Genomic DNA, 342,157 nt, shown 5'->3' on the forward strand with positions numbered 1-342,157 from the left:
AGGTCGATCAGATGATGGAAGACTACCGTGAGCTTCATGCCGCTTTATCCGGCGAAATCGAGGAGCTGAAGGGCGTTGTGGAACTGGAACGCCGTAATTATGCGGGCTTGCTCCAGAAACATAATGAAACCGCTGCCGATAAAAATAAAAAAATAAATGAACTGGAAGAAAAAAATACAAGGCTTGAAGCCGAGCTCTCCCAAATGAAACAGAAATTTGACGCCCTCCGCCAGGAGAAAACGCATCTTCTGTCGATTGTAAATGATTTTACTAGCAGGCTCACTACCCCGTTTACATCGGGCGGAAGCCGGAATGACGGGGAATTCACCGAATAAAGCTGCGGCGGGATCGGGATGAGAAGGACGGACATGGGGATGGAGACATACAGCATACAGGTGATGGAGCTGCTGTCGCTTGGGGTAACGTCCGACGGTAAAGGCCGGATGAAGGTGGCTGTTACGCAAGACGATCGGCAATCCACACACGTCATCGCATTAGACGAGTTTACGTATTTTGAGCTTGAAGCATTAAAGCCATTAAGCGGAGGCAGGATTCGGCTCTCTCCCTACTCCAAGTGGGATCCTTTCCGGAACGCCTATTACAGTTCGATTGTCAGAACAACGGACACGTCCCGGGATACGCTGTATTTTGCATGCAGTGAATCGTATATCCATCAAATTAAGCAGCTCAGGCAGCTTCCGCCTGCTCCGCCGGAGGATAGCCGGATGAAGCCGGACTGCGCCTCGGAAGCGGCGAATCAGACGGAAACAGCTGGAAGGCGGCGATCCCGCGCCTGGTACGTGCGTTTGCCGAAAATGGCAATTCCGCTTCTGGTGCTGGTCGGCCTGATGGCGTTGTTGTCGAACACCTCCGAAGGCAGGGGCGAATCGGTAAGCCTGCTTGGCGGGGGCAAAGCGGATGCGGCGGACCTGAATATGCCGGTTGCTGTTCCGCCCCTTATTCACCGGCTGTACGAGGACGGCGCGGCGTATGCGAAGGCGGCCGTGGCGGCCCGGGCGCCGGATGATCAGCCGGAAGGCTACAAAATAATCGACATTAGCGGCAGCGAAAAATTTTTTGGGCTGCCGGAGCATTATGTCGCTTTAACCTTTGACGACGGTCCTTCCCCGCGGACGAAACAGATCGTGGACATTTTGACCGAACATCAGGTCGTAGGGACATTCTTGTTTGTCGGGAAAAATGCAAAGCGCAATCCCGATGCAGTGATTTATGCAAGCGAACAAGGCATGTCGGTTGGCAACCACTCCTGGGATCACCGCGAATTAACGAAAGTGACGCTGCAAGATCAGCAGGATGAGCTGTCGGATACGAATCAGGTGCTGGAATCGCTGACGCATCAGGCGGTTACGCTGTTCCGGCCGCCATATGGCGCGGTGGATGATTCGCTTATGTCCGCTGCCAAGAAACAGAATCTGAAGGTTCTTTTATGGAACCGGGATCCGGAAGACTGGAATGCGAAGAAGCCGGAGGATATTATCCGTTATTTCCATCAAGTGAAAGCTTCCGGCGGAGTATATGTTCTGCACGAGGATAACAACACAGTCAAAGCGCTTCCCGCTATCATTCAATATTTGCAGGATCAGCATTTAACGTTTGTTGCATTTCAATAGATTTGTCAGGAGAGAACCGCCAAGTATACGCTTGGCGGTTCTTTTGATGCAGTACGATATACCTGGCCATGGTTCAGGTGTATGGCCAATCCTCATTACGTAATATTTATGTTATATATATTTACAATAAAAGCTTTGAACAATAACAATAACTGTGGTACTTTATTTTTGTGTAAGGATACATAACATAAAAAAGGAGAGGATCACAATGAGCAGAACGAAGAAGCGGAAGATGATCAACATGATGGTTGCTCCGGTCTTAAGTATCGCGTTGTTGAGCAGCACTCCTGTTTATGCCGGCATGAATCCGTCTGATTTAATTAGCGATGCGTCAACCACTACAAAGGCGCTGAACGAATTGAAGGCAGTTGTCCAAAAGGCAAAAGGCATTCCGCTCGGCCAATACCCGGCCGCCTATAGAGATAACGTAGCGTATGCGCTTAGCATGGTAAGTAATCTGACGCCGAACAGCACAGTTTATAAAATCAATGAGGCCCGGCTTACTTTACAGGTCGCGCTGGATGCGTTAACGATTGATTTGCAGGCAGCTTCCATTGCCGATATGCAAGCTGCGGTGAAAGCGGGCAAGCTGACTTACGAGAAGCTGGTCGGCATGTATTTGACCCGCATCGACCTGTATAACAACTACACGGTTCAATTAGATGCGATTGCAAGCCTGAATCCGAACGCGCTTGCGCTGGCCCGGGCATGTGACGCGGCTGTTAAAGCCGATCCTTCCAAAGCGGCCGGCATGTTCGGCATTCCTGTATTGATCAAGGATAACATCGGGACGGCAAAAGCGGACGGGATGCCGACGACGGCCGGTTCCATTGCGCTGGCCAATAACTTCCCCGAGAACGATTCATTCCTGGCGGGCCAGCTGAAAAAATCCGGCGCTATTATATTAGGAAAAACGAACTTGTCCGAATTTGCCAATTTTATCGCAAGCGGCATGCGAAGCGGTTATTCTACGCTGCATGGCCAGGTGCTTAATCCGTACAAGCCCGGCGTCATTGACGTATCCGGTTCATCCTCCGGATCCGGCGCCGGCGGGGCCGCTGCGCTGGCCGCCATTACCATCGGCACCGAAACATCCGGCTCGATCCTGTCGCCGTCTCAGCGGAACTCCTTGGTCGGCTTGAAGCCGACGGTTGGGCTTGTCAGCCGGAACGGCATTATTCCTTTGGCGCATAGCCAGGACACGGCCGGCCCGATGGGGCGGGATGTCGCTGACGTTGCGGAACTGCTGACGGCCATACAAGGCTACGACCCTGATGATGTACATATTAATATGGGGCTGGACAACGAAATTAAGGTCGATGAACCTTATCTTCAATCGCATATGGAGAACTACACCGATTATTTGAAGACGGACGGCTTAAAGGGCAAAGTTCTCGGCGTTTACCGCACTCCGAACAAAGAGACGCAGCCGGACGTATACGAGACGTTCCAGAAGACGATCCAAGTGCTGCAGGAGCAGGGCGCTACAATCGTTTACGCGGATAAAGGCGGCGACATGGCGGATGAACTGCCAAGCGCTCCTGCGTCGAAGGTGCTGTACTACGATTTCAAAGAAGACATTAACCGTTATTTGAAGGGGCAGTCTAATCCGCCGTTAGCCAGCGATAATCAAACCGTCATCACATCATTGCAGGATATTATCGACTATAACAGCAAACATCCGGATGTATTAAATTACGGTCAAAGCATATTACTGGAAAGCGAAGGATACGATATGACGCCGGGTTCCGCCGACTATAAAGCGCAGCAGGAGCAGCGGGCGGCCGATATCGCATACGCGAGAAAGAACGGCATTAACTATTTGCTGGACAAGTACAAGCTTGACGGGCTGATCGGGTTAAACGGGGCGACAACAGGTATTGCGGCCAAAGCGGGTTATCCGAGCATTACCGTTCCGGCGGGATACCGGACAGCCGAAGGCGGCAACGGCGAATCCATTAACCTGCAAATTACAGGGGATGCTTTTACAGAAGAGAAGCTGATCGAGATGGGCTACGCCTTCGAACAAGCGACGCATGCCCGGATAGCTCCCGGAATGGCTGTGAAAGACCGTCTGAAAGCGCTCATTGATGACGCGGCGGCAGCCCAATTCAAGGGAGAAGCCTACGATGCCGCGCTTGCGGTATATAACAGCAACTTCTCCACGCCAAAAGAAGTGAACGATGCGGCAAACCGGCTGTACATAGAGATGTACCACTCCTGGTGGCCGGGATTTTTGGAATAAGTCGGGGCCGGCTTTGCTGCCGCTTGGAGGTACCGGCCGAAGTGAGGATAACGGGGCGGCGGCTGTCTACCGGCTGCTCGCCGGGTGAAGCTTTACCGTTCCGGTCAATTCGGAAGCGCCCTATCGGGCTGCGAACCCTTCTGCCTATTAGGCGGAAGGGTTTTTGTTTGCGGCGGTATGCCTGCTTAAGCCGCCGGTTCAGGCGAATGTTTTATTGCGCAGCCCCGTAGCCGTCAACGGACCGTGATTGATCAGCCGCATTAAGATAAGCGCGATTTCCCGCGGCGATTCCTTCATGCCGGTCTCAAGCCAGCGGGTTACGACGCCGATGTTGGCGGAGGCCATATACGTAATCAAATACTCGCGCGGAACAAGCATGTCTTCATCCTTCGGCTGCCAGAATGCCAGCTTGGCAGTAAACAGCTCACGCATCGTATCATGGAACCTTGTCGCATACACCGGATCGCCTTTCGTCCCCAGCGTCACCCGCAAAAAACGGCCGTGACGGGCGAACTCCTCCAGCAGTGCAACCGTTTTGGGATAAGGTTCATCCCTTTCCGCATAATTCATCAGATCAAGCATATTCATTTCCTGGATCAGCGAACGGATCGTTTCAAAAACTTCATCCTGAATCTGCTTCAGCATGTCGGGCGCATCCCGGTAATGCAAATAGAACGTGCCGCGGTTAACGTCGGCTCGTGTTGTAATGTCGGTGACAGTCAGCTTGTCGACGCCTTTCTCTGTAATCAGCTCCAGCAGCGCCTGGCGGAGCAGCTGTTTCGTTCTGGCTTGTCGCCGGTCGATTTTGTCGGACATGATAACCTCCTGGCTTCCTGGAGAAAACGGCGGCGTTAATGAACATATCCGCCATGTGTGCTCACTACTTGACAATGTTCTTTTACATTGACGATTGAACTGCAGCTTACACCTATTATAATTAACGGTGTGACCAATAATCAACACGATGTTCATTAAGTGAGAAGAAGGAGAGAGCGGAGTGGCTATATTTAAACAGAAGTTATTATGGATAGGGCTTGTTGCCGTTTTTGTTGTCATGATGGTATTCGGCCTGGCCATGATGGGCTCGGTGCTTGGCGCGAAGCCGCAGCATTTGCCGGTTGCGCTTGTCGTAGAGGACAAGGCGGCTGCACGGCCTGACGGCAGCGCCTTAAATGTCGGGGAAGAGGTGAAAAAAAATCTGCTTTCGAATACGGCGCTGCCTTTTGAATGGCATGTCGTATCCACGGAATCGGAGGCGCGCGCGGGGCTCGACCGGCAGGATTATTACGGCGCGCTCCTTATTCCGCCCGATTTAAGCGCCGGTGTGCTTTCGCTTGCAACCGGGACGCCGCAGCCGGCAACGATTACGATTATTGGCAGCGACGGGGCGAATGCGCAGGCATCTGCGACGGTAAAGCAGGTGCTTGGACAAGTGGCGCAGGGCATTAGCGCGGGCTTGACCCAGCAGCTGCTTGGCCAGGCCGGGGCTTCCTCGGCTGTAATTCCGGTCAGCACGGCTCAAGCGATGATGAATCCTTTTGCCGTCACCCAAGAGACGGTGCATCCGGTGGGCGCTAACAACGCAAGCGGCAATGCGCCGGGCATGCTGACGCAAATTATGTGGATCGGCAGTCTGGTAGTGAGCATCATTCTGATGTTTGCCGCGAAGAAGGTTAACGCGGCGCCCGTGCGCCGTTTAGGCGTGCAGGCCGTTCAGCTTGTTGCCGGGGCGGTGTTTATTGCCGGCGTTTCCGGATACCTGGTCTGGATGGCGCATTCCTGGTACGGCATGGACTTTGCCGATGCCTCTCATACATGGCTGATCTTAATGCTGGCAGGCATCGCATTTTTTGCAGTGCAGTCAACGCTGCTGAACTGGCTTGGCATGCCGGCGATGCCGCTCCTTATTTTGCTGATGTTTTTCTCGCTGCCCGTCGTCAATATGGCGCCTGAATTTTTGCCGCAAACGACGCAAGACTGGTTGTACTCGTGGACGCCGTTCCGGTTCGTCGCTTCCGCGCTCCGGAACTCGTTGTACTTCAGCGGCGTGGACGTACCCGGCATCAGCCTGAAGGTGTTGTGGTCGATGTCGGGCATTGGCGCGGCGCTTGTGCTGGCCGCGGCTTTCAAGCCGCGCAAAGCTGCAATCGAAGCGCAGGGAAATAACAGCGGCGCCGCTTCGTCTGCAGCAAAAGGACAATAACGATCGCCGGCTGGCGATTGGCGAGCGAATAACAGCCCGTCCGGTTCCGCAGAGCGGTATGATGCTGCAGCCCGGATGGGCCGTTATAACGTTTGGCCGCTGTCTACCGTAATGATCTGGCCGGTCATCGCGTCCTGGCCCAGCGCGGCGCAGATCATAGCCGCGATATCCTCCGGCGTTGAGATCCGCTGCAGCGGCAGTCGGGGAGCGAGCCGGTTCATTTGCTCTTCTTTGCCGGCCCACCACCGGGTTGCGACGGCGCCCGGCACAATGCAGTTGACGCGGATTTCCGGAGCGAGCGCATGCGCCAGCGATTTGGTCAGCCCGTGAACGGCTGCTTTGGACACCGCATAAGGCAGCGAGGAGCCGACGCCGGTCGTTCCGGCAATGCTGCCCAGATTGACGATCGCGCCTCTGCTGTTTTTTCTCATATAAGGGGCGACCGCCCGCGCGCAATAAAACATGCCTTTCACATTAACGTCAAACAGGTCATCCCATACAGCTTCCGTCGCTGCCTCCAAGTCATTCAGCGGAATATGGCGGGTAATGCTTGCATTATTGACAAGCAAGTCAATGGTGCCGAACTGCCGGACAATCGTATCCACCATAAGCCGGACCTCTTCATCGCGGGATACATCCGCTTTCATGGCCGCCGCGGTGCCTCCGTCGCTGGTGATCAGCCGGACCGTCTCGTCTGCCTCGTTCTTGGAACGCGAGTAATTGACGATGACGACCGCCCCTTGTTTTGCCAGCGCGAGGCTGGCCGCCCGTCCGATTCCTGTGCCCCCGCCCGTTACGAGAGCCACTTTGTTCACAAAATCCATCATCTTCCGCTCCTTTCGTTTGCCGCAGCATACATTTATTGTATAAAAGAAGATGTCATTTGTATAATGAAACGAGCTGAATCCATTCGTTCCATTCTATTGAACGGAGCGGCCGGCAGCTTCAATCATGCGGCTGCGCCCGGGAGCGCTGTTTGAATATGTCCGCCCGCTGATGTAGACTTAGGGTAAGATTTCCAGCATGAATTATGGATACCTTAAACGATATAAAAAGTGCTATACTAGAATCAGGTTATATTGGATTAAGAGGTTGTATGATGAAACCGCGTTGAGCTGCCGGGGATGGATGGCAGCAGCGGTTGTTTATTTTGTTCAAATATTAGCATGTAAGGACGGACGGTAAAATGAGCGACAGACAAACCAATGCAGACGTTATCTTAATTGGTGCCGGAATCATGAGTGCGACTTTGGGGTCGCTGCTGAAGGAATTAGTACCGGACTGGAAAATTACAGTGTTTGAAAGCCTTGCAAGCGCAGGTGAGGAAAGCTCCAACGAATGGAACAATGCCGGAACGGGCCATTCTTCGCTGTGCGAGCTGAACTACACCGTCGAGAAACCGGACGGCACGATGGATATTAACAAAGCCATTAAGGTCAATGAAGAATTTCAGGTGTCCAAACAGTTTTGGTCTTATCTCGTCAATAGCAATTTGATCCGCAATCCCCGCGATTTTATTGTGCCGGTACCGCATATGAGTTTTGTTCAAGGGGAGAAAGACGTCACCTTTTTGAAAAAACGTTTTGAAGCGCTTTCCCGCAACCCGCTGTTTGCAGGCATGGAATATTCCGACGACCCTGCGAAGCTGGCGGAATGGATTCCGCTTATGATGAAGGACCGCGACGTGAACAAGCCGATTGCGGCGACAAGGAGCACTGCCGGTACAGACGTCAACTTTGGCGCTCTGACGCGTATGCTGTTTAACCATTTGAAGAGCAAAAACGTTGAATTGAAATATAAGCACCATGTTGAAGATTTGAAGCGGACAAGCGGCGGCCTGTGGGAAGTTAAAGTGAAGGATCTTGCCGGCGGCGGAACCGAACGCCATACCGCCAAATTTGTATTTATCGGCGGCGGCGGCGGAAGCCTTCATCTGCTGCAAAAATCCGGCATTCCGGAAGGAAAAGGCATCGGCGGTTTCCCGGTCAGCGGCTTGTTCATGGTATGCCAGAAGCCGGAGATCGTATCGAAGCATCATGCCAAAGTATACGGCCAGGCTCCGGTAGGCGCTCCGCCAATGTCGGTGCCTCACTTGGATACGCGGCTGATCGAAGGCAAAGAATCGCTGCTGTTTGGCCCGTTTGCAGGCTTCTCGCCGAAGTTCCTGAAAACCGGCTCCATGATGGATCTTATTACGTCCGTCAAGCCGCATAACCTGTTTACGATGCTGGCGGCCGGCGTCAAGAACGCTTCCTTGACCACGTATCTGATCAAGCAGGTGATGTTGTCCAAAGAACAGCGCATGCAGGAGCTGCGCCAATTCATTCCGGACGCTAACAGCGAAGACTGGGATTTGCTCGTTGCCGGCCAGCGCGTGCAAATTATTAAAGATACGGCAGCCGGCAAAGGCACGCTGCAGTTCGGCACGGAAGTGATCAGCGCGGGCGACGGTTCCATCGCCGCGTTGCTTGGCGCATCGCCGGGCGCTTCGACCGCCGTATCGGTTATGCTGGAAGTAATGGAAAGATGTTTCCCGCAGCACATGAAAGAATGGGAGCCGAAAATTAAAGAAATGATTCCTTCGTACGGCGTCAAGCTGCTGGAGCATCCGGAGCTGATCCGCGAAATTCAGACGACGACTTCCCGCACGCTTGGCATTAGCGGCGAGCTTCATCTTGTCCAATAACATGACAACAGTAACGGCCTTTGCTCCGGATGATCGGAGCAAAGGCCGTTTTAGGTTGCCTGTTAGGACCCCGCTAGGCGCATCCTTTCTTGTAATGGGCTGAACCCGCCGCTTGGCGCATATAGTGGATGGAATGATGCAAACGGGGCGGGGGATACAGGATGCGGACGGAGAACAGGGAAGCCGGCAGCTACGAGATGCTGTTTTATTGGAACCATCTCGATTGGCATTTCCCCAATGAACGGATGGAGCGGGAATTCCATTCTCATCAGTATTGGCGCAAATGCATGCCGGGGGGAGTAAAGACGGACCGGCAGGGTAATTATTATGTGTCTGTACCGCGCTGGGCGGAAGGCATTCCGGCTACGCTGAACCGGATTGTGTTGAAGCAAGGCAAGCCGGTGCTGGACGCCTTTCCGAGCTGGGAATGGAACCAGGCCGGGCATGTTCATGCCCTCCAATCGGTACTTGGGTATGAAATAGACGAGCATAACCGGATGTGGATACTCGATCAGGGCAAAATCAACTATGCGCCTTCGCCGGAAGGCTCGCAGAAGCTGATCGTCTGGGATTTGGACCGCAATGAACAGCTGGCGTCGTTTGTTATTCCGAATGACATTGCGCCTTACCGCACATCGTTTCTGAACGATCTTGCCGTCGATCATAAACATGGCTTCGTTTATATAACCGACTCGGGAAACGGGTGGCCGGACCATCCGGTTGATGCCGCCATTATTGTGTTTAACATGCGAACCGGCACATTCCGGCGTGTACTGGGCGGCCATTACAGCACGCAGGATTTTCCCGGCTTCCGGTTTGCGATTGATCTGCAGCCCGTCTATACGGGCAAGCCGCTCCGCATCGGCTGTGACGGCATCGCATTGTCCGCAGACCGTTCAACGCTTTATTATTGCCCGATTTCCGGGCGGAATTTGTATGCGGTGGACACGGCGCTTCTTATGGATTTTCATACGCCGCTCGAGGCTGTCGGCCGCGCGGTCCGGGCGATTGGCAGCAAAGGGACGACAACCGACGGCATGAATGCGGATAACAAAGGCAATATTTATTTTACGATGCTGGAAGAAAAGGGGGTTGGCTTGTACCAACCGGGAACGGGCGGCTTTTACCGGATCGTATCCGATGACCGGATGATGTGGGTGGATGGCCTTGCATTCGATCAGCGGGGTTCGATTATTTTTAACAGCAACCGGCTGCATCAGATGTTTAACGAGCCGGAACCGACGATAGATTGGTCGTACCCTTACAATCTGATCGTCTGGAGAATGTTTATCGGCAGCGATGTGAAGTCGTACTTATACGCTTAAAGCGGCGCAGCGGCGGGAACAGGCGAGTGCAGGCGGACAAAAAAAGGCGTTCCTGCGAAGCGGGAACGCCTTTTACCGTGTTTTGCAGAATGCGCGGAACACGCTGAAACCGGAAGCGTGGAGCAACTTGTTTTGCGCTGCGCGCAGTAAACGCGGGCGTGGTTGATAGCACGGGCGCGGAACACGCAGATGGCGCAGCTGCATGGGAGGAAGCGGCGCGGAGTGCGGCATTTTTCCAAGCTGCTCCCTGCACTGTGCCGCGCTTTGCACTATGCCGCGCCTTGCACTGTGCCGCGCCGCATCCGCTCAAAGTTGCTTAGAAATCCGGGTGGCCCATTTTGCCTTGCTGAAAGTCCTGGAACGCTTCGATCAGCTCTTCGCGGCTGTTCATGACGAACGGACCGTGCTGGAATACCGGCTCGTCGATCGGTTCGCCGCTAAGCACGATGACGAGCGTATCGTCGGTTTGCCCTTCAATGGCAATCGCCCCTTCGGTGTTGGCGAACAGAATGAAATCTCCTTCTGCCGCCTGCTGGCTGCCGTTAATAACCGCGCTGCCTCTCAGCACAAGCGCAGCCGTGTTGTACGATGCCGGAAGTGTAAATTCTGCTTTGCCCCCCTGCCGGAAGGCAATGTCGAACAGGTTCACCGGCGTGAAGGTTTCGGCCGGACCACGCACGCCGTTATATTCGCCGGCGATGACCCGCACTTCGCCGCCGTTATCCGGCAGCTCTTCGCGGCCCATGCCGCTTTTCAGCAATTCCTGGTAGCGCGGAGCATGCATTTTGTGGGCGCGGGGCAAATTAACCCATAGCTGAATCATATGGAACAGCCCGCCTCGGCGGGAAAACTCGCGTTCATGGTATTCTTTGTGCAGCAGGCCGGAGCCCGCGGTCATCCACTGTACATCCCCGGGACCGATAATGCCGTGATTGCCTTTGCTGTCATGATGCTCAATATAGCCGTCATAAGCGATCGTGACCGTCTCGAAGCCGCGGTGCGGATGCGCTCCGACCCCTCGTACGCGCTCGCTTGGCGGAAACTCGTACGGTGCATTGTAATCCAATAAAATAAACGGGCTGAAGCGCTGCCCCAAGTTGCTGCCGCCCGGAAAATAGTTCGACACCCGGAATCCGTCGCCTACCATATGGACAGGCGCTCCTCTAAACGTTCCTTCAATGCTGCGATATGTGGTAGTCATTGTTCATTCGCTCCTTTGCCTAATTGTTTCAGCAGCTCAATGGCCTGCTGTTTTTGCGCGCTGGACAGGCTTTGCATAATGGCGGTTAATTGCGACCTGTGCTGGGGAAAAATACGGTCAAACAGCCGGCGGCCTTCATCGGTCAATGCCGCATTAATGACTCTTCGGTCCTCGGCGCAAGGCATCCGCCTCACAAGCCCTTTGCCGGCCAGCTTGTCGATGTTGTAGGTCATCGTCCCGCTTGTAATAAGCACTTTGCCGCCAATTTGCTGAATCGGTATTTCGCCTTTGTTGTACAGCACTTCGAGAATGCCGAATTCGGTTACGGAGATGCCGTAGCTTTTAATATCTTTGGCGGCTTTGTCCATTACGCTTTTGTAAGCCTTCGACATCACGACGAGCAGCTTGAGCGACAGCTCTTCTTCTTCGGTTCCTTCTGACGGGACAGATGAATGGTTCGGCAACGGAAACGCCCCCTTATATATCTTCAGTTCAATTATCTTTGTTTCATTTATCTTGAATTGAAGATATAACAACGGCAGCGGTTTGTCAATCCTGTTGTCAATCACCCCGCAGCTGCTGGAATGTGCCGCCGGCCGCACCCGGCCGTTAAATTTCTGCCTGGTGCCGTTTCCAGCGGAAAGACAAAAACAGCGCCCCCTTTGTCGAATGCCGGGATTGGCGCTGTCTGTCCGATTGTTTGTTGATCGCTGCTTAAGCTTGGCGTAATCGTTCCTTAACGGAGCTGCTGAGGGAAGAAGGTTAAGCACAGCTGCTCCCAAATCTGCTCCGGCGTATAGCCGCGCCCGTCCCGCTGGAACAGGTATGAATCGCTGCTTAGCGCACTCAGCAGCATATCGGCGCGGAAGACGCTGTTGGCGCGCGGTTCGGCAGGCGGGGCGGCGAGCGCCATTTCGTCAAACAGCTGCACAATGAGCTGATGCAGCTCTTCGTAGACCGGCCCCCTCCCGCGGTTTTTCGGCCGGGAGCTGCCGGCTTCTTCGACTCCGGCGAGCAGCTGCGCCTTTTTTTCGCGGAAACGGAGGAACAGCGCGATCAGCCCTCTTAAACGTTCGCTCGGCGGGAGCGATTCGTTATCCGCTAAATAGGCTTCCAAATCATCAAAAAGCAGATCCAAATGATCTTTAATTAAATCGAGGCACAGCTCGCTTTTATTTTTATACCGGCGGTACAGCGTTCCCGGGCCGATCTTGGCTTCCGTTGCGATCTGGTTCATGCTGACCTGCTCCACGCCATGCTGGTCGAACAGCTTCAAAGCCGCGTTCAAAATTCGCTGGCGGTTGGCGGCGGCATCCCGCCGCTCCGTGCGAGTATTCGTTAGTTGGATGTCATTCACGGGTATCCCTTCCTTCTATCCTTGGCTTGGCGGATTGCTTGACAAGCGGAGATATCTCCGCTTAATATCAAGTGGAGAGGTCTCCGTTTAATAATACCATAATGAATAAGGAGTGAACATGAATGTCTCATCTGCATAAAGCAGCACTGCTGGTCATGGATTTGCAAAACGGGATTGTATCGCGGTTTGCGGACAACAATCTGCAGCCTTTTCAAAAAGCGATTGAAGCGGCGCGCCAGCATGATATTCCGGTTATTTACGTCCGGGTGGCTTTCCGTGAAGGATACCCGGAGACGTCGCTCCGGAATAAAGCATTTTCCCGCATTGCGCAATACGGCGGCATGACCGAGCTGGAGGAAGCTACCCAGATTCATGCGTCTGTTAAGCCGCAGCCAGGCGAGCTGGTTGTGGTCAAACGCCGCGTCAGCGCCTTTGCCGGCAGCGATTTGGAAGTGATTTTGCGCGCTATGCAAGTGGATACGCTGATTCTTACCGGAATTGCTACAAGCGGCGTTGTATTGTCCACGCTCAGAGAAGCAGCGGATAAAGACTTTGCGCTGACCGTATTGTCGGATGCATGCCTGGACGGCGACCCGGAAGTGCATCGCGTGCTGGTGGAGAAAGTATTCCCCCGCCAGGCTGAAGTCATGACCGTTGGAGAGTGGGCAGGCTCGCTGCAATAACATTGGAACAGGAATGAACGATGCGGACGCCTCGCCAGGATTAGACTGGTGAGGCGTTCCTTTGCTGGAGGGCTGCATATGCCGATATGGAGACGGAATTTGATCGTATGCTGGTTTGGCATGTTTGTGACGGGCGTCGGCATGAGCCAAATTGCGCCGGTGCTGCCGCTTTTTATTAGACAGCTTGGGGTTGACCATGCCTCCGCGGTATCGCAATATTCCGGAATTGCGTTTGGCATCACTTATATCGTCTCGGCTGTATTCTCGCCGATCTGGGGTTATGCCGCCGATAAAATCGGCCGCAAGCCGATGCTGCTGCGGGCAAGCCTCGGCATGGCGCTTGTTGTCGGCTGTATGGGTTTTGCGCATAACGTCTATGTGCTGATCGGGCTGCGCCTGCTGCAAGGCGTCATTACCGGCTACGGCACGGCATGCACGACACTGATTGCTACGCAGACCGACAAGGCGCATTCCGGGTACGCGCTGGGCACGCTGTCGACGGCCAATATTGCCGGCTCCCTGCTCGGACCGCTGATTGGCGGCTTTATTGAGGAAAACTTCGGCATGCAGAACGTCTTTTTTATTACAGGCGGGTTTATGCTGATCGCTTTCCTGACAACGCTGTTTTTCGTGAAAGAAACATTTGTCCGATCGGATAAAAAAGTGTTGAGCATGTCAGAAACATGGAGCCGTATTCCGGAAAAAAAACTGACGGTGATGCTGTTTATTACCTTTTTGGTTATTACGGTGGCGATGTATTCGGTGGAGCCGGTCATTACCGTCTATGTAGACGGGTTATCCCGCAGCTTGGGCCATGTGGCGCTGATCGCAGGCATTACGTTCTCCGCCTCGGGGCTGGCGAACATTTTTGCCGCGCCGCGTCTCGGGAAGCTGTCCGACCGGATCGGGGCGCACAAAGTGATGCTCGTTTCGCTTGCGGCGGCCGGCCTGTTATTTATCCCGCAAGCGTTTGTGCATAATGTATGGCAGCTGATGGCGCTTCGCTTCCTGCTTGGCTTAACCGTTGGAGGCTTGTCGCCTTCCGTGAATATATTGATGAAGAAAATTACCCCGTCTGCACTGACAGGCCGGATATTCGGCTTGAATATGTCGGCTGCTTATTTGGGTGTATTTGCCGGAGCGGCTATGGGCGGAGAAGTGTCGGCTTGGCTTGGCGTAAGGGATGTGTTCTATGTAACCGGGGCTTTGCTGCTCATGAATGCGGTGTGGGTTTATTTCCAAGTATTTAAGCCGCTGGAGAGCGGCAAGCAGACTGCTGGAACTTCGTCCTAATGGTGGGAGAATCGTTGACACCGTTCCTGTAAGTTTTATAGAATATAGCAGGCCGTCATTAGAAGGCTTCTCAAATGATCTAAAACTAGTAAGCAGGGACTGGTAGTTCAACATGAATATCAAAGTTATTGCTGTTGGCATTTATATTGCTTTTATTTATTGGCTGTCGCTGCATGTTTCGTTTCTGGACACCTTGTTTTTCCCGGCGCTTGGCGCGTTTGGCTTCTTGTTTGCGGCACGTTCGTTCCATTTGGCCGAATATTGTAAAATTACGCTGGGCGCAGTCGTTTCATCGTTGGCCGGCACGCTGCTGTATTTGATTTATCCCGGTACGGTTACATTGTTTATTAATGTGCTTTTTGCGATCTGGCTGATCAAGCGGATGAAATGGAATGCGCCTCCGATAGTGGCCGTTGCCATCATCCCGTTTTTCTCTCATTCTCCTTATCATGTTCTTGTTCCGGTCTCCGTACTCGTGTCGCTGGCAGGCTTGACGGCGCTTCTATATGCAGCGGAGCTGATTGCGGCGAGATGGCCGAAGACGGCTGCGGCGAAGCGGGAACAGCCGGACATGGCCGGATAAAGGAAGCAGATGCTCCGCAACGGATAGACGCTCAAGCGAGCGTCTTTTTTTTCTATCTTTTGGGATCGAAAATGATAGGTGATGGCAGTGCCAGGCCGTATGCTGCCGCCATACGATGTATGGAGCTGGCTCCGGCGGTCCTTATTGGAGCCTCAGAGAGGGGCAGTAGAATGGCTGAATCTAGCAAGTCGAATCGAAGAGTAGGATTGTCACCGCCTGAGGTGACGTATTACAATGAAATCAAATATTCCATCGGCCAAGACCCGCTTGTACGCGTAGGTCCGCTGCAGCAGCAGCCGGGCGGCATTTACAGCGTAACGTTAAGCGTTAAGGGGCAAAGCAAAGCGGTTGCGCTTGCAACGCTGATGGTACTCCGCAAACGGATAGGCAACTTACAATTTCAAGTAAACGTGGCGAACGCCGTCACCGGCAAAGCGGTCCGTCCGCTTGTACGGAAATTTGCGCCGGAACAAATCGTTAAGCTGTATACGATCGCCTTCCGCACGAATAAGCTGTTTAGCTTTGCGGCTGCAAGGGCTTTGTTTGGTTCCACTTTTGTTTATCCGGTGTTTAAAGTAAGCGTTGTCCAGTTCTTTAATGATGATTTGTCCGATTACTACAGCAATTACAACAACGTAGCGGCATTCGTATTCCGGGATGTGCTGCGGAGCTCCGTCAGCGGAACGCCAATCCAGTTCTCTACAGCTAACCAAAAGTAACCCGCACATGGAAAAAGGCAGCGTACATGCAGCTTTTCAAATACGGCTGCCTTTTTCTCACTTTTTGCGAAATTGTGATCCGTTTATGCCTATATTTGATAAGAGTCCTGTTTAAACAGTGTGCTATAATGTGCCTGAAATTCAGGGTCTTCTTGCCTATATTTTATGAAAGCGATTACAAAAACTGATCAAATACAGTTAAGGAGGAAGCGGCAATGGCACAAGCACAAGGCGCGTATGCAACCGGTTTGTACCGCAATGTATTTCAGGAGCTGGGATATTCGGAACGGGAAATTGAAGCAAGAGTACAGGACACTTGGGCCAAGCTGTTTGAAGGCCCGGAGGAAACCCGCATTTATTACGAAGCAGGCGGGGACATGGGGTATTTGCTTGACACGGGCAATCTGGATGTTCGGACCGAAGGGATGTCTTACGGCATGATGGCTGCGGTTCAGCTGGACCGCCAGGATGTATTTGACCGCATATGGAAATGGACGCATACATACATGTACATGACGGAGGGGGAGAATGCCGGTTATTTTGCATGGTCCTGCAATACCGACGGCACCCGCCGCTCGAACGGCCCGGCGCCGGACGGCGAGGAGTTTTTCGCCATGGCGCTGCTGTTCGCCTCCCATCGCTGGGGCGACCGGGAAGCGCCGTTCGATTATGGCAAGCAGGCGCGCGATCTGCTGCGGACCTGCCTGCATAAAGGAGAAGACGGCGTCGGCTATCCGATGTGGGATCCGCACCATAAGCTGATCAAATTTATTCCGAACTGCGATTATTCCGATCCGTCCTATCATTTGCCGCATTTTTACGAGCTGTTTGCGCTGTGGGCATATCCGGAGGACCGCACATTCTGGAAGGAAGCGGCAGAAGCAAGCCGCGCTTACCTGCGCCTGGCGTGCCATCCGGAAACAGGGCTGGCGCCGGAATATGCGCATTATGACGGAACGCCTAACGACTCGCGCGGCTACGGCAAATTTTTCAGCGACTCTTACCGGGTAGCGGCGAACGTCGGGCTCGACTATGAATGGTTCCGCGCGGATGAATGGCAGCCTGAGGAAGCCGGCCGGATCCAGGCGTTTTTTGCCGGTATCCCGCCTGAAGATTATCGGCGGTACACAATCAGCGGCGAGCCGCTGGAGGAAAAATCGCTCCATCCGGTCGGCCTTCTGGCGACCAATGCGGCGGCTTCGCTGGCAGCCGGCGGACCGAATGCCGAAGCGGCGGTAAGGCTGTTGTGGAATACGCCGGTCCGGACCGGCGTAAGAAGGTATTACGACAACTGTCTGTATCTATTCGCTGTGCTTGCTTTAAGCGGCCGTTACCGGATTTATATGCCGTAGCTTGGCGGCGCAGGCCATATAAGCCGGCAGGAATGAAAGCAGCCCGCGCCTGTGCGCGAGACGCAGGCGCGGCCCCAAAAAGGAGGTCCATTCATGTATAAAGTAATCTTGGTGGAAGACGAGATTTATGCAAGACAAGGGCTCCGCGATTTAATCAATTGGGAACGCTTAGGCTACGAGGTGGCAGAGGAAGCGGGAGACGGGGAGGAAGCGCTTCGGATCATTGCAGACACGAAGCCGGACTTGGTCATCACCGATATCCGGATGCCGGTGCTGGACGGCCTGGAGCTGATCCGGACCGTGCGGGATTCCGGCAATCATGAAACCAAGTTTATTATTATAAGCGGCTACGGCGACTTTAAATACGCCCAGCAGGCAATTAAGTTTGGGGTCAAAGATTTTATATTAAAGCCGATTGACGAAGACGAGCTGATGGATTCCTTAACCCGTCTGGCCGTCCAAATTAATAAGGACAAGATGAAGCTGGAAGAGCGCGCCGGCTACAGCCTCAAGGCGCTTGCCAGGCTGCTGCGGGGAGAAGCTGCGGAGGAGGAGCTGCGCGGCATTGCCGATTTGCTTGACTTGCAGCTGTCCGGCCGTTACGGCTATCTGATCGTCGAAATTAACGATCTTCCTAAACCCGGCGCAGGCGCTAATGCAGCAAAGGACCAAATCCAGCAATTCCGCCAGCTGATCGCCCAGACGGCTGCAGAGCTTGGTTTTGCCGCGGATCAGCAGCTGCATCTTCACGAACACCGGTACGGCGTATACGGCTTCCCGTTCAAAATTTCGTTCCATACCGGCAAAAGCGAGCGGGAGGATAAAGCAAGGAAGCTGGCGGAACGGCTGTCCGGGCAATTAGCCTTCCCTGTTCTTGCTTATTTGGGGACTGAAGTGGATCGGCTTGCGGACATTAACAATAGTTACGCCGCGGCTATGGAGCTGATGGACTACAAGTATGCTTATGCCGGGCGGCAGCTGCTTTCCTATGACCAGATCGGCGCCGGCGGGCTCCGTTATATCGAGTTTGAGGCGGCTGATTATGCGAGGCTGATGGAACAGCTGGAAGAGGGAAACCTGGAAGCGATGCATGCAAGCGTGGACTGGATATTCGAGGTCATCCAGCAAAAAGCGTTTGCGCCTGAAGCGGTTCAAAATGCGGTTGCCCGGTTTGTATTTGCCGTGATCGGCTCGATCCGGGCGATGCAAGGCGACGAGAACGAGCTTCAGTCGCTGGAGCCTGTGATGCAATGGCCGAACCAGCCGGTTACGCTGCAAGGCTTAAAGGAGCGGCTCAGCGCCTTTATGGAAGAAAGCGCGCTTATGGCCGCCGGCTTGCGCAAGAAAAACACAAGAAGCGACATGATGCGCATCAAAAGCTATATTGAGCAGCATTACAGCGAAGATATCAGCTTGAAGAGCATCGCCGCCAGCTTTTATATGAACCCGGCTTATCTCGGGCAGCTGTTCAGGAAGACGTTTGGCCTCTATTTTAACGATTTCCTGCTGCAGATTCGGATCGATAACGCCAAGCGGCTGCTCCGCCAGACGGAGATGCGGGTGTATGAAATCGCGCGCTGCGTAGGCTTCGATAATGCCGATTACTTTGTAAGCAAGTTTGAGAAGGTGGAAGGAAAAACGCCTACCGCCTACCGCAATAAGCTGCTTCCCAAATAAGTGTGCGGGGGTCATCTATGTTATTTAGCTTTAACAATATCCGCCTCCGGGGCAAGATGCTCATCGTCTATACCCTTTCCGTATTTATCCCGATTGTCGTAACCAACATCGTGTTCTACCAGGTGACAACCCATCACGTCAAGCAGCAGAAAACAAACGACATGTCCAAGGCGATGGAACAGATCCGCAACGATTTTCTGGCGCAAATCGATGTGGCGGTCGGCATTTCTTCCGTTTTGTATACGGATAATCTGCTGAATGACGCCATGGAAAAAACATATGAGTCGGCTACGGAATATGTCGACGCCTATTATTCGGAAATCAGCCCGACCTTATATCGTTACACCCCCATTTATAAAGCCATCCAAAATATTTCGATCTATACGAGCAATAATTCGATCATCGGCGGCGGAGGCATGCTTCCGATTACGAGCGAGGTCCGGAATCAGCTGTGGTACCAGGAAGCGATGAGCATGCCCGGCTCGCAGCCGATTGTGATCCGCAACGAAACCGAGACGTACAAAGGTCCGGAAATTACGTATACGGTCGCCCGCCGTTTGAACTATAACAAATATCAAAACTTTAGAAACAAAGTGCTGAAAATCGACATCAGCCTCGACACAGTCAGCAGCTTGTTCCAAAATACGACGCTGCAAGGCCATCTGTACTTGATTAATCCGGCCGGCCGGATCGATTTTACCAATGATCCCGATCTCGGCTGGAAAAGCAAGGACGTTTCGTTCGACAGCATTGCGATTCCTTCCGGCACGCTGGTGTTCAATCAATATTTTAATAATGTCGATTATTTGCGGGGCTGGCGTATTGAAGGCCTGTTTCCCGAGGACGAGGTGCTGAAGGACGTTCACCGTTCCCGCAACTTCGTGCTGTATTTGGCTATTCCGATTCTGGTTGTTCCTACGCTTGTCATCATTTGGTTCACGAGTTCGCTCAACGTCCGGATTGTGCGGATATTGAAGCATATGAAAAAAGTGCGCAATCATCATTTCGAGACGATTAATCAGGACCAATACCGGGACGAAATCGGGCAGCTGACGAATGAATTCAACCGGATGACGCTGCAGATCGGCAGCCTGATCGATGATGTGTACTTGGCTGACATCGAGCGCAAGGATCTGGAAATTAAGCGTAACCAGGCGCAGCTCCACGCGCTGCAAAGCCAGATTAACCCCCACTTCCTGTTTAACGCGCTGGAGACGATCCGGATGAGAAGCCTGCTGAAGAAGGAGCAGGAAACTGCCAAAATCATTCACAATATGGCAAAAATTTTCCGCAAATCGCTGTCCTGGGACCATGACTGGGTGTATGTGCGGGAAGAGCTGGAGCTGATCAACTGCTTCCTGGAAATTCAAAAGTACCGGTTCGGCGATAAGCTGGAGTACAAGCTGCACATTGATGAAGAAGCCTATGGTTGTATCATTCCGAAGATGGCGGTGCTGCCGTTTGTCGAAAACGCCAGCATTCACGGCATCGAGCCGCTCAAGGAGCAGGGTCTCATCGACCTCTCCATCCGGGTATGCGGCGACAAGCTTATTACAACAATCAAGGATAACGGGCTGGGCATCGAAGAGGAGCATCTGAACGAAATCCGCCGCTCGCTCGAAACCGAAGAGTCGATTGGCGATCATGTCGGCATCCGCAACGCGTATTACCGTTTAAAGCTGAACTACCGCGAGCAATTCAAGTTTGAGCTGGACAGTTCCAGAGACCAGGGGACGATTGTGACCATCGAACTACCTTGCCATCGGTACAGGGAACCAGATCAACAACTATGATTTTCAAAGTAGGGTATAAAGTTTACCGGGTTTCGGAGCAGCCGCTCTCTTATTAAAATGAAAGTGCTTACAAAAAAATAAATGAGAGGGGATTCAGACGACATGGTCGGTAAAAAGCTTTCGATACTAAGCTTGACCATTGCCTTGACCGCTACGCTTGCTGCCTGCAGCAGCAATAATAACGGCAACAGCTCCAGCAGCACCACTCCGGCATCAACAGCGCCTTCCAGCGATGCGAGCCCGTCCAGCTCGGCAAGCGCAGAGCCGAAAGAGGACTTGACGCCCGTCACCTTTACGTATTTTAACGCGAACTCCCAAGTGCCGGATATTGACTCGAACCAGACCGAAATCGGCAAAAAGCTGGAAGAGCAAACCGGCGTTAACTTCAAGCTGCAGTTCCCGGTCGGCGACGTGAATACGAAGATCGGTACGATGATCGCCAGCGGCGACTACCCGGACGTGCTTGCGCCGGATACCGCTATCGACAAAATTTTGGACGCCAAAGCGTTTATCCCGCTGAACGACCTGATTGATCAATACGGGCCGAACATTAAAAAGGTGTATGGTCCTTATTACAATCAAATGAAACAAGCGGACGGCAACATTTATTTCCTTCCGTTCTCTGCAGTTGTCGGCGACTATCAGCCGGCTCCGACGATTGAACAAGGCGCGTTCTTTATTCAACGCCGCGTGCTGAAGGAATTTGGCTATCCGAAAATCAAAACGCTGGACGAATATTTTGACCTGATCAAAAAATACAACGACGCGCATAAAGGCGACGACCTGACAGGCTTTACGTCGCTGACGTATGACTGGCGCACGATGGGCATCTTTAACGCGCCGATGCATCTGGCCGGTTATCCGAACGATGGCGACGTCATTGTCGATATGCAAACGCATAAATCCGACATTTATTCGGATGATGACAGCACGAAGCGCTGGCTGAAAAAGCTGAACGAAATTAACAACGAAGGGCTGTACGACAAGTCCTCTTTCGTAAACAACTATGACCAGTACCTGGCGAAAATCTCTTCCGGCAAAGTGCTCGGATTTTTCGACTACGAGTGGGAAGTGGACCAAGCGATTCAGAACATCCGCAAAACCGGCAATGATGATCTTGATTATTTGGCGCTGCCGGTCGTATTTGACCAAGATATTAAAGACCAATACCTTGATCCGAACTCGTTTGTTGACAACCGCGGCGTAGGCATCACGACCAGCGCAAAAGATCCGGTGCGGATTATCAAATACTTCGACAACATGTTGAAGGAAGAAAACCAAGTGATGATCCAATGGGGCTTCAAAGGCGAAAATTATGAAGTGGACGACAAAGGCCGCTTCTATCAAACGCCGGAAGAAATTGAAGCGCGCAAAGACAATGCAACGAACCAAAAGGTTGGCTTTACTTACTTCAACTACAGCTGGCCGATGTACGGTCTGGGCTCGACGCTCAGCGACGGCAACTCGCTTGCTGTAAACCGCCAGCCGGAAGTGGCGCAAGCCTCGTTTACGGAAGGCGACAAAAACATTTTGTCCAAATACGGCGTACAAACGTTCTCCGACCTGTTTGCGAAACCGGATGACCGTCCTTGGTACCCGGCATGGAGCATTGCCATTGAGCAAGGTTCGCCTGCTCAAATCTTCCAGCAAAAATCGAAAGACGTGAAGCTGAAATACTTCCCTAAACTCGTTCTGGCGAAGCCGGATCAATTCGACGGCATCTGGGACGAATACATCAAGGAATTCAGCAAGCTTGACGTGAAAGGCTTCGAAACGACGATGGATGGATTAATCGCCGACAAAATCGCAAAGGTGACGGGCAGCAGCAACTAACCGCGCGGCGATCACGTAAGAGGTCGGGCCTTGAAAGCAAGGCCCGGCTTTCCTACATCGTACCGGCTAGTTGGGGAACCGTTACTTGAGGAGGAAATAGCGATGCGTAATGAAACAGTCACGACAGAAGCAAGCCCGCAGGCCGTGCTGCAGCCAACCGGGATTAAACGTTTTTTTAAACTGATGATGAGGCAGAAGGCGCTGCTTGCCATGTCTTTGCCTTTTGTCATTTGGGTATTTGTATTCAAGTATGTTCCGCTCTGGGGATGGACGATTGCGTTCCAGCATTATCGCCCGAATCTGGGCATGTTCCAACAGGAGTGGATTGGCCTCGACCAGTTCCGCTTTTTGTTTGCAGACGATTCCTTTATCCGCGTGCTGCGCAATACGATTGCGATGGCTGTCATCAAGCTGGTGCTTGGTTTCGTTACCGCCATCGTGCTGGCTATTTTGCTGAATGAGATTCGTATTATCGTATTTAAGCGTTTCGTACAAACGATCAGTTACTTGCCGCACTTTATATCATGGGTTGTGGCGGCCAACCTGATTTCGACGGCTTTATCCATTGATGAGGACGGTATTATCAATAAAGTGCTGATGTGGCTTCATATTATTAACGAACCGGTCCTGTGGCTTGGGGTTGGTCACTACTTTTGGGGAATTCTCGGCATCTCCGAAGTTTGGAAGGATGTCGGTTGGAATACAATTGTATATTTAGCGGCTATGACGATGATAGATCCTGCTCAATACGAAGCGGCTGAAATAGACGGCGCCAGCCGGTTCCAGCGGATATTGCGCATTACGCTGCCAGGGCTGAAGCCGGTCATTATTATTTTGCTGATTATGAATCTCGGCAATATTTTGGAGACGGGCTTTGAACCGCAATATTTGATGGGCAACGGGATGAATGCGGACTTCTCCGAAAACCTCGAAATATTCGTGCTGAAATACGGGATATCGATGGGCAACTTCTCACTTGCGACCGCAGCCGGCATTTTTAAAACGGTGGTCAGCTTTATTCTGTTGTTCTCGTCAAACGCCATCGCGAAGCGAATGGGCGAAGAGAGACTGTTTTAGAAAGAGAGGAGAAAACGATGCAAACCACGACACCGGTGAAAAAAGTGCACAAACGGTTTGGTTCGCCCAGCGACCGTATATTCGATACGTTAAACGTCCTATTCCTTGTATGCCTGGCCATCGTTACGCTGTATCCATTCGTCAATACGCTGATGGTATCGCTTAATGACGCCAGCGACTCGATCCGAGGCGGCATTTATTTGTGGCCGCGCCAGTTCAGCTGGGGAAACTATCATTACGTATTTAAAGAAGCGACCATTATCCATGCGACAATGATTTCTATCCTTCGTACCGTCATCGGCACGGTGGTTACGGTATTTGCTTCGGCCATGGTGGCCTATACGATCAGCCGGCCGGAGTTCGTGCTTCGCAAATTCGTGACCGTGATGTTCGTGCTGACGATGTATTTGAACGGCGGCTTAATTCCGAACTACTTGCTAATCCGCGATCTGGACATGATCGGCAGCTTCTGGGTGTATATCGTTCCGGGCATTATCGGCGTCTTTAATATGATCGTCATCCGCTCCTTTATCGAAGGGCTGCCGGAAGGCATTATCGAGTCGGCCCGGATGGACGGAGCAGGCGATTTCCGCACCTTCATGCAAATCGTGCTTCCGCTTGCGCTGCCGGCGCTGGCAACGGTTGCGCTGTTTACGGGCGTCTACCAGTGGAACTCCTGGTTTGACGTATTCCTGTACAACTCCCAGAAGCCGGACCTGAGCACGCTGCAATACGAGCTGATGCGCATGCTGGCCAACTCGAACTCCAACTCCTCGATGACGGCAGGATCGGCTTTCGCCAACAGCGGCAACGGCAACGCCAACTATGTTACGCCAACCTCGATCCGGGCAACGATGACGATTGTGGCGAGCGTGCCGATGATTATCGTCTATCCGTTCCTGCAAAAATATTTTGTTAAAGGCATGACGCTTGGCGGGGTGAAAGGATAAGTTTACAGTTATGCTGCATAACGCCAAATGGAATGGTCAAGCTGCAGGAAATTGCAGCGTGAGCAGGTATAAAATAAACAGCGTTCCGGATTACTCCGGAACGCTGTTTATTTTGTGCGTGCTGGCCGAAACTAGCGGAGGGCAGAGGCCAGCCGTTCGGAGCGGACAAATTGAACCTCCGGTTGAAAAGGAGTACACTAAGAACGGATTTTATGTCCGGCCAGAATACAGCTTAAGAGTGGTGCAGCTATGAACGATAAAGTGGTCATGCCTTTATGGATGTTTGGTTTGTTTATTGTTGTTATGAACACAACGATGTTTAACGTGTCGATTCCCGATATTATTCGGGATCTTCATATTTCGGCGGACCTCGGATCGTGGATCGTATCCGGGTATTCGATTGGATACGCGCTGACAACGGTGATTTACAGCCGGCTGTCGGACAGTGTTCCCGTACGCAAGCTGGTGGCCGTAGGCTTATCGATATTAGGCTTGTCTTCGGTGCTTGGTTTGTTTGCGCACAGCTTTAGCCTGCTGCTTGCCGCCCGGATTTTGCAGTCGGCCGGAGCGGGCGTTATGGCAGGCCTCGGGCTGGTGCTGGTCAGCCGGTATATTCCGTCCAGCCGGCGGGGCCGGGCGATTACGATGATTACGGCGGGCAGCGCGATGGCGTTTGGCTTCGGGCCGATAGCGGGCGGCCTGATCAGCAAATATTGGGGCTGGAACGGCTTGTTTGGCGTAACCTGCCTTGTCCTGATTATGATTCCCGTCCTGCTGCGGTTTCTGCCTAAGGAGCAGCCGCAGTCCGCTTCTTTCGACAGCATCGGGGCGCTGCTGATTGTGGTGAACACAACTACGCTGCTGCTTGCGGTCATGAAGCTGTCTTTCGTTTGGCTCGCGGTCAGTCTGCTGTCTCTTGCCGCGCATGCGTGGCATATGCGCATCCGGAAGGAGCCGTTTATTAATCCGAAGCTGCTGCGGCAGCCGGGTTACGGCAAGCTGGTGGCGATCGCTTTTTGCACAGGTGTCGTGAATATGGGCAACCTGTTCCTAATGCCACTTGCGCTTGCCCAGCTGTTTAGCAAAGACGCGATGGTAATTGGCTTTATGATCGCGCCGGGCGCGATTTTGTCCGCCGCCTTGTCCCGGTCGTTTGGCAAATGGATTGACCGGTACGGCAATTGGAAGTTTCTCATGCTTGGCCACGGGTTGATCGGCGTTGTGCTGATTGTATTTTCACTGGTGCTGTCACCTTCGCCGTACGTTATCGTTGGCGGTTACATGCTGTTCTCCTCGGCGTATTCGTTTACGACGGCGGCGTTGAACAATGAATCGACACAGCTGCTGCCCAAAACTTATATCGGCTCGGGCATGGGGCTGCAGCAGCTGATCCAGTTTTTTGGCGGATCGGCTTCGGTGGCGGTATGCGGCCTGATGCTGGAGCATATGAGCTCGCTTCGGCCGGCGCATGCTTATGAGCATGTGTATCAGCTGCTGACGGCGGTATGTGGAGGCTCGTTTCTGCTGCTCGTCTGGTATATGGCCGGCAAGCGAAACGGCGCAGTGAAAGCACAACCGGCACAGGCCGGCTAGAGCAGACAGCTCTTAAAGACAGCCCGCAAAGACGGTATCCCCCGTTTGCTAGAAGAAGGAACATTGGAGGGCAGGAGCAGGAATGGTTGATCAATTCATAAAGGGGCGGAATGAACGAATGGCAACAACGATCGGATGGCGGTTCGACAACAGCTACACCCGGCTGCCGGAGCTATTGTTTACGCGGCATAACGCAACACCGGTGCAGGCGCCGCAGCTGGTAGTCGTGAATGAAGCGCTGGCGGCATCGCTTGGTTTGGACAGCGAAGCGCTTCGCAGCACGGAAGGGGCGGCGGAGCTGGCCGGAAACCGGGTGCCGGATGGAGCGGAACCGCTTGCGCAAGCTTATGCCGGCCATCAGTTCGGCCATTTCAACCGGCTGGGCGACGGGCGGGCGCTGCTGCTCGGCGAGCATCTAACGCCGGCAGGCGCAAGGGTCGACATTCAGCTGAAAGGCTCCGGCCGCACTCCTTATTCGCGGGGCGGCGACGGCCGGTCGGCGCTTGGGCCGATGCTGCGCGAGTACATCATGAGCGAAGCGATGCATGCGCTGGGCATTCCGACAACGCGCAGCCTGGCGGTTGCGGCTACCGGCGAGCCGGTATACCGGGAGACCGTGCTGCCTGGCGCGGTATTGACCCGTATTGCTGCAAGCCATATCCGTGTCGGCACGTTCCAGTATGCGGCTGCATGGGGGACGGAAGAAGACGTGAAGGCGCTGGCCGATTATACGATCCGCCGGCATTATCCGGAGCTGGAGCAGCGGGCGGATCGTTATTTGGGCCTGTTTGAAGAGATCGCCAGCCGTCAGGCTTTGCTGATCGCGAAATGGCAGCTGGCCGGCTTTATTCACGGCGTCATGAATACCGATAATATGGCGGTTAGCGGGGAAGCGATCGACTACGGCCCATGCGCGTTTATAGATGCATACGATCCGGCAACGGTATTCAGCTCCATTGATTCGGAAGGCCGTTACGCCTACGGCAACCAGCCGCGGATTGCGGCCTGGAACTTGGCGCGTTTTGCCGAGACGCTGCTGCCTTTGCTGCATCGGGACGAGGAGCAGGCGATTTCTCTGGCGCAAGCTGCGCTGGACGGTTTCGCCGACCGGTTCCGGCACGAATGGCTGGCCGGCATGCGCGCGAAGCTGGGAATGTTCGGCGAGGAGCCGGAAGACGAAGCCATCATCGAAAGCCTGCTCATCCTGATGAAAAAACATCGTGCAGATTATACCGGCACTTTCCTGACGCTTACCTTGGGCAAGCCGGAGGCGGAGGACGGCCTATTCGCCGACGATCCGGACGGCAAGCAGTGGTACCAGCTTTGGCAGGAAAGGCTTGGGCGTCAGCCGCAGCCGCTCGCGGAAGCCCGCGAACGGATGCGACGCAGCAATCCCGCTGTTATTCCGCGCAACCATCTGGTAGAAGCGGCGCTTGATGCCGCTGTGGAGCGGGATGATTACAGCGTCATGCACCGGCTGCTTGAGGTTCTGGCGGAGCCTTATGCGCACCGGCCGGAGCAAGCGGAATATGCGAAACCGCCGGCAGAACCGGACCCGGGCTACCGTACCTTTTGCGGTACATAACGCCTATATAGAAAAGCTGCCTTGTGTAAACGGCGCCTTAATTGTTAGCTGCGTGCTAACGGTTGGGGAGCTGCTGCCGCAAGGCAGCTTTTTTTTCAGGCAAACATGTATGGCAGGATGAGTAAAATAGGCGGGTCCATTTTGCGGACCCTCAGGCAGCTGCCTTTACCAAATGGCGCAGCTTTCCATATAAATGAATCGTCTGGTTATTAGTTGATCGAGATATCCATCATGGTGAGGTGAGCACACGGGATGATTGAGCTCGCAATGACGTTCCACGACCGAAACGGCAAATATACAGAGCACGCCGGTGTCGTTCTTGCATCTGTATTTAAAAATACAAAGTCGCCAATAAATGTTCATATTTTGCATGACGAATCCTTGAATGAAGTGAACAAATTCCGGCTCGTTGAACTGGCCAGGCGTTACAAGCATGATATTTATTTCTACTCCGTGACGTTGCCGGACGATTTGCTTGCAGCGGCGGAGGCGGCGGAGAAAGTTCATACCTGGTCGCTCGCCAGCATTTACAGGCTGATGCTTCCTAAGCTTATTATGAAAGATAAAACATTATATCTGGATTGCGACTTATTGGTTACGATGGATATTACCGACTTGTGGAAAACCGACCTTGGCCGACATTATTTGGCGGCGACATGGGATCAGGGCATTTTGCAAGTAGCGGATGAAGTTGCCGTATTTGGGCTTGACCCTGCCGTATACTTTAATTCCGGCGTCATATTATTTGATCTGGACAATATCCGCAAAAAAGAAGGCTGGTACGAGGATATTTTAACGTTCCTGCGCACTTACCCCAAAACCACATTGCCGGATCAGGATATTCTCAATTCCGTATTCGGCAAGCAATACCTTCCGATGCCGGAACGCTTTAATACATTTGTCGATCCGGATGAAAATATATCATACGAAGATAAAATTCTTCATTTCGCCGGAGAATTAAAATGTTGGGACCCTCAGTCGCCGGGTTTCCCTTTATACAGCCATTACCGCGAGTTTACGCCGTGGGGCAGCCATACCGGCGAGGATGCCGATAGAACGGCGCATTCGCGGATTGAAGGGCCGCCCGTTATGATCGACAAATTTGTTTCTCCTGCCCAAGCACGGCCGGGCGAGACGGTCTGGTTTAATTTGGAGGTGCGCAATGAAAGCGGCGCCGATCTGACCGGAGTCCGGCTCACTGATTCGCTGCGCGGCACCATCGAATGGTTTGACCGGCTTGCAGCCGGTGCAAGCTTGTGGCTGAGCTGGCCGTATATGATCGCCAAAGATGAAAGGCCGGGCAGCACGATCTCCAGCACAACGGAGCTGAAAGCCGACACGATTCAGCCTTTGCAAGCAAAAGCTGCGGTGACCGTAGCCGCCGCATCTCAGGCTGCAGCGGCCAAGTTTGAAGAGGCGGAAGTTAATTTTAACTTCCCCATTCCGATATGGCCGCATCTTCGCCATACAGGGATAACGACGAGGCCTTTATTGCTGAAGAAAAAGGCGGGAAAAAAGCCGAAACCAAAGCTGACACGGAAACCAGTTGCCAAAACGAAACGGAAACCGAAAGGGAAGCTTAAGCAAAGGCTTGTACCCGGCGCACGCCTTGAGCGGAAGAAGCTGGCTGCAAAGAAGAAGAGCGTCAGCCGCCAGCCGCGCCGCACCGTAGTTTATGCCACACCCCGCGCCCATGGCTTGCCGGTAAAATTTATAAAACATCATGAACCTGGCAAGGCTTCGGCATAGGCTGCCGCAAGCCTTTTGTTTTTGCACAGCAATAGACAAGCAATAGGATGAATGTTGTTGATTGCTGCTCAAGATGTAAATAGGCATTTGATTTTGCTCTAAAAAGGACGTTTGAGACGAACAACTGCAAATATGCAGGTAATTCCTTTGAAAAATCACATGTTGTGCGGTTTCAGCTATCATTAGCTGCATATTTGCATGTAAAGTCCAATTTCAGCGAAAAATAGCTGAAATCACCTGCATTTTTGCAGTTGTTGCTTCCACCGGTCTCCGGCTTTGTTCCCGAAGCCGGCTGCACAGCTTGGCCTTGCGCTCAAAACCGGGCATTCGACGCTAGAGCAACGCCCGGGGTTCGGCTCGGACAGACGCAAACAAATGGTGCGGCAGGAATTAACCGTGCCGCACCATTTGTTTTTATCCAGGTATGCTTTTTATATTAATGGCCGCCGGCATGGTCGACATGCTTCACATGCTTGTGGTTAGCCAAAATGAACAGCACCGACAGGATCACGAACCCTGCGCCAACGTAAAACGGTACATGCGGGTTGAACCATTCGGCAAGTTTGCCTGCGAAATAAGGAGCGATTGCGCCGCCTACAAAACGAAGGAAGCTGTACGCTGCCGAAGCGGTGGAGCGTTCAACCGGCGCCGCGTTCATAACGCCTGTTGTAATCAGCGTGTTGTTATTGCCAAGCAAAGCGCCGGCAAAAATAATGGCAGCGATGATAACCCATTGCTTGTCGGTCCAGATGGCCATAGCAAGCAGCGTCAAACCAAATAAAGTCAGCATCGCTGCCATTGATTTGACGGTGCCGAATTTCCGCTGCAGCCAAGGCGCCATAAATACCGACGTAATCGCCAGCAGAAGGCCCCAGCCAAGAAATACATAGCCAAGCTGATGGATGTTCAGGCCTTCCAATACAAATGGCCCAAAGGCAAGCAGGGTAAAGAAGCCGAAGTTGTAGAAACAAGCTGTCAAACCAAAAACAACAAGGGAACGGTGTTTCATCGCGCGGAACGGATCAAGCAGCGAAGTTTTTTTCACCGGCGCTTTCACGCCTGCTGCAGGCGCTCCGGCGTTTCTAGGCATCATGACCAGAATGGCGATGAAAGCAATGACCATCAATGTAGCGACACCCATGAATGGGCCTCTCCACGAGATCGAACCAAGCTCGCCGCCGGCAAGCGGGCCAACGGAAATGCCAAGGCCGATTGCCGCTTCATATAAAATAATCGCTTTCGCAACGCCGCTTGTGGACAGCGATACGATTGCCGTCAAAGCCGTTGCTACGAAAAAGGCATTGCCTAGACCCCAGCCGGCGCGAAGGCCGACGAGCACCCAAATATTGTTCGACATGCCGCCGAGGAAAGAGAAGATCGCGATAATAACAACGCCAAGCAGCAGCGTTTTTTTTATGCCGATACGGGAAGTTACGGTGCCGGTAATGAGCATGGCTACGGCCATGACGGCATTATAGCTTGTAAAAAGCAAGCTGACCTGGCTTGGGGTAGCTTCCAGTTTCACAGCAATTTCTTTCAGGATCGGATCTACGAGACCCAGACCCATAAAGGCGATGATACCGGCAAAAAATACAGCCCATACGGCACGCGGCTGGCTTAACATTCCGCCTTGGGCGGGAATAGAGGCCGGTGCGGTTTTTGCATTTGTGGTTGCCACGGAAAATGTCACTCCATATCGTTTAAAAGTTTAGTTTTTGCTGCCAACAGCTTTTCATTGAGTTGATTCAAGTCCGCTCGTACCGCATTGATCTTTTCCAGCTTCTGATCGAGCAGATGCAGCTGCTCGCTGATGGTCTGCTCCATCTCTGCGATTTTGTTTAATCGGGTTGCGTTGTCTTCCGTCTGCCTGATCTCGGCTCTTTGATTGTTGAACTGTTCCCCAATGGCTACAAACTGCTGAAGCTCCTGCAAGGAGAAGCCAAGCACATCGCGGGCGTTGATCAGCCGATTGAGGTGTTCCACATGCTTGTCGGTATAGAGCCGGAATCCGCCTACACTCCGTTCCGGTGGAGGAAGCAGCCCGATTTCTTCATAATAACGAAGGGTCCGCTTCGTTAATCCGACCATGTTAGCTACGTCCTCAATTCTATAGATGAGTATCCCACCTTTCTTCTAATTTACAATTGTGCCCTGTAGTGTAAAATAGCACATCATTAATCTTAACGTCAACGTTAAGTTTGAAAAAAATGAGAACAAATTTACGTTATGATCCAAAAACGTAGCGGAACGCATTATTTTGCAGCTGCGTTTCAGGCAAAAAAAAATCGCCCCCGGGCTGCCAAGCAGGCCGCCGGGGACGATTGGTTGTGAAAGGAATCAACGAATACAGAAGGGCAATAAGCGGTTAAATAACGCCTTGCGCAAGCATAGCGTCGGCTACTTTAAGGAAGCCGGCAATGTTGGCGCCTACGACAAGATTGCCGGGATGGCCGTATTCTTCCGCCGCTTTCATGCTGCTCTGGTAGATGTTGGTCATAATGTCATGCAGCTTGGCATCCACCTCTTCGAAAGTCCATGCCAGACGCATGCTGTTTTGTGCCATTTCCAGCGCGGAGACGGATACGCCGCCTGCGTTAGCCGCTTTGGCAGGTCCAAACAAAACGCCGTTTGCCAGGAACAGGTCAATCGCTTCCAGCGTAGACGGCATGTTTGCGCCTTCGCCAATCGCTTTAACGCCGTTCGCGATCAAAATTTTGGCCGATTGATCGTCAATTTCATTTTGCGTTGCACAGGGCAAAGCGATATCGCAAGGGATCGTCCAGATGCCGGTGCAGCCTTCATAGTATTCGGCTGTTGGACGGGCTTTTGCATATTCGGAAATCCGTTTCCGCTCTACTTCTTTCAGCTGGATAACCGTTTCGAGGTCAATGCCGTTCGGATCATAAACATAACCGTTGGAGTCGCTGCAAGCAACCACTTTAGCGCCAAGCTCCATCGCTTTTTTCATCGCGTAGATCGACACATTGCCGGAGCCGGACACAATAACCGTGCTGCCGTTAAACGACAAACCTTTGTCGCTCAGCATCTCTTTCACGAAATAAACGCAGCCGTAGCCGGTAGCTTCGGTACGGGCCAGGCTTCCGCCGTAGCCAATGCCTTTGCCTGTCAGCACGCCGGCTTCAGAACCGCCGCGCATCCGTTTGTATTGCCCATACATATAACCGATTTCACGGCCGCCGACGCCGATGTCGCCGGCCGGAACGTCAACGTCCGGGCCGATATATTTGGACAGTTCGGTCATGAAGCTTTGTGTGAAGCGCATGACTTCATTGTCGGATTTGCCTTTTGGATCAAAGTCGGAACCGCCTTTGCCGCCGCCGATCGGCTGGCCGGTCAAAGAGTTTTTGAAAATTTGCTCGAAGCCGAGGAATTTGATAATGCTGGCATTAACAGACGGGTGGAAGCGGAGACCGCCTTTGTAAGGCCCGATGGCGCTGTTGAACTGCACGCGGAAGCCGCGGTTTACTTGCACTTTGCCTTGATCATCGACCCAAGGCACACGGAACGATATCAGTCTTTCCGGTTCGGAGATCCGTTCGAGTATCGCATTTTCTTTGTACTTCGGGTGTTTGGCGAAAACAGGAACAAGAGAGTCAAAAATTTCTTTTACAGCTTGATGAAATTCATATTCGCCCGGATTGCGCTTTTTGACGGTCTCATACACTTCATGGACATACTCGCGGGCAGCTTGCAAAGATTCTTGTTTCAATTCTTGAACAGTACTCATGTTTGCCACTGTCTTCCTTTTCTTTTAAATTTGTTGTTCATTCCTTCACTGCATCAATGCTTTAGTGTCACGCATTAGGACGACGCAAAAAGTCTTTCCCGAACAAAAAACCGCATTTATTTGAATAAAAATGCAATCTTTTAAACATTTCGGGAAGCTCTTCTAGTCACTTCTTTGTAATTATATACGAAAAACCGAATATTTGCACCATCATACATTTTCCTTGCACTATTTTACGTATATTCGATTTTCGACCCGATGTAGCAAGCGCTCTGAGACCTGTTTTCGTGCTAAAATGGTGAAGTAAACAGGATATCAATATGGTGGAGAAGGGGAGCCCGATGAGCGAATTATTGAATACGCTGCTTGAACAGGAAGAGGATCTGCAATTTGATGCTTTTTTGAATGAGGACGCACTTCAGTTAGGCTTAACCATCATCGAACTTGCGAAAGCGGAGTTTCAGAAGGGAATTGCGGTACATATCGAAAACGACCAGCATCCGCTGTTTACGCACTATATGGCGGGAACAAACGAAGGCAACAGCTATTGGATTAAAACGAAGAAAAACGTGGTGAACCATTTTGGCCACAGCTCCCTGTACGTAGGCGAAAGCTATAAAGCCAAAGGGACAACCTTCAAGGAAAGCGCCGGCCTGCCGGAATCGGATTACCAAGGCGAAGGAGGGTCGTTCCCGATTATCGTCCGCGGCGCCGGCAAGATCGGCACGGTGACGGTTACCGGCTTAACGGGCGAAGAAGATCATTATTTGGCGGCAGAAGGCATTCGCCGTTATTTGAACCGCGCTTAGGGTTAATTTTATGCGGCTCTTCATGAGCCTGTCTGCCATCGCCTTGGTCAAAATAAGCATTACATGTCCGTCGCCGCGCAGCGGTTCCGGCAGTTTGTGATGGATTATTTCGGGCGGCTGGAAGGGCCCCGGAATGGGGCAGGCAGGCCCGAATGATAAAAAGAAGAAACCGCCGCGCATTAGGATGCGCTGACGGTTTCTTCTTTTTTGGACAATATTTCTTTGCGCAAAAACCAGCAAATAAAGAAGGCGGCAATTACAAATACAAAGGAGATCGCAAACATGTTATGGAAGGACTCCGTGAACACGGTCCGGATTTGCAGCAGCAGATCGGGCGCGATATCCTGCGGAATGCCGCCGGTCTCAATATGCTCTGCCCCTTCAGGCAGCTGGCTGCTTATGCCTGCAATGCCTTCCTTAATATGGCGGGACAGCAGGCTGCCGAATACGCTGAGCCCGATGGTAGCGCCAAGCGACTGGACCAGCTGCACGGTCGACAAGGCGATGCCGCTGTCTTTGGCTGCAACCGATTCCTGCACGATCAGATTGTCGCCGCCAAACAAAGCGCCAAGCCCGACGCCAAGCACAAAGAAGCTGATGATGACGTACAAGACGGTAACGCTGACCGACAGATTCATCAGCATGAAAAATCCGACAATCGGCAGCAGGAACGATACGATAAACAGGTTCCGGTAGGCGATCTTTGTAATAAGGAAGCCGTTAACGATACTCGATGGAATCGCCCCGCCCATAAATGCCAGCATTAAATAACCGGCCCCAGTAGGGGTAAGCCCCATTACGTTTTGCGCGAAAAACGGGAACAAGGAGATGCCGCCCATCAGACCCAGCATCAGGACAAATACTAGTAAGGACAATACGACAACGTTCCGGTTTTTGAACAAATGCAGCGGAATAATCGGTTCCTTCGCTTTCGATTCGATGATGATCAGCAGGATGGTCATGATCACAAATAGAGCCAGCAGGCCGACGATGACCGGAGATCCCCATGAATAACCTTGGTTATCGACCAGCACCGGAGCCATCAGCAGCGAGAATAACGCCAGCATAAGGGTCGCCGCGCCAAGCCAGTCGATGGAGCGTTTCTCTTCGGCGATGGATTCGCGCATGCCGCCAGCCATCACGGCTGCTGAGATCAGGCCGATCGGGATGTTAATCAGGAATACCCAGTGCCAATTGACATGCCCGACCAGATAGCCGCCGACCGTTGGTCCAAGCAGTTGGGGCAAAATCATAAGCGGCCCCATCAAGCTTTGAATTTTGGCCCGCTGCTCCAGCGGGAACGATTCGCCGATAATGACCAGCGCAAGCGGCATAAGCCCGCCGGCGCCGATGCCCTGAACGCCCCGGCCGATCAGCAGCCAGGTCATCGAGCCAGCCAGACCGCTGATGATGGAGCCGGCCATAAACAAGCCCATACAAGTCAAGTACACCCGCTTGCGGCCGTATATATCGGCGAGTTTGCCGATAATCGGCATAAACATCGTGACGGCAAGCATATAAATGCCGGCTACCCAGCCGTACAAAGCAAGGCCGTGAAGCTCGCGTATAATGGTTGGCATGGCGGTAGAAACGACCGTTTCGTCCAGCTCGGAGAATATAAGGCCAAGAGCCAGGCCGATCATGACGAGCAGTTTGTTGTTTTGTTTCTTTTGCAGTGAAATGGGAAGTCACCTCAGTTCTGTAAGTTGCGTTAAGCTTACGACAACTTTATAAACTCAGTTTAAATAGACAGCAAACAAGCCCGCCGGACAGGCCGGCAGGCTGTAAAGGCGGATATGCTTTTATTTACGCTAACGCTTTGCGTACAAGCGGAGCTACTTTTGTTCCAAGCAGCTCAATGGCATGCAGCACTTCTTTATGCGGCATTGTGCCTACATTAACATGAAGGAAAAAGCGGTCCACGCCCAGGTTTTGGCGAAGCAGCACAATCTTCTCCGCCACATATTCCGGATCGCCGACATAAAGCGCGCCGCGCATGCTCCGTGCAGCATCAAACGCTTCGCGGGTATAAGCCGGCCATCCCCGCTCACGTCCAAGAACGGTCATTTGCGCCTGTGTGGACGGGAAAAATAAGTCGGCCGCCTGCTCCGTCGTATCCGCAATGAAGCCATGCGAATGGGTAGCAATCTGCAGCTTGCTTGGATCATGGCCGGCGCGCGCCGCCGCTTGCTTGTACAGGTTAACCAACGGAGCGAACTTCTCCGGCATGCCGCCAATGATGGCGAACGCAATCGGCAAGCCCAGTACGCCCGCGCGGATCGCCGATTCCGGGTTGCCGCCGCTTGCAATCCATACGGGAAGCGGGTCCTGCACGGAACGGGGGTAGACGCCAAGATTGTGAATAGCCGGTCGATGCTTGCCCTGCCACGTCACCTTCTCCGATTGGCGGATGGCGAGCAGAAGGTCCAATTTCTCTTCAAACAGTTCGTCATAATCTTGAAGGTCATAGCCGAACAGCGGGAATGATTCGATAAAGGAGCCGCGTCCCGCCATAATTTCCGCACGGCCGTTCGAGATGCCGTCCAGTGTCGAAAATGATTCATAAACACGGACCGGGTCATCCGAGGACAAGACGGTGACGGCGCTGGTCAAGCGAATCCGTTTGGTCAGTCCGGCTGCGGCTGCCAGCACGACTGCGGGAGCCGTTCCCGCATAGTCTGCGCGGTGATGTTCGCCGATGCCGTATACATCCAGTCCAACCTGGTCGGCTAATACTATTTCTTCAACGGCATTGCGCAGCCGTTCGGCATGGTTGTACGGCTGTCCCGTAACCGGATCAGGCGTAGCCTCCAGAAACGTGCTGATGCCGATTTCCATAGCGGGAGCTTTATTGGTCATAAGTGCTGATCTCCTTTTGATTGGCTATTGTATGAGTAATTACTCAATAATTTATGGTTTCTCAACTATAGTAAGCTATTTTGAGGACAGAGTACAGAACAACTCGTAGGGTTGCGAATTGCGCCTCCAATTATACGGCCGATAGGAACACAACAAACGGCTGATTGCTCAGCCGCCCCACTATTTAAGTATGCAATTGGAGCCTGCCGTAATTATGTATGAAATATGGATAGCCGGAGCAGGCAGTTAGAGCGGCGGCTGCAAACATGAGGCAAGAGTCTATACAAAAAGCAGAGACCCGGCAATAAGCGGGATCTCTGCTTTACGAAAAACACCGGTCAGCTATTTAGGCTTTTTCATTAGCCGCTCTGCGTTCCGCTATAAAGCCGGCTGCGCCAACGGCCAGCGCAAGTGCGACAAGGATAGCTCCGGTCCATGGCAGGGAGGAAAGGGACATGTTCGTAATGACCCAGCCGCCGACGAAAGCGCCGGCCGCATTGCCCAAATTGCCGGCAGAGTGGCTGGAGGTGGAAGCGAGCGCCGGAGCCCCTTTGGCAACGCTCATGATGCGGACCTGCAAGCCCGGCATGACGGCAAACGAGCCTGCCCCCCACAAAAAGATCGTGACCACCGCAGCCGCTTCATTATGAATCGTAAATGTCAGCGCGGTCAGCGCAAGTACGATGAAGGCGTATGTGCCGAGTATCGACGGCATAAGCCGCCAATCCGCCAGTTTGCCGCCAATGATGTTGCCTACCGTTACGCCGATGCCGAACAGCACAAGGATCCACGTGACATTATGCTCGGCGAAGCCGGTTACTTCTACAAGAAGCGGTGTTACATACGTAAAGACGGCGAACAGCCCGGCGTTGCCCAGCGCGCAAATGAGCAGAAACATCGCCAGCTTCCGGTTCGCCAGCGCCGCAATTTGCTGCTTGATTCCCATTGGTTTCTCCTGCGGGAGCTTAGGGATAAGAGCGATAATGCCCAGCAGCGCAATAACGCCCATGATGGCAATGGAAGCAAATGAAGCGCGCCAGCCCAAGTTTTGCCCGATGTAGGTGCCAAGCGGCACGCCAAGAATGTTGGCGATCGTCAAGCCGGCCATCATAATGGAGACGGCGCCGGCGCGTTTGTCGGGGCGCACCAGGTTGGAGGCGATAACGGCCCCCACGCCAAAAAAAGTCCCGTGCGTCAAGGCAGTAACGATACGGGCGGCCATCAGCACGGCGTAATTCGGCGCAAATACCGAAATGCCGTTGCCGAAAATAAACAGCAGCATGAGCAGGCACAGCAGTTTTTTTTGCGGAATGCGCTGCGTGAGGACGGTTAAGACAGGCGCGCCAACCGCTACCCCAAGCGCGTACATTGTAATCAGCTGGCCGGCCGAGGCGATCGAAACTTTCAAATCCTCCGCCACATTAGGCAAAATGCCCATAATAACAAACTCGGTCATTCCGATGGCGAAGGCGCCGACCGTAAGCGACAGCAGCGAGACCGGGAACTTTTCTTTCGCCGGCTGTTGTTTAAGCCCGGTTGTTGCATGAGAAATTTCCATGATGCCTGTTTCAACCTTTCTGATATCGATAAGCTTTCGACAAGCGTTATCACATCTATACAAAATGAAACGAAAAAAGATTCGCTTCCTATTATTTATTTTTTGACAAGTATAATCAACCTCAACTTTTGGGAAAATGAACAAACCCGTCCAGAAGGAACGGGTTTGTTCTGAAATAAAACGATCTAATTCAAGCTGCCGAGAAGCCCGTTAATGAGGGTAACAGCTTCTGCTCTTGTTGCGGTTTGTGTTGGCGCAAACAGGTTTTGGCCGACGCCGTGTACCAGATTCGCTTTAACGGCCGCTGCAATGTAAGGGACGGCCCAGGCAGGGATGTCTTTCGCATCGGCAAAGGCAAGCGTAGCATTCGGATCAACGGCAATGCCGCTCGCGCGGACGATCATAGCTACCAGTTCTGCACGGCTCAGCGGATTGGCAGCGCCAAAGGAGCCGTCTTCATAACCGCTGATCACGCCAGCTTGTGCAGCAGCTGCAACGTACTGGGCAGCCCAATCCGGAATCTGGCCAGCGTCTGTAAAGCTCAGGCTGCTGCTCGATGCGGTAAGCTTCATCGCCCGTGCAATCATCGTAATAAACTCGGCACGGTTGACGATTTGGTTCGGACGGAAGGAGCCGTCTTCATAACCGTTAATATATCCGGTTTGGATCGCTTGTTCGATAGCCGATTGCGCCCAGTGGCCGGTAATATCATGCAGATTGACAGATGGGACCGGCTGGGTCGGTTGAGAAGGCTCAGAAGGAACCGTTGGCGTGTCGTTGCCGGAGCCATTGCCGGAGCCATTGCCGGAGCCGTTGCCGGAACCGTTATCGGAGCCGTTGCCGGAGCCATTGCCGGAGCCATTGCCGGAACCGTTATCGGAGCCGTTGTCCGAGCCATTGCCGGAACCGTCGCCGGAGCCGTTGTCCGAGCCATTGCCGGAACCGTCGCCGGAGCCGTTGTCAGCTGCTTTGCTGATGCCAAATGTATCTATTACAAATGGCTCACTGCTCTTGTGCGCATCGATTTCATAGGAAACGGCTGTCAGCTTGTCTCCGTCGATCGTAATGCCTACAAAATTTTGCACTTGGCCGCGGGCTTCGCTTGTTGTATCGCCGTAAACTCTTGAATGGTTTTCTTCGTTGCGGTCAAACAGGCTCAAGTATTCGTCTGAAAGACCCGTATTTTTGAAGTAGACCTTTGCCCCTGCCGTTTCCGGAATCAAGTAGATGGTGCCGTCCGGATTCACCGAGTAATTGATGGACTGTCCGTTTACGGTCTCGGTAATGACAGCCGGGGTTTCTGCTGTACCATCTTGTTTGATTGGTTTCGTGCGGGCGTAAATATGGTCATGGCCCTGCAGCACGAGGTCTACGCCAAGCTCGTTCATCAGCGGCGCAATGGTCGTTCTTTCGCCGTTGGTTCCGGCAATATCGCTGTCTGTCGAATGATTAGCCGTTGTGTAAGGGCCTTTATGAATGTTGACGATAATCCACTGGATGCCTTTTGCTTTGGCTGCTGCGATATCATCTTTCAGCCATTGGATTTGCTCCGGCGAGAAGTTTTTGTAATCGGTAGAGTTTTCGTTGGAATCCAATACGATAAAATGCGCATTGCTGTAATCATACGAATAATAAGCGCCGTCTACCGTTTGTGAGCCCGCAGGAGCCGCTACATTAAAGTGCTGATAAAAAGCAGAGTTTTTGACATCATGATTGCCCGAAGCCGGAACGATCGTCGTATGCATCAGGCTTTCTTCCGAACTGCCAAGCAGCCACTCCCATTCCTGTTCCGTTGTGCCATGCTCGACCACATCTCCGTTATGCATGACGAATTCTGCATTAGGTACGGTCTCCAGGGCGGTTTTGATCGTATGCGCGGAAATCTCAGCTTCTTCCAAGTCCTGTGCTTGTGTATCCGTCAGGTCGATGAAGGAGAAAGCGCCGCCTGTAGGGGCAGTCTCAAACGTTCCGGCCTCGCTCCATGCATTCAGTGTTTTGTCGCCTACCCGGAAGTAATAAGCGGTATCCGGCTGCAAGCCGTCAGCTTTTGCTTTATGCGAATACTGCGAAGCATCGTTTCCGGACACCTGTTCAGCGCCTTCGAATTCCAAGGCATTCGTAAAGTCAGGCGTGTCGCTTGTTTTCTCCACGACTTGCAGCGTGCTGTCTTTGGAAGAAAGCGGCGTATACCAGGTAAAACCTTTGGAGGTGGTAGGGTCGCCGTTAAACGTCACCGTTACCTTGCTTACGTCTACTGGCGGAGCATCCGGGATTGCAGTAAGGGACATGTCGAAGTACAGGTCCGAGCTGCCTTTGGTCGATTGATGCACTTCAACGGCAATATCGTTATCGCCCTGCCGCAGAACAGCTTTGAGCGCACTTGTCAGATCAACATTTGCAAAATTGCTGGGTTTATCTAAATTGGTTGTTGCCACAGTTGAATACGTAATGTCACCGGTCTCCGGCATGCTGAACCGCTTCACTTCAACGCCGTTCACATACAGCACGGCACCGTCGTCAACAGCAAAGTTGCCAAGAATTTGCCAATAGTTGTTCACCTTGTCCATATCGTCAATCGTTAAAGTAGTATGGAAATAGGTCGTTATGTATTTATTGCTTTTATCGCTGCCGTAGCTCACATTCGTTTTTAACGAGCCGAACAAGTCCGAGGAAACGCCTGCGCCGGAATCTTTAAAACCAAGCGGAGCTTGCCCGCTATTCCAAGCGGAGCCGTCCGATGCATCTTTCCAGTTTTGCCCATCGAGATTGTTGCCAAGATCATTGAATTGCCATGTAGTGTCGCCGGCTAACAGTACGACAGGCTCACTGCTTGCTGCAGCTGCTGCATGATGCGGCGGCACCGCATTCAGCATGCCGAGAGCAAGGGCCGGAGTAAGCAGAACAGCAAATGGTTTTACATATTTTTGTTTCATGTCAGTCTCCTTTGTTAATCTAAGTTTGATAATGAGTCCGAGCTAGATTAACAACCGAATGTTAAGGGTTTGTTTCGGCGGCGTTTAAATTTTGTAAATAAAAAAGAAAGATATGGCGGACATCCGTGTCTATTTAAGGGCTGGAAGGAAAGGAAAAGGTTGTTTTGACGGTAAACGCATGCTATCTTAAACTGTGAAAAGCGGGACCGTATTGTTTGAAAATATGCCGGAGGTGGAAAAAATGAAAGCGCTTTTTATTGGAGGAACAGGAACGATCAGCTCTGCTATTACGAGGCAGCTCCTGGAGCAAGGCTGTGAGCTTTATCTGCTCAACAGAGGGAGCCGGAATGCGGGTTTGCCGGCCGGAGCCAAAGTCATTACAGCGGATATCCGCGACGAGGAGCAGGTTGCCAAGCTGATAGAAGGCATGGCTTTCGACGTTGTTGCAGACTTTATCGCTTTTGAGCCGGCGCAGCTGGAGCGCGATTACCGTCTGTTCAACGGCAAAACAAAGCAGTTTATTTTTATAAGCTCGGCTTCGGCCTATCAAACGCCATTATCCGATTACCGTATTACGGAAGGAACGCCGTTATCGAATCCGTATTGGCAATATTCGCGCAACAAAATCGCCTGCGAAGATTATTTGATGAAGCTGTACCGCGAAGAAGGGTTCCCGGTTACGATTGTGCGCCCGAGCCATACATACGACGAACGCTCCATTCCGCTTGGCGTACACGGCAGCAAAGGCACCTGGCAGGTCGCAAAGCGGATGCTGGAGAACAAGCCGGTTATTATTCACGGGGACGGGACATCGCTTTGGACGATGACGCATAACAGCGATTTTGCCAAAGGTTTTATCGGACTGATGGGCAACCTGCATGCGATCGGCGAAGCGGTGCAAATTACGTCCGATGAGACGGTGACGTGGAACCAGATTTATGAAGCGATCGCGGACGCGCTTGGCGTGAAGCTGAACGCTGTTCATGTCGCTTCGGAGTTTCTGGACGCCTGCAGCACAGAAGATTACAGGGGCGGCCTGCTTGGCGACAAAGCCAACTCCGTTGTATTCGACAACAGCAAGCTGAAGCGGCTGGTCCCCGGCTTTGTGGCGGATACCCGTTTCGATCAAGGCGTGAAGCAAACCATCCGCTATATATTGGAGCACCCCGAGCATCAGGTTGAAGACCCGGAATTTGATGTATGGTGCGACCGTGTCATCGACGCTTTGCAGACGGCCGTGCAGGCTGTTAAAGGATAAGCGGCCGGCATGAATAAACCTATTGCATTCAGCATTGTGGGTGGAGCGGGCTTCCGCGCGCAATATTTTTTACGGATTGCCGAAGCGCTGCCGGAGTGGTTTCGCGTAAGCGGCCTTGTGGTGCGGGACAGCGTCAAAGGGCAGGCGATGAAGGAACGGTGGCGCGTACCGGTATACGCTTCGCTGGAGGAGCTGCTCGAGCGGGAGCATTCTGATTTTGCCGTGCTGGCGGTCAGTCCTTCTGTTGCAGCCGGCTATATGGAGCAGCTGGCGGAGCGGGGCGTGCCGATTTTGGCAGAAACGCCGCCGGCGGGGACGCTGGAGGAGCTGCTGGCGCTGAATGAGACAATGGCGCGGCTTGGCGCCAAAATCCAAATCGCCGAGCAATACCAGTTTCACCCGATCCAGCAGGCGCGGCTGGCCGTTATGGAGTCCGGCCGGATTGGGGCGGTCAGCCAAACGACCGTGTCCATCTCGCATTATTACCATGCGGTCAGCCTCATCCGTCAAATGCTTGGCGTCCGTTTCGAAGATGTGCGCGTTCAGGCGATGCAGTTTGATTCGGAATGGGTTGCCGGACCGGACCGGAGCGGCCCTCCGAAGGAGGATAAGCTCGCCAAGTCGGAGCGCGTGCTGGCTTGGCTGACGTTTGAAGGCAACAAGCTGGGCATTTACGATTTTACAAAAGACCAGCATCGCTCATGGACACGCTTCAACCATTTGAACGTCCGGGGCGAGCGGGGCGAAATATCCGACAACCGGATTACAGCGCAGGATCAGGCATGCCGGCAAGTCCGGATAGATCTCAAACGGATTAACAAAGGCGAATACGAAAATCAGGAAGGTTATTTCCTGCAGGGCATTATGGCAGGCGACCAATGGGTGTATGAGAATCCGTTTGCGCCCGGCAGATTGTACGACGATGAGATTGCCATTGCCGCCTGCTTGTTGAAAATGGGGCAATACGCGGCAGGGGGAAGCAGCTTCTACAGTTTGGCGGAAGCTTCACAGGATTGTTATATCGGGTGGCTGATTGAAGAAGCCGTTCGTACGGGAGAAACCATCCGGTCCGTACGGCAGCCTTGGAGCGAGGCGGGCATCAGCCGCTAAAATGCGGCAAATCGGAGCGGATCGGCGGCAGCTGTGACAGGCGGCGCATGGGAACGAATCGGCTTGGGCCGGCAGAGAGCGGCATTTCGGCGGGAAAAGCGACGGTAAAATAAAAATGTCGGAAGGTTGTGGCATTATTGTTTCGTAAGTGGCTGTTTGCGCTTATTATCGCAACAGGACTAATCCATCTGGTTACCTTATCCGCCGACAGCGAGCCGCTGCATTGGGTGTTTAAGCTGGCACCGATGCTGCTTATTATTGCTTTCGCTGCGGGCAAAAGCGGCGGCAGCCGCTTATATGCAACGCTCATCGTAGCCGGCCTTGTATTCGGCATAGCCGGAGATGCCTGCCTGCTTATGGATGGCGACAGCTGGTTTACGGCGGGGCTTGGCTCCTTCCTGACAGGCCATGTGCTGTATGCGGCGGCTATGCTGCCGCGTCTGAAACGTTCATGGCTGCTGGCGCTGTCGGTTGTGCCGATTGCCGCTTACTCCTCGTGGATGGCAGTCCGGTTTCATGAAAGCCTGATGAACGACAGCACGCAGTCCGGCTTGTGGCTTCCGGTGCTTGTTTACGTTATCGTTTTATCGCTTATGTGCTGGCTGGCGCTGATGACCGGAAACGGTTATGCGGCGGCTGGAGCGGTATTGTTTGTCGCTTCGGACTCGATACTCGCCTGGAACAAGTTTGTACATGCTTTTTCGGCTGCAGGCTTCTGCATTATGCTCACTTACTTCGCAGCCCAGCTGCTCATTGCATGCAGTATCGGCAGCGGAGGCAAACGCCGGCGCACGGCGGCTGGCCGTGCGCAGCTGAGGGGCTGAATGCCCCTGAGGCAGCGCTGCGGCTGAAGGAGTCTGTCCACCGGAGCAGCATCTCAAATAAAGGCGTCCCTTCCACTCCGGGAAGGGACGCCTTTATGTTGTTACAACGATGCGGGCAGCCGTTATTCCGCAAGACCGGCATGCTGCCAGACGAGCACGCCGTTTTGCCCGCCGAAACCAAAGGAATTGCTGAGCGCGCGTTTGATTTGTTGAGCGCGGCCTTTATGGGGAATAATGTCTGCGGGGGCCCATTCTTCCTTATCGTCACAATTGATGGTTGGCGGCAATACGCCGTCGCACAGCGCTTTAATGCAGGCGATGCTTTCGATCGCCCCCGCGGTGCCGAGCAAATGCCCGATCGCCCCTTTAATGGAGCTGACCGGGATGCGGTCCAGATGCTCGCCGAACAAGCTGAGCAGGGCGGCCGACTCGGCGCGGTCGCCCGCCGGCGTTGCCGTGGCGTGGGCGTTGATGTAGTCGATATCCTGCGGTTCAAGCCGGGCGCTCCGCAGCGCCTTCTGCATCGCAAGCTTGGCGCTTTGTCCGGACGGGTCCGGGGATGTTTCGTGATAAGCGTCGTTGGAGGTGCCATAGCCGGCCAGTTCGGCATAAATAACGGCATTGCGGGCTTTGGCGCTTTCCAGCGTCTCCAGTACCACAAACGCAGCCCCTTCGCCCATGACCATACCGGTTCTGCTCTTGTCGAACGGCCGGCTCCATGCCGCATAGTCCGCGCCTTCATGCGCCAGCGCGCCCGCAGAGCGGAGGCTGGACATTATCGGCGGGCTAAACAGGCATTCCGTGCCGCCGGCAAGCACGATATCGGCTTCGCCGAGGCGCAGCCAATAGCCGGCTTCGCCGATGGAGTTGGCCGATGAAGCGCAGGCGGCGGAATAGGTCATGACAGGGCCGTGAATGCCGTATTCCTTCGCAAGCGCAGCCGCTGCCGCGTTCGGCAGCGCTTTGGGCACCAGCCTTGCGCTTACTTTGGATGATTTGCCCGCTGCAAGGCGGGTTGCGCCTTCTTCGACAGTTTGAATTCCGCCCAGCGAATTGCCCACGGCGATGCCGATCCGGTCCGGCGCATAGCGGGCGGTCAGCTCCTCCGCATTGGCGAAACCGGCGTCTTTGAACGCCTCCATTGCGGCAACAAGCGCCATTTGGGCAAAACGGTCGGTTTGCTGAATTTGTTTTGCCGTTAAATGCTGTTCGGGCTGGAAGCCGATTGCTGCGGCTGTTGCGGGAGCCCATTGCTTCAGCAGCTCGTCCTGTGTTTCCGTGACAGCGGATCGGCCGGAAACAATCCCTTCCCAGAAGGGAGCGACGCCCACGCCAAATGGTGTTACAGCTCCCATTCCTGTGACGACGATACGGGTTTGGACAGTCATTGTGTGAAAGATCCTCCTTTGTGAATAGTTTCATCATTCGCGTTTAGAAAACGATTTATAACGGAAAAGGTATTATCGTAATCGGAAATTTAATTGTATAATGAAACTGACAACATGTTATATGCTAACATAATTATATTAGCATGAAAATATACAAGAGCCGGCAAAGCATTGCTTGCGAACCTGATTATAACATTGGAGGTTGGATAAAGTGGGAGGAACAACGGATAAAGGACAGCTGGTGAACAAAGTAAGGGAGCTGGTCCACCAGCAGCTTGGCATTGATCTGTCAGAACTGGCCGACGACAAACATTTTGTCGATGATTACGGCGCGGATTCGCTTGACCTGACGGAACTCGTCATTACGGTAGAAGACGAATTCGGGATTAGCATTCCCGAATCCGAGTTGGGAGATATGAACACGGTCATATCCATCGTTAACTACATTTTGCAGCAACAAAAATAGGACAAGCAGGGGGGAGAACGGGAAATGTTTGAATTTCAAGGAAGAACCTTAACGGAAGAAAGAGCGCAAGCTTATTTGGATCAAGGTGTATGGACCCAGGAATCGTTTGTTGATGTTCTGAAAAACAGCGTTGAACGGTTTCCGGACCTGGTCCACCGGGACGAAGGGCGCAGCTTGACTTCACGCGAGCTGTGGGCGGAGATTGAAGCTTTCGCTGCCGGTCTGTATGAGCTGGGTATCCGCCGCGGCGACCGCGTGGCGCTGCAGCTGCCGAACGTGCTGGATTACATCGTCGCGGTGTTTGGTATCGCGCGGATCGGCGCGGTCAGCGTCTGCCTGCAAATTGACCTTGGGCGGGATGCGATCGTTCGCAGCCTGGAGCAGTCGAAGTCGAAGATTTGGATTGTAGCCGACCATTACCGCGGACAAACGTTATATGATTTGGCGCTGGATGTACGCCGCTCCGTTCCAAGCCTTGAGCATATTATTTTGCGGGGGGATGAAGGGCTGGCGCAGGAAGGCACGATCTCGTTTGAAGCGATGCGCAGCAGCGGCGAGCAGCTGGAACAATCGGTGCTGGAAGCTAACAAAGCGCAGCCGCTGGACGGCTTCCTGATGGTATTTACGTCCGGCACGACAGGCTCGCCGAAAGGCGTGGTCCATCTGCATGCCAGCTATATATGGGCAGCGCGCGCCTACGCCCGAAACTTTGGCTATAAGCCGGGTGATACGGTGCTTGATTTGGCGCCGATCTACCATCAGACCGGCATGCTGGCCGGCGTTCTGATGACCGTGGTGACAGGCGGCCGGATTTTGCTGATCGACCACTTTGCGGCAAGCCGCGTGCTCAGCTGGATTGAGCAGGAGAAGCCCAATTTCCTCGTTGGCGCACCGCCGCATATTATCCACATTGCCAAGTCGCCGAAGCTGAAAGAGACGGATACGTCCAGCATTAAGCTGTTTATTTATGCAGGCGCGCCGGTGCCAAGCACGGTGCTGCAGCAGCTGCAGGCGGACGGCGGCTTTAAAGTCGGCGGCATGTTCGGCTGGACAGAAGGGCTTGTGGTGGTCGCTACCCGCCCTGAAGATTCGCTGGAGGAAATCAGCAGCACGCTTGGCCTGCAAATTCCGGGCCTGGAAGTGATGCTGGTGGACGAAGAAGGCAACGAGCTGACAGAACCGGAAGCCGAAGGCGAGATGTATGCCCGCGGGCCAAACTTCAGCGCAGGTTATTACGAGAATCCGGCTGCGGCCAGCCGCCAATGGGATGCAGACGGGTGGTTCCATTCCGGCGATTTGCTGCGCCGCTATGCCAACGGCCGTTACGCTTTTATCGCCCGCGTAGACGATGTCATTAACCGCGGCGGCACGAAAATCGACCCGAAAGGCGTCGAGGATGTGATTGCCGGACATGAAGCGGTGCAGATGGTCGCCGTAGTTGGCGCGCCGCATGAGACGCTGGGCCAGCAGACGGTTGCATGTATCGTCTTGCAAGAAGGAGCCGCTCCGTTTACACTGGCAGAAATGAGAGATTTTCTGGGCGAACGTGGTCTTGCGAAGTTCCAATTCCCGGATAAGCTTGAATTTATGGAGCAGCTGCCGATGACCCACTCCGGCAAAATCAAGAAAAAAGATTTGCGGGAATGGCTTAGCAGCCGGTAGAACGAAAGGAGAAGGACGATGGACTGTATTTTTTGCAAAATCGTCAGCGGTGAAATTCCGTCCACAAAGGTGTACGAGGACGAGCATGTTGTCTCTTTCAAAGACATCAGCCCCCTTGCTCCCGTACATATTTTGACGATTCCGAAGAAACATATCCCTTCGCTGCTGGGTATTGGGGAAGAAGACAAAGAGCTGATCGGCCATCTGCATCTTGCTTTGCAGAAAGTGGCGAAGCTGACCGGCGTCGATGAGTCGGGTTTCCGTGTCATTACGAACACCGGTGAGCACGGCCAGCAGACGGTACATCATTTGCATTACCATTTGATTGGCGGACGCCAATTGGAGTGGCACGCTTAATCGGTTTGCATTTCTAGAAAAAAAACGCTGCGGCTTATGCCGGAGCGTTTTTTTCTGTCTGTAAATAGCGAATAATAAGCTCGGCGGCAAACAGCAGAACGGCAGCCGCTGCGTAGACGCTTATGGCGTAGCTGTCCTCGTAAGATAACGCCGTTGCCTGCCCCAGCAGCAGTGTAAAGAGATGAATGGCCGCATTGGTGAAGCAGAAGACGAAGCTGCGGATCATCCACCGGCGATGTGCCGCCTGCTGCTGTTTAACGGCTTTGATCAGGGCGGTGACAGTTAAAGCCGGCCATAACACGCTGAGCAAATTAAAGGATATGCTGGCGGGAACGCCGCCGGTAGCATGGGGAGCCATGTAGCCGGAAGTAAGCGAAACAAGCAGCACGGAAGCAAGATAAACAAAGCCGTTCCACTTGTGGAATCTTTGGCTCCTGCGCCGAAGTGCGGCGGAGAAGCCTAACGCGCCGCACACTGCGGCCAGACAGGCAAAGGCGACGTGGACGTTCATGACCGTCAGCCATAACGGAACATGCAGCGGCCGGCCGGACTCCGTTTTATGTTTTTGCTGTAAAAAATGAGTGAGCTGCGGGTCAAATACAAACAGCTTGCACAGTTCGTACCCGATTGCAGCCGCCATACAAACCAGCAGCAACATGTATAGCGGTTTGGATGTTTTGTTGCGCATGCGGGATAACCTCACCTGTTCAGTCCTATCCTTCTATTGTACTAGATAATCACTTTGCATCTATACAAGCGCAATAAAATGTGTATGATGAGAAACAGAATAGCATCAGTATGCTAAAAAATAAACAGAACAGATAACAGATCGGGGTGCGGGAGATGTTTTCTTCCATCAAAAAATGGCTCATTGGCAGGCCGCTGAAATCAGCGGAGCTCGGCGAGCAAAAGCTTAACAAAACGAAGGCGCTGGCGATATTATCGTCTGACGCCTTGTCTTCGGTTGCATACGGACCGGAGCAGATTTTAATCGTATTAATGACAGTGGGTGCCATTGCTTTCTGGTATACCATTCCGATTGGCATCATGGTGCTTATCTTGCTGCTGGCTTTGATTTTATCTTACCGGCAGGTGATTCATGCTTATCCTCAAGGGGCGGCGCTTATGTCGTGTCCAAAGAAAACTTGGGCATCAATGCCGGATTAGTGGCGGGCGGATCTCTGCTGGTCGACTATATCTTGACGGTGGCCGTCAGCATTTCCGCCGGAACGGATGCGATAACATCGGCTTTTCCGGAACTGCATGATTACAACGTGCTGATTAGCTGCGTATTGGTTGTTTTTATTACAATATTGAATTTGCGGGGTTTAACGGAATCGGCCAGCATTTTGGCCTACCCGGTATATTTATTTGTGGTAGCGCTGTTCATTATGATCGGCTATGGCCTGTACCGGATCGCGACCGGACAAATATCGCCCGACCTGCATGCTTCCCTTGGCACGCCGGTAGCGGGCATTTCGCTGTTCATTCTGCTCCGGGCGTTTGCGTCCGGCAGTTCGGCGCTGACCGGCGTGGAGGCCATCTCGAACGCGATTCCGAACTTTAAGGAGCCGGCGCCGCGCAATGCGGCCAAGACGCTTGCCGCAATGGGCTTGCTGCTTGCCGTGCTTTTTGCCGGTATTGTTTACCTGGCTTATTATTACGGCATCGCGCCAAACGAAAAAGAAACCGTCGTTTCGCAAATCGCGTCCATGACTTTCGGGCGCCATGCGATGTATTACTTCATTCAGGCGACAACAGCGCTCATCTTGGTTTTGGCGGCGAATACGGGGTATTCCGCGTTTCCGCTGCTTGCGGTGAATCTGGCCAAAGATAAATATATTGCCCGCATGTTTACGGTCCGCGGCGACCGGCTCGGGTACTCCAACGGCATTCTCTTTTTGGCGATATTGTCCATTATTCTGATTATCGCCTTTGAAGGCAAAACGGAGCAGCTCATCCCGCTGTATGCGGTTGGCGTATTTATCCCGTTTACGCTTGCGCAAACCGGGATGATGGTGAAGTGGTACCGTACCCGGCCGCGCGGCTGGGCTGGAAAGCTGATTATTAACTTTATCGGTGCGCTGATCAGCTTCAGCGTGATGATGATCTTTTTTGCCACGAAGTTTGTGCATGTATGGCCGGTGCTTATTTTCCTGCCGCTGATCGTGTACATGTTCCATAGCATTAAACGCCATTACGATGCAGTAGGCGAACAGCTGCGTGTAGCGAACAGCGAGCCTGCTGTGCCGGTCGAAGGCAATATTATCATCGTTCCGGTAGCCGGGATTACCCATGTTGTGGAGAACTCGCTGAACTATGCGAAGTCCTTAAAGCCGGATCAGATTTACGCGGTATATATTGCTTTCGAGAGGGAAGCGGAGAAGCAGTTTGAGGAAAAATGGTGCAAGTGGCAGCCTGACGTCCGTCTTGTGACGCTCCATTCCCATTATCGAAGCATCGTTCAGCCGCTTATGAAGTTTTTGGATACGGTCCAGCATAAAGCAAGCGAATCGAACTACCGGGTGACTGTCATTATCCCGCAGTTTATTCCGAAAAAAAGCTGGCATAATGTGCTCCATAACCAGTCCAGTTTGTTAATCCGGGCGTTCCTGCTGCGGCATAAAGATATTGTTGTGACGACGGTTCCCTATCATTTGAAAAAATAACCATAACCGTAAAATGCATCTTTTCCGCCAGCAAACTGCCGTTAAAAACGAGCAGGGCGGCAAAGGTGCATTTTTTTATACGGCAGTAAAACTATCGAACTTCCTATTACATCCCATCATATAACTATTAATATCCGCCATTTATAGAAGGGGGCTAAGGGAAGCGATGGTTATGGGACCGACCGGGCCGACAGGGCCAACTGGTCTGACCGGCCTGACCGGTCAAACGGGGTTAACGGGACTAACAGGGCTAACGGGACTAACAGGGCTAACGGGCTTAACCGGTTTGACAGGTGCACAAGGCCCAGCGGGCGTGACGGGTGTAACAGGAGCGGAAGGTCCAACAGGCGCGCCAGGCGTAACGGGCGTAACCGGTGCGCCTGGCGTAACGGGTGCAACGGGCGCCACGGGTGAGACGGGCGTGACAGGCGTCACGGGTGCAACGGGTGCGACAGGCGTAACGGGCGTGACCGGCGCCACGGGTGAGGCGGGCGTGACAGGCGTAACGGGTGCGACAGGCGTAACGGGCGTGACCGGCGCCACGGGTGAGACGGGCGTGACAGGCGTCACGGGTGCGACAGGCGTAACGGGTGCAACGGGCGCCACGGGTGAGACGGGCGTGACAGGCGTCACGGGTGCAACGGGTGCGACAGGCGTAACGGGCGTGACCGGCGCCACGGGTGAGGCGGGCGTGACAGGCGTAACGGGCGTGACCGGCGCCACGGGTGAGACGGGCGTGACCGGCGTAACGGGTGCGACAGGCGTAACGGGTGCAACGGGCGCCACGGGTGAGACGGGCGTGACAGGCGTAACGGGCGTGACCGGCGCCACGGGTGAGACGGGCGTAACGGGTGCAACGGGTGCGACAGGCGTAACGGGCGTAACAGGCGCAGTTGGTCTTACGGGAGCAACAGGTATAACGGGGGCGCCGGGACCGGGTGGCGGCGAGACAGGATCAACCGGCGCCACGGGCGCAACCGGTCCGACAGGCGTAACCGGTGATACGGGAGCCGTTGGCGCAACCGGAGCAACCGGTGCCACGGGGCCAACTGGCCCGCCCGACGGCCCGACAGGCGCAACGGGCGTAACAGGCGCGACGGGCGCAACCGGCCCAACCGGCGCGACCGGTATAACGGGAGCGACGGGTGTAACAGGAGCCACAGGCGCAACCGGTGCGATAGGCGCCACAGGAGCGACGGGGTTAACGGGCGTAACCGGGGCAACCGGCGCCACGGGTATCACGGGAGCGACCGGCGCGACCGGCATCACAGGAGCAACGGGCCTGACCGGCGTAACTGGAGCAACCGGGCCGACGGGTACGTTTGAGCCTAACCCGTTTAATGTATATGTGCAGGCTGGCGCCGTTGGGGCAACGGTACACAAGCGAATCCTTTTGGCACGATTCAGCAAGGGGTTACAGCAGTATCTCCGACCGGCATCGTCAACGTGCTGAGCGGAACATATCCGATTACTGCGTCCATTGCCATCAACAAAGCCGGCGTACGAATACAGGGAACGCCAAATGCGGTTATTATGCTGCAGGCGGCTGTTATTCCTTTTCTGGTAACCGGCAGCGGCGTGACCATCGACGGCTTGACTATTACAAGCAACAACCCTTATGCAGTGGAGTTCATTCAATTTGCCGGAGCAAACCACCGGCTTACTAATAATGTTATTTTTGGCCCGCCGCAAGCTGGACCGTCGACGGGATGGGTTGTAAACCGTGGGTTTTTAACGCAAGGCAGCGTTACGAATTTGATCGTACGCGGCAATATTTTCTATTCGCTTCGCCAGCCGGCATATTTGAACCCGAACTCTACCGGTACCATTATGAACAATGTCGCCTATAACAGCCGCGGTTATGTTGTTGACAGGGCTATCTTCGTCTTCTCCGGCAATTCATGGGGAATCCCGGAAAATGCAACAGACATCGCCTTGCTGGTCGGAACGGTTACCGGGCCTCCTTACGACCCGTTAACCGAACTGTCCGCGAACAACAACCAGGCCGCTATCGAAGATAACAGGTAACGGCGTCCGGCATAATCCCGTCTGATGCGCTGCCCTCTTGTTTAAATGAAATAATTCTGGGAAAATAATAAACAAACTGCCGGCTTTGCGATCATGCTGTGCCGGTATGGACCTGGAAGCTTTGAAAAGAGGGTAACGATGATAAAAGATTCGATATATGGTTTAACATTCGAGCAGCTGACGGATTGGCTGCAGGAGCACGGGCATAAAAAGTTCCGCGCCACGCAAGTATGGGATTATTTGTACCGGAAGCGGGTCCGTTCTTTTGCCGACATGACGGATGTCAACAAAGAGTGCCTGCAGCTGCTGGACAATCACTTTGCCATGGTGACGATGGAAGAGCATACGCGCCAGGAGTCGTCCGACGGGACCAACAAGTTCCTGTTCCGCCTGCATGACGGCAACTTGATTGAAACGGTGCTGATGCGGCATAAATACGGCTTGTCGGTTTGCGTGACGACGCAGGTGGGCTGCAACATCGGCTGCAGCTTTTGTGCCAGCGGACTGCTGGCCAAAAGCCGGGATTTGACAAGCGGCGAAATTGTGGAGCAAATTATGAAAGTACAGCTGCATCTCGACAGCAAAGGGCTGGACGAGAAGGTCAGCCATATCGTCGTGATGGGCATCGGTGAGCCGTTCGACAACTTTACGAACCTGATTGATTTCCTGCGTATTGTCATTGATCATAAAGGGCTGGCGATCGGCTCCCGCCGCATTACCGTTTCCACCAGCGGCCTCGCGAAAAAAATCGTTGAATTTGCCGATACCGACCTGCAGGTCAATCTGGCGATTTCGCTGCATGCGCCTAATAATGAGCTTCGCACACGCATTATGAAAATTAACAAGGCGATTCCAATCGAGAAGCTGATGGAAGCCATCGACTATTATTTGGATAAAACAAAGCGGAGAATTACGCTGGAATATATTTTGCTGCGAGATGTAAACGACCAGCCGGAGCATGCACTGGAGCTGGCCCGCCTTGTCGGGGACAGAAGGCAGCTGGCCAACGTCAATCTCATTCCTTACAATCCGGTTGACGAGCACAGCCAATATCAGCGCAGCTCCAAAGAAACGATTACCGCTTTTTACGATACGCTGAAAAAACAGGGCATCAGCTGCAGCGTCCGGCTGGAGCACGGCACGGACATCGACGCGGCTTGCGGCCAGCTGCGCAGCAAGCAGCTTCGCAAGCAGGACGGCGCGGATATCGCCGCCGTGTAAAACCGCTGTGCCGGGATTAACCGGCAACAGCCCTAAAAGTTATGCCGGCTGGCCCGGCATGAACACATGACAAAAACGCATCCCCTCGTCTGTTGTGAGAGGATGCGTTTTTTGCTTACATAGCAATTAAAAGTCGAAATTGTCCGGATCCGGGCCAACCCGCAGGTCCTGGTTCAAGCTGTCGATTTGGGCCATTTCTTCCGGTGTCAGTTCGAAGTCAAACACGGAGCCGTTTTCGATAATGCGCGCTTCGCGGATCGACTTCGGAATCGTCACGACACCGTGCTGCAAATCCCAGCGGATAATGACTTGCGCAATGGATTTGCCATGCTTGTCCGCAATTGCCTGCAGTTCAGGCTGGCCAAGCAGCTGGCCTTGCATAAGCGGCGACCAGGCTTCCAGCTGAATGCCCTGCGCTTTGCAATAATCGCGCAGTTGTTGCTGAGTAAGCCGAGGATGGAATTCGACCTGGTTGACCATCGGTTTCACTTCGGCATCTTTCAATACATCTTCCAAATGATGAACCTGGAAGTTACTGACGCCGATCGCTTTGACACGGCCGTCGCGGTACAATTTCTCGAGCGCTCTCCATGCATCTTTATATTTGCCTTGCACCGGCCAGTGGATCAGATACAGATCCAGGTAGTCGAGGCCAAGCCGTTCCAGGCTGGCGTCATAAGCGGCAAGCGTTGCTTCGTAGCCAAGGTCGGCGTTCCATACCTTCGACGTAATAAACAAATCTTCGCGTTTCAAGCCGCTTTCCGCAAGCGCTTCGCGGATGCCTTGGCCGACGCTCGTTTCATTCTGATAAATCGCAGCTGTATCGATGCTGCGGTAGCCGTGGCGGACAGCTGCTTTTAATGCATTGACCAGATCTTGGCCTTCTTCTACCTGGAATACGCCGATGCCGAGCCATGGCATTTGGACTCCGTTGCTTAAAACAGTTGTGTCTTGAATGTGTTTAGTCATACTATAACTCCTCCTAAAATGAATATCCCTTTATGAGCAATGCCGGTTATGCCGGCTGGCGTCCTTCGGAACCGCTGTGAGAGCCGGAGCGCCCGGACGGCGAAGCTGCTTTGCGTTCTGCTGTGCGGCTGATGCCGGTCAAGATGACGGCAGCAGCAACCATAATGGCTCCGACCCATGCGGTATGAACCAGTCCCATATGGTCGGTGACGATCCCCCCGATATAAGCGCCAAGCGCAATGCCGGCATTAAATGCCGCAATATTGACGGCCGACGCAACATCAACTGCTTTAGGAGCGTAACGCTCCGCCAGCACAACGACATAAACTTGCAGGCCCGGCACGTTCATGAAGGCGAGCAGCCCCATGAAGAATACAGTGGCGAGCCCCGCGACCTTAAACGGCGCGGTAAACGAAAGAACCAGCAAAATAACCGCCTGGACGATAAACATATAGAACAGCGCCCGCAGCGGATTGCGGTTGGCCAGCTTGCCGCCGACTACGTTGCCGACCGCAATGGCTACCCCGTACAGCAGAAGCAAAGCGGCGACCACTTTTTCCGAATAGCCGGTTACTTCATGCAAAAGCGGGGACAAGTAAGTGAAAACGACGAAGGTTCCGCCGTAGCCCAGCGCCGTAATGGCGAACATGAGCAGCAGCCTTCCGTTTTTGACCAGCTTCACCTGCTCGCTCAACGGCGTTTTGGCGCCTTTGCGAAGACTGGACGGGACAAGCAGCAGATTGGAAATTAAAGCCAAGACGCCAACGGCGACAATAGCCCAGAAAGCAACCCGCCACCCCCATTGCTGGCCGAGATATGTGCCCAGCGGCACACCCGTTACTGTAGCGACGGTGAGGCCTGAGAACATAATGGAAATGGCGCTTGCCCTGCGGTCTTCCGATACGAGATCGGCGGCAATGGTAGAACCGATCGACATAAAGATGCCGTGGGCGAACGCGGCCAGCACTCTGGCGGCGAGCAGCATGCCGATTCCGGAAGCCGTCGCGGCCAGCGTATTGCCGGCAATAAAAATAATCATAATCCACAGCAGCAGCGATTTGCGTGATACGTTCGACGTCAGGGAAGTTAGAACCGGGGCTCCAACTGTAACGCCAAGGGCGTACACGGTAACGGTTAATCCGGCTGTGGTCACGGATATATGCAAATCATCAGAAATTAAGGGCAGCAGCCCGACACTGATGAATTCTGTCGTACCAATGGCAAAGGCGCTGATAGCTAAGGCTAGAAGCGCCCAGGTGCTTTTCTTTTTATCCAGCGTCATCATTTTCCACTCCTAAAGCATGGTATTACCGGCCGGTAGATGCTAGTATGAAGGATGTCGGTCAGAATGAACAGTACGTACTTTGAGGTACCATAGGTACTAAAAAGTGCCTATAGGAGGTGAAGGGCGTTGACCCAAAAGAAATACAACATATCGGTAGAAGCGACACTGGAGGTCATCGGCGGCAAATGGAAATGCGTCATCCTGTGCCATCTGACGCACGGCACGCACCGGACAAGCGATCTTAAACGTAAGATGCCCCATATTACGCAAAAGATGCTGACCCAGCAGCTGCGCGAGCTGGAGGATGACGGGATTGTCAGAAGAATCGTATACAATCAGGTTCCGCCAAAGGTGGAGTATGAGCTGACGGAATACGGCTGGAGCTTGAAGCCGATATTGGACTCCTTATGCGCATGGGGAGAAGTTCATATTTTGAAGGAGCATGACGAGCTGGCAAGTGTCCTTGAAGACAACGGGCTGAACAAGCTGTAAGGAATCGGCCGAGAAGGAGGAACAAGGGATGCAGCCTTTTACAGAGCGGGTTATTGCGGTAATCCGCAGCATTCCCGAAGGGAAAGTGATGACCTACGGGCAGGTTGCGGCAGCAGCCGGAAGCCCGCGGGGAGCAAGGCAGGTGGTCCGCATCTTGCATGCCATGAGCGCTGCCCATAAGCTGCCATGGCATCGCGTTGTGAATGCCAAAGGCCATATTGCCGTGATGGACGACGAGTCGCGCATGCTGCAGATGTTGTACTTGAACGGTGAAGGCGTTGAAGTAAGCGATGGCGGCAGCATTGACCTGGAGACGTACCGGCATAAGCCGGCAGCGGAAGAGCTATAGCCCCGGCAGCGGGCGTGTCGACTGTGCCGGAGCGGGCCTAGGAAATGACGGATTATTTCTTCAACGAGGCTGATACAATGTTGACTCTTACGTTTCGTGATCCTTTACAGTAGTGGATGAAAGGGGGAGATGAGATGGCGATGAAAGTGAAAGAAGTGGCGGAGCTGGCCGGAATCAGCGTTCGTACGCTGCACCATTATGATGCGATTGGGCTGCTGGTGCCGGACGAAGTTACGGAGGCAGGGTACCGGCTTTATTCGGAACGCAATTTAGAGCTGCTGCAGCAAATATTGTTTTTTAAGGCGCTGGATTTTCCGCTGAAGCAAATTAAAGAAATCGTCAGCCACCCCTCTTTCGACCGGCAGGAGGCGCTTCAGCTGCACCGCAGCATATTGCTGGAGAAGCGGAACCGACTCGACCGGATGCTGGCCGTCATTGATAAAACGATGAAACAGGCGAAAGGGGAACTCGAAATGACACAGGAAGAAAAATTCGCAGGCTTTGACTTCAGCCGCAGCCCGTATGAGCAGGAGGCGCGCCGGCGCTGGGGAGATGAAGCGGTTGAACGCTCGAAAGCGAAGCTCGGCAGCCTAACGAAAGAGGAACAATCCCGCCTTAGCGAAGGCGCAGGCGAGATTTTCACGAGGCTGGCCGCACTCCGGGGAGGAGCGCCCGATGCGCCGGAAGCGCAAGCGGCAATTCACGAATGGTATTTGTTCATCAGCAAATTTGGCGTTTATCCGCCGGAAGCGGTCAGAGGGCTTGGCCAGATGTATGTGGATGATGTCCGGTTTACGCAAAATATCGACAAGCACGGCGAAGGCCTTGCCGCATTCATGCGCGACGCCATGGCTGTTTATGCCGGCCGGATGCAGCCGTAGCTTTGGCTGTGGACCTCCCAAGCTTCTATCTCTATCGCGCTGCGCGCCATAAGGCGCTGAAGCGGCAGCCCGCAAATACGAGCGTATTGATAGCCGCTGCCGCGATAAATACAAGGGACGGCTCCGCCAGCTGGGAGATCCAGCCGGCACCGTATATGGCCAGCGGCATGGCGAGCTTGAACAAGGAGCCGGTAATGCCGCTGATGCGGCCGATCAGCCGGTGCGGAGTAGATTCCTGGCGGAATGTCCAGATGGATACGTTGCTGATCATCTCAAACAGCCCGTTTATAAACAGGCTGCAGCCTAACATAAAGCCGGAGCGGGAGAACGCCATCAGCCCATAAGAGGCGGCGACCAGCAGCGCCGAAACCGTCACAAGCATGCCGACGCGGAACCTGCTTCTGAGGCGGCTGACCAGCAGGCTTCCGAGCAGCCCGCCGGCTCCCGCCGCTGCCATCGCGATGCCAAGCGAGGCGTTGTTCAGCTGGAGCGAGTCTTTGGCGTAAAAGACGACCGTCGTGTCGGCCATGCCGGAAGCCGCGTTTAAGAATAGGACCGCTATCGTCATTTGCCATAATACGCGGTTGCTCCAAAGCTCGATCCAGCCTTCCTTCAGTTCCCGCCAAAATCCGTCCTGCCTCCGGCGGGACGGATTTTGTTCTTCTGAACGCAAAAACAGCAGCAGCACAAACGATAATGTGAGTAAACCCGCTGTTATGACCAGCGCGTCCTCCATCCGGGGCAGCATAAGCAATAAGCCGGTCAGCACAGGGCCGGCAATTCCGGCCAGCGTCGACACAAAATTAAACGAGGCGTTAGCGGGCAGCAGCAGCTCTTCCGGCAAGGCGTGCTTGACCATCCCGACCCGGGCGTTGTTTGCGGCATATCCGAACAGCATCAGCAAAAAACCGCCGGCGTACAGTGCCGGCATCGGCGGATGCCCTCCGGCTATGCAAGCGTACAATGCGCACAGGACCGCTGCCTGGAGAGCGGTCATCCACAAAGACCATATTTTTTTGCGCACGCGGTCAACGATTACCCCGATAAACATGGCGAACAGCAAATTGGGCAAAAACTCAATGCCGCGCATCGCGGCCATGTTGACGGAAGAATGGGTCAGGCTATAAAGGATAAGCGGCAAAGCCAACTCGTAAATTTTGCTGCCGAATGCAAGAATGCCCCCGGTTGCCAGCAGGATCAGAAATCCGGAATGCCTCCAAAGCGGCTGCTCCGTCGCAGCCGCCGCCGGCATGGGCGTGCCGGGCTTAATTGCAGTTTTCATAGCTGTCTCCTCTTTCCGAATCAGGGATGATGCCATTATAATTTTGTAAAAGAAGAACAAAAAGAGAAAGAATACAGCGGCTGCATTTCGCCTTTTCAGGAGAAGCGGCAGGCTAGCCGGCTTACCGGTTTGCGCAAAGAAGGTGGAGAATTGCATGAAAGCTATTGCCTATTATGAAAGGCTGCTTAATCATTATGCTGAAATGCCGGACAACGAGCCTTTTGACGCGCCGATTGAGGCTGTTGCCGGCGTGCTGGCATGTACGCGCAGAAATGCGCAGCTGGTGCTCAGACGGCTTGCGGATGAAGGCTATATCCGCTGGCTGCCCGGGCGGGGGCGCGGCCGCCAGTCCCGGCTTGTGCTGCTGCTGACCCGGCGGGAGCTTGCCCTCCGCAAAGCGCGCCTCCTTGTGGAACGGGAGCATATCCAGGAAGCTTGGCAGTTGATCAGCGCCTTGCAGGAAGAGGCGGGTATTGCCGGAGATGAAGCGGCCGCATGGGTGAGCGGACAGTTTGGCTTAAAGCGGAGCCAAGAGGAACGGGATGTGCTGCGTTTCCCCTTTTACCGCCCGGTGCCGCTGCTCGACCCTGCTTATGTGACGCGCCGGACAGAAGCCCATTGGCTTAAGCAGATCATGAACACGCTTGTTGATTACTCGCGAAAAGATAAAGCCGTTATGCCGCAGCTGGCGCATCATTGGGAGGCGGATGCTTCCTTTCAGGAATGGACGTTTTTTCTGCGCAAAGGCGTTTACTTTCACGACGGCCGATTGTTCACCCCTGATGATGTGGTTTATACCTTTGAGCGGGTGCTTCAGCACTCGCCTTCCGACTGGATGAAACAGCTGATTAAAGATGTACAGCCAGCAGGCAAGCATCGCATTAAGTTCCAGCTCGCCGAGCCTGCGGCTGCATTTCCTAATCTGCTGTGCACGGAAAGGTTTTCGATTGTGCCGCAGGGGTGGGACGGCCGGGAAGCGGGCATGCCGGTAGGTACCGGGCCGTTTCGCATCGTCAAAAACAATGAGTCTATGCTTGCGCTGGAAGCGCACGAGCGTTATTTTGAAGGGCGCCCGCATCTGGACCGCATTGAGATGTGGGTTTGGCCGGATTATGAAGGACAGCCGGCGCCGGACGATATGCGCGGGAATGCGCATCTGCTGTATTCGGAAGGACAGCTCAATCGGGGCGCCAGCGCAGGCGCGGTGCTTCAACAGCTGGAGCAGGGAGCGACCTATCTCTCGTTTAATTTGGCCAAGCCGGGTCCGCTTCAGGACAGGAAGCTCCGTTTCGCTTTCCATTACGGGCTTGACCGGTTCCGTATGGTCGAGGAGCTGCAAGGCATCCGCGTTCTGCCGGCCTGCGGTTTCGTCCCGGAAAGTGAACGGGCCAGCGCGGCTTACGCCGCCAGTTTCAATCCGGACAAAGCGATGGCGCTGGTTAAGCAATCTGCTTATGCGGGCGAGCAGCTCCAGTTGTATACTTACTCGATGCGCAGCAATGAGGAGAACGCCGCTTGGCTGCAAGCCGAATGCGCCAAGCTTGGCATACGGCTGCAGGTCGTTGTGCTGCCGATCGAGCAGCTGGCCGACCCGGCGGTCATCGCCCGGGCGGATCTGATCGTAGCCGGCGAAGTGCTGGGCGAGCAGCCGGATATTACGTTAATCGAAATGTATCGCTCCGGCTGCGGCTACATTGCAAACCACCTTGATCCGCAGCATAAAGCTGCGGCTGAAGCGCAAATTGCGGCCTGTCTGCGCCAGCCGGACGATAAGGCGCGCCTTGCCCTTCTGCAGGAGCTGGAGGAGCAGCTGAAGCGCGATTGCTGCTTGCTGTTTCTCCACCATCATATGAATATTGTCGGCCATGACCGAACGCTTGGCGGTATTTCGATTAACGCGTGGGGCAAAATTAATTACAAGGACGTATGGATTCACGGATAAAACGGCTGCAGCGGGTTTGGGGCTAAGCATCTGGGCACACGAATCGCAGAGCAAACGGGCGGAGAGGTGAGGCTTATGTTCCGGCAAAGCAATTGGGAGCGGTATAAGCCTGCAATGCTGGGTTTGCCGGCCAATCGGGAGCTGACCAGGGAAGATCTGATGGCCGAACCGTATTTGATGGGGCGGCACGGCAAGCTGAGCATGTATTTTGCACCGCATAACGAGCTGGTGAACGAGCATGCCGAGCTTGTCATTGTTGGCATTACGCCGGGCTGGACGCAGATGCGAATCGCCTTTGAAACGGCGGTGCAAAGGTTCCGGCGCGGCGAAAGCGATGAACAGATTGCCGCAGCAGCCAAACATCAGGCCCGGTTTGCGGGGGCAATGAGACGGAATTTATATGCAATGCTGCACGAATTGGGCATTCCCGGCTTATTTGGGCTGGCCGATCCGGAGCAGCTGTTTGAAGCGCATGCGGAGCTGCTTCATACCACATCGCTGCTGCGGTATCCGGTATTTTACGGCGGACGCAATTATTCGGGTTCTCAGCCGAAGCTGACGAACGAATCATGGCTGCTGGATGCAGCCTTCCGCTACACATTGGAGGATCTGCAAGCGCTGAAGCAGCCGCTTATTATCCCGCTGGGGAAGAGGGTCGAATCGGTGCTTGAGCTGTTTATCCAGCATGGAGTCATAAACGCCGGCCAGCTGCTGAAGGGATTTCCCCATCCGTCCGGAGCAAATGGACACCGGCAGCGGCAGTTCGGCGAGCAGGCGGAACGGATGCGCCGCATTATGCTACAATGGCATGTAAACAGAGCCAGATAGGAGATGCAAGAGCATGAGCGAGGAATGGAACGAGCAGGAACTGATGGATTATATTAAGAAGGAGACGGAGCTGGCGGAAGCTGCCATTCGTCTTGTGCTGAAACATGAGCAGGCTTTCATGGGCAAGGCGAAGGAAAATGCCCACGGTGAAGTGGAGATCGACAGCGATGAGCTGGTTGATTATATTATGAGCCGTTCTGATGTCAAGCTGAATGAGCTGGAAGTGGAATCGGTATTGGATGCGGAAATGGACTTTTTTATGGACAAAGGCATGGCCGGTTACATCGACTAGGTCATGAAGGCGGCGGCTTTCGGCGGCCGGGTCTTTGCTGGCTGCAGCGGAGACCCGGCCGTTTTTATTGCTGGCTTTTTATAAGTTTGGATATTTATGGAATATGGGATGCAACTGTGAGGAAGAGAAGGTCATCCAATCAGGAAAATAAATGTAAATTTTATCCATCATTATTTGGATGAAAATGACAAAAGGAAAATTGCTCCCTCACTTCTTTCAACGGTATAATGCGGGTTCACGGGCCAAAAATCGACCTCATATTACCAAAAATCCAAAAATTCCATGTTTCTCTGCTCCATTACTTGTCGGAGCGGCTGTTATTTTAGCGGTCTTTAGCGTGCTGAGTTCGCTTGGGCCGGCGCTGCAGCGGCGAGCGGGCAAGAGGGCGGAGGGCGAGCGGTGCGCGGGCGGGAAGGGCGGAAAGAGAATGAGCAGGCTGCCGGCATACACAGGAAGTTGCGCCGGAAGCCGATTCGGGCGTAAGTTGTGTCCCGCAAACAATAAGCGGTCGCTGCAAGGAAGCGATCCGGTTATTTGTATGCCTGTCAGTGATTCGACAAAAAAGTTGATTATATGCAAAAAACAATTAAGAAAATCGCGTACGCAGCAGGTATTTGTCGGCTTATGTTGATTTTATGAAAGCTGCTATTTTATGCGGATAATAAGAAAGGTTTGAAGCATTGGTTTAAGAGCGGCAGCAGATTTTCAGGAAGGTTGAAATCCATTAAAAGTATACCGAATAAAGGAAGAGAGGGCGTGTGCTTATATGAAAGCTTTAGTGTTTAACAACTTTGGAGGTCCGGACGTTCTTCATATAGAGGAGCTGCCGGACCCGCAGCCGGGGCTTGGGGAAGTGACGGTTCGCATAAAGGCGGCAGGCCTTAATTTTGCAGATGTATACCGCAGACAGGGGCGGTACCATTTGGCCGGAAATGCGCCCTATATATTAGGATATGAAGGAGCGGGCATTGTCGAGCGGGTTGGTCCGGGCGTCCATGGCATCCGGGAGGGAGACCGCGTGGCCTTTGCGGATGTCCCGTTCGCGAATGCGGAACTGGCAATTGTTGCTGCGGAACGGGTTATTCCGCTGCCCGAGGATATCGTGTTTGAGCAGGCTGCTGCCTTGCTTTTGCAAGGGCTGACTGCTCATTATTTGGTCAATGACAGCTATCCGGTCAGGCAGGGCAGCGATGTGCTAGTTCATGCTGCGGCAGGCGGGGTTGGCCAACTGCTTGTCCAGCTTGCCAAGCACAAAGGCGCACGCGTGCTTGGCATGACATCCAGCGAGGCCAAGCGGGAAGCGGCGCTGCAAGCCGGCGCCGACAAGGTGCTGCTGTACGATGCGGACTGGGTGCGCGAAGCGGCGGAATGGTCGAAGGAAGGCGGCGGGGTAGACGTTGCGTACGATTCTGTCGGATCAACGCTGATGGACAGCTTTGCAGCGGTCCGGCTGAGAGGGGCGGTTGTATTTTACGGCATGTCCGGCGGCGACCCTGCGCCGGTAGATCCGCGCATGCTGATGGATACGTCCAAAACGCTGACCGGCGGCGATTTGTGGAATCACGTCACCACGCGTGAAGAGCGCATCCGCCGCTCGAACGAGCTGTTTGCGTTATTGCGGGAGGGGCGCCTTCGCCTTGGCGAAGTGCGTACGTTTGCGCTTCATGAAGGGGCTGAAGCGCACCGGCTGCTGGAAAGTCGCAAACATGCAGGCAAAATCGTGCTGCTGCCATAAGGACGGCACCTCCAAAAGGGGCCGTCGGCACCGGCCGCGCAGCAGCTTTTCCGTCCTTCCCGAAAGGCTGTAATCCCGCCATTGAGGCGGGGGCTGATTTGTTATATGATGAAAGCTGCATGAAAAGGGCAGTTTTATTTATGACTATTTCAAACTAAGTGAGGGAAATCATGTATCCTAGAGACTTATCTTATACAATGCCGCCGGAATGGGCGAAGCATTCGCGTTCGCTTATTTCGTGGCCGGTACAAGCTTCGATGGTTTACCCGGACAATTATGAAACGGTATGCCGCGGCTACGAAGCGACTATTCGCGCGATGGCTGAATTCGAGCCGGTAGCGGTTGTCGCGAATGCGGCCGACCGGGAGCATGTGTCGGCGCTGTTTGCGGACAACAACCGAATCGAAGTGCTGGCGATTGAGCATAACGATGCATGGCTGCGCGACAACGGTCCGACCTTTGTTGTGAACAGCGAGGGCGATGTCGCCGGCATCAATTGGAAGTTTAACGCCTGGGGCGGCAAATATTCGCCATGGGATTTGGACGATGCGGTAGCCCCGCAAATATTGGCCCACTACGGCAAACGCCAATTTGACGCACCGCTTGTAATGGAAGGCGGTTCGCTCCATGTCGATGGCGAAGGCACGCTGCTGACAACCGAGGAATGCCTGCTCAATCCGAACCGCAATCCGGATTTGACCCGCGAGCAAATTGAAGAGCTGTTGAAGCAATACCTTCATATAGATAAAGTGATTTGGCTGAACCTGGGCTTAAGCGGCGATGAAACGGACGGCCATGTCGATAATGTCGCCTGTTTTGCGGCGCCGGGCAAGGTCATTATGCAGGTATGCAGCGACCCGTCTGACGACAACTATGCGATTACGCAGGAGAACTTGCGCCGGTTAAGCGAAGCGACCGATGCGAAAGGGCGCAAAATCGAAGTGATAGCGATCGAGCAGCCGCCGTACCGCAGCTATGAAGGCAGCCGCTTGACGCTCAGCTATTTGAACTTTTATTTCGTAAACGGCGGGATCATCCTGCCGGTATTCGGCGGCGATGCGGAGGAGACCGACCGCAAGGCGGTTCAGGCGCTGCAGCAGGCGTTCCCGGACCGCCAAATCCGTACGGTAGACGGAATGGCGGTTATTCCGGAGGGCGGCAACGTCCACTGCACGACCCAGCAAATGCCTTAATCGGAATAGGTTAAAGGAGGACTTACAGTGAGACTTGTTAAAGTGGCGGCTACGCAAATGAGCTGCTCGTGGAATATCGAAGACAACATCCGCAAAGCGGACCGGCTCGTTCGCCAGGCGGCGGCGGACGGCGCGCAAATTATTTTGCTGCAGGAGCTGTTTGAAACGCCTTATTTTTGCCAGAAAGAAAAAGCCGACTATTATCAGTACGCAACGGAGCTTGCCGATAATAAAGCGGTCAATCATTTCAAACAGCTGGCCAAAGAGCTGAAGGTCGTATTGCCGATCAGCTTTTATGAGAAAAAAAATTACGCCCGCTACAATTCGCTGGCTGTCATTGACGCCGACGGCGAGGTGTTGGGCTTGTACCGGAAAAGCCATATTCCCGACGGCCCAGGCTATGAAGAGAAGTTTTATTTCAATCCCGGCGATACCGGCTTCCAGGTGTGGAACACGCGTTACGGCAAAATCGGCGTAGGCGTATGCTGGGACCAGTGGTACCCGGAAGCGGCGCGCGCCATGGCGCTGATGGGCGCAGAGCTGCTGTTTTATCCGACGGCGATCGGCTCGGAGCCGCAGGACAGCAGCATTGATTCGAAAGATCATTGGCAGGCGTGCATGCTTGGGCATGCAGGCTGTAACCTGATCCCGGTCATTGCCTCTAACCGGATTGGCTCGGAATCGGACGATGAGCTGAGCATCGGCTTCTACGGCTCGTCCTTTATTGCCGGTCCGCAAGGCAACAAAATCGTCGAAGCTAGCCGCACGGACGAGCAAGTCATTGTGGCGGAATTTGACCTGGACCTGCTGGAAAACCAGCGGCTTGAATGGGGATCTTCCGCGACCGCCGCCCGGACCTGTACGACATTATCGGCACGTATGACGGTTCAACCCGCTTTAAGAAGTAGACGGCTGGCAGGGGGCTGCGGCGCGCCTCGATTTGCGGCGAGTACCTCAGTCTGCGACGAGTACCTTAGTCTGTGACGAGCGCCTCAGTGAGCAACGAGCACCTTAGTCTGCGACGAGCGCCTCAAATGTATTTTTACAGGTAATTTCGGTTGTTTTCGTGTGAATAATGTTTTTAAATGCAAAAATGCAGTTGTTTTTTTCGGAATTAAGCCAAAATGGCCTTTTTCAGAAGAAACAACTGCATTTTTGCATTTGTTGGCTTGAAATGAGAGGGTTCGCGAGAAATAACCTGCATTTTTGCAGTTGTTGCTTTTGCGCCGGAGCCGCCGCGCAAGCTCGGCAATGCCCCGCGCCAGAGCCGCCGCCGGCGTTGCCGTTAAGCCTGCTCCTCGAATAAGCGGGCAATCTCAATAATGGTGCGGACGGCTTTCTCCATATTGTCTACCGACACATATTCAAATTTGCCGTGGTAGTTTTCGCCGCCGGTAAAAATATTCGGCGTAGGCAAGCCCATATACGAAAGCTGGGAGCCGTCTGTACCGCCGCGGATCGGCTCGATGACCGGCTCGATGCCGAGGTTCCGCATCGCGGTTTCGGCGATAGCTACAACCTGTTTTACCGGCTCGATTTTGTCGCGCATGTTGTAATATTGGTCATGCATATCCAGGATGATCCGCTCTTCGCCGTAGACGGCTTTCAGTTCCTCTACGATTTGCACCATTTTATGCTTGCGGTGTTCGAACGCTTCCCGGTCGAAATCGCGGATAATGTAATACATTTTGGTCAGCTCAACGTCGCCGTTCACGGACAACAGATGATAGAATCCGTCGAAGCCTTCGGTATATTCCGGCGCCTCTTCTTGAGGGAGGCGGGCATTCAGCGCCATGGCGATTTTGGCGGAGTTGACCATCTTGCCTTTGGCGGTGCCGGGGTGCACGTTAGTTCCTTTAATGGTAATTTTCGCCGCAGCGGCGTTAAAGCTTTCATATTGCAGCTCGCCAAGCGGTCCGCCGTCCATTGTGTAGGCAAACTCGGCGCCAAACGCCTCCACGTCGAATTTATGCGGTCCGCGGCCGATTTCTTCATCCGGCGTAAACGCAACGCGGATTTTGCCGTGTTTCACTTCCGGATGTTTGATCAAATAGTCCATGGCGGTCATAATTTCCGCAATGCCGGCTTTATCGTCCGCACCGAGCAGCGTCGTGCCGTCGGTCGTAATGAGCGTATGCCCTTTGTAGTTCGCCAGCTCGGGAAAAGCCTGCTTGGATAACACGACGGAAAGCTTCTCGTTCAGCACAAGATCCCCGCCGTCATACGACTCTACAATTTGCGGGTTTACGCCTTTGCCGGTAAAGTCGGTTGCCGTATCCAGATGAGCCAAAAAGCCGATCACCGGCACGGTTTTGTCCGTGTTGGACGGAAGCGTGGCCATAACGTAGCCGTTGCTGTCCATCGTTACTTCGGTCATGCCGATGCGGTTCAGCTCATCAACCAGCATGCGCGCAAGCGCCAGCTGGCCGGGAGTGGAAGGGCAAGTATCGCTTTCTTCGTTGGATTGCGTGTCCACCCGCGCATATGCGGTAAATCGTTCAATGATTTCATTCTTCATATGAGCCTTAACTCCCTTTCTTTTCCATAATTCGTTGTACTGATATCTTAACATAATTGAACCGTTCAAGGGAAAAATGAGAACGTAACCGCACGGAGATCACAGAAGAAAGGGGTGGCTGCCATGAGCAGAAGAAGCAACAGGAGGCTGCTGGTGCCTGAAGCCCGGCAAGGCCTTAACCAGTTTAAAGCCGATGTAATGCGCCATGAAGGGTATGCAGTGGACGCTTCGCGGCCGGATGATGTGAAATACGAAGTAGCTTCCTCGCTGGGCATTCCGCTGGAACCCGGCGATAACGGCGGGTTGTCGACGGAATCGGCGGGGCGGATAGGCGGCAAAATCGGCGGAACGATGGTCCGCGAAATGATCCGGCTGGCGCAGGAGCAAATTAACAAACGCGAGCTTTGACGGCTGCGGATTGCGGGCGGACAGAGGCGAAAGACGCCGGGCTGTCCGCTTTTTTATTGATTTGGGCCGGAAGCGCGCAAGCGCTGATGCGGTAAACAACTGCACCAGAAGAAGCAGGCATTAATAAAGGCGGCGCCACAAATAAAAGGCGGCGTAAGCTTCCCAGCCTGACCAGCCGGATGCCAGCTTCGAAATGAGTGCTTTGTCCGGTTTGGCCGCTAAACCAAGCGCATCCTTAAGCGCATTATGCAAACCTGCGTCGTCGATCGGAAAAGCGTCCGGACGCCTCAGGCACCGCATCATGACATAATGGGCGGTCCATGGTCCGATTCCGCGTATGCCGGTCAGCTTGCGGGCGATTGCTTGCGTATCGCCGTATTCGAGCAGCATCGCTTTGGAAAGTTCCCCGTCTGCCATAAGCCGGGCAACGCCAATCAAATACTCCGACTTGCGCGTCGTCAATTGCAGCGGCGTCAAATCACCGACCGTCAAGGACGCGATCGTTTCCGGCTCCGGGAACAGCCATAAACGCCCCGCATCGCTTTTTACGCTGCTTCCAAACGTCTCAACCAGCCTTTTTTTTAATGTATACGCAAACGGGAGATTGATTTGCTGCCCGATAATCCCCCAGCATAAGGCTTCAAATAAATCCGGAATGCCCATTATACGCAGCCCGTAGTAACGCTGGACGAGCGGGCGGAGCAGCGGGTCCTGTTCCGCCATGGCATAAAAGGGCAGCAGATCGCGGTCCAGATCCAGCCAGTCCCGGACATAAGCGGCCAGCCCGGCTTGAAGCTGCGCGCGGGGGATGCTCTGCTGCGGGCCGACGGCCGGAGCTGCTTTTGCAGCAGGGCAGTCCGCTATCGCGGACTGCAGACGGATGTGCAGTTTTGTGCCGCCGCCGGGCTTGCGGTCCGATAATGCGTTTCCGCTTTCGCCGGAGCGGAGCGAGAAGACGGCGGGAGTGCTGCTGCCCGGCAGCATGGCTGCTTTATGGATGGCGCCGCCTTGTATATGATAAAGGCATTCATTGGGCGAACGGAGCAAGTAGTCCAAATTGACATTGAAATCAAACGGAACGGGAGCTTCCAGCTCCATCTCGTTCTCCGGATGAGGATAGCTGGAGAGCGGCAATCGCATACACCTCGTTTATTGGTCGTTTTTCTTTTAGTTGTACCATATCCGGCGGCTGTCCGCTTTTGTAATCTTGCGCTTTCATTGCGGGTTCTACCGGATGGCAGCCCGTTTAGGGTATAGTGTTGATGGAGGTGACCGGCTATGCTGCCGACCATGGCGCTTAACGAGGAAATGTGGCGGGCGATCGTCAACAATGATGCCAGCTATAACGGCCGTTTCTATTACGCTGTCCGGACAACGGGCATTTTTTGCCGCCCGTCATGCGGCTCCAGGCAGCCCAACCGGAGCCATGTAGAGCTGTTTGCAACGGCCGGCCAAGCGCTGGCCGCCGGATACCGGCCCTGCAAAAGATGCGGTCCCGCCGATCAGCGGCAGCCCGATGAAGAATGGGCTCAGCAGGCGGCAGGCTGGCTGGATGCGCATTATATGGAGCCGGTGACGCTTGAGGTGCTGTCTGCGGCGCTCCATCGCAGCATTTATCATTTGCAGCGTACATTCAAACGAATAATCGGGATGACTCCCGCTGAATATTTGACCCGCCTCCGTATTGAACAAGCAAAGCAGCTGCTGACGGACAGCAGCTTGCCTGTCGCGGATGTCGGGCAGGCTGTCGGCTTGCCGAATCCGGCGCATTTTTCTGCGTTGTTCCAGAGAAGAACCGGCATGCCGCCAACCGAATACCGGCGTGAACGAAAGGAGCAGGACCATGAAACAAAATAAACCGGAACAGATCGTATGGGGATGGTTTGAGCATGGCGATTGGACGATGGTGGTAGCCGCAACCGGCAAAGGAATCTGTTATGTCGGCTCGCCTGGAGCGGGCTTGAGAGAGCTTGAGGCATGGGCGGCCAAACGGATGCCGGAGGGGATGCTGGTGCATGATGAGGAGCGGTTAAAGGAAGCGAAAGCGCAGCTGCGGCGCTACCTGCAAGGTGAAAGCGCGGAGTGGGAGTGCGCCATGGATTTGCGGGGAACGGCGTTCCAGCTTGAAGTGTGGCGCGCGCTGCAAGAGGTCGGCGCGGGAACAACGGAAACCTATTCGGCCTTGGCCGGCAAGCTCGGCCGGCCGTCTGCCGTCCGCGCCGTGGCGTCTGCCATCGGCGCTAATCCCGTCTTGATCGCGGTGCCGTGCCACCGGATCATCGGCAAAGACGGCACGCTTACCGGCTACCGCGGCGGGCTGCCGATGAAGGAGCGCCTGCTCCGGCTCGAAGCCGGCAGGCGCTGAGCGGTATGCCGCACCGTCGCATGCGGAAGCCAGCTTGCTTATCGCATTTTGGCACAGACCCGTCTTGATTGTATGTAATCTATCGGCACATTCGAAGGCATCCGGACGGGTGCCTTTTTTCTGCGCGGATTCATATAGCCCCATAAGGGGCAAAAAAATAGAAGGGGCAAGGATATTTTTTGTTCTGCGATCGTGTTTATATAGACGAGGTGAACGCATGGATGACATTTATAAACGGAATGTAGAAAATATTTACCGCATTTGTTTCATGTATTTGAAAAATCCGGCCGATGCGGAGGATGCCGTTCAATCCACTTTTTTGAAGCTGTTGAAATCCGATATAGCCTTTGCTGACACCGAGCACGAGAAAGCGTGGCTGATTGTAACAGCCAGAAATCACTGCAAAGATGTGCTGAAAAGCTGGTGGAGAACGCGGAAAGCGGAGCTGCCGAACTTGCCTGAAGCCGGTATGGACGACAGCTTTGGCCATTCAGGAGAAGTGCTTGAGCGGCTGCTTTCCTTGCCTGACAAATATAAAATTGTACTTTATCTTTATTATTTTGAAGAGTATTCAGTCAAGGAAATAGCGGGCATGCTCAAGCGCAAGGAGAGCACCATTCAAACTCAGCTGGCGAAAGGACGCAAGCTTATGAAGGTAAGCTTAGGAGGTTATTATGGCAATGAATCATATTAATCGGCTTTTTGAGATTATGGTCCCGGACGAGGCTCAGAAAGAAAAAATGCGGCTGGCCATTGAGCAGCAGAGCCGTCAAGTAAGCCAGCCGGCCCGAAAGCTAAACGGACAACCCCTCTATCGCAAAATACTGGTCTCACTGTCTGTCATTGCGCTGGCGCTTGTCATCTCGGCAACGGCTTATGCTGCCGTATCCGGCAGCATTGAAAAGATGTACGACAGCCTGTTTCACGGCAAAGGACAAACCGTTACGTTTGCAAACGGCGATACTTTGCATTACGTGGTAGAAGAGAACGGCAGTACGGCGGGGATGGGCGGCGACGGCGACGGGCCTTGGCTTGTCAAGAAATCTTGGGGACGCCTGATGTTAAGCGTCAACGGGCACCGAATCAATATTAAGAACGCCCTGCAGGAAAAAGGCTATTATTTATACCGTTACCGGGACGATGCCGGCATTCTGCATCACTTGTATATCGTGAAAAATGCGGGAGGCGTCAAAGATTATGCAGAGCGTTGGTACTCCCAATTGGAATGGCTGCCCGAGCTGGGGATGGCAGGAGGCTGGAGAGGGCTCAGCGGGCCGTTATCCGATGCCATCGTATGGTCTGAAATTGATGCGGAGGGCGGCAAAGATTTGGATGCTGCGCTCCAAGAACGCTTAGCGAAATATTGGAAAGAGTACGGGAATTAAATATAGAACAAGCCGCCTTCAGTGAAGGCGGCTTGTTCGCGCAGCGGCTATGCCCGCCGCGACCCCGCAGTTGCTACGCGCGCTGCAGCTCCCTGCGCGCCTTGCGCTGCACGGCGGCAAGCCGCATGGCAAAACCGGCCGCCGCGCCGGTCAGCCCGGCGATAATGCCGACCCAGAAGCCGTATGCGCCAAGTGAAGTCCATGCTGCAAACGCATAGCCCGCCGGCAGGCCGACGCCCCAATACGCAGCAAGGGCAATCATGAACGGCACTGCCGTATCCTTGTATCCCCGCAGCACGCCCTGGAGTGAAGCTTGCGCCGCATCCGACAGCTGATAGAAAACGCCGAACACTAGAAAATGCATCATCAATGAAATGACTTTAGGATCATTCGAATAAAGCATCGCTACCTGCTCGCGGAACAAATAAAGAAAAACGGCGGTTATGCCAAGCAGGCCGATTGCCGTGCTTACGCCAAAACGGCTGTACGCCCTAGCGCCTTCAAGCCGGCCGGAGCCGACCTCGAACGCAACCAGAATGGTGAGTGTAGAAGCGATACTGAGCGGCATCATAAACAGCATCGACGTGAAATTGATGGCCGATTGATGCGCGGCTACCGTAGAAGTATCGTACATCGAACCCATCAGCAGCGTTACGATCGAGAAGATGCTTGCTTCAAAAAAAATCGACAAGCCCATCGGCACGCCAATGGACAGCTGCTCCTTCCACATCCGCCAGGAAGGTGTATACCATTGGATGAACAGCTTGTAGCCCCGCGTCGCTTCTACGCGGAAGACGACCCCGACGCTCAGCAGCAATATAAACCAGTAGGTGAGGCCGGTCGCATAACCTGCGCCGACGCCCCCCATCTTCGGAAAACCCCAGTTGCCGAATATAAGCAAATAATTAAGCAGTACATTAAATGGAACGGCTATGACAGTGATCGACATTGATATTTTCGTATAACCCTGCGCGTCAAAAAAATACCGGATGACATTGGACGCAAACAGCGGAATAATGCCGATGCATAACCCGCCGAGGTAACGTGTGGCGACGCGGTATACATCCGCTTCCAGGTGCATCATGGACAATACCGGCTGCAGCAGCACAACGCCAACACCGGTGATCACAACGGCCAGCAGCACGGACAAATACAGAGCCTGCGTAACTGTGCGGGCAATTTGCCCTTTCTCCTTGCGGCCCAGCAGCTGCGCGATCATTGGCGTAATGGCCATCAGAATGCCGTTAAGCCCGATGGATACAGGCATCCATAAGCTTGCCCCGATCGCTACGCCGGCCAGATCGCCGGTCCCGGCATGCCCGGACATCATTGTATCGAACATCGTCATCAGACTGTAGCTGATTTGGGTAATGAGAATTGGCAGCAAAATTGTAAAAAACAAAGAAATGCGCTGTTTCCAGCTTGTCGCGTGATACATGATTTCCCCCATCTGTTATACTGCATCAAACATAAGCTTCTATTATACAGCAAGCCGGAGGAAAAAAGGCATCGTTTTTGAAATATAGGCGGCAGTCAGCCGGAATGCTTCACGATCATTTTGCTTGGCCGCATGTTCAGGAATAAGACCAGCTGCTCCGCCATATAGGACGGAGGGTGCTGGAAGCCTTCCTGAATCCAGTGGAAGGCAAGCCCCAATAAAGCGTTGTATTGATACACATAATACAGTTCTTCATTTAATCGTTCCGGCACCGAAGCTTGTCCGGGCGTTAAATCATGGTTGGCGGTCTCCCGCATTGTCCGGTACACTTTTTCGCGGAAGCCGGGAAGCACCCGCTGGTCCATCATCAGCTTGTACAGCGAAGCATGGGCGTAAATATGATCGAACAAAGCAACTGCCGAAGCCGAAAGCGTGCTTAGCTCGAACGAATCGACATGCTTGTAAGGCTTGCGGAACGCGATCACCAAATCTTTCAGCAGGTCGTTCATAATATCGTCCAGCAGCGCTTCTTTATGTTCGTAATGCGCATAGAAGGTGCCGCGGTTAAAATCGGCGCGCTGCACAATTTCTGTTGTTGTAATGGAGGAGAACGGCTTCTGCTCCATCAGTTCCAGCAGGGCGGCTTTTAAGCCCTGCTTGCTCCGGGAAACCCGGCGGTCCGGTTTTTTGTCGGCTGGCATATCCAATTCCCCTTTATTTTTTCTTTTTTTTCGAACAGATTGAAACTGTTTGTATATTAACGTACAGCATTGTAAAAGTTGATGATTGTACGCCGGATACCGATTCGTTATACTTGGGCTGTACAAGCGTACGTTATCCGACGATTGTACGAAATGTCTATTTATTGCGATATTTTGCCGTCTCAAGGCAACTATCACACGATAAGATTGTAAACGATGTGGCAATGCCATACCAAGAGGAGGAATTGCGGTGAAACTCGAAGGAAAAGTTGCAGTCGTAACCGGTGCAGGCTCCGGCATGGGCAGAGAAATCGCTTTGCTGTTTGCAAAAGAAGGTGCGAAGGTGGTCGTCTCCGATCTGAACGAACAGTCGGCGCAGCAAACGGCAGCCCAAATCGAAGCGGAGCAAGGCGTTTCGACCGTTGTTGTATCTAACGTGGCCGTGGAAGAAGACGTACAAAAGATGATCGACACGGCTGTCGGCACTTATGGAACGCTTGATATTCTTGTCAATAATGCAGGGGTTATGGACGGCATGGTGCCGGCCCATGAGCTGACAGACGCATTATGGGAACGGGTTATTGCGGTAAATACGACCGGCCCGATGCGGGCGATTCGCAAGGCGCTTCCGATCTTTATGGAGCAAAATCACGGCGTTATCGTAAACGTCGCTTCGGTTGGCGGTTTGTTCGGTTCCCGCGCAGGCGCGGCTTATACCGCATCCAAACATGCGGTTGTCGGCCTGACCAAAAACGTCGGCTACCAATACGCGCAGCTTGGCATCCGCTGCAACGCCATTGCGCCGGGCGGCGTCAACACCAATATTGGCGTAGGCAGCAGCGCGCCTAACGAATTCGGCATCAGCAAAGCAATGCCGGGCATGGCGGTTAATCCTCGCGTAGGCGAGCCTTCCGAGATCGCCAAAGTTGCCTTGTTCCTGGCATCGGATGAATCCAGTTTTGTGAACGGTACCGTCATTACGGCGGATGCCGGCTGGACCGCTTACTAACAAATGGCAGACGCCGGGAAATCCGCAGTATTAGGAATTATAAGCCGGATTTTCCCGGTGTTTTACATGGATAATCGCCTCTTTTGGATCGAAGGACTTGTTCGGGCTTTCGAAAAGTAGTATACTTACGAATGTTGAAGGTCCTTAGCTCAGCTGGCAGAGCAGGTGACTCTTAATCATCAGGTCGCGGGTTCGATCCCCGCAGGGCCTATCCTTCACAAGACCAAAGCAGCATGGCGTTTCCCGCCATGCTGCTTTTTTTATGTCTGCAATGTACGGAACATCTCGATAAAATGCCGGGCGCTGCGCGACAGGTAGCGGTTCTGCAGCCAGATGATGCCGACCTCGGACTGAAAATCGGCATCGGATATTTCCAGCATTGCAATGGCATCCAGAGGGAAAGATTCCATGACGGACTTAGGAAATACGGTTGCGCCGATGCCTTGCGCCACAAGCGCAATAATGACGGCAACACTGGTGCATTCGCAAATAATGGTTGGCGTATACCCGTGCTCGCGGAACTCTTTGACGACCCGCTCATGCATGCCTCTTGTCCGGTCGGTCGTCAGCGACAAAAACGGGAATGACGACAGCTCGCCCATCGTGATGGAGGATTGCTCCGCGCCGGATTTCCATTCGCTTGGAATGACGGCGACGTAAGGATCGGAAGGCAGGCGCAGCTCCTCATAACATTGCCCTTCGGAAGCAGCCTCGAACGGCAGCCGGGCGACAATCAGTTCGATGCTGCGCTTCTCCAGCTGCTCGCCTAGCAGAAAATGGTCGCCTTCGGCAATTTTGAACGTAAGCTGGGGATACTGCTGACGGAATGTTTTGATATGGGGCGGGAGCAGGGAGATGCAGGAGACGACAGAACCGATCGCCAGCTCGCCGGTAATGCCTTCGTCCATTTCTTTTACCGCCTTGACCGTCTCGCTCAGTTCGTGAAGCAGATTTTCCGCGCGCTCGCGCAGCAGCTCGCCGGCATGCGTTAATCGAAGGCGTTTGCCGTTGCGGTCAAACAGCGTCACCTTCAGCTCCTCTTCGATAAGCCGAAGCTGGCGGCTGAGCGGCGGCTGCTCCATATTCAATTTTTTGGCTGCGCGCGTAATTTGGCCTTGCTCGGCAATTTCCAAAAAATAACGAAGCTGGCGAATATCCATGGGCAGCCCTCCTTTATACAATAAAGGTATGATAATTGTATAAAACCGATATTTTAAATATGATAGCTCTTATGTTACGATTTATATACAAATAAGTCTATCGCGACAAGCGCGTGAGGAGATGACCCGTTAATGTCTTTTGAAATCACCAAGGAACTGACGAAAAACCCTAAAACAAAACCGGACTCCAGCAATCTTGTATTCGGCAAACATTTTACAGACCATATGTTCATTATGGATTATGAGACGGGCAAAGGCTGGCACAGTCCTCGCATCGTGCCTTATCAGCCGATTTTGCTTGACCCTGCCGCTAAAGTGTTCCATTACGGGCAAACGATCTTTGAAGGCCTGAAAGCGTTCAGAAAAGCCGACGGCACCGTAGTGACGTTCCGTCCAAACAAAAACTTCGAGCGTCTGAACCGTTCCAACGAACGGCTGAGCATTCCGGCCATCGACGAGAAGCTCGCGCTTGAAGCGCTCCGCGAGCTGCTTCTGATTGATCAGGACTGGGTTCCTTCGGAGGAAGGGACATCGCTGTACATTCGCCCGTTTGTTATTGCAACGGAGTCTGCGCTTGGCGTAAACCCTTCGGAAAAATATATGTTTATGATCATCATGTCGCCGGTAGGCTCGTATTACGCGGAAGGCATTAATCCGGTCAAAATTTTCGTGGAATCGAAATACGTCCGTGCGGTAAGAGGCGGCGTCGGCAATGCGAAAACAGCCGGCAACTATGCAGCCAGCCTGAAAGCGCAGGAAGAAGCGCATGAGCAGGGCTACTCGCAAGTGCTGTGGCTGGACGGCGTTCATCTGAAATATATTGAGGAAGTCGGCAGCATGAACATCTTCTTCCGCATCGACGGCAAAGTCGTTACGCCTGCCCTGAACGGCAGCATTCTGGATGGCATTACGCGCAACTCCATCATTCAGCTGCTGAAGCATTGGGGCTGGACGGTTGAAGAACGCCAAATTTCGATTGATGAGCTGGTTGAAGCGCAAAAAAGCGACAAGCTGGAAGAAATATTCGGCACCGGCACGGCAGCAGTTATTTCGCCGGTTGGCGAAATTTCGTACGCAGGCGAGAAATTTACGATCCGCGATGGAAGCACAGGTGAGCTTTCCGCGAAGCTGTACGATACTTTGACCGGCATTCAGCGCGGCGCGCTGGAAGATCCGTTCGGCTGGGTTGTTGAAATCAAATAACGTGATGCTGTTCCGCGGCTCTGCAAGAATTTCCTTCTTGCAGAGCTTTTTTGTTTAATCATCGGGTTTCTTGCAGGCGCGCGCAAGTGCAGCGGCAGGTATCAATTCCCGCAGCGGCTTTATGATAAGATCGTGTGCCGCTGCATATGTTATAAGCAGACAGGCGCCGTTATGAAGCCGATTGTCCCGCCGTCTGCACCATTCGACAAAAAATATGCGGTTTGAAAAAAATTCTTTTTTAATTTTCGGACGAAAAGGTGTAGAATAGAAATAAAGGTTCGATGACTTATGAGTCGTGCACGCGAAACGTTGTCATTTTCTCAGATGCAGGCGTTATGGTTTTGGTCTTGGATGTAATCATGCCCTATTATGTGAAATTTGTTACAAACTAATCTGGAAAAGACATGTTTCGTGTGCTTGACTCCACTGGGTTCAGCAACCGAATTTACGCAAAAGGAGGACTTTTTATTATGACACAAACATCTGCTCCTCAAGAATCGGCTGTTGTAGAAACACAAAAACTGGATGTGCTTGATCAACTGATGAAGCCGGAAGTCCAGCAATCCCTGACTGTATTGGTGGACGCGCTTCCTAAGCTTGCTGAAATCGTAACGCTTGCTACCAAAGCGTACGACTTCGCACAAAGCGTCGCTACGGACAAAGTACTGATCAACGACTTCGCTCACGGTATCGGTGAATTCGTGAAACCGGTCCAAGAGAAAGCAAAAGGCATCGCGGCTGCCGCTATCGAAGCCGGCGAACGCGCACAAGCGGATGCAGGCGCAACGGTAGGCCTGTTCGGCATGCTGAAAATGCTGAAAGATCCGGAAGTACAAAAAACGCTTCGTTTTGCCCAATCTTTCTTGAACGTATTGGCAGAACGCAAACAACAACACTAGGACAGGAGGAGGACTGAACTATGTCGAAACAAATTCTTATTTTGGGCGGCGGCTACGGCGGCGTATTGGCTGCGCAAACGGCACGCAAATATTTGACGGCTGCTGAAGCGAACATCACGATCGTTAACAAATACCCGACCCACCAAATCATTACGGAACTTCACCGCCTTGCCGGCGGCACGATTGATGAGAAAGCAGTTGCGCTTCCTCTCGGCAAACTGGTTGGCGGCAAAGACATTAACGTTGTCGTGGACACGGTTAAAGAAATTAAGCCAAACGACAAGCAAGTCGTTCTGGAAAGCGGCACGGTCTACAAATATGACGCGCTTGTTGTGGCGCTTGGCAGCGAAACGAACTACTTCGGCATCCCTGGGCTGGAAGAGAACAGCATGGTGCTGAAATCGGCTGCGGACGCGAACAAAATCCGCAAACATGTGGAAGCTCGCCTGGACGCTTACAAAGCTTCCGGCAACAAAGCGGACGCAACAATCGTGGTTGGCGGCGGCGGCTTGACCGGCGTTGAGCTCGTTGGCGAATTTGCCGACAAGCTTCCTGAAATTTGCCGTGCCAAAGGCATCGATTTTAACGACATCAAAATCTACTGCGTAGAAGCAGGTCCTTCGATTATCCCGATGTTCCCTAAAGTATTGATCGAGCGTGCGGTAGAAAGCTTGACGAAACGCGGCGTAACGTTCCTGCAAGGCGTTGCGATTACGGAAGCTACGAAAAACACCGTTTCGCTGAAAGACGGCCAAACGCTGGAATCGAACACGATCATCTGGACTGGCGGCGTTAAAGGCAATCCGGTTGTAGGTTCGTCCGGTCTGGCCGAAGACCGCGGCCGTTCGACGGTTACGTCGACGCTGCAATCGACTTCGCATCCTGACGTATTTGTAGCTGGCGACTGCGCGGTTGTATTCCCGGAAGGCGGCGACCGTCCATATCCTCCAACTGCTCAGCTGGCTTGGCAAATGGGCGAAACGATCGGCTACAACCTGTCCGTACTGCTTAAAGGCGGCGTAATGGACAAATTCAATCCGGTATTCTCGGGTACGCTTGCGAGCCTGGGCCGCAAAGACGGCATCGGATTCATCGGCGGAAACAACACGCAGCTGAAAGGCTTGCCTGCTTCCCTGATGAAAGAAGCAAGTAACATCCGTTACCTGTCGCACGTTCACGGCTTGTTTGCACTGGCTTACTAAGATTAAGCCCGTCATAAGAAAAGGCGCTCATGGCTTCGGCCAGGGGCGCCTTTTTTTGCGTGCCGTTGTTGAACAACGGCTTGAGCACAGCTGTCCGGCTCCCCATGGAAGAGCGGTAATGTGCCGGTCGGCTTTGGCGGGCGGACGCCGGAGGAAATCGGCTCCGGCGTCCGGCTGTCTTAGGTCAGATTCGGCTGAGGAAAAGACACCTGTCCATTCCTTTGAAGATGATATAATGGACGCATATGAAGTTTAATAAAGAATAGGAGTCGTGCAGGTTTGAGTGCAGCAGATTGTGATACCGGGGAAGTTGTGCAGCTTTGTTTGCTTGCCGGTAAGATTATGATGGAGAGCGGCGGGGAAACTTACCGCGTTGAAGACACCATGATGCGGATTGCGGCGGCGTGCGGCAGAGAACGTTCGCATAGTTATGTCACGCCTACGGGCATCATATTTTCCATCGACGGGCCCGATTCCGGCACCCGCCTTGTCCGGATTTCGGAGCGGTCAACGGATTTGCAGAAGGTGACGGACGTCAATGATATATCGCGCCGGATTGCGCAGGGCCAGCTGTCGGTACAGGAGGCCATCCAGCTGCTCCGCGAGCTGGAGACGGCCAAGGTAGGTTATCCTTTCCGGGTGAAGCTGCTGTGCGCCGCCATTGCGAGCGGCTGTTTTATGATTATGTTCCAAGGCGAGTGGGCGGACTTTGCCGCGGCATTTGTCATCGGCGGAGCGGCGCTTTCTTCGGTTACGTTTTTCCATTGGCTGGTCAAGGCCAAACTGTTCTCCGAGCTGCTGGCGGCCGTTATAGTCGGCGTACTCGCTTGTTTGGCGGTACAGATCGGCGCAGGAAACCAGCTGGATAAAATTATTCTTGGTTCGGTCATGCCGCTTGTGCCCGGCTTGCTCATTACGAATGCGGTGCGCGATCTGATTGCGGGCCATTTTGTTTCGGGCTTGTCCAAAGGCGCGGAAGCGCTGCTGACCGCTTTTGCGATTGGATCGGGCATCGCGTTTGTGCTTGCATTTTATAACGGGGCGGGATGGTAAGATGAATATGCTGGAACAGCTGGTGACCAGCTTTATTGGGACGGCGGGGTTTTCGGTATTGTTTAACGTGCCCCGCAGAACGGTTGTGCAATGCGGTTTCGTCGGGCTGCTTGGCTGGCTGATTTATATTTCGTGCCTTGAGGTGCCGGCTGATCCGATTATTGCCGCGCTGCTTGCTTCCTGCGTCGTTGCGGTTATCAGCCAAATATGCGCCAAAGTGTACAAAACGCCGATTATTGTGTTCAGCATCGCCGGCATCATTCCGCTCGTGCCGGGCGGAACGGCTTATGACGCCATGCGGAGCTTTGTCGAATACGATTATGAAACGGCATTGCAGCTGGCGGCCAAAGCATTTATGATTTCCGGCGCGATCGCCATCGGCTTAGTATTCTCGGAAGCGATTAATCAGGCGATCCGCAAGCTGAAAATCAATTAAAGGAGGGCGGCCGGAATGAAAAGCTACGATTTGTGGATTGGCGGGGAGTGGCGCCGTGCCGCGCGCTATGAGCCGTTGTATGCGCCTTACGGCGGCGACAAGCTGGCGGATATTGCGGCGGCGAGTGCCGCAGAGGCGGAAGAAGCGATTGTGAATGCCCACGAGGCGTTTTTGTCGTACCGGAACATGCCGGCGTACAAACGCGCCGAGATTTTGTATCAAGCAGCGGCGCTGCTGGAGGAGCGGAGTGAAGCGTGTATCCGCATTCTGGTGCAGGAGGCAGGCAAGCCGGTGAAGGCGGCGCGCGGGGAAATCGCCCGCACGGCCGAGACGTACCGTTTTGCAGCGGAAGAGGCTAAACGGATTGCCGGCGACCAAATCCCGATGGATGCAGCTGCCGGCGGAACCGGCCGGATCGGCTTTACGGTCAAAACGCCGATTGGCGTCATTACGGCAATCACGCCGTTCAATTTTCCGTTTAACCTGGTTGCGCACAAGGTCGGCCCGGCGCTTGCGGCCGGCAATGCCATCGTGCTGAAGCCAGCCGAGCAGACGCCGCTCAGCGCGTTGTTTCTGGCCGATTTGTTCCGGGACGCCGGACTGCCGGACGGCGTGCTTAATATTATACCGGGCGGGGGCGCCGAGCTGAGCGAAATACTGACGACGCATCCGCATGTCAAAGGCGTGACCTTTACGGGCAGCCCGGAAGTCGGCCGGATCATTCAGCGGCAGGCAGGCCTCCGTAAGGTGACGTTGGAGCTTGGCTCCAACTCCGCGCTGATCGTGGATGAAGGGATTGACGTTGCATCCATTATCGACCGGTGCGTCGAAGGCGCCTTTGTTTATAACGGGCAAGTATGCATTTCATTGCAGCGCGTTTATGTGCACCGTTCGTTGTATGAGGAGTTTGTCGCCCGTTTCGTCCGGCGGACAGAGCAGCTTCAAATCGGCGCGCCGGGAGAGGAATCGACGGATGTGACTTCGTTAATTTCGAACAAAGCGCTGCAGCGGATTGCCGAATGGGTAGACGAAGCGGTGCAGGGCGGCGCCATGCTGGAATGCGGCGGCATGGTGCTGGAGCACCAAATATTGGCGCCGACGGTGCTGACCGGCGTCAACCCTTCGGCGAAAGTCGTCGCCGAGGAAGTGTTTGGCCCGGTCGTATCTATCGCGCCGTTTGATACGCTGGAGGAAGCGGTCGCAGCGGTGAACCGTTCCCGTTACGGGCTGCACGCCGGCATTTATACGCCGCGTATTGACCGCGCCTTCTATGCGGCACGCGAGATTGACGCAGGCGGCGTCATTATTAACGATATTCCGACGTTCCGGACCGATCAGATCCCTTACGGCGGGCGCAAGGACAGCGGCATAGGCCGCGAAGGCATCCGTTATGCGGTCGAAGAGCAGATGGATACCAAGTTTATTTCATTCAAGCTGCAGCCTTAGCTGCAGCTTGAAATAATTTGTAATGAATTACGCCAGAAAGCAACAGGTAACGACAATTTACACCTCTTGTGCCTTCTAGGAAAAAAGATACAATTAATAGTAATCGGACAAGGGAGGTGAAACAAAATGAGCCAAGAGGATCAAATCGTTCAATCGGAAGACGAAGTATTGGAAGCGGTTGCAGAAGAGGCCGCTGCTGAAGAAGAAGCTGCTGCGGAAGCAGAAGCAGAAGCTGCAGAAGAAGCTGCAGAAGAAGCTGCAGAAGAAGCAGAGGCTGAGGCTGCTGCAGAGGAAGAAGCGGAGGAAGAAGCCGCTGAGGTAGAAGCATCGGCAGAAGAAGAAGCGGCAGAGGAAGAAGCTGCTGCTGAAGAGGAAGCTGCGGCATCCACGGATTCGGAAGAATCGGAGAGCGCTGCTGAATAATAAGCAAGTGCCAAGTAATCATATCTGCCTTATAAATAAGAAGGGCTTCCTCGCAGCCGGCTGGCCGGCAACAAGGAAAGCCCTTGTTTATGTTTATGCCCCGTTATCCGCACGCGGAGAGAGCGTCGTTTTTTCCCGGTATTGGCCGGGGGTCAGCCCTTCCTGCTTCCGGAAGGAGCGGATAAAGTTTTGCGAGTTGTTGTACCGGAGCCTGGCGGCAATATCCTTGATCGGAATATCCGTTTCGGACAGCCACTTTTTGGCGACGGTAAACCGGTAGGCGCTTAAATATTCGCTGAACGAATAGTTCGTTTCTTTGCGGAACACGCTGCTTAAATAATTCGCGTTGTAATGAAGCCTGGACGCACATTCTTCCAGCGTCAGATCGGTGGCGTAATCGCGCTGAATCATGTCGATTATTTTCTCCGAAATGTTATGGTATTGCTCTTCCTGGCGGTCCCGGTACACTTTCATCATCGGAACAATCACTTTCGACCAGAACCAATCCTCGATTTCCGCCACAATCCGGCAGTCCAGCAGTTCCTCCAGCGGCGTAGCCGTCCCGTAATATATTTGCTTCAAGCCGATGCCGGACTCCTGCATCATCATGAGCAGCTGGTTCAGCAGCCGCGTTAACGGAATTTGATAGTCCTGCGGGGACATCTCCGCTGTGAAAATGTGAGCCAGCAGCCGATTCAGCAGTTCTTTCGCCGGTTCCGCATGCGCCAGCTTAATGGCGTCCATCAGCTCGCTTTCGATAGGGACCGGATAGTTCAGCTTCAAATACGGTTTGCCGGAGTTAATGCTCTCGAATTGAATAATAAGGCCGTCGCCCAGCGTCATCCGGTGCTTTAACGCTTCGAGCGCTTCTTTATAGGCGGTTGGCATTGCCTTAACTGCGCGGAACGGCAAACTCATGCCAATGCTGACCTGCAGGCTTAAATAACCGGTAATCTGCTCCATCAGCTGCTCCGTTGAAGAATAGATCGCTTGCTGGAACAAGGCAGGATCGCCTTCCGGGCTGCCGATCAGCGCTGCTACGGTGTGGTCGATCACAACGGGAGCGAGCTGCTGCTCCGCCGGAATCAGCTCCTCCACCATGTTCTGAATCGCAAACAGAAGCAGCTCGGTGTCCTGCTTGCTATATTTTGTCTGGTCCAGCGCCCCGATCTGGATGGCAATGACGGACATCGTGCGCCATTCCGCCAGCTGGCTGCTGTAGCCGAACTGTTCCAGCCGGTCGTTCAGCTCCTTCGTTTTGGCTTTGCCTTGAAACGCGCGCATTAGAAAAAAAGTACGCACTTGCTTCAGCTGCTTGCGCACCTCGTCCTCCAGCCGCGACTTGGACTGGAACAAGGCGCTGACCTGCTCGCCGATCAGCTGAAATTCATTAAGCGTCCCTCGTTTGCCCTCCGCCTTGCGGTGCCCGAACTGATTCAGGAGCAGTTCGATCGGCGAATACATGCGCCGCGAGCCGATCCAGGCGACAACGAGGCAAATGAGCAGCATCGCCGTGCAAATATAAATCGTATACAGGCCGATTTTATTAGACTGTTTGGTCATGCTGGCAATAGAATCGTAAGTGGCGTACACCCAGCCGTTTAACTCGGAACGGTAATAGGTGACGGAATACGGTTTCGGTCCGATGGCCGTCTTATATTGGCCGGATGCGCCATGCAGCAGCGTAAGGTCGCTTAGGCCGATCCGGCTGACGGGCTGGCCGATCAGGTTATGGTCGGCATGCAGCACGATCCGGCCGGTGTCGTCCAAAATCATAATGCCGGACAAGGCGGTGCCGTCCGCATTCAGCAGGTCCTGTATACTGCAGGCCGGAATATTGGCAATCGCGAGGCCGTAGGGGTCCGGTCCGGTGACCGGCAGCTTCTTGACCAGGCTGATGCTGGCGGAGCAGCTGTTGCTGCCCTTATTTTCCTCGCTGTAAAACCAGTCGGAAGGGTTCAGCACCCAGGAGGTTGTATCCGGCAGCTTCATCAGGCCTGCCAATTGGTTGTAATAGCTGTATTGGTCGAACGGGTACAAGCCGGAGTTTTTGATCATCCAGTTATATTTGGCATTGATCAAAATGACATCCTCCAGCCGGGTATCAAACGACTGCATGTACCGGATTTCATTGCGCAAATCGTTGTACATTATGAAATCGTTTTCATTTATAGGCCGGGTTAACGCCTTTTTCATGACGGTGGAGTTAATGACCTGATTTAACGTTTGATTGACAGTAATCAGCTTTTGCTCTACATTGGAGTTGATTTGCATAAGAAGCTGGTTTTTTCCGGCGTTTACGTTTTTTTGAATTTCGCTGGATGACGTTAAATACGAGAAGGTTCCGATGAACAGTACCGGAAGTGTGGCGAGCAGCAAGCCGAAGATCGTCATTTTGGACAAAAAGCTTAAGGACCGCATGGAAGCACCACCTTCTCATTTCGACTAAAGTTACTGTATTGCTATTTTAGTGGAACCGGCAGGCGCGGGCAATAATCATCTGCTTGTTCCGATAATCAATAGGTCAGGTGCGGGGCGCAAAACGCTTGCCGCGCGCGGGACGGCGAGTGAATAAGAGGAGGTGCTGATGATGAAGGGGATGCCGGCAGGCAAGCTGCTGCAGCTGCTGCTGATGGTTACGGCGCTTCTTTTTGTAAGCGCATGCAAAACGATAGCGGCCGATAATCAAGCGGCGGGTATGGATAATTCGCCGCCCATTTCCATTATGGCGCCGCTTCATTTTCCGACCCCGCCGAGCCGGGAGATGATGGATAAGCTGCAGGAGCTGACGGGCGTGCAGCTGGATATCAACTGGGTGCCGGACGGCATTTATACGGACAAAATGAATACGGCGCTCACAACCAATTCGCTTAAAAAAGTAACGTTCGTCAAAAATACCGATTATGTGCTGATGAAAAATACGATCCGTGCAGGCGCTTTCTGGGAAATTGGCCCTTATCTCGACCGGTTCCCGAATTTGCAGAGGCTGAACAAAGATATTTTGATGCAGGCTGCGGTGGACGGCAACGTATATGGCTTATATACAGAGCGTCCTTCCTCCCGCCAAGGAGCGATTATACGAGCCGACTGGATGCGCAATCTCGGGCTGGAGCTGCCCCAGACGATCGGAGAGCTGTACGATATGCTTTATGCGTTTACATACGGCGACCCCGACCGGAACGGCAAAGCGGATACGTTCGGGCTGGCTGACCGCAATGATCTGGTGTACGGCGCATTCAAGACGATCGGGTCCTACTTCGGCACGCCAAACAATTGGAAAGCGGAAGGCGGCACGCTCATTCCGGAATTCGAGACGCAGGCTTATCAAGATACGATGGATTTTTTTAAAAAGCTGTATGACGAGCAATTGATCAACCGGGATTTTGCGGTAGCCAGCAAAGATATGCAGCGCAATATGCTCATTACCGGCAAAGCGGGCGTCTACATCGGCAGCATGACGGATGTACAGCGGCTTTATGAGGAAGCGAAGGTCATCAACCCGCATGCTGAATTTACGCTGGCGAACCGGATTGCAGGGCCGGAGGGCTACCGGGTATGGTCGATTCCGAATTATAACGGACTCTATTTATTTTCGAAAAAAGCGATCAAGACAGAAGACGAGCTGCTCCGCATCCTTGCCTTTTTCGACCGGACGATGGATAAGGATGTCGCCAATCTGATGAAGTACGGCGTGGAAGGCAAGCATTATACGGTTGTGAACGGCGCTGTCCATTTGCCGGAGGAAACGTCGCAGCTCCGGGTGGAAGAGGTTAATGCGCTATATACGCTTATGATTGCGGATATTAGCAACCCGAATGTGATGGAGGTGGCGGAAAAAGAAACATTAACCGCCTTGGCCGACAGGCTTAGCGAAGATAACGATAAATTTCTGGTGAAGGATCCGACCGTCAGCCTGGAATCCAAAACGTATGATGAACAGAATGCGGAGCTGAGCAAAATTGTGATCGACGCGACCTACAATTATATGTTGGGCCATCTTGATAAGCAGGGATTCAAGCATGAAACGGAACGCTGGCGCGAAAGCGGCGGCAACGATATTATTCGGGAATATACGGCAGCCTATTTAAAACGGTAGCAGCAGCCCTGCCGGTGCGTGAAGAAACGCGCCGGCAGGGCTTTTTTATGCGCTTGCGCGTTCGTTAACGGCTGCAAGCTGAGCCGTGGTGTCATCGCGGCAGCCGGATAATCATTTGCTCAGAGCGGCCATTCGCGCGGGAGCATATGAGCAAATGATTGTATACGGAACCGGGCGTCCCTTGTACTGTTCAAGGTGCAGCCTTTATTCAACCATTCAAATAAAAAAATGGAGGTCAAAGCGCAATGAAAAAAAGTTCTTTCTCTGCGGCGTTATGTACCGTAATGTCGGCAGCGGTATTGCTGGCGGCATGCTCCGGCGGCGGCAATAAAGAGGCGAGCGAAACGCCTTCTGCCGACTCGGGCGCAAGCGCCAGCAGCTCGCCGGCGGCGGCTTCAGAAACGCCCAAGGACGCCAAACCGACGGAAATTACGATCATGCTTCCGCTGAATACGTCCGAGGCACCGCCCGACACGATTAAAAACGAGCTGGAGAAGCTGACCAACACGAAGCTGAACTATCAATTTTTCCCTGCGGATACGTATGAAGAAAAGCTAAATACGGCGTTTGCAACCGGTTCGCTGCCGCAGGTGACGTATTTGAAAAACTCGACGACGTTCCTGCAAATGCGTTCGGCGATCAAAGACGGCCAGTTCTGGGAAATTGGCCCGTATATGAGCGAATTCCCGAATTTGAGCAAGCTGAAGCCGGACATTCTGGACAATACGAAGGTGGACGGCAAGCTGTATTCGCTGTACATCGGTCGCCCGCTGGCGCGGCAGGGCATGATTTACCGGAAGGACTGGGCGGATAAGCTGGGCATTCAGCCTCCGAAAAACGTCGACGAGCTGTTTGCGATGGCCAAGGCGTTTACCGAGCAGGATCCCGACGGCAACGGGCAAAAGGATACGATCGGCTTTGCCGACCGGAACGAGCTTGTGTACGGGGCATTCAAGACGGTTTCGGCCTGGTTCGGCACGCCAAACTATTGGGGCGAGCAGGAAGGCCAGCTGAAGCCGGAATTTATGTTCCAAAATTATATAGATACGATGGATTATTTCAAAAAACTGCGCGACGGCGGTTATATAAACCAGGATTTTGCCGCAACCAGCAAAACGGACGCCGTCAATTTGTTTACGAGCGGCAAGGCGGGCATTTATGTCGGCGGCTCGATGCAGGATATCGACTCGCTGAACAAGGATTTGGTTAAAAACGTGCCGGATGCCGTGCTCGATGCCGAAAGCATGATTGCCGGACCGGACGGCAAGGTGCAGCAATGGGAAATTCCGGGCTACAACAACGTGGTCCTGTTCCCGAAATCGGCGATCAAGGATGAGGCCGAGCTGAAGAGTATTTTAGCCTTCTTTGACAAGATGATGACTCCGGAGGTTGCCAACCTGATGTATTGGGGCATCGAAGGCACCCATTATACCGTCGTGAACGGCCAGGCCAAAGTTTCCGACAACAAAGAGCTGGTGGAACGCGAAGTGAAGCCGTTCAAGGACAGCGTAATCGGCGAAGCCGAAACAAACGGCATGTTCCAGCCGCTGAACGAGCTGCCGGGCCGTATCCATGTCGAACAGCTTATTATCGAGAATGAAAAAGCAGGCGTTAAAGATCCGACCGCTGCGCTTGATTCCGCAACGTATGCCGAGAAGGGCGTCGAGCTGCAGCAGCTGATTACGGATGCCACCTACAAATATATTTACGGCCAGCTGGACAAAGCCGGCTTCCAGAAGGCAATTGATAATTGGCGCAAGCAAGGCGGAGACAAAATGATCGAGGAGTTTAATGCCTCTTATAAGAAATAACCTGCTTAATTTCCGCCAGCCGGGCGCGAATGCGTGTTGCTGCCCGGCTGGCGGACCGGCATTTCCGGCATAAGGCAAAGCGGGGTTTAGCTTCATGGCGATGAGCAGGGAGACTGGCAGTGAATAGCGGAAGGAAGTGGAGCTATGGAGGATACGGCCGTACAACCGGAGGCGGCCATTGCGCGTCCAAGAAGCGGGCTGGGCAAGCGCGTGTGGCGGAATAAGTGGATTTATTTGATGATATTGCCGGGACTCATTTATTTTATCATTTTCAAATATGTGCCGATGTTTGGACTTGTTATTGCGTTTGAAGATTATAAGCCGTTTAAGGGCGTGTTTGGCAGCGATTGGGTGGGGCTGGACCATTTTCGCAGGCTGTTTACGCAGCCCGATTTTTGGAACATTTTGGCCAATACGCTTATTTTGTTCGGGATGAATCTTGTTTTTTATTTTCCGGTGCCGATTTTATTGGCGCTTATGCTTAATGAAGTGCGGGTTTCGTTTTTCAAACGTTTTTTCCAAACGCTCGTTTATTTGCCCCATTTTATGTCCTGGGTCATTATCGTTTCGATCAGCTATGTCATGCTGACGATGGACGGCGGTGTCATTAACGAGCTGCTCGAATCGCTTGGCATGGCCAAAATCAATTTCCTGCTCAGCCCGGAATGGTTCCGCCCGACTTATATCATTCAGGTGATATGGCGGGAAGCGGGCTGGGGAACGATCATTTATTTGGCGGCGATCGCGTCGGTCGATCCGCAGCTGTATGAAGCGGCCAGAATGGACGGGGCGGGGCGCTTTCGGCAAATTTGGCATATTACGCTGCCGGCGATCCGGAGCGTCATTATCGTATTGCTTATTTTGAAAATAGGCGATGTGCTGGAACTGGGCTTTGAGCATGTATATCTGCTGCTTAATTCCATGAACCGGGACGTTGCAGAAATTATTGATACGTACGTGTACACGGCCGGCCTGCGGCAAATGCAGTTCAGCTACAGCTCGGCGGTAGGGTTGTTCAAGTCGGTTATTGGCCTCATCCTCGTTATGGCGGCCAACAAGCTGTCCAAGAAATTCGGAGAAGAAGGCATCTACTGATGCCAAGGGAGGTCCATCACGATGGTCGAAGACCGCACAATCGGAGGCAGGACGTTTGCCGCCGTCAACTATACGCTGCTTGCTGTTATCGCGCTTGTTACCGTTCTCCCGTTTATCCATGTAGTCGCCGGATCGTTTACAACCAATGCCGAGCTGGCTGCCAAAAAATTCGTGCTTATTCCAACCGTATGGAGCTGGGAGGCGTACCGGTTTATTTTTTCGACCAATACGATATTCCGGGCGATGGGCGTGTCGATCGGCATTACGGCTGCCGGTACGCTGTTCAGCATGCTCGTTACGTCGCTGATGGCTTACGGCTTGTCCCGCAAAGATTTGGACGGCCGCAGGCTGCTGATGTTCCTTGTTGTATTCACCATGCTGTTTAACGGCGGGCTTATCCCGACATTTCTTGTGGTCAAAAATTTGGGGCTGGTCGACAGCTATGCGGCTCTTATATTGCCCTCGACGATAACCGCGTTCAATATGATCATATTGCGCAACTTTTTCCAGAACATCCCTGAAGGGCTGGAGGAATCGGCCAAAATAGACGGCGCAAGCGATTTTGGCATCTTGTTCCGGATTGTGCTGCCGCTCTCTATGCCTGCGATTGCGACGATATCGCTTTTTTACGCAGTGACTTACTGGAATACGTATTTGAGTGCGATTTTATATTTGAATGACAGCGCGATGTGGCCGATTCAAGTGCTGCTGCGGCAAATTGTCGTGCTGGCCTCGGGCATGGATTACAGCTCCACGCTGGATTCCGCCGTGCCGCCGCCCGACCAGTCGGTCAAAATGGCCGTCATCGTTGTGGCGACGCTGCCTATTCTGCTGGTTTATCCGTTCCTGCAGAAGCATTTTGCCAAAGGGGCGCTTATCGGTTCCATTAAAGGGTAACGGGTTTTCCGGACAGCGAAGTTATTGAGGAGGAGAGACAATTATGGAGCATAAGGTGCAGCAGCGTACGCCGCTGGAATGGGCGGCGGCGGCGGCGGACGCCGTCATGGGCGAATATACGCCGGCCCAGCTGCCGCCGGCGCGGCGCTGGCATTATCATCAGGGCGTCTTTCTGTGCGGATTGGAGCAGCTGGGGCGGGCAGCCGGCGACAGCCGGTACGATACGTACATTCAAGGGTATGTCGATGAACTGGTGGACGAGCATGGCAACTTGTATTTTGCGCGGGATGAATTGGATTCGATTCAAGCGGGACTGCTGCTGTTCCGGCTGCATGAGCGCACGGGCGAAGCCAAATACCGGATTGCCGCGGATAAGCTGTGCGGCTTGTTCGGTACGTTGAATCAAACATCGGAAGGCGGGTTTTGGCATAAAGACAAATACCCGTATCAAATGTGGCTCGACGGCTTGTATATGGGCGGGGTATTTGCGCTCCAATATGCCAATTCGTACGGCGAAGGGCATTTGCGGGCGCTGGCGCTCCGGCAGGAGCGGCTGATGCGCGCGCATATGAAGGACGGGCGGACCGGACTGCTGTACCATGCGTGGGACGAAAGCCGCCGGATGCCTTGGGCGGACCCGGAGACGGGCTGCTCGCCCGAATTTTGGGGCCGTTCCATCGGATGGTACGCGCTGGCGTTAACGGAGTTCATCGGGCTGCTGCCGCCGGCCGATCCGGCCCGGGAGGAGCTTGCCGCGGAGCTGGCTGCGCTTATTGGAGCGCTTGTCCGATATCAGGACGAACGCAGCGGTTTATGGTATCAGGTTGTCGATAAAGGCGGCGAGCCGGACAACTGGCTCGAAACATCATGCTCCAGCCTGTTTGTGTACGCTATTGCATCTGCCGTCCGGCAGGGAGTAGCGGGCGGCAGTTATTTGCTGGCTGCCAGCAAAGGGTTCGACGGCTTGGCGTCCAGGATGGAGCAGGACAGCAGCGGGCGGCTGCGGATGCCGGGCATATGTATCGGAACTTCGGCGGGAGACTACGGCAACTACGTTACCCGCCCGACCAGCAGCAATGATCTGCATGGCGTTGGAGCGTTCATTATGGCTGCTGTTGCGATGCATGGCTTTACGGGCTGATCGGGGCGGCGGCATCGGCGGGGCTCTATGGTGCCGACAGGAGCCGTCAGGGACCGTCAAGGGCAGAAAGGCAAGTAACGGCAATATGATTTATCAGCCAGCGGCGCAAGACGCCGGAATGCGGGCATGCCGGAAAGCGGCGGAGGTACATCCTCCGCCGCTTTTTTTTGCCATAAACAATTGACAGCTGCCTGCAGCCGATATAAGATGAGCAAAGATACTATAATAAAGTAATTAAATTAATAAAAGTAATATATCAGGGAGGAACGGACAATGGCTAAAACAAATTGGGTTGTGGACGCAGCGCATAGCAGCGTTGATTTTTACGTCAAACATATGATGATTGCAAAGGTGAAAGGCACGTTCCATCAATTTGATGCTTCAATTGAAGCGGATCTCGAGGACTTGGCCAATGCGAGCATCGCGTTCAACATAGATTTGAACAGCGTCGATACACGTAATGCGGACCGCGACAACCATCTGCGCAGCGCTGATTTTTTTGATCTGGACAACTATCCCGCATTAACTTTCCGGTCAACCGGCATTGTGCGAAACAGCGACGGCGAATATGATCTGTTCGGAGACGTAACGCTGCATGGCGTAACAAGAAGCGAGACGTTTGCGCTTTCGTTTGAAGGAAGCGGCAGGGACCCGTGGGGCAATGAGAAGGCAGGCTTCAGCGCTTCGGGCGTACTAAGAAGAAGCGACTACGGACTCTCCTACAATGCGGTCCTGGAAACAGGCGGCGTGCTGATTGGCGATGAAGTGAAGTTTACGATTGATGTAGAAGCGGCCAAACAAGCGTAACCGGCCGAGGTGCCGACAAAAAGCCCGCAGGCGTATTGATTACGCTTCTGCGGGCTTTTTCGTTTTACACATCTTTCTTTTTGCTGAACAATACCAGCGCACCGGCCAGAATAAGCACGGCTGCCGCAATCGTTTTGCCGCCGCCCATCAGCTGGTTGAACAGCGTCCCCAGCGAGAACAACGCGAAAAACAGCAGCGACAAGATGGTCAAAATGTTAATCGGAATAAGCAGCCATTTGTTGCGCGGGCCAAACCAATAAAATTCAAACAGGCCGACGGCAGGCGCCAAAATAAAACCGGGCCACATGTACTCCCAGTTGCCCATCAGCATGGCAATTTGGCAGACGACGCCTGTTGTCATAAGTACGCCGCCGGGAATCAGCACGCCCGAACCTTTAGGCGCGAGCATAAAGAAATACAGCCAATGGAAAAACAAGCTGAGCGGAATCACAAAAAGCGTAGGCCAAAACAAGCCGATCATTTGCCCCGGGTTAAGCGAATCTCCTTTTGCAAGCATAAGGCAGACGCCCAGTAAAATAAGAAAGGAAGCTAGAATGGAACGTTTATTCACCTTTAAAACTCCTTTGTTTTTATAAATTTCGGGTCGTATTGTTCCTGTTGATCTAACCATACCATAGGGACGGAGCTTCATCCTCCTGCTGGAGAAGAGAAGAGGACTGGACTTAAGTCCAGTAGCGCCGGCCGGACAACATGTAAGGCTATCATGGTTTCCACAATACGGGCATATAAGTATGTGATTTTGTAAATGTGCACACAATCGGATGCAAACCTATAGTAGATATGCTACGATACGACTTGTTATTTGGAAATATGATGGATAAGAAGGTGACATCTTGGGAGCAGACAGCTCAAATAGCCCGGATCAGGCTTCAGCCCAACCAATGAATTTGTTTAAGCTGACATGGCCGATTTTTCTGGAGCTTTTTTTGTTTATGCTGATGGGCATTGCGGACACGTTTATGCTGTCGGCCATATCCGACGATGCGGTATCCGGCGTGGGCGCATCCAATCAGTACATTTTTATCGCGATATTAATTCTCGAAGTGATCGGCAACGGCGCTTCCATTGTCGTGGCTCAATATATCGGCTCGAAGAAGATGGTGGAAGCGTCCAAAATATCGGCGCATGCCATTACGATGAATCTCATAGCCGGACTGATGGTAAGCGCGGCGTTCTTGCTGTTTAACGGTTTTATGCTGAAGACGCTGCACTTGCAGGGGGATATTCTCGATTATGCCCAAAGCTATCTCGTTATTGTCGGGGGCGGCATATTTCTTCAGGCGCTCATCAATTCGATGGCGGCAATCGTCCGGGTGCACGGCTTTACGAAGGAAGCGATGTATGTATCTATGGGCATGAATGTTATTCATATCGCTTGCAATTATGTGCTTATATTCGGCAAGCTTGGTTTTCCGGAGCTTGGGGTGCAAGGTGCGGCAATCTCGTCGGTATTCAGCCGTCTTTGCGCGCTGCTTGTGTTTCTGTGGCTGCTGTATCGCGTAATGGAAGTGCGGATCCGTCTGCAATATTACGTGCGGCTGTCCCGAGAGTATATGGGCAAAATTTTAAAAATCGGCATTCCTTCCGCTTTGGAGCAGGTTATGTACCAGGGCTGCCAGATGATCTTTTTGTACTACACCACATATTTGGGCCACGAGGCGATGGCAGCCAAGCAATATGCGGGCAACATTTCGCAGTTTATTTATTTGTTTGCTTTTGCCATCGGGCTTGGCACCTGCATTATTATTGGCCGGCAGATCGGGGCCGGGCAGCAGGATGCCGCTTATAAACGGGTGCTGGACAGCGTAAAATGGGCCATCAGCGTGACGCTTGTTATGATTGTGCTCATTATTCTGTTCCGCGAGCAGCTGATGAACCTGTTCACCTCCAATCCCGAAGTGGTCCGGATCGGGGCAAACGTGCTGCTGCTCAGCATTGTGCTGGAGACGGGGCGTACCTTTAACATTATTTTCGTCAATTCGCTGCGCGCTGCAGGAGATGCCAAATTCCCGCTGTGGGTCGGTTTTTTTACAATGGTGCTGATGAGCTTGTCGCTTGGCTATTTGTTTGTGTTTGTATTCCATATGGGGCTGGCCGGCATTTGGCTTGCGATCGCCTCGGACGAATGGGCGCGCGCCGTTATTATGTATTTGCGCTGGCGCAGCCGCAAGTGGGAGAAGCATGCGCTGGTGAAACACGATTCGCCTGCGGCGGCAGCCGTGCATTAACGTCTGGCGATGTGGTGAAGACGAGCAAGGCGGGTTGTTCAAAATCAATCGAAGGCGTTTTTCGCAGCGGCAGCAGCGGAAAGCGCCTTTTTTTGTCCGGCGCGCCGGCGAATCGTGCACGCTCCGGCTTTCGATCAGGGACCGGTTCACGCAGGCGGGATCTTCCTTTTTTGTGAAGCGGGGTTGAACGTTGCGGCAGGATGCGGCATCATGGGGATAGATGACAAGCCGCTGGCCTGCGGCGGGAGAAGGAAAAGGGGACGGCACCGATGAGCAATGTAGCGATCAATCGGCGGAACGTTGGCATTTTTGCGCATGTTGACGCCGGGAAAACAACGACAACAGAACATATGCTGTATGCCAGCGGACGAATCCGGGAGCTTGGCAGCGTAGACTCCGGCACGGCGGTAACCGATTCAATGGATGTGGAGAAAGAACGGGGCATCTCGGTCCGCGCGGCGGCGGCTTTTTTGGAATGGGACGGCATTAGCATTAACTTGGTGGATACGCCGGGACATGTCGATTTTTTGTCCGAGGTGGAGCGTTCGATGCGGGTGATGGACGGCGCGGTGCTTATCGTATCGGCCGTGGAAGGGGTGCAGGCGCAGACGGAAGTTATTTGGCATGCGCTGCGCAAGCTGAACATTCCGACGGTGCTGTTTATGAATAAACTGGACCGGGTAGGCGCGGACCCGGCGCGCGTGCTGGCGGAAATTCGCCGCTATTTGTCGCCGGATGCCATCCCGGTGCAGCTGCCTATCGGCGAAGAGCATTCGTTCAGCGGCTCCGCTGATTTATGGGCGGAGGACGGCGCAAGCGCAGCAGAGGCTGCCGGCTGGGACGAGGCGCGCACCGCACTTTGGGAAGCGCTTGCGGAGCGGGATGAGCAGCTGCTTGAGCGTTATGTATCGGGCGGGGAGATTGCGCCGTCCGAATGGAAGTCGACGGCTGCGGAATGGGCGCGGAGCGGGCGGATCTTCCCGCTGCTGTATGGAGCGGCAAGCAAAGGCATCGGCATCGCTTCGCTGCTGGATGCGATTGCCGGTTATTTGCCCGCTCCCGCCGGCGGGGCTGACGCGCCGCTCTCCGGCGTCGTGTTCAAAATCGAACGCGATAAAGCGATGGGGCGGATGGCGTATGTCCGGCTGTACGGCGGCTCTATCCGCAACCGGGACGCTATATTTAACTACACGCAGCAAATCGAGGAAAAGGTGACGCAAATCCGTAAAACCGACGGCAGCCGGCAGGAGGATGTCGGGCTGCTGGAGGCGGGCGATATTGCGGTTGTATTCGGCATGGCGAACGTGCGGATCGGCGATGTGCTGGGCGACCCTGAAGCGGTGCCGCAGGAGGTGCGGCTTGCCGTGCCGCTGCTGACGGTGCAGGCGCATTGGGCGGAGCCGCAGCATTACCCGCGGCTGGTGCAGGCGCTTCAGGAGCTGTCCGACGAAGACCCGCTGCTCGATGTGCAGTGGCTGCAGGACGAACGCGAGCTGCATGTGAAAGTGATGGGACCGATACAGCTGGAAATTTTAACGAATGTGCTGCAAAGCCGGTACGGGCTGCCCGTCACATTCGGCAAAGCTTCCGTTATTTATAAAGAGACGCCGGCGCGCGAAGGGGAAGGCTATATCGCCTATTTGATGCCAAAGCCTTGCTGGGCGATTCTCCGCTTCCGGATCGAGCCCGGGCCGCGGGGCAGCGGGCTGCAATACGATACGCAGGTTCGCGCCGACCAGCTGCTCCCGCAATACCAGAATGAAGTGGCGCGCCGCGTGCCGGAAGCGCTGCAGCAGGGGCTGAAAGGCTGGGAAGTCGTCGATTTGAAGGTGACGCTTATTTACGGCGAACATCATGTTTGGCACACGCATCCGCTTGATTTTGTAGTAGCGACGCCGATGGCGATTATGAACGGTCTGGCGGCGGTGACAACGAAGCTGCTGGAGCCGGTTTGGCAGTTCCGTATCGTGGTGCCGGAAGAGTACGGCGGACGCGTAATGCATGACATTACGCTGATGCGCGGCATGTGCGAGGCGCCGGTGCTGCAAGGCGACCGGATTGTTATCGAAGGCCGCGTGCCGGCGGCGACGTCGCTCGAATATGCGACGGAGCTGCATTCGCTGACCAAAGGGCGCGGCACGATCGCCACATTTTTTGGCGGGTATGAAGAATGCCCGCCGGACGTGGACGCCGAGCGCCAGCGGCGCGGCGTCAACCCGCTGGACCAGGCGCGCTACATCTTGAGCGTGCGCAACGCGCTGCAAGGCTGACGCGCCGCTTCGCGCATGCTGCGGAAAGCGCAGCGGCAGCGACGCGCGTATAGCGGGTGAAACGCGAAGCGGCGCAGTGCGCTGAGCGGCGAGCGATGGTGCGGCTTCGCCGCTGGACGCGGCGGGCAATTGACAGGGCGGTTATAGCAGCAGTCATGCACTGTTTTTACTCCAATCAAGAGATGAATGATGCCGAAACAGCAAAAAAAATGCAGCTTATTTCGCCTGCATTTCATGCATGCTTTTTAAGGCGCCGATAAGGGCTTTCGCTTAAACGGTCTGTTGATCCGGCTAGGACAAGCGGTACGAAGCAAACGGTTCGCCTAAACGGAATGAATCGCTGATTTCGTTCAGCTTGCTTAGGGCGGCCGAATCCAGCTTCAGCTGCAAGCTGGCACTGTTCTCCAGCAGCTGCGCTTCGTTTGTCGCGCCGACAATAACGGTAGAGACGGCCGGCTGCTCCATCAGCCATCGCAGCGACAGCACGCTTGGCGTGCAGCCCAGGCTGGCGGCCAGCCCGGCAACATCACGGCCGAGCTGCATGTTCCGCTCGGCAAAGAAACGTTTGAAGCTCGGGTCGGTTTCCGCGCGGGAGCCTTGAGGAACATTGTCCGGCGCAGTGTATTTGCCGGTCAAAATGCCGCCTGCAAGCGGAAAATAGGGAATGATGCCTACGCCTTGGTCTTCGGCCAGCGGAACAAGCTCGCGTTCCGGCGTACGGTCGGCGAGCGAGTAGCTTGTCTGAATGGATACGAACCGGTTCAAACCAAGCTTGTCGCTGATGCCAAGCGCCTTCATCAGCTCCCACGCCGCATAGTTGGAAGCGCCGATGTAGCGCACTTTGCCGCTGCGGATCATGTCGTCCAAAGCGCGGAGCGTTTCTTCGAGCGGAGTATACGGATCAAAGGTATGGATTTGATACAGATCCACATAATCCGTCTGCAGCCGCCGCAGGCTGTCCTCCAGCTCCTGCTGCAGATGAAACCGCGACGAGCCGCGGCCGTTTGGCCCTTCGGAGCGCGGCAGTCCGGCCTTTGTCGCCAGCACCGCTTCACGCCTTCTGCCGGCAAGCGCTTTGCCGATAATGCGTTCCGATTCCGTACCGCTATAAATATTAGCGGTATCAATGAAGTTCACGCCGCTGTCGAGCGCGGCATGAACGATACGGACGGAAGCTTGCTCATCTGCCCGTTTGCCAAATGCGTTAGTGCCAAGCCCAAGCAATGAAACTTGCAGCCCGCTGCTGCCTAAACGACGGTAGTCCATTCATAAACCTCCTCCGCATAGTTATGTACCTTTTTATCATAGAACTTGCTGCTGTATACAGGCAAGCCCCGGCAGATGACAACCCGGGGCTGCGCTGCAACAGGCAAGCCCCGGCAGACAACAAACCGGGAATTGCGCTGCGGCATGTGCGCCGAGGCGAATAGACAACTTGCAGCCCGGTGTGGGATAGTAATAGAAAGAAAGCGATTACCTAGCAGGAGGAGATCGTGATGGTCAAACGCGTTATTATGCGCGCGCAGCTTAAGCAGCCTTTCTTGGAGCAAGGGCTGGAAGCCATTCGCCAAAGCGCTGAAGCGCAGCAGCTTGTTCAGGACGGCATGCTGATGACGGCGGCTGCGTTTCACTGGCAGCGCAATGTTTTTTTATATTACGAATGCTTGGGCACAGAGCCCGGACCGGCAGATCTTCTACCGTCCCTTATAGAGCCGTGGCTGGAGTTATGGCCGGGACAGGCCGCTCCGAGGCGCTGGATTCCGATGATTGATGTGTTCCATTTCAACGAGCCGGCCAGCGCCGGGCATTGGCGGCGCAAGGAGCCGGCGGAGCGGAGGGTTGGCCGCGTTGCCCACTTAAAGCCGGAAATGACGGCGAGTTATATTTATTATCATTACCAGCTGCAGGAGGAGCAGGCGTTTCACGGACCCAAATACGAAATCATTGCCATGCACGAAAACCTGCTGTTTGGATATCAGGAGTTTCCTGCTGTTGTGGAGCCCCCTGTCGTACCGAAAAAGCTTGCAACGTCCGGCACGCCGGCGAACTGGAACGATTCGCGGATGGATTTGCATTTTCAGCCGTGGGAGGATGGACACCTCTATTTTAAGCCGGTGGAAACATTATTCTCTTATTACAAGCAATAGGCTGCAAAGGTGAATGGATTCCAGATCCGGTCAAGCCATATACAAAACGCCTTTCATCTCGGTATAATAGATCTATTATGATTCCTTTTTTGGAGGCTGGAGGAGGTGGGCGCGCTGTTTGAGCTTCACGACCTGATCCCGTATTTTTTCTCGATTAGCGTTATTGCTTCATTTGCGTATGCCGCCTTTTTGTTCCGGCAGCATCGGGAAATAAGCGAAATTTGGCATGCGGATGCAAGCCACCGGGTATTGCAGGATGCCCGCCAGGAAGCGGTCAGCGTACGCGAGCCGCTTGGGCGCAAGCTTGTGAGGTCCATTAAGCGCAAAGAGTCGCCGGACGGCGATTCCTCGGATTGTGCCGCTCTCTGTTTATGAAATTTATTTTCATCCAACAGGGAGGAACAGACCTTTATGAATAAACAACAATCAATTTTCAAGAAGCCGAAGCTGTATGCTGCGCTTTCCGCGCTGCTGCTGCTTGCAGGCTGCGGTTCCAAAACCGGCACGATCGACGCGAACACGCCGGGATTTTTTAATCACTATGTCATTTATCCGCTGTCGTATCTCATTCAGCATATCGCTGCCTTTTTCGGCGGCAACTACGGCATTGCCGTCATCATCATAACGCTTATGATTCGCCTCGTTCTGCTGCCGCTTATGCTGCGGCAATACCGCAGCCAGCAGACGATGCGAGACAAGATGAAGGTGATGAAGCCGGAACTGGACAAGCTGAATGAAAAATATAAAGGCAAAACAGACCGTGAATCGGCGCAGAAAAAGCAGCAGGAAATGATGCAGCTGTACGGCCAGCACCAGTTTAATCCGTTATCCATGGGCTGTCTGCCGATGATTATTCAAATTCCGATTTTGTCCGGCTTGTATTATGCCATCAAGCAGACGCCTGAGCTTGCTCAGCATTCCTTCTTATGGTTCCAGCTTGGCCAAAAAGATATGATTTTGCCGTTCCTTGCGGGAGCGATTTATTATGTGCAGTTCCGCGTTTCGCAAATCGGCATGGACTCTGCGCAGCAGAAGCAGATGGCGGTGATGGGGCTGCTTTCTCCCGTCATGATGGCGATCTTTTCCTTTAACGCGCCGGCAGCCGTACCGCTGTATTGGGTCACGGGCGGCACGTTTATGATTTTGCAGACGCTGCTCTCCAAAAAAATTTACGGCGAAAAAACGCCGGAAATTCATACGCAGTCGTCTTAACGAACAAACAGTCCAGCGCCCCTTACGCAAGGGGCGCCTTTGTTGTATGGACGCCGCCCGTACCCGGCCAGCACCATAACCGTATGGAAGAGCGGCTGCCGAATGGGCGTTGCGGCCGGAATGGGCCATGACATGACAATGTCAGCTCAGGATGGTACAATAGACTACATATCTTGTTGGATGATGCTGCTCTTTGTTACACAGGCTTGTTCCGTTCCGGCCGTTCCTCAGGCTTAGGAGCAAGGCGGTTCAACTCCTCGAAAGCGCTTGTTAAGTGCCCGTTAATCGTTTCTTCTTCCGTAAAAAGTCCAAACTTCGGATCGATATCCTTTTCTGTCACTAAGCTTTTTGGCTGGTCTTCCTGTCTTTTTCTCCGGTTGCCGTACGGCTGCGTCACGGTTATTCGCATCCCCTTTATTCGTTTTTTTATCAGATATTTCAGATAAGTACACCTGTCGCGATAGGGCTATAGTATACCCTTTGGAAGAAGTGTCTATTGCATTTTATGACTATATAATAGTAAGTTAATTAACAAACAATTGATATGCAAAAAGGAGGATTCGGCATGATCCAGGTAACCCCGGCAAATGCGCGTTATTTTGTACAAAACAGCTGGCTGCAAAGCTATCCCAGTTTTTCGTTTGGCGAATATTTTGATCCCAATAATACCGGCTTTGGCGTTATGCGCGTCTGTAATGACGATACCATTGCGCCTTCCAAAGGGTTCGGCGCTCATCCGCACAGCGATATGGAAATCGTGACGCTAGTGCTGAGAGGCCAGATTAAACACGAGGACAATCTGGGCAACGTTGCAGTATCTTCGGCAGGGGAACTGCAGCGGATGACAGCGGGAACAGGCATCATTCATGCCGAATACAATCCTTCGGCTGAAGCGGACGGCCGGTTTCTGCAGCTTTGGTTTATGCCGCAGGAGAAAGGGCTGGAGCCCAGCTATGAGACGGTCTCGCCCAGCCGCTCTGCCATGAAAAATGCACTGCTCCCTGTTGTAACGCCCGACGGACGTGAAGGCACCGCCCGCATTCATCAGGATGTGACGATTTACTTAGGCGAGCTGGGCAAAGGGCATAAAAGTTATTTTAAGCAGGAAAGCGGCAGAAGAGTGTTTCTGTTTATGATTGACGGGAGTTTGCGTGCCAATGACAAGACGCTCTCGCCGGGGGATACGGCGCGCATGGAGTTCGAGCCGGATGTGCTGCTTTCGAACCCCGATTCGGAACAAGCTTATTTTATGCTGATTGACCTACCTTGATGGAAAGCTGAGGCGCATTCATACGATGGCGGATACATTCATAATCAAACATGCAGTTGGGGGAAGAGTGTTTCTGGACAGTTCCAAGCAGGAGATTCGCTACAGCCTTGATTATGCAAGCGGCGGCGGGCACTGGCGCCTGGAAGCGGAGACGCCTTTGACGGAAAGTATAAAGGAACTGCTGCGCTGGAGCAGCGAACTGAATGTCTTCTTGTTCCCGGAGACGGCGGAAGGCGCGCCGGTTCGGAAGCTGTGGTTTTATGTAAAAGAACAAGGCGCCGCCTACAACGAAGCGGAGGGTAAGCTGACGCTTCATGGCGATTCGATGATTGAATATGTGCCGTCTGCGTTTGGCTATGTATAAGGTGCCGGCGGTATCATCCGGGTTATTTCTAAAAAAGGAATTGACAGTATTTTCAACCGATGGTAAAGTGACAAATAGATTTTAATTTTCGAAAGGAGGATTACGGATCATGATTGTACTCCATAATGTTGTCAACCCTATGGCGAATGAAGTTGTGGAAATGAAAAAAATAATGAACGTAATCCGTCCAAGCGTCATAACCCATTGATAATCAGGGGTGAGGAATCCCCATTAGCAGCGGGCGCATGGCTACGTTCACCGTAATCATGCGCTCTCTTTTTGCGTTTTATGGCCGTATCGTGTACATACGGCTGTAGAAGTGCCAAGGAAGCGTATCGTTACGGCGATACGCTTCCTTTTTTTGGGACTATGAACGGGAGCCGGAATCGGTTTCGCTGTGGGAGTGGCGGTTTGGATGGAATACGGGAGGTGTCATGCATGTTTTCGGTATTAAAGAAGCTGGACTGGTTTTTTGCAATGAATTGGAAACGATACACGGTAGCGATCGTACTGCTGATTATGGCGGGAGTGCTCGATATTGTTCCGCCTCGGCTGATCGGCTACACGATTGACGGCATCAGCCAAGGCTCGTTAAGCGAGCCGGGATTCTACGGCATTATTACCGGGATGCTGGCGGTAACGGCGGTAGGTTATATTATTTCGTACATTTGGCATTATCAGCTGTTTGGGGGCGCATTCGTGCTGGAGCGTATTCTCCGCAACCGGCTGATGCGGCATTTGCTGAAGATGACGCCAATCTTTTACGAGCGCAACCGGACCGGCGATTTGATGGCGCGGGCCACTAATGATTTGCGTGCGGTGTCGCTGACGGCCGGCTTTGGTATTTTGACGCTGGTCGATTCGAGCGCATTTATGCTTATTATTCTCATTATGATGGCGGGGGTGATCAGCTGGAAGCTGACACTCGTATCGCTAATACCGCTTCCTTTTATCGCGCTTGTAATGGCGAAGCTCGGTAAAAAAATACATGAGCGCTTTATGGAAGCGCAGGATTCGTTTGGCGAATTAAACGACCAGGTGCTGGAGTCAATTGCCGGCGTCCGCGTCATCCGCGCTTTTGTCCAGGAAGAAGCAAGCAAGGAGCAGTTCGGCGCCAAAACGTCGGAGGTGCTCCACAAAAACCTGGAGGTCGCCAAAATCGACTCCATGTTTGAAGCGATTATTAAGGTGCTGGTCGGCACCAGCTATTTGATCGGGATTTGCTTTGGCGCTTATCTCGTCTTCCGCAGCGAAATCACGCTGGGCGAGCTTGTCAGCTTTAACGTGTTCCTCGGGATGCTGATCTGGCCGATGTTCGCCATCGGCGAGCTGATCAACATTATGCAGCGGGGCAACGCTTCGCTGGACCGGGTGAACGAGACGTTAAGCTACAAGCCGGAGGTGCAGGAGACGGAGCATGCCGTTCAAGCGGATACGCCGGATACGATCCAATTCGATCATGTGACGTTCCGCTATCCGTCATCGGCGACGGATAATTTATCGGACATTTCGATTACGCTGCGAAAAGGCCAGACGCTTGGCATTGTTGGACGTACCGGCAGCGGCAAAACTACGCTGCTCAAGCAGCTTCTCCGCGAATATCCGCTGGGCGAAGGACATATTACCGTCTCGGGTGTTCCGCTTGAACAGCTGTCCATCGACAAGCTGCTCAGCTGGATTGGTTATGTGCCGCAGCAGCCGATTTTGTTCTCGAAATCGATTCGCGACAATATTTATTTCGGCATCAAAGGCGAAGGCAGCGAGGAAGATCTGCCGCGGGCGCTTGCCCGGGCTTCGTTTGCCAAAGACATCGCCTATTTGCCTGACGGCCTGGAGACGATGGTCGGCGAGAAGGGCGTAGCGCTCTCCGGCGGGCAAAAGCAGCGGGTCAGCATCGCACGGGCGCTAATTGCGAATCCGGAAATTTTGATGCTGGACGATGCGCTTTCTGCGGTCGACGGCAAGACGGAAGCGGAAATTATTGAAGGCATCCGGACGGAGCGTGCCGGCAAAACGACGCTCATTACGACGCACCGGCTGTCCGCCGTGCAGCATGCCGATCAGATCATCGTGCTGGACGAAGGACGGATTGTAGAACGGGGCACGCATGAACAGCTTCTTCAGCAGGGCGGCTGGTACCGCGAGCAATTCGAGCGGCAGCAGCTGGAATCGGAGCTGGAGTAAGGAATCAAGTGAGGAAACGGCAAGGAATGGAGGGGCTGTAAACGATGAGTTCGAACCGCGTTGCAACCAAAAGCTCAACCGGCAAAAGGTTGTTCCAATATGCAATGATTTATAAAAAACCGATTATACTCGCACTGACGCTGCTGCTGCTGGCGGCAAGCGCAGAGCTGGCGGGACCTTTTATCGCCAAGCGGATGATCGACCGCCATATTCTCGGCGTTGAACAAAAATGGCATGAAGTGGCCGGCAAGCAGGACCATGCGGTAGAGTACCGGAACAAATGGTACAAACGGGAGGATTATTTCAAGGCCGGCGAGACGCTTGGCCCGGAATCCCGGGTGCTGCAGGTCGGCAAAAGCTTTTACTTTCTGAACGGTCCGCTGGCGAGCGAGAAAGGCGAGCGGAAGGTGGAGGACGGCAAGCTGATGGTGGTTGATCCAAATACGGCAGCAACGACGGCCTATCCTGTCGCCAAGCTGTCGAAGGAGGAGCTGTTCCGCTTCTACAAGCCGGAAATACCGGGCATTTTGAAGCTGGGCCTGCTGTATCTCGGACTGCTGTTGCTGGTCGGTTTATTCACTTACGGGCAGCAGCGGCTGCTGCAGTTCTCGGCCAACCGGATCGTGCAGCGGATGAGGCAGGACGTATTCGCCCATACGCAGCGGCTGCCGGTCAAATATTACGACAATCTGGCTGCCGGCCAGGTCGTATCCCGCATTACGAACGATACGGAGACGATCCGCGAGCTGTACGTGCAGGTACTGGCTCAATTCGTAAACGGTATCGTATATATGATCGCGGTCATCAGCGCGCTGTTTATGCTCAATGTGCGGCTGGCGCTGATCGCGCTGCCAATCGTTCCGATCCTGTTCCTATGGGTCATTCTGTACCGCCGCTTTGCGGTTGATTTCAACCGGATATTGCGTTCGAAGCTGAGCGAAATCAATGCGATGATCAACGAGTCGATCCAAGGGATGACGATCATCCAAGCGTTCCGCCGCCAAAAGGAAACGATGCAGGAATTCGACGAAATGAACGATTTCCATTATAAGTATCAGAACAAGCTGCTTAATTTGAACTCGATGACGTCGCATAACCTCGTCAATACGATCCGGAATCTGCTGTTTACGCTGGTTGTATGGCTGTTCTGGGGCGATAATCTCGGCTCAGCGGTTACGGTCGGCCTGCTGTACGCTTTTATCGATTATATGAACCGGATGTTCTCTCCGATTGTTGGGGTTGTCAACCAGCTGTCGACACTGGAGACGGCGCGCGTATCCGCAGAGCGGGTATTTACGCTGATGGATGAAGAAGGAACAGAGGTGGCGACGGGCAAAATCGACCGGTACAAAGGCGAAGTCATCTTCAAGGACGTCACATTTGCATACAAGGAAAAGGAATACGTGCTGAAGCGCGTCTCGTTTGCCGCTTCGCAAGGGGAGACCGTGGCGCTTGTCGGCCATACGGGCTCGGGCAAAAGCTCGATTCTGAACCTGCTGTTCCGCTTTTACGATACGAATGAAGGCACGATTGTCGTGGACGGCAAAGATGTGCGGGATATTCCGAAGCAGCATCTCCGCCAGCATATGGGCATCGTGCTGCAGGACCCGTTCCTGTTCACCGGAACGATTGCTTCGAATGTCAGCCTGGATAACCCGGAAATCAGCCGCGAGCAGGTTATTCAAGCGCTGAAGGACGTAGGGGCTTACGACATGTTTATGCAGCTGCCGGGAGGCATCGACGAGCCGGTTATCGAGAAGGGCAGCACTTTGTCGGCCGGACAGCGCCAGCTCATCTCCTTCGCGCGGGCGCTGGCTTACAATCCGGCGATCCTTATTCTCGACGAAGCGACGGCGAGCATCGACACGGAGACGGAAGCGATTATTCAGCAGGCGCTTGATGTGCTGAAGCGCGGCCGGACGACGTTTGTTATTGCGCACCGGCTGTCGACGATCCGCCAGGCGGATCAAATTCTGGTGCTCGACCACGGTGAAATCGTGGAGCGCGGCAACCATGACGAGCTGCTGGAGCAGCGCGGCAAATATTATGCGATGTACCAGCTGCAGCAAGGCACTATGCTGACGGCGCAGCCGTAAGCGCCAAAGCCGCACGCGTTCCATAAGAATGGCATGCGGCTGACACGATAAACGTTATAACAAAGAGGACCTTTCCGCCGGCTGCGGCGTAAGGTCCTCTTTGTTTATTGTAGTCCAATACGTTGTGCACGCGCTGTGGCGCGGTTATACCTTGAACTGATTAGCTTGCGCATTCAGCTTGTCGGCCGTATCGCGCAGCTGAACGGCGGAGCTGGTCACTTCCTCCATCGAGGCAAGCTGCTCTTCGGCTGCAGCGGCCACACGCTGCGAATGGATCGACGAGGTGGAGGCGATATGCGCCAGCTGATCAAGGGAAGCGGCAATCTGCTGCGTGCCGGCGGACATTTGCTCGGCAGCGGCGGATACTTCCTGCGCCTGCATGTTAACGGAGCGGATCGCTTCCACAATGGAGCGGAACGACTGGCCGGCTTCTTCGGAAATATGCTGACCATCGTTAGCCGCAAGCTTCACTTCCTCCATCGACTGCGTAATGGTATGCAGCTGGCTGCTTGTGCCTTGAAGAATAGTCCGGATCTGATTGGACGATTCTTTCGACCGTTCCGCCAGCTGGCGGATTTCTTCGGCAACAACCGCAAAGCCTTTGCCGTGTTCGCCGGCTCGCGCCGCTTCGATCGAGGCGTTCAGAGCAAGCAGGTTGGTTTGAACGGCCACGTCGTTAATCATGCCGAGAATGCTTTGAATCTGCTCGCCATGGCTTTCAAATTCCTCCAAGGCCGCTACAGAGCTGTTCATTTTGGCAGAGATCGAATTCATTTGCGTGATCGACTGCTGGATGATCGTACCGCCGTCTTCAGCAAGGCGGGCGGCATCCGAGGTCAGCTCGGCTACGTTGGATGACGATTCGGCAATCCGCATAATGCCGACGTTCATCTCATTCATGGACCGCTGGCACTCCTCGGTGCTTTGCAGCTGCGTATCGCTGCCGGCTGCAACTTCTTGGATCGCTCCCGCAACTTCTTCTGTGGCGCGGGCCGTCTGGTCCGAGCTTTCCTGCAGCGCAAGCGCAGCTTCGGCTACTTGCGACGTGGCTGTCCGCACGCTGCTGGTCAGCTCCCGCAGGCTGGCAATCATGGCGTTAAACGCCTGTGACACTTTGCCGATTTCGTTATGGCTTTTAACCGCAACGCTTTGCGTCAAATCGCCTTGCGCCGCCAGTGCGGAAGCTTCCGCCAGCCGGTTGAGCGGCCGCAGCGCGGCGCGCAGCAAAACAACGACAATCAGCACAGAGATAAGGGAAAAGACAACGGCGATGCCGACGTTAGTCCATACCATCCGGCTTAAATCGTGCTGCATGTTGCCGTAGTTGAAATCAACGCCAAACAACGCGATAATGTCGCCCTGCGGGCCAAGAAGCGGGGCCAGATAGGTTACCCACGTCCCTTGATCGTCCGTGTAAGCTGCACTTAGAACACCGCCTTTTTTCAGCTTAACCGCCGCTTCATAGGCCGCTTTAAAAGCGGAGTTGAGCGGATACATCGTTCCGGTGTTAATGCCGGCGTCGCGCAGCTTTTTGTTGCCGCTGATGAACGCCAGCTGATCGGTTCCGTCCTGTGTGACGGCTTGCGGCATGAACAGGTATGTATTCGTAATCCAGCCGTCGCTGTCCACGGCGTCGAGCGAACTTCTAAGCGAATCAAATGAGCTGTCCTCGCTGCCCAATCCTTCTTTGATCCGGTATGTCGCAACGGAAAGCGATGCCTGGTCGGCCTCAATCTGCTGGCTTAAAATAAGTCCGGCACGTTCCATTTCATGCAAATAATTCGTCTTTTGGCTGCTGTATGAAATCCATTCAAGCACGGATACGACAACAATCAGAAGCACGGCAAGCATTATAGAGCCGGTGACAACAAGGCTTCTGCTTCTCAGCTTGTGTAATAACATCATGGTTCCCCTTCCAGTTATAAGGCTGGTTGTCTGATCTAGGTGAAATTCTTCACTAATCGTATCAAGAAGGTATTAGCTGAGTACAAAACAATTGTTAGAAATTTGTTATACCTCATTTTGGGCAGTTGACTGGCAATTTTTGTTTTGATATAGTTCTACTATCGAACTGTTTGATAATAGAACTATATGCACGAGCCTCTGAGGCAGTTAACGGCCTGCAGATGCAGGAAGGGGAACTATACATGAACGAATCCATTGACAAACAACTGCTGCATGAGCTGATTGACCGGTACGCCAATGCATTGTTCAAGGTAAACCGCCGGATTAATGCGATGACCAAGGAGCTGCTGCCTGAAGGGCTGACGGTGGACCAGTTCTCGACGCTGGGTTATTTGCGGGATCGGCATAACGTGACCTCGTCGGAGCTGGCGGACATCTTTTGCGTGGGAAAAAGCTCCATTACCGCGATTGTGAACCGGCTTGTCGACAAGGAGCTTATTCGCCGGATTCCCGATGACAAAGACCGCCGATTCATTTATTTGAAGCTGAGCGAGAAAGGGCAGGCGGTCTTTGATGAAATGAACGGCAAGCTGGTTGAAATTATGGCCGTTATTATCGGGCATATCGACAGGCAGGAGGCGCTTGGCTTCATCGAAACGTTTGAGATGCTGGGCCGGCTGATGGAAGGGGACGGAGAGTCTCTGCAATGTTCTAAAGGATAGGAGCTAAAGAGATGAGGACGATACTAAAGTTCAAGTGGGTTATTGCAGCGGTTTGGATGGTTGCGGCAGCCGGACTTATGCTGAGCGCTCCGAATATGGCGGATCTGGTCCGGGATAAGGGGCAAATATCGGTTCCGTCCGGCGAGACGTCGGTGAAAGCGGCCGAGTTAGCGAAAGCAATCGGCAGCGGGGACAGCGGCGGAGAAGCTACGCTTCTTGTGTTCCATAAGGAGGGCGGGTTATCGGACAGCGAGCTGGCGGAAGCCAAGGCCGGTGTCGATAAGCTGAAGCAGGACGCCGGCAAGCTGGGGATTACGGCGGTCACCACTCATTTTGACACGGAAGCGCTCAAAAGCCAGATGGTATCGAAGGACGGCTCGACGGTTATGGTTCTGCTGACGGTAAATGTGGAAGGGAGAGAAGCGGCGAAGGTTATTCAGGACCTGTACGCGGAGCTGGACGGGAACAGCGTAGAGCATTATTATACCGGCAGCTGGGTCATCAGCGAAGATGTGCTCAAAAGCTCGCAGGACGGTTTGAAAAAAACCGAACTGATTACGGTAGCGTTTATTCTCGTTATCTTGTTTATCGTGTTCCGCTCGGCGGTAGCTCCTTTTGTGCCGCTGCTTGCGGTCGGATTCAGCTATTTGATTTCGCAGTCTGTCGTTGCGTTTCTCGTAGACTGGTTTAACTTCCCGTTATCTACGTTTACGCAAATTTTTCTGGTTGCCGTTCTGTTCGGCATCGGGACGGATTACTGCATATTGCTGATCAGCAGGTACAAGGAGGAATTGGCGCATCTGGGCGACCGGACGGAAGCGATTATTAGCTCGTACCGGTCGGCGGGGCGGACAGTGCTCGTATCGGGGCTAGCCGTATTCGTAGGCTTTTTGTCCATCGGGCTGTCGGATTTTGTGCTGTTCCGCTCGGCGGTAGCGGTAGCCGTCGGCGTGGCCATTCTGCTGGCAGCATTGTTTACGCTGGTTCCTTTCTTTTTGTCGGTGTTTGGCAAAGCGTTGTTCTGGCCGTCCAAAGGCAGTCTGGAGCATAAGCCAAGCAGGCTGTGGGGGCAATGGGCAGCTTCTCGCTGCGCAAGCCGGTTTGGGCGCTGCTTATTTTGGCCGTCGTTACGGTACCGTTTCTTGCGGCGTATAAAGGCACAACCTCGTTTAATTCGCTGGATGAGATCGGCGATAAATATAATTCGGTGAAAGCCTTCGACTTGACGGCGGACAGTTTCGGTCCGGGGGAGACGCTGCCGACGTCGGTAGTCATTCAGTCCGGCGAACCGCTTGATTCTAAGGAAGGCATGGCGGCGGTGGAGCAAATCAGCCGCGAGCTGATGAAGGTAGACGGCGTTAAGGCCGTCCGCAGCGCTACGCGCCCGACGGGCGAAGTGACGGATGATTTTCTGGTGGCCGATCAGGCTGATCGGCTGAAAAACGGCCTGGACCAAAGCGGAGACGGGCTTGGCCAGATCGGCAGCGGTTTGTCCGAAGCGAACAAACAGCTGGCGGACAGCGCGCCGAAGCTGAATGAAGCGGCGGCCGGCGCAGCGAAGCTGGCCGACGGCACCTATGATTTGAAAAACGGCTTAAGCCGGCTTGGCGATGGGCTGAAGCAGATTGAAGCTGGGCTTCAGGACGGTTCGGACGGCGCGGAGAAACTGAGCGCGGGCCTGAAGCAAGCGCAGCAAACGGCGGAGCAGCTTGCGGCGGCCAGCCGGGATTTGCTGGCCGGCTACAAGCAAGTAGGCGGCAGCTTAAGCCAGCTTACCGCCGCCTACGGCAAAGCGGCAAGCGAGCAGGCGCAGCTTGCCGAAGGGCTGTCAGGGCTGCAGCAGAGCATCGGCAGCCTGCGGGACTCTTACCCGGGTCTTGCAGATGACCCGGCTTACCGGCAGGCGCTCAGCAGCGCTGCCGAGCTGCAGCAGAATGCCGCCGCCATCAGCGGCGAGCTGTCAACGCTGAATGGACAGCTGTCCGGCCTTGGCGGCAGCCTGAGCCAAGCGAATGACGGCTTCGCGCAGGCGCTCGCCGGACAGCAGGCGCTTGCCGGAGCTATCGGCAAGCTGGCGGACGGCCTTGCGGACTTGCAGCAGGGCATCCGGCAAGCGGCCGCGGGCCAAGGGCAAATCATCTCGAAGCTGCCCGGCGTTACAGGGGGCATCGACCAGCTGGCGGAAGGGCAAAAGCAGCTGCAGCAGGGCTTCAGCGATTTGAACAGCCAGCTGGGCGAGCTGACGGACGGCTTAGGCCAAAGCGTTACGGGCATTACGCAAGTAAGCGACGGGCTGAAGTCGGCCGAAGGTTATTTGGACGGATTGACGGCTTCGCCGGATAAACAGCTGACCGGCTGGTATTTGCCGGAGGAGGCGGTGTCGAACGACCAATTCCAGACCGCGCTGAACGCTTATATGTCGCCGGACCGCAAGACAACAAAGTTTGATGTAATTTTTGAAGGCAATCCGTATGAAAAAGAAACGATGAACCAGATTGATGATCTGGAGGCGGCCGTTTCCCGCGCCGTCAAAGGTACGGATTTCAGCGGCGTCACCTTTGCTGTCGGCGGGGTTACAAGCACCAATAATGATTTGAGCCATATTTCAAGCGCCGACTATTCGCGTACCGTTGTGCTTATGCTGGCCGGCATCGGGCTGATTTTGATGATTTTGTTCCGCTCTATCGTTATTCCGGTATACCTGATTGCATCGCTGCTTGTCACCTACTACACGTCGATGGCGATTACAGAGCTTATATTTGTAAAGCTATTGGGCCATACGGGCATTTCGTGGGCGGTTCCGTTCTTTGGCTTCGTCATGCTGGTAGCGCTGGGCATCGACTATAGCATCTTCTTGATGGACCGGTTCAAGGAATACCGGTACCAGCTGCCGCCGGAGGAAGCCATCCAAGAGTCGATGAAGCACATGGGCACCGTTATTATGTCAGCAGCTGTTATATTAGGAGGAACGTTCGCGGCAATGCTGCCTTCGGGCGTCATGTCGCTGCTGCAGATTGCATCGGTCGTGCTGGCCGGGCTGTTCCTTTATGCGCTCATCATTTTGCCGCTGTTTATCCCGATGATGGTTCGCATGTTCGGGGAAGCGAACTGGTGGCCGTTAATGAACGGCAAGCCGGGCAAACGGAGCCTCCGCGGCAGCGGATCTTCGCATGGCAGCGAAACGGCTGTGGCCGTTTCCGGCGAATCCAGGCCGTAATGGCCGATGTACAGCCGCATTTTCCTTTCGGGGGAGGCGGCTGTACTTTTTTTGGCAGATGGCATTTACATTTCTAGAAAAATAGATATACTAATGCCATGGACACTTTAATGATGATTAAAGCACTGGGAAATGAGGCAAGATACAACATATTGGTTTGGCTGAAGGACCCTGCCCGCCATTTCGAGCCGCAGGCCCATATGCCGTCCGGCTGTGATTTTGCAGGCGGAGTATGTGTCAGCTCGATATCCGGCAAAGCTGGCCTGGCCCAATCGGTTGTATCCGGTTATTTGAACCAGTTGCTCAAAGCCGGATTGCTGGAATCCCGGCGCGTTGGCCAGTGGACCTATTACCGGCGCAACGAAGAAGGGATCCGCCGATTGGTGGAGCAATTGCAAAAAGAGCTGTAGGCTGGCTTGCAGTCTAGGCTCTATTTTGCAGCTTATTCATCTATATTTCTAGAAATATATATTTTGGAGGTAATGGAGAATGACGAAGTCCCATACTGCCGAGCAAGTGGCGCAGAAGCTTTTCCAGCCCGTTGATCTTGGCAAGCTGCAGCTTGCCACCCGAATTGTAATGGCGCCCATGACCCGGGCGTTTTCGCCGAACGGAGTGCCGGGCAGCGATGTTGCCGCTTATTACCGCCGCAGAGCGGAGAACGGCGTAGGCCTTATTGTGACTGAAGGCACGCTGATTAACCATCCGGCTGCAACCGATAACGTCAACGTACCGAACTTTCACGGCGAAGCGGCATTAAACGGCTGGAAAAAGGTCGTGGAGGAAGTCCATGCGGCAGGCGGCAAAATTATACCGCAAATTTGGCATGTCGGCATGACCCGCAAGCCGGGAACCGGCCCGCATCCGGAAGCGCCGTCCATCGGACCGTCCGGGTTGAACCTGGAAGGGGTAAAAGAAGCGGAGCCGATGTCGATAGAAGAAATCGAGCAAGTTGTTAAAGCGTACGCGCAAGCGGCGGCGGATGCGAAACGGCTTGGTTTTGACGGCGTGGAAATCCACGGGGCGCACGGTTATTTGATCGACCAGTTTCTATGGGAGCGCACAAACAAACGCACAGACCGTTACGGCGGCAGCTTACTCGCGCGCGCGCAGTTTGCGATTGAAGTCGTGGAGGCTGTCCGCGAGGCTGTTGGCCCGGACTTCCCGATTGTACTTCGGCTGTCGCAATGGAAATCGGCGCAATACGATGCGAAGCTGGCACGTACGCCGGAGGAGCTGGAGCAATTGCTGGCGCCGCTGGTTCAAGCGGGCGTCGATATATTCCACTGCTCTACCCGCCGGTTCTGGGAGCCGGAATTTGAAGGTTCGGACCTTAACTTTGCAGGCTGGACGAAAAAACTGACCGGCAAACCGGTTATTACGGTCGGTTCGATTGGCTTGAACACCGACTTTATGAGCTTGTTCAAAGAAGGTAAAGGAGCGGAAACAACCGATATCGACGGCCTGCTGGAACGTCTGGACCGCGGCGAATTCGATCTGGTTGCTGTAGGGCGGGCGCTGCTGGCGGACCCGGCATGGGCGGCAAAAATCCGCGATAACCGGCTGGATGAGCTGATTCCGTTTAAACCGGAAGCGCTGCAAACGCTCGTGTAACACCGGCAGCGACCGGCTGTTTAACGTTTGCAATAAAAGATAAAACCCTTGGCAAGGTGAAGGCGCAGCTAGCGCATTCATCCGGCCAAGGGTTTTTGGTTTATCGCGGCGGGCTTAGGCTTTATGGGGCCTGCTGACGCCTCCGGTCGGACGCCAAGGCGGCGACCGGCTTGCCGGCTGCTGCGTTATCTTTGTTATCCTGCGGGAACTGGAGCTCGTAAAGCTGCGTATATTTGCCGCCGAGATTGAGCAGCGACTCATGGCTGCCCGACTCGATGACCTGCCCTTTGTCGAGCACGTGAATGGAATCGGCTTGGCGCACCGTCGACAGCCGGTGGGCAATGACAAGCGATGTCCGGCCATGCAGCAGCTGCTGCAAAGCATCCTGGATGGCGCGCTCGGATTCAGTATCCAGGGAAGAGGTTGCTTCATCCAAAATAATGATGCGCGGGTCGCGCAGCAGCGCTCTGGCGATGGACAACCGCTGTTTTTGCCCGCCGGACAGCTTGACGCCGCGTTCGCCGATCTGTGCGTTGTAGCCGTCCGGGAACGATTGTATAAAATCATGCGCATTCGCAGCTTTGGCGGCCGCGATGATTTGCTCATCCGTCGCGTCCCGTTTGCCATACGCGATATTGTCACGGATAGTTCCGTTTAACAGCAAAATATCTTGCGATACAATACCCATCTGGCTGCGCAGCGAATCGGCGGCCACATCGGCGAGCGGAATACCGTCAACCGTCACCGTCCCCTGCTGCGGATCATAGAAGCGGGTCATCAGGTGGGTGATGGTCGATTTGCCTGCGCCGGAGGAACCGACTAGCGCGGTCATCTTCCCGGCGGGAATGTCGAGATTGAGCTGCCTTAACACGGGAGTGCCGGTATGGTAAGCAAAATCGACATTGCGGAACCGGATATGCCCTTCAATGGGACCAAGCACTACCGCATCCGGTTTATCTTTCACTGCCGGACGCGCGTCCAAAATTTCGACGATCCGTTCATACGCCGCCGCTGACTGCTGCACCGTATTGATGGTGCGGCTGAAGCTGCGGACCGGGTTTTGCAGCAGCCGCAAATAGGACATAAACATCACGATCGTACCGACGGTCAAAGCGCCGTCCATTGTCCGCATTGCGCCAAACAGCAGCACGGCCGCCAGCCCTGCATAGCTGAGCAGGTCGATGAGCGGCTCGTAAACCGCGCGCAGCTTGACGGTGCCGATGTTCGCGTTCATATTGTCCCGGCTTTTCACCGCAAACCGTTCGCCTTCATAATCCTCGCTCGAAAACCATTTGATCAGCCGGATGCTCGATAACGTATCCTGCAGATGGTTACTTACTTCGCCGACTGTTTCCTGAACCCGCTTGAACGACAAGCGAAGCCTTTTGCTGAAATACCGCGTCACTATAAACATAATCGGAAAAGTAGCCAGAATAATAACGGTAAGCTCCCAATCGATCCAAAGCATATAAGCGGCAACAAGAATGAAAGTGAAAGAGTCCGTAACGATGGATAACATGCCGGAAGAAATAAGCTGCTGCAGCATGCCGACGTCGCTCGTAACACGCGACATTAAATCGCCGGTCCGGTTGCGGTCAAAAAAATCAATGTCCAGTGTTTGAATATGCCGGTACAGCTCGCCTCTCAAATCATAGATGGACCGCTGGCCGACAGATGCCATCAGCCTGCTGCTGCAATAATTGAATAAACCAAGCAGCAGCGCTGCAGCCAGCATGCCGGCTCCGACCTGAAGCAGCTTGCTGTATTGTTTGCCCGGAATAACATGGTCGATCGTATATTGCGTCAGCTGCGGAATAACGAATTCGAGCGCCGATACGGTTACGATGCAAAACACCGCGCCGACCAGCAGGCCGATATGCGAGCGCACATGGAGAAAAACCCGTTTGTACATAGCGGTGATGCTGCCTTTGCGCGGCTTCTGGATCGGCATTCGCCGCATCCCGCCGCCGCGCCCCTGAAACCCAAACTCACTCATGGGCTTCGCCGCCTTCCTGTTTACCGGCCGCCGCCTCGGCATCCGCCGCGCCTGCTGCAACGGGCGCGGCGGCCAAAGGCTCCAGCTCGCTGCTCATTTGCGCCATCAGCCGCTGAAACCGCTGCATCCGTTCCGGATCATCCGCCGCCTGCCGCTCGGCTGCAGCCAGCAGCATGACGACCCGGCCGCTTTCTTCGCTGATGCCCAGCTTATGCATCAACTTCTCGCGCAAATAATGTTCGCGCCGGCCCGGTTCATCAGCTGAATCATGCGAATGGCGCCATGCTTTTTTTTCGCAGCACGGCCGCTTCTCCAGCTCCGTCCGTCCTGCTCCGGTCAAAGTGTATATTTTTTTGCCGTTATCAAGCTGAACGGCTATGAGCTGCTGCTCCTCGAGTGCTTGCAGCGTCGGATAAATCGAGCCTGCGCTTGGCACGTACAGGCCGCCTGAAGCCTGCTCCAGCGCTTTGATCATTTGATAGCCGTGCATCGGCTCCGTTGCCAACAATTCCAGCAAGGCGCGTTTCACTCCGCCCCGGCCAAAATACCGTTTGCTCCGGCGCTGCTCTCCGTCTCCGCATTCGGCGGACGTTTCTGGCGGGGCAGGCTGAAGGCCGTTTGATGATAGCTGCTCCTGCATAAGGGGTTCTCCTTTTTCGGTGGGATGTAGGATGGATATGGAACGAAATGGCTATTTTTGTTATAGTTTGAAAATAAACGATATATCGTATTCTTGTCAACAGCCCGTGCTAAGAAAGCGGATTATCACTGACAATGATTATTATTATCTATATATGGAAAGGTTATCCGGCCGGCGGTTACTTTTTGGATGACGGCATGGACGCATGCAGGCGCAGTTCTTTTTCATGTATAATAGATGCGAAGGAAGACGACAGAAGGAGAACGATCATGACAACCATTATGACGATATTTACCGGCGGGACGATTGGCAGCCGCAATACGGGCGGAGCCATTCAAGTGAACGATTCCGGTTCATATGCTTTGATCGATAAATATACGGCAAGCCCGTTGAAGCGCGATGTGCGTCTGGAGACGGCGCAGCCGCTTAACATTTTAAGCGAAAATCTGGTGCCCGGCGATTGGGACAAGCTGATCCAGGCGATCGGCAGCCTTGATTTCGCTCAATACGCCGGCATTATCGTCACGCATGGTTCGGACACGCTGGCCTATACGGCAGCAATGCTCAGCTTCGTATTTGCACATACGCCAGTGCCGATTATATTGGTGGCAAGCGGCAATCCGCTGGATGATCCAAGAAGCAACGGCCTGAGCAATTTTGCAGGCGCGGTTGATTACATATTAGGCGGCCAGCCGCCGGGCGTTTTTGTCATTTACCGCAATGACCGCGGCGAATCCGTTGTTTACTTGGGAACGCGGATTTCGCAGGCGCTGCCGTTTACCGATCAGTTCGACTGCCCGTACGGCGTGCCGTACGGAGTTATGGAGGACGGCGTGTTCAAGCCGGATCGGCACCGGCTTAATCCGTCTCCGGAGGAGCTGCGCGCGCATGCGAAGCAGCCGATGCAGTCCGCAGACGGCTTGCAGTTGGGCTCCGATGTGCTGTACATCCGGCCGTTCCCGGGCATCGACTATTCGCATTATCATTTTTCAAGCCATGCGCCCAAAGCGGTGCTGCATGATTTATACCATTCGGGGACGGCCAGCGTGAGCGGGCAAGCCCGCCATTCCGTGCTGGCATTCGCCGAATATTGCCGCGAGCAGGGGGTCGATTTGTATTTATGCCCGCTGAAGGACGGAAGCGGCGCTTTGTACGCCTCGTCGCTGAAGCTGATTGAAGCGGGCGTTACGTTTATCGAGCGCATGTCGGTTGAGGCGGCGCTGATGAAGCTGATTTTTGCTTACTCCCGGTTTGACAGCCGTGCACAGGTTCGGGAATATGTGCTTGATGAAACCGTGTTTTTTGAGCATATTGGACCTTAAGCGGCTTTTATGCTTCATCGTGCGCCGCCAGTTGGCAGTAGGATGAAGCAGTTATGCATTCGATTATAAAAAGGAGAGATTTGTATGCCAAATGTACAGATTGGCCAAGCCGTACCTGATTTTACGCTGCCGGCCTCAACAGGCGGGACGATTTCGCTGAGCGATTATGCCGGCAAAAAGCTCGTCATTTATTTTTACCCGCGCGATATGACGCCGGGCTGTACGACGGAATCATGCGAGTTCCGCGATTACAACGGCCAGTTTCAGTCGAACAACACGGAAGTGATCGGCATCAGCCCGGATGATTTGGCTTCGCATGATGAATTTATCCGGATGCATGAGCTGCCGTTCCCGCTGCTTGCCGATACGGAGCATCAGGTGGCGGAGCTGTTTGGCGTATGGAAGCAGCGTGAATTTAACGGCCAGCGTTTTATGGGCATTGAGCGCTCTACGTTCCTGATTGATGAGAACGGCAAGCTGGCGAAGGAATGGCGCAGCGTAACGGTCGACGGCCATGTGCAAGAGGTGCTGGAGGCGGCCAAGCAGGCTTAAGCGGAAACCTGCAGCCCTGCAGCCGGAATGGATACAAGCCAAAAAGCTGCTGTAAAGCCGGGTCTGACCCCTGTTAGGATGACAGGTCAGTCCATGGGCTGCACAGCAGCTTTTTGTTATTAACAAAGCCGGAAATCAGCTTTCGCGGTAAACATACGGATCTTTAGGAGCGTCGATCTTGTTCCACGAATCGACCTTCAGCACCGGGATCGTTTGCTTAAACGGCTGGTACAGCTCCCAGGTCAGCTTGCCGGAGACGTGAAGCCAGTCGTTGTCGTTCAGGTTTGTATTTTCGGGGAACTCAACCAGCATGCCGAATACGCCGGAATCGGCTACGCAATGGATGAAGCCGAAGCGGAATACGAAATAATGCGTGCCGTCCACTTGTTCTCCTTTGTAAGCAAAGCCGTCAAACGAAATCGTTTTGCCCATAAAGTTGCCGGGATAGTTATAGATTGTTTCCATTCCTCTTAAATAGTTGGAATCGTTCAGATCAACCGTGTCCAGCGGCTCAAATTCTTTTAATTCCTTGCTTTTTAATTTGTCATAACCTTCCTTGCCGTAATAAACGCTCATGTCCGGCTTCAGAAACTGATGCTCGCCCGGGTTGTCGGCGGAGGCGTCAAATGAAGGGAATGAGAAGCCTTTTGCTTTGACAAAGCTGGAATCCAGCGTCTGGACAGGCAGCAGAATACCGGTCGCAATCGGGAAAAACAAAATAATATACGTCAGCGCCCGTTTCCATAGTTTCGAATCGCCGTGGCTGTGATCATGCCCGTGATGATGATCATGCCCATGATGGTGATCGTGGTCATGATGATGGGCGTGGTCATGATGATTCGCATGGCCGCCATGAACATGGCTGTGACTGCTGTGGTCGTGGTCGTGGGCAGCATGATCATGAACCTGCCCGTTTCCGGCATAGGGATGCCCATGTCCGTCATGGCCATGCGCATGCCCTTCGTACACATGCTCAAGCGGGTGCTCTTCATGCGTGTGTCCGTGCGTATGCCTGCCGGCATCGGCTGCGCAGCCGCATGATGACGCCGCTGCTTCTTTTTCGAGCTGCCGGCCGCCTTCTTTTTCCTTGTTCATCTTTCGCGTCTCGTCCCCGTAAACTTTGAAAAATTGGACGATGCACAAAATCGACAGCATGACGATGGCGCTGATCGACAGGTAGGCATATTTGGTGTTGATATATTTGTTTAAGTCCCCGCTAATATGCATATATGCAAACATAAATACAAAGCCCATCAGCACGTATAAACGGATCATCCAAACAACCTCCCTACAATTAATGAGCCAATCAGCGTAAATACGGTTACGAGGCCAATGAGCCAAGCGACGAATTTGCCGCGGAAAGCGGCCGTCAGCATAAGCGTGTTTTTAATATCAATCATCGGGCCATACACGAGAAACGCCGACAACGCGCCGGTCGAGAAGGTTGTCCGAAACGAAGAAGCGATAAATGCATCCGCTTCCGAGCATAACGACATCGTGAAGGCGAGTCCGATCATGACCAGCGAAGAAGTGACCGGGTTGCTGCCCATATGGAGCAGCGTCGTGGTTGGAATAAACGTTTGCATCGCAGCAGCGATAAAAGCGCCAAGCACCAAATATTTGCCCACGGAAAAAAACTCGTCCACCGCATGGCTGAGCACATCTTTAATTTGCATGCCCCATGGCCGGCGCACCGGCGCAACGGAAGCCTCGATGGCGGCTGCCGACTCCTCCGGGAACCGGAGCGGAGTTTTCTTGAACATATACCCTAATATAATGGCGGTGCAAAAGGCGACGCCCAAAGCTGTAAAGCCGCGAATGCCAACCATCCGCCAGTCGTTGCCAAATGCGATATAAGTGGCAAACAGCACGATCGGGTTAATGACCGGTCCGGTCAGCATAAAAGCGACAGCCGCATGAAGCGGCATGCCTTTGCCCATCAGCCGGCGGGTAATCGGTACAATTCCGCATTCGCAGGAAGGGAAAAACAAGCCGATGCCGCAGCCGACCAGCGTAGCGAGAACCCGGTTTTTAGGCATGATGCGGGCGATAAAGCGTTCGGTCACAAAAATTTGAATAAAGCCGGATAATAACACGCCCAGCAAAATAAAAGGTATAGCCTCCATCACCATACTTAAAAAGATGGTGTTCAGCTGCAGAAACGTCTTCATAGGTCCCTCCCGTAAAATAGGCATAACTGCCATAAGAAAAAGCTGCCCCCGCAGGCCATTCGGCCCGCAGGAGCAGCCTCCTTGTCAACGATCAGCATAAGTTCAATAGGGAGAACCTAGTCGAAGCCGGATACGTTTTTGTTCGATGTTTTAACCGCATCCTCGCGGTCCGGAAGCTGGTTTACATAGCTGTCGGACAAATTCAGCAGCTGCAGCGCGTTGTTGAACTGCTCCTGCGATACTTGTGCCGGGCTTGTTGCAGCGCCGCCGTAAGGATGGTGCGTGCCGTCATCATAACCGCTGCCCGAAATAAACATTTCGTCGCTCGTCAGCAGCGAGCCCGTTGGCATGTAATAACGCTGCGGTATCAGGTTCTTCGTGGTGTTCAGCAAATCCTGGCCAAAGTGGATATGGTCATTCAGCGACACGCCAAGCAGGTTCGCCACCGTCGGCAAAATATCGATCTCGCCGCCAAGCTGCGTATGTTCGGCAGCCGGCATACCCGGCACGGAAATGATCAGCGGAATGTTCATCATATCATCATAGCTGTAATCATGGCCGTAAATTTCCTTCATCAAGTCCTTCTCATCGTTATTCAGCGAGAAGATGGGCAGACCCATATGGTCGCCGTACAGCACTACAACACTGTTGTCCCAAATGCCGCGCTGCTTCAAGTCGGCAATAAACTGGCCAAGAGCGTAATCGGCATAATTCTGCGCGCGGATATAATCGCCTACAAGCGTATGCTCATAACGGTCCGGCAAGGTCATCTTATATTTGCTTTCCGGTATCGTAAACGGATGATGCGCCGACATCGTTATAATTTGCGTGTAATACGGCGTACCGGTGTTCGTCATATTTTGCAGCTCTTCAGCGGTTTTCTTGAACAGCACCTCGTCGGACGCGCCGAAGAAAAACTCGTCATCATTGCCGAAAAACTTCTGATCGTAATATTTGTCCCAGCCGACCGCTTTGTACAGCTCGCCGCGGTTCCAGAACTCAACGGTGTTCGTATGGAAGGTAGCCGTATTATATCCGCTTGCTTCCATCAGCTTCGGAAGGCTCGGCAGCTGCTTGCCGACATAACGCATCGTAGCGGCGCCTTCTTCCGGAATATAAAACGATGTATTCACGACAAACTCGGCATCGGACGTATTGCCTTGTCCAACCATCTGGAAGAAGTGGTTGAAATATTGGCTGTCTTTTACGAGTTTATTTAAGTTTGGCGTAATTTCCTGGCCGTCGATCTTTAAATTAATAAGGAAGTTCTGGAATGATTCCATTTGGATAATAATCAGGTTTTTGCCTTTGGCTGCCCCAAAATATTGCGGCGCGGCGCTTGGCTGGATGTTTTTAAGCGAATTGATTTTATCCTGCGTAATTTCCGAAGCGTCCACCAGTTTCTCCTCGTCTTTCTTAAAGAGGGAATACGCTTCATAGTTGAGAATGCCCATTTGCTCGGCTTTCACGATTTCGTTCATGCTCGCCCGGTTCGGCAGAATGTTGAACAGGCAAAGCGCCAGCGAAATGCCAAACAAGGTGGCGATGACGCTGCGGCGAACGCGCCTTTGGCTTTTTTGCTTCCAGTTTACCGCTTTGTTGCGGCGTATGAGGAAGTAACCGATGATAATAATATCAATAAAGATAAACAGATAGTACGGGTCCATCAAAGAGAAGACGCTGTTTTTAACCGCGGTTACCTGATTGACCTGCTCGAAGGCGTGGTAAGTGGCTATGACGCCGTAATACTTGAAGTACATAAATACGCCGAAGAAAATGGCAGTTACAAGCAAATTCACAATTAAGTAGTAGAGCAGCTTTCGTTTCGTTGCAAACCATTCGATTGCGCAAAACAAAATAAGCGTGAACGGTATTTCTTTAAGCAAAGTCGTCCAGAGCGGGCCGCCGTTAAACACAACCATCCAGGCAATGCAGCTTTTGACCAAAATAATAATGGAAAACAGGATGATCGGGCTTGGGCTGAATAATCGCTTGCTCGCTTTTGATGCCACCAAATTTCGCCTTCCTTTCAAAGCAAAAACAGGCGTAGTTTTCTAAAAAAGATAGAAGTAGATTAGCCTGTTTTTCGTTGCTGAATATATGCTCACTAATTTCTAGACAACATTATGCTCCTTTTCAACGCCGCTGTCAAAAGCCAGTAATAGGCTTCTTGTCCACTTTCATTTGAAAGCTATAATAGGGTATGATAGAGCAGGCGATCATAGATATGCTAAAATGCCAGGTTAGGAGAATCAACATGAGTAGAGGAATGTCGAGGAAGAAAAAAAGAGCGCGCGCTCTGCTGCTGTTTGTCGTGGTATGTATCGTAGCCATTGGCGGTTACCAATGGATTTCGAATTCAGATACGTTTGCCGAAACAGATAACAGCGGATCAAATACGGTTGACGCTGGCACGAACGGCGGACAAGCTTCGCCATCCCCGTCGGATTCTCCCGCCCCTTCGGACGGAAATGGCGGTATGGATGCCGGACAGCCGTCGGATTCACCGTCTGCCGACCCAAGCGAAACGCCTTCTGCAACGCCTGAACATCGGGAAGTGAATGCGGATGGCATTCCGGTAGCGGCGCAGGCAGACAGCATTACAGCTTTAATTAATAAGGAAAACTCGCTGCCGGACGATTTTGATCCGACCGATCTCGTTTACCCGGATGTGCCTTTTATATTTAAGGAAAAGATCGAAAAACGGATGATGCGGAAGGAAGCGGCCGGAGCGCTGGAGAAGCTGTTTGCCGGCGCGGAGAAAGACGGCATTCATTTGGCCGGCGTATCGGCCTACCGTTCCTATAAGACGCAGCGGACGCTGTTTGACAATTACGTCAAAAAAGACGGCTATGACAAGGCGCGCACGTACAGCGCGATCCCGGGCACAAGCGAGCATCAGACCGGGCTTGCGATCGACGTTTCGGGCAGTGACGGCAAATGCGCAGCGGAAAGCTGCTTTGGCGGCACGCCGGAAGCGACTTGGCTCGCGGCGCACGCTTCGGAATACGGGTTTATTATCCGTTATCCGGAGGGGAAAGAGAACATTACCGGCTACAAATATGAGCCTTGGCATTTGCGTTATGTAGGCGAGGATCTGGCCAAGGAGCTGGATAGCAAAGGCGAGACGTTGGAAGAATATTATAATACGGTTCCGGTTAACCAATAAGGCACAGCCGCTTGATGAAGGCAACGCCGATTACGCCGTGCGCAGGCGCGGATGTAATCGGCGTTGCCCATTATACTGCGGACAGGTGCAGATATAATCGGCGCTGTCAATTATACCGCGGGCGGATGCGGAGAAATCGGCGCTGCCCGGTTATGCCGCAATGATGGCGCGGCGTAAACCGGACAGCGCCGGGCCTTGCGGTTAAATCTTTGGTTCGAATGTTTTGCAGTCGGTTTCTTCGGAATGAGAAGCGGATTTGTTCCGGTTGTTGACTACATAAATGGAGGAAGCAGCGCATTGATTGCCTGCAGCCCAATATTTGCAAGAGTTTACTTCGCACAGTACATCTTTTGCCATCGCCATCACCTCCTCCTTAACTGAGCTGAGCGCCGCATCCGGGCTTGGACCCAAACGCCGTAACTGCGGCTCTTGTTAATTAGCATGGACAAACGATATATCGCTTTATACAAAAGAAAGGACGGATTTCGATGATAAAAAATGTTTATTTTAATCATGACGGCGGGGTTGATGATCTGATCTCCCTGTTTTTGCTGCTGCAAATGAAAGAAGTGAAGCTGACGGGGATTTCCGTTATTCCTGCCGACGGTTATTTGGAGCCTGGCGTGAAAGCAAGCCGCAAAATTATCGACCGCTTTGGCGGTGCGGACAATGCGAACCTGGAAGTGGCGCGCTCGAATTCGCGCGGGGTTAACCCGTTTCCGGCGGAATGGAGAATGCATACGTTTTTTGTAGATGCGCTGCCGATTTTGAATGAAACCGGACAAATGAAGGCGCCGGAGGCGGCATTGCCGGCCCATCGCCATATGATTGAAACGATTAAGAAAACCGAAGGCCAAACGACGCTGCTGTTTACAGGCCCGCTGACGGACCTTGCCAGAGCGTTAGATGAAGCGCCGGAGATTGAAGCCAAGATTGAACGCTTGTACTGGATGGGCGGCACGTTCCTGGAGGCCGGCAACGTACAGGAGCCGGAGCATGACGGCACGGCGGAGTGGAACGCATTCTGGGATCCGGAAGCGGTAGAGCGTGTATTTGCAAGCGGTTTAAACGTGACGATGGTGGCGCTGGAAAGCACCAACAAAGTGCCGCTGACAATGCCGGTCCGCAACCGCTGGGCTTCGCTGCGCAAGCATGAAGGGCTTGATTTTATGGGCCAATGTTACGCGATGTGCCCGCCGCTTGTCTTTATGGAGACGAACTCGACCTATTATTTGTGGGATGTGCTGACAACAGCGATTGTAGGCGAACCGGGGCTTGTAGAGGAGAAGACAGTGAACGCCAAAGCGATCAGCTCAGGGCCGAGCCAAGGCCGAACCGTGGAAGCGGCGGATGGCCGTCCGGTCAGCCTTGTCTATGATGTCGATCCTGTTCGGTTTTTTGACTACATTACGGAGCTTGGGCAATCGGCCAAGCTGAACTAACGTCTAATCCATCTCATAGATGGAACCCGATTTGCTCGCGTACAGCTCGGCATATACTTTTTCTGCATAAGCATCCGTCATGCCGGCGATATAATCCGCGACAAAACGCGGCCAGCTCCACACGTTGCGGTGCAGCTCGAAGCTTTCGATCCAGTCCGGCGGAATAATAAGCTTGCCGTTCTCGGGAAGAATAAAGCTGTCCCATAACCGGCGCAGCATAATTTCGCTTCTTTTTTGCAGGCGCTGTACGCGAAAATCTTTAATCAGCGTCACCCATGCGAGCTTCTTCAATATTTCCATCGTGCGGAGAAGCTCCATATCTTTATGGCCGCCGTTCACCAGCGTGACCTGCTTCCAGCCTTTTGCCGGATCGTCAATAATGCCGACTTTGCCCGCAAACATGCTGACCCAGCGCGCTTTCATTTCTCTCCTCGTGCGTGAAGGCTCTTGATCATAATTAACGTACAACGATTCCCATTGTTCCAAATACAAATCAAGCACTCGCCGTACCATAGCCGGAATATCGACTTGATCCCAATTCAAATCTTTGTTGCCTTGATCTTCGACAATTTCCTGAACCAGATGGCTGATGAGCCGGTTGTCTTCAAAAAACGTGCGGTTCATTTGGATTTTGCCGGCACGAATGCCGTCTTCGATATCATGGGTCGAATAAGCGATATCGTCGCATAAATCCATAAGCTGCGCTTCCAGCGTCGATGCCCCTGCAGGAAGCTTCCACAAGTCGCGGATGGCGCCGATTTCCTGCCATTCCGTCTGATACAGCCCTTTGAGCCTGCCGGGCTCATCCAGGCAATACGGATATTTATTAATGGCCAGGAGCACTGCTGCCGTCAAATCCATCCCGCTGCCGCTGCCGGCGCGTTTCTCCAGAAACATAAGGATGCGGTAGTTTTGCGCGTTTCCTTCATATTTCATGCCATGCTGCTTTTGCAGCAGATCGTTCAGCACTTCTTCGCCTTTATGGCCAAACGGCGGATGGCCCAAATCATGGGCGAGCGCTGCAATTTCCACGACGGCGGGGTCGAGCATAAGACCCGGATGCTCTTTCGCCGACAAGAACGGATACTGCTTGCCGAGCCGCCGCGCAACTTCGCGCGCAATTTGGGATACTTCCAGCGAATGGGTCAGCCTCGTCCGGTAATAATCGCCGGAGCCCGCGCCAAATACTTGCGATTTCCCTTGCAGCCTGCGGAAGGCGGGCGATTGAATCAGCCTGGCATAATCGCGTTCATATTCATCCCGTTCCTCGCTGAAGGTGCCAAGGGAAGGTTCGTCCAAGCGCATTTTTCTCAAATCCATAGCAAGTCTCCTTTCAGTGAGGCTGGTATTTGCAAAATTGTAGCATACTTCGACCAATTTCTCCTACTTGAACATGACATGATACATAGAGTATGATTCCATTAACTTTTGTAATTTATTGAAACTCAAGGAGTTTGTATATGAATATTTGGCAGGACGTCTATACGTTTATTACCGTTGCCAACATCTTTCTGGCGCTGATTGTCGTTTTTTTCGAAAGGCGCAACCCTACGTCCAGCTGGGCATGGCTGATGGTTCTATATTTCATCCCGGTAATCGGCTTTATTCTTTATCTCGTGATCGGCCAAAAGTTCCGCAAACGCCAGCTGTCCCGGCTGCTGGGAGACCGGCAGCGGATCATTGAGGACACGATAGACTGGCAGAAAGAAATGATGGCGGGCAGGCGTTACCGGTTCCAGGACGAAGCGATGAGCAGCTATCAGGATATGGTTCTGATGAATTTAGAGACCGGCAATTCGCTTTTTACTGATAATAATGAGATCGAGACGTTCACCGACGGCGTCAGCAAATTTGACGCGCTTATCCGCGATATTATGTCTGCAAAACATCATATTCATCTCGTTTATTACATTGTGCGCGGGGACAAGCTGGGGCACCGGTTAATTCATGCGCTGACCGAAAAAGCGAAGCAGGGCATTGAAGTGCGTTTTTTGTATGACTACATCGGCAGCATCCGGGTGAAAAAACGGCTGTTCAAGCCGCTGATCGAGGCGGGCGGACTGGTCAGGGCATTTTTTCCGACCCGGTTTCCGTTTATCAATTTTAAAATCAACTACCGCAATCATCGCAAACTGGGCATTATCGACGGCAACATTGGTTACATCGGCGGGTTTAATATCGGCGACGAATATTTGGGGCTGAACAAGCATTTTGGCGCGTGGCGGGATACGCATTTGCGGGTGAAGGGATTTGCCGTCCATCAAATGCAGGCGCAGTTTCTGATGGACTGGAATCTCGCTTCCTCGGGCAAAGTCGAGCTGAAGGAAGCGTATTTCCCTTCCAATTCCGACAGCCGGGGCAAAATCGGCATGCAGCTGCTCGCCAGCGGCCCGGACTCTGCGTTTGAGGAAATTAAAGCGGCTTATATTAAAATGATCCATTCCGCCAAAAAAACGGTCTATTTGCAGACGCCTTATTTTGTGCCGGACAGCAGCATGATGACGGCGTTGCGCATCGCCGCGAAATCGGGCGTAGAGGTGAATGTGATGCTGCCGAGCAAGCCGGACCACTTTTTTGTTTATTGGGCGACCCAGTCTTATATCGGCGAGCTGCTGCGGTTTGGCGCAAAGGTGTACCATTACCAGGAAGGCTTCCTCCATGCCAAAATGCTGGTCATCGACGGAATGGTCGCTTCGGTCGGCACCGCCAATATTGATATTCGCAGCTTCCGGCTGAATTTTGAAATGAATGCCTTTATTTATGATTCGGAAACGGCCTGCAAGCTGCAGCGCATCTATGAGAAAGATATGGCGAGCTGTATCGAATTAACGTTAGAAGGATACGGCAGCCGGCCGTATTTCAACCGGTTTAAAGAATCGGTCAGCCGGCTGCTCTCGCCGATTCTGTAAGCCGGCTGCAGCATCAGGCGCCCGCAGCAGTTTTGCACACATGCAGATGAATTTGTCCGCAATCCCTTCGTCAAGGTGCGAAGATGGACAAACTCATCTGCATGTTTGCGTTCATGGCGCAGCAAAGGCGCTGCGGCTCCCTATGCCGTTTAGCTGCTGCCTTTTACCGGCGGAAGGCCGCCTGAGCTTCGCCGCTTATTCCGCCCGGATTTGCCCGGAACGGAAGCTTGGCAGGACAGGTGCCGCCGTTGACGGGGGCAGTTATTAAATTTATACTAAATCTAAATTACACCGAAGAAAAGAAGGGTTCACCCATGAGTAAATTGAATTTAACCGTACAGCGTAAAGCGGTATTGGATGTGTTGATGGCGTCGGAAGACCATCCGACAGCTGCCGATATTATTGACAGGCTGCGGCTGCAGGGCCAGCATTTCGCTTACGGCACAGTATATAATTCGCTCCGCTATTTGACCGAGGCGGGGCTGATCCGCGAGCTGGAGCTTGGGAAAGCCGCCAGCCGTTACGATGCCCGGATGGATGAGCATCAGCATATTATATGTACCGAATGCGGACAGGTGGACGAAGTGCTGATTGACGTGCCGCAGCAATGGATGGAGGCCGTCGGCGATCAAACCCGTTATCACATTCATGAAGCCCATGTCGTTCTGAAAGGAGTGTGTGCAGCATGCGCCAAGGCGAAAACGTAACGCCCCCATCATACAGCGAGGCTCCTGCTGCCGGCGCGGAGCTGAACGGCGGCGCCGTTCCGGCATCCGTGCCGCTTGCCGAAGCTGCTGACCCGCATCTTTGGCTGCCCGAAGAAGCGGAGGCTTGCCTGCTGACGAAGCGGGTTATGATCGTCAGCCCGTTCCCGAATCAGGTGTACGGGCTGGTCCAGTCGCTGTCGGCGGCTTGCTTTGATTTGTTTACGCTGCACGAATACGATCCGGCAATGGTCCGGAGCTTGCAGCCGGAGCTGCTAATTTACGACGCCAATCCGTATGCGCATACGCATGCTACCGCCAACGAATCGCTGCGGGAAGCCATCGCGCAAACGGCGCATGCCGCCGGCGTGCCGGTGCTGTATCTGGTGAACGAGCAGGCGACGCTGCTGCCGGAACTGCCGGCAAGCGCAGAGCTGCTTGTCTGGCCGGCAAGCCTTCAGGAGGCCATGTTCCGCATTAACCGTCTCGTGATGAAGCATGAGGCGGCGGGAGCGGCGGCGCATCAGGATACGATGATCTTCAAGGATTTGAAGCTGGATTTGAAGAAGATGGCGGTATACCGGAGCGGCTCGCGGGTGGATTTGACCAAAACGGAATACGAGCTGCTAGTGCTGTTTCTGAAATCGGACGGCAGCGTGCTGTCGCGCGAGTCCATCTTCGACGGGCTGTGGGGCAGCCAGTTTCTCGGCGGCAGCAACGTCGTGGATGCTCACATTAAAAGTCTGCGCAAAAAGCTGAAAGACAGCGCGGTTGCGCCGCAATATATCGTTACGGTGCGCGGCGCGGGCTACCGGCTGGCTGACGAACGGCCGGAATAACGCATCCGTCGCGGACAAATATGGACAACGTGTCATAATTGGGATGATTTTCATCTATATTTCATTATAGGTTCATCCAACCGTCATGACAGGCTTAAAGCAACCTTGCTAAAATAAATTTTAACAGTTTAGATTAAGTCTAATTCTATTATAAAATTTATCGTATGAGGTGATTTGTCCATGACCACGAATAATAACCATCTGACAACGAGCTGGGGCGCGCCTGTAGGCGACAACCAGAACTCTTTGACCGCCGGAAGGCGCGGGCCGACGCTTATCCAGGATGTCCATCTGCTGGAGAAGCTGGCGCATTTCAACCGGGAGCGCGTGCCTGAACGCGTTGTCCATGCCAAAGGCGCGGGAGCGCATGGTTATTTTGAAGTTACGAACGACTTGTCCGCTTATACGAAAGCAAGCTTCCTGTCGGAAGTCGGCAAACGCACGCCGATGTTTATCCGGTTCTCCACCGTTGCCGGCGAGCTGGGCTCGGCGGATACGGTACGCGATCCGCGCGGGTTTGCCGTTAAATTTTATACCGAAGAAGGCAATTACGATCTGGTAGGCAACAATACGCCGGTATTTTTTATTCGTGATGCCATCAAGTTCCCGGACTTTATTCATACGCAAAAACGCCACCCGCAAACGCATCTGAAAAACCCGAACGCCGTATGGGATTTCTGGTCGCTGTCGCCGGAGTCGCTCCATCAGGTGACGATTCTGATGTCCGACCGCGGCATTCCGGCCACGCTCCGCCATATGCATGGCTATGGCAGCCATACGTTCAAATGGGTCAATGCCGAAGGGCAGGCGGTGTGGGTGAAATACCATTTCAAAACCGAGCAGGGCGTTCAAAATCTGGACGTTGATCTTGCCGCCAAGCTCGCCGGCGAAAATCCGGATTACCATACCGAAGATTTATTTAACGCCATCGACAAAGGCGATTTCCCGGCATGGACGCTGTACGTGCAAATTATGCCGCTGGAGGATGCCGACACGTACCGGTTCGATCCGTTTGACGTGACGAAGGTATGGTCGCAAAAGGATTATCCGCTGATCGAAGTGGGCCGGATGGTGCTTGACCGCAATCCGGACAATTACTTCGCCGAAGTGGAGCAGGCGACGTTCTCGCCGGGCAACTTCGTGCCGGGTATCGAAGCATCGCCGGACAAAATGCTGCAGGGCCGCCTGTTCGCTTATTCCGACGCGCACCGGTACCGCGTAGGCGCCAACCATAACCAGCTGCCGATCAACCGCCCGGTCAGCCCGGTGAATAACAAACAGCGCGACGGCTTTATGCGCGGCGACGGCAACGGCGGGTCCGGCACGTATTACGAGCCGAACAGCTTCGGCGGCGCAGCCGAAGCGCCGCAGCATAAAATTGCGCCGTTTGAAGTATCCGGCACGGCGGACAGCGTCGCTTACGACCATGACGACCATTACACGCAGCCGGGCGACTTGTACCGCCTGCTGAGTGAAGAGGAGCGCACGCGGCTTGTGCGCAACATCGTAGGCGCTATGTCGCCGGTTGAACGCGACGATATTAAGCTCCGCCAAATCGGGCATTGGTACAAAGCCGATCCGGAGCTTGGCGAACGTATTGCGGAAGGGTTAGGCTTGTCCGTGCCGCAAGGCGTATAACCGATAACTGCCGGCGTAAACGGAGACATGAATCGAAGCAGCCGCCCGTCCATGACGGCGTCCCCCTGGTTAGGCATTCATCAGGGGGACGCTCAACGCTCATGGACGGCGGCTTTTTTTGCGCCTTCTGCGGCCTGTGCAGCTTTGTATACCGGGCGGCGCCCCCGGCAGCTTTCGAATCGGTGCTTGGCAGAACCCGTTCCTTAACGATATAATGATGTAATCGTTTCGGCTGACAATATTTGCTGGCCCGATGCGTAATGGAAAAAGTGAACTTCACTGCCGGAACTGATATACTGGCATAGTAGGACAAGACTAATAGAATGCGTACTGAGGTGTTTATATGAGTAATTCGGGACAACGGCTTAGAAAAGTGTTTAAGCAGGATGCGCTGCGCTGCGTCAGATTGCTTAAGCAGGGAATTCACCAGGTTGCCTTTACGGATGAAGCAAGAGAAGTTTTGAATAAATTTATGAAGACGCAGTATACCCAGCTGGAAGAGAAGCTGAAATTGATTATTGTAAGCACGAACATTACGTTCCTCGGCAAAATGAACTTTGCTGAACCTCATGATCCGGCCAACAAAGAAACAGCGGAGAAACTGCTGAAGGATCTGGATATTTTGGAAGACGCACTCATCAAATAATGTTCCGCTCGCAAGAGCGCGAATTGGATAACGAAACAAGCCGCCGGAGCTGACGCCCCGGCGGCTTGTTTCCTGTACTCCTATGATTTGGATGCTTCATCCAGTGCGAACTGCACTCCGAAATAGACCGCGACAGCACCAACGACGCATATCGCGATAACGAGATAAACCAGCTTTTTACCGCTCATCATATCCACCTGCTTTGCCCCTGAATCAATTGCATCTATTGTACGCTAACGGGATACGGAATCACAAATGGACAAAGTATGGCGGACGGCTCCTGAAGGTCTGCTGCCACTCATCGGCACTGGCATTTGCGAACAAGGTTATATTTGTCGTACGATAAAGCTAACTATAAGGAAATGGGGATAGGCATGATGCATTTGTCAGATGGTGTTATGCAAGTTATATCAATTGTGGTATCGCTTCTTCTAGGTTCCGCCATCATCTTTTTGCGGATGAAAGGGACGAAACGCCCTACGACGCTTCGTAAAATCATTATCCCGCCGCTGGGCATGTCGACCGGCGCCTTAATGTTCATTTCTCCTTTAACAAGGGTTCCGTGGCTGTGGGCGCTTATTACGTTTGCTTTAGGATTGTTTGTGTTTTCGGTTCCGCTTATTTTGACAACTAGGCTCGAGCGGGTCGGACCGGAAATTTACGTAAGGCGTTCTAAAATTTTTGCTTTTATCATTATCGGACTGCTTATATTGCGGCTCGCGCTGCATGGCGTTGTAGAAGAATATATGACGATTGCGCAAACCGCCGGCCTGTTCTTCCTGCTCGCATTTGGCATGATTATCGCTTGGAGAATCTCGATGCTGTTTGGCTATATGAAATTGCAAAAGCAGGAGCCGGCAAAAGCTTGACCTTGCGGCCGGCTCCTGCGCCGAGAGCGCAAGCCGTGCAGCGGGCTGGCATATTAGATGCCGTTTGAGATCAAGCCGTTACGTTTCCGGCGCTTCAAACGGCATTTTGCCGTGCAGCAGGCGCTGGATCTTGACGCAAATCCGGATCATTTGACAGCAAGGAGCGGAAATGTTATTTTAATAATTAATTGCATGCAATTTAATTTTCAACAATCTAAAATCGCAGGAGGCTGAAGCAGAGTGGAACGTTCCGACATGCTGCGTCTCGAGCAGCAGGTTTGCTTTTCGCTGTATGCCTGCTCGCGGGAAGTAACGAAGATTTACAGGCCTTTTCTCGACAAGATGGGGCTCACATACACGCAATACATTACGATGCTGGCGTTATGGGAAGAAGACAACGTGCCGGTTAAAGCGCTTGGCGAACGGCTTTACCTCGATTCGGGCACCTTGACGCCGCTGCTCAAAAAGCTGGAGGCGGCAGGTTATGTCGTGCGGGAGCGGGATGTGAAGGACGAGCGGAGCGTGCTGGTCCGGCTGACCGGCCCGGGCAGAGCGCTGCGAGAACAGGCGCTTGATTTGCCTTACGAGTTGTTTTGCCGGCTGGGACTGACAGTGGAACAAACCGCCATGCTGCGCGAGACGCTGCAGCAGCTGACGGAGTCGATACATCAGCATACACGGGAGGATGATGAACGATGACGATTTATGATTATACAGTAGAGACGATTAACGGAACGCCAACGACGCTGGAGCCGTACCGCGGCAAAGTGCTTGTCATCGTCAACACGGCAAGCAAATGCGGCTTTACGCCGCAATATGAAGGGCTGCAAAAGCTGTATGAGGAATATAAAGACCAAGGTTTTGAAATTTTAGGTTTTCCAAGCAATCAGTTTGCCGAGCAGGAGCCGGGAAGCAATGATGATGTGCAGCAGTTTTGCTCCATCAACTACGGCGTAACGTTCCCGCTGTTTGCAAAAAGCGACGTGCGCGGCGACAACGCTTTGCCGTTGTTTAACCAGCTGACGAAGGAAGCGCCGTTCCGCGGCTTCAATACGGATACGCCAAGCGGCAAAATGCTGGACGGCTTCCTGCAGGAGAAGCTGCCGGAGCTGCTTGAAGGCGACTCGGTCAAATGGAACTTTACCAAGTTTTTGGTGGACCGCGAAGGCCGCGTAGTAGCCCGCTTTGAATCGCCGGAAGAACCGGCTGCGATGAAAGAAGCGATCGAAAAGCTGTTGTAAGAAAAGGCGTTGGCCGCCGCTCCTCCTGCGGCGGCCGGAAGACGCCGCGGCGCCGGAGGAGGCGCCGCATAAGCTTGCCGCCCGGGTAATACGGGCGGCAAGCTTTTTTTTTGCGTTTGCGGCGGGCAGGCAGGCGAATTCGAAGAACCGGCCCGGCCGCCTTGTTGGCGAGGCTGATGAACGACCGGCCGGCCGCCCGGAATGAGCAGGGAAAGCATGGCTAATACTACGTTCAGCTAGCAATTCAGGAAAGCTGAGGGAATGAAATGGCGGATCACATCCAATCATCAGACAGCGGTTTAAACGGCTCAAACGACAAGTTTTCCAGATCGGGCTTTATATTTGCCGCAATCGGCAGCGCCGTCGGGCTCGGCAACCTGTGGAAATTTCCTTATATCACCGGCATGTACGGAGGAGCAGCGTTTTTCCTGCTATTTATTATGTGCTTGTTGTTTGTCGGATTGCCGATTTTGCTTGCGGAGCTGACAATCGGCAGGGGCGGGCGGGGCAGCGCGGCAAGCTCGCTTGTACGGCTGAGCGGCAATCGGCTATGGGGCGGATTTGGCGTCATTGCCATTGCCGGCGCTTTTTTCATTTTATCCTTTTACGCGGTTGTAGCGGGCTGGACGCTGCATTATATGGTGTTATCGTTTAGCCGGCAATTGTTCGCTGATGCGGATTTCGGGCAGCGGTTCGCCCATTTCAACGGGAGCTGGCTGCCTGTGCTTTGGCAGTTTGTCGGAATGCTGGTGACATCGGCGGTGGTCTACAAAGGCGTCTCTTCGGGCATCGAGAAGTTTAATAAAATTTTTTTGCCGGGGCTGGTCATCCTGCTTCTGCTGCTCGTAATCCGGGCGTTAACCATGAAAGGCGCTTGGGAAGGCGTGGAGTTTTTTCTGATGCCGGACTTCAGTAAGCTGACCACGGAATCGGTGCTGGTCGCGCTTGGCCATGCTTTTTTTTCGTTGTCGCTTGGCATGGGCACGATGATGACTTACGGCGCATATGTGGACAAGCGCCAGTCGTTAGGCTCGGCGACGCTTGCGATAGGCGCCGGGGACCTTATTTATGCGCTGCTGGCGGGGCTGATCATTTTTCCGATATCGGCCGCGTTTGGCATTGCGCCGGACCAGGGGCCAAGCCTCGTATTTATTGCCTTGCCGGCGGCTTTTGCAGCTATGCCGCTCGGCTGGCTGTTCGGCGGCTTGTTTTTCTTAATGCTTGCATTTGCGGCATTGACGTCGACCGTGTCGCTGCTGGAGGTGCCCGTTGCCTATACGCAGGACAAGCTGGGCTGGGGCCGGCGGCTTTCGACGGTAGTCGTCGGCTGTTTATGTTTTCTGATCGGGATTCCTTCGGCACTTTCCGGCGGCGGCTTGTACGGCTGGCTTTCCTTTGGGGGCGGACGTTTTTTGAATGGATGGATTTTATCGCCTCAAACATTATTTTGCCGGTTGGCGGCTTTGTTGTGACGATCTTTGCCGGATACGTCTGGAAGCAGGCCGGCGATGAAGCGGGATTGTCGGGCGGCTGGTACCGTTTATGGGCATTCCTTGTCCGGTATGTCGCCCCGGTTCTTGTTGTCGCCGTGTTCCTGTACACCAGCGGCATCATCCATTTTTAATGGTTAGTTCCCGGCGAAGCTGCAGTTGCGGTTCTGGTATAGCGGAGTGGGGCTGTCCGATTGGACTTGCGGTTGCAGGTGAGGTCTATTGGGGCTGGGTCGGTGGAAGGGAAAGCAATATAGGATGGTGCAGCGGGTAAGGTCAGGTTCCGCATTTAAGAGCTGACTAAGAGGAGTGAAGCAGGTTCGGACTTGTGCAGTTTATTATTGGGTTCGGACCGGTCAGCTCGAATGGACCTTTTCACATTGCCAACTGCAAATATGCAGTTAATTTTGAACGAAAATGAAGGTTTGACCCAAACAACTGTAAATTTGCAGTTGATTTTGCCCGTTTTCCTCCAATTCGCTCGAAATAGCAAAAAACAACTGCATATTTGCAGGTAAACACCGCCAGAGCCTTCTTTTTCGGAAAAACAACTGCATATATGCAGTTGGCCGTCCGCTCGGCGGACTTCAATTGCCCGAGACAGCACGGGCCGCCTCACAGTAGCCCGGCAGGGCCGCCAGAAACGCCCCGCGCGGCGCAGCAGCGCCAGAGCCCGCCGCACGCAGAGCCTCGCGCGGCGCAGCTGCACCAGAGCCCGCCGCACGCAGAGCCCCGCGCGGCGCAGCAGCGCCAGAGCCCGCCGCACGCATCAGCCCGACGTCGCTCCCAGCACCAGAGCCCGCCGCACGCAGAGCCCCGCGCGGCGCAGCAGCGCCAGAGCCCGCCGCACGCATCAGCCCCGCGCCGCTCCCAGCACCAGAGCCCGCCGCACGCATCAGCCCGACGCCGCTCCCATCGCGAGCGCGAAAAAAAGGCAAGCCCTGCAGACAAATTCGTCTGCAGGGCTTGCCTTTTACATCTCTATATGTTCACGCGCAGCCAGCGGTCAATCCGGATTAGCGCTTCCTCCAGCTTCTCCATCGAAGCGGCGTAGGAGCAGCGGATAAAGCCTTCTCCGCCGCCGCCGAATACTTGGCCGGGAACAGCGGCGACTTTAGCCTCCGCCAGCAGCCGTTCGGCGAAACGCTGGGACGTTAAGCCTGTTGACGCAATGGACGGGAACGCGTAGAACGCGCCTTGCGGTTCGCGGCAGGTTAAGCCGATGTTGTTCAGCCCTTGCACAAAAAAACGGCGGCGCCGGTCAAATTCCTGTTTCATCGCATCCTTTTCTTCCAGACCCGAACGCAAGCATTCGATGGCGGCCACCTGGCCAACCGTAGGCGCGCAAAGCGCCGTGTATTGGTGGATTTTCACCATGGCGCTGATCAGCTCACGCTCTCCGCAAGCATAACCGACGCGCCAGCCGGTCATGGCAAACGCTTTGGAGAAACCGCTGATGACAATGGTGCGCTCCTTCATGCCGGGCAGCGACGCAATGCTCGCATGCCTGCCGCCATACGTCAGCTCGGCGTACATCTCATCGGACAAGACGATCAGGTCATGCTCTTCGGCCAGCTTCGCGATCGGCCTCCAGTCGTCCAGCGTCATGACGGCACCGGTCGGATTGCTTGGATAATTGACCACAAGCATCTTCGAGCGCGGCGTGATGGCTTTACGGAGCGCATCGGCTGTCAGCTTGAATGAATGGCGGGCCGATGTTTCGATTGGCACCACCTGTGCGCCGTTCATGCGGGCAAGCGGCTCGTAAGCGATATAGCCGGGGACGGGGATTAATAGTTCGTCGCCGGGAGAAAGAAACGCGCGCATGGCGAGGTCGATGGCTTCGCTGCCGCCGACCGTTACCAGCACTTCGCCGGCGGGATCATACGCCAGCTGGAAGCCCGCATGCAAATATTCGGCAATGGCTTCGCGCAGCGCGTACAGCCCTTCGTTAGGCGTATACATCGTGCTGCCGCTTTCCATGAGCCGGATGCACGCTTCCCTTGCTTTGCGCGGCGTCCGGAAATCCGGCTCGCCGACGCCAAGCGAAATCGTCTCTGCGCTTGCTTCGGCCGCGTTAAAAAACTGCCGGATACCGGATGGCGGCATTTCCCTTACGACTTTTGAAATATAATCACTCGTCTTGCTCATCGCTTGCTCGCTCCTCCGCTACTTTAATCTCTTTGCCGTTCCTCTAGCGAATACGTGATAATGTCGTCCAGCAGCGCGCTGAACGAAATACCCGCGGCGGCGGCGCTTTTGGGCAGCAGGCTGTTGCGGGTCAGCCCCGGCAGCGTATTGATCTCCAGCACATAAGGCGTGCCGTCTTTAATGATCATATCGATGCGCGCATATACGCTGCATTTCAGCGCCTTGTAGCTGGCGAGTGCGGCATCCGCCACCTTCTCCTGAAGCTCAGGGATCAGCTCGACAACCTGCTCTTCGGCAGCGCCGTCCTCGTATTTGGACGTATAGTCAAAAAACTCCGAGCTCGGGCGGATGGAGATGATCGGCAGCAGCTCGCCGTTTACAACCGGGCAAGTAATTTCGTCTCCGCCGATAAATTGCTCGATCATGACCGAACGGTCCCATTTCAGCGCCTCCAGAACAGCCGCTTCCAGCTCACCTGCATTGCGGGCAATGCAGGTGGCGATGCTGGAGCCGCCGGAGTTAGGCTTTACGACAACCGGGAAGCCAAGCTTCTCCGTATTGGCAGCGGCCAGTTCCTCCATGCTGCCGACATTCACCCAATCGGCGGTTGGGACGCCCTCCTGGCGGAGCAGCTTTTTTGTCACGTCTTTATCCATGCAGGCGCTGCTCGACAGCACGCCGCAGCCGGTGTAAGGGATGCCCAGCGATTCCAGCGTCGCTTGCACCGTGCCGTCCTCGCCGTATTTGCCGTGCAGGGCAAGCAGCGCGACGTCGATGCCTCCCGTTTTATCAATCAGGTCGCGTTTCGTATTAATTTCAATCGGATACACCTCATATTTGGAACGGTCGAGGTTGGCGACCATTTCTTTTCCTGTCAGCAGCGATATTTCCCGTTCTGAAGATACGCCGCCCATAATAACTCCTACTTTCATCATGCTAATCTTCCTCCTTCATTCGTTGTAAGCGAGCCGCCGTCCGTCAGCCGCGAAGCCGGCTACAAAAGCTGCCTTGCCGCTTTGCCGATCCGTTCGATGCCTGCGGCGATTTGTTCGTCCGATACGCGGGAGAACCCGATCCGCATCGTATGCTGCCCTCCGCCATCCGTATAAAAAATATCGCCCGGCGTAAATGCCACGCCTTGCTTCAAGCAGGCGTCCAGCAAATCGCGGGTGCGGAAGGACGGCTCAAATGCTGCAAACAGATGCAGTCCGCCGTCCCCGGACAGCCGTTTGGCCGGCAGCCACTTTTTGCAGCATTCGCTGGCCAGCTCGTATTTTCGTTTATATTCGGCTTTGGCGCGCTTTAAATATTTTTCGAAATTGCCGTTATGCAAATATTGATACAGCAGTGACTGATCCAGCGTTGACGTATGAATGGTGCGGGCGCGCTTGACGCTTTCCATATAGTCGATCAGCTCTTTGTCCGCCGCCATCCACCCGACGCGCAAGCCGGGGAACAAAATTTTCGAGAAGCTGCCTAAATAGATGACCTGATTGGACTTGCCTGCGCAGGCGATGAGCGGAGCGACGTGAGAGCCGGAATACCGGAGCTCCTCGTTAAAGCCGTCCTCCACAATCGGGATATGCCGCTCGCTTAGCAGCCGGATCGCCTCCAGCCGCTTATGATGCGACATGACGATGCCGGTTGGATTATGGTAAGAGGGCACCAAATAAGCAAGATCGTAAGGGCGTTTATCCAGCTCCTCCCGGAGCATGCCGATATTTAACCCGTCCTGCTCCATCTCGATGCCGGTCAGCTCAAAGCCGTGCATGCGCATATTTTTAATGGCCGTGTTATGGGTCGGGTTTTCGCACAAAATCCGTTTATGATTCTGATTAAGGCCCGACAACAGCAGATTAAACCCTTCGGTAAAACCGTTTGTAATGAGCAGATCTTTGCCCGCCATATCCACGCCTTTGTTCTCCATATAACGCTTTAAATAATCGATCAGCGGCTTATAGCCTTTGGCATAGCCGTAGTTGAGCAGCACGTTGCCTTCAATCGACATCCGGTCGAGAAACGCGCGTTTGACGTTTTGCAGGTCGAACAGCTTTTCGTCCGGCGCAATGCTGGTGAAGGAAATCGTGCCTTTGCCGGCGCGGATGCCGTGCTTCATCAAGTCATGCTCTTCCGCCAGCTTGGCGTAGCCGTTCACGCGCTGCTTCCAGTCGATCCGCTGCTCTTTGCCTTCCCGGCCGCCGTCCTGCGCGCCAACCTGGGCGTTTGCAGCAGCGGGCACCACATAATGGCCTTTGCCCTGCAGCGGATAAATAAATCCTTCATCTTCAAGGTCGGCGTACGCGGTCAGGACGGTCGTCCGGCTGACACGGAGCAGGGAGCTGAGCTCCCGCGTGGACGGCAGCTTCTGATCCGCTTGGAATGCGCCTGTCGTCATCAGCCGTTTCAAATAGTCCTTCACCTGGATATAAGCCGGCCGGTCACTTGCCAGTTCGAAATCGGAATACATGCTATGCCACTCCCTTGCATCCTTATCATGCCATAATGCCTCTTGTCTTCAAAAGAACCACCGCCCCCGCCTTTCACGCGTCAAGTGGTCTGCCGCCGGTCCGTCAAAACAGCCGCTGAGCGGTCAGCGGCTGTCCGATCCATTATGGGCGTGCCTCAATATAATGAAGCAGCTTGTTTTCCACTTGATAAATCGATTTGGTGCGAATGCTGTATTCGGTTACATTTTCCCCTTCAAGATGGGCGTACAGCAGTCCTGCATTCCGCAGCTTGGCCAAATGGTCATGCGTGATCCCTTTCGAGAGCCCCAAGTAACGCACAATTTCAATAAAGGTGCGCGGCTTCTCTGCCACATACCGCAAAATTTTGAGCCGGTTTTTCTCCCCGAGGCTGCGAAGCAAGTTCAGGTCCGGCGTCGGAATCGTATCCGGGTCTCCGAAATAAAGCCGGGCGTTATAGAAGCAAACGATATAATGGTCAAAATGATAAACGATATTGCGGGGCTGAAAATGATATTGCGGAATAAGAATAAGCTGACTCATGCCGGGCAGCGGACGGAACATCAGTCCGTTCGTCGTCTCGTCAATCGCAGATTCCGCCGGCAGCTTCTGCAGCATCTTGCTGCGCGCCTTCGCTTCCTGTTCCAGCGCATGGCCGATTGCCGGGTCAAGCTTGCTGAAATATTGGAGGTGCCACTCTCGCAGCAGCGCGGTTATGCGTGTGCGGTATTGTTCCAGGTCATCCGGATAAGGATGGCTGTATTCGGCGAACAAAGCTTTCATTTGCTTGGTATCCAGCTTGTCCAGCCAGCCTAGAAACTGCTCCGCCGATTTTTTGTCCGGGCATAACATCGCCAGCAAATAAGCGGATTTCCACTCGTCATCCAGCTTCATCCGCTGCAGCGCTTCATTCAGCTCCGGCGTGAGCTTGCTGCTCGTCTCCTCTATCCAGGAGAGCGGAAGGTCGATTTTTTTGTGCGAACCGCGGTTAATGTACGTATGCAAGCTTGCCATTAATTCATAAACAGGTGAATAAGCAACCGTAACCTGCCAATTCATATTCCACGCTCCCCAGCCGTCACATTCGGCAGCCCGCCTTATTCCGGGCTAATCCGCTCCGTACTCTATGAATGGAGTCTACAAAAGTATGAGCCAAACTTCAACCCTGAATGAAAAGGGCGGAGAAGGCGGGCGGAACAGAGGGACAATCTATTCCCGGGGTGGGTTATGTTTTCAGCGAAATTTGTGTATTATAGGAGGATATAAGCATGTCTGTGTGGGAAAGGTTGGTCGATGATGGAGAATACGGAAACAAAGCAGTTATCATCAAATTTCATTAAAAATATCGTCGTGGAAGATTTAAAGGAAGGCCGCGTCCAGGAAATCGTCACTCGTTTCCCGCCGGAGCCGAACGGTTACCTTCATATCGGACACGCCAAGTCCATATGCCTTAATTTTGAGCTGGCAGACGAATTTAAAGGGCGCACCAATTTGCGCTTTGACGATACGAACCCGGTTAAAGAAGATACCGAGTTTGTAGAGTCGATTCAGGAGGATGTGCGCTGGCTCGGCTTCGAATGGGACGAGCTCCGCTTTGCATCCGATTATTTTGAAGAGCTGTACAATCGTGCCGTTCTTCTTATTCGAAAAGGAAAAGCGTACGTCGACGACCTGTCGGCGGAAGAAATCCGCGAAAACCGCGGCACGTTGACCGAACCGGGCAAAGAAAGCCCGTACCGGAACCGCAGCGTGGAGGAGAATCTCGACCTGTTTGCGCGCATGCGCGCCGGCGAATTCGCAAACGGCGAGAAGGTGCTCCGCGCCAAAATCGACATGGCGTCGCCCAACATTACGCTGCGCGATCCCGTCCTGTACCGGATTGCCCATGCCCATCATCACCGGACCGGCGATGCTTGGTGCATTTACCCGATGTACGATTATGCGCATCCGCTGAGCGATGCCATCGAAGGCATTACGCATTCGATCTGTACGCTGGAGTTTGAAGATCACCGCCCGCTGTACGACTGGACAATCCAGGAATGCGAGATGGAGGCGACGCCTCATCAATACGAATTTGCCCGCCTGAACGTGACGAACACTGTCATGAGCAAACGGAAGCTGAAGGCGCTGGTGGACGAAGGCGTGGTGGACGGCTGGGACGATCCGCGTATGCCAACGATCAGCGGCATGCGCCGCAAAGGCTATACGCCGGAAGCGCTGCGCGCATTTTGCCGCGAGATCGGCGTTGCCAAAAGCAACAGCCTTGTTGACGAGCGGATGCTGGAGCATTTTATCCGCGAGGACTTGAAGCTGAAGGCGCCGCGCACGATGGCGGTGCTTCGCCCGCTCAAAGTGGTGATCACCAACTATCCGGAAGGACAAACGGAGCTGCTGGATGCGGAAAACAACTCCGAGAATGAAGCGATGGGCCATCGCCAAATTCCGTTCTCCCGCGAAATTTATATCGAGCAGGACGATTTTATGGAAAATCCGCCAAGCAAATATTTCCGCCTGTTCCCGGGCAACGAGGTTCGCCTGAAGCATGCGTACTTTATTAAATGCGAGGACGTCATCAAAGACGCGGACGGCAATGTGGTGGAGCTGCACTGCACCTATGATCCGGAAACGAAAAGCGGCTCCGGCTTTACCGGCCGCAAAGTGAAAGGCACGATCCATTGGGTTGACGCTTCCCAAGCCGTGCCTGCACTGTTCCGCTTGTATGAGCCGCTTATTACCAGCGAAGCGGAGGAAGAAGGCAAGCCGTTCCTGGAATGCATCAATCCGAACTCGCAGGAGCTGGTGCGCGGCTTCGTGGAGCCGAACATGAAGGATGCTGCCGGCCATGACAAATTCCAGTTTTTCCGCCACGGCTACTTTAACGTGGATCCGAAGGACTCGACGCCGGAAGAGCTTGTGTTCAACCGCATCGTATCGCTAAAAAGCTCGTTTGATCCGTCGAAGGCTTAACCAAACGCTTTTGCAATAAAAGAGGGTGTTCCCCGGCCGGCCGCTATGCGGCAATGGGGAACACCCTCTTTATGTAGAGAACGCGCCGCCCGGCGGGCGGGCAGAGCAGTGACGCGGCGCTTAGCGGTGCCCGTGACGGCACGAAGCGCCAATGCCGTCCTTCGAAACGGGCGCTTAGCGCTCGTCCTTGGACGGGCCGTATACGCCGGCAACCGGCAGGCCGGCAAGGCGCATCAGAATCGTCAGCTGGCCGCGGTGATGAATTTCATGCTTCATGAACAACGTCAGGAAGCTGCCGGCAGTGAACGTTCTGCCGAACAGGTTCATTTCTTTGGACAAGTCGGCATCGGTCCATTTTTGCGCGACCGCTTCGGTAACCGAAGCAGCCGAACGGCGGTACAGCTCGGCAATCTCCGCAGCGGAAGCAGGGTAAGCGGCTTCTTTGCTTGGCGGATCGAGCGCAACGCCTCCATAGGAAAGGACGCCGCCGGACGGCACCAAATGCCAGGCCAGCTTGCCGATCGACCAGTTGCCTGCTCCCGGCAGGGCTTCTTGCGCCAGGGACTCATCCGTCAGCGCATCCAGCAGCTTTTGCGTGGATTGCCGCTCGATGGCATAGTCATCTACGAAACTTTTAATCGTGGTATACATTGTTTTATGGCCTCTTTTCTCCTCGAGGAGTAATGATATTCAGACCTTAATATACCGCAGATGGCGGCATGGATGCCAGTTTCCATCGTCTCTCCCGTCAAGCCTTGTGCTCGACCGGGGATCAGGGTGAAAATAGACGAATCTGGAAACACTATACAGGTACGCGCGCTTGCAGGACAAATGTTCGAAGTGTTGTCACCAAAGGCGCCGCCGCATTCGGCAATTAACCCATATAATGAATTCATATCGATTGTAGCGGACAAGAGGAGGATTATCGGGTCATGAGCAAGCAAAACGATCACATTCAACCGACCAGCACTAAAAACTACGCGATATTGATTATTACCGTATCGCTTATCGCTAACCTTGTCATTTTGCTGCTGTTTTTCTCGCCGATTGGCTATGAGGGGCAAGTGCATTTTGATACGACGATTTTTCCGCGGCTTAACGCTGTGCTGAACAGCTTTACGTTTATTTTCCTTGTGGCGGCGCTAATCGCGATTATCCGAAAAAACGTTAAAGTACATAAAGGCTTTATATTGGCAGCATTTGCGTCAACGCTGCTGTTCCTCGTGTCGTATTTGACCTTTCATTATATTTCGGCTGAAACGGCCACTTACGGCGGCGAAGGCATCAAGCGCCCGATCTATTTCTTTATTCTGATTACGCACAGCGTGCTGGCAGCCCTTATCGTCCCGCTTGCGCTGTTTACGCTTGTATGGGGCTGGACGATGCAGCTGCACAAGCACCGCCGCATTGCGCGCTGGACAATGCCGATATGGCTTTACGTCAGCATCACCGGCGTTGTCGTATACTTGTTTATGGCGCCATATTATTGATTGGACACACTGGCTGGCAGGCCGGCGACCCGGGGTCGCCGGCTTTTTTTATTTCACCTAGCGCCTTATTGGCGTGGACAGCCATGCTATAATGAGATTTATTTCATTATTATGGATGTGAGTGTATATGGAACAATTAAAAGGTAAGCTCATGACCGTCCGGACGCTGGCGGAAGATTTCCGCAGGCTGGGCATGTGTCCGGGAATGACCGTCATCGTTCATTCCTCGTTTAAATCAATCGGCAGCTGGGTGCTTGGCGGACCTGTATCCGTCATATTGGCGCTTGAGGAAGTGCTTGGCCCCGAAGGCACGCTTGTTATGCCCGCCCATTCCACAGACTTGTCGGACCCGGCAGGCTGGCAAAATCCGCCCGTTGATCCCGCATGGTGGGATGTGATCCGGGAGAACATGCCGCCTTATGACCGCGATTTGACGCCAACAAACCGGATGGGCATCATTGCGGAGCTTTTCCGCAAGCAAAACGGCGTGCTGCGGAGCGCGCATCCGCAGCTGTCATTTGCAGCACGGGGCAAACATGCCGGAATGGTGACGGATAACCATTCGTATGAATACGGATTGGGGGAAAATTCGCCGCTTGCGCGTATTTATGAGCTGGACGGGCATGTGCTGCTGCTCGGCGTCGATAACGGCAACAATACGTCCATCCATTTGGCGGAATGCCGCAGCTCTTATCCGTCGAAGCAGGAGACGGCTGCCTATGCGCCCGTTGTCGCAAACGGTCAGCGGCAATGGATCGGGTATGCCGATCTCGCCTATGACAGCTCGGACTTCAGCCGGATCGGCGAAGATTTCGAGCGGGATACCGGACTTGTAAAACGGGGGCTGATTGGACAGTCCAGCGCGCTGCTGCTGCCGCAGCGGGCAGTTGTGGATTACGCGGTTGAGTGGATGAAACGAAACCGCAAGTCATAACACGTATGTATGGAAAATAATGTTATAATGATGTTTATAACGGTTGGATTGATTTGCTGCCTGCAGCATGACGGGCCTGGCATCCGGAAGGAGAAAAGGTTATGCGCTTGTCTAAAGGAATCGTGTGGCTGCTTGCCATAATGATCGGACTGCTGTTTGCTGCCCCGCATCATATGTCCGTTTCGTTAGGCGAGCAGCTGTTTGGCTTGCTCGGATTGCCGGCCCATGTACCGGCGGGGGGAGCGCAATTCCGGCTGGAGGCCATTATAGGGATCGTGTTCATCATCGCCGGGATGATAGGCGTATACAAGGTATACGGCAAAGGGCGCATTTCTTTTGGCATCGGGCTTTGGATAGCCATTGCGGTTTGCGCTGAAATTTATCCGCATGCAACGGCAAAGCTAATGACGTTTGTATATTACGATGCGGACGGTCCGCGTTCCGTCGCTTATAATCCGGAAGAAAGCAGCTGTTCGCTTGTGAAGCGGGAAGGGAAGACGGCGCAGGCGGAATGCCGCCTTGTCCTCTATAACTACGGGCGGTTAAGCCAAGTTACCCTTATGCCGGTTCTTGTTATGCCGGAAAGGCTGGGGGAGGCCCCATTGCATTAAGGCCGGCGGACACCTCGCTGGAACCGCATCATAAAAACAAGCTGTTTTATACTTATGAGGTGGATGGCGGGATGTTGGGAACGGAGCTTGGCGGAAGCAACTGGTCGGGTTCCGTTCCGGCTGAACAAGTTTATGTTTCAGTCAAGCCTTATGGCGCGGCTGAACGGACAGCGGGCAGCTTCATGAATAACCTATTGCCGCAAGGCAGCTAGAAGAAGGAGTATGACATGACGAACGATACGAACTTAACTTATACGATTGCCGATGCGGAGTGGAGCGATCTGCCGCATATCGTGGCGATTTACAACTCAACTGTTGCCGGCCGTATGGTAACGGCCGATCTGGAGCCGGTGACGTTGGAAAGCCGGCGCCGCTGGTTCGAAGAGCATTCGCCGGATTTCCGGCCGCTCTGGGTTATGAAGTCAGCCCAGGGCGATATAATGGCCTGGCTCAGCTTCCAGTCGTTTTACGGGCGGCCGGCCTATAATGCAACGGCGGAACTGAGCATATATATTGCTGAAGAGCATCGCGCAAAAGGGCTTGGCAGCGTGCTGGTCCGGAAGGCGATTGATGAATGCCCGCGTCTCGGTGTCCGGACGCTGCTTGGTTTTGTTTTCGGGCATAATGAGCCAAGCCTTGCGTTGCTCCGGAAGTTTGGCTTTCAGGAATGGGCCAATCTGCCTCGCGTGGCGGAGCTGGACGGTGTGGAACGGGATTTGATCATTGTAGGCAAAAGAATCGGAGAGTAATCCGACGATGAAAAAGGAGCGCAGCCGATGACCGGACAACCAGCATTACCGCATGAACCACTCGGCTCCGAGCCGCCGTCCGGCGGGCCGGGAAAATGGCCTTGGCTGGAAATATGGATCAAGCCGCGGGCGATTAGCCGCTATTATTTGAATCAGCCGTACCAATTCCGCAAGCTGCTTCTTCTGGCTGCACTAGGCGGAGCGGTCATGGGTTTGACCGATGCGAGCATCAAGCCGGAGACGCTGGACAACAATCCGCTGGGGCTGCTGCTTTTTGGGCAATTGGTTCTGGGCGTCATCGGCGGATTGATCGGCTTCTACCTGGTCAGCTATCTCGTTCGGGTAGCCGGCGGCTGGCTTGGCGGAACTGGAGACAAAGAAGATCTGCGTACGGCGATTGTATACGGCTTTATGGTTCCGTCGCTGGTGCAGGGCATATTGTGGATACCGAAGTTTCTGGTGTTGGGCCGGGAGGCGTGGATACAGAAGACGGTTGCCGCGCCGTTTGACAACACGCCTTTTATGGACAATTACAGCTTGTTTGAGCTGTGCATTGCGGTCTGGGCGATTGTTGTGTTCGTGAAGGCAGTTGCCGAGGCGCACCGCTTTTCGGCTTGGCGCAGCCTGGGGGCGGTTCTTTTGTCGCTGGCGCTGTTTTTTGTAGCTGCTATCATCATCATTTTCTTTATTACCCTGCTGTTTAGCGTGTTTATATAAGGGATTAGCTCCCGTATCATGATGTGTTTCGGCCTGAAGCTGCAGTGCGGCTCAGGCTGGTTTTTATTTATTGCGAGATTGAGGGCTGCTTATGGAAGCTGAATAAATCCGGCTGCCGTTCTCAAACGTACATATAAGGTTAAAGTCCGAATGCGTTCAACTTTCGATACAACGTTAGATAGAGGGTGCATGTGATGGCCGGAATAATCAAGCGGCTGGCTTCGTTTAAATCCGTATTCAAATTTTTGTTTCCGGTTATCATTCTCCTGTTTCTGTACACACAAACCGGAAGCTTTATCCGGGATATTAAGCCTGCCGCTGCGCTTCATCTGCTGAAACAGCTGCATTGGGCGGATCATGCGGAGCTTGTGCTCGTCTGCTTTGCTGCTGTCGGAGCGATGCTCCTGTACGACGGGCTGCTGATGAAATGGAATAAAGCGCAAATTCCTGCTTTGTCTGTGATCAAAATCAGCTGGATCGCCAACACGTTTAATAATGTGATGGGTTTTGCCGGAATAACCGGCGCGGGGCTGCGCCTTACGCTGTACCGCAAATGGGGGCTGCAAGGGCCGGCATGGCTGCGTACGCTCGTCTATCAGTCGCTGTCCGCACTGACCGGGCTGTCTATCCTGTCGCTGCTGCTGCTTGCCGGCGCATGGCGGGACGATCGCTTGCTGCGCGACCATGTGTGGCTGCTGCTTGCCGTTATTGCAGTTGCGGCGTATGCCGTGCTGTTTGCGCTGCTGGGCAAGCTGCCGAGGCTTGGGCAATGGCTGGGGCTGTCCGACGCAGGCGGTGCTCCGGCCTCGCACACGGCGCCGGTGTACGCGATCGCCGCTTCGCTGGCGGAGTGGTTTGCCGCAGCGGTTTCTTTTGCGTTTATCGTCCATTTGCTTCATTTGCCGATCGGCTTCAGGGAGACGATGGGCATTTATACGGCGGCCGCCGTTGCCGGCGTAGCCAGCTTCGTGCCCAGCGGGCTGGGCTCCTTTGATGCGGTGGTGCTGCTGGCTTTCCATCATCAGGGTTTGTCCTCCGACCAGGCGCTGGCCGTGCTGCTGCTGTACCGGATTTTTTATTGCCTATTGCCATGGAGCTTGGGGCTTGCGTTTGCTTCCACCGAGTGGATGCCCAACAAGGAAAAATGGGCGCAGGCGCAACATCAAATATTAAAACCAGCCGTCAAACGCTGGCATTCCGTCTGGAATTGGCCAAGCCAGTCGGCTCTTCTAAGCGATATTAGCGCCTGGGCGCTTGCGGCATTGGTTTTTATAAGCGGCATTCTGCTTCTGACCTCTTCGGCCACGCCGGGCAGCTGGCACCGGATGCATCTGCTTGAGCAATATGTGACGCCGTTTACAATGAAAGGCTCGCACCAGTTGGCCGTATTGTTTGGCCTGCTGATGCTGATGGTATCGGAAAGCTTGCGGTTCCGGGTCAAACGGGCTTATTACGCCGCGTTGTTCCTGCTTGTCGGCGGCACGGCGTCGCTTGTATTAAAGGGCTTTGAATTTGAAGAAGCAGTATTTCTTCTGTTTGTATTGCTGCTGCTCTGGTTGTCCAAAGACCGGTTTAACCGCAAAGAAGCGCCTTTCTCGTTAAGCCGGACGTTCATTTGGGCTGCCGTATCGCTTATTGTCATTGCCTTGTACCTGTCGCTTGGCTTGTCTACCAATGAGCTTCCGCCGGAGCTGAGCAAGTTTCATGCCCATTGGTACGCCCGGTATACACTGAAGGATGGGGAGCTGCAGCGGGAAGCGGTAGTGGCGCTTGCGGTCACTTGGGGACTGTTGTCCGTCCGCCGTTTATTTCTGCCCAGCCTTCCGCCTGCGCCGCTCCCGGATCAGCGGGATATGGCGAAGCTGGAGCAGCTGCTTACGCAGTATAACGGCAACTTCCTGACCCATCTGCTGTTTATCGGGGACAAAAGTTTCATGTGGGCGCCGGACGGGAACGCGGTGCTTGCTTACGGCCGGTACCGCAAAACGCTGGTGGCGCTGGGCGATCCGATTGGCGATCCCGATTCCATCCGGCTGCTCATCCGCGAGTTCCGCGATTATGCCGACCGCTATGCGGCAACGGCTGCTTTTTATCAGGTGCGGGCCGAATATTTGCCGCTGTATCACGAATTCGGCTACCGCTTCTTCAAGCTGGGGGAAGAGGCGGTAGTGCCGCTCGCAAGATTTCATTTGACCGGCCGCCGCAAAGCCGATTTGCGCGCTGCCTGCAACAAATTTGAACGGAACGGCTATACGTTCGGAATGATTCGTCCGCCTTTTGCGCCCGTGCTGCTGTCCGAACTGAAGGACGTATCGGATGAATGGCTTGGCGGCCGTAAGGAAAAAGGCTTTACGCTCGGCACCTTTAAAGAGTCGTATTTGGAGCTGGCGCCTATCGCCGTCCTGCGGGATAACGAGGGAAGGGTTGCCGCTTTCGCCAGCCTCATGCCTGTATACGATAAAGGCGTATCCGTACAAATTGACCTGATGAGGCACCGCAAAGGGCTAAACGGCGTTATGGATGTGCTGTTTGTCCATTTGCTGGAGTGGGCCAAGGCGGAAGGATACGAGACGTTTAATCTCGGTATGGCGCCGCTTGCCAGCGTCGGGGAGTCCAGCTACTCCTACCGCGGGGAAAGACTGGCAAGGTGGGTATTTCTGAAGGGCAACCAGTTTTACGGCTTTCAAGGCATCCGCCGGTTTAAGGAAAAGTTCGATCCTGAATGGGAGCCGCGTTATTTGGCTTTTCCGCAAAACAGCCTGTTCCTGAAGCTGATCATGCAAATTACGAGGATGATATCCAAAGGAGAGCCGCGGCGGTAGCCTGCGGAGCAATTTTATAAATGACAGCCGGTCCGCTCTCGCGCTGCAAGAAGTGAAAGTGGTAAAATAAGTCCATTACTGTCCACATTGAAGGGAGCAACCTGATTTGAGCAAATATTGGAGCCCGCTGGCTGCGTCGCTTGTCCCTTATGTTCCGGGAGAGCAGCCCAAAAATAAAAAGTTTATAAAGCTGAACACCAATGAAAACCCGTATCCGCCTTCCCCGAAGGCGCTGGAGGCGATCCGGGAAGCGGCAAACGGCGACTTGCGCCTGTATCCCGATCCGACCTGCGACGCGCTGATCCGGAAAATCGCGGACTATTACGGGGTCCGTCCGGAGCAGGTGTTCGTCGGCAACGGTTCGGATGAAGTGCTGGCGTTTTCGTTTGCCGCATTTTTTAATCCGGCGGAGCCGATTTTGTTCCCGGATGTGACATACAGCTTTTATAAAGTGTATGCGGAGTTTTTTGGCTTGAAGGCCGAGCTTATTCCGCTGAACGAGCGGTTTGAGGTGCCGTTCGAGCAGTTCGAACGCCAGAATGGCGGCATCGTATTGCCGAACCCGAATGCGCCGACGGCCATACTTGCCCCGCTGGATGCGTTCCGGGGGCTGCTTGCCCGCAATCCGGACCATGTGGTGCTGATTGACGAGGCTTATATTGATTTTGGCGGGGAATCCGCCGTGAAGCTTGTTCATGAATATCCGAATGCGCTTGTAGTGCAGACGTTATCGAAATCGCGTTCGCTGGCCGGTATGCGGGTAGGTTTTGCCGTCGGCAGCGAAGAGCTGATCGAAGGGCTGAACCGGGTAAAAAACTCGTTTAACTCCTACACGCTGGACCGCCCCGCTCTTGCCGCGGCGATTGCTTCTTTTGAGGATGAGGCCTATTTCCGCCAGACGGTTGAGCGCGTCATGCTGACCCGTGAAGCCGTTACGGACAAGCTGCGCCAGATGGGCTTCCATGCAGCGGATTCCGGCGCAAACTTCGTATTTATTACGCATCCGAAGGTAGCTGCCAAAAAGCTGCTTGATTCGCTGCGCGAGCAGGGCATTCTGGTCCGTTACTTCAATCAGCCGCGCATCAGCAACCATCTGCGGGTTACGATCGGCACGGATGAGGAGATGGATGCTTTTATTGCGGCTTTACAAACGATTCTTGCCGCAGAAGGCTGCTGAACCGATGAATGAATATGCCGGATAAAACCGCTTATTACCGTGCCACGAAACGGGTGCTGCTGCTTGCGGCGATTTGCGCGCTGGGCAGTGGCGCCTTGCTGAAGGGGGCGCAGTGGAGCACGCTTATATTGGATGAAAGCCGGACGATTGCCTGCCTACTGCTGCTTGCGTACGCGGTGCCGGTCGCACGGCTGTTTCGCGGACAGTATTGGTATTTCGCATTGTTTATACCGCTGCTGTGGCTGCCCCTGCTGGTGCTGGCGAGCGCGCTTGCGTTAGCATTGCCGCCGGCGGGCCAATCGGACGGCCTCGCCGAAGGCGTGCTGCTGGTTTATATTTCCGTATTAAACGCGTTTAGCGTAGCCGGAGCGGTTGTGCTTGGACTGGCCGCCAGGGCGGCGATCGCCGCTGCCCGTACGGCAGAACGGATGCGCACGCGGCGGAAGGACGGCTGACAAACGGAGCATTTTTTTGTAGTCATCAATGTAGTGACAAAACCTGGGGGCGAACGGGCTTATGTTTTTAAAAAAAAGCACCGTCAAAAAGAACGGCAAAATCTATAACTATTATCATATTGCAGCCTCTTACCGGGATGAAGCGGGGCGCAGCCGCCACCGCATCATCGAGCATTTGGGCGCGCTCAGCGATGAAGAAGCCGAAGAGCGGCGCAAAGCGATTAAGGAGCTGCAGCAGAAGCAGGCTGCTGCAGGCAGCCGCGAAACCGCAGGCAGCGGAAACCCGGCGCCGCTGGATGGCTCCCGCATGTTCAGCGCCGCTTTTCCGGTATTGATCGGGATGGAGCGGCTTGTGTACGAGCCGTCTTTCCCTGCGGAATGGAATGTGCCCCATTCGGACATGCTGCTGTTTACGGCAAGCGGCACTTGCACGGCCTATAAATCGGGGCGCAAATGGGTGCTGGACGAAAACACCGTTTTGTTTTGTCCGGCGGGCGAAGGGTTTCATTTGGCTGGCGGCGGCGCCGGACAGGCGGTGTTATACCGGGCCGGCTTCGAGCTGGCTGAACGGCAGGCGGACGGCTCGCTGATCCGAAAAAACATGGAGCGGCTTCCGTTTGGCGGCATTCGCCCGCTGCAGCCGCAACGTGTCAGCCGCAGTCTGGAGCAGCTGTTCCATACGCCTGCGGGCCTAGATGCGCTTGGCGGGCTGCATGCGCAAATGCTGTTCTACGAGCTGATCAGCTCCGTATTTATGCTGGAGAAGCCGGCCTCCCAGGCTGGCAAAGGAACGGTAATCGAGCGTGCGGCCGCATATATCAGCACGTATTACCGGGATGACCTGACACGCGAGCAGCTGGCGGAAACGTACGGGGTGAGCCCGGAGCACTTTTCCCGCATGTTCAAGAAGGAGACGGGCGTCAGCTTTACCGACTATTTGACCGATGTCCGAATGGAGGAGGCGCGCCGTCTCCTGCAGCTGTCCGGCGCGAGCATCAAATCGGTAGCCGAACAAGTCGGTTTTCGCAGCGAATATTATTTCAGCCGCAAATTTAAGCAGCGGGAAGGCATGACGCCTTCCGAATTTATAGCCAAACCAAAGGCTTATGCAACGCTGGCCCCATATTTCACCTCCTTGCTGATGTGGCTGGAGGCGATGCCGCGTTACGGCGAAATCAAGGATTGGATGCGGGAATATTATGCCGGGCGGCAAGGCTTTGAACAGTTTGAGCCGATTGTGTGGGGGAACGAGGACAGCGAGCGTAAGCTGGCGGACGAACGCCCGGATCTGGTTATCTGTTACGCCGATGCGGTCAAGCTGGACAAGCTGTATGAGCTGGCGCCCGTATTGGCAGTGGATCTGGATGCATTGACGTGGCAAGAGCAGCTGCGCCTGGTCGCGAGGGCGGCCGGCAAGGAGCCGGAAGCGGAGGCTTGGCTTGCCGATTTCATGGACCGGTGCTGCGCCGCGCAAAGCCGGCTGTCTGCGGTTATCCGCCCGGGCGAGACGGTGGCGGTGTACAAAATCGTGTCCGACGAGCTGTACGTCTACGGCAAATTACGGAGTATGGGCGGGCCGCTTGTATATGACTGCCTGCAGTTGGAACCGCCGCCTTTTGTCCGCAGCCGGATCATCGGGCAAGGGCTGCTGAACGAGCAGGTGCAGCCGGCATTGCTGCATCAAGTGGACGCCGACCATATATTGCTGCTGCATTATCCGTCACGCCTGTTTGAAGATAAGGAGCCGCTGCTGGAATCGCCGTTCTGGAAGGAGCAGAAGGCAGTTCGGGCCGGCCAAGTCTATGAGCTGGACAACGACTTGTTTTATTCCTATGATCCGCTGTCGTTGGAGAAGCAGCTTGTCTATCTGGAGAAGAAGCTTTTGTCATAATCGTACGAAATAATGGTCATTTCTGTGCATGGACGGAAGATCAGCCGTAACGTTATTCTACTCATTGATAATGATTATCAGTATTAGAGGAGGGTATCCATGCTTCAAAAACGTTTTACGATTATAGGGGTTATTCTGGTCATGATGCTTGTCCTTGCGGCTTGCGGCGGGAACGGCAATCACCCGGATTCATCCGGCACCGCTGCGAGCCCTTCTCCTGAGGCTCCGGCCGCTTCGCCTTCGGCTTCTCCTGAAGCTTCGGCAAGCGCCGACGCCGATACGCTGACGGTCCATACCGATAAAGGCGATGTTGTCATTCCCGCGCATCCGAAACGGGTAGCGGCGGCGTATTACCACGGCACGCTGCTGGCGCTTGGCATTCATCCGGTCGGCGCCAACAAGGAATGGTGGATGGGCAGCCCGTTCCTGAAGGAGCAGGAAGCTGACATTGCGGATATCGGCGCTCCGGTAGATGTAGAGAAAGTAACGGCGCTTGATCCGGATTTGATCGTCATAAACGATTTTGCGCTCGAAAATTATGATCAGCTGTCCAAAATTGCTCCAACCGTATATATTCCGTACGGCTCCACCAAAAACGTAAAAGAAGAAGTGAAGCAGTTCGGCGACCTGTTCGGCAAACAGGCCGAAGCGGACCAGTGGCTGGCGGATTACGAGCACAAAGCGCAGGAAGGCCGCGATAAAATTAAAGATGTGGTGAAACCGGGCTCAACCGCTGTTATTTTGAACGTGCGCGGCAAAGTGCTGTCCGTGCTGGGCAATAACTACGGCCGCGGCGGCTTCCCGATCTATGATGCGCTGCAGTTCAAAGCGACAGCTCCGGTTCAAGAGGTCATTGACAGCAAAGAGCAAATTAAAGAAATATCGCTGGAGGCGCTCCCGCAATACGCCGACGCCGACTATATTTTCTTATGCATCAATGATGACCCGGACCAAAGCATGGCGTCAGAGCTGAGAAAAAGCAAAATCTGGTCGAACCTCCCGGCTGTGAAAAACAACCATGTGTACGAGCTGGATTATAAAACATACCTGTATTACGATCCGGTATCCATTAGCGGTCAAATCGGTACGATTGCCGATCTGGTGGCCAAAGGCGGCCAATAAGCAAAGTGAATAACCGCACCATACAAGGCCTCTCTGCTTAGGCAGAGGGGCCTTGTTTTTTTGCTTTACTTGCGGCAGCAGAGGGGCCTGCCGCCAGAGGGCATGCTGTATAGGACAAGAAAACGCGGCCTGCAGCTGTTGAAGCAGCAGTGCGCATATTGACTAACTAACGTTCGTTAGGTAAAATGGCTAAAATGAAAGAGGAGGTGCGCCGGTGAACGTTCACAAACCATCAACCGCGGACCGCATTAAGGAAGCCGCGTTAAACCTGTTTCTGGATTCCGGCTACGACGGCACGTCGCTGTCGGACATTGCGAAAGCGGTTGGCATCAAAACGCCGTCCCTTTATGCCCATTTTGAATCGAAAGCACAGCTGTTTTTGCAGCTGTTCCATGATGTAATTGCCGAAGATTTGAACAAATTCAGGCGTTTGTATGAAAGCATGCAAGGGGAGCCGGCTTTGCAGCAGTTTCGAAGGATGTTTGACTTTTACGTCGACAACAACGCGCAGTCGGTAGGGCAAACCTTTTTGCGGCAGACGTTTCTGCTGCCTCCAAGGCATTTGCGCGAGCAGCTCAAAAAAGATTTTCTGCAATATGAGCAGGAGTCGACGGAATTGATAGTATCCGTATACAGGCAAGGGCTGGAACGAGGGGTGTTCCGGCTGACCGATGAGGAGCAAATGATTGCGACGCTATATGCTTGCTCCGACGGTCTGCTGGTAGAGCGGCAAATTTATGACCGCGAGTTGTTTAACAGCCGCAAGGAACAAGCATGGCAATCGCTGCTTTTTCTTCTGACAACAGATTTGACGAAAGGACAAGAAGCGTAATGGCATGGATATATTTAGTGTTGGCAGGCGTGCTGGAGGTCGGCTGGACCTTCGGCTTGAAATATTCGGAAGGCTTCACGCAGCTCGTTCCCAGCATCATAACGGTTGTGCTGCTGGCCGCAAGCTTTATTTTGTTTGCAAGGTCGATGAAAGTGCTTGAAATCGGCGTTGCTTATGCGATGTTTACCGGCATGGGGACGGTCGGCACTGTTATTGCCGGCATTCTAGTGCTGAAAGAGCCGGCGGATTTTTGGCGGCTGTTTTTTATTGCCCTATTGGTCATCGGCATCATCGGGCTGAAGCTCGTTTCGAAGGAAAAAACGGCGGAGGAAGCGAAGCCGCCAGTAATGGAAAAGGAAGGGGCGTAAACGATGGAGTGGCTGTTTCTGATGATATCGGGGCTGGGCGAGGTCGGAGGCGTGACGTCCATGAAGCTGTCGGACGGCTTCCGCCGCTGGAAGGGGACGGTTGGTTCCATTGTGTTTGGCTTTATCAGCTTCTTCTTCTTGTCCCAGGCAATCAAGGAAATTCCGGTCAGCACCGCGTACGGAATATGGACGGGAATCGGCTCAATCGGCAGCGTGCTGCTGGGCATGGTGTTTTTTAAAGAGTCGAGGGATTGGCGGAAGCTGATATTTGTAGGGCTTATTATCGTTGGAGTCATCGGCCTAAAGCTCGTTGGCGGGGAATAACGGTTCCGCTGCTACAAGAAAATGAAAAAAGCGGTATCCGAGGACATCTTAAAAATGTTCTGCGGATACCGCTTTTTTTCGTACCTCCTTATGCCGGCAGCCGCGGACGATGCTTCACATCCGCCGTTGCCGCTGTTGTTCGTAACCGTCCGTAAGGCCGCTTGGTTGTTCAGCGGCTTTCCGCCACAGACTGGGCCGATCTGCGCGCATGGCGCTGCAGCTCGGCATAGTAGCCGTCCAGCTGAACAAGCGACTGGTGTGTGCCTTCCTCCGCAATGAGGCCGTCCTTCATCACGATGATGCGGTCGGCGTTTTGAATCGTGGAGAGGCGGTGGGCGATGACCAGCGTGGTCCGCCCTTGTGAAACAAGGCTGAGCGCTTCCTGGATCAGCTTTTCCGTATGCGAGTCGAGATGCGCGGTCGCTTCGTCCAAAATTAATATTTTGGGCTGGAAAATAAGAATACGCGCGAATGAAATCAGCTGCCGTTCGCCGGATGACAGCCCCGAGCCCCGTTCGGACAACCGGGCGTCGTAGCCGCTTTTGAGCCGCTGAATCATCGGGTGGGCGCCAACGAGCTTGCAGGCGCGGATTACCTCTTCACGCGATATGTCGTCGCGGAACAGGCGGACATTGTCAACGATCGTGCCGGAATACAGGAACGGCTCCTGCTGGACTAACCCGACGATGCGGTGCAGCGAATCGAGCGGCAGCCTGCGGATGTCAATTCCGTCGATTTGGACGCTGCCTTTGTTCACATCGTAGAAGCGGGTCAGCAGATTCACGAGCGAGCTTTTGCCTGCGCCGGTCGTGCCGACGATGCCTACGAATTCGCCCGGCTTAATATGCAGATCGAGGCCGTGCAGCACTTCTTGGTCGTCCACATAAGAGAAGCGGATATGATTGAAATCAACTTGCCCTTTAACCGTTTCGGCAGGCAGCTCTTTGGTTTCTTTCGGCAGCGGGTCCTGCACCTCCGGCACAATGGAGAAGATGCGCCACAGCCGGTCCATCGATACGAGGGTAGATTGCAGCGTATTCCACTGCTGCGTAATTTGGTTGATCGGCTGGAAGAACAGCCGGATATAGTTAATGAAGGCGTACAATACGCCAAAATCCATTTTTTTGCCCAGCACGGCGATCCCGCCGATCCATACGATGAGCGAAACCGACACGTTGCCGAGCACATCAAAGGAACGGTTGAAAAACACGTTTGTCTGCACTTCGCGTATGTTGGCCTTCAAGTAGACATCGTTTTTTTCGTTGAACTGGCGTGTCTGTTCCTTCTCCTGATGGAACGCTTGCGTGAGGCTCATGCCAGCCAGATTCTCGGCTACAAAAGCGATCATGCGCGACCACTGGCTGCGCGCGCGCTGGTAAGTGGTGCGCAGCAGCTTGCGGAACGCGATCGAAATCGCGAATATAACCGGGAACAGCAGCATGCAATAGGAAGCAAGCTCTACATCAAGCGAAAACATAAAGCAGACGACCATTATCAGCATCAGTCCGTCGCGGACGAGGCTGACGACAACCTGGGTGAAAAAAGAGTTGATCGTTTCCGTATCGCTGGACTCGTTCGTAACAAGGCTGCCGATCGGGTGCCGGTCGAAAAACGACATCGACTGCCCGGATATGTGGCGGAACAAGTCGTTGCGCAGCCGCGCGACGATGCTTTGGCCGGCCCGCTGCAGCAGGTTGGTTTGAATATAGGAAAACACAAAGCTTACGATAGCGAGCAGCAGAAAAAATAACCCGATGGAAACAAGCTTCCGGTACCCTTCGGCGCCTTCCAGCACGTTATCGTCGATCGCGATTTTAATGAGATACGGCTGAAGCAGGTCGGCCGAGATCGCGAAAAAGGAGCATAAAAAGACGGCCAGAAACGTACGCTTATGCGGCTTGGCATAAGACAAAAGCGTTTGGAACGCCTGGCCGCGGCCCGCTTGCGCGGTTTCCGGGCTTCCGGTTTCCGCTGCTTCCTGCTCCGCTGTGCGGCTTCCGTTCTTAGAATCCTTCAACCTGGTCACCTTCTTCCTGAATCGCATACAGCGACGCGTAATAGCCGCCCATTCCGAGCAGTTCGTCGTGCGTGCCGCGTTCGATAATCCGCCCTTTGTCCAGCACGATAATTTCGTCGGCGTGGCGTACCGCGCTTATGCGGTGGGCGATAACGATATTGGTTTTGCCTTCCCTTGCTTTCCGAAGGTTGGCCAGAATGTTGGACTCCGTAACGGTATCGACGGCGCTTACACTGTCATCCAAAATAAGAATCGGTGCCCGCTTGACGAATCCGCGCGCCAGGCTGGTGCGCTGGCGCTGCCCGCCGGACAGCGTCAGTCCGCGTTCGCCAAGCTTCGTCTGGAACTGTTCGGGGAAACCGCTGATGCTGGCGTAAATTTCCGCCAGCCTGGATGCTTCTTCGACTTCGGCATCATCCGTTTCGCGGTTAAAGAAAGCGATATTGTCCCGGATGGTCGTGCTGAACAGGAAACCGTCCTGCGGGACATAAGCGATTTCTTGCCGCAAGCTTTCAAGCGTCAGCTCGCGGATATCGGTTTGGCCGATGCGGACCGTCCCTTCCGGCGGATCATAGACCCGCAGAAGCAGTTTGACCAACGTCGTTTTGCCGCTGCCCGTTCTGCCGACAATGCCCAGCGTACGGCCGGCCGGAAGCTCAATATCAATGTCATGCAGCACTTCATGGTCGGTTTCGGGATAGGCGAACGACAGCCCTTTAATGCTAAGGCTCGCCGATTTCGCCGGTGGAAGCGATACGGCGGCTTCAGCTTCTACAATGTCAGGCTGCACTTCCAGCAGCCGGTTCAGCCGTTCCAGCGAAGCGCGGGAACGCTGGATAAGGTTGATATAGTTGCCAATTTGCTGCAGCGGGTTAATGATCATGCGCAAGTAAAGCGTTAATGCAACAAAGCTCCCGAGCGACAGCTCATGATGAATGACGAGGTATCCCCCGTATATGATGGCGATCACAAGCGACAAGCCGCCGGTAAACGGCAAAGCGTTCTGAAACAGCGAAGAGGAACGGACAAGCTTCAGCTGGTTCGTTTTAATCCGTTCAACGGTTTCGCCAAACCGGCCCCGTGCAATTTCCTCGGTCGCAAAAGTTTTGGTGACGCGGATGCCGCCGAACTGCTCTTCGGCCGAAGCGGTCATGCCGGCCAGCGCCTCCTGTACCGCGGCGGACTTGCTCCGGATGCGCGGCCCGAAGTAAACGACAAGCACCGGAATGGCAAGCAGCGGCACAATGCATACGCCGATGAGGTAAAGCGGGATGTTGCTGAGCGACATCATGACAATAACCGATACGAGCAGCACCGAAGCGTTGGACATCTGGTTCAGTCCGTTGGCGATCGCCTCACGGACGGCCGACACATCGTTCATGAAATAGCTGAGCAGCCGCCCTCCGCCGTTCTTGGAGAAGAAATGTTCGCTTAGTCCGGTAAAATGGACGAACAAACGCCCCGCACCCGGTGCTCAAACATGCGGCCAAGCCGGTGGTTAATAATTTGCCCGAGGCCAAACAGGACGCCGTAGCCAATGCCGATGGCCAGCAGCAACAGGCTGGAGTGCCGAATCGAGTCTGCGGTCAAGCCGTTTTGCTGCAAGTCATCGGTAAAATCCCCGAGCACTTTCGGGTACAGCGAGTTGACAAAGTTTCCCGCCCCGACAAGGGCTACGCCTAGCAGGTACAGCGGGAGGTGCTTTCGCAGATGCGAAAGCAAGATGGTACTGCCTTTCAATGCGGTCACATCCTTTTTCAGCAGTGTTGTCGCCGCTGCCCGGAACGCTGTCCGGCCATTCCGCAACAAACGGCAAAAGCAGCCGTCGCACGCTGCCAGCGGCGAAAACTGCTTTGATTTGGTAAAGCGGTCGTTCGAATTTTCATCCAAATTATATCATATTGAACCGGAAGCGGGGATATTTTTAAGCGCTTACTTATCATGTCCAAAAAAATAAACCCGTGCCTGAAGAACATGTGTTCTTCGTGCAGCGGGTCAAGTGGCGCATTATATGTTAATGTTCTTTGTCGAATTGCTCCAGCAGCTCTCTTGCTTGCTGCTCTTGTTTTTGCAGCACATGCAGCCGTTTCAGGTTATTGCCTTCGTCTGTAATTTTTACTTTTAAGCCTTGTGCCTTTAAAGCTGCCTCCAGCCGGTCGATCAATTCCGCCCGAGATCCTCCTTCAGTCCGCAGTGCCGTCCATTTGCTGAAAAGTCCCATTCGCGACACCCTCCAATAATTCCATAATTGGTTTCCCGCTTTAATGTATTCGTATATATGCCATCCTCATGACAGGTTTTACAACTTCTCTATGAATTTCTCGTGAAAAATGGCGCGAGGCGGTTTGTGAAGGGCAAAAGCTAATGATAAACTGATGCAGTCAGGTGAAATTTTCCGCAGAACAGGAGTGATGAGCTTGTCTAACGTACAACATATCGGTGATACGGTTAAATTGCACAACGGCGTACGGATGCCGTGGGTGGGCCTTGGCGTTTATAAAACGCAGGAGGGCGAGCAGGTGGAGCAGGCGGTGCTGGATGCCATCGAAGCCGGATACCGTTCCATTGATACGGCCAAACTTTACAATAATGAAGAAGGCGTAGGCCGTGCCATCGCGCAAAGCGGAGTGAAACGGGACGAGCTGTTCGTCACCACCAAAGTGTGGAACACGGATCAAGGCTACGAGGAGACGCTGCGTGCGTTTGAAGCGAGCCGCAAACGGCTGAGCCTGGACGTTATCGACCTGTACTTGGTGCATTGGCCGGTTACGGGCAAGTACAAGCAGACATATAAGGCGCTGGAGAAACTGTACAAGGACGGTTACGTCCGGGCGATCGGCGTCAGCAACTTCCTGCAGCCTCATTTGGAGGACTTGCTTGCGGAAGCGGAGATCAAGCCGATGGTCAATCAGGTGGAATACCATCCGCTGCTGACGCAGCCGCATCTGCACGGCTTCTGCCGGGATAACGGCATTCAGCTGGAAGCGTGGAGCCCGCTTATGCAGGGCAATCTCGATTTGCCGCTGCTGACGGAGCTTTCCGATAAATACGGCAAAACGCCGGCCCAAATTGTGCTGCGCTGGGATCTTCAGAACGGGGTCGTGACGATTCCAAAGTCGGTACGCAAGGAACGGATTCACGAAAACGCGAATTTGTTTGATTTTGAGCTTTCTGAAGCGGATATGGCGGCATTAAACGGCCTGGACGAGAACAAGCGGTTTGGCCCGGACCCGATGACCTTCGTATAGCAGGCTGGGCGGCAAGGCATACTACAAAAAGGGCAGCCCCGGCTATTGACAGCCGTAACTGTAACTGTTAATATTACAGTACAAAGCAGGGGGGCCGTTCACATTGAACAGCGAATTTACAATTGCCGTCCATAGTCTTGTTTATTTGGCTTATTTGCCGGAACGAATGGCAAGCAGCGACATGATTGCAGATAATGTAGGAACACATTCCGCACGCGTTCGCAAAGTGCTCAGCGGCTTGCGCAAAGCAGGATTCGTGGATACGCGCGAAGGTGCAGGCGGGGGATACCGCCTTACCATTGATCCAAACACCGTTACACTGGGCGATATTTACCGGGTCATGGCTCAAGGCTCTTTGATGCCGAGCTGGTGCTCCGGCGATCCGTCGATGGATTGCGTGGTTGGTTCGAATATGAAGGAAGTTATGTTTGGCATCTTCTGCAAAGCAGAGAAGCAGCTGGAAGACCATTTTAGCGGCATTACCGTTCAAGACGTGCTCGGGCAAATCCAGGCTTGTGATTGCGATTCATAAATAGTGGTGAGACGGGTAATCCCTTATCATACAACTCTAATGGAGAGGATGATTACACATGGCAGTAGCATTGACGAAAGACAACTTTAATCAAACCGTCGAAAGCGGCGTGTCTCTTGTAGATTTCTGGGCGCCTTGGTGCGGACCTTGCAAAATGCAGCTCCCGATCGTGGAAGAGCTTGCAACGGAACTGGAGGGCCAAGCAACGATCGCGAAAATCAACGTCGACGAGCAGCCTGAACTGGCTTCCCAATTTGGCGTAATGAGCATTCCTACGCTGATCCTGTTCAAAGACGGCCAACCGGTCGACAAAATGGTAGGCGTTCAAAGCAAAGACTCCCTGAAAGCCAAAATTTCGAACCAACTGTAAGGTCGGCTGGTTTGAAATGAACAGCGGCCCGTCGAATGACGGGCCGCTGTTTTTGTGCGTATGGCGTATGGCTTTGTATCCGTAATGGCTGCATGGCGGACATTAGTCGGTTTTTTTCTTATGATTTGAAAAAGGAACGGCCGACTTCGCATTCTCAATCGTATCGTTTACAAACGCCATATCCTGATTTTTTGCTTTCGTATGTGTAGAGCCTTTGTAATTGCCTTTATGGCTTTTATTTTCCACCGTTACGCTCACCTCCCTCGCTCCCCGTAGTATGTCCCGCAGGGGCGAGGGCATGCGCATACATGCGCAGGAGCGCCTGAGCCAATCGTCGATACGGCGGACGGTACTGTGGGGTGAGGGGGCATGCGCGTATATGCGCAGGAGCGTGCTGGCGTTCACGGTGTGTGAGCGCTCCGCTCTAACGCCTGCTTACAGCAGACCCGACTTTTTCACTTCTGCGTAGAACTGCTCGAATTGCGGGATGTTCAGCTGCTGCGCCGCATCCGACAGCGCTTCGGCCGGATTCGGGTGCACTTCGACCATCACGCCGTCAGCCCCGGCGGCAAGCGCCGCTTTGGCACATGGCGCCATAATTTCTTTGCGCCCGGTCGAATGCGTGACATCGACCAGCACCGGCAGGTGGCTTTCCTGCTTCAGAATCGGCACCGCCGAAATATCGAGCGTATTGCGTGTCGCTTTTTCGTACGTGCGGATGCCGCGCTCGATGAGCATCACCTGGCTGTTGCCGCGGGAGACGATATATTCGGCTGCATGCAAAAATTCGTCAATGGTTGCCGCAAGGCCGCGTTTCAGCAATACCGGCTTATTCACAGCGCCGGCCGCCTTCAGCAGCTCGAAGTTTTGCATATTGCGCGCGCCGATCTGGATGACGTCGATGTATTGGCAGGCCAGCTCGATATGGGACGGGTCCACGATTTCGCTGATCGTCTGCAGGCCGAATTCGGACGCCACTTCTTTCAAAATTTTCAGCCCTTCGATGCCAAGGCCCTGGAATTCATACGGCGAAGTACGCGGCTTGAACGCGCCGCCGCGCATAACGGTTACGCCCTGCGCTTTCAGCGCGGCGGCCACCTGCCTCACCTGCTCGTAGCTTTCCACCGAGCATGGTCCTGCCACCATAACCGGCGTTCCGCCGCCGATAACGGTGCCGGCCAGATCAATGGCGGTATCCGTCTGCTTGGCTTTGCGGCTGACGAGCAGCGTCCGCTTGGGTGCGGCCGCTTGCACATTGACCGCGGACTGGATTTGCTTCATACGGCGAAGCGCCGTTTCCTGTACGTCAGCGGCTGCGTGCGCGAGCAGCTCTGCGCGCTGCTCCAGCAGCTGCAGCAGGCTTACGTCCAGATCGGACAGCTTCAGGCTGATTTGTTCTTTTGTTGCAGTGTTCATTTCTATACACTCCTCGTTGTTTAGTTTTTCGCCGTTTAGATGCCTATCCGTCGTTCACGGCGGCAAAACGCAAAAAAGCCCACATCCGCAAGGGACGTGGAGCCGTGGTACCACCCTTATTAGAAACGGCCAATGCTACAACAGCATAAGCCATTGCAATCCGTTTCTCACTTTAAGCCTTCTTAACGCGAGGGCATGCGGGCCGCCCTACAAGATTGCCGTCTATAGCCGGCGATCGTTCAGGTTCCAGCTCGGGAATGAACTTCAGCGGAGTGTTCAGCCGGGCGCTCTCAGTCGGTGGCGCACCTTCTCTGTATAGAACGGACAGCCGCTTACTCTTTCCGTCATCGCTTTTTCGTATGAGTTAGACTGTATTTTATGCTTCACAGCCAAATATTGCAAGCCCAACTTTTTGGGATAAGGAAGGCTCTTTTCCAGCGCTGGAAAAAGGCGGGCGCTTGTCCGCTTCCAGCGGCTTCTTGCTTGTCCGGCTTTTAAAGTTGAGGGGCTTCGAGTATAATGGCAAAAGAATTGTTGAGATAAGGAGCTGTTATCCCCATGCCACTTTCCTGTGGAATCGTCGGGCTGCCGAACGTAGGCAAATCGACTTTGTTTAATGCGATTACGCAAGCAGGCGCTGAATCCGCCAACTATCCGTTTTGCACCATTGATCCAAACGTTGGTGTCGTGGAAGTGCCGGACCCGCGTCTTGATAAATTAACCGAGCTTGTTACGCCGAACCGCACGGTGCCGACGGCGTTTGAATTTGTAGATATTGCCGGCCTGGTTGCAGGCGCGAGCAAAGGCGAAGGGCTGGGCAACAAGTTTTTGGCCCATATCCGCGAAGTCGATGCGATTGTGCATGTAGTCCGCTGCTTCCAGGATGAGAACATTACGCACGTATCCGGCAAAGTTGATCCGCTGAGCGATATTCAGACGATCAACCTGGAGCTGATTTTGGCCGACATTGATTCGGTAGAGAAACGGATTGACCGCTCCCGCAAAAACATGAAGGGCGGCGACAAAAAATATGCGCAGGAAGTTGAAGTGCTGGAACGGGTCAAAGAAGCGCTGTATAACGACATGCCTGCGCGCAGCATAGAGCTGAACGATGAAGAGAAGCTGCTTATTCGCGACCTGCATTTACTGACGATCAAGCCGGTGCTTTACGCGGCGAACGTAAGCGAAGCGGAAGCAGCTGACGCGTCGAACAACCCTTATGTGAAAATGGTGCAGGAATTCGCTGCCGCTGAAAACGCGGAAGTCGTGCCGATCAGCGCCAAGGTGGAATCCGAAATCGCCGAGCTGGAAGGCGAAGACAAAGCGATGTTCCTCGAGGAGCTGGGCCTTGAGGAATCCGGCCTGAACCGCTTGATCCGCGCCGCCTACAAGCTGCTTGGCTTGTATACGTATTTTACGGCAGGCGTACAGGAAGTTCGTGCGTGGACGATCCGCAAAGGCATGAAAGCCCCTCAAGCGGCAGGCGTTATCCATACCGACTTCGAACGCGGCTTTATCCGCGCCGAGGTCGTATCCTACGATGACCTTGTAGCTGCCGGAACGATGAATGCGGCGAAGGAAAAAGGCCAGCTGCGCCTGGAAGGCAAAGAATATGTCGTGCAGGACGGCGACGTTATGCATTTCCGCTTTAACGTTTAGGATGCAGGGGGCGGGATTTTCGTTAATGGACGGAAATCCCGTTTTTTCATGAGCAAATGCGGGAAATTGCATTGAAATATAAGAGGCGGCAAGCTTCTGTGCGGCGGTCTCCGCGCAAAGCCAAAAAAAGGCTTGTTTTCAAACCGAAGGCAGGTCGAAAAAGATGTAATGCCGTGTTATAATAAAGGATAATCTTATTTTGCTAACCGAGGTGAATGACCGTGTTGGACCGTTTACAAGCGCTCGCGGATCGTTACGAAAAGCTGAGTGAGCTGTTGTGCGATCCGGATGTAGCCGCAGATCCGAAGCGGCTGCGCGAATACTCGAAAGAGCAGTCCGATCTACAGGAAGCCTACGAGGCTTATACCGAATATAAACAAGTCATGGAGCAGCTGAGTGACGCCAAAGTCATGCAAGGCGAAAAGCTTGATGATGAAATGCGTGAAATGGTAAAAATGGAAATCGAGGAGCTTTCCGCCCGCCGCGATGAGCTGGAGGAAAAAATCCGCATTTTGCTTTTGCCAAAAGATCCAAACGACGACAAGAACGTCATCGTCGAAATCCGCGGCGCAGCCGGCGGCGACGAAGCGGCTTTGTTCGCTTACGATCTGTACCGGATGTACACCCGTTTTGCCGATTCGCAAGGCTGGAAAACCGAGATTATGGAAATGAGCGAAAGCGACCTCGGCGGCTTTAAAGAGGTTATTTTCATGATTAACGGCAAAGGCGCTTACAGCAAGCTGAAGTTCGAAAGCGGCGCGCACCGCGTGCAGCGTATTCCGGCAACGGAATCCGGCGGCCGTATCCATACGTCGACTTCAACCGTTGCAGTTATGCCGGAGGTTGAAGATGTGGAAGTCGAAATTCTCGACAAGGATATCCGCGTCGATACGTTCTGCTCCAGCGGCGCCGGCGGCCAGTCCGTCAACACGACGAAGTCCGCCGTACGCGTGCTGCACGTGCCGACAGGCATTATGGCGACTTGCCAGGACGGCAAATCGCAAAATGAAAACAAAGCAAAAGCGCTTCAGGTTCTCCGCGCGCGCATCTACGACATTAAGCGCCAGGAAGAAGAAGCGAAATACGCCGGCGAACGCAAAAGCAAAGTCGGCACCGGCGACCGCAGCGAGCGGATCCGCACCTACAACTACCCGCAAAGCCGCGTAACCGACCATCGGATCGGCCTTACGCTGCATAAGCTCGACGCAGTGATGAACGGCGACATGGAAGAAATCATTTCATCGCTCACAATTGCCGAGCAAGCGGATATGCTGGAGAAGGAACTCGTTTAAGGGGGGGCGCCGCTTTATGCGGCGCGCGCCCGGAGTTTTGAATTTAGGAAGCAAAAGGAGCGCCGTGTCTGAACATGAGCGATAATAACGACGGATTTCAGTTCAAGCCGCCGTCCTCCATTCGGGAAGCCTGCATGCAGGCTTCTTCGTTTTTGGAGGGGCAGCTGGTTGAGGAGCCTCGCGCGAATGCCGAGCTGCTGCTTATGCATGTGCTGGGGATGGACCGGGCGGCGCTGCTTCGCGATTACCGCGAGCCGTTCCCGCCGGAGCGGGCTGCCGAATGGGAGCGGCTTATCCGGCGCAAGGCAGCCGGCGAGCCGGTGCAGTACATTACCGGCGAGCAATGGTTTTACGGGCGGCCGTTTCGCGTTACGCCGGCCGTCCTGATTCCGCGCCCCGAGACGGAGCTGCTCGTCGAGGCGGTGCTGGAGGCTGCTGCGGCATTATGGCCGCCGCAGCCGTCTGCGCCAAGCGCGGCGTCACTGCCGCCGGCGGGACTGGCCGGCGCTGATGCCGGCGAAGCGGCGCACCGCGCAGCGACTGACGCGCCGCCAGCAGCGCTGCCCGGCACCGACGGTGCGGCGGGGCCGGCGCATGCCGCGCCGTCCGGTGTGGTGCACGCCATCGGCGCGGACTTTGCCGCCGCAGACGGCCGTGTGACGGTGCTGGATGTTGGCGCCGGCAGCGGAGCCATCAGCGTTTCGCTTGCGGCAGAGCGGACCGATTGGCGCGTGTGCGCTTCGGACTTGTCGCCGGATGCGCTGCAGGCGGCACAGGCGAACGCGGCCGTTCATGGCGCGGAGCGGCGTATGGCTTTCGTTGAAGGGGACTTGCTTGCCCCGTTCATTTCCGGGGGTGGGTCCGGCAGCGGGGTGCTGTCGGATATGGCGGTTGATGTGCTGGTATCCAATCCGCCGTATATCCCTGCCGGCGATTTGCCGGGGCTGCAGCGCGAAGTGCGGGACTATGAGCCGCGGCTGGCGCTGGATGGCGGCCAGGACGGGCTGGACCCGTACCGCCGTATGGTGCAGCAGCTGCCATTGCTGAAGCAAATGCCGCGGATCGTCGCCTTCGAGCTGGGCATCCGCCAGGCGCAGCATGTAGCCGGTCTGCTGGAGGCGATGGGCTGCTGGAGCCAAATCCGGATCATACCGGATTACGCAGGCATTGACCGCCATGTGATGGCGGTCCGATAAACGAACAAGTTAATCATCCTTGAAACAGATGAAACAGATGGGCGGTTAGGCGGTTAGGATTCTCTCCGCCAAGCCGCCTTTTTTGCTTTCCGAGCCTGCTGTGCCCCCAGCTCCCGCTTTTGCCCTGCCTGGCTTCCCCGCATCATACCCTCCTCTAGCAATCTAGCAAAAAAATAATAGCCGCATCGTTTACGATGGTCATATGCGGGCATAATGACGGATAGAGACGTTCCGGAACGCAAGCGATGCGCACCGACGGGTGACGCGAGAGGAGCTTGTGTGAACATGATTTATACCCGTCCTTATTCCCGTTTTTATTTCCGTAAATCGTATGCTTATATCGTTTTTGCTCTTATTATGCTCGTGATGAGCTGGGAAGGTCTTAAAAATGATGCTGCCGTTATTCCTTCGTCTATTCCTGACCAAGCGATCCGCCTGCGGATCCTGGCCAATTCCGATACGCCTGTCGACCAGGCTGTGAAACGTGTTGTCCGTGATGAAGTTGTAGCCGCTATGGACGGCTGGGTTACGGAGCCTCAAACGATTGAAGAAGCCCGCCAAACGATCCGCAGCCATATGCCGGAGCTGGAGTCGATCGTGGCGGAAGTGCTGGAAAGCAGAGGATTTACGTACTCGTATCATGCCCAGCTGGGCGTCGTTCCTTTTCCAACCAAAATGTACGGCGATGAAGTATATCCGGCCGGCGATTACGAAGCGTTGTTAATTACGCTGGGCGAAGGCAAAGGGCAAAACTGGTGGTGCGTGCTGTTCCCGCCGTTATGTTTCATAGATGCGGTAACAGGCGAAGCGTCCGCTTCCGAAGCGGCGGCAACGCCTGCCGAAGATGCACAAGCTTCCCAGGCCGCTGCAGACAAGCCGTCTGCGGATGCGAAAAGTTCCAAGACCGACAGCGCCCAAACGGCTGGCAGCGTTAAGGCTGCTGATCAAGCGGGCGCCGGCCATGACGCCGCCAAGAATGCCGCAGCCGGACAAGGGGCTGAAGCGCCGCATGTGAAATTTTTTCTGGTCGAACTGATCGAGAAGCTGATTCACTGGTTAAAAGCGCTGTTTGCTTAATAGGGGCCGTCGGCGGTTTTGCCGGAAGCCTGGCATGGCATGGGTATGTTATAATAGATGCACCATATATGAAGAAGCTGAGGCATAGATGAAGAACAAAACGAAACGAACCAAAGTATGGCCGGTTACGCTGCCCGCAGACGTCCGGCAGCTGCAAGAAGCCGCCGATCTGCTCCGCAGCGGCGGCCTTGTCGCATTTCCGACGGAGACGGTATACGGGCTTGGAGCCGATGCCCGGAATACAGAGGCGATCCGGCAGGTTTTTGAAGCGAAGGGGCGCCCTTCGGACAATCCGTTAATTGTGCATATCGCAGACAAAAGCCAGCTGGATGCGCTTGTGCTCCCGTATCCGGAGCTGGCAGGCCGTCTGATGGACGCATTTTGGCCGGGGCCGCTTACGTTTGTGCTGCCTGTAATTCCGGGGGCGGTATCCCCGCTTGTAACCGCGGGGCTGGATACGGTAGGCGTCCGGATGCCGGATCATCCGGCTGCGCTGGCGCTGATCCGCCAGTCCGGCTGTCCGCTGGCCGGGCCAAGCGCCAATAAGTCGGGGCGTCCCAGCCCGACGGAAGCGGGGCATGTGCTGGACGATTTGGACGGCCGGATCGGCGGCGTCGTTGACGGAGGCGCCTGCGGCGTCGGGCTGGAGTCGACGGTGATCCAAATTACGGGCGAAGATGGCGTGCGCATCCTCCGTCCGGGCGGCATTACCCCGGAGCAGCTGGAGCAGGCGGCGCCGGGCGTCCGCATTGATGCCCCGACGGCAGCCGGCGAACAAACGGAAGCGCCGCGGTCGCCGGGCATGAAGTATACGCATTATGCGCCGCACGGCGAAATGGTGATCGTCTGCGGAGAGCCGTCCGCAGTGGCCGCTTGCATCCGCAAAGAAGCCGGGCTGGCCAAAGCGCGCGGGGAAACAACGGGCGTGCTTGCATTCGCGGAGCATGCCGCCGAATATGAAGCCGATGTCGTGCTTTCCTGCGGCAGCAAGCAGGAGCTGGGGCAAGCGGCAGCCGGACTTTACGCCTCTCTGCGGCATTTTGACGAAGCGGGCATCCAGCGCATTTGGGCCGAGGGCTGCCCGGAGGAAGGGCTCGGCCTTGCGCTTATGAACCGGCTGCGCAAAGCTGCCGGAGGGCAGGTTATACGAGTATAAGCGGGGTCATGTTTGCCTCCTTGTCCGCATATGTTTGGTTATGTACGGATGTGGACATGGGGGAGATGCGCATTGAACGGTCCAGAGATGGCCGCTGGCCAGTTGTTTACTTTGCTGCTTATGGCGGCCGCACTTGGGATGGATGCTTTTTCGCTGGGCATCGGAATCGGTCTGAGAGGCATACGGCTAAAGCATATTTTGCGGCTGAGCCTTATTATTGCATTGTTCCATGTGCTGATGCCGCTGGCAGGCATCTGGATGGGAAAGCTGGTTGGCGCTTTGCTGGGTCATATTGCAAGCATGGCGGCCGGCGCGCTTCTGCTGCTGCTTGGCGGGCATATGATTTACAACTCGCTGCGGGGCGAACAGGTCAGGCCGGTGGATACGCGGACCTTATGGGGCACGCTCGTGCTGGCGCTCAGCGTCAGCGTGGATTCGTTTTCGGTCGGCATATCGCTTGGCGTTTTTGCGGCTGATGTTGCCGTAACGGTGCTTGCCTTCGGTTTTTTCGGCGGGCTGATGTCCATTATGGGCTTGATGCTCGGCCGGCGGGCCGGCCGCAACCTTGGCGAGTATGGAGAGGCTTGCGGCGGTGCAATCTTGTTATTATTCGGCATACTGTTTATGATATGAGCATCTGACGATATCCGAGTATTTCTGACTATTTCGTTCAATCACAAAGGAGGTTTACCGGCATGAAGCGCATCTTGTTCGTCTGCACAGGCAATACGTGCCGTTCTCCTATGGCCGAGGCTTTATTGCGCAAGCTGGCGCAGGAGAGAGGCGTGCCGATTGAAGTCAAATCCGCAGGGGTGTCGACGATGGACGGGCTGCCTGTATCGCGCCATGCGGCGGAGGTGCTGCGCAAGCGCCGGATTGATCATGGCGGCAAATCAAATGCGCTTGATCCGGGTGCAGTGGAGTGGGCGGATCTGGTGCTGACGATGACAGCTTCGCATAAACGCAGTTTGCTGCAATGGTTTCCCGAGGCGGTAGAAAAAACCTATACCTTAAAGGAATTCGTCCATTTGGATGAAAGCACGCTAGCCGATATTGAAAAGCTGGAGCAGCTGTATACGGAGATGCATATGAAGCAGGCATTGGGCGGCCAGCTGACAGACGAGGAACGGTCGGAGCTGCTGCTGCTGGAGCGGAAAATACCAAGCTTTGATATTGCGGATCCGTTTGGCGGGCCGCTGGAGGAATATGACCGCTGCGCGCAAGAGATTGAAGCGGCTTTGCTGAAGCTGCTGGACCGGCTGGAAAAGTAGCGCATAGGGATATTTTGTTATGCTGTTTAGGCGGCAATGGATTGATTTTCAACGGAAGTTCAGCTATGATGGAAGTGCATAAACGGATATCCGATGTGACTGGCGACGGAAGTGGGTAACCACGGTGGAGCATCGGAACATACGGCCGGTCGCCTGGGCAAAGAGCAGCACGCTGAGTTAGCGTGTCTTGCTCTTTTTTCGTCTTTTGGGCCAGAATTAGGTATACTAAAGCTGTTTGATTTTGACTGATGCAGCATGCAGTAGTACCTGGTGTGCGGTCTCGGCGGAGAAGATCCGTAACCTTCACTTGCTGCATAAAACTTCGGACGTCACAGCATGCCGTAAAGGCAGACATAAGGAGTGGAGCGAAGTGGCTACAAGTTTGATATCCCATCAGGTGGAAACGATTGTCCGCGAACTGGCTGAGGCCGGCGGCCTGAAGGCCGGACAGCTGCTGGTTATCGGCACGAGCACAAGCGAAGTAAACGGCGGACGCATCGGCACCTCCGGTTCGGGGGATGTGGCGCAGCAAATCTTTGACGGCGTTGAAGCGGCGCGGCAACGGATTGGCTTTTATCCGGTATATCAATGCTGCGAGCATTTGAACCGGGCATTGGTGCTGGAGCGGGAAGCGGCCGAACGTTACGGGCTGGAGCTGGTTTCTGCCGTTCCGGTGCCGAAAGCGGGCGGATCAATGGCTTCGTACGCTTACAGGCATTTGCCGAATGCTTGCCTGGCGGAGACGGTTCAAGCTCATGCCGGAATCGATATTGGAGACACGTTTATCGGGATGCACTTGAAAAGAGTAGCGGTTCCCGTAAGGCCTTCGATATTGGAAATCGGCAAAGCGCATGTCACGATGGCCTACACAAGGCCAAAGCTGATCGGCGGCGAGCGGGCTGTTTATAAGCTGGAAGAGCTTTCTCAAAATCCGGATCAGCCCGGCGCATGTGACTAACGCGGACTTTTCTATGGAGATGAATGCAGCAGCGAGCAGAATACGCGGATTGCTGCAGGAACAATATGCATGAAACCGGGCAAATGTCGTCCAACTACACCAACCTTTAGGAGGATTATTCAAATGGAAAACCTGAGAAACCAAGATCCGGAAGTTTTGAAAGCAATGGGGCTTGAATTGCAGCGCCAGCGCGACAACATCGAATTAATCGCATCCGAGAACATTGTCAGCGAAGCGGTTATGGAAGCGATGGGTTCCGTGCTTACGAACAAATACGCGGAAGGCTATCCAGGCAAACGCTACTACGGCGGCTGCGAGCATGTAGACATCGTGGAGAACATTGCGCGCGACCGTGCGAAAGATATTTTCGGCGCCGAGCATGCGAACGTTCAGCCTCACTCCGGCGCACAAGCCAACCTTGCGGTATACCTGGCAGCGCTGAAACCTGGCGACACGGTGCTGGGCATGAACCTGGCGCATGGCGGCCACTTGACGCACGGCAGCCCGGTTAACGCATCCGGCCTTCTTTACAACTTCGTAGCTTACGGCGTTAACGAAAACACGTTCACGATCGACTACGAAGAAGTGCGCAAAGCGGCGTTTAAACACCGCCCTCGCCTGATCGTTGCCGGCGCAAGCGCATATCCGCGCATCATTGATTTTGAAAAACTCGGCCAAATCGCTCAAGACGTAGGCGCATTGTTCATGGTCGACATGGCGCATATCGCCGGTCTGGTTGCTGCAGGCCTGCATCCGAGCCCAGTGCCGCATGCACATTTTGTTACGACAACGACGCACAAAACGCTCCGCGGTCCTCGCGGCGGCATGATCCTCTGCCGTCAGCCTTGGGCGCAAGCGATTGATAAAGCAGTATTCCCTGGCACGCAAGGCGGACCGCTGATGCATGTCATCGCGTCGAAAGCCGTTGCGTTCGGCGAAGTGCTTCAGCCTTCGTTCAAAACTTACGCGCAAAACGTGATCAACAACGCAAAAGCGCTGGCGGACGGCCTTACGGAGCAAGGCATTAACCTCGTATCCGGCGGTACGGACAATCATCTGATGCTGGTTGATCTGCGCAACCTGAACATTACGGGTAAAGATGCTGAGCATGTACTGGATTCGGTTCAAATTACAGTGAACAAAAACGCGATTCCGTTTGATACGACAAGCCCGTTCATTACAAGCGGTATCCGCATCGGCACGCCGGCTGCAACATCCCGCGGCATGGATGAAAAAGCAATGAAAACAATCGCTGAAATTATCGCCATGACATTGAAAAATCCAAAGGATGAAGCAGTGCTTGCCAAAGCGCGCGGCATGGTTAGCGATTTGACGGCACAATATCCGCTGTATCCGAAATTGAACTACTAATTTATAGCGGCTTCCGCCAAAGGGTGTCCCGCAGGTTATCTTCCGATAACTTGCGGGACACCCTTTTTGCATTCGCTTGTTTTTGTTTAATCGAGAGGAGTATAACGGGGTCTGGCAGGTAGCATAATAAGCTTGCTTCCGGCATGTTTGGTATCCGTTCTTTTTTAAGGGAACTGATGGAATAACTTTGCTCTAATAAATGAATAAAGCGGAGAAGCATAAACGCGATTAAGCGACAATAATTTACAATAGTAATGCAATAACATATTAAAACGGCAGAACATTTGATAAATAAAGCATTAAAAACAAATGAACGATTGTAAAAATTCAAAAAATACATAAATTTACACCTTACATATTGTTGCGGAATAATTAATTTCGATGGTATAGTTAGAAAAGTTTAAAATTAGTTTGCTTGTTTTTGGCAGTAAGTGGGGGGATAGTTCTATCAACGGCCGAACAGGTTTGAGTTGATTCAAATGGCATAGATGGGGGATCATTACACGCATCGGGCTTTTTGTGTAACCAAGACCAGAGTACTACTAGTGCTTCTCGGAGGAAGATGGAGCTATTACAAAAAATTTAGGAGGAAAGACATGAAATCGAAGAAGTTTGCATTTACACTTGTTTCCGTAATCTTGATTTTTTCGGTCATTGCGACTGCATGCGGATCCAAGGACAGCGGCAGCGGCGGCAGCAAAACTGAGTTTCGCATGAACATCGGCTCGGAACCGCCATCTCTTGACCCGGCGCAAGTACAAGACAATGTATCGTCTACAGTTGTAAACGGTTTGTTCGAAGGCTTGACTCGCAAAGATGCTGACGGCAAAGTAGTTCCAGGCGTAGCTGAATCCTGGGATGTGTCGGAAGACGGCCTGACTTATACGTTCCACCTTCGTGATTCCAAGTGGAGCAATGGCGATCCTGTAACCGCAGGCGACTTCGAATATGCTTGGAAACGTGCTCTTGATCCAAACCTGAAGCCGCAGCCATCGGCATATGCTTACCAGCTGTACTACTTGAAAGGCGCTGAAGATTACAACCTGAACGGCGGTTCGGTTGATAATGTCGGCGTTAAAGCTACAGACGACAAAACGCTCGTAGTTACGCTGAACGCTCCAACTCCATACTTCGACAGCCTTGTAGGCTTCTATACCTACTACCCGGTTCATCCGTCTGTAAAAGACAACGAAGCGTGGGCTGCTGATGCCAAAACAATTATCGGCAACGGTCCTTTCAAAATGGGCGACTGGCAAAAAAACAACTCGATTTCGATCGTGAAAAACGACAACTACTATGCAGCAGACGAAATCAAGTTTACAAAAGTAACGTTCTCCGAAGTGCTTGACTCCGCTACAGAGCTGAGCATGTACGAAACCGATCAGCTTGACTGGGCTGGTAAACCGGTTGGTTCCATCCCTACAGATCAACTGGAAACATTGAAACAAACACATAAAGATGAGCTGACGATTTCTCCATCGGCTAACCTGTACTACTACCTGTTCAACACAACGGTTAAACCTTTCGACAACGTGAAGATCCGTAAGGCGCTTACGCTTGCCATTAACCGTCAAGATATCGTTGACAACGTAACAAAAGAAGGACAAGTTCCGGCTTACGGCCTTGTACCTCCAGGCATTAACATCGGCGACGAAGAATACCGCTCGAAAGTTAGCGGCGACTTCTTCAAAGAAGATGTAGAAGAAGCTAAGAAATTGCTGGCTGAAGGCCTGCAAGAAGAAGGCCTCAGCAAAATGCCTACAATTAAACTGGCATATAACACAAACGATGCGCACAAAAAGATTGCAGAAGCACTGGCTGAAATGTGGCGTACGAACCTCGGAGTGGACACTTCGATCGAGAACCAAGAATGGGGCGTATTCCTCGACAACCGTAACTCTTTGAACTATGAAGTGGCACGCGGCGGTTGGGGCGCTGACTACAACGACCCTATGACGTTCATCGATCTGTTCACATCGAAGAGCGGTAACAACAACACTGGTTTTGCTAACCCTGAGTATGACGCTCTCGTTAAGAAAGCTTACAGTACAGCTGACCAAGCAGTCCGTCTTCAAGCAATGTCCGACGCTGAAAAAATCCTGATGGATGAAATGCCGATTGCTCCAGTTTACTACTACACGAACGTGTACATGGTTAAACCAGGTTTCAAAGGCATTACGATGGACTATAAAGGCGATATCGATTACAGCCGCGGCTACTACGAAGGTAAGTAATAGCGTAAGGTTGACTGGGATATATGCGGAGATTCTGCATATATCCCCTTTCTCTTTTCAGGTAAACAATTGCTCAATAATTCCATTTGAAGTAAGGAGGTGCCGTCGCGGATGACGCGTTACGTCATAAAGAAGTTTGTATTCATGTTGGTCGCATTGTTTGTACTTGCGTCAGCTACGTTTTTTCTCATGAAAGCTATTCCAGGCAATCCGTTTCAATCGGAGAAGAACGTGCCTCCTGCCATTCAGGAGAGATTGTTTGATATGTACGGCTTAAACGATCCGCTGTGGCAGCAATACTTGCATTACTTGAACAACCTGATTCATTTTGATCTTGGTATGTCCATGAAGCAAAATTATGTTACTGTAACCAGCATCATTTCTTCTGGATTCTCGTATTCTCTTCAGCTTGGCCTTGTGGCTATTATTTTCTCAGTTGCGGTAGGCGTGTTGCTTGGCATTATCGCAGCGCTTAATCATCGAAAATTTCTGGACAGCTTTACCATTTTTATAGCAGTGCTTGGTGTATCCATCCCTAACTTTGTAGTTGGCTCGTTGTTGCAGTTTATTTTCGGGGTTAAACTCCGCTGGTTCCACGTTGCAGGCTTGAACGATTGGACGGATTTTGTTATGCCGGTTATTGCCCTGGCGTTTTTGCCGATGGCTTTTATCGCCCGTTTGACACGCTCCAGCATGCTGGAGGTATTGACGGCTGACTATATTAAAACGGCACGTTCGAAAGGCCTCGCCGGCCGTGTTATTTTGGTGCGGCACGCTTTGCGTAATGCGATTATGCCGGTTGTCACGTATATAGGTCCTATGACGGCTAACATTATTACGGGTTCCGTCGTTGTCGAGCAAATTTTCGGCATTGGCGGTCTTGGCAAGTTTTTTGTCAACAGTATCACCAACCGCGACTATACGCTCATTATGGGCTTAACTTTATTTTACGCCATCATTCTGATGGTAGCGCGTTTCTTGACGGACGTCGCTTACGGTTTTATTGATCCGCGTATTAAATTGAGCAGGAAGGGGGGCTGACCATGTCGGAAAAAGCATTCCAGCCCGGCGATTTTGTCAAGCTGAATAAAGACGAGACGAAATCGGAAGTCATCGTCCGCGAAAGTATTTCCGCTTGGAAGGACGCGTGGCTCCGTCTTCGTTCCAATAAGATGGCGATGGTCAGCCTCGCGATTTTGGTTGTTATTATTTTGCTGGCGATTTTCGGCCAAATGATGACGTCTTACGATTACCGTACGAACGATCTGAAGCATACGAACATGGCGCCTAACGGCGATCACTGGTTCGGTACGGACGATCTGGGCCGCGATATGTTTGCCCGGACGTGGATGGGCGCAGGCATCTCGCTGCAGGTTGGTATTTATGCGGCGCTTGTCGACTTGTTTGTTGGTGTTATTATCGGCGGTATCATGGGTTACTATGGCGGCCGTATTGATGAAATTTTGAACCGGATTTGCGAAATTTTATATTCGATTCCTAGCTTGCTGATTGTTATTTTGCTGACGGTTGTATTCCAGCCAAGCATGGGCACGATTATTTTGGCGTTAAGTATTACCGGGTGGATCAATATGGCATGGATTGTCCGCGGGCAAATCATGCAGCTGAAAAACCAGGAGTATGTGCTCGCTTCGCGCTCTTTGGGCGCAGGCACTGGACGGATATTGTTCCGTCACCTTGTACCGAACGCAATTGGCCCGATTGTCGTAACAATTACGATGACCGTTCCGAATGCGATTTTTGCAGAGGCATTCCTGAGCTTCCTGGGTCTCGGCGTTCAATCGCCGGCCGCTTCGCTTGGTACGCTGATCAATGACGCGTTGAAAGCAATGACGGTATTCCCATGGCGGATGTGGATTCCTGCCCTTGTCATCAGCTTGACCATGCTTTGCTTCAATATCTTTGGTGACGGCTTGCGCGATGCGCTTGACCCGAAAATGAAAAAATAGGAGGTGGCAGCCCATGGAACGAATTTTGGATGTCAATGACCTTCGTGTTAACTTTAAAGTTCGCGGCGGTGTCGTACAAGCGGTCCGCGGTGTCACTTTTCATGTCAATAAAGGAGAAGCGGTCGCAATTGTCGGCGAGTCCGGCTGCGGTAAAAGTGTTACTGCGCAATCGCTGATGCGCCTTATTCCTTCTCCGCCTGCTCAAATGTCCGGAAGCATCAACTTCAAAGGGCAAGAAATTTTGAGCAAAACGGATAAACAAATGGAAGATATTCGCGGTAAAGAGATGGGCATGATTTTCCAAGACCCGATGACTTCCCTGAATCCGACGATGACGATCGGCCGTCAAATTATGGAGGGCCTGATCAAGCACCAAGGTTTGAGCAGCGAAGCTGCGAAGAAACGCGCTGTCGAAATGCTGTCCCTGGTTGGCATTCCGAACCCGGCTTCGCGCGTGAAGCAATACCCGCATGAATTTTCCGGCGGTATGCGCCAGCGCGCCATGATCGCGATTGCGCTTGCGTGCAACCCTTCGCTCCTGATTGCCGACGAACCAACGACGGCGCTGGACGTGACGATTCAGGCGCAAATTCTCGAGGTTATGAAAAACCTGCAAAAGCAGTTTGGCACCTCGATCATTTTGATTACGCATGACCTTGGCGTTGTAGCCGATATGTGCGACCGCGTTATTGTTATGTATGCAGGCAAAGTAGTAGAGACGGGCACGAAATGGGAAATTTTCAAAAACCCTCAGCATCCTTACACCAAAGGTTTGCTTCGTTCCGTACCACGTCTGGACCAAAAGAAAGACGAGCCGCTTGTGCCGATTTTCGGCACACCGCCGGATTTGATCAAACCGCCGGTTGGCTGCAGCTTCTGCGCACGCTGTGATTACGCAATGAAAGTGTGCCTGACGAACGATCCGGAGCTTGAGTCCGTAGACGGCGGATCGCATGCTGCAAGCTGCTGGTTGTCCCATCCGCTTGCGAAAGGGGTATCCGTATGAGCGAGCCATTAGTGCAGATTAATAATCTGAAGAAGTTTTTTAATCTCGGCGGCGGCAATGTGCTGCAAGCCGTTAACGATATCAGCTTTGCGATTGAAAAAGGCGAAACCGTCGGCGTCGTCGGGGAGTCCGGCTGCGGCAAATCGACAGCGGGCCGTACGATTATGCGGCTGTACGAGCCGACGGCAGGCAACGTTATTTTTGACGGCGAAGACATTTACAAGTTGAAGGGCGCTAAGCTGAAAGCATTGCGCCGCAATATGCAAATGATTTTCCAGGATCCTTACGCATCGCTGAACCCGCGGATGACAGTTACGGATATCATTGGCGAAGCGCTTGATATTCATAAGCTTGCCGGAAGCCGTTCCGAACGCAAACGCAAAGTGGAAGATCTGCTGGACCTTGTTGGCCTCAATCCGGACCATGCGACGCGTTATCCGCATGAATTCTCCGGCGGCCAGCGCCAGCGTATCGGCATCGCCCGCGCGTTAGCGGTGGATCCGAAGTTTATCGTGGCGGACGAGCCGATCTCCGCGCTCGACGTTTCGATTCAGGCGCAGGTGGTCAACCTGCTTCAGGATTTGCAGAAAAAAATGGGCCTGACGTATTTGTTTATCGCCCATGACCTGTCGATGGTCAAACACATCTCTAACCGCGTAGCGGTTATGTATCTCGGTAAAGTGGTTGAGCTTGCGGAAAGCAGCGAGCTGTACGCAAACCCTGCGCATCCTTATACGAGAGCGCTGCTGTCGGCCAATCCGATTCCGGATCCGGAAATCGAATCGACCCGCCAGCGGATCGTGCTGCAGGGCGACCTGCCAAGCCCGATCAACCCGCCGAGCGGCTGCCCGTTCCGCACACGCTGCCCAATGGCAACGGAACTGTGCGCAAAAGAAGTTCCGCCGGTTGTTGAAGTGAAAAAAGGCCATCTGTCCGCTTGCCACTACGCATCGGCTTAACGGCCGCCATGTGCCCGGGAAAGCGGCAATAGAGAAGGGGCCAAACAAGGAATGCCTTGTTTGGCCCCTTTTTTTGCGCCATCATGTTTCGGCAGAATAGGCTTTATTTTGCATAAGGCTGCGCTGAAAACGACAAACTTGGAAAACATAAACTCGGGATGCAACGCTCAGTTAACGATGATATAATATAACGGACTGTGGGCAGGGCCGTCCATTGTTGATCTAGCGCGGCCCGAGCAAATAAAGCGGTACAGGAGGAACACGCCCCATGAACAGACTGGTCATATGCGACCATCCATTAATTCAGCATAAGCTGACATTTATACGGGACAAAAATACAAATACGAAAGATTTTCGCGAATTGGTTGATGAAGTCGCTACTTTAATGGCTTACGAAATTACGCGCGAAATGCCGCTTGATACGATCAAAGTGCAAACGCCGATCATGGAAACGGACTCGAAGGTGCTGGCCGGGCGCATGCTCGGGCTTATCCCGATTTTGCGTGCGGGCCTTGGAATGGTCGAAGGCATCTTGAAGCTCATTCCGGCAGCGAAGGTAGGCCATATCGGACTCTCCCGCGATCACGACACGCTGCAGCCGGTAGAGTACTATATTAACTTGCCTACGGATGCGCAAAACCGCCAGCTGATCGTGATCGATCCGATGCTGGCGACCGGGGGTTCGGCTATTGCAGCCATTAATTCGCTTAAAAAGCGGGGCTGTGAGCAGATCAAAATGATGTGCCTCATTGCTGCGCCGGAGGGCGTCAAAGCGCTTCATGAAGCGCATCCGGAAGTGGACATCTATGTGGCTGCGCTGGATGAGCGGCTGAATGAAAAAGGATATATTATACCAGGCCTTGGCGATGCCGGAGATCGGATGTTCGGCACGAACTAGCGGGTAACAAATATCTGTTAATAGGAGTGGGATTTTTTGTCCAGACTAAAAGTAATGACGATATTCGGCACAAGGCCGGAAGCTGTGAAGATGGCTCCGCTTGTGCTCGAGCTGCAAAAGCATGATGCCGAAATTGAGTCGATCGTATGCGTAACGGCGCAGCATCGGGCGATTTTGGACCAAGTGCTTGATTTTTTTGAAATTACGCCGGATTACGACTTGAATGTTATGAAAGACCGCCAGACGCTGACGGAAACAACGGTCCGTGTACTGCAAGGGCTTGATCCGGTGCTGGCGGAAGCGAAGCCGGATATCGTGCTTGTGCACGGCGATACGCAAACGACGTTTCTGGCCAGCTATGCGGCTTTCCTGAAGCAAATTCAGGTAGGGCATGTCGAAGCCGGGCTTCGCACATGGAATAAGCTGTCGCCGTATCCGGAAGAGATGAACCGCCAGCTTGCCGGCGTGTTGTCCGATGTTCACTTTGCGCCTACGGAATGGTCGGCTAGTAACCTGCGCAAAGAAAACAAGCCGGAATCGGCGATTTATATTACAGGCAATACGGCAACGGATGTGTTCCAGTATACGGTGGATCCGCAGTTCCAGCATCCGGTTATTGACTGGGCCAAAGGCAAAAGGATGATTCTGATGACCGCACACCGCCGCGAAGCGCTGGGCGAGCCTCACCGGAATATTTTCCGTGCCGTCAAACGGATTGCTGATGAATTTGAAGATGTAGCGATTGTATACGCTGTGCATCCGAATCCGGCAGTCCGCGAGCCGGCTAACGAAATTTTGGGCGGCCATCCCCGCGTGAAGCTGATCGAGCCGCTGGATGTGTTTGAATTCCACAATTTCTATCCGCACGCTTATATGATTATGACGGATTCGGGCGGCCTGCAGGAGGAAGCTCCTTCGTTTGGCGTTCCTACGCTGGTGCTGCGGGATACGACGGAACGTCCGGAAGGGATTGAAGCCGGCACGCTTGAACTGGTCGGGACGGATGAAGACCAGGTATACAGCCGTGCGTATGCGCTGTTAACCGATACGGCTTTATATGAACGGATGAGCAAAGCCGCTAACCCGTACGGCGACGGACAAGCTTCGGTCAGAATCGTTCAGGCGCTGCTCCATCATTTTGGAAAAACGGATGTGCGCCCGGATTCGTTCACACAAAATTCATAGTTTTCAGCAGGGTTAGAGGGATGGCTGCATAATATACAGCATACAGTGGTACTGTACGGTTTACAAAACGGGAAAATCCAAGTGCCACAAGGCTTTTCGGCTTTTTGTTCACTAAATGTTCGCTGCAAAATTGATTGACAAAGGCCGCGCTATTTCGATAAAATATATGAGGATTGACAGGGGTATGAAACCATGAACAAAAAGAGCAAAAGGGACAATCCGCTGTATGCGGCCGGTTTGGTTGGGGCGCTTGGCGTTGAGGTTGTCGTCTGCATCTTTTTAGGTTACTGGATCGGATCGTTCGCCGGAAACCGTCTCGGCGGTCAGAAGGAATGGATGGTCGGAGGCATACTGGTTGGTCTGGCTGTCGGCATACTCTCTGCCATTCTTATTGTAAAGAAGGTTATGGAGGAAACCGATGGATAAACTAATGAAGACGGCAGTTCGCATTGCGCTGTGCGTGGCTGTGGCATGCCTGATTATATGGGCTGCTGTGCCGGACTTGCGAACGGTTAGTCTGGGTTTTCTGCTCGGATTGGCAGGAAGTCTAATGAATGCGTTTTTATTGAAGCGGCGCGTAGAGTTCATTGCTTTAAGAGCAGCCGGAGGCGACACGCGCAAGAGAAGGGGAATTGGCCTTAGCAGCCGCATTGCGACAGTATTGTTCGTAGCGATGATGGCCTATCGTTTCCCGGAAAAGTTTAACATGCCGGCTGCATTGATTGGCTCTGCGCTTTTACCGATTGTAATATTGGTAGCGGCGAGTATCCAGAACAAGAATTTAACTAACGGAAAGGGGTGAAATTTACAATGCATGAATTTCCCGTGTGGCAAGTGGGAGGTTTGCAAATCGACATTTCGACTTTTGTTGCGATAACGATTTCAGCGATTGTTACATTTATCATCGCGAGATTGGCGGTTCGTAATCTGTCGGTAGACAAGCCGTCCAAACTTCAGAACTTTATGGAGTGGGCAGTTGAGTTTGTTCAAAATCAGATTTCGAGTACAATGCCGATTCACCGAGTGAAGCCTTATCTTTCGTTAGGCATGACGCTGATTTTGTTCATTCTTGTTTCCAACCTGCTTGGATTGCCTTTCGGGATTGTGACGGAAACGCATCACCCGCATGAGGCGCTTGGCATCACGCAAGCGATGATTGACGATAAGGACGGCGAAGTTGAAATCGCATGGTGGAAATCGCCAACAGCCGATCTTTCGGTTACTTCCGGTCTTGCTTTAATCACGTTTGTGATTGTCCATTTCCTCGGCTTGAAGCTGAATAGAAAACATTATCTGAAGCATTACTTCCATCCGTACCCTGTTTTCTTCCCGATCAACGTGATTGAGACGCTGTCGAAGCCGGTTACGCTGGCTCTCCGGTTGTTCGCAAACATTTTTGCGGGCGAGGTGCTGATCTCGACGATTTTGATGATGGGTTGGGTCGGTACGCCGTTCCTGATCGCATGGCAAGGCTTTAGCTTGTTTGTTGGTGGGGTTCAAGCGTTCTTGTTCATGATTTTGACGATGGTGTACATTTCGCAATCGGCAATCCATGACGAAGAGCATTAACATCTTTTTTTACAGCCCGAAGCGCAGCAATGCGAAGGCGGGTATCGCTATACCATTTAAAATGACCATATTTGAGGAGGATTTTAAACAATGAGTATATTGGCAGCAGCAGTAGCAGTAGGTTTGGGCGCAATCGGCGCCGGCGTAGGTAACGGTCTTATTATCGGCAGAACGGTTGAAGGTATCGCTCGTCAACCAGAACTGCAAGGCAAACTCCAAACGACGATGTTTATCGGCGTTGGTATCGTCGAGGTTGTTCCGATCATCGCGGTCGTTATCGGCTTCTTGGCGTATTTCAGCTAATCAATTTAAACAACTGGCGGGGAAGGCCTAGCCCTCTTCGCCTTCCTTTTGATTGGGACATATTCAGGGTTAGAAAGGAGTGGCTTCAATGGCATGGCATTGGGAATCGACAGTATATGCGATTATTGCATTTGGCATTTTATACTGGCTGCTTAGCAAATATGCCTTCGGTCCGCTGTTCGGTATTATGGAGCAGCGCAGACAAATGGTGCTTGAGCAAATGAACTCGGCTGAATCCAGTCGTCAGGAAGCTCAGCAGCAAATGGAAGAGCAAAAAGCTGCTCTGGAACAAGCACGCAAAGAGGCTTATGCGATTATTGAGCAAGCTAGAGTAACAAGCACGAAAACAGCGGAAGAAATCGTGACAGCTGCGAAATCGGAAGCTGCCCGTTTGAAAGAAGATGCGCTTAGCGATATTTCGAATGAGAAAAACAAAGCGATTGAAGCTTTGCGTTCCGAAGTTGGCGGCATTTCCGTTCAAATTGCTTCGAAAATTATCGAGAAGCAAGTGGATGAGAAGTCTCAGGAGCAAATCATTGACCAATACCTGAAAGAGGTAGGAAGCAAATGAGCCGGGACACGGTCGTAGCGAAGCGCTACGCGAAAGCGTTGTTTGAGCTTGCGCAGGAGCAGAGTGTCGTGCATGAAGTGGAAGAACAGCTGAAGCTGATTGCCAGCGCACTGAACCAAGATCCGGAAATCGAGAAATTCCTGTTGTTCCCTGGAATTGGCGCGGAGAAGAAAATTGAGGCTATCAAAGGCGCTCTCGGTGACCGTCTATCCGCCCTCGTGCTCCATACGGTGGAACTGCTTATCGTTCGTGGGCATCAAGACGTGATCGCAGACGTATATGAAGCCTTCACTAAAATAGCTGGAGAAGCACTGGGCCAGGCGCACGCATCCGTTTATTCGGCTAAACAGCTGACGGCAAACGAGCTGGCAGAGGTAACTTCCCAATTTGAGCAAATTACCGGCAAAAAAATTATCCCGCAAACGTTTGTTGAGCCTTCGCTGCTTGGCGGCGTGCAAGTGCGGATCGGCGACCGCCTGTATGACGGAAGCTTGTCGGGCAAGCTGGAACGCTTGCAAAAAGCTTTGAAATAATAAGTGACGGTAGATAAGGGGTGAGCGAATTGAGTATCAGACCTGATGAAATCAGCACGCTGATTAAACAGCAGATCGAACAATATAAATCCGAAATTCAAGTCGTAGACGTTGGTACCGTTATTCAAGTTAACGACGGTATTGCCCGCGTTCACGGACTCGAAAATGCGATGGCAGGCGAATTGCTTGAATTCGCTAACGGCGTTGTGGGCATGGCCCTCAACCTCGAAGAAAGCAATGTCGGTGTCGTTATTCTTGGTCCATTCACGGGAATCCGCGAAGGCGACCAAGTGAAGCGTACCGGCCGCATCATGCAAGTGCCTGTAGGCGAAGAGCTTCTTGGCCGCGTAGTTAACACGCTTGGCCAGCCGGTTGACGGCAAAGGGCCTATTAACACAACTCATACTCGCCCAATCGAATCGCCAGCTCCTGGCGTTATTGATCGGAAATCGGTTCATGAGCCGATGCAAACGGGTATCAAAGCTATCGATGCGATGGTTCCTATCGGCCGCGGCCAACGGGAATTGATCATCGGTGACCGCCAAACCGGTAAAACAGCAATTGCAATTGATGCGATCATCAACCAAAAAGGCAACGGCGTTAAATGTATTTATGTCGCTGTCGGCCAAAAACAATCCACGGTAGCTAACGTTGTGGAAACACTCCGCAAAAACGGCGCTATGGATTACACGATCGTCGTTACGGCTTCGGCTTCCGAGCCGTCCCCAATGCTGTACCTGGCTCCTTATGCCGGCGCGGCAATGGGCGAATACTTCATGTACAAAGGCGAGCACGTCCTGATTATTTATGACGACTTGTCCAAACAAGCGGCTGCATACCGCGAATTGTCCCTGCTTCTTCGCCGTCCTCCGGGTCGGGAAGCTTACCCAGGTGACGTATTCTACCTGCACTCCCGCCTGCTGGAACGTGCAGCTAAGCTGAGCGATGCAAGAGGCGGCGGTTCGATGACGGCATTGCCATTTATCGAAACCCAAGCATCCGACGTATCGGCTTACATTCCGACGAACGTAATCTCGATTACGGACGGACAGATCTTCCTGGAGTCCGACTTGTTCTACTCCGGCCAACGTCCGGCTATCAACGTAGGTATTTCCGTATCCCGCGTAGGTGGTTCGGCACAAATCAAAGCGATGAAAAAGGTTGCCGGCACGCTCCGTCTGGACCTTGCGGCTTACCGCGAGCTTCAAGCGTTCTCGCAGTTCGGCTCCGACTTGGATAAATCGACGCTGGCCCGTCTGAACCGCGGTGCCCGCACGATGGAAATCCTGAAGCAAGGCGTTAACCAACCAATGCCGGTCGAGAAACAAGTTATTTCCATCTACACGGCTGTTAAAGGCCATCTCGACGAAATTCCGGTTGCTGACGTGCTCCGCTTCGAAAAAGAGTTCCTGGCGTACCTGGATTCGAACAAACCGGAAATCGGCCAATCGATCCGCGATACGAAAGATCTTGTTGCTGACAACGAGAAAGCTCTTGTGGATGCCATCAATACGTTCAAGAAAAGCTTTGCCGTAACGGCTTAATGAAATATACGTCTCAACGCCCGTTCTGTCATGTACGGGCGTAGGCGCTTCGTTATACAAAAACCAGGCTTTGGCGCCCCCAAAGCAACAAAGGCGGGTGAATACTAGTGGCAAAAGGCATGCGCGAGATTAAGCGTGAGATTAAAAGCACGCAAAATACGAAGCAAATCACGAAAGCGATGGAAATGGTTGCGGCTTCCCGTCTGAGACGCGCTCAGGAGGCTGCGCAAGCAGCACGCCCTTACGCGGATAAGCTGAAGGAAGTAGTAGCTAACATTGCAGCCGGAACCAGAAACGTAAAGCATCCGATGCTTCAAAGCCGTCCGATCAAAAAAACAGCTTACTTGGTTGTTACTTCTGACCGCGGTTTGGCAGGCGGCTACAATGCCAACGTGCTTCGTCTCGTTACACAAATGATTCGCGAGAAGCATAAATCGACGGAGGAATACGCGATTTTCGTCATCGGACGGAAAGGCCGCGATTACTTCCGCCGCCGCAATATGCCAATCGTAGAAGAGGTTATCGGTTTGTCGGACAACCCGACCTATGCGGAAATCCGTGCAGTGTCGAACACGGCTGTCAATAAATTCGCGGAAGCGGAATATGACGAGCTTTACCTTTGCTATAACCAATTTGTCAATGCAATGACCCAAATTCCGCAGGCGAAACGTCTGCTGCCTCTTGATGATATCAGCGAAAGCGGCAACGCAAACGTGACGGCATATGAGTATGAGCCATCGGCGGAAGGCGTTCTGGCCGAGCTTCTTCCGAAATATGCTGAAATGATCATCTACAGTGCTGTTTTGGACGGCAAAGCAAGCGAATTTGGCGCACGTATGACTGCAATGGGCAGCGCAACAAAAAATGCAACAAAGATGATCGCACAAAAAACGCTTGCATACAACCGTGCGCGTCAAGCGGCAATTACGCAAGAAATTTCCGAGATTGTTGCAGGCGCAAACGCTCAGGCATAAGCAGGAGAAGTCGGGCCGTTTGGCAGCAAGCGGCTTGATTCTTTACGGTTTCATAAGAAGGTACAGGAGGGAAAACCATGAAAAAAGGACGCGTTTTATCGGTTCAAGGTCCGGTCGTTGACCTTGAGTTCGAACGCGGTAATTTGCCGGAGATTCTGAACGCCGTCAAAATTAATCATAAAGCAGAAAACGGTGGCGTCGATATTAATCTGACGCTGGAAGTAGCCGTTCACCTCGGCGACAACACCGTTCGCGCGGTAGCCATGAGCTCGACCGACGGTCTCGTTCGTGGTTTGGAAGCAATCGACACGGGTGCTCCAATCACAATCCCAGTTGGCGCTCCAACATTGGGCCGCGTATTTAACGTACTTGGCGAACCGATCGACGAAGCAGGCGACGTCACTTCCGACATTAACCTGCCGATCCACCGTCAAGCGCCTTCTTTTGAAGAATTGTCCGTACAAGCGGAAATTCTCGAAACAGGCATCAAAGTTATCGACTTGCTTGCTCCGTACACGAAAGGCGGAAAAATCGGGCTGTTCGGCGGTGCGGGCGTAGGTAAAACGGTAACGATCCAGGAATTGATCAACAATATCGCGCAAGAGCATGGCGGTATTTCCGTATTCGCGGGCGTTGGTGAACGTACTCGCGAAGGTAACGACTTGTACCATGAAATGAAAGATTCCGGCGTATTGCCTAAAACGGCAATGGTATTCGGACAAATGAACGAGCCGCCAGGCGCACGTCAACGTGTTGCTTTGACGGGTCTTACGATGGCTGAATACTTCCGTGATACGGAAGGCCGCGACGTGCTTCTGTTCGTCGACAACATTTTCCGCTTCACGCAAGCGGGTTCCGAAGTATCCGCCCTTCTTGGCCGTATGCCATCCGCGGTAGGTTACCAGCCTACGCTCGCTACGGAAATGGGTCAGCTTCAAGAACGTATTACGTCGACGAAAAAAGGTTCCGTTACATCGATCCAAGCGATCTATGTACCTGCCGATGACTATACAGACCCGGCTCCTGCTACGACGTTCGCCCACTTGGACGCAACGACTAACCTGGAGCGTAAAATTTCCGAGATGGGTATCTTCCCTGCGGTTGACCCTCTTGCATCGTCTTCGCGCATCCTTTCCCCGGACATTCTGGGTGAAGAGCACTACAACGTAGCGCAAGGCGTTAAGAAAATTTTGCAAAAATATAAAGAGCTTCAAGATATTATCGCCATCCTGGGTATGGATGAATTGAGCGAAGACGACAAGCTTACCGTTGCACGCGCTCGTAAAATTCAATTGTTCCTGTCCCAGCCGTTCCACGTTGCAGAACCTTTCACCGGCAACAAAGGTATCTATGTACCGGTTAAAGAAACGGTTCGCAGCTTCAAGGAAATTCTCGAGGGCAAACATGATGACCTGCCGGAAGAAGCTTTCCGTTATGTAGGTACGATTGAACAGGCCGTGGAGAAAGCCAAAACGCTTGTGTAGTGAAAGGCGGGAGGAATCCACATGAGCACTTTTCTAGTTGAAGTCGTTACGCCTGAGCGTAAAGTTTATGCGGAAACGGCAAACATGGTCAGCGTGAAAGGCTCGGAAGGCGAACTCGGCATTTTGCCGAATCACGTTCCGCTTGTTACTACGCTTCGTATTGCTCCGGTCGTGATCAAACGCGACGGCAAGCAAGATGTAATCGCCGTTCATGGCGGTTTTATCGAAGTTCGCAAGGACAAGATTGTCATTCTCGCAGAAACGGCTGAGCTTCCTGGCGACATTGATGTCGAACGTGCACGCCAGTCGAAGGAGCGCGCTGAACAGCGCCTGGCCAACAACAAACGTGACGAAGTCGATTACCGCCGCGCCGAGCTTGCTCTGCAGCGTGCCGTAACTCGTATTAACGTTACAGGCAAATAAGTTTTATCATAACCAACAACACAACCAGGGAAACACCGTATCTGAACCGCTTCCGGCGGACAGAGCGGTGTTTTTTTGTGCCATGGACAGGTTGTTCGTTTACGGCTGGCAGAGACGGTTGCTATAATACAGGTAATTGGTGCATGAAAACGGCTCGAATTAAGATAAGGATTTGGATTTGGCGAGAACCGGAAAGGAGCAGACAGCGTGATCGAAATTCATACTCATATTTTGCCCGGCATTGATGATGGAGCAGCGGATTGGGACATGGCGCTCCAGCTTGCGCAATCGGCTGCAGCTCAAGGAATAACGGATATTATCGCAACACCGCATCACCGGAACAGCTCGCATTACAATCCTGCACAATCCGTCGTTACGTTAACGGAGCAGCTCAATGAACGTTTGGCCGCAGCGGGAATAGCGGTAACCGTTCACCCCGGTCAAGAGGTGCATCTTCATCGGGAGCTGCTGGATCATTGGCAGAAAGGCGAGCTGCTGACCTTGGCGAACGGGCCATACATGCTGCTGGAAATGCCGCACTCCAGAGTGCCGGAGTATATGGAATCAATCGTCTATGAGCTGGGAATTGCCGGTATACGCGCTGTAATTCCGCATCCGGAACGGAATGCAGAAGTCGCACGCCATCCGGACAAGCTGGAGCAGCTTGTGGAACTTGGAGCTTTAGCGCAAGTAACGAGCGCATCGCTATTGGGCGGTTATGGCAAAGGAATTGAACGGTTATCCTGGTCGTTGTGTAAAAAAGGCTTTATTCATCTCATTTCCTCCGATGCGCATCATCCGGTCAGGAGAGGCATACAGCTGGCCGAGGCTTACGAGCAGGCGGAGCGGCAATTAGGCGCAGAGTGGTCCGGCTATTACCGGGATAATGCGGCAGCGGTGCTTGCGGGCAAACCTATCGACGCGGAATTCCGTCCGGCATTGCAAAAAGCAAGCGGCTGGCAGCGGATAAGAGGTTTGTTTACATCCTAATAAAGAAGAGTGTAGCTCTATCGTCTTAACGGAAAGAAAAGTCGCGGATGGCATGAAAATTAACCCATCTCAGCGGCTTTCTTTATTTTTTTAAACAAATTTCGCTGTAATTATAGGTAAATTATGTTGTTTATGTTAGTATAGTTGACATAGGTGAATAGATCGTCATGGGAGGAGAGACCTATGTTTGACTGGCTAGGTTTTAGAAAAGGGCTTCCGCTTTTTAGATCATGGCAATTGAATCAACACCTCAAGGGGGATATTGAGGACGTATTTGAAGGCATTGCCGAAACAAGGCGGCAGCTGCTGACGGATTGGGCAGGAGAATATTGGGGGTATATGGAGAGGCTCGCCGGCACCATACAAAAAGAACTGGCGGCTTCGGGCGGATTTGCCGGTGCGGATGCAGGCCGGATGAAGGAATTGCTCCATATGACGTATACGCGCGGCACTGATTTTACGGAGCTGTTTGTGCTGGATACAGGCCAACAGGTCTTGTATTCCACGTGTGAAAAGCGGTCCGGTACAATCTGCTCGCCGGACGAGCCGTTGTACCCCGGCATTGTATACAGCAAAGGGCAGCAAGGCGGACAATGGCGGCCATGCCTTTTCGGGCCGTTTGGCGACCGGGTTACGGAACAGCTTGGACCACGCACTTCTTCGTTTCACGACAAAATGACGTTAATGTTTCTGCTCCCGCTGCAGGTGGACGGGCTGTATGCAGGCCTGTTGTGCGGACGGGTGCCGAATGATGTGATCGGCGATTTGATCCAGCGGGAGTCGGGGCATGTCTATCCGGATTCCGGCGATAATTATTTGTTTATGGCGAAACCGCGCCTGAACACGCAAATTGAGCCAGGTACAGCGTTGTCGCGGAGCCGGTTTGAAGACCGGACCTTTACCCGCGGCGAAAATTTGAAGGACGGCGTTACAACTGACTGGGGAACGGTATCGGTTCAAGAGCATACCGAGCTTGAAATTATTTTTACCGATCCGGCAACGGGACAACTTCATCCCGGCGTAGCGAATACGATTCGCAACGGCAGCAATTTATTCGTGGAGTTCCCGGGTTACTCCGATTACCGGCATATTCCCGTTATCGGGAAAGGCGTCACGTTCCAGCTTCCGCATTGTCCCGATATGTGGGGCATGATGTGCGAAGCGGATTTGGAGGAGGTATACCGGATACGAAGCATCCGTTACCGCGAGTCCCGCATCGGGTTATGGTCTTCGCTGGGGCTTGGCGTGTTAATGGCTGTGCTGGTTTATATGGTTGCGCAATATGCCGCGCAGTGGGTAGCGGCGACGGCGGCGGGGCTGTTTGCGTTTGTGTATGCGATTGCGGTAACCGGCCGCTTGCAGCGGCGGGAAACGAACCGGATAATCGACAAGCTGCAGGACATTACCCGGTTTATCCGCATGAATGCGGAAGGGGAAGGCGATTTGACGGAACGGCTTCCGCTTGCTTCGTTTGGCAACGACGAAACGAAAGAGCTGGCCAAATGGATCAATAATATGATCGACTCGCTGGAAGGGATTATGCTGAAAGTGAAGCTGGCCGCACAAGACGTGATGTCCAGCCAGCAGACGCTTGGCCAATCCGCAGAGGAGACTGCGCATTCGACCGAGAGGGTGAACGCCAAGATGAGCCATATGATTGGCGGGCTTCTGACCCAGCTGCAGGATATTGACACGGCCAAGGATGCGGCAGCCGATATGCGCGGAACGCTCCGCCTGCTGGAGCGGCAAGCTGCGGAGCAAATTGCGGTAGCGCAGTTTGAGGTCGACCGCATTGGAGACAAAATGGATCACATATCAAACCGGGTAAATGAAACGAATGAGACGATCCGCAGTTTTATGCGGACTGTGGATGAAATTCGGGGCGTGCTCCAGGTTATTGGGGAAATATCGTCGCAAACTCATTTGCTGGCGCTTAACGCTTCTATCGAAGCGGCCAGAGTGGGCGAACAGGGACGCGGATTCGAGGTTGTAGCCGCAGAAATCCGCAAGCTGGCAGAAATGACACGCAGCTCGACGGAAGAAGTCCATCAAATTACGCATGAAATATACGAGAAAGCCAAACAGGCCTATGCGTCTATGGATGAAGGAACGAAAGTGGTGGAGGAAGGCAGCCAGCTTGTCGCTTCCGCACGGGCTACGCTTCAAGCTGCAGGCACAGGCGACTTGCGCAAAACAAAAGTAGTGGATGAAATGGTCGGATTAATGGAGCGAATCGCAGAAGTAAACATGGCTAACCGCGAAGTGTCGTCCGACGTGGAGGACAACATGACTGAGCTGATCGGCGCAATGAGCCATGTACGCCAAACTTCGCAAAACGTCGAAACGATTACGAGCCTGCTGCAGCAGATGGTTGGCCAATTCAAGCTGACGGAATCGCGCCGCCGTTAAAGCTTATCCCTATATCATTAATGATGCTCGGCGAGGGCTTCCTGAAATCGGGAACCCGGGGCCGAGACAGCTGTCCGGGCTCCCGATTCCAGGGAGCCTGCTTTTTTGGAGCGACAGAAACTTTATGCCTTTAATCGCGTTCAATAGAAAGGAAGACTAGACTCGCAATTTACAGGAGGAGGCCAGCCGTTTATGGATATGTATACACAGTCTGCCTGGCTTATTCCCCTATTTCCGCTTGTATCTTTCCTGCTGCTGCTATCGCTTGGCCGAAGCTTTCAACTGGGGGCGTCATCATCGGCAGCGCAGGTTCGCTGTTATCGTTCATCCTGTCGCTGCTTGTTTTTATAGAACGGCTAGATCCGAATGCAATTGATTACAGCAACCATTTCGAATGGATGAATTTTGGCGGGTATTCGCTGTATATAAGCTTTGAACTGAACAATATGTCGGCGCTGATGCTTGCCGTTGCCGCGCTGGCGAGCTTAACGGTCCATGTGCTGAGCGCATGGTCTATCTGGAAGGACAGCCGAATCACGGCCTATTACAGTTATTTATCTTTATTTTCGTTTGCCGTTTACGGACTTATGATTGCCGGGGATATGTTGACGCTGCTCGTTTTTTGGGGGCTTGCGGGCGCGGGCGGTTTTTTGATCGCGGGTTATGACGATGCAAACGAAAACTCCAGAGAAGCGGCCAAACGTTTATTTATAATGGCCAATATGAGCAGCGTTGCGCTGTTATTTGCGGTAATCCTGCTATTCTGGTACATGCCGGATCATGCTTTGGATTTCACGAGCATTCATAATCTGTTCCAAGGGCATGCAGGCAAGGCAGCTTCTGGCATCATCACAGGCATAGCGCTGCTGCTCACGGCAAGCGCAGCTTCCTTTGCGGGTTTATTTCCGCTGCATATGTGGCAGCCGGCTGCTATAAAAAGCAGAGAGCCGTTTCGTTATGCACTGCCTGGCCTGCTAATGCCGGCCGCAGCTGTTTATTTGCTTGCCAAAACCTATGACTTGTTTGCCGCTTCTCCCGATGCCGGGGCTGTACTCGCCTATGCCGGAGGCATAACGGCATTGCTTAGCGCGGTCATTGCCGCCGCGCAGAACGGCTCTCTCAAAGCGGTTTCGTATGTGCTTGGGGCGCAGACCGGCCTTGCTTTCCTGGTGATCGGAGCTGGCTCTGCAGCCGGTGGCTTGTACATGCTGATAGCCGGCATAACCGGTTTCTTCTTATTAAATAGCTTTGCACAGCAGGATACCTATAAGAAAAACAGGCTGCTGCGGCTGGCGGGCTGCTTGGGAGCGCTGGCTCTTTCCGAGTTCCCGCTGCTTATCGGCTACTGGTCGTCATCAGTTGGCCTAAAAGCTCTGTATTCTTACAATCCGTATTTGTTTGTAGTCGCGTTAGCTGCAGTGCTGTTCAAAGCGCTTGCGCTTGCGCCTGTATGGCTGAAGCAGCTGCAGCGCATCCCGGCAGCTTCCGGTCCGGCAGTCCGGTCTGCCAAACCGGCAGCTTCTGCTGAATCAGAACAGCTATTCCGGTTGGCAGACCGGCCTGCCGTTCCCGCGCCTCCAAAAGCCGTTATGATCGCTGTTGGCGCTGTTTACGCGTTATGCGGCATCTCGGCCGGTTTTGTGCAGCACCCTTGGACAAGCCGCATGGCGTCCTGGATTGGTTCCGGACAGGAAGCCGGCAGCGCTGCGGCAGCAGTTGCCGGGATTGGAGCAGTTTCCCTGCTGGGCCTGCTGCTGGGCTGGTTAACGTACCGGCGGCAGTCGGCCCGGCTTACGGAAGACAAGCAACGCGGCTGGCTGATCCGCCTGCTGCAGGAAGAATGGTATATTCCTCGACTGATCCATTACGCGGCGTCGGTTCCGCTGAAGGCGGCTGGCCGGGCGCTGCAAGCCTTCGACGACTATATTGTCGGAAGGAGGTTCTGGTAAATTTATGGCATGGCTTGAGCATATTCCCGTATTATCAATCATGGTTGCAGCGCCGCTGATCGGGCTGCTTGCGCTGCTGGCTGTTCCGAAAGACCGGAGCCGCCAGCTTCAATTCGTAGCCGCCGCTGCAATGGCTGTGCCGTTTTTGCTGTCGTTAGCCATATTCGGTCATAACTCGGCAAGCGACCCGTCTGCGCTGTACAGTGTTGAGCGAGACTGGTTTCGCGTTGACCTGCCGCATACCGGCAGCCCGACGGCCGCGCCAAGCTCCATCCGGTTTCAATATGCGCTTGGAATTGACGGGATATCCCACCCGCTTGTGACGGTATCCGCTTTGCTTGGCTTTATGGCAGCTTTTGCTTCGGTATACATAAAAAAAAGGCGAAAGGCGTATTACGGCTGGCTTCTTTTATTAGAAAGCAGCTTAATAGGCGCTTTTCTCGCCAGAGATTTATGGCTCGCATTTATTGGCATTCAACTTTTTGTCCTGGCTTCCGCTATGCTGATCGGGATTTGGGGCGAAACGGGAAGAACCAAAACCGCCTGGCTTCTCGTCAACGGCATAAGCTCTGTACTGCTGCTTGCCGCGTTTGCTTTATTGATCAGCACGGCCGGCGCGCAGACAGACGCCGGGAGTTCCACGCCTCATACCGTTTATTCCGGCAGTTATGCGGCTTTGGCCAATAAGCTGGCCGATCCGCAAGGATGGAACGGCGATGCGACGGCGGGGCAAGACCCTTTTTCGATGGGGAACGGAATGAGCTGGATCATCTGCCTGCTGCTGCTTGGCGGTTTTGGCATTCGGTTTGCGGTATTTCCGCTGCATACTTGGCTGATTAAAGCGGTAACGGAAGCGCCGGTGCCCGTTGCGATGCTGATCGCGGGGAGCGCTGTTCCTTTTGGCGCTTATGGCATGCTCCGCTACGGCCTGCTGCTGTTCCCTGTGCAGGCACAGCAGCTTCAAGCCGGATTTGCGGCGTTTGGAGTAGTGATGCTCCTGTATGGCGCTGCACTCGCAGGAAGGCAGCAGTCGCTGCGTATGGGCATTGCTTATTCCGTGCTCGGAAGCTCCGGTATGGTGCTGCTTGGCTTTGCCGCTTTGAATGCGCTAGGTTTGCAAGGAGCGTTGTTCCTTCTCCTGTCGCAAGGGCTTGTCAGCGCCTTGCTGCTGCTGCTTGCCGGCGCAATCCAGGAACGGACAAGATCGGTATGGTTTAGCGGTCTGGGCGGTCTTGCGCGTCCTATGCCGTTTATTAGCGGCGCGTGGCTGGCCGGATCGCTGGCGCAGCTGGGCTTGCCGGGTTTGTCTTCTTTTATCGGCATTTTATTTGTGCTGCTAGGTCTGTTCGATGAGCTGCCTCTGTTTGCGGCTATTGCAGCGCTGGGGCTTTTGTTCGGCGCATGGGCGGCGGTACGCAGTGTAATGAGAGCATTTTACGGGCAGGCGCCCGACCGGATAACTGCAGCCCGGGATGCGAGGCTGATTGAGGCGGTTCCGATTATTATTTTACTTTCGTTTATCGTGTTGCTGGGCTGTTATCCGTCGATCGTAACCGAAAGCTTCAGGCATGATATGAATGAGCTGTTCGGGGCTTTATTTGCATCGAAAGCAGGGGGTGGCTGACATGTCCGATTTTAAACTGTGCGTGCAGCTGCTCGCAATTGCTGTAACGGTTGGGGGTATGATCGTCATGGCGTTCCGCCGCCATGACGTCAAGCGTATGCTGCTCCTCTCCATTGTGCCTGAAGCGGGGAGCGTACTTCTGTCTTTGGGGCGGAAGGCGAAATAACTTCTTTATTTTTATTTCAGGCGCTGGCGAGTCTGGTTGCTTACGCAGGGCTGCTGCTGGTTATCCGGACCGTAGAACGCAGCGCCGGAACGCAGCTGAACGCATTTGAAGGGATGTACCACCGCAATGGTTGGCTGGCTGCTTTTACGGGGATTTATGTATTGTCCCTGTCAGGTTTGCCGCTGACGGGCGGTTTTATCGGCAAAATATTGCTGGTATGGGACGCAATCAGGCTGGAGGCGTACGGCTCAGCGGCAGCGTTGCTCGTCTGTCTGTTATTTTCGTATTATCTTTATTTCCCGCTCATCCGGTCGATGTATATGCTGCCCGGAGAAAATAAACCGGTTGTTCCGTCGGCGGCGCCAACAAGCTTTGGTTTGGGAGCGGCCGCCGTGCTGACCGTTGCGCTCGGCTTATTTCCGGGTACGGTATTGGGCTGGTTTGCGGATTGGCTGGGACAATCCCTTTCGTAAAGCCTGCGTTTGACGCAGGCTTTTTTTAAATCGGGACGGCGGAGCCGGCCGCAGCCTGCCTTTATAAGCCCGCAGCCGCGCTGCCAAGCGGCATCATCCATTTTTGAACAAGGGAATGATTCCACAATGGCGAATAGGTATACAGACATGCAACAGCAAAAGAAAAGGGCAGTGCCTGCACGGAAAGGCACTTGTTTATACAGACCCGGGCAGGCGGCAAAGCTGCTGCTCGTGCTGGCTTTCCTTGCGGGCGCCTTGACCGTGCAGGCGCCCGCAAGAGCATCGGCGGCGGCGGTACCGCCTGCGGACGCCGCCGCTGCAGCGGATGAGGAGCCGGATGGCTGGCTCCTCAAATGGCAAGATCCCGGGCAGGCGGAGCCTCTGCCCGGGACGGAAGTGCTCCGCCGCCAGCCGGAGACGGCGGTATGGCTTGTCCGTCCCGCCGCGGAAGCGGGCGCGGACGTGCAGCAATGGCTGGCCCGGCTGCGCAGTACGCCGGGCGTGCAGTATGTGCACCCGAATGGCCGGGTGCACATGATGGCCGCTGCAAGCGGAGCGGCCCCCGGGGCGGGAGCATCCGCAGCTGTAAGCGCCAATGATCCGCAGCTCGGCAAGCAGACTTATTTGAAGCAAATAGGCGCGATCCAAGCGTGGAACACGGTGCGCGAGCAACCAAAGCTGGTAATCGCCGTAGTAGATACCGGGATCGATCTGGACCATCCCGATTTGAAGGCGAATCTGGTTCCCGGCGCCAATATGATCGACCCGGGCAAATCGCCCGACGATGACAATGGGCACGGTACCAACGTGGCAGGGTCATCGCCGCTTCCGGCAATAATAGTATCGGCGTCTCCGGCGTGTTATGGAAAGCGAAAATCATGCCTGTCAAAGCGTTAAACGCACAAGGGGACGGGACGGAGCAGGACCTGGGCGACGGCATTTTGTATGCGGTAAGGAACGGAGCCAAAATTATTGTGTTATCTGTTGGCTTGTACCGGTATTCGCCGTATATGCTCGATATTGTTCAATATGCAGAGGATCACGGGGCGCTGCTTGTAGCGGCGGCCGGCAATGACGGCGACCAGCTGCTGGAGCGGGCTGCCGTTAAATATCCGGCAGCCTATCCGACGGTTCTGGCTGTTGGAGGCGTTCAGCCGAACGGCGCACCGGATACCCGTTCCAATCCCGGCCCGGAAGTGGATCTTGCCGCTGCCTGGCGGGTGTACACAACGGCCATGGGCGGAGGCTACAAATACCAGGAAGGAACGTCGATGGCGGCGCCGCAAGCGGCTGCAGCGGCGGCGCTGGTATGGGCGAAATCGCCCGGGCTTGCTGTTTATGAGGTGAGGGAACTGCTGCGGCAAACCGCTCAGGACGTCGGCGACAAAGGCTTCGACGAGCGGACCGGCTATGGCCTGCTGCGGATTGACCGTGCAGTCGCTGCCTCGTATTCAACCGACAGCCGGGAGCCAGACAATAAGCAGAGCAGCGCTTCTTTTTTGCCGCTTGGCAAACAAATGGCAGCCGAGCTTGCGCCAAATGACAGCGATTGGTACCGGGTGAACGCGCCATATGACGGTACCCTTTCGATCGGATACCGGTTTCTGCCCGTATTCGGGCAGCCGCTGCCAAGAATTTATGTCGACCATTACGCCGACGGGGTTCTGCAGCGAACGGCTGTCGTGAAGCTGGAGAGCGGCACCTTTGATTTCCAAGTCCATCAAGGAACCAACTTTTTTTATGTGCATACCGACATCGGGCTGGACGGCAAGCTGCCTTACTTGCTTACGCCTGTTTATCATGTAGGCGCGGATGCATACGAAAGCAATGACAGCGCCCTTCAGGCCTTTACTTTAAAAGCGGCAAACCAGACGGTTACAGGCACTTTTCATCAGACGGGAGACCAGGACTGGTATGTCATGAACGTGGCGCAAAGCGGCAAACTCAGCTTAAGGATGACGGTGGATACCGTCCGTATTGACCCTGAATTGGCGGTGCAGCGCGCCGGGCAATCATTATTGTCCTATGATGAAGAAGGAGAAGGGGCGGCTGAACAATCTCCTGTCATAACCGTTACGCCGGGCAAGTATTATATTCGAGTACATAATGCGATCTCGGAGGATGCAAGTCCGGTAACGGGCCAATATAAACTTAAAATAAGTTATACGCCTACGTATACGGATCCGAATGAGCCCAATGACAAGCCTTACGAAGGGCTGCTGGTGTCTTCCGGCGCTGAATATCTAGGCGTTGCGGGCAGCACGGCTGACCAGGATTGGTTTCAGCTTCGGATTACGGCGCCCAGCGTGGCCGATTTGGCTGTGAGCAATGTTCCTGCGGGCAGCAGCTTGAAGCTTGAGCTGTACGACAAAAAGCAGAAGCTGGTGACGACGAGATCGACGGGGCATACGGGACAACTGCTGGCGGGAGGTGTAATGCTGCAGCCGGACATTTATTATGTGAAGCTGACGGCGGATCATGCTTTTGACAATCAGTATTACCGGTTTTCCGTCAAGGTTGACGAGCTGATTGCCGGCTTTCGCGATATTAAGGGGCACTGGGCACAATCGGATATTGTAAGCATGAAGCAGCGCGGCATCATTGGCGGCACAGGCGGGTACCGTTTTGAGCCTAACCGCCAAATGACGAGAGCTGAAGCTGTATCGATGCTGGCCAAAGCATTCCCGGCGACGGGGAAAGGCTCAAGTTCCGCAAACGGCATGAAGTTCCAAGATGTGCCAGACAGCTATTGGGCCGCCGGAGTGATTCGAAGCGCCGCGCAAAAAGGCTGGATTAACGGTTACCCGGACGGAACTTTCCGTCCCGGCCAGGCTGTCACCCGAAGGGAAATGGCTGTGCTTGCCGCCAAAGCGGCAGGCATGCAGCCGGTTGCTGCTGCGGCTCCGCCGTTCCGGGATGTCGGCCCGGCGGATTGGGCGGCGCCTTATGTTCATGCATTAAAGCAGCGCGGCTGGATTAAAGGAGCGGATGAAGCGGGTCATTATAATCCGGACGCATGGTCCAGCAGAGCGGAATGGACTACGCTGGTTTACCGCATGATCCGGTCCTGACAGGTTTGATGTGTTGTTACCTATTATAATAAAGAGCGGGAGGTGGCAGGCGGTTTATGAATGAGGATGATTTGATCGACAGCATGCAGACCAGTGCAGGCATGACAGGGCTGTTCTCGATCGTGGTCACGCTGCTTGCAATTATCTTCTCCTGGATGCTGATTCAGGAATTCAAATGGGAAAGTTTGTTCCGGAACCCCCGGTCTCCGAAAGCCAGAATGCTCCAGGTTGTGTTATCTGTCATTATTGGATATTTGCTGGCGCGGTTTGTGCTGGATTACTGGGGATGGTCTTCGCTGCTGAAAGGATTCGTCGAATAACATCATCGAAAAATGTCAACAATGGTTAGTATATGACGGTCCGAAACAGAGGGCGGCTTGCGAATATTAAAACGGTGCGTTCCATTCCTGATTTTCAATGTTATTTCTGCACATTTAGACAAATTTCGCATACGCTGGTTCATTATTTCATAAGCACTGCATAAGGGCAAAAGATGGAAATAATTTAGCGCTTGTCGATTTGTGTAGGTCGATGATATTATGAAATTTAGGTGATTGGAAAGAGACCATTTTCTCAGAACTAGGAAGAGGAATTCAAGCTCGCGGAGGGAAACTTAAGATGACCAAAATTATCGTCCGCGGAGGCCGGCGTTTATCGGGAACAGTCCGCGTCAGCGGTGCCAAAAATGCAGTGCTCCCCATATTGGCGGCTTCGTTACTGGCAACAGAAGGAGTCAGCGTTATTCATGACGTTCCCTTACTTGACGATGTAATGACTATTAAAAGCGTACTGGCTTCGTTGGGAGCACAGTTGAACTATAACGAAGAGACGATGCATATCAACGCTGAGCGTTTGGTGACTTATGAAGCGCCGTATGAGCTGGTAAGGAAAATGAGAGCTTCCTTCCTGATTATGGGCCCGCTTTTGGCTCGTGTCGGTAAGGTTCGTATTTCGCTTCCGGGCGGCTGTGCAATTGGAACGAGGCCGATTGATCAGCATTTGAAAGGCTTTGAGGCGATGGGTGCGGAAATCACCCTTGGCCAAGGCTTTATCGAAGCAAGTACGGATTCCAAGCTAAAAGGCGCTAAAATTTACTTGGATGTTCCAAGTGTTGGCGCTACGGAGAACATTATGATGGCTGCTGCGCTGGCAGAAGGCACAACGGTCATCGAGAATGCGGCCAAAGAGCCGGAAATCGTTGATTTAGCGAACTACATCAATGCGATGGGCGGCAAAGTGCGCGGAGCCGGTACAGGCCTTATCCGGATTGAAGGGGTAGACCGGATGTACGGCGTTGTACATCAGGTTATTCCTGACCGGGTGGAAGCGGGCACTTATATGGTGGCTGCTGCAATTACCGGCGGCGACGTGTTTGTAGAAGGAGCTATCGCAGATCATTTGACGCCGGTTATTTCCAAGCTGGAAGAGATGGGCGTGCAAATTACGGCGAGCGATAACGGCATTCGCGTGCAATCGGACGGCCGTCTGAAAGCGGTAGATGTCAAAACATTGCCGCATCCCGGTTTCCCGACCGATATGCAATCGCAAATGATGGCGCTGCTGCTGTGTTCCGAAGGGACTAGCGTCATTACGGAAACGGTATTTGAGAACCGTTTTATGCATGTCGCCGAGTTCCAGAAAATGAACGCGCAAATTAAGGTGGAAGGCCGTACCGCTATTGTAAACGGCAATGTTCCGTTAACCGGCGCCAAAGTTTGCGCAACCGACCTGCGTGCGGGAGCGGCGCTCATTTGTGCGGCTTTAAGAGCGGAAGGCGCGACGGAAGTATCGGGTATCCACCATGTGGACCGCGGTTATGTGAACATTACGGGCAAGCTTGCCTCGCTGGGCGCTTTGATTGAACGGGTAGAGACGGATGCTCCGGCAGCGGCAGTGTCCATTCCCGCAGCGCCGGATGACAAGGAAGTTCCGGTAGCTGTCGCTGTTGCAGCCGGAGCGGAAGATACCGACGCAGCATCGTTCAAACGCGATAAGGAAGTTCCGGTGCTGAAAGTCCGCCCGACATGGGCCTAACGTATACCATGTAACCATGCTGTCTGATAAGGTTTTGCTTTTTCCTGCGGGAAAGAAGCAAAACCTTTTTTTGTGCTTGCTTTATGCAGCTGCTGTGCCGGGGAACCTCGTTGCAGGAGCTGTTTTTTGTGTTGGCCAGCAGAAGCGTGGAACGGTTGTTCATAGATTGTTCATCTTGAAGTGATATAGTCGAACCGTTAAAGACCGATGGAGGGTGGAGTACAGTCAATGAGGAAATGGATGATTTGGCTTGGTATTTTAATAATCCTTGTTGCGGCCGGAGGCGGCGCCTATTATTACTTCTTTAAGGATAAGGATCATGCAGGCACGGAGAAGAAGGCTGCGGCTATTACGGCGAGAGTGACAAGAGGTAATATTGTCAATCAGATTAGCGGCACAGGCTCCGTTGTAGCTAATTCCAGGGAGACCGTAACCGCCGGCAAAAGCGGCACGCTCGCTAAGGTGAATTTTAAGGAAGGCGATTCTGTTAAAAAGGGACAAGTAATTGCGACGTTTGAAGATTCCGATGATTATGCGGATCAGATTAAAACGATTACCCGCAGCATCGAGAAACTTCAGCAGCAGCTTGCCGACGACCAGGAGAAATATAAGGAAGCGACGGGCACGGAAAATGAAGAGCAGACAAAGGAATCGATCGATAAGGATATGTCCGGGATCCAGGACGACATCGCTGACAACCAGGAAGATCTTCAGGACATTTACGATAAGAAAGCCGCTGAAGTGAAAGATATCGTGTCGCCGATCGACGGCCAAGTAACGAATCTGGCGGTTCAAGCCGGTGACGAAGTGCAGGCGAATACAACGATTGCAGAAATTGTAAATTACAATTATTTGGAATTTGTAACCTCAGTAGATGAACTGGATATTCCGAAAGTAACCGTTGGCCAGACGGCCAATATTACATTAAGCTCTTACAGCAATAAAACGTTCGAAGGATCGGTATCCGAAATTGCAAAGGAAGGAACGTCGAGCAATGGCTCTTCTTCTTTTCAAGTCAGCATTTTGCTGAAAGATATCGACGGTGTCATGGTCGGGATGTCCGGTCAAGCGGCTATTACCATTGAGTCCCGCGAAAATGTGCTGGAAGTGCCGGTGAACGCCGTTGTTTCCGTCGGCGGCAAATCTTATGTGCGCGTTCAGACGGAAGACGGCGCAGGAGCAAGCGGCACAGGAGCAGGCGGCGCAGGAGCAGGCAGCAGCGGAAGCGGCCAAGCAGGAGCAGGCGCAGCCGGCCAAAGCGGCGCCGGGCAAGGGCAAGGCCGTGCGGGACGTACCGGCGCCGGCCAAGGCCAAGCCGGGGCATGGACGCAAGGCGGCAGCGGCGCTAATGCGGCTTCGTCGCCAAGCGGCGAAGGGCAAAGCCGTGCAGGGCGCTTCAGCGGCGGAGGCCAGGCCGGTGCTTGGGCACAAGGCGGCCAAGGAGCTGACGCTCAGCGAGGCACAGGCGGCGCTGCTGCTTCCGGCAGCGCGAACCGTACGGTTGCGAACGGCTCGGCAGCAGCCGGTCAAACCGAAGAGCAGCCGCAATCAGGAACGGGAGCAGGACAAGACGGCCCAAGCAAAGGCCAGTCCGCCGCCGGCACAGGCAGCGATGCTGCGCAAGACCCTCGTATGCAGGCGCTGCTTTCGCGGATTGATACCTTGGGCGGCAAGCTGGTCGAAGTTACAACCGGCCTGAGCAACGATGCCTTTGTGGAAATTATGTCGGGCCTTGAAGAAGGGCAAGTCGTGCTCATCCCAAGCCCGCAAGGCGCGGTAGGCATGGGCCAATCTTCAACGCAGCAGCAGCAGTTCGCCTTCCCGGGCGGTTTTGGAGGCGGCGGGTTCGGCGGCGGTGCAAGCTTTGGAGGCGGTTTTGCCGGGGGCGGCAACCGGGCCAGCAGCTTCAGCCGTGGTGGAGGCGGGGCACGATGAGCCATCCTACAACGCTGCCCCTCATTGACATTCAGGATGTCGTCAAGTCGTATATGATGGGACGTGAAAAAACGACCATTTTGCACCATATTTCGCTTCAAGTTGCCGCAGGGGATTTTCTGGCTATTGTTGGCCCATCCGGTTCCGGGAAATCGACGCTGATGAATATTATCGGCTGCCTGGATGCGCCTACCAGCGGCAGCTATAAGCTGGACGGCATTGAAGTTGTTGGACAAAGCGATAACAAGCTGACGGAATTCCGCAATAAGAAAATCGGGTTTATTTTTCAAGGGTATCATTTGCTCCCGAAATTAACAGCGCTCGAAAATTGCGAGCTTCCGCTTATTTATCGGGGTATGTCCGCTAAAGAAAGGAAAACCCGCGCCAGTATTGCGCTGGAACGGGTTGGTCTCGGGGAGCGGATGCACCACCGGCCGAATGAGTTGTCCGGCGGCCAGCAGCAGCGGGTGGGCATCGCCAGAGCGCTGGCGACGAATCCTTCGCTGCTGCTGGCCGATGAGCCAACCGGAGCGCTGGATTCCCGTACCGGCATGGAAGTGCTCGGAATGATGGAGGAGCTTAATCAGACGGGACAGACCATTGTGCTCATTACGCATGATATGGAGGTTGCTCAAAGAGCCAGCAGAATCGTAATGATTCGGGATGGCCGGCTGACGGAGCTGGAGAGGGGGGCAGCTATGAAAATCATGCAAGCCTTCGTGATGGCGTTCAAGAGCGTCTTATCGAACAAGCTTAGAACGGTTCTGTCCATGCTGGGCATATTGATAGGCGTTGCGACTGTTATTGCGCTGGTGGCGATGGGCAAGGCTTCCGCCAACGAAGTGGCCGATCAGGTCGCCTCTCTTGGCACAAGCCAGGTGAGCGTGACGATCAGCGGGCGCGGCACGGTAACCACGTTATCGGTTGATGAAGCCGATAAGCTGGCGGAGATCAATAATATTGAAGCCGTTGCTCCGATTGTGAGTAGCACCGGTTATGCCAAATATAAAACGACCTCCGTTTCGGTCAACGTACAAGGCATTACGCCGGATTACGAGGATGTGCAAGACTTTAGCGTGCAGGACGGCAGGTATATCGCACAGCCGGATATCGACAACAAGCAGATGGTCGCCTTGATCGGCACGGAAACGGCCAAAGATTTGTTCCAGGATGAAGGAGTGGACCCGGCGACAGCCGTTGGCCAGAAAATTACGATTAACGGTTATATTTTTACAATTGTAGGCCTTCTGGAGTCAAAGGGCGACACGTTAACCGGCTCCAACGATGAAAAAATACTCATTCCGATTACAACCGGCCAAAAGCTGTTCCGGCAAAAAGGCGTATCGACCATCTATGTTAAAGTAGCCGATACGGACAAAATGGACCAGGTTGTATCATCGCTGGAAGCAAGCCTCTACAAAACGTTCCGGGGCGATGACGATGCGTACCGCGTGTCCAATCAAGAGGATACGATGAAGGCACTCAACTCCGTGAATGACACGATGAACAGGCAGCTTATTTATGTAGCGGTTATTTCGCTCATTGTCGGCGGCATCGGCATTATGAACATTATGCTCGTGTCCGTGACGGAACGGACGCGCGAGATTGGGATTCGCAAATCGCTTGGCGCCAAGAAACGGGATATTTTGTTCCAATTTCTGATCGAAGCCATGTCTATCAGCGGCCTTGGCGGCGCAGTCGGGATCGGGATCGGTTACGTCGCATCCTTTATTATCGGCAAGGCGATGGATACGCCAACGGAAGTGCCGCTGAATACCGTGCTCTTGTCCTTTGCTTTTTCCGCATTTGTTGGCATCGTATTCGGATTTATTCCGGCCAATAAAGCTGCCGGCCTCAAACCGGTCGATGCTTTGCGGCATGACTGATTTGGTTCTATCCTATTAAATCCGCTCATAGACTAATTCCATACCAGCACAAAAGATAGAGAGAGCCCGCTCGTGCCGATGCGGGCTCTCTCTTGCCATCTGCTTCGGCAAGGAAGGAGAACAATGAGACGGATAGTAGAGACTGGAAGGAGAGACGCATTATGGAGACGGCTGCCTGGCAGCCGCAAGCCGGCCCGGCTGCTCCCTTTTTTCGCTATCGGCTTCATGGCGGGAATTTCGCTGCTGCTCATTCAGCTTATTCTCGCCGAACGGCTTGCGCCTTGGCAGTTAACTGCCCGAAGCGTCATGCCCGATCAGGTGCAGGCGGCTCATCTGCAGCAGCCAGCGGGTGGAGATGACCGGCGCCCGGCCCCGGCTGTACAAGCTCCGGCTGCGTCCGGCAGCCAGCCATCCGCACAGCCCCGTCATGCCGCTGCCGTTTCCGGCGGCACAGCTGGTGCATCTGCGGGTGAAGCGCCGGCAGGAAGCAAGCAGGATCCTATAGTGCGAGTCTACTTAACGAAGGAGAAACGGATTGAATCGGTGCCTCTCGAAACCTATGTCAAAGGGGCGGTAGCCGGAGAGATGCCGATTGATTTCGAACCGGAGGCTCTGAAGGCGCAGGCGATAGCAGCCCGGACTTATATCGTGCGGCGGCTGGAGAAGAACGACCGGAGCGGAGTGCCGGTAGCCGGTGCCGATGTAACCGATACGGAGCAGCATCAAATGTATGTGCCGCTCTCCCGCCTCGGAAGCAATTGGCCGGAAGCGCAGCGCGAAGCGGATTTGGCCAAGCTGTCCAAGGCGGTGGAAGATACGAAAGGCCTTGTTGTCGCTTACGGGGATGAGCCGATCGAAGCGGTGTTTTTTTCGACGAGCAACGGGTATACCGAAAACTCCGAAGATTATTGGCAGGAGAGCATTCCTTATTTGCGAAGCGTAGCGAGCCCGTGGGACAAGGAGCTGTCGCCGGCTTATAAAGAAACGGTTACGTTTACGTTAAGCGATTTTTATAGCAAGCTTGGAATAAGCCCCGCCGGCAAAAGCAAAAGCCCTGCCATCAAAGTGCTGAAATGGACGGATGGCAAGCGGATTGCCGAGGTCCGGATCGCCGGCCGCGAATTTAGCGGGCGCGAAGTGCGGGAGAAGCTGGAACTGGCTTCGGCCCAGTTCGCATGGAAGGTGAAAGGCGATTCCATTGTCATCACGACGTATGGCAGCGGCCACGGCATCGGAATGAGCCAGTGGGGGGCGGACGGCATGGCCAAGGAAGGCCGCAGCGCGGAGCAAATACTAGCCTACTATTATACAGGCACGAAGGTGGAACAAGCTTCGAAGCTTGTGAACCGGTCCTAGCGAATTCGGTTCTAGCGGACCCGGCTCTATCTGAAGGAGCCAAGCTAGATTACAGTCTTCCAGGCGAATCTTCAAAGCTTAAAAAATGTTCTATCTCCTCACGTATAAAGCCGTATGTTCTGGCAACAATGGCTAGTGAGGTGATAGAAAATGAATGACAACCAAAACAAACCAAAGCAAGAGTCTCCTAAAACAACTATGGGAGGCGCATCTGCCGCTAACTCTACCAACGGCTGGAAGAAGCTGCTGTCGAAAAGATGGGTAACTCCGGCAGCGTTCATGGTCGCGGCAGCAATTATCGTAACCTTAATGTGGGTCTATCAGGACTCGGACAACAGCAAGCCTACTACCGTGGATCCGACCAATGTTTCTGATGATTCCACAAGCGGGGATCAAGCGAAAGGCGGCTCGAGCGATACGGCTCCGGTTATTACCGGGGATGAATCGATGGCATGGCCGGTACTGAATCGCGACAAGCTGGAAGTAGCGCTTGGATTCTATGACAATAACGCGAACGAAGAAGAACGCGCTGCAGCTACCATTCAGTCAGGCGACACGTTCACACCGCATGTGGGGATTGACCTCGCCGATCCGAAAGGCGCAACGTTTGACGTAACGGCGGCCTTGTCCGGCAAAGTGACAGAAGTGACGCAGCATCCGCTGAACGGCAACGTAGTAGCCATCGACAGCGGCAACGGTCTCGTTACGCTGTACGAAAGCTTGAGCAATGTGAAGGTAGCCGTCGGCGATGAAGTGAAGCAAGGTACGGTTATCGCACAAGCGGGCCGCAGCGACTTGGAAAAAGACCTTGGCGTTCACCTTCACTTCGAAGTCCGCAACAATGGAACGGCCGTTAACCCGGCCGAGCTGATCGAGAAAAAATAATGCCTCGGCGGCAAGTTGCGGCAAACATGCTTCACCAAAAACCAAAGCAGTCATGGCTGCTTTGGTTTTCTTATGGGATAGAGCCAAAGCGGCATTAGCTGCTTTGGCTTTTTTTATTCGGATTTTAAGGGTTTTTTCATGAAAATTTGCATAGAACGGCATGTCAGGCTTGGACATAAAGAATATCTACCCGCGCCCCTCATATAATGTACCAAACTATCTCGAGTAAGGGAGGCGGGAACGTGCACGATTACATCAAAGAGCGAACCATTAAAATAGGCCGCTGCATTGTGGAGACGAAGCATACGGTCCGTACAATCGCTAAAGAGTTCGGCGTTTCCAAAAGCACGGTGCATAAGGATCTGACCGAACGTCTGCCGGAGATCAACCCCGATCTGGCCGACCAGGTTAAGCACATTCTCGAATACCACAAGTCGATCCGCCATTTGCGAGGCGGCGAGGCCACCAAGATTAAATATAAGAAAACAACCGGTAAGAAGCGGGAGGTGCTGGCTGCCGCCAAGGCATGAATTTTTTTCGAGGAAAATAGAGGAAATTCGATTTATTTAGCGAATAATGTTCTTAAGCAGTTTCTGTGTCAACGGAACTAGATGGAAACGTGTACACATTATTCGTCGGAGGACTTTGGGCTTATGTTTAGCAGGGATATCGGAATTGATTTGGGCACAGCCAATGTATCCATCCATGTGAAAGGGAAAGGCGTCGTGCTGGATGAGCCTTCCGTCGTAGCGATTGAAAGCGATACGAAGAAGGTGCTTGCCGTCGGCGAGGAGGCTCATCGGATGGTGGGACGGACGCCTGGCAATATTATTGCGATCCGCCCTTTGCGCGATGGTGTCATTGCTGATTTTGAAATAACCGAAATAATGCTGAAGGCGTTTATCGACCGTGTCGACGGGCGCAGTTGGTACAGCAAGCCGCGCATTCTGATTTGCGCGCCGACCAATATTACGTCCGTTGAGCAGAAGTCGATTCGGGAAGCTGCGGAACGAAGCGGTGCCAAAGATGTTTTTATGGAAGAGGAGCCTAAAGCGGCGGCTATTGGCGCGGGGATGGATATTTTTCAGCCAAGCGGCAACATGGTCGTGGACATTGGCGGAGGTACGACGGATGTGGCCGTCTTATCGATGGGTGACGTCGTAACCTCCTCTTCCCTTAAAATCGCCGGGGACAAGTTCGATTCCGCGATCATGAAGTACATTAAAAACAAGTACAAGCTGCTGATCGGCGAGCGGACAAGCGAGGATATCAAGATCAGAATCGGTACGGTGTATGACGAAGGGCGCCGGTCCGAAATGGATATCCGCGGCCGGGACATGGTGACCGGTCTTCCTCTTACGATTACGATTCGTTCCGAGGAAGTGCGGGAAGCGCTGTGGGACCCGGTAATGTCTATTGTCGCCTCTGCGAAATCGGTATTGGAGCGGACCCCGCCGGAGCTGTCGGCGGACATTATCGATCGCGGCGTTATTTTGACGGGAGGCGGAGCGCTGCTGGACGGGCTTGACGCTTTGCTTGCGGAAGAGCTGAAAGTGCCGGTGCTCATCGCCGAGGACCCGATGCATTGTGTCGTGAAGGGGACAGGCATCCTGCTGGATCATTTGGACAAGCTAGGCAAACGGAGATAATTTGTGCAGGTAGGGTGTCTGGGGGGACATGCCGAAGCGCAAATAAGACGATAGTCCCGGGGGCAGTCTATTTAGACTGCCCTCCGTTTTGCCGATAAATAGTAGAGCAGATATATTCGGCAGGGAGGAATAGCGAATATGCTAAGAGGCTTATATACAGCGGCATCAGGCATGATTACGCAGCAGCGCATTAATGATACGGTTACCAATAATATTGCCAACATGAATACGCCGGGCTACAAGCAAGGCAATGCAGTCAGCCGGGCATTTCCGCAAATGCTGCTTTCCATGACCGGCTTGAACAACGTGGCTCCGGTGCAAGTCGGCAAAATCAATACCGGCGTTTTTGCCGAGGAGACGCCTTTTCTTCAGCTTCAGGGCGATCTGACGCAAACGAACCGCCAGTCGGATTTTGCGCTTGTTTCGGATATAGCGGTTCCAGGCGTTACGTTTGATGCCTCGGGCAAATCGGTATCGCCGGACGGAGAGGTGACGTATCAGCCGCAAGCGTATTTCACCGTGCAGAACCGGGAAGGCGAAACCCGGTATACGCGGGACGGCAGCTTTCAGCTGGACCCGGCAGGCAATCTGGTTACGTCGAACGGTTTTCAGGTTATCGGAGCGAACGGCCAGGGCATTCAATTTCCGGTGGGCGTTTCACTGGATGATCTGACGTTAACGGCAGACAACCGGTTTGTTGTAACGGATACGGGGGAAGATACGGGCATGCAGCTGCTGCTTACCCGCGTGGATAATCCTAACGATCTGGTCCGGGAAGGCAACGGCGCGTTTCGTTACGATGGCGCAGACGGCGGCGCATCGCCGCTGGGCGCAGGCGACAATGCCGAAGTGTGCCAAGGCTATATCGAACGCTCCAATGTGGATCCGACGCAGGCGTCTGTTGATTTGATGACGGCTCTCCGCGCTTATGAAGCGAACCAGAAGGTCATCCAGTTTTATGACGCCAGCCTGGATAAAGCGGTCAACAGTGTAGGCAAAGTATAGGAGGGGGAGACGGATGAACAGCTCGATGATTAACGCGATGACATCCTTGGGCAGCCTGCAGCAGAAGCTGGATGTGCTGGCGGACAATATCGCGAACTCCAATACGGTTGGATACAAACGGAAAGAAGCGTCCTTCGCCGACTTGCTTGACACAGCGTACAAGCAGCCGGACCCGTTCATGAAGCCCGGACGTATGACGCCAAGCGGCTTTAACCAAGGCTGGGGCACGCGTCTTGCATCCATCCAGACCAACTATGAACAAGGCCCGCTGAAGGAGACCGGGGTGGACACCGACCTTGCAATTGAAGGCAACGCCATGTTTCAGGTGGAAGCCGGAGGCGGTCATGCGTATACCAGAAGCGGGGCGTTTCAGTTGACGAGCCTTGCAAACGGTGATACCATACTCGCAACGGAGCAAGGCTACCCCGTTGTGGCACAGGTGCGGGATACGGACGGCAAGTTGATCGACGGACGTATCGTGGTTCCGCCGAACTACAAGATTCAAGTTGCTGCAGACGGCACTGTAACAGGGGAGTCGCCGGACGGCGAGCAGGAGGAGTTAGGCCGCATCAAGCTGATGCAGGTTAACCGTCCGTCCGCGTTGTCCGAAGCGGCTGATAATATGTATGTCGTAGAGCCGGGCATGAATGAGAATGACGTGCTTCAGCAAGCCGAGCCCTCCGCGGATAACGGCATCGCGGTCCGGCAGCGTTATTTGGAACAATCCAACGTCGATCTGTCCAATGAGGTGACGGAGTTAATTAACGTGCAGCGCGCGTATCAGCTTGCTGCGAGGGCTTTGTCCTCCAGCGATACGATGATGGGCCTTGCCAACAATATGCGCGCTTAAGATAGGAGTATGATGATGAGCATGGCAGATGAACGGGCCGGCCGTACGGAAGGCCTTGGAAACCGCAGTGAAGATAACAACCGTCTAAGCAGACGCCAAAGCGAAGCCTCCGAGCCCGAAAAGGCGCGCCGCAGCCCCGCTGTACGAACGCTGTTATGGATTCTTCGCAAAGGGATCGTGCCGCTCATCATGGTCATTATGCTGGCCGTTGGCCTGTATATCGGCTATACCAAGCTGGGCAAAGGATCGTCGGGCGATGTTTTTCACTGGTCCACTTGGAAACATGTTTATGATCTTATATTTGGCGATGCCTGACCGAATAGGTATTGCGCCGCTTGCAAAGCCGCCGAAAGGCGGCTTTTTTGCTGTTGACGCATTAGGGCGAACAGCATGCAAGCGGCGATCGTCAACAACAAACAGTGATAAATGAGAACAGTTTTATTTTTGATAGGGTAGTTGTATAATGATTGGGAACGTTTAGTGGCAGGAAAAAGGTAGAGGAGGTCAACCGATGAATCTGCCAAATACACTTACAGCATTCCGGTTTGTTCTCATTCCGGTATATATCGCTGTGTTTGTAAGCATCGAATATAAGATGGCGGCATTCTTCGTATTGATCGCAGCGGGAATTACGGATATGCTGGACGGCTATATCGCCAGGAAAACGGGGCAAGTTACATATGTAGGAACGATGCTCGATCCGCTGGCGGACAAGCTGATGATTATTACGGTTTTTCTGTCGCTGCTGCTCTCAGGCATGATTTCCTGGCTATCTGCGGCTGCGTTGTTTTTTCGTGATGTGGTAATGATTCTCGGCGGGTTGTATTTTCATTTTACGGGGAGAAAAAACGTCCCTGCGAATTGGATGGGCAAGCTGACGACGGTGCTGCTGTACGCCGCGATTATGTTTGTGTTTCTGGAGGTTTCGTTTGCGAGCGAGTTTTTATGGGTCATTATCGCTTTTTCATTTGTGACGACGATTGTATATGGCGTGTTGTCCATTATTTCGTCCAACAAGCAGCGCGAGCAGAAGGTTTGACATGTGCCGTGCAGACCGATGAGAACAGGGAATATACGCGGAAGGCGTATCATTTCAATCGTAGAAAGAGGCTTGCCGGCGGACGCTTCAGGCCCGCTCGTCAAGCCCCCTTATCTTAACCTTCACAAACTGCAGTTTTGCGAAGGATAAACTTAGTTTCACTATTGCTGGACCATTTTATACTTGTATGCCATGAAAGGAGCAAGCTGAATGCTCGATATTTTGCAAATTCAAGAAATTATTCCGCACCGCCCGCCTTTTTTGCTCATTGACCGGATTTTGGAGGTTGAGCCAGGTGTACGTGCGGTAGGCATCAAAAATGTGACGATGAACGAACCGTTTTTTGTCGGCCACTTTCCGTCCTATCCGGTTATGCCGGGCGTGCTGATCATCGAAGCGCTGGCGCAAGTCGGCTCGGTGGCCATGCTGCTGGTGGAAGAAAACAAAGGCAAGCTGGGCTTCTTTGCCGGCATTGACGGCGTTCGCTTCCGCGGCCAGGTGAAACCGGGCGATACGCTGCGCCTTGAGGTGGAAATTACACGCCTGAAAGGCACGATTGGCAAAGGCAAAGCGACCGCCAGCGTGGATGGCAAAGTGGTTGCGGAAGGCGAGCTTATGTTCGCGTTGTCGGATCCATCCTAAGTAATCGGTTCAACTCAAAAATGAATAGATAGAGGAGAGGAATCATAATGGCAAACCGAAAAACAGCTGAAGAAACGTACCAAGCGTGGCTGAACGACCCGTTGATTGATGAAGCAACCAAAGCAGAGCTTCGCAGTATCGCAGGTTCGGAGAAAGAAATTGCAGATCGCTTCTATCGTGATTTGGAGTTTGGCACAGGCGGTTTGCGCGGCGTAATGGGAGCGGGCACAAACCGCTTGAACGTATACACGGTCGGCAAAGCGACGCAAGGGCTGGCAGACTGGGTATTGGCTCAAACGGCAGGCCAAGCCGCTTCCGTTGTTATCGCCCATGATTCGCGCAACAATTCGCCGGAGTTTGCCCTTGATGCAGCGCTGGTGCTTGCGGCTAACGGCATCAAGACGTATTTGTTCCCGGCGCTGCGCCCGACTCCTCAGCTTTCATATGCGGTTCGTTCGCTTGGAGCAGCAAGCGGCATTGTGATTACGGCAAGCCATAACCCTCCGGAATATAATGGATACAAAGCATACGGCGCAGACGGCTGCCAGCTCATTCCCGAGGATGCGGAGCAGGTCATTGCGGCTATTCAACAAATTGCGGGCTTTGACCAGGTCAAACGCATCTCCCGGGAAGAAGCGGAAGCCAAAGGGCTGCTCGTATGGCTGGATGAAAAAGCAGACGAGCAATATACGGACGTCGTCGCAGCGCAAAGCTTTAATTCCGAGCTGCTGAAAAGCGGGCTGGGCGCAAGCTTCAGCGTCGTGTATACGCCGCTGCACGGTTCGGGTAACCTGCCGGTCCGCCGTGTGCTGGAGAAAGCCGGTTTCAGCAATGTTCACATTGTAAAAGAACAAGAACAGCCGGACGGCTATTTCAGCACGGTGAAATCGCCGAACCCGGAAGAGCGCGAAGCGTTCACAATGGGCATTGAACTGGCGCAAAAGGTAGGCGCCGATCTGATTATCGGCACAGACCCGGACTGCGACCGGATGGGCGCGGTAGTGAAAAACAGCGCAGGCGAATATGTCGTGCTGACCGGCAACCAATCAGGCGCGATTATGGTTCATTATGTGCTGAGCCAGCTGAAGGAACGCGGCCAGCTGCCTTCTAACGGCGTTGTGATCAAAACGATCGTAACGAGCGAGATGGGCGCCGACATTGCGCGTTCGTTTGGCGTAGCGGTTGAAAATACGCTGACAGGCTTTAAATATATTGGCGAGAAAATGACGCAATACGAAAAAACGGGAGAGCATTCTTTCCTGTTTGGCTATGAAGAAAGCTACGGCTATCTGACCGGCACGTATGCGCGCGACAAAGATGCGGTTGTGGCTTCACTCCTCATTGCCGAGGCGGCAGCTTATTACAGCAGCCAAGGCAAAACGCTGTATGATGTGCTGACCGAACTGTATGCGGAATACGGCGTTTATTTGGAGGCGCTGGAATCCCGTACATTGAAGGGGCTGGACGGCGTGCAGCAAATTCAGAGCATTATGCAGGAATGGCGTCTCAATCCGCCGACGGAAATCAGCGGCATCAAAGTGGAGCATGCGCTGGATTACAGCGGCGGCCTTGACGGGCTTCGTCCGGAAAATGTGCTGAAGTACGTCCTTGCTGACGGCTCGTGGTTCTGCCTGCGCCCTTCCGGCACCGAACCTAAAATTAAAGTGTACTTTGCTGTACGCGGCCAGGCGAAAGCGGAAGCAGAGAAGGCGCTTGGCGCGCTCCGCGCTGCAGTAATGGCTCGCGTAGACGGCTGACCGGCTGCACAGCCGGCGGGTACTAACCGCGCGCGTCTATAGATTTCTCATGAAAGGTATCTCCTGATGCTCGTTACGGATCATGCGTTCAGGAGATACCTTTCTTGCGGAAACCGCGGCGGAGCATAATTTTAGTCCGGTTTGACAACATATGGGAGAAGGCGGGATGTGAAGTTTCTCTCAGAATTAATGTGATTTTTAGGTTGAATTGATAAAATGGATCGTAGGCAATGATAAGCGGCTTATGGAATAAGGAGGATTTTTGTGCTTCGCAATTGGCAGCATTGGAACCGGAAAGCCAAACTTTGGCTTTGGATTATTACACTGCTGGGCGTCGCCGCGGCACTGCCGCTGGGCGGCCTCCGCATGCACATGGAGAAAAGCTCCAAGCAGGTGGAATATGTATTTGATTATCGGGATTTGCTTGAAGTTGCAGACTATCAGGCGAATCCGCGCGAGTTCGTAAGCGAACAGCTGGACAAGCTGAAGCAGGCCGGCATCACAACGATGTCTCTGTACGAAAGCTCGCTGAAGGAGCTGTCGCTGGCAGGGCGGCTTACGTACTACAGCTCCAAAGATGAAGCGTCTTTGCGGGGCCAGCTTCCGCCGCAAGGGCAGAACTATACGTACGTGCTGTTTAAAGGCGCAGAGGAGCAAGCTCAAATCGGACCGATCGTCCGCGACGCATTTACCCGCCTGGACATCCCGGTACGGGATTACTCCTTTGAAGGCCGGAGCGGATTCGTAATTGAAACGCCGCTTAATGACGCGATGCTCAAACCGATCAGCTTTGACCCGATGACGCTGGCGGAGCTGAAGCAGGCTGGTTTTCATATTTTGGCCCGTTTCTCGGACCGCGCCCAGCCGTTTGACAGCCAAGCCGTGGACAAGCAGCTTGCCCAGCTGCAGCAATACGGCGTGACGCGCATTTTGTTCGACGGCGACAAGGTGAAAGGGTTCAGCGACCAAGCGGAGCTGCACAGCCTTGATTCGTTCGGCGAGCTGCTGAACAAATACGGCATGGGGATCGTCGCGATCGAGAACCTGAAGAAGCCGCAAGCCGGCTTGAACAAGCTGGCTTACTTGACGGATTACAACGTAACCCGTTTGTATTCGCTGCCGGATAACGACGGCATGGCATTGTCGCCTGAAAAGATTGTCGACCGTTTTCTGCTGGCGGCCAAAGACCGCAACATCCGGATGTTCTTTATTAATGCTACAGCACAGTCCAGCCAGGATAAGGCTGGCGTTGTGAACTCGCTGGCGAATTTGTATCTTTCATTGAAAGGTCCGGACGGCGCCGTTCACCGCCTCGAAGAGGCTGGTTTCAAGCCTGGCGAGGCTCAGGCATTTAAAGTCGACCACCCGTCTTGGGCGAAACCGCTTAGAGGGGTAGTGGCTCTTGGAGCGATTGCCATCATTACGCTGCTTATTTCCGCGTTTATCCCGGGTGTGGCTATTCCGGTATTTATAATCGGCCTGATCGGCGCAGCCGGCTTGTATGTGCTGAACTCCTCGCTCGATGAACAGGCGCTGGCGCTTGGAGCAGGGATATCGGCGCCGACGCTTGCGCTCATTTGGGCGACCAACCGGGTTTACGCGCACACGGAAGGCAAGCTGCGCTCAATCAGCGCAGGAACGTGGACGATGCGAAGCAATGGCGCAGAAGGTTCGGCAGCAGCCGGCCTGAAGTGGCTGTTTGAAGGCATGGGCACGGGCCGCCGGTTTGGCATGGCGGTAAGGCTGTTTATTATGACGGCTTTGATTTCCCTGCTGGGCATTCCGCTTGTATTCGGGCTGCTGAACAACATTACGTACAGCCTCGTGCTGGAGCAGTTCCGGGGTGTCAGCTTGCTCCATCTGGCGCCGATTGCGCTTGTTGCGCTTTATGTGGTGCTTTATACCGGGGATTCCCCGATTCGCCGACTGCGCGGGCTGCTGGTGCTGCCGATTAAAGTATGGTGGGTAGTGGCAGCTGTCATTATCGCTGTAGCGGGTCTCTATTACTTGTCCAGAACGGGCAACAGCGGCGAGGCGTCCTCGCTGGAGCTGGTGTTCCGCAACTGGCTTGAGAATACGTTTGGCGTCCGTCCGCGGACCAAAGAATTTTTGCTGGCGCATCCGCTGCTGCTGCTTGGCCTGTTCTTGTCGCTGCGTTACCGCGCGGCATGGGTGCTCATCATTGCGGGCTCGATCGGCCAGTTGTCGATGGTGGATACGTTCGCTCATATTCATACACCGCTGCAAATTTCGATCATTCGCGTACTGCTTGGCTTAGGCCTCGGCTTTGTGATCGGATGCGTGCTGATTGCGATATGGCTGGTGCTGGAAGGGGTTTGGCGCAAATGGCTGAAAGCGGGCGCGAAAAAGCTTGCCGAATCGTAATTTCCGGCTACTACGGCTTTCGGAACAGCGGAGATGAAGCGGTGCTTCGTTCCATTCTGCTTGCGCTTCAGGAGCAGGGGGAGCAGCTGGGCGTCCGGTTCGAGCCGGTCGTCCTGTCGGCCGATCCGGCGTGGACGGCGCAGATGTACGGCGTAGAAGCCGTACCGCGTATGCATCCGCAGTCGCTGCTTCGCGCGATTCGATCTTGCGATGCGCTGATCAGCGGCGGAGGCAGCTTGCTGCAGGATGCAACGGGCGCCAAGACAATTCCGTATTACACGGGGGTTTTGAAGCTCGCCCAGTGGCTGCGCAAGCCGACCTTTATTTATTCCCAAGGCGTCGGTCCGGTGAACCGCCGGTGGATGGATCCGCTGATTGCCAATGTCATGAAAAAAAGCAAATATATTTCGGTGCGGGACGCCGAATCCGGCAAGCTGCTGGAGCGTATGGGCGTCCCTGCTTCCCGAATCGAGGTTGTACCCGATCCGGTCATGGGCCTGCCGCTGCCTGCGGATGCAGCGGCACACGGCGCAGGAGCGCCGGCGCGGGCGGCGGACAGCGCGCCCGTCGTTGGCGTCTCCTTGCGCCGCTGGCGCAGTGACGGCGCAGATCTTGACCGCGCCGCCGATGCGCTTGCTGCGCTTGCCGCAAGCCGGCCTGTGCGGCTGCGCTTTCTGCCGTTCCATACGCCTGACGATGCGGAAGCATCGCAGTATGTCATGGAACGGCTTAAGGGCCGGCTCGGCGCCGGCAGCGCCGCCGAGCTAGCGCAGCCCGGCGACGACCCGCAGCGTATGCTGCTGGAAGTCAGCCGCTGCGATCTGCTGTTTGGGATGCGGCTGCATGCGCTTATTTATGCAGCTAACCAGCAAGTGCCGATGCTTGGCTTATCCTATGATCCGAAGATTGACCAGTTTTTAGCCCGCCTTGGCCTTACGGCTATTGGCACAACGGAAGCGCTGAAGGCGGAAGCTTTTGCCGCGGAAGCCGGACGGCTGCTGGATGGGCGGGACGATTGGATCAAGGAGCATAGCGGAGCAATTGAGCGTTTGCGGCAGCAATCTCAGCAGCCGGCGAAACAAATTGCAGAGCTGCTGCGTCAAACTATATTGAGGTGATAACCACCATGTCCAGACAGGTGCCAACAGTGCCGATCTACGGCATTCCATTCTCCAAGATGAGCATGGAAGAAACGGTCGATTACTTAACGCAAGCGATTGAGAATAAAGAGACCACTCATGTGATAACCGCCAACCCGATTATGGTGATGGCAGCGGTTGAAAGCCCGGATTACTATCGGATGATGACTACGGCGGAGCTGATCGTTCCCGATGGAGCCGGCGTCGTCTGGGCGGCAAGCCATGTCGGCACGCCTGTGGCCGAACGGGTTACCGGCTTTGATCTGCTGCACAACCTGCTGCAAGTTGGCGAACGCCGCCGCTGGAAGGTGTATTTGCTTGGCACATCGCAGGAAACGATTGAAGCCGCAGCCGAGAAGCTGCAGCTGCAATACCCGCAAGTCCGCATCGTCGGATGGCGGAACGGCTTTTTTGGCCCGTCCGAGGATGCCGAGGTGATCCAGGAAATTCGCAATGCTGCGCCGGACCTGCTGTTTGTAGCGCGGGGCGCGGAAACGCAGGAGCCTTGGATATCCAAGTATAAAAAAGAACTGCAGGTGCCGCTTATTATGGGCGTTGGCGGAAGCTTTGACATTATTTCCGGCAAGCTGAAGCGCGCGCCGGTATTGTTCCAGCGGCTGCGTCTGGAATGGTTTTACCGGCTGCTGCAAGAGCCGAAGCGGTATAAACGGATGCTTGTGCTGCCGAAATTCGTCGTGAAAGTTATTCGCGACAAAGATAAAGTCACAAAACCTCGCACAACTTCTTGAATATCGCGAGAATTGCGTGAAAATCGCTTGAAAACGGGATTGGAGTTTCTTTTTCTGCCGGAGTATAATTCATTTCGGTAAGAAGAAAAGGGGAGTTGCACGAAATGTCTGCTGGAATGCTCTATACGATAGGATTCGTAATAGCCCTTATTATCGCGCTCATTATGACACCGCTCGTGAAAAAGTTTGCTTTTAAAATAGGCGCCATTGACAAGCCGAATCATCGAAAGGTTCATACGCGCATAATGCCTCGTTTGGGCGGACTCGCGATATATATTGCATTTGTAGCTGCATTTTTGCTGCTGCTGCCGTTTATGCCGGGCGACTTGCTTCGTCCGCGGGATATGAACTTGATTCGCGCTTTGTTTACGGGCGGAACGCTCATTATTATATTAGGCGCATTTGACGACCGTCTGGAGCTGTCAGCGAAGCTGAAGCTGGTCGTTCAAATCGCTGCTGCCTGTGTAGTTGTGTTTGGCTTCGGCATCAAAATCGACCTCGTCAACGTTCCGTTTGGCGACGCGATGCAGCCGATTGCATCCTGGGTCAGCATTCCGCTGACGATTATATGGATTGTTGGCGTTACAAACGCCATTAACCTGATCGACGGACTGGATGGGCTGGCGGCCGGCGTCTCCGGCATTGCGATTTTGACCATCCTGATCATGGCATCGCTGATGGGCAACGAAGCGATAATATTGCTTTGCGTGCTGCTCTTAGGCGGTATCGTCGGATTTATGTTCTTTAACTTTCATCCGGCCAAAATCTTCATGGGCGACTCTGGCTCGCTGTTCCTTGGCTTCAGCCTGGCGACGCTGTCCATGCTCGGATTCAAGCAGGTGACGATCGTATCGTTTGTCACTCCGCTGCTGGTCATCGGGGTTCCGCTGTCCGATACGTTTTTTGCAATCGTACGGCGCAAGCTGAACAACCGCCCGATTTTTGAACCGGACAGGGGTCATCTGCACCACCGTCTGCGCGATCTGGGCTTTAGCCATCGCCGCACGGTTCTGATCATTTGGGGCGTTGCTGCGATTTTCGGCGGCTTTGCCATTATCCAATCGGCAGTCGTACAGTCCAGCGCGGCGAACTGGGTGACGTTTGGCGTCATTTGCCTCATTTTGTTCGGCCTGCAGATCGGTGCGGAAATTACGGGCATTGTGGACAAGACACGCCGTCCGGTTATCAACTTGTTCAGCCGTATGCTGCGCATTAAGGTAGACGCGGAGTCTCGCACTCATTCGAAATAATATCATTTGTTTTTGATAGAAGTCCCGGGCTTATTGGCCCGGGACTTTTGTATTTTCTAGCATAAACCGTGAATTTATAAGATTATGAGAAATTCCTCTTTTATCTAAAAAAAGCCCGGCTTTGAACCGATATGAACAATACAAAACCAATACGGGTGAATGGGAGGAACAACGTTTTGAAGAAGAAGCTATTACCGCTTTTACTGACGCTCGCGCTTCTGATAGGGCTATTGCCTTCTATCGGCGCTCTGCAGACCGTTTCTGCAGCGGACACGACTGCTCCATCTGGCGGAAACTACTTCAATTTTCCGAATGAACAATATTCGGCGAGCAATGCGAGAATTACAACGAACCAAAGAGTAACGCTGAACGGTACGATCAACAATGTGGTTGGGAACTCGGTCAGCTACAGTGTATATAATATTACGCTGAACGGCTCCACAGAAAAGGTCGTCAACAAAATCGAGAACCAGGACGATAACATTACGCTGAACAGCAACGCCATTACAGTGACGAATTTGGAGCTGTTCCCCGGCTTGAACAAAATTACGTTCAAAGGCACGCAAGGCACTTCGAGCGTAACCGAATCGATTTATATCGAATACCGCAACAGCCCGATGCTGTACGATTTGCAGGCGACGATCCGCGGCTCGGTGTATAACATTCTGGAAGACCAAACGACGGTCATCCAGTCTGCTTTGTCCCAAGGCAAAACGAAAGAAGATATCGCGATTACCGGTAAAGCGCCGAATGCAACCAAGGTTGCGGTTACGGTTAACGGACGCAGCTATGAATATTCGGTTGCAAGCTCCAGCGACTACTCGTTTACTGCGTCGCCGATTAGCGTGAACGCCGGCAAAAACGTCATTACAATCAAAGTGTACAACAACAGCCAAGTGGTAGAGACGACACGCGAGATTGCCTTTTATAACGGGACGGTAAGCTTCTTTGACCTGCAGCTGACGCATGACAGTGACGGAGTGTCCGTCGATAACGGCGGTGAACTGTCAACGACAACAAACGGCAGCTCGCTGTTCCTTTCCGGCAAAGCTATTATTCCGATCCAGAATGACGGGACCAAGTTCAAGCCGGATGTAACCGATATGGCCAATATCGCCGCCCAGTTTGCATATATCCCGTACGGCAACACATCAGTACCGTTTACTGCCGCCAACATTACGTCCATTGAACCTAGTGTTACGGATATTACGACTACGACCAAGTTTATTACGGTTAATTTCAAGCTCGATTTGGGAGCTTCCAGCGGCTACAGCTACGATACGGCCTACAAGTTCCAGCTTCAGGGCTATAACGTAAACGAGGCGCAATCGCAAATGTCGGACAGCAAAACATTCTATTTGCGCGATAACACGAAAGCGTACATCTATGACGTTAACTATTTGAGCGGCTATACGTCCTCCATGGCTGACAATGCGCTTCAGCTCGAAGCATTGGAAGGCACGGACATTGAAGGCGCCAGCATCTACTCGCTGCCAATGGGCGTAGAGGTGCTGATCGGCAACTACTCGTCGCTTGGCGATTATACGAACCTGATTCAAATGGTGAATGCTGACGGCTCGGCGAACGGAAACGTTACAACGAAGCAAGCGGTCCATACCCAAGTGGTCAGCCGCAACGTAAACGGCGTGCAGCAATCGTTCCTGCGCGTATTCCTGGAAATCAGCAAGCTGCCGACAACGGGAACGCAAACGCTCTATTTTAAATTAAAAAATTCTACGGCAGTGAAAAGCGCTCAAATTACGCTGCTTTACGGACCGTTCGTGAAATATACGGATATGTACGACGGCATGAGCATTGACTTTGATACGACGATGGCGCCGGATAAAGGCGGCATCACGTATATGATGGGACAGCTCGGCAACTTTGCCGGCCAGTTCCAGAACGTGGCCAATCCGGCTGAGCTGGTGTACACGAACACTGGAGCTCCTGCGAAGCCGCAAACGGTATTTTTCTATGTCAACAACGTTGAAATTCCGCTCAAACCCGACGGTACCGACAACAGCAAATTCAGTATTGATACAACGGACGCCAATGTGCTTGGCACCGTGTTTGGCTTGCTTAACCTGACGGGCGAGAATTCGTTTAAGATCGTATTCCGCACAGGCAAAAACAATTTCGAAAGCACGGTAAAAGTAACGATCGTTCCAACGAACCTGCCGCTTATTCCGGCTCCAAATACCGACGGCATCTATCCGTACAGCGAAAGCCGCAAAGCGCCGCTGGCAAACGATCCGAACTTTAAACGGCAAGCTACCATTTTTACAACCAAAGAAGCCAGCATGAACGTATACGGCACCTTTGATTTTATTGATTTGGGCTCCAATTACAGCACGGTCAGCGGCCGAATTACAGATTTGGGCGGCTCCATTAACAATTACATCCTGAATGTTTCGTCTCCTGATCTGGTCGATACGATAACTTGGACGTTAAGCAACGAGTTTACGCTGACCTCCAAAGGCAACCCGATCTCAGGCGATAATACAGTGAATAAAGGACTTGCCGTTAGCGGAATTGAGGTCTTCTACGATGTAGACGGCCAATACTTCTACTTTATTTTGAAAAATCAGCAGCTTCCGAAAGACGGCAGCTCGATGGTATACAACTTTACCGTATTTAACAGCGGCGAAGCCGGCCCGAGAGCAACCAACCGCCTGGAAGTGGATCCGGTAGCCATTCCGTACACGATTTTGTCTCCGGTAACGGAAGAACGCAAGCTGAACCAGAACTTTGTAGATGTTATTATTTCTTCGCCTGGCGCCGATTCGATTCTCATTAATGGCATCGAGGCGCAAAAAGTAACCTATCTCGACTATTCGCAAGATTCGGTTACGCCGGTGCCGATCGAAGCGTACAAAGTACGCGTATCGAATTTGAAGCCAAACAAGGTGAGCCCGATATCGCTTGTAATTACGAGCGCTACGGATAAAATGACCGATCAGTTTAATGTCGATTACGAGCCGGCGAACATTCCGGGCGCACAATTCGCGCAAGTGATGGCAAGCTCCCATAAAGTGTTTGACGGCATGCTTAATTTGAAGTTTGCGAAAAACTCCAAGCTGGTTCGCTCGGATTACAACAGCACAGCCAACAATCAGACGCAAGTTTACAGCGGCAATGAAATTTTGTTTGGCATAGCTAACCCGACGGACGGCGTTCTGAACCGTTATGAGTACCGGACGCAGCCTGCCGATTATTGGTCGGAGAACAGCATTGGCAAATACTATTTGGATGAATTTTTTACAGACCGCTTTATTAAAGCGAGCCCGCTGTTCTGGATTGACGCCGGACAAGCGGATGATGACAGCACCAAAGCGTACGACCCGATTACATACGGGCTCAACCCGTATACGTATCCGGTTGTGCAAGGCGATTCCGATCAGCAGTTCTTCAAGCGTTATGACAACGGCAGAGAACTGATCCCTACTGCGCCGGGCGAACTGACGCTTTCGTACGATTCGAGCATTGCGCAAAGCGCAGGAACCGTCGTTACGGTATTCCGCTATGACCCTTATAATAATATTTGGGAAAACATCGGCGGTGTTGTGGATGAGAAGAAGCATACAATCGATGTGCCGTTTACGAAGTTTGGCTATTATGTGGTAGGCAAGTTAACCTACGGATTTAACGATATCAACGATCATCCGTATGCCCGTGAAGCGATGGAAGCCATTTATGCCAAAGGTTTGATGAATGCAACCGACCCTACAGGCATTTTTGGCGCGGATCAATATGTCACTCGTGGCGAATTTGCCCGCATGATAGTCCGGGCGCTTGACCTGCCGCTGAATTATGAAGGCACGAAGCACTTTATCGACGTGCCGGTCGACAGCATCATTAATCCAAATGCGCTGTATGACTACAGATACATCGAGACGGCGGCCAGAGCCGGTTTTGTAAGGGGGACGCGCCCTGAAACCTTCGAGCCAAAGTCGAACTTGACGCGCCAAGACGCCGCCGTTATACTTGCAAAGGCGCTTAACCTGAAGCTGGAGACAGACGCTACCAAAGCGAAAGCATCTCTTGCTAAAGTGTTCAAAGACGCGGGCAATGCCAACTATTACGCTGTTCCATCGATCGTAGCGATTCAGAAGAAAGGCTTTATCCAAGGATCGCTGATTGACCCTAGCAATCCTAAAGGCGGTTCGGTGTTTGAACCGACTGCGAAGCTGCTCCGCAGTGACGCGGCTATCATTATCGGCAAAGTAATGGCTGATATGAAAAAGCTGCCGAAGATATACGCAAACTGATAGGTTACCCTTACAAAAGAAGGCCGGCCGGATACGCCGGCTTTCTTCTATGAAGTGGAAGAAAGCGCCAGAATTGATGGAAAAAGTTACGCGTCGACGATAAACATGGAGCAAGCTATACTAATTACAGGGTAGGGGTAATAAGCTGGTATAAGGTTTTCTGGAGGCTTGTATTTTTTTAAAAGTATCGTAAATTCCTGCTCATATACATAATTGGACTCGGGGATTTTCTCGGATAAATTAAAAAAATATTTTTTGCAACAGCTCGCAACTTTTTTGTAACTTGTGCGTCTAAGTAACTGACGTCGCGAACATCGTCTGTGATGAATGAAGAGGATGTCGAATAAAGGTACATGAAGTCGAAGCTGGCTGCTAGTCTTTTGGACCTAAGCATTTCCTGTAAAGATGGAATGAATTCTCAACTTTCTCTTTACGGTAACAACTGCCCATTGTATAATATTAAAGTGGCATAGCTTATCTACTATTATTTTCTAGTTTTATTTACGAGTTTCTGCGACATGTTCTTACAGGGTTAAACATGGGTGCAGACATCATTTATATGAATCACTGCTCAAGCTCTGGAAGGGGGGTGAATCGACAGATGAGAGAAACGAGCAACAATTTACAGCAACAAAACTCTCAACAACCGAAGCAATTTAGAGGAGGAGAAAAAAAGGTTATGAAGAAAAAAATAGCTTCCGCTGCAATTGCGGCTTCCATGATCATTCCAATGGCGGTTCCTGCATTTGCTGCTACAACAACGCCTTCTGACGTTGTTGGTACACCTGTTCAATCCGCAGTAGAAGAGCTTACAGCTCTGGGCATTATCAATGGTTATACCGATGGAACTTTCAAACCTGAAAATTCCATTACTCGTGCAGAACTTGCGAAAATCATCGTTGTTGCAACTGGCAACGAAGCTTCCGCTAAGCTGATGCAAAACGTAGCTCCAACGTTCAAAGACGTAAAAGCTAACGAGTGGTACACTGGCTACATCAATGTAGCTGCTGCTAAAGGCTTTATCCAAGGTTACAACGGTGAGTACCGTCCTGGCGACACTGTTAAATTCGAAGAAGTAGCTGCAATCCTGGTTCGCGCTTTGGGTTACAAAGAAGCTAACCTGGGCGGCCAATGGCCATACAACTACATCATCGCTGGTCAAGACGCTGGCCTGTTCGGCGACCTTACGGTTGCAACTGGCACTTCGGCTAACCGCGGCGTAGTTGCTCAAATGGCTTCCAACGCTCTGAACGCTTGGCTCGTATCGTACGACAAAGACGGCGCATTGATCGAACCAGGAACCGAAGGTTCCAAAAAATTGATTTCGAAACTTGGCGCAACTGAAGATGCTACTTTGTTGACTGATTCCGTTGATGATCAAGATCAAATCGTTCTGAGCACTGGTCCTGCTGATGTTGACGACAACTTTATCGTAACTGGCGGCGAAAGCCTGACTGACCTGCTTGGTCACACTGTAACTGTTCTGAAGAAAAACGGTAAAGTGGTTTCCATTACGGATGCTACTTCCAGCTCGAACATTGTTACTGGTAAATTGACTGCAGCTCAAGCTGATATCTTGGACGCTGACACTGTATTGGTAACTAACAGCGCTGGTACTAAACTGACGTTGAATGCAGATGCTGATCTTCACCTGTATGTTAACAACACAGAAGTTGACAGCACTAACGACGATCTGGCTAAGGATCAAAACGTTGTAGTTATTCTGAACAACAAGAAAGTTCAAGCTGTTCTTGCTGTTAACACTCTTTCTAACCTCGTTGTTGACGATGTAGAAGAGTATGACGACTACCTGCTCGTTAATACGAAGTCCGGCGATTCGTACCAAGTAAACAAAAACACAATCGTTACTTTGAACGGCAAAGCTGCTAAAGCTTCTGACCTGAAAGAAAACGACATTATCTCCGTTGTTGCTAATGGCGACGATGCTGATCAAGCTGTAACTCTGACTGCTACTCGTAATTCCGTAACTGGCGATCTGGATGGTCATGAGGAAGTTGTTAAAGGTGCAACTCATACTCATTACTACACAGTTAATGGCAAAGATTACAAATACGTTGGTGCAGCTGCTTCCCTTGATGACAGCAACGTTGACAGCGAGTATACATTCTACCTGAATGCTAACGGCGAAGTTGCTTACTTCGAAGCAGTTAATGCAGCTGATAGCAGCGCATTCGGCGTTGTTTACTCTGTTGAAACTGGCAGCTTCGTAGTAGACGGCCAAGCTCAAGCGACGAACAAAAAAGTAGTTTACTACTCGTTCGCTGATCAAAAGAAAGTAACGGCTTACACAACTGCTGCTAAAGCTGGTGATCTGGCTGAAGGAACACTGACTGAGATCTTCTTTGACGAAGACGGTCTGGTTGACTTCGACGGTCCGAACAACAACAAAACTCCAAAAGTGCTTGATATTGCTAGCACATCGGAAACTGTTTCTTCCGTATCGGCTTCCAGCCTGAAAACAGAAGAAAAAGGTTCTTACACCCTGAACAGCAATACTGCTTACTACTTCGTTAAATACGGTACTGACGGCAAAGTTTCCTCGGTGTCCGCTGCTACTGCAGATGATCTGACGAAGGGTGACGTAGTATCCGTTCAACAAAACAAAGGTACTGCAAGCTATGTACTGATCACTGAAAACAAAGATGCTGCAGAAGATCTGGCACAAGTTCAAGGTCTGTTTGTAGGTACTTCCACGAAGAAAGTTGGCGACACAACTCATTTCTATGTGAAATTGGCTGTGAACGGCACGGTAACTTCGTACGAAGTTACTGAAGCTCTCTACGATGTGCTTACTGATGACACTACTGGCGCAGAAGTTAACGAAGTAATTACACTTCCAGCTGGTTCTGGCGTTTATGATGTAGCTACAAGCCCAGCTGTACCAGTGATTTCTAGCCTCGCGGCTCTGAATGGCGTTGTTGTTGACAGAAATAACAACCAAATCACTGATACTAACGGTACTACTACTGTAACTACTGATGACGTGGTTTACCTTGTAAACTCTGCTACTCAGTACTACGTGATCGATGCTGACGGTAACTACTCGAAATCGACGTTGACTAAAGTACAAGAACTTTCGAAGAAAACTGCTGACTATGACACAGTTGTTGTGAAAACTGGCGAAACTGCTGGTTCCTCGGAATATGCTGGTGTTGTAATCGTAGTTGCGAAGTAATAGTTAATATAACTAATACTCAGCAAAAAAAGGCCACCTCTAGCGGGTGGTCTTTTTTTTGTTTCAATGCTGACGAGAAAAGTTTTTGTTCATGCCATGTTCATATATTTAGGCTAAAATGCAGATATAAGCGGCTCGGGAATTTCTATTATTTTTCTTATACCCTGTGTACGTATTTGAAAATTAAAGAATTCCGAAACATAATGCTTAACAGCAACGTCTAAATATGTAAATCCAATAATACGGAGTGAACTGGAAAATGCAAACAAAACGTCGATTGTCTTTTATGGTCTCAATGCTCCTGATATTCGCTCTTCTTGTTAATGTGGCGCCATTTGTTTCGGCGGCATCCACTTCGAGTGGAGTGAATAAAAAGGTGTACCTTAACGGGAATTCTTATGTTCAATTGACTGATGCAAGTCTAGTACCAAGCACGAACGGCGCGGTAGCCAGCTTTACGTTTACGATGTATAACGCGGGAAGCACTTCCATTAATGTAATTGACTATTGGGCGAGGCTGAAAACAAAAAGTGGAACGAAATATACGTTAACATTGTTGGATAAAGATAAACTGAAGACGGTAAGCCCTAATTCTTCTGCTACTCTTGTATTTTATAGCGAGGTTCCCGCGAGTGTGACGCTGGATAAATTGGTGTTAGACTTTATTAAATTTGATTTCTCTGTGTCTGGATATGAGAAAACAATTGGAGAATTTACGTTTCCGGCAGAATACAGCAATTCTATTCCAGCCGGCGGCTTTAAAACAGTAAAAATCAACAGCTCTAATGTAAATTTGCGTGTGGATCAAATTAATGTCTATAAAGCAACAGATAAATACAATATCAACCTGTCTTATGTGGCCCGTAACACAAGCCAATTTGGCGTTCCGCTGCCGGAATATAATTACTATGTTCAAACTTCGGTAGGTTTATATAAACTGGCCGTTAAAAATACTTCGGATGCCAACACTACATTGGAGCCATCCGTTTTGAATTCAATTCGTTTGACAGGCTCGGTACCGACATCCGTGCCTGCTTCTAATTGGAAGCTTATCATCACCCAAAAACTTAGCGGCGATTCATCGGTTGAATTACCTGTCGGAACGTTTGCAATTCCATTTACAGTGAACAGTAACAGTATTACAACCAAATCGACATTTACGGACGAAGTTGGCACGTACGATGTAGAACTTCAATCTGTCCAGCGTTTCCCATGGAATGATGAAGACAATGTGGTTGCCAAAGTTCTAGTTAAAAACACGGAGTCGGTTTATTTGCCGCTTCCGAGCTTGACGGGCACTTTAATTATTGATGAGAATATTAGTCTAGACAGCCAAGTCATTTCCAACACAGGTGATGTTGGTTTAGCTCCAGGGGCTTCTACTACGATGACTTTTGTAGGCAAGCTGCCATATAGCTATAACTGGAAGAAGCTGAAGCTTCAATTAATGGAAAAGTCTGGTGAAACAACCGCGCAAGTAGCTGAAATAGCCAAAAATGATGTAACACCTATTTATTCAGTACCTAACGGCAGTGTTTATAAGCAATTGTCCAACGGTTCGCAAATGAGTGTTCAAGCGACAGATGTGCGGACGTATTCCGGCGATACGGATGATCTTTTTGCAGCATATCTGGATATTACCAACAATCAGACGCGTAGTGCTTACTTGCCTTATTGGGTGGCTTATTTTAAAGCGGATAACGGCAATTTATATCCTGCAACGGTTGTAAAATCCCCGAATGCGATAAGTCCGTCGAATAAGGATCAAGTAATTGCTTATGCCAATATTCCGCAAACGGTTAATCACAATACGCTGCAATTGTTGATCGGGGAAGCATTCGATAATAACGGACTGCTGAAAAAGGAAGGAACACCAGCTGGTTACATTCGCGCAGTGACATTAGGATTACCTGCAGAAAAAACAGATACAACGCAATATAAGGACTTGAAGGTGGGCCCTTATAATGTGGATCTAAATTACTTTAATGTCTATATTGGTGACACCGGCACACTGGAAATTGATCTGGGCGGAAATGTAGCTCGTGATTATAGTTATGATGCGTTCAGTCAATCCAAGCTATTATTCGAACTTGAATATGAGCCGTCGGGTGATGTGCTTTGGTCGCAGCAGGTAAATCTGGAGAGCAAATCTGATAATGCGATTCAATGGAAAGTCGGAGATAACTATAATTCAATCAGTAAAGATTTGGCACAAACTAAATTTTGGAGCCGATATACACTCCATGTATATGACACTCTGAATGGCAACAAAAAGCTGCTGTTCTCCAAAGATGTGAAATTTTCCAGCATTACTAACTGGTTGGATGGACAACATTAAAAATTTTTCAGAATGTAATAAACTAGTATCTCCCTTTCAAATCTAGTATCTTATATAAAGGTACTAGATTTGAGAGGAGACAATGGAAGTGAACAAACAAGCGTTTCGGATTGGGGCGGCGGTAGTGCTGCTTGGGGCAGGCATCTGGATTGGAACAGGCTGGAACTCCATTATCGAGGCGGATACGAATTCAGCCACTCCCGGTTCTGCTGATGATCCGGTTGTAACGAAAAGTTATGTAGATGAGCAGATTGCCAAGCTTTCCGGCGGGACTTCGAATGGGTCGAGCAACTCGGGCAGCAATAATGAAGGGCAAAGCGGTACGCTTGAAGTTGTTACTTTGCCTAGCGGCAAATTGTTGATTGCTGCTGATGGATCACAAGTCATTGTTCGTGCCGGCAAAGCGGTTGCCTATAGTGCGGATGCCAACGGCCTTGCAGACGTAACCGCTGGCCAAGACTTAACGAACGGTCAAGTGGTTCCGAATAACCATTTGTTATGGTTTCCAAGACCAGGCCGCGGTATTACAACAGATCCTTCCTATACGGGAAGTTTAACGGTAATGGTAAGCGGATCGTACACCATTAAGTAAGCCAAGGTCCTTTAGTCACTTTGTGACACAGTAAAGCAGCGCAACATTGTAAGCAGCCTCAAGTGGATTCAGATGTTTGTCAGCGGTTAAAGGGCAGTTACTCGGCGACGAGAGCTGGCGCTAAGGAACCCGGAACCGCGTTCTGGAATATGGTGAAGTAAACATAATTTGCACCTCCTTACAATACCTTATACGCTTTAGAATGGCCGGATTCGAGCACGATATGGATGTGTTCTTAATTCATATGGAGGTGCTTGAAATCATGAGCCGATCAAATTCGAACAAGGTAGTTATTGAAGGATCCAGAGCAGCGCTTAATCAAATGAAATACGAGATTGCAGCTGAATTTGGCTTAACGACCGGATATGCCGGAGGAGGTATGGATGCTGAATTCGCAGGCGAGCTTGGCTCGGTTGGTGGCGGACAGGTGAACTGGTCCAATTTATCGACACGGCAAGCCGGTTCGGTTGGCGGGGAAATAACAAAACGGCTGATTGCTCAAGCCGAAAAAGTTTTGCACGGTTTATAATACTGCAGCAAGCGTTCTAAATACAGGGGCTATTACGTGTCAGAAAGGCACTTACATTGACACCCTGTACCAATTTCGGTATCATACTGTTTTAGAAAGAGTTGTCTAACAACCTTTTCCTTCGCGGAAAAGGTTCATTTTTTGTGTGTAGAACAATTGTACTTATAACATACTAAGGCAGTAGGAGGTTGATACGGATGTCGGTCAAAGGTCGTCATTTATTCACATCGGAGTCGGTAACAGAAGGCCATCCGGATAAAATCTGTGACCAAATCTCTGACGCAGTACTTGATGCGTTTCTGGAGGTTGACCCATATGCCCGCGTAGCTTGTGAAGTTTCGGTGGCTACCGGTCTTGTTCTTGTCATTGGTGAAATAAGCAGCCGTGCTGATTATGTTGATATATCGGCAATTGCACGCCGCACAATTAAAGAAATTGGGTATACACGCGCGAAGTATGGTTTTGACTCCACAACTTGCGCAGTTTTAACTTCACTTAACGAGCAATCTGCAGATATTGCACAAGGTGTCAACGCAGCCCTTGAAAGCCGCGAAGGCAAAAACATCCGCGAAGAAAATCCGGATATTGGCGCAGGCGACCAAGGTTTGATGTTTGGTTTTGCAACCAACGAAACGCCTGAGCTTATGCCGATGCCAATCGCATTGTCGCACCGCATTGCCCGCCGTTTGTCTGAGGTTCGCAAGAACGGTACGCTGGAATACCTGCGTCCGGACGGCAAAACGCAAGTGACGATTGAATATGTGGACGGCAAGCCTACCCGTGTAGACGCCATCGTCGTATCGACGCAGCATGCCGAAGAAGTTACGCTGGAGCAAATCCAAGCGGATGTTATGGAGCATGTTATTAAACCCGTTGTACCGGCTGAATGGCTGGACAGCGAAACCAAATATTACATCAACCCGACAGGCCGCTTTGTTATCGGCGGTCCTCAAGGCGATGCAGGTCTTACCGGCCGTAAAATTATTGTCGACACTTATGGCGGCTACGCTCGCCATGGCGGCGGCGCATTTTCCGGCAAGGATCCAACCAAAGTGGACCGTTCCGCCGCTTATGCAGCCCGTTATGTAGCGAAAAACCTCGTAGCGGCAGGCTTGGCGGATAAAGTCGAAATTCAGCTTGCTTACGCGATTGGCGTTGCGAACCCGGTATCGATTAATGTCGATACGTATGGCACCGGCAAAGTATCCGAAGAGAAACTGGTTGAAGTGATCCGCAATAACTTTGACCTCCGTCCTGCAGGTATTATTAAAATGCTTGACCTTCGCCGTCCGATTTATGCAAAAACAGCTGCTTACGGCCACTTTGGCCGTACAGACATCGACCTTCCTTGGGAACGTGTCGACAAAGCGGAAATTCTCCGCACACAAGCCCTTGCGTAAATGATAAAACAAATGAACTCCCGGTCCGGTATAGGATCGGGAGTTTTTTTGATTGAGCGCTTATGCTCCTAGTGGAGTCGGACTCGCTACAAGCATGTATTTTTCACTTGCTGACACATGAGGTATGGAACAAAAATGGAAAAAATATAAACATAATGGATCATCAAGCCGACAAATACAATACGAGTGTAAATTTGTGGGGAGTGATGGAATGAAGCGCAACAAAGTATTGTTGATGCTGGCGGTCGTTTTGCTGCTGCATATCAGTTGGCTGTCGGCAGGGGGCTTGGCGGAGGCAAAGCTTATGCGGCCGCCGGACCTGCCATTGTGAGCCAGTCACCGGCTAATAATTATACCAATACGTCTTTAAGCTCGGCTTTAACGTTAACTTTTGATGAAAGTGTCACCCGGGGTACAGGCAACGCGTCCGTATCCTTATATAAAAATGCGACCAACGAGCTGGTAGAATCGTTTGTTGTCTCCAGCAGCAGCCGGATCACGCTTGATTCGGCTAAACGGATGGTTACGATCCGTCCTACGCAGGCACTGCAGCTGAACACCGATTACTATGTGCTGATTGATTGGGGTGCATTCGTCAGCGAAAGCAGCGGTACGCCGTTTGCCGGCATTTCCAGTGCGAGAGACTGGACTTTCCACACGGTTCAAACATTAGATGTAACCCGTCCATCGCTGACAAGCAAATCGCCGGATGTGAATGAGACCAATGTGCCTATCACTTCTGCGATTACGCTTCAGTTCAGTGAGCCGGTCTATGCCGCCCAAGGCGACATTGTGCTGCAGTCAACCTATGACCATCGGGAAATATCTGTCACCTCGTCTGCGGTGCAAGGCAGCGGCACTTCGACCATCCTAGTGAGTCTGGCGGAGCTTTTGTACTCGCAAACGACTTATACGCTGACCATAGCGAACGGCCTGTTTCAGGATGCCGCCGGCAATGCGCTTGCTGCGCAAAGCTGGTCGTTTAAAACAGCGGCAGCACCGGTCAATATATCCGGTGAAGTTTCACCGGCCAATCAAGCGACAATGGTTCCGGTAACATCCGCTTTGTCGGTTACATTTGACCAGCCGGTATCGGCAGCTTCTAATAAATATATTGAAATTCGCAGAGTAAGCGACAACGTGTCGATTGAGAAAATAGCCGCTTCGTCGTCCCGGGTGACGATCAGCGGCAATACGGTTACGATCCGGCCAAGCACCCTCGCGAAAGGCACAGCTTATTATGTGCTGGTCGATCCCGGCGCTTTTTATAAGACCGGAACGCCTGGCGATATATTTCCGGGTATCGTGAATGCAACAAGATGGATGTTTGTCACGGATCCCGGTCCGGACAGTGTTGCGCCAACCGTAAAAACGTTGACACCTGCACATCAATCCGTAATTGGCGGATTAACGACGAAGCTGCAAATGGAATTCAGCGAGCCGGTTTACCCGGATTCCGGCAGTATCGAGATCCGCAATGCCGCTAACGGCGCTTTGTACAAAACGATATCCGTCACTTCCAATCTGGTGACCGGCGGCGGATCAACCCAAATCACGATTGATCCGGGTATCGCGTTTAATAAGGACGCCCAATATTATGTTGTGATCGGCGGCAGGGTGTTCCGCGATGCGGCTGGCAACTATTACAGCGGCATGGCTGCCCGCAGCTGGCTGTTTACGACAACGGAGCAGGATACGACAGCGCCGGTGTTCAGCTCCGCGAGCCGCAGCGGCGCTTATATTACGCTAACCTATAATGAAGTGCTTAATTCTTCGTCGATTCCGTCTGTTTCCAGCTTTATCGTCACGATTGACGGCTCGAGCCGGGCTATCCAATCGGTATCGGTGTCGGGCAAGACGGTAACGCTTCGCATGTCGGGTTCCATTTCGGATTCCCAGACTGTCAAGTTATCGTATACCCGTCCGGGCAGCGGCGGCATTCAGGACCCTTCGGGCAACCAGGCAGCCAGCTTGTCTACCCGCACGATTCAAACCGGCTATACCGAGGATGACGATGATGATACAAGCCCGGTATTAACCTATATTGAAGCCAGCGGCCGGACGGTCACGTTAAAATATAATGAGGAGCTGAATTCGACGTATGTGCCTTCCACCAGCCGGTATTCGGTTGTAGCGGACGGAAATGCCATTTCGGTGAATCAGGTTATCGTATCCGGCGTAGAAGTGGTACTGACACTCAGCCAATTTTTAACGAACAGCTCGACGATTAAAGTATCGTATACCGCTTCAGGTACGCGAGTGCAGGACCTATACGGCAATTATGCCGCGTCATTCAGCTCCAGGACGGCCAATACGTACGATTACAGTGAAGATCCGCCGATTACAAGAGCGGTGTTGACCGGCAATTTGGTGAAGCTGACTTTTCAAAGCACGATGGACAGTTCCGCTATTCCGGCTGTAACGCAATTTGTCATCAAGGCAGGTTCGCTCCCGGTCCGTGTGACGAAAGTATCCATCAGCGGCAAGGTGGTCACCTTAACACTCCAGTCATCCCCGGACCCGGGCGATGCTGTATATGTCACTTATTCACAAAGCACGACAGGGCTCAAGACAAACGGCGGTACGCCTATTGCATCATTTGTAAATGTGGAAGTGGATAATCAGACGTCCATTGATGATGCGCTTGCTGACGGGCTGGAGCTGACCGATGACGGACAAGTGGCGCTTGACGCATCTGCCGCTGCGGTCAAAACCGTAATGACTCCATCCGGCAACTATGCAAGCCGGTATACATTTGACCCGGATTTGATCGCGGACGCTTGGACCGCTTCCCGGATTGCGGGAAATAACCCAACCAGAATCATGTTTCAAGTGCCGTCTTCGCAAATTGCGGGCATGGTGGCCGTTCCATTAACTGCGCTGCAAACGATCAGCTATTCGGACAGCCAAGCAACGTTTGCTGTTTATTACAAAAATCTTGTTTATGAGGTTCCGGTATCCGCTTTGAATTACAGCGAGCTGTATCAGGTAGCAAACGGTACCGTCATGTATTTGCTGATCGAGCTTGAACGCGGCGCCATGAGCGAAACGAATATGCTGAAAAATGCCGTGTCCGGTGCGCAAGGTTCGTTAATCACCGACCCCTATTATATGAAAGCATCGGTAATGGGCGGCACAAAAATTGTTCCCATCGACAATTTCAAAAATTACTTTAATGTCCGCCTGACAACAGGCAATGCTGTGACGAGCGGATATTCTTCCTTAGTGCTGTTCGACACGCAAGCGGGCAAAGTGATGAGCGCGCCTACTTCGTTCACCGCTTATGGCGGATCTACGATTGCATCATCCAAAATTAGAGGGAATGGAGCCTTCGCGCTGGTGAAAGGCAGCTCCCCGTACACCGACGTCAGTTCGCACTGGGCTGTAACCACCATCCGCTCACTGGCAAGCAAGTTTGTTGTAGAAGGCACCAGTGCGGCTAAATATGAGCCGAACAAAGCGATTACGCGCGGGGAGTTCGCGATGTTTATTGCCAAAGGCCTAGGCCTTCCCGGCAAGCCGTCTGCAGCTTCGAAATTCATTGATGTGAATGCAGGAACGGCGATGGGAGCTTATATCGGGGCAGCGTCAAGCGCCGGAATCGTGCAGGGCACATCCGGCAATACGTTTAACCCGAACAGCTATATTACCCGTGAGGATATGGCGGTCATGATGATGCGCGCCGCATCCGTAGCAGGTTCCCTGCCGCAGCTGGGCAGTACGGAAAGCAGCTACCTGCAGCGCTTTACCGACCGCGGAAGCATCGGCTCCTGGGCTAGAACATCAGTAGCCCAGGCTGTATATGCCGGCATAATCGCCGGCATGACGCCTTCCACCTTCAGCCCTAAAACCAATGCCACGCGGGCGGAAGCGGCAGTTATGCTGGAACGCCTGCTGAAATACGCGAAGCTGATTTAAACCGAAATAAACCTGCGTTTCTGCCGTCCGGCGGAAGCGCAGGTTTATTTTTTTATATCATCGGGCGCAGAGATAGGATATATCTTTCACTTTTCACATTGTGATAGTAGTCTTTTATTGCGAGGAACTTTTCGCCTAGACTTGCAGTCTATTAATAGTAGATTGCGAGATGGGAGAGTTGCTAGCGTATGCGATTGAAAAAAAAGAATAAAGGCCGGCAAGCAAAAAGGTTGGCGGTTAAGACAGCGATAGTGATGCTTGGCGGTACATTAGCTATACAACCGGCTGGGGCGGTTATGCCTGCTGGATGGAGCCCGGTTCATATACATGCCGCTGCCGCAGCAGCGGCAGCGAATACATTGAAGGAAGTAAGCGAGTCGATTGTTACTTCAGGGGCGAAACGGATCGATTATTTGTGGACGGCAACCCGAAGCGGTAAAACCGCCACTTCGAACGTGCATGTGATCGAAGTTGACTTAAGCAATCCAAACGTCAAGCTGGACGCAATCAGCGGCAAAAACAGCACCGTCGGCACTTTAAACACGGTGCAAAATATGGTCAAAGAAAGCGGCGCAGTGGCTGGCATTAATGCCGATGTGTTCAACACAACGACGGAAGGGGCGCCGATGGGCCCGCAAATTACGAATGGCGTTCTAATGTCCACACCGGAACAGCTTTCGGGCATGTATGCGTTTGGCATTTCCAATAGCCGCGTACCTAGCGTGGACAGCTACAGCTTTAAAGGGACGGTAACGGCACAGGATGGAACAGCTTACCAGCTGGCCGGCATGAACCAGTCGTCTTATTCGCCGGAGGGCGGCAGCTCGGTCTACAGCCACGTAGATGCAGCTTACATTTATACAAGCGCATGGGGCGGTGCGCAGCGTCCCAAAAACTCGGCGACAACTCCAACGGAAGTGCTCGTCCGCAACGGAGTGATCGAGAAAATTTCGATTGATGCGCCGCTGGCGGACACGCCTCCGGCAGACGGCTATATTTTGCGGACGCATGGCAAAGCCGCCGATTTTGTGAAAAGCCATCTGCAAGTAGGGCAAACCATTCAATCGGATTACACGCTTGTGTCCAATACAACGGGCAAAAACGTTGATCCAAACAGCTTTCAAATGCTGGTGGGCGGCCATACCATTCTGGTCAATAACGGAGCGGCAGCGGCATTCTCACGCGATATTACCGGTGTAAGCGGTTCTTCTTATGTGTCGCGCTCGGCGGTAGGCTACTCCAAGGACGGCAAAAAAGTGTATTTGATTACAACCGAAAAATACGGAAACAGCACAGGCGTTAATCTGAAGGAGCTTCAAGACATTATGGTGAAGCTCGGCGTCTATAAAGGCATGAATTTGGATGGCGGCGGCTCCACCACGATGGTTGAGCGTCCGCTGGCGGAAACTTCGCTGACGTTATCGCATTCCACCCAATACGATACGACGCAGCGCAGTGTGTCGAACGGCATCGGCGTTTTCTCTACGGCGCCGCAAGGGCAGCTGAAAGGCATGAAGGTGAGCGGAGCGAACGTGCTCCTGCTTGGCACGACAGCTTCCTATACGGCAAAAGGCTACGACAACTATTATAATCCGTATACGGTTGACAGCGCCGCCGCAAGCTGGAGCGTAACTTCCGGCTCAATTGGCACATTCAGCGGCAATACTCTTACCGCAACAAAAGCCGGCAGCGGCACCATCACGGTGAAATCCGGTTCGGTCACCTCGACCTATAACGTGGAAGTGGTCGGCAAAGACCAAATCGCTTCGCTGAAAATCGACACGGCAGCAGGCGTGCTGGCAAGCGGCGCGCAAGTGTCTGTTCCGATTACAGTTACGCTGAAGGACGGCAAGACGTATAAGCTTAGCGGCAACTCGGTGAAATGGGAGTTCATCGGGTTTACGGCAACGCAAAAAGATAATACGCTGACGGTAAACACGGTTAACGACGGCACGAAGACGGGTTACGCGATTGCCCGGTATGACGGATATCCGACAATGATTCCGTTGACGCCAGGTCAAAGCGAGACGGTATTCGAAGATTTCGAGAACCCGAACTATTTGATTAGCGGACAAGTTACGCCGGATACGACTTTGGGAGGCGTAAAGCTGGTGACGGGCCTAGGCGGGCAAACAACCGGCAAATCGCTGCAAATCTCGTATGATTTTACGGCGGGCACCGGAACGAAAGCTTCCTATGCAGTGTTTAATACGAACGGTCGGACGGTCGGCGGTTCTCCTTCTTCGATGACGATGGATATATACGGCGATAAGAGCCTGAACTGGCTGAGAGCCGAGTTTATCGACAATGCCGGCAAATCGTACCTTGTTGATCTAGCGAAGCAGATCGACTGGTCCGGCTGGAAAAATGTAAAAGCAGACCTGTCTTCTCTCGGCATGTCTTATCCGGTGAAGCTGAAGCGGATATATGTCGTTACAACGGGAGACGGACAAGACGAACGTGCCGCATCCGGTTCAATCGGTATTGATAATATTAAGATGCAATTCCCGGTCAATGTCCCGGCTGCTCCATCAACCCAAATCGTTATGAACATCGGCAACAAAGCGGCGACGGTAGGAGGAAAGGCATATACGCTTGATGTGGCTCCGGTTGAGATGCAAGGTACGACTTACGTACCGATTCGTTTCATTAGCGAAGCGATGGGCGGCATTGTAAAATGGGAACAAAGTTTGAGCCGAGTGACCGTTCTGCGAGGCAGCACGATGCTGGAAATGAACATCGGCAAAAAAGAAATGAATGTAAACGGCAAGGTTTCCGCGACTTCGGTTGCTCCGATTATCCAAAATAACCGGACGTTAATTCCGATTCGCCTCGTCTCCGAGAACCTGGGACTTAAGGTTGATTACGAAGCGAAGACGCGGAAAGTTACCATCAGTTAAGAGTAGACGTTTCGCAGCCGATCTGTGTATGATAGGTAGTATAACCTTGACGACAGAAAGGTTGTCGAATGACCTTGGATCAGCATGCCAGCGATATTAATCGTGTAATAAAAAATGCCATCGAAGTGATGGAAAGCAGCAAATATCAAATTTATGAAATATGCGAATCGGCGCGCACGGAGTTGGAATCCTTGGAGCAGGAGCTGGAAATTGTGCTTCAGGAAACGATCAAGACCATCGACAAGGTGGATAAGCTTGATCAAGACTACCGGCGCGCCCGCATTCGTTTGACTGAAGTTAGCAAGGACTTCGTCCGATATAAAGAGCAGGATATAAAAGTAGCTTACGAGAAAGCGACCACGCTGCAGCTTGATTTGATGATGTACCGGGAAAAGGAATCTTATTTAAAAGCCCGCCGCGATGATTTGCAGAAGCGGGTCAGAAATGTAGAAGGTTCCGTCGAGCGCGCAGAAGTAATCGCTTCTCAAATGAATGTAGTATTGGAATACTTGTCGGGAGATTTGAATCAAGTGACCCGCATTTTGGAATCGGCGCGTACGCGTCAGGTGCTCGGTCTGAAAATTATTCTGGCCCAAGAGGAAGAACGCAAACGGATCGCTCGGGAAATCCATGACGGTCCTGCCCAATCCCTGGCAAACATAGTCCTTAGGACAGAAATTGCTGAGAGAATGTTAATGAAGCAGGAATTTCAAATGGTTCAGGACGAATTAATAGATTTGAAAGGGCAGGTTCGCGCCGGTTTGGAAGAGCTCCGCAAAATTATTTTTAATTTGCGGCCGATGACGCTCGATGATTTGGGGCTTGTTCCGACGCTTCGCAAATTTGTACAGGATTTTGAAGAACGGACAAGAATACATACCGCTTTCGAAATGAAAGGAAAAGAAATCCGTCTGCCGTCTGCGATGGAAGCAGCTATATACCGCCTTGTACAAGAGGCTTATACGAATGCCCAGAAGCATTCGAATGCTTCGCATGTCATATTGGAAATGCAGTTTCAAGCTCAGCAGATCCTGATAACGGTAGAGGACAACGGAAGCGGCTTTAACCAGAAATTGCTTGATGATCCGGAGCGCCAAAATGCTCATTTTGGACTAGTCGGGATGAGAGAACGGGTGGAGCTAGTGGAGGGGAGGATGAGTATCGACTCAAAACCGGGCCAAGGGACGAAAATTATATTAACAATTCCCATAACAGCAGAGCATAGGAAGGAGTAAGTTGATGATGATGATACAGCAGCAGAAACCGAATGTCGGCAAACAAAAGATCAAAGTGCTGCTTGCCGATGACCACCAGCTTTTCCGGGAAGGGCTTAAACGGATATTGAACATGGAAGAGGACCTGGAAGTGGTCGGTGAATGCGGAGATGGCATCCAAGTTATGGAGTTCTGCAATCATACTATGCCGGAAATTGTATTGATGGACATCAATATGCCAATCGAAAACGGCGTTGTCACGACCGAAAGGCTGAAGACGATTTTTCCGGATGTGAAAGTTCTTATTTTATCCATTCATGACGATGAAAGTTATGTGTTTGAAACGCTCCGCAAAGGGGCGACAGGCTACCTGCTGAAAGATATGGAAGCGGAGCAGCTTATTAACGCCATTCGCGCCGTCGTTGAAGGACATGCATACATACACCCGAAAGTGACGGGCAAACTTATTAACCAGCTGCGCCGCATGACGTATTTGGATGAGATGGGTGTTGTAACCGGCGCTGCGGCAGCCAAAGAAGCGGGCGTGAAGTTTACGGCAGGCGAAGACAACCCGCTTACCCGCCGCGAAGCGGAAGTGCTCCGTCTGATGGCTGAAGGCAAAAGCAACAAGATGATTGGCGAAAACCTGTTTATTAGCGAAAAAACGGTTAAAAACCATGTTAGCAGCATTTTGCAAAAAATGGAAGTCGATGATCGCACGCAAGCCGTTATTAATTCGATCAAGTTCGGCTGGGTTACGCTTTAGACGCCCGGCGCAGCTGCCGATGCCGCATGTGCGGCCGGGCAGTGAAGATGGCGCAGCCTCCCGGCACAGCTGGGAGGCTGCGCGCCGATTGCAGAGAGCGCCGATTGCAGAGAGCGCCGATTGCAGAGAGCGCCGATTGCAGAGAGCGCCGATTGCAGCGCGTTGCACGCAGTCAGCTCGCAGCGATGGCAACTGGTGGGCTGTGCTCGAGCGGCAGGTGCCGGGGCAAGGGACTATACTAGCCTTTGCTCGGGGACCTAAAATGCAAAAATACAGTTGTTTTATACCGAATTAAGCGATTTGGAAGCTTTAAATGTAAAAATGCAGTTGATTTCTCAGTTTTCATCCAAATTTGACGAAATGGCAGGGGATTACCTGCATATTTGCAGTTATTTGGTGTAAATGAGCCCTTTTAGGCGAAAACAACTGCATTTTTACATTTCCGATGCGCGTCGGCACACGACAGTGCGTGTCCGTCATGCGCATCGGCACATGACACTGCGGGGCCGTCTTGCTCGACGGCATATGACAGTGCGGGTCCGTCACGGGTTGACTTCTTTATAGCATAGCTGTTTAATTTGGATATACCGATGTGACGAAGAACGTCCCTATCATCTTGTAGAAGAGATGAGCAGGGGCTTTTTTTGTGCCCAAATAAGCGGAATTGAACAAGGGGTGAACAAGAATGGATTTTGTTCAAGCGCATAAGATGTGGTTGCAATCTCATTTGGACAGAAGAAACGGGGAGCGGAAAGGCAGGCTAGAAAGAGGGCATGGACACGGCGAACGGCTGTTTCTGCAAAATGTGTGGTGGCCGCTTTACGGCCATTTTGAGCATTTGCATCCGGAGTACGAAGTGCTAGATTGGCGGGGCCAGCCTTATTTTGCAGATATGGCATGGCTGCCGGGGGCGGTCAAAATGATTTTCGAGATAAAAGGGTTTGGCCCGCATGTCCGGGACATGGACCGAAAAAAGTACAGCAACGAGCTGAATCGCGAACTGTTTATGCAGGCGATTGGTTATCGCGTTGTTTCATTGGCATATGACGATGTCGAACAGCGCCCGGAACTTTGCAGAACATTGCTGCGGCTGTTAATGAGCAAGTATCAGCAGCAGCGCCCGGAGCAGTGGACAATAGCACATTTTATGAAACGGGAAATCGTTTATTATATGAATCAGCAGGCAGGGGCTGCCCGGCCGAAAGATGTGGCGGACTATTTTTCAATTAATCATCGGACGGCTGTGAAATATCTTGGAGAACTGTGTGATGCCGGTTGGCTGGCGCCTTGCGGAAATGGCGGCAAAATAACGAGGTACAAGCTTGGCCCCAGACAGCTAACCGAGCTTGTAAAACTAAAAGCAGATTAGGGCGGATGGGATTGTCCAGTTGCCCGTAACCTCTGGGCGCTTTGCGGCATATATTGTGACCATAAAGGAGGTGTCCGCCATGGTTGCTATATTGCTGGGAGTGATCGGCTGTTACGTCATGGCTGCGTTGCTGGTGCAATGGGCATACCGAATCGCAAAACGCAAGGAGAAATCAAACAAGCATTATATTCTGATGACCCGGAACAATGAGACAAGGATGGAATGGTATATGCGGTCGTTTCGGGCTTTCTCGCGGCGTAATGGCATGGAAATGCAAATCACGGTTGTGGACCGGGGATCGACAGACGATACGTTAGAGATTGCAGGCCGGCTGTCGCGAAGCGGCGGACAGCATATTGTTGTGCAAGACTCGCTGCCGGAACACGGCGTTTCGCCGGATGACCATAGCGGGATGGAGGGGGGCGCCCGACCGGCAAAATGGCAGGACCGTCTGAAATACCGGAACAGGAAAATGACCGGAAGCTTTGCCCGGAGGATGCGCATTTTCAACATGGGAAGCGTTTCCTTAGCGAACACGACCAGACTGACCAGCTGCTGTGGACGCTGCGGTGCGAAGGGGTCATTAAACCGAATGAGCAGCCCGTTATCGTCGATTTGCAAAACCCGTCGGATTTGTCTAAAATGCCTTTTTAGACTATGATGGAAATAAGAACTGCCGAAGTAACAACGGTTAAGGAAAGCTTTGGAGGTGCAAAGATGGCGAATACACATGTTTATTCCACTCGTGAAGAAGTCGCAAATGCAATAACGCATGGCATTGGCGCGATATTAAGTGTGGCGGCGCTTGTGCTGCTTATTGTGTTTGCAAGTGAAAAAGGGACGGCTTGGCATGTGACCAGCTTTGCAGTGTACGGCACAACGATGCTGATGCTGTATACAGCTTCCACTTTAGTGCATTCGCTGCGGGAAGGAAAGCTCAAAGATATTTTTGAAACCTTGGACCATTCCTGCATCTATCTGTATATTGCGGGCAGTTATACGCCTCTGCTGCTCACGGTGCTGCGCGGCCCGCTTGGCTGGAGTTTGTTTGGCGTCGTATGGGGCATTGCCATAGGCGGCGTAGTGTTCAAAGCGTTTTTTACGAAACGGTTTTTGTTCCTGTCCACCTTGTTTTACGTGCTGATGGGATGGCTGATCGTGTTTGCATGGGGGCCGCTTAAAGAGATTCTTGCTCCTGCAGGGCTCACATGGCTTGTTGCAGGCGGTCTGTTCTATACGGTGGGCTCTATATTTTACGTGTGGCGGGGGTTTAAATACCATCACGCGGTGTGGCATTTGTTTGTGATTGCAGGTTCGATCTGCCATTTCTTTGCGATATTGCTTTACCTGTACCGATAAGGTACGGAATGGAGTTGGAAGTGAAGCACACTTCAGCAGCGCTTTAGGCGCTTGGCTGCGGTGTGCTTTTTTTTTTTGGGTTTGGCGGGATTGATGCGGCGGGATACGGGATGATGTTATGCGCAGGACCAGGCTGAACGGGGATAACGGCAGCGGGCGAGGGAGGTTAATGGCGATGAAGGCTTATGTTTATACGGTTTTTACGGCGGACGGCTGGCTAGCCTGGTTTACGATTGCGCCGGAGGTCGACCGATATTTTTGGCTTGGCGGAGACGAAGAAGGAATGCCGCATTCTGGAGATAGGACAGCAAGCGCGACAGCCGGCCAAGTGGAATCGCCGGGACCGGTTCGGGCTGCGGGGCTGCCAAGCCGGGCAAAAGGCGATGTGATGCTGCTTTGGCGCGAGCCGCTTCCGCTTGGCGATGCGCAGAGAGCCGTGCAGCTGTGGCTGGCTGCGGTTCCGCTGCGGCAACGCCGGACGAGTGCCGTTTCTGCGGCAAACGGGTTCCCGGCGGCTTATACTTACGCCGCCGGGCTTGAAGGCGAGCAGCAAGCGCTGGAGCGGCTTGCCTCAAGCGTCCGGCTTGCGGCAAGCGAAGGGAAGGAGAGCGGAGGAGGGCAAAGTAAAGGAAGCAAGGGGAGAGGAACGCGGCAGCGGCATGACCGAGGGCGGGGGTGCCCAATCACAGGTGAACCCGGGCCTGCCGGAGGAAGCGCAGGCAGCAAGAAGCGGCAGCCGGAGGGCAAGCAGGATCGTGCGGCAGACCGCTTAGCGGAGCGCTGGACTTGCTCCGATGCGGCATTCGCGGCCAGCGAAGCAGCCGCGAGAGTGCGCGCGCTTGCGGCCGGGGCGGGGCCGGCCGCAGCTGCGCTGCAGGGCCGTGCGCTGCTGCGCGGCGAAGCGCACGCCATGCTTGCCGGCGCCGATACCGCGCACGGCGCCTACAACAGCGGCGCCGACGGCGCGCTGCAGCTTGCCGCGCTGCAGGGGCGGCTGCGCCTTACGGGCGCGGTAGCGGCATCCGCGCCCGCCGCATCGCGGCGCTTTGCGCTGCTGTGCCAGCGCCGCCGGCGGTACCGCTGCCTGCGCTGCGGCAGCGGGGAGGCGCATATGCGCCGCACGGCATGCGCCTCGTGCGGCCGCATGTGCGCCTACTGCACGGCATGCCTCGGTATGGGGCGCAGCCGCGAATGCGAGCTGCTGGTGCTCGGCATGCCTGCGCCATATGCCGGGGGCGGCGGACCGATGCCCCCGGCAGCAGAGCGGCTTGCCCGCTGGGGGCTTAGCCCGGCGCAGACAGCCGCCGCAGGCGAAGCGCTCCGTTTTGTCGAGGCGGCCCCATGCGCCGCGCCGCTCTCGCGCACTGCCGCGCGTGACAAGCAGCTGCCGGCAGGGGCCGAGCGCCAGCATCGATATGCTTCGCCGGAACGCGCCGCGCCGCTCTCGCGCACTGCCGCGCGTGACAAGCAGCTGCCGGCAGGGGCCGAGCGCCAGCATCGATATGCTTCGCCGGAACGCGCCGCGCCGCCTGTCCATGCGCCGGTATCAGCCCTTGCCGGGTTTACGACCGAAATGGCGGCGCCGAGGCAATTTTTGCTGTGGGCAGTTACAGGAGCGGGCAAGACCGAAATGATTTTTCCGCTTGTCGAGTCGGTTTTGCGGAGAGGCGGGAAGGCGCTGATTGCTACGCCGCGCCGGGACGTGGTGCTGGAGCTTGATCCCCGGATCCGGAAAGCATTCCCGGAAGCGACGGTGGTTACTTTATACGGCGGGAGCGAACAGCGCTGGGAAACGGGCGATATTACGCTTTCCACTACGCATCAGCTGCTTCGTTTTCATCAGGCGTTCCAGCTGGTTATCGTAGACGAACTGGATGCCTTTCCTTATGCCGGGGACCCGGTATTGCATTATGCGGCGAACAAATGCTGCGCTCCTTCGGCGGCGCGATTGCTGCTGTCCGCAACGCCGCCCCCGAGCTGCAGCGCGCCGCGCGTAAAGGAACACTGCCGCATGCCAAAGTTCCGGTCCGCTACCACCGCCATCCGCTTCCGGTACCGAAGCTGCTCAGAACGCCGGCAGTGCACCAAATGCTGCATAAAGGCAAGCTGCCCGCCAAGCTGGCACAGGCGCTCCGGCAGTCGCTGGAACGAGGGGCGCAGCTGTTTGTTTTTGTCCAAAAAATTGTCCAGACCGAGCCCATGGCCCTGCTTCTAAGAAAAGAGCTTAATCTGGAGTTGATCGCCGCTGTCCACTCACAAGATCCTGACCGTGCGGACAAAGTTCAGCAATTTCGCAGAAGGGAGCTTCGCATTCTGGTGACGACAACCATCTTGGAGAGAGGGGTAACCGTACCGCAAAGCGACGTGTTTATTTTGGATGCGGACGGCCGGTTGTTCGACTCGTCTTCGCTCGTTCAGATGGCAGGCCGGGCCGGGCGTTCCGGCGATGATCCCAAAGGTTTTGTTTATTTTTGCGCGCTGGAGCGGAGCCGTTCGCAGCTGGGGGCTGTCAAGCAAATTCGCAGCATGAACAAAACCGCCCGCTCAGCCGGGTACCTGCTTCCATAGCGTTCAAAGGCGGCTTGTGCCTAGCGGACCGGCGGCAGTCCCCGTATCCCATTTTCATGAGAGGAGCAAAGTTAACTTGAACCTTTACGCGATAAGCCGTTACGGGCAAGCAGCCTTGTCGCTTTTGCAGCCCTCGGCTTCAAACTGTTTATTTTGCGGCAAAGGCATGAGCCGCGGCCGGGCCGGCGGAACGCCATCATGGCTTCCTTCTTCCTTTACGCGTTTGGTATGCGCCAGCTGCCTGGCGGCCATTCCATGGCTAATCCGCATACAATGTGCAGTATGCGGCAGAAATGTCTCCTGTCCGGATTGTCGGAGGCGCGAGGCCCATTTTGTGTGCAATCGCAGCGCAGTCGGGTATGACGAACGGATGCGGAGCTGGCTTGCTTTATACAAATACAGAGGAAATGAGCAGCTTGAACCGCTTTTTGTCGATATGCTGATGATGCCGCTGCGTATGATGGCCCGGCAGCTGCGGGAAGAGCTGGATAAGCGGCACGGGACGAAGCCTGATTCATGGAACAACAAGCTGCTCGGCCGCCGCCGGCAGCTGCCTTGGGATGCGATTGCCTATGTGCCGGTCAGCGATGAGCGCGCCGAGGAAAGAGGTTTTAATCAGGCGGAACGCTTTGCCGGCGGCATTGCCGGCCGTACGGGGCTGCCGGTTGTCGATTTGCTCGTCCGGACGCGGCACAGCGGCAAGCAAAGCTTTAAAACAAGGGGAGAGCGGATCGCCAACACAAAGCAGCTTTTTGCGCTGGCCCCGGGGGCGATTGAGGCGCTAAGGAATCTGCGGAAGCCGCCCGGGCCGGAACAGCTGCTGAGCCCTGTCCGCCTGCTGCTTATTGACGATATTTACACGACCGGCAGCACTGTAGAGGCTTGCTCCGCTGCCATCCGGCTGCATACACCGTTTCCGGTTGCCATTTATTCGCTTACTTGGGCCCGTTCCTAAACAAATAGCGGCCATATGCCGATAATATAATGAAAACCATCTGTATTTCCGCTACAATAACGGTACGCCCAGTTTAAACGGAAGAGGAGCCATTGTGATGATGAATTTGGAAAATTGCCCTCGATGCGGCCGGCTTTTTGCCAAAAACTTTAGAGATGTCTGTCCGAATTGCATTCGGGAGATTGATAAGCAATACGAGACTTGCGCCAATTATTTAAGAGAGAACCGCGGAGCTACTATTGTAGAACTGTCCGAGGCGGTTGACGTCTCCATCCGGCAAATTACAAAATTTATTCGGGAAGGCCGGATTTCTTTGATGAACGCGCCTAACCTTTCTTATCCGTGCGAAGTGTGCGGAACGCTTATCCGCGAAAGCCACATTTGCGACAATTGCCGTAAAAGGCTGGAAAAAGATATTAACAGCTTGCATAAGCAGCAGTCTGAGGCCGGACGCAGCCACCAGGAGTCTATTCACGCCTATCGGATTAAAGAAGATAAGTAGCAAATCCATGCAATGTCCAGCTGTTCTATAAATATTCATTTCTGTCAGGCCGATAATACATGTAAAGGTTATCGGTTTTTTTATTGCTATAGAAGTTGAGGTGATGAGGTTGAAAATTAATGAAACGCAGCGCATAAGCGCAATAAATCGCTACCAGAAGCAAAATGAGGCTCGAACGGCAGAGAGCGGCCGCAAAAAGCAGACGGATAAAGTACAGATTTCGACGGAAGCCAAGGAGATGCTTTTGACCAGCCAAATGAACGGCGCAGAACGGGCTTCGCGAGTAGCGGAGCTGAAAAAAGAAGTGTCGACGGGGACCTACCAGGTGGATGCCGGCGCCATTGCAGAAAAGCTGCTCCCGTACTTGAAGCGGCCATAATTCCAATCGGAGGGACACAGCTTGACGACACCGGTAAGCGAGATTATCGACATTTTAAAGCAGCAGGCCGATTTATACGATACGATGCTTGGTTTGGAAAAGGAGAAGACGCCTGCCATTATTCGCAATGACATGAATGAGCTGAATGCGATTACCGCCAAAGAACGGAAATGGACGATAGAAGCCCAGCGTCTGGAGCAGGAACGGCTCCGGCTTACCGCAGGGATTGTCGTTCAGAACGGCTTATCGCGCGTTCGTGCGGGCGTGCTCTCCAACCTGATCAAGGTTGTAACGGATGCCAAAGAAAAGCAGGAGCTGACGGAGCTTCATCACCGTTTGCGGGAGACTCTTCAGGAGCTGAAGCTGGTGAACGAGAATAATAAGCAGATGATGGAGATGTCGCTTGATTTTATCCGTTTTTCGCTGGATTTGCTTGTCGAGGATCCTAACGAAAACGTCGTTTATCAGCATCCGCTGAATCGTACGGCACCAGGGCCCGGCATGGGAATATTCAATAAGCGCTATTAATAAGTGAAAGCGGGGGAATTCATGTGACATCCACATTCCATGGCATTGAAACATCGAAACGAAGCTTGACGACGCAGCTCGCTGCTATTAATACAACCGGCCATAACATTGCCAATGCCAAAACAGAAGGGTATTCCAGGCAGCGGGTCAACATGACGGAAGCGATCTCTTATGATGCATACGGCATGAACCGCACAACGATGGCCGGACAGCTCGGCGAAGGGGTTGAGGCGGCCTCCATTACCCGGATCCGTGAAAACTATTTGGACAAGCAATACCGTGACCAAAATACGCTGAACGGCTCCTGGACGGTACAAGCGAACAATTTGAGCCAATTGGAAGATATTATCGGCGAACCGTCCGATAAAGGGCTAAGCTCGCAAATTCAAAACTTTTTCAAATCATGGTCCGACTTGGCGGCCAATCCGGAAAGCGCAAGCAACCGGACCATTGTGGCGGAATATGCGCAGACGCTGGCGCAGACGTTTAACCAGATGAGCAGCCAGATCACAACTTTGCAAAGCAGCGTAACCGATCAGATTCAGACGGCTGCTTCGGACATCAACTCCATGGCGCAGTCCATCGCTACCTTAAATACACAAATCAAAAAACTCGAAACGAACGGCAATGACGCGAATGATTTGCGTGACCAGCGCGATCTGCTTGTAGATCAGCTGGCCCGCCAGGGCAATATTACGGTGGCCGATACGTCGGACGGCTATGAAATTGATTTTGCCGGTTCCAATCTTGTAACAGGCGATAAAGTATCCGAAGTGACGGCTGACAGCTTGGGAAGCGCATTTGCGAAAGGCGACTTGTCCGGCGGAGAAGTCCAAGGCTTGTTCGTATCCCGCGACGTCAATCTGCAAGGGTTTTTGAACGACCTGGACAACCTTGCGAATACGCTGGCCAACGGCGATGTTGAGGTTACGCTGCCTGCCGGCTCTACCTATCAAGGGGCTACGCTTGCTGCAGATACTAAAGTGACGGTAAAAGGCATCAACGGCCTTCACCAGCTCGGCTTTACTTTCGATAATCCGGCGCAGCCGGGAGCAGCTATATTTACCTCGAGCGCGCCAAACGGGGTCATTACAGCGGCTTCCATCCAGCTGAATACGGTGATCAAAAACGATCCGTCCAAAATTGCCACCTCGCTCAGCGCAGCAGCCGATCCCGTAACCGGCGATTTGACGGCGATGAAAGGAAACAATGGCCTAGCGCTTCTCGTGGCCGATTTGAGCGACGGCAAATTTGCTTTTGGCGGCACGACTCCAGTCACGATTGGCGATTATTACGGATCTTCCGTAAGCGGAGTGGGTGTTAAGAGTAAAGATGCGCAGCGCCAAATGGCAACGACCGATTCCATGCTGGCTTCCGTAGACGCGACCCGCCAGGGCGTAAGCGGCGTATCGCTGGATGAGGAAGCGGGCAATCTGATCGTGTTCCAGCAGGCGTATAGCGCGGCTTCGCGTTTCATGACGACGCTTGATCAAATGCTTGATAAGCTGATCAACGGAACGGGCGTTGTTGGCCTGTAAGCCGGTTAGTTCCTTAACGAATTTTGCGGGAGAGGGGTTTTAACACGTATGGCAATTCGTATGACCAATGGCATCATGCAAACGCAGCTGATGAGCAATTTGAATAAAAACATGAATCGTTTAAGCAATTTGCAAAACCAGTCGTCTTCGGGCGTCCGGCTGACAAAACCTTCGGATGATCCGTCCGGGGTTGCTTATGCGCTTCGTTACCGCTCGGATTTGTCTTATAACGACCAGTATCAGACGAACACGAATAGTGCGCTGTCGTGGATGGACATGACCGATTCCACGCTGGGGGAAGCGGGAGATATCGTGAAGCGGATTAAAGAGCTGGCTGTTCAAGGCTCGAACGGCACTAACGATGCAACGGCTCTTGGCGCCATTCAAAAAGAAATGGACCAGCTGAAAAACCAGCTTATTGATATCGGCAACTCCAAGCTGAACGGCAAATATATTTTTAACGGCGAAAATTTCACAAATAAACCGTACGATACGTCAGATCCTTCCTTTAACGCGTCCGCAGTGACGACAAATGCGTCGGAAGTCAAATATACGATCAGCTCGGGCGTTACGATCCCGGTCAATATTTCGGGCAACGATTTATTTGGCCCTGCAGGAGCATCGGATAATCTGTTCTCCATTATTGATAACATTACCGCCGCGCTCGGGAGCAATAAGCCGGAGGATGTATCCAGCCAGCTGACCAATATTGATAGCGCTGCTGAACGCATCTCCAACGCCCGTTCATTAAACGGCGCCAGAACGAACCGGATCGAATTGATGCAATCCAGGCTGAAAAACCTGGAGCTGAACTTGAACAGCATGCAATCCGATGTGGAAGACGCGGACATGGAGCAGGTGCTGATTGACGCCACGACGGCTCAAACGGTGTATGAAGCCTCTCTATCGGTCGGCTCCAAAATTTTATCCACCAGTTTGATTGACTTTATCCGCTAACGATGAAGCTGCCATACGTGGATATCCATTCGCAAAATGCGGTTATCGGCCTTCATACAGAGCCCGGGAAGTTTCAAATCCGCCAAGGAAAAGCGCAGCTTAACTTGGCAACGGTACCGGCCAAGCTGGATATTCACTCCACGCCGCCTGTGGTGCTGGTGGATCAGTCCAGATTAAGGGCGGCAATGAATGGCGGCTCCATGAGCGAGATGAATCACCGCATTTATTCGCAGCTTCCGGGTCTGGTTCAGCAAGGCATCCGCAATACAAACGCCAAATGGGAGCAAATCGGCAATCTTCATGACGGCGACAGTCATCCCATTGCAACGGTGGCGAAGCAGGAAATGTTCAGGGAACGAACCCCGATTCGGGTTACGGCAGAGCCTTCCTCGGATAATGTATCTTTTCAAGCTGTTCTGAAAAAACCGGAAGTCCATTACATACCGGGCGGCATAGAAGGCGGAGCCTCTGTTACACCGCCGCAGATCAGCTACCAGCGCGGAGGCGTGCAAACTTATATGAAACAAACTCCGTCCGTAACGGTGGAGGTTAAAAATTTGGATTTAACGATTTAATTCAGTAAGATGAAAGCTGTAGACGCGTTTGAGCGGCTACAGCTTTTTTCGGAAAGAGGCGAGAGGATGTCTACAATTACAACAACGCGGTTTGGCGAGCTTCAACTGGCGGACTACGACCGCATTTATTTTGAAGCCGGCATTCCCGGCTTTAAAGAATATAAAAGCTATATAAAGGTGCTGCTGGAGGAAAGCCCGTTTATGTTTCTCCAATCGGCGGAAGCGGGGGAACTTGCTTTTATTTTAGTTTCGCCGTTTGATTTTTTTCCCGATTATGAATTTGATTTAAGCGAATCGGTTATTCATGAGCTGGGGCTTCAGTCCAAAGAGGATGTTGAGGTGTGGAACGTCGTAACCGTCCGCGAATCTCTTGAGCATGCTACCGCTAATCTCGCGGCTCCGATTGTGATGAATAAGAAGACGGGTCAAGCGCAGCAATATATTTTACAGGACGCCAAATATTCCATTAAGCAGAGGCTGTTTCAATCCAAAGGTGCCGGCGGCGAATAGGAGAGTGAATTATGCTTGTATTAGGGAGAAAGAAAGGGGAGTCGCTTCTGATCGGCGATGACATCGAGATTGTCATTCTGGAAGTGAACGCGGAAACGGTTAAGATCGGGATACAAGCGCCTAAGCAGGTGAATGTGCTCCGCAAGGAGCTGTATAACGTAGTAGCCGATACGAATAAGCATGCGCTTGAGGTTCATGTATCCGTTGAGGAGCTGCAAAATCAATTTAAATCAATAAAAAAATTGTAATATCTCTATAAACTATACGAAACGCCCTGTCGATATATGTAATAGCGCTGATGAAGGGCGGCCGACCTGTAGTCAGCTACCACAAGGATGTGGGAACTATACAACCATTCAGGGAGGAATTTTACAATGCGTATTAACCACAATATTACAGCTATGAACACGCACCGCAACATGACGCTGAACAACACGGCTGCGGGCAAATCGATGGAAAAACTGTCTTCCGGTCTTCGTATCAACCGTGCGGCTGACGATGCAGCTGGCCTGGCAGTATCCGAAAAAATGCGCGGTCAAATCCGTGGCTTGCAACAAGCTCAAAAGAACGTTCAAGACGGCGTTTCCTTCGTACAAACGGCTGAGGGCGCAATGAACGAAGTTAGCTCCATGCTGTCCCGTATGAAAGAGCTGAACGTACAAAAAGCGAACGGCACTTACAGCGACACTGATAAATCGAACATCAACCTTGAGCTTGATCAACTGGGTTCGCAAATCGACAAAATCATGTCCGATACGAAATTTAACGGTATCGCAATTACTTCCGGCGCGACGATCCAATCCGACGATGCTTCGCAACAAATCGCTATCGGTTCGATCACGACTGCATCTTTCGTTGGTTTGTCGTCTGCTAAATCTCTTACTGACGTTGAAACAGCTATCACGGCTGTATCGACTGAACGCGCGAAACTGGGTGCGGTTCAAAACCGTCTGGAATATACGTCCAACAACCTGGGTACGACTACTGAAAACCTGAGCGCTTCCGAATCGCGTATACGTGATACCGATATGGCGTCGGAGATGGTTAACCTTACGAAAAACAACATCCTGCTTCAAGCTTCGCAAGCAATGTTGGCTCAGGCAAACTCCCAGCCTCAAGGCGTATTGTCCCTGCTTCAATAGTAGCATTTCCAAAAGAAGAGGCCTTAGATTATCTGAGGCCTCTTTTTTTATATCCTCTCGCGCCAAATGCGGCTAATAATATCCTATTTAATTACCGATAGATAAAATAGATGACACTGAATGAGGTGGAATCATGACGATGAATATTTCATCGATAAACAATGCGGGAGGTTATCCTCCAGACCGCTATGCGGCTAACCCGCCTGCAACAAAGGAAATGGCAAGAGGAACGGAAGCGCTGGCGGATAAAGACACGGCATCCGGTTCGAACAACGATTCGCAGCAAGGCAAAGATGCGAGCAAGTTCATTCAATCGCTTCAAGGGCCGGATACAACCGTGGAACGGTCGGTCCATGAAGGAACCAATCATATTATTTATAAGGTGAAAGATAAAGAGACAGGCAAAATTTTGCGGGAAATTCCAGAGGAAAAACTGCTCGATATGGCAGCGAAGCTAATGGAATTAAACGGCATGATGATTGACAAGAAGGTGTAAGGGAGGCAAGCAGATATGACCGTACGAATAACAGGGATGGCTTCCGGTCTCGATGTGGACAGCTTGGTCCAGCAAATTATGAAGGCACAGCGGACGACCTATGACAATATGGTCAAAAAGAGGACCAAGGTAGAATGGCAGCAGGAAGATTATCGTACGATGGCATCCAAAATTGTAGACTTCCGTAACAATAAGCTGGCATCGTTTAATTTGTCCAGCGCCATCAGCGCGAAAACGTCCGAGTTAAGCGGCGATACCAACGCGATCTCCATTAATGCCACTGCGTCAGCCGCTGCAGGATCGCTGAACGTAAATGTGCAGAAGGTTGCGACTAGCGGCAATCAGATCTATACCTATTCAGCAACTGATAAAACAGCCAGCCTAGCAGACCTTGGATTTACAACAGACCCGCTTAACGCGAATAATGTTCAAGTAACGATTAATAATCAAACAGTATCAGTCGATAAGACGCTTCACTTGGCTGATCTTGCCAGTGCCATTAACTCCAGTGCGAACAAATTAAAAGCGACTGCGCTTTACGATGAAGCGTCGGGCCAGTTCTCCCTTTCAGCCACTGAGACAGGGGCTAACAAACTGAATCTGGATGCGAAGTTTGCCAACAAAGGAACGGCTTCAGCACCTGTAAATGGGCAAGACGCTGTTGTTACGGTTAATGGCATTACTTATACGCAGTCCAGCAACAAGTTTTCGGTTAACGGGTTTGATTTTACGGCTAAAAATGTATCGGCTTCAGGTGGAACAACGATCACGGCGAAGCAGGATACCGATAAAATCGTCGATACGATCAAATCGTATGTCACCGAATACAACAATCTTATCAGTGCGATTAATTCCGAGCTTGATGAAACCGTTAACCGGGATTACAGCCCGCTTAGCGACGATGAGAAAAAAGAAATGTCCGACGATGACATCAAGATGTGGCAGGACAAAGCGCGCAGCGGCTCGCTGCATAATGACAGCACGCTCAGCATGCTTGTATCGGAAATGCGTACTGCTAATACCGGTTTGATTGCCGGCATTAAAGATGCCAACGGCAATCCGATTTCGATTGGTATTACAACGGGCAGCTATACGGAAAAAGGCAAGCTGGTACTGGACGAAAGCAAGCTGCGTGAAGCACTGGAATCCAATCCGGATGAAGTAATCAATTTGTTTACGGCCAAAAGCAGCGATACATCGCCGGGCAGCGCGACCTCTGGCGTATTTGCAAAACTGCAAACGTCCACGATGAACGCATTGACCAGCATGTCTACTATTGCGGGTACATCACTTACCAGCTCGGATGCTACGGCGGCATTCCTGGAAAATTCATTGCTCAGCGATCAGATTCGCGACATGAAATCCAGCGAGTCAAGCATGCTGGATCGTCTGAACGATATGGAAGACCAGTACTATAAGCAATTTTCCGCAATGGAAACCGCCATTAACAACTTTAACAGCCAGTCTTCTTCACTTGCAGGGTTATTAAGCTAAAGGAGTGACATGATTTGTTGAACTCGCCATTACAACGTTATCAGCAGGCTTCCGTCCAAACGGCTAATCCGGGCCAGTTGATTCTGATGTTATACGACGGAGCAATCCGGTTTACGAAGCTGGGGATTGAAGGCATTACAGCCGGAAAATATGATATGGCCAACACCAACTTAAAGAAGGCGCAAGCGATCATTCATGAGCTGACAGCCTCCTTGAATCATAGCTATGAGATCTCCAAAGACTTGGCTCAAATTTATGAGTATTGGCTGCATCGTCTCATTGAAGCCAATTTGAAGAAGGAAGTTCAGCCTGCGGTCGAGATTTTGAATCATTTGGCAGACATGCGCGAATCTTGGAAGCAAATCATTAAAGGGTCGGCGGGAGCCGGACAATCCCCGCTGGAAGCGAGCTCTGTATAATGTCGGAACTTATCCATCAGCTATGGGACAGCACACAAGAAACCGTATCCGGCCTTGGCCAGGCAGAGCCTGAATCGTTGATTGCTTTAATCGAATTGAGGGACCAGGTTTTACGTTATGCACAGGAACAGACGGTATTAACCGAAGACGAGAAACGAATGCTGCAGCAAATCGGCGAGTTTGACGCGGTAATCGTGGAACGCATGCAGCAGCTGCGGGATGAGGCTTCGAATCAAATACAGAAAATCCGAAAAACCCGCATGCAAAAGCAGGTGTACGAGAAGGCTTATGATTATGGAAGCTTTTTTGTAGACAGACGCAAGTAACCAAGAAAGCCGCTGGAGAAATGACTCCAGCGGCTTTTGCGTATGGAAGTATAAGGAACTTACAATGCGCTGCCGGCTAACCGATATAAAGAGATAAGAAGCAAGGGGGCAGATCTAATCTATGGAGCAGAAATCGCTGCAAGAAGGCATAAACGCCATTCTGATGGATATCAAACATTTTTTGCCGGATCTTATTGCTGCATGTGAAGTTGTGGAGCCGATGTTCTATTCAACCCCTGACGATAATACTTGGCAGCAATTCGGAGAAATTGTAGAAGGTATTGACGATTTGTACAGGACATTAAATACAGTATCCTCAGAGCTTGGTCAACCGACCGCTTATTCCGTTCTGCAGAAGGATATACAGGAAGCGGCTGCTCAGTTGGAGCGGCATTTTCAACGTTTAAACGATTATGTCGATCAAGAGGACTATACCGGCGTCAGCGATTCCATTTACGGCGAGTTTATTCCGTTTTTTCGCCGATTGTACAATCAGCTGGGTGAAAGTGCCGCCGATTGCAACAGCCGCTTTGAACGGAATATGCGGTTTTTGGAGCAGCGTTTTCCTGCCGTATACGCCGAAGTCAACGGATGTATACCGGATGATTCGGAATTCGGGCACTACCAAATCAGCTATAACCATGATGGAACACCGAATGTAAGGGTTGCTGCAAACGACGCAGCTGTTTTTTTGTACAGCCGCTACAATACAGCCCGTGAAGTAAAGCTTTGGTTAAACACCTTGCCGGACGGGGATGCCCATACCAGTGCCTTGTTCTATGGCTTTGGTTTAGGTTATCATCTGCAGGCTTATGCACAGACTTACCCGCATCGCCGTTTGTCGGTGTATGAGCCAGATACCGTATTGTTTCGGACGGCCATGCAAGTGGTTGAGCTTGAGCAGCTGTGCCAGAGCATAGACCTTGCCGATTTAGTCGTGGGAAGCGGGAAGGCCGAACGGGACAGGATGTTTTTCCGGTTTTTGAAATATTTGAAGGGCGAGCCGGCTCTGTTGGCTTTGCCTGTATACAATCGGCTTTATGCTGCGGAAGCCAGCCAATTTGCCAAGGACGCGCAGTATGCAATATTTAATTATTACAGCGGGTTAAAAACGTATAAGCGGTTTGGACTGGAGTGGCTGACAAACAGCTTGTACAACTTGAAGGCGACTTTAACAACGCCGTCCATTAAAGGGTTGAAGCATAAGCTGAACGGGGTTACTGCCGTTATTGTAGGCGCTGGTCCTTCTCTGGAAGCCGATATTGAGTCGTTAAGAGCATTAAAGGATCATGCTTTTATTATTGCGGCAGGCTCGTCGATTCAATCTCTGCTGCATTATGGGATAGAGCCGCATCTCATTGTTTCGATGGATGGCGGCGAACCCAATTATGCGGCCTTTAAGGGGCTTAACTATCAGCATATACCGCTGCTGTATACGCCGATGATTAAATACCGTATTATCGACGAAAAGCCGGAGCGGCTGATCCATGTTCACTTCTCGAATGATGCTGCAACCAGGCACATGATGGAGTGGACGGATGAGGACGTTATATTTACTCCAAACCATTCCGTGACCGGCACGGCTATTCAAGCCGCGATATATATGGGCTGCAAACGAATTGTATTTACCGGACAGGATTTGTCATATCCGAACGACCAATTTTATGCGCCGGGAGCCCGCCATGCCAGTGAAGAAATTCTTTCATCGCTGATTGATCATGCTCAGCTTACGATCGAGAATGTCAACGGAACTTTTAACCGTACGAATAACGGAATGCGCACAACGCTTGCCGATATCGAAGACTTGCTGGCTGAGCACCCGGACATCGAGTTTATGAATACATCAAGCATGGGCGCCAAAATTAAGCACACCGTTTGGCTGCCGATGCGCGACGTGGTTGAGCAGCTAGGGGAGTCTTCTTTCGACTTTGCGCTATTTTTACGCGAGCTGGGCAGCTTGCAGCTGTACGATGAGGAGCGGGTTGCCCAAATAGCTGCCAAAGCTGCGCAGCTTCCCCAGAACGTCAAGGATTGCCAGCATCATTTGGAGCGTATTTTGAATTCTTTGAAGCAGACGCTTTCGCTTGGCAGTACGAATGAACAGAAATGCCGAGAGCTATTCGCAGAAATGGATGTGTTATGGGGACAGGTCGTGAGCTCTCCTGCGTTTATGTCCGTATACTTCCTGCTGTTCCGAAATGAATTCAGCCAATTTGAGCGGGATTTGCCTGAACTGCTTCACGAGGAGCAAATGCTTAAAAAAGCGGAGCTTGCTAAAGAAATTTTTCAGCCGCTAATTCAAGCCATGCTGGAACGCACGCCTGAATTGCTCGCGATAACGGAAGAATGTAAACGAAGAGTGCAGGAAGCATTTGCTGGAACTGTGCAGGAGGATAAAAAGATTGGAAAATAAAAGGCTGCAAGAAGAAACATTACAGATTATGGAAGCCATACGGCCGTTTTTACCGAATCTAGTGGAGGCATGCACAGCTTTAAGCGATTTGCTTCACGATGCCATGACGGAGCAAAGCTGGCAGCGGCTCGGAGAAGTGGTTGAAGGTATTGATGATTTGTACAAAACTTTAAGCAGCGTAGGAGAGCAAGCAGTTCAATACGGATTGCTGCGCCAAGCAAGCTTCGACCGCACCATGAGTGAGATTGAAGGCTATTTCGGCATCTTGAATCAACGAATGGACCAGGAAGATTATATCGGTGCCGGCGATTGCCTGCTGTACGAGCTTGTGCCGGTTTTTCAGCGAATTGCCCGTGAGCTTGGCGACAGCGAAGCGGTTAAGGAGCAGCGATATGCAGCGAACATGAAAGCATTAGCGCAGCGATTCCCGGCTCTTTATGCCGCTGTTCGTGAAGCTGCAGCAGGCAACGCGGTACAAACCGAATACAGCGAAAACTGGATTCCCGTCTTTGCTTTGCGGGAGGAGGGCAGGCAGCTGAGCGGCTACAGCCGTCTGAATCCGCTGCGGGAAACCGAACGTTGGGCAAGCAGCTTTCAGGCTGTACATGCTGCTGCGGTAAAGATGGCCTTGTACGGATTTGGTTTCGGGTATCATGCGCTTAGTTATGCGGGCAGGTTTCCCGATCATGATTTGTATATTTATGAACCTCGGATGGATGTGCTGGCAGCGGCGCTGCGGGCAGTCGACTTGACGGGATTGATTTTATCGCCGCGTCTCAAAGCATTTAGCGCCGGTTCCGGCTGTGCAAATCTTGAAGAGTTGATCAAGCTTTTTGCTGAAAGCGACGGCGAACCGAGAACAGCGGTTGTTCCGCTGTATGAACGCCTGGACCGGCAAGGGGCGCAATGGTTTGTAGAGCAGGCCCAGATGAAAGCATTACATCATATCAATTTCATCTACAACTATAAACGGTTTGGCATGGAGTGGACTCGGAACAGCTTGTATAATGTGAAGCCGGTATTGGATACGCCGCCTATCGCAGGGCTCCAGAACCAATTTCAAGGTATAACCGCCGTTGTGGTTGGCGCTGGCCCTTCTTTAGAGGCGGATATTGAATGTCTGCGCCGGCTGCGAGAACATGCAATGATCATTGCGGCAGGCTCGACCATTCAATCGCTGCTGCATCACGGTATTCAGCCGCATGCCGTTATTTCGATAGATGGTACGGAATACAATTATAAAGCTTTTGAACGCTTGGATTTAAACGGGATTCCATTGTTTTTTGCTCCGATGATTGAACACCGGATTATAGAAAGCAAACCAAGCGGCTTATATCACTTTTTTATCAAAGGCGACTCTGCAATTGAATATTTAATGGATGTGCAAAACAATCCGGACTACTTTCAAAGCACCTATTCGGTTTCGGGAACAGCTATTCAGGTGGCAGCTTTTATGGGGGCAGCGGAAATTGTATTGGCCGGGCAAGACTTGTCCTATCCGTCCAATGCGATTTACGCGGCAGGTGCAGAGCATGTTTCTGCGGAAGTCGCGATGGGGCTTATCGCTGAAGCCGATAGGACCGTGCCCAATGTGAAGGGCGGGGTTAACCGCATTGATGCGCGTCTGCAGGCAACCTTGTACAATATGGAAGAGCTGATTGGAACATTTCCTGACATACGTTTTGTGAATACCTCCAGTCTTGGCGCACGAATCCGTCATTGCGAATGGATGCCGATGGAAGCTGTGCTTGCAAAGCTGCAGGAGCAAGGCGTTGTTTTTGACGAGAATGAATGGGGACGAAAGCTGGCCGGGCTGGAGCATTATGACCGGGAGCGGATAAAACAGATAACCGGGAAAATCGCCGGCTTGCTTGGCCAAATGGCGGACACCCGGACGGACCTGGCATTGCTGATTCAAACGATCGGGCTGCTGGAGCAGACAGAGAAGAGCCGGCTGGATCAGTGTAATGAATACATGGACAGGATTGACGAGATTTGGGAGAGGGTTACGGCCGGCGATCCGTTTCAGACGCTTTATTTGCGGGCTTGCAGAAGCTCGATCAAACAATACGAAGTCAGCCTGCCAGAACTGAAGCATGCAGCGACAATCCCCGACCAGGCCCGATTTTATTCGGAGCGGATGAAACCGCTTGTTCATGAAATGATGGACAGCTGGGGACCGCTTTCCGATATCGTCTTAGAAATCTGCAGGCGTTTGGAGGCTTAAGCCGTCTCCAAACGAAGTTGGAATAAAATGGACTAGGCCGCCAGGGGTGAATCCTGGCGGCTTATCTTATTTTATCGCACAATAAATCCGATATAAGGTATAGAGCTAGGGTACGTGTTTGCTACGGAGAGAGGGAGAATCAGGGATGAGCCGTTTTTTTGAAAACAAAAAAGTGCTGATCATCGGCGGAACAGGTACGATCGGGCAATCCCTGCTGGCGGCGATTTTAAAGGATAACCCGCAGGTTGTTCGCATTTTAAGCCGCGACGAATTTAAGCAATTCGAAATGCAGCAGCAGTATCGGGATTATCCTAACATTCGTTATTTAATTGGCGATGTACGTGATTATGAACGGGTAAAACGCGCCATGCAGGACATCGATTATGTGTTCCACTGTGCGGCAATGAAGCATGTCCCGTCATGTGAATATAATCCGTTTGAAGCGGTGCAGACCAATATTTTGGGCACTCAAAATGTCATTCAGGCTTCAATTGATTGCGGCGTGTCTAAAACCGTGTTTACAAGCACAGATAAAGCTATCGCCCCGACTAATACATACGGCGCCTCCAAGCTGATGGCGGAGAGGCTTATTTCCGCCGCGCAATATTATGGCAGCTCAAGCAAAACGATCTTTTCCGCTGTCAGATTCGGCAATGTGATGGGCTCGCGCGGGTCGGTTATTCCTTTGTTTCAACAACAAATCAGAGAACAAGGGCGGATTACGGTTACAAATAATGAGATGAGCCGGTTTATGATGACGAAACACGAAGCTACTGAGCTGACAATACAGGCCATGAAACTTTCACAGGGCGGAGAAGTTTTTGTTCTGAAGATGCCGGTGATCCAGCTGCGTGACTTGGCAGAGTGCGTGATCGAAGAAACGGTTAAAGGAACAGGAGCCAAACCCTCCTCTATTCGCATTGAAGAGATTGGACTGCGTCCAGGAGAAAAAATGTACGAGGAATTGATGACAGAGGAAGAAGCGGCTCATGCCATTGAGCTGGACAAGATGTTTGTCATCCTGAATCAGTTCGTAAGCCAACCTCAATATACCGGCGGCAAGCCCGCTGCTGTGCAAAGCTACAGTTCTCATAATCAAACCTGTTTATCCAAAACGCAGGTCAGACAGATGCTGCTGGACAATGAGTTAATAGCAGCCAAGAGAACTGCACGCTTCTCTATCGTAGAAAACATTTAATATAACTGGAGATATAGCTATGAATATTGTAATTATTCAAGCGCGAATGGGATCAAGCCGTCTTCCTGGAAAGGTTTTGCTTGAACTGGAAGGGCGAACTGTGCTGCAGCATGTTGTGGAGCGCTGCCGCAGCATTCAGCAGGCGGATCAGATTATTGTGGCCACCACCGTAGAGCCTGCGGATGATGCCATTGCAGCCGAATGCAACCGGCTTGGCATCCCTTTCTTTCGCGGAAGCGAGCAGGATGTGCTCGGAAGATATTATCATGCGGCTGTGCAGCATGAGGCGACCATCGTTGTACGCGTAACTTCGGACTGTCCTTTGCTTGATCCGTCTTTATGCGACCGGGTTATTACAACGCTTATCGAGAGCGGAGCCGATTACTGCAGCAATGATTTAACCCGAACCTATCCGCGAGGGCTGGATGTTGAAGCTTTTACGATGAGTGCTTTGGAAGATGCTTATTTGAACGCAGAGGAGCCGTACTTCCGGGAGCATGTGACGCCGTATCTGTACGAGCAGGGGGCAAAATTCAAACTGCACAGCGTGCAACATGATTTTGACGCCTCGCATTACCGCTGGACGCTGGATACCGAAGAAGACTGGCGGTTCATTCGCGAAGTTTATCGCCTGATGGGTGATGAGGCAGGTTATGCGTGGGAGGGGGCTGCACAATTGCTGCAGCATCATCCCGAGTTAATAGCGATTAATAAAGATGTCGTGCAAAAAACACGGTAGCGGAGCGCCGAAGCAAAAAGCCGCCCGCATTCTGCTGTAAGCAAGGAGAGTCCGTATACCATATGAAATGTGCCATCATGCAGCCGACTTATTTGCCGTGGACCGGTTATTTTCGAATGATTAATGAGGTAGACTTGTTTGTTTTTTTGGATGATGTCCAATTTGCCAAAAGATCCTGGCAGCAGCGCAATCGCATTTTGCTGCAGGGCCGGGAGCAGATGCTGACGGTTCCGGTGCTGACAAAAGGGAAACGGGATCAACGGATCATGGATGTGCAGGTTGACGATACGCAAGGCTGGCGGTCGGAGCATCTTCTTAAGCTGCAGCATGCTTATGGGAAGCATGCGCATGGCGCGGAAATATTGGAGCTGCTAGCACAAGAGCTCAGCGCCCCGGTTACAAGCCTTGCGGAGCTGAACATGAACCTAATTAAACGAATCAATGCAAGTTTGAAAATGGCTACGCCTATTCTTAGAAGCAGCGAATTGAATGCCGAAGGAAGCAAATCGCAATATTTAATTCATATTTGCCAAACCGTGAAGGCTGACAGCTACTTAAGCGCACCGGGTTCGCGAGCCTACATAGAAGAAGAAGGTTTATTTGCCAAAGAGGCTATTGCCGTTGAATATATGAATTATGAGCCATCCCCGTATCCGCAAAAAATGAGTGCGCAGTTTATTTCCCATATGTCGATCGTGGATCTCATTGCGAATGTCGGCTTTGAAGCCGCCCGGACGCATATACTTGGTGCCGCTTATGTCTAAAGCAGCAATCGCATTCATTGTAATGGCTGGAAAAACGATCGGGATGGGCATTACGCACGCAACACCGTTTTAAAGCAGCGGTTTCAAGCATTGTCGGACACTGATCCGCAGCTGTACGCCGTTGTTCCGCAGCAGGATGTTGAATTACATAAGGTTGACGGGGTATTTCCTTCCTTTGACGGCCTGCTGCCGCAGTTAATGGCATTAAAGCCGGAGAAGGTTGTAATTGACGGTCCCATTGACAAGCTGGACGTACACTTTTTGCAGAAGCTGCGATTAAACGGCATCCGGATTATGATCATTAATGACGCTAAGGAACGGCTTCCTTCGGATTGTTATGATGCCATGGTCTGCTGCAGCATTAAGTACGCCGGACAATCTGTCAATCAGACGCCGGTATATTTGGGGCCGGAGTACATTATACTGGACGACCGCTTTCAGAAGCTGAAAGCGGGAGAACGCTTTATTCCGCATGAGGCGCGCCGGCTGCTGCTTTCTTTTGGCGGTACCGACCCTGGCCGCATTACTCCGCTGGCTATTGATTATTTAAACCGGTGTGCTATGGAAGAGATCTTTCATATTGATGTCATTCTTGGAACATACAGCGAGCCTTTGGATGCTCGTCTTATCGAGTCGTCCCGCCATCACATTCAAGTATTCCGCGGTGTATCCGATATGGCGGAACGGCTGTACAAGACGGATATCGCCATTATATCCGGCGGAATGACGTTATATGAGGCTTGTTCGCTGGGCACGCCGGTTATGGCCATCAATCAGAATGAAGAACAGCAGGCTGAAGCAGCGGGCTTTGAAGCAGAGCAGGCTATTATGAATCTCGGATTGCATGAGGCATGTACGCTTAGCCATTTTTCAAAGCAGCTGAACCGGCTTCTGCGTGCAGAGACCCGCTTGGAGTTATCCCGCCGTGCATTGCGGACGATTGACGGCAAAGGTACGGACCGCATTATTGCCGCTATTGAATTGATGTAAAGGAAGTGCTGACGGATGTATGTAACCGAGCATCAGGAAAAATGGGAATTGCTCCATGCCCAAAACCAGTTCAGACTGAATTATCCCAGTGAACCGGTTATTCGGTTTGTCAAAGCGAATTTCAAACAGCCGGCCAAGCAAAAACTGCTGGATTTGGGCTGCGGCACGGGTCGTCATGTCGTATTTCTGGCTAATGAAGGCTATCAAACGACAGGAATTGATTTCTCCGCGGAAGGCATTGCCTATACAGCCGAACGGCTGCAAGCCTTTGGGCTGCATGCGGATTTAGTGACGGGATCTATATTGTCGCTCCCGTTTGAGTCCGATTCCTTTGACGGGATCATATCCGTTTCGGTTCTTTATTATTTTACGACGGAAGACATCCGACGGGCGGTTCAAGAGATTCACCGCGTGCTGAAGCCGGGCGGCAAAGCGTTTTTTGTCATTCGCCGAACGGATGATAAGCGGTACGGCAAAGGCGTGGAAATCGAGACGAATACGTTCCGGATGGACAGCGATTTCTCCAATGAACTGGGCATGACCATTCATTTTTTCAGCGAGCAGGAACTGGCTGTCCTATTTAGCGGATTTTCCGACCTTTCCATCGGATTCTTAAAAGAAGGATTTGCTTCCTTAACGGAATGTGATGCCGATTTTCTTGTAACGGTCACCAAGTAGAGGGAAGGGATGATAGCCGGATGTATCTTCAGCAGCAAGAACAGAAGTGGGATGTTCTGCACCGCAATGAAAATTTAAGACTCAAATATCCAAGCGAGCAAGTGATCCGCTTTATAAAATCCAGCTTCAAAGGCAGCCCGGAAAACTTCCATATTGCAGACCTGGGCTGCGGCTCTGGCCGTCATGTCTTATTTTTATTGAATGAGGGCTTTCGGGTTTCGGGGATGGATATTTCCCGCGAAAGCATTGATTACTTAACAGGGATTGCTGCGCCATACCGGAACAAAGCGGATTTGCAGCAGGGGAGCTTGACGGAGCTGCCTTACAGCGATGCTTCGCTTGACGGCGTGATATGCCATGGTGTTCTGCTGTATTTGAATGCTGATGATATTCAGAAGGCGATTGGCGAAATTCACCGCGTTCTGAAGCCGGGCGGCAAAGCCATTATTGTTGTGCGCAGCATTCATGACATGAGGTATGGCAAAGGAACGGCAGTAGAGGAGCATACCTATCAATTAACGGATAACTTTACGAATGAAGAAGGTATGGTGATGCATTTTTTCACCGTAGAAGAAATTCACCGGCTGTTCCGGCCGTTTGCTTCCATGCAAATAGGGATATCCGAGATGTCGATGGGTTCCCTGGAACAATATAATTCGGACTATATTGTCATCGTAACCAAATGAATAAAGGAGCGAGCTTAATGAACGAATTTGCAATCGGGGGCCGTTTGATCGGCGCGGATCATCCGCCATTTATTATTGCGGAGATGTCCGGCAATCATAACCAGTCGCTGGAGCGGGCTTTGGAAATTGTGGAGGCTGCGGCTAGAAGCGGCGCTCATGCTTTAAAGCTCCAAACCTACACGGCCAAAACGATGACGCTGGATATTCATGAAGGAGATTTTTATATCGAGGATCCTTCCAGCCTATGGAAAGGAAGCTCGTTGTATGATCTATATGAAGAAGCGCATACGCCATGGGAGTGGCATGAGCCGATCTTCAAGCGCTGCAAGGAACTTGGGCTGCTGGCATTCAGTACGCCGTTTGATGAAACGGCTGTCGATTTTCTGGAAAGCCTGGATGTTCCCTGCTATAAAGTAGCTTCCTTCGAAAACACGGATATCCCGCTGATCCGGAAAATTGCCTCTACAGGCAAACCGATCATCATTTCGACCGGCATGGCTTCCGTCGCTGAACTGGAGGAGACGGTTAAAGCAGCGAGGGAGGCGGGCTGCCCGCATATTTGCCTGCTGAAATGCACAAGCACGTACCCTGCTACCCCGGAGAGCACGAATCTATTAACCATTCCTCATTTGAAGGAAATGTTTAATGTGGAAGTGGGGCTCTCTGACCATACGATGGGGGTTGGTGTATCGGTTGCAAGCGTTGTGTTAGGCGCTTCCGTTATTGAAAAGCATTTTACATTATCCCGAGCGGACGGCGGGGTGGATTCGGCTTTTTCGATGGAGCCGCATGAGATGAAAGCGCTGGTGGAGGAAACGGAGCGGGCATGGCAAGCCATCGGCAAGGTATCGTACGGTCCGACAGAGAAGGAGAAGCCTTCGTTAAAGTTCCGCAGATCGTTATATGTCAGTGAAAATATTCGTGAAGGCGAGACATTCACTTATGAGAATGTAAGAGCAATCCGCCCTGGCTTTGGCCTGCCGCCAAAACATTTGGATCAAATCATTGGAAAACAAGCAAAACGCGATATCAAGAAAGGCACGCCTGTATCTTGGGACTTGTTAGGCTGACAGGAGGAGACAACATGAACATATTGCTCACCGGCGGAGCCGGTTTTATTGGACGCTGGGTAGCCAAGCGTCTGCTGGATGAAGGGCATGCCGTATGGATACTTGACGATTTATCCAATGGGCGAGAAGCCAACATTGAGGAATTCCGGGGACATGCCGGCTTTAAAGGGTTTATACAGGGCTCCATCCTGGACGAGCAGCTGCTGGACGGGCTGTTCACTGCGCATGCATTCGACATCTGTTATCATCTCGGAGCTTCGATTAACGTGCAGGACTCAATTGATGATCCCCGCACAACTTTTAATAACGATACGGTAGGCACGTTCTATGTCATGGAACAAGCGCGCAAGCACCAGGTAAAGGTTGTTTTTATGAGCACCTGCATGGTATACGACCGCTGTACGGATGAGACGGGCATTACGGAAAGCCATCCCATTAAACCGGCTTCGCCGTATGCAGGCTCCAAAATCGCGGCCGAAAACATGGTGTTGTCCTATTATTACGCCTACGGACTGCCTACGGTTGTAATCCGGCCGTTTAATACATACGGCCCCTTCCAGAAGACGGGCGGCGAAGGCGGCGTCGTTGCGATTTTTATTAAAAACAAGCTGGCCGGCAAAGACCTTAACATTTACGGGGAAGGTACGCAAACGCGCGATCTGCTGTATGTAGAGGACTGCGCCCGCTTTGTGGTTGAAGCGGGATTCTCGGATGCAGTGAACGGCAAGATTGTAAATGCCGGATTGGGCCGGGACATTAGCGTTAATGAGCTGGCGAAGCTTATCGCCGGTGACGAAGCCCGCATCAAGCATGTGGAGCATATCCATCCGCAAAGCGAAATTCAGAAGCTGCTCTGCAATTCGGCGAAAGCGAAGCAGCTGCTGGGCTGGGAGCCGCAAGTATCGCTGGAAGAAGGCATTGCTAGAACGGAACGCTGGATCATGTCAACGGATTTGATCTGATATCCCGACCGGAGAAGGAGGCATCTGCCATGAACCGTATGATGGCTGCCAGAGACACATATTTACCATACGGAAAGCAATGGATTGACGAAGAAGACATACAGGCTGTCGTGGATGTGCTGAAGGGTGATTTCATTACGCAAGGCCCTGCCATCGAACGGTTTGAAGCCAAGGTCGCCGAATACGCGGGTGTCCGGTATGCCGTTGCTTTCTCCAATGGAACGGCTGCCTTGCACGGCGCTTGTTATGCGGCGGGTATTCAGACCGGGGACGAAGTCATTACAACGCCAATCACCTTTCTTGCCAGCAGCAACTGTGCGCTATATATGGGAGCGACACCGGTATTTGCCGATATTGACGGCGAAACCTACAATATTGATCCAGATCAAGTCAGCCGGCTTATAACGAGCCGGACCAAAGCGATTATACCGGTCGATTTTACCGGCCAGCCGGCCGATATCGAGCGGATCATGAACATTGCGCAGGAAGCGGGACTGGTGGTAATTCAAGACGCGGCTCATTCGCTAGGCGCTTCGTTCAACGGACGCAGGATCGGCAGCATTGCCGACATGACCATGTTCAGCTTTCATCCGGTTAAGCATGTGACATCCGGCGAAGGCGGCATAATTGTAACCGACAACGAGGCCTATTACCGCAAGCTGCAGCTTTTTCGCAGCCATGGCATGACCCGTGACGAGAAGCTTATGCAGCGCAACGATGGGCCTTGGTATTATGAAATGGTTACGCTGGGGTACAATTACCGGATGACGGATCTGCAGGCGGCGCTAGGCGCATCGCAGATGGATAAGCTGGACCGGTTTGTCCAGCGCAGAAAAGAAATTGCAGCCGCTTATACGGAAGCGTTTGGCGGTTATGAAGGAATCATAACGCCCAGACAGCATCCGCTGGCTGATTCGAGCTGGCACTTGTATGTGCTTCGCTGGGATGAAGCGTTCATCAACGGAGGGAGAAACCATGCCTTTGATGAGCTGAGAAGCCGGAATATCGGCGTTCACGTTCACTACATCCCGGTCTATAAGCAGCCTTATTACCAGGAGCTGGGTTATGGCAATGAGTTGTGTGAACAAGCGGAACGCTATTATAAGCAGGCAATGACGCTGCCGGTGTTCCCGGCAATGACGGATAACGACGTCCACGATGTCATTGCGGCTGTTTTGGAAACGAGGAGCAAGCTGCTGAAGTAAATGATTGCGCTGGAGCGGACTTGCGCCAAAAGAAAGAGCATCATCCTTATGGACGATGCTCTTTCTTTCGGCGCTAGGAGACGGCCAGTGATTTTACAAATGGCAGTTTGTTATAGCGCGAATGCTCGAATTGGAAGTTTCTCCACGCTTCCTTCTTCTTGGCGGGGTCTAAACAATGCTGCAAGTAAAGCAAATGCAAGCGGGCTTTTTCCTTCGATTGGCCGATGGCCAGTTCCAAATAACCGAGTGCATCCTCAATCAGCCCTTGGTTCAAATGGTATAACGCCAAATTTTCACAGCTTATCGCGCTTGCTGTCTGCTCATTGAGCAACAACGAATAATAACTTCCGGCAAGATCATATTCCTTTTTTGTATAAAAGAAGTTTGCAAGATGGTTAATGACCTCGGAGCTGTTAAAACGATTGACGAGCTCGTCGTAAAGCTCATATAAGCCTATCGTAAAACAGAAGCTTAATAGTTCAAATAGTTTCTCCGATACAGGATAATCAGGTTCAAAGCTAATTTGCTCGCCGTCGATTATTTTGCCGTAAAGCTGAAACAGCGGGTTCTCTTCTGCCCCTTCAAACGCTGCAAGCTCCTTTAAAAAAGAATGGTCCGGCCAAACTAGCGAAGCTGCGGCGCTATATTGCAGCAATGTATCATCCAGCGGCAGTTTATCAGCATATTGCCGGAAAGTGTTCGTAAACGCCGATTTGTCGTTGTGAAGCAAGCCGTATAACAATTGATCAATTGGCCGGACTTGTACATCATCTTGAAGAAGAAGCTCGCCATAATGAGCAGAAAGTTCTTTAGAACCGACGCTTAAAGCAATTTTGTACAGTACAGCATGCTGTTTTCTTTCATTGCCAAGCAATTCCTGAAGAAAATGGATGATGGATTCCGTTGGCTCCGACAACAAAAGCAGTTCTGCCAGCTGCTTGAGTGCCGCATAATGGCTTGGGTTTTGCATTAACATTTTGGTCAGGTAATAGGTCTCCTGCTGAATATCATTTTCCTTGGACGATATTCGCTGCAAATAGTGCAGTGGAATTCCAGCTCCGTAATCAGCGTTGATCAGCCAAAACATTTTGTTCTGCGCTGCATTTTTCTCTGCAATGGCAAGTGCTTCTTCAAATGCCTGCTTGGCATGCCGGTAGAAGCCAAGCTGATAATAAACGAGTCCTTTCAAGCATTCGTATTCGGGATAACTGCTCCAGCGGGAAACCCGGCTTTCAATTAGCTCCCATGCATCGCTAAGCTTGTCAGTCTGCAAATAACATCGAATAAGCGCAACTACACAGTTTTGATACCAAGGCTTGTCGAAATAATTGGGGTTTTTGTTCGCCTTGTCAATGGATCGTTTATAGTAATAGATCGCTTTATCCATGTCTAGTTTCATGGCATATTCGTTTCCAACCGTAAATAGGTCATAGACACTGTAGCTTTTATTTTGTTTCATGGACTGAAAGATATTAATGTTACGCGCGTGCTTGTCCTTCTTTTCCAGGACGTTCTCCAAATAACCGGTATGATACAGCGGAACTGGACAATCAGCAGACTCCAAATGATGCCCTTGTTCGGAGATCAGCTGTTCATGAATGGGGCGGTGGTAATAAATATTAAAGCGATTAGGAAAGATGCGCGAAACTTTGGCGCTGGAAATGGTGCTCTCCGCAAGGGAGCTTCCGACAAAGTTCAAAATATCAATGGTAAAGATACGGTTAGCCTGTGGAATTTGCTGCTCCAGAAACGATCGAAGGGCAAGTACGTCTGTACGGTCAAAATATTCATCTGCGTCTAAGACCAGAATCCACTTACCGTTTGCTTTGCGGATTCCTTCATTACGAGCTGCCGAAAAGTCGCCGATCCACTTAAAATCATAGATTTGGCTTGTATATTTTGAAGCAATTTCTTTGGTCGAATCTGTGGATCCGGTATCTATAATAATAATTTCATCTGCAATTTCCTTGACACTGGACAAGCAGCGGTCAAGTACGTTTTCTTCGTCTTTGACAATCATACATAAAGATAATAACAAGGAATTCCCTCCATTCTGCGGGCTTACTGGCCGAGATGATTGATCAGAGCCAGCAATTCTTCATCCGGATTCGGTATTTGGCTGAAATACTGGTTGGCAAGGGTATGCTCGCCCATCGTATGGAGCACATAACCCATATTGTACAGCGCATCACTATGCTGAGGAGCGAGTTGCAGCGCTTTTTGCAAAAGAGGAATGACATAATCATACATTTGCAAGTTCCAGCAAACAATTCCAAACAAAGTGTATCTATCGCTGCGCAAATCCTTTTCGCTAAAAAGCTCAATAATGGCCATAACCGCTTCAACTGCAATCCCATGCGGTTTAATTATGGAGACTGCAAAAGATTCGGCTTGCTCAAAAGAAAAACCGTTTGCCAGCTTTTCGATTGAAGCGATCAATATTTCCGCAGCGACCTTTATTTGATAAGGTGCGATATACAGATCATTGCCGAATGAAGCTTTCGTATAAATAATGGACTCGATCATAACCGCTGCCACCTGCTCCAAAGCAAATGGTTCAATGGATTGAAGACATGCCTGGGGAGAAGGCAATGCTTGTGTGCCTTCTATGATTTGTTGCAGCCATCGCTGCAGAGCGCCGGAATCGCCTACCGGATAGAGCCAGCCATTAACGCCATGGATAATAATATCATCCGGTCCGCCGCATGAGGTTGACAGGACCGGGATTCCGCGGGCAAGCGCTTCAATTAGCACCATGCCGAATCCTTCATAGTCCGAACTTAATACGAGAAGAGACGCTTCCTTCACTTCAGCCCAAGGATCTTCCTTCCAGCCATTCCATTGAATCGAATCTGAGATGTGAAGCTGCTCTGCCAGCTGTTCCAAAGCTGCCCTGTCATCGCCGTCACCGATAATTTGCAGTTCCCAATTTTGCACAAACTGGAGACTGCGGAACAATACATCCAGGCGTTTCGGGTTATTATCTATTCTTCCGATATATAACAATTTGGCCGGGCCTTTTTGAGGGCGTGCAACCATTTCAATGAAGCGGGCATCAATCGGGTTACCCACATAATAGATAGGAGCAGCCGCTGGAAGAGCAGCCTCTATTTTTCGTCCGATATCACGAGAGATAACCATATGAGCGTCGCTATATTTCATAAATTGAGCTGCTTCTTGCCCGAATGCTTCCGGCGGACCATGAAGCCAGGAAATAATGGGCGGACGGTTACCTGCCTCTAAATGATTTAGCGCCAAATTGCAAACCAGGCCGATTAGAGGCGTATGCGCAGCAAGGACAACATCGGGACAGCCCAGCTCCTCTAGCAGGCTGCGGTAACCGGCAGCAAAGCGCTGCACCTCCACTTGAAAGAATGGTTTGGAATCCGTATCATCTAATGCTTCCGGAGGCAAAGCGTAATAATAATTTTCAGGAAGCGTTTCGCTCCATTCCTTATACCGAGGGGGCAACGTTTGAAAGACGCGAACACGATGTCCGCGTCTTTTCAGCTCTTGGCTTATATTCGTAACAACGGTTTCCAAACCTCCGCGGCCTGATGCGATTCCAAGAACAATATCGATTATCATAGATTCACCAAGTTTTCAGCTGTTTTTGTTACTATTATCGACATACGCCTGTTGAAATGTTAGCGGATACGGGTAAAAAGCAGCATCCATTATATTCCACAATAGATGTGGTGCCAAAAGCCTGCGATCGGGTACAAACTTAGGCAAGAAGCATTTGAATTCGCTTTCAAAAAATTGTTTGACAATTCTAAGTCCTCGATGTTATAGTCAAAATGTGGGCCAATATACAGTTCGCCTCACAGTCATTTGAAGATGAAGGGAATGTATGTGAATGCAAGGTAAAGTAAAATGGTTTAACGCAGAGAAGGGTTATGGATTCATCGAAACGGAACAAGGCGGCGACGTATTTGTTCATTTCTCCGCTATCCAATCCGAAGGCTTCAAAACTCTCGAAGAAGGCCAATCGGTCGAATTCGACATCGTTGAAGGCGCACGCGGTCCACAAGCTGCTAACGTAGTGAAACTGTAATTATCCGGCTTCTTATTAGCCGATTTATAGTTTGATTATTCGTGCCGAAACAAACGCGGCTCCAGGGATTATTCCCTGGAGCTTTTTTTGTTCCTCTGTTTAATTCCCCTATGCCAACGGTCCCAATGGCGACTTCAATACCACCGACATCAAACGATAAAATGTATATTTTTTCCTCTAATACCTTCGACAAATAGTGACAGCTTCTGCACAGAAAACACGATATAGTTTGTCCTTGTAAAGATAAAAAAGCTTTAATACCCACATAAATAAGTCTATAGGCATTTTACTATAAAAAAACATGTCGAAACGACTACTCCAAGATATGCAGAATCAATCGCCCTCCTTCTACAAAATACCTACTTGTCTCGCATTATTTTACATTTTTTTACTTGATTTTCTAACGTGCGGCTTATTAAAATAAGAGTCGGAATAGTTAAAAATGGTATAAATGTAGACTTGACAAAAATAGTATAGGAACTAATGGCATACATATTCGGAAAGTTAGATGGTTCTATAGAATTACATTCAAGCACGTGACTTCCCGAAAATCATGGATAGTCTGCATTTATATCCGGAACGGTTGTGGTTTAACATTTCTAAAAAAGGTGGAAGACGAATGCTGAGAAAAAAATGGATTATTTCAACGGTTGCTGCTAGCCTTGCTGCAAGCGCATTTGCCGGTATCCCGTTAAGCAGCAAAGGGCTGGCGGAGAAAGCGGGTTTTGCTTCTGTCGCCTTTGCATCTGCTGCATCTGTAACGACTGACACGCAGCTGGATGATTTGTTTGCGGAACTGCAAACATACTATGAAGCTTTGAAAAGCGTAGAAGGCGGCATTCAAGCTGCAGTTGCTGCCCGCGCGGATCTTGTTGCGATCTTGAATGAGAATCCTGCCATTCTGGCTCCGGTTACGGATAAGCTGAATCTGACACCGGCAGACAAAGCCGTATTCAGAGCGTTGTTTGAAGACGCTGCATCGGTAGACCTTTCTTCGATTGAAGCAGCAGACTGGCAGGGCTATCTGGACAGGCTGCAGGACAAATACGGCGGCTTCCTGAACGGATTGGACAGTTCCATTAACGATTTGACGGTGTCTGATGTTGTTCAGGTTGTACTGGCATTGCAGGCTAACGTATTTGATCTGATTGGCGATCTGGATATTGAAAGTGCAGATGACCTGCTGGATTTGTCGGACAGTCAGAAGGATGCTTTGAAAACAGCTGTTTCGGATGCGGTTAACTCCAATGCAAAGGTTAAGGCTGTTTTTACGCATTATGAAATCGGCTATTCCGATGTAGCTCAGGTGGGACAAAACCTTCGGGATAACCTCAACTTCAGTACGCTACGCAATGTAAGAAACGCGCTCAACGCATTCATTGCCGCTTACAACAAGGTGAACGGCGATGATGATGGCGACGGTGAAATTATTATCGGCGGCGGAGGCGGTGACCTCGGCGGCATTGAATTGCCGAAGTCTGTAACGGCCTTTGAGAGCGAGATGGAAGGTTTGGCTGCCAAACTGGCAGCTGCTTCTCCAGCGGAGAAAGCTGCTCTGCTTGCTGAAGCCGTGAAGAAAGCTCAGGCTATCGTAGACAGCTTGTCCAATGTCAATGCTGCAAAATACGTATCCATTAACAACGGTCAAGCTGTGCTGAAACTGGATGATGAAGCGATCGGGTCCATACTGGCCGGTCTCGGCAAAGTAAACGAAGTGCTGAAATCGCTGGGCGTAACCGGCGCAGAGCTGCCTAAGCTGTCGCTGAAGCTGGATTTGGGCAGCGGTCTGCCGAATTCGGTTGCTGCGAACTTGTCGGATGATCTGGTAAAAGCTGCGATTGCGAACGGAGTAACGGAAGTACAGGTTGTGGAAAATGGCCTGAAGGCATCACTTCCGCTCGGCGGCGAACTTAACGGGGCGATTTCGTTTGGCGTTCAGACGCATCAAGCTGATCCGGCCGTAACTGGGGGTCTTCAATCGGCTTCCGGTGTCTATGATTTTACTTTGGCCGTTAACGGCAAGCCGGTAACATCGTTCAGCACGCCGATTGTGGTCAGCATTCCGCTAGGCTCGCTTGACGGCCTGGATCAGGAACTGCTGTCTGTCGCCAAAATTGTTGACGGCAAGCTGCTATTCCAAGGCGGACGTGTACAAGGCCATTCCATCGTAGAAGCACGCGACACCTTCTCCTCGTATGTCGTCGTTGAGAATAAAGTAACATTCAGCGATATTGCCAGTGTGGAAGCTTGGGCAGGACGCGCGATTCAAGTGATTGCCGCCAAGGGAGCAATTGAAGGCAAATCCGAAGGCGTATTTGCGCCAAAAGATCAAATAACCCGTGCTGAATTCGCTAAAATGCTTATTCGCGCGTTTGACCTGGAGAATGGTGCTGCTAAGGAAAACTTCAACGATGTGAACAGCGGCGACTGGTTTGCGTCTTATGTAGCTGCAGCGGCTAAGCTTGGCATCATTAATGGCCGCACGGCAACGGAATTTGCGCCTAATGCAACCATTACGCGTGCAGAAATGGCTACAATGATCGCCCGTACGCTGAAAGCCGTTCAAGGCTCGGCAGCGGCTGTTAACACGGACAATGTACTGGCTCAGTTTGCGGATGCTTCGTCCATCAGCTCGGCTTTGAAAGACGGTGTTGCTTATGCGGCAAGCCAAGGCATTGTCGAAGGCAGCGGCGGCAAGTTCCGCCCGAAGGACAGCGCAACCCGTGCTGAAGCGGCTGCAATGATCTACCGTGCTTACACAAGCGCCGAGTAATCGGCAAAGCTAAAAATCAGTTTCTTCCTCTCGGCTTCGATTGAAGCACGAGAGGAAGATTTTTTTGGCAAATCACATAGGTATATCGACTTATGGAGGAATGGGTTTATGTCTAATGAACTAGAGCTTAAGGATTACTTTCTCATTATCCGTAAGCGGTTAGCGTTAATTATCGCCATCGTCGTTTGTATAACGGCAATTACGGCAGTGTACAGTATTTTTTTCAAGGATCCGATCTATGAAGCTTCCACCAAAATCATCGTCAATCGAACCAGTGCGCAGGCAGCTACGCAAGATCTTGATATTAATGAGATCAACAGCAATATCAAGATCATTGATACGTACAAGGAGATTATTAAGACGCCGGCGATTCTGGATAAAGTCGCTGCACAGCATCCGGAACTGGGGCTAAGCGCCAAGCAGCTGGCCGGCAAAATCAAAGTCAGCTCGGTGAACAATACACAGGTCATGACTGTGGTCGTGACGGATGTGTCATATCCGGTTGCGGCTCGGGCAGTGAATGCCGTATCGGAAGTGTTCCAGCAGGAAATTCCGCACGTGTTTAACGTGGAGAACGTTTCGATTCTTAACAAAGCCGATGTGGAGGATGATCCTTCTCCTGTATCGCCGAATGTGCCGCTTAATATCGTGATCGGTTTTGTTGTTTCGCTTATGCTCGCTGTGGGTATCAGCTTTCTGCTCGAGTATATGGACGACACGATTAAGACGGAAGCGGATGTGCAGCGTTACCTTGGCCAGCCGACGCTTGCACTTATAGCTAAAGTGAATCCAAACGAACTCAGCAGCAAAAATGCGGGCTTGTCCAAAAACAAAAACCAACAAGCAGGGGAGTGGAATAGTGTCACGATCGGTAAATAAACGGCAGCTGATTACGGTAACCAACTCGCGGTCGCCCGTATCGGAAACCTACCGTGTTTTGCGTACAAACGTTAATTTTGCGGCGATCGACCAGAAGCTGCAGGTCATTATGGTTACTTCCGCCGGCCCTGGGGAAGGCAAATCCACTACCATTGCCAATCTGGCTGTCACCTACAGTCAGTCGGAGAAAAAAGTGCTCCTTATCGACGGCGACATGAGGAAGCCAACGGCGCACCATACGTTTCAAGTATCCAACCAGGTCGGGTTGTCCTCATTAATAAGCGGACAATGTGAGATCGAGCAGGCCATTCAGCCATCGGGTATCCCGAATTTGGATGTCATCACATCCGGGCCGATTCCGCCTAACCCGTCCGAGATGATGGCTTCTTACAAAATGGCCAGTGTACTGGATCATTTGCGGACGGTCTATGACATGATTTTGATTGACACGCCGCCGCTGCTTGCCGTAACAGATGCGCAGGTCGCCGCAGCAAAATGCGACGGTGTCATTCTCGTTGTGGATCAAGGCAAGGTGAAACGTGATATTGCGGCTAAAGCCGTCAAAAATCTGGAGCATGTGAATGCACGCATATTGGGCGTCGTTCTGAATAATGTCAAACGGAAAGCAAGCGAACAAGCCTACTACTATTATTACGGACACGAGGGTTAACGATCATGCCGATGGTAAAACGGAAAAGAAAGCGCCGCAGAGGCTGGTTGACGATTACGATTTGGGCTGCCTCCGTCATTATTGTGCTTGGAACAGGCGGGCTTTTTGCAGCTAACTATGCGATTGACCGCTTTATTTCATCGTTTGCGGATCAGCTCACCGTAGATGTGAACCACTTGGATGACAACGGCAATCTGACGGCTGATGCAAGCGGAACGGCAGGGGGCGCCGGGCAGCAGCAGAGTGGACAACAGGACACAGAGGCTGATGCGAAGGATGGTTCTGCTGCAGCAGCTAACGGAGAGAACCCATCCAAGGGATCGGACCAGGAGGGGGCAAAATCCGGTTCGAAATCGGTGGGCTCTGGCAGCAGCAGCTCAGGCAAGCCGGGGGACCTTACCGTAGAGGATGCCAAGCATATCCAAGAGGAAGTCACCACCAGCGACAAAGCGAAAGTAACCAAACTTGTATTGAAGCGGCTAAGCATGTCGGACATTAACAAACTGAAAGATTTGGCCGCGGGGGATTAACAACCGAAGAGAAAAAAACCGCCAAAGGTATCATTTTGCAGAAATTTACACCGGAGGAATATAACGAACTGTCTCAAATCGCGAAAAAATACGGCGCCAGCCAGGGCCGCAGCTACGAAGATGCAATGAAGGAAGTCAAATCGTAACCATTCATTTTTTTAAGTGAAAAGTTGGGCTTTACAACTAATAGGTAATGTCTGCTGCACCTATATCACCGCAGGCACTCGATCGCGCTGTGGGCTATCCCCAAGCGGAGCAGCCTTAGGCATCCTTGCCGGTGGCGCGATGTGAGGACGGGTTCGATGCCCGGATTTACTGCTGCTATAAATGCAGCAGCTGATCCGTTGCTGCGACAGGAGCGGCTCAGCTTTTGCATTTATATAAACAATAAAAGGCCAAAATATATAACTGATGGAGGGGAAAACGTTGATGTACCGCAGGAGGGCGCAGTCGTTATTTATTACGGATATTTTAATCATTTGGTTCAGCATCGTTAGCTCGTATTTTTTTAGATTTCATGCTGGCATTCCTTCTGATTACAAAGTCCAGATGTTTGTTTATGCTGTTGCCATGACCGTATTATGCACATGTACATTTGTTTATTATCGCATGTACCGGCGCATGTGGGAGTACGCCAGTATTGGAGAAATTGTAACATTGCTGAAAGCGGTTGTAGCAGGAAGCGTATTGGCTTTTGGAGCAGCATGGATGATAGATGCTGGACGCTATGTGCCGCTCTCTATTGCTGCTCGTACGATTGAGACTATGCTTTTGCTGATGGGGGGAGTCCGATTCGCTTGGCGCCTTATCCGTATTCGTCTGGTAGATAAACGGAGCACTAAAAACAATGTACTTATTATCGGGGCAGGCGATTGCGGAGCGCTTATTGCCAAAGAGATGATGACGCCAAGTTTTTCGGGCAACCGGATTGTTGGTTTCATTGATGACGACGAGTACAAGCAAGGTATGCGAGTTGTAGGGCTTCCGGTATTCGGAACGCGCTCATCCATTGCGGAAATAGTTAAAGCCAAAGATATTCACGACATTATTATCGCCATGCCTTCGGCTCCAAAAGCTGAAATATCCGCCATCATTAACATTTGCAAACTGACGAATGCCAAAATCAAAATGATTCCGGCTATTCATGACTTTATTAAAGGACGCTTATCGGTAAAAGCACTTCGCGATGTTAATGTGGAAGATCTGCTTGGCCGCGATCCCGTTATGACTGACTTGGTAGGAATTGCAGAATATGTGACAGATAAAATAGTTTTAGTAACGGGAGCGGGCGGTTCTATAGGCTCGGAGCTGTGCCGTCAGATTTCATCATTTCAGCCTCGTAAATTATGCTTGCTTGGTCATGGGGAGAACAGCATCTATACCATTGAAATGGAACTTCGCAAAAAGTTTCCCGAGCTTGTGCTCGAAACCATCATTGCAGATATTCAGGACCGGAGTCGATTGGACCATATGTTCCGTGTTTTCAAGCCGGAAGTTGTATTTCATGCGGCAGCGCATAAACATGTCCCGCTTATGGAGCGAAACCCGGCGGAAGCGATTAAAAACAACGTCTTTGGAACCAAAAATGTAGCGGATTGCGCAGATAAATACGGAGCAGAACGATTCGTTATGATCTCATCAGATAAAGCGGTTAATCCGACCAGCGTGATGGGTGCAACAAAGCGGGTGGCAGAGATGTATATCCAAAGCTTGAATTTTGTAAGCAAAACGAAGTTTGTTGCGGTTCGGTTTGGCAATGTGCTGGGCAGCAGAGGCAGCGTAGTTCCTCGCTTCCAAGAGCAAATCATGAACGGCGGGCCGGTAACCGTCACGCACCCGGATATGATTCGTTATTTTATGACCATTCCGGAAGCCGTACAGCTTGTAATCCAGGCAGGTTCTTTTGCAAACGGCGGTGAGATCTTTATTCTCGATATGGGTAAACCGGTTAAAATTTTGACTTTGGCGGAAGATTTAATCCGATTGTCCGGTTATGAGCCGTATGCCGATATTCCTATCGAATTTACAGGTATTCGAGAAGGGGAGAAGCTGTTTGAGGAGTTGCTTACGAACGAAGAAAACATTACAGCTACCCAGCATAACCGGATTTTTATCGGAAAGCCAATCAGCATTGATCGGTCGGAGCTTGATCTCGAATTGAAACGTCTGGAAAAAGTAATTGGCGAAACGCCAATGCTCGTAAAAGAAGTGATTCAGAAGGTGGTTCCATTTCATAAACAGCAAATATCCAAAACAGGCTAAAGGAGAGACAGCGATGAAAGTTCGTAAAGCGATTATTCCGGCTGCCGGCCTTGGAACACGTTTCCTGCCAGCTACGAAAGCGATGCCTAAAGAAATGCTGCCAATTGTTGATAAGCCTACGATTCAATACATCGTAGAAGAAGCGGTTGAATCCGGGATCGAGGATATTATTATCGTGACAGGCAAGGGGAAACGAGCGATAGAGGATCATTTCGATAACTCTTTTGAGCTGGAGCAGAATCTGCTTGAGAAAGGAAAACTTGATCTTCTGAACGAGGTTCAGAAGCCGTCCAAGATGGTGGATATCCACTATATACGCCAAAAAGAAGCGCGTGGCCTTGGACATGCTGTCTGGTGCGCCCGCAAGTTTATTGGCAACGAACCGTTCGCCGTTTTGCTTGGCGATGACATTGTAAGAGGCGAAAAGCCTTGTCTGCGGCAAATGATTGAACAATACGAGCGTTATCAATCCTCGATTATCGGTGTTCAGCCAGTTCCTGAACAGGAAGTATCCCGTTACGGCATTGTAGACGGACGAGAAATTCATGACCGCCTTTATTCGGTCAATCATTTGGTCGAAAAACCTAAGCAAAGTGAAGCGCCGTCCCATATTGCTATCATGGGCCGATACATTCTAAGCCCCCGGATATTCGATATCCTGGATAACCAGCAGCCAGGCGCCGGCGGAGAAATTCAGTTAACCGATGCGATAGCTCAACTGAACCAGTCCGAAGCCGTATACGCCTATAATTTCGCAGGTACTCGCTATGATGTAGGAGAAAAGCTGGGCTTTATTCAGACACAGCTTGAATTTGCGCTTCAGCGCGAGGAACTGCGGGAAGATTTGTTAAGGTATATGGAAGGGCTGCTGGCGAACCGATTACTCAACAATAAATAGAGGGACTCAGGAGTTAATGTGATGAATTATTTGATGTTCAAGCGGTTATCCGATTTCATATTGTCTTTCATTGGGCTGGTGATACTATCGCCAGTTTTTTTATTACTCGTAGTACTCATCAAGCTGGATTCTAAAGGTCCAGTTCTATTCAGGCAAAAAAGGATCGGAAAAGACAAACGGGAGTTCCATATTTTAAAATTCCGAACGATGAGGACGGATACGCCCAAAGACACTCCAACTCATCTGCTGTCTAGCCCGGATGTTTACATCACGAAGGTAGGAAAAGTTTTGAGAAAGACTTCGCTTGATGAGCTGCCGCAGCTTTGGAATATATTTGTCGGGCAAATGTCCATTATCGGTCCGCGTCCAGCGCTGTGGAATCAATATGACCTTATTGCTGAACGTGATAAATACAGGGCCAATGACATCCTGCCTGGTCTCACAGGCTGGGCACAAATCAATGGTCGTGATGAGCTTCCAATTGATATTAAAGCAAAGCTTGATGGTGAATATGTTGAGAAGCTTGGCATTGTAATGGATGCAAGGTGCTTTTTTAAGACGATTGGTAGTGTTCTGAAGAGTGACGGGGTTGTTGAGGGTGGCAATAAGCAGTAAAAAGGAGTTTGCAAATCATGGCTGATCAGATAAAGAAAAAGAAAATCCTTATTACAGCACAGAATAGTTATATAGGTAATTCCTTTGCTGATTGGGTGAAGAATGACGATAACTATTCGATTCATTTTATAACTTGCCGCAATGATGAATGGAAGAACGCTGCATTTGCAGAGTTTGACGTTATCCTGCATGTGGCAGGGATTGCCCACATAAAAGAAACAAAACACAACTCGGCGCTCTATTATAAGATCAACCGGGATATAACGGTAGAGTTGGCCAACAAGGCTAAAGCCGAGGGCGTTAAGCAGTTTGTTTTCCTCAGCTCGATGAGTGTATATGGAATTGATTCAGGAGTGATTGACAGAGATACGCCGGTTAATCCCAAAAGTAGCTATGGTAAATCTAAGTTACAAGCAGAGAGTTTTATAAAGAAGATTGAATCCAAAAACTTCAAAACTGCTATTCTGAGACCGCCAATGGTATATGGAATAAATTGCAAAGGTAATTATTCGAGACTAGCTAATTTGGCCCAAAATATACCTCTTTTTCCCTGTATCAAAAATAAAAGAAGTATGATTTATATCGATCATTTATCGGAATTTATTAAGCAAATAATTCAAAGTGAAGGTTCAGGAGTTTTCTATCCACAGAATTCAGAGTACGTATGTACATCGGAGCTTGCTGCATTAGTTTGTAAGTTTAAAAATAAAAAGTTATTTCAAACTAGAATTTTCAATCCGTTGATACTCATATTAACCAAAAAAATAAATGCAATAAATAAATTATTTGGGAATTTAATGTATAGTACTTCGCTTTCTAACATTGGTTTTAAATACAATTTATTTACATTTGAAGAAACCGTTGAACAAATAGAAAGGAAAAAATGAAATTTATGATTAATTATGAAGACGGAATAGAAGAATTGGTCTCTATTATTATGCCAACGTACAATTGTAGTAAATATATTCGAGATACGATTCAGTCTGTACTCAATCAAACCTACAGTAACTGGGAACTTATTATAGTGGATGATTGTTCTACAGACGATACTAGTATAATAGTTAAGGATTATCAAAAAAATGATAGCCGAATTTTATATCACAAAATGCAAAAAAACTCCGGGGCTGCTGTGGCAAGAAATAAAGCAATTGACCTTGCTAAAGGAAGTTACATAGCTTTCTTAGACAGCGATGACTTATGGTTTCCGGATAAACTCGATAAACAAATATATTTTATGAAGAGTAACGGTTATTCATTTACTTGTACGAGTTACACAAAAATAAATGAACGAGGAGAGCCTTTAAATAAAATTATTAAAGCACCAATTAGAAGCAACTTCCAAGGTATTCTTAAACAAAATCCAGGAAATCTTACAGTTATATATAGTGCCAAAGAACTTGGAAAAACGCTAATCCCGGACATAAGAAAAAGAAATGATTATGTCATGTGGTTACAAGTGGTGAAAAAAGCGGGTTATATATATGGATTAGAGACTCCACTTGCAAGCCATAGAATAAGGCCGGGGGCATTGTCTATAAATAAATACAAATTGGTAAAGTACCATTGGATAGTATATAGAAGAGTTGAATCTTTATCATTAATTAGATCTATTTACTTAATAGTATACTGGATTCTGAAATCGGTAAAAAAGTGAAATGATATGAACTGATATACATGAAATGTTTTAATTAAATCATCAATGTAAAGAAGGGTGGAACCAATTGAATATTTTATACATATCCAATTTAATGGGAAATAAGTGGACCGGTCCGCATAAAAGTGTTCCTAATCAAATAAAAGCACAGGAAAAATATGATAATGTAATGTGGTTTAATCTTCAACAATTACCACTTAGTACTTGGAATGTTGATGTGAACTTCACAAATGTTACAGAGATTAAAAAAATAAACATTAAGTACCTACCATCACCGTTTAATAGTCCTGATTTAGTAATTTTTCAAGGGGTATATTATATCTCGTATTGTAAAATTGCTGCTGATTTAAAAAGAAAAAATATCCCGTATATAGTCATTCCAAGAAGCTCTCTTACAATCGCTGCACAAAGATCAAAAAAAATCAAAAAAAGAATTGGTAATTTAATTTTGTTCAAAAACTTCATAAAAAATGCTGCGGCTATTCAATTTTTGACGCTTGATGAAATGAATAACTCTGTGGTATGGAATAAAAACTCTTTTGTTATTCCTAACGGGATTGATAATAAAGAAAATGTAAAAGTATGGTCTGGAAATGATGGATTAAGAGGTGTTTTTATTGGTCGTTTGGATATTTATCAGAAAGGCTTAGATTTATTTTTAGATGCGTGTAATTTATTACAGGATAAAATGAGAGAAGCTCAAATTACTATTGATATTTATGGCCCTGATCGTTCTGGGTCGAAAAAAATAATTGAAGAATTAATAGAAAAAAGCAACATATCGGACTTGATTAATCTTAAAGACCCTATTTTTGATCAAAATAAAGAAACAGTGCTTTTAAATAGTGATTTTTTCATTTTAACATCACGTTTTGAAGGTCACTCCATGGGATTAATTGAAGCACTATCATATGGAATTCCGTGTCTTGTAACTCGTGGATCTAATATGGGAGATGAAATTTTGAAATGGAATGCTGGTTGGTCAAGTGAAACATCATTGGAAGGAATTATTGGAAGTATGATGGAGTTAATTGATCAAAAAGATACTCTCTCTGAACGTGGAAATAATGCGATAAAATTATCATTTAACTATGATTGGAAATCATTAGCTTATGAATCAAGAAAAGTATACAGGAAATATATATAGTTAGATGAGAATACATAGCTAGCAGCAACTTTTATAATACCATATGGTCCTATTTTTTGTATTGAGAAACTAAAATTAAATGAAGAAGTTTTACTAAGATGTGTTGCTTGTATGGCTTCAGTATTTTTCCATCCTTTAGAGTCGGTAGCTTTTGGTATTAGATTAGGCAGTCAACCAGTTAAAGATATTGTGTTTTTATTTATCATGGCCGCTTTCTTTGCTACTCCGGCTTTTTGTGTTCCTATCAGAGTTCCTTATTGCAAAGAAATATTCACCTAATATCCCGATCTTTTTCTTAACAATCTCTATGTTAATAACTTATACTTTGCATTTACATAAATTCGGTAAATAACTTGTAGGCCAAAACCAATAACTAAAATTCTGAACATAGTAACTACTCCGTAGTTTGGACTAAAAGCTTATTGAGCAGCTCTAGTCTTTTGCAAATATATCAAGCTCAAAGGGAGTATGAAATGAATCATCCGCATAAAATTAATATTATTGCTCTATTAATTTTCTTAAGTATATGTTCGATTTACGCGATTAATGACCAAAAAACACTGGTCTATTCTTTAAGAATATTATTTATTGTCATTATGATGATAAGAATTATCACACATGGTATTAAAGTTAATTGGTATATTGTTTGGGTCAGTTCATTTTTAACAATATGTACTGCGACAATCCTATGGTCAAATGATCAGGAGAAAGGACTATATAGTTTAGTATGGTCGGTACAAGTATTTTTAGTCACAGTCTTTATAGGCGATTATATAGATTCAAGAGAAAAAAGAGATTTTTTAATAAAGTGCATTAGTGCCGGAGGGGTTTTACTGACCATAAGATTGATGATAGCTACACCAATAACTGTATGGGGAACTGGGAGGCTAGGGTTAGCGATTGGTTATAATGTGAATGATGTGGGATTAAAATTATCATTTTCTGTATTATGTTTAATATATCTTATTAAGAATGGAGAATTTAAAAGATATAAAAAGATTATTCTTTTTTGTTTAACACTAATTCTCATAACTGTAACATTGTTTACAGGATCAAAAAAAGCATTTTTAGTAATTTTAATAGGAGTAAGTTTATTTACTCTATTGAGTGTAAAAAAAATTAGTAAGACGTTTATAATTCTGCCCTTTCTATTGATTTTTATATATGGTTTTTATTATGCTGTTATGAATTTTCAACCGCTTTATAATGTGCTTGGAGAAAGAGTCGAGGCGATGGTCGTAACCCTTTCTGGGGTTCGACAACTGAAGGGGCTAGTACCGAAATTAGAATACAAATGATTAAGGCGGCAATTGACAGTTTTAAACATAGACCATTATTCGGTTATGGTATTGGAAATTTTTCAGTAATTAGTGAGTTTGATATGTATGCTCATAATAACTACGTCGAATTGCTTGCAGATCTAGGAAGCGTAGGGTTTTTAATTTATTATGCAATGTATTTTTATTTATTTTTCAAGTTATCTAAAGGGGTTTTTCTTAAGGAAAATGATTTAGTATTTCCATTTATAATTGTGGTGTTAATAATGATTTCTGAAACAGGATTGGTAAGTTACAACGTAGGATATATTCAAATATTATTAGTGCTCAGTTATTCGTGGTTAAAAATTCATAATAAACTAAAAATAGATGGAGAAAAAGTGCTATGAAATATCTTTTTTTGAGGAATATCACTGGCCAATTACTGAATTTTTTGCCAAATGAAACTTTGTTGAAGTATAAGTATAAGTATCACATTGGTGAAAAACTAAATCTAAATAATCCTCAAACTTTTAATGAAAAGCTCCAATGGCTAAAATTAAATGATCGTAGGACTGAATATGTTAATTATGTAGATAAATTTACAGTAAGACAGCATGTGTCAAAGATGATTGGTGATAATTACTTAATACCACTGCTGGGTGTATATAATAGTACAGATGAAATTAAATGGTCTGAATTACCTGATCAGTTTGTCTTAAAATGCACTCATGGCTCAGGTTGTAATATTATTTGTCAGGATAAGAAAAAGCTGAATAAAGATCTAGCAGTTAAAATGATTCAGAAATGGATGAGCAAAAATTGGTACTGGTACGGAAGAGAGTGGCCTTATAAACACGTAAAGCCAAGGATCATTTGTGAAAAATACATGGTGGATGAATCAGGTTATGAATTAAAAGATTATAAAGTATTTTGTTTTGGAGGAGTACCAAAGATAGTACAGGTTGATTTTAATAGATTTACTAATCATAAAAGGAATTTTTATGATACGGATTGGAATTATATTGACGTATCTATAAAGTTTTCTTCTGATCCTACAGCTAAAATAGGAAGACCGGAAAATTTAGAAAAGATGCTCTCTTTAGCAAGTAATTTAGCAAGTAATTTTCCCCACGTTAGAGTAGACTTTTATAATGTTAATGGAAAAATATATTTTGGAGAGCTAACGTTTTATCATGGTTCAGGATTTGAAAAAATAAAGCCGAAAGAATTTGATTACCAGCTCGGAAAATGGATTAAATTACCTGATTTGAATAAATGAAATTATAAAAGTTGAGGTAAGAGATTTGAATAACTCTGACTTGTCTGACCTAAAAAAGAAATCAATAAAAGCTACTAAATGGTCTGCAATTACAGAAATTTCTGCTAAACTATCTGTTCCTTTAATAAATATGATATTAGCAAGATTACTTGCACCTGAAGCCTTTGGAGTAGTAGCAACTGTAACGATGATAGTTAGTTTTGCTGATATATTCACAGATGCTGGTTTTCAGAAGTATCTAATACAACAAGAATTTAGTAGTAATGATGAAGTAGGGCAAGCGTCCAATGTTGCTTTTTGGACCAATTTAGTAATATCGTTATTATTGTGGTGTACAATCTTTACTTTTAATGAGCAATTGGCAAGCTTGTTGGGGAATCCAGGACTAGGTATGGTGCTTGTAATTGCAAGCTTTCAGTTGCCTTTAACTTCATTTTCTAGTATTCAATCTGCTTTGTTTAAAAGGTCCTTAGATTTTAGAATTTTATTTATCGCACGTATTATATCTTCATGTATACCGTTTGTAGTAACAATTCCTTTTGCATTAATTGGATTTGGTTATTGGGCAATTGTCATTGGAACAATAGTAAGTCAATTATCTACAGCGGTAATCTTAACCTATAACTCCTCCTGGAAACCTACCTTTTATTTTAGTTTAACTGTTTTCAAAAAAATGTTTTCATTTAGCATGTGGTCATTATTTGAATCAATTTCAATATGGCTTACATCATGGGTAGATGTTCTACTTATTAGTACTGTGCTAAATTCTCATTATGTTGGATTATATAAAACTTCTTCTATGATGGTTAACGGACTGATGACATTAATCACATCAACTACTGTACCTGTTCTTTTTTCTGTATTGTCAAGATTACAAAATCAATCGGATATATTTACTTCAGTATTTTTAAAAGCGCAGAGGCTAGTTGCTGTTGTTGTGTTACCATTGGGCGTAGGTATTTATTTATACCGGGATCTAATTACACTGATACTATTAGGTAATAAATGGATTGAATCTAGTGATATATTAGGTCAATGGGCGTTAACAAGTGCCGTAACGATAGTGTTTGGACATATATGTAGTGAAGTATATCGAGCTAAAGGTTTACCAAAGTTATCGTTCTTAGTTCAAATTTTGCATTTAATAGTTCTAGTGCCTGCATGTATTTTCAGTTTGCATTACGGATTTTGGGTTTTTGTTTATGTTCGATCATGGATAAGAATACAATCAGTAGTTGTTCATTTTATAATTATGAGAATAAAGGTAGGGATAATAATAAGTACAATTGTTAAGAACACATTTACGATTTGTACAGCAGCTTTTTTTATGGGAGTTATAGGTTACATAATAAATGGATTACACAATAGTACAGGGTGGACTTTTTTTTCTGTTTCTTTATGTGCAATTATATACTTAGGTATTTTGTTGTTATTTTCAAAAACCAGAAAAGATATTCTCTATGCAATAGGGTTGTTTAAAAGTAAATTATCCTAGTTTTAAAAAGGAGACCATAACCATGCTAAAAATAGCAGTAGCCGGGACGGGCTATGTGGGCCTGGTGGCGGGCGTGTGTTTTGCCGAGGTGGGCCATCAGGTCATTTGCGTCGATATCGACGAGAATAAAGTGAACCTTATGAAATCCGGCGTGTCGCCGATTTATGAGGCGGATCTGGAGCAGCTGATGCAGAAAAACTATGCTGCCGGCCGGATTGATTATACGACGGACTATGAGTCTGCTTACAAGGACGCGGATGCGATTTTTATCGGGGTGGGGACGCCGGAACAGCCGGATGGCTCTGCGAATTTGTCTTATATCGCAACCGTGGCGCGGCAAATTGCCGAGACAATTGAGAAGGACTGCCTGGTCGTCGTGAAATCGACGGTTCCTGTCGGTACGAATGATAAGGTCGAGCAGTTTATCCATGACTTTCTCGTGCATGATGTGCGTGTCGAGGTAGCTTCGAATCCGGAGTTTCTGGCGCAAGGTTCGGCCGTGCGGGATACGCTGCATGCGGACCGGATTGTCATTGGTACGGAAAGCAAGTGGGCGGAGGAGCTGCTGCGTGATATTTACAAGCCGTTTATGCTGCCGATTGTATCGGTTAACCGCCGCTCCGCTGAAATGATCAAATATGCGTCCAATGATTTTTTGGCGCTCAAAATTTCCTACATGAACGATATTGCTAATCTGTGCGAGCTTGTTGGGGCGGATATTCAGGATGTAGCCAAAGGGATGAGCTTCGACGACCGGATCGGCAGCAAGTTTTTGAATGCCGGCATCGGCTATGGCGGCTCCTGCTTTCCGAAGGATACGAAGGCGCTTGAATATATTGCGCGTGAACACGGCTATGAGTTGCGTACGGTGAAGGCTGCCATTGATGTGAATCACGACCAGAAGACGCTCCTGTACAAAAAAGCGAGCAAACGGCTTATTACGTTCAGCGGGTTGAAGGTGGCGGTACTGGGCCTCACGTTCAAGCCGGGTACGGACGATTTGCGCGAAGCGGCATCGCTGGAAAATATCCCTCTGCTGCTGGATCACGGCGCAGAAATTTATGCGTACGATCCGGTTGGCGCAGGCCATTTTGCACGCAGGTTCCCGGAAGGGCCGAACAGCCATGGCAGCATTCAATATGTCTCCCATCCGGAGGAAGCGCTGGCGGATGCCAATGTTTGCTTTATTTTTACGGAATGGGGAGAAGTGAAGGCGATTGCGCCGGAAGCGTACAAGAATCTGATGCGCACGCCGCTTGTTTATGACGGCCGCAATATTTATGCGGTTGAGGATATGCGTGCAGCCGGCGTAGAGTACCACTCAGTCGGCAGAGAGTCTGCCGTACGGGGAGATTTAAAGGAGCACAAAGATGAGCTACAAGCAAACCGATACTAGCAAAATTTATCTGGTGACGGGAGCCGCGGGCTTCATCGGCTATTTCTTGTCCCGCAGGCTGCTGGAGCAAGGCTGCCGGGTTATCGGCATCGACAATGTCAATGACTATTATGATGTCAGCTTGAAGCATGCCCGCCTGGAGCAGCTGCAGCCGTTCGAGCAGTTCACATTTGTGAAAGCAGATATTGCGGATAAGGCAGCTGTTACGGCTGTTTTCGAAACGTATAAGCCTGACATCGTGGTCAATCTGGCTGCGCAAGCCGGGGTACGGTATTCGATTGAAAATCCCGATGTATACATTCAAAGCAACATTGTGGGCTTTTTTAATATTTTGGAGGCATGCCGCTTCCATCCGGTGGACCATCTCATCTATGCGTCCTCCAGCTCGGTATATGGCGCGAACCAGAAAGTTCCGTTCGAGGAAACGGACTTTGTCGATACCCCGGTATCGCTGTACGCATCGACGAAAAAATCAAACGAACTGATGGCGTACACCTACAGCCACCTGTACAAAATTCCGGCTACCGGCCTTCGGTTTTTTACGGTATACGGTCCGATGGGGCGTCCGGATATGGCGTATTTTGGATTTGCGGACAAATATTTTGCCGGCAAGCCGATTCAAATTTTCAACAACGGCGACTTCGAGCATGACTTGTACCGTGATTTTACGTACATCGACGATATCGTGTCCGGCATTGAGCGGCTGACTGCCGCGCCGCCGGAAGGCGCTGCGCCGCATAAGGTGTACAACATCGGCAATAACAGCCCGGAAAAGCTGATGGCATTTATCGAGACGCTGGAGAGGGCGCTCAGCAAAGCGGTCGGCCGTGAAGTCGTGTTCGACAAACAGTTCGAGCCGATCAAACCGGGCGATGTCCCTGCAACTTATGCGTCGACCGACCGCCTGCAGGAAGCCGTTGGCTTCAAGCCGGAGACACCAATCGAGGTTGGGCTGCAAAAGTTTGCGGACTGGTATGTGCGCTACTACAACGTGAAGTAGGAAACTTGAAGGATGCGAAAATATGGGGTATGGGCTTTAGCGGCGTTATGGCTGGTTGTGATATTTGCCTTTTCCAGTCAGCCGGCGGACTCGTCCAACGAGTTGAGCGGCGAGGTGACTCGTACGGTTGCAGCGGCCGTAGATAAGGTAGCGGGTCATCAGAAACTGAGGGCGGATGGCGGTCTAAATCACCTGGTACGTAAAAATGCGCATTTTTTCAACTATATGCTGCTGGGTGTGCTTGTCATGTTTGCGTTTGGCTACTGGAAGGCGGCAGGACCTGTGAAGCGGGCCGGATGGGCGCTGCTGGGCTGTGCTTTATACGCATCTACGGACGAAGTGCATCAGTTGTTTGTAGACGGGCGCGGCGCGCAGGTGAAAGATGTTTTTATAGATAGTTCAGGGGCGTGCTTAGGCATCGCCCTTTTTGTTTGCCTGGAACTGCTCATCCGCAGAAGGAGAAGGCAGCGTCTTAACTAATACGCAAAGGAGTTTTGATCGACATGAAAAAACTAATCCCGTTTTTAGCCCTCCTGGCGGCTGTGTGCCTGCTTGTTCCACTTGCCTCGGCCGCACCGGCAGCTGGCACGGTTCAAGTCCAGTCGCAGCCGGTTACGCTTGTGTTTGACGGGCAAAAGCTGCAGCTTCCAGAGGGGCAATATGCGTTCCTTTATGAAAATCGCACCTACGTGCCAATCCGCTTCATTTCATACGCCCTGCAAAAGTCTGTCAAATGGGACAATGCGGCCAAGACGGTCCGCGTAACGGAGCCAGCCCCCGAGGAGAAGGCGGCATTGGCTGACAGCTTGGCCAAAGCGGCGGCAGCAGCGCTGTCCTCGCCTGCTGCTCCGGCAAGCAGGCCGCTAACCATTACGCCGGTAACGGCGAAGCTTTCTTTTGACGGCACAGAGAAGGCTTTGCCGGCCGGCCAGTCCATTTACAACTACAACAATTCGATTTATGTGCCGATCCGGTTTCTGTCCGAGGCATCGGGCACGAATGTTAACTGGGATGGCAAGACGGGGACTATTACAGGGGAATCTGCATCTTACCGGGCGGCTCAAGGCGAGCAAGGCTCTGGCGGCGGGAATGAAGGAAACGGAGACAGCGCAGGCGACGGATCAGGCCTAGTGGTGCAGCCGGGCAAGGAAAGCCTTGAAGACATTCAAGCGAAGGCGGAAAGCAAGCTGACGGCTTTGCAAAATACGTACGAACCTCAATTTCAAGCGATGATTGCCAATTACAAAAAAGCAGCGACGGATCAGGCGCGGAATTCGATTATTGCGCAAGGAGAAGCGAAGCTGGATGAATGCGATAAGAAGTTCCGGAAAATTTTGGACGATACGGCAAAAGAACTGCGAGCAAACGGCTATGATGCCTATGTAGACGGCATTATTAGCGGTTATCAGGCGCAATATGACGCGATGCTGGACGAAGGTTTTGCTGAGCTTATGGGCTAGCTGAGCAGCGGGTCAGCTTTCGCACTGCTCCACATGCAGTATTCGGCGGGCGGCAGGCCTAAGCTTCAACAAGCTTGTTTGGGCCTGTCCTTTTGCCCGCCTTAACTATTTAAACATTTTTTTGCGCCGCTGCTCGCCAATTTTATACCATAATGCGCCGTGTTCATCCCGGAATATGCGGATCTTTATAACTGCCAGCGGCGTCCAAATTTCTTTAAACATCAAATAACCGGCCAAACGAATCACCTTACCTTGTTAATTTCAATTCACTCTATTTTATCAGACCAAAGTCACAGATTTTGTCGAAATTAGGACTTTATTCATATTTATTTTGTTAACGCTTTTTATACCTCTCTGTAAGCGAATTCACCGATTCTACAATGATTTATCAGAAAATTATGAATAAATAGAAAATACTTTTGTGGAGCCCAAGCGGATATGTTATACTAAGTTCATGTAAAGGAGGAATGCCAAATGAAGTTAAACATTCGAGGTCAGCATTTACAGGTGACAGAGGCATTGCGAGATTACGTGGAGAAGAAGCTCAGCCGGCTGGAGAAGTATTTTGAATACGCCGATTCCGTCGAGACTGTAGCTACCTTATCCGTTACGAAAGGAAAACATGCGATTGAGGTAGCGATTCCGCTGCCGGGATTTATGTTAAGGGCAGAAGAAAAAAGCGGCGATATGTACGCATCCATCGACATGGTCGTTGATAAACTGGAGCGTCAAATCCGCAAACATAAAACGAAAGTGAACCATAAGCTGCGTTTTCAAGGCAGCGTGAAGACGCTGCTGAGAGAAGAGGGAGGCGCTGTCCGGGTACTGGACGAAGAAGAGGATTTCGAAGTGGTGCGTACGAAGCGCCATGCGCTGAAGCCTATGGATATTGACGAAGCCATATTGCAAATGAATTTGATAGGCCACAGCTTTTTCGTCTTTTCCAATATTGAGACCAAGCAGGTGAACGTGGTTTACCATCGCCATGACGGCAAATACGGGCTGATTGAACAAGGCTGACCAGCGCCTCTTAAACCAGCGTATAATTAATAGGAAGCGATAAAAAATACATGTGAATAAGAAGCCCCTTCTTTCAGTAAAGAAGGGGCTTCTTGAGTGAACAAGGTGGCGATTGATGGAAATGCTCGCTCACTCGTTGCGACGATGCTTGCAAACTGTTACAATTTAAGGCAAACAGGCGATTCACGAAAGGGGAAGACCATGCTCGGATTAGTAAAGAAAATATTCGGTGACGCCAATGAACGCGAAATTAAGCGGCTCATGCGCACGGTCGAAGAAATAAATGGGCTGGAGCCTCAAATCTCGGCTTTATCGGACGAACAGCTTCGCGGCAAGACAGAGGAGTTCAAATCTCGGCTTGAAAAAGGCGCGGACATCGACGAGCTCCTGCCGGAAGCATTTGCGGTTGTCCGTGAAGCCTCCAAGCGCGTGCTTGGCAAACGTCATTACGACGTTCAGCTGATCGGCGGTATGGTACTGCATGAAGGCAAAATCCCGGAAATGAAAACCGGTGAAGGTAAAACGCTCGTTGCAACGTTGGGCGTTTATTTGAATGCTTTGCTGGGCAAAGGCGTCCATGTCGTTACGGTCAATGATTACCTGGCGATGCGCGACAGCGCGGAAATGGGCAAAATCTATGAATTCCTGGGCATGACGGTAGGCTGCAACCTGCACGGCTTGTCCCATGAAGAGAAGCAAGCCGCTTACGCTTGCGATATTACTTACGGCACCAACAACGAGTTTGGTTTTGACTACCTGCGCGACAACATGGTGCTTTACAAAGAACAAATGGTACAACGCCCTCTTTATTATGCGATTATCGACGAAGTTGACTCCATTCTGATCGACGAAGCCCGTACCCCGCTTATTATTTCGGGACAAGCTGCAAAATCGACGGAAATTTATCATTCGGCGGATCGTTTTGTCAGCCGTCTGAAAGAAGAGGAAGATTACGTCATCGACGTGAAGCTCCGCAACGTCAACCTGACGGAAGCGGGCGTAGAGAAAGCGGAACGTGCTTTCCAGATCGACAACTTGTACGACCACGATAATGTGCTTCTGAACCATCATATCCAGCAGGCGCTGAAAGCCCGCGCGATTATGAAACGCGACGTTGATTACGTCGTGCAGGAAGGCGAAGTCATTATTGTCGACGAATTTACCGGCCGCCTTATGGCCGGACGCCGCTACAGCGACGGTCTCCATCAGGCGATCGAAGCGAAAGAGCAGCTGAAGGTGCAGAACGAAAGCATGACGCTGGCAACGATTACGTTCCAGAACTACTTCCGGATGTACCGCAAGCTGGCCGGCATGACCGGTACGGCGAAGACCGAGGAAGAAGAGTTCAAGCGCATTTACGGGCTTGAGGTTGTGCAAGTGCCAACGAACCGTCCGAACATTCGTAAAGATATGCCGGATGTTGTCTATAAAACCGAAAGCGGCAAGTTTAAAGCGGTTGTCGAGGAAATCGTTAAACGCCACAAAAACAACCAGCCGGTGCTTGTCGGTACGGTCTCCATCGAAAATTCCGAGAAGCTGTCCGACATGCTGAAACGCCAAGGTGTTACGCATAAAGTGTTGAATGCGAAGTTCCATGCGGAAGAAGCAGAAATCATTTCGCATGCCGGCCAGGCCGGAGCGGTTACGATCGCGACGAATATGGCAGGCCGCGGTACCGATATTTTGCTGGGCGAAGGCGTAGCAGAACTGGGTGGTTTGCATATTATCGGTACGGAGCGCCATGAAAGCCGCCGGATTGATAACCAGCTTCGCGGTCGTGCCGGCCGTCAGGGCGACCCGGGTTCGACGCAATTTTACCTGTCGCTGCAGGACGAGCTGATGCGCCGTTTCGGTGCGGACAACATTATGAATATGATGGACCGCCTTGGGCTCGATGAAGATCAGCCGATCGAAAGCCGCATGATTACGCGTGCGATTGAATCCGCGCAGAAACGGGTGGAAGGCAGCAACTTTGATACGCGGAAAGTGGTCCTGCAATATGACGACGTGATGAACCAGCAGCGCGAAGTTATTTATAAGCAGCGCCGTGAAGTGCTTGAATCGGAGAACATTCGCGAGATCGTGGCGACTATGATCAAACCTACGGTCGAACGAGTTGTCGAAGCGCACTGCTCGACGGATATTCCGGAAGAATGGGATCTGGATGCGATTGTGGAATATGTCCACGCGACGCTGCTTCCGGAAGACGCCATTACGAAGGATCAGCTCTGGGGCAAGGAAAAAGACGAGATGGTCGAATTCATCTACGGCAAGGTCGAGGAAGTATATGACAGCCGCGAGCAAGAGCTTGGCGCCGAAACGATGCGCGAGTTCGAGAAGGTCGTTGTGCTTCGCGCCGTCGACAGCAAGTGGATGGACCATATCGATGCGATGGATCAGCTTCGCCAAGGCATTCATTTGAGAGCTTACGGCGGTACCGATCCGCTTCGTGAATACCAATTCGAAGGCTTCGAAATGTTCAAGGAAATGATTGAACATATTCAAGAGGAAGTCTCGAAATATATTATGAAAGCCCGCGTGCAGAACAACCTGGAGCGCCAAGAGGTGGCGAAAGGCCAAACGACAAGCGGCGGCAGCAGCGAAAGCCAGGAGAAGCGTCCGATCAAGCGTGATGCCCGCGTAGGACGCAACGATCTGTGCCCTTGCGGCAGCGGCAAGAAATACAAGCTGTGCCACGGCAAGGAATAACAGCTGGGCTGTTAACGGCATAAAGTAAAACACGGCGTCGGAGCAGCTGCAGCGCGGCGGCTCCGGCGCCGTCCCATGTTTATTTAAGTGAATGGAAAGAAAGCATAAGATTGAGGTGAAGTTACGCTATGATAGATATTTCGGTCAAACAGGATTTGCGCGAAATGGCGAAGCGTCTCCAAGAACTCAGGGGGTCTCTTTGACTTAGATCTGAAGCGGGAAATGATCGCCAACTTCGAAGAGAAAATGAGCGCTCCGGATTTTTGGGACGACAATGAGCGGGCACAAGGCGTAATCAGCGAATTGAACGCCATCAAATCGGTAGCGGAGCAATACGAACGGTTTAATCGCGACCATGAGGATCTGGAAACGATGCTCGAGCTTGCGGAGGAAGAAGAGGATGAAGCGCTGGATGAAGAACTGACGCAAGGCGTTGCCAAGCTGGTCGCCGAAATCAGCTCCTTCGAGCTGCAGCTGCTGCTGAATCAGCCATACGATAAGCTGAACGCCATTCTGGAGCTGCATCCGGGCGCCGGCGGTACGGAGTCGCAGGACTGGGGCCAGATGCTGTACCGGATGTACACGCGCTGGGCGGAGAAACGCGGCTTCAAAGTTGAAGTGCTGGATTATCTGCCGGGCGATGAAGCAGGGATCAAAAGCGTCACGATCATGGTTCGCGGCTTTAACGCTTACGGCTACCTGAAAGCGGAGAAAGGCGTCCACCGCCTCGTCCGTATTTCGCCGTTTGACGCTTCGGGTCGCCGTCATACGTCGTTTGTTTCCTGCGACGTGGTGCCGGAGATTAACGAAGATGTCGATATCGTTATCCGTCCGGAAGATTTGCGGGTCGATACGTACCGTTCGAGCGGCGCCGGCGGCCAGCATATCAATAAGACGGAATCCGCTATCCGGATTACGCATATCCCTTCCGGCATTGTAGTCGCGTGCCAGACGGAACGCTCGCAAATCCAGAACCGCGACAGAGCGATGACGATGCTCCGCTCCAAGCTGTATGAGCGCAAGCTCGAGGAGCAGCGCAAAGAGCTGGCGGAAATTCGCGGCGAGCAGTCGGACATCGCATGGGGCAGCCAAATCCGGTCCTATGTATTCCACCCGTACAGCATGGTCAAGGACCATCGCACCGGAGTGGAAACCGGCAACGTTGGAGCTGTCATGGACGGCGACCTGGATGCCTTTATCGACGGATACTTGCGCAGCCAGATCCGCCACGAATAGCAGCAGGCTTAGTCCTCCCTGCCAAGGATGCAACATAGCCTCTTTCCTCCTTCAACCGGGAGGGAAGAGGCTATTTTTATGCGCAGAACGTGTGCTGCTGGAGCATTTTACATAATTGTATTATTATAAATCCGCATGTATAATAATACGGAGAGTTTTTATTTTCCATGAACGGCTGATATCATATAAAATAAATGAGTGCGTGACAAGTTCTCATAGGGAGAGAATGCAAATGAGCGAAAAAATAAAAGCGGCCATCGTAGGCTCGACCGGCTACGGCGGCGTAGAGCTGTACCGTCTGCTGGCTTCGCATCCTTACGTGGAAGTGACGTCCGTCACCTCCTCGTCGAGCCCGGGCTCCTTGTTTTCCGAAGGTTACCCGCATTTAACGGATATTCATCAGGAACCGCTTGATGAAGTGAATCCGGAGTTATTGAAATCGAAAGCGGATGTTGTGTTTCTGGCGACGCCGGCGGGCGTAGCGACAAAGCTGGCTCCGCAGCTGCTGGAAACAGGCCTGAAGGTTATCGATTTGTCCGGAGACTTTCGCCTGAAATCCCCTGCTTTATACGAGCAGTGGTACAAGAAACAGCCGGCAGACGAAGCGTATTTGGAGCAGGCGGTGTTTGGCCTGGCGGAAGTTTATGGCGAGCAGGTGAAAGGCGCTTCGTTTATTTCCAATCCCGGATGTTACGTGACAGCGACGACGCTTGGCCTTGTGCCGGCGCTGGAAGCGGGCTGGATTAAGCCGGACACGATTATTGTAGACGCCAAATCGGGCGTATCCGGTGCAGGACGCGGCGTCAGCCTAGGCAATCATTATTCCGAAGTGAATGAAAATTTGAAAGCATATAAGCTGAACAAGCATCAGCATATTCCGGAAATCGAAATGGTGCTGTCGGATGCGGCAGGCGAGCCGGTTGTCATCACCTTCTCGACCCATCTGACGCCGATGACACGCGGCATTATGGCGACGATATATGCGAAGGTGGATGGCAGCCGCAGCGCGGCTGATTTTATCGACCTTTACCGCAGCTACTATGAAGGCCGCCGCTTCGTTCGCGTGCGCGGGGAAGGCATTCTGCCGTCCACGAAGGAAGTATGGGGCTCCAACTACTGCGATATCGGCTTTGCTTTTGACGAAAGAACAGGACGCATCACCATCGTGTCGGTTATCGACAACCTGGTGAAAGGCGCCGCCGGCCAGGCGATCCAGAACCTGAATCTGATGATGGGCTGGGATGAATCGCTAGGCTTGCAGTTTGTTCCGGTATATCCGTAAACGTAAAAGATCTTTTGCAGCAGCACACGTAAATGGAGAAGGAGACTTGTTCAGACATGGGAACAAATCAACATGCGTTCAAGGTCGTAGCCGACGGCTCGATCACTACGCCTAAAGGATATAAAGCCGGAGGCCTGCACTGCGGCCTGAAAAAAACGGACCGCCATGACCTTGGCGCCATCGTCAGCGAAGTGCCGGCGGTAGCGGCCGGCGTCTATACGCTGAATGCGTTCCAGGCGGCGCCTATCCGCGTTACGCGCGACAGCATTGAATCGGACGGCCTGCTCAGCGCCGTTATCGTCAACAGCGGCAATGCCAACGCGGTAACGGGCAAGCAAGGGGAAGCGGACGCTTACGAAATGCGCAGCCTGTTTGCGGAAAAAATCGGCGTGCCTGCCGCTCATGTGGCGGTAGCATCAACGGGCGTCATCGGCGAGCTGCTCAAAATGGACAAAGTGCGCGACGGCATCAGCCGCCTTCCGGAGAAGCTCGACGCTTCCGAAGCAGGCGCGGACGGCTTTTGCCAGGCGATTTTGACAACTGACCTGGTCAAAAAATCGGTATGCGTGGCAGTCGAAGTGAAAGGCCAAACCGTCCATATCGCCGGCGCCTCCAAAGGTTCGGGCATGATTCATCCGAACATGGCGACGATGCTTGGCTTTATGACGACGGATGCGAACATTGGCGCGGACGCGCTGCAGCAGCTTTTGCGCCGTGCGACGGATTTGACCTTTAATATGATTACGGTAGACGGCGATACAAGTACAAACGATATGCTGGTCGCGATGGCGAACGGCCTTGCCGGCAACGAGCAGCTGTCACCGGCGCATCCGGACTGGGCAGCGTTTGAAGCGGCTTTTGTGTATGTGTGCGAAGTGCTGGCCAAAGCGATTGCGCGTGACGGCGAAGGAGCGACAAAGCTCGTCGAGGTGCAAATCCGCGGAGCGGAATCGGATGAAGCGGCACGCGCGATTGCGAAGACGGTCATCGGCTCGTCGCTCGTGAAATCGGCGATGTTCGGCGCGGACGCGAACTGGGGCCGCATCATTGCGGCGGTAGGCCGCTCGGGACAGCAGGTCAACGTGGACACGGTAGACGTGCGCATCGGCGACATCGTAACGCTGGAGCAGTCGCGTCCGGTTGCTTTTGACGAGGAAGCGGCTCTTGCTTATTTGAAAGGCGACACCGTTGTCGTCATCGTGGATCTGCATATGGGGGGCAGCTCGGCAACGGCTTGGGGCTGCGATCTGACCTATGACTATGTGCGAATTAACGCGGCTTACCGAACGTAAGAAGGGCTGCTGCGGCTAGAAGGGACAGGGGCAACAATGAACAAGCGGTTTGTAATGAAATGCGGCGGAAGCACGCTTGCTGCGCTGCCGGATGCTTTTTTCGAGGATTTGCGCAAGCTCCAGCAGTCCGGCGTCCATCCGGTAATTGTGCATGGCGGCGGTCCGGCGATTAATGAAACGCTCGCGAAGCTGGGCATTGAGTCGTCTTTTGTAAACGGGCTGCGCGTGACGACTGCGGAAGTGCTTGGCGTCGTAGAAATGGTGCTCGGCGGGCGTATCAATAAAGAGATTGTGCGAAAAATTCAAACGAGCGGCGCGGAAGCGCTAGGCCTCTCCGGCATTGACGGACGGCTTATGGAAGCGAAGCCGGTAGCGAACAGCGATGAAATCGGATTTGTAGGCGACGTTACGCATGTGAACGCATCGGTCATCGAAGGCATTATGCAGATGAACTACATACCGGTTATCGCGCCGATCGGCATCGACCGGGAAGGACAAACGTACAACATTAACGCCGATACGGCAGCCGGAGCGGTCGCTTCCCACCTTGGCGTGGAGCAAATGATTGTGGTGACGGATGTGCCGGGCATTATGAAGACAGTGGATGGCGAGAAACAGGTGCTGCCGGTTGTGACGGTGGCGGAAATCGAAGCGATGATCGAAAGCGGCGAGATTTACGGCGGCATGATCCCGAAGGTTCGCGCAGCGATTCAATGCATCCAGGGCCAAGTACGCGAGGTCGTTATCGTCAGCGGCGAGCAGCCGGCTGTATTAAGCCGGGCAGTGCTGGAAGGCGGCGTAGGCACGCGGGTCGTGCTGGAATAGAAAACGGACGGTACTGGAAGACGCCGTCGGTACGCGTATCGTGCTGGGCTGGAAGGCGAACGTTGCTGGAAAGCGCCGCCGGCACGCGAGTCGTGCTGGGGTAGAGCGTAAGTAAACGGAGAGCAAAGGTGGTATAAACGATGAGCGAGACAAAGCAAGCGGCCGTTGCAGCCGCAGGTGCGGCTGAGGCTGTGGACAACAGCCATTCGCTGCTGCCGACGTACGGCAGATATCCGATTTCCCTGGTCAAAGGGGAAGGCAGCTACCTATGGGATGACAAAGGCAATCAATATCTTGATTTTATGAGCGGCATTGCGGTTACCAATCTGGGCCATGCGCATCCTAAAGTAAAAGCAGCGCTGGTGGAGCAGCTGGATCAGCTGTGGCATGTATCGAACCTGTTCCGCATTCCGAACCAGGAGGACGCGGCAGCGCTGCTGACCGCCAACAGCTTCGGCGATGCCGTATTTTTCTGCAACTCGGGTGCGGAGGCGAATGAAGCAGCCATCAAGCTGGCCCGCCGTTATCAGCAAAAGGTTGCCGGCAACGGCCGGTATGAAATTATAACATTTGATCATTCGTTCCATGGACGCACGCTCGCTACGCTGACGGCAACAGGCCAAGAGAAAGTAAAAGAAGGCTTTGCGCCTTTGCCGGAAGGGTTCAAATACATTCCGTTTAATGATTTTGCAGCGCTGGAGGAAGCCGTTTCGGACAAAACGGCAGCGATCATGCTGGAGATGATCCAGGCGGAGGGCGGCATTCATGCGGCCGATGAAGCTTATGTGAAAGCGGTGCGCGAGCTGTGCGACAAGCAGGGTATCTTGCTTATCGTGGACGAAGTGCAGACGGGCATCGGCCGTACGGGCAAGCTGTTTGCTTACGAGCATTACGGCATTGAGCCGGATATTATCTCGCTCGCCAAAGGCCTCGGAAGCGGCTTCCCGGTTGGCGCCATCGTCGCCAAGGAGAAGCTGCGTGAAGCGTTTGGCCCGGGCAGCCATGGCTCAACCTTTGGCGGCACGCCCATTGCGACGGCTGTCGTGAAGGCGACGCTCGAAACGATCGTAGGCGAGCGCCTGCCGGAGCGCGCAGCGCAAATGGGCGACTATTTGCAGGAGCGTCTGAAGCAGGAGCTGGGCGCTAACGCAGCCGTCAAAGACGTCCGCGGCAAAGGGCTGATCGTTGGCATCGAATGCGACGGCCCGGTTGCGGACCGTTTGGTAGCGGCGCAAAAGCTGGGGCTGCTGGCGATTTCGGCAGGTCCTAACGTTATTCGTCTGCTGCCGAATCTACTTGTGACGAAAGAGGAAATAGATCAAGCGGTTGCTGTTCTGAAGCAAGTTACGGCGGACTAATACCGCTTACGCATAAGGATAAAGGAGGCAGGCATTCATGCAGGATACGGTGAAAGAAGAGCTTGCATTTAATTTGAAAGGCCGCGATTTTCTAATGCTGGGCGACTATACGCCCGCTGAAATCCGGTATTTGATCGACCTGGCGATTGAGCTGAAAAAAAAGCAAAAAGCCGGTGAAGTGTACCATCCGCTGAAAGGCAAAACACTGGGCATGATTTTTGAAAAATCGTCGACCCGCACGCGCGTATCGTTTGAAGTGGGCATGTACCAGCTGGGCGGCCAAGGGTTGTTCCTGAGCAGCAACGACCTGCAGATCGGCCGCGGCGAGCCAATCGCCGATACGGCGCAGGTGCTGTCGCGTTACCTCGACGGTATTATGATCCGCACGTATGCGCACCGTACCGTTGTGGAACTGGCTCGCGCGGCGACCGTTCCGGTCATTAACGGCCTGACGGATTTGTCCCACCCATGCCAGGTGCTGGCCGACTATCAGACTGTGCTGGAGCATAAAGGCCGTCTGGAAGGCCTCAAAATCGCATACATCGGCGACGGCAACAACATGGTTCACTCGCTCATGATGGGCGCAGCCAAGCTGGGCATGAACATCTCGGTCGCTACGCCGGAAGGCTACGAGCCGGATGCGGATCAAATCCGCAACTCGCAGGACGTTGCGTCACAGCAAGGCTCCAGCGTTATCGTCACGCGTGATCCGAAGGAAGCGATTGCCGATGCGGATATCGTGTACACGGACGTATGGGCGAGCATGGGCTTTGAAGCGGAGCAGAAGGAGCGCGAGATCGCTTTCGCAGCTTATCAGGTGAACGAAGAGCTGACCAAGTATGCGAAAAATGACTACCTGTTTATGCACTGCCTGCCGGCGCACCGCGGCGAGGAAGTAAGCGAAGCGGTCATCGACGGCAAGCATTCGATTATTTTCGACGAGGCCGAAAACCGCCTGCATGCGCAAAAGGCGATTATGGCTGCGATTATGTAATAGGATTGCGGCAGCGGCGGGCGGCCCTTCAAGGGCCGTTATTCCGCAGCAGCGCTGCTGCATGACCATCATATTTTGATGATAACAAGGGAGCGGAAAAACAATGGCTAAAGAAAAAATCGTACTCGCCTACTCCGGCGGACTGGATACATCCGTTATTTTGAAATGGCTGAAAGAAACGTATGACGCGGAAATTATCGCTTTTACAGCGGATATCGGCCAAAAGGATGAGCTGGACGGCCTAGAGGCCAAAGCGCTCGCAACCGGCGCATCGAAAGTATACATCGACGACCTGCGCGATGAGTTCGCAAAAGATTTTATTTACCCGATGTTCCAATCCGGCGCCTTGTATGAAGGCCAATACTTGCTCGGCACGTCGATTGCACGTCCGCTGATTGCCAAACGCATGGTCGACATCGCCCGCGCGGAAGGCGCTACGGCAATCGCGCATGGCGCGACAGGCAAAGGCAATGACCAAATCCGCTTTGAGCTGACGGCTGCAGCGCTTGCACCGGACATCAAAGTAATCGCGCCATGGCGCAGCGAAGAATTCCGCAACCAGTTCCCGGGCCGCGCGGAAATGATCGCGTATGCGGAGAAGCACAACATTCCGGTTCAAGCTTCGGCTGCCAAGCCGTATTCGATGGACCGCAACCTGCTGCATATCAGCTTTGAAAGCGGCATGCTGGAGGACCCTTGGTTTGACGCCAGCGCCGAAGAAAACAAAGGCATGTACGTGCTTAGCGTATCGCCTGAGGACGCTCCGGACCAAGCGGAATATATCGAACTGACGTTTGAGCAGGGCAACTGTACCGCGATTAACGGCGAACGCCTCAGCCCGCTGGGCGTCATGGAGAAGCTGAACGAGCTGGGCGGCAAGCACGGCATCGGACGCGTCGATATGGTGGAAAACCGCTTCGTTGGCATGAAAAGCCGCGGCGTGTACGAAACACCGGGCGGCACCATTCTGTTCACCGCTCACCGCAAAATGGAATCGATCACGATGGACCGCGAAGTGATGCATCTTCGTGACGGTCTGATCTCCAAATACAGCCAGCTCGTGTACAACGGCTTCTGGTTTGCGCCCGAACGCCTTGCGCTGCAGGCGCTCGTGCAAGAGTCGCAAAAGAACGTAACGGGCGTTGTGCGCCTGAAGCTGTACAAAGGCAACGTCATTGGCGCAGGCGTGAAAAGCCCTGTCAGCCTGTACAACCCGAACATTGCGACGATGGAAGCAGATCCAACGCAGGCTTACGACCAAGGCGACGCAACCGGCTTTATCCGCCTGAATGCGCTGCGTCTGAAAGTATCGTCGGCCGTACAAAGCGAATAGAAACAACACCCGGCTTATATCAGGGCCAGGTTCCATAGAAAATAACCCGGGCGATCCCGCGGCAGGCTGTCATGGCGTGCGGCGGGGTCTTTTCGGAAGGGGAGTGTACTAACCAGTGAGCAAATTGTGGGGCGGACGTTTTACGAAAAAAACCGATCAATTGGTAGAGGAATATACGGCATCCATTCTGTTCGACAAAGAACTGGCCGAAGAGGATATCCAAGGCAGCCTGGCGCATGTGACGATGCTGGGCAAGCAGGGCATTTTGCCGGCAGCGGACGTAGAGCAGATCAAGGACGGGCTGCATCGCACGCTGCAAAAAATTAAACGCGGCGAAATCGAGTTTTCGGTATCCGATGAAGACATTCATATGAACATCGAAAAAGCGCTGATCGACGATGTGGGTCCGGTAGGCGGCAAGCTGCATACGGGCCGCAGCCGGAACGATCAGGTGGCTACGGATATGCACTTGTACCTGCGCAAACGTGTCGTGGAGTTCGTAGACTTGCTGCAAAAGCTGCAATCGGCGCTTGTGGAGCAGGCAAAAGCGAATTTTGATACGATTTTGCCGGGTTACACGCATTTGCAGCGGGCGCAGCCGATTTTGTTCGCGCATCATCTGCTTGCGTATGTGTCGATGTTCGGACGCGACATCGAGCGGCTGCAGGACAGCTACAAGCGCATTAACATGCTTCCGCTCGGCGCAGGCGCGCTGGCGGGCACAACGTTCCCGATCGACCGCCATTACGTAGCGAGCCAGCTGAAGTTTGGCGGCGTATACGAGAACAGCCTGGATGCGGTAAGCGACCGCGACTTCATCCTGGAGTTTCTGGCGGACGCTTCGATCATTATGATGCACTTGTCGCGCCTGAGCGAAGAGTTTGTTATGTGGTCGAGCAATGAATTTAACTTTATTGAGCTGGACGACGCGTTCTGCACGGGCAGCAGCATTATGCCGCAAAAGAAAAATCCGGACGTTCCTGAGCTTGTCCGCGGCAAAACCGGCCGTGTATACGGCAACCTTATGGGCCTCCTGACGGTGCTCAAGTCGCTGCCGCTGGCTTACAACAAGGACATGCAGGAAGACAAGGAAGGCATGTTCGACACGGTTCGTACGATGCAGGGCGCGCTTCAGCTGTTTGCACCGATGGTCGCTACGATGAAGGTGAAGAAGGACAATATGCGCAAAGCGGTCAACCAGGACTTCTCGAACGCAACCGATATCGCCGACTTCCTCGTGGGCAAAGGCTTGCCTTTCCGCCAGGCGCATGAAGTCATCGGCAAAACGGTATTGTACTGCATCGAGAAGGGCAAATATTTGCTGGACCTGACGCTGGACGAATTCAAGCAGTTCTCGCCGCTGTTCGACGATCGGATTTACACGGTGCTCCAGCCGGAAAACGTCGTGAATGCCCGCAACGTATACGGCGGCACCGCGAAGGAGCAGGTACAGGCCGCAGCGGCACGCGCGGAGGAAGTTCTTGCTTCAACCGCGGCATGGGTGGCGGAATACGCCGAGCTTAGCCGTTAATTTATGTTTATAGCTTGAACAATCAAAAATGCGCGTACATCAGATGCGCTGGGGAATCTTTTTATGCCATTAAAGAGTTCCCCGGCCAAGCACTCCGATTCATCCTCGGAGATTGCCTGATGAACGCGCATTTTTTTAACGCTGCCCTTGAAGCCTTTTGATATACTGTAGTGTAGATCACTTACAATTACCCGGCATAAAGGAGTTTCGTATGAAATTAGCTTATCTGATATTGGCTCATCATAAAATGGAGCTTCTGGATCGATTAATGCACGCCATTTATAGTCCGGATCATAGCTACATGATTCATGTAGACGCCAAAGCGGATGCCGATCTGCACCGTTATGCGGATGAATTAGCTGCTGCAAATCCCAATATAAAAATATTGCCTTCCAGAAGCGCGACATGGGCGTGCTGGTCGTTGGTGCAGGTTGAGCTGGACGGTATAAAGGAACTGCTGCACGAACAATGGGACTTTTACATATTGTTAAGCGGACAGGACTTCCCCGCGGCAAGCCAGGAAGCGATTTGCCGGACGTTAGCCCCTTATCCCGGCAAAAACTTTATGCGGATTGGAACTATGCCGCCGGAAGAAGAGGAGCTGAGGCTTAACCACTATTACGTGGAAGACTGCGGCGAGATGAAAACGATGGGGCCGCGCAATTCGTTTGGCAGCTATTTTGTGGAAGGCTTCAAGCCGTATATGGGCAGCCAGTGGAAAATATTGCACCGTTCTTTTTGCGAGTTTGCCGTATCCAGCCCGTTATCGTTTGATATGCAGGATTACTTCCGCTATGCGCTGGTGCCGGATGAGTTGTTTTTCCATACGCTGCTGATGAACAGTACGTATAAAGACAGCCTGATCAATAATCATCTCCGTTATTATGAAATGGATGAATTCCACACCAGCTTCAGGCGTGCGAAGACGCTGGCGATGGAGCAGATCAAGGACATAGACTTTCATAATCCGGCACGTCCTGTATTGTTTGTGCGCAAGGTGGATGATGAACGCGAGCCTGAAGTGATATCTTTCCTGGAAAAAAGGCTGGCGCCGGGAGCGGATGCGGTGCAGCCATAAAAAAAGAAGCCGGATGAACGGCTTCTTTATATGTGTAACTCCCCCGGCCGTGCTGAATCGGACGGGAAATCGGGTCTGCCGCGCATGCAGAAGTTGGTGCAGGGCTTTCCGCAGGTGCGGCATGCTTATGCCGGCTCAGCAGCTCAGCCAATGCCGTCCTCGAGAAGCGGCTCGCCGCTGTCTTTTGGAGCGGCTGGCGTTATGCTGCCGCTGGCGGAGCCGACGTTAACGATGGTCGGCTGCGCTTTGTACGTGTCGCGGGACACCTTCTCGCGCGATACGGTTTTGCCGTCCTGCACAAGCGTGCGGTACGTTTCCACGATATAGCCGGTTTTACCCTGCTGCACCGTTTGCTTCACGCCGGCAGGCAGCTTGGTTGTACCGACCTGCTGTACAGGAGGGGCAATCGTCTGGACGGTCACCGATTCGATGTCATAACGGATGTTGTCCGGCATCGTGCCAAACAGCTTGACGGTCAGCTTGCGGTCTTTGACCTCGGTACGGATAATCAATTTTTTGCCGGTATTGTTTTTAAACCGGAAATCAATGGCGCCGCTTGCGAAGGTCGCATCCTGTCCAAGCGGCAAATAGGAGACGGGCAGCGAATGATTGCGCCGCTCGACGATTTCGAGACCGCTGCGCAGCACCGCGTTGTACAGCGTGCTGGACACTTGGCAGATGCCGCCGCCGATGCCGGGAACCAGCTTGCCGTTCAGAATAACCGGCGCTTCCTTGTAGCCGTATTGCTCTTCCGTCTTTTTGACGACCTGCGCGTAATCAAAAACCTCGTCCGGCCCAAGCTCCCAGCCATCGAGCGCCTCGGCGGTTGAAGTAACGTTGTAGGCGCGTCCTGAAGCGCTGGTGCTGAAGTCGGTTGTAAACTCGATGATTTTGCGGTCGATGCCTTCGGCTTTGAGAGCGTCCAGCGTAACCTTCGGATGAACCGCGCTGATCGGCAGCTCTACTTTGATTGCCTGGTCGGCTGAAGACGGCTGTGCGCCGGCACCGGACAATAGCCAAGGTTCGACTTTCGTGGACAGCTGCTCAATATTAAGCCGGTATGCGTCCGTATGCGGCGTATAAATCACCTTGTCATCGTCCGTAATCGTACGGGTGGCGTCTTTAGCCTCGTTTTGCTCCACCCAGCCCCATTCTTTCTTCACCGCTGTTTCGAACACATCTTTATCCCAGCTTTGCTCAAACGGATAGTCCTTCTGAAAATGATACCGGTACTTTGCTCTGTCCCATATCGAGCCTTCCTCCAGCTGCAGCAGCGCTGCGCGCGCTTTGGAATAATCGGCCTTGTACCCGATTTGCTCCGCTGTCCACTGCTTGGCGCTTTCCTCCGTCACATTCGCCTGCACCGTAACCGTCCGCTGCTTCATCGTTTGTTCGTATTGGTCAAGCAAATGAACCGCTTCGTCGATATCCATTCCTGACAATGATATGCCGCCCGCCTTTACCCCTTCCGGTACCGTATTTTGCTGGGCGTAATACCAGATGACTCCCCATCCCGCCGCTGCAATGAGCAGCAGGGACAGAACTACAATCAATCCGATGTGAAGCCGCTTCACCTGCACTCCCGCCTTTCTTCCCAGTCTAAAGCTGCAATTTCTGATATATATGCAGGAAGGACGGCTTTCTTGTAAATTGTTTTTGCGAATGACCGGCTGCAGCGCTGACTTAACCTCCGGCTATAGGTGCAGTCGGTACTTCCGGCTGCAGCACAAATGGAACATCCGGAATATCGCAGGCGGACGGGCTGATGGCGGGCTTTTGTCGAAAAATATAACGCACATCCGGCATAAAAGGTGACATTCTGTTTCATTAGAAATGTGAAAAAAGAGGAAAAACAGCAACTTGTGGAGGATTTCGTGCACCCCTGTCGAAATAGTAAAGCTGACACTTAACAGGATGTGATAATGTGATTGAAATGCAAGACGTATGGAAGACCTACAAGGATGGCACCGATGCACTGCGCGGCGTGTCAGTTCGAATAGATCGCAATGAATTTGTGTACGTCGTCGGCCCGTCCGGCGCGGGCAAGTCGACCTTTATGAAACTGATCTACCGCGAAGAGGTGCCGACGAAAGGTCAAATCTCCGTTAACGGCTTTAACATCGGCAAGCTGAAGCCGCGCAAAATTCCCTATGTTCGGCGCAATATCGGCGTTATTTTTCAAGACTTCCGGCTGCTTCCCAAACTGACCATTTATGAAAATGTCGCTTTTGCGATGGAAGTAATTGAAGCTCCGCCGCGTATCGTCAAAAAACGGACGCTGGAGGTGCTCGATCTGGTCGGGCTGAAGCATAAGCAAAACAATTACCCGACGCAGCTATCGGGCGGCGAACAGCAGCGGGTTGCGATTGCAAGGGCGATCGTCAACAATCCGGCTGTGCTGGTGGCGGACGAGCCTACCGGCAATCTCGATCCGGAGACGTCGATGGGCATTATGAACCTGCTCGAGGAAATTAACTTCCGGGGCTCCACCATTGTAATGGCAACCCACAACAAAGATATCGTGAACACGATGCGCAAGCGCGTCATCGCCATTGAAGGCGGCCAAATCGTTCGCGATCAGCTAAGAGGGGAGTACGGTTATGAAATCTAGAACAGTGCTCCGCCATCTGAGAGACGGCTTCAAGAATATTATCCGGAACGGCTGGATGTCCTTCGCTTCGATGGCTTCCATTATGATTTCATTGTTTATTTTGGGCGTGTTCCTGCTGCTTGCTTTGAACGTCAACAATCTGGCGGACCAAATCGAAAACCAGGTGCAGATCCGCGTCTATCTGGATGTGAACGTCGATGAAGCGCAGCGCGCGCAAATCGAGCAGACGATCCGCAACATACCGGAGGTCAGCAAAGTTACATACGTGACCAAAGAAGAAGGGCTGCAGCAGCTGCGCGACAGCATGGGCGAAGACAGCAAAGATTTGTTCGACGGTTATGACAACGAGAACAATCCGCTGATGGATTCGTTTACGGTCGAAGTGTTTGACCCGCATACCATTGAGTCGGCAGCACAGCAAATAAGCGCGATTAATAGCAGCAGCGGCGACTCAAAGCCGATCATGAGCGTTAAGTACGGCAAAGGAACAGTCGAAACGCTGTTCAAAATTACGAATATTGTGCGGAACGTAGGCCTTGTGCTGGTGCTGGGGCTTGTAGTAACGGCGATGTTCCTCATTTCCAACACGATCAAAATGACAATCGTCGCGCGCCGGCGCGAAATCGGGATAATGAAACTCGTTGGCGCGACCAATTCCTTTATCCGCTGGCCGTTTTTTATTGAAGGCGCGCTGATCGGCATTGTTGGCTCCGGCATCACGACCATTGTGCTGCTGGTCGGCTACTCGGAGCTTGTCCGCACGACGCAGGTCGGGCTCGGCCTGATGATGATCAAGCTGGTCACCATTCAGGAATCGGGCAAGCTCGTAGCTGTGCTGCTGATTGGACTTGGCACACTGATCGGCATATGGGGCAGCACGCTTTCGGTACGTAAATATTTGAAAGTGTAGGTGACATTCCATTGAAAAAGAGATTTTGGCCCGTTGTGGCTCTTATCCTTGCAGCGTTGGTGATGCAGCCTGTCGGAAGTAATGCGGCCCAAAGCTTGAGCCAGGTGAACAAAGATCTGGCAGCAGCGAAAAAGCAAATTCAAGATGCGCAAAAAGCGGCCGATGCCGCAGCCAAAAAACAGGATCAGGTTAAAGGGCAAAAAGTCGACGCCAAACAAGCGATTATGCAAATCCAGACCGAATTGACTGCGGTGAATGATAATTTAAACGCACTTACGGATCAGATTGCAACGAAAGAAGAGGAGTACAAGCAAACCTCGGCGGAGCTTGATGAAGCCAACGAACGGGTTGCGGAGCGGGATGATTTGATCAAAAACCGGATGAGGCTGATGTACTCCAACGGTTTCGTTTCGTACCTGGATGTGCTGCTCAGCTCGACAAGCTTCTCCGATTTCCTCGACCGTTTCGACACGCTGAAGTCGATGCTGAAGCAGGATCGCGATATTTTGGAGCAGAACAAAAAAGATAAAGCGACGGTAGAGCAGAAAAAGCAACAAAAAAGCGAGCAGCTAAACGAAGTAAAAACGCTGTATACAAAGCAGGCGACTTATAAATCTCAGCTCAGCCAGAAGGAACAGCAAAAGGAAGTGCTGATCGCAAGCCTGGATGACCAGCTGGAAGAGCTTGAGGATATTACCGAAGAGCAGCAGCAGCAGCTGGTTGATTTGGCGACCAAAGTATCGAAGCTGGAATCCGAGAAGAAAAAGCTGAGCTCGGTGGCCAAGCCTTATACAGGGGGCAAGCTTGGGATGCCGATAGTCGATTACACGCGTATCAGTTCGCCGTTTGGCTACCGGACGCATCCGGTAACGGGAGAGAAAGAGAAACTGCATACCGGCATTGACTTCGCCGCGCCAAAAGGAACAGACATTTTTGCGGCGGAATCCGGCGTCGTCTTGCTGGCGCAGCCGGTGAGCGGCTACGGCAACGCTATCATCATCGATCACGGACACAATTTGTGGACGCTGTACGGCCATATCCGCGACGGCGGCACGAAAGTAAAACAAGGTGACACCGTGAAGAAAGGGCAAAAAATTGCGGAAGTCGGCATGACCGGTACGGCTACCGGCTATCATTTGCATTTTGAGGTACGGGTTAACGGCAATCCGGTCAACCCAAGCTCGTATTTGAAATAACAGGGCATACATGACTATACATCCTTGCGGCAGCCTTAGCGGGCTGCCCTTCTTATATTGCGGGGAATGCAGCAAGCGAAGCGGATGGCCGGCGCCACCCGTGCGAATAAATAATAATGGTAAGCTTGTCATATACTAGAACGGTTCGGGCAGCACGTAGAGAAGGTGGTGAAGTTGGGTGAAATTTAGCGGACGAACAGTACTTGCGTTTGTAATGGCTTCGATCATCGGCACGGCACTGGTCACTTATGGCCTGACCCATGAAATATCGCTTTCCGGCAGCTTGCATTCGTCTACGATGGCGGCAGCTCCGGACGGCGCCGGAGCGGATCGCCTAAAGCCGGAAGAGCTGGACAAAATCAACGCCGTGCTTGGGCTGATCGAAACGAAGTATTATAAAGATGTAGACCGCGATGAAATTATTGACGGCGCCGTAAAAGGCATGATGTCGGCATTGGAAGATCCGTATTCGGTTTATATGGAAAAGGATGTCGCGCAGCATTTTTCAGAGTCGGTGGAAGGGTCGTTTACCGGAATCGGCGCAGAAGTGACGATGGACAGCGGCAATGTGGTGATCGTCTCGCCCATTAAAAGCTCTCCGGCCGAGAAAGCCGGCCTGCTGGCTAAGGATATCGTATTAAGCGTCAACGGGAAGAAGCTTAGCGGCCTTGATCTGAATGAGGCGGTCAGCCTCATCCGGGGGCCAAAAGGCACCAAAGCCAAGCTGCTTATCAAAAGAACTGGCCATGCGGAGCCGCTGGAGCTGGATCTGATCCGAGACGATATTGATGTCGAGACCGTTTTTGCGAAAAAACGGGATGACGGCGTGGGGGTCATCGAAATCCGCCAGTTTTCATTAAATACGGCGGACCGGTTCGCGGAAGAGCTGGCCAAGCTGGAGCAGCAGGGCATCAGCGGACTGGTCATTGATGTGCGCAACAATCCGGGAGGGATTTTGCCGGTTGTCATCAAGGTGGCCGAGAACTTTGTACCGAAAGGCAAAACGATTGTGCAGGTCGAAGACCGCGGCGGCAACCGGGAGAAGACGTTGTCCGGCGGGCAAGACGGCAAAAGTTATCCGATTGCCGTATTAATGAACAAGGGCAGCGCCAGCGCATCGGAAATTTTGGCCGGCGCCCTCCATGAAGAAGCGGATGCGATTCTTGTAGGCGAAACGTCATACGGCAAAGGGACGGTACAGGTCAGCTACAACAAAGCGCTTGGCGACGGCAGCCTGATCAAAATGACCATTGCCAAATGGCTGACGCCAAACGGCGAATGGATTCATCAGAAAGGGATCGAGCCGGATGTGAAAGCGCCGGCGCCGGCTTTGTACTCGGCTGCCCGGTTATCGGTTACGAAACCGCTTGTAGCCGACTCCATCGGCGATCAGGTTCGCAGCCTGCAGACGATTCTGAAAGGGCTGGGCTACGATCCGAAACGGGATGACGGCTATTACAGCACCAGCACCGTGCAGGCTGTGAAGCAGTTCCAAAGCCATGCGGGACTGCCTGCAGACGGGAAAGTGGATGCCAAGACGGCAAATGCGCTGGAGCAGGCGGCGATGCAGTGGCTGAAACAAGAAACGAATGACAGCCAGCTGCAGCAGGCGGTTGAAGCTGTTAAAGGCGAAGGCAGGAAATAAAGGGCAAGATGTCGAATGATTACAAGGTTGGCTCTGAAAGCTGGAGCCAGCCTTTTCGTTTGTTATACGCGGCATTGAAGAGAAGGAGTGTGATGGAATGGACATGGTTGATGCTCTGCTGAGACAGCTTGGACAGGCTGCATTGCAGCTTGTACTACAGCCTTATTACTATATAGCGGTATTATTTTTAATCTTCCAATACTCCAGGCAAATCAGGCTGGAGAGGCAAATGTTTGCGGTTCGGTTGCATATGTGGCCGCGATTGCTGGGCAAAGCTTTAATGATGGGGCTTGCAGCCGGTGCGGTTATGTCGGTGGCCGGCGTTTTTATCGGCGCGTCATTAACCTCCGAAGCTTTAATTTGGTTATGGGCGGCAGCGGCGGTTTTGATGCTCGTACGGGTGCGCTATTTATGTTTTGCCTACGGCGCCGGCTTGCTTGCGTTGTTGCAGTGGATTCTTGGCTGGACCGGTCTGGACAGCCAGTCGGGCACGGTCGGTGAGATGGCCGAATCGCTGGCCGGCATTGATATGCCGGGATTGCTGATGCTTGTGGCGTTACTTCATTTGATCGAAGCACTGCTGGTACGGAGAGGCGGAGATAAGCTGGCTACGCCGCTTTTTCTGGAAGGCAAACGCGGAAAGCTCGTAGGCGGCTATATGCTGCAAGGCTTTTGGCCGGTGCCGCTGCTTATGCTGGTTCCGGGAGGCGAAGAGACGGCATCGCTGCCTTGGACGCCGCTGCTCGGCGGCGATTGGAGCGGCGGCTGGTCGATCGTGGCGCTGCCGATGATTATCGGCTTCAGCGAATTGACCCGTTCGATGCTCCCGGCTGACAAAGCGAAGCATGCAGCTAAAGGGCTGCTGCTGTACAGTATTTGTGTCGCGGCTTTTGCGGCATTGGCCGCTTACGTGCCGGAGCTGCTGCCGCTCGCGGCAGTATGTTCGCTTGTGCTGCATGAAGCGATTATCTGGCGCAGCCGTGCGGTAGAATCAGCGCGCAGCCCGCTTTATGTGAACGACGCGCGCGGGCTGCGCATATTGGGCATTGTGCCGGGGACGCCTGCCGCTGCGATGGAGCTGAAGGCCGGTGAAATATTGCATAAGGTGAACGGCAGGCGGATTCGGACGAAAGAGGATTTGCATGCCGCCTTGCACGAGAACCCGGCGTTTTGCAAGCTTGAAGTATTGAATCATGATGGAGAACTGAAGTTCGCCCAGCGTGCCAGATATGCAGGCGAGCATCATCAGCTGGGCGTTATTTTGGCTCCTGATGAGCAGGCTACGTATTATGTATCGGCAGGACCGGGATCGCTGCTGGAGCTGTTCAGCCGGAAGCGGACCGCAAGCCGCAGAGAACGTTCCTCGGCAGTATCCGCCGGAGATTAAGACAGCCCGGGCTGTTATCGGGTCGCGTGATCAGCGCCCGGATCATTTCATAGTTGCGCAGGGCCTTAGACGATCGGATAGATGCGGTCTAAGGCCCTGTTATGTTGTACGGCTCCGGACAGCTGCAGTGGCAGACGGTGCACGAAACCGCAGACATGCACAGGCTGTTAGAGATTGCAACAGCTGCCGCATAACGGTATAATAAATGGGAACACATATTCCTATTAAAATAGATAGAAACTTTGGCCATACTAGATTTCATATAGATCATTTACAAAGAGCGGATCGGGGTGAAGGAGAACGTGAAGCAACCGGAATTGCAAAACAAATTATTCGTGCTGAAGTCTGAATACAAGCCGCAAGGCGACCAGCCGGCAGCGATACGCGAGCTGGTGAACGGCGTGCAGGCGGGCAAGAGGCATCAGACGCTGCTTGGCGCAACCGGCACGGGGAAAACGTACACGATTGCCAATACGATCAAAGAGCTGAACCGGCCTACGCTGGTTATTGCCCATAACAAAACGCTCGCCGCACAGCTGTGCAGCGAGTTTAAGGAGTTTTTTCCGGACAATGCGGTTGAGTATTTCGTCAGCTATTACGATTACTATCAGCCGGAAGCTTATATCCCTTCTTCGGATACGTATATCGAAAAGGACTCCAGCATTAACGATGAGATTGATAAGCTGCGCCACTCGGCGACCAGTTCGCTGTTCGAACGCCGGGACGTTATTATCGTTGCCAGCGTTTCATGCATTTACGGTCTCGGTTCGCCGTCGGAATACGGCAGCTTGACGCTAAGCCTGCGGGTAGGCATGGAGAAATCGCGGAACGAAATTTTGCACCGGCTTGTCGACATTCAATACCAGCGGAACGATATTAACTTTATCCGGGGGACGTTCCGCGTGCGCGGAGACATCGTGGAAATTTTCCCGGTTGCCAATAATGAGCGGGCGATACGGGTAGAACTGTTTGGCGACGAAATCGAACGGATAACGGAAATTGATGTGCTGACCGGCGAAATTGTGGCGGAGCGGGAACATGCGACGATTTTTCCGGCTTCCCACTTTGTTACGCATGAAGAAACGATGAAACGGGCGCTCGAAAATATTGAGAGAGAGCTGGAGGAGCGGCTTGCGGAGCTGCGAGAAAACGGCAAACTGCTGGAAGCGCAGCGGCTGGAGCAGCGTACCCGCTATGACCTTGAGATGATGGCAGAGATGGGATTCTGCTCTGGCATCGAGAACTACTCCGGTCCGCTTACGTTCCGCGAAAGAGGATCAACTCCTTATACGCTGTTTGATTATTTTCCGGATGACATGCTGATTGTAATCGACGAGTCGCATGTGACGCTGCCGCAAATCCGGGCAATGTACAACGGCGACCGGGCACGCAAGGAGATGCTGGTGTCGCACGGGTTCCGGCTGCCTTCGGCGCTTGACAACCGTCCTCTTAAATTCGAAGAGTTTGAAGAGAAGGCGAATCAGCTAATTTATGTATCGGCAACACCCGGCCCGTACGAACTGGAGCATTGCCCGGAGATGGTGGAACAGATTATACGACCTACCGGTCTGCTTGATCCGATTATCGAGGTTCGGCCTACCAAAGGGCAAATTGATGATTTGCTTGGTGAAATCCGCGACCGTATCGCCAAGGATGAACGTGTCCTGGTGACCACGCTAACGAAAAAGATGGCGGAGGACTTGACCGACTATTTAAAAGAAGTAGGCATCAAGGTCCGTTATTTGCATTCGGATATTAAGACGCTTGAGCGTATGGCTATTTTGCGCGATTTACGCCTGGGCACTTTTCATGTGCTGGTGGGGATCAACTTGCTGCGGGAAGGCCTCGACCTGCCGGAAGTGTCGCTCGTATCCATTTTGGACGCGGATAAGGAAGGTTTCCTGCGTTCGGAGCGTTCGCTTATTCAAACGATCGGGCGGGCTGCCCGCAACAGCGACGGCCGCGTGCTGATGTACGCGGATAAAATAACCGATTCGATGGATAAGGCGATCAAAGAGACGGAAAGGCGGCGCGCCATTCAAATTGCTTATAATGAGAAGCATGGCATTACGCCGCAGACGATTCGCAAACGCGTGTACGATGTGATTGAAGCTACGAAGGTAGCTGAGCAGAAGGCCGATTATTTAACCGGTGCAGCTTCCGGCAAAATGAGCAAAAAGGATCGCCAGTCGCTCATTCAGCGTCTGGAGGCCGAAATGAAGGACGCCGCGAAAAACCTGCAGTTCGAGCGCGCTGCAGAACTGCGTGATGCGCTTCTCGAGCTTCGCGCAGACGAATAGCTGATAGAGGACGGAGCCCAGCCTCCTGCAAGGAGCGCCTGGGCTTGATTATGCATAGCCGCTGATGCGAAAAGCACAGCCTGCGCTTACGAAGTTGTTTTTCGCTATCGCGAAAAACAAAGCGAATGCTTACGAAGTCGTTTCTCGCTATCGCGAAAAACAAGCGAATGCTTACGAAGTCGTTTCTCGCTATCGCGAAAAACAAGCGAATGCTTACGAAGTTGTTTTTCGCTATCGCGAAAAACTTTAGGAGGGGTCCATAGTGGCAAGTGACCAGATTGTGATTAAAGGCGCGCGAGCGCATAATTTGAAAAATATCGACGTCACCATTCCGCGCGACAAGTTTGTTGTGCTGACCGGGTTAAGCGGATCGGGCAAGTCATCGCTTGCATTTGATACGATTTATGCCGAAGGGCAGCGCCGTTATGTGGAATCGCTGTCCGCTTACGCGCGCCAGTTTCTCGGTCAAATGGAAAAGCCGGACGTCGATTCGATTGACGGGCTGTCGCCGGCGATTTCGATCGACCAGAAAACAACGAGCCGCAACCCCCGTTCGACGGTAGGCACGGTTACAGAAATTTACGACTATTTGCGCTTGCTGTACGCGCGGATTGGCAAACCGCATTGCCCGGAGCACGGCATTGAAATTTCGTCGCAGACGGTTGAGCAGATGGTGGACCGCATTATGGAATATCCGGAGCGCACAAAGCTGCAAATATTGGCGCCGGTTGTATCCGGCCGTAAAGGTGAGCATACGAAGCTGCTGGCTGACATTCAGAAGCAGGGGTTTGTCCGCGTCCGGATTAACGGCGAAATGCGGGAGCTTTCGGAGAAAATTGAGCTGGAAAAAAACAAAAAGCATACGATTGAAGTTATTATAGACCGGATTGTCGTTAAACCGGATATTGAAAGCCGCCTGGCCGATTCGCTTGAGACGGCGCTTAAGCTGGCGGAAGGACGGGTGCTGGTCGACATTATCGACAAAGAAGAGCTGCTGTTCAGCTCCAACCTCGCCTGCCCGATTTGCGGATTCAGCATGGACGAGCTGACGCCGCGCATGTTCTCCTTTAACAGCCCGTTTGGCGCTTGTCCGGACTGTGACGGCCTTGGCGCTAAAATGATCGTTGATCCGGATCTGCTTATTTCCGACTGGAGCAAAACGATCGAAGACGGCGCTTTTGAAGCTTGGGCAGGCAGCACCTCCAACTATTACCCGCAATTTATGGCGGCAGTCTGCAAACATTACAGCATTCCAACTAATGTGCCGGTGTCGGAGCTGTCGCAAGACCAGCTGAAAAAGCTGCTGTACGGCACCGGCGGCGAACGTGTCCGTTTTATATACGAAAGCGACTTTGGCGGCCGCAAGGAAGCGCATGTTCCGTTTGAAGGCATTGTGAACAATTTGGAGCGGCGTTACCGTGACACGCCTTCTGAGTCGATGCGGGAGCATATTGAACAATATATGAGCTCCAAGCCATGCGGCACGTGCAAAGGGCATCGGCTGCGCAAGGAAACATTGGCGGTCACGGTAGGCGAGCAAAATATTTCGTATGTGACTTCATTGTCCATTGGCGATGCACAGCAGTTTTTTAACGCATTGCAGCTGAACGACAAGGAGAAGCTGATCGCCCATCTGATTTTGAAGGAAATTAACGGGCGCCTTGGCTTCCTGGTGAATGTCGGCCTTGAATATTTGACGATGAGCCGTGCAGCAGGCACATTATCGGGCGGAGAAGCGCAGCGGATCAGACTGGCTACGCAGATCGGTTCCAGCTTGATGGGCGTGTTGTACATTTTGGACGAGCCGAGTATCGGATTGCATCAGCGGGACAACGACCGTCTGATTGAGACGCTGCAGCATATGCGGGATATCGGCAACACGCTTATTGTTGTTGAGCATGACGAGGATACGATGCTGGCATCCGATTATATTATTGACGTTGGCCCTGGCCCGGGCATCCATGGCGGTACAATCGTTGCGCAAGGAACACCGGCTGAAGTGATGGCCAATGAACATTCGATCACCGGCCAATATTTAAGCGGACGGAAATTTATTGAGGTGCCGCTGAAACGGCGGGCAACGTCGGACAAATGGCTGGAAGTCCGCGGCGCCAAGCAGAACAACTTGAAAAATGTTAACGTTAAAATCCCGTTAGGCGTATTTACCGCCGTAACCGGCGTATCCGGTTCGGGTAAATCGACCTTTGTTAACGAGATTGTGTATAAGACGCTGGCAAGAGACTTGAATAAAGCGAAAACACGTCCAGGCGAATATAAGGAAATGCGCGGGCTGGAGCATTTGGACAAAGTCATCGATATCGACCAGTCGCCAATCGGCCGTACGCCGCGCTCCAACCCGGCAACGTATACCGGCGTATTTGACGATATTCGCGACGTTTATTCCGCGACCAACGAAGCGAAAGTGCGCGGCTACAAAAAAGGGCGGTTCAGCTTTAACGTCAAAGGCGGACGCTGCGAGGCTTGCCGCGGCGACGGCATTATTAAAATCGAAATGCATTTCCTTCCCGATGTATATGTGCCGTGCGAAGTATGTAAAGGGAAACGGTATAACCGCGAGACACTGGATGTGAAATATAAAGGCAAAAACATCGCAGAAGTGCTGGAGATGACCATTGAGGACGGCTGCGAGTTTTTCAAAAACATTCCGCGCATTCACCGCAAGCTGCAAGCTTTGCTGGATGTTGGCTTAGGTTATATGCAGCTGGGCCAGCCATCTACAACGATGTCGGGCGGCGAAGCGCAGCGCGTGAAGCTGGCGGCGGAGCTGTACCGCAGAAGTACCGGCAAGACGCTTTATATTCTCGATGAACCGACCACGGGTTTGCATGTGGACGATATCGACCGCCTGCTGGCGGTTCTGCATCGCATTGTTGATTCCGGCGAATCTGTGCTTGTGATCGAACATAATTTGGATGTAATCAAAACAGCCGATTATTTAATTGATCTCGGACCGGAAGGCGGCAGCGGAGGCGGGACGATTATAGCAACCGGGACGCCGGAGCAGGTCGTAAAAGTTCCGCAGTCGTATACCGGGAAGTATTTGAAGCCGGTGATGGAACGCGATTTGGCGCGGACGGTTGCGAAGCACGAAGCGCAGGCAGGGGTGGCTGCAGGCCAGGAGTAACCCTGCTGCACCAAACGATTGCTTTCTTCAAGAAAGCAATCGTTTTTTTTGTTATAAATTCGGGTAAGCTGGGACATTTTATAAAAGAGGGTCTTTTGTATCGCAATAAACAAATTTTTGAAAATCGTTACAAACTTGTTACGAATGGAAAATGGCACTTGCAACCTCTCATGTAAACGGATAACATTAAGGATAATATAGGCAAGTTGTGAATAAAAAGGAGGGCCACCGATGTTTTTGGCAGAAGAAGCGGCAGAATCAGCAAGCAACATAAACACATTCGACTGGTTTATGCTGGCGTTTACCTTATTGATCTTAATTGGGTTGATCCGTTTGTTACGAGTCAAGCCGAATAAAAATTATTTTGCCATCGGCTGGACATGCTTATCGCTTGTATTGTTTTTAGCAATCGACTACATCATGATTTTTAAAATATGGATGGCTTAACAACAAAGGCCTGGCGGAACATTTCCGTCGGGTCTTTTTTTGTGCACCCTCAGCCAATGCGTTGCTTGCCTCCGGCCGTTCGTCTGCCCGTCAAAGACGAATTTACTTCGTTAACCGTTAAGCCGGTTAACAAAAAAAACCGTGCATCCCGGGGCTGCCGGTATGCACGGTTTTGATGTAAGGCTATACCCACCACATCTCGCCAAGCGGCTCGCGGATGAGAACTTGCTGCAAGTTTTGCACCGCTTTGGAGAAACCTTCGTCAACGGACATCAGGCCGTCTTCATGTTCAATGCTGACGACATAATCGTAGCCGACAAGGCGGAGCGCGCTAATAATGTCAGCCCATGTTTTCATGTCATGGCCGAATCCTACCGTACGGAACTGCCATGCACGGTCGAGCATCATCGTGTACGACTGCATATCCGTTACGCCGTGATGGTTAATGTTCACCGGATCAATCGACGTATCTTTCGCATGGAAGTGATGGATCGCGCCGGCGCGGCCCAAAATGTTAACTGCCTGCACTGGATCGATGCCTTGCCACCACATATGGCTAGGGTCAAGGTTGGCGCCAATAACATTGCCTACCGCTTCACGCAGGCGAAGCAGCGTGGACGGGCTGTGGACGGAGAAGCCGCCGTGCAGCTCAAGGCCGATTTTTACGCCGCTTTTTTCGGCGATGCCGCCAACTTCAGTCCAGTAAGGGATCACTTTCTCTTCCCATTGCCATTTCAAAATTTCCTGATAGTCGTTTGGCCAAGGAGCTACCGGCCAGTTTGGATATTTAGCGCCTTCATGATCGCCCGGGCAGCCGGAGAACGTGTTCACGACAGGCACCTCGAGACGGTTAGCCAGCTCGATCGTTTTACGGATCACTTCATCATCCGGTGCGGCAAGCGCTTGCTGCGGATGAAGCGGGTTTGCGTGAGCGCTAAGCGCGCTGATGGTCAGGCCGCGGGATTCAACCGCTTGTTTAAACGCTTTCAATTTGCCTGCGTCGGCAAGCAATACATCCGGGTTGCAATGTGCGTTGCCCGGGTAGCCGCCGGTACCGATTTCAACCGCTTCAAGGCCTTTTGCAGCAATGTAGTCGAGCGCTTCTTCAAATGGCTTGTTCGCAAATAATACAGCAAAAACGCCTAATTTCATAGTATATTACAGCCTCCTTGGTTAGATAGGTTCGTAGAGATAAGTCAATCGATTTTATTATAGCATTTCTAACTATTTCGCCAAGCAGGTAGCTCAAAACAAAGCAAAATTGCATAAAAAATAAACAATCGCCGCCGCCCTGCCGACAATTAAAGGGTAACACTATTTTCCATATTGGGGTGAAAGAAAGATGAAAAGAAAAAAATGGCCGGCCGCGCTGATGGGATTGCTGCTTCTTATGTTTGCTGTGCTGCCGGCAACCGCATTCGGGGCAGACGCAGCTAACAGCGGTACGGTTGAGCTGAAGCTGAAATCCGGACAGCCTTCGATGCAAATCAACGGCCAAACGTCCGCGATATTGGCGCCTTATGAAACAAGCGGCACGACGATGGTTCCGCTGCGCGTCATTACGGAAGCTTTTAAAGCCGGAATCGATTATCAAAAAGGCGTAATCAGGCTGAAGTATAATGACCGCAATGTCGTATTGACGATCGGCAGCAAAGACGTAACCGTAAACGGAACGGTCAAACAGGTTGCGGTAGCGCCGGTGCTGGTCAATAACTCTACCTTTGTTCCGCTGCGTGTCATTGTTGAAGCATTTGGGGCGAAAGTAGACTGGAACCAGACGACCAAAGCGATCACCATTACCGGCAGCTTGCAGTCGGAGGCGCTTAAGCGGATTGGCAGCAGCTATGAAGGCTACTCCATCAAGGATCCAAAGAGCTATGGCTTAACGGATTTTTCGTCTGTTGGCTCTTTTGCTGCCTGGTCGAACGAAGATATGACAACCGAGCTTGTCATTACGACTGATATTGTGGACCAAACATTTACTTCAAGCGAGCTGCGCCAGCAGCTGAAAGACAGCTGGTTTGAGGAAGATGAACAAAGCATCGCTGAACAAACGGTGACGGTTAACGGCACTGCCTTTGAAACGATATATTCCGTGTTTGAGGACTCCGTCGTGCAATACCGCACAGCGCAAAAAGGCGATATGGTTTATACAGCGTTTGTTGTGACGGACGGCTCGAGTGCAAGCGATCTTGCTCCATATGAAGAGCTGCTGAACAGCTTAACGCTTAGCTTTGATAAAGCAACAGCGGCGGATATTGTCGTGCCCGGTGATGTGCACGCCGATTACGGCGATAGCGTAACGGCTGTTGTGCCGGGGTATTGGGCTGGCAGCTCCTATGATCAAGAGGGCGGAGATTTTTATTTGTTCCATGACGGTTACTTCTCTATTTCGCTTTTAGACGAGGAAGATACGGCTGATTTCGAACAAGAAGATGACATAGCCGCTTCAGAACTGGTTCCGCTGCCGTCTATCAAAATTAGCGGCAAAAATGCGGAAGTGTACAAGCAGGAGAATGAGGAAGAGAACGGCACCAATTATTTTATTTTTGTAGAGAACGGCAGCCAATTAATTGTAATTCAATATTTTATCGGAAACGGGCAGCGCGAGCAGGGCAACTTGCAGGACGTGCAGCGTGTGCTCAGCTCCATTCAAATCAAAGCTTAATTCATCTATTTGCAAGAGCAGTCTGAATAGCCAGGCCAAACCGGAAACCGCCAGCTGGCGGTTTCCGGTTTTTTTGATTGGGAATACTACTAAACAGCTGTTTTTCCGGCATTGCCAGCATTGTGTGGTGGATTCGCGGGCGGCGGTTTGTTACACTATGAATAACAGTTTTCAAAGTATAGTAACTTTAGTGGAGGATGTTTAGTCAATATGGCCTTTCATATAAGAAGAGAAGATATCGAATTGCTGGCGCCTGCCGGCGATTGGGACTGCATGCGCGCTGCGGTGGCGAATGGCGCGGATGCTGTTTTTTTTGGCGTAGAAAAGTTTAATGCCCGCGCCCGCGCAAACAATTTCCGCTCGGAGGAGCTGCCTGAAATTATGGCGTTCCTGCACAGTTACGGCGTTAAGGGCTTTTTGACCTTTAACATACTGGTGTTTGAGGATGAGCTGAGGAATGCGCAGGAACTGATTGAAATGTGCATGGATGCCGGCGTGGATGCCGTGATCGTGCAGGATTTGGGCCTCGTGAAGCTGATCCGCGAAATTTCGCCGGATTTTCCGATTCACGGTTCGACGCAAATGACGATTACATCGCCGGAGGCGGTGGAGTTTACGAAGCCGTTTGGGCTGGAACGCGTTGTGCTTGGCCGGGAAAACAACCTGAAGCAAATCCGCAAAATCGGCGAGCAGGCGAAGCTGCCGATGGAAGTGTTCGTGCACGGCGCGCTTTGCGTATCGTATTCCGGCCAATGCTTGACGTCGGAAATGTGGGGCGGCCGTTCGGCCAACCGCGGCGAATGCGCGCAAGCCTGCCGCCTGCCGTATGACCTGATCGTGGACGGCGAGCAGAAGCCGATGGGCGATGTCGCTTATTTATTGTCGCCCAAAGATTTGGCGGCGATTGATTTGATTCCGGAGCTGATTGAAGCCGGCGTTACGTCGTTCAAAATCGAAGGGCGTCTGAAAAGCCCGGAATATGTCGCCAATGTCGTAAGCAAATACAACAAAGCGATTGAAAAATATTTTGCCGGCGATTCGTCCGCTCCATCGAAGGAGGAAGTGCGCGAGCTGCAGCAAAGCTTTTCGCGCGGCTTTACGCACGGCTTCCTGGAAGGAACCAACAACAAGCAGCTGGTGGACGGCACGTTCCCGAAAAGCCGCGGTGTTTACCTTGGGCGCGTCGAACGCATTATGCGCGACGCAGTCACGGTTCGTCTCGACGCTCCGCTGAAACGCGGCGACGGCATCGTGTTTGACGCAGGCGACCCGACGAAAAAGGAAGAAGGCGGACGCGTCTACGATTTGCGGCGCCAAGGCGTCAAAATCGAAGGTGAAGCGCAGCAGGGCACGATGCTTGAAATCGTACCGGGCCGCAACGACGTTGACCTGCGCAAAGTGCATGTCGGCGACAAAGTATGGAAAACAAGCGACCCGGCGCTCGACAAGCGCCTTCGCGCCACGTTCGAGACAGAGAAGCCGTACCGCGTATTCCCGGTGCATGTGACGGTTACCGGGGCGGAAGGCGAACCGATGCGTACCGTATGGACCGATGTGCAAAAAGGCACAACCGTTATCGTCAGCTCCGAGCTGCCGCTGGAAAAAGCGCTGAAACGTCCGATGGACGCCGAATTGCTTCACGATCAGCTGGGCCGGCTGGGCGGCACGCTGTATCAGCTCGACGTGCTTGATGTGCAGCTGAACGGCGAGCTGATATTGCCGATCCGCGAGCTGAACCGTCTCCGCCGCGAAGCGGTGGAACTGCTGGCGGGCGAACGGCCGAAGCCGCCTGTATTTGTAAAGCGCACTGCCGATGCATTTGCGGATGCGCGTAAAGGCGAACCAAAGCCAGTGGACAAAGCGCAGCTGACCGCGCTTTGCCGGACGCTGCCGCAGGTCGAAGCGGCGGTACAGACCGATGTGGCGATGATTTACGCCGACTTTGAATTTATTAAGCAGTTCCCGGCTGCAATCGAAATTGCGCGCAAGGCGGGCAAGCCGATTGCGCTTGCAACGCCGCGCATTCATATGCCCGGCGAAAACGGCTATCACGCCAACATCTTGAAGCTGCAGCCGGATGCGGTTCTTATCCGCAACACGGGCGCTTTATATTATTATTTGCGTGCAATGGCCGAAAATCCGGGCAAGCCGTTTCCGAAGCTGATTGGCGATTTCTCGCTTAATATCGCCAATCATAAAGCGGTCAACCTGTTCACGGAAACGGGCTTGGACGTGGTGACGCCATCTTATGACCTGAACATTCAGCAAATGGTCGACTTGCTGCGCGAATCGGATACATCGCGGCTTGAAGTCGTAATCCATCAGCATTTGCCGATGTTCCATACCGAGCATTGCGTATACTGCACTTTCCTGAGCGAAGGCACCGACTTCACCAACTGCGGACGTCCTTGCGAAGATCACCGCGCTTCGCTGCAGGACCGGATCGGCATGTCGCATCCGGTTCGGGTCGATGAAGGCTGCCGCAATACGGTCTATAATGCCATCGAACAGTCCGGTGCGGAATATATCCGCAACTTTATCGAGCTGGGCGTTCCTTCATACCGCGTTGAATTTCTGGAAGAAACGCCGGAAAAGGTGCACGAGGTGCTTGGCTTGTACCGTGACGCGCTTGACGGCCGTATTAACGGCTCTCAAGTATGGCGCGCGCTGAAAGCAACGAATCAGCTTGGCGTTACACGCGGGCAGCTCGTGAAATAAATAAACGTACAAACTCCGGTTTCCGGCATCGCGGGAACCGGAGTTTTTTTACGCTCGGTTTATCCTTTAAAAAGTAAAACAGGAAAATGCAACCGATTCGCCTGCTGCAGGCGTCTTTATTTATAGAGAGGCAAGGTGAGGCGATGGGGAACGAGCGGGAGATGGTCAGCCGGTTAAAGGCGGGCGACCGCGAAGCATTGGCGCGGCTGATGGATGCGTACGGCAAGGAGGTGTACCGGACGGCGGCGCTGCTGCTGAAGGATACACATTTGGCCGAGGATATCAGTCAGGATGTTTTTTTGAACGCCTACCGGAAAATTAACCAGCTGAACGATCCGTTGAGCATCCGGAGCTGGCTGCTGCGCATGACGGTGAACCGGTGCCGGTCACACATGCGCCGGGCATCCTGGAAACGGCTGCTCCCGGGCGGAAGTCGGCTCCTCACGCATGAGACGGGTGCCGCTGATGTGACATTGCCGAGTCAGGCGGGAAACGCTGCTTCCGAGCCGGTTGTACCTGGCTCGGAAGCGTGGGTATCGGCAAAGCTGCTTCGGGATGCCATTGGCGATTTGCCTTTTCGCTACCGGGAAGTCATTGTTCTTTATTACTACGAGGAGCTGCCGGTCGGCGCGATTGCCGAATGGCTGGGAGAGCCGGCCGGTACGGTGAAAAGCAAGCTGCAGCGGGGCAGGAAGCTGCTGAAATCAATGTTGGACGAAGGAGGCTGGGCGGATGAAGACAGAGGGGCAGGAATCAGCGCGACTGGTAAATTTGACCGGAACGAGCGTAAGGGAGCAGCTGAACGCAGCATTTGACCTTGAAGGAGCCACGATGCCGGACAGCGTAAAGGAGAAGGTGCTTGCGCGTGCGGCCAAACGGGAACCGTTCTGGAATCGCGAGATCGCGATACCGGTTCCGGTTGTAGCAGCGGCGGCCGCCATCTTGATTGCCGCTCCGATTTGGGGATGGACGATGCTTCGCAATCCGCTGCTTTTATCCGGCAAAGTCTCCGGCTCTGCTCCGCACAGGCAGGCAAATGCCGTCATGAGCCAAAACGATACGCTGGTTGCGCTTGCCGGAGGGACTTATTACCAGTCGGATTTAACGGAAGGCTGGGACAATCACCGATGATTAGAGTAAAAGTGCGCACAGTGCTCTTGATGGCGATAATACTCGTTATTTCCGGATGGGTTGTGTATACGCAGCTGCCGTCCATCCTATACCACAACAAACAATACGATACACTGCTGCGGCTGTATCCGGAGCACCGGCTGGCTCAGCAGGCGCTGTATCAGTCTGGAATGAACGCTTTTGACGTTCATGATGACTACAACAATTATTATTTTATTTTTCCGGATTCGAAATCCTGGTCCGGAGCAGTACATGACAAGGCTGAATTGCAGGAGGCCGAACAAAAGCTGAAGCGGCTTATTGCCAATTACAACAACTCGTCTTCTATCGTGCAGGCAAAGTATAAGCTAGGCATCCTTTATATTCAAGAGAAGCGCTGGGACGAAGCGGAGCAGCAGCTAAAGGAAGTAGCGGCAGCGCAAAAGCCGGATGTTTTTTTTCAAACGAATGAGCTGCAAGGATGGCTTGCGATGCTGGAAACAAGGCATACCGATATAGGCAAAACACCGCTGCTGGAAGGAACTGTAACGATGGACGGCAAACCGGCCGCCGATGCGTTTGTGGTACTGAAGGACAAAGCGTTAAACGGCTGGGTTTCCAATCCGTTTGGCAATTATCCGATTGCCATTACGGATGCCCAAGGGAAGTACCGGTTTTACGGAGACGGTAAAGGTGGCGAAGCTGCGCCAAAGCCGGCGGTTTTAAAAGGGGTCGGAGACTACAGCGTCTATCCGATTGAATATGAAGTGGGCGTAGGTATGACGCCGGCTGAGCTTTCGGGGTATTATTTGGGCGGCACTACACCGGACAGTGTTACCATTCGGAACGGAAGCACGGCAGCCTATAACATTAACTTTGTGCCGCAGATGGAAATCATATCGCCGGTGAACAAAACTTTAATTGACGGTAATCAAATTACGTTTAAATGGAAGCCATACCCTGGGGCGTATAGCTATCAAATCCAAATTATTAATTTGCAATACGACCGGAGCGGCCGTTTGATCGAATCCTATTCGTCCTATTATATGGATGATTTATGGAAGGACGCGGAAGCGACGTACTCCGTTTCTTTTCTCCGTACTTATTTAAACGGGTATTCCAAATCGTATGACGGAAAGTCGGTCACGCTGCAGCCATCCTCTATTTTAGGCGCTGTATTTCCCGGAGGCAAATTTACGTGGTCGGTTACCGCTTTTACAAAAGAAGGGAAAATATTAAGCAGCTCTGACGGTTATTACACAGGGCTGCAGGATAAACCGCTATTTCAGATGCCGGATGACGGGCAGCTGGAAGGCGACCGCCTCGTCCTGCAGCAGCGTTATGCAGAGGCTATTGAAGCTTATAAGCGCGAAGGCGACAACGATTTTGCGCTTCGGGCTTTGGCGGTGATGGCGCTGTACGGCATTGCGCAAGAGGATAACGGCAATCCTGCGCAGGCGATAGCTTATTTGGAGCGGATAAAGGAGCCGACGGTACGGGATTTGAGAATGCTCGATGAAGCACGGGAAAAGCTGAAGCAGTCTTAACTTTAACGGCTGTCTTTTCTGTGCCGGCTTATCTAAGCCTCCGGGTTCACGCTTCGTTGGTGCACGGTTTGACACCGATTGGCCGCTGGCATAGCATAGAGACATACAGAAAACGGTGACTGCCGGCCCAGCCGGTCGGTCCCGTGAGCGAACAAGCGGAGGACGACAGATGGAAGGTATCGGTTTTAACGAGTGGCGCCATGTATTTAAGCTGGATCCGGATAAGGAGCTGACGGACGAGGAGCTGGACGCCGTATGCATGTCGGGAACGGATGCGATTATGGTCGGCGGCTCCAGCGGCGTTACCTATGAGAATACGGTCGATTTGATGTCCCGTATCCGCAGATACGAGGTGCCGTGCGTGCTGGAAGTATCTTCGCTGGATGCGGCCGTTCCCGGGTTTGACGGGTATTTGGTGCCGATGGTGCTTAATACGGATAAACCGGAGTGGCTGATCGGCCACCATATCGAGGGGATCAAGGAATATGGCAGCTTTATTCCATGGGATAAAACGGCTGCGGAAGGTTATATTATTTTAAACGCTGATGCAACCGCAGCCAAGCTTACCGAAGCGAATACGAATCTGGATGCGGCCGACGTTGCGGCAAGGGTCAGACTGGCCGCCCGATTGCTGAAGCTGCCGATCGTCTATTTGGAGTACAGCGGCCGGTTTGGCGATATGGAGCTGGTGAAGCGGGCAGCGGCGGCGGCAGGCGGAGCCCGCGTATTTTACGGCGGCGGCATTGACAGCGCAGAGAAAGCACGTCAGGCAGCGGAAGTCGTACATACGGTTGTGGTAGGCAATATTGTATACGCCGATTTGCAGAAGGCGCTCGCTACCGTTGCAGCTGTAAAAGAAAACGCCGCTGTATAACGTAACGCATGTACGATGCTGCGCATGCCATTGAACCACTCATGATGAACCCGCTGCGGCGCAAGACGGCATGCGGGTTCATTGCGCTGGCAGCCATCCTAGGGGGCGGTCCGGTTGACGGGCTGCTGCTGAAAAAACTATACTGTGGAAGTAAATATTTTATCACTAAAGCATTTTGGGCGAGCCACTTCAATTGAGAAGCAGGGGGATGAGTCTGCTTGTTAAAGCTGTTTCGATTTTTAAAGCCCTTTCGGGTGCAAGTCATTTTTGTTTTTGTATTTGTTTTTTTGCAAACGTTATCCGACCTCTACTTGCCGACACTTATGTCGGATATTGTAGATTATGGCGTCATGAAAGGAGACAACGCCTACATATGGCGCATCGGCGGATTTATGCTGCTCGTTGCGGCTGCCGGGGGATTATGCTCAGTGGCGGCAAGCTATATGTCCTCGAGATCCGCTCTTGGCTTTGGACGCATGGTCCGAGGCAAAGTGTTCAGCCATGTGGAGAACTTTTCGCAGCAGGAGTTTGACCGGATTGGCACGGCTTCTCTTATTACCCGTACAACGAATGATATTACCCAGCTTCAGCAAGTGCTTGTCATGATGATGCGCTTAATGATAACGGCGCCTTTGATGTGCATCGGCGGCATTATTATGGCGGTGTCCAAAGATGCCAAGCTGTCGCTTGTATTTGTTGTCGTATTGCCGCTTCTGGCACTGGTTATTTATTTGGTTGTCCGCCGGGGGATCCCTTACTTCAAAGCTATGCAGGTGAAAATTGACAAGCTTAACCGGGTGCTGCGCGAAGGTTTGACAGGCATTCGCGTCATTCGTTCGTTTGACCGGGTGCGCCATGAAAAAGAACGGTTTGATGAAGCAAGCTCCGATCTGACGAATACGGCAGTGCGTGTGAATAAAATTATGGCCGTGTTGTTCCCGCTTATGATGCTTGTGATGAACGTTTCGACGGTAGCCATTTTGGCGATTGGCGCAGTGCGGATCGACCATAATGATTTGCAGATCGGCTCTCTGATGGCCTTTATCCAATACGCATCGCAAATTATGTTTTCGCTTATGATGGGCTCGATGATGTTTGTAATGGTTCCGCGTGCGTCGGCATCGGCGGGCCGCATTAACGAAGTGCTTGATATGGAGCCGGCGATGAAGGATATAACCTCGCCAGCCGCCTTGCAGGAAGGCTATCAAGGTTATATCGAGTTCGATCACGTTACATTCAGTTATCCAGGGGCGGAAGAGCCGGCGATTTCCGATATTTCGTTTCGCGCCAGCCCCGGCGAGGTGACGGCCATTATCGGCGGCACCGGTTCCGGCAAAAGCACGCTGGTCGGCCTTATTCCGCGCTTTTATGATGCGGGCAGCGGCAGCGTCCGGGTGGACGGGCTGGATGTGCGGGATATGACGCAAGAGCAGCTGCGCGCGAAAATCGGTTTTGTCCCGCAAAAGGCGGTCCTGTTCACCGGCACCGTTGCCGATAATATCCGCTACGGCAAAGACGGCGCGACGGATGAAGAAGTGCGGCATGCCGCTGAGATCGCGCAAGCTTCCGGTTTTATCGACGAGATGGAGAAAGGCTACGATTCGGTCATTGAGCAAGGCGGCAACAATGTCTCCGGCGGGCAGAAGCAGCGTTTATCCATCGCCCGCGCGCTGGTTCGGAAGCCGGAAATTTATGTGTTTGACGACAGCTTTTCGGCGCTTGACTTTAAGACGGACGCGAAGCTGCGGGCAGCTTTAAAGTCGGAGACGACGGACGCAACCGTTCTGATCGTAGCGCAGCGCGTCAGTACGGTTATGGATGCGGATCGGATTATCGTGCTGGACGAGGGCAAAGTTTCGGGCATCGGCACTCATCAGGAGCTGATGGAGACGAGTGAAGTATACCGCGAAATTGTATCCTCGCAGCTGTCGGAGGAGGAAATAGCATGAGCGAGCAAAGACAGCGGCCGCAAGGCCGTCATGGCGGCAGAGGGCCTGGCATGGGGCCGCCCGGAATGGGCATGGCTATGCCTGTCCAGAAGGCGAAAGATTTTAAAGGTACGCTGGCCCGGCTGATCGGCTACTTAAAGCCGCATACGCCGAAGCTGCTTGGCGTGCTGGCGACGGCTGTGCTGAGCACGCTGTTCAGCATTGTCAGCCCGAAGCTGATGGGCCATGCGACAACCAAGCTGGCGGACGGCTTTATCGCGATGCAAAAAGGGGAAGGCCGGATCGATTTCCATGCGATCAACCACATTTTGCTTATTCTGCTGCTGCTGTATGTCATCAGCGCTGCGTTCAGCTATGTCCAGCAGTATTTAATGGCAGGCATCGCGCAAAAAGTCGTTTACGATTTGCGGAAGCAGGTGTACGACAAATTTGCGCGGCTGCCGATCAAATATTTTGATTCCCGTCCCAACGGGGAAGTGTTAAGCCGGGTTGTCAACGACGTCGACAATATCAGCAATACGCTGCAGCAAAGCTTAACGCAGTTTATTACTTCTTTCATTACGCTGATCGGCGTTATTATTATGATGCTGACGATTAGCCCATGGCTGACGCTTATCGTATTTTTAACGATTCCGGCCAGCCTGCTGGCTATCCGCAGTATCGCCGCACGCTCGCAAAAGCTGTTTATCCAGCAGCAGGCGGAGCTGGGCAAGCTGAACGGGCATGTTGAAGAAATGTTTACAGGCCACCGGATCGTCAAAGCGTTTGGCCGCGAGAAGCGTTCCATTGAAGAATTTAACGGCATGAACGATAAGCTGTACGAGGCCGGCTGGCGCGCCCAGTTTATATCCGGCATTATTATGCCGATCATGAGCTTTATCAGCAACATCGGTTATGTGCTTGTCAGCATCATCGGCGGCCTGTTTGTCGTCCGGAATACGATCAAGATCGGGGACATCCTGGCCTTTATTCAATACACCAGGCAGTTTACGATGCCGATCACGCAGCTGGCGAATATCGCCAATGTCATTCAGTCAACGGTGGCATCTGCGGAGCGGGTGTTTGAGCTGCTGGATGAGCAAGAGGAAGTGCCGGAGCCGGCTAATGCGAAGACGCTTGTTAAGCCGGCCGGTGCGGTCCGCTTTGACGACGTACGGTTCGGGTATAAAGAGGATGCCATTCTGATCAAACAGATGAACATTAATGTCATGCCGGGCCAGACTGTTGCCATCGTTGGTCCGACCGGAGCGGGCAAAACGACTTTAATCAACCTGCTGATGAGGTTCTACGAGCTAAGCGGCGGCAAAATTATGATCGACGGCGTCGACATTACAGAGATGCAGCGCGGCAGCCTGCGCCGGTTGTTTGGCATGGTGCTGCAGGATACGTGGCTGTTTAACGGCACGATTCGCGACAATATCGGCTACGGCCGTGAAGGCGCTTCGGAAGATGACATTATTGAAGCGGCAAAAGCAGCGCATGCGGACCATTTTATCCGTACGCTGCCGCAAGGTTATGATACGGTGCTGAACGAGGACGCCTCGAACATATCGCAAGGGCAAAAACAGCTGCTGACCATTGCCCGCGCGATTTTGGCGGATCCGCAAATTCTGATTCTCGACGAGGCGACAAGCAGCGTCGATACGCGTACGGAGGTTCATATTCAGCGGGCGATGAATCATCTGATGGAAGGGCGGACCAGCTTTGTAATCGCCCACAGGCTGTCCACGATCCGCGGCGCCGATTTGATTCTTGTTATGAACAACGGCTCGATTATCGAGCAGGGTACACATGATGAATTGCTGGAGGCAGACGGCTTTTACGCCGATTTGTACAACAGCCAGTTTGCAGGCAAAACGACGGCAAATCCGGCTTCATAACGAAACGCTGCCGCTTCAAACCCGGCCGGTACCATAAAGGTGCCGGCCGGGTTTTTGTTGTGCCTATTTTTTCGGCGCGTTATTGACTTCACACCGGATTCCGGTTATATTGAGGTTAGTTACTTGAGTAATTAACCAGTTAGGTGGTAAAGCGGATGAAGACGATAGACGACAGTCGCCCTATATTTATGCAAATTGCCGAACGGATCGAAGATGACATCATTGAACGAACACTCCCGGAAGAATCCCAGGTTCCATCAACGAACCAGTTCGCGGCCTTTTATCAGATCAACCCGGCTACCGCTGCAAAGGGGGTAAACCTGCTGACGGAGCAAGGCATTTTGTACAAGAAGAGAGGGATTGGAATGTTTGTGTCCGAGGGAGCTAGAGAGAAGCTGCTGGAGAAGCGCAGAGAGCAATTTTACGACCAGTACGTTGCTGCCATGGTGCAGGAAGCAAAAAAGCTTGAAATATCGGTTGAACAACTGACGGATATGATTAAGAAAGGGGCGACCATGTAATGAGTCCAATTGTGGAAGTGAACCGATTAACGAAGCGGTACGGAAGCTTTACGGCATTAAATCAAGTGAGCTTTTCACTGGAGGAAGGGAAAATCTACGGTTTGCTAGGCCGGAACGGAGCGGGCAAAACAACCGTTATGCATTTGCTGACCGCGCAGCTGATGGCGACCGAAGGCACGGTCAAAGTGTTTGGCGAACATCCCTATGAAAACCGGAACGTGCTGGACCGGATATGTTTTATTAAAGAAAGCCAGAAATATCCGGATACGTTCCGGGTAAAGGACATTATAAGCACAGCCGCCTCTTTATTCCCGAACTGGGACAACGACTATGCCGCTTCCCTGCTTCAGCAGTTCCAGCTTCCGCTGGACCGGCGCTTTAAGAAGCTTTCCAAAGGCATGAGTTCTTCGGTCGGCATCATTATCGGACTCGCCAGCCGGGCTCCGCTTACGATTTTTGATGAGCCCTATTTGGGGCTGGATGTCGTGGCGCGCTCGATGTTTTACGATCTGCTGATCGAGGATTATGGCAGCCATCCCCGGACGATTATTCTCTCGACACATTTGATCGACGAAATCAGCCCAATGCTGGAACATGTGATATTAATCGACCGCGGCGAAATCAAAATAAACGAAGAGGCCGAGAGGCTGCGGGACAAAGGGTATTCGGTATCCGGACCAGCCGGCAAAGTAGACGTGTTTACTGCAGGCAAACAGGTGTTGTCCCGTTCGGCGCTTGGCGGATATGCAACGGCAGTCGTGCTGGGCGGTTCGCCGTCCGAGCGTTACAGTGCAGCCGAGCAAGGGCTGGAGGTTAAGCCGGTTTCGCTTCAGGAGCTCATTGTTCATATGACCAAAATGAACCGGCCGGCACATGAACAGGGAGGGATAAAATGATGAGCAAAGTTCAAGCCGTTATAAAAATGCATTTTAAAGACAGATGGTCCTGGTTTATGGTACCGGCCATCGTCCTATTCTCCAGCTTTCTGGTCAATTTGTTTATCAGTTTCCTGGTCAGAGACGAACAGGGCATTCAGTCGGGAGGCGTATCCTCCATCTATATTTATACGCTTGTATTAGGCATTCTTGTCCCCGCCCAGACCTTCTCGTTTTCAATCGGGCTTAGCGTCCGGCGCAAAGATTATTTTTGGGGTGTCGTAACCGCAATGGCTATTTTTACAGTTGTGATTGCGCTGCTCTTATCGTTATTGTCCATTATCGAAGGAGACTGGACGGGGGGCTGGGGTGTCAAACTGAGTTATTTCCATCTGCCTTATTTGAATGATGGGAATATAGCGGTTCAATTCGGAGTATCGTTATGCTTGCTGCTCTTTATGAGCTTTATGGGATTGTTTATTGCCTCCATTGTACGCCGGTACGGGCGCAAAGGGATGTATGCTTTCACGCTGGTTATGATGGCTGCTTTAACCGTTACCAGTTATTTATTGACGTATTACAAAACTTGGGGGCCGGTTTTTGAGTGGCTCGGCGATCATTCCGCTTGGCTGAACGCCGTTATGCTCCTTCCGCTTGCTGCTTTGTTTGGCTTATGCTCGTTTTTGATGCTGCGCAAAGCGTCCTAAGCGCAAACTTCGAGAAGGCTTATGCTTATAATCCAACAACCCCCGGCCAGCAAGGTTTGCACCTGCTGCCGGGGGTTGTTTATGTGCGAAATGATTTTGCATTGCCGTTCCGGGTTAAATTGCACTAGATAAATACAAAATAAATGATGATGGCAAGAACAATTCGATAGATGGCGAACGGCACGAGTTTAATGCGGTTAATCAATTTCAGGAAGAAACGGATGGACAGCAGCGCGAATACAAATGCGGCAATAAATCCGGCGATAAAAAACGGCAGCGAATCCGCCGTAATGTACTGCCAGTTTTTATACAGCGATAACGCGCTGGCGCCAAGCATAACCGGAACAGCCATAATAAACGTGAAATCGGCTGCAGCCCGGTGGCTGAGACCAAGCAATACGCCCCCGGAAATGGTAGAACCCGAACGCGAGAAGCCCGGCCACAACGACAAGCATTGCATAAGACCGATTGTAAAAGCCTGCCTGTACGTTATCTGGTCCACCGTTTCCGCTTTAACCGGCATCCGTTTGCTGTAGTAGTCCGCAATAATCATCAGCACAGCCCCGATGACCAGACCGATAAGAACGGTTGCGGTAGAGAACAGGTACTCGTCGATGTAGTCTTCCAGCACCAAGCCAAGCACGCCCGCCGGAATCAAACCTACAATGACCTGCATCAGCTTCAGCCTTCCGCCTTGCGGAGCAGAAGGGGAAACAGGAGCAGCTGACTTGTTTCCTCTAAGCCGGTTTAATCCAAGCAATTCAATAAACCGGTTGCGGAACACGACGATAACCGCCAATATTGAACCAAGCTGGATAACGACCTTAAACGTATTGGCCGTGTACTTGCCGAGAAATTCCTCCGACTTTAGCCACATGTCATCAACGATAATCATGTGTCCTGTGGACGATACCGGGGCGAATTCCGTCAAGCCCTCGACGAGGCCCAAAATAATGGCTTTTATCATTTCCCAAAAATCCATTCCTACTAAACATCCTCTCTTTTGCTTGAATGGCGTCACGCAGCGCTAATTTGCAGGCTTGTCCGCCGATTGCTGCTCCGAACCTGCTTTTGCCGCATGGCCTAGCCAATATGATGATAACGCCGAGCCCCAGCCTTTCTTTGTTCATAGACGTCTGGCGGCGTTTTAAACCCTGCATGATTTCATTAAAAAACCGGTATAGGCTCAATGCTAGCGTTATTATACATGAGAATGCTTCCCGCGCTCAAATTTGATTATAATTGAACAAGCGATATGGAAAAATAGTGCATTTTTAACAACTGCAATGTTTTTTGCCCCGCAAATTGACACGTTAAGGGCGCTCCGTCTACACTGGAAAGTAGGCGAACAAATGCGAACAAATCGGTATAAAGGAGCAAGATTATGTTTAATCCAATCGGCATCGAGCAAGCGGTGCAAAAACTGAATCCGCCGCAGCAGGATGCGGTCCGGGCGACGGAAGGGCCGCTTCTCATCATGGCGGGAGCGGGAAGCGGCAAAACGCGCGTATTGACGCACCGTATCGCTTATTTAATCGAGAAGCAGCGAGTTGCGCCGTGGAGCATTCTTGCCATTACTTTTACGAATAAAGCGGCTCGCGAAATGCAGGACCGGGTTTCGGCGCTCGTTGGCCCGGGCGGACAGGATATTTGGGTATCCACCTTCCACTCGATGTGCGTCCGCATTTTGCGTCGTGATATCGGACGGATCGGCTATTCGACCAGCTTCTCGATTTTGGACTCATCCGACCAGTTGTCTGTTATCCGGAACTGCATGAAGGACCTCAATATCGACACGAAAAAATTCGAACCGAAAGCTGTGCAGGCAACGATGAGCAGCGCCAAAAACGAGCTGGTTACGCCGGAGCGCTTCGAGCAGAAGGCTGGCGATTATTTCGAAGGCATCGTGGCCAAGGTGTATACCGCTTATCAAAAAAGGCTGCGCAGCAACAACTCGCTTGATTTCGATGATTTGATTATGAAGACAATCGAGCTGTTTAAAGAAGTGCCGGAGGTCCTGGACTACTACCAGACCAAATTTCGCTATATCCACGTTGACGAATATCAGGATACGAACCGTGCCCAATATATGCTTTGCCGCATGCTGGCAGACAAACACCATAACATTTGCGTGGTCGGCGACAGCGACCAGTCGATTTACCGCTGGCGCGGCGCGGACATTACGAACATCCTCAACTTTGAAGAGGATTACCCGGAGGCCCGCACCATTATGCTGGAGCAGAACTATCGCTCCACCTCCAACATTTTGGATGCAGCCAACGCCGTCATTAAACGCAACACGGGACGCAAGCCTAAAAAACTGTGGACCCAAAGCGGCTCAGGCGATCCGATTACGGTATACCAAGCCGATTCGGAACATGATGAAGCGTATTTCATTACCGGCGAAATCCGCCGCAACGTGGATCACAAAGGAAAACGTTTCGCAAACCATGCGATATTGTACCGGACGAACGCCCAGTCCCGCGTTATCGAGGAAATTTTGATCAAATCGGATATTCCTTATCAAATCGTAGGCGGCGTCAAGTTCTACGACCGCAAAGAAATTAAAGACTTGCTGGCGTATTTGCGTTTGATTTCCAATCCGACGGACGATATTAGCCTGGAGAGGATTATTAACGTTCCGAAGCGCGGCATCGGCGATACGACGGTCGGCAAGCTGGCCGACGAAGCGGCCCGCCGCGGATCGTCCATCTATGAAGTGCTTGGCGACCTGAACGGGGTGGAGGTCAGCGGCCGGACAAGATCTCAGCTGATCGAATTCCGCGAGATGATCGGCAACCTGTCGCAGATGGTGGAATATTTGTCCGTAACCGAGCTGACGGAAAAAATACTCGAGATGTCCGGCTACCGGATGGAGCTGCAGCGCGAAAATACGCTGGAATCCAAAGCGCGGATGGAAAACATCGACGAGTTTCTGTCTGTGACGATGGATTTTGAGAAGCGCAACGAAGACCGGACGCTTGTCGCTTTTCTGACGGATTTGGCGCTTATCGCCGATATCGACTCGATGGACAAGGACGACAGCGCAAACGATGATGCGGTTGTCCTTATGACGATGCATAGCGCCAAAGGCTTGGAGTTCCCGGTCGTGTTTATTATCGGGATGGAGGAAAGCGTATTTCCGCACAGCCGCGCGCTTGCCGACAACGAAGAGCTGGAGGAGGAGCGCCGCCTTGCCTACGTGGGCATTACACGCGCGGAGGAGCGCCTTTACTTGACATGCGCCCGCATGCGGACGCTGTTTGGGCGCACGAGCTCCAATATGCCATCGCGCTTCCTGGAAGAGGTGCCGGACAGCGTCAAGGAAAATGTATCCGCCGGCGGCATCGGCCGGGGCGGAAACCGCTTTGCCGGCGGAGGCGCCGGCTCGTTTGGCGCTACGCGTCCGGGCGGCGGCCGGGCGCCTGGCTTTGGCGCGGCTGCTGCCAGCCGCCCTTCCGGCGCAGCCGGCAGCAGCGTGCGCATCAGCTCGCCGCTGGATGCAGCCCGCGCGGCTGGCGCAAGCGCGGGCGGGGGCGACCGCGATTTTGCCGCGGGCGATAAAGTGGCCCATGGCAAATGGGGCGAAGGCACCATTGTGTCCGTGAAAGGGACGGGCAGCGACACCGAGCTGCAGATTGCATTCCCGGCGCCTGTGGGGATTAAGCGTTTGCTGGCTTCTTTTGCGCCGATTACGAAAGTATAGATGAGAGCATTGAAACGAAACCCATTTAAATGATAGGAAGGGGAACCTCTGTGGAGACAAACAACCTGCGTTTTTCCGAAGGAAATCACGCTGGATTGCCCGAGGCCGATCCTGCTGTGCTGCAGCGCATGCAGGAGCTGGCAGATGAGCTTGCCGCTCACAATTATCAATATTATACGCTGGATCAGCCGACGATCAGCGATGCGGATTACGACAAGCTGTATGACGAGCTTGTCTCGCTGGAGGCGCAGTCCGGCATTACGCTGCCGGACTCCCCGACGCAGCGGGTAGGCGGCGATTTGCTCAAAGGCTTTGAGCCTCACCGTCACCGGGCGAAGCTTTGGAGCCTGGACAAAGCGCAGGACGCGGAGGATTTGCTGGCCTGGAACCAGCGTGTGCTGAAAGCGGTAGCCGACTATAACGCCAAGCATCCGGAGGAAGAGCCGCTCCCGCAGCCGGCGTATGCTATCGAGCTTAAGTTCGACGGGCTTACCTTGAACCTGACGTATGAGAACGGCAGGCTTGTGCAAGCGGCAACGCGCGGCAACGGAACGGTAGGCGAAGGCATCCTGCCGCAGGTGAAGACGATTAAGTCGGTTCCGCTGACGATCCCTTTTCAAGAAGGAACGATCGAAGTGCAGGGAGAAGGGTTAATGAACTTGTCCGTGCTGGAGCGCTATAACGCAACGGCCGCCGAACAGCTCAAAAACGCCCGGAACGCCGCCGCCGGCGCTTTGCGCAACCTGAACCCGAAAGTAACGGCCGAACGCAAGCTGAGCGCTTTTTTCTATAATGTAGGATATGCCGAAGGCGTTTCTTTTCAGGACCATAAACAAATGCAGCAGTTTTTGCGCGATAACAAGTTTAAGGTCAATCCCTACATCGTATATTGCGATACGATTGAAGAGGTGCAGAAGGAGCTTAAGGCCATTGAAGAACGGCGCCATACGCTGGATTATTTGATCGACGGAGCGGTTGTGAAGCTGACGGACATGCGTACGCGCGAAGCGCTTGGTTATACCGACAAGTTCCCGCGTTGGGCGGTTGCCTATAAATTCGAAGCGGAAGAAACAACAACCGTGCTGGAGTCTGTTTCCTGGGAAGTGGGGCGTACCGGCAAAATAACGCCGGTAGCGCGCGTAGAAGCGGTTGAACTTGCCGGCGTTACGGTACAGAACTGCACA

At 52.3% G+C, this 342,157-nt stretch carries 292 protein-coding genes, 1 tRNA gene, 4 pseudogenes and 1 riboswitch (2 of these 298 running past the window's edge); of the genes and pseudogenes, 248 read left to right on the top strand and 49 right to left on the bottom strand.

The genetic code is table 11. The features are described 5' to 3' along the window. The 3 genes from ET464_RS15460 to ET464_RS15470 form a co-directional block, all read left to right on the top strand. On the top strand, positions 1-335 hold the 3' end of the coding sequence (locus tag ET464_RS15460; protein ID WP_129442358.1) for a coiled-coil domain-containing protein. Its footprint begins 388 nt before the window's first position; only the last 335 of its 723 coding nucleotides appear in the window; the start codon falls outside the window, past its left edge; it ends in the stop codon at positions 333-335. 33 nt (positions 336-368) lie between these two features. After that, a complete protein-coding gene (locus ET464_RS15465) occupies positions 369-1,631 on the top strand; it encodes a polysaccharide deacetylase family protein (protein WP_165280024.1) in 1,263 nt (420 codons plus the stop codon). A 208-nt stretch (positions 1,632-1,839) separates the two neighbouring features. Continuing rightward, a complete protein-coding gene (locus ET464_RS15470) occupies positions 1,840-3,876 on the top strand; it encodes an amidase family protein (protein WP_129442363.1) in 2,037 nt (678 codons plus the stop codon). Between the two features lie 198 nt (positions 3,877-4,074). Here the strand turns inward: ET464_RS15470 and ET464_RS15475 are convergent, their stop codons facing one another. Next, the gene (locus tag ET464_RS15475) at positions 4,075-4,692 is read right to left on the bottom strand and encodes a TetR/AcrR family transcriptional regulator (protein WP_165280025.1); all 618 of its coding nucleotides are present in this window, start codon (positions 4,690-4,692) and stop codon (positions 4,075-4,077) included. Between the two features lie 181 nt (positions 4,693-4,873). Here ET464_RS15475 and ET464_RS15480 point away from each other — a divergent pair, with 181 nt between their 5' ends. Next, a complete protein-coding gene (locus tag ET464_RS15480; protein ID WP_129442369.1) occupies positions 4,874-6,079 on the top strand; it encodes a YhgE/Pip domain-containing protein in 1,206 nt (401 codons plus the stop codon). An 83-nt stretch (positions 6,080-6,162) separates the two neighbouring features. On the opposite strand, the gene ET464_RS15485 is transcribed toward ET464_RS15480, so the two are convergent. Beyond that, positions 6,163-6,903, bottom strand: a complete 741-nt coding sequence (locus ET464_RS15485; RefSeq protein ID WP_129444460.1) for an SDR family NAD(P)-dependent oxidoreductase — start codon at positions 6,901-6,903, stop codon at positions 6,163-6,165. 362 nt (positions 6,904-7,265) lie between these two features. Between ET464_RS15485 and ET464_RS15490 the strand changes: the two genes are divergently transcribed. After that, positions 7,266-8,765, top strand: a complete 1,500-nt coding sequence (locus tag ET464_RS15490; RefSeq protein ID WP_129442372.1) for a malate:quinone oxidoreductase — start codon at positions 7,266-7,268, stop codon at positions 8,763-8,765. 161 nt (positions 8,766-8,926) lie between these two features. Further along, positions 8,927-10,090, top strand: a complete 1,164-nt coding sequence (locus tag ET464_RS15495; protein ID WP_244226560.1) for a major royal jelly family protein — start codon at positions 8,927-8,929, stop codon at positions 10,088-10,090. A 316-nt stretch (positions 10,091-10,406) separates the two neighbouring features. Here the strand turns inward: ET464_RS15495 and ET464_RS15500 are convergent, their stop codons facing one another. The 3 genes from ET464_RS15500 to ET464_RS15510 all read right to left on the bottom strand — a co-directional run bounded on the left by ET464_RS15500 (position 10,407) and on the right by ET464_RS15510 (position 12,648). Continuing rightward, positions 10,407-11,291, bottom strand: a complete 885-nt coding sequence (locus ET464_RS15500) for a pirin family protein (protein ID WP_129442374.1) — start codon at positions 11,289-11,291, stop codon at positions 10,407-10,409. Then, positions 11,288-11,683, bottom strand: a complete 396-nt coding sequence (locus ET464_RS15505) for a MarR family winged helix-turn-helix transcriptional regulator (protein WP_129444464.1) — start codon at positions 11,681-11,683, stop codon at positions 11,288-11,290. Before ET464_RS15505 ends, ET464_RS15500 begins: the two co-directional genes overlap by 4 nt. A gap of 344 nt (positions 11,684-12,027) precedes the next feature. Continuing rightward, positions 12,028-12,648 (bottom strand): TetR/AcrR family transcriptional regulator, encoded by a 621-nt coding sequence (locus ET464_RS15510; RefSeq protein WP_129442377.1) that lies wholly within the window; start codon positions 12,646-12,648, stop codon positions 12,028-12,030. A 122-nt stretch (positions 12,649-12,770) separates the two neighbouring features. Here ET464_RS15510 and ET464_RS15515 point away from each other — a divergent pair, with 122 nt between their 5' ends. The 13 genes from ET464_RS15515 to ET464_RS15575 all read left to right on the top strand — a co-directional run bounded on the left by ET464_RS15515 (position 12,771) and on the right by ET464_RS15575 (position 29,535). Further along, a complete protein-coding gene (locus tag ET464_RS15515; protein ID WP_129442380.1) occupies positions 12,771-13,331 on the top strand; it encodes a cysteine hydrolase family protein in 561 nt (186 codons plus the stop codon). Between the two features lie 78 nt (positions 13,332-13,409). Next, on the top strand, positions 13,410-14,624 hold the full coding sequence (locus tag ET464_RS15520) for a multidrug efflux MFS transporter (RefSeq protein ID WP_129442383.1): 1,215 nt from the start codon (positions 13,410-13,412) through the stop codon (positions 14,622-14,624). A 112-nt stretch (positions 14,625-14,736) separates the two neighbouring features. Then, complete coding sequence (locus ET464_RS15525; protein ID WP_129442385.1) at positions 14,737-15,207, top strand: HPP family protein; 471 nt, start codon at positions 14,737-14,739, stop codon at positions 15,205-15,207. A gap of 170 nt (positions 15,208-15,377) precedes the next feature. Next, positions 15,378-15,926 (top strand): hypothetical protein, encoded by a 549-nt coding sequence (locus tag ET464_RS15530; RefSeq protein WP_129442388.1) that lies wholly within the window; start codon positions 15,378-15,380, stop codon positions 15,924-15,926. Positions 15,927-16,141: 215 nt separating this feature from the next. Then, complete coding sequence (locus ET464_RS15535) at positions 16,142-17,278, top strand: family 8 glycosyl hydrolase (protein WP_129442391.1); 1,137 nt, start codon at positions 16,142-16,144, stop codon at positions 17,276-17,278. A 93-nt stretch (positions 17,279-17,371) separates the two neighbouring features. Then, complete coding sequence (locus tag ET464_RS15540; protein ID WP_129442394.1) at positions 17,372-18,955, top strand: response regulator; 1,584 nt, start codon at positions 17,372-17,374, stop codon at positions 18,953-18,955. A 17-nt stretch (positions 18,956-18,972) separates the two neighbouring features. Then, complete coding sequence (locus tag ET464_RS15545) at positions 18,973-20,748, top strand: cache domain-containing sensor histidine kinase (protein ID WP_129442396.1); 1,776 nt, start codon at positions 18,973-18,975, stop codon at positions 20,746-20,748. Positions 20,749-20,850: 102 nt separating this feature from the next. Continuing rightward, positions 20,851-22,581 carry an ABC transporter substrate-binding protein gene (locus tag ET464_RS15550; protein ID WP_129442399.1) on the top strand — a complete coding sequence of 577 codons (1,731 nt, stop codon included), beginning with the start codon at positions 20,851-20,853 and terminating at the stop codon, positions 22,579-22,581. Between the two features lie 102 nt (positions 22,582-22,683). Further along, positions 22,684-23,658 carry an ABC transporter permease gene (locus tag ET464_RS15555; RefSeq protein ID WP_244226561.1) on the top strand — a complete coding sequence of 325 codons (975 nt, stop codon included), beginning with the start codon at positions 22,684-22,686 and terminating at the stop codon, positions 23,656-23,658. Between the two features lie 17 nt (positions 23,659-23,675). After that, positions 23,676-24,608, top strand: a complete 933-nt coding sequence (locus ET464_RS15560; protein WP_129442402.1) for a carbohydrate ABC transporter permease — start codon at positions 23,676-23,678, stop codon at positions 24,606-24,608. Between the two features lie 249 nt (positions 24,609-24,857). Next, positions 24,858-26,201, top strand: a complete 1,344-nt coding sequence (locus ET464_RS15565; RefSeq protein WP_129442405.1) for an MFS transporter — start codon at positions 24,858-24,860, stop codon at positions 26,199-26,201. A gap of 118 nt (positions 26,202-26,319) precedes the next feature. Beyond that, positions 26,320-27,786 (top strand): protein adenylyltransferase SelO, encoded by a 1,467-nt coding sequence (locus ET464_RS15570; protein WP_129442408.1) that lies wholly within the window; start codon positions 26,320-26,322, stop codon positions 27,784-27,786. 252 nt (positions 27,787-28,038) lie between these two features. Beyond that, positions 28,039-29,535: a glycosyltransferase gene (locus ET464_RS15575; protein ID WP_129442411.1), complete on the top strand. Its 1,497-nt coding sequence runs from the start codon at positions 28,039-28,041 to the stop codon at positions 29,533-29,535. A gap of 436 nt (positions 29,536-29,971) precedes the next feature. Here the strand turns inward: ET464_RS15575 and ET464_RS15580 are convergent, their stop codons facing one another. The 3 genes from ET464_RS15580 to gdhA all read right to left on the bottom strand — a co-directional run bounded on the left by ET464_RS15580 (position 29,972) and on the right by gdhA (position 33,283). Continuing rightward, positions 29,972-31,159 carry an MFS transporter gene (locus ET464_RS15580; protein WP_129444468.1) on the bottom strand — a complete coding sequence of 396 codons (1,188 nt, stop codon included), beginning with the start codon at positions 31,157-31,159 and terminating at the stop codon, positions 29,972-29,974. A gap of 62 nt (positions 31,160-31,221) precedes the next feature. Beyond that, positions 31,222-31,623, bottom strand: a complete 402-nt coding sequence (locus ET464_RS15585; RefSeq protein ID WP_129442413.1) for a MerR family transcriptional regulator — start codon at positions 31,621-31,623, stop codon at positions 31,222-31,224. Positions 31,624-31,900: 277 nt separating this feature from the next. Next, positions 31,901-33,283 (bottom strand): NADP-specific glutamate dehydrogenase, encoded by a 1,383-nt coding sequence (gene gdhA, locus ET464_RS15590; RefSeq protein ID WP_129442416.1) that lies wholly within the window; start codon positions 33,281-33,283, stop codon positions 31,901-31,903. 341 nt (positions 33,284-33,624) lie between these two features. Between gdhA and ET464_RS15595 the strand changes: the two genes are divergently transcribed. Then, complete coding sequence (locus tag ET464_RS15595) at positions 33,625-34,092, top strand: heme-degrading domain-containing protein (RefSeq protein WP_129442418.1); 468 nt, start codon at positions 33,625-33,627, stop codon at positions 34,090-34,092. 179 nt (positions 34,093-34,271) lie between these two features. On the opposite strand, the gene ET464_RS15600 is transcribed toward ET464_RS15595, so the two are convergent. From ET464_RS15600 to ET464_RS15615, 4 genes are all read right to left on the bottom strand, one after another. Next, complete coding sequence (locus ET464_RS15600) at positions 34,272-35,735, bottom strand: MDR family MFS transporter (RefSeq protein ID WP_129442421.1); 1,464 nt, start codon at positions 35,733-35,735, stop codon at positions 34,272-34,274. Positions 35,736-35,898: 163 nt separating this feature from the next. After that, positions 35,899-36,951, bottom strand: coding sequence for an LLM class flavin-dependent oxidoreductase (locus tag ET464_RS15605; RefSeq protein ID WP_244226562.1), 1,053 nt, complete (start codon positions 36,949-36,951; stop codon positions 35,899-35,901). A gap of 346 nt (positions 36,952-37,297) precedes the next feature. Then, positions 37,298-38,509 carry an MFS transporter gene (locus ET464_RS15610; protein ID WP_129442424.1) on the bottom strand — a complete coding sequence of 404 codons (1,212 nt, stop codon included), beginning with the start codon at positions 38,507-38,509 and terminating at the stop codon, positions 37,298-37,300. Between the two features lie 185 nt (positions 38,510-38,694). Further along, entirely contained in the window at positions 38,695-41,442 is a 2,748-nt protein-coding gene (locus tag ET464_RS15615) for an S-layer homology domain-containing protein (RefSeq protein WP_244226563.1), read from the bottom strand. A 241-nt stretch (positions 41,443-41,683) separates the two neighbouring features. Here ET464_RS15615 and ET464_RS15620 point away from each other — a divergent pair, with 241 nt between their 5' ends. From ET464_RS15620 to ET464_RS15630, 3 genes are all read left to right on the top strand, one after another. Continuing rightward, the gene (locus tag ET464_RS15620) at positions 41,684-42,700 is read left to right on the top strand and encodes an SDR family oxidoreductase (protein WP_129442426.1); all 1,017 of its coding nucleotides are present in this window, start codon (positions 41,684-41,686) and stop codon (positions 42,698-42,700) included. A 9-nt stretch (positions 42,701-42,709) separates the two neighbouring features. Continuing rightward, complete coding sequence (locus ET464_RS15625; RefSeq protein ID WP_129442429.1) at positions 42,710-43,810, top strand: Gfo/Idh/MocA family protein; 1,101 nt, start codon at positions 42,710-42,712, stop codon at positions 43,808-43,810. 137 nt (positions 43,811-43,947) lie between these two features. Then, positions 43,948-44,634, top strand: coding sequence for a lysoplasmalogenase (locus ET464_RS15630; RefSeq protein WP_165280026.1), 687 nt, complete (start codon positions 43,948-43,950; stop codon positions 44,632-44,634). 122 nt (positions 44,635-44,756) lie between these two features. On the opposite strand, the gene ET464_RS15635 is transcribed toward ET464_RS15630, so the two are convergent. Further along, the gene (locus ET464_RS15635) at positions 44,757-46,022 is read right to left on the bottom strand and encodes a beta-ketoacyl-[acyl-carrier-protein] synthase family protein (protein ID WP_129442435.1); all 1,266 of its coding nucleotides are present in this window, start codon (positions 46,020-46,022) and stop codon (positions 44,757-44,759) included. A 211-nt stretch (positions 46,023-46,233) separates the two neighbouring features. Between ET464_RS15635 and acpP the strand changes: the two genes are divergently transcribed. The 3 genes from acpP to ET464_RS15650 are packed head-to-tail and all read left to right on the top strand — an operon-like array spanning position 46,234 to position 48,507. Next, positions 46,234-46,488, top strand: coding sequence for an acyl carrier protein (gene acpP / locus ET464_RS15640; RefSeq protein WP_129442438.1), 255 nt, complete (start codon positions 46,234-46,236; stop codon positions 46,486-46,488). Between the two features lie 24 nt (positions 46,489-46,512). After that, positions 46,513-48,150 carry a class I adenylate-forming enzyme family protein gene (locus ET464_RS15645; protein WP_129442441.1) on the top strand — a complete coding sequence of 546 codons (1,638 nt, stop codon included), beginning with the start codon at positions 46,513-46,515 and terminating at the stop codon, positions 48,148-48,150. 18 nt (positions 48,151-48,168) lie between these two features. After that, a complete protein-coding gene (locus ET464_RS15650; RefSeq protein WP_129442445.1) occupies positions 48,169-48,507 on the top strand; it encodes a histidine triad nucleotide-binding protein in 339 nt (112 codons plus the stop codon). A 34-nt stretch (positions 48,508-48,541) separates the two neighbouring features. Here the strand turns inward: ET464_RS15650 and ET464_RS15655 are convergent, their stop codons facing one another. Beyond that, entirely contained in the window at positions 48,542-49,195 is a 654-nt protein-coding gene (locus ET464_RS15655; RefSeq protein WP_129442448.1) for a DUF2306 domain-containing protein, read from the bottom strand. 155 nt (positions 49,196-49,350) lie between these two features. Between ET464_RS15655 and ET464_RS15660 the strand changes: the two are divergent. The 4 genes and pseudogenes from ET464_RS15660 (at position 49,351) to rlmN (ending at position 54,425) form a co-directional block, all read left to right on the top strand. Beyond that, positions 49,351-51,176: pseudogene (locus ET464_RS15660) on the top strand (APC family permease). Between the two features lie 166 nt (positions 51,177-51,342). Further along, complete coding sequence (locus tag ET464_RS20620) at positions 51,343-52,629, top strand: beta strand repeat-containing protein (RefSeq protein WP_129442451.1); 1,287 nt, start codon at positions 51,343-51,345, stop codon at positions 52,627-52,629. After that, a complete protein-coding gene (locus tag ET464_RS15670) occupies positions 52,623-53,204 on the top strand; it encodes a right-handed parallel beta-helix repeat-containing protein (RefSeq protein WP_244226564.1) in 582 nt (193 codons plus the stop codon). The genes ET464_RS20620 and ET464_RS15670 overlap by 7 nt, the downstream gene beginning before the upstream one ends. 138 nt (positions 53,205-53,342) lie before the next feature. After that, a complete protein-coding gene (rlmN, locus tag ET464_RS15675; protein WP_129442454.1) occupies positions 53,343-54,425 on the top strand; it encodes a dual-specificity RNA methyltransferase RlmN in 1,083 nt (360 codons plus the stop codon). A gap of 126 nt (positions 54,426-54,551) precedes the next feature. Here the strand turns inward: rlmN and ET464_RS15680 are convergent, their stop codons facing one another. Continuing rightward, positions 54,552-55,394: an aldo/keto reductase gene (locus tag ET464_RS15680; protein WP_129442456.1), complete on the bottom strand. Its 843-nt coding sequence runs from the start codon at positions 55,392-55,394 to the stop codon at positions 54,552-54,554. Positions 55,395-55,440: 46 nt separating this feature from the next. Beyond that, complete coding sequence (locus ET464_RS15685) at positions 55,441-56,676, bottom strand: MFS transporter (protein WP_129444476.1); 1,236 nt, start codon at positions 56,674-56,676, stop codon at positions 55,441-55,443. Between the two features lie 129 nt (positions 56,677-56,805). Between ET464_RS15685 and ET464_RS15690 the strand changes: the two genes are divergently transcribed. The 3 genes from ET464_RS15690 to ET464_RS15700 all read left to right on the top strand — a co-directional run bounded on the left by ET464_RS15690 (position 56,806) and on the right by ET464_RS15700 (position 58,401). After that, positions 56,806-57,171 carry a winged helix-turn-helix transcriptional regulator gene (locus tag ET464_RS15690; RefSeq protein WP_129442459.1) on the top strand — a complete coding sequence of 122 codons (366 nt, stop codon included), beginning with the start codon at positions 56,806-56,808 and terminating at the stop codon, positions 57,169-57,171. A gap of 28 nt (positions 57,172-57,199) precedes the next feature. Further along, a complete protein-coding gene (locus ET464_RS15695; RefSeq protein WP_129442462.1) occupies positions 57,200-57,520 on the top strand; it encodes an MGMT family protein in 321 nt (106 codons plus the stop codon). 134 nt (positions 57,521-57,654) lie between these two features. Beyond that, on the top strand, positions 57,655-58,401 hold the full coding sequence (locus tag ET464_RS15700; protein ID WP_129442466.1) for a MerR family transcriptional regulator: 747 nt from the start codon (positions 57,655-57,657) through the stop codon (positions 58,399-58,401). Positions 58,402-58,432: 31 nt separating this feature from the next. Here the strand turns inward: ET464_RS15700 and ET464_RS15705 are convergent, their stop codons facing one another. After that, positions 58,433-59,683, bottom strand: a complete 1,251-nt coding sequence (locus tag ET464_RS15705) for an MFS transporter (RefSeq protein WP_244226565.1) — start codon at positions 59,681-59,683, stop codon at positions 58,433-58,435. Between the two features lie 154 nt (positions 59,684-59,837). Between ET464_RS15705 and ET464_RS15710 the strand changes: the two genes are divergently transcribed. The 6 genes and pseudogenes from ET464_RS15710 to aguB all read left to right on the top strand — a co-directional run bounded on the left by ET464_RS15710 (position 59,838) and on the right by aguB (position 66,581). Continuing rightward, on the top strand, positions 59,838-61,625 hold the full coding sequence (locus tag ET464_RS15710; RefSeq protein ID WP_129442468.1) for an ABC transporter substrate-binding protein: 1,788 nt from the start codon (positions 59,838-59,840) through the stop codon (positions 61,623-61,625). A gap of 75 nt (positions 61,626-61,700) precedes the next feature. Next, a complete protein-coding gene (locus tag ET464_RS15715) occupies positions 61,701-62,453 on the top strand; it encodes a uracil-DNA glycosylase family protein (protein ID WP_129442470.1) in 753 nt (250 codons plus the stop codon). 13 nt (positions 62,454-62,466) lie between these two features. Next, the gene (locus ET464_RS15720; protein ID WP_129442473.1) at positions 62,467-62,745 is read left to right on the top strand and encodes a hypothetical protein; all 279 of its coding nucleotides are present in this window, start codon (positions 62,467-62,469) and stop codon (positions 62,743-62,745) included. 766 nt (positions 62,746-63,511) lie between these two features. Beyond that, a complete protein-coding gene (locus ET464_RS15725) occupies positions 63,512-64,480 on the top strand; it encodes a quinone oxidoreductase family protein (RefSeq protein WP_129442476.1) in 969 nt (322 codons plus the stop codon). A 170-nt stretch (positions 64,481-64,650) separates the two neighbouring features. Further along, positions 64,651-65,673, top strand: coding sequence for an agmatine deiminase family protein (locus tag ET464_RS15730; protein WP_129442479.1), 1,023 nt, complete (start codon positions 64,651-64,653; stop codon positions 65,671-65,673). 27 nt (positions 65,674-65,700) lie between these two features. Continuing rightward, positions 65,701-66,581, top strand: a pseudogene (gene aguB, locus ET464_RS15735) (N-carbamoylputrescine amidase). Between the two features lie 377 nt (positions 66,582-66,958). On the opposite strand, the gene pepT reads toward aguB, so the two are convergent. Beyond that, a complete protein-coding gene (gene pepT, locus ET464_RS15740) occupies positions 66,959-68,191 on the bottom strand; it encodes a peptidase T (protein ID WP_129442482.1) in 1,233 nt (410 codons plus the stop codon). A 123-nt stretch (positions 68,192-68,314) separates the two neighbouring features. Here pepT and ET464_RS15745 point away from each other — a divergent pair, with 123 nt between their 5' ends. Further along, positions 68,315-68,599 (top strand): alpha/beta-type small acid-soluble spore protein, encoded by a 285-nt coding sequence (locus ET464_RS15745; RefSeq protein WP_129442485.1) that lies wholly within the window; start codon positions 68,315-68,317, stop codon positions 68,597-68,599. Between the two features lie 120 nt (positions 68,600-68,719). On the opposite strand, the gene ET464_RS15750 is transcribed toward ET464_RS15745, so the two are convergent. Continuing rightward, a complete protein-coding gene (locus tag ET464_RS15750) occupies positions 68,720-69,739 on the bottom strand; it encodes a DNA-3-methyladenine glycosylase family protein (RefSeq protein ID WP_425271732.1) in 1,020 nt (339 codons plus the stop codon). A 138-nt stretch (positions 69,740-69,877) separates the two neighbouring features. Between ET464_RS15750 and ET464_RS15755 the strand changes: the two genes are divergently transcribed. The 4 genes from ET464_RS15755 to ET464_RS15770 are packed head-to-tail and all read left to right on the top strand — an operon-like array spanning position 69,878 to position 72,349. Beyond that, positions 69,878-70,456, top strand: coding sequence for a bifunctional transcriptional activator/DNA repair enzyme AdaA (locus ET464_RS15755; protein ID WP_129442488.1), 579 nt, complete (start codon positions 69,878-69,880; stop codon positions 70,454-70,456). Continuing rightward, entirely contained in the window at positions 70,443-70,964 is a 522-nt protein-coding gene (locus ET464_RS15760) for a methylated-DNA--[protein]-cysteine S-methyltransferase (RefSeq protein WP_129442490.1), read from the top strand. The genes ET464_RS15755 and ET464_RS15760 overlap by 14 nt, the downstream gene beginning before the upstream one ends. 34 nt (positions 70,965-70,998) lie before the next feature. Continuing rightward, entirely contained in the window at positions 70,999-71,658 is a 660-nt protein-coding gene (locus ET464_RS15765) for an RNA polymerase sigma factor (protein WP_244226567.1), read from the top strand. Continuing rightward, the gene (locus ET464_RS15770; RefSeq protein ID WP_129442493.1) at positions 71,645-72,349 is read left to right on the top strand and encodes a hypothetical protein; all 705 of its coding nucleotides are present in this window, start codon (positions 71,645-71,647) and stop codon (positions 72,347-72,349) included. Before ET464_RS15765 ends, ET464_RS15770 begins: the two co-directional genes overlap by 14 nt. 73 nt (positions 72,350-72,422) lie before the next feature. Here ET464_RS15770 and ET464_RS15775 read toward each other — a convergent pair whose 3' ends face one another. Both ET464_RS15775 and ET464_RS15780 read right to left on the bottom strand, forming a co-directional pair. Continuing rightward, the gene (locus tag ET464_RS15775; RefSeq protein WP_129442496.1) at positions 72,423-73,787 is read right to left on the bottom strand and encodes an MATE family efflux transporter; all 1,365 of its coding nucleotides are present in this window, start codon (positions 73,785-73,787) and stop codon (positions 72,423-72,425) included. A 95-nt stretch (positions 73,788-73,882) separates the two neighbouring features. Continuing rightward, positions 73,883-74,488 carry a TetR/AcrR family transcriptional regulator gene (locus ET464_RS15780; protein ID WP_129442498.1) on the bottom strand — a complete coding sequence of 202 codons (606 nt, stop codon included), beginning with the start codon at positions 74,486-74,488 and terminating at the stop codon, positions 73,883-73,885. A gap of 298 nt (positions 74,489-74,786) precedes the next feature. Here ET464_RS15780 and ET464_RS15785 point away from each other — a divergent pair, with 298 nt between their 5' ends. Both ET464_RS15785 and ET464_RS15790 read left to right on the top strand, forming a co-directional pair. Continuing rightward, positions 74,787-75,497 carry an SDR family oxidoreductase gene (locus ET464_RS15785; RefSeq protein WP_244226776.1) on the top strand — a complete coding sequence of 237 codons (711 nt, stop codon included), beginning with the start codon at positions 74,787-74,789 and terminating at the stop codon, positions 75,495-75,497. Positions 75,498-75,635: 138 nt separating this feature from the next. Then, positions 75,636-75,708 (top strand) — tRNA-Lys (locus ET464_RS15790). A gap of 49 nt (positions 75,709-75,757) precedes the next feature. Here ET464_RS15790 and ET464_RS15795 read toward each other — a convergent pair. Next, positions 75,758-76,657 carry a LysR family transcriptional regulator gene (locus tag ET464_RS15795; RefSeq protein ID WP_129442503.1) on the bottom strand — a complete coding sequence of 300 codons (900 nt, stop codon included), beginning with the start codon at positions 76,655-76,657 and terminating at the stop codon, positions 75,758-75,760. A 132-nt stretch (positions 76,658-76,789) separates the two neighbouring features. Between ET464_RS15795 and ET464_RS15800 the strand changes: the two genes are divergently transcribed. The 7 genes from ET464_RS15800 (at position 76,790) to ET464_RS20025 (ending at position 83,319) form a co-directional block, all read left to right on the top strand. Next, the gene (locus ET464_RS15800) at positions 76,790-77,860 is read left to right on the top strand and encodes a branched-chain amino acid aminotransferase (protein WP_129442506.1); all 1,071 of its coding nucleotides are present in this window, start codon (positions 76,790-76,792) and stop codon (positions 77,858-77,860) included. A gap of 470 nt (positions 77,861-78,330) precedes the next feature. Then, positions 78,331-78,759, top strand: coding sequence for a helical membrane plugin domain-containing protein (locus ET464_RS15805; RefSeq protein WP_129442508.1), 429 nt, complete (start codon positions 78,331-78,333; stop codon positions 78,757-78,759). Positions 78,760-78,779: 20 nt separating this feature from the next. Then, positions 78,780-79,961, top strand: a complete 1,182-nt coding sequence (locus ET464_RS15810; protein ID WP_129442511.1) for an NAD(P)/FAD-dependent oxidoreductase — start codon at positions 78,780-78,782, stop codon at positions 79,959-79,961. Between the two features lie 342 nt (positions 79,962-80,303). Continuing rightward, positions 80,304-81,014, top strand: a complete 711-nt coding sequence (locus tag ET464_RS15815) for a threonine/serine exporter family protein (RefSeq protein ID WP_244226777.1) — start codon at positions 80,304-80,306, stop codon at positions 81,012-81,014. 1 nt (position 81,015) lies between these two features. Then, positions 81,016-81,450: a threonine/serine exporter family protein gene (locus ET464_RS15820; RefSeq protein WP_129442516.1), complete on the top strand. Its 435-nt coding sequence runs from the start codon at positions 81,016-81,018 to the stop codon at positions 81,448-81,450. 15 nt (positions 81,451-81,465) lie between these two features. Further along, on the top strand, positions 81,466-82,896 hold the full coding sequence (locus ET464_RS15825; protein WP_129442518.1) for an aldehyde dehydrogenase family protein: 1,431 nt from the start codon (positions 81,466-81,468) through the stop codon (positions 82,894-82,896). A 126-nt stretch (positions 82,897-83,022) separates the two neighbouring features. Further along, complete coding sequence (locus tag ET464_RS20025) at positions 83,023-83,319, top strand: hypothetical protein (protein ID WP_208543861.1); 297 nt, start codon at positions 83,023-83,025, stop codon at positions 83,317-83,319. Between the two features lie 93 nt (positions 83,320-83,412). Here ET464_RS20025 and ET464_RS15835 read toward each other — a convergent pair whose 3' ends face one another. Next, positions 83,413-85,740: a helix-turn-helix domain-containing protein gene (locus tag ET464_RS15835; RefSeq protein WP_129442520.1), complete on the bottom strand. Its 2,328-nt coding sequence runs from the start codon at positions 85,738-85,740 to the stop codon at positions 83,413-83,415. A 166-nt stretch (positions 85,741-85,906) separates the two neighbouring features. On the opposite strand from ET464_RS15835, the gene ET464_RS15840 reads away from it, so the two are divergent. The 6 genes from ET464_RS15840 to ET464_RS15865 all read left to right on the top strand — a co-directional run bounded on the left by ET464_RS15840 (position 85,907) and on the right by ET464_RS15865 (position 93,166). Then, positions 85,907-87,415 carry an extracellular solute-binding protein gene (locus tag ET464_RS15840; protein ID WP_129442523.1) on the top strand — a complete coding sequence of 503 codons (1,509 nt, stop codon included), beginning with the start codon at positions 85,907-85,909 and terminating at the stop codon, positions 87,413-87,415. Positions 87,416-87,660: 245 nt separating this feature from the next. Next, positions 87,661-89,226 carry an extracellular solute-binding protein gene (locus ET464_RS15845; protein WP_129442526.1) on the top strand — a complete coding sequence of 522 codons (1,566 nt, stop codon included), beginning with the start codon at positions 87,661-87,663 and terminating at the stop codon, positions 89,224-89,226. Between the two features lie 144 nt (positions 89,227-89,370). Further along, complete coding sequence (locus ET464_RS15850; protein WP_129442529.1) at positions 89,371-90,321, top strand: ABC transporter permease; 951 nt, start codon at positions 89,371-89,373, stop codon at positions 90,319-90,321. 21 nt (positions 90,322-90,342) lie between these two features. Further along, positions 90,343-91,218: a carbohydrate ABC transporter permease gene (locus tag ET464_RS15855; RefSeq protein ID WP_129442531.1), complete on the top strand. Its 876-nt coding sequence runs from the start codon at positions 90,343-90,345 to the stop codon at positions 91,216-91,218. Positions 91,219-91,261: 43 nt separating this feature from the next. Beyond that, positions 91,262-92,359, top strand: coding sequence for a glycoside hydrolase family 88/105 protein (locus ET464_RS15860; RefSeq protein ID WP_129442534.1), 1,098 nt, complete (start codon positions 91,262-91,264; stop codon positions 92,357-92,359). A 273-nt stretch (positions 92,360-92,632) separates the two neighbouring features. Further along, entirely contained in the window at positions 92,633-93,166 is a 534-nt protein-coding gene (locus ET464_RS15865) for a YceI family protein (protein WP_129442538.1), read from the top strand. A 64-nt stretch (positions 93,167-93,230) separates the two neighbouring features. Here ET464_RS15865 and ET464_RS15870 read toward each other — a convergent pair whose 3' ends face one another. After that, positions 93,231-93,737, bottom strand: a complete 507-nt coding sequence (locus ET464_RS15870; RefSeq protein WP_129442541.1) for a hypothetical protein — start codon at positions 93,735-93,737, stop codon at positions 93,231-93,233. A 331-nt stretch (positions 93,738-94,068) separates the two neighbouring features. On the opposite strand from ET464_RS15870, the gene ET464_RS15875 reads away from it, so the two are divergent. Both ET464_RS15875 and ET464_RS15880 read left to right on the top strand, forming a co-directional pair. Continuing rightward, a complete protein-coding gene (locus tag ET464_RS15875) occupies positions 94,069-95,415 on the top strand; it encodes an MATE family efflux transporter (protein ID WP_129442544.1) in 1,347 nt (448 codons plus the stop codon). A gap of 269 nt (positions 95,416-95,684) precedes the next feature. Further along, the gene (locus ET464_RS15880) at positions 95,685-97,685 is read left to right on the top strand and encodes a GTP-binding protein (RefSeq protein ID WP_129442547.1); all 2,001 of its coding nucleotides are present in this window, start codon (positions 95,685-95,687) and stop codon (positions 97,683-97,685) included. A gap of 291 nt (positions 97,686-97,976) precedes the next feature. Here ET464_RS15880 and ET464_RS15890 read toward each other — a convergent pair whose 3' ends face one another. Next, positions 97,977-98,951 carry an aldo/keto reductase gene (locus ET464_RS15890; protein ID WP_129442552.1) on the bottom strand — a complete coding sequence of 325 codons (975 nt, stop codon included), beginning with the start codon at positions 98,949-98,951 and terminating at the stop codon, positions 97,977-97,979. Positions 98,952-99,181: 230 nt separating this feature from the next. On the opposite strand from ET464_RS15890, the gene ET464_RS15895 reads away from it, so the two are divergent. The 3 genes from ET464_RS15895 to yidC all read left to right on the top strand — a co-directional run bounded on the left by ET464_RS15895 (position 99,182) and on the right by yidC (position 101,044). After that, positions 99,182-99,832 (top strand): hypothetical protein, encoded by a 651-nt coding sequence (locus tag ET464_RS15895; protein ID WP_129442554.1) that lies wholly within the window; start codon positions 99,182-99,184, stop codon positions 99,830-99,832. Positions 99,833-99,937: 105 nt separating this feature from the next. Continuing rightward, positions 99,938-100,207 carry a hypothetical protein gene (locus ET464_RS15900; protein ID WP_129442557.1) on the top strand — a complete coding sequence of 90 codons (270 nt, stop codon included), beginning with the start codon at positions 99,938-99,940 and terminating at the stop codon, positions 100,205-100,207. Between the two features lie 36 nt (positions 100,208-100,243). Further along, positions 100,244-101,044 carry a membrane protein insertase YidC gene (gene yidC / locus ET464_RS15905; RefSeq protein ID WP_129442560.1) on the top strand — a complete coding sequence of 267 codons (801 nt, stop codon included), beginning with the start codon at positions 100,244-100,246 and terminating at the stop codon, positions 101,042-101,044. A gap of 196 nt (positions 101,045-101,240) precedes the next feature. Here yidC and ET464_RS19885 read toward each other — a convergent pair whose 3' ends face one another. Then, positions 101,241-101,441, bottom strand: a complete 201-nt coding sequence (locus tag ET464_RS19885; protein ID WP_165280027.1) for a hypothetical protein — start codon at positions 101,439-101,441, stop codon at positions 101,241-101,243. Positions 101,442-101,609: 168 nt separating this feature from the next. Here ET464_RS19885 and ET464_RS15910 point away from each other — a divergent pair, with 168 nt between their 5' ends. The 4 genes from ET464_RS15910 (at position 101,610) to ET464_RS15925 (ending at position 106,958) form a co-directional block, all read left to right on the top strand. Then, the gene (locus tag ET464_RS15910; RefSeq protein ID WP_129442563.1) at positions 101,610-102,314 is read left to right on the top strand and encodes a pirin family protein; all 705 of its coding nucleotides are present in this window, start codon (positions 101,610-101,612) and stop codon (positions 102,312-102,314) included. Between the two features lie 25 nt (positions 102,315-102,339). After that, positions 102,340-102,678 (top strand): hypothetical protein, encoded by a 339-nt coding sequence (locus ET464_RS15915; RefSeq protein ID WP_129442566.1) that lies wholly within the window; start codon positions 102,340-102,342, stop codon positions 102,676-102,678. Between the two features lie 438 nt (positions 102,679-103,116). After that, positions 103,117-104,862 carry an ABC transporter ATP-binding protein gene (locus tag ET464_RS15920; protein WP_129442569.1) on the top strand — a complete coding sequence of 582 codons (1,746 nt, stop codon included), beginning with the start codon at positions 103,117-103,119 and terminating at the stop codon, positions 104,860-104,862. A 44-nt stretch (positions 104,863-104,906) separates the two neighbouring features. Then, complete coding sequence (locus tag ET464_RS15925; protein WP_129442571.1) at positions 104,907-106,958, top strand: ABC transporter ATP-binding protein; 2,052 nt, start codon at positions 104,907-104,909, stop codon at positions 106,956-106,958. A 144-nt stretch (positions 106,959-107,102) separates the two neighbouring features. Here the strand turns inward: ET464_RS15925 and ET464_RS15930 are convergent, their stop codons facing one another. Next, positions 107,103-108,863 carry a methyl-accepting chemotaxis protein gene (locus ET464_RS15930; RefSeq protein ID WP_129442573.1) on the bottom strand — a complete coding sequence of 587 codons (1,761 nt, stop codon included), beginning with the start codon at positions 108,861-108,863 and terminating at the stop codon, positions 107,103-107,105. A 242-nt stretch (positions 108,864-109,105) separates the two neighbouring features. On the opposite strand from ET464_RS15930, the gene ET464_RS15935 reads away from it, so the two are divergent. The 4 genes and pseudogenes from ET464_RS15935 to ET464_RS15950 all read left to right on the top strand — a co-directional run bounded on the left by ET464_RS15935 (position 109,106) and on the right by ET464_RS15950 (position 114,416). Further along, a complete protein-coding gene (locus tag ET464_RS15935; RefSeq protein WP_244226568.1) occupies positions 109,106-109,585 on the top strand; it encodes a MarR family winged helix-turn-helix transcriptional regulator in 480 nt (159 codons plus the stop codon). Positions 109,586-109,596: 11 nt separating this feature from the next. Next, positions 109,597-112,802, top strand: a pseudogene (locus ET464_RS20920) (efflux RND transporter permease subunit). A gap of 152 nt (positions 112,803-112,954) precedes the next feature. Continuing rightward, entirely contained in the window at positions 112,955-113,212 is a 258-nt protein-coding gene (locus tag ET464_RS15945) for an ArsR/SmtB family transcription factor (protein ID WP_341869704.1), read from the top strand. Between the two features lie 79 nt (positions 113,213-113,291). Next, positions 113,292-114,416 carry an NADH:flavin oxidoreductase gene (locus tag ET464_RS15950; RefSeq protein ID WP_129442579.1) on the top strand — a complete coding sequence of 375 codons (1,125 nt, stop codon included), beginning with the start codon at positions 113,292-113,294 and terminating at the stop codon, positions 114,414-114,416. Between the two features lie 121 nt (positions 114,417-114,537). Here ET464_RS15950 and ET464_RS15955 read toward each other — a convergent pair whose 3' ends face one another. Then, positions 114,538-116,412, bottom strand: a complete 1,875-nt coding sequence (locus ET464_RS15955) for an ABC transporter ATP-binding protein (RefSeq protein ID WP_244226569.1) — start codon at positions 116,410-116,412, stop codon at positions 114,538-114,540. Beyond that, positions 116,405-117,052: a PadR family transcriptional regulator gene (locus ET464_RS15960; RefSeq protein ID WP_129442582.1), complete on the bottom strand. Its 648-nt coding sequence runs from the start codon at positions 117,050-117,052 to the stop codon at positions 116,405-116,407. Before ET464_RS15960 ends, ET464_RS15955 begins: the two co-directional genes overlap by 8 nt. Positions 117,053-117,186: 134 nt before the next feature. Between ET464_RS15960 and ET464_RS15965 the strand changes: the two genes are divergently transcribed. Both ET464_RS15965 and bcp read left to right on the top strand, forming a co-directional pair. Beyond that, on the top strand, positions 117,187-118,374 hold the full coding sequence (locus ET464_RS15965) for an asparaginase (RefSeq protein WP_129442584.1): 1,188 nt from the start codon (positions 117,187-117,189) through the stop codon (positions 118,372-118,374). Positions 118,375-118,458: 84 nt separating this feature from the next. Then, positions 118,459-118,926, top strand: a complete 468-nt coding sequence (gene bcp, locus ET464_RS15970; RefSeq protein ID WP_129442587.1) for a thioredoxin-dependent thiol peroxidase — start codon at positions 118,459-118,461, stop codon at positions 118,924-118,926. A gap of 135 nt (positions 118,927-119,061) precedes the next feature. Here the strand turns inward: bcp and ET464_RS15975 are convergent, their stop codons facing one another. From ET464_RS15975 to ET464_RS15985, 3 genes are all read right to left on the bottom strand, one after another. After that, positions 119,062-120,201: a TIGR03943 family putative permease subunit gene (locus tag ET464_RS15975; protein WP_167285851.1), complete on the bottom strand. Its 1,140-nt coding sequence runs from the start codon at positions 120,199-120,201 to the stop codon at positions 119,062-119,064. Continuing rightward, a complete protein-coding gene (locus ET464_RS15980; RefSeq protein WP_129442590.1) occupies positions 120,198-121,097 on the bottom strand; it encodes a permease in 900 nt (299 codons plus the stop codon). The genes ET464_RS15975 and ET464_RS15980 overlap by 4 nt, the downstream gene beginning before the upstream one ends. Before the next feature lie 116 nt (positions 121,098-121,213). Next, positions 121,214-123,109, bottom strand: coding sequence for an LTA synthase family protein (locus ET464_RS15985; protein WP_244226570.1), 1,896 nt, complete (start codon positions 123,107-123,109; stop codon positions 121,214-121,216). A 245-nt stretch (positions 123,110-123,354) separates the two neighbouring features. Here ET464_RS15985 and ET464_RS15990 point away from each other — a divergent pair, with 245 nt between their 5' ends. Beyond that, a complete protein-coding gene (locus tag ET464_RS15990) occupies positions 123,355-124,266 on the top strand; it encodes a M15 family metallopeptidase (protein ID WP_129442593.1) in 912 nt (303 codons plus the stop codon). A 201-nt stretch (positions 124,267-124,467) separates the two neighbouring features. On the opposite strand, the gene ET464_RS15995 is transcribed toward ET464_RS15990, so the two are convergent. Further along, positions 124,468-124,623 (bottom strand): DUF1540 domain-containing protein, encoded by a 156-nt coding sequence (locus tag ET464_RS15995; RefSeq protein ID WP_129442595.1) that lies wholly within the window; start codon positions 124,621-124,623, stop codon positions 124,468-124,470. Between the two features lie 131 nt (positions 124,624-124,754). Between ET464_RS15995 and ET464_RS16000 the strand changes: the two genes are divergently transcribed. After that, positions 124,755-125,708, top strand: a complete 954-nt coding sequence (locus ET464_RS16000; RefSeq protein ID WP_129442597.1) for a nucleoside hydrolase — start codon at positions 124,755-124,757, stop codon at positions 125,706-125,708. A 3-nt stretch (positions 125,709-125,711) separates the two neighbouring features. Here ET464_RS16000 and ET464_RS16005 read toward each other — a convergent pair whose 3' ends face one another. Next, a complete protein-coding gene (locus ET464_RS16005) occupies positions 125,712-127,028 on the bottom strand; it encodes a deoxyguanosinetriphosphate triphosphohydrolase family protein (protein ID WP_129442600.1) in 1,317 nt (438 codons plus the stop codon). Positions 127,029-127,168: 140 nt separating this feature from the next. Between ET464_RS16005 and cls the strand changes: the two genes are divergently transcribed. The 10 genes from cls to ET464_RS20770 all read left to right on the top strand — a co-directional run bounded on the left by cls (position 127,169) and on the right by ET464_RS20770 (position 136,178). Next, on the top strand, positions 127,169-128,617 hold the full coding sequence (gene cls / locus ET464_RS16010; protein ID WP_129442603.1) for a cardiolipin synthase: 1,449 nt from the start codon (positions 127,169-127,171) through the stop codon (positions 128,615-128,617). 314 nt (positions 128,618-128,931) lie between these two features. Then, the gene (locus tag ET464_RS16015; protein WP_129442606.1) at positions 128,932-129,324 is read left to right on the top strand and encodes a Fur family transcriptional regulator; all 393 of its coding nucleotides are present in this window, start codon (positions 128,932-128,934) and stop codon (positions 129,322-129,324) included. Then, entirely contained in the window at positions 129,303-130,160 is an 858-nt protein-coding gene (locus ET464_RS16020) for a winged helix-turn-helix domain-containing protein (RefSeq protein WP_129442609.1), read from the top strand. Before ET464_RS16015 ends, ET464_RS16020 begins: the two co-directional genes overlap by 22 nt. Positions 130,161-130,340: 180 nt before the next feature. After that, the gene (gene katA, locus ET464_RS16025) at positions 130,341-131,798 is read left to right on the top strand and encodes a catalase KatA (RefSeq protein ID WP_129442611.1); all 1,458 of its coding nucleotides are present in this window, start codon (positions 130,341-130,343) and stop codon (positions 131,796-131,798) included. A 343-nt stretch (positions 131,799-132,141) separates the two neighbouring features. After that, entirely contained in the window at positions 132,142-132,444 is a 303-nt protein-coding gene (locus ET464_RS16030) for a hypothetical protein (RefSeq protein WP_165280028.1), read from the top strand. 374 nt (positions 132,445-132,818) lie between these two features. Further along, a complete protein-coding gene (locus ET464_RS16035; protein WP_129444491.1) occupies positions 132,819-133,313 on the top strand; it encodes a CcdC family protein in 495 nt (164 codons plus the stop codon). A gap of 255 nt (positions 133,314-133,568) precedes the next feature. After that, the gene (locus ET464_RS16040) at positions 133,569-134,012 is read left to right on the top strand and encodes a MarR family winged helix-turn-helix transcriptional regulator (RefSeq protein WP_208543955.1); all 444 of its coding nucleotides are present in this window, start codon (positions 133,569-133,571) and stop codon (positions 134,010-134,012) included. Beyond that, complete coding sequence (locus tag ET464_RS16045) at positions 134,009-134,554, top strand: glutathione peroxidase (RefSeq protein WP_129442621.1); 546 nt, start codon at positions 134,009-134,011, stop codon at positions 134,552-134,554. The genes ET464_RS16040 and ET464_RS16045 overlap by 4 nt, the downstream gene beginning before the upstream one ends. A gap of 266 nt (positions 134,555-134,820) precedes the next feature. Next, positions 134,821-136,026 carry a sodium-dependent transporter gene (locus ET464_RS16050; RefSeq protein WP_341869705.1) on the top strand — a complete coding sequence of 402 codons (1,206 nt, stop codon included), beginning with the start codon at positions 134,821-134,823 and terminating at the stop codon, positions 136,024-136,026. Continuing rightward, complete coding sequence (locus ET464_RS20770) at positions 136,023-136,178, top strand: hypothetical protein (RefSeq protein WP_341869706.1); 156 nt, start codon at positions 136,023-136,025, stop codon at positions 136,176-136,178. Before ET464_RS16050 ends, ET464_RS20770 begins: the two co-directional genes overlap by 4 nt. 847 nt (positions 136,179-137,025) lie before the next feature. Here the strand turns inward: ET464_RS20770 and ET464_RS16055 are convergent. The 4 genes from ET464_RS16055 to ET464_RS16070 form a co-directional block, all read right to left on the bottom strand. Then, complete coding sequence (locus ET464_RS16055; RefSeq protein ID WP_129442624.1) at positions 137,026-138,195, bottom strand: aminotransferase class I/II-fold pyridoxal phosphate-dependent enzyme; 1,170 nt, start codon at positions 138,193-138,195, stop codon at positions 137,026-137,028. A gap of 23 nt (positions 138,196-138,218) precedes the next feature. Further along, positions 138,219-139,127 carry a D-alanine--D-alanine ligase gene (locus ET464_RS16060; protein ID WP_129444493.1) on the bottom strand — a complete coding sequence of 303 codons (909 nt, stop codon included), beginning with the start codon at positions 139,125-139,127 and terminating at the stop codon, positions 138,219-138,221. Positions 139,128-139,189: 62 nt separating this feature from the next. Next, positions 139,190-140,662 carry an aminotransferase-like domain-containing protein gene (locus tag ET464_RS16065; protein WP_129442626.1) on the bottom strand — a complete coding sequence of 491 codons (1,473 nt, stop codon included), beginning with the start codon at positions 140,660-140,662 and terminating at the stop codon, positions 139,190-139,192. A 142-nt stretch (positions 140,663-140,804) separates the two neighbouring features. Next, complete coding sequence (locus ET464_RS16070) at positions 140,805-141,719, bottom strand: helix-turn-helix domain-containing protein (protein ID WP_244226571.1); 915 nt, start codon at positions 141,717-141,719, stop codon at positions 140,805-140,807. A 237-nt stretch (positions 141,720-141,956) separates the two neighbouring features. Between ET464_RS16070 and ET464_RS16075 the strand changes: the two genes are divergently transcribed. Beyond that, entirely contained in the window at positions 141,957-143,627 is a 1,671-nt protein-coding gene (locus tag ET464_RS16075; RefSeq protein ID WP_129444497.1) for a glutamine--tRNA ligase/YqeY domain fusion protein, read from the top strand. Positions 143,628-143,801: 174 nt separating this feature from the next. On the opposite strand, the gene ET464_RS16080 is transcribed toward ET464_RS16075, so the two are convergent. Continuing rightward, positions 143,802-144,278 carry a DinB family protein gene (locus ET464_RS16080; protein ID WP_129442629.1) on the bottom strand — a complete coding sequence of 159 codons (477 nt, stop codon included), beginning with the start codon at positions 144,276-144,278 and terminating at the stop codon, positions 143,802-143,804. A gap of 281 nt (positions 144,279-144,559) precedes the next feature. On the opposite strand from ET464_RS16080, the gene ET464_RS16085 reads away from it, so the two are divergent. From ET464_RS16085 to ET464_RS16145, 14 genes are all read left to right on the top strand, one after another. Further along, positions 144,560-145,117: a DUF420 domain-containing protein gene (locus ET464_RS16085; protein WP_129442632.1), complete on the top strand. Its 558-nt coding sequence runs from the start codon at positions 144,560-144,562 to the stop codon at positions 145,115-145,117. Between the two features lie 127 nt (positions 145,118-145,244). Beyond that, on the top strand, positions 145,245-146,051 hold the full coding sequence (locus ET464_RS16090; protein WP_129442634.1) for an AAC(3) family N-acetyltransferase: 807 nt from the start codon (positions 145,245-145,247) through the stop codon (positions 146,049-146,051). 101 nt (positions 146,052-146,152) lie between these two features. After that, positions 146,153-146,662 (top strand): hypothetical protein, encoded by a 510-nt coding sequence (locus ET464_RS16095; RefSeq protein ID WP_129442636.1) that lies wholly within the window; start codon positions 146,153-146,155, stop codon positions 146,660-146,662. A gap of 71 nt (positions 146,663-146,733) precedes the next feature. Beyond that, complete coding sequence (locus tag ET464_RS19895; protein ID WP_165280029.1) at positions 146,734-146,874, top strand: hypothetical protein; 141 nt, start codon at positions 146,734-146,736, stop codon at positions 146,872-146,874. Between the two features lie 15 nt (positions 146,875-146,889). Then, positions 146,890-147,411, top strand: coding sequence for a GNAT family N-acetyltransferase (locus ET464_RS16100; protein ID WP_129442638.1), 522 nt, complete (start codon positions 146,890-146,892; stop codon positions 147,409-147,411). A gap of 27 nt (positions 147,412-147,438) precedes the next feature. Next, on the top strand, positions 147,439-148,128 hold the full coding sequence (locus ET464_RS16105) for a Yip1 family protein (protein WP_129442640.1): 690 nt from the start codon (positions 147,439-147,441) through the stop codon (positions 148,126-148,128). A 194-nt stretch (positions 148,129-148,322) separates the two neighbouring features. Continuing rightward, positions 148,323-150,950 carry a bifunctional lysylphosphatidylglycerol flippase/synthetase MprF gene (gene mprF / locus ET464_RS16110; RefSeq protein ID WP_129442643.1) on the top strand — a complete coding sequence of 876 codons (2,628 nt, stop codon included), beginning with the start codon at positions 148,323-148,325 and terminating at the stop codon, positions 150,948-150,950. Positions 150,951-151,056: 106 nt separating this feature from the next. Then, on the top strand, positions 151,057-152,127 hold the full coding sequence (gene hisC / locus ET464_RS16115) for a histidinol-phosphate transaminase (protein ID WP_129442645.1): 1,071 nt from the start codon (positions 151,057-151,059) through the stop codon (positions 152,125-152,127). An 8-nt stretch (positions 152,128-152,135) separates the two neighbouring features. Beyond that, entirely contained in the window at positions 152,136-152,582 is a 447-nt protein-coding gene (locus tag ET464_RS16120) for a hypothetical protein (RefSeq protein ID WP_129442648.1), read from the top strand. 61 nt (positions 152,583-152,643) lie between these two features. Continuing rightward, entirely contained in the window at positions 152,644-154,473 is a 1,830-nt protein-coding gene (locus tag ET464_RS16125; RefSeq protein ID WP_129442651.1) for a helix-turn-helix domain-containing protein, read from the top strand. Positions 154,474-154,572: 99 nt separating this feature from the next. Next, positions 154,573-155,595, top strand: a complete 1,023-nt coding sequence (locus ET464_RS16130) for an iron-hydroxamate ABC transporter substrate-binding protein (RefSeq protein WP_129442654.1) — start codon at positions 154,573-154,575, stop codon at positions 155,593-155,595. A gap of 214 nt (positions 155,596-155,809) precedes the next feature. Next, a complete protein-coding gene (locus ET464_RS16135; RefSeq protein WP_129442657.1) occupies positions 155,810-156,427 on the top strand; it encodes a TetR/AcrR family transcriptional regulator in 618 nt (205 codons plus the stop codon). Further along, entirely contained in the window at positions 156,427-156,795 is a 369-nt protein-coding gene (locus ET464_RS16140) for a DMT family transporter (RefSeq protein WP_129442660.1), read from the top strand. The genes ET464_RS16135 and ET464_RS16140 overlap by 1 nt, the downstream gene beginning before the upstream one ends. Before the next feature lie 3 nt (positions 156,796-156,798). Next, positions 156,799-157,119 (top strand): DMT family transporter, encoded by a 321-nt coding sequence (locus tag ET464_RS16145; RefSeq protein WP_129442664.1) that lies wholly within the window; start codon positions 156,799-156,801, stop codon positions 157,117-157,119. Between the two features lie 169 nt (positions 157,120-157,288). On the opposite strand, the gene ET464_RS16150 is transcribed toward ET464_RS16145, so the two are convergent. The 3 genes and pseudogenes from ET464_RS16150 to ET464_RS16160 all read right to left on the bottom strand — a co-directional run bounded on the left by ET464_RS16150 (position 157,289) and on the right by ET464_RS16160 (position 161,357). Continuing rightward, on the bottom strand, positions 157,289-159,163 hold the full coding sequence (locus tag ET464_RS16150) for an ABC transporter ATP-binding protein (RefSeq protein ID WP_129442667.1): 1,875 nt from the start codon (positions 159,161-159,163) through the stop codon (positions 157,289-157,291). Then, positions 159,123-160,876 (bottom strand): annotated as a pseudogene (locus tag ET464_RS16155) (ABC transporter ATP-binding protein). Before ET464_RS16155 ends, ET464_RS16150 begins: the two are co-directional and overlap by 41 nt. Before the next feature lie 274 nt (positions 160,877-161,150). Further along, complete coding sequence (locus tag ET464_RS16160; RefSeq protein WP_129442670.1) at positions 161,151-161,357, bottom strand: hypothetical protein; 207 nt, start codon at positions 161,355-161,357, stop codon at positions 161,151-161,153. 190 nt (positions 161,358-161,547) lie between these two features. On the opposite strand from ET464_RS16160, the gene ET464_RS16165 reads away from it, so the two are divergent. The 3 genes from ET464_RS16165 to trxA all read left to right on the top strand — a co-directional run bounded on the left by ET464_RS16165 (position 161,548) and on the right by trxA (position 163,286). Then, a complete protein-coding gene (locus tag ET464_RS16165; protein WP_244226573.1) occupies positions 161,548-162,384 on the top strand; it encodes an aldo/keto reductase in 837 nt (278 codons plus the stop codon). Positions 162,385-162,487: 103 nt separating this feature from the next. After that, complete coding sequence (locus tag ET464_RS16170; RefSeq protein WP_129442676.1) at positions 162,488-162,916, top strand: RrF2 family transcriptional regulator; 429 nt, start codon at positions 162,488-162,490, stop codon at positions 162,914-162,916. Between the two features lie 58 nt (positions 162,917-162,974). Beyond that, the gene (gene trxA / locus ET464_RS16175; RefSeq protein WP_129442679.1) at positions 162,975-163,286 is read left to right on the top strand and encodes a thioredoxin; all 312 of its coding nucleotides are present in this window, start codon (positions 162,975-162,977) and stop codon (positions 163,284-163,286) included. A 102-nt stretch (positions 163,287-163,388) separates the two neighbouring features. On the opposite strand, the gene ET464_RS16180 is transcribed toward trxA, so the two are convergent. Both ET464_RS16180 and ET464_RS16185 read right to left on the bottom strand, forming a co-directional pair. After that, the gene (locus ET464_RS16180) at positions 163,389-163,544 is read right to left on the bottom strand and encodes a hypothetical protein (RefSeq protein WP_208543960.1); all 156 of its coding nucleotides are present in this window, start codon (positions 163,542-163,544) and stop codon (positions 163,389-163,391) included. A 177-nt stretch (positions 163,545-163,721) separates the two neighbouring features. Beyond that, positions 163,722-164,702: a bifunctional 3-deoxy-7-phosphoheptulonate synthase/chorismate mutase gene (locus tag ET464_RS16185; protein ID WP_129442681.1), complete on the bottom strand. Its 981-nt coding sequence runs from the start codon at positions 164,700-164,702 to the stop codon at positions 163,722-163,724. 558 nt (positions 164,703-165,260) lie between these two features. Here ET464_RS16185 and ychF point away from each other — a divergent pair. The 92 genes from ychF (at position 165,261) to pseC (ending at position 270,745) form a co-directional block, all read left to right on the top strand. After that, positions 165,261-166,361 carry a redox-regulated ATPase YchF gene (gene ychF / locus ET464_RS16190; protein WP_129442684.1) on the top strand — a complete coding sequence of 367 codons (1,101 nt, stop codon included), beginning with the start codon at positions 165,261-165,263 and terminating at the stop codon, positions 166,359-166,361. Positions 166,362-166,582: 221 nt separating this feature from the next. Further along, on the top strand, positions 166,583-167,653 hold the full coding sequence (gene prfA / locus ET464_RS16195) for a peptide chain release factor 1 (protein WP_129442687.1): 1,071 nt from the start codon (positions 166,583-166,585) through the stop codon (positions 167,651-167,653). 74 nt (positions 167,654-167,727) lie between these two features. Then, on the top strand, positions 167,728-168,849 hold the full coding sequence (locus tag ET464_RS16200; RefSeq protein WP_208543862.1) for a N5-glutamine methyltransferase family protein: 1,122 nt from the start codon (positions 167,728-167,730) through the stop codon (positions 168,847-168,849). A gap of 285 nt (positions 168,850-169,134) precedes the next feature. Continuing rightward, a complete protein-coding gene (gene spoIIR, locus ET464_RS16205) occupies positions 169,135-169,926 on the top strand; it encodes a stage II sporulation protein R (protein ID WP_129442689.1) in 792 nt (263 codons plus the stop codon). An 88-nt stretch (positions 169,927-170,014) separates the two neighbouring features. Further along, positions 170,015-171,082, top strand: a complete 1,068-nt coding sequence (locus ET464_RS16210) for an L-threonylcarbamoyladenylate synthase (RefSeq protein WP_129442692.1) — start codon at positions 170,015-170,017, stop codon at positions 171,080-171,082. Between the two features lie 87 nt (positions 171,083-171,169). Then, the gene (locus ET464_RS16215; protein ID WP_129444503.1) at positions 171,170-171,715 is read left to right on the top strand and encodes a manganese efflux pump MntP; all 546 of its coding nucleotides are present in this window, start codon (positions 171,170-171,172) and stop codon (positions 171,713-171,715) included. A gap of 62 nt (positions 171,716-171,777) precedes the next feature. Beyond that, positions 171,778-172,353 (top strand): low molecular weight protein arginine phosphatase, encoded by a 576-nt coding sequence (locus tag ET464_RS16220; protein ID WP_129442695.1) that lies wholly within the window; start codon positions 171,778-171,780, stop codon positions 172,351-172,353. An 85-nt stretch (positions 172,354-172,438) separates the two neighbouring features. Then, positions 172,439-172,519: riboswitch (ZMP/ZTP riboswitch) on the top strand. Between the two features lie 204 nt (positions 172,520-172,723). Beyond that, positions 172,724-173,311: a TIGR01440 family protein gene (locus ET464_RS16225; RefSeq protein ID WP_129442698.1), complete on the top strand. Its 588-nt coding sequence runs from the start codon at positions 172,724-172,726 to the stop codon at positions 173,309-173,311. A gap of 123 nt (positions 173,312-173,434) precedes the next feature. Next, positions 173,435-174,682: a serine hydroxymethyltransferase gene (locus ET464_RS16230; protein WP_129442700.1), complete on the top strand. Its 1,248-nt coding sequence runs from the start codon at positions 173,435-173,437 to the stop codon at positions 174,680-174,682. A 596-nt stretch (positions 174,683-175,278) separates the two neighbouring features. After that, positions 175,279-176,916, top strand: a complete 1,638-nt coding sequence (locus ET464_RS16235; RefSeq protein ID WP_129442703.1) for a peptide ABC transporter substrate-binding protein — start codon at positions 175,279-175,281, stop codon at positions 176,914-176,916. A gap of 111 nt (positions 176,917-177,027) precedes the next feature. Further along, positions 177,028-177,957 carry an ABC transporter permease gene (locus ET464_RS16240; RefSeq protein WP_129442706.1) on the top strand — a complete coding sequence of 310 codons (930 nt, stop codon included), beginning with the start codon at positions 177,028-177,030 and terminating at the stop codon, positions 177,955-177,957. 2 nt (positions 177,958-177,959) lie between these two features. Beyond that, entirely contained in the window at positions 177,960-178,883 is a 924-nt protein-coding gene (locus ET464_RS16245; protein WP_129442709.1) for an ABC transporter permease, read from the top strand. A 13-nt stretch (positions 178,884-178,896) separates the two neighbouring features. After that, positions 178,897-179,889: an ABC transporter ATP-binding protein gene (locus ET464_RS16250; protein ID WP_129442712.1), complete on the top strand. Its 993-nt coding sequence runs from the start codon at positions 178,897-178,899 to the stop codon at positions 179,887-179,889. Continuing rightward, positions 179,886-180,848, top strand: a complete 963-nt coding sequence (locus ET464_RS16255; RefSeq protein ID WP_129442715.1) for an ABC transporter ATP-binding protein — start codon at positions 179,886-179,888, stop codon at positions 180,846-180,848. Before ET464_RS16250 ends, ET464_RS16255 begins: the two co-directional genes overlap by 4 nt. Before the next feature lie 268 nt (positions 180,849-181,116). Continuing rightward, a complete protein-coding gene (gene upp, locus ET464_RS16260; RefSeq protein ID WP_129442718.1) occupies positions 181,117-181,746 on the top strand; it encodes a uracil phosphoribosyltransferase in 630 nt (209 codons plus the stop codon). Positions 181,747-181,782: 36 nt separating this feature from the next. Beyond that, entirely contained in the window at positions 181,783-182,931 is a 1,149-nt protein-coding gene (gene wecB, locus ET464_RS16265; RefSeq protein ID WP_129442721.1) for a non-hydrolyzing UDP-N-acetylglucosamine 2-epimerase, read from the top strand. Positions 182,932-183,123: 192 nt separating this feature from the next. After that, positions 183,124-183,357, top strand: coding sequence for an AtpZ/AtpI family protein (locus ET464_RS16270; RefSeq protein ID WP_129442724.1), 234 nt, complete (start codon positions 183,124-183,126; stop codon positions 183,355-183,357). Continuing rightward, a complete protein-coding gene (locus tag ET464_RS16275; RefSeq protein ID WP_129442726.1) occupies positions 183,350-183,733 on the top strand; it encodes an ATP synthase subunit I in 384 nt (127 codons plus the stop codon). The genes ET464_RS16270 and ET464_RS16275 overlap by 8 nt, the downstream gene beginning before the upstream one ends. A gap of 8 nt (positions 183,734-183,741) precedes the next feature. After that, complete coding sequence (gene atpB, locus ET464_RS16280) at positions 183,742-184,500, top strand: F0F1 ATP synthase subunit A (protein WP_129444505.1); 759 nt, start codon at positions 183,742-183,744, stop codon at positions 184,498-184,500. Positions 184,501-184,590: 90 nt separating this feature from the next. Further along, entirely contained in the window at positions 184,591-184,803 is a 213-nt protein-coding gene (gene atpE / locus ET464_RS16285; protein WP_129442729.1) for a F0F1 ATP synthase subunit C, read from the top strand. 88 nt (positions 184,804-184,891) lie between these two features. Further along, complete coding sequence (gene atpF / locus ET464_RS16290; RefSeq protein ID WP_129442732.1) at positions 184,892-185,374, top strand: F0F1 ATP synthase subunit B; 483 nt, start codon at positions 184,892-184,894, stop codon at positions 185,372-185,374. Next, positions 185,371-185,907, top strand: coding sequence for a F0F1 ATP synthase subunit delta (locus ET464_RS16295; protein ID WP_129442735.1), 537 nt, complete (start codon positions 185,371-185,373; stop codon positions 185,905-185,907). The genes atpF and ET464_RS16295 overlap by 4 nt, the downstream gene beginning before the upstream one ends. Before the next feature lie 29 nt (positions 185,908-185,936). After that, positions 185,937-187,451, top strand: a complete 1,515-nt coding sequence (atpA, locus tag ET464_RS16300; RefSeq protein ID WP_129442738.1) for a F0F1 ATP synthase subunit alpha — start codon at positions 185,937-185,939, stop codon at positions 187,449-187,451. 107 nt (positions 187,452-187,558) lie between these two features. Further along, a complete protein-coding gene (atpG, locus tag ET464_RS16305; protein ID WP_129442742.1) occupies positions 187,559-188,425 on the top strand; it encodes an ATP synthase F1 subunit gamma in 867 nt (288 codons plus the stop codon). 77 nt (positions 188,426-188,502) lie between these two features. Next, entirely contained in the window at positions 188,503-189,909 is a 1,407-nt protein-coding gene (atpD, locus tag ET464_RS16310; RefSeq protein ID WP_129442754.1) for a F0F1 ATP synthase subunit beta, read from the top strand. A 21-nt stretch (positions 189,910-189,930) separates the two neighbouring features. Then, a complete protein-coding gene (locus tag ET464_RS16315; RefSeq protein WP_129442757.1) occupies positions 189,931-190,332 on the top strand; it encodes a F0F1 ATP synthase subunit epsilon in 402 nt (133 codons plus the stop codon). A gap of 207 nt (positions 190,333-190,539) precedes the next feature. Further along, the gene (locus ET464_RS16320) at positions 190,540-191,322 is read left to right on the top strand and encodes a tyrosine-protein phosphatase (RefSeq protein WP_129442760.1); all 783 of its coding nucleotides are present in this window, start codon (positions 190,540-190,542) and stop codon (positions 191,320-191,322) included. Between the two features lie 237 nt (positions 191,323-191,559). Continuing rightward, positions 191,560-193,731, top strand: a complete 2,172-nt coding sequence (locus ET464_RS16325; protein WP_341869707.1) for a methyl-accepting chemotaxis protein — start codon at positions 191,560-191,562, stop codon at positions 193,729-193,731. Between the two features lie 398 nt (positions 193,732-194,129). Beyond that, on the top strand, positions 194,130-195,680 hold the full coding sequence (locus ET464_RS16330; RefSeq protein WP_129442765.1) for a proton-conducting transporter transmembrane domain-containing protein: 1,551 nt from the start codon (positions 194,130-194,132) through the stop codon (positions 195,678-195,680). Positions 195,681-195,684: 4 nt separating this feature from the next. Further along, on the top strand, positions 195,685-197,304 hold the full coding sequence (locus tag ET464_RS16335; protein ID WP_129442768.1) for a complex I subunit 4 family protein: 1,620 nt from the start codon (positions 195,685-195,687) through the stop codon (positions 197,302-197,304). Between the two features lies 1 nt (position 197,305). Continuing rightward, positions 197,306-197,470, top strand: coding sequence for a hypothetical protein (locus tag ET464_RS19900; protein WP_165280030.1), 165 nt, complete (start codon positions 197,306-197,308; stop codon positions 197,468-197,470). Positions 197,471-197,532: 62 nt separating this feature from the next. Continuing rightward, complete coding sequence (locus ET464_RS16340; RefSeq protein ID WP_244226778.1) at positions 197,533-197,943, top strand: proton-conducting transporter transmembrane domain-containing protein; 411 nt, start codon at positions 197,533-197,535, stop codon at positions 197,941-197,943. A gap of 171 nt (positions 197,944-198,114) precedes the next feature. Beyond that, positions 198,115-198,840, top strand: coding sequence for a S8 family serine peptidase (locus ET464_RS20955; protein WP_165280031.1), 726 nt, complete (start codon positions 198,115-198,117; stop codon positions 198,838-198,840). Then, entirely contained in the window at positions 198,822-201,014 is a 2,193-nt protein-coding gene (locus ET464_RS16350; RefSeq protein ID WP_482811942.1) for a S8 family peptidase, read from the top strand. Before ET464_RS20955 ends, ET464_RS16350 begins: the two co-directional genes overlap by 19 nt. 56 nt (positions 201,015-201,070) lie before the next feature. Beyond that, a complete protein-coding gene (locus tag ET464_RS16355; RefSeq protein ID WP_129442779.1) occupies positions 201,071-201,334 on the top strand; it encodes a DUF1146 family protein in 264 nt (87 codons plus the stop codon). A 298-nt stretch (positions 201,335-201,632) separates the two neighbouring features. Next, entirely contained in the window at positions 201,633-203,048 is a 1,416-nt protein-coding gene (gene murA / locus ET464_RS16360; protein WP_129442782.1) for a UDP-N-acetylglucosamine 1-carboxyvinyltransferase, read from the top strand. Positions 203,049-203,276: 228 nt separating this feature from the next. Continuing rightward, positions 203,277-204,983, top strand: coding sequence for an efflux RND transporter periplasmic adaptor subunit (locus ET464_RS16365; RefSeq protein ID WP_165280033.1), 1,707 nt, complete (start codon positions 203,277-203,279; stop codon positions 204,981-204,983). Further along, positions 204,980-206,869, top strand: coding sequence for an ABC transporter permease (locus tag ET464_RS20780; protein ID WP_129442788.1), 1,890 nt, complete (start codon positions 204,980-204,982; stop codon positions 206,867-206,869). The genes ET464_RS16365 and ET464_RS20780 overlap by 4 nt, the downstream gene beginning before the upstream one ends. Positions 206,870-206,992: 123 nt before the next feature. After that, entirely contained in the window at positions 206,993-208,225 is a 1,233-nt protein-coding gene (gene spoIID / locus ET464_RS16375) for a stage II sporulation protein D (protein WP_244226574.1), read from the top strand. 150 nt (positions 208,226-208,375) lie between these two features. Next, positions 208,376-209,110: a M23 family metallopeptidase gene (locus ET464_RS16380; protein ID WP_129442791.1), complete on the top strand. Its 735-nt coding sequence runs from the start codon at positions 208,376-208,378 to the stop codon at positions 209,108-209,110. A 242-nt stretch (positions 209,111-209,352) separates the two neighbouring features. Next, positions 209,353-209,640 (top strand): sporulation transcriptional regulator SpoIIID, encoded by a 288-nt coding sequence (gene spoIIID, locus ET464_RS16385; protein ID WP_129442794.1) that lies wholly within the window; start codon positions 209,353-209,355, stop codon positions 209,638-209,640. A 123-nt stretch (positions 209,641-209,763) separates the two neighbouring features. Continuing rightward, positions 209,764-210,759 carry a rod shape-determining protein MreB gene (gene mreB, locus ET464_RS16390; protein WP_129442797.1) on the top strand — a complete coding sequence of 332 codons (996 nt, stop codon included), beginning with the start codon at positions 209,764-209,766 and terminating at the stop codon, positions 210,757-210,759. Between the two features lie 138 nt (positions 210,760-210,897). Then, on the top strand, positions 210,898-211,764 hold the full coding sequence (locus ET464_RS16395; protein ID WP_129442799.1) for a flagellar hook-basal body protein: 867 nt from the start codon (positions 210,898-210,900) through the stop codon (positions 211,762-211,764). Positions 211,765-211,777: 13 nt separating this feature from the next. Further along, on the top strand, positions 211,778-212,614 hold the full coding sequence (locus tag ET464_RS16400) for a flagellar hook-basal body protein (RefSeq protein WP_129442802.1): 837 nt from the start codon (positions 211,778-211,780) through the stop codon (positions 212,612-212,614). A 21-nt stretch (positions 212,615-212,635) separates the two neighbouring features. Beyond that, positions 212,636-212,929: a DNA-directed RNA polymerase subunit beta gene (locus tag ET464_RS16405; RefSeq protein WP_129442805.1), complete on the top strand. Its 294-nt coding sequence runs from the start codon at positions 212,636-212,638 to the stop codon at positions 212,927-212,929. 196 nt (positions 212,930-213,125) lie between these two features. Then, positions 213,126-213,653 (top strand): CDP-alcohol phosphatidyltransferase family protein, encoded by a 528-nt coding sequence (locus ET464_RS16410; RefSeq protein WP_129442807.1) that lies wholly within the window; start codon positions 213,126-213,128, stop codon positions 213,651-213,653. Positions 213,654-213,863: 210 nt separating this feature from the next. Further along, entirely contained in the window at positions 213,864-214,295 is a 432-nt protein-coding gene (gene fabZ, locus ET464_RS16415) for a 3-hydroxyacyl-ACP dehydratase FabZ (protein ID WP_129442810.1), read from the top strand. 47 nt (positions 214,296-214,342) lie between these two features. Further along, on the top strand, positions 214,343-216,052 hold the full coding sequence (locus ET464_RS16420; RefSeq protein WP_129442813.1) for a phospho-sugar mutase: 1,710 nt from the start codon (positions 214,343-214,345) through the stop codon (positions 216,050-216,052). A gap of 264 nt (positions 216,053-216,316) precedes the next feature. After that, positions 216,317-218,437 (top strand): DUF5693 family protein, encoded by a 2,121-nt coding sequence (locus ET464_RS16425; RefSeq protein ID WP_129442815.1) that lies wholly within the window; start codon positions 216,317-216,319, stop codon positions 218,435-218,437. After that, positions 218,398-219,555: a polysaccharide pyruvyl transferase CsaB gene (gene csaB / locus ET464_RS16430; RefSeq protein ID WP_129442818.1), complete on the top strand. Its 1,158-nt coding sequence runs from the start codon at positions 218,398-218,400 to the stop codon at positions 219,553-219,555. The genes ET464_RS16425 and csaB overlap by 40 nt, the downstream gene beginning before the upstream one ends. 8 nt (positions 219,556-219,563) lie before the next feature. Then, positions 219,564-220,325 carry a WecB/TagA/CpsF family glycosyltransferase gene (locus tag ET464_RS16435; protein ID WP_129442821.1) on the top strand — a complete coding sequence of 254 codons (762 nt, stop codon included), beginning with the start codon at positions 219,564-219,566 and terminating at the stop codon, positions 220,323-220,325. Positions 220,326-220,429: 104 nt separating this feature from the next. Continuing rightward, on the top strand, positions 220,430-221,575 hold the full coding sequence (locus ET464_RS16440) for a glycosyltransferase family 4 protein (protein ID WP_129442824.1): 1,146 nt from the start codon (positions 220,430-220,432) through the stop codon (positions 221,573-221,575). Positions 221,576-221,751: 176 nt separating this feature from the next. After that, complete coding sequence (locus ET464_RS16445) at positions 221,752-225,843, top strand: S-layer homology domain-containing protein (RefSeq protein WP_165280034.1); 4,092 nt, start codon at positions 221,752-221,754, stop codon at positions 225,841-225,843. A 601-nt stretch (positions 225,844-226,444) separates the two neighbouring features. Next, positions 226,445-229,039, top strand: a complete 2,595-nt coding sequence (locus ET464_RS16450) for an S-layer homology domain-containing protein (protein WP_165280035.1) — start codon at positions 226,445-226,447, stop codon at positions 229,037-229,039. Positions 229,040-229,298: 259 nt separating this feature from the next. Then, positions 229,299-231,377 carry a hypothetical protein gene (locus ET464_RS16455; RefSeq protein WP_165280036.1) on the top strand — a complete coding sequence of 693 codons (2,079 nt, stop codon included), beginning with the start codon at positions 229,299-229,301 and terminating at the stop codon, positions 231,375-231,377. A gap of 88 nt (positions 231,378-231,465) precedes the next feature. Beyond that, complete coding sequence (locus tag ET464_RS16460) at positions 231,466-231,969, top strand: hypothetical protein (protein WP_425271733.1); 504 nt, start codon at positions 231,466-231,468, stop codon at positions 231,967-231,969. Positions 231,970-232,231: 262 nt separating this feature from the next. Further along, positions 232,232-232,498 (top strand): alpha/beta-type small acid-soluble spore protein, encoded by a 267-nt coding sequence (locus tag ET464_RS16465; protein WP_129442836.1) that lies wholly within the window; start codon positions 232,232-232,234, stop codon positions 232,496-232,498. 197 nt (positions 232,499-232,695) lie between these two features. Beyond that, positions 232,696-233,898: a methionine adenosyltransferase gene (gene metK / locus ET464_RS16470; RefSeq protein WP_129442838.1), complete on the top strand. Its 1,203-nt coding sequence runs from the start codon at positions 232,696-232,698 to the stop codon at positions 233,896-233,898. A gap of 267 nt (positions 233,899-234,165) precedes the next feature. Then, positions 234,166-237,816, top strand: coding sequence for an Ig-like domain-containing protein (locus tag ET464_RS16475; protein WP_129442840.1), 3,651 nt, complete (start codon positions 234,166-234,168; stop codon positions 237,814-237,816). Between the two features lie 188 nt (positions 237,817-238,004). Further along, on the top strand, positions 238,005-240,716 hold the full coding sequence (locus ET464_RS16480) for a stalk domain-containing protein (RefSeq protein ID WP_129442842.1): 2,712 nt from the start codon (positions 238,005-238,007) through the stop codon (positions 240,714-240,716). Positions 240,717-240,790: 74 nt separating this feature from the next. Beyond that, positions 240,791-241,951 carry a sensor histidine kinase gene (locus ET464_RS16485; RefSeq protein ID WP_425271776.1) on the top strand — a complete coding sequence of 387 codons (1,161 nt, stop codon included), beginning with the start codon at positions 240,791-240,793 and terminating at the stop codon, positions 241,949-241,951. Positions 241,952-241,955: 4 nt separating this feature from the next. Then, on the top strand, positions 241,956-242,696 hold the full coding sequence (locus ET464_RS16490; RefSeq protein ID WP_279630100.1) for a response regulator: 741 nt from the start codon (positions 241,956-241,958) through the stop codon (positions 242,694-242,696). Between the two features lie 685 nt (positions 242,697-243,381). Continuing rightward, positions 243,382-244,065, top strand: coding sequence for a hypothetical protein (locus ET464_RS16495; RefSeq protein WP_129442846.1), 684 nt, complete (start codon positions 243,382-243,384; stop codon positions 244,063-244,065). 438 nt (positions 244,066-244,503) lie between these two features. Then, positions 244,504-244,719: a hypothetical protein gene (locus ET464_RS16500; RefSeq protein ID WP_129442848.1), complete on the top strand. Its 216-nt coding sequence runs from the start codon at positions 244,504-244,506 to the stop codon at positions 244,717-244,719. A 63-nt stretch (positions 244,720-244,782) separates the two neighbouring features. Next, positions 244,783-245,424, top strand: coding sequence for a PAQR family membrane homeostasis protein TrhA (trhA, locus tag ET464_RS16505; RefSeq protein ID WP_129442850.1), 642 nt, complete (start codon positions 244,783-244,785; stop codon positions 245,422-245,424). A gap of 175 nt (positions 245,425-245,599) precedes the next feature. Beyond that, positions 245,600-247,639, top strand: coding sequence for a DEAD/DEAH box helicase (locus ET464_RS20785; protein WP_341869708.1), 2,040 nt, complete (start codon positions 245,600-245,602; stop codon positions 247,637-247,639). Then, a complete protein-coding gene (locus tag ET464_RS20790) occupies positions 247,606-247,992 on the top strand; it encodes a helicase-related protein (protein WP_341869784.1) in 387 nt (128 codons plus the stop codon). Before ET464_RS20785 ends, ET464_RS20790 begins: the two co-directional genes overlap by 34 nt. 334 nt (positions 247,993-248,326) lie before the next feature. Further along, entirely contained in the window at positions 248,327-248,947 is a 621-nt protein-coding gene (locus ET464_RS16515; protein ID WP_129442852.1) for a ComF family protein, read from the top strand. 100 nt (positions 248,948-249,047) lie between these two features. After that, a complete protein-coding gene (locus tag ET464_RS16520; protein WP_129444511.1) occupies positions 249,048-249,449 on the top strand; it encodes a TIGR03826 family flagellar region protein in 402 nt (133 codons plus the stop codon). A gap of 103 nt (positions 249,450-249,552) precedes the next feature. Beyond that, positions 249,553-249,828: a flagellar biosynthesis anti-sigma factor FlgM gene (flgM, locus tag ET464_RS16525; protein WP_341869709.1), complete on the top strand. Its 276-nt coding sequence runs from the start codon at positions 249,553-249,555 to the stop codon at positions 249,826-249,828. A 21-nt stretch (positions 249,829-249,849) separates the two neighbouring features. After that, the gene (locus tag ET464_RS16530; RefSeq protein ID WP_129442854.1) at positions 249,850-250,356 is read left to right on the top strand and encodes a flagellar protein FlgN; all 507 of its coding nucleotides are present in this window, start codon (positions 249,850-249,852) and stop codon (positions 250,354-250,356) included. Positions 250,357-250,379: 23 nt separating this feature from the next. Continuing rightward, positions 250,380-251,894: a flagellar hook-associated protein FlgK gene (gene flgK, locus ET464_RS16535; protein WP_129442856.1), complete on the top strand. Its 1,515-nt coding sequence runs from the start codon at positions 250,380-250,382 to the stop codon at positions 251,892-251,894. A 48-nt stretch (positions 251,895-251,942) separates the two neighbouring features. After that, a complete protein-coding gene (gene flgL, locus ET464_RS16540; RefSeq protein WP_129442859.1) occupies positions 251,943-252,851 on the top strand; it encodes a flagellar hook-associated protein FlgL in 909 nt (302 codons plus the stop codon). Positions 252,852-252,868: 17 nt separating this feature from the next. Then, on the top strand, positions 252,869-253,426 hold the full coding sequence (locus ET464_RS16545; RefSeq protein WP_129442861.1) for a DUF6470 family protein: 558 nt from the start codon (positions 252,869-252,871) through the stop codon (positions 253,424-253,426). 66 nt (positions 253,427-253,492) lie between these two features. After that, positions 253,493-253,936: a flagellar assembly protein FliW gene (gene fliW, locus ET464_RS16550; RefSeq protein ID WP_165280037.1), complete on the top strand. Its 444-nt coding sequence runs from the start codon at positions 253,493-253,495 to the stop codon at positions 253,934-253,936. Between the two features lie 11 nt (positions 253,937-253,947). Beyond that, on the top strand, positions 253,948-254,184 hold the full coding sequence (csrA, locus tag ET464_RS16555) for a carbon storage regulator CsrA (RefSeq protein WP_129442865.1): 237 nt from the start codon (positions 253,948-253,950) through the stop codon (positions 254,182-254,184). Between the two features lie 126 nt (positions 254,185-254,310). Then, positions 254,311-255,078, top strand: coding sequence for a flagellin N-terminal helical domain-containing protein (locus ET464_RS16560; protein ID WP_129442867.1), 768 nt, complete (start codon positions 254,311-254,313; stop codon positions 255,076-255,078). 139 nt (positions 255,079-255,217) lie between these two features. Further along, a complete protein-coding gene (locus ET464_RS16565) occupies positions 255,218-255,574 on the top strand; it encodes a flagellar protein FlaG (protein WP_165280038.1) in 357 nt (118 codons plus the stop codon). A 15-nt stretch (positions 255,575-255,589) separates the two neighbouring features. Next, positions 255,590-257,068 carry a flagellar filament capping protein FliD gene (gene fliD / locus ET464_RS16570; protein WP_129442871.1) on the top strand — a complete coding sequence of 493 codons (1,479 nt, stop codon included), beginning with the start codon at positions 255,590-255,592 and terminating at the stop codon, positions 257,066-257,068. Positions 257,069-257,085: 17 nt separating this feature from the next. Then, entirely contained in the window at positions 257,086-257,487 is a 402-nt protein-coding gene (gene fliS / locus ET464_RS16575) for a flagellar export chaperone FliS (protein WP_341869710.1), read from the top strand. After that, a complete protein-coding gene (gene fliT / locus ET464_RS16580; protein ID WP_129442875.1) occupies positions 257,487-257,813 on the top strand; it encodes a flagellar protein FliT in 327 nt (108 codons plus the stop codon). The genes fliS and fliT overlap by 1 nt, the downstream gene beginning before the upstream one ends. Positions 257,814-257,934: 121 nt before the next feature. Beyond that, the gene (locus ET464_RS16585; RefSeq protein ID WP_129442877.1) at positions 257,935-260,226 is read left to right on the top strand and encodes a motility associated factor glycosyltransferase family protein; all 2,292 of its coding nucleotides are present in this window, start codon (positions 257,935-257,937) and stop codon (positions 260,224-260,226) included. Beyond that, positions 260,216-262,453, top strand: a complete 2,238-nt coding sequence (locus ET464_RS16590; RefSeq protein ID WP_129442879.1) for a motility associated factor glycosyltransferase family protein — start codon at positions 260,216-260,218, stop codon at positions 262,451-262,453. Before ET464_RS16585 ends, ET464_RS16590 begins: the two co-directional genes overlap by 11 nt. Before the next feature lie 145 nt (positions 262,454-262,598). Further along, positions 262,599-263,651 carry a UDP-N-acetylglucosamine 4,6-dehydratase family protein gene (locus tag ET464_RS16595; RefSeq protein WP_129442881.1) on the top strand — a complete coding sequence of 351 codons (1,053 nt, stop codon included), beginning with the start codon at positions 262,599-262,601 and terminating at the stop codon, positions 263,649-263,651. 19 nt (positions 263,652-263,670) lie between these two features. Beyond that, positions 263,671-264,390 carry a cytidylyltransferase domain-containing protein gene (locus ET464_RS16600; RefSeq protein ID WP_129442883.1) on the top strand — a complete coding sequence of 240 codons (720 nt, stop codon included), beginning with the start codon at positions 263,671-263,673 and terminating at the stop codon, positions 264,388-264,390. Between the two features lie 62 nt (positions 264,391-264,452). Then, the gene (locus tag ET464_RS16605; protein WP_129442885.1) at positions 264,453-265,154 is read left to right on the top strand and encodes a WbqC family protein; all 702 of its coding nucleotides are present in this window, start codon (positions 264,453-264,455) and stop codon (positions 265,152-265,154) included. 90 nt (positions 265,155-265,244) lie between these two features. After that, a complete protein-coding gene (locus tag ET464_RS16610; RefSeq protein WP_129442887.1) occupies positions 265,245-266,144 on the top strand; it encodes a hypothetical protein in 900 nt (299 codons plus the stop codon). A 15-nt stretch (positions 266,145-266,159) separates the two neighbouring features. Beyond that, positions 266,160-266,822 (top strand): class I SAM-dependent methyltransferase, encoded by a 663-nt coding sequence (locus tag ET464_RS16615; RefSeq protein WP_129442889.1) that lies wholly within the window; start codon positions 266,160-266,162, stop codon positions 266,820-266,822. 20 nt (positions 266,823-266,842) lie between these two features. Beyond that, positions 266,843-267,508, top strand: coding sequence for a class I SAM-dependent methyltransferase (locus ET464_RS16620; protein WP_129442891.1), 666 nt, complete (start codon positions 266,843-266,845; stop codon positions 267,506-267,508). A 17-nt stretch (positions 267,509-267,525) separates the two neighbouring features. Continuing rightward, positions 267,526-268,578 (top strand): pseudaminic acid synthase, encoded by a 1,053-nt coding sequence (gene pseI, locus ET464_RS16625; protein WP_129442893.1) that lies wholly within the window; start codon positions 267,526-267,528, stop codon positions 268,576-268,578. A 14-nt stretch (positions 268,579-268,592) separates the two neighbouring features. Next, entirely contained in the window at positions 268,593-269,540 is a 948-nt protein-coding gene (locus ET464_RS16630; protein WP_129442895.1) for a dTDP-glucose 4,6-dehydratase, read from the top strand. Between the two features lie 29 nt (positions 269,541-269,569). After that, positions 269,570-270,745 carry a UDP-4-amino-4,6-dideoxy-N-acetyl-beta-L-altrosamine transaminase gene (gene pseC, locus ET464_RS16635; protein ID WP_244226575.1) on the top strand — a complete coding sequence of 392 codons (1,176 nt, stop codon included), beginning with the start codon at positions 269,570-269,572 and terminating at the stop codon, positions 270,743-270,745. Positions 270,746-270,818: 73 nt separating this feature from the next. Here the strand turns inward: pseC and ET464_RS16640 are convergent, their stop codons facing one another. Continuing rightward, positions 270,819-272,783 carry a tetratricopeptide repeat-containing glycosyltransferase family 2 protein gene (locus ET464_RS16640; RefSeq protein WP_129442897.1) on the bottom strand — a complete coding sequence of 655 codons (1,965 nt, stop codon included), beginning with the start codon at positions 272,781-272,783 and terminating at the stop codon, positions 270,819-270,821. A gap of 23 nt (positions 272,784-272,806) precedes the next feature. Then, positions 272,807-274,333: a glycosyltransferase gene (locus ET464_RS16645; protein ID WP_129442899.1), complete on the bottom strand. Its 1,527-nt coding sequence runs from the start codon at positions 274,331-274,333 to the stop codon at positions 272,807-272,809. Positions 274,334-274,604: 271 nt separating this feature from the next. Here ET464_RS16645 and ET464_RS16650 point away from each other — a divergent pair, with 271 nt between their 5' ends. The 30 genes from ET464_RS16650 to ET464_RS16795 all read left to right on the top strand — a co-directional run bounded on the left by ET464_RS16650 (position 274,605) and on the right by ET464_RS16795 (position 308,777). Next, a complete protein-coding gene (locus ET464_RS16650; protein ID WP_028599014.1) occupies positions 274,605-274,802 on the top strand; it encodes a cold-shock protein in 198 nt (65 codons plus the stop codon). Positions 274,803-275,421: 619 nt separating this feature from the next. Beyond that, the gene (locus ET464_RS16655) at positions 275,422-277,575 is read left to right on the top strand and encodes an S-layer homology domain-containing protein (RefSeq protein ID WP_165280039.1); all 2,154 of its coding nucleotides are present in this window, start codon (positions 275,422-275,424) and stop codon (positions 277,573-277,575) included. Between the two features lie 108 nt (positions 277,576-277,683). Beyond that, complete coding sequence (locus tag ET464_RS16660; protein ID WP_129442903.1) at positions 277,684-278,454, top strand: YveK family protein; 771 nt, start codon at positions 277,684-277,686, stop codon at positions 278,452-278,454. After that, positions 278,435-279,124 carry a CpsD/CapB family tyrosine-protein kinase gene (locus ET464_RS16665; RefSeq protein WP_129442905.1) on the top strand — a complete coding sequence of 230 codons (690 nt, stop codon included), beginning with the start codon at positions 278,435-278,437 and terminating at the stop codon, positions 279,122-279,124. The genes ET464_RS16660 and ET464_RS16665 overlap by 20 nt, the downstream gene beginning before the upstream one ends. A gap of 5 nt (positions 279,125-279,129) precedes the next feature. Next, positions 279,130-279,654, top strand: coding sequence for a hypothetical protein (locus tag ET464_RS16670; protein ID WP_129442907.1), 525 nt, complete (start codon positions 279,130-279,132; stop codon positions 279,652-279,654). A 429-nt stretch (positions 279,655-280,083) separates the two neighbouring features. Continuing rightward, positions 280,084-281,916, top strand: coding sequence for a polysaccharide biosynthesis protein (locus tag ET464_RS16675; protein WP_129442909.1), 1,833 nt, complete (start codon positions 280,084-280,086; stop codon positions 281,914-281,916). Positions 281,917-281,929: 13 nt separating this feature from the next. After that, positions 281,930-282,814 carry a UTP--glucose-1-phosphate uridylyltransferase GalU gene (gene galU, locus ET464_RS16680; RefSeq protein WP_129442911.1) on the top strand — a complete coding sequence of 295 codons (885 nt, stop codon included), beginning with the start codon at positions 281,930-281,932 and terminating at the stop codon, positions 282,812-282,814. Between the two features lie 21 nt (positions 282,815-282,835). Next, the gene (locus tag ET464_RS16685) at positions 282,836-283,429 is read left to right on the top strand and encodes a sugar transferase (RefSeq protein WP_129442913.1); all 594 of its coding nucleotides are present in this window, start codon (positions 282,836-282,838) and stop codon (positions 283,427-283,429) included. A 17-nt stretch (positions 283,430-283,446) separates the two neighbouring features. Next, the gene (locus ET464_RS16690; protein ID WP_129442915.1) at positions 283,447-284,316 is read left to right on the top strand and encodes an NAD-dependent epimerase/dehydratase family protein; all 870 of its coding nucleotides are present in this window, start codon (positions 283,447-283,449) and stop codon (positions 284,314-284,316) included. Between the two features lie 5 nt (positions 284,317-284,321). Then, a complete protein-coding gene (locus ET464_RS16695) occupies positions 284,322-285,083 on the top strand; it encodes a glycosyltransferase family 2 protein (RefSeq protein WP_208543863.1) in 762 nt (253 codons plus the stop codon). Between the two features lie 67 nt (positions 285,084-285,150). Beyond that, positions 285,151-286,230 (top strand): glycosyltransferase, encoded by a 1,080-nt coding sequence (locus tag ET464_RS16700; RefSeq protein WP_129442917.1) that lies wholly within the window; start codon positions 285,151-285,153, stop codon positions 286,228-286,230. A gap of 440 nt (positions 286,231-286,670) precedes the next feature. Beyond that, positions 286,671-287,528 (top strand): hypothetical protein, encoded by an 858-nt coding sequence (locus ET464_RS16705; RefSeq protein WP_129442919.1) that lies wholly within the window; start codon positions 286,671-286,673, stop codon positions 287,526-287,528. Further along, positions 287,525-287,896, top strand: a complete 372-nt coding sequence (locus tag ET464_RS16710; RefSeq protein ID WP_129442921.1) for an O-antigen ligase family protein — start codon at positions 287,525-287,527, stop codon at positions 287,894-287,896. The genes ET464_RS16705 and ET464_RS16710 overlap by 4 nt, the downstream gene beginning before the upstream one ends. Next, on the top strand, positions 287,893-288,768 hold the full coding sequence (locus ET464_RS16715) for an ATP-grasp fold amidoligase family protein (RefSeq protein ID WP_129442923.1): 876 nt from the start codon (positions 287,893-287,895) through the stop codon (positions 288,766-288,768). Before ET464_RS16710 ends, ET464_RS16715 begins: the two co-directional genes overlap by 4 nt. 25 nt (positions 288,769-288,793) lie before the next feature. Next, positions 288,794-290,263, top strand: coding sequence for a lipopolysaccharide biosynthesis protein (locus tag ET464_RS16720; protein ID WP_244226576.1), 1,470 nt, complete (start codon positions 288,794-288,796; stop codon positions 290,261-290,263). 22 nt (positions 290,264-290,285) lie between these two features. Continuing rightward, positions 290,286-291,659 (top strand): UDP-glucose dehydrogenase family protein, encoded by a 1,374-nt coding sequence (locus ET464_RS16725; RefSeq protein WP_129442925.1) that lies wholly within the window; start codon positions 290,286-290,288, stop codon positions 291,657-291,659. Beyond that, entirely contained in the window at positions 291,634-292,659 is a 1,026-nt protein-coding gene (locus ET464_RS16730) for an SDR family NAD(P)-dependent oxidoreductase (protein WP_129442927.1), read from the top strand. Before ET464_RS16725 ends, ET464_RS16730 begins: the two co-directional genes overlap by 26 nt. Before the next feature lie 12 nt (positions 292,660-292,671). After that, positions 292,672-293,139 (top strand): VanZ family protein, encoded by a 468-nt coding sequence (locus ET464_RS16735; RefSeq protein ID WP_129442929.1) that lies wholly within the window; start codon positions 292,672-292,674, stop codon positions 293,137-293,139. A gap of 23 nt (positions 293,140-293,162) precedes the next feature. After that, positions 293,163-294,119 carry a copper amine oxidase N-terminal domain-containing protein gene (locus ET464_RS16740; RefSeq protein WP_129442931.1) on the top strand — a complete coding sequence of 319 codons (957 nt, stop codon included), beginning with the start codon at positions 293,163-293,165 and terminating at the stop codon, positions 294,117-294,119. Between the two features lie 474 nt (positions 294,120-294,593). Continuing rightward, on the top strand, positions 294,594-295,139 hold the full coding sequence (gene hpf, locus ET464_RS16745) for a ribosome hibernation-promoting factor, HPF/YfiA family (RefSeq protein WP_129442933.1): 546 nt from the start codon (positions 294,594-294,596) through the stop codon (positions 295,137-295,139). A gap of 201 nt (positions 295,140-295,340) precedes the next feature. Continuing rightward, positions 295,341-297,848: a preprotein translocase subunit SecA gene (secA, locus tag ET464_RS16750; RefSeq protein WP_129442935.1), complete on the top strand. Its 2,508-nt coding sequence runs from the start codon at positions 295,341-295,343 to the stop codon at positions 297,846-297,848. 128 nt (positions 297,849-297,976) lie between these two features. Then, positions 297,977-299,084, top strand: a protein-coding gene (prfB, locus tag ET464_RS16755) for a peptide chain release factor 2 (RefSeq protein ID WP_129442937.1) whose coding sequence is annotated in 2 segments (ribosomal slippage) — positions 297,977-298,048 and positions 298,050-299,084 — 1,107 coding nt in all. Because the reading frame shifts where the segments join, the coding sequence is not laid out codon by codon here. Positions 299,085-299,316: 232 nt separating this feature from the next. Then, a complete protein-coding gene (argC, locus tag ET464_RS16760; protein ID WP_129442939.1) occupies positions 299,317-300,366 on the top strand; it encodes an N-acetyl-gamma-glutamyl-phosphate reductase in 1,050 nt (349 codons plus the stop codon). A gap of 56 nt (positions 300,367-300,422) precedes the next feature. Beyond that, the gene (argJ, locus tag ET464_RS16765; protein WP_129442941.1) at positions 300,423-301,658 is read left to right on the top strand and encodes a bifunctional ornithine acetyltransferase/N-acetylglutamate synthase; all 1,236 of its coding nucleotides are present in this window, start codon (positions 300,423-300,425) and stop codon (positions 301,656-301,658) included. Positions 301,659-301,694: 36 nt separating this feature from the next. Next, complete coding sequence (gene argB / locus ET464_RS16770; protein ID WP_129442943.1) at positions 301,695-302,483, top strand: acetylglutamate kinase; 789 nt, start codon at positions 301,695-301,697, stop codon at positions 302,481-302,483. A gap of 140 nt (positions 302,484-302,623) precedes the next feature. Then, entirely contained in the window at positions 302,624-303,841 is a 1,218-nt protein-coding gene (locus ET464_RS16775) for an acetylornithine transaminase (protein ID WP_129442945.1), read from the top strand. A gap of 37 nt (positions 303,842-303,878) precedes the next feature. After that, positions 303,879-304,835, top strand: coding sequence for an ornithine carbamoyltransferase (argF, locus tag ET464_RS16780; protein WP_129442947.1), 957 nt, complete (start codon positions 303,879-303,881; stop codon positions 304,833-304,835). Positions 304,836-304,938: 103 nt separating this feature from the next. After that, positions 304,939-306,168 (top strand): argininosuccinate synthase, encoded by a 1,230-nt coding sequence (locus tag ET464_RS16785; protein ID WP_129442949.1) that lies wholly within the window; start codon positions 304,939-304,941, stop codon positions 306,166-306,168. Positions 306,169-306,283: 115 nt separating this feature from the next. Further along, positions 306,284-307,699, top strand: a complete 1,416-nt coding sequence (gene argH / locus ET464_RS16790; RefSeq protein ID WP_129442951.1) for an argininosuccinate lyase — start codon at positions 306,284-306,286, stop codon at positions 307,697-307,699. Positions 307,700-307,910: 211 nt separating this feature from the next. Beyond that, entirely contained in the window at positions 307,911-308,777 is an 867-nt protein-coding gene (locus tag ET464_RS16795; RefSeq protein WP_129442953.1) for a beta-1,6-N-acetylglucosaminyltransferase, read from the top strand. Positions 308,778-308,920: 143 nt separating this feature from the next. Here ET464_RS16795 and ET464_RS16800 read toward each other — a convergent pair whose 3' ends face one another. Next, positions 308,921-310,351 (bottom strand): VanW family protein, encoded by a 1,431-nt coding sequence (locus ET464_RS16800; RefSeq protein WP_129442955.1) that lies wholly within the window; start codon positions 310,349-310,351, stop codon positions 308,921-308,923. A gap of 350 nt (positions 310,352-310,701) precedes the next feature. Between ET464_RS16800 and ftsE the strand changes: the two genes are divergently transcribed. From ftsE to ET464_RS16850, 9 genes are all read left to right on the top strand, one after another. Beyond that, a complete protein-coding gene (gene ftsE / locus ET464_RS16805) occupies positions 310,702-311,388 on the top strand; it encodes a cell division ATP-binding protein FtsE (RefSeq protein ID WP_244226577.1) in 687 nt (228 codons plus the stop codon). Continuing rightward, positions 311,378-312,298, top strand: coding sequence for a permease-like cell division protein FtsX (ftsX, locus tag ET464_RS16810; protein ID WP_129442958.1), 921 nt, complete (start codon positions 311,378-311,380; stop codon positions 312,296-312,298). The genes ftsE and ftsX overlap by 11 nt, the downstream gene beginning before the upstream one ends. Before the next feature lie 11 nt (positions 312,299-312,309). Then, positions 312,310-313,494, top strand: a complete 1,185-nt coding sequence (locus tag ET464_RS16815) for a murein hydrolase activator EnvC family protein (RefSeq protein ID WP_244226578.1) — start codon at positions 312,310-312,312, stop codon at positions 313,492-313,494. Positions 313,495-313,672: 178 nt separating this feature from the next. After that, positions 313,673-315,139 carry a S41 family peptidase gene (locus tag ET464_RS16820; RefSeq protein WP_244226579.1) on the top strand — a complete coding sequence of 489 codons (1,467 nt, stop codon included), beginning with the start codon at positions 313,673-313,675 and terminating at the stop codon, positions 315,137-315,139. A gap of 97 nt (positions 315,140-315,236) precedes the next feature. Next, a complete protein-coding gene (locus ET464_RS16825; protein ID WP_129442960.1) occupies positions 315,237-316,526 on the top strand; it encodes a PDZ domain-containing protein in 1,290 nt (429 codons plus the stop codon). Positions 316,527-316,828: 302 nt separating this feature from the next. Continuing rightward, positions 316,829-318,826: an excinuclease ABC subunit UvrB gene (uvrB, locus tag ET464_RS16835; protein WP_129442964.1), complete on the top strand. Its 1,998-nt coding sequence runs from the start codon at positions 316,829-316,831 to the stop codon at positions 318,824-318,826. A 64-nt stretch (positions 318,827-318,890) separates the two neighbouring features. After that, positions 318,891-319,076 carry a hypothetical protein gene (locus tag ET464_RS16840; protein WP_129442966.1) on the top strand — a complete coding sequence of 62 codons (186 nt, stop codon included), beginning with the start codon at positions 318,891-318,893 and terminating at the stop codon, positions 319,074-319,076. A 12-nt stretch (positions 319,077-319,088) separates the two neighbouring features. Then, the gene (gene uvrA, locus ET464_RS16845; protein ID WP_129442968.1) at positions 319,089-321,971 is read left to right on the top strand and encodes an excinuclease ABC subunit UvrA; all 2,883 of its coding nucleotides are present in this window, start codon (positions 319,089-319,091) and stop codon (positions 321,969-321,971) included. A 231-nt stretch (positions 321,972-322,202) separates the two neighbouring features. Next, complete coding sequence (locus tag ET464_RS16850) at positions 322,203-322,418, top strand: hypothetical protein (protein WP_129442970.1); 216 nt, start codon at positions 322,203-322,205, stop codon at positions 322,416-322,418. A 183-nt stretch (positions 322,419-322,601) separates the two neighbouring features. Here the strand turns inward: ET464_RS16850 and ET464_RS16855 are convergent, their stop codons facing one another. Then, entirely contained in the window at positions 322,602-323,570 is a 969-nt protein-coding gene (locus ET464_RS16855) for a sugar phosphate isomerase/epimerase family protein (RefSeq protein WP_129442972.1), read from the bottom strand. Positions 323,571-323,760: 190 nt separating this feature from the next. Here ET464_RS16855 and ET464_RS16860 point away from each other — a divergent pair, with 190 nt between their 5' ends. The 11 genes from ET464_RS16860 to ET464_RS16910 all read left to right on the top strand — a co-directional run bounded on the left by ET464_RS16860 (position 323,761) and on the right by ET464_RS16910 (position 337,267). Next, positions 323,761-325,086 (top strand): stalk domain-containing protein, encoded by a 1,326-nt coding sequence (locus tag ET464_RS16860; protein ID WP_129442974.1) that lies wholly within the window; start codon positions 323,761-323,763, stop codon positions 325,084-325,086. A gap of 210 nt (positions 325,087-325,296) precedes the next feature. After that, positions 325,297-327,804 carry a U32 family peptidase gene (locus ET464_RS16865; protein ID WP_129442976.1) on the top strand — a complete coding sequence of 836 codons (2,508 nt, stop codon included), beginning with the start codon at positions 325,297-325,299 and terminating at the stop codon, positions 327,802-327,804. A gap of 86 nt (positions 327,805-327,890) precedes the next feature. Then, positions 327,891-328,619: an RNA polymerase sigma factor gene (locus ET464_RS16870; RefSeq protein ID WP_129442978.1), complete on the top strand. Its 729-nt coding sequence runs from the start codon at positions 327,891-327,893 to the stop codon at positions 328,617-328,619. Positions 328,620-328,635: 16 nt separating this feature from the next. After that, complete coding sequence (locus tag ET464_RS16875) at positions 328,636-328,935, top strand: hypothetical protein (protein ID WP_165280040.1); 300 nt, start codon at positions 328,636-328,638, stop codon at positions 328,933-328,935. Then, the gene (locus ET464_RS16880) at positions 328,932-330,461 is read left to right on the top strand and encodes a hypothetical protein (RefSeq protein ID WP_129442982.1); all 1,530 of its coding nucleotides are present in this window, start codon (positions 328,932-328,934) and stop codon (positions 330,459-330,461) included. The genes ET464_RS16875 and ET464_RS16880 overlap by 4 nt, the downstream gene beginning before the upstream one ends. Before the next feature lie 169 nt (positions 330,462-330,630). Next, entirely contained in the window at positions 330,631-331,335 is a 705-nt protein-coding gene (pcrB, locus tag ET464_RS16885) for a heptaprenylglyceryl phosphate synthase (RefSeq protein WP_129442984.1), read from the top strand. Positions 331,336-331,553: 218 nt separating this feature from the next. Next, complete coding sequence (locus ET464_RS16890) at positions 331,554-333,284, top strand: ABC transporter ATP-binding protein (protein ID WP_129442986.1); 1,731 nt, start codon at positions 331,554-331,556, stop codon at positions 333,282-333,284. After that, a complete protein-coding gene (locus tag ET464_RS16895) occupies positions 333,281-335,164 on the top strand; it encodes an ABC transporter ATP-binding protein (RefSeq protein ID WP_129442988.1) in 1,884 nt (627 codons plus the stop codon). Before ET464_RS16890 ends, ET464_RS16895 begins: the two co-directional genes overlap by 4 nt. A 155-nt stretch (positions 335,165-335,319) precedes the next feature. Continuing rightward, positions 335,320-335,685 carry a GntR family transcriptional regulator gene (locus tag ET464_RS16900; RefSeq protein ID WP_129442990.1) on the top strand — a complete coding sequence of 122 codons (366 nt, stop codon included), beginning with the start codon at positions 335,320-335,322 and terminating at the stop codon, positions 335,683-335,685. Then, positions 335,685-336,581, top strand: a complete 897-nt coding sequence (locus ET464_RS16905; RefSeq protein WP_129442992.1) for an ABC transporter ATP-binding protein — start codon at positions 335,685-335,687, stop codon at positions 336,579-336,581. The genes ET464_RS16900 and ET464_RS16905 overlap by 1 nt, the downstream gene beginning before the upstream one ends. Then, complete coding sequence (locus ET464_RS16910; RefSeq protein ID WP_129442994.1) at positions 336,578-337,267, top strand: hypothetical protein; 690 nt, start codon at positions 336,578-336,580, stop codon at positions 337,265-337,267. Before ET464_RS16905 ends, ET464_RS16910 begins: the two co-directional genes overlap by 4 nt. 124 nt (positions 337,268-337,391) lie before the next feature. Here ET464_RS16910 and ET464_RS16915 read toward each other — a convergent pair whose 3' ends face one another. Continuing rightward, positions 337,392-338,249, bottom strand: a complete 858-nt coding sequence (locus tag ET464_RS16915) for an undecaprenyl-diphosphate phosphatase (RefSeq protein WP_129442996.1) — start codon at positions 338,247-338,249, stop codon at positions 337,392-337,394. Between the two features lie 402 nt (positions 338,250-338,651). Here ET464_RS16915 and pcrA point away from each other — a divergent pair, with 402 nt between their 5' ends. Then, on the top strand, positions 338,652-340,973 hold the full coding sequence (gene pcrA / locus ET464_RS16920) for a DNA helicase PcrA (protein WP_129442998.1): 2,322 nt from the start codon (positions 338,652-338,654) through the stop codon (positions 340,971-340,973). Between the two features lie 128 nt (positions 340,974-341,101). Continuing rightward, positions 341,102-342,157, top strand: partial view of an NAD-dependent DNA ligase LigA gene (gene ligA, locus ET464_RS16925; protein ID WP_129444527.1) — the 5' portion only. It continues 939 nt past the right edge of the window; only the first 1,056 of its 1,995 coding nucleotides appear in the window; its start codon is at positions 341,102-341,104; the stop codon falls past the right edge of the window.

The organism is Paenibacillus protaetiae (assembly GCF_004135365.1).
Classification (GTDB): Bacteria; Bacillota; Bacilli; order Paenibacillales; family Paenibacillaceae; genus Paenibacillus_AP; species Paenibacillus_AP protaetiae.

Excerpts from the sequence above, each read along its gene's own strand:
- ET464_RS16210 (WP_129442692.1), top strand. The coding sequence starts at position 170,015 with ATGAAGAACAAAACGAAACGAACCAAAGTATGGCCGGTTACGCTGCCC.
- ET464_RS15525 (WP_129442385.1), top strand. The coding sequence starts at position 14,737 with ATGAATATCAAAGTTATTGCTGTTGGCATTTATATTGCTTTTATTTAT.
- ET464_RS16275 (WP_129442726.1), top strand. The coding sequence starts at position 183,350 with ATGGATAAACTAATGAAGACGGCAGTTCGCATTGCGCTGTGCGTGGCT.
- ET464_RS16645 (WP_129442899.1), bottom strand. The coding sequence starts at position 274,333 with ATGATAATCGATATTGTTCTTGGAATCGCATCAGGCCGCGGAGGTTTG.
- ET464_RS16650 (WP_028599014.1), top strand. The coding sequence starts at position 274,605 with ATGCAAGGTAAAGTAAAATGGTTTAACGCAGAGAAGGGTTATGGATTC.
- ET464_RS15895 (WP_129442554.1), top strand. The coding sequence starts at position 99,182 with ATGGTCAAACGCGTTATTATGCGCGCGCAGCTTAAGCAGCCTTTCTTG.
- ET464_RS15625 (WP_129442429.1), top strand. The coding sequence starts at position 42,710 with ATGAATAAACCTATTGCATTCAGCATTGTGGGTGGAGCGGGCTTCCGC.
- murA (WP_129442782.1), top strand. The coding sequence starts at position 201,633 with ATGACCAAAATTATCGTCCGCGGAGGCCGGCGTTTATCGGGAACAGTC.
- ET464_RS16350 (WP_482811942.1), top strand. The coding sequence starts at position 198,822 with ATGCCTGTCAAAGCGTTAAACGCACAAGGGGACGGGACGGAGCAGGAC.
- ET464_RS15805 (WP_129442508.1), top strand. The coding sequence starts at position 78,331 with ATGACACAAACATCTGCTCCTCAAGAATCGGCTGTTGTAGAAACACAA.
- ET464_RS15555 (WP_244226561.1), top strand. The coding sequence starts at position 22,684 with ATGCGTAATGAAACAGTCACGACAGAAGCAAGCCCGCAGGCCGTGCTG.
- ET464_RS16095 (WP_129442636.1), top strand. The coding sequence starts at position 146,153 with ATGCGCTTGTCTAAAGGAATCGTGTGGCTGCTTGCCATAATGATCGGA.
- bcp (WP_129442587.1), top strand. The coding sequence starts at position 118,459 with ATGCCAAATGTACAGATTGGCCAAGCCGTACCTGATTTTACGCTGCCG.
- ET464_RS16840 (WP_129442966.1), top strand. The coding sequence starts at position 318,891 with ATGCGAAAAGCACAGCCTGCGCTTACGAAGTTGTTTTTCGCTATCGCG.
- ET464_RS15505 (WP_129444464.1), bottom strand. The coding sequence starts at position 11,683 with ATGTCGAAGGCTTACAAAAGCGTAATGGACAAAGCCGCCAAAGATATT.
- ET464_RS16015 (WP_129442606.1), top strand. The coding sequence starts at position 128,932 with ATGAGTAAATTGAATTTAACCGTACAGCGTAAAGCGGTATTGGATGTG.
- ET464_RS15975 (WP_167285851.1), bottom strand. The coding sequence starts at position 120,201 with ATGATCCGTTTATACGTGCTGATGGGCTTTGTATTTATGTTTGCATAT.
- ET464_RS15855 (WP_129442531.1), top strand. The coding sequence starts at position 90,343 with ATGGTCGAAGACCGCACAATCGGAGGCAGGACGTTTGCCGCCGTCAAC.
- ET464_RS16480 (WP_129442842.1), top strand. The coding sequence starts at position 238,005 with ATGCGATTGAAAAAAAAGAATAAAGGCCGGCAAGCAAAAAGGTTGGCG.
- ET464_RS16420 (WP_129442813.1), top strand. The coding sequence starts at position 214,343 with ATGGCAAACCGAAAAACAGCTGAAGAAACGTACCAAGCGTGGCTGAAC.
- ET464_RS16125 (WP_129442651.1), top strand. The coding sequence starts at position 152,644 with ATGTTTTTAAAAAAAAGCACCGTCAAAAAGAACGGCAAAATCTATAAC.
- atpF (WP_129442732.1), top strand. The coding sequence starts at position 184,892 with ATGGCATGGCATTGGGAATCGACAGTATATGCGATTATTGCATTTGGC.
- ET464_RS16910 (WP_129442994.1), top strand. The coding sequence starts at position 336,578 with ATGATGAGCAAAGTTCAAGCCGTTATAAAAATGCATTTTAAAGACAGA.
- ET464_RS16795 (WP_129442953.1), top strand. The coding sequence starts at position 307,911 with ATGAAATTAGCTTATCTGATATTGGCTCATCATAAAATGGAGCTTCTG.
- ychF (WP_129442684.1), top strand. The coding sequence starts at position 165,261 with ATGCCACTTTCCTGTGGAATCGTCGGGCTGCCGAACGTAGGCAAATCG.
- ET464_RS15810 (WP_129442511.1), top strand. The coding sequence starts at position 78,780 with ATGTCGAAACAAATTCTTATTTTGGGCGGCGGCTACGGCGGCGTATTG.
- ET464_RS16400 (WP_129442802.1), top strand. The coding sequence starts at position 211,778 with ATGAACAGCTCGATGATTAACGCGATGACATCCTTGGGCAGCCTGCAG.
- ET464_RS16850 (WP_129442970.1), top strand. The coding sequence starts at position 322,203 with ATGTTTTTGGCAGAAGAAGCGGCAGAATCAGCAAGCAACATAAACACA.
- ET464_RS16045 (WP_129442621.1), top strand. The coding sequence starts at position 134,009 with ATGACGATTTATGATTATACAGTAGAGACGATTAACGGAACGCCAACG.
- hpf (WP_129442933.1), top strand. The coding sequence starts at position 294,594 with ATGAAGTTAAACATTCGAGGTCAGCATTTACAGGTGACAGAGGCATTG.
- ET464_RS16725 (WP_129442925.1), top strand. The coding sequence starts at position 290,286 with ATGCTAAAAATAGCAGTAGCCGGGACGGGCTATGTGGGCCTGGTGGCG.
- ET464_RS16880 (WP_129442982.1), top strand. The coding sequence starts at position 328,932 with ATGATTAGAGTAAAAGTGCGCACAGTGCTCTTGATGGCGATAATACTC.
- ET464_RS15785 (WP_244226776.1), top strand. The coding sequence starts at position 74,787 with ATGGGCAGAGAAATCGCTTTGCTGTTTGCAAAAGAAGGTGCGAAGGTG.
- ET464_RS15655 (WP_129442448.1), bottom strand. The coding sequence starts at position 49,195 with ATGCGCAACAAAACATCCAAACCGCTATACATGTTGCTGCTGGTTTGT.
- ET464_RS15605 (WP_244226562.1), bottom strand. The coding sequence starts at position 36,951 with ATGACCAATAAAGCTCCCGCTATGGAAATCGGCATCAGCACGTTTCTG.
- ET464_RS16735 (WP_129442929.1), top strand. The coding sequence starts at position 292,672 with ATGCGAAAATATGGGGTATGGGCTTTAGCGGCGTTATGGCTGGTTGTG.
- ET464_RS16120 (WP_129442648.1), top strand. The coding sequence starts at position 152,136 with ATGAATATGCCGGATAAAACCGCTTATTACCGTGCCACGAAACGGGTG.
- ET464_RS16105 (WP_129442640.1), top strand. The coding sequence starts at position 147,439 with ATGACCGGACAACCAGCATTACCGCATGAACCACTCGGCTCCGAGCCG.
- pcrA (WP_129442998.1), top strand. The coding sequence starts at position 338,652 with ATGTTTAATCCAATCGGCATCGAGCAAGCGGTGCAAAAACTGAATCCG.
- ET464_RS15950 (WP_129442579.1), top strand. The coding sequence starts at position 113,292 with ATGACGAAGTCCCATACTGCCGAGCAAGTGGCGCAGAAGCTTTTCCAG.
- ET464_RS15685 (WP_129444476.1), bottom strand. The coding sequence starts at position 56,676 with ATGACGCTGGATAAAAAGAAAAGCACCTGGGCGCTTCTAGCCTTAGCT.
- ET464_RS15620 (WP_129442426.1), top strand. The coding sequence starts at position 41,684 with ATGAAAGCGCTTTTTATTGGAGGAACAGGAACGATCAGCTCTGCTATT.
- ET464_RS16875 (WP_165280040.1), top strand. The coding sequence starts at position 328,636 with ATGCCGGACAGCGTAAAGGAGAAGGTGCTTGCGCGTGCGGCCAAACGG.
- ET464_RS20620 (WP_129442451.1), top strand. The coding sequence starts at position 51,343 with ATGGTTATGGGACCGACCGGGCCGACAGGGCCAACTGGTCTGACCGGC.
- ET464_RS16250 (WP_129442712.1), top strand. The coding sequence starts at position 178,897 with ATGGAACGAATTTTGGATGTCAATGACCTTCGTGTTAACTTTAAAGTT.
- ET464_RS15860 (WP_129442534.1), top strand. The coding sequence starts at position 91,262 with ATGGAGCATAAGGTGCAGCAGCGTACGCCGCTGGAATGGGCGGCGGCG.
- ET464_RS15710 (WP_129442468.1), top strand. The coding sequence starts at position 59,838 with ATGAAAGCTATTGCCTATTATGAAAGGCTGCTTAATCATTATGCTGAA.
- ET464_RS16330 (WP_129442765.1), top strand. The coding sequence starts at position 194,130 with ATGAATTTTGGCGGGTATTCGCTGTATATAAGCTTTGAACTGAACAAT.
- ET464_RS16355 (WP_129442779.1), top strand. The coding sequence starts at position 201,071 with ATGAATGAGGATGATTTGATCGACAGCATGCAGACCAGTGCAGGCATG.
- ET464_RS16675 (WP_129442909.1), top strand. The coding sequence starts at position 280,084 with ATGTACCGCAGGAGGGCGCAGTCGTTATTTATTACGGATATTTTAATC.
- pcrB (WP_129442984.1), top strand. The coding sequence starts at position 330,631 with ATGGAAGGTATCGGTTTTAACGAGTGGCGCCATGTATTTAAGCTGGAT.
- argF (WP_129442947.1), top strand. The coding sequence starts at position 303,879 with ATGCAGGATACGGTGAAAGAAGAGCTTGCATTTAATTTGAAAGGCCGC.
- ET464_RS20780 (WP_129442788.1), top strand. The coding sequence starts at position 204,980 with ATGAGCCATCCTACAACGCTGCCCCTCATTGACATTCAGGATGTCGTC.
- ET464_RS16495 (WP_129442846.1), top strand. The coding sequence starts at position 243,382 with ATGGATTTTGTTCAAGCGCATAAGATGTGGTTGCAATCTCATTTGGAC.
- ET464_RS16160 (WP_129442670.1), bottom strand. The coding sequence starts at position 161,357 with ATGGGACTTTTCAGCAAATGGACGGCACTGCGGACTGAAGGAGGATCT.
- ET464_RS16905 (WP_129442992.1), top strand. The coding sequence starts at position 335,685 with ATGAGTCCAATTGTGGAAGTGAACCGATTAACGAAGCGGTACGGAAGC.
- ET464_RS16775 (WP_129442945.1), top strand. The coding sequence starts at position 302,624 with ATGAGCGAGACAAAGCAAGCGGCCGTTGCAGCCGCAGGTGCGGCTGAG.
- pepT (WP_129442482.1), bottom strand. The coding sequence starts at position 68,191 with ATGAAGAATGAAATCATTGAACGATTTACCGCATATGCGCGGGTGGAC.
- ET464_RS16685 (WP_129442913.1), top strand. The coding sequence starts at position 282,836 with ATGAATTATTTGATGTTCAAGCGGTTATCCGATTTCATATTGTCTTTC.
- ET464_RS16380 (WP_129442791.1), top strand. The coding sequence starts at position 208,376 with ATGAATGACAACCAAAACAAACCAAAGCAAGAGTCTCCTAAAACAACT.
- ET464_RS16860 (WP_129442974.1), top strand. The coding sequence starts at position 323,761 with ATGAAAAGAAAAAAATGGCCGGCCGCGCTGATGGGATTGCTGCTTCTT.
- ET464_RS16020 (WP_129442609.1), top strand. The coding sequence starts at position 129,303 with ATGCGCCAAGGCGAAAACGTAACGCCCCCATCATACAGCGAGGCTCCT.
- ET464_RS15705 (WP_244226565.1), bottom strand. The coding sequence starts at position 59,683 with ATGAAAACTGCAATTAAGCCCGGCACGCCCATGCCGGCGGCGGCTGCG.
- ET464_RS16895 (WP_129442988.1), top strand. The coding sequence starts at position 333,281 with ATGAGCGAGCAAAGACAGCGGCCGCAAGGCCGTCATGGCGGCAGAGGG.
- ET464_RS16655 (WP_165280039.1), top strand. The coding sequence starts at position 275,422 with ATGCTGAGAAAAAAATGGATTATTTCAACGGTTGCTGCTAGCCTTGCT.
- ET464_RS15725 (WP_129442476.1), top strand. The coding sequence starts at position 63,512 with ATGAAAGCTTTAGTGTTTAACAACTTTGGAGGTCCGGACGTTCTTCAT.
- ET464_RS16060 (WP_129444493.1), bottom strand. The coding sequence starts at position 139,127 with ATGAAAGTAGGAGTTATTATGGGCGGCGTATCTTCAGAACGGGAAATA.
- pseC (WP_244226575.1), top strand. The coding sequence starts at position 269,570 with ATGAACCGTATGATGGCTGCCAGAGACACATATTTACCATACGGAAAG.
- ET464_RS16465 (WP_129442836.1), top strand. The coding sequence starts at position 232,232 with ATGAGCCGATCAAATTCGAACAAGGTAGTTATTGAAGGATCCAGAGCA.
- ET464_RS16245 (WP_129442709.1), top strand. The coding sequence starts at position 177,960 with ATGTCGGAAAAAGCATTCCAGCCCGGCGATTTTGTCAAGCTGAATAAA.
- ET464_RS16215 (WP_129444503.1), top strand. The coding sequence starts at position 171,170 with ATGGCCGCTGGCCAGTTGTTTACTTTGCTGCTTATGGCGGCCGCACTT.
- ET464_RS16740 (WP_129442931.1), top strand. The coding sequence starts at position 293,163 with ATGAAAAAACTAATCCCGTTTTTAGCCCTCCTGGCGGCTGTGTGCCTG.
- ET464_RS16335 (WP_129442768.1), top strand. The coding sequence starts at position 195,685 with ATGGCATGGCTTGAGCATATTCCCGTATTATCAATCATGGTTGCAGCG.
- ET464_RS15835 (WP_129442520.1), bottom strand. The coding sequence starts at position 85,740 with ATGCGGTCCTTAAGCTTTTTGTCCAAAATGACGATCTTCGGCTTGCTG.
- ET464_RS15715 (WP_129442470.1), top strand. The coding sequence starts at position 61,701 with ATGTTCCGGCAAAGCAATTGGGAGCGGTATAAGCCTGCAATGCTGGGT.
- ET464_RS15530 (WP_129442388.1), top strand. The coding sequence starts at position 15,378 with ATGGCTGAATCTAGCAAGTCGAATCGAAGAGTAGGATTGTCACCGCCT.
- ET464_RS16150 (WP_129442667.1), bottom strand. The coding sequence starts at position 159,163 with ATGCGATTCAGGAAGAAGGTGACCAGGTTGAAGGATTCTAAGAACGGA.
- katA (WP_129442611.1), top strand. The coding sequence starts at position 130,341 with ATGACCACGAATAATAACCATCTGACAACGAGCTGGGGCGCGCCTGTA.
- ET464_RS15995 (WP_129442595.1), bottom strand. The coding sequence starts at position 124,623 with ATGGCAAAAGATGTACTGTGCGAAGTAAACTCTTGCAAATATTGGGCT.
- ET464_RS15465 (WP_165280024.1), top strand. The coding sequence starts at position 369 with ATGGGGATGGAGACATACAGCATACAGGTGATGGAGCTGCTGTCGCTT.
- ET464_RS16405 (WP_129442805.1), top strand. The coding sequence starts at position 212,636 with ATGGCAGATGAACGGGCCGGCCGTACGGAAGGCCTTGGAAACCGCAGT.
- ET464_RS15570 (WP_129442408.1), top strand. The coding sequence starts at position 26,320 with ATGGCAACAACGATCGGATGGCGGTTCGACAACAGCTACACCCGGCTG.
- ET464_RS16915 (WP_129442996.1), bottom strand. The coding sequence starts at position 338,249 with ATGGATTTTTGGGAAATGATAAAAGCCATTATTTTGGGCCTCGTCGAG.
- ET464_RS15755 (WP_129442488.1), top strand. The coding sequence starts at position 69,878 with ATGCTGCCGACCATGGCGCTTAACGAGGAAATGTGGCGGGCGATCGTC.
- ET464_RS16140 (WP_129442660.1), top strand. The coding sequence starts at position 156,427 with ATGGCATGGATATATTTAGTGTTGGCAGGCGTGCTGGAGGTCGGCTGG.
- gdhA (WP_129442416.1), bottom strand. The coding sequence starts at position 33,283 with ATGAGTACTGTTCAAGAATTGAAACAAGAATCTTTGCAAGCTGCCCGC.
- ET464_RS16730 (WP_129442927.1), top strand. The coding sequence starts at position 291,634 with ATGAGCTACAAGCAAACCGATACTAGCAAAATTTATCTGGTGACGGGA.
- ET464_RS15800 (WP_129442506.1), top strand. The coding sequence starts at position 76,790 with ATGTCTTTTGAAATCACCAAGGAACTGACGAAAAACCCTAAAACAAAA.
- ET464_RS15935 (WP_244226568.1), top strand. The coding sequence starts at position 109,106 with ATGAACGAATCCATTGACAAACAACTGCTGCATGAGCTGATTGACCGG.
- ET464_RS15910 (WP_129442563.1), top strand. The coding sequence starts at position 101,610 with ATGATCCAGGTAACCCCGGCAAATGCGCGTTATTTTGTACAAAACAGC.
- ET464_RS15635 (WP_129442435.1), bottom strand. The coding sequence starts at position 46,022 with ATGACTGTCCAAACCCGTATCGTCGTCACAGGAATGGGAGCTGTAACA.
- ET464_RS15565 (WP_129442405.1), top strand. The coding sequence starts at position 24,858 with ATGAACGATAAAGTGGTCATGCCTTTATGGATGTTTGGTTTGTTTATT.
- ET464_RS15775 (WP_129442496.1), bottom strand. The coding sequence starts at position 73,787 with ATGTATCACGCGACAAGCTGGAAACAGCGCATTTCTTTGTTTTTTACA.
- ET464_RS15650 (WP_129442445.1), top strand. The coding sequence starts at position 48,169 with ATGGACTGTATTTTTTGCAAAATCGTCAGCGGTGAAATTCCGTCCACA.
- ET464_RS16450 (WP_165280035.1), top strand. The coding sequence starts at position 226,445 with ATGAGAGAAACGAGCAACAATTTACAGCAACAAAACTCTCAACAACCG.
- ET464_RS16220 (WP_129442695.1), top strand. The coding sequence starts at position 171,778 with ATGAAGCGCATCTTGTTCGTCTGCACAGGCAATACGTGCCGTTCTCCT.
- ET464_RS16600 (WP_129442883.1), top strand. The coding sequence starts at position 263,671 with ATGAATATTGTAATTATTCAAGCGCGAATGGGATCAAGCCGTCTTCCT.
- mprF (WP_129442643.1), top strand. The coding sequence starts at position 148,323 with ATGGCCGGAATAATCAAGCGGCTGGCTTCGTTTAAATCCGTATTCAAA.
- ET464_RS16050 (WP_341869705.1), top strand. The coding sequence starts at position 134,821 with ATGGCGGATCACATCCAATCATCAGACAGCGGTTTAAACGGCTCAAAC.
- ET464_RS16865 (WP_129442976.1), top strand. The coding sequence starts at position 325,297 with ATGGCCTTTCATATAAGAAGAGAAGATATCGAATTGCTGGCGCCTGCC.
- atpD (WP_129442754.1), top strand. The coding sequence starts at position 188,503 with ATGAAAAAAGGACGCGTTTTATCGGTTCAAGGTCCGGTCGTTGACCTT.
- ET464_RS15485 (WP_129444460.1), bottom strand. The coding sequence starts at position 6,903 with ATGGATTTTGTGAACAAAGTGGCTCTCGTAACGGGCGGGGGCACAGGA.
- ET464_RS15990 (WP_129442593.1), top strand. The coding sequence starts at position 123,355 with ATGAGTAGAGGAATGTCGAGGAAGAAAAAAAGAGCGCGCGCTCTGCTG.
- flgL (WP_129442859.1), top strand. The coding sequence starts at position 251,943 with ATGGCAATTCGTATGACCAATGGCATCATGCAAACGCAGCTGATGAGC.
- ET464_RS16870 (WP_129442978.1), top strand. The coding sequence starts at position 327,891 with ATGCAACCGATTCGCCTGCTGCAGGCGTCTTTATTTATAGAGAGGCAA.
- ET464_RS16235 (WP_129442703.1), top strand. The coding sequence starts at position 175,279 with ATGAAATCGAAGAAGTTTGCATTTACACTTGTTTCCGTAATCTTGATT.
- ET464_RS16130 (WP_129442654.1), top strand. The coding sequence starts at position 154,573 with ATGCTTCAAAAACGTTTTACGATTATAGGGGTTATTCTGGTCATGATG.
- ET464_RS15540 (WP_129442394.1), top strand. The coding sequence starts at position 17,372 with ATGTATAAAGTAATCTTGGTGGAAGACGAGATTTATGCAAGACAAGGG.
- ET464_RS16620 (WP_129442891.1), top strand. The coding sequence starts at position 266,843 with ATGTATCTTCAGCAGCAAGAACAGAAGTGGGATGTTCTGCACCGCAAT.
- ET464_RS16100 (WP_129442638.1), top strand. The coding sequence starts at position 146,890 with ATGACGAACGATACGAACTTAACTTATACGATTGCCGATGCGGAGTGG.
- ET464_RS15840 (WP_129442523.1), top strand. The coding sequence starts at position 85,907 with ATGATGAAGGGGATGCCGGCAGGCAAGCTGCTGCAGCTGCTGCTGATG.
- ET464_RS15595 (WP_129442418.1), top strand. The coding sequence starts at position 33,625 with ATGAGCGAATTATTGAATACGCTGCTTGAACAGGAAGAGGATCTGCAA.
- ET464_RS15960 (WP_129442582.1), bottom strand. The coding sequence starts at position 117,052 with ATGCAGGAGCAGCTATCATCAAACGGCCTTCAGCCTGCCCCGCCAGAA.
- ET464_RS16070 (WP_244226571.1), bottom strand. The coding sequence starts at position 141,719 with ATGAATTGGCAGGTTACGGTTGCTTATTCACCTGTTTATGAATTAATG.
- ET464_RS16900 (WP_129442990.1), top strand. The coding sequence starts at position 335,320 with ATGAAGACGATAGACGACAGTCGCCCTATATTTATGCAAATTGCCGAA.
- ET464_RS15520 (WP_129442383.1), top strand. The coding sequence starts at position 13,410 with ATGCCGATATGGAGACGGAATTTGATCGTATGCTGGTTTGGCATGTTT.
- ET464_RS15820 (WP_129442516.1), top strand. The coding sequence starts at position 81,016 with ATGAATATGCTGGAACAGCTGGTGACCAGCTTTATTGGGACGGCGGGG.
- ET464_RS19900 (WP_165280030.1), top strand. The coding sequence starts at position 197,306 with ATGTCCGATTTTAAACTGTGCGTGCAGCTGCTCGCAATTGCTGTAACG.
- ET464_RS16075 (WP_129444497.1), top strand. The coding sequence starts at position 141,957 with ATGGAGAATACGGAAACAAAGCAGTTATCATCAAATTTCATTAAAAAT.
- ET464_RS20025 (WP_208543861.1), top strand. The coding sequence starts at position 83,023 with ATGAGCCAAGAGGATCAAATCGTTCAATCGGAAGACGAAGTATTGGAA.
- ET464_RS15580 (WP_129444468.1), bottom strand. The coding sequence starts at position 31,159 with ATGTTAAGCCAGCCGCGTGCCGTATGGGCTGTATTTTTTGCCGGTATC.
- mreB (WP_129442797.1), top strand. The coding sequence starts at position 209,764 with ATGTTTAGCAGGGATATCGGAATTGATTTGGGCACAGCCAATGTATCC.
- ET464_RS16410 (WP_129442807.1), top strand. The coding sequence starts at position 213,126 with ATGAATCTGCCAAATACACTTACAGCATTCCGGTTTGTTCTCATTCCG.
- ET464_RS16585 (WP_129442877.1), top strand. The coding sequence starts at position 257,935 with ATGGAGCAGAAATCGCTGCAAGAAGGCATAAACGCCATTCTGATGGAT.
- ET464_RS15730 (WP_129442479.1), top strand. The coding sequence starts at position 64,651 with ATGTATCCTAGAGACTTATCTTATACAATGCCGCCGGAATGGGCGAAG.
- ET464_RS16605 (WP_129442885.1), top strand. The coding sequence starts at position 264,453 with ATGAAATGTGCCATCATGCAGCCGACTTATTTGCCGTGGACCGGTTAT.
- fliW (WP_165280037.1), top strand. The coding sequence starts at position 253,493 with ATGTCTACAATTACAACAACGCGGTTTGGCGAGCTTCAACTGGCGGAC.
- ET464_RS15745 (WP_129442485.1), top strand. The coding sequence starts at position 68,315 with ATGAGCAGAAGAAGCAACAGGAGGCTGCTGGTGCCTGAAGCCCGGCAA.
- ET464_RS15880 (WP_129442547.1), top strand. The coding sequence starts at position 95,685 with ATGAGCAATGTAGCGATCAATCGGCGGAACGTTGGCATTTTTGCGCAT.
- ET464_RS16455 (WP_165280036.1), top strand. The coding sequence starts at position 229,299 with ATGCAAACAAAACGTCGATTGTCTTTTATGGTCTCAATGCTCCTGATA.
- ET464_RS16365 (WP_165280033.1), top strand. The coding sequence starts at position 203,277 with ATGAGGAAATGGATGATTTGGCTTGGTATTTTAATAATCCTTGTTGCG.
- ET464_RS15955 (WP_244226569.1), bottom strand. The coding sequence starts at position 116,412 with ATGAGTGAGTTTGGGTTTCAGGGGCGCGGCGGCGGGATGCGGCGAATG.
- ET464_RS16520 (WP_129444511.1), top strand. The coding sequence starts at position 249,048 with ATGAATTTGGAAAATTGCCCTCGATGCGGCCGGCTTTTTGCCAAAAAC.
- fliD (WP_129442871.1), top strand. The coding sequence starts at position 255,590 with ATGACCGTACGAATAACAGGGATGGCTTCCGGTCTCGATGTGGACAGC.
- ET464_RS16035 (WP_129444491.1), top strand. The coding sequence starts at position 132,819 with ATGATGCATTTGTCAGATGGTGTTATGCAAGTTATATCAATTGTGGTA.
- spoIID (WP_244226574.1), top strand. The coding sequence starts at position 206,993 with ATGAGACGGATAGTAGAGACTGGAAGGAGAGACGCATTATGGAGACGG.
- ET464_RS16785 (WP_129442949.1), top strand. The coding sequence starts at position 304,939 with ATGGCTAAAGAAAAAATCGTACTCGCCTACTCCGGCGGACTGGATACA.
- ET464_RS15750 (WP_425271732.1), bottom strand. The coding sequence starts at position 69,739 with ATGCGATTGCCGCTCTCCAGCTATCCTCATCCGGAGAACGAGATGGAG.
- atpE (WP_129442729.1), top strand. The coding sequence starts at position 184,591 with ATGAGTATATTGGCAGCAGCAGTAGCAGTAGGTTTGGGCGCAATCGGC.
- atpB (WP_129444505.1), top strand. The coding sequence starts at position 183,742 with ATGCATGAATTTCCCGTGTGGCAAGTGGGAGGTTTGCAAATCGACATT.
- ET464_RS15535 (WP_129442391.1), top strand. The coding sequence starts at position 16,142 with ATGGCACAAGCACAAGGCGCGTATGCAACCGGTTTGTACCGCAATGTA.
- cls (WP_129442603.1), top strand. The coding sequence starts at position 127,169 with ATGAATATTTGGCAGGACGTCTATACGTTTATTACCGTTGCCAACATC.
- ET464_RS15475 (WP_165280025.1), bottom strand. The coding sequence starts at position 4,692 with ATGTCCGACAAAATCGACCGGCGACAAGCCAGAACGAAACAGCTGCTC.
- ET464_RS16165 (WP_244226573.1), top strand. The coding sequence starts at position 161,548 with ATGAGCTTGTCTAACGTACAACATATCGGTGATACGGTTAAATTGCAC.
- ET464_RS15585 (WP_129442413.1), bottom strand. The coding sequence starts at position 31,623 with ATGGTCGGATTAACGAAGCGGACCCTTCGTTATTATGAAGAAATCGGG.
- ET464_RS16080 (WP_129442629.1), bottom strand. The coding sequence starts at position 144,278 with ATGTATACCACGATTAAAAGTTTCGTAGATGACTATGCCATCGAGCGG.
- ET464_RS15610 (WP_129442424.1), bottom strand. The coding sequence starts at position 38,509 with ATGGAAATTTCTCATGCAACAACCGGGCTTAAACAACAGCCGGCGAAA.
- argC (WP_129442939.1), top strand. The coding sequence starts at position 299,317 with ATGAGCGAAAAAATAAAAGCGGCCATCGTAGGCTCGACCGGCTACGGC.
- trhA (WP_129442850.1), top strand. The coding sequence starts at position 244,783 with ATGGCGAATACACATGTTTATTCCACTCGTGAAGAAGTCGCAAATGCA.
- ET464_RS20785 (WP_341869708.1), top strand. The coding sequence starts at position 245,600 with ATGAAGGCTTATGTTTATACGGTTTTTACGGCGGACGGCTGGCTAGCC.
- ET464_RS15965 (WP_129442584.1), top strand. The coding sequence starts at position 117,187 with ATGATTATTATTATCTATATATGGAAAGGTTATCCGGCCGGCGGTTAC.
- ET464_RS16595 (WP_129442881.1), top strand. The coding sequence starts at position 262,599 with ATGAGCCGTTTTTTTGAAAACAAAAAAGTGCTGATCATCGGCGGAACA.
- ET464_RS16030 (WP_165280028.1), top strand. The coding sequence starts at position 132,142 with ATGAGTAATTCGGGACAACGGCTTAGAAAAGTGTTTAAGCAGGATGCG.
- ET464_RS15500 (WP_129442374.1), bottom strand. The coding sequence starts at position 11,291 with ATGACTACCACATATCGCAGCATTGAAGGAACGTTTAGAGGAGCGCCT.
- ET464_RS16630 (WP_129442895.1), top strand. The coding sequence starts at position 268,593 with ATGAACATATTGCTCACCGGCGGAGCCGGTTTTATTGGACGCTGGGTA.
- ET464_RS15615 (WP_244226563.1), bottom strand. The coding sequence starts at position 41,442 with ATGAAACAAAAATATGTAAAACCATTTGCTGTTCTGCTTACTCCGGCC.
- ET464_RS16040 (WP_208543955.1), top strand. The coding sequence starts at position 133,569 with ATGCTGCGTCTCGAGCAGCAGGTTTGCTTTTCGCTGTATGCCTGCTCG.
- argJ (WP_129442941.1), top strand. The coding sequence starts at position 300,423 with ATGGGAACAAATCAACATGCGTTCAAGGTCGTAGCCGACGGCTCGATC.
- ET464_RS15600 (WP_129442421.1), bottom strand. The coding sequence starts at position 35,735 with ATGATCGGCCTGGCTCTTGGCCTTATATTCTCCGAGCTGGACGAAACG.
- spoIIR (WP_129442689.1), top strand. The coding sequence starts at position 169,135 with ATGATTTATACCCGTCCTTATTCCCGTTTTTATTTCCGTAAATCGTAT.
- ET464_RS15890 (WP_129442552.1), bottom strand. The coding sequence starts at position 98,951 with ATGGACTACCGTCGTTTAGGCAGCAGCGGGCTGCAAGTTTCATTGCTT.
- ET464_RS15795 (WP_129442503.1), bottom strand. The coding sequence starts at position 76,657 with ATGGATATTCGCCAGCTTCGTTATTTTTTGGAAATTGCCGAGCAAGGC.
- ET464_RS15780 (WP_129442498.1), bottom strand. The coding sequence starts at position 74,488 with ATGCCAGCCGACAAAAAACCGGACCGCCGGGTTTCCCGGAGCAAGCAG.
- ET464_RS16185 (WP_129442681.1), bottom strand. The coding sequence starts at position 164,702 with ATGAACACTGCAACAAAAGAACAAATCAGCCTGAAGCTGTCCGATCTG.
- ET464_RS15515 (WP_129442380.1), top strand. The coding sequence starts at position 12,771 with ATGTCTCATCTGCATAAAGCAGCACTGCTGGTCATGGATTTGCAAAAC.
- ET464_RS16560 (WP_129442867.1), top strand. The coding sequence starts at position 254,311 with ATGCGTATTAACCACAATATTACAGCTATGAACACGCACCGCAACATG.
- pseI (WP_129442893.1), top strand. The coding sequence starts at position 267,526 with ATGAACGAATTTGCAATCGGGGGCCGTTTGATCGGCGCGGATCATCCG.
- ET464_RS16695 (WP_208543863.1), top strand. The coding sequence starts at position 284,322 with ATGATTAATTATGAAGACGGAATAGAAGAATTGGTCTCTATTATTATG.
- ET464_RS19895 (WP_165280029.1), top strand. The coding sequence starts at position 146,734 with ATGTTGGGAACGGAGCTTGGCGGAAGCAACTGGTCGGGTTCCGTTCCG.
- ET464_RS16090 (WP_129442634.1), top strand. The coding sequence starts at position 145,245 with ATGGAACAATTAAAAGGTAAGCTCATGACCGTCCGGACGCTGGCGGAA.
- fabZ (WP_129442810.1), top strand. The coding sequence starts at position 213,864 with ATGCTCGATATTTTGCAAATTCAAGAAATTATTCCGCACCGCCCGCCT.
- ET464_RS15680 (WP_129442456.1), bottom strand. The coding sequence starts at position 55,394 with ATGACTAAACACATTCAAGACACAACTGTTTTAAGCAACGGAGTCCAA.
- flgM (WP_341869709.1), top strand. The coding sequence starts at position 249,553 with ATGAGGTTGAAAATTAATGAAACGCAGCGCATAAGCGCAATAAATCGC.
- ET464_RS15545 (WP_129442396.1), top strand. The coding sequence starts at position 18,973 with ATGTTATTTAGCTTTAACAATATCCGCCTCCGGGGCAAGATGCTCATC.
- ET464_RS16200 (WP_208543862.1), top strand. The coding sequence starts at position 167,728 with ATGAGCGATAATAACGACGGATTTCAGTTCAAGCCGCCGTCCTCCATT.
- rlmN (WP_129442454.1), top strand. The coding sequence starts at position 53,343 with ATGATAAAAGATTCGATATATGGTTTAACATTCGAGCAGCTGACGGAT.
- csrA (WP_129442865.1), top strand. The coding sequence starts at position 253,948 with ATGCTTGTATTAGGGAGAAAGAAAGGGGAGTCGCTTCTGATCGGCGAT.
- yidC (WP_129442560.1), top strand. The coding sequence starts at position 100,244 with ATGAATAAACAACAATCAATTTTCAAGAAGCCGAAGCTGTATGCTGCG.
- ET464_RS15700 (WP_129442466.1), top strand. The coding sequence starts at position 57,655 with ATGGCGATGAAAGTGAAAGAAGTGGCGGAGCTGGCCGGAATCAGCGTT.
- ET464_RS15490 (WP_129442372.1), top strand. The coding sequence starts at position 7,266 with ATGAGCGACAGACAAACCAATGCAGACGTTATCTTAATTGGTGCCGGA.
- ET464_RS15925 (WP_129442571.1), top strand. The coding sequence starts at position 104,907 with ATGAGTTCGAACCGCGTTGCAACCAAAAGCTCAACCGGCAAAAGGTTG.
- ET464_RS16270 (WP_129442724.1), top strand. The coding sequence starts at position 183,124 with ATGAACAAAAAGAGCAAAAGGGACAATCCGCTGTATGCGGCCGGTTTG.
- ET464_RS15930 (WP_129442573.1), bottom strand. The coding sequence starts at position 108,863 with ATGATGTTATTACACAAGCTGAGAAGCAGAAGCCTTGTTGTCACCGGC.
- ET464_RS16500 (WP_129442848.1), top strand. The coding sequence starts at position 244,504 with ATGGCAGGACCGTCTGAAATACCGGAACAGGAAAATGACCGGAAGCTT.
- ET464_RS16240 (WP_129442706.1), top strand. The coding sequence starts at position 177,028 with ATGACGCGTTACGTCATAAAGAAGTTTGTATTCATGTTGGTCGCATTG.
- ET464_RS15550 (WP_129442399.1), top strand. The coding sequence starts at position 20,851 with ATGGTCGGTAAAAAGCTTTCGATACTAAGCTTGACCATTGCCTTGACC.
- ET464_RS15645 (WP_129442441.1), top strand. The coding sequence starts at position 46,513 with ATGTTTGAATTTCAAGGAAGAACCTTAACGGAAGAAAGAGCGCAAGCT.
- ET464_RS15470 (WP_129442363.1), top strand. The coding sequence starts at position 1,840 with ATGAGCAGAACGAAGAAGCGGAAGATGATCAACATGATGGTTGCTCCG.
- fliT (WP_129442875.1), top strand. The coding sequence starts at position 257,487 with ATGTCGGAACTTATCCATCAGCTATGGGACAGCACACAAGAAACCGTA.
- ftsX (WP_129442958.1), top strand. The coding sequence starts at position 311,378 with ATGAAATCTAGAACAGTGCTCCGCCATCTGAGAGACGGCTTCAAGAAT.
- ET464_RS16710 (WP_129442921.1), top strand. The coding sequence starts at position 287,525 with ATGATTAAGGCGGCAATTGACAGTTTTAAACATAGACCATTATTCGGT.
- ET464_RS16230 (WP_129442700.1), top strand. The coding sequence starts at position 173,435 with ATGGAAAACCTGAGAAACCAAGATCCGGAAGTTTTGAAAGCAATGGGG.
- ET464_RS15815 (WP_244226777.1), top strand. The coding sequence starts at position 80,304 with ATGATGGAGAGCGGCGGGGAAACTTACCGCGTTGAAGACACCATGATG.
- csaB (WP_129442818.1), top strand. The coding sequence starts at position 218,398 with ATGGCTGAAAGCGGGCGCGAAAAAGCTTGCCGAATCGTAATTTCCGGC.
- ET464_RS16145 (WP_129442664.1), top strand. The coding sequence starts at position 156,799 with ATGGAGTGGCTGTTTCTGATGATATCGGGGCTGGGCGAGGTCGGAGGC.
- ET464_RS16660 (WP_129442903.1), top strand. The coding sequence starts at position 277,684 with ATGTCTAATGAACTAGAGCTTAAGGATTACTTTCTCATTATCCGTAAG.
- ET464_RS15845 (WP_129442526.1), top strand. The coding sequence starts at position 87,661 with ATGAAAAAAAGTTCTTTCTCTGCGGCGTTATGTACCGTAATGTCGGCA.
- ET464_RS16690 (WP_129442915.1), top strand. The coding sequence starts at position 283,447 with ATGGCTGATCAGATAAAGAAAAAGAAAATCCTTATTACAGCACAGAAT.
- ET464_RS15825 (WP_129442518.1), top strand. The coding sequence starts at position 81,466 with ATGAAAAGCTACGATTTGTGGATTGGCGGGGAGTGGCGCCGTGCCGCG.
- ET464_RS16440 (WP_129442824.1), top strand. The coding sequence starts at position 220,430 with ATGTCTGCTGGAATGCTCTATACGATAGGATTCGTAATAGCCCTTATT.
- ET464_RS16055 (WP_129442624.1), bottom strand. The coding sequence starts at position 138,195 with ATGAGCAAGACGAGTGATTATATTTCAAAAGTCGTAAGGGAAATGCCG.
- trxA (WP_129442679.1), top strand. The coding sequence starts at position 162,975 with ATGGCAGTAGCATTGACGAAAGACAACTTTAATCAAACCGTCGAAAGC.
- ET464_RS15865 (WP_129442538.1), top strand. The coding sequence starts at position 92,633 with ATGGCTAAAACAAATTGGGTTGTGGACGCAGCGCATAGCAGCGTTGAT.
- ET464_RS15920 (WP_129442569.1), top strand. The coding sequence starts at position 103,117 with ATGTTTTCGGTATTAAAGAAGCTGGACTGGTTTTTTGCAATGAATTGG.
- ET464_RS16565 (WP_165280038.1), top strand. The coding sequence starts at position 255,218 with ATGAATATTTCATCGATAAACAATGCGGGAGGTTATCCTCCAGACCGC.
- ET464_RS15915 (WP_129442566.1), top strand. The coding sequence starts at position 102,340 with ATGGCGGATACATTCATAATCAAACATGCAGTTGGGGGAAGAGTGTTT.
- ET464_RS16295 (WP_129442735.1), top strand. The coding sequence starts at position 185,371 with ATGAGCCGGGACACGGTCGTAGCGAAGCGCTACGCGAAAGCGTTGTTT.
- ET464_RS16615 (WP_129442889.1), top strand. The coding sequence starts at position 266,160 with ATGTATGTAACCGAGCATCAGGAAAAATGGGAATTGCTCCATGCCCAA.
- ET464_RS16395 (WP_129442799.1), top strand. The coding sequence starts at position 210,898 with ATGCTAAGAGGCTTATATACAGCGGCATCAGGCATGATTACGCAGCAG.
- ET464_RS15495 (WP_244226560.1), top strand. The coding sequence starts at position 8,927 with ATGCGGACGGAGAACAGGGAAGCCGGCAGCTACGAGATGCTGTTTTAT.
- galU (WP_129442911.1), top strand. The coding sequence starts at position 281,930 with ATGAAAGTTCGTAAAGCGATTATTCCGGCTGCCGGCCTTGGAACACGT.
- ET464_RS15720 (WP_129442473.1), top strand. The coding sequence starts at position 62,467 with ATGAGCGAGGAATGGAACGAGCAGGAACTGATGGATTATATTAAGAAG.
- ET464_RS15770 (WP_129442493.1), top strand. The coding sequence starts at position 71,645 with ATGAATCATATTAATCGGCTTTTTGAGATTATGGTCCCGGACGAGGCT.
- metK (WP_129442838.1), top strand. The coding sequence starts at position 232,696 with ATGTCGGTCAAAGGTCGTCATTTATTCACATCGGAGTCGGTAACAGAA.
- ET464_RS16855 (WP_129442972.1), bottom strand. The coding sequence starts at position 323,570 with ATGAAATTAGGCGTTTTTGCTGTATTATTTGCGAACAAGCCATTTGAA.
- ET464_RS15560 (WP_129442402.1), top strand. The coding sequence starts at position 23,676 with ATGCAAACCACGACACCGGTGAAAAAAGTGCACAAACGGTTTGGTTCG.
- ET464_RS16085 (WP_129442632.1), top strand. The coding sequence starts at position 144,560 with ATGAGCAAGCAAAACGATCACATTCAACCGACCAGCACTAAAAACTAC.
- ET464_RS16255 (WP_129442715.1), top strand. The coding sequence starts at position 179,886 with ATGAGCGAGCCATTAGTGCAGATTAATAATCTGAAGAAGTTTTTTAAT.
- ET464_RS16825 (WP_129442960.1), top strand. The coding sequence starts at position 315,237 with ATGGACATGGTTGATGCTCTGCTGAGACAGCTTGGACAGGCTGCATTG.
- ET464_RS15980 (WP_129442590.1), bottom strand. The coding sequence starts at position 121,097 with ATGAAGACGTTTCTGCAGCTGAACACCATCTTTTTAAGTATGGTGATG.
- upp (WP_129442718.1), top strand. The coding sequence starts at position 181,117 with ATGAACAGACTGGTCATATGCGACCATCCATTAATTCAGCATAAGCTG.
- ET464_RS15575 (WP_129442411.1), top strand. The coding sequence starts at position 28,039 with ATGATTGAGCTCGCAATGACGTTCCACGACCGAAACGGCAAATATACA.
- ET464_RS16005 (WP_129442600.1), bottom strand. The coding sequence starts at position 127,028 with ATGGATTTGAGAAAAATGCGCTTGGACGAACCTTCCCTTGGCACCTTC.
- ET464_RS16065 (WP_129442626.1), bottom strand. The coding sequence starts at position 140,662 with ATGTATTCCGATTTCGAACTGGCAAGTGACCGGCCGGCTTATATCCAG.
- ET464_RS15850 (WP_129442529.1), top strand. The coding sequence starts at position 89,371 with ATGGAGGATACGGCCGTACAACCGGAGGCGGCCATTGCGCGTCCAAGA.
- ET464_RS15760 (WP_129442490.1), top strand. The coding sequence starts at position 70,443 with ATGAAACAAAATAAACCGGAACAGATCGTATGGGGATGGTTTGAGCAT.
- ET464_RS15695 (WP_129442462.1), top strand. The coding sequence starts at position 57,200 with ATGCAGCCTTTTACAGAGCGGGTTATTGCGGTAATCCGCAGCATTCCC.
- ET464_RS16670 (WP_129442907.1), top strand. The coding sequence starts at position 279,130 with ATGCCGATGGTAAAACGGAAAAGAAAGCGCCGCAGAGGCTGGTTGACG.
- ET464_RS15875 (WP_129442544.1), top strand. The coding sequence starts at position 94,069 with ATGAATTTGTTTAAGCTGACATGGCCGATTTTTCTGGAGCTTTTTTTG.
- argB (WP_129442943.1), top strand. The coding sequence starts at position 301,695 with ATGAACAAGCGGTTTGTAATGAAATGCGGCGGAAGCACGCTTGCTGCG.
- ET464_RS16490 (WP_279630100.1), top strand. The coding sequence starts at position 241,956 with ATGATGATGATACAGCAGCAGAAACCGAATGTCGGCAAACAAAAGATC.
- secA (WP_129442935.1), top strand. The coding sequence starts at position 295,341 with ATGCTCGGATTAGTAAAGAAAATATTCGGTGACGCCAATGAACGCGAA.
- ET464_RS16000 (WP_129442597.1), top strand. The coding sequence starts at position 124,755 with ATGATAAAAAATGTTTATTTTAATCATGACGGCGGGGTTGATGATCTG.
- ET464_RS16315 (WP_129442757.1), top strand. The coding sequence starts at position 189,931 with ATGAGCACTTTTCTAGTTGAAGTCGTTACGCCTGAGCGTAAAGTTTAT.
- ET464_RS16435 (WP_129442821.1), top strand. The coding sequence starts at position 219,564 with ATGTCCAGACAGGTGCCAACAGTGCCGATCTACGGCATTCCATTCTCC.
- ET464_RS16715 (WP_129442923.1), top strand. The coding sequence starts at position 287,893 with ATGAAATATCTTTTTTTGAGGAATATCACTGGCCAATTACTGAATTTT.